Raw genomic sequence first — 424,107 nt, forward strand, 5'->3', positions numbered from 1 at the left:
GATTCGGACAAATTGGCGTACCAATTCGAGCATATAAAAGACGCAAATAATCGTAAATCTCTGTTACCGTACCAACTGTCGAACGTGGATTTCGGCTTGTAGTTTTCTGATCAATCGAAATCGCTGGTGATAATCCTTCAATTGAATCAACATCCGGCTTATCCATTTGTCCTAAAAATTGACGAGCATAGGCAGATAGTGATTCCACATATCTGCGTTGACCTTCAGCATAAATCGTATCAAATGCTAGAGAGGACTTACCTGATCCAGATAAACCAGTCACAACAACTAATTGATTACGAGGGATCGTTACATCGATATTTTTTAAGTTATGCGCTCTGGCTCCTTTAATAATAATTTCATTCATACTTTTCAAGTTCTTCACCTCTCAGACTTCAATTCTAATATTAAGTCACGAAGTTCTGTTGCTCGTTCAAAGTCAAGCGCCTTCGCTGCGTCTTTCATTTCCATTTCAATTGATTGGATAAATAAGTGACGCTCTTTTTTGTTCATTTTCTTATATTTAGCACTAATGCCATTTTCGTAAACTTCTTCTTCCTCAGCAACTGCAGTAGCACGAATCACATCGCGTACTTGTTTTATGATTGTTTTAGGCGTAATGCCATGCTTTTTATTATATTCATCTTGAATTACACGGCGTCGCTTTGTTTCATTAATAGCTATATTCATCGAGTTCGTCATTTTATCAGCATACATAATAACGTGACCATTTGAATTCCTTGCTGCTCGACCAATTGTTTGGATTAACGATCGTTCTGAACGTAAGAACCCTTCTTTATCGGCATCTAATATAACGACTAACGAAACTTCTGGAATATCTATCCCTTCACGTAAAAGGTTAATTCCAATCAATACATCATATTTACCTAAACGTAGATCACGAATAATTTCAATTCGTTCAAGCGTTTTAATTTCCGAATGTAAGTAGTTAACTTTAATTCCGATTTCTTTTAAATAATCTGTTAAGTCTTCAGACATTTTCTTCGTAAGAGTAGTAATTAGTACTCTCTCATTTTTAGCAATACGATTTCGAACTTCATCAATAAGATCATCAATTTGCCCCTCAATCGGACGAACATCAATCGTTGGATCTAATAGACCTGTCGGACGAATAATTTGTTCTACTTTTTCTGGACACAACTCTAGCTCGTATGGTCCAGGCGTAGCTGTGACATATATTGTTTGCTGAACTTTTTCTTCAAACTCCGCAAATTTTAAAGGTCGATTATCCAAAGCTGATGGCAAACGGAATCCATGATCTACTAGTACTTGCTTTCTCGCTTGGTCACCGTTAAACATTCCTCGAATTTGCGGAACAGTAACATGTGACTCATCGATAACCATTAAGAAATCTTCCGGAAAATAATCTAATAATGTATAAGGAGTTGAACCCGGTGGCCTAAGCGTCAGATGACGGGAATAGTTTTCGATACCTGAACAAAATCCCATCTCATTCATCATCTCAAGATCATATCTAGTACGTTGCTCCAGTCTTTGAGCTTCAAGTAATTTACCGTTTTCTCTCATAACCTTTAAACGTTCTTCTAGCTCAAGTTCAATATTTTTAATGGCAACTTTCATTTTTTCTTCACGTGTAACGAAGTGGGATGCAGGGAAAATTGCAACGTGGTCACGATCACCTAAAATCTCACCCGTTAATGCATCAACTTCTCTAATTCTCTCAATTTCATCACCAAAAAACTCCACACGAATACAGTGTTCATCACGTGAAGCAGGAAAAATTTCAACAACATCCCCACGAACTCGGAATGTACCACGTGAGAAGTCAATATCATTACGTGCATACTGAATATCTACTAGTTTATGTAATAATTCGTCCCTACTAATTTCCATACCAATACGAAGAGAACAAACTAATTCACGATATTCTTCCGGAGAACCTAAACCGTAAATACAAGAAACACTCGCTACGATAATGACATCCTTACGTTCAAAAAGGGAGGAAGTCGCAGAGTGACGCAATTTATCAATCTCATCATTAATACTTGAATCTTTCTCAATATAAGTATCAGTTTGAGGTACATAAGCTTCTGGCTGAAAGTAATCATAGTAACTTACAAAATACTCAACTGCATTATTAGGAAAAAACTCTTTTAATTCACTATATAATTGTCCAGCTAATGTTTTATTGTGAGCAAATACTAATGTAGGTTTTCCTATTTCCTTAATTACATTTGAAATGGTAAACGTTTTTCCCGTACCCGTCGCACCTAATAAAACTTGATGCTCTTTACCATTTTTGACCCCATCTACAAGTTGCTTAATCGCATTTGGCTGGTCACCTTGAGGTGAATAATTAGAAACTACCTCGAAATTCTGCTCCATCTTCCCCGCCTCCATTTCCAAAACATACCTATCCTTCTATTTTACCACAAAATTTCAAAAATCAATCAAAAACAGAACAAGCGTACTTTAAAATTTAATAGTTCTTTCATATTATCGATGTTCAAGTGCGAAATCAAGTAATTAAACTAGAACGTATATTCTTTATGAATCAAAGAGATGGCGAAAGACGCTCCCTCAAAAATTGTTCCAAACGGTTTATCAACAAAAATCAAAGCTATATCAACAAAAATCTGTACTTTATCAACAAAAATAATGACTATATCAATAAAGTTCACAACTTTATCAACAAAAGACATAATTTGTTCGTATTACTTAATTCATGTTGCAAATAAAAAGAAGCTGTCTCATTACTTATGAGACAGCTCCTTATCCAAACCCTATTTCGTTAAAAAATCATAAACTTGTAATTTTTTTAATGCTTTACTAGTATTACCTTTTATATTTTTGACATCAATTTTGCCTTCATAAATAATATGTCCGTTTGATAAATCAGCAATTAATAATTTTTTATTTATCGCTTTTTGGTTTTCATTATTAGATGTAAATGCATATAATTTCCCATTAAAGATTTTATAATTAGAAGGGTTATTGCTTAATTTAGTAATTAATAATGGTTCACCCTCGACTTTCTTGTCGTTTAAATTATACTTTAAAATCGATAAACCTTTATCATCCTGATTTACAAAATAAAGGTTGCCATTATCAATTAATTCATTACTCTGCTTTACCTGTTCCTTTTGCTCTTTGGATAAATTTAAAGCTTCATTTTTACCAGTTTCTAAATTAAATAAAACAAGTTCACTATTAATTTCTTCAGTCGTTGTTTCACCATTCTCTTGAGTGGTGTCCTTTAAATTTGCTTTTTTGTATATAGCGTATTTAGAAGGAACTGTTGGATCTGATTCTTGTATTATATTTTGAATTTCAGTATGAGTATGATTATTTGGGTCATTTGTGGATTTACTGATTACTGTTTGATTAACAATTTTCTTTTGATTTACATTAATTCTATAAACCACATTTTCATTTTGATCAACGTATGCGCCTGAATTTACGTTCTTATATGTTTTATTTTGAGAAGTAGTAACAACTATATCTTTTCCAATTAATTGCACGTCTTGTACAGAGATATAAGAGAAGTTTTCTTCTCCCGGAATATCAAGTTTAAATGTATAACGATCTTTGCTTTGACGATCAAGACCATCTATATACAATTTAAAATGATTATTTTTATCTGTGTAAGCACCATTTAGTCTTCCACCTTTTACATTAGCATACCATGCAAAATCTTTATCGATATAAAATTGAGAAGAAGAAGAAGCTTTTCCGCGCATGAAGTTTCTTTCTTCATTTTGTAGATCACTTAATTTCTTTAAATCATAGTAGTCATTATTCAGGTCACTAAGGATAGAATTACTATTATATTCGCTTCCAGCAGTAGTAATACTTAACCCTCTATTTCCATCCTGACCGTACCCAGCGTTAAAAACTAAATCTTTAACGTATTTTGAATCTCCGTTTTCGGTCTTTAAGTAAAATTTAGGTAACTTACTTTCTGACAAGACAACTTTTGTAAAAAACGTACCTAAACTAATCGTCGTGACAACGGCAATTGCTGCTAAATTACGATATCGTTTCATTTATTTCTCCTCCTTACACCGATACTTTGTTTTTTAATAAATACTTACTAAATAAGATTGAACCTGTAATGATGATTGTAAAAAGACCTAATTCCATATAGATTACTTCACTTGGATAAAATGAAAAATCATCTCCAAACATATAGGATTGAATGAAAGCTGGTATTAAAAATAAACCTACAATTACAATCACGTATAAAATCCCAAAAAGTATGCCTTTCCAACGGTAACTACGTTCCAATAGAATAAATGTGAACAGAGTAAACACTAGCCCCATTCCAATAAGATATCTAAAAATGAAATCCACGAAATTACTCGGTAATATCATTGTAAAAATAGTAGGGCTCATAAAAAGATCAACCGTACTCATTTTTCCTAAAAGTTCACTTGGAACTATATTTTGAAAAACATGAATTTCAATCGGTAATAGTATTAATTGAAAAGCCAGTAAACTTAATACCATAATTAAAATCGTAGTTGCTTTTGCAAAGTAAATTGTCATTCTTGATGTTGGTAGCATAAATAAACGGTAAATAAATGTGTTTTTTCCGAAATAATCTCTATACCAAATAAGAAAGACGTAAAGCATCATTAGAGCTATGCATATTAAAATAGGACCAATAAATAATGGATGATTGGCAACATGGTTAAAGTTTAGTAACCCATTTGAAGAGATAAATGCTTCGGTTGCCTTCATTGAACTTGCATAGTTTGCGTCATTAGCAGCTTGCATATAGGTGGACTTTACTAAAAACAAACTCACAAACTGTGAAATGGCTATCACAATTAATAACCCTATATATAATTTAAAAAATCGATTAACTTCAAAGTTCACTAGTTTTAAATATCGATTCATTGCTGATACACCTCTCTCATTACATCCGTTACTGATTTACCTTCTTCTAATCGTAATTCTTCTGTATAAAACTCTTTAAGAATTTCGCCGTTATCCAATAAAACGACCTTATCGATTAAATGTTCAATATCACTAATTTCATGTGTTGTTATAATTACTCCACGATCTTCAATCAAGTGACTCGTAAACACTTTTGCAATTTGCTCTCTACTAAACATATCGATTCCAGAAAAAGGCTCATCCATTAGAACATAATCTACATCTAACCCTAATCCAAATAGTAAATTTGCTTTTGCAGCATTACCTTTTGAAAGTTCACCTAGTTTTTCATCTTCTTTTAAACGGAAAAATCCAAGTAGTTCTTTAGCACGTTCTTCGTTCCAATTTACATAAAAATCCTTCATAAATTGCATTGCTTCACCAACTGTAAAGCTAGGAAGCATTGTAAGTGTATCTGGAATAAACGTGATATTCTCATACATCGAATGATTCATTTTTTTACCATCTATTAAAATTTCACCGCGATCAATTGGCGTGATTCCCATGATTGCTTTCATCGTTGTGGACTTCCCCACACCGTTAATACCTATTAAACATGTTATTTCTCCTTTATTTGCAGTGAAGGAAATATCACGTAATACATTTTTTCGACCAAATTTTTTTGAAACATTTTTTACTTGAATCATTTAAGCCTCTCCTTTCTTTTCTTCTTTTATCTTTTGTTCATAGTTTTGCTTAACCATTGTAAGTAATTCTTCTACCGGGACATTAATTACTTTAATTGAATCTACGAAATCATTTACAGCTTCCATAATCAGTTCATTTCTTACTCCATTTAACACTTGTATATCTGTCGTAATTTTACTAGGGAAATTTCGTTCAGTCGTAATCAATCCTTGTTCCTCCATTTCCTTGTATGCTTTTTGTACAGTATTTGGATTTATATTAAATTGAACAGCTAATTCTCTTCTTGATGGTATTTCTTGACCTGCTTCTACTAGTCTTTTTGCAATTTGCTGTTTAAAATGCCTAACAACCTGTAGATAAACTGGTTCACGGTTATTCACTATAAATTCCATCAATCCACCTCCTCGTTCTTAATACAATTTAAATAGTATGTGTGTGTACTACTTAGTTCATACACTTAATACATGACTATGTGTATTACTCAATTAATACACCTTATATGTGTACTATACACGTAATACACTAAAGATGTCAAACACAAAAATAAAAATACTAGACTTTATTGTACCGTTCCAATCAGTCTAGTATTTTAAATACACTTTTTTAAATTAGTTTTTTTCGATCCTTTCTAACAACTAAAAAGTAAAAAAATATACTTGGCCAAGGAAATTGGATTATTCCTAATAAGCCCCATAACCACGCCGAACGATTTCTCTTTTTAGCTTTTGTAAAAAGCATGATACTTTGAGTTATTAAAACGATAAATACTAAAACTAAAATAATGATATTCCCCATTGTCCATTCCATACTAATTCCACTCACTTTCAATTTTCTTTTTATCTCGTTTAAAAATAATTGGTAGTGCAATAAATCCTAAACCTTGAAAAATAACGATACTTACTGGTACTTTTAGCGCTATGAGAAGTATACTTACAAACAAACTGCATGCCACACAAATGAACAGAATTAGTTCTTTAACAAAAATGGTTTTCTTTTTTTCCTGATGTAATTGAAGTTTTTCTGTAATCGAATTGATTGATGGCTCATGAATATCCACTAATTCATCAAACTGTTTCAGTGCCGACACTATTTCTTCTTTATCCATTTTGCATTAACTCCTTTCTTAATTCCTTCATCCCATTGTGAATTCTTGATTTAACCGTTCCTTCTCGAATTCCCATCATATTTCCAATTTCTTCATTCGTATAGCCATAATAATACTTTAATAAAATAGCCGCTCGCACTTCTGATTTAAGCTTTTCAAAGCCTTCCATAATATCACTCCACTCAAATCCTTTATAAGCTAACTGCCAATTTAAGGAACGTGATAATTCTTCAGACTCATTTTTTTGCCAAAACCATTCTCGCTTTTTCTTTCTTTGTTGATCTATATAAAGTCTAGTAGCAATCGTAATAAGCCAAGTTGAAAAATTGGATTGACCGTTGTATTTCTTTATATTGTCATAACCTTTTAGCATTGTATCCTGTACTAAATCTTCTGCAGTTTCTTGATTTAGCGTCATCTTTAATACGTATTTATATAAAAAGGAGTAATGGGTTTGAAAAAGTTTAGCGAAGGCTTTTTGGTCACCTTGCTGAGCTTGCTTTATAGTTTCTAATTCATCAATTTCAGCCATCTCTTCCTCCTTTCAAGCTTGCATTCAATATTTATTTGGTTTTCATTTGTTATACGAATAGCTTCTGCATATCGTTCATTTTTTTATTATTTTTTTCAAAAAAAAAATGAAGGGTAAAATACCCTTCACTCTTTCAACTTATTCAGGACGTTCAATCGTAAACATTTCCCCAACTTTAGCATAATCATTTCCTGCTAAACGGCTGATTGCTTTTAAACCATTCGCATCAATACGTCCGTTTTCATAAATTTCATCTTCTATATGAAAATAAACAACTTTTCCAATAAGTAAATCACAGGCTTCATTATCTTTACCTAATGGAATTGCTTGTTCTAAAACACATTCCATTCTAATTTTCGATTCTTTCACTCCTGGCACTGAAACCTTTACACTGGCAACTGGAGTAAGTCCCGCTAATTCGACCTCACTCTCTGTTGGTGGTAGTGCAGCAGCTGTTTTATTAATTGCTTCAACATTTGATTCATCAACTATATGAATGACGAACTCTTTTTTCTCGATCGCATTTCTAGCTGTATCCTTTTGTTTACCATTTTGTCGTTGAACAGATACAGAAATCATCGGTGGATTAGATGTGACAATGTTGAAATAACTAAATGGTGCTCCGTTTAATACATTTTCATTTGATTCAGTTGTTACAAAAGCAATTGGTCTTGGGATAATCCCACCAATTAAGAATTTATAATTATCACGATCACTTAAATCTGCTGGAGAAAAAGACTTCATCATTTTTAGTTACCCCTTAAAAGTTATTTTTGTACCAATCAGTTGCTGCTTCAATTTCCGATCTCGTTAAACTATGCCCCATATTTTCCCAATGAGTAATTACTTTCGCACCAGCACCATCTAACAATGTCGCTAATTCTTCTGTTTCTTGTGGTAAACAAATCGGATCATTTTTACCTGCTCCAATAAAGACTGACACTTCTTTCATTATAGGTAATTCTAAATCACGAATTGGTACCATTGGATGTAATAGCATTGCGCCTTGAAATATATTTTCATAATGGAACAGTAGACTACCAGCAATGTTAGCACCATTCGAATAACCAATCGCAATAATATTATTTAAATCAAATCCATGTTCTGAAGAAGCTGAATCAATAAAATCTTTCAATTCTTTTGTACGGAAAACTAAATCTTCCATATCAAATACTCCTTCAGCTAATCTCTTAAAAAAACGTGGCATTCCATTTTCACTCACATTTCCTCTAACAGATAAAACAGAAGCTTCATCATCAATCATACCCGCAATAGGTAATAGATCGTGTTCATTCCCACCAGTACCATGAAGTAATAAGAATGTTGGCTTAGAAGGATTACTTCCTTTAATAAATACGTGTTTCATCATTATTCTCCTTTCACTTCTCTTATAATTATCGGTTGTAGTTGATTTTCGATTGTTTCACGATTAGGTTCCTGCCATTTTGGAAGCATTAGCTGTTCTCCTAAATGGTCTTTTTTCTCATCAATCATAAATCCAGGTGGATCAGTTGCGATTTCAAATAATAATCCACCATTTTCACGAAAATAGATTGCATTAAAGTAATTTCGATCTTTTATTTCAGTTACTCCATATTGATGGTCATGTATCTTATGCTGCCATTTTACATGTTCTTCATCGTTACTAGCTCTCCATGCAATATGATGGACAGTTCCTACTCCCATAGCTCCTCTTCCTACTGCTGCTAATTCGATATCAATAATATTTCCAATAGCTCCAGCAGCCTTAAAGCGTAAATAGTTTCCATCTTGGCCTAAACTTTCTAATTCCATAACGTTTTCCAATAGCTCTGCTGTTTTATGAGGTGCACCAGAATATAAAACTGCTCCACCAAATCCTTTAATTGCTACATCCTTAGTAACTCCATTAAACTCCCAAGTATTTTCAGTACCCTCTTCTCTTTCAACTAATTCAAGCTGTAAACCATGAAAGTCTTCAAATTGAAGAAATGTTTCTCCAAATCGACTAACTTTATTTGTATTAATATTAAAAGAGGCTAAACGAGTTTCCCAAAAAGCCATCGAGCTAGCTGGGATTAAGAATGTTGTTTTCCCTACTTGGCCACTTCCAACTTTTCCTCTGTATGCATTTGCCCAAGGGAAAAACGTTATAATCGTCCCTGGTTTTGCGCCCTCATTTCCAAAATAAAAGTGATACGTCCCTGGATCATCAAAATTAATTGTTTTTTTCACAAAACGTAATCCTAAAATCCCCGCATAAAAGTCCATATTTTCCTGAGGGTCACCAACTATGGCGGTAATATGATGTATTCCTTTCATTTTTTCCATTAACTCTCCTCCATTTCACTTTATTTATTTAATTTCCTTAATAAATCAAGTAGTTGTTGTTGCTCTACATCCGTTAATTTGCTGAACTGGGTTTGTTGAAATTGATCTTGAGTAGGTACAATCTCTTCATACATTTTTTGACCTATTTCTGTTAATGAAAGATACTTGTTTTTCCATTCCACTTCTCTTTTAATCCACTGCAATTCTTCCATCTTCTTTAATAAATGAGTTACATTTCCTTTTGTAACGACTAATTTATCTGCTAATTCCTGCTGGGTTAGACGCTTATTCCTACCCACATGAACAATTACATCAAATTGAGCAGTCGTCAGTCCCCATTTCTTCAATTGATTATTAGATTCCCTAACATTTTTAAGATAAAAACGCGCTAATCGAAACCAAAGTAAAACTGCTAAATTTTTTGATTTATTTGCAGAAACTTCATTATGACTATTTAACATTTTTACACCTCTTTGATCGATCTTGGCATCAGTTTAATACTAAACTGATAAATTAGCAAGTAAATGGTTTTGGCTAATTTTGTTTTCATAAATAAACTTTTAAGCGCTTTATTAAACTATTTCTTTCAACATATATAAATTCCCTTTAATTTCCTTCTTTTATTCTTTTTATAATTTTTGATGATATAATTATGTTTAATTTTTATTAACTAGAAAGAAAGGTATAGTATATGAAAAAACGACTACTAAAAATAATTGTAAGTATTGTCATTTTGTTTCTTGTCTTATATGGATTGTATAAGCTAATGAATGCAAGATCTTTTCAACTATTTGGAGGATTAACTAACGAGGTACATACAAACCAAAAAGTAGTGGCTCTTACATTTGATGACGGTCCAACTAAAAATGTTGATCAAATTCTACCTCTTCTAGACCAATATAATGCAAAAGCTACCTTTTTTCTAATCGGCAATGAAATTAAAAAGAATCCAGAGGAAGCTAAAAAAATCGTAGATGCAGGACAACAGATTGGTAACCATACGTACTCTCATAAGAGAATGGTGCTAAAATCACCTTCCTACGTTAAAGGCGAAATTGAAAAAACAGACAAATTAATTCGCAAAGCAGGCTATAAAGGTGAAATCGACTTCCGTCCTCCGAATGGAAAAAAACTATTTGGTTTACCGTATTACTTGCATAAGCATTATCGAGATACAATTACGTGGAATATAGAACCAGATACTTTTTACACGAATACTGCGGACAAATTAAATTATGTAAAGAAAAATATTAAACCAGGTTCAATTATTTTAATTCATCCGATGTATGATAAAACGGGTAAAGAATTGGCGACAATTAAAGGGATTTTAGATTTACTATCTAATGAAGGATATAAGTTTGTCACAGTGAATGAACTTCAGAAACTAAAAGACAAGTAGCATTTTGCAACTTGTCTTTTTTTTTAGCATTTATCCTCAACTAGGTCTGATTTAATATAAGATTTTGTTCTAACATGATCGATAAAGATTCCAAATGCTGTTCCAAGCGTATTTAAGATTAAATCATCAATATCACAAGATCTATAATTGTATCCTATGAATAATCCAGCTATCCCTTGAGTTAATTCAATTACTAAGCTTACAGAAAAACCAATTAAAATCGTTTTACGTTTCATAATCTTCGGAAAGAGAATCGGCCATGCTAATCCAAATGGAATAAATAATAAAATATTTCCACCAATTTGTTTTAGAGCAATTGTAAATGAGCCACTCCTTATGATGTCTACTACTCCCTTAAAGGGAACAAAATTGTTTAAATCACCTAATTTGTCTTCAATCATGATTTGTATTAAATATTTTTGATAGGGAAATGGAAACAAAGTTAAATCGATGAAGAATGTAAAGTAGATTCCAAAAATTATCCAATATAAATATTTTTGTAAAGTAATATAACCCCTTAGGAATCTATAGCCAAAGTATAAAATAAAAAAAGACATTACAAAAATACTAGGGTACAAGTAATTTAACAAATCAACGCCCCTTTCACCTTCAAAGAAATTAATACCGTTGAAAATTTTTTCCATTTTTAACCATTAGTTTATTTTAATATTATATTAAAATCATTATTTTCCATATATGAAAATAGTATCATTTTTGATGTTCTTCGAATTTCCAAACAAAAAGACATAAAAACTTATGAATAGTACTTGAAAAAAAATCCAAAATAATATTGGTACATTTTGAATTTTTCTCAAAGGAGACATCTAGATGAAGAAACAATTACTGAAATTAACGACTGTTTTTTTATGTTTTGCACTATTTTTAGCTCCAATTAAAACAGGTGCTGAGGAGATTGATACTCGAGCTCACGGAAAATGTATAAGTAACTCCGCATGTAAGTTCCAAGGTGATATGAGAAAGCTTTGGAACGATCATACAATTTGGACTAGTAAATATATTGTTAGTGCTGTTGCTGGCTTACAGGATAAAGACAAAGTACTTGCTCGACTTTTAAGGAACCAACAAGATATTGGAAATGCAATTAAACCATATTATGGTGATGCCGCTGGGAATCAACTTGCTAAGTTATTAACCGACCATATTGTAATAGCTGGTAAACTTATTGACGCTGCCAAAGCAAATGATATGGCAACATTAAAATCACTAAATGATCAATGGTTCAAAAATGCAGACGATATTGTTGCCTTTCTAAGCAAAGCAAATCCTAACTGGTCAAATCAAGCATTAAAGAATTTACTATACGTACATTTAAAAATGGTAACAAATGAAGTAGTAACTAGAATAAAAATGGATTGGGACGGAAATGTAAAAGCATTTGATGATGGTCTACACCACATTAACGTTCTAGCAGATGCATTATCTGCAGGTATAATTAAGCAATTCCCAAATAAGTTTAAAAATTAAACAAACGTTTGATTTTTAAATTGAAAAAAGATGAATTTAGTTCTTAACTAAATTCATCTTTTTTCTGTTTATTCTACATGATTCAGTCTCTCAAGAATGCGTCTCTTCTTATATAACATTCTACCTGCTTCACCAACATCCTCAATTGCTTGCTTATTTACATATGCACCGAATATTAGGCCTGCAATTGGAATCATTTGGAACAGCTTCTTCCATCCCATATTGTCACGGTATGTATAGAATACTTCTCTCCAACCTTCTATTTGAGAAAATGCTTTTTTTCCTTCAATATTTGTTAACTCTTCTAATATCGCCTTTTTTCCAACTATATCCGCTGATGTAAACTGTAAACATTTTATAATAAAAATTCTCTCCGTTTGTTCATTCGGATCATAACCATAAGAAATTGCTATTTCTTGAAGTGTCTTTAGTGTCAGACCTAACAATATTGGAATATCTATTGCAATCGTGAACATTCCACCAAACCCTGTAGTTGCTCCTTGAACCTTTGCAAATTGTTTACGGCTAGAAATAAAAGCATTTGAAACCTGATCCATTTGTTCAAGACTAAGCTGATTTACCATTTCAACCTCAGATATCTCTTGAATAGAGAGTTCCCTGCTCATCCTTGTAAGAGTTGCTGGAACACTAACTAAATATTGACCACCTGCATTAACATATTTTGATAGTTCATCCAAAATTAGCCCAATTTTATCATGAACAAATTTCGGTGTTATTTTATCTAAAATCATAAAAGGAATTCTGCCGATTTTCTCCCAAAAAAATACGCTTTTTTGATCCTTTTCCCATTTTTCAATTTCATTAAGCTGCCTTATTAAGTACTCTTTCGTTTCCATAAGCACTCCTAACATTTATTCTTTAAACATATTCAATCATTAAACTATATTGCTTAACATTAATAATACAAAAATATAAATGGGAATGTCTAATGAGCTAAGATTACTAACATACTCATTTACTTACTCATATCCCTTTAACTTCTCTCTTGAAAAAAAACGAGGGTCCCCAAAAACCTATGGGATACCCTCTAGTTGATCTTTAATCTAAAAATCTAATTTTATCCGGATTTCGAATCATATAAATTCTTCGATAACGGTCATCTTCTATTTCAAAACAAATTACAGTTGCTTCTTCTCCCTCAGCTTTTACCATTAAGCCAATTTGATTATTTACCAAAACACATTGAATTTTTGATGGGGTAGTTATTTTCTTTCTTATTCCGGTCAGAAATGCAACCACATTTTTCTGTAGATTTATTGGACGTAGAGCAGCTTTCGTTTTACCACCAGCATCTGTAATGAGTATAATATCTTCGGTTAGAAGTGATATTAACATATCTAAATTACCAGTTTCTGCTGCTTCTATAAATCGTTTAGCAATGTCTAGTTCATGATTAAGATTTTGTTTTATAGCTGCATCCTTTATTTGGATTTTACGTTGAAGTCTACTAAATATTTTCCGGCAATTTAATTCAGTTTTATTTAAAATATTCGCTATTGTACGAAAATCAAAATCAAAGGCTTCGCGTAATACAAATACTGCTCTTTCGGTTGGATTTAACTGTTCTATTAATACTAAAAACCCATAGGTAATCGTTTCATCTAAAATCATCTTCTCGATTGGATCTCTATATAGATCCTCAGGTAAGTTTTGAATGATCGGTTCTGGTAGCCACGGTCCAATGTAGACTTCCCTTTTATGTTTAGATGATTTTAATACGTCTAAGCAGCGATTGGTCATAATTTTGCATAGATAAGCTTTCATATTATTTGGCTCATCTTTTGCGGAGTGATTCAATTTTTGAACTGCGAGAAATGTATCCTGTACTAAATCCTCCGAATCCTCAATTGAACCAAGCATACTATAACCTATCGAAAATAGAAGTGGCTTATATTGAGAATATAGATCGTCTACCTCCATGAACTTTCTCACCTCTATTATTAAATTAGTTGAAAAGCAAGCTTTTCATTTATTAAATTTGCAGCGTTTTTTGCGCTAGTCAATGATGCATTTAATAGAAGTTCCATTTGACCAACCCAATCTCCTGCGACAAAAATGCCATCTACACCTACTTCACTATTTGATAAACTTCTATTTAAGCTTTCAAATGGTTTTTTTATATCATTAGAAACAATAAGTTTAGGAAGGTATCGACGTGAAATAACATAGTCTCTCCATCCAGGTTGAAGTAAATCAAGCAAGCCCTCTAGCTCTTCCTCATCTTTTGACGGATCTGTTTCGTTAACCGAGTTTAAATATTTCATTAGATGGACAACAACTTCTCCTTGTTCAGTCGTTAGGTTAGCAACTGTAGAATGATTCGAAAAATACCATGGCTGATCTATGCCTAAAGCAAAATTGAGTTTTGGATTTGGTAAACCACGCATGACAAGATCTAAGCATGCAGCTTTTATCGGGATTATTTGACTACATTTCTGTAAAAATGAATCTGAGACTGGCTCATCAATTAGCTTAACTACATCAACTGGATTAATTGTTGATAATAAACATTTAGTGGAAATACTAGTCTCATTTCGTAGTTCGAGATTTATATTTGGATAAGAGCCACTAACTTTACATACTGATGAACTTTTTTGAATTGCAACACCATGTTGATCTGCAGTTTTAACCAAGTCATTAACAATTGATTGCCATCCCTCATTTATATACATTACTTTTGCGCTACGAAGCTGACCAATCGCCACTCCAGCACTTAAAAGTTCAGGGTTACAAGTAAAAGTAGATAAACGTATGAACGCTAATATTAAATTTTTCACACGATTACTCGTTATATTATTATTCAAATACTCTTCTAAACTAATACAATTTAATTCATCTATATCCATTTTGCGGATTTGTCGATAAAAACGAATAAATTCCATTTTCTCTTTCCACTTTAAATGATTACCCAAAAATAAATTGAATGCTTCGATCACTTTCAATTGCTCATACTGATCTCCAAAAATAAATGAACCACTCAATTTTGGAAGTTTGCCAGACAATTTAACTCCTACTTCATTTAAAATCTCAATACAGTTTGTATATAATGCATGTGCTCCAAGATTTAATTGTGCGTTCCCGACTTGATTAGAAATACCTCTACCGCCTACTTTAGATCCTTTTTCCAAAATTAATACCTTTTTTCCAGTTTGAGCTAAGTAAATCGCTGCAGTCAAACCAGCGATACCTCCACCTAATATAACAACATCCCATTTTTGACTATTATTTATTTGATTTAACATCCTATTCCAGCTCCCTTTCCATCGTTCATTAATTAAGACGAATGAAAAATAAAAAACGTGACATATAGTAGAGCAGAACTAAGAAAAATAAACTAAAAGCATATTTTACTCTTTGGACGGGCTTTCTGATCCACTTTGGAATAGTAATGATTAGAAAAACATAAAATTACTTTGACAGATAGAGTAATTATTGTTAACATTACTCTATCAGATAGAATAATATACTTTAGAAGGTGAATTATGGTTAGAAGTGACATCATACGAGGGCATCTTGACTCAATCATATTAAAACTAATTTCTGAGAAGGATCGATATGGTTATGAAATATCTCAAGAAATTGGACTACGTACAGATAATCGGTTTCAAATTAAGGAAGCTACCTTATACGCAGTTTTTCAACGTCTAGAAAAAAAGGAACTTGTGGAAGCTTATTTTGGTGATATTACACACGGTGGAAAAAGAAAATATTACAAGATTACTACATTAGGTAAAGCATATTTAAGTGAACTAGTGAAAGAGTGGCTGGAAGTCAAAGAAATTATCGATTTATTCATGGAGGAGATAAGATGAGAAAAATTAGAAATCATATTGAAGAACTATTTAAAGATGTTCCAAAAACGGAACAGTCAGAAATAGTGAAACAAGAAATCATACAAAATCTAGAAGAAAAAGTCATGTATTTAATGGAAAATGGCAAAGAAGAAGAAGATGCTATAAATAAAGCAATCGTTGAATTTGGAGACATTGAGGAATTAAAGAAAGAACTTGGTGTAAAGAAACCAGATCGAAAAAAAGGTAACTTTGCAAAGCTAAATTTAGCCTATTCAATATGGGGAAGTGGCTTACTAATCGCTTTCTTCTTATTTATTAATTTTTACTATACCCCAAAGACAATTTGGTTTGTCTATCCAACGTTTGGACTATTATGGTGGCCACTTTCTATGTACTTCTACTGGCAACGAAAAAAGTGAGGTGAATAAACAGTGAAAAATTATCTTGGTTTCGCAACTGCTGGATGCATTATGACTATGCTCTTTTTCATGATCGTAAATTTTGTTACATCACCTGGTACAGTTTGGTTCATTTACCCATGTTTTTTCATTTTATTTTGGCCCGTTAGTTTATATTTCATCGGGAAAAGGTCGTTAAAGCAATTCTCAGTTTTCGGTAGTGTTGTACTGCTTGCGTTTTTGCTAACAGAAAACTTAATTCATTCACCCGATTATCTTTGGTTTTTTTATTCTGCTTTGCCAATTATTAGTTGGCCTATCTTCTTACATATAGGTAAGAAGGCTAGAACATTATCGATTGCACTTATTGGTAGTATCATAACAATTGCTTATTATGGCATATTAAATTTGATCGCATCTCCTGAGTATCCGTGGGTGATTTATCCAGCATTTGCGATTATTTGGTGGCCGTTATCAATTTATTATGCAAAAAGAAAAGCTTTTGTCGCATTTTCTTTTACGGCTAGCATTTTTATAAGTATTTTCTTTATTATTGTAAATATCATTTCTACTCCTAATACAATTTGGGCAGTATATCCAATTTTTGCAGTCATTTGGTGGCCGCTGAGCATGTATTTTTATGGATATAAAAAGAAGCAAATATAGAGAATAATCGTACGATTAGCTTAGTGGACTTCAAATTAGAAGTCCTTTTTATTTTTCCTTTATTGACCCAGGTACTCTATGGTACACTTTCAAGGAAATAATAAAGGATTAATATCATCGTTTCCTCTTAGCATCTAGCCATTTCGTTGTGACTTCAATTATTTTATCTTGTTGTTGTTTCGCTGTAATTGTAGCTTTTTTATCCCCTTTTTGTTTTCCATACATCCCAAATTGAGCATGGTTACCACCTAGCACCTCATACATAGTAGCATCCTGTGATAGTAAATGTTTAGTTTCTTTAATTTTTGACATTGTAGATAAGCCATCATATTCCGCATATAGCGATAGCATAGGTAAATTCGAATTAGAAAAGTCATTAGAATTGCCTGGATACGATCCTAGAAAGATGATCCCCTCTATTTTTTTCGGATTCTTATAGGCATAAGCAGCTGCAGACGCTCCGCCAAGGGAGTGCCCACTAATATACCATTTCTTTATAGAAGGATAACTTTTCATTACTTGCTCAGCCTTATCCACATCAAAAATAGCAAAATTAAACTTAACACTTGGAATAATAACCGTATATCCATCATTTGCTAGTCCTTTTGCAAAATAACTGTAAGCTTCGGGCTCAACTTTAGCCCCAGGATATAAAATGATTCCAGTTTCTTTATTCAATTTAGGTTCAAAAACTTCCCAATGGTGTTTATTATCAGTATTCACATTTCCAACTAATGAGTACAACTCCTTTGATGGACTATACGTCTGTTGAGACCAAATATAAAATCCTCCAAATGCAAGTAATAGTATCACCACAATACTAATAACGCTGTACTTTATTATTCTTTTCATCAAACTGCACCCACTTTAATTTAAGATCTCGAGATAATCGGTAATATGAAATTAAAATTTATATTCCCGATGCCGAACTTTAAAGTAATTTTAGTTTGATTAATAAAATTCAAATTAATACATAGCAATTAAGAATGCCAAAATCATATATTGTGAAATTAAGCCATACCTATCGTACTACGGACTTACTATACACTACATAAAAAGGATCCTGTGCCTTTTAAATATAAAGATGATAAATAATAATACAAAAGACGTTAACACCAGTGCAAGTAAATTAATAAATTTATTTGTTCTATGCTTAAATATCTTAAATAAAATTTCATAGATTCCAATCCCGATTAAACCGCCAAGAGTATTGGCCAGTATATCAGTAATATCACTTATACCGATTGCTAAAACATACTGTATAACCTCAAATGCTAGAGTTAAACCAAAAAACGAAAGTAGTTTCTTCTTAAAAGACCAATTACTTTTCAACATACATATATAAATACCAAACGGCACAAAAATCCTTATATTGTTATACACCTCAGAAAAGACAGACCCATTAAGTGGAATCAAATTAATTACACGCACCCTAGTTATTTGATCAAAAGAAAACTGCAACTTAAATAGGACTAACCAATTAAGTGCTAATAAATAGATTATGAATAAAACGACTGTCAATTTTTTATTTCCCAAAATTTCTCCCCCAATTCTTGCTGTTATCATGTAGTTAGGTCATATTTTTTAAATAACTACTTTATTAATGTAGCAAACCTTAAATACTATCAAAAATCAAACCTTCATTTTCGCTTTACTACTTATTGTTCTATGCTTAAAGGGTAGTAGAAATAATTTAAAGAAAGAGTGGGGTAAATCTTAAATTTTTCTTAAATTCACAGCCATGTCGTATTCAGAATACAAAAAAGCGATTCTCCAAAAGAATCGCTTAAAAATTTTTATTCTGCCTCAGAAACTAACGTAAAACGTTCATTTAAATGCTGTGGATTTTCAATTTCATCCACTAATGCAATTGCATAGTCAGCATAGCTTACGTAACTATCACCTTTTTTATTTACAATAAAATTGTCTTTTCCTTTTTGATAAGCCCCAGTTCTTTTTCCGTTTGGATCGAAAAATGCTGCGGGACTAATAAATGTCCAATTTACATCCGTTGTTTTTTGTAAATCCTGAAGACCTTTTGTCATTTTTGATGCAGTTGCATAATATTCCTTTGGAAACTCAGGAGTGTCAACTAGCTGGATCTTTTGTTCTTCATCAACAAATAAACTTCCTGCACCACCAACAACTATTAATCTAGTTTCAGCATTTTTTAAAGCATTAATTAAAACATTGCCAGCTTCCAGATATAGATGTTCTTGACCGTTAGCTGCTTTAAATGCATTAACGACAACGTCAAATTGCTTTAAGTCTGTTGAATTTAAATCAAATAAATCCTTTTCTAAAACAGATATTGTTTTATTAGTTAGTTTAGAAGCATCTCTTACGATTGCTGTTACCTCATGTCCTCTTTCTATAGCTTCACTCATAATAAGACTTCCTGCTTTCCCTGTAGCTCCAATAATACCAATCTTCATCGTTTTTTCCTCCTAAAGGTTTAATTATTTATTTGGATTAAAATCCAGATTCATTACTCATTCGTTGTAACATGAATAGTTACAACTATTTCAAAAAAAATAAAACTCCTTACAGATGTAACTGTTTCGGTTACATCATTTATAAAAAAAATTGAATATTGTTATCCAATTTTTTTACTTAATACTGTAACTAATTCTTCCATTGTAACATCATCCAGTATTTTTTCCATTGCTTCTTGTGCGCGATTTAATATTAATTCTAACACTGCCTGGATATTTGCACCGACTGGACAATTCGGATTCGGTTTCTCATGAAATTGAAAAAGTTCACCTTCTTCAACTACTTCAACTGCTCGATAAACATCTAGAAGAGTTATCTCACTTAAAGACTTTTGAAGTGTAGCTCCACCGGTTCCTCGTCGAACTTGAATTAAGCCAGCATTCTTAAGTTTTCCCATCACCCTTCTTATTACGACTGGATTTGTATTCACACTTTCTGCAATCCATTCAGAAGTACAAAGTGCGCTATTTTCAATCGTAACAAGAGATAAAACATGGACAGCAACGGTAAAACGACTACTGATTTTCATAGGATTCAACCTCCGATGTAACTATTATAGTTACAACTATAAATAAATGTCAACAATATTTATTTTACACAATCCGATTGGTGTTTATATTTTTATATAAAATACCCTTTACTACTCTTAAAAGATAAGCAATTTATTATACTTATTTTAAATAAATGGTATGTTTTATTTTTTTACTAAAATTAAAATAAAAGAAGTTATAAATAGTCTATAGCTTCCTTCCTTATTTAAGTGTAATTTTATGTTGAAACGGCTGCCTAGTTTGAGCTCATTAATATTACATTAGTCCATATAAAGCTATGACACCAAAAATAATAATGATAATACCTGATAGGCGATTAATTAGTGTTAAAGATTGATTATTAATTCGATTTCTAAATAATCCTACACCACTACTTAAAATGATCCACCATAAACTTGATCCACTAAAAACGCCTAATACTAAAATAATAGAAGTTCCAATATTACTAGCTGAATTCGAAATACCTAAACCCGCAAAAATGGCAATAAATGATAAAATCGTCATTGGATTTGTTAACGTTAAAAATAAAACTGATAGAAATGCGTTTATCATATTTTTCTTTTGTGTATCAGATTGTGTATAGCTAGCTTTTGAAATAAGTGTTTTTACACCTAAATAACATAGAAAAAAACCACCAATTAATTGAATCCAAACATGCTGACCAATTAAAAAATTCATAATGACCGTTAAACCAAAGCCAGCGATAAGACCATAAATACCATCTGCAGTTGCTGCCCCAAGTCCAGAAACTAAACCAACCATTCTTCCATGAGCCAATGTTCTACGTATACATAGCACTCCAATTGGGCCTACAGGTGCAGCAATTGATAAGCCTATTAATAATCCTTTAATGTAAATTTCAAAATTCATATTAACCTCCTACTCAATCGAAAATTTATGCTTTTGCAATGGTAGTCGAAAAGTTTCTTTCGTTGTATCCATTACAATTGTTGTTTTTGTTCTTACCACACCTTTTAACCCTTTTATCTCATGACTAATTACTCGATCTAAGTCCTTCGTATTTCTACTTCTTATTTTTAGTAAATAATCATCTTCACCTGCAATATGGTGGCATTCCTGTACTTCCTCTAATTGATTAACAAGCTCTAAAAATGGTGCTCTATTTTCAGGTCGTTCAAGCGAGACAGCTACAAATGCTGTTAATTCGCTACCGACTTTTTCTGAATCGACTAATACACCAAATCCTTTGATTACACCTTGTTCAACTAATCGGTTTACACGCTCAGCAGTAGCCGGCGCTGATAAGCCGACTTCACTAGCTAAATCCGCCCACTTCATTCTAGAATTATCCATTAAGTGATTAATTATTTTCAAATCATAAGCATCCATGTATCTATACCTTCTTTTTATAAGTTTTATTTAATTTTACTTATTTTTCGAAAGTTAATCAATGTTTTCCAATAAATGCCTTCTAATTTTCGACCTAAAAAAAACATATTTATTTAATTCCACTAATAAGATGAAAAAGGTAGACAATCTTGATTGAAGGAGGCTACATTTTATGAAAAGAGACCCGTTTGAATATCGGAAAAGAATAAGAGAAAGAGAATCTAATGAAGAAGCAGAAAAAGTGTCAAACGAAGAGGCAGAAGTAAAACCTCAAACACATGTGCATGAATTTGTAGCTAGTACTAAATTAGCAGAAGAAAATGACGATCGGCATAACCATCGCTTTGCGGGAGTCACAAGTGAAGTCATTCCCAAAGGTCGACACAGCCATGTACACCGAATTGTAGTAAATACAGATTTTCTAGATCATCATCACGAAGTTATTATTGAAACTGGGCCTCCTATTCCTGTAGGAAACGGTAAGCATGTTCACTTTGTTAAAGGAATGACAACGATTAATGATGATCATGAGCATGATCTTGAATTTGCAACTTTAATAGATCGACCATTGGTTTAGTGAGACTTTAAAATTCAACTTATGTATAGTGCATATACATAAATTTTATTTAGAATAAATTAAGGACCTTCCCTAGAAGGTCCCTTCAGTATGTTTTCATTTTACAGGTAAAATATGGGCTCAAGCATCCTTCAATCTTTCCGTATTCATTAGCACAATCCTCCAACCATCTGGATCTTCAAATGTATTACTTTTTCCAAGCCAATATGGGTTCTCCGGTTTAACGTCGAAGTATCCCATGCGATTTAATCGCGATTTAACTAGGTTAATTTCAGCTTGATCTGGCATATAAAATACTAAAAGATTATCCTTAGTTGGAGCAGGACATGGACTTCCATCAATGTGTTGAGTAAACTCCAAATGGTATTCAACATTCGGTAAACCAAACATGATTCCATCATAACCATCGTGATTTTGGAATCCTCCTACGCATTTTAGGCCAAGCCCTTCACCATAAAACTTGGTTATTTCAGCTAGCTGATCGGTAGGTCTTGCAATTCTAAACTGAACCCAGTTTCTCATTGTCACCACCTTTATCCTTTAATAATTTGATGCTGCCCATTCTTCATTTAGTTTTTTAGATAATTGTGTGTAAAGCTTCAATTCTTGAATTAATCCGTCTACTAAATAAGAAATGTTTTCTCCTAGTCCTGTCCCTTCTGAGACAAAATCCGATGGGTCGATGACAACTTGTTTCGACAATACATTTGCATATAAAGCTCTTAAAACGATTCTTATGTTATTAAGCGCATTAATGCCACCTTTTCCACCACCGGATACAGACATTATTGCAACTGGTTTATCTTTAAAGTGCTTACTCCCTAAAAAGTCAAAAGCATTTTTTAATGCTCCACTCATTCCACCATGATACTCTGGTGTCGCAACGATTATTGCATCAGCATTTTCTAATTGTGATCTTAATTTTTGGATATTCACAATTTCATTTTGCTCTTCTTGTCCATTGTATATTGGTAATACTAGTTCACTTAAATCAATTGTTTTTAAAATGTATTTTTTTGAAATGATTGAAGTTAATTTACCTGTACGCCCTTCTTTTCTTGGACTACCATTTATCATTATAATATTCATATTTCCCACTCCTTTGATTTGTACTTTTAGTATAGTCAATGAATAAAGTGGATACCTCAGTCGTATGATAGAACTTTTCTACACGTTTAGTTGTATATAAAAATAAAAAAAATCTACAACTAAAGTTGTAGATTTCAGACCGAGAGATGCTCGCTTTTTGTATTGTCTTGTTTGAATCGATCTTGCTTCATTTTTTGATAAACTTTTATATTTTGATAAACTATCTCAAGCAATTTAGCGCTCATATCCTTTTTCTTGGCAAGTTCTAATAAATACCCTTGCAAATGATCTCCCTCAACCTGGGAACCTTTTTCCATATCGCGCTGCAAAGATGATTTCATATCATACCCAAGAGCATCAATTGATCGCATATGCTCATCGACGATATTATCAGAAATTGGTGCACTATATGCTCTCATAATATTGTTACATTCCTCAAATAATTCTCGGATAGTGACTCTACCACCTTCACTTTCCCTTATCGGACCAATTGGGGCACGCATAAGAGACGTAACGCCAGACATTACCGTAATAAATAAATATTTATGCCACATATCACGCTCAATCTGTTTACTTTGGACGAAATCAGCTTTTGTGCCATTAAACACTGCGGTAATTCTTCTTATACGATCAGTTTCCTTTCCAAGAAATTCACCAAATACAAGTCTAGCGGCTTTACTTGTTTGTACAACTTCACCATCTTTATTTAGAGTTGTTTCAATAAAACATAAACCGCCAATCACCTGATCTTCACCGAAGGCCAGTTTTAATGGATTTAAATGAGCAATTCCGTTTAGAAGAGGTATGATAACAGTCTGATTACCTACGAACGGTTTTACATCTTTAATTGCGTTTTCCAAATGATATGACTTAGTTGAAAAAAGAATGATATCAAAAATCTCGGCCGGATCCTCAGTAGTAATTAGATTTGGTTGAAATGAAAAATCGCCGTGTAAACTACGGATGATCAAACCTTTTTCCTCAAGCTGTTTTTTCCGATTAGCTCGTACTAAAAAAGTAACGTCTTCTCCTTTTTCTATTAAGCGTCCTCCGAAATAGCCGCCAACTCCTCCAGCTCCCAATACAAGAATTCGCATCAAAAACTCCCTCTCTATCCAAAATTAAAATTCAAATGGTTGAACAATCGTTTATTTTGAAATTCCGTTTCGTATTGCATAAAGGGCTAATTGCGTACGATCTTGAAGCTGCGTCTTAGCCAATATATTCGAAACATGGGTTTTCACTGTTTTTTCAGTAATATATAGTGATGCCGCAATTTCTTTATTACTCTTACCTCTTGTAATCTCCTTCAACACATCCATTTCTCGTTTAGTTAATTTATCTTGAAATGACTGTTCTTGTTTTATTTCAGACTTCCCAGTAAGAGCAGAAACTAATTGAGTTGTCACCTTTGAATGGAATTGTTTTTCCCCATCATGAATTTTTCGAATAGCCGAAACAAGCTCGTCTGGGTCACTATCCTTTAAATAATATCCAGCTGCGCCGGCTTCAATAGCAGGTAAAATATGATCTTGATCATAAAAACTAGTTAAAATCATTACCTTTACAGCCAAGCCTTCATTGTGAATACGTGTTGTTGCTTCAATTCCATCTAGAACCGGCATCGCTAAATCCATGATTACAATATCTGGTTTTAACTCTTTTATTAAGTTTAATGCCTCTTCTCCGTTTGACGCTTCCCCAATGACCTCAATATCATCCTGTGTATTTAAAAAGAAAATTAGTCCTCTCCTAACTACATGATGATCATCAGCAATTAATATTTTAATAGACATAAAATTCTCCTTTTTAAAAAGGGATACTCGTCGTAATTTTTGTTCCCTTGTTCAAATCACTTTCAACCAAGAACGATCCCTTTATCGATTCGACTCTTTCCTTCATGCTCTTCAATCCTAATGTTGGAATTTGTACATCCTTTGGGCAGATAAAACCTACACCTTCATCTCGAATCGTCATTTTTACTTTCTTAGTACTGATTGATAACTGTAAAAATACTGCATTTTCACCTGAATGTTTTCTACAATTATTAAAGGCTTCCTGACCGACACGCCATAATGTTTCTTCTATTTTGGATGGCAATATTGTTGTACCTTTTACATGACTGTTTACGTTCAATCCTAGCATTTCACCATAGTTAATTAGCGCGCTAACGATTCCTTTTTCAATTCCTTGCGGCCTAAGCTGCCAAATTAGAGCCTTCATTTCTGCTTGTGCTTCTTGGGCAATTTGTTGGATCTGATTAAATGTATCTTTTAACTTAGTACTCTCCGAAACATTTGCACCAGCTTTTGCAGTAACATTAATAGAGAACAATAATTGGCTAACTGAGTCATGTAAGTCCTTCGCAAGGCGGTTTCTTTCCTGAATCAACTCAAACTCTTTTACCTGTTCAGTTAATTGAATTCGTTTAATTGCTGTTCCAATTTGCAGTGCGACTGCTCCTAGTAAATTCAACTCTTCTCGGTCAAAGTTTAATTTATTAGAAGCCGCAACATTTAATAAGCCAAACGATTCTTCACCTGCTTGTAGTGGTACGGTCGCATGATGTGTGACACCATTCGTTTCTCCCCAATTATGGATTAATGAATCCTCTAATCTTTTACATTCCATTATGTTGGATGCTTTATTAAGTCTGCCTGTATTATATTTATTTACACACCAACAATCGCCATTACACATTGGTTTAGCTTCTTCGTTCATAAGAGCTGGGGGTAACTCATGTGATGCGACTAATTCATAATCTCCATTATTATCTATTAAAAAAATCCACCCTGTATCTAGGCCCGTTACTTGAATTAATTTGGCTAAGGCGCAATTTAGGGTACTGTATAAATCAGTACCCTCATTTAATATTTCTGCAATTTCCTTTAATACTTGTAGCTCTAAAAGAAATGATTCTTTTTTCATGCTTATGCTAATTCCTTCATACGTCGATCAAGTTGTTCAAGCACCATTGGCCATGCTTGCTCATGTTGATCTCTTGATAATTCATCTAGAAACCCTGCATGTGTTAACTTAACAACTGCTTCTCCACTCTCATTTGTAGAAAATTCCACTGTAACAACAGTTTCTGTTTTTGATCCTGAAGTAAACCATGTAATCTCAACAAGTTGATTGCGTTCAAGCTTTAAAAAACGACCATAATGAGGATGACGCTTATCTTCAAAATGTGTTTCAAAGAAAAATACAGAATTAACCTCTGCCTTCATAATGACCGAACCTGGCGCAGCAAACCAATCACCGAATCGTTCTGTCCACGCTTCATACAATACTTCTATCGAACTATCCATCACTCGCTCTACTGTTAAACTATATGGTCTACTCGATAAATCTGGATAACTAATAATGCTCATATTAATACCTCCAAAATATTTTAAAGTTATTCATTTTCGTTAATAATTGCAAGTACTTGATGGTCTTCCCATTTTCCATTTATTCGGACATTTTTCTTAGCAATACCCTCTTTATGGAAGCCTGACTTTTCCAACACTCTAATTGAACCAATGTTATGCGGCATTACTCCCGCTTCGATGCGATGTAATTTTAATTCATTAAATGCATATTCAACAACCAACTTTACAGCTTCTGTCGTAAAACCTTTTCCATTTTGATCCTCATCTAAAGAATAACCAACAAAACAACTTTGTAAATCTCCTCTTAAAACCTCTGCTAACATCGTAAATCCTATGAAAGCATTCGTTTCATTTAAAAAGATTCCAAATCCATAATACACATCATTGTCACTTTTCTCTTTATAGGATTTAATACGATCGACTTGAGCTTCTAATGTATAGAAACTTTCATCTTTTATATATGTAAATGGTTTAAAAAACTCTCTATTTCTAACTTCGTACGCCAAAAATTCCTCAGCGTCAGAAACTTCTAATTGTCTTATATGTATATTGTTACCAACTAACTTCATCATTTCCGCTACTCTCCCTGTCATAACTGCTTTTTATTGATTCCCACTAATCTATATTCCTGTTGCCCACAATATTCTAGGGTCAATTTTACGAACTAACCGATACGCTATAGGTTTAAAACCATTTTTCGACCAAAATCTTGAGGATTCTAAATTGGTTATTCTCCAATCAGTTTCGCAAAACTGATAGCCTTCTTCTTTAGCAAAGTTAAGTCCATGATCTAATAAGGCCGTGCTAACACCCATACCACGGGAAGATTCGACCGTTGCTCCTACTACTAAACTAATACAAGATTCCGGCGTTAATAAATTCTCATCAGATGCTTCTGCCGATTCAAATACTTGAAAACCTACAATTTCATTTTGATAGAGTGCTAACCATAAAGTTGCAGTCTCATCATTAATTAACTCTGCATAACCCTCTTGGTAATCTTCTCTCTCTTCAATGAAACCTGGTGCAAATACTGGCGATTTCGCTTGGTGTTCCATAATGACAGTTGCTAATTCACGAATTCGTTTTTCATCTTCATTATTTGCTACTCGAATTTGTATATCTGAAAAAACTCGATCCGTCGATACTGACAAATTACGGATAGCATGAACCTGTTCAAAAGCAAATCCCAAATGAAGCCAAGCATCTAAAGCCGGCTTATTTCCACTCGGTACCATTACGTAGTGATTAAAAGAGCCATTCTCAACCATTTGCCTAGCAAACTCTGCATATAATTCACGATATAATTCTGTACTTTCACTTTCCGCGATTGCCATACCTGCATACTTGATCCAAGTATGTCGCTCGCGATTTTTATCTGTATGAATTGATCCAATCATATAACCAACTAGCTTGGAATCATTTATTGCGGCGATGCCAATGCTATTTTTTTCATTAAAAAGCACTTCAATAGCCTTTTTACCATTCTCAGCGCTTTCGAATTTAGGTGACAATTCAGGGTTCATACTTCGGTCATACATATGACGGTTAGCCAAAAGACTAGCCGCTTCATCTAAATATCTATTTTCAAACGCGATAAATCTCATCTCAAACCTCCTGAATATTACATAAACTTTAACTAGTAATAAGTTCGACTATTTTATTAATCCTTTAATCTACATATAACTAGTTTCAATAAAAAGAGCATTACTTCCTGCTTATAGAAGATAATGCTCGCTTTCGTCATGTTATTATTCAGACAATCCTAATTTGGACAAAGATTATTGATGAAATTCTAAAAACTCAATTTTATTTCCAAACGGATCATTAACGAAAAATCTAGTTCTACCTTCAATTGGTGGTTCTTCTTTAATTTCAAAGTTAAGTGCAATTAGTTGTTCTCTTAATGTCTCAATATTTGTAACAATTAATCCAGGATGTGCTTTTTTAGGCGCTACAAAGTCTTCTTGAATACTAATATGAATCTCTTGGTTTCCACAAATAAACCAACATCCACCTCTGCCCTTTAAATTTACTGGCTTTGGCAATTCTTCCATGCCTAAAATGCCGCTATAAAATTTTCGAGCTTCTTCCTCGCCACCTTTTGGACAAACTAACTGAACATGGTCAATTCCTTTTATTTCAAACGCCATAAAAAACACCTCTCCCATTATAAAAGAATCTTTTTTATATCTTTAGATTAACAGAACTACAAAATAAGAAAAGCGTTACTTCTGTCGAAGCAACGCTATTTTACTTATTTAAACTAATTTTAAACCATTTGTAATTAAATTCTTTAATGAATCCTCTATTCTTAATGCTTCTAATTCAGCTTTAAGTGGCTCCACAAGTTGAGCTAGTTTAGGATTAACTGTAGCAATTTCAAGTAATTCTAAACGTAATAACCAATCACTTTGGTGGTCGCGGTTAAGCTCACCATGAACAGCAATTAATTTAGAAATGCAGTCATCGCAGAAAGTATTCTTTTCTCTAATCACTCTAACTTCTTTATATAATTTTTCTAATTCAGTTAATGGAGCAGGTGTTTCCATTACGAATTCAATCTCTTTAATTGAATCACTGAAGTAAGATGCTGGGTCAGCCGCACCAGGGTATGCTGATACAACGCTTGAACCAACTCCCATATCAAATGTTCCCCACTCTTTTTTGAATAATTCTTTTCCTTCGTAAGTAACAGTACAGTCTTCAAATGAAATTAATGCAATCTTGTCTTCATTCTTAATGATATTCACAACTCTACCAGAAGCTCTTACACCGCTTAAGAATTCTAAATCAACAAAGTTTCCTACAACAATACCTAAATTTTTAAGTGCTGCATCATCACATTCTTCTAACTTAATATCTCCTTGTAGAAGTCCGACTGGAGTACCAAATCCTTTAGCGTGGTAGTCTTTACCGTGACCATCTAATTGTTTATTGTTAATTGATAGTGCTGTTTCGCCAGTTGTATTTACGTAAATTGCTTCACCGTTTTTATCTTTTAAGATCGCATGAACAATACCTGTTACACTTAATCCAGAATTAAATTCAAATGTAGCAACGCTTTTTGATTTAAGAGCCTTATCTAAGCTTTCAGTACCACCAACGCGGAACGCCATAGTACTTGCTAATTCTTCTGCACCTTGCATTAACTCATCAAAATCTTTACATACAAATAGTTGTGCTTGCATTTCAGTTATATTTTTCGGTTGTTCTGTAGCACCTTCAATAGAGAAAGGAAGTTTTTCTACTGCATCTGTAAAGCAATGTGTACTTTCACCTACTGATGATAATAAACCAGCACCATAAATTTTCGGATTATTTACTTCACCAATTAGACCATATTCAACTGTTCTCCAGAATACGCGTGAAATTTTTTCAGCTTCTGAAATTCCAACAATCGCTTTTTGTCTTTCTTCAACTAATTTTTGCGCAGCAGCTTTTTCTTCTGGAGTCGACTTTGGATCTTCCATTACAATCGTTAAATTTCGAACTGCTTCAAATAATTCTTGTTTTTCTTTCGTAGCAAATGCCTTTGCACCAATTGAACCAATTTTTTGAACGTATTCTCTAAATACAGGATCAAATAAGATTGGCGCATGTCCTGCAGCCTCATGAATAATATCTGGAGCAGGTGTATATTCTATATTCGTTATTTGTCTAATTTCAGTTGCGATTGGTAAAATCCCATTAGCTAAAAGTTCAAAAAATGCTGCACCAGGAATTAATCCATTAACGATCCCTGCGCCCCAACCAATTTTTGATAAGCTCTCGTTCATTTCAGCTACATTTGGAATTTTTTCCGTTTCAATTCCAGACATCTTTAAACCGTCTACAAATGCAGCATGTGCTTTATCTTTTAATGCATGATGGTTTTGTCTCATAACATAACGCCATACCGCATGGTCAATCGGCGTGTATAGATCATAATTTTGCTCCGATAAGTATTGCTTCAAATGAGGTGGTATAATTTTTGTTTCAAAAGCTGCTTCTTTCATGTCATCAATTCCCCTTTTTTATAATTGTTTCACTTAAAAATCTATTACACTACTTTCTTAAAAATACCCGTTCTATCTATTCTTGCTAAAAGCTTTTTTGAGCATTTCTAAGCAAGTTTCCATCATTTATCCATTTCTACCTTTTCCAAGTTACTCCTTCTTTCTACAAAATCTTTTTTTATTCGGTAATTATTGTCATAATCAACCAAATACATCACTCCTTCCAATGCTAGTGAGAAAGGCGCGCTGCGCTCACGTAGGTAATTAAGATATTTAAAAACATAAAAAAAATCCCTACTGTTTGCACAGTAGGGACGAACGGTTAATTCGCGGTACCACCCTAGTTATTAGCTGTATTAACTACATACTAATATCTTCATTTCATAACGGCTCTTCACCGTCTTCCCCTCACTAACGTTTCGAAGAAGATGCTCGTGGATTGTAATTCGTGTCGTTTTTTGTACTGATTTGCACCAACCATCAGCTCTCTGTTACAGGGAAAACTTCACTACTAAGTTCCATTCATTGCTTTTTATTATTAAATTGAATTGTTCTTAAAAATAAAAAAGTCCCTACTGTTTGCACAGTAGGGACGAAATATTGTATTCGCGGTACCACCCTAAATTTATTAGTATTCAAAACGATACTAATATCTTCATTTCATAACGGCTCTTCACCGTCTTCCCCTCACTATTCGTTTCGAAGAAGATGCTCTAGGATTGTAATTCATGTGTTCTATGTACTGGTTTGCAGCTACCACCAGCTCTCTGTTACAGGGAAAACTCCACTACTAAATTTCCTATCATTGCTTTCGTCATTCAATTAATACATACTTTATTCCTATTTCTCATAAATGTCAACACTTTTTATACTTATTTTTCAAAAGGATTTATTATTTAAATATAATTTTACGAATTATCTCTAGAAAGATACAATTGTAATCATCTATTTTTTTCTCGCCAACTTAATGAGAAAATTGAACCTCAATTTTAATAAAAGCTTTTTTCATCCAAATGATTTTACTAGATGAATCCTATAATTATTAAGATTCTAAAGTAAAATAATCTTACTATAGATAAATAGTTATTTTCATCTTAATTGTTTATTTTTCTACAAATTGAAAACTCACACTTATTTTTATTAGTCCCACCCTCTAAGAAAGTATTGAAAGCGATATTATATTAGAAAAGTTTACTCTTAGCACACTTATTAACTTCCCTAATAAACGGTTCTTTGTTCTTAGTATAGGTTTGACGGTCAAATTGAAATTCCTTCGCGAGATTCTTTTTTAGATTCAAATACTCTTCTGCAATTTTAGGGTTCTCTCTCAAGTAATCCCTAAACAATAATTTTTCAATCCATTCATTACTTTTATATTCACAAATATGTAAGTGGCACGTTCCTTGTCCCCTTTCCCCATTTCTAAAGAATATTCTATCTGTTAATTCAGGCTTGGGGACATATTCGTAATCAACTGAGCTTAGTGGTTTTATTAGTTCATCAACATCATCTAATTGATCGATTCCAATCATAATATCTATTATTGGTTTTGCTCCTAAACCTTTTACTGACGTACTCCCGATATGTTCGATTTGAATTAGTTTATCTGAAATGACGGATAAAATTTTCCCTTTTTCTTCTTCAAATTGTAATTCCCAATTAGGATCGTAATTTTTTAACATTACATTCGGACTTGTCACCTTATCATCTCTTCCTCATAAATTCTTTTTTCTATCAATTCTCTATCTTTCATTTTATTCATATTGACAATCTTTTTATATAAAATATAATTAATTTATAATATGTTAACCATGAAAATAAATAAGTTAACATAAAGAGAGGGAGATTTTAGTAATGCAACAAGAAAGATTAAAAATGCTTATTAATTCAGCTTTATTTGCAGCAATTATTGGTATTCTATCTCAAGTATCTATTCCTTTGCCTTTTTCTCCTGTTCCAATCACGGGACAAACATTAGCAATCGGCTTAGCGGCTACGATTTTAGGTAAAAAATACGGAACAATCTCGTTACTTCTTTATTTAGCGCTTGGCGCAATCGGAATTCCGGTTTTCGCAGGAGGTGCTGCGGGGTTTGGGGTACTAGTCGGTTCAACTGGTGGTTATTTAATTGGATTTATTCCAACTATTTTTATCATCGCTTACTTTATTGAAAAAACAAAGTTCACAGTATTAAATGCAATGATTGCAAACACGATCGGAATGTTTGTTACATTAATTTTTGGTACTGTCTGGTTAAAAATAGCGGCTTCTCTAAGCTGGCACGACGCAATGGTTTTTGGTTTTTATCCATTCATTATTCTAGGATTAGTTAAAGCCTATGTTGCATCTGCACTAGGTGTTATGATTGGTAAACGTTTAGTAAAAGCAAATTTACTAAAACGTGATGAAATTTCAGCATAATATAGAAAAAGCTCATTCGATGAAATGAGCTTTTTTTATATTCTTAATTCATACCCATTGTATTATTACTACGTTTACCTATCAAATCGTAGATGAACTTTATCAATTTTAAAACGAAATAACCTAATATTCCACCGAGTGTATTTAAGATTAAATCATCAACATCAAAGCTTCCTAGCTCTAATGCCAACTGAAGGATTTCATAAGTTAAACTTAAAATGAACGTCGCTTTTAGAATTGACTTAAAGTTAAAATACTTCTTAAGGATTAAAGGAAGAATAAAACCAAAGGGCATAAAGCCGATAATATTTCCTGCCAAATTACTAACTCTAATATTTAAATTAATATCTGCTAAAAACAAGTAAAAAATGATTGTTTTAAATGGAATAAAGTTATTAAAACTCCACCAATTCTCTCTAATTAAGCTAAATTCAAATTGACTTATTACTTGTGATATCGGCGTATACTTGAAAAGAATATTTTGCGTCAAAATCATCAAATAGAAACAGAATAATAAGATTAAAATCGTCTTTATAAACTTATACATATTTTAAAATCTCCGAACCACTTTTATTTCAATAATACCATAATTATCCAATTTTGAGTCATTTTATTTTCAAACCTTTTTTGTCGGATACTAAAAAACCACTCATTTGAATGAGTGGCTACTAGTGTGGAAGATCAACAGATTTAACGATTGATCGATCTCCTTTTTGTTGGACTGTAACAATGAAATCACTTTCATTATTGAATTTATCCATTTGTCTCTCTGGAATATAAAAACGACTTAAATTATGGTTAAGGACTATTTTTTTGCCGCCCTCACCATCATCATATGAATATTGAATGGTTGCTTTAATATATTTTGCATGTGTTGGGCGATGATCCGATGCATAGTTAAATACGTATATACCATTTTGATGATCCTCTTTAAAAACGATATAAGCTGCCTTCCCATCTTTCGGTTCTGATTTTCCTTGCCAATCTTTCATATTAATCGTATCGAAGCTGTATGTCAGAGATGCATAGTGCCCTAATAATGGTTCTATCGGATCTAGACTTTTTGATTCAATTTTAAAAGTATCTGCCGACTGTTTAAAGTACATAATATTTCCAAGTAAAGCTAGTAATAGAACAAACTGAATAAGTGAAAGAAGAAGTAACTTTTTCTTACTTTGCATGTTCATCACCTCTTACTTTTTTCGATTGAAGAAATACAAGATATAAAACAATTGCAAGGATGATAAACACAATTGATTTGCTTATGAATGAAACAGCTAATCCAGTGTAAATGCCAATTACAAGCGCTGCAAATGTTATAAACCCTATAATGATGCTGCCTCTTTCGTGACCTGAAACTCCATTAAATAGACGGATACATGAATAAGCAAATAAGATCAAAACGCCTACAATCATATTGGCTAATTTATCTTGAACACCTAAAATTGGTAATAAAAATATAAATAAGAAAATCCAAAGATGATTTTTCATAGCCACATTGTTCTTCCACTTTTTGTATGCAGTGTAGATTGCTAGTATAAGGATTAACAGAATAATAGCATCAAATAACGGTACAGCTACCGGCTTCAAAAACCCATATGAAAATTCCTTTTGTAGCTCATGAGCTACATCATACAATCCCCCAAATGTTGTAGTGAAATAGGTGAAGAACCATACAAAAATCGTAAATACTGGCAGGAGTACATAGTCAATTACTCCGCGTTCATTCAAATACCAAAGAATAAATACGACTAGAATAATAGGTATAAAATACTGGCGATTTGAAAATGTCTGGAAAAACATAATGATGATATAACCTATGAATGAATAATTAAAGCTTACACTCCAACGATTCTTCATGATTTTCAAGAAATATATTGAGCAAAGCAACAATGGAATTTGTAGTAGATAAACATGTACAGTATCTATTCCTGCACTATAGCTCAAGCTAAAAAACCCAATTCCTAAAAACAGATAATAAAACATATCGTGCTTTAGGACATAGTAATAAAGAAACGCGAGCATAGTCCACGTAATAAGAAATACTGGACTATCACTAGAAAATTGATACATTTGTACAATTAAAACAAATGCACATGCATATCCGATCACATTAATAAAATTTAAACAATGTCCAAACAATTCTTTGGCTTTTTGATAACTTATAAATGCTACTGCGTGGAAAACAAAAAGCGTTACAAAAATAATAACTAATCTCATAGTCTGACTATATTCATTCCAATTACTACCCACAAGTGCTAGAATCGCAAATGCCACAAGTAAAGCAATTAAAAATGGCACTATATTCCCTAAAAATGATTGCTTCTCAACCTTGCCTTGATGCCTTTCGTAATCAAGTATTCGATTTAATGAATCATCATCTAGTAAATTGAGCTTGTGCCACTCCTTTAGCTTTTGTTCTAATTTACTCATTAACTCCCCCCTTTAGTAGTAGCTCTTAAAGCCACTTCTTTTATTATTATAATTTATCAAGAAAGCATAAATTACCTTTATATTTTAAAAATTTGCCTCTTAACCTACACAATATTTTAATTAAACGTTTGTTTAATTCATTATTTCTTCAACTATGGCTTAAGAAATTGACTTTAATAATTAGCATCGTATTGTCCCCTCTTGACTATTATGATAGTCTGTTGATAAATTCAATCAGTTTAATCACTTACCAAATAATTCAAAAAGGAGGTTTTTTATTGTTTAAAATCATGATTGTAGAAGATGATGAAAAAATTCGCAAAATCGTCTCCGAAACGTTGAAGAAGTGGCAATACGAGGTAATTGAAGTGACAAAGTTTGATCAAGTCCTTTTAGAGTTTGAGAATACTCAACCTCACCTTGTTTTATTGGATATAAACCTCCCCACTTTAGACGGATTTTATTGGTGCCAACAGATTAGAATGACCTCTAAGGTTCCAATTATATTTCTTTCTTCTAGAACTCAAAATATGGACGTTATAATGGCAATTAATATGGGCGGCGACGACTTTGTTCAAAAGCCATTTGATTTAGGTGTTTTAGTCGCGAAGGTTAGTGCGCTATTAAGAAGAAATTATACATATCAAGATGAGAGCAATACGAATCTCACTCATCGTAATCTACAATTCAATTTAAATAATTCAACAGTTGCTTATATGAAAAATTCAGCTGAGCTATCAAGAAACGAATTTATTATTCTCCAAATTATGATGCGTAATATTGGAAAAATCGTGTCCAGAGATGATTTAATGCAGGCGCTTTGGAATGATGACCAATTCATTGATGATAATACTTTGACTGTCAACGTTAATCGATTACGACGAAAAATCTCCTCACTTGGGCTTGATGATTTTATTCATACTCGCAAAGGTCAAGGATATATCATATGAAGAAGTTTTTACTGTTCCTTAAGTTTGAAAAATCATATTTGTTTCTATACATTATAAGCAACATCATCCTTGTCACTTTACTTACAACCGACCCTTCCATTTCATTTCGATGGGATACATTCACTTATGCCTTTGCACTGAATATATTCATTTTTATAGCCTTTCTTCTTTATCGTTTTCAGAAAAATAGTCAGACGATACGCCACATAGACGAAGAAGATTATGAAAACCTATCTTTTGAAGGGGTCTACTATGAAAAATATATTGAAGAACTAAAGCGCAATCATATTAGAACGATCAATGATGTTCAAGCTAAGCAAAAAGAATATCATGACTATATTGTCTCTTGGTTTCACGAGATAAAAACACCTATCTCTGTATTACGATTGATGCAACAAACTGACTTCGAGCCTAAAAGTTTAATAGAAGAAATTACTAAGATTGAGCAATATGTTGACCAAGCACTTTACTATGCTAAGCTCGATAACTTTAATCAGGACTATGAAATTAAAAACTGCAACTTAGATCGTCTCGTTAAAGATACTTTGAAAACACACTCTAAAGCCTTCTTTGCTAAAAAAATTCGTTTAAACTTGTCCATAGAACCTACAATTATCCAAAGTGATTCAAAATGGTTACAATTCATCTTAAACCAACTAATTACGAATAGTTTGAAGTATTCGAACGAAAATGGAGAAATAGCAATCTCCACAAATGAAACACAACAGGAGAAGCTTTTAATCATCGAAGATAATGGTGTCGGAATTAAACAAGAGGACTTGCCGCGCATATTCAATCGTGGCTTTACTGGAACAAATGGACGCATTTTCACTAAATCCACTGGTATGGGTTTATATTTAGCCCAGGAGTTATCAAATAAATTGGGGCATTTTATTACTTGTACTTCAGAAGAAAATATCTATACTCAATTTGTCATCCACTTTCCAAAAAATATTGACCCATTTTGGTCTACAAAGAAAAACTCTTTAGCACATAATAAAGGAGCTCCCTTTTAAGTCGGACAAATCGACGAACGGGAGCTCCTTTTATTAGCCTTTTCTGTTAGTTTGTTGATTAGTGGAAGATTCTCGAACTTTAATTGGGAACCTACCTCTTCTGATTAACGATCTTATAATAAATACTCGTCGAAGATAAATAAAACAAAATATAGATCAATGTATATGAAATTAATACACCTATAATAATGCTAGTGAGCCCAGGAAAGCCCTTCACTGAATCTAACATATAATATTTTAATATTAGCCAGCTCTGCATAACTCCTAGTAGTAATGGAGGCATAAAAACAAATAATAATTGCTTTCGTATTACACTTTTTATTATATTATTTGTCGTACCGATTTTACGTAATATTGCATATAATCTTTGCTCTTCTGTAGCTTCACGTAATTGCTTAAAATAAATAACGCTCGCCAAAGCAAATAATGCAATAATGGCTAAGAAACAAGCTGAAAACAGAACTAAAGATGAGCTTTCAATTTGTTTTGAATACACATCAGCAAATGAGGAGTAATATGCATTTGGCGTTTTTGTTACAATTGCATGTATCTTTTTAGAAAGCTCTTCAGCATTTTTCACATCTTTAATATGATAAATTTCAAATCTCTGCTTAACTGATTGTTTTTTTATATTATTGTAGGCCTCATTTGAAATAATTAGTATCGAAGGTTTTATTAACATTGATTTACCTGGGTCTGTTCCCCACCCAAGCAACGCATAGTCTTTTTTTTCTACTAGATTAAAGGTTTGGTCTTGTTTAGTTGTAATCGTAAATTTCGGCTGATGGTCTACAGGATATACTTTCGGAAAGTCTGATCCTTGAGAAAGTGAAACAGCTTCCATCCCATTCAAATGAACTTTTTCTTTTTTACCATGCATCGTTACTATTTTATTATATTCATTCTCTGAAAATAGCAGGATTTCTTTCGTAAAATATTGAGGATTTTCAAAAGCAATTGCTCTGTTTGACTTTGTTTTTGAAACTAATCCTTCTATTTGTTTGTATTCTTCAATTGGATGATTTGAATTTTTTATTATTTGATGGATATGATTACTAGTATTTTTATCGATTGTTTGAAATGCAATATCATTAGGTAGGTTCATTCCAACAGCTTCAAATTGCACTTTATAATTAATTGTAACAAATCCGATTAACAAGATTAGTACTGCACTAAAAAGCGTAATAAATGTTAAATTTAACGTATTACTTCTTATTTGAAATCTTAATGATGAAACCCAAAGGACCGTATTTCCTTCATAAAACCTTTTTCTATTAGAAAAAACTTGTAACAACCAACCTGTAAACTGTCGAAAAAATAAATATGTTCCACCAATTAAACCAATTGTTACCGTGATTGAAGTAAAACTTACATGTTCCTTCCAAAAAACTGATTCTTTTCCACTAGTAATGAGATAGACAGCTATTCCTAGCAATACGATTGATAAAATTGCAAAAAAAGGTGAAGATTTAAATGTTTTTTCTTTTTTTGATTGTGCATGAAATAGTTCAACGATTTGTACTCTGCGGATCATAAAAAAGCTTTGAATACTAATAATAATCGCTAGTAAAATAAACAAACCAACTGTTGAGGCAATCGCTTCAATCGGAAAATTCAATGAAATGACTTCATTGTATTTCATTAAATTCATTAATAACATTCCGAAGAATTTAGATAATAAGCCTCCAATTAACATCCCACTCACAAGAGAAATCCCACCGATAAAAAGATTTTCATAAAATATCATAAGTGTGATTTGAGCTTCACTCATCCCATACAATAAGTACATTCCGAATTCTTTCTTTCGCTGTTTCATAAAAAATGAATTTGAATACAGAATGAAAAAAATAATGAATAGGAAAATAACAACTGTTGCAATGCTAACACCAGTTTTGAAACTTTCTTTGTTTTTAAGCGCATTAATAATGTCATCGTTATACATTAATGCCGAAAACGTAAATTGAATAATCACTCCGATAATCATTGAAACTAAATAAATTGTATATAAGCGAAAATTTCGTTTTATATTCCGACTTGTTAACTCTAGGAGGTTCATTTTAATTCCCTCCCATAATACTTTGTGTGTCTAAAATTCGATCGTAAAACGTCCTTTGCTCTTGATTACCTCTATATAGTTCATTCACAATACTTCCATCTCGAAGAAAAATCACTCGCTTACAATGGCTAGCTGCATAAGGATCGTGTGTGACCATTAAAATAGTCGTTTGAAATAATTCATTCAAATTGACTAGTTGTTCTAGCAGTTGCGTTGCAGATCGCGAATCAAGTGCTCCAGTCGGCTCATCAGCAAATACAATTGCCGGATTCGTAATAATAGCTCTAGCAGAAGCTGCTCTTTGTTTTTGGCCACCAGAAATTTCATAAGGATATTTTTGTAATATATCCTCAATATTTAGCGCACTAACAATTGGACCAAGTCGCTTTTCCATTTCTTCAATCGAGAATTTTCGTAATGAAAGAGGTAGCAAAATGTTTTCTTTTACATTTAAAGTATCTAACAAATTATAATCTTGGAAGATAAATCCCATATGTTCTTGTCTAAATTTGCGCAAAGTTTTCTTATTTAAATCTAATAGAGACTGCTCATTTAACCAAACATCCCCACCTGATAATTGATCGATCGTTGATAAAACATTCATTAATGTTGATTTCCCTGACCCTGATGGCCCCATTATGGCTGTAAATTCAGCTAGCTGAATTGTTAAATCAATATTTTTTAAGACGCTTGTTTTACCGTAGTTTTTTGATAAATTTTTAGCTTGGATTACAGTTTTCATGATTATTACCTCCTGTTCATGTTAACTATAAACTGACCACACGATGTAAACCATCGATTTAACATGAACTAAAGTGACGATTTTGTCACATTGTAAACTGTATGCAAATCTAATTTTCCATAAATAATTGATTATTAATCCAATTAACTAGAAAAGTTTTTTTCAAACAAAAAAACAGCCCTATTTCTAGGGCCGTTTCTTCATCTATTATACTGGATAAACACCATGCTTTTTCGTAGCAGGAGTTTCATACGACTCTGAATAATATGCAAAACGTTTAATAAGCTCTGCACGTAACTCTTCTGGTTGGATGACTACATCTACTACTAGCTCAGACGCTAAGCGATAAATATCGATATCCTCAGCGTACTCTTTACGTTTTTCTTGGATAAAGGCAGCTTGTTCTTCTTTTGGTAAACTTGCGATTTTTTTCGCGTATACTGCGTTTACTGCTGCTTCAGGACCCATTACAGCGATTTGAGCAGATGGGAATGCAATTACACAATCCGTTTCAAATGCAGGGCCTGCCATTGCGTAAAGTCCAGCACCGTAGGCTTTACGAGCAATTACAGAAATTTTTGGAACCGAAGCATTACTCATACTATAAAGCATTTTTGCACCATGACGGATAATTCCCGCACGCTCTACTTTTGTACCAATCATGAATCCAGGTACATCCATTAAGAATAGTAAAGGAATATGGAAAGCATCACATAAATTAATAAATTTAGCTGCCTTGTCAGCTGAATCGTGGAATAATACGCCACCTTTAACTCTTGGTTGGTTAGCGACAACTCCTACGCTACGCCCATCTAATCTAGCAAAACCAGTTACTAGTTCAGGAGCAAATAGCTTTTTAATTTCGAAGAATGAATCTTCATCAACTACTCGGTCAATAAATTCATAGATTGAAAATGGTACGTTTTGATTGCTTGGAATAATTTCTGATAAAGATTTCTCCTTTTGTACAGGATTTTTAGCCTCAACAACAGGAGCTCCTTGTTTGAAATTAGTTGGTAAGTAAGATAAATAGTCTTTTAACTTAGAAATCGCTTCCTCTTCTGACTCACATAATACATCTCCACAGCCTGAAACTGAACAGTGCATTCTAGCTCCACCCATTTCTTCGAGTGTAACTTTTTCACCAATTACCATTTCAGCCATACGAGGAGAACCTAAGTACATTGAAGAGTTGCCTTCAACCATAAATACAACATCACAAAATGCAGGAATATAAGCTCCACCTGCAGCAGATGGTCCAAATAATAAGCAAATTTGAGGTACTTGACCTGATAGCTTAATTTGGTTGTTGAATATACGTCCAGCACCACGTCTACCTGGGAACATGAATACTTGATCAGTAATACGAGCTCCAGCAGAGTCTACTAAGTAAACTAGAGGTACTAGCATTTTTAAACAAGTTTCTTGAATACGGATAATTTTCTCAACTGTTTTTTCGCCCCATGAACCTGCTTTTACTGTTGAATCATTTGCCATTACACAAACAGTACGGCCATTAATTTTACCGATTCCTGTTACAATGCCATCAGCTGGAAATTCATCATTCATACAGTTTGCAAAGAAACCATCCTCTACAAAACTGTCTTTATCTAAAAGTTGATTTATTCTTTCTCTTGCAAAGAGCTTACCAATTTTGGCATTGCTCTCATGATATTTTTCTTTCCCACCAGAAAGTATTTGTTCTTTTCGAGCTTGATATGTTGCTTCGTTTGACATACAATTACTCTCCTTTATATTGCGGCCTACGCTTTTCTTGAAATGCTACTAAACCTTCCATACGGTCGTTTGTATGCAATAATGTTTCGTATTCATATGTTTCTAATCTTAACCCTAAATCTAAAGGAAGATCGAAACCACGTTGAATAGCCTTTTTTGCAGCACGAATTGCAAGAGGACCTTTACTTGCAATTGTTTCACACATTTCAAGCGCCTTATTTTGTAATTCATCTATTTCAACAACATGTTCTAAAATGCCATATCCTTCTGCCTCAACTGCACTTAAGCGTTTGCCAGTAAAGATTAGTTCCTTCGCTCTTCCAAGGCCAATTAAACGTGGAAGTCTTTGCGTACCACCAGCTCCTGGAATAATTGCTAAAGATGTTTCCGGTAAACCAACGATTGCTTCTTTATGTGCAATTCTTATGTCGCAGGCTAAAGCAAGCTCTAGTCCTCCACCTAAGGCAACACCGTTGATTGCGGCGATTGTTGGCATTGGTAATCTTTCAACCTTTTCAAACAGCGTACCAATCTTTTCAACAGTCTCTCGAGCCTCGCTCTCAGTCATGCCTCTTCTTTCTTTTAAATCAGCACCACTACAGAAATACGATGATCCACTACCTGTAAATACAACAGCGCGTATAGATGATTTCTTTAACTCTTCCATTTGAATATGAAGAGCATCTAATAACTCACGTGATAATGAATTAGCTGCATTTGTACGATTTAAAGTAAGAATTCTAATGTGACCGATATCACTCACTAATAAACTTGATTCCATTTAAATACTCTCCTTTGAACCATTCCATACTGAAAATAGCTTACTAACTGGTGTTAAGTTCATTTGTTCAGAGATATATGAAGTAGCTTGATGAAGTTTCTTTTCATCAATATTAGTTGAAATGCCTAAATTATGAAGTAATGAAACAACATCTTCAGTAGCTACATTGCCACTAGCTCCTGGTGCATATGGACATCCACCTAGTCCACCATTTGAAGAATCAAATTTTTCAATACCAAATTGTAAAGAAGTATATAGATTTGCAATCGCACGACCATATGTATCATGGAAGTGCATAGCAATTCGATTAACTGGTACTTCTTTAACAAGATTTTCTAAAAAATCATTCACTTGAAGTGGGTTAGCAATTCCGATTGTGTCTCCTAACGAAATTTCATCTACGCCACATTCAAGTAATTGGTTTGCAAGATTGATAACTTTCAATTGGTCTACAGCACCCTCATATGGACAACCAAATACAGTTGAAATATAGGCTCTAGTAGTCTTTTTATTGTTTTTACATTCTGTAATCATTGAGCGAATATCGTTCATTGAATGTTGGATACTCGCGTTCTTGTTTTTTAAATTATGTGTTTCGCTAGCAGATACAAAGAAATTAATTTCATCTGCATCTACTTCAAATGCGCTCATTAAACCTCTTTTATTAGGAACTAGAGCTGCATAAGTAACCCCATCTTTTTTCTTAAGCTTTGTAAACAAATCTACAGAGTCACTTAACTGAGGAATCCAGTCAGGTCTCACAAATGAAGAAACTTCAATATAAGATAAACCACTATCAACTAATAAATTTATCCAATCAAGCTTCTGCTCAGTTGAAACAAACTGTTTTTCATTTTGTAAACCATCGCGTGGTCCTACTTCTCTTATAAGAGCCGATTGAGGTAGCTTCATCATTTTTACTCCTAACCTAATTTTTCAACTTGGATTAAAGAGTCGCCTTCATTTACAAAATCGCCTTCGTTTACGAATACATTTACTACCTTACATTTATATGGAGCTGTATGAGGAATCTCCATTTTCATAGATTCTAAGATTACATAATCTTGATCACTACTAATTTCGTCTCCTACAGATACAAGACATTTCCATACGCTTCCAGCCATCATTGCAGTTAAGTTTTCCATATTTAATTACCTCATTTCACTTTTTGATATTCACTAATAAAACTTGTTGTATAGTCGCCTTCTTGGAATGCATTCGTTGAAAGAATATCAATCAAAAATGGCACATTTGTTTTAATGCCTTCAATTTCTACATTTTTAAGATAATTGTGCAGTTGAATTACTGCCTCTTTTCTTGTATTTGCTGTAACAATTACTTTTGCTAATAAAGGATCATAAAATGGTGATACTACCCATCCATCATAAAGATGTGTATCAATACGTACACCAATTTCCTCTGGGAAGTTACAATGTTGAACTGTTCCTGGAGATGGGAAGAATGTTTTAGGATCTTCAGCATAAACCCTCACTTCAATCGAGTGACCATTCATTTCTACATGAGTAGGACGCATTGGAAGTGTTTCACCAAATGTAATGCGGAATTGCCATTCAACTAAATCAATTCCTGTAATTCCTTCTGTTACACCGTGCTCAACTTGTAATCTTGTATTCATTTCTAAGAAATAAATATTTTCTTTTTCATCAACTAAAAACTCAATTGTTCCTACGTTTACGTACTTCATTTGATTAGCAATTGTAAGAGCATATTCCTCAAGCTTTTTTCTACCTTGTGGAGAAAGGAATGGCGATGGTGCTTCCTCAACAACCTTTTGGTTTCTTCTTTGAATTGAACAATCTCTTTCAAATAAGAAAACAGCATTGCCATGAGTATCAGCAGCAACTTGAGCTTCAATATGTCTAGGTTTAATAATCGCTTTTTCAATGAATACATCATCATTCGCAAAAAATTGAAGAGCTCTCGTTTGTGTTGTTAAAAATTCTTTTTCAAGCTGTGCTTCGTTTTCAATTAGCTTCATGCCAATTCCGCCGCCGCCACTAGACGCTTTTAACATAACAGGATAGCCAATTTGTTCTGCAATTTCTTTTGCCTCTTCAACAGATTGAATTGGATGAGAATTCCCTTTAATTACTGGAATGTTTAATTGCTCCATTATTTGTCTTGCTCTAATTTTTTCACCCATCATCTCTAAATGCTCTGGCTTAGGACCAACAAATAAGATGCCTGCTTCTTTACATTTTTTAGCAAAATCACTATTTTCTGATAAGAAACCATATCCTGGATGAATGGCTGTAACATTATTCTCTTTTGCAATTTTTATAATTAAATCTGCGTTTAAATACGTATCTTTTGTATGATTTCCTTTTAAAGAAAAAGCTTCATCACTTAACTTAACGTGCAAACTTTCTTTATCAGCATCTGAATAAACTGCTACAGTTTGATAACGAAGTTTTTTACATGTTTCAATAATTCTACATGCGATTTCACCACGGTTTGCAATAAGTATTTTGATCATATTCTCGCTCCTTATCGGCATCCTAATTGACGTGCGATTACCATACGTTGAATTTCTGAAGTACCTTCACCAATCTCAAGTAACTTAGCATCACGAACTAAACGTTCAATACCATATTCCTTCATATAGCCATATCCACCATGAATTTGTAATGATTCATTCGCAACTTTGGAAGCGATTTCAGATGCGTATAACTTAGCGAACGCCGCTTCTTTCGTAAACGGTTTTCCATTGTCTTTTAACCATGCTGCTTTATGCACCATGTTTCGTGCTAATTCAACTCCCATAGCCATATCAGCTAACTTAAACTGAATAGCTTGGAAACTTGATAAAGGTTGTTTAAATTGCTTACGTTCTTTAGCATATGCTAATGCTTTATCAAGAGCTTTTTGTGCAATACCTACAGCAAGTGCTGCGATTGAAATTCTTCCACCATCTAATGTATATAAGAATTGGCCAAAACCTTTTTCAGGATTACCAAGAATGTTTTCTTTTGGAACACGTACACCATCTAAAACAATTTGAGTCGTATTAGATGCACGAACACCCATCTTGTCGTAAGGATCTGTGATTGTTAATCCTTCTGAGTCAGTTGGTACGATAAATGCACAAATATTTTTCTTTCCATTTTCGCTAATCGAAGTATAAGCAGTTACGATGATTGTGTTAGAATATTGAGCATTTGTAATCCAGCATTTTTCACCAGTAATCACATACTCGTCACCTTCTAAAACTGCTTTTGTTTGAGTTCCACCAGCATCAGAACCTGCATTTGGTTCTGTTAAACCGAAAGCACCAAGCGTTTTTCCTTGCGCCATTGGAACTAAATATTTTTGCTTTTGTTCTTCTGTACCAAAATAGTAAATTGGAGAAGCACCTAATGAACAAGTTGCCGCAAAGCTTAAACCTGTTCCTCCACATGCACGCCCAATTTCTTCTACAGCTAACGCATAACTAATCGTATCGCCACCGCTACCGCCGTATTCTTCAGGGAACGGAATACCTAATAAACCTAATTCACCCATTTTTTTGAACGTTTCAATCGGGAATTTACTATCACGATCAAGCTCTTCTGCAAAAGGCTCAATTTCCTTCGCTGCGAAATCTCGTACCATTTCTTGAATCATTTGCTGTTCTTTAGATAATAAAAAATCCATGTGTTAGTCACTCTCCTTTTAATATTTAGGTACGTTTTAAAAAACGTAAGAATGTCTCCAACTGCGCAAATAGCAGTGGAGTCCTCATATTTCACGTATAAGAGATAAATATTTTAGTCTTACAATTGATAATATTCGATATATTCTACCATTTTCCTTTATTGTCCTTTCGACAAATTGAGACAAAAGGGCAGGAGTTAGAATAAGAATGAGTGCGACTCAAAAGTACAAATAAATGTCGAACTCCAAATAAGCCATAGAAAAGTGCAAATAAGAAACTTGTTCGTGCAAATAAGCGAAAATGTCCTGCAATTAAAATAGCTAAAACTGCAAATAAGATAAAATATTACCCATACCGGTTATGGTATTCACACTAAATATTGAACAATCGTTGCTCCTTTTAAATAGAAAACTATCAAAATTGCTCTAACCTTAGATAAATCAACTAAAAAACCGATATAAAACTGCAAATTATCTATAATAAACGACAAAGGTCCATTGATATACCCCTTTCTATGTTCAAACTACACAGCATTAATATGAAAACAAAAAAGGCATACCCCAATCACAGAGATACCCCCTCATAATCAATTATTAATATCCAATAAAATCTTCCCAGTACTTTGTCTACTTTCTATTAATCTATGAGCACTAGCAGCATCTTCTAACGAAAAATGTTGCCCGATTTTGATATTTAAAAGTCCTTCATCGATAAATTTAAATACTTGTTCCGCTGTTTCCTTCAAAATCTCTGGTCTTTCTTTCCTTGTTGTACCTAAACTAAAACCAATGACTGATCGACAGCTCGAATGTAACTTATTTGTTTTAAAATGACCAACTTCACCGCTTGAATTGCCGAAGTGAACAAGTCGTCCGTATTTCGCTAAGCAATCCATGCTTTGTTCTGAAATTCTACCAGCAACTGAATCTAAAATGATATTAGCTCCTATTCCGCCCGTTAACTCATTTACTTTCTCTGTAAAGTTTTCCTTTTCATAGCAAATCACATGATCTGCCCCAGCATTTAGAGCATACTCTATTTTCTGTTGACTTCCCACTGTGCCTATAACTTTACCGGCACCTAATATCTTTGCTATTTGAATAGCCGTCGTACCTACACCGCCAGCAGCAGAATGGATTAGAACGGTTTCTCCTTTTTCAATTCTAGCTAAATCAGCTAGCAGCTTATATGAAAGAAACGAAACGGTAGGGCAGGCTGCAGCTATATCAAATCCAACCGTTTCAGGTAACAGGTATGTTAGATTTTCATTTGCAACAGCATATTCAGCGTATGAACCACCTGCTGGAAAAGCAGCAACTCTTTGACCAACTTCAAATTGTTTCACATCAGATCCAACAGCTTCAATAGTTCCAGCAGCATCTAGACCAGGGATAAATGGGAATTTTCCTTTACCTTTTTTTCCATATCTTGCTTTTACATCTGCAAAATTCACACTGGCTTTTTCTACTTTAATTAACACATGATTAGAGCTAATTTTTGGTAATTCAAGATCAACAAACTTTAATACATCTGGTTTTCCAAACTCTGTCACAACAATTGCTTTCACACTCTCCACCCCACTTATTGTCATTACTTTTATTTTATCTATAAGAATGAAGTCTCGGAAAATAACAATTTATTATGAGTTCCAATAAGTTAGACTTATTAATTTCATTGCTATTGTAAAGTTCTAAACATCATCTCGAATATATCGCTCATATTTATTTTAGAATTGTACTTATTCATTGTATTTTGAACGCGTAAACCATACATAAACGTTAGAAACAAATTAGCCATTTTTTCTGCATCAACTGCTAAAGGAATCGCACCTTCTTCCTGCCCTACTTTGATCCATTTTGTTGACGTCGCTAAACTATGCAAATAGACATCCTTTAATATTTCTTCAACTTTCTGATTATCCACGCGACTTAGTAAATAAATAAAAATTTTAGTCGTTACATCTTGTTCCGTAGAGTGTTTAGCTACGCCACCGGCAATTACTTTCAGTGGGTCATTAATTCCTACTGTTTCATTCTTAGATACGACTTCCAAAAATTTTGTATCAACTTGCCCGATACGTGCTTTCAAAATCAGTCCAAACAATTCATCTTTTCCAGTAACATAATGATAAATGGCACCTTTAGAAAGTCCTGTTCGATCAATAATATCCTGCATTGTTGTTTTTCTACAGCCTTTTTCTTCAATGAGCTGTTCTGTAACTGATAATATCAATTGGAAGCTTGAATTTAGCTGCGAATTTTCTTTCATGTTTACCTCCTGTGCAAAAACATTGATGATACCAATCTATTAAATTAATTATTATTTAGTTGTTTTTCCATACAATAGTAGGGATTCTTTCGTAATGGAAACTCTATAGTCCCTCTTTTAACATACCCATACTTTGTATACAGCCCCACTGCTTCGTCATTTGTAGAATAGACATCCAATCTAATACTTGTATACCCTTTTTGTACTGCCAATTGTTCCACGTACTCTAAAAGTAATTTTCCGATTCCCCTTCCCTGGTAATTAGGCCGTACCGCAAGTCGGTGTATGCAAACTGGGTTTCCATTTTTGTCATCCCAATCTATATGTTCATATTTTTTACTTTGTAATTCATCGAGTACAACAGTTCCAATTACGACATGATTGTCTATTATTCCATATATATTTTGATTAGTTATATCATCTTGGATAACAAATAGATTTGGGTAAAATAGATCCCATTGATCATTTTGATTGCTGCGCAAATGCTTCGTCACGGTTTTATACAGCTTCAAAACGTCTTTTTGATAATTCTTTTGAATTGGAATAATGTTCATCTTAACTCTCCTTATCAAGATTACTTAGTTATCTGTAATTTAATTTCTTGAAGCTTTTTTGATGACTTTCTTCTATAAAAAACAGTCCATAAAATTGCAGCACCTATAAATCCGTAAAGGACATAATTTGAGAAAAGTAGATATCTTTCCGTCGATAGATCGTAAACCATAATAATTCGCACAATTGCTTCTGATAACAGCATAATTCCCCATACAAGCGTCATTAATCGCATAACAAAACGAAAATATTTAATATTCCAGTTTTCAGCAAAACGATTATTTTGGATAAATCGCATTCCTAAGTAAAACATGATAGGTCGTTTAAATAATAGAGATACTAAAAAGATTATTCCGACCGAAGCCGTTATTAATGATTCTCTTACAAGCAAAATCTTTTCACTACCGCCAAGAAAGACTAATAAAAGAGTTAGAATAAGTGAAAAAAGCATTAACCCTCCAAAAGCATCAAGCCTTTTATGCTTCCATAAATGAACTACATTATCAACCAATGGAATTAGAGTTGCAAACGAAAGAGCTAAAATACTGCTCATATAATCTGATAACACAACATAAATAACCCAAGGTAAAATACCGTTAATTACTAATGTGAAAATGACATACATTCTTTTAGACATAAAATCATCCCTTTAAACTTATTTTTTATATAGAGATTATTGGTACGAACGATATTTTATTTTTTTTAGCTATTTTAGAAAGACCGACTGTTGGTTTGTTTTTTTATAAGAGTATATTATGTACCGACCGTCGGTATGTTAATGAAAAATAATATTTTTTTGAAAATAGGCTACGAATACAATTTTGTTTACTAAATTTGGAATCCTTATGAATTTTTCCATCTTACAAATCATTTAACTTTTAGAAAACAAAAAAAGGCATCTATCCATCGAATAACGATGAAATAGACACCCCTAGTAATTTACTATTTATTAACTAGCATACTTAAATGTTCAGCAGCCGATTTAATATCTTCTTTCCCTAAAATCGCAGAAACAATTGCAACACCATCAATTTTTGATTCCATTAATTCAGAAACGTTTTCTTCATTAATACCACCGATGCCTACGATTGGAATCTTTACTGCCTCGCGTATTCTTCGTAGTTCATCAAGTGTTAAGTACTTTGCATCTAGTTTTGTACTTGTTGGATACATTGAACCAATACCGACATAGTCCGCTCCTTGTTCTTGTGCAATCATTGCTTCTTCTAATGTCGATGCAGATACACCAATAATCATGTCTTCGCCAACAATTTTTCTAGCCACTGTTAAAGGTAAATCTTCTTGGCCGATATGCAGGCCATCAGCTTTAATTGCCAATGCGATATCTAATCGATCATTTATAATTAATGGTACATTATATTTTGAAGTTACTTCTTTTACTTGCATAGCAACTTGATAGAAATCCAAACTACTACAGTTCTTTTCTCTTATTTGAACAATTGTTGTTCCGCCTTGAATTGCTTCCTCAACAGATTGAACAAGATCTCTTAATCCTAATACATCACGATCAGTTACTAAATAAAGCTTATAATCGACTTTGTTTTTTGTTATAGCCATTCGATTTTACCTCCTGTTAGAAGCTTATCAACGGAGATTATAGATACTTCATCAAATAAATTTACTCTAAATGTACCGATTGCTTGTTCTTCAGTTAAACGAGCTTTAGCAAGTTCCCCGCAAAGACCCATTGTAGTGATACCCGAAACAGCAGCTAGGAAGTAATCATTTGTTGTACCAGCATAAGTTCCGATTAATGATGTAGTCATACATCCAGTACCAGTTACATCGGCTAGCAATTTATCTCCATTTGATATTGTGCATACTCGGTCCTGTTCTGCAACAACATCCACTGCACCCGTGATTGCTACAACTGATCCTAATTTCGCTGAGAGTGATTTTGCAATTTCGACACCATCTTCTTCATCAGCTACAGAGTCTACCCCTTTAATTTGAACGTTTAAGCCGGCAATCATTTTAATTTCTGACATATTTCCACGTACTACAGCAAAACGTACTTCTTTCAATAATCTTGCAGTTGTTTCTGTGCGTAGAGTCGTTGCCCCAACTCCTACAGGATCCAAAATAACAGGTACACCTAATTGATTAGCTTTTTTACCTGCTTGAATCATTGATTGGATAGTTCTCTCATTTAACGTACCAATATTAATTACAAGAGCTGAAGCAAATGATACCATTTCCTCTACTTCGGCTAAATCATCTGCCATAACCGGTGACCCACCTAGTGCTAATACCATGTTTGCACAGTCATTTACCGTTACATAATTTGTAATATGATGAACCAAAGGCTTTTTCTCTTTTACGCTTGCAATTAATTGACTCATTTCATTCATAGTTAACATTTTTTTCTCCCCCTATTTGCTTTCGAATAAGTTTATTTAATATAAATTGAACGACAATATAAATAACACAAATTAAAATCATGCTCGGAACAGTAGCCCCAAGGAATAAATCTAATTGAACAAACTTGCGATAAATGAAAACGCCTAAAATCCATGTAATAAACGCTAACCAATCAATTTTTAAGGATTTACTTATACTTGTTCTTTTTAGAATAAAGTAATCTGTTAATAAAATTGCGTACAACGGTGCAAAGAATGACCCAATTGTATATAAGAATCCTTCATATTTTTCAATTGGGAAAATCACCGCTAATATTGTTCCAATTGCTGTAACGATCAACGCTATATGCTTTCCATTTAGCTTTGGAAAGATGGTTGTAACTGATATCCCAGCTGAATAAGCATCCATGAAGGTTGTTGTAACAGTTGCTAAAACAACGATACCAACTGCGAATAAACCTAAATTTGCACTCATTAATACAGCTACTGGATCCACTTCATTAAATGCTAATGCTGCCCCAAGCCCAATAATATACATCCATGAACTTCCAAACATATATCCTATGAAACTACCAATTGCCCCGTCTTTTGTAGTTTTCGCGAATCGAGTATAGTCACTAATTAATGGAATCCATGATAGTGGCATAATGACTGATAATTCAACTGCTTCGCCAAAAGATAATCCTGAAGTACTTGGCTGAGAAAGAATTTTATCACTTTTAAAAATAACAAAACATAATACAATCGTTAAAACAAATAGCAAACAAACGGCCATACTATTAAGTTTTTTTGAAGCATTTTGCCCAAAGTACAACCAAATTGCTATTAGCACTCCAATTACTAAACACCAAACCCAAAGGTGATTAAAATGATAATCATTTTTTGTGACTATATTGATTGAACGAGCTCCTGTTAAAATCATAATTGCCGTCCAACCAAGCAACTGTAATACATTTAAAATTGAAAACAAGTAACTACCATAGCTACCGAATGAAATTTTTGTTGATTCCATTGCGGTTAATCTTTGCTGAGAGCCAATTACACCACCTAATACAAGTAAAAGTGTTCCTATTAAATGTCCTACTAAAATAGCTGTTAAACCTTTAGTAAAACCTAATGGAGCTATTAATGCCCCTGTCATGATTTCCGCTACTGATACCGCAGCACCAAACCAAAGTGTCGTAAAATTCCACTTTGTCATTTTTGCATTTTGATTAGACATGTTGAACTCCTGCCTTTTCATACAAAGAGTAGAAGTGATGGACAGGACCTACTCCTTTTCCGATTGAGAAGGAATGTTGAATCGCTAATGTTATATAGTTTTTTGCTTCTCTAATTGCCTCATTTAATTCAAGTTCATTCGCTAAATTAGATGTAATTGCTGAAGATAAAGTACATCCAGTACCGTGAGTATTAATTGTATTGATTCTAACGCTATTAAAGCTAGTAAACTCCTCACCATTAAAGCAAATATCTGTTGCTTCACCCTCTAAATGGCCACCTTTTACAAGGACGTTTTTTGCACCTAATGAATAAATTTGTATAGCAGCTTCTTTCATTTCTTCAATCGTCGTAATTTTTCTTCCAGTAATAACTTCTGCTTCAGGAAGATTCGGTGTAATAACAGTTGCTAACGGAATTAATTCTTGAATTAAAGCTTCCTTTGCATCCGGGCTTAGTAAGTCGAACCCGCTCTTAGAAACCATGACTGGATCAACTACAATATGCTTTGGTCTATATTCCTTTAGTTTTTCAGCAATTACTTTAATCGTATCGATTTGTGATACCATACCAATTTTTACTGCATCTACTTCGATATCTGTAAATATTGCATCTAATTGACTCGCAATAATCTCTGGTGTCATATCTTGAACAGCAAACACTCCTTGCGTATTTTGAGCAGTTACTGCTGTTATTACACTCATTCCAAAAACACCATGAGCTGAAAACGTCTTTAAATCTGCTTGAATTCCAGCACCACCACTTGAATCAGAGCCGGCTATTGTTAATACTTTCTTCAATGTTCTTCCCCCTATTTAATGAATAGAACTCTTTTGATCTTACAGATAGAAGATGAAACTTGATTTTAAATACAAAAAAGCACAAATCCCATAAGGACTTGTGCTCGAACAAATCAATGTTATGAATACAAAAATGTATTCTACCGTTCACTTTCCTACGCTGGCATTATCCAGATCAGGTTAAAGGGTTAAAGACTATTCGTGTCTTAATCTCAGCCGACCATTTACGGCACCCCTAGTACTATTCAATTATTTAATTTGATTACTTTATCATCTTAATTAATCCTTATACTTTATTCAAGTATTTAGACCAGATTTATTTAGAAAAAACCTCTCTTAATACTAGTTGAGAGGCTTTAACATTTATTATTTTAAATCTTTTACTTCTTTTAATACGCCTTCTAGTTCGTCACCGGCTTGGTTAAGTGTATCTGCATCCAATGGAGAAACTTTTACTCCCGCTTCGATAATATGAAGTGGAGTTTCAACTTTTTCATACAAAGCTTTGTCTTTATCTTTTACAGAGTCTTCAAATTTTTCCCATGATTTTTCAAGTGATCCTCCACTTTCTTTCGCCTTTGCTTCATCATTATTCGAAACTTGTGTTTTTAGTTCAGAAATCGTTTTGATCATATCGTCAGATCCTGATTTAATTGCATTGTCTGTGTTCGTTCCACATGCAGATAAAGTTAAAGATAGTCCTAGAGCCATTGCCGCGATCAATTTTTTATTAGATAACATTTTTCGTTCCCTCCGAATTTTTACTACTTTTTTTATTATTTTTATTCGAGAATCTATTATAAATAACAGTTATACAAGCTATTAGTAACAAGAACATCTGTGGTACAAAGCTCTCCCAAGTAGAATAGATTGCAAAGAAATCTATTGTTGGAATAGGAGCTTGGGTAGCAGGAAGTAATCCTGAAAGTTGTAAACCGTGAATACCCATACCCGCAAATTTAAAGCATAAGTAGAACATTAAAATACTAGAAACAAGGAAAAACGGTCTCATTGGAATCTTTAAGCCAACCTTTAATATTAAGAAGCTCAGTATTGCTAAAATAGCAAACCCTAACGCAATTCCTATTAATAAAGATGATAGTTTAATTGATGAAGCCATTCCAATAAAGAATAATACTGTTTCAGTTCCTTCGCGAAACACTGCTAAAAACGCAAGAATAGCTAAAGATAATAGGCTACCCGTATTTAATGCTTTATCACTTTTAGTTTTAATATATTGTTGCCATTGCTTCGTATTAGATTTGCTATGTAACCAGTAACTCATATATAAAAGCATGACAGCCGCAAATACTCCAGTCCAGCCTGCAATCAAGAAGTTATTGCTTCCAAAAGCACCTGCTGAGAATAAGATATTTACAATAACACCTAGTATAATACTGACGCCTAAACCAGTACCAACACCAAACCAGATCCACTTACTTTTCTTTTCTTGACCAGACTTTTTAATAAAACCTAGTAATGCTACAACTACTAGTAATGCTTCTAATCCTTCTCGAAGTAGAATTGTAATAGCATCTAACATTGTATAACTAGTTTTAGATGCTAAAGGTAATAGATAATCACGCATATTAGTAATTGTTTTTGTAGCCGCTTTCACATCTGGTGTTTTAGCAGTTAACATTGCATAAGATGTAACCATATCTCTTTCAGAGTCAGTGTAAACTTTTTGTGATTGTGTTAATACTACCCCTTCAATATTGTTCCAAGATTTTCTAAACTGATTAATTTCTGAGGTTGCTCCCGATACATTATGATCTTTTAAATCTGCTAATGCTTTGTTTAATATTTCAATTAAATCTTCAACACTACCTGTACTTTTTGAACTTAGTTTTGAACTAGCAAACTGATGAGAAATAAACTTTTCATTTACAACTTCTAATTCTTTAAGTGCAGTAATAAGTGCATTTTGATTCACTGTTTTTTGTGCTAGGTTATACTGAACCATTCCCATAGCTTCCTCGATTTTGCCATACGCATCAATCGATTTATTTTTTATACCATCCTCTTTATCAAGCCACTCATCGTTGAATTTTTTATATTCCTGCTCGGCAGTGTTAAAATCCCCTTTTTGTGCAGCTTGGATTGCATTTTCTACAAAAGTATTTGCATTTGTTAAATCCTCTTCAGGGCTTGCTGCAAAGGTTTTAAACGGTAAAACAAGTAAAAGTAAAACTGTTAAAGTTACTTTGATAAGCGTTTGCTTCATGGTTGATTTTCCCCTTAAGTAAAAATGATAATCATTATCACATATTGATAATATAGGTATTTCATATCACAGTCAATTATATTTTTATTAACTATTTTTAATGTTTATATCAACATTCGAGTAAATTAAAAAGCTGAGGAACTTTTTCCTCAGCTTTTAATGTCTATGCTAACTTAGAGCCTCAAAAGACAACCCTTCATTTTTAAAATCATACTGTCTACGTTATGGACAAAGTACAGATTTTATTCGTATTTCCCCCTATAACATAGCCAAAAAAACTGCCTCATAAGTAAGTGCATATACTTATGAGCCAGTCTCTTTTTTTAAATTTTTAGTTAGATGAACCAACCAAAATCTTTTGTTCAATATTTAAAATTTTGTATAACTCATCAAGTTTTTGTATTTCATAAGTAGGGATTAGAGCTGTATCATTTGATAGTGCTTTTGAATTAACCCAGCAAGTATCTATTCCCGCTCCGACTCCACCAGTAATATCCGCACTGAACGAATCTCCAATAATCAAAGTCTTATCCAACTCGATATTTGGAATTCGAGCAAATACATAATCAAAGTATTCCTTCATTGGTTTTTGATAGCCAGTGTCCTCTGAAACAAAAATATCTTTAAAGAATGGATAAATTCGTGCAGCATTTAATCTTTTGTATTGTGTCTTTGAAATGCCATTTGTAACAATATACAAATCAAAATGATCCTGAAGATTTGAAAGTAATTCGAAAGCCCCTTCAATTAATTGATTACCTTCTCCTAAGTAATTTTGATAAGTCTGTTCTAGCATTAAACCGTCTACATCGATACCGAACTCTTTAAATAAAGTTGAAAAGCGAGTATTTACTACGTCATCGCGACTTATTTTCCCCTCTTCAAAAGCCTTCCAAAGTCCATGGTTAATTTCTTTATATCTCGACTTAATTTCAGACGTTAACGGTATATTTTGATCTTTAAATAGAGATTGTAATGCTACTTTTTCTGCTGCGCCAAAATCTAATAATGTATCATCTACATCTAATAATAATGTCTTGTAAGTTTTCATAACATTTACCCCATCCCTATTTTATTAAAATCATATTTTACTAGATTACCCTTAAATTAAATTAGCTGTTTTATACGTTTAAAGCTTATTCCGCTTAATTTAAAAACTAATATACCACTTATAATTAGCAATACTCCAATTAATTGCTTAGAAGTAAACGGAACTTTCTCAAGACCTAGCCACCCTTTAGTATCAAATAATAATGCAAACAATAATTGTGATGTCAGAATTATTGATGTTGCATAGGTTGGCCCAAGTAATCTTATCCCTTTCGTTAAGCAGAATACAACTCCTACACCAACAATGCCGCTAAACCAATACCAAACTTTCATATTATGCAAATCAAATAATTGTTTCCCATCAAGGAAAAGACCCATAATTAGTGAAGCTAAAAAGCCCATTCCTAATACGAATGTTGTTGTAACCCATATTCCAGTACGTTCATTAACCTTACTATTAAATATACTTTGTAAGCCAATAAGTGCACCCGCGATTAAAGATAAAAGTAATCCATAGAGCATAAGCTTACACACCTCCCAAATTTAACAATGTGATTTTTTTGGCCGAATGATTTTTTATTCGTAAATATTATTACTCGCAAGAATACTCAGGCCATCTCTATTTTTTATAAGAATGCTCCCATTTTTTCGCTCTACTAGGCCATCCTTACAGAACTGTTGAATAACTCGATTAACATGTCGATAACTCGTTCCGATCAGATTTGCCGCATCTTTAAGATTGATCGTATTTAAATTATCATTGAGTAAAGAATTTGTATCATCATATGAAATGGATAATAAATAGCTCGCTAAGCGTACTTCTACTGGATACATTAAGTTAAAACTCATCGAATTCGATTTAATATAAAACTTTTCCGTTATGACCTTTAATAAGAATTGAAGAAACGGTGTATAGTTTTTGCTAAGTTTTTTTAACCAACGATAGTCTATAGAGATCACTTCCACCGTAGAAATTGCTTCCACCGTATTAATATAATTCGATTCTCTTACATATTCGATATCACCGATTAATTCAAGAGGCGTTTTAAACGATAAAATTAATGTTTTCCCTTCAGCTGAGGAAGTATAAACTTTTACCTTTCCTTTTACTAAAATAAACATTGTTTGTGCCGAGTCTCCTTGAGAACAAATAAATGCTCCTTGATTAAATCGTTGAATAGTCATATGAGTTCTTAATTCCTCATTAAAGACTTCTTCAATACGATGTTCAGCTAAAAATTGATTAATCTGTTCTATATCGCTAGAAATTTTCAAGTTAAAATCACCTCCAGTAGGTTATAAGTTAAGATCCTAGCACAATGACACCAATCATCATCATTCCAATTCCAATTAATTGGGTTGAAGTTATATTAAGCTTTTTTACTCCGAACCAACCTTTACTATCAATGATAAAAGTTAAACATAGCTGTGCGATTAACAGCGTTGAAACTGAAAAGGTAACACCATTCAAATGAATTGCCGTTACATTACAAAAAATAACAAACGCTCCAAATGCTCCACTTGTTAAATAAATTGGATTTACTTTCTTAACATCAGCTAAATTTTTATCTTTTATTATAAGTAGAATTAAAAACGCAACAAGAAAACCAGTAAATTGTGTAATCGTAGCTGCTTGCCAAGTACCTATATCACTACTAATTTTCGAATTTGCGACTCCTTGTAGCGTGATGAATGCTCCAGCCAAAATTGCTAATATAATTCCTTTCATATACTTTCTCTCCTGACATTTTGATTTCTTCATTATTAAACGATATTGGTGGCATGTTTGGAAAGGACATATGTCCCAAGATGAGTTAGATGAAGAATCAGCCTGTGGAAAACTATAATGTATAGCTAAAATTTGCAAAGTTCTGTGGATAATTGCATTATTCTTTATTGGAAAGCAATTTTTTTGTGGATACTCCGTTATTATGTGGAAAACCGATAACTGTTTTTCATTGAATTGAGATGAGAAAAGTATAATTTTTGTGGATAATTTGTGATGAAATTGTTTTTGGAATGGGATGGTAAGAAGTTCTGGTTCTCTACTAAGATAAGATTTTTAAGGACTCTTTAAAATAATGTAGAAAACGTAATTAAACGATAAAGTCAAAAAAATCAGGCCAGATTGCTAGCCTGATTTTTTTCATATTAGATTACTTCTTCACTTATTAAAATTGATTCCATTAAAAGCTTAATTTCATTAATCTTATTTTGATTAAATAAATCAACAATTTTACTTCCAACAATGACCCCATCGCAATCTTGGCACAATTCTTTTACTTGATCAGGACTAGATACGCCGAATCCAGCAATAACCGGTTTATTACTAACTTCTTTAACACCTCTTAGAAAGGATGATAAACTAACGTCTAGTTCATTTCGAACACCAGTAATCCCTTTTACCGTTACTGTGTATAAGAAGCCCTTGCCTTTTTCTGCAATTTTAATGATTCGTTCTTTTGGTGTTGTCATTGTAACTAGTCGAATTAGTTCTACTCCAAATTCTTCTAGTTTATTTATGATAATCTCTTCTTCTTCAATTGGTAGGTCAGGTATAATGCAACCATCTACTCCTGCTTGTTTGAGATCAGCTACGAATTTATCAATTCCGTACGCTAGAATAGGATTCATGTACGTCATAACAATTAGAGGCACTGAAACTAATTTTCGAACCTCTTTTATTTTTTCAAGAACAGCTTTTAAAGTTGTACCTTCTTGTAGTGCTCGAATACCAGCTTGCTGAATTACTGGTCCGTCAGCTACTGGGTCTGAAAATGGTATTCCTATTTCAATCGCTGATGCACCAAATTTTTCTAGTAAGGCTAATCTTCCTCCTAATACTTCTAGACCACCATCGCCTGCCATTATATAAGGAATAAATAATTTTTCACCTTTTTTAATTCGATCTGAAAACTGACATTCAATTCGATTCATGATTATTTTTCCTCCTTTAATCGATCTCGAACGGTATGCACATCTTTATCGCCTCGACCAGATAAACAAATGATTAAATTTTCGTCTTTCCCCATTATTTTTGCTTGTTTTATTGCGTATGCAACTGCGTGTGCACTTTCTAAAGCTGGAATAATTCCTTCTAGTCTCGCTAATAATTGGAATGCGTCAAGCGCTTCTTTATCTGTAATTGATTCATATTTTACTCGGTCAATATCCTTCAAATAACAATGCTCTGGTCCAACACCCGGGTAGTCAAGTCCAGCTGAAATCGAATGTGCTTCTTGTATTTGACCGTCCTCATCTTGAAGCAAATACATTAGGGCACCGTGTAATACACCTGGCACACCTTTCGTTAACGAAGCTGCTTGTTTATCTGTATCAATTCCATGTCCAGCCGCTTCTACTCCAAACAGTCTTACACTTTCATCTGTAATAAATGGATGGAACATTCCAATTGCATTACTGCCTCCACCAATACATGCAACCACTGCATCAGGAAGCTTGCCTTCTTTTTCTAAAAATTGTTGTCGCGTTTCCTTTCCGATAACACTTTGAAAATCGCGAACCATCATTGGAAATGGGTGTGGTCCCATCACTGAACCTAACAAATAATGTGTGTCGTCAACATTTGCAACCCAGTAACGAAGCGCCTCATTTACTGCATCCTTTAATGTCGCACTCCCCGATTCAACACTAATAACTTTCGCGCCTAGTAATTCCATACGGAACACATTTAATTCTTGTCGACGAACATCTTCAGCACCCATAAAAATCACACAATCTAAATTTAATAGAGCACAAACCGTTGCAGTTGCTACACCGTGTTGGCCCGCACCCGTTTCTGCAACAATTTTTCGTTTGCCCATTCGTATAGCAAGTAATGCCTGACCAATCGCATTATTAATTTTGTGAGCCCCTGTATGATTTAGATCTTCTCGTTTTAAATAAATTTTTGCTCCATTTGCATGCTTAGTTAAATTTTCCGCGAAGTAAAGTGGCGTTTGGCGACCTACGTAGTCCTTTAATAGGTTTTCAATTTCCTCATTGAAAGTCGGATCATCTTTAATAGTTGAATATGCTTCCTCTAATTCAGTAATTGCTTGAACAAGCGTTTCAGGTATATATTTTCCGCCATACATACCAAAGTGTCCTTTTACATCTGGAAGTGTGTACGTAGTCATTTAAATTCCTCCTAATTTTACTTTTTTTATAAACATTTTTATTTTTTCATAGTCTTTTTTGCCGTTCATTTCAACTCCGCTACTTACGTCAACCATCAATGGTTTAACAATATTACAAGCCGGTAATACATTATCAATTGTTAATCCACCCGCTAAAACCAAGTTGTTAATCTTTTTAGAATTGAGCAACTCCCAGTCAAACGTTGTTCCATTGCCGCCTCGATATTTACCGCTTGGACTATCTACTAAAACATAATCACAATCATATTCTGATAATTTTTCAACATCCTTTTCGGACTCTACTCGTATCGCCTTTATACTTGGATATCGTAATGAACGGCAAAATTCAGGCGTTTCGTCACCATGCAACTGTAAATGTGTTAATCCAACTTCCTCGTAAATGGATTCTAAAGTTTCTTTTGATTCATTAACAAATACACCAATTTTTAAGATCGAATTTGGCAGCGATTTAATGATCTTTTTTGCTTCATCAATTTTGACTTGTCGCTTACTTTCAGCAAAAACAAACCCTATCGCATCAGCTCCTGCATCAACTGCAATCTGTGCTGAAGTCAAATCCGTAATACCACAAATTTTGACCTTCACTGCTTAGCCTCCTTAAGGATAGGAAGCATAAGCTCTTTCATATTTGTAGATAAATCATTGCTTCTCATTAATGCTTCGCCTACTAAAATCCCATTAGCTCCAGTATCTCTTACTCGTTTTGCATCATACTCATTGAAAACTCCACTTTCACTAATAATGAAACCTCCTTGTGCTTGAATGATTGGTGCTAATTTTTCTGTTACATTTAAATTTACTTCAAACGTTTTTAAATTTCGGTTATTAATGCCATATAATTGAGGTCCAATTTTTAATGCTTTTTCCAAATCTTCCTCATCATGCACTTCCATCAACACTTCAAGGTTTTGCTGTTTAGCGTATTGATATAGTCTATTTAGTTCTGTGAAAGGTAAAGCAGCAGCTATTAATAAAATAATGTTTGCTCCGTGCTCTTTGGCGATATCTATTTGAACTTCATCGATCATAAAATCCTTACATAAAATCGGGATGTTAACAGCGTCTCGTACGATTTTCAGATCTTTAAATGACCCTTTAAAGAAAGTCGTATCGGTTAACACAGATATTGCGGATGCTCCATTTTCTTCATACCTTTTTGCTTGTTCCGCTGGATTTAAATTGATATTAATATCACCTTTTGATGGAGAAGCTCGCTTAAACTCAGCAATAATCGATAGAGTATCTGCACTTTTTAAATGGTCAATGAATGATAAATTCTTTGTATCGTTGACTATTTGTCGACTAATCGCTCTTAAATTTTTAATTTCGATTCGTTTTTGAGAAATAATTCGATCTAAAATTGTTTCCATTTAAATAACCTCTCTTTTTAGTTTGCTAGTTTTTTCGATTAATTTTTGCAGTTTCTCGTGAGCTGCACCTGAATCGATGCTCTCCTTGGCTTTCTTAATCCCTTCATCAATGCGATTAACGATACCTGAAGTGTAGATTGCTAAACCTGCATTTAATAACACGGTATCTCTAAATACTCCCTTTTCACCTTTTAAAACTCTAAGAAGAATATCCGCATTTCTTTTTGCGTCTCCACCTTTAATTGCCTCGTTTGGGTAGTAACTTAATCCAACTTCCTCTGGGTGAAGCGTCATTTTTTTAAGCTCATCATTTTCAAGTAAAACGATATGATTTTCTCCTGCTAATGAAGCCTCATCTAAGTGACCGGCACCATTTAATACAATCGCTCGTTTACGTCCTAACTTTTTTAACACTTCTGCAAATACTTCTAAATAATCTCTTCGATAGATTCCTAATAATTGAGTCTCTAATTCAACTGGATTAGTTAAAGGTCCAATTAAATTGAAAATCGTTGGAATTTGTAGCTCGCGTCGTACCTTCATTACTTTTTTCAGCCGTGGATGTACATAAGGTGCGAATAAAAAAGTCATTCCAATATCCTCTAAAAGCTCTTCCGAAGATTGCGTTGGGATCGATAACTCTACACCTAATTGTTCTAATACATCGGCACTACCTGTTTTACTGGACATGCTACGGTTGCCATGTTTAGCAATTGGAATTCCACTTGCTGCAATAACAAAAGCTGAAGTGGTACTTACATTAAAGGAGGATGAGTTATCTCCGCCTGTTCCGCAATTATCAATGACATGATGAAACTTTCTAGTAAAGCCGACGGTATGATTTCTAATCGCATTTACTAATCCGGCGATTTCATTAACTGTTTCTCCTTTTGTTTTTAAGGCAACTAGAAATGCAGCGATTTCACTATCTGATATTTGATCATCCTGTAGAATTCTTTGTACAGCTACTTGCATCTCCTCTACGGTAAAGGATTCCCGATTAGCTAAGCGTTGAAGGTACTCTTTCATCTCTCAATTCCTCCTTTATTTCATTTAAAAAATTTAGTAAAAGTTGTTTTCCACATTCAGTTCCAATCGATTCTGGATGAAATTGCATCCCGTAAATTGGATATTTGCGATGTTTAATCGCCATAATTTCTTGGTCATCCATCGCAACTGCTAACATTTCAAATATTGGCGGGATTGTTTCCCTTTCAATAACTAGTGAGTGATATCTCATTACCTCTAATGGCTGAGTCATATACGCAAATAAATTACTAGCATCATGTCTAATTTTCGATGTTTTTCCGTGCTTGATTTGTTTAGCACTAATAATTTTTGCACCAAATGCATATCCGATTGCTTGGTGCCCTAAGCAAATCCCTAATATAGGGAACGTCTTATATAGGGATAGAATGAGTTCATTCGTTTCTTTCTTCTCTTCTGACTTTCCTGGCCCTGGTGATAGAATGATTGCTTTAGGATTTAATTCTTCTATTTCAGAAATCGAAATTTTGTCATATCTAACTACCTTAACTTCTTCACCAAGTTCTCCTAAAAATTGATATAGATTGTAAGTAAACGAGTCATAGTGATCAATTAATAAAATCATGATGTTCCTCCAAAAATGCTTTTAGTTTATTAATGGTTTCCTCATATTCCTGATCCGGTTTACTGTCATAAACAATGCCTGCACCTGCTTGAATATAAGCCATTTGATTTTTTAAAATCATCGTTCGAATAGCTAATGCAAAATCAAGATTTCCATTAACTGAAACATAGCCGACTGCACCTGAATAAACGCCTCGTTTTGATACTTCTAATTCATTAATAATTTCCATTGCTCTAATCTTAGGTGCACCTGATACTGTTCCAGCCGGTAAACAAGCAATTAGCGCGTCAAGTGTTGTATTTGTCTTCTTTAATTGCCCGCTCACTTCTGAAACAATATGCATCACATATTTATACTTTTCAACGTTCATGTATTTATCTAATTTGACTGTTCCAAACTCGCAAACCTTCCCTAAATCATTTCTTCCTAAATCAACAAGCATTTTATGTTCAGCTAATTCCTTTTCATCCTGTAATAAATTTCTTTCGATGATTAAATCTTGCTCGGGGGTTCTCCCTCTTTTTTTCGTACCAGCGATTGGATTCGTAATGACATGATTATTTTGAACTTTTATCAAGCTTTCAGGAGATGTTCCAGCGACTACGCTATCTCCAAAATCGATGAAATACATATATGGTGAAGGATTTTTGATTCGTAATTTACGATAATAATCAAATGGATCGCCTTCAAATTCAGCTCCCATCCGGTGCGATAAAACGACTTGAAAAATATCTCCTTTTTGAATCAATTGTTTTGCTTTTTCTACCTTCGACATGTAATCAGCTTTACTAATCTCTGAATTGAAAGTAGAAAATACAACAGGTTTTACTTCCTCTTGCTCTAAATTTGTAAAAATCTCTTGCTTCAGCTTCTGAATACCTGTCTTTAAATCTATTAGAGTTGTGTCTTCTGAAAGCTTAGTTCCGACTAAATGAATTTTCTGTTCTAAATGATCAAACACAATAAAAACTTCAAAAAACATTAAATGCAGATCTGGCATTTCTAGTACGTCTTCTAACTCTTCGCCGATCTCTTCAAATTGACGAATGATATCGTAGCCAACGTATCCAATTCCTCCCCCAATGAAGGGAAAATCGGTTTCCTTCGGGTATTCTTGCTCTAATAATAGTTCCTTCAGTTTTAAAAGTGGATTTCCGAAAAATTCTTCTGTTTCACCATGTTGATCAATGATTTGGCCACCTTGTTTCGTACCAATCAATTCAAAAGTAGGGTTAGAACCGACAAATGAATAACGTCCAGAATCTTGATGCTTATAAGAGCTTTCAAATAAGAATTTTTTTCTACCGCTCACTTTCTTAAATACCGAAATCGGTGTAAATAAATCCCCCGCTATCGTTTCAATAAATAGTTCAGCCTTATGTTTCACGCCCAATTAGTTCGCCCCCAAAAAGTTTTGATGAAAATAAAAAAGTCCCCTATATACACAAAGATTGTGTATATAGAGGACGATTAGTTGCTACCGCGGTGCCACCTCGATTGGATATCAGATTGTTCTGAAATCCCACTTTTCAGATACGGGAATATATTGGACCTGATCTTCCAATTTCCGATATCCTATCCTTTTAACGGTGGAAATCCGTGCATCCCTACTGTGAGTTCAAGATGCCTCTCGTAAGCCCATTCGATAAAGGTTCCTGTATTAGACTCCCACCATTGTCTAACTCTCTGTGACATTCACCAATATTTACTCTTCTTACTCAGCGATTTATTGTTATTTAATTAAAAAGAAATACAAAAAGGGCCCCCCGTCTTAAAAAGGACGAGAGACCCGTGGTGCCACCTTCATTAGCTGTTTAACAGCTCGCTTTGTCAGTATCCAATCAAATTTAGATTGAATACCCGTCTTTTGTAACGAGAAGACTACTCGCCAAAGCCTACTACTCTTTTAAGGTTCGGTTTGAATGCTCGGAAGTCCATTCGCGATTACTTTCACACTGATTCGCACCAACCATCAGCTCTCTTTAGTTTCCGTAATCGTTACTACTCTTCGTCAACGCAAAGGAATTATGAATGTTCGATTTAAATTAATTGTCCTTATATTATTATGCAAAAAATAAAAAGTCAACAAGTTTATTTTTACAAAATTCGATTTTTCTTCTTTCAACAAATTAATATCCTACGTTTTTTTATATAAAAAATTGAGATCGCACAATGCTTTTTTTATATGAATCCTTCTTGCATACGTGACCAAATTATGGAAAGAATAAACACAATTAGACCGTCCATTTAGGAGGTACCAATATGAGATCCAATACAACAAATAAAGAAGAAGTTTTAACCAATAATCTAAAAAATAATATTGAAATGATTCAAGAATATTTATGTTATACAGAAGATTTGGTTGTTAAGATTATTCATAAAAATGCCCAGATTTTTGCTATTTTGTTTCTTGAATCGATGATAAAAATAGAAGCACTCCAATCGTTCATTATCGAACCGATTTTAAGAGAAAAAAAAGACGAAGCAGGCAATATCGTAAAATCCTATGAAATAAAAAACTTAACAAAAATCTCCGAATTAGGAGCTGGTTTATTAGACGGATTTTGTCTTATCTTAGAAGATAATAGTTCAATTGGAATTTTAGCTGCAGCTGCAGATGATAAGGAACGAGCAATTCAAGAACCAGCAAATGAACAAAATATTAATGGGCCTCATGATGGTTTTGTCGAAAATATTAATACAAATATTCAATTACTGAGAAAACGAATACATTCACCTGAATTAAAGGTTAAGTATTTTACGATTGGTAAAATTACAAATACAAAAGTTGCAATGGTTTACCTTGACTCAATTGCAAATCGAAAACTTGTTGAAGTGATAGAAGAAAGAATTTCAGGAGTTGAGTTAGACAGTCTTCAGTCAACAGGACATCTAGAAGAATTGATTGAGGATAATACTTTTTCACCTTTTCCACAAGTTTTAAATACAGAAAGACCAGATCGGGCTGTATCTTATATTTTAGATGGAAAAATCAATTTACTTGTAGATGGGAATCCAACTGTATCAATTGTACCTATTACCTTTTTTGCTTTTTATCAAGCTCCTGATGATTATAATCATAGATGGTTAATAGGATCGTTTTTTAGGATTATTAGAGTATTTAGCTTTCTTGTTGCAATCTGTCTTCCTGCAATCTACATTGCGATTGTATCTTTTCATTCTGAAGTACTACCAATTGGCATTCTCTATTCAATTAGAGTCTCTTTAGAGTTCGTACCTTTTCTTCCCCTCGTAGAGGCATTTATGATGCAAATAATATTGGAGCTTTTAAAGGAAGCGGCAATTAGGCTACCCTCTCCGATCGCTCAAACAATCGGTATAGTAGGTGGACTAGTTATTGGTACCGCTGTTGTTGAAGCTCATTTAGTATCAAATACGATGATTGTAGTAATTGGATTTACAGCGATTGCATCATTTGTTGCCCCTGTTAGTGAAATGGGAACTAGTATGAGATTATTAGGATTCCCAACTATGATTATGGCTTCGGTTCTAGGATTTTTTGGGATTACTCTAACTTTAATGTTAATCTTTATGCACATGTGTAAATTAAAATCTTTTGGTATGCCGTATTTTTCACCAATGGCCCCTTTTAGAAAGGAAGATATTAAGGATACATTTCTCAGGTTTCCTTTATGGAAACAAAATACAAGACCAACCGATGCACTTCCCCAAAAACTTGAACGGCAAAGAATGTCTAGGGTGTGGAAGAAAAAATGATAACGAATATAAATTCAATTTCTAAATTACAGCTTTATTTTTTTATAGTCCAAAGTCAAATAGGTATTGGATTACTCTCCTTGCCAAATGTTGTCGAAACTACTGCAAAAGGTGATGGGTGGATTTCTACATTAGTTGCTGGATTAGCAGTTCAAATTACAATCATCATTTATTGGCTATTACTAAGAAAATACCCAAATGCAATCTATACAGAAATCACAAAAAAAATTTTAGGAAAATATGTAGGTAAGTTATTTAATTCATTTATATATATCTATTTTATTATGATTGGTGGTTTGGCTTGCACTCTTTTTATTAGAACTATAAATCTTTGGTTACTGCCACTTACCCCTATGTGGGTATTATCGCTAATTATTATTTTATCAAGCATCTATTTAACAATTAGCGACTTAAGAATCATTTCGAGATTTTTTGTTTTAGGTTCCATTTTAATAGTCTTACTTTTCTTCATGTCATTCTTTACCTTTTATTTACCAAAAGAATTTCGCTTTATACTACCAGTAGGACATTCTGGCGTGAAAAATATACTTATGGGAAGCCACAAATCTTTACTCTCAATGCTAGGATTTGAAAGTCTCCTACTAATATTTCCCTTTATTCTTGATTCACAAAAAGGAATATTAAAAACAGCGAGTTTAGCTAATTTTTCGGTGACATTATTCTATACATATTTTACTTTTCTTTGTCTAGTAAGCTTTAGCCCAACACAGCTTTTGCAAATTAGGGAACCTGTTTTATATTTATTTAAAGTACTTTCGTTTGAAATGATAGACCGTTTAGACTTGATTTTTTTATCAATCTGGATCGTACCAATGACAACATCGGTAATTATATATATGTTTTTATCAGCGAAAAGCATTAGCAAAGAAAATTCATTCAAAAAAAATGTTTTTTTTAGTGGCATCCTTATTTTTATTATTACAATTTTGCCATTTGATGAAGATCAATTAGTTCTCTTTGACAAATATGTAACTTATTTAAGTTATGTGGTTGTATTTGGGCTTCCGATTATTCTCTTATGCCTATCCTTCATTATCTCTAAGACTGAAAGGAGTGAGCTATTATAAGAAAATCCTTATTAATTACCTTATGTTTGTTTACACTTTTTTTAGCTAGTTGTTGGGACCAAAATCTATTAGTTGATAAAAAAATGGTGAATGGGATAAGCTTTGACTTAGATAAAGACGATAATATTCTTGCCACTGTAAGAGCATTAAATATCGAGAATAAAGGTGGCGGTCAGTTCGAAGTTAATGACGAACTTGTTAAAGTGAACCGGCCTAGTGTATCAGGAATGGAAATTGACATTAATAATAAACTCCCTGGTCTAATTGATGTTAGTAAAGCGCATATTATCTTAATTGGAAGAGACTTGGCAAAGAAAGGGATTTACCCTTTTTTAGAACTTTTTTATCGACCTAGACAAGCCTATATTTCTAGTAGAGTTGTGATTGCAGAAGATAAAGCATCGGACATTATTTCAGTGGATCCCGGAACTAGCCCTATCGCCTTTTTGATATTAAAAGGATTAGAGGCCGCTGAGGAAACTACAAAAATTCCGAAAGTAACTGCTTTTACAGCATGGACACAAATTACTGATACAGGAAGTGATATCGTTTTACCTTATGTAAAAAAAGACGAAAATGATAAAATTACAATTGGTGGAGTAGACCTGTTTGACGGGGACAAGTTTTCAGGAACTAGCTTACCTAATGGAAAGGGAAGCCTTTTATTGTTACTAATGGATCGATTAACTAAGTATAGTGAAATGGCTATAGATTTAGGAAAGCATCAATCGATATCTTTTAGAGTTAAAAATATGAAAAGGAATTTAGATGTAAAAGTAGATAAAAAGACGTCTAAAATAACTTCTAAACTAAATCTGACTCTTGAATTAACTATAGTTAGTTATTCAGGTAAGGTGGGCGAAAAACTAAACAAAGAAAAATTAAGTAAAGATATCTCAAAAATCCTTACTGATCAGTCTGATGAAATTACGAAGTCACTGCTGGAAGCTAATTGTGATGCATTAGGAATTGGTAGAAGAGTAGCTAGCTCTTATCCAGATTTATGGAAAAAAATCAATTGGGATAAAGTTTATAAGGATGTTAAGTTCGAAAGTTCCGTAAAAGCAAAAATTGAAAGAACTGGTCCTGTTTTTTAAGGATAATTTATATAATATTTGATACTCTGGTGCAACATAATATAAGAATTAAAATCTATCTGTATTTTAGGAGGAATCATATTGAGATTCGGTAAAAAGGATGATACTTTCTTTGAAATGCTCTTAAATATCGCTAATAATTTAAACGCTTGTTCGATTTATTTTGATGATTTTAAAATCAAAAATGCTACTGATTTAAAAACATTCTCTGAAGAAATGAAAGCATATGAAACAAAAGGCGATACATATATTCATAAAATTATTGTCGAACTAAACAAAACATTTATTACACCCATTGAACGTGAAGATATTCTAGAACTTGCTAATAAAATGGACGATGTGCTAGATGGGATGGAACAATGTTCTGCTACATTTGAAATGTACTCCATCATTCAAATCGATGATTTCATGGTCAAATTCGTAAAAAACATCCGAGCTGCAACGAATGAAATTTTAAAAGCAATCCAACTCCTTTCAAGAAAAAAACTACTAGAGATGCGCGTACACGCGATCCAAGTAAAAGATTATGAATCACAATGCGATTCCTTATTACGTACCTCAATTAAAGAATTATTTAAAAATGAAAAAGATCCAATAAAAATCATTCAATTCAAGGAAATTTATGAAATGTTAGAAGCAGTTTCTGACAGCGCACAAGATGTAGCGAATACACTTGAGCAAATTATTATGGGTAACGCTTAATTGAATAATTTAGATGGAACTGTCTCGCAAGCCGATGTGCTTTTGGGGCAGTTTTTTTATTTTCCTGCTGGTAATCTGAGGTGCCTCCTGCTTCTGGGTAGTGGTCTCGATATGGGACAAACACGAACACTATGTGAACTTTGTTGATAAAGCTGTGAACTTCGTTGATATATTGCTATATTTCGTTGATAAACCACCTATTCTTGTTGATATATGGCCGGTTCTCGTTGATAAATCACTTATTCCTGTTAATAAACGGCCGGTTCTCGTTGATAATTCACTTATTCCTGTTGATTGATAGCTGTTTTCCATTGATAATTCACCTATTCCTGTTGATAAACGGTCGGTTCTCGTTGGTAATTCGAGTAAATCCAAATATGCCCACCAGATTTCGTACTTCCTGGTGGGCTTTCGCTAGTTTTTTAGACATTTTTTTATTTCTCGTCTAGTAGTTTCCTTGCAAGTTTTCTCACAATCGTACGGGGAATAAATCGAACGGCTTGAGCAAGAATTTTATTTTTTAGTCCTGTTACAACTACTGTCTTCTCTTTTTTTATTGCTTCATATGTCAACTTCGCAACTTTTCTCGGTGACATCATTTTACCTTGAAATAGTTTGGATTTATTTCCACCAGAAGCATTGATTATTCCAGTTTTGGTCGGTCCTGGACATATAGCAGTTACGCTAACTCCTGTATGCTTTAATTCCACAGATAGAGCTTCACTGAATGAAAGTACATAAGCTTTTGAGGCAGCATAGACAGACATTAGCGGACCTGGTTGAAAAGCTGCCGTTGAAGCAATATTAATAATTTGACCCGTTTTGTTTTGTAGCATAGTTGGGAGAAAGTATTTTACTAGCTCAGTTAATGTAACGATATTAAGTTGAATCATATTTAACTCTTTTTCTAAATCTGTAAAACCGAAGTTGCCATATAGTGCAACCCCAGCATTATTAACAAGAAGATTTACCTCCATTTCTGATTTTAATACTTGATCGAAAATAGACCTAGCAGAGTTTGCTTGAGAAAGATCTTCCGAAATAACAAAGACTTTTACATTAAATTGCTTCATCAGTGTTCGTGCCATTTCTTCTAATTTATTTCTATTTCTTGCTACTAAAATTAAATTGAACCGATCTTTTGCAAATAGCTTTGTTAATTCAAAACCGATTCCATTTGTTGCCCCTGTAATTAAAACAGTTTTTCTCTTTTGATTTTTTAAGGTCATTATTATTGTCCTTTTTCACTTTTATTGAACACTTTCCGTTTTACTATATGTTTAATAAAATAAAAAAAGGATTAGTACTTTACTATTTTTTAATTAGGTCTATAAATAATTCCATCGATTTAGTTTGCAGCTCGATTTTATCTGTAATAATTGAAAAATTCCTTTGAATAGGGGTCCCCTCTACTTTAAGGTAATCGATTGTACCTAACTGCTTTTCTTTTTTTATGGTAAGCTCAGATAAATACGTAATGCCCATTCCAGCTTCTACCGCTTCTTTTATTAGTTGCGTACTGCCAAATTCAACAATGTTCTTAGGTCTTATCTTTAATACTTCAAATAATCGTTCAGTTGCTTCCCTTGTTCCTGACCCTTCTTCTCGAACAATCCAAGTCTCATTTTCTATTTCATCCATTGTCAAAATCTCTTTACATGAAATTTCACTTTTAGTTCCTGCAATAATATACATTTCATCATTCGCAAAAGGTTGTATCGTTAAATTTTGATTTGTTGCATCTCCTTCAACAATGCCAACGTCAACTTGATAACTTAGTACAGATTGAACAATTTCTCGAGTATTACCTATTAAAACTGACGGAACAATACTCGGGTAAGATCTTTTCATTTCAGCTAAGATTTTCGGTAACACATACTCACCAAATGTGTAACTCGCACCTATTTTTAGATGACCGCTAGCTTCATTCACTAGATCATTGACTAATGTGGTCATACGTTTATATAAACTCGTTATTTCTTTTGCATGCAAATAAACTATTTCTCCAGCTTTAGTTAACTGAACATATTTATTCGTTCTAATAAAAAGCTTTGCACCAATCTGTCTCTCTAATAATTGAATTTGTTGACTAACAGACGGTTGAGTCATATGTAATTCTTCGGCCGCTCTTGAAAAATTCCTTTTTTCAGCCACCGCCATAAAAACTAAAAGAATTTGATCCATACTCCACATCCTTATATCGCATTTACTTATTATCACTATTATAATCATTTATTTTGCTTATAGGCATAATGTAGTAAAAACCCTTGTACTCTTATAGTGAAAAAATAAAAAGACCGATTCAAAGCGAACCAGTCTCAGTTAGTAGAACAAGTTTTCACAATATAATTTTCAGAATGAATCAGTCTTCTTTGACGACTTTACTTTTCTAACTAAATTAATTGCCAAGTATGTTAAAACCATAAAAATGAGATAGATTGACGCATAGAACCAGTATTCTTTACTTGTAAGTTTATTACTTAGAAGACTTAAAATAAAAAATGTTGTCAATGAACCTATTAATAATCCTATTAATGTTTTTAATTTCATTTCAATACACTCCCATTTGAAGCCATTTTATAAAATTTCTACAGTTTATATAATTTATTATTGGTAAGAATATTCCATTCTAACCTTTTTAATAGAAAAATGATTGCGGGTTGCTAGGTAAAGAAAAAAGCAGGTAAAAGACTTAATAATCCTTAACCTGCTCCAAATCACTTATGTGCAAAAAATATTAGTTGTACTAAGAATAATACTGCAAAAAGATAAACAAATGGGTGTACTTCATTAAATTTGCGTTTTACGATTTTCATTATAGGATATGCAATAAAGCCTAAAGCAATTCCGTTTGCAATGCTTGATGTTAAAGGCATACTAACGATGACTAAAAATGCAGGAAATGCTTCTTCAAAATCATCCCATTTTATCTCTGAAATACTTTTAATCATAAAGCAACCAACAATAATTAAACTAGGCGCAGTAATTGCGGCTACATCTGATACTGAACCGATCAAAGGACTAAAGAACGCAGCAATTACAAATAAAACAACTACGGTCAGTGAAGTTAAACCAGTTTTCCCTCCTGCACCAACACCTGCAGAAGATTCTACTGTTGCTGCAGTTGGACTTGTTCCTAACATCGCACCAACAATAGTACCAATAGAGTCAGCAGAAAATGCACTTCCTCCCTTTTCTAACTTTCCATTTTTTAAAAGGTCTGCTTGTTTAACGATTGCTAATAATGCTCCAGTCGTATCGAATAGCATGACAAGTAAGAATGAGAAGATTACACTATAAAGTCCATATTCTATAATATCTTTAATCGAATCAATTGGATTGTAGACTAAAATCCCTTTTGGTAAATGAGGCATTGCAACAAAGCCATTTGCAAAGTCTAATTGTCCTGTAAAATAAGCGATAAGTCCTGTCGTAATCATGCCAAGGAATAATGCACCGTTTAAGTTTAGTGCCATGAATACAATTGTTATAAGTAAGCCAATTAAAGTAAGTGCTACTTTTGGTGAAGTAAAATCACCAATTTGAACTAGATTAGTAGGATGATCGGCCACTATGCCAGATAAACGTAATCCAATAAATGTTATAAATAAACCAATTCCGGCTGCAATAGCGTGTTTTAGATTGGCCGGAATCGCCTGAATTAATTTTGTACGAAATGAAGTTAATGATAATAATAAAAATAAAATACCAGTAATAAAAACTGCAGAGAAACCTATTGCATATGGAAGATTATGTCCGCCAATTACAGAATAAGTAAAATAAGCATTTAACCCCATTGCAGGTGCAATAACGATTGGATAATTAGCAATTAATGACATCGTTAATGTACCAACGATAGTTGCTAAAATGGTAGCCAAAAATGCTTGATTAAAAGGGACACCAGCATCCTTTAAGATCATAGGATTAACAATAATAATGTACGCTAATGTTAAAAATGTTGTGAAACCAGCTAATACTTCTACTTTTAACGAAGTATTACGTTCTTTAAGTTGAAACATGCGAAGACTCCTTTATTATATTAAAATAAAAAAAACTGCCCGCTTTTCATGAGAAAAAGCAGGCAGTTTTACATTGTGTAGAAAATAAAAATCCGAAGCTCTTCCTCATAGTCTAGCAATTTACGGGCGCTAGGTAGAAACTCTTGAACCTTATTTTCAAGTTTATATGAGAAAATATTAATATATTTTATCTATCATACGACCGACCATACAATCTGTCAATAAAAAACATTATTGTTATATAATTTAGAAAATAATACAAAGAATGTGGATAAAATAATAGTAAACAACAATGATTTAAAAGTCTTTTTATTAATAGTAGAACGGTATTCTCATTAAAAAGCTATTTATGTTATTCTGAAAATATAATTTAGAGTTTAAGGGGTTGTTTAACATTCGTTTAAATAAATTTATCAGCGAATCTGGGAAAGCTTCAAGACGCGCTGCAGACAAGTTAATTACTGAAGGTAGAGTTAAATTAAATGGCAAGGTAGCCAAAGTTGGCGACCAAGTTGAGCCTGGTGACGAAGTAATTGTAAATGGCGAACACATCAGACTAGCACGAAATCACGTTTATATTGCTTTAAATAAACCTGTTGGCATTACATCTACGACAGAAAAAGGTGTTAAAGGAAATATTGTTGATCTAGTAAACCATCCATTACGTATCTTTAATATTGGAAGATTGGATAAAGACTCTGAAGGTTTAATCCTACTTACAAATGACGGGGATATCGTTAATGAAATTCTACGTGTTGAAAATAAGCATGAAAAAGAATATATCGTATCAGTAGATAAACCGATTACACCTGAATTTTTAACAAAAATGTCTGAAGGGGTAAAAATTCTAGGTACAAAAACATTGCCATGTGAAGTAAGGCAACTTTCGAAGTACGATTTCCAAATCATTTTAACACAAGGTTTAAATCGTCAAATTCGTCGCATGTGTGAAGCGCTTGGATATGAAGTATTTCGATTACAAAGAACGCGAATTATGAATATTCATCTAGGCAATCTACCAATGGGTCAATGGAGAGATTTATCTAAAAAAGAAAAAACTCAGCTGTTTAGAGATTTAAATTACGAACCAAATGAATGGTAAATTAAAAACAAGGAGTCTCAAGATGTAATTTATGGGACTCCTCTTTTTTAATGAGTGTAAACATATCTAACCCATTGCGGGTCCATGAGTTCCTCTTTAAAATGAAGACATTTAAGACTCTGTTAAACAATGTTGCTCTGGTTTATAGGTAATTTGTTTCCAATCCCCATCCACAAATCTACGGAATTGGGCTATTTCGATGTCGGTTCCGTTTGTTAATGTAAAGAATAAAAGGCAGTAGTCAGCCCCATCATTGCCGTCAAAATAAATATATTTAACATACTCATCTTGTATTAGTGGATGCCTTTTTTTAATTAGCTTACACCAGTTTCCAAACTTCACATCGACAACTGCTTCTGCATCATGATCCCAGCCATGGTACGGTGCACATAAGAAATCCTCTGGAAATTGTTCGACATCTGAAATACGATAGCCTTTTTGTTCATGAATCAGCTTAATAAACCCATAGTAATAGCCAAAATACTCTCCTCTACTATCTTTAAATGATTCAATTGTTTCAATTTCATAAAAAAACTTTATTCCTTCTTTAATATCTGGTACTCGACAAAGCTTGATTAAACTCGTATGACCAATTCCAGCAAATGAATGAAAGTAATCATCATAACTAAATCTTTTTTGATAACCCTTTGATAAGAAGTTATAGGCAATTGGAAAGGGAATTCGCGCTTGACCAACCGTTCCACAACTTCGCCTGGACATGTTTTCTGCTTCTCGCAAAATACTAAAATAGTTGATAATAGTATCTTCTGCAGTGTTAGTCAGTTCCTTTGGTAATTGAATTTGATCATACGTTTTATCATAAAAAGGGTCAAAAAACTTATAAGAATTTAGTCTAAGATTTAAAGCAGGTAAGCAAGATGGACGAAAGTATTTCTGATGATAAGCCTTTATATCTGCTTGATTTCTTAACATATTCATCACCCTAGTTTAGTTTATGGGCGTATGTTGAATGCGTGAATGGCTTAAATTCTCCAAAAAAAAAGAAACCACTATTAATAATAATTAATAGCAGCTTCCTTGGGATATAAGATTATAAGCCTAACTCACTTTTAATCGTTTCTAACGTTGCATTTTTAAATTTCTTTTTCGGAGTTGGTGCATTTTGTACTGATGGATTTTGCAGTAAATAGTTTTTCTCTACGAATGCGAAATCTTTTGCATCTACTGTTCCGTCAAAGTTGATATCTGCACTGCGTTTGTTTGTTCCCCAGTATGTTTGAACGTAAAGCGCATCTTGAATATCGATTACATTGTCTTGGTTTACATCTCCGCCAATTAAATTAATGCTAATTGAACTTGATTTACCATATAATTGGCCATTGTATTCATACCCGAAGTTCTGAGATTGCTTAGTAATAAAGTGACCTGGAACATTTACATCAAATGTATATGCATCTTTACTTAAAGCAAGTGGTTCTAGATTAAATTTACCTCTACTAATCAAATTAGTAGCGTCTAGACTATAAGAACCATTTGTTACTTTTATTGTTGCTCCAACTTTTGTCCAGTCACGAGATCCTAAATATGGTATTTGACCTTCTTCTTGAACCATATACCCTTCTGGAATTATATTTCCTTGAACTCGGCTAAATCTTGGTTTTAATTGGAATCGTTTACCCGCATTTAATAACTTCACAGTTTGACCATTAGCATCTACGATCGTAGTTGATGGGTTAATGTAGCCTATTGGGTAAAAAACTTTATCTTGTACTTTTACTTTTACTTTTACTACTTCTGAACGATCGAATGAAATACCATCTTTAAAGGTTACTTTGATTTTATTGCCAGTTACTTGAATGTTTGCTTTATCTTTGAATTTATCCGTTAATGATGCTTCTACAAGATTAACGTAAGGAATTCCCACAGCTTGTGCATCATCAAAATTCCAAGTCGCTTCTTTTACACCTTGTAAGTTGTCTAATACTAGAGATGCAGTTAGTATATCTCCAGTTCTAGCTAACTCTACATTATGTTTAGCATATGCAACCGGTGTACCTTCTTTAACAAAGTAGTATTCCTTCCAGTTTGCTTGGTTACCTGCAGCATCATACCCAATTAGGTTGAATGACAGGGATGGGGTACTTTCATCCATTTGTACTTCCTCACTCCACTTACCGTTCTTGTCCATATAGTTTGGACCGTTAGGGATTGGGAAACCATAAGTATAGACTGCAAAGTTTGATGTTTCATCAATATCAATTCCAGCTTGCTGCATATCTGTTAAAGCAGCGTCTTTTACTTCCATTTCAAAAGGATAAGTCTCTTGTCCCGGTTTATACTCAATGAAAGGTGAATCTCCATCAAGGGAACTTTTCACTTTTGGTGTGTCGATATCAATAAATATATCTTCAGTTTTAATTTTCTGTTTTCCATTTGGCAATGTTGTTATGAATTTTAGTTTATAATGTCCAGGTTTCGCATTACTTTCTTCCGTTGATACAGGTTGGTTTTTATTACCTGTAAACTTGTAATATGATCCATAAAATACTTGTTGCATATAGTAATTTACATCTGTTGTTGCACCTTTTAAATTAAGGGTACCAACTAATCCTAGATCTTCATTTGTATTAGCGTCTTGTAATACTACATCTAAAGTATTAACTGGAGAACCTAAATTGAATTTTAAGGATGTTGCCGTTGTTTTAAACGCGTCATATGTTCCATAAAACAATGGAGATAAAGCATGTGACGATATGTCAAGCGTGTCAAAACCTTCATCTGATTTCTTAAAACTAAATGGTATACGGTATTGTTCTGTTTTATCTGCACTGTTAGTAATTAAAACATACCCTTCATAAAAGCCTTTTTTAGCAGTTGATGGCACAGTTAATGTTGCCTTTATCGTTTTAGTAGAGTTTGGGTTAATTTTAATCGAATCACCCATATCCAATACTACACCGTTCTCTTCCAAGCCGTTTGTTCCTTGTGCACTATCTACTACTTGGACATCAAATGTTTTCTTTTTGCTTCCATTGTTTGTAAAGTTAATATCTTTCTTTAGTTTTAATTGAGAGCCATCTTTAACATATTGTCTACCGAAACTTAACCCACCTGTTTCATTCTCTGCCTTTAATAGTTTTTCGCCGACCGGGATTAATGTTTCATCCTGTACCTTTACTTCTGCGTCGGTGTGAAGTGCTTGATATGGATCAACACGACCCGCTCCAACTTCAAATACACTATAGTCGCCATTTAGAGGGTCAGCAGTGTTCATTAAGATTGATTTAACATCTGCTGGCTCAAGGTTTGGATTTTCTCCTATTAATAATGCTGCTACCCCAGCTGCAAATGGTGATGCCATAGATGTGCCATCCATTCTTTGGTATGCATATCGATAGTCTTCTGGCGTATCGTGATTTGCAATATAAGAAGGAACTGTAGAAAGAACACTCACGCCAGGTGCTGTAATCTCAGGCTTCATTTGGTAGTTTCCATTAACCGGACCTCTTGAGCTGAAGTCTGCTAAATGATCACCTTCCGTTAACTTTTCTTTCAAGTTCGTAAACTTGAAAGTTGTATTTCCACTCGCAATTTTTTCTTTTAATTCTTCTCCTGCTTTCTTCGTCATCGAGAATGCAGGAATATATTCCATTGATTCACCTAAGTTATATCCAACGTGTCCGTCCACATTGTTGTACATAATAACTGCCTTTGCTCCGCTTTGCTTTGCAAACTTTACTTTGTCTACTAGAGCAAAGTTTCCACGCTGAACGAAAGCAATTTTTCCAGCAACATTTTTATTTTTGTAATCATCTAAAGTTCCTAATCCAACATCTACTAGTTCAAGAGATTTCCCTTCTAAACTATTAAAGTTATCAGCAAAGCTTCTAGCCATACTAACAAGATCAGTTGACCAACCATTTGCCATTTTACCATCAAATGTTGTAATTGAAGCTGGGACATCGCTTGCGCCCACCGTTAAAGCAAATGCTGCTGTACCTGGTGATCCTAATGTATAAGCATTCGGTCCACTGTTTCCTGCTGAAACTACCGCTGTTACACCATTTAGTACTGCATAATTGATTGCAGTACTTGTAGGATAATATGGATCGTTGACAGCAGCACCTAATGAAAGGTTAATAACATCCATGCCATCTTGAACTGCTTTATCAATCCCTGCAATAACATTTTCAGATGCACCACTTCCATAAGGACCAAGTACACGATACATATATAGATCCGCATCAGGTGCAACACCTTCTACTGATACTCCATTTTCACCTTTATTTTGTCCTACAATTGTTCCTGATACATGTGTGCCATGCTCTGTATAGTAAGTGCTACTACCATTACTTTCAGGCTGATTTGATGTCTGCCAGTCCTTGTATGTAGCTTCCATTGGATCATTATCATTATCTACAAAGTCATATCCGCCTTTGTAAGCGTCTTTTAAATCAGGGTGGTTATAGTCGATACCTGTATCTAATACCCCAACTTTAACGCCTTTACCTGTTATTCCTTCTTTATGTAGCTTGTCCACATTTAAATATGGAATGCTGTCAACAGATGTAGTTGTTTTATCTGAAACATCAGTTGGAACATTCACTTTAACAGGATCTACATTAAACGTAACATCCTTATAAATCGTTTTAACCGCATCAGATTTTAATAACTCCTTCACTTCATTAGCAGGGAGTGTTATAGCTGCACCGTTAAATGCTGTTTTATAAGTTTTTGTAATGACAGGTGCTTTTTTCTTATCCTTAACCTTTACAAACTTTCCTACATCTTCTTTAAAAACTTTGTGTTCCTTGTCTACTTGAGCTTGTGCTGATGCTTTTGCTAATGACTTTCCATCAACTGCCGCTTCCAATACTGCGACATTGCTTGGATCTGAATTGAACTGAACAATTACCGAGATGTCTTTATCTGAATTCAGCTCATTTTCACTGAAACCTTGAAGTCCATCTTGATCATTTAATTCTAATTGCTTTAATGCTTCCCTTTGTTCTGGTGAAATTGATGATAAAATCTCTTCTGCTTTAGAAGTTGCCGCTTTTGCCGTTAAATATGACTTTGCACTAAAAGGTGATATAAGCAGACTTGTAGAAAGGGCAAGTACCGCTGAGTGTTTTACCAATGTTTTTGCCTTCATAAACTTCATCCCCCATTTTTCTCTATATAATTTAAAAATTCTTATAATTTAAATAGTAATCTTATTTGTAAAAAAAGCCTATTGTGTTATTTTCAATCGAAATTTAGGTTATTTTGTAGGATTTTTTTACTAAAAAGCATTGAAATTCGAAAGAAAGTTTAATTAAATATAAAAAAACAGGAAATTATACGTAAATATTTGTGTTATTTTTATTTTAAAATGAAAGTATTTGACTTTACGAAATTCTAGTTATAATTGAAATAATAGGTTTATTAGAGTCTTTGTACTTTCTAGTTTCTTAGATTTGCGTAATTCGTATTGCGTGAATGTGGTCTTACAATAACGCAAAGATGCATCAAAGTTTATCAACTGGGATTAGAAAAGGAGAGAACATATGCTTGAAGGAGAAATCATTAAATTTTACCGCAAAAAAGCGGGGTTGACTCAAGAAGAATTAGGTAAAGACATTTGTACTGCCACTCATGTGAGCAGAATTGAAAGAGGAGAAACACGATATTCTGAAGAAATTATCCAATTGTTCTCTCAACGTCTTCAGATTGACATAAAGAATGAAATAATTACTGTTCAAAATATTGAAATGAAGCTTCAAAAATGGCACAACGCAATCATTTTAGAGCGAATGAAGGATGTCATAATAATAAAAGAAGAATTAGAAAACATTCACTACATTAAGGCTTCCAACTATGCAATCTATTATCAACTTTTACTAATTCGTTACTTTATTTTATGTAAAAACATAGATAAAGCAGATCGCCTTATTAAACGAATCGAAAAAGATTCTCCCCCTATGTCTAGTTATGAAAAGAATCTATATCATCACGTTAAAGGAATATACTATTTAGCCCAGTACACTCGTTTAGAAAATGTAAATAGACAAATTGCATTACAGGAATTAAAAAAGGTCAATATAGAACAATATGGAAACAAGGAATATTACTATCATCTAGGATCAGCCTATCATTGGACCCGGTCAAAAGTTATGGCATATTTCTATGGTGAAAAAGCATTCAGATTTTTTAACAAAACAAATAATTACGCAAGGGCAATTTTGGCAGAATCATTAATGCTAGTACAATTAAAAGACAGTACACAGCTAGATTTTGAAGAAATTGTAAAAAGGTATGAGAGCTTAATTGAGCATAGTGAAGCACTAGGTCTCCTAGATAAAAGAGGTATGATCTTACATAATTTAGGTTTAATGTATTTTTGGAAGCAAGACTATAAAAATGCACATATTTTTTATAAAGAGTCAGTTGAAGAAGCTGATAAACAATCACTACCTTATTTAAATCGTTTGTATAACTATTTAGATAATGCAGAAGAAGGAAAACTTTTATCAACAAAAGAGTTGCTAGAACAGGCATTAGAAGGACTCGCTCTTTCAGAAAAAGCTACAAATGATTTATATAAGATTCTCTTTAATCTTCTAATCTTACGTTTTAACAAAGATTTAGATGAATATTATAAGTACTTGGAGCAAACTGCATTTCCATTTTTTAAAAGTCACCATCATGTAACGCATTTAACTAAATATGCAAAATTACTTTATAACTATTATGTTACTACTAAGCAATATGAGAAAGCAGTGCAAACTGGGGATATGTTTGTTAATAGCCATTAGCACAAGTATAAGACGTGAAAATGAAAAAGGACTGATTCAATAAACGAATCGGTCCTTTTATAGCCCTAGATGATTTATAACAAGTTCATCTGATAATGTTAAATTAATATACAAGTAAGTCTCTCTCTAATTGATTGTACTCATCTATAATTAAATGAATTAACTCTATATGTTCTGATAATTCAGAATATTTAACGAGCAACTCTTCCACAGTATGGTTCTGAAGAAAACTTTGTAGTTCAATTGCTTCGTTATCATCTTTATTTTTATAGAATAGTGCAGTTGCAATAGCTTTAACTAAATATTTAGGTGTTATACCGTATTCCATTAGCTCTCTTAACGGTTTAATAAATCGATCATTTGCTCCTAATTTACGAATTGGAGAACGTGCAACTCGGGACACTTCATCAGATATATACTCATTTTCAAATCTTGCAATAATTTTTTGGATATATGTATTATGTTCAACTGGATCAAAATTATATTTTTTAACTAATAGCTTCCCAGTCTCATCTAATACTGAGCTAACGATATTTCTAATATTTTTATCAGAAATAGCTTCTTTAATTGTTTCGTATCCATAAAAATTTCCTAGATAGGCCGTCGCTGCATGGCCAGTGTTTACTGTAAATAGTTTTCTTTCAATGTATGGAAGCAAATCATCTACGTATGTTACCCCATTAATTGCTGGAACTTCTCCAATAATTTTTGATTGGTCAATCACCCATTCGTAAAATGGTTCAACTGCTACTAACAATTTATCTTCATGGCTTTGAATCGGAACGATACGGTCTACTGCTGCATCCGGAAAACTGACTGACTGTTCAGTTTTTTTCTGTTGAGATAATGTCATATTTAAGTACACTTCATCTCTCAAAAATGTACTTCCACCAATCATATTTTCACATGCAATAATATTTAACGCTTTATCTGAACTTTCAACTCGTTCTACTATTCCATCTGCAATTAGTTTTGCTATTTTTGGAAGAATGGTCGGGCCTACTGCTGTTGTCACAAGATCCGCTTGTGCAATTACTTTTGCTACTTCTTGAGGGTCTTTCAGACTATTAATTCCTCTTACATTCGTTATTCTTGATTTTTCTTGAGTGCTATCTGCTAGCATGATAGCATATGTTTTTTTATCATTTAGCTCATTAATCATCTCTTCATTTACATCAACGAAGCAAATCTCATATCCTGCCTTATGCAATAATTGTCCAATAAAACCTCTACCAATATTTCCCGCGCCAAAGTGTACAGCTAACATCTACTCCACCTCACTAAACATTGAAATTAGTTCCTCTTTTAAGGTGGCCGCGACCAATTTATGTACATTTTCTTCCTCTGAACAAAGGATTGCAATTTGAGATAATAAATCCAGATGTTCATTGTTTTTGCCTGCAATACCGAATACTACCTTTACAATATTTCCATTCCCAAAATCTACTCCATCAGGAATTTGAAGAATCGATATACCAGATGAAATAACTTCTTGCTTTGATTCTTCTGTTCCGTGTGGTATTGCAATAAAATTCCCCATGTAAGTAGTTAAAGACTCTTCTCTTTCAATCATTTTCTCGATATAATTTTCCTTTACATAACCGTTCTTAACTAAAACACTTCCTGCTAATCGAATAGCCTCTTCTTTTGTTTTTGCCTCTACATTTAATAATATATTTTCTGTTGGTAAAACTGTTTGAATCATTATTAATCCCTCAATTCTTAAATCTTTTCTGTAAATTTTCATATAATGCATAACTGAGTTTTTTATAAACATCTGTATAGTTATTAGAAGCAAAAATCTTCATGGATTCTTCATCTTCAATAATTGTTGAGCTAATCGTGCTTAGTACTTCTAATTGACCTAGCTGTATATCAACTGGTGCAAGTAATAATAATACTGTCTCAATTTTAACTGTTGATCGATCCATCGCTTTCACTATCATTGGTTCATGAAGTCGAAACGATAAAAATACAGGCTTTACAACATATTCTGAACGACAGTGATATAATGCTACATTTGTACCAGGTATCCCTAAACCTCCCTTCTTTTCTCTTTCCAAAAGTTGATTTGATACTTCAAAATAGTCACCGATCAAACCTCTCAAGTTGGCTTGTTTACAAACTTCCAATAGTAAAATTGATGAAGTTGTAATAAATGGTAAAGAGATCGTCTCGAATGTATCCAAAATATGTAGCACAGTCTCTGTAAATTGGTGTACGATCTCCATATTTTGTTTAATTGATTCTGGCGTTTCTAGTGTTATTTCCTTTTGAACATTTTTGCTATGGAGCTTTCTTAATAGCGTCGCTTCTGTCGTTAAGGAATTGCGCTTTATTTCTTCACGAATTTGTTCAGCCTCTTCCTTTGTTAACAAAGGATTTACTGTAAAATATTTTTGTGAGAAGCCTGGCATATCGACAGTTGATAAAATAATGTCGTATTTTTCAAAGTGAATATTTTTTAAGTTTGCTAAAGACGATACTTCAATTTCAGTAATCTCTTTTATCTCTTTTTTGATTCGACTTGCTAACATTTTAGAAGAACCAATACCACTTGAACATAATACAAGTGCCGTTATTTCTTTACTGTTATCATAGATTACGTGTGATGAACCAAAATGTAGCACAAGATAAGCGACTTCCTCAATCGGAAAAACAACTGTTGGAAAGGCAATTTTCAATCCATTTTGAATGATCTTAAATAGAACTGGATAGTTATCTTGAATTTGGCTAGTTAATGGGTTATTTACATCTAGTTTTTTTTGAATTCGATAAATTGCTGGTTCGATATGTGTAATCAACCCCTCAAATAACGCATGATCTTCATCAAAATTTATATCAAGCTCTTCAGTTACATAATTGATTAACTTCTTTGAGCCCGCAATAATTTCGGTACTACTTTCTTCTAGCCAATCATTTTTCTCTTGGCGTTGTCTTGCACCTAATAAGTGCATCGTAATATACCCTTTTTCTGCATCTGGGATCTTAACTTTAAACACTTCTTCTAATTCATTTACGATCTGACCTGCAATATGAAATTCCTTAGAGGTCCCTAACTCTTCAAGTACTACCTGATTAATCTGTATAACCTCACCTTGAATAATTCTTTCAATTGCTAAAGAAAGATGAATTGTAAAAGTCATAAATGCACTATCAGCTAAAGAGTATGGTAACTGTTGTTCATTATCCCGAATTATTTTTCCTATTATAGTTAACTTTTCGAGCTTTATTATTTCTAACAACCCATCTGAGAATCTATTCCTTGTCTCGCGCTCATTTTCCATTACAGATAAAAACTCATATTCATTTAATTGTTGTGCAATCAGGTGCCCTAATGCCTTTCTCTTTTTCCTTTCAGAACCAAGTAAAGCAATACCGTATCCCTTTTTTCTTATAAGTTCTAAATCAAAGTCTTTTAACCACTCTTCAACTTTGTTTAAGTCATTACTAACTGTAGCAACCGTAACATGCAGCTCATTTGCTAGAGAGCTTAATTTAATAGATTCCGGCTCTTTTAATAAGGAACAGATAATTAACTCTTGTCTTTCTTTTTGAGTAAACTCTTGCCCACTTTTTAATATTGCTATTTGAAGCTCATTTTTATGCTCAGGTGTCCCTTCGATATACATCCCGACACCTGACACCTTTTTAAATAAAAGATGATGAGCTTTAACGGTACCTTCGACTCCTTTAAGCTCTCGTTGCACGGTTCGACTACTTACATTTAAGTGCATTGCAATTTCTTGAACATTCATTCCATTTGGGTGTTCTAACAACAAAGTAATGATTTCTCTTTCTCTAGCTGATATATACATGTATACCTCTTTTAAAATTTATTATTATTTTAATAAAGAGTTCACTAATTCATCATACTTCGGACTATTTAAGAAGTTTTCTACTGAGATATGAATTGCATTTGGCACTTTTGCTTTTGCTCGATCAGTTAAATCTTTATGTGTTATGACAATATCTACATCATTTGGTAGATTATTAATTGCTACATTAGTAACCTCTAAATCTATTCCCGCTGTTTTTACTTTTTTGCGCATTATGGATGCTCCCATGGCACTTGATCCCATACCCGCATCACAAGCAAATATAATTTTTTTCACTTCTTTACTAATACCAAGAGAACTAGCTACTTCTTTTTCAGTCTGTAATAGACTAGCTACTTTACTTTCTTTTCCTTTTAAATCTTGTGTTTTTTGAGCAGCTTTTTCTAAATCTTCATCTGATGCCACAGATTTTGATGATTTTAAAACGACTGCTGAAATTATAAATGAAACAGCTGTTGCTACTAATACTCCCGCAAGGATTGGTAAGTATCCTCCTTTTGGTGCCATTGCTAAAATCGCGATAATACTACCTGGAGAAGCTGCTGCTACAAGCCCTGCTCCTAAAACATTAAAAGTAAATGTTCCGGCAACACCACCAGCAATGACTGATAAAATTAATAAAGGTCTCATTAAGATATAAGGGAAATAAATCTCATGAATCCCGCCCAAGAAGTGAATAATAACTGCTCCTGGTGCTGTTTGTTTAGCCGTTCCTTTTCCGAAAATTGTATATGCTAATAAAACGCCTAAGCCCGGTCCAGGGTTAGCTTCTAATAAGAATAAAAGTGATTTCCCCGCAGATTTTGCTTGTTCAAGACCAATTGGACTTAAAATCCCGTGGTTAATTGCATTATTTAAAAATAAAATTTTAGCTGGCTCAATAAATATGTTTGCTAATGGAATGACATTTGCCTTTACCATCATGTCTACGCCGTTCGCTAATACTTCAGTTAAAGTTGATACAACCGGATTAACACCTATTAAACCAATAACTGCTAAAATTGCTCCGATTATACCCGCAGAGAAATTATTAACTAACATCTCAAACCCTGATTTAACTTTTCCTTGTATAGCTTGGTCAAATTTCTTTATAGCCAAACCGCCAAGTGGCCCCATAATCATAGCCCCTAAAAACATTGGCATTTCTGCACCTACAATTACACCCATTGTTGCAATAGCTCCAACTACGCCGCCTCGAATATCATGTACCATTCTTCCACCGGTAAAACCAATTAACAATGGTAGTAAGTATGTAATCATTGGACTTACTAAAACTGCTAGCTTTGCATTAGGGATCCATCCAGTAGGTATAAATAATGCCGTTATTAAACCCCATGCTATAAATGCACCAATGTTTGGCATAACCATTCCGCTTAGGAAACTACCAAACCGTTGTATTTTTACTTTTATATTACTATTTTTACTTGTATTCAAATTTTTACCTCCCCCATAAACCTTATATCTAAATGATAAAACGCTTACAGTACCAATACAATGAAATGAATATTCGTATTTGTCACAAACTAAAGTGACAAAATTTAAAAGAAGAAAGTGCGCACTGTTCTTACGTCCTTCTTTTATTAGAATGATAGATTTCACATTTCCGAGCAATAGGTCTCACATCACGGTTGTATACACGACATATGACCCACATAATTTTCACCACATAATACTCATATCTCAGCTGAAATCCCAAAAATAAAACAAATAAAAAAGGAACATATTCTCAGTTAGAATATGTTCCTTCTTATTTGTCTGTTTTAAAAATTATCCAACCTGGCCACTATATTTAGATTCCTCTTCCGGGAATAAGAATCCTAACTCATGGTGCTCACCTTCATAAACAGAAGATTGAGCAATACGCATTTCAGAATTATAATCAATTACTTCTAATTTACAGTACGCACGATTAATTTGAAGTGCTTCATAAAATTCATTAACGGTTGACACATTTTTTCCATTTACCTTTGTAATGCTTTCACCAACTAGTATTTTCATTTTGTCTGCGACAGAGTTTGGTAAAATTCCTAATACTATAAGTCCCGTTGATTTCGTTGTGAAGTATGATGGTGTATTAGTATCTCGATTTCTATGAAAATAACTGATGGCTTCTCTTCCTACTACTGCGATTGCAGCAGCAATAAAAGCTACAAATCCAATAAAATAACTTAAGATTCCACCAATACATACTAAAATCGCTAAAGAAACTATTCGCTTACCTACTAACTTAACTGAATCCTTTGGTAGCATTCCTTGAATTAATTGGTAAAACCCAATCCCAAATGGTACGCAAATAATAGAATAGCTACTATCGCCTAAAGAAAGTGTAGGCCACCATGAATAATCACTTACAATTGGACCACTTGGTATTAATAAAAATAAAGGTATCATCCATAATCTATTTGACTGATGTGCCCCTACTCTTTTTCCGCGTTTACTCTCAATAAATAAAGGCGTTGTATGCTTTGCCGCATTTCGCTGAACTAATATTCCTTCAGCCAATAGCATTAAACCAAGTAAAATAATGATAGCAGGAAGCATTGCACTCATATCGCTAGGAACAAACTTATGTAAAAATGGTAAAGATTCTTGTCCTCTATTTAATAAAGGTAGCGCAACTAATGCTAGTCCAAAAATATTAGCTGGTGACATCCATCTAAATTGCAACAATAGCGCACAAATAATCGCTAACACACTCAATAAATAAACCATTTCAATTGGAATACTAATTCCAACTCCTAACGTAATGACCGAAAGAATTACTCCAATAAATAATCCAGACCATATTGAAGTCTTCCACTCGAACGTTACATTAAAATTTCGGACTGAAAAATGCTTACGTTCACGCTTTACACGAATATTGCCACATATAATTGATGCGATAAAGAATATATAAGTAAATGGATTTAAAAATAATTTACCTAATCCAACTAAGAGTTCAGAGACTAAATTTGACCACATAACATTCACCACCTTCTTTTATTAATAGATTGATATACTTATGTTATCGGTTTATTGATGTTTTTTCAAAGGGAATATGCTTTAAAACAATAAAAAAAGCACACTTCTTCTCAAAGTGTACTTTCGACATCAAAAACTAAAACTCCTGCATGGTTTGTAATTTCGAATCTATTTCCCGGGAATTATGTCAAAAGAGGACGAACTGCTAAAAATAGTCTGCTATTCCCTTTATTCAAATCCAGTTTATCTACACTACAAAAGGACGAATTAATATTCGTCCTTTGTATGTTATTTTTACTTAGCTACCATATCTAAAGCTTTTTCTAACTGTAGATCATTCTTTTCATCTTTAATTTTATCAATTAATGATGCCTCAAGTTTATCTGAAGTTAAAGGATCGATTTTACCATTGACTGTAATACCAGCAGCTCTTTGGAAGTCCTTAACAGCAGTTTCTGTTTGCTTGCTGAAGTAACCATCCTTACGTCCTGGGTCATATCCTAAACCTTTTAACATAATTTGAGCTTGCTTAATATTCTCATCATTATCATCAAATTTAAATGTTTTCTTTTTATCAATTGGTGTTGCGTAGAAATAATCAGGCTGTTTTACCGCAACATCTGGTTTAATACCTTTTTTATGAATCCAAGTACCATCTGGAGTTAACCATTTAAATTGAGTTAGCTTAATGTTACTGCCATCTTTGAAATCCAATGTTGATTGAACAGTACCTTTACCATATGATTTTTCACCAATTAATTCATAATGTCCTGCTTCACTTAATGCTGCCGCAAGAATTTCGGCTGCAGATGCACTACCATTATCAATTAATACATCAATTGGATATGGTTTCGCTTTTGTTAATTTAGTATAGTACTTCTCACGTTGGCCATCTCTATTTTCTACTTGTAAATATGGTTCATTTTTGACAACTAATTCTTCTAATACACCTTCAACAGCTTGTAAGTAACCACCAGGATTTCCACGCACGTCAATTGTTAGGCCTTGAATATCCTGATTCTCTAATTTTTTCAATTCTTTCTTAAACTCATCAGCTGTTTTTTCATTAAATGAAGTGATATGGATATAACCGATTTTTTCATTGTTTACATCTTTAACTGAACTAAATACTGTATACATTGGAATATCGTCACGTTTAATTGTAAATTTAATAGGATCTGCAACTCCTGGACGATTCACTTCAATCGTTACATTAGTTCCCTTTTTACCACGGATTTTTAAGACCGCATCATATTGAGATAAACCTTTTACACTTTTACCATCAACAGTTAAAATTTCATCTTTTGGTTTCAGACCAGCCTTTTCTGCAGGTGAGTTTTTAATTGGAGATACGATAATTAACTTGTCACCATCTTTAGAAACCTCTGCTCCAATTCCTTGGAAAGATGAACCTAAAGATTCATGGAATTGTTTAGCTGTTTTCCCATCCATATATGTCGAGAATGGATCATCTAAAGTTGTTACCATTCCTTGAATTGCTCCTTCAGTTAATTTATCCGGATCAATTTTTTTCACATATTGGTTCGCTATTATTTCGTAAGCTTTTTGTATTTTAGCTATATTTTGATCTTCAGAAGCTTTTACTTCTTTACTCTCTGATAATTTCGAAACAATCGTACTTGTTCCATCACCAAATCCAAATGTACCTACACCCATACCAACAACAAATGTTGCTGTTGCAAGTAGAGCCGTTGTTTTACGATTCATACAGAACCTCCTATTTTTCGTTCCTTTTAGAACGTTCCAATCTATTAAATAGTGTATGTATTGAAAAAGCATCACACAGACGTGCGATGCCATTTCTGTTCTATTATATGATAAGCCTGTATCACTTATGTTTGCAAGTAGAACACGATTTAATAAATTTTTATTAGAAAGGTTTAATTTATTTTGGAAGATGTTGCAAGTATGGAGTTAAGTCAATCCCTAACTTATTTGCAAGTCTCTCACCTAAATTTGCGTCAGCACGATAGAAGTTACAAACTGCACGAAGCTTAATTTTTTCATCTACATCTGCCATATCAGCGCTAATATTTTTAATAACAGCATCCTGCTCTGCTTTACTATATCTATTCCAAACTTCTCCTGCATGACCAAAATCATTCGTTTTTTCAATTTTCTTACGCTCAGAAACACCGTTTAATGGCTGAGCCACTTCTACATAATTCGTATCCTCTTTTGGCGTATCTGAATAGCTATTTGGCTCAAAGTTAATTTGATGGGTTTGCTGACCAATTGGCATATGACCATCACGTTGACCATTCGCTACTTTCGCAAAAGGACAATTAATAGGAAGCTGCATATAATTTGCTCCAATTCGATATCTTTGTGTATCTGAATAAGAGAATAGTCTTCCTTGCAGCAACTTATCTTCCGAAGGTAGCATACCGGGAACTAGTACACCAGGATTAAACCCAACTGATTCTGTTTCAGCAAATATGTTTTCCGGGTTTTTATTTAAGATCATTGTTCCAACAAACTGACGTGGAATCACATCTTCAAACCAATCTTTTGTAGGATCTAATGGATCAAAGTCGAAATCATCCATATCTGCTGGATTTAATACTTGAACATATAAGTCCCATTCTGGGAAATCCCCATTTTCAATTGAATCATATAAATCACGGCTCGCATGGTTAAAATCTTTACCTTGAACTTCACTAGCTTCTTCCATTGAAAGATTTTCAATTCCCTGCTTTGGTACCCAACGAAGTTTTATATATACGGTATTCCCGTATTCGTTTACCCACTTATATGCATGAACACTTGAACCTCTCATTTGACGGTAGTTCGCTGGAATACCTTCATCAGAAAATACATGTAATAACATATTTGTTGACTCAGGCGTTAGTGACATAAAATCCCAATATCGGTTAGGTGTTTGTAAGTTTGTTCTTGGATCCGGCTTTAACGAATGAACCATATCAGGGAATTTCATTGCGTCACGAATAAAGAATATTGGTAGATTATTGCCAACAAAGTCATAGTTTCCATCTTCAGTATAGAATTTTACAGCAAACCCTCGAGGGTCACGTAGTGTTTCAGGAGAATGCATTCCATGAATAACTGTTGAAAAACGAGCAAATACCGGTGTTTCCGTACCAGCATCTTGTAGAAATTTAGCTTTCGTGTATTTTTTCATACTATTTTTAGTAATGAAAACACCATGTGCACCAGCCCCACGTGCATGTACAACACGTTCAGGTACTCTTTCACGGTCAAAATGAGCTAGCTTTTCAATTAATTGATAATCCTCTAATAAAGTAGGACCTCTACGCCCTGCCGTAAGTGAATTTTGATTATCTCCAATAGGAACACCTTGATTTGTTGTTAAACGGTTACTTGTCATATCATTTCTCCTTAATTAGAATTATTATTATTTAGTAATAACTATATAATAAATTACTTTTAAATGAAAATCAATATCAAATTATAATAATTATAAACTAGGAATATTTTAACTAAATTGGATTTTTTATTATCTATGTAAAAGTAATATGATATTTTAATAGATTCGTTGAAAAAAGCTGATGGATGTGTCATTTTTTTACATTGAAAGGGATGAAGATGCCGTTCCAACAATTAAGCGTAATAGCCGTATAGATAAATAAACTTTTAAGTGTTGGGCTATTTTATTTGTTTTTTTCTTATTTAGTAGAGCTTTTTGATGAAAACTACTTAACCTTTTTTAAAAACTAGCGAATTTTTGTTAAAAGGTGATACTTTTTCATCGATTTGACGGCATTTTTTTTGGATATTAGGCATTTTAAGCGATTCCTATTTTTTATTTGCGATTCCTCATTTTTAATTGCAATCCACCATTTTTATTTGAGATTCCCTAGTTTTATGTACAATCTTCAACACTCGTTTACGATTCCTCACCCCTTATCGCAAAAAACAAAAAAACCTATCCCAAAAATTTAGGATAGGTTTACTAACTTAAAAATTTATATATTTCATCGGATCTACTGCATTTGTTTTAGCGTAATTCCATTCACCTTTATGTAATTCAAAGTGTAAATGTTGTCCAGTAGAGTGACCTGAATTACCCATATAACCAATTTGCATACCTTTTGAAACAGTTTGTCCTGTTGATACGTTAAAACTAGCTAAGTGAGCATATACAGTTGTCCATACTTGTCCATCTATATTATGTGTAATGAATACACAATTACCATAAGTAGATGAGACGTAAGCACGTATAACAACTCCATCAGCTGCTGCTACAACTGGTACACTACCTGCTGAGGCAATGTCAACTCCTTCATGGAATTCCCCGCCTTCGAATGAACGCTGACCAAATCCAGAGGAGATGTAACCGTTAGCTGGTCTTGTAAAGTTTCCGCTAGACACTGTTGGAGTACTATCAGAGCTTCCTGTTGAACTACTAGAGTTTCCTGAGCTTCCAGATCCACTTGAATGACTTGAACTAGTAGATGGCTTATTTTTTTCTGCTTCAGCCTTACGTTTAGCTGCTTCTGCGGCAGCTTTTGCAGCTGCTGCTTTTTCCGCAGCTTCTTTCTTGGCTCTTTCTTCAGCTTGTTTCTTAGCTATTTCAAGTGCCTTTTGCATTGCAGCTTGTTGACTAGCTAAAAGTTGATCTTGTTCTTTTAAATTTAATACATCTTCATGGGCTTCGCTTTCTCGCTCTTTTAAGGAAGCCATTAATTTGTTCTTTTCACTTACTTGACTTGTAAGTTGATTATTAAGCCTCTTTAAGCTCGCTAAATCACTTTCAATTTTTGCTTGCTTTGCTGTCAAATCATCTTTTTTAGCACTGACTTCTTTTAAGTCAGAGTTTTGCTGTTTAATAATGTCTTCGTCTGCCTTCATAATAGTTTGTACAGCACTCATTCGTTGAATTAAATCTCCGAAACTATTAGCGCCTAGAATGACATCAATATAGGATACCATTCCCCCAGCTTTTTGAAGAGATCGCATGCGGTTTTTCAATAATTCTTGACGAGACTCAATACGCTCCTCAATAAACTTAATTTCTTCCTTTAGTTTTGAAATCTGCACTTTCCCACTATTAACTGCATCTTCCGTTTGGTTAACTTTTTGCTTAGTTACTTTCATTCGGGCATCAAGTTTTTCAAGCTCTGCAACAACTGCTTGCTGGTCATGTTTAATGTCCGCAATTTTGTTGTTAGTTGCATCCGTCTTTTCCTTAACCTCACTACGCTTCGTTTTGATGCGGTCAATTTCAGATTGGTACTTACTTTCAGCAAAAGAAACGGATGGGATAGCACCGATTATGAAAGTACTGCATAACATAACCGTTATTACTTTCGATGATTGTCTCCTGTTCATCTAAGATCCCTCCTTTTATGTATATAGAAAAGCCCTAGTACCTGTTTCAACTCATAAAAGACGTTAAATGAGGAACTAGAGCTTATCAATCGCATTACATTATTAATAAAACTATCGATAAAAAACTTACTCTTATTTACGTAAAAACTTACGAATAGACATAACAGAACCCCACATACCTATTACAGCACCAATAGCTATTAAAACAGCAGATAGTTGGTACACAAACGGTGAAAATGGTAGTAATGTAAACATTGTTCCTGCCAATTTTGGCATTAGCATATTATAAATGACCTTATAGCCAGTTAATAGTATAACGATAGGAATAACTGAACCTAATACCCCTAGTAACAATCCTTCTAATAAGAACGGCCAACGAATAAAGTTATTAGTTGCCCCTACTAATCTCATAATCTCAATTTCACGGCGTCTTGCCATAATCGTTATTTTAATTGTATTAGAGATTAGGAACATTGCAGTAAACAATAGTCCGAAAATCAGTACTAAACCGATGTTACGACCTACAGAAACGGCATTAAATAATTTTTGTACTTGTTTTTTACCATAGATTACTTCGTCAATATATTTTAAACCTTCAATTTTTTTCGCTACAGGAGCAATTTGCTCAGGAGAATCTGTTTTAACGATATACGTATCATTTAATGGGTTTTGTTGCTCAAATAGTTGGAATGCTTTCCCATCTTCACCCATGCTTTTAATTAGATTATTTAGTTCTTGATCTTTCGACGAGAACTTAACAGTCGTTACATGATCTAATTTTTGAATTTCTTCTTTTAAAATAGCTTGCTGTTTTTTATTTGCTGTTAAATCAACTAATACACGTACTTCAACATCTTTTTCTAAAGTTGTTCCGATATGATTAACATTTAAAATTACAGTTAAAAATACACCAACAAGCATCAATGTAACTGCAACAGCACTTACTGATGCAAAAGTCATCCAACCATTTCTCTTTAAACTACGAAGTCCTTCGCGAACATGTCTTCTTGCAGTTCTAGCTTTCATAACCGTACACTCCTCTCGCTTGGTCGCGTACAATTTTTCCAGATTCAATTGCAATAACACGTCGCTTAATCGTATTTACAATTTCTTTATTATGTGTAGCCATTACTACAGTTGTTCCACGATCATTGATTTCTTTAAATATATCCATAATTTCCCAAGTAGTCTCAGGGTCTAGGTTACCCGTCGGCTCATCGGCGATCACTACTTTTGGTCTGTTTACAATAGAACGTGCAATCGAAACACGCTGCTGTTCTCCACCAGAAAGCTCAGTAGGTAAGAATCGAGCTTTATGTTTTAACTTAACAAGTTCAAGTACTTCCATAACTCTCTTCTTTATTGTTTTCGGATTTTCTTCAATAACTTCAAGTGCAAATGCAATATTTTCATAAACTGATAATGTCGGTAATAACTTATAGTCTTGGAATACTACACCTATATTTCGGCGTAGTAAAGGAACCTTTTTATCCTTCATATGGCTTAAATCAATTCCATTAATTAAGATCGAACCCTTTGATGGTTTTTCTTCACGATACATCATTTTAATGAATGTCGACTTACCGGCACCACTTGGTCCAACGACATAAACAAATTCACCTTGGCGAATTTTTACATTAATACCATTTACCGCAAGAACACCATTAGGATAGGTCTTGTATACATCTTTTAACTCAATCATGACATTCTCCTTAATTTTTGTTCCATTTTTCTTCTATCAAATCATATTAGATTCATTCTGGATGTAATTTTTCTTGTCTTTTCTTAATCTCACGTTTCGCCTGCTATTTACATTTTTCGATAAATTCAGCTAAGCTCCTCTATTATACCACTTAAAAAATGTCAGAACTGATAAATTTATGTTACATTTTCATAATAGTCAATATAAATTTCGACTTTTCAGGGTGATTCTTTAACAAATTTTGGAATACTGTAACTAAAATGAAAAAAAACAGACCTTTTCTAATTAACAGAAAATAGTCTGTTTTATTAAATTAGATTTTGGTTTGAATTGGAAAACAAAACCAAATGACATGAAAGAAGTAAGGAATGACAAAATATCCTTCCTTACTTCTTTTTCGTTACATAAACCTGATACATAATTAGCAACCGAACGATTTGCTTGTCCGTTTTAACAGCAAATCATCAAAAAATCTAAAGCTTATTTTTTAGTAGCTAACCACATCGCTACACTCTTCGCTTCATTTCCTTTTAAAACTCCACTAGGCATTGATCCTCTACCATCATGAATAATATTTTCTATATCTTTTTCAGAATATTTCGCTCCGACTTTTTTTAAACTTGGCCCGATTATGCCTTCTAAATTTCCACCGTGGCAGCTAGCACAAGTTTGTTTAAATAATTTTTCACCGTTTGCAACTGAAGCCGGCTCACTTGAATCTTTAGTATCGCTTGTATTGTTGTTATTATTTGATCCACACGCTGCCATTGTTAACAACATACCACCAGTAACAAATGCAAGAAGTAGTTTTTTCACAAATATCGCCCCTTTAATATTCCCATAGCTATAGTCTACTAATTATAAAAGTATTTATTTTTCCTTTTTATGTCAAATTTGTGAATCCTTCACCAAGAACCTCTGTTGCATCCACGACTGTGATGAATGCTTGTCGATCGATTGACTGAACGATGTCACGTAAGGAAGAAAATTCTGTTTGATCTAATACACACATTAATACTAGACGGTCTTCATTAGTATATCCGCCAACACCTGTTAGCTTTGTTACACCGCGATCTAATTCGTGAACAATTGCGTTTGTTACTTGCTCTACTTCTGATGTAATAATAAGTGCCATTTTTGATCTAGCAAGACCAATTTGAACTAAATCAATTGTTTTACTTGTAACAAATAGTGCAATCAGTGCATACATACCACTTTCAAGATTAAATACGATTGCAGAGATAAGAACAATTAAACCATCGATGAATGCTACACAAATACCAAGTGATAAACCAGTATATTTATGAACGATTTGGGCTCCTAAATCTGTTCCACCTGTTGATGCTTTTCCGCGGAAAACAATCCCCAGACCTAAACCAATAAAAAGTCCACCAAATATAGATGCCAAAAGTGGGTTATCAGTTGCAGGCTTTACATTGTATAGATCAACTAAATAAACTACTAGCGGAATAAAAATTGTTCCAACTAATGTTTTTGCTCCAAATTGACGCCCTAAAAAAATAACACCCGCTATAAATAAAGGAATATTAAATGCCCACTGCACAAAAGCTGGGTTAAATCCCATAGTACTTTTTAGAATAGTCGAGATTCCACTTACTCCTCCAGAAGCAATATGGTTTGGTAATAAAAATACACAGAATGCAATAGCTATAATAGCTGAACCAATTAAAACGAAAAAATAATCAAAAAACGTTTTTCCCCACCCTACAGTAAGAGCAGTTGAATATTTAACCTTTTTCAAACTTATCCCCCTCAAAATTTCTCACTTATCGAAAACTTTTCGATTTTATATCCCTTTTATCGGATACTCTCTCTATTTTTTATTATGAAAAAAACAATAAGATTTAATTACACTTAAACAAAATTTACTTTCTTACATTTGTAAAACAATCGAAAAATAAATATGATTCATGTAACTCCTTCACATTAGTAAGAAAGTTCCTTGCTAATCCCCAAAAAGAGAAAAGCTCAAAAGAATAACACCTTCTAAATAGAAGATGTTGTTGGTCACAGACTATCTGAATTAGATTGATAAAAATACCTCTTTAAGTCCTCAAAGATTAAGGCTGGTAAGAATGAAGTTTTCTTCAATCTTATCAGCCCATTATTCAAAATTAAATCTTTGAACGTAAGTAAGCATCGATAAATGGATCAAGTCCACCATCCATTACTGCCTGAACATTACCTACTTCAGCATTTGTTCGGTGATCTTTAACCATTGAGTAAGGATGGAAAACATATGAACGAATTTGACTTCCCCAGCCAATTTCTTTTTGTTCTCCACGGATCTCATCTAATTGAGCTTGTTGCTCTTCTATTTTACGTTGATATAGTTTTGCTTTTAACATTTTCATTGCAGATTCACGGTTTTTAATTTGTGAGCGTTCTGACTGACAAGTAACAACTGTATTAGTCGGTGTATGTGTAATACGAACTGCTGAGTCAGTCGTATTAATATGCTGACCACCTGCTCCACTTGCACGGTACGTATCAATTTTTAAATCTTCCGTACGAACTTCAATTTCAATCTCTTCATTAAATTCTGGCATAATTTCACAAGAAACGAATGAAGTATGTCTGCGACCTGAAGAATCAAATGGAGATATACGTACTAGACGATGTACACCTTTTTCCGCTTTTAAATACCCGTATGCATTGTGTCCTTTAATTGCTAAAGTTACACTTTTAATACCAGCTTCGTCACCTGGTAAGTAGTCTAATGTTTCTACTTTAAATCCACGTTTTTCAGCCCATCTTGTATACATACGTAACAACATAGAACCCCAGTCTTGTGACTCAGTTCCACCCGCTCCTGGGTGTAATTCTAAAATTGCATTATTCTTATCATATGGTTCACTTAAAAGTAACTGAAGCTCAAAGTCATTTAACTTAACTGTTAATACTTTTACTTCAGAAACTAATTCTTCAAATAGCTCTTTATCGTCTTCTTCTTTAACTAACTCATAAGTTATTTCTAGGTTCTCATAACCTTCATCTAAGTCATTAAATTCATTGATTACTTCTTTTAAACCACTTACTTCGCTAATTACTACTTGCGCAGCTTTTTGATCATCCCAAAAATTCGGCTCTGACATAAACGCTTCAAGCTCTTCTAATCTTGCTTGTTTTGTTTCGACGTCAAAGAGACCCCCTAAATGCTTGAAGGCGTTTCGCCATCTTTTCTAATTCTTGCTTTACTTCTACTAATTCCATTAAATAACACCTCGATTAAATTTTACGAACAATAAAAAGCAGGTAAAGACAAGTAGTAAAGTGAGTATAACTAATGAAAGTTATAACTCACCTTAACAGTACTTGCCCTTGCCCCTTTTCATATAGTTTCTATTTTATTAGATTCCTTTACCGTGGCAGTTTTTATACTTCTTACCTGATCCACAAGGACAATCTTCATTACGACCAATTTCTTCGCCTTTTACGATTGGCTTTTTCTTAACTTCACCTTCACCGTCATTACTTACATGAATCGCTTCACCTTGTACAGCTTCACGCTCTACATCGGCTTCAATTTCAGCTTTCATAATGATGCGAGATACTTCTTCTTCAATAGAAGCAATCATCTCTTCAAACATTGCAAAACCTTCCATTTGATATTCACGTAATGGATCGATTTGTGCGTATGCACGTAAATGGATACCTTCACGAAGTTGATCCATTGCATCGATATGAGCCATCCACTTACCATCAACTGTACGTAATAGTACAACCTTTTCGAACTCACGCATTTGTTCTTCTGGTAGAACTGCTTGTTTTTCTTCGTATCGTTCAAATACTACTTTTTGAATTAACTCAACCATTTCATCTGGCTCAATTACTCGTAATTGTTCAACTGCAACTTCATCTTCATTTAACAAGTTAGCTTCTAAGAAATCAACGATTCCTTCTACATTCCACTCTTCTTGAAGTTGTTCGTTTGGTGTATGAGCTTGAACTACTCTGTTAATAGTTCCTTCAATCATACTCTTTACGATTGGTTGTAAATCAGTTGAATCAATAACTTCAGAACGCTGAGCATAAATAACTTCACGTTGTTGACGTAAAACATCATCGTATTGAAGTAATTGTTTACGAGCATCAAAGTTATTACCCTCTACTCGTTTTTGTGCAGATTCAACCGCACGAGAAACCATTTTACTTTCAATCGGTTGAGAATCATCTAAGCCTAGACGGTCCATCATTACCGATAAATTATCTGAGCCGAATCGACGCATTAACTCATCTTCCATTGATAGGTAGAAAGTTGTCACCCCTGGGTCACCTTGACGACCAGAACGACCACGTAACTGATTATCAATACGACGACTCTCATGTCGCTCTGTACCAATAACAGCTAATCCGCCAAGTTCACGTACGCCTTCACCTAATTTAATATCTGTACCACGACCGGCCATGTTTGTCGCAATCGTAACTGCTCCTTGATGTCCAGCTAAAGCGATAATATCAGCTTCACGTTCATGGTTTTTAGCATTTAATACTTCATGCTTTACACCTTTACGTTTTAATAATTGAGCAATTAACTCTGAAGTTTCGATCGCAACTGTACCAACAAGAACTGGTTGGCCCGCTTTGTGGCGCTCTACAATTTCATCAACAACAGCGTTAAATTTACCATTCATTGATTTAAATACAAGATCCGGTTTATCCATACGAGCTATTGGACGATTCGTAGGAATAACAAGAACATTCATATTGTAAATATTACGGAACTCTTCTTCCTCAGTTTTAGCTGTACCTGTCATACCAGAAAGCTTTTTATACATACGGAAGTAGTTTTGGAAAGTAATTGTCGCAAGCGTCATACTTTCGTTTTGGACTTTTAATCCTTCTTTAGCCTCGATCGCTTGGTGAAGACCTTCACTGTAACGGCGACCTTTCATTAAACGACCTGTAAATTGGTCAACGATCACAATTTCCCCATCTTGAACTACATAATCAACATCATGCGTCATTGTAACATGAGCACGCAATGCCTGAGTGATATGATGGTTTAGATTAACATTTTTTAAATCAAATAGGTTTTCAACGCCGAAAGCTTTCTCTGCGCGTGAAATACCATCTTCAGTTAATAGAACTGATTTTGTTTTTACATCATACGTGTAATCCTTGTCTAGCTTAAGCATTCCAACAAATGCATTTGCCGCAATATACGCTTGGGCAGATTGTTTCGCCTGTCCAGAAATGATTAATGGCGTACGTGCTTCGTCAATTAAAATTGAGTCAACCTCATCAATAATTGCATAGTTTAACGGTCGTTGTACGCGTTGTTCTGCGTAAACAACCATGTTATCACGTAGGTAATCGAAGCCTAATTCATTATTTGTATTATACGTTATATCACATGCATATGCTTCACGCTTCTCATCAGGTTCCATGCTATTTAAATTAAGACCAACTGTCAGTCCTAAGAATTCATATAATTGACCCATTTCTCGAGCATCACGAGTAGCTAAGTATTCGTTGACTGTAACAACATGAACACCTTCTCCACTCAATGCATTTAAGTAAACTGGTAAAGCAGATGTTAATGTTTTACCTTCCCCAGTTTTCATTTCTGAAATATTACCTTCATGTAATGAGATTCCACCTAATAACTGCACAGGATATGGAGTCATACCTAGTACACGAGTAGCACCTTCACGAACTACAGCAAACGCATCAGCCAAAATATCATCAAGTGTTTCACCTTTTTGGATACGCTCTTTAAACTCAAATGTTTTACCTCTAAGTTCATCATCAGTTAATTTAGCATACTGATCTTGTAAAGATATAACTTGATCAACCTGTTTTTGCATTTTATTTAATTGTCGTTGATTAAGGTCAAAAACCTTTTTTATCATTCCAAGCATTCGTAACGCTCCTCTATTTTAAAGTCATAAACTAAAATGTCATTAAGTAAGTAGATACTATTTCTAATTTTATCATTAAATGAAGTTAAGTGACAACCTTATGTCGAGAATGTTCTGTTAGAATTATTTAATATTTTCGAAAATATTAAATAATAAGCAAAAAAGGACTAAGCTTAATCATCAGCTTAGTCCTTTTATTATTATTTTGTTGTTATATTATTTAGCTTCAATTAAACCATAACGTCCATCTTTTCTAGCATAAACGATGTTGGTTTTATTTGTATCGCCATTTAAGAATACAAAGAAGTTATGGCCTAGCATATTCATTTGTAATACAGCTTCTTCTGCATCCATAGGTTTTAAATCAAATTGCTTTGTACGAACTAACTCAATATCATTTTCATGCTCTTCTACTGCAACAGCTGCTTCAGTAGTAGATGGTGCAAACATAAATTTTAATGAACCTTTTTCTCGTAGTTTACGATTAACTTTTGTTTTGTGTTTTCTAATTTGACGATCTAGTTTATCAATAACTAAATCAACAGCTGCATATAAATCTGCATGTTCTTCTTCTGCACGTAATAACATATACGTTCCAGGAATAGTTACTTCAATTCTTTGCTTGTCGTGGAATACCTTAGCATTAACTCTAGCTGTTAACTCTTCGTCAAAATAACGATCAAATCGTGATAACTTTTTATCTACATAGTCACGAATTGCTGGAGTAATTTCAATATTTTCGCCTCGGATGTTTAGCATCATATGGGTTTCCTCCTTCATCAAGCTCCAAAAGTGAAAGCTGTCATACTTATATTCTACACCTCAATTCGAAAATCCTGCTTGCTAATTTTGTCCAATATTCGAAATCTCTGTGTCATTTTAATGAACATTTATACGTTTATATCAGATTATATTTTTATCTCACTCTAAAGATACGTACAAAATTTTCACGAAAAAACAAACAAAGGCTTACTCAAATGAGTAAGCCCTCGTGGTCCGAATCTATATAAGCAAATACTTACTTATTAACGGAAAAATTAAATTTTAGTAACGTTAGCAGCTTGAGGTCCACGGTTACCTTCAACGATTTCGAAGCTAACTTCTTGGCCTTCTTCTAAAGATTTGTAGCCGTCTGCGTTAATTGCTGAGAAATGTACGAATACATCGTCCCCATCTTCGCGCTCGATAAATCCAAAACCTTTTTCTGCATTAAACCATTTTACTTTACCTTGCATTCAAATCCATTCCCTTCAGTCGAAAACTTGTGAATCTTCTCCACAATTCAACTATACATCATAAAACTAGGACAAGTCAAAAGTAGCTTATCGCCTTTTTTTTCACGAATTCGACAAATAACGAAAAATTCTAATTATTTCCTCATTTATCTTATTCGCGAATCTTTTAACTTGTCCTGCTATTTTTTACCTAATTTTTCCAAAAATATTTTTAAATTATTTTTTCTATTAAAACCACTGATTCCTATAGACTTTACCTACACTTTAAATCTGAAAGGTACAGTAGTTACTATAACGCTTCGTTTATGTAGTAAATACGCACGTAATAATAAGCTTGATTGGTTGTGTAGAATATTATGCCAGTTTTTCTTCGTAATAAACTGTGGTATTAAGACTGTAATTTCAAAGCCTTGCTCATGAGCTTTAGCTTCCATTTCATCAATTACTTTTAGAAGTGGTCTAGTAATTTCTCGATACTCCGAATGGACGACAATTAGGTTTACATTCGGATTCCATGCTTCCCACTTTTCTCTCATTTGATCTTCACTTTCCTTATCAAAAGAGATATAAACAGCATAGACTTCATCGGCAATACCTTGAGCGTATTGCATTGTCCGTTCTACTACTTTTGTAATTCCTGCAACAGGAACGACCATGATATTTCCACTTATTTTTTCAGGAATATCATTATTTAATCTTAATTGGTCACCTACTGCTTCATAATGCTTACGTATTCTCAAGAAAAGAATAACAATCAAAGGTAAGAAAATAAAGATTGACCAAACTTGGTTTAGCTTTGTCGTTAAGAAAATAATTGAAACTGTTGCAGAAATAAATGCCCCTACAAAGTTTGCGATTAATTTTGGGAACCAACCCGGTGGCTTTTGCCTAATCCATTTAACAACCATACCTGTTTGAGATAGTGTAAACGGTACGAATACACCAACAGCATATAGTGGAATTAACGCTTCTGTTTTACCTTGGAACGCAATAATTAATAATATTGAAGCAACGCCAAGTGTAATAATACCATTTGAATAACCTAAACGATCTCCTCGAAGTAGATACATTCTTGGCATAAATTTATCACTTGCTAAGTTATATGCAAGTAACGGGAAAGCCGAGAATCCAGTATTTGCTGCTAAAACAAGAATTAAAGCAGTCGTACCTTGTACAAAGAAATAGATTATATTTCTTCCGAAAATATCGGACCCTAATTGAGACATTACAGTTTCTTCAGCATTTGGTACAATTCCATACCAGTATGCTAAAAACATGATTCCTGAAAAAAGTACAGCTAAAATTGACCCCATCATTAATAATGTTTTTGCTGCGTTTTTATCAGAAGGAACTTTAAAGTTAGGAATTGCGTTCGATATTGCTTCTACACCAGTTAAAGCTGAGCAACCAGATGAAAATGCTTTTAAAAGAATAAAGAGCGAGATTCCCGGAACAACCGTACCGATAGCTGCATGATCTGTTTGTGGTGCATGACCTGTAAAGACGTTATACAAACCTACGATAATGATAATAACAAGTGCTACAACGAATAAATAAACTGGATATGCCAAAATTGAAGCAGATTCAGTTAATCCACGTAAGTTTAAAATCGTAATACATATAACCAAAATAACAGCAATAAAAACTGTGTGTGAATGCAAAATAGGAAAGGCGGATGTAATCGCGTCCGTTCCCGCTGAAACACTAACTGCTACTGTCAAAATATAGTCAACAAGTAAGGAACCACCTGCAACTAAACCTGGAACGACGCCGAGGTTTTGCTTAGAAACGACATAAGCGCCACCACCATGTGGATAACTAAAAATAATTTGGCGATAAGATAATATTAATGCTAATAATAAAATCAAAACACCTATACCAATCGGAACCGAATACCAATATGCTACTGCCCCTACAGTAGTTAATACGATCAAAATTTGTTCAGGACCGTATGCTACTGAAGATAGTGCATCTGATGAAAGGATTGCTAATGCCTTCGTATTCGATAACCTTTGTTCACTTAATTCTGTCGACTTAAGTGGTTTACCAATCAAGTATCGTTTTAATATCGATAACATATGTACACCTCTACAAAAAAAGTTAAAAACTAAACCATTTGAGTTTATCACATTATTAGAAAAAATTGTGCGATATATTATGAAAATCTTTCCAAGAATTTATTAAGTTTTTATCAAAATAATTAATATTAACTTTCCTCTAATTCAAATTAAAATACTACAAAAAATTAAGTCCCTATAAAAACCTAACTCCACTATTGAAATTCGATTTACTTAGTCTAAATTATTATATTTTGGCGAAATTGACTTAGCACAAAAAAAGACCTGACGGTTCTCTGCCAAGCCCAAATACTTTTTATGTAATCTATCATTATTTAATAGAAATTCATACTGAACTCCTCATCACTTAACATCGACTTTAGATCTTATTTCTTATGAAAGTACTTAAGCATTTTTTCAGCAACTTCCATAGCTTGTACTTTGTAGGTTCCTTCTTCGATTTGCTTTTTTAAATGCTCTATACGATCATTGCGTTTCGTGATTATCTCATCGGCATTTTGATCTTCCTTAGTCTGAGGGGAGATTTCTATTCTTTCTTCTCTATTCTCTCGTTTATCCTCTGCAATCTTTTCTATATTGTTTTGATCTAAATGAAATCGATCTTCATCAGATGGATTACCCTTCATTTCTCTCACCTCATCGTTAATCGTTTTATACCTCTAAAATAGGCATTTTGCTCTATTTCTAGTTTTTTCTTTCTATTATATTCAGTGCACATAATTTATATCGGCAAAATTAGAAGTAAAATTAATTCCTTTTACACATGACAATACACTAACATTTATGCACGAATTAATGTTAGTGAATACACTTCAGAAGCACCATTTTCTAGCAAAATTGTTGCAGCATCTTGCACGGTTTTTCCTGTTGTGTATACATCATCAAGTATTATTACCGATTCATTATCGATCTTCATCTCCCCACTAAATGAAAATATTTGTTCTCGGTTTAGTCTTTCATTTCGGTTTAACTTACTTTGCCTTTCTGTATGAATTCGTTTTAAACATTTGGTTAAACTTAACCCGGCATATCGCGCGAGCTCTTCTACTTGATTAAAACCTCTTTCGTTTAATCTCTCATCACTTAACGGGACAGGCACTATTTTATAATTTTTAAAATAATTTTCATAGTATTCTCTCAAATCTTCAGCAAATAATGATGCTAATTTTACATCACCACAAAACTTAAAATAATTTAACCACTCTTTTATTTCATTTGTATAATGAAATATTGATTTATTTATGATTAGAGGTTGATTCGGATTTTGCTCCTTATATTCTAAACAACTTTTACAAAGCTTTTGATTCTCAAATACATGACCACAACAAATTTCACAAACTGGATCAATAATTTTTATAAACAGCCCTTTACATTGCAAACATACGATATCCTTATTTTCAAAAAACAGTTTGTGCAATGAAAAATCCTCAATAAACCGACCTCCGCAATATATACAGATCATTTTTTATCTAGCCATCCTCTCTTCAGTCCTAATTCATTCATTAGAAGGATTTGCTTTTTAGCTCTAACCATTTCCTCACTAATGCCATTATGAAAAAAAAGTACCTCTCCGGAAGCATAATCAATATGTCTTCCCGCTCTACCTGCAATTTGAACGAGTGCACTTTCAGAAAAAACCTCTTCGTCAGCACCTAGTACTGCAATTTGACTATTTGATATCGTGACACCTCGCTCTAAAATAGTCGTTGTTATCAAGATTTGAATTTCGCCATTTCGAAATGCACGAACTTTTTCATGCCTATATTGGTCCTTACTATGGACTGATGCAGTTTTATTAGAAATCTTTTTAACAGCTTCTTCTATATAAATACATTCACTAATCGTCGGGATAAATAGAAAGATCGGACAGTCTTCTTGAAGAAATTTTTTTAGCCATTTTTCTAATGGTTTTGGGAGTTTTTTTGATTTGTGGATTATTTTACGCCAATTACCAATCCATTCGAAGCCTGGCACAGGCAGAGGTTGTCTATGGTATCTAGCGGGGACCATCACGTTATTAATTCTATTTTTTAGCGCTAACTGTTGTTGAGTTGTAGAAGGAGTGGCAGTCAATTGTACCGTTGAACCTATTATTGTTCTTGCTTCACTTGCAACCCAGTGCAAATGTGTTTCAATATTATAAGGAAAGGCATCGACTTCATCAATAATTAGAAGATGGAAAGCATGCCTAAATTTCACTAACTGATGAACTGTACAAATTGTTATTCTATTTCCGTCCCATACTTCTTCACTATCACCGTAAAGTACTGCAATTGAAATAGTAGGGAATGCTTGCCGAAAACGATTAGCTAATTCTAAAACAACATCTACTCTTGGAGTCGTAATACAAACGAATTTACCTTGCTGTAGTGCAGCATCAATTCCGTGAAATAACATTTCAGTTTTTCCTGCACCACATACTGCCCAAAGAAGCAGACTTTGATTTTCATTTACAGTTTCAAGAACCTTCAGAGAAGCTTTCTCTTGTTGAGGCGAAAGTTTTCCAGTCCACTCAAGTCCAGCTATTGAACGATCTAATTTCATATCAGCTTCATTTATAATAAGCTTTGTACAAGTTGACATTTTCCCCATAATGATACACTTTCGACAATACGTACATTGCGAAGAACATTTATAACAAAAATGAGTAGCAAAAAAATGTTGGTCTTGATTACCACAACGAAAACATTGATAACGTGTTTTGACTTTTTGAACTGCTTGAAGGATTTGACTTGTTGGAGGGAGATTTTGAGGGTTAATTACGGGACTGAGTTGGAGTTTTCTACCTAAGAATTCGTCCATTTTTTACCTACTTTCTTTAAAAGATTATTTTGGTAAATAAAAACAAAAAGATCCCCATGTTAATAGGCATCTTGAATATAGTTTTTCATCAATAACTCTATAATTATATAATTGTCATTAATTTATTGTTATTTTCATCAATTTCTATCTTCTCTTTAATTCCGTTAACAAATACAATAAATCCTATTCAAAAATAATTGATCTAAGTAGTAATTATTGAGTTATGATAATTGTACCAACAAGTCTCTTTCCTCGCCCATATAACACTTTAAAACTTTATGTCAGAAAATCAGATAATTTGTGTCTTTATAAACACTTTCTTCCATACTCTCACCAATAAAAAAAGCCCCTAATTCAAGGAGCTTCTACTCAAACAGTATACCAACCCAATCCTAAAGCACCATCACCGAGATGCGTTCCTATGACTGGGCCAAAATATGAAATTTCCATTTCAGCATTCGGATATGCTTCTCCGAGTTGTTGGGCTAGTTTTTTGGCATCTTCTTCACGGTTGGAGTGAATAACAACTGCCTTCATTTTTTCACCTTTTGATGCAACTTCACCGAATAAGTCTGTAATTCGCTTCATTGCTTTTTTTTCAGTTCGTATTTTTTCAAAAGCTACTATCTTTTTGTCTACGAATGTTAGGATTGGTTTTACTTGGAGTAAACTTCCTACAAACGCTTGTGCACTTGATAGTCTCCCACCGCGTTGTAGGTGATCTAGATCATAAACCATAAAGTAGGCATTTGCTGTCTTTTTTATTTCGTCTAAACGAGCGACTATTTCAGAAGGACTTGCACCATCTTTGGCCATTTTCGCAGCTTCAATGACATAATATCCTTGGACCATACAGCTAATTTCTGAATCATATGCTACTACTTCTAAGTTATCAAACATTGACCCAGCTGTAACCATACTTTGATATGTTCCACTTATTCCAGATGATAATGTGATAGAAACTACTGCGTCATATTCCTTTGCTAACTGTTCAAATTTATCAATAATCGTGCCATAAGCAGGCTGTGATGTTTTTGGTAAGTCCTTTTGTTCTCGGACCTTAATAAAAAATTGGTCAGCTGTTATTTCAATTTCCTCTTGATAGGATGCATCTCCGAAAATTACATTAAGTGGCAGCATATGTATATCTAGAGAATCCCTTAATTCCTGATCGATATAGGATGTACTGTCTGTAACAATTGCAGTTCTCATTGTCATATCCTTTCTTACAAATAGTAACGTTTAACTATGTATTTAATAATTTAATTTTACACAACAAACTTAGTAAAATCATTGAATTTTATTCTCTATACTCTGAGGCAATTCGACAATTCCTTTAGAGTTAGAAAGAACTATTATACTTAAAAGCCTATGAGTTGAAAAGTATAACCGAGTAATTAAGGCTTCTTACCAAACGATTTCTAACTTAAAGATGTGGTCTTAGTGCGCCTCTCATTCTGCCAAAAAAATAAAAATAGAGCATCATATTGATACTCTATTTCTTCACTCTATTTATTTCACTTCTACCCAAGCATTACGTATAGCCGTTACAACAGCATGAGTACGGTCATTTACTTCTAGTTTTTGTAAAATATTACTTACATGATTTTTTACAGTTTTTTCACTAATGAAAAGCGCTTCACCAATTGCACGGTTACTTTTGCCGTCTGCTAACATTTGGAGTACTTCACATTCTCTTCTTGTCAGTAAATGTAGCGGACGACGCACTTCTACTTCGCGAGATTTAAATAATTGTTCTTTTAACGATAAACGTCTAAATTCTTCTACTAGATTATGAGTAATCTTAGGATGTAAATAGCATCCGCCTTTTGTGACAACCTTAATTGCTTCAATCAAAGTATCTGAGTCCATTTCTTTTAATAAATAGCCTCTTGCTCCTACTTTTAGAACATGAGTTACATATGATTCATCATCGTGAATAGACAAAATGATAACTTTAGCATCAGGATATTTTTCTAGCAGTGCCTTTGTAGCAGTTACTCCGTTCATATTCGGCATGTTGATATCAACAATTAATATATCTACTTGATGTTGATCCATGATACCCACAACTTCTGTACCGTCTGAACCTTCAGCAACAACATCAAAACTTTCTTCAAAATCTAGGATTCTCTTAATTCCTTCTCGAAACAATTTATGATCATCTACAATCGCAATTCTAGTTTTCATTCCATTACTCCTCTGCCATTATTCTAGTTTGCCTATCTATCGAAATTTGTAGAAATTGGTATTTTTTTCTAAATTATAGTATATTTTAGCATAAATTAATGATAATTTCGACGTAAATATCCAAATACATGAAACAAAATTTTATTTTTTAAAATTTTCAGACGTTTGTTTTTATATTTCCAATTCTACCTCATTCTCAGTTTTTATTTCTAAATCTATTTGAATAGTTGTACCAACATTTATGAGTGATTCGATTTTGAAATGACCATTTAACAATTCAACGCGCTCTTTCATACCTGTTAATCCAAATGAATTTTCACTTTGCCTTAATTCAACAGGAAATCCTACTCCGTCATCCTTAATCAAGAGATTAATTTTATTTCTAAAAAATTCTATTTTGACAAAAATCGTTGAAGGATTGGCATGCTTACAAGCATTTTGAACTGCCTCTTGAATCAATCTAAAAATAGCAACTTCTATTTTTAAATTTAAACTTCTATTCTCGTACCCATAATTCTCAAATTTTATTTCAATATGGTTATAAGACTCAAGCGACTTAAAATATTTATTTAGTGCCAAAACTAGACCTAAATCTTCTAATGCCATCGGGCGTAAATCATAAATAATCCTTCTTACTTCCCCTAGTGCATTGCGGACCTGTTCCTTCATATCACTAAGTTCTTTCTTGGCATCTACTTGCGGTCTTTGACAATAAGTTTTAATTAAAAAATCTGAACGCATTAATATACTCGCTAACGTTTGTGCAGGGCCATCATGAATTTCACGAGATAATTTTAAACGTTCTTCTTCCTTAGCATGCAATACTTGCAATCCGAATTGTTGCCTCTGTTGTGTATCTTCAAGTAAATGACTAACTTGCTCAAAGTCTGTATTAAGATAGTTTAAAACAATTGAAATACGGGAAATGATTAATTCGGCTCTTTGCAGTTTTTCAAGCAAAGTCTGAAGTTTACATTCTAATTCTTTTCTTTTATGGATTAGAACTTTTTCTTCTTTTAATGAAAGAAGAAAATCTTCCTGTATGTTTTGGGCTATATCATATGCAGCCTTTATTTCGGAATTAGTATACATCATGTAGTTTTGATCTACTTCCGTTAACCTTTGTTTTGCCGTTCTCGCTAATAAATCTAATCTAGCTGTATTTTCAATCTTCTCTACTACTTGAACTTTTACTTCTTCAAGCTCTACTCTTAAATTCTCATATTCAGAGCGAGTATCTTCAACAATTCCGAACACGTGGGACTTACTATCTATAACAGAAGAGAGCATATTATCCATTATTTCGTCTAGTGTCTGATTGTCCATTTTCCTAGCTGTCATTCACCTTTTCCTCCATTAGCCTATTACTATATGACTAATTATTTTATGTATATTTAATATTATAATGTAATTAGGATTATAATTGTACAAAAATTTAAAATAAGCAAAAATTTTTATATTTTCCGATTCCATACTAATAACAAAGGCATTTATTGTTATTTTATTATAAATTTTAAAAAATACATACTGTTATATGACATCATTAACACAATGTTAACAAGTATTACAAGCATATTACGTTAGACCCAAAAAAAAAGCTGATTCCTCTAAGAGAATCAGCTTTTTGACTATTTATTGACTGGTACTATTCTCATTTCCAGATCCTTGATCCGGATTAGACGTACTCTTTGCAGGTGGTTTATCTAAACCTAGGTGTACACGGAACTTACTAGAAATATCTTGTACACTTTGTTCTTCAGGAACATAGTAGTAAATCTTGTTGATTGTAGCATCATGACCTTCTAATTTTAATGTTTCTAAATCAGTTGGAGAGATGTTTGGTAAATGTTTAGCAAGCGAAATCCCACCACTCAATTTCATATTCGTGCTAACGTTTTTACTAAATACCTTTGCATATTCATCCATCTTCATAATTGTTTCCGGTGATTTAATCTCAGCTAATATCGACTTAATTACTTGTTGCTGTCTTTCTTCACGTCCAAAATCACCTCTTGGATCACGTTTACGCATACGCGCATACGCTAATGCCTGTTGGCCATTTAAATGCATTATACCTTTTGTAAAGTAAACCTTTTTCCTTGGGTGAGTATCAGTATTTTCCCAGAAGTCAAATGGTACATCAACATCAATTCCACCAACTGCATCAACAATATTTTTAAAGCCATTAAAATCCACTGTAACGTAGTAATCAATTGGTACATTTAAGAAATTTTCAACAGTATCAACTGTTAATTGTAAACCACCATATGCGTATGCATGATTTATTTTAGTTTTTTCTGCGTGACCTGGAATATCTACATATGTATCACGAGGAATACTCATTGTTTTTATTGTTTCTTCTTTCGGATTAAAGGTAGCCAAAATCATCGAGTCAGTTCGTCCGCCTTTGCCACCAGTCGCATAGTTTTCAATCCCTAAGAAGAGAATAGAAATTGGATCTTTCGAAATAGCAACTTTTTCATTTCTTAAATTTGACGAAATATCCTCACCTTTTGTTGCTTTATTTAATTCAACATATGTTCTAACACCTTTATATCCTACAAAAATTAAGGCAATTATTATCACTAGTAATAATACTCTACCAATAACACTTCTCTTTTTCTTTTTTCTTTTCTTGGCCATTTTTCGAGAATGATTCTGATTCATATGTTCGAAGAGACCTCCTTTAAAGTTAGTATGATTTTTCTATATAAAATTAGTCAAAAATTTTACAGTTTCAAATAGCTTGACTACTACATGTATTTAACAATACTTTCATTTATCTGGCAACTACCATTTGTTAACTCAATTATCCAGCTTTTGAAACTATCAACTTCATCAACTTTTATCCAAAGTTCAAAGCTTACTTCATCTAAATGGCTAACATTTTCTAAATGATAATGCGAATTACGTAATGCGAACTCAACTTTACCTAATAATTTATAATTAATTTTTATATACATTACTTTAACTAAAGAACGTTCAACAATCCCAACAGCATTTAAACCTTCACTAACCGATTGTCCATAAGCGCGAATTAGCCCACCTGCACCAAGTTTTTTTCCACCGAAGTATCTTGTAACTACAACAACCGTATCTTTTAACCCTCGCTTTTTTAAAACCTCTAGCATTGGTACCCCAGCAGTACCACTCGGTTCACCGTCATCATTAGCCTTCTGGATTTCATCATTTTCACCGATTAAATAAGCAGAGCAATTATGAGAAGCATCAAAATGCTTTTTTTTAATTTCCGAAATGAATTGTTGCGCATCACCTTCAGTTTTTGCTTCTTTTATATAACAAATAAATTTCGATTTTTCGATCTCAATCTCATGACTTCCATAGCCACGAACAGTGAAATAACTCGCTAGCATTTAACACCTACCCTTTCGACTAAACTAATAAAATTTCGACTCACTTCCATATATTACTACAATTATTCATTCCAATCCTTAAAAAACACTAATATTCTGCAAAAGTAAGTATTTACTGACAAGTTTAGATGCAGTAACATTAATAATAGGATATATTTACACCTATGATGGATATATAGAATAGTCCAAAAAGAATTGAAGAAAGATCTGCTAATCTTTTTAAATTTTCATCAATTTAACTTGATCGTTTTTACACGAGCTAACTAATTTAATGTAATGATTCGATTCAATTCAAAATTAACTTAATTTTGATATTTACTACACATCCAAGTAGCAAGTTCAAACCCTCTATAAAAATCCTTGATTTAAACAAGCGCTTGCATCAAGAAATTTCCGCATAAAAGAACATAATAGAAAACAATTAAATAAAAAATTCCACTTCACCATATGAGCAGTCCGAACACCAACTATTTTTTAAAATTTACTTTACTTCATATTTGAGTTATTTAGCTTTTTGTTTAAATGCACTACTGTTTTTTCTAAAGAAGAAGTTAATACTAATTGATGAGAAAAATATAAGAATCATCTTCACTAAGGAGTAATAAGCTTAATAATGCCGGTAATTAAAAATGTACTTGAAGGTGAGCGGTAAGTTTAAAATTTTTCGCACCCCTTCCATTAAGAAGCGTCACTCCACTTAGAATATTTACTAAAACCCAATAATCCAATTTAGCTATCATTAGAAAAGATCTGTTGCAAAACAGATGTCTCTATAAAGTGCGAAAAACTTAAACAAATATGGTAAGGGAGTTGATGTTAATCAGGAAGGAGAAAGTTTTGCGATTGGAGAAGTTCATAAATTATATAAAGTACAAACACGCTAAATTAATCTTAAAATTATTTTGAAAAAGTGCTTTTCAAAACAAGGTATTTTTCTACTGACTTTATGCTAAAATAATAATACCTAAAAAGTCGACCTGAAGTTGATTATTTACTAATTAATGTAATTCCGATTAATAAATCATTCTTGTACACACTATAAGTGTAAGGTACCCTTTTTATGTACAGTAATAAGCTTGTAACATAAAATTAATTTGATTTTTTTCTATGAACATTTATAATTGTTATGATGTTATAAAACGTAAACGTTATACATTAGGACATGTTGCAATGCACTTGCAAGAATGGGCCTAAATTATAAACTGGGGTGTTTAAATGGCCTTACAGAATACTCAACAAAAGGTTGAAAGCCGATATTCTATTCAACAATTTGAGTCATTAAAAAAGAAAAGTATTTTTTATTCATTTATAAAAAGAACGATGGACATAGTCTTTGCGTTGTTCGCATTTGTCATTTCTTTACCATTTGTTTTGTTCTTTATTGCATTAATTAAAATTGATTCTCCTGGACCAGCTCTTTTTATACAGGAACGAGTTGGATTAAACGGTAAAATTTTTAATATATACAAGTTAAGAACAATGCGTATGGATGCAGAGGTAAATGGACCACAATGGGCTAGTACAGATGATCCTCGAATTACAAAGCTTGGGCACTTCCTGCGAAAAACTCGTATCGATGAATTACCACAGTTTGTCAATGTACTACGTGGTGATATGAGTCTTGTTGGACCGAGACCAGAAAGAGCATTTTTTTTAGTAAAATTTAATCATGAAGTACCAGGCTTTACTAATCGATTAACCGTGAAACCTGGATTAACTGGTTGGGCACAAGTAAATGGTGGATATGAATTATCACCTAAAGAAAAATTAGTTTTGGATTTACATTATATTGAACATCAGTCCATCATATTAGACATTCGAATAATGTTTAAAACAATAAAAGTTGTCTTAACTGGTGAAGGTGCTCGTTAAGTAATATAAGACAAGTCCAAAGTACTACTTGAACGAAAAAAATCGAAGAAATTAAACTACGGCCTTTTCTCAATTGAGGAAAGGCCGTTTAATTTCTTCAGAATATACGCAGAAACCTTAAAGGCGAAACTATGTCGAATTTTCCTTCCAGCTGCAAATTTATCCTCTTTTAATGTACAAAATATTTTAAATTTCGAAAATTACCCACATTTTCAAAAACTTATTAACAATTTGTGGATAACCTTCTGTACTTATCCACATACCAATTGTTTATAATTTAACAACTAATACAAAGAAATATGAGGATACGACAAAATTCTTCTAAAATGAAAAATCTTCTTGTCGATAAGATTGAATTTTACTCACAAGTTATCCACATATTAGAATAAATTTATAAATCATCAGTAAAAAAAGGATGCTCCCAAAAAATTACTTTGGAACATCCTCGTTATTATGATCATTTTACAACTTTAATTGTACGCACACTCTTATTTCCCGACTTATCAACAGCATAAACTTTTAAACTAGTATTCGCACTTTGCGCTTTTATAGACACTGAAAATCTACCACTAGAATTAACTGTAGCGTGACCGATTAAAGTACTACCTCTATAAACCTTTACTGTTGCATATTTCTCCGCACTACCAGTCACAGTTCTTGATTTAGTTGTTACCTTATTAACCGTCGGCACAGCTGGAGCTGTTTTATCTAACACTTTTAACGACTTATTCGCACTTACATTTCCAGCCTTATCAGTAGCAGTTACAATAACTGTAGCTCCACTTTTTTGCCTTGATATTGTAAATTTGTAGCTTTTATTCGAAGCAGCTGTTGTGCTTTTTTGATACTTGCCACTAATATATAGTTTAACTGTAGAACCAGCTTCTGCTGTCCCAGTTATAGTAGTTGAATGATCAGTGATCGTATTCATTGAAGGTGTAGAAGGTTTTGTTTTATCAATGGTAAAGTTGATCGTTGTTGTATTACTTTCTTCATCCTTTACAACTAAAGTATATTTGCCTTCTTTACTAACTGTTTGACCATTTTTAAATCCAGCGCCATTTAATGTTGCTGTTCCTTCATCAAACGTAATTTTCACGTCTTTATTGTAAGCAGCATTACTTTTTACTCCGGTAACTACAAAGTCTTTCTTTTTAGCAATATATGCAGAAGAAATATAGCCTGATGTTTTTCCGTCAGTTGATTTAACTGGGAACCATACAAAATGATTTGAACTGCTATTAGGTAATGTGAATTGAAAATCTCCATTTATAACAAACACTTTATTTAAAGATTGAGCCGAACTAGAAGATGATGTATTTGGTTGAGTCCTTAATTTTGCACCTTCCGTTGTTACTTTGACAATGTCACCTTTTTTCAAGAAATAAGGAGACTCATGTAATCCATTTGTTATTACATATACTAATTTATTAAACTTAATACTCACACTTGAATTAGGATCATAAGTAAAATCATCATATGCAAATGGATATTGAGCAAGCTTTGTACTACTTAAAAAGCTATGTTCTTCAATAATTTTAAATACTTCATCTTGATAAGTATCCAGATTTCTTGATCCATCATCCCGTTTAATCGGGCTATTTACAGGTTTCGTACCGTTATACGCCATAACAGGAAAATACCAATTTTCAATTATTCCTCTTCCGGCATTCTTTATCTTAGGAAGTGCCGATAATCCGTACTTCTGATCTAAAATATTAACACCGGTTTCAATATTATAAACAATGTCACTTTTTAATCTTTCAGGATCACCAACAGAATCAGTCACCTGCATAATACCGATTCCATTATCTGAAGTAACAATTGGTTCACCTTTATCGTCAAATTGTTTCCAAGAAGACTCTTGCATTGCGATTGATTTTACAACTTCAGGTGGAATATTCTTATTTAATGCAGCATTTGTTAATAGACAATTAATTTGTTGATTAGATGGATTTATTTTTTGTTTAATATCGCCGCATTTTGCTGACCAGTCCGTTGCCGCTGATGCTTTCCCACCTAGTAAACCTATGGAAAGCGACGTTAATAAACCGACTTTTAATATCGTTGATTTCAAAATTTCACTCCTCCCAAATCCTCATAAATAATTTTCTATCTTTCATTGTAACATACAATCATATTATTCTTTTAAATTGCTAATTAATGAAACTAGTAAAAAAAGTGACTTAGAAAACTAAGCCACTTCTGATTATTTTAATTCTTGTTTCACATAACTTGAAGAAACCCAACCATAGCTACCATTTTCTAATTGGATTTTATACCATTTTTTTGTGCTATCCATTGTTAAAGTTCCATCAGTTTTTGTAACGATACTTACGTATTTATTAAGGGGTAATACCGCAATTATATTGTTTTCGGTTGTTGTGGCAGATGAGCGAATGTTTACATCACCTGTAATTCTCCCTAAATTTTTAACCGATAAGGTTTGAGTATATGAATTAAACTTGATACTGCTTGTCCAATAAACGTTTCCATCTATCGATAATTTCACCCAATAATCATTTGTTTTTTCAAGTAAAAGGAAAGCCGTTCCTGCAGTAATTGATTTTACTTTAGTCACATCTCCCTTTGCATTGTATAGATCGATGTTTCCTTTTGCAACTGCTTGGATATTAACTGGGAATACATCGCTTCCAACCGGAGTAGGTGGGTTACCAGGAATCACAGTATTTGGCTGAGCTTTATCATAGTATGCTTTATCAAACGGAAGTATTTTTTGCATATGCTGTGCAATCAATTTACCCCAGTTTGGATCAGTTGCATAATAGAAATTCATCCCTTCGCTTGCCGCATCAATTCTTTTATTACTCATATCTTTCGTACTAAAACCAAGATACGGTCCATTATACTTCCAGTTAGTTGGATTTAAGTATGTCGATTTAATTGATCTTGCAATATACTCAACATTTTCTTGTACACTCATAAATTTATATGATGCCACGAATGGAGTTATATCATATGAACCAAAACCAAATAGATTATTTTTTCCTAATGAAATTTGAGAAGTACCAAAACCACTTTCATGTATAGCATGGGCTGCTAAGTAAAGTGCATTTACTCCATATTTTTTTCCAGCATCTACAAATAATTGCCCTTGTCCAGTCAGAATACTTTTAGCACCACTTTTCACATTACTAGCAACATAATTATTGATTTGTGCTGCTGTGACAGGCGATGGTGTACGCAGATCGATAAATTGATAGCTATCTCTTGATGTCATCGGGTCTCCTGTTTTTACTTGCTCGATAAATGAACCAGAGACGTATCCTGTTTTACCATTATAGCTAACCTTGTACCAATTGTTTGACGCTTTATCAGTTGCGATTAAAACGATGTTAACCGGTACAACCGTAAGCAAAGAAGATGAAGCATCATGCGTTTGGCGTAAATTCAAATCCGATGTCGTAATATAAGTCGTATCCGTTATATCTGTCACTGTTACTTTATTAGTATCATCAACTAAAGGGGTCTCATATTTACCAAAATCAGTTACTTTTACATATCCAGGCGTACCTTTATAAGTTACACTATACCAATTGCCAATTTTTTTATTTATTGAAATAACTGTATCCTTTGGAATTTGAGTAACTTGTTTAGATGCATCGCCGAATGATTCAAACAGATAAGTTGAATTAAGCGCTTTATAATTGGTTGCAGTAAATGTCGTGAAGCTACTTGCAGTTACGTCTTCGCTTTTAACATAAAGGTTTTGTCCATTGTAATTAACTTGGTACCATATCTTGCCTGCTACATCTGTTGCTTTTTGAGTCGAAGCAAAACCATTGTCTCCATTTACTGTTACAACTACAGGTTTTGCAGGATCTGGAGTTGCGTATAAATTCGTAACCGATTTTGTAAAATAATATGCAGTACTTGTCGTTTCGTATTTTATCTCATTGACCTTTGAAAAATTGTTAATGTAAACATAACCCGTTTTTCCATTAAGAGTAACGTAATACCAATTACCAATTCGCTTAGTTGATGAAATGATCGTACCACTTGGAATACTTGTTAAAACTTTAGATGAAACGCCGTATGTTTGATACAAACTTGTACTCTTAATTGCCTTATATTTTGTTTGAGCAAACGTGGCAACTACGTTTTTTGTAACATCTGCACTATTTACATATAATGTTTTACCATTATAACTGACGCGGAACCAAGTTTTACCGACACTATTAACTACATTTTGAGTACTGCTAAACCCATTGTTAGCAACTACAGTGTATACTGCTGCCTTTTTTGTATCAGCTGTTGGATATAGCTTAGTAGTTTTATTTGTAAAATAATAAGCAGTACTTTGAGCATTGTATTTATAATATTCTTTTAAATAAGTACCACTTACCCAGCCGGTTTTTGAACTGTATGTCACTTTGTACCAATTACCATTTCTTTGTGTAGCTGTAATTATTTTTCCTTTTGGAATCGTCAAAAGTGTTTTATAAGTTGTACCTGCACCCTGTCTTAAATTAAGATTTGCAGTTGTTTGATATTTCGTTTTAATATTTACGACTGCTGCACTCGCTTTTGAAACTTCCATGCCAATATTAGGACAGGAAATACTGGTGGTTCCAACTAAAATACCCGTTGATACCAAAATTGCTCTTCCCATTTTTTTCATGTAGCTAACTTCCCTCTCCACTTTTTTCCATTTAATAACTTATAAGTTTCTTAATTTAGTAAAATAAAAGTAATAATTTCAAAAAAAACTAAACAAATAGAAACACTAAGCTTAATTATAAGTCAAAAAATGTAAAAATTTGAATAGCTTTTACAAGAATTATATCGGTAATAATAGAAAATTGTTTTGTTTTATCGAAACGAAAACTATTTTGTAATTGAATTGACACATTTCTAAAAAAAAAGTTAAAAAGTCCATAAAGAAGAAACTTATCTCTTCTTTATGGACTATGGCTTTCCTACAATATTATGTTTTAACGGAACTAAAATCTCGAAATACTTGGCTTTCTTCATTACCTTTTCACTATATGTGAAATCACCATAACAATATGGATATCTAAAATTTTTCTTATTATTGTTACACGTATAAAGCTCGGGATTCGTATCCACCATCGATAGAGAGTAAGTTTTAGCAAGTTGCTTAGTATGTTTACCACCATGCATTTTTACAAAGTTAATATAAGCAATCCCCATATTATAACTTTGAATTATAGTGGCTAAATCAACACCTTGCTTCTTACCGTAGGAATATACGTCTTTAAAATGAGCTACTCCTTGTTGAACACTCTTCGAAGTATCTTGAATACTATCCTTAGCAAGTCCAAGTGATTCTGAAGCCTGCATTGGATCTTTACCCTTCCCCTTTGTTTCCTGCATCATTAGTCCTAGAAGTAAAGGAGTGTATTCTTCTAGATTAGCGGTCTTCAATTCGGTATAAACTTGAGATTCATACTTCAAAACGCCCTGGAAATAGTAGCGATATATGGCAAATAAACCAACAACTGCCATAAGAAGTGTAAATAAAAGAAGTCTTTTAATAAATTTCAACATTTCTATTCTTTTTCATTACCTCCTAACATTTCTGTCTTTATCCATTATATCGAATATTCATATTTAAAAAAGCAATGTCATAAAACTACATATATTTGACATTAAAATGTGAAAAAAGAAATAATTTTTATAATCAAAGCTTAATAAAATTCGTAATAAACCATTACTTAAAGTTAGTCAATATTAACTGATAAAGCAAATATTTCCCTAAAGAATTTAGCATATCAAAAAAGAGTCCAGGTTAATTTTGGACTCTTTTTCAATATCTAGACAAGATACAAAAAACTTGATTTCAGACTGATTGCAAGCGCTTGTCTTTCGAGGCGCGAAGCCTGGTGAGGAGCGGAGTTACCCTAGACGGTAATGAGCACCGCAGACAGGTGAAGCAACGAAGAAAGCGAGCGTTTGTCAACAGTCTGAGAGTCCAGGTTAGTTTTGGACTCTTTCAAAGTTTCTTACTTTAATTCTTTTATTTTTTCGATACTGTCCATTTTCAACTCGTCATTCTCCCTTGAGAAATGATAAGTAATTTCGAAAGATTTCTTTTTAGTTTCACCATGTTTATTTGTTATTTCATATGTTTCGTTTGTTGTGATGATCATACCCGAATCATCTTGCTTTGAATTTTTCATTGCAAAGCTAACAAGCTTTTGAGTAGTGTCTTTCTTCTTTATTTTATCTTGGTATTCCTTTGATTCTAAAAAGGCTTGGCCGTTTTGATTAAATAAGCCGTTGATTAATTGTATTTCTTCTAAGTCAGATGAAGGCTTTGGACTAGGTAAGTATTTGTCAAAGAACCGTTTAAGGCCTGCAAAGAAACCATCCTTTTCATCTTTCTGATCAGGATTTTCAATTGACGTATCGAACAGTAAATCGACAAATTTACCGGTTACCGGGATATCATCGGTTTTATATACTTTGCCATCCTTTTCAACTTCAGCGTGAACGACCGTTTGACCATTTAATAAAAACGGACCAACTTGTTCTAAATCACTAATTTTTTCCCCTGTATCTTTTCCATTTACAAATAATTCAGCATCTGGTTCATTTGAATAAATTTGCACATAACTAACATTAAAAGTTAATTCTTGAGTTAATTTATTCTTAGTAGCGGCTGAAAAATCTAGATCGACCGAATCCTTGACATCACTATATGAACCTTTATATGAAACAGCTAATGTATATTTTCCAGGTAAAATATTACGATATATTTTTTCATATTGACCTATTTTCAACTTTGAATCTTGATTAACTAACTTTAACTCGACTTCATCTATAGGTGAAGAAACCTCTAATTCAAATGGTTCGGCTTTTATTAAATATGTTTGATAAATGCCTAAAAATTTATTACCTTTTTTAATTGAAATCACGTGATTGCCACGATCATCTACTAATTGGCTGTTAATTACTTTATTTTTCTGTACCATATCACCGACTTCATCTAATAAATCAGTACTATTCATGTAATCCATAAATGCAATCACTGAATCTTCATCTAAAGATGCTGTAGTACCACCTTTTTGTAACAAATGAGTAACTTCTTTATAGTTATTATCAGACACTGCTTTTTCAAAAGACTTTACTAATCTGTTAGGTGAATTTAAGTAACTAAAAGTCAAATGTGTAATTACTATAGCGATAATGGGTATTAAAATAAACAACCATTTTCTTTTAATATTAGGTATTCGTTTGTTTCTCATTGATCGTATACCTGCTCTTGATAAAGAATTTTTTTCCCTCAATTGAGTTTTCATTTATTGTTAACTTCCCCTTAAACTTTCATTTTATATGTTTTTGGCTTTTGATTTTTTAAATTGTCGTACTATTTTAGAAAATAAATAAACTAAATTCTATCATACTATTTTTTATTTACTCGGTAAAAACAAATTTTTATGACAGTTCCAATCTTAGATTAAACTAACTTGCTTTATTTATCCTTACAATCATCATATTTACTTAATAAACTTATAGCAATCAGACATTGAGGCTTTCATTTTGAGGTCATTAGTAAATCCGAAAGAAATGATTTATTTTATATTACTTTTGATTAATAGAAGAAATTAGTTATATTGTTGAAACTCAAGGGGGAGATACTCTATCTATTTAAACTTCACATGGAGGAAAAAGAGTAGGACGAGTAAAAAGGGATGGATTTAAAGATTAGACAAAAACTACCTGGAAAATCTTTAGAGATTTCCCCTCTGGTCCTGCCATTCTTTAATCCACCCCATAAGAATATTGTATTAATTTAGAGATATAGCCAAGAAATTAGTTTTCGTTCAAACAAATCTATAACTATTCTTTCGATTTAATTAAATTTAAATTATATTTTTCCACATCATTTAAAGCACCATTATATGCTGGATTAGGACTATACCACGATTTTGAAGTGAAATAAATCGTCAAGTCACTCGATTGAAATACAAAACCATGTCTTGCATAAATTTCATTTCTCGCTAATCGTAACTCACTTGAAGTTAATTTACTTAAATCTTCATTTGTTAATTTTCTAAGATTGCTATCTGGAATAATATAACCTTTTGATTTATTCTCTTCTTTAGCTGCGCTTGTCTCTTTAGAAGCAGTTTCTTTAGAAGCAGTTTTTTTAGCAACATCCCCAGATTTTGTTTCAGTTTTCTTTTCTTTCTTTGTAACTTTTTTCGTCTCTTTATTGGCTACAGCTTTTGTAGCTTCACTATTTGGATGCATATTACCTTCATTCATTATTTTCGGATAAACATAAAAAATTGCTGTGGCTACGATTACTAGCACTCCAGCTATTAGAAACATTAATGGAAAATAACGATTATTTCCATCTACCTTTTGTTCGTTACTTTTAATTTTCCGATGTTCTGATCGACTTTCAACTTTGTTTTCCGTCTCATAAGCCAAACCTTTTCACTCCTCTAATACAGTATAAAATAGTAGGTTCATCATATTATCTAACTTATTTGCTAAAAAACCAATTATTTTAATAGAAGTTTAATATGTAATTAATACAATTGAAAAGACCGTTAAATTTAGGTATTGAATTTAAGCCCTCAAAAATTATATTATTATCCAATTAAAAATCCCTAGCTCCTCAAATGGAATTAGGGATAATAAAATTCTACTATAGTTATTGTATATTTACACTAATATATTTACCGCCTCTTGTTCCAACAATGACCTGTTGTCCGACTACAATTGGTGAAGCTTCAATATTGCCATCTAAATTAACCTTATTTACTATTTTTCCACTATCAGAGGATGAGTTATTTATAAGATATAATGCAGAAAAACTTGAGAAACTATATAAGAATCTTCAATTTAACAAATTTGGTAAGGTAATAAATTCATCTATTGGAGACTTCGTATCTTCAACACAAAAACTTTGCGAAGGATATCAGTCTTCTATTCGTGGATGGCAGCTTAAAGTAGATAGCGTTGCAAATGAGCATCGCCGTGTAATGTACAAGTTGAGAAGTGACTTATTATTGGCTAATGATTTAGATTGGTTTATCCATCATGTAGACGAGACAGTTGATCAGTATGTCAAACGATTTTATCCTGAAAATAGTAACCCTGAAGATTTGGAGCGACTAGAAGGTAAAACTGCACTTGAACAAACTGTTCCCTCACTAAAAATTGAAGGAGAACATCTCAACACTAGATGGGAAGTATTGGATAACGTAAATAAAGCTCTCTTTGAATATAAGACTGTATTACGTAGCATGGACGATGAGAAAAAGGCTGAGCTTATCAGTATTTTAAAAAACTCCGCATTAAGTACTATAGATTTATATTGGTCTGAACATTTAGAGCATTTACAACATTTGATAGAAGGGATAAACTTAAGACAGTACCAACAAGAAGATCCAATTCGATTATATGAATTAGATGGATTTACTCTGTTTGAACATACTTTTAGCATTATTCAACAGGAATTATCAGCAAGTCTTGCTTCAACATTTCAAGAATTATCTTGTCCACAGGGGGTAAAAATACAAAATGTTATCATCGATTAAGCGTTTATTACAAAAAGGTAAAGATTCAACAGTTTCATCGAGTGATTTATTGCAACAACCATCTACTGATCAAGCAGTTCAAGTTGAAGAGAATGAACTGAGTGATGTTTTTCCTAAAATATCATTTCATCCACTGATGCATATTGAAGATGAAAGACGATATGTTTATCAGTTTTTAAATAATGAACTTGCTCCTTTAAAGCCAAATCAATTGTCATTATCTGCAATCGAGCTTGAAGCTAATGAAGATGGCAGTGCAACGGTTACAGCTTTCGTTCGAAATAGTTTAGAAAAGGCAGTTCATTTAGAAGATGCAATCCTTTTATTAATTAGCGAAGAAGGAGAAATTTTAGGTAAAAAAGGATTCAAATTAGAAGAACTTGGAGACATGCCTCCTTGCAGTAGTCGCCCATGGCACTTTGTATTTGAAAGAGAATTTTTACTAAAAGAAGACTTGCCGGAAAAAGGATTCGAATTAGCATTTGACTTGTCAAAAACAATTCATAGATTAGATATAGATCCAACATGGGAAGGTCGACTTACAGAAGAACAAGTCACTGAATTAAGTAACCTAGTAAATACTTTACCTAAATTACGTGTAAATGAAGTAAGCTTACATGCTTTACGCGCTAACTATAATGATGATGGAAATTTAGCTGTAAATATTTTAGTTAGAAATGGTTCCACAACAGCAGTAAATCTAGAGTTACTACCATTAGAAATGTTAAATGAAAAGGGCGAAATAATTGCAAAAGGTTTATTCACACTACCACCATTAACAATTCAAGCAAATACAAGTAAACCATGGACATTTATCTTCCCACAGGAACTAGTTGAAATCCAAGCATTTTCTCAATGGTCAATTAGAGTGCCAGACCAGGAAGTAATTTAAGTAAAAATCAAAAAACAGGACAAACGATCCAAAAAGATCCTTTGACCTGTTTTTTTATATTCTGTTCCTTCCCCCTCTTATCTAACCATCAGCTGTATATCCTTCTATTAGCTCTTTAATCATCATTAGCTTATCCCCATCTGATTTTAGTTTATATTCTACTTTTTGACTTAAATACAAACTAATAATCTTTGTTGCTTTGCTTATTTGTTTATCAAAAGTGTAATAGGAAACTGGTAGTATTTTCTCATCTCCATTCCTGAATTGTACTTTTGTTTTGTTTTTTTCTTTAATATATTTATTGATTTGGATAAAGTTTAGCCATTTACATGATTTGTTATTTTGTGAAGATGTAGGAACCATAATAATTGTTAACGTGGCATTAATCATAAGAGGAATCTTTTTCATAGTTGGATATTTACTTTTGACGACTTCAAGATGGCCTTTAGTAGAGTGATTATGGTAGAGGGCTGATTCTTTTAAAATTGCTTTCATTGGCCGTTTTGAATAGATTATACCTTTGTTATTATCAGTAATTTTTGTTAAATATTCTGGGTGGTCTGCAGCTTCAATTAGCATCGTTTCATATGAGATTACATAATCTAACTTTGACATATTTGCCTCCCTATAGAAATTTTACATATTGATTATATCAGAATAACCTTTTCATATTTTTGAAAATTCTATGTCTGCGAAACTAGCATTTTAGTAAATTTTACTTTTTTAAAAGTCATTAATAGATAAACTTTTATATGCTCATTCCTTTTATATTTGATGTTTTCGTATTGAAACTAAAAGTTTTAATTAGTTATTTAATTTCATAGTTAATCTATTCGAAAATGCCATATTTCTTTTATTTTTATATAGTTACTTCACCGCGGAATCTATATAAGGGCATGCCTTTTTAGAAAGGCAAAAGGAATGAAAAATTGTGATGCACACTTAGGATACCAACCTTTTTCGGGAAAAGTAAAACCTAGTACATTTGAGGAATGTTTAAGTCAATATTCTCGTATGATTAAAACAATTATAAAAAAGCTACACATTTATAAAAACTTTGATGAATATTATCAAATTGGACAAATCGCTTTATGGACAGCGTATCAACACTATGAAAGCGAAAAAGGGAGTTTTTCTAGTTATGCTTTTTTCACTGTGAGAGGCTATTTACTTAACGAGCTATCTAAAGCTGTTAAATATGATGAACGAAACGTTGTCGTCGATCAGTGTATTGAAGATGCAACATATTATGATGATGCATTTCTACTTGAGGATTTTATGAGCTTACTTGATGGACTCTCTCTCCTACAAAAGCAAATTTTAGTTAGACGCTTTTATTTCAATCAAGAATTTATCCAAATCGCAGACAAACTAAATATGAACGAATCTAGTGTCAGATCAAGCTATCGCTATGCATTAAAAAAATTAAGAAGATCAAAATAAAACTGCAAAAAATAGAGTAATTTTTCAACTGATTACTCTGTTTTTTAATTTACTAACCGATTAGTTATCAACTTTTAAAAAAACTAATACTTTATTCCTATTTCAATTACTCCCAAAATCATGCCATAGAGATTACTTCTAAGCTTTTTCTAATCTGACTCTAAACTAATTAACAAATCAAAAATGTTATTTTAAAATTAGTAAATTTTACTATTTGAAATATACATTTCGACATTTTTTTCTTTAAATGTCGAAATGTATTTTCTTTAAACTTTTCCCATTATTTCAATTATAAAAAAACACCTTGATTTATCTAATGCTCTTAACACAAACGAAACATTATTAATATAATCGTAATATTTTATAATTACAAATTCCTACAAAGTATGAATTCAATTCGTTATATAATTATTATATAAATTTCCAAAAAATTATAACAAGTATATCAAAACACTCTCTAGAAAAAGGCAAACCAATTGAGAAATTGGGACGCAAAGCCACTGGTCTTAGTTGATAATACAGCAAAAAAGAACTAGTTTACTGTATATTTCCACGATTAATCGAACTAAGATAGCAGGGTTACCTAGGTATTTTATACCTTAATTTTAGGAGGCTATAATCCATGTACAGTGAATTAGAAAGCAATTCTACAGATTTAAACTGGATCGACCTACTACTTGAATGCATTGAAGTAGGCATAAGTCCTGACGAAGTCCGCTCATTTCTTTACAATTGCGTTAAAGATTCATGTCAAAACTAGGAGAATTACACCCCACTATGATATACTTTTTGTAATAGTCAAAAAGATATGGAGTAGCTTATATGATTGGAGAACGAATTAAAAAACTACGTTTACAACATGGAATGTCCCTTACAGAACTTGCAGAACGTGCTGGTATCGCTAAATCTTACATAAGTTCGATTGAACGGAATTTACAAAGTAATCCTTCGATTCAAGTACTTGAAAAAATTGCAGGCGTCTTCAATACAACGGCAGAAAGCCTCCTGAAAGATGATATTGATCCAACAAAAATAATTGATTCTGAATGGATGGAAATCCTTCAAGAAGCAATTGATTCAGGTATACCAAAAGATGAACTATTAAAATTTATAGAGTTTAATAAGTATAAGCAAGGTAAATAAACCTTCAAATTAAATTGACTTTAATTTGAAGGTTTTTTTACGTGCAACAACTGGCGCGTCCTTACATTAGTGTAACTGTTACATAGTCAGCCATTATTAAATTTAAGTAATATCGCTGCTCTTCTGGGTCTTAGCCTGGTTGGAAGAACAATGGGGGGATTTTAGTAGAGTTTTTCAATTAGAGTTGATTCCATGGTCACTATATATGTAGATTTAGTAGATTTCTTCACTTTTTTAGTTGGTTCAGAAAGAATAAGAGAGTACTTTTTGGTTTTTCTTTTACTTTGTCTTCATTTATAGCCATTATTAAGTTGGAATACCCTTACCAGTATAAGTAATTTCTTATCAAACTTATGTTGCTACGATATTTAATTGCAGATTCTCTATTTTTATTTGCACTTAGACCTTTATTTGACACCATCAGCACTCTTCTCTTTATATGCAGTTTCTAACTCCCTATTTGCACGGTTCACCTGTTTATTTACACCACTCGGCACTCTTCTCTTTATTTGTAGTTTCTGACCCCTTATTCTCACGTTTCATCGCTTTATTTGCACCCTGATCCTTTTTTCTTTGCACTTCAACTTTCATTCAACTACTCTACATTTCAAATTTGTTCTATGAAAATAAAAATGAGGATGTCCCTTAAAGTTATACTTTTAGGACATCCTCATTAGTCTGCTAATTATTTGCGTAAATCATATTTTAATGAAATATTGTCAATATAACCAGCATCCTTACTACCGCTACCAGATTTATCTTTAGCGTAAGTAAGTTTTAGTACGTGGTTACCTGGTTTGATCCCAAGGTTTACATTAGACCAGTGGTTATCTGTTCCTGACTCACTAACAAGAACATTATCATCTAATGAAATTGTTAAGATATCTTTATTTAGTTGTGAAAGAACTAAATAATCAAAAGATAAGAATGCATTATATCCATTGTCTGGAACATTAATAGTCACTTCAGCAGTAGAAGTTTGGTTATTTGAAATATTACCGCTAATTAAGTAATAATCAGTTTTTCCATCTACTTTTGAATTAACTCTTTCCCAATCACCAGTAATTGCAAACGGAGAGTTTCCACCTTCAAAGTTTTCTAAATAGCTATTTTGTGGCGTATATAACCCACCAGCTAGAGAGTCTAAATCATTAAGTGTATTATTTTTAATCGTTGTTGCCTTATTAGCTAATGATGTAGCCTTTTTTAACTCTAAATCATCTGTAGCAGTATTAATAATTTGTGTTACTTTATTAATTTGATCTTGTAAATACGCTTTTACTTGTTGATCAGCTGATTGTTTTTGCATATCAATTAATTGGCCTAATGTTTGTTTAGCAGCATTGATTGCATCTTCTAAATCATCAAGCGCTTTAGCTTGCTCAGCTGAAATTTTTTGTTGCCCGTTTGAAACTTGTGAACTGAAGTCTGGTTTTAATCCATTAACTTCACTTTCAACTCCAGTAGTTGTTTGTGAATTTAATTGTGAAACTAAACTTGAAAATTGACCAGGCGTGTTTTGTTTAATTCCAGATAAAGAATCGTTAATCGCTTGAATATGCTCATTAGATTGGCCGTTAATTTTATTAACACCAGCTTGCTCTAACTCACCTTGTTTATTATTTACGCCTTCTTCCGAGTCAGTAACTAATGCACTTAATTTATCTTTTAATGCATCAATCTTTTCAGAAGTTTTAGTACCTAAAGTACTACTTACAGTTGATTTTGCATCATTTAATAGTTGAGAGGCAAAATTTTTAAATAAGTCCCCAGCATTAGTCGTTGCAAATGCCAAACTAGATGATGTTACTATTCCGGCAGCCAGAATTCCGACTGCAATCTTCTTTTTCATTGACTTTTTTTCCATTTTCTTTCGTGCCTCCATTAGACAGATTACACTTTAAGTGGTTTCGCAATTTTATGAATAGGTAGAATTGAAATAAGTACATAACCTTTAATATCTTTAATCGGAATAAATCCAAAATCTTTACTTCGACTATCGAAGCTTATTCCCGGTTCACGGTTGTCCCCAACAACAAATAGATTGTTTTTAGGAACAGTTATTTGAGCCATATCATCAGAAGTCCCATTTGTTGAAATTTCTGGAACAGGCTTGTTGTTCACATAAATAATTCCACTTTTAATAAAGACTGTGTCCCCAGGAACTCCAATTATTCGTTTTACAATATTAATCCCTTCACTTTTTAAACTCATAATCGCTACATCTCCAAGTTCAGGATCATGTGTAAAACGTTCTAATTTATTCACAAAGACTAAATCGCCGTCATTTAAAGTAGGATACATTGAGAATCCACTTACTTTTGTAAGTCCAACAGTATTTAGTAAAATAACTAAAAGAACACCTAAAATTAGAAAGAACTTTAGCCAATCAATTAATGACTGACGAAAAGTGTTTATATTCTTATCATCCACTACCTTTTGTTCTTCAATTTTTGAAGCATCCATTACTGTTGACCTTCCTCGCTAGACTGTTCTTGGCTGTTTTTATTTTGTGAATCATCATTTTTAGAGTTAGATGTTTCATTTGAATCATCATTATTCTTAGAGTTCACCGTAGGAACTTGTTCATTTATTTGCTCTTTTACTTGTTCCTGGGCATTTTGTATGATTTTGTCAATTTTCGCTTTTGCTTCTTGTACATCTTTTTCATTCTTGCTATCAATTTGCTGAATCAATTGATCTCCGTACTTTTGAAGTTCTTCCTGTGATTCTAAGCTTTTTTGTGATGCATATTTTTGTATTTCATCAGCAGATTCCTTCGCTTTTTCTTGCACCTCTGTAATTAGACGTGCTTTTTGCTTAGTAGACTCCGCTTCCGTCATTCCAATAATATAATCATTTGCTTGCTTAGTTTGTTGGCTTGTCCATGCAGTCATTGCTGCAGGTAAATTCGTATCTGCAAATGAAAACGTTGTTGCGATGAGTAATCCACCACTTAACGTAACAGATCCAATTATAAGCTTTTTAAATTTTTGGGAGATCCTCGTTTGTTTTTCCGTTTTTTCAGTGCGATTCTGCATAATTTACCTCCTAATGACTACATGAAAAAAACAAACTTTTTTATTTTTCATAATTTAATAGATTTATATACTAATAGTTAACTATTAGTTCTTATTTATTAATTGCGTCTACTAAATCTTGCATATCTTTAGTTGCATCATTAATAGCTTTTGTTGACGTATCGTTTAAAGTTTTGATTGCATCAGTTTTTTGTGCATCGATTTCAGCTTCTAATGCAGTTTCAATACGAGTAATTTCAGCAGATAAGTGTTCTAAAACAGCCTTTTCAGAAGCTGTTGATTGATCAGTAATTAAAGAGTTAATTTCTGCTTTAGCATCTTGAATTTTTTGAGTTAATGCGTTTACAGCTGCACTACGAGAAGAATTTAAGTTAGTTTGAAGCTTTGTATCTGCGCCTTTAGCTACTGCTGAAAGCTGTGTATTGAAACTACTGTTTAATGTAGTTGCCAATGCATCTAAATCAGAAGATGTTTTACCATTTGTTGTTGAAATGTAGTTAGCAAAATCAGCTGGGATACTCATGTTTAAAGCAGCTAAAGCGTCAGAAATTGCAGTAAGATGTTCATTTAATGCTGCAGAAATTTGTTGATTTGCAAATTTCGTTTGAGCATCTCCAACTAATTCAATGTTGTTTGCAGCATCAACTTTGTAGTTATTAACATTTGTTTTCATATCTGCAACTGAAGAATCATATTTTGATTTATATGATGAAGAAAGCTCTGTTTTTGCATCAGAAGTTTTCGTATTAGCCCAGTTTGTTAATAAATCACCAGCGTTCGTGCTTGCAAAAGCGATTCCTCCAGAAATAACTAGACCAGCAGATACAATTCCAATTACAACTTTACTTTTAACCTTTTTCATTTCTCTCTCTCCTTAAATTGTATATGGTATGTATTTGTTCTTGCGTGAGAACGTATACAACTTAACTATACAAAAGACCAAATAATCTAACAATTGCGCCCACCACTTAAAAAAACTGCTATTTCTACAATATTCTACATATTTTTTGTCTAATTTTGTCTAAATTTGTTTTATTATTCACTTTCGTGTCGTTTCTTGTAATTAAAACGCATCTTTTAGTCTATTAGACTACCATTTAGTTCTTTTTACCTATAAAATTTTGTCGTTTGTACCCGCTTAAAGTAATGATTAACGATTTATAATTTATATATTTGTCTAATTATGACGAAGAGTTTAGTTAAGTATAGAAGATAAATCTCAAATTCTAGGAGTAATTACTTACCAGTGTGGGCGATTATTTTTGAGTTAAGACTCTTTAAATAACCGACGCAATTTTGTAATATGTAATGTTTAAGTAAAAAATTAGATAACTCATCATCTAGCAATATAAAATAATTAATTTATCACTAGTTTTACATGTTAAAGAATAAATGCATTAATACCGTGACTTTACTTTTTAAAAGAAAATTGAAATAATTTTATAGGCAATATCAATATTCTTCTTTTAAATTTACTATTTGTCTTATTCTCTGCTTGGGCTCTTTAATCCTACCCGTCTAACCTTGTCCAATAGCTTATGCCATATAAAAACCTATCGTATTTGGTATTACATAGGGACTTCAACATTGAATAATAAGCTATTAATTTGTTAATCCTATTAATATAGTCTCCTTTAAAAAATACAATTCGCATTTAAAACTACTATATCTGTAGATATAAAATAATTTCCACTAATCTACTATCACAATAATAGATTAGAACCATACTATAATACATAAATTAAAAGCAATTGGAGATGTTAAGTTCTTGAAAAAAACATTATTTCTGTTTATTAGCGCAATATTATTACTTGCTATTGTAATAGGTAATGTTGTAGCAATTAAAAATCCACGGGATACTACTACAGGAATCGCTAAAACACCTCAAGCAAAAGTAGTTAGTCTTAGTTCACTATCATTTAATTCTTCAAACTACTCATTTAGCAAAATCAATCAAACCCAACAAGTCTCAGTAACAGCTACCTATTCAAATCAAACTAAAAAAGACGTGACAAGTTCAGTTAAATACACAGTCTCAAATAAATTAATCGCAACGGTTAGCAGTACAGGGCAGATAAAGTCTAAGAGCAATGGCACAACGACTTTAACAGCTAGTTTAAATGGTGTAGTTGCATCTGCTACTATTACAGTAAGTACTAGTACTCCACCTGCCAAAACTCTAACTACCCTAAATATCGTTCCTAGTAGTCTTGATTTGACCACTAACCAATCTCAATCACTAGTCGTTCAGGCAAGTTACTCAGATCAGTCAGTCGTAAACGTAACCTCACAAAGTTCATATTCTTCATCTAACCAGAGTGTAGCGACTGTTAACACTTCTGGAGTAGTAACTACTCTTAACGCGGGCTCCGCTACAATTAGAGCTAGCTATGGTGGTTTAACTCAGTCAATTCTAGTAAATGTCTCAGCTCCAAACGGACAAGTTAATGTCAAAAATTTTGGTGCGGTTGGCAACGGTACAACAGATGATACAATAGCTTTTCAATCAGCAATTGATTATCTAGGTTCAAAAGGTGGGGGAACATTGTTTGTTCCTGCAGGCACTTATAGCTTGAAACCAATCTTTTTAAAACCATTTGTAAATATAGTTGGTGAAAGTCGTGACACTGTTACTTTAAAATTATCTGATTCAAGTGGATCTGGTTATTACAGAGTCATTACAATGGCGAATGATACAAAGATACAAAACATTACTTGTGATGGAAATGCAAAAAATCATCCTGATGGTATTGAACATATGCATTGTATATTTGCCTATGATGCAGATCGTATTGTAATAGATAACAATCGATTAATGAATGCAGTTGGTGATGGAATTTCTATTTCGGGTTCAACTCAAACTAGTGATGATGTAACAATTTCAAATAATATTTTAGAAAATAATGGCCGTTCAAATATTGTGGTTGAGCAAGCAAACCACTTAAAAATATTTAATAATATTAGTACAAGTACAATTGGTCGTCCTGCGTTACACTTTGAACCATGGGAAGAAATGAATTTTGATGATGCAAAGATCTACAATAATACTTTTTCATCTAATGCAACAGATGGGGCTTATTGTATTCAACTTGAAGGTGGAAAAGGAGACAACAACTACTTTAACAATGTTGAATTCAACAATAATACGGTCACTTGTAAAACAGGTGGATTTTTAGTAATGGAAACAAATGGTGCAAAAATTCACGACAATAATATAAATGTCGAACAATTTTTTATTTGGATTAAAAATAAAGATCTAGCTGTTTATAACAATACAATTAACACAGAGGAAGGTTTTAGAGTAGAGGGTACTTGGGGAATGAACTCGGTCAACACACAGGTTTATGATAATGTTGTTTCTACTAACCAAAATGCTGTATCAATTGTTGCAGGTTCAGAGAGTACCCAATTCATGAGAAATGTATTTACAGGAAATGGGACCGGTGCAGCAGTTTACACTTTTGCGTCCGTAACAGATATAAAAAATTCTTCTTTTATTGATAATACGTTCACGAAATTTGATACTGGAATTGTCACTGATTATAATGCTTATGATGTTCTAAAAGTGGACGGGTTAACTGTTCAAGGTAATACCTTTAAAAGTATTAATTCATATGGAGTAAATATTAAGGGAACTACGAAAAATGTTACAGTGAATCAAAATACCTTTACAGGCGTTTCTGGTGTCTCAATTATTGTTCAAGATGGAGCAATGTCTAACATAGTCATTACAGACAATACAATTTCTTCTGGTAAGAACGGTATTTATCAAACAGCAAGTGGCAAAAAAGGTTCCTTATCAGGATTAACTATTTCAGGAAATCATATTTCCTATACAACTGATAAAGGTGACGCATGGCACACTGGCGCGGCAATAGAATTAGACCAAAATACAACTCCTCCAACAAGTGTCTCCATTATAAATAACACATTAACTGGCAATGCAGTAAATAAGATTACTGTACCAAAAGTTTTACTACCTTACGTTCAAAATAATACCTTTAATTAATTTATAAAATGGGACAAGCAAAAAAACAAGCGAGATCAAATGATTTCGCTTGTTTCGGTTTAAAAACCGACTATTATTTTAATTCAAGCTGTTGACGTAAATCACTTGAGAGCGCAAGACGATTTTTTTCTGGAACCTGGTAATAATAGATTCCCTTAATCATTTCTCCACTTCCCTGTAGCTGTTCTTGTTCAATGTTCGCACCTGCTTGACGGTAATCTTTTTGAATTTTATATATTTCTTGTAGTGTAAAATTTGTTACTAAATTATGTTGAATTGACTTTAATATGTCATTATAGGCAAGTAAATTTTCAATCCTTGCTCCTTGATTAATAACAGCTTCAATAATTTGTCTTTGTCTTTCTTCCCTACCGAAGTCACCTCTAGGGTCATCATGACGCATTCGTGTAAAGCTAAGTGCATCTTGGCCGTCTAATGAAAGTGATCCTTTTTTGAAATGGACTCCATCATTCCAAAAATCTAGTGTATTATTCACATTTACGCCACCGATTGCATCGACAACATCTTTAAATCCCTCCATATTTACTTCCATGTAATAATCTATCGGAATATTAAGGAACTTCTCCACAGTATTAACGGACATTTGCACACCACCAAAGGCATATGCATGATTAATTTTATCCACTTTATTTTTTCCTACAATTAAAGTACGGGTATCTCGAGGAATACTTATTATTTTAGTAGTATTCGTGTTAGGGTTGACTGTCAATAACATTAGTGAATCAGAGCGCCCTCGATCTCCTTCACGTTTATCCACACCCAATAATAAAATAGAAAATGGATCTTTTTTTATTACGTTTACTGGTTCAGGTCTTCTTGTTGTTTTTTTAATAGGTTGATAGATTACTTTACCTGTACTTTCCACTTGATGATAGATGAACATACCTGTTATACCAGCAACTACTACTAAGCCAATTAAAGTTAAACCTAATCTTATAAGCATCTTTTTCCACGTCACAATTACTTGCTCCTTTTTCACTAGAAGTTCACCAATGAGAATAACTATTTTTATAATGCAAGTGATAAAACTCTTGATTAAGAACAAATCATTTTTGTATAGAATGCATAATAAAGAAGTGGACCTGAAAACGCTTAATGAAATGCATTACAATTCTAAGTATTTCATAATATCCTTAACGGTTTCTGCGATATATACATTTTTACTTTGAATAACATCCTGCTTGCTTTTAAATCCATATCCGTATGTTACCGCAATAAAATCAATTCCTACATTTTCGGCACCAACTGCATCATGAACACTATCACCTATTAAAACAACTTCTGACAGGTCAACCTGTTGTAAATCTTTTAGACATAACTGTATTATGTCTGCTTTGCTAAGTGTATCCATCTCATCAATTCCATTAATTGAGTCAAAGTACGTCACTAATTCAAAATTTAATAAAATATCTTTTGCTAAATCATCTCTTTTAAGGGTAGCTACTGCTGTTTTATACCCTTTCCCTTTTAAGGTAACTAATAACTCTTGTATAAACTCATAATGCTTTGCTTCAAATTGACCTTTTTCTCTGTATCTCTTTCGATAGATTTCTACAGCTTCTCTAGCTTTACGTTCGGTATAGCCACATTCACGCATAAAAGAGTAAAAAGGTGATGGACCGATAAAGCTTTTTTGTTGTGTTGACGTCAAATTTGGACCGCCCATTTTATTTGCTGTATAACTAGCACCTACCATAATACCTTCCGAAGTATCTAACAAGGTTCCATCTAAGTCGAATATAACAGTAGAATATCTCATTTTACCTCCCGTAAAACTATAAGCCTAAATTTTAATGATTAAATTTGAATCACTATATATACTAGTCGTAACAAAATTCACCTTCATTGTTTTCTCAAGTAACAATAGTTGCTTTCTTATATCTTTATTCTTCTTTACGAGCTCCTCCATTTCCATATTGTTAATCAATTCTGGAGAAAAATAATTTGTTAACTTATCTAATGTAAAGCCATCAAAACCAGCCAAGTAGATCTTACTTACTGACAAGCGGTTTAATAAATTGAGTAGCATTAAACCTGCGTTATCAGATATCGAGATTTTATCTACTAGTAAGTCAGAATAATTGACTACTAATGACTCAGGTTCTATAGAATTAGGAATATTTGATGTAGTGATAATTGAAATGGCATTCTTGATTTCTTTAATTGAGTCTTTCATGCTCTTAAATCTCTTTATATTACTCATAAAAATTGCATCTATTTCAAACTGTTCTGGAATAAAATTCACACTAAAAACGTAAGGATTATGTTCGTTAATAAATTCATCTATTTTTTCTCGTTCCGTCTCAATAGACCTTCCGGGAGCAATTATTAACACCTTTTTATTGAATATAATTTGATGTAATTTTTCGAGATTACTTGAATCGTCAATAAACTGGATTTGGTGGTTTATATATAAGTCCTCGACATATAACTCATCGTAAATATCTCTTTTTTTAGTTGGTAGCTGCTTTAATATGGTATTAATAGCCTTCACGGAAATTGTCTGCTTATTGATTAAAAATGATGCATAATTCGGATGGCAGTTATTTATTGCTGCAATATAGTATGGAACTGAGTATCCCCACTGAGAAGAAGTCGAAAACTTACTTAAATGCTCATCTACAATTTCCAATAATGATACTACACTGTACTTCTCTTCAATATTTTCATTAATATATTGAGTTACAAGCTCTGTGCAAAGATTCCCTGCTCCCCTTCCCATTCCAAATACTGATGAATCAATGATTATATTTCGCTTCGTGTTGAGTGTTAGTAGTTCTTGAGCATTTGAAAATGATAATTGGAGATTATTATGTGAATGAAATCCTATACTGATTGATTCATCCAAGTTATGGTCAATTAAATGGTACATTCTTAATAAATTATTTTTGTACATAATACCAAGTGTATCGACTAAATAAAATGCATATGGCTTTAACTGATTTACCTTGTAAATAAGTTCTAGAAGTTTCTCGTCAGAATAACTAGTAGTACCAACTGGCTGTATAAAAACTTTATACCCTTTATCCATTAACAACTTTCCATATGATAAAGCTTCTTCAATTTCCTTTTCATTCTCATGAAACGTTATCCGAAAACCATCAATAGACATGCCATCGTAATCATTTATTTTATTTATTGAAATATAAGGTTGGTCGATCATACCTACATAAGTAATGTCTTTTTTCTTTGGGCTAATAAATTCTTTTATATTTTCTACATCATTAAAGATTGATTTATTATGATCTAAATCGACATCTCTAATAAATCCACATTCTATAATATCAATATTTGACTTCGCTAATTTTTCAATTATTTTCTTTATGTTCTTTTGCCCAAAATTCCAATTATTTATATAACCGCCATCGCGTAAGGTACAGTCGAGTAACCTAATATTATTCATATTTACACCACACATTCAAGTCGATTTTTAATAATGATTCTTACTTTATCCAAATCTTTTGGGGTATCAACAGATAATGTAGTTACTTCTGCTTCGATAAATTTAATTTTTTGCCCGTTCTCCAAAAATCTAAATTCATCTATATCTTCCGCTTCTTCAATAGGGCCTCTTTTGGCCTTATAACAAAACTCTAAAGCACTTTTTGTAAAACATTGAACACCAACAAATTTTTTAAAATTAAATTCATAAGTCCCTTTTGGATACGGAATTGGACTTCTTGCCATATATAACCCATATCCATATACATCAGTAACAACTTTAATTTTCGAAATATCAACCGCTTCAAGTGGATTTCTTAAAACCGTCATAAGATTCGCTACATAGTTTGCACTTGGGTCGACATCATCTTTCGGTAATATTTTACATATAGCTTCTGAATCAATTAATGGTTCGTCTCCATTTACGTTTACATAAAAATCTGCATCTATCTTAGTAGAAACTTCATATAGTCGATCTAAATGTGTTTTATGACTTTCTGACGTCATCACTGTTTTAATACCGTGCTCCTCACAAACAGTTTGAATTCGGATATCATCAGTTGCAACATAGACTTCACTTAATTCGGCGACCTTTTTAACTTGTTGGTGTACCCACCATATCATTGGTTTCCCACTTATATCAGCTAAAGGTTTACCTTTAAATCTCGAAGAATTAAATCTTGCTGGAATAACTCCAATCATTTTCATAGGCTTTTCCTCCATATTTATTAAATAGTTGTTTTTTATAACGAACAAAATATTGAAAAAAATAAACTGTTTTTTTACATAAATAATTGATAAAGACTACTTTCGTTCACAATAAAGAACGAATTGTAAACTAAAATTATCACTTATTAATTTTAGTGTCAAATAAATAATAGAATTTTCTGAATTAGATTCCGTACTTTATAAATCTTTTTATAACTAAATAGACTTTTTACCCAAAAATTGTGCATTTTCATTCATATTCAAAACCTCATCGAGATTTACCCTTTCAAATACTTCAAGCATACCGCCTCTTGTGGCATTATAGATTTTAATTTGATGACGGTCAGCGTATTCTTTTGCTTGTTTATATGCACTAATCATTCGAATGACTGCTTCAGATGAGGTTTCCCTGTATCCATAATCTTTAAAATGCTGTGCACTATTAAGAGAATAGTTACAATCTACTCCTATTAAATAAATTTCACTAAATCCCATATAAACTGCTAGTTGAATCATAGAATATGTAATAGAATAACCGTCATAGATTACTTTAAAAGCATCGTCGCTAAATTTTGTTTTATATTTTTTATGAGGAATCATATGGTTTAGCAAATTTAAAGGAAAGACAAAGTAACCATCTGTTACTCGCTTTTGCTTCGAAATAGAATTACTAATAAATTTATATTTTAAATTATATTTTTCAATGGCAGGTTGTAGCAGATTAAATACACCAACATCCTGAATACCATAGTATGTTGGCCTCCAGTCCGTTTCATCGAACACTAAACAGATTGAATTCATGCTTATGGTTACTTCATCCTTTAGTAGTTCAAGATCTTCTACTTTTAAGCTAGGACCAGTAGCTACTATGAAGCATCTCTGACCGCTATGCGAATTTTTTAATATTTTCATTTGTTCATAATGACTATCTTTATTCAGCCTGATGACTCTGAAGAATTTTTCTAAGTTAAAAATACTTCTCGGTAACACATGGTTAAAAAGCTTCGTTTTTGTTCGACTTATATGGTATATAAAAAAATATGTAAATTTATTTTTGATTAATCTTTCTTTGAGCGTCATGATCATTCACCTCTGAATTTAATTACTGGTCTCATTACCATTTTGCAATTTTTTTAGAATGATCGTATTCCATGCTTTCAGGATTATTACTAACATCTAGCTGATTCAGTTTAGTGAGTTTATCTAAAAGTCTAAAGTCGGAAATATTATTATTACTTAGATTAAGTCTTTCCAAATTCATAAAATATTGTATTCCATCTAAATTACTAATATTTTTTCCGCTTAAATCCAATTCTGTAATTTCGTTTAGTTTTGAAATTGAAATCCACTGTTCAAATGGATTAGATAATTTTTCTCTTATTGCTTTTTCCATATTTCGATCAATAAAAGTAGCTACTCCTCCAATTTCTGCTGTCGTATAAAACTCCATGTCGAGCTTTTTAGCTTCTTTTATAATCGATTCCATTGTATCCGGTGATATTCTCCATTTCCCACTCTCTTCTGACTTCTTACCCCAACCAAAATCGTTCCAGTCCACATCATTTGGAAGGATCGAATGACACATAAAGATTACATTCTTGCCCGCTTCTTTTGCTATTTTTAATATTTTTTTTATCGAGTTCACATCATCTAATTTAACTTGGTCAATACAAATTGATGGTACAAAGCCAGTGTGATTAAATGATACTAGATTAGTACTATTCAATTCTCCTCTAACACACTTAAAATATTTCGGTGAAATTTCTAAAACGATATTTTCAGTATAACTAGAATATGGAAATGCGAAAGTAACAGGACTTTTTAGTTTTTCTTTCGACTTTGAATGTGCTTGTTTTTCAACCCAGTTAAATAAAGTTTTAATTTCATTTTCAATCCATGTGCATAATCCATTTTCGTTAACATATTTTGTAGCATTTTTATGTCTAAAGCCATGATGAGCTATTTCATGCCCCATTGCTTGCAACTCAATTATTCTATCTATTTCCTCTTGTGTATGCTCCCTTTGTCCTTCATGATGGTGAAAGGCATTTATATTAAAAGTAACCTTTACATCATAGTGACCAAACATATCTTTTCCGTACTTATACCAATCATTGACTCTAAAGCTATCATCAAATGAAAATGCTATACCCGGTTTATTTATGTATGGCAAATTTTTTGCTCTATTATTTGCTTCAGTGGTACTAGGATTGTCATTTTTAATATCTAAAGTTAACTTTTTCCAAAACTTTCTTTTATAATAAGTAGAAATAATATCTCTAATAGTTTCTTTAATTAGTTTCTTCATTTAGTACCCCACAATCTCTTTATTTATTAAATGATCCTAAATAACAGACATTCCAATTTTCTTTTCTACTGATATTAGTCTACCATTGCTCATTTTAAAAACTGTATCGCAATTTTTAATTGTACTTAATCTATGTGCAATAATAATTAACGTTTTTTCTCCTTTTAGACCATCAATTGCAGTCATGATGTCCTTTTCAGTCTCGGTATCTAATGCTGAGGTCGCTTCATCCATAAAAATAATTTCTGGATTATGATATAGAGCTCGGGCAATTCCAATCCGTTGACGTTGTCCTCCCGAAAGTCTGATTCCACGCTCTCCTACCGGTGTATCTAGTCCTTTTGGTAAACTTTTTACGAACTCTTTTAACTGAGCTTGTTCTAAAGCATTCCATACTGCAAGATCATCAATCTGACTTTTTGGTATTCCAAATGCCACGTTTTCTCTAATTGAATCATCAGTTAAGAAAATTGATTGTGGGATATAACCAATTTTCTTTTGCCATAAAGATTTCATTTCATTTATGTTTTTGCCATCAACTAAAATACTGCCTTTTTCTGGTTCGAATAATCCTAAGATCATATCGACCAATGTTGTTTTCCCTGCGCCCGATTCACCAATAAATGCTACTGAATGGCCTATTGGAATTGATAAAGATATATCCTTTAAATTGTATTCTTGTTGCTCCGGATAACGAAATGAAACATTTTTTAGTTCGATTGAATCTGTAAATGCTTTGATTTTGTACATATGTGAATTAATTTTTTCATTTGTATGAGCCTGGTAAGTTTCATTATTAGTAAGTAAATCCTCATAAACTACAGATAAAGCCGGTTTACTAAAACGAATACTTGTTATTGCAGCCATAACACGGTTAATTGAAGGCATTAATCGAAAGGCTGCCATCCCAAATAAAGCCATTGTAGATACGATATTAGATGTATTTTTACCTTGTAGAATAATAATTAAGACCATTACTAGTACAATCATTACTAAAATGGTTTCAATAAAAAGACGAGGTGATTGTTCTAACATTATTTGAAAACGTTTAATATTGGCATTAATTTGGCTTTTAGTTGTATATGCATCAGCAAAAAAGCTTTCTTTTCCAGAAACTTTTACTTCCTTACTCGCCCCTAAACCTTGATTAACCCATTTAATCATACTTCCACTAACATCTTGTTGCTCTTTCGAAAGTTTATTTACTTTTTTTCGAAACACTTTAAAAAATATAAATACACTTCCTCCTAATAAAATGGAAGCAACAAGAGTTGATAATGCAGTTGTATATAGCAGTAATCCAATAATGCACCCTATTACGAGTAGTTCGGTTAATAACAAAAATGCATTCATAACAATGCCTTGAAAAACACTCTGCACTTCTATATTTACATTTCGAAGTAAATCTGAAGTATTCCTTTGAACATGGAATATGTATGGCTTAGATAAATACGCCTCAAATAGTCTCCTAGATAGCTTAACTTGTTGATTTAAAATAATTCGATTTTGTGCATATTGAAAAAAAAGAATATAGATATTCTTAATAATAAAAACCAATAGTAATATACATACCGAAAATATTAGGAAAGATGTCGTCGATTGGAAATTAAATAGCTTATATAAAAAATGGAGACTAGCATGTTCTTTAATAATAGAAGGATTTGTTACAACTCCTACGAAAGGTACGATAACTCCTATTCCAAAAGTTTCCAAAGCTGCGGCAATGATCATCATAAAAAATAATAAAAGAAATTTTTTCTTTTCTCCTTTGCTAAATAAGAGACGTAGTTTTTTCGTAGTATCTATCAATTCATTCACACCTTTTCTTTCTTAAATTAGCGTTCAGAAAAAATGAACTAAAAGTCCACTTTTGTATTTTTCCATTTTACAAATTCAAAAACTGTTTTATATTCACGAAGGATGTCAATTTCAATTCCAGACTCTTTTAATTCCTTAGCTAATTCGAGCCATTCACTTTCAGGAGAAAATGAATTCTCAGATTTTACTTCAATTAGGTTTTTTAATTCTACCCCTAACACTTTTGAGATCTTTTCCATTACATGAATAGAAGGATTATCATTAATTTCTCGTTCGATATTACTTAAATATGATTTTGAGATATTTGCTTGTTCAGCTAATTGAGTTAATGTAAGCCCTCTTTTTTTACGGATTTTATTAATATTTTTTCCAATCATTATGTATCACCTCTTTTTTTCCATTATTTCGACGTTAACTTATTCAAGCTGTGATAAATATTTTTTTTAAGACAACTAATGACTCTATTTTGCTCTTCTGCTGATAGATTAGAGCCCGATGGAAGACACATCCCTTTTTCAAATAATTGTTCGGCTATATGTTCATTTTCATGATGGGGATAATATTTAGTACTTTTAAAAATTGGCTGTAAATGGAGTGGTTTCCAAACATGGCGAGCTTCAATATTATTATTATTTAATATATTAATTAATGTTTTAGAGGAAATACCTGTTTCCTTTTCGTCTATAGTTAGCGTAGTTAGCCATCGATTACTTTGCGTATTTTCTAATTCAGGCATAAATTTTAATCCAGATATATGAGCCAGTTCTTTAACATATCGATTGAATAATTGTCTCCTTGTACTGACCCGATCATCTAGCACTTGAAGCTGCGCCCTTCCTACACCTGCTAAAAGATTACTCATGCGATAATTAAATCCGCTCACTGAATGTTGATAGTATGGGGCAGGATCGCGAGCCTGTGAAGCTAGATATCGAGCTTTCTCGATCGACTCTTTATTATTTGATACTAAAGCTCCTCCACCAGATGTAGTAATAATCTTATTTCCATTAAAAGAATAAATACCGAAATGTCCGAAGGTGCCGCTTGCTTTCCCCTTATATGTAGATCCCAATGATTCGGCTGCATCTTCAACAATTGGAACTTCGTATTGATTACATAAAGTAATAATTTCATCCATCTTTGCACTTTGACCGTATAAATTTACAACAATTACTGCTTTAGGCAATTTCCCTTCCAAATATGCATCCCGTAATGCCTTTTCAAGGGCTTGCGGTGACATATTCCATGTTTCTGGTTCAGAATCAACGAATACTGGTTTTGCACCTTGATAGAGAATAGGGTTTGCACTAGCTATAAAGGTAAGAGTTGAACAAAAAACGATATCTCCTTTTGTTACATTTAATAAAGAAAGAGCCAAATGAATTGCTGCCGTACCTGAACTTACGACCATTGCTTCACTGGCTCCTACATATGATGCTATTTCTTTTTCAAATGCATCGACATTTGGTCCTAGAGGTGCAATCCAATTCGAATCAAATGCTTCCTGTATAAATTTTTGCTCATTCCCACTCATATGAGGTGGAGATAAATAAATTCTAGAAGATGTCACAAAATTGCCCCCTTTTTATGAAAATTTTATCTCGTAATTTTTATTAATAATTCTCGTTGGGCTTCCTACAGCTTTACTAAAAGAAGGAATATCTTGAATGACTGTTGAACCAGCTCCAATAACTGACCATTCGCCAATCTTAATTCCAGGAATCAACGTAGCAGAAGCACCAATATGAACACCTTCACCTAAAGTGACGCTTCCCGTTAAAGTTGAATTAGGTGAAACATGCGAGAAATTGCCAACAATATTGTCATGCTCAACGATTGAAGCGGTATTAATAATACAGTGGCTACCGATTATTGCTCCTGCATTAATAACTGATTTTGGCATTACAACGGTACCATTTCCTATAATGGCGGATGAGCTGATTACTGAGGATGGATGAAAAATTGAAATGTACTGATCATCTTTTAGCTCTAAGGTTTTAACAATCTTTTTTCTAGCAAAGTTGTCTCCTACTGCAATAACAACTTTAACATCGTGGGCCATTAAACTTTTAATTGCTGAAAATGGTGCATAAATTATACCGTTCTCTTTTTTTTCAAACTCAATCTTTTCATCTAAAATGGCAATAATTTTATGGATTTTTAAAGAAACAACCATTTCTTGAATTACTTTACTATGTCCACCATTCCCTAAAATAATGATTTTCATCTTACATCACTTCATTTGAACCTTTAAATTTTTCCATCGTTACATGGCCTTGCTGGCTAATTCCTTCTCTTTTTATTACTTTAAAAAAAGTTAAGAATAAAATTTTCAAATCGAGTAGATGATTATAATTTTCGACATACCAAATATCCAATTTAAACTTCTCCTCCCATGTAATATTATTTCTGCCATTCACTTGGGCCCAACCAGTTATTCCAGGCTTAACATTATGCCTTATCATCTGATCTTTTGTGTAAAGAGATAAGTATTCCATTAAAAATGGTCTTGGACCAACTAGACTCATTTCTCCTTTTACGATGTTAATTAACTGTGGAAATTCATCCAAACTATACTTTCTTAAAAATTTTCCAAGGCCAGATAATCTTTTTTCATCTGAAAGTGGATTTCCTTGCTCATCATATAAATTACTCATCGTTCGAAATTTATAAAGGTAAAATGGCTTTCCATGTAGCCCAGGTCTTTGCTGAGCAAATAATATAGGGGAACCCATTTTTAGTCTCACTGCTATAGCTACTAAAATAATAATTGGAAAGAATAAGATTAATAGAATTAGTGAAATCATTAAATCCATTATTCGCTTCATATACCTGATCTCCTATATGAATAATTTATTTTGTATCCTCAGAGTTTGCAAAGCATACCGTAAGAATACTTTGCTTTATTTCATTCACAGCATCCTTTGTTTCCATATCATTGAATTCATTACCTTTTTTAAAAATATTCTCCATAATTTTGTATAGTTGCTCTTGTGTTAAATTAATCGAAACCAAAGATACCCCTCGCTTACTAAAAATAGTTCAACTAAAATACATTAATACACTACAATAAGCTGCTTTTGAACTTTGATATTAAGTTAAATATAAACAAAACTCGCTGATTGGCGAGCCTTAGGCGAAGACAGAGGCATAGTTACACTTATATCTTAAAGCCGATACTTGATCGATTTTTCTTCACCATTATCAATTTATCCTTTCTTAATACGTAAAAAAGTCCGCTCCCATTATTTGGTACCGGAAATTGATCATTTTTATTCAAAAAATATGTTCTTTAATTTAAATACTAAATAGAAAATAAAGCTTTGTTTATATCGCAAACAAAAAATAACGAAATTATTGAAGGTTGAGAAATCAAGCGAGCCTTTAAAAAGTGCTCTAGTTTCTTTGCTAGTCATACATTTTTTTATTTCTTTTAACTTTTTGAAAAGACTCCTCCTATATCCTCCCCTAGTTGCTTCATACATTGCCCGAATTAAACCTGTTGCAAATTCTGTATGGATTTTATTTAGATATTCTACTTCTTTAATACTATATTTACTTAATAAACTCAAAGATGCTTTATACACAGCAAGTGCAATATCAAACTTATTATAAAATACTCTCGTTGAGACGCTGTTACTATGTCTAACATAATAATATAAAGGAGTTTCTATACTTAGCCCTCTTCTGGCAGCATCAATATATTCCATATTGAATAAGTAATCCTCTGCTATACTAAATTCCTCATTGAAGAAAATATTATTCCTTTTTATAATATCTGATTTATATATTTTATTAACTGGTGATGCTAATAAATCTGATTTTAGCCAAATTTCCTTTAAAAACGTTTTTTTACTTTCTTTGTCATCAAAATAACATTCAGAAATATTAAATAGTTGAATTACCTCATCTTTTTTTTCAAAGATAGGAAAAACTACTAAATCCGCACTAAACCTCTCTACTTCAAAATTAACAATTTTAAATGTATCTTGAACAATATAGTCGTCGGAATCAATGAACATAATATATTCTCCTAATGCGTTTTGAATTCCATAGTTTCTAGCACTACTAGGTCCTGAATTTGTTTTGTGATAAACTTTTACCCTTATATCACTATTTGAATACTGGTCGCAAATTAAAGCCGATCCATCTGTTGAGCCATCATTAATGAGCAATACTTCAAAATCAATCATTGATTGTGCTAGGACTGAATCTAAACAAGTGCTTAAATATTTTTCAGCATTATACACTGGGATTATTACCGAAATAAGTGGCATTTAAATTTTTACCTCCAATTTTATTAATGCTCGATTATAATCGTAATGGCTTTTTGTAGAATCTGTTATGGCAGTATAGGAATAGCATGAGTAAAGATTCACATTTTACATTTGTAAGTAGTAAAACTAATCGTTGAAAAGAACTGTAGGAATAACTATTTCTAGCTACTGCTTTAAACTCAGGACGGCTAATAAATTTTTTAGTATCTTTTACTTTTTCTAAAAAATCACCAATGTTTTTTATTCCAATACTATTTTGATAGATTATAAAACTAAACTCCATAAGATAGTACGAATTTAGCTCTCTTAGCGTTTCCGACTCTACTTCAATCCCAATAAATTCCCTTAACTTTTGATACAACAATATTTGTGCTATTTCTTTTTCCTTATAAAACTTTTGTGTTAAGCTCCCCGGTCTTTGATGGTAAATATATAAGGGCTCCTCATATATAAAAACTCTACTACATTTAGAAAAATATTCTATATTAAACAATGCATCCTCTCCGATCAGCAAATCATCATTAAATTTAATATTATATTCATTAATGATTGATTTTCTATACAGCTTATTAACTGGTGAGTAAGCTAGACCGAATTTAAGGAGGAGAACAAATTCATCTTTTATTTCTTCATCTAGTGAAAGCTTCGTCGTACAACAACTAATAGTATTTAGGTTAGCTTGATCTATTCTTTTCATTCCACATACAACGATATCAGCATCCTCACTTTCTACAGATTTTAGTAATTGCTCCACCATTTTTATTTCAATTAAATCATCACTATCAACAAATTGTATATAATCACCTTTTGCTAATGATATTCCTAGATTTCTCGCATTTCCTGGCCCATTATTAGAGGTATGGAACACTTGAATTCTGTTATCTACCTTCGAGAGCTCATCACATATTTGGGCACTATTATCAGTAGACCCATCATTGACTAATATTAATTCAATATTTTTATATGTCTGATTTAAAATACTATCTATTGTTTTAGCTAGATACTTCTCAGAATTAAAGATCGGAACAATTATACTAACTAAAGTTTCATTAGACATTTTCAAATAACACCTCAATATTAGAAATCATGGAGTCTAAACTAAATGCTTTGCTTCTTTCCGAACCTTTTTTTGCATAAATTTCGGTTAATAGTAATTTCTTTTCAATAAACTGCTTAAGTCCGCGATAAATACCATCCTGGCTATTCTCTACTAATATTCCGAACTCAGAGTCTCCAATTATTTCTGCAACCCCTCCACAATTAGTAGATATAACTGGGAGCTCTAAAGCCATTGATTCAATTACCGAAATACATAAAGCTTCATTTCTTGACGATAAAATAAATGCATCACTTCCATTTACATATTTAAATGGATTGCTTTTTGCCCCTAGGAGCGTTATATATTCATTTAAACTTCTTTCATTAATCATGTGTTGAAGCTCTTTATTTAATATTCCGCCGCCAACAATATAAATATGGAAGTTTAGTAGCTTTTCGTTAACTAGCTTTTCAGCAGCGAGGATTAAGCGATCAATTCCTTTTTCGTAATTCAGTCTGGAAATTGTAGAAAAAATAATTTTATCAGAAGAATAGTCCACTTCTTTTTGCGCATTTGATAATAACCGTACTTTGTCTAAATCAATGCCATTATAGATAACACTGTAATGATTTACATTACCAATAACTTCCCTAAAGCCTTCAATACACTTTTCTGAAACAAATACGATGCGATTAAATTTTGAATAACAATCTAATTGCTTTTGCTTTGTTCTATGACTTTCAATTCCATAGTTTTGGTATGACATATCGCCATGTATCCATGCAATTTTTAATGATTTTTTATTAGGAGAAGCAGCTACAATCTTCTCTGGCATGCCGGTTTTAAAGGAGATCTCAATATCGAACTCTTCTTTAATATTTTCCTTATAAATTTTTTGGGGATCCATATATCTAATAATTCTATAAATCCCTTTATACTGTCTTCTAAACCATCTAATCCTTTTTACACTTTTACATAGTTGGTTACTCATTTCTCCACCATCAAATAGTGTAAATAAAGTGATTTCATATTTATCTTTTGGCAGATTATTTATTATATCAACTAGAACTTTTTCAGCTCCTCCTAAGACCATCTTATCCACAACAAATAATACTTTTTTCATAAAAGTCGCTCCTATAACAGCTTTAATGATCTTTGGTAAACATAATTTTTAACAAGGGCAGTTTTAAATAGCATTCTCATAAGTGGATATCCAGCATAACTAAACGGAGCTAATATTCGAAACGTAGTTGGTATATTTGAACCTTTAATAAAGAAAAAGCTATTTCTCCTTACCTCTTTAGCCAGATTCGATCCAAACTCTTGAAACTCACAATTTTCATATATTGACTCGGACTTTAACATATCTAGTAATGAATTCATCTTTGATAAATTTAATCGCCATAATAATTTCCCACTAAGTTCCGGAAAGCACTGGTCAACATAGGCTTTAAACTCACTAAAGGCTTGGATACAATCTAATTTTCTTACATTATATTTTGACCTTAAAATACTTCCTTCTCTTTGAACATAGTAATAGCCTATTTTATTGGAGTAAACTAGCTTATCTGCACATGCGAATAGTTTATAAGTCGTAAAAATATCTTCATATAACTTACCTTCTGGATACCGAATGTCTCGAAATAAAGTAGCTTTATATAGTTTATTAACTGCGTAATGTTTAATAAATTTCTCTTCGATTAATGCATTTAAAGCTTCTATTTTGTTTAGTACTATTGAATGTTCCACTAAACTATCGCATTCAGTGTAATCGTTATAAACTTTCAGAACTGCACACATCGCAATCTCACAGTTATGTTTATTAATTTCTTCAACAAGATGTTCATACATATCAATTGCAATATAATCATCTCCATCAATAAATCCTACATAATCCCCGGTGACCAAATCTAGTCCTGCATTTCTAGCAGAACTTAGTCCACCGTTCACTTTATTAACAATAATAATTCTCTCATCAGTCTTTGAGATAGTTTGAATGACATCAATGGTTCGGTCCGTAGAACCATCATTGACAACTATAATTTCAAGCTGTTTATATGTTTGCTCAGTAATCGATTTAAGACATTTTTCAATATAATTCTCAACATTATAAGCCGCTACTATAATACTTAACTTCATCTTATCGCTCGCCTTTTATTAAAGATTTTCGCTGACAATAATATAAATACACTATTATTAGTTCTAAGTATTAGTTTTATGAGTTTAGTAGTGATATCTTTATTCTGTTTTTTGATCGTTAATTCCTTAACTTCATTTCTATTAATAACATCATTAATTTGTTTTAACTTTTCACTGTAGGAAAGATTACAGCTAGTTTTATAAAAATCCATAAAATAACCCATGATATCCCTAATTAACATTTGGTCTACCATAAGTTTGTTTTCTGTATATAATTCCCAGTAAGTTAATAATTCCTTTATTTCACCGATTAGCTTATATCTTGTTTCAAGTCGATTGATTCTAAACCGCGATACAAGTCCTTCATCTTTTTTTACGCAATAATTTACTAGAGCCTTATTTATAATTTTTACATATGATACTTCCCGTATTACGGTTAAGTTAAACTTTAAATCTTCTCCTATATTTAAAGTAGGATCAAATACTATTTGATTCTCTTTTAAATAAGTAGTTAAATAAACCTTATTCCAAGGTGCATTAATCATTTCATTCATAATTAGCGAAACTGCATAGCATCTAAATGACTTCTCATTTGAGAAGTAAGTCGATTCGCTATTTGGGAGTCTCCTTGAAGACTTATATTCGGACTCCACATTATACTCAAATATAATTAGTTGGGTCTCTTCACTTATGTCGTTAAATATTTCGTCAAATGCATTTTTAACATAATAATCATCTGCATCTAAAAAAGTAGTATACAGCCCTTTTGCCTGCTGTAGCCCATAGTTCCTCGCATTGCTTACGCCGGAATTCGGTAAATCAAAAATTTTAATACGGGAATCATCTTTTGCTATTTTATTCATTACTTGTAAGCTATTATCTTTTGAACCATCATTTATTAGTATTAATTCAAAATTCTGTAAAGATTGATTTAAAACACTTTTAATAGCACGACCTATGGTCTTTTCAGCGTTGTACACTGGTACTATTATTGTTAATAACGATGGCATCATTACTTTTACCTCCCTTACTCTTTAGGCTAAGATAATAAAAAAGGATAAAGTAAAACCATAAAACGGTTCTTCGTAAGTCATTAATACCAAGTCCGTAGGCAATTAATGAAACTACAGCACATAAAATATAAACATTTACAGAAACCATTTTAGTTAACTTTTTTACTAAAATGATGTAGGCAATTCCTCCCATAATACCACCTTGTGTTAGTATTTGCAGAAAAGTATTATGCGCTTCATAGCCAAAAAATACTTCTTGCCCACTAAATGAACCAGGCCCTAGCCCAAAAATGGGAGAGTGCTTCCAAGCCTTAATGGCGTTCCCCCATATGATTAGTCTATTCTCACCGTTTGTATCACCTTTAAAGAAATCATTAATAAACAATAAAATGTGCTCATAGTTTATGATTAGCATTATCATAACAAAGCAGAAAAAGACTATAATGATACTCTTTGATCGACTCAGTCCTTTTAAAATCTCTAAAACTTTCAATACACAGAACAATAATGTAGTTATTACCCAAGACGATACTAAAGTAGAAGATGTAGTCGCTAAGCCAATTTTTATACATAAAGCTATTCCAATTAATGCTACAAGCCTATAAAATAGATTGCGCTCTTTTACGAATAGATATAGTCCAATAAAAGGTAACGGCGCAACGAAATAAGCAAACTGGTGATAATCATTGGCAAATGGAGAAAAAATATCTGATCCTGCATACGTTAATGGAAAGCCAAATAATGTATACATTCCTTTTAAGTAAATAAAATACAAAGCTCCAATTATAGAAATTCCTCCAAAGTAAATAAAGCGTAATAACTTATACAGGTAGGAAAAACTGCTTTTCTTAAACGCTAACTCAAAAGTAAAACATAAAAATAAGATAACTAGATAAGACATAAGATCAAATTTGATCTGCTGTGGATTAATTGCTAAAATGGTATTCACCGCATACCCAATTATGATAATTGCTATATAATAAAACCAAAATATAGTAAATAAATGCTTTTCAAATGAGATATAAATATCACGCTGACTAAATAATTGTGTCATGCAAAAAAATAACAAAATGGCTTCACCAATTCCAAACATGCCGATTCTTAAAGTAGTAAAACCAAAGAATAAAATCATTATTAAAATAAAAACATACTGTAAATTAAAAGTGATATCTTTTTGTAACCTTACATTAGTTTTCATAAGAACACCTATAACATCGTATTTTTTTACCCATATACTTCTAAGAGATCTTCCATGACACGTTCTACGTTATAATCTAGAATAAATTGGTATGCATTTGCACCCATGTCATTTAATAAGTCTCTTTCGTTGAATAATATTTCAATTTTTTTTGCAGTTTCCTCAGGAGAGTTAACATTAACTAAAAATCCATTTTTTGAATCGATTACTAAATCCCTTACACCTCGTATATTAGTCCCAATTACTGGTTTTTCACATGCCATTAATTCCATGATATTCCTCGGAAGCCCTTCTCTAAGTGAAGTAAGAATTCCGATATCGCAAGCTATTATAAGCTCGTTAATATCTTCCCTAAAGCCTAGTAACTGAATATTTCCCTCTAAACCTCGTTCATTAATATCCTTTTCTAAATTAAAGAGTAACGGCCCATCACCTGCGCAAATTAGTTTAATATTAATTCCTTTATTTCTCAGAATTTCAACCGCACTAATTACCTGTTTATGATTTTTATTTTGATTAATCTCAGCTATCATAAGAATGACAAAATCATCCTTTTCTATATTTAATCTACGTCGAATCTCGTTTTTTTCTACGTTATTAGGTTTATACAGACCTAAATCGAGACCAACTCCATTTAACTTATAGGCTTCCTTCACTTTAAATTTTTGAGCTCTTTCATAATCTTCTGAGTTCATTGTGATCATTTTATCAGTGAAATGGACCATTAATCTTTCGATAGGATAATAAAAACCCCAATTTAAAATTGGGGCACCTTTATAAAAATGAAAACCATGAACAGTATAGATTGTCTTCAATTTAGGAAATTTCACTTTGAGAAGTCTACCATATAGTGCAGCTATTGGAGTGTGGACATGAACAATATCATAGTTAAACTTTTGCTGGATTTTAATAAGCTCCAATAAAGCTTTTATATTTATAGGGTGGAACGGATTTCTTTTAAAAGGAATATCAAATATTTTAACTCCTTTATTTATAAGCGTTTGATTTACCTCCATATCAATTGAGCAAGCGCAGTCTACTAAATTCCCCTCATTAACAAGTTTTGCAATATGTGGAACTAAGAATGCATTAATCGTTCTACTTATAGTAGTAATATATAGTATTTTAATAATGATCCCCACTTTATTTATCTATAGAGTTTGAAGTAATTCCTTTTGCTCCATTCGATTATTTGCAATTTCTAACAACTTTTCTCTTAGAAGTTCTTTATCATAAGTTGAATAAGTTAACATTATTTCGTTAATTTCCTCTATTAATAAATTCGATGTTTTTCCAATATAAATTTTAGGGTGTACCTGTTTTTCATATATCTCTTCCTCATTTAATAGTTCCTCAAAAAGCTTTTCTCCTGGTCGAATTCCTGTAAATTCAATTCCAATCTCTTCTACGGTATTTCCAGAAAGCTTGATTAGATTTTCAGCGAGATCCAATATTTTTACTGGCTCACCCATATCGAGAACGAATATTTCTCCTCCTTCGGCTAATGCTCCAGCTTGGATAACTAATCTTGATGCTTCCGGAATCGTCATAAAATATCTGACCATATCAGGATGCGTTACTGTAACAGGCCCACCTTTCTCTATTTGTTTTTTGAAAAGTGGAATGACACTCCCGCGACTGCCTAATACATTGCCAAATCGTACGGCAACAAATTTGGTCATACTGTTTCTATTCATATTTTGAATCATCATTTCAGCAAGTCTCTTTGATGCACCCATTACACTTGTTGGATTTACAGCTTTATCAGTCGAAATCATAACAAAGATTTCAACCCCAAACAGATTTGCTGCATTGGCAACATTTACCGTTCCAATAATATTGTTCTTTACAGCCTCTTCGGGATTTCGTTCCATTAAGGGTACATGTTTATGTGCGGCAGTATGATAAACAACATTTGGTCGATACTTTTCCATCACTGATTTCATTTTTACATCATCTTGCAAATCCGCGATTTCAGTAACGAAATCAATTTTGGCTGTTTCGAAAGTTTCTTTTAATTCCATTTCAATTGTATATATGCTATTTTCACCATGCCCTAACAACACTAATGTTTTTGGATTGAACTTTGAAACTTGGCGACAAATTTCAGAGCCAATTGAACCACCAGCACCGGTTACTAACACAACATTATTCGTAATTGAATTTGAGATCTTATCTATCTCTAGAACAATTGCCTCCCGCCCTAATAAATCGTCAACTTTAACTTCCCGGAATTGGTTGACAGATACCTTCCCAGTTACTAAATCTTCTATCATAGGAAGAACTTGTGTTGTAGCCTTTGTTTTTGTACATTCTTGGAAAATCTTATTTAGCTCTTTTCTATGAAGTGAAGGTATAGCAATAATGATATTATCAATGTTTAAATCTTTTACAAAAAACTCAATTCTGTTTACTCCACCTACAACTGGGATACCTAATATATGGAGATTTTGTTTTTTCAAACTATCATCAATAAATGCAACAGGAAGTAACTCTGAATCTAAATTTTTAATTAGCTGTTTAGCAACCATTGTACCGGCTGCTCCAGCACCAATTATAAGCGTCCGTTTTTTATTTACTTCTGCTCTTTTATACGATAAATCTCGATAAACTCTCCAAAACAACCGTGCTCCGCCAATTAATAAAATATGTAAAAACCACGTTACGAATAAAAGTCGATAATACGTGTCCTTCAACAAGATTTCCTGTACTACCGCAGTACAAATGATTGAATAGGTAATTGATTTTGCAATAATAATTAATTCTCCAATGCTTGCGTACTCCCACGCTTTCTTATATAGCTTGAATAAAAAGGAAAAGAAATGATGGCTTAACAATAATGTAATCGAACTAATGACAATTGGAATCGTAATAACATCAATTGTTGCATTTACTAAAAATCGGCTGAAGAAAACAGTTGTTAGAACAATAAAAGAATCTACAAAAATAATAAATGAAACTCTCTGCCTATAAGTCATAAAGCCAATTCCTTCCCTTCTATCCTTTTCTTAGCTATGAAAATTGTTTGTGTTGTTTGTTATCTTTTAAAAGGGATTCTGAGATTACTAAAATCTATTACCTTTATAGAAGAATCTCTCTTAGTGTAATAGCCTCCCAATGCTGTAACTCAAAACTCATTTTAGTAAATATCAACACCTGTCATGATCAAAGCCAAATGTTAAATTACTTAGCTATACCGTTTATTCATAAAACGATATAGCTAAAAAATCTAAAAAATAGGCATCTAACCTGCCCTCACACCACACTTTCGACGACTTGCGTCTAAGGTCTATTCAACCCACAGCATAACCGAGTGCCTTCATTGATAAAGGTTAGAAGACATCACCTATAGGCCTTCCGTAGCAGCCTTTGTTCGTTATAATGAACATCTCTTTATACTAAACTATTAACATATAGTGTAAATTACTTATTATTTTCTTTCGTTTATAATTACACCTAATATTTTTATACTGTTTAATAAATTTTTTTGAGCAAATGCTATTTCTTTATTTTTCGTTTTCCCCCATTGAGCTACTAGTATTAACCCATCACCATAATTAGCTAAAATTTTTGCATCTGCAAACTCAAGTGCAGATGAGGTATCAATTAATATCACATCAAATTTATCCGTAGCCTTATTAAGTAATATTCCCATTGTTGATAATGCCAATAAATCAGCTGGACTATACGGAACCGGTCCGCTTGGTAATAAACTCAATCCACTAGTCTCAGTTTCAACAATCACTTCATCAAGAATTGTTTTTCCTAATAGAACACTACTTAACCCAACAAAATTACTAGTTCTAAATGAGTTATGTAATGATGGACTTCTAAGATTTGCATCAATCAACAGAACTTTCTTCCCTAATTGCGCTAGTGATATTGCAAAGTTTGATATTGTTGTTGACTTACCCTCTCCTTGATTTGGGGAGGTAATAATTAAGACTTTGTTTTCTTTTAAATCAATTGATGATAAAAAATTAGTACGAAGTGTCCGGTATTCTTCTGATATCTTACTGTTTTTATAGGTTGCTGCTACTAGATTTAAATATTTAGTTGAGTGAGATAGCCTTTTGCTCATTATTCCCATATGTTTCTCCCCTATCTTCAAGTCTTAACATTTCACCTTTTTCAAGAGATGTATTCTTTTTATTGAACTTTGAAATAGTCCCAAGTACTTGTATACCTAATAATAATTCAGTAGCTTCCTCTGATTTTACTGTATCGTCTATAAAATCAAGTAAAAATATACATCCAACACCTGCAATAATTCCAACAATCAAACCAAGTATGGCCTTTTTCAAATAATCATTATTTGTTGGCTGATCATTTATTTGAGCATAGGAATAAATTTTTATATCTTTAAAACCTAAAATTCTCGGTATTTGTCTTTCAAACTCATCGGCAGTCCTATTTGCAATTTGTGCTGCTAAACTAGGATCTGTATCAACGACCTTTACTTCTACAAGCGATGATCCTCCGACGCTTTCAGGTGTTATGCGCTTACTTAATTCATCTGAAGTAATGTGTAATTTTAATTCACTCACGACATTATCTAATAAAGATGGCTCTTTTATCATAACTAAAAGGGTATTCATCATCTCAGGTGTTGTTGCATTTACAATTAGTTTAGAGGATGCTTCATATTGCGTCTTTGTAAAGTAATAGCTATAAACTCCCCCTATTGCAGAAAAAAAGATAGAAAAGATGACTGGTATCCAAATTCGTTTTTTTATAAGCTCAAATATCCTTTTTACACTTAACTCATTTTCCATATATTCACCACTTTCGACTTTTTGTTCTTATTAAAGAATGTAGTAGTAAAAATTTACCATTATTTAATGAAATTGGTTCATTATTCATTTATAAACTTTATATATGTAAACATGATAATTCTTTATAACGAACTAGTCAATCACCCCTATCTATAATTTTCTAAATTTTAAAAAATTTTACAAACATATAAGAAAATTTTACTTATCATTAATTAAGTCAACATTTAAATATATTAACAACTATTTGATCTAATTCCACTTTTATAAGAAATACTACTTCAGTGAATTAAAAAATTCTAATACAAAGATATTAAAGAGGAAGCTAGTTCTTAATAAAGAATACATTAGTGAAACCATTTGATTTTAGGGGAGATTAAGATGAAAAACCGAATTGAACAATTAGACTCGATTCGTGGAATTGCGGCATTTTGTGTACTAGTTAGTCACGCAATTTCATTAATACCACTGGCAGTACCAATCGACAAAGCACTAAAGGCAACAGGCATAACCAATGCCCACGGCGCAGTAATGTTATTTTTTGTATTAAGTGGATTTGTTTTATCAATACCTTTCTTGTCTGCTTATAAAGTAGATTATCCTTCATTTCTCATTAAAAGATTATTTAGAATTTATCTACCATACGTTGTATCGATAACATTAGCGATTATTCTATCTCAAATATTTTTAGCAAAGAAAATCGGAAATATAAGTGGCTACATTGATAGCCAGTGGAAATCTCCTCTAACTAGCAAATTAATAGTCGAACATATCTACTTAGTTGGAAATATACATGCTGATGCATTTAATGGCGTAATTTGGACATTAATTCATGAACTAAGAATAGCATTAATTTTTCCATTTATCGTTTTACTAGTTAAACGGATCAATTGGAAACTAAGTATATTAATCTGTTTTGCATTGACTAGCTTGAAGGCACTAGACATTGTATTTAAGATTGAAAAATCGAATGGATTCCATATTTCATACATTGATACTCTATCTTATATTTCTATATTTATTTTAGGAGTAATATTAGCAAAGCATCGAGTTGAGCTTGTTAACTACTTCCAAAAACTAAAACTCAAGTATAAAATTTTGTTCTTCATATTCTCTATTTTACTATTCAATTTTTCTGGTCTAGCTATATATGATATATATGAGGTAACTAAGTTGCACCCATTTACAGAGTTTTCCTTAATCATCCAAGAATACGGTATGGGATTAGGAGCTGTAGGACTTTTTATCGTAGCAATAGGGTCAACAAAAGCTGTAAAAATATTAATGTACAAACCGATTCACTTTATAGGAAAAATTTCATTCAGTCTATACTTATATCATCCAATTGTTTTATTAAGCTTCGTGCATCTATTTTATTACATTTTACCTTTATGGGTTATTTTTTTACTGACAATCGCTTTTTCAATCCTAATAGCTTATATTGCTTGGAAGTTCGTTGAAGTTCCATGCATGCAATTAGGTAGAAAATTAGTTAACCAAAGAAGAACAATTCAACCACACAAAATAATGACAGAAAATCATTAACAAATTATATTACTATTCAAAAACAAAAGGACTGTCCTAAAAGTCAAGATAACTGACAATGGGAGGTCCCTTTTTTTAAGTTGATACATATCTGTTATTATATAGATTATTGGAAGACTAACAGCTTTTTTACTTACTATTGATATATTACTAAAGGTTGAAAAGGGACTTTTTTTAATGCTACATATTCTTATAAAAAAGCGGATGCCCCATTTTTGGAACACACACTTTAATCCCTCTTGTTATTAATTAGCTTTATCCCGTATGATATAAGGATTAAACCTAGAATAGTAAGCAATAAATAGATGCTAAAGCGTTTATGAATTTCTTTATAAATATATCCTACTAATGGAAGTTTAACACCGCTATATACTGCAACAATACTACCTCTTTCTATGATCCAAGGGTCTTGAATCTCGTTTGCATCTCCTTTAGTTCGGTAGACTAATTCACCATCTTCATTTATGACCTCGTTTATTCGATGTGTAACGAGGGTTTCTTCATTATATGGCATTTTGAAAGTAATAATATCTCCTGTACTAAGCTTAGTTTCACTTGTCATATCTTTTACAATTATTACTGAACCTGTTGGAAGCGTTGGCTCCATTGAACCAGATAACACATAGTAAACTTGATGGCCAAAAAATGTTGGAGGTTTCCCTTCTAACTTACCTTGTATTATTTTATAACCTAAAGTTAGTAGTATGATAACTAGTAGAATATTTATAAACCTACCAAATACTCTCATCATCCTTCTTCTTTCTAACAAAGCTAGCACTCTAAATGCAAGCCTTTTTACATAATCACTTCCTGTCCTACTATCCTATGCTATAACTATTAACTTGGTCCCTACTCAATAAAAATAGACTTCTAAATTAATGTGAAAAGAGCCAGATTTTTTCGAAAAACTCTTGTAACCAGCTAGAAATCAATCATTTGGGACTTTGTCTAGCGCTTAGTTAAACCTAGTTTAGTCAAACTATTTTTATTACTCTATCCTATATGAAATATCTAAAATAATTCTCATTGCCTTATTATTACTACTAAACGTCCCTATGTTTTTTCTATACTCCCCTTTAAGAACCAACTCTCGTTTTTGCCCTTTAACTAAGCCATCTAGTTGGAAGTGATACCTTGAAAATTCAACTAAAGAAATTTTCCCATCTTTATTAAAATCCAAACCGAGAAGTTTTAGTGACTGTAGCGTATAAAGCCGGTCACCAAATTGAATTGTCTGGATACAAATATATTGACCTTCCTTACGACCATTTTTTTGTCTAAGTAGACTTTGCAAAGTAATCCTAGTTATATCTTTATTTCCTGTATTCTTTAAGCTATGTTTAATTTCAACCGGTATACCATTCTTCTCATGCTGCTTTAAATAAATTAAGTCGGTTGTCTTTTTCATTTTTTTGTTTGATAAATCTAACTGAATAGTTGTGTAAGGATCTGTACTAACAGTGGTCGAAAATTTAAAGTAGACTAGTGAACTTGCTAATAATACTAATAGTCCAGAAATAACAAAAAATAATCCTAATTGTTTTTGTTTTTTGTACCCCATTTTCTCACACCTTACCGATTTAATCTCACCAATACGTTCACTATTAATTTATTAACCAATATTTATTATATGTATAAGAAAATGGAAATTAATTAGAAATTGTTAGTACTTTGCTACTCTCAACAGACTAATATATTGATTTTAAATGAAATTTAAATAAAGCTAGTATGAAGAATTTTATTATATTTAGGCTATTTAAGGGGAATCTACCTTTATCCTATATTGAAAGGAAGTTACTAAATGGAACAAACGCTTTATGAAAAATACGGTGGAGAAGAAACAGTTGGAAAAGTAGTAGATTACTTTTATGATGAGCTAGTCCTTAAAGATGAAACAGTTAATCACTTCTTTGCAAATACGGATATGGATAAACAACGTCGGCACCAGACAAAATTTATTAGCTTTGCTTTAGGTGGTCCTAACCAGTATACTGGTAAATCCATGTCAAAAGCCCATGAAGGAATGAATATCCAGCCTAATCATTTTAACGCAATTGCTACTCATCTTCATGACGCACTGGCGCATTTTGGAGTTAGTGAGTCAGACATTGATCAAGCCTTAACGAAGGTCGAATCACTAAGAGACGATATTCAATACAAATAATGTCTCATTAGAAAAGCTACTACCGCAATAGGTAGTAGCTTTTTATGTTTCTCTATTTCCAAAATGTACTTTCAAACTCAACTAAGTCATGGTAAGGATATAATGGTTTTAGCAATCTTGCTTTTGTCCATAAATCTGTCGTTTTTTCTAATGCTTCTAAAGAAGACTTATAGTTCTCATCAACCGTAATATATTTTACGTTACCTAGTTGCTGAAGTGAGTATCCGGTGATTTGTTTAAAGAAGGTTTTACTTGCATAGTCTAATGGGTCACCTTTTACGATATAATTTGTAAATAACGGTTTATAAGATTTTTGGATTTTTTGTGTTTTCGCTTGAAGTTTTTTCGAACCATCATCTAATAATACACCTAATGAGTTAAATGTAACGCCCTGTACAAATAGATGATTTTTCAATTGTTTATCGTGATTCAGCTGATATCCTACATATTGAGCTAAATAGCCTCCGAATGAATGGCCAGTAACATACACGCTTGCATGATTATTCTCTTTTTTATTTAAAATTGATTTTACCCAATCATATGCTTGTAATGCTTGATCATCCACAGCTACAGGCGAGCCATTTTCTGGAGATTCAAATCCAACTAATCGTTGATAAATATCCTGCAAATTAATTTTCTTTATTCCACTAAATGCGAATAGTAAACTATTATTTTTATTGTTCTTTAATGCAATTGCAGAAAAACCGATATTACCTGAGGTCATAGAAACTAATCTATAATCACTCAAACTTTTATGAATTTGAGTTAATAAGGGATCGACTATACCTTTATGTTCTTTTAAGCTTTTACCTACGTCTTTACTTAGAAATGCTTCATAAGAAAGTTCAGACGCCGCCAGTAATACCCCGTCAGGAAGTTTTTCCAGCTCTCTTTGTTCTTGTTGACTACAACCGCTAGTCGTTGAAAAAAATGTGAGTACTATTACGATAAAAATAACTACACGAAAATTCATAAGTAACCTCCCATCGGCTTTCTCTCTCTCCATATTATGTCCACTACCATATGACATGTTCATCTTTTTCCCAAAAAAACAAAAAAATATACAAAAAAATTATTGACAAAAATATTTTGTAGATGTTATTATATTAATTTTGATATTTGATTTATTAATGATATACTTATGTTATTAGAATTTTCGGAGGTGGGTACATTGTTCAAAATTGGCGATCAAATTATTTACCCTATGCAGGGAGCTGCAGTAATTGATTCCATCGAAGAGAAAGTTATACAAGGTGTAACACAACAGTACTACATAATTAACATTCCATCCAGCAATTTAAAGCTGATGGTCCCTCAAGGGAATGTGTCAAATACGAAAATTCGTTTAGTTGAAGACCACAAATATTTAGAAAATGTATTAGATGACTTTACAAATGGTCTTCCCGATGAATCCTTATCATGGAAACAAAAATATGACTTAAATATGAAAAAACTAAAGTCTGGCGAATTACTCGCAGGAGCTCAAGTTGTACGTGATCTAACACTTCAAAGTAAGGAGAAGCCTTTAAATCCAAGCGAAAGAGAAATGTTAGATACTGCAAAACGAATGTTTGTTGGTGAACTTAGCTTAATTAAAGGAATTTCCCAACTAGAAGCAACCGAATTAATTGATTCTGCATTAAAATAAGATATATGTAAGAAAAAGAGCTTAACTGAGCTCTTTTTTTTTGCGTAATTTTAGGAAATTAGAAAAATAATTTTTACTATGAAGATTTAGTTTGTACATATTTATTGCAGAAACCGTGATTTTATCGCAACTGGGCCAATATATTTGAGGTCCCAGCAAATTCCATTCTTCATACAAAACAAAAAGACTGCTAACAATAATGTTAGCAGTCCTTCATTTCACACAAAAGTGAAAATTATAATTTAACTACGTTTTCAGCTTGAGCGCCACGGTTACCTTGAGTGATCTCAAAGCTTACTTTTTGGCCTTCTTCAAGTGATTTGAAACCGTCGCCTTGGATAGCTGAGAAATGTACGAATACATCGTCTCCACCTTCAACTGCGATGAATCCGAAACCTTTTTCTGCGTTAAACCATTTAACTGTACCTGTGTTCATTGTACGAACCTCCATATATACCTGTTTTTTTACACTTAATGAGTATTGTTAAGAAAAAATACACACATTAGAACAGGATGAAAATTCGTCCCTTATAACACATGAATTGAATTAACCAATTTCTTATTAAGTATGTCCCTATCGTAACACAAAATGAAATGAAAAACAAATTGTGCACGAAGAATAATTAAAATTAGTCGATTAAATTTAATTATTACGTTAATTTTTTACTTTTCGTTGGCTAAAATTAGTCCTACTGGTAAGTTTTTCTTCATAATACTACTAAAGTAACTATTTGGAACTGGTTTGTTTCCTACATAAGGAGAAATTTCAATTGTAAATCCTGGTCGCTTTTTAGAAGTAACATACCAGTCTTTATATCCTCCGCCTCCTCCTTTTGCGGGAGCAACCAAACTATATCCTGTTTGTTTTGATAATTTTGTAGCAATAGCTTTGTCTCTAGTAAATTGACTTCCTGTTTGATTATAATGCCAGAAAATAATATTTCCAGAGGAGTGATATGCAACAGTATTTTTGAATGAATGTTTATTGGTGAAATCATATAAAGCTTTTGCTTCTGGTTCACTTAAAGCTTTTGTACCTTTATAGTTATCTGGGCCAGGCTTTGATTTATTACCAGGAATCGTACTCCATCCTGCTGGATATTGACGATTTAAATCCACGCCGCGTACATTCGCTTTCCAAGCTGTAAAATTTTTACTTCCTTTATTCAATTTAATAACTTGACTCGGATTTTTTGCACTGCTAGCACCTTTTTGTACAAGCATTACACCATCAGGATTAACCATCGGTACAAAATAGATTGACGTTTGTGATAGTGTCTTTCTAACATCAAAGCCACTTATTTTCGCATTTTTTTCATATGCAATAGCATATTGATCAAGCATTTCCATAATAACATTTGTCGTCATGTGCTCACGCGCGTGGTGCGAACCGTTAATACTAATTTCTGATTTCCCAGTCCCTAATTTAAAGGCATATAAATTTCTACCATCTACTGATTTTCCAATTATTTCTACTTTCGTAAAACTAGGATACCAAGCATTTAACTCTTGTAAGTCCGCAGTTAATTTATCATATGAATAATTACCATTTGGATCAACATAATTATTAGTCTTCAGTGAAAGATCAGCTTGTGGAATTAGTCCCTTAATTCCCCCGATTTTTACAACATAATAAGACGAATAGATTGAATCAATTACTAACTTCTGCTTGGCAGGAACGTTAACCATCGTTGTTTTTGAAGTATTTGGGAAAACAACTTTAGTATTTCGCACTGCTACACTCGCTTTAATTTTAACAGGTTTAGTAACAATATTAGTTACTGGCATTTTATCTTTTGTTAAAGGCAGTGTATTATTTTTATCGATATAAGCAGTTTGATTAGTATTGAATCATTAAATTTTGACCCTTTTCGCCACTTTTACTAAAAACTGTATTTGCTTTTACTGTTCCTCTATTCACTAATTTTCCATTTTCATTTAATAATAGAGGCGTATCCTTAGTGACTTTAAAAACTGTCGCCGTAGGGTTAACTTCCCAAGGAGTTGCATCTCGGACTGCACTTTTCAAAATAGTACCAGCGTTTTCTTTATAAGTAACATAGTAAAGATCATTCTCTTCTTTATCTACTTTTAGCTTTACATTTGCTGGAATTGTTATAGTAGTTGTACTGCTTGTTGGTGCATCGGCTGTTTTGACTGTTGTTCCGCTGGATGTTCCGCCGGTCGTTCCGCCAGTTGTTCCACTAGTTGTCCCATCGGTTGTTCCGCCAGTTGTTTCACCAGTTGTTTCACCAGTTGTTCCGCCGGTTGTTCCACCAGTTGTTCCGCCAGTTGTTTCACCAGTTGTTCCGCCAGTTGTTTCACCAGTTGTTCCGCCAGTTGTTCCGCCAGTTGTTCCGTCAGTTGTTCCGCCAGTTGTTTCACCAGTTGTTCCGCTGGTTGATTCACCAGTTGCTCCACCGGTTGTTTCACCAGTTGTTCCACCGGTTGTTTTGTCAGTTGTTCCGCCGGTTGTTTCACCGGTTGCTCCGTCAGTTGTTCCACCGGTTGTTCCACCGGTTGTTCCACCGGTTGTCCCACCAGTTTCAGTATTCTGAATCGTCAAGTCTGTAGGTCCAAGCGTTACAACCCATTTTTCCGTTTTTGCTTGTGTTGTTGATTCTGCAAATACATCTTTAAACATACTAAAAATAAGTACTAAAACAATTAAACTAGTAAAACCTTTTTTCAAACTCTTCACCTCTCCAGATCAATAAAAACAATTGTATATATGTAAATAATTGTTTTCATACTATTAAAAATTCTTACAACATAAGAAAAGCCCCCTGTTACGGGGGCATTCTTAGTTGTCTGATATATTAATATTTTATTATATTTGATCTCTTTTTGCATTATTAAATTTGTATCAACTGGTAGCCTGCATATCGTGAATGTGAGTATAGAATGAAAAATGTATTGATAAAATCCTGTAGAATCTGTTCTCTGCACCACTGATTGAAAACTAAGCACTATTCAGCTATTTTGATCATAACTCATTTAATTTTAATGAAAAACAGATGAAATCTGACTCTGCCTAGTATGTTTTTATTAATTTTGGTTGAAACTATGAGGATTTTACTTATAAATGCTATCAAATTGTTAAATTAGTTACGATTTGTGAATTTTAATTGCGATTCGGCCTTTTTTATTTGCGATTCCTGGAGTTTAATTGCGATTCGCTCTTTTTATTTGCGATTTTCAAATTTTAATTTCCTATTTAACTTATTAATATATGATTCAAAGATTTTAACAGCGATTCAATATTGTGCTTTCACTTTTTACCTTTTCGGCTATGTGATTCGCATTTGTTTAGGGTATAATTACCAATAAGAATGTTTCGAGTTAGGAGGCAGCGAATGCTTCAGCGTGATTTAAATAAAGATATTATTTATGAACTATCCTATTCACTTTTTTCAAAGCTTTCTCCCCAGAATTCTAGGGATGCTGAGCTTGTTGAAACTGGCCTGCAATTATATCGTTTAGGTCAAGTATATAATGTCTCGGTTCGAGAGGGTCGACTTGTTGGGGTTGTCGAAGAGGGCGATCAGATTCATTTACCAATTTTACATATTGAAAATCATGATCAAAATGGTTGCGATTGTTATGAGGCCCCTCCTTGCCAACATCAAATTGCACTATTGTGCTATGCTGCCGCTTCGTTTTCATTAGTTGGAGATATTATGAGGAAATTTAAACAATCTTCCCTAAAAAGTATTCCAACTATCATGACTGGTCGACAACTACTTGATCAAATGAACATGATTGAGCAGGATCGACCAAAGGAAACAGTTGCGTTATTTGAGCAAAAGTACAAGGAATATATTGAACAGCAGCGTACGTCTTTTTACCAAGATGTCTATTTTGTTTATCCATTATATGAACGGTTTTATCACGGTTTATTAAATCAGCAACCACGTCAGGAAAAGGAAAAGCTTCTATATCAGTTACTTGCGTCAATCTTTACAATGAATAAAATGGTCGGACAAATAGAAATTCAAAGCACGGTTTACGACAATGCGCATTTACCGCGTGAAATGACAATGTTAGAAAATCAAGTTGAGGCTGTTAGTAGACAACTGCATAACCTGACAGGTGGTTCCGTTTCTAGTCAATACGAAGAGGTACTTCGAGAGCAGTTGCAAGCTCTGTTATTAGAGAGAACGCTTTGTTTAATACCTCGATATAACACCTTTCGATATGTTTATAAAGAGCTTTTAAATGATTCAAAGATTTTACATAAGGATTTAGAGGTTTTATCAGAATTCGAGGACAATTATTACGCAGATTTAGGAAAAGCTCATCTACATTATTTGTTAAAAGAAGATGAAAAAATGCTGTCTATTATCAAACAGTATAGTAATAGTGAGCGTACGCTTTATAGCTTTACTTATTGGATTGAGAGCCTGCGAAAAAACAATGAAACTGATCGACTGACTTTATTTTTGCCAATATATTACGAAATGCTTTTACACTTTTTGCAAAATGGCGATGATGAATATGCAAAGACTACTTTTGCAAAACATTTCTTAACTAACTATGAGTACAATAGTTTTTACACTAATCAAACGGCTGGTCTAGAAGTAGTGTATCAAGCATTGCTTCCACATAGCGTGATGCAGTACACTGATTATTTAATGCATAATCGCGAATACAAACGCTGGGCAGAGCTGCAAATGTACTTATATTCATATAAACCTGATTTTATTGATAAACATGACCTTCAGGAAGTACATAAGCACTCACCACAATCTGTATTACCTTTATATCATCACTTAGTCCTTTATTACATTGAGTTAAAAGGTAGAGCAAATTATAAAATAGCTGTTCGTTATTTAAAGAAGCTAAGAACAAATTATAAAAAATTAAAGCGTTTGAATGAGTGGGATGATTATATTCAATATATTGAATCTCAATTTATTCGTTTACGTGCACTTCAAGAGGAATTAAAGAAAGGAAAATTAGTCAATGAAGCGACTAGCAAATCTTAGTATTGCTGTAAAGTGGGTAGAGCGCAATGGCTTGCTCATTTATGGTATGCAAAGTCACGGTGTCATTTTACCGGTAACAGCATGGAAGCATCTAGTGTTTCAATGGCATGAACCTTCATATTACGGAACATTATTGCAACCGACCCGAGTCGGCCAGATTGAAGGAATTCTTCTAACTCCAATTGAAGCACTTACTTTTTTTAAAGAGCATCAAGAAAATTCATTAGTAGAGATTACTTATTTAGATGAAGCAAATGAGTTTCACTCGGAGATTTCGAGATTATATGAGGATTTTAAGGAAGGTCATATTTCACCAAGTTTTGCTCATTATCAGAATGGTGAAGAACTTTGGAAAATTGATGGGTATGATCAATTAGAACCAACTTTAAAGGAATTGGTTTCTTCTGCAATTAAACAGCAGTTTGAAATCGAAACATTACATTCTAAACGTTGGGATATTGCTAGAGGCTTATATTACAATCCAAGTTACATAAAACAGCAACTTACACATAGTGTTGATGAAGACGATTGGCATGTAAAAATAGGACTTAGAGATGATGATGTTCCATTTTCAATTCGTCTAGTCCTTGAAGAACCTTTGAGTGAGCACGATGATTGGCATTTACGTACATATTTAATTGATGAGCGAAAAACAATCAAGCCTTATGAGTATAAAGGACATGAATCACTACAAAAAAAGCATACATCTTATGCCGAGTATTTGGATCGAACGTTTCAAGGCGTTGGATTACTTGTACCTACCTTAATTGAAGAGAATAAACCAAGAGAAATTTTAAGTGAGCAAGATGCATGGACATTTTTAACAGAGGATAGTGAAAAAGTTCTATCCGCAAATATCCAAGTTCTTTTACCAAGCTGGTGGCAAGCTTTAAAACAAAATAAAATGACCTTAAAAGCGAGTGTAAAAGGAAAACCAACTGGGAATTCGTTTTTCAATATGGAAACACTCGTTGATTTTAATTGGCGAATATCCACAAATGGGATGGAACTCTCAGAACAACAATTCCAGCAATTCGTTGAAAATCAAAGACGTTTAATTCAATTTAATGGTCAGTGGATTGCACTAGACCCTGCTTTTATTGCTCGCATGAAGAAAATGATGGCAAAGGCTGAAAAACAAGGACTTAGATTTCACGAAGTTTTACAACATGAACTACTACAAGGAGCTGAAAAGCCTGAGGAAGATCACTCACCTTTTGCAGAAGTTGAAATTGAAGTTGATGATGTTTTCCGTGAACTTACTAAAAGATTAACATCCATTTCAGAAGTTCCTGAACTTACTGCTCCACATGGCTTACAAGCAACTTTACGTGCATACCAACAAAAAGGATTTGAATGGTTAGTCCATTTAAAAAATATGGGATTTGGTGCATTGCTTGCCGATGATATGGGACTTGGTAAAACAATTCAGTCGATTTGTTACTTGGCTTATCGTAAAGAAACTGAAGAAAAGCCTGGAGCATCCTTGATTGTCTGCCCTACCTCTGTTATCAACAACTGGAAACGAGAAATTGAGTTATTTTATCCAGACTTAACTGTACATGTTCACTATGGTGGGAATCGCTTAAAAGGAGAAGATTTATTTTCAGTAGTAAGAGATGTCGATATTGTCATAACTTCTTATGCTCTAAGTGTATTAGATTATGAAGATCTCCAACAATACGTATGGAAGAGTATCATTCTTGATGAAGCTCAGAACATAAAAAATCCGACGACAAAGCAGTCTCGCGCTGTTCGTGGATTGAAGGCGGAGCATCGCATTGCTTTAACTGGGACGCCAATGGAAAACCGCTTGACGGAGCTTTGGACAATATTTGATTTTATTAATCGAGGATATCTTGGTACACTGACCCGTTTTGCTAGCAATTATGTAAATCCAATTGAGAAGGATCGCGATGAAGAAAAGATAAAATCAGTTCATCGTTTAATTTCCCCCTTCTTACTTAGACGTACGAAGCAAGATGAAGATGTTGCTTTAAATCTTCCACCAAAGCAAGAACAAAATATGCTTTGTCCTTTATCAGTTGAACAGGCGGCATTATACGAACAAGTTGTTCAAGACAGCTTAAAACAGATCGACACGTTAACTGGCATCGAACGACGAGGTCGAATCTTATGGATGTTAAATAAATTAAAACAAATTTGTGATCACCCTTCTCTATTCTTAAAGGAATCACAGCTTGTCGAATTCGAAGACCGCTCAAGTAAGGTTGAACGACTATTCGAGTTAATAGATCCTATATTAGAACAAAAAGAAAGCTGCCTAATCTTTACTCAATATGTGCGAATGGGTGATATGCTAAAAGAAGCGATCCAAGCAAAATTTGGTGAAGAAGTTTTATTTTTAAATGGTAGCGTTCCTAAAAATGCTCGTGATAACATGATTTCTCGCTTTCAAAATGGTGATGTAAAAGTATTCATTCTTTCACTTAAAGCCGGTGGAACAGGATTAAACTTAACAGCAGCAAATCACGTTATGCACTTTGACCGCTGGTGGAACCCAGCGGTTGAAAATCAAGCAACTGACCGAGCGTACAGAATCGGACAAACAAAATTCGTTCAAGTCCATAAATTTGTAACGATTGGTACGCTAGAAGAAAAAATCGATGAAATGCTTCAACGTAAACAGTCACTTAACGATACAATCATAACGAGTGAACAATGGATTACTGAATTATCCATGGATGAGCTTGTTGATTTATTGGGTGTTTAGAAGATTAGTTTAAAAAAGTAGCTATTTAAAATACGAAAATCCCCTTAAAAAGCTTTGTAGTCTTAAGGGGATTTTTATATAACTTGTATTATTTCGTACTCTCATTAGTACTATACAATTTCCATTTTCACTAATAATTTATCAACTTTTCCAAATCTATTAGTAAACTTAAACTCTCTCTTCGAAACTTTTTTAGAGAATATGTTTAAGATTAACATACTTACTCTTAATATTTTTATGGCGGAGGTCCACATGAACGTAATCGTTATAAACCATGATGAAGATTGGAAAGACTTATTTCAAGCAGAAGCAAAACAAATACGCGAAATCTTAAAAGACGAACTAATTGAGATCCATCATATTGGTAGTACATCTGTACCAAATTTAAAGGCTAAACCGATTATCGATATGTTGCCTATTGTTAAAAACATCGAAAATGTAGACAAGTATAACGATAAATTAGCTGAGATTGGCTATGAGGGACTTGGCGAGTTTGGTCTTCCAGGTAGGAGATACTTCCGTAAAGGTGGCGAAAATCGTACTCACCAAATGCATATGTACCAGATTGATAATGAGAAGGAAATTGAAAGACATCTAGCAGTTCCTGCTTATTTAAGAGAACATGAGGACGAGATGAAAGAATACGGGGAATTAAAAGCTCAACTAGCAGAAAAATTCCCAACAGATATAAATGGATATATGGATGGAAAAGATGCATTTGTAAAAGAAGTTGAGCGCAGAGCAATCGAGTGGAGAAAAGCTAAAAAGATGAACTATCAGTAGTATTATCTAACTAATTGGTCTTTTATCTAGTAAATTTTATTTCAACTACTCTTCATTTCATTATTTGATATACATATAAAAAAGAGGATGCCCTTAAACACTTTAAGGGCATCCTCTTTTTACTTTTTATTTAAGCGCAAACGTAAGTTCAGCTTCACAAGCTATTTGTCCGTCAACAGTTGCTACTGCTTTACCCTTACCAATTGGTCCACGCATTTTCACTAGTTCAACCTCTAGTCTTAACTGATCGCCAGGTACTACTTGTTTTTTAAAACGGCAGTTATCGATACCAGCAAATAATGCAAGTTTCCCTTTATTTTGCTCCAGGCTTAATGCCGCAACTCCACCAACTTGTGCTAGAGCTTCTACAATTAATACTCCAGGCATTACTGGATAATCAGGAAAATGTCCGTTAAAAAACTCTTCATTAGCTGTAACATTTTTAATTCCAACCGCACGTTTACCTTCTTCATGCTCAATGATTCGATCAACTAATAAAAATGGGTAACGATGAGGAAGAATTTCTTTAATTGCTTTAATATCTAACATATTATGTAGTCCTCCTAATTTGTATAAATTCATTATGTTAATAAAAAAGAAGCAAGTCTTAAGACCAGCTTCTATGCGCTATAAATATTATACTATCCTATTTTGTAAGTTAACGCAAACCGTTCTTTTATCTATAATCATCACTACGCAAGGTCTAAAATAGTTAACTTTTGATCGCCATAATTACTAGATGTTCGTTATATCTACTATTGCTGACTCGTCCACATTTAAATTTAAGCAAGAAACAAATTCATTTTTAGCCTTCAATCGTATTTAAGATTAAATATTATTTACAGAAATTTTTAAAAAATAAGATATTTTCTAAAGTATTTGACAGATTAAACAATCAGAATTTCTTAAGATTAAGGTAGAACAAGAAATGTTAATGCGCCTAGGTTAGTAATGTATATCGTCCATTTTGTTTCTCGATAATTCCTTTTTCGCATAATTCATTCATGACATAAGAAACGCTTACTCGTGATGAACCAACTACATAGGCTAGTTCTTGATGAGTAAATGGAATCGATATCGTTGTACCTTTAGTAGTTTCCTTTCCATATGAGGATGCAAGTTGTCTCAATATTGTTAAGACACGTTCTCCTACATCTGAAAAGCTCATTAGCCTCGTTTGGAGAAGTAATGCTGATTGTTTGTTGCTTAATGATTTTAGGACCTTTTGAATGAGTTTTGGCTCACTCATAACAATATCATAAAATGATGATTTTGGAATTCGTAGGACACGTGCAGTCGATGAGGTAGATGCATTGTAGCCAAACGCTTCATCTACCCATACATTTGATTCTCCTATAATATTTCCAGGACCAACGATATATAAGTGACGTTCAGCTCCATTAGGCGATAACAGATAAATACGGATTCGCCCTTTAATCATCGAAATATGGTTAGAAATAGTAAATTAAACTTTAGTAAAGTAGTTTATTGTAAAAAAACAATAAAGACAGATTTAAAAGAAGTAAAAAACTTTTAAATCTGTCTTTTTATCATCACAGTCAATGAACCTCCGACTTCTCTACTCCCACAACTTTAATTGTCTAAAAGCCATCTAAAACTGATCGTAAATCTCTACTATCGAAAGATCTAAGTTTCTTTTATTTTCCGAATAAACGACACCATCATATACCAAAATAATGATGAGTAGGATCTTTAAATAATGGGGTGCGTGCATTGCGAGTATTTTGGGTATTTCTATGTTTATTTTTACTAGAGATGTGTTTACTGGAAGTGATTGATCTATACAATGGCGAGAGTTTTCCTCATCTATTAACAAATATAAAGCTAAGTAAAACCGAGCTTGTAGGTGAAGACTATGTTTTAATCTTCTTTTTCACTGTACCATTCGGCATCGCAAAGATTGTCTTGCAGTATATGAATAACCTAAAGAAGAAGCGAAACCAAGAGCAGAATGCTAATCAAAACACGACTAATTAAAGCGAAAGAGAATGCAGTTTAGAATTTCTAAGCTGCATTCTCTTTCGTTTTTGCTTTATTTTGAATTAATGCGATGACTAACAATACAAGAGGGATTAAGATTTGTAATGGTATATGTAAGAAATAAGGTACAATGTCTAAACCCTCTTTATAGTGTTCTAAATAGTCGGGAGCCATCCAAACGGAACAAACTAACATAATCAGTGCAATCGGATACGTAAGTGTATCAGATTTTTTTATTTTAAATAAGTCCCCTGCTCCAATTACTGCACAAAAGAAAAAAACTGCTATTTTAATAAATCCCCCTATAGCCATTATGACTACAACAACTGAATCGAGTCGTTGAATAAAATCTGCAATGTTAATATAGCTTACTGATGTTAATATAGGATAAGTGGCTCTTTGTAGCGTATTTGCACCTAAAACACATATATTGAGCATTGTGATTAATGTTAAAACCAAGCCTACAAAGATTAATCCAGGAATACCAATCTTCCATGCATGATCTGGTTTCTTTAAATTTGGCAATAGCATTGTAAAAACTACCATTTCACCAAATGGGAAGGTAACTGTTAATGGATAAGTCTCCATTAAGATTTTTTTCCAACCCACTTCTAATACCGGTCTTAAATTATCTATTTTTATTAAACCTGCAATTATTTCAAATCCTATAATTGAAGTTGTAATGATAATAATCATAACAAATAGCAATTCACACGCTCTTCCGAATACTTCAAATCCCTTAAAGATCGCATACATAATTAAAAACATTAATAGTATGCCAATCGAAATAAGTGAAGAGGCATTATAAAGTGTTATGACTAGCAGTTCTTCAAAATCTCTAAGAACTCGAGCTCCAATATAGATAAAATATAGAATATAAATCATTGCTAGTATTTTACCGGTAAATTTACCTAATATAGATTGGATATATTTCGTAAAAGGTATTTCCGGGTACATTTCAAATAATTTAATATATATACAAAATATTAAGCAGCCAGTACCCAAAGCGATTAATACACTAATCCAAGCATCCTGCATAGCTCCAGCTGCCATTCCTACTAAAGTAGCGCTCCCCATCTCAAATAAAAATATAATACTAAAGAATTGGTAGGCACCAATTGATAATTTTCGATTCATTAGCATTCCCTTCTTTTCTAAAATGGATAGGCTTTTTTCCTCATACCTACATTATTTATTTGAACATCCACATCGATTTTCACTTTTGCTTTTTTAAATTCATCATTCCAATTTTTCTCGTACTTTTTAAATGATTTAGGATTTGCTAAATGTAACTTTTCTCCAAAGCCGAAAATATCCGCTCCATATCCTTGTGCTTCTTTAATTCCTTTTTCAATCGTCTGCTTGACAGCATTCTCACTTAAAACTTCATACTTTTTTAACGTTTTAGCTTGATCAAAATTATCATTACAAAGTACCTCATCAATAATTGCAATGGCTTTTACATTTAAATGAATGATTGGTATGTCATCTTTCATTTTAATCTTTGTGGCCGTTTTCATACGTGTGATCTCCATCGAGTCAAACTCACCTTTGCTGCATTTTACTTGCACATTTGTTTCCTTAATTTCATTATCAATCATTTGGACAGATTTCGCTGGCTGACCATCTAGCCAACCTACTAGTCGCCCCTTTTTTATGACTCCTAGTCCATTTATCATGTTATAAGATGATTTTACCTTCGAAAAATTATCAAGTGTTTCTGATGTATCACTATCGTCTTCTAAGGTTGCTCCATTGATGACCGGTTCTCTACCACTACTTGAGAGGGCAGAGATCACTTGCCGCATTTGAATTTCTTGGTTTTCACCTAAAAGGGAAGATGTATTTTTAATTTTTCCTACGATTGATTTAGCTGGTAATTTATCAAGTGCCGGTAAATTATTTAATACCTTATACACGCTATCATCTCTCGCAATAATAACTGGAATATTTACTCGAATTTTTGAATCTCTCTCGAATACATCGAAAATAAAGTTTAATGTTTTTTCTTTTGCTAAGTTTTCACCGATCACTACAAGTGCAACATGTGAATAGATATTTGAACGCGAGACTCTTCTCGTAATATTTCGTGCTGCTTCTGAAATTGTTCTACCTTTATCTTGTAAAGAAATAATGGGTGTACCAATCGAACCTGTCTGGGTTGCAATCGCACTCGGATTAATGATTTGAAGTATCATATTATATTGGTTATCCTTAGGCAAATAGTCGACTCCCATAGCGACCACGATTGAAACACTGTTTAGTTCTTTATAGTTGGAACAACTCACTAAAAGTAAGCTAGTAATAAGAATTAAGATTGTAAATTTTCGTTTCATCACTTATTCACCGCTTCTTTGCTCATCAATGGTTTTTGGATTACCTTGACTAGGTACCACTAAAATTGTATCCTTTTGACTTTCAATACGGAACGGCGCAAATGGTGCAAAATAAGGTACACCAAAGGAACGAAGGCTACACATATGAAGTAAGATAATTAATCCACCTACCAGCATGCCATATAATCCGATGTAAGCCGCAGCTATTAGTAAAGTAAACCTAAGAATCCTTGCCGCAATTGACATATTATAATAAGGGATTGTAAAGCTAGCAATCGCTGTAATTGATACGATGATTACCATCGACGCAGATACAAATCCCGCTTGTACCGCTGCTTGGCCTAAAATTAAGGCTCCAACAATTGAAAGCGCCTGTCCAACCGCTCTTGGCATTCGAATTCCGGCTTCACGTAACACTTCGAAAGCCAGCTCCATACCAAGTGCCTCGACAATTGCCGGGAAAGGTACTCCTTCACGCTGCGAAGCTAAACTTACTAATAATACTGTTGGAATTACGGCTTGATGGAATGAAGTAATCGCAATGAAAATTCCGGGTGCAAATAAGGCGACCCAAAAAGACATATATCGTAGAACTCTTAAAAATGTACCTATATATGAGCTTTGGTAATAATCCTCTGGAGATTGAAAAAACTGTGTAAACGTAGCTGGTAAAATCAAAACAAATGGTGTTCCGGCTGTGAAAATAGCAACACGCCCCTCCAGTAAATTACCTACTACAGCATCTGGTCGCTCTGAGTTAAGCATTGTAGGAAAGATGGTCTTTTGATCGTTCTGAATATAGTTTTCGATATAGCTTGATTCTAATATTACGTCTACATTAATTGCTTCCACACGATGTTTTACCTCTTTTAATAACTCTTCATCCACGATACCTTTTATATACATAATCTCTACATCAGTTCTAGTTACTTCGCCTATTTTCATCGACTCAATCCGTAAGGCTGGATGCTGAATTCTATTTCGAATAAGGGATGTATTTGTACGTAAGCTTTCCGTGAAGCTATCCTTTGGCCCTCTAATTACAGTTTGAGTTGATGGTTCTGATATACTTCTAGTTTGCACCATTTTTGTACAAGCAACTAAGAAATTACTATCGTGATCCAACAGAATAACAGTGTCTCCTATTAATAATCCTGATAAGAGATTTGTATAACTTGATTGTGATTTTAAACTTGAAACAGCAATCACGCTCTTTAATCCATTTTCTAAATCTGTTAATGATAGCGTTGTTTCTTTATCCCAATTAGTTTTCACGATTTTATCGATTATTCCATCATTCACTAGCTTCTCATTTGATATTCCGTCAATATGAATCGTTGCAAAAGAATATTTCATACCTTCGCCAAGCGTTTCGTGACGAATGACCAAATCGGAGCTATCACCAAAATCGTCTTTAATTCTTTTTATATTTTCTAAAATGTCCTTACTTAAAGAACGTGATATATTACTCTGAAATGGAATTTTTTTATTAGTTGCTGCACTATTGGTTTCTTTGTAATTAAACATTTTTTACCACCGCCCCATTATCATGGCTTATTATTCTTATACTTTTTCCAAATTATTTCATTTAATGTATTGTTTTCTAAACCAATCTATTTTTTCCACATGCTTTGCGCACCAAAAAAGTGGCTATCTCAAAGACGCCACTTTTCAATAATAAAATAAAAATAGTTAATATTTCACACTAGATCGCTTGTGTTTTCGTGGTTTTGTCCTCACAGCACACCAAGTTATACAACTTTTTCAAAAGTCTTATACTTTCCGTTTTAAATGGTTAATCAATAACCATTAAAATTTTCCTATAAGCTTCAACAAAGGATTTACAGCCTTTCGACCGATTGAGTAATAGTGAATATTCGTGTTTTTAATTTTATCTAGTTCAAAGCAATTACGTCCATCAATTATTAGCGGTACTTTCATAAATTCCTCATATAGTTGGAGATCGAATTGTAAGATTTCTTCCCACTCCGTCAAAATTAATGCAGCATCTTTATCAAGAATGGCATGTTCAATATTTGTTGAATAGCTTATGGAGTTACCGAAAAGCTTTCTTAACTCTGGTAAAGCACATGGATCATATACTGTAATTTTAGTATTTTCTTTCAAGAACTGATTAATTAACGTAATCGATGGGGCATGTCGTATATCATTCGTATTTGGTTTAAAGCTAACTCCAAGCAATGAAATTTCTTTATTAGTCAAATCACCTAAAGTAGATTTTGCTACTTCAAATAATTTAAGCTTCTGTCGGTTATTTATGGTAATGACTGATTTTAACAACTTTAAGTCTACACCAACTAACTCAGCCTCTTTCACTAAGGCAGTCGTATCCTTTGGAAAGCAAGATCCGCCATACCCAATTCCCGCATTTAAAAACTTTGACCCAATCCTATGATCTAACCCAATCCCCTTTGCAACATGCTCAACATTAGCATCTAAATTCTCACAAACCATAGCAATCTCATTAATGAAACTGATTTTAGTAGCTAAAAAAGCATTCGAAGCATACTTAATCATTTCTGCACTTCTTACATCTGTTACATAAATAGGGAGGTTAAATGGTTTATATAATTCCTGAACCAATTCTGTGGCGGCTTGACTCTCTGAACCAATGATAATTCGATCTCCATTAAATAGATCGTATAAAGCAGACCCTTCCCTTAAAAACTCTGGATTTGAGATGACGTCAATGTTTAAATGCTGTAGTGCATTTTCGTTCATGATTTCCATAACAATCTCGTTCGTTCCAACAGGTACCGTGCTTTTAATGACAACTGTAAGATTTCTTTTAGCATTCATTGCAATATCCTTTGCAACCACTTTTAAATAACTCAAATTCGCTGTTCCATCTGGAAGCTCTGGCGTCCCTACTGCAATAAATATGATATCTGCCTGACTATATGCTAATTGATAATTTGTCGTAAATTTAATCCTCTTAAGAGATATATTTTCTACTAATGCTTCTTGCAAGCCTGGTTCAAAAATTGGACAAATTCCTTTTTGAAGCAAATTAATTTTTTCATAGTCAATATCAACACATGTTACATTGTAACCAATTGTAGCAAATGAAACTCCTGTAGAAAGGCCAACATATCCCGTACCAGCAACAACAATGCGCGCCATGTTTCATCTCCATCCTATAAAAGTTCTATAAAGATAAAAAACACTTCTTATGTAAAATCTATATGATTGTTAAATTTGCTTTTTAATTACGGCTTGTATTTCTATTGGTCTACTTTTGATCGAGATTTATTTTTCATAACTTTTATCTCTATAAACTAGAAGTTTGAGAGCTTTAAGTCCTTAAAACATATGCATAAAGTGCCTACCCAATTCTCGATTTACATTTTCTTTAATTTAATTTTATAAATGACTATTTAATCAATAACATGATACATTCCTTTTCTCTATTGCAAACATGACTACCTTCTAGTTCGTATTAATTTTACAAAACCTAAACATTTTTATAACAAAAACGAATCTTCACTTTAAATTTAGACATAAAAAAACCTCGCCGATTGGCGGGGTTTTAGGCGAAGTTCACATATACTTATAAAACTACATCAATTTTCCTTAACACATAAAAAGTGCACCCCAAATCTTAGACAATGTCTAACATTTGGGGTGCACTTCGGATAGTCCCTGAGATGTTTATTTTAAGTAACGGCTCGGAACCTTATCAATGTTTTCTAACATAATACCAGTACCAACTGCAACACATTGCATTGGATCTTCTGCAATGAAAACAGGAACTCTTAATTCTTCAGCAAGTAAAGTATCTATTCCATGAAGTAACGCTCCGCCTCCAGTTAGAATAACTCCACGATCAATAATATCAGCTGATAATTCAGGTGGTGTACGTTCTAGTACTGTTTTTGCAGCTTGTACAATTAAGTAAACTGGTTCACTTAATGCTCTTTGAACTTCATCAGATTGTACAGTAATTGTACGAGGTAAACCAGTTACCATATCACGACCACGGATATCGATTGATTCATTTCTAGCACCAGGGAAAACAGTACCTACTTCAATTTTAATTTGCTCTGCAGTACGTTCTCCAATAAGCAGTTTGTATTCACGCTTGATATAGTTTAAAATCTCCATATCAAACTTGTCCCCTGCCATTTTAATTGAAGAGGCGGTGACGATATCTCCCATCGATAAGACAGCGACATCGGTTGTCCCACCGCCAATATCAATTACCATGTTACCACTTGGTTGGAATATATCCATTCCAGCTCCGATTGCAGCAACCTTTGGCTCTTCTTCAAGATAAACTTGTTTACCGCCGCTCTTTTCAGCAGCTTCACGAATTGCTTTTTGTTCAACAGATGTGATGTTTGTTGGACAACAAATCAAAATACGCGGTTTTGACATAAAACCTTTTACATCTAATTTATTTATAAAATGACGTAGCATTGCTTCAGTAATATCAAAGTCAGCAATTACCCCATCTTTTAATGGGCGAATTGCAACGATATTACCAGGTGTACGACCTACCATACGGCTTGCTTCTTCACCTACTGCTAAAACTTTACCGCTACTACGCTCTATTGCAACTACAGAAGGCTCGTTTAAAACGATTCCTTTACCTTTTACATGTATTAAGACATTGGCTGTACCAAGATCTATTCCGATATCCTTAGAAAACATTCCTTTTGGCTCCTCCTTATTCACTATACTCATGAGCAGTTCCCCGAATACGTTCCATACCAAAATATAATTTTACCATAAACAACTGCTTTTAGTAATTAATTATTTGTGAATAGGAGGTTAAATATTTCTAATTTTGTTTTCAAGGCTCAGAAACATTATTTCGTTACTTTTTCAACGTCTTCTTTTTGATACTTTTGCTTTGTAGCCTCTCCACCGCGTAAGTGACGAATTGATTTGTGATAGTCCAATATTTCTTTAACTTCATTTGCCAAATCCGGATTTATTTCCGGAAGGCGTTCTGTTAAATCTTTGTGTACTGTACTTTTTGATACTCCAAACTCTTTAGCTATTACGCGTACTGTTTTCTTCGTCTCCACGATATATTTCCCAATCTTGATCGTTCTCTCTTTGATGTAATCGTGCACACTACTCTCCTCCTCTAAATGGATGTGAGAAGCGTGAAATGAGACTCGTTTTGACTGACTTAGCTGCTTTTTTTCCTGCTCTGACTGACCTGCTGAGTTACATTTATTTTGACTAGGTAGAAAATCCACGATCCCTCACCTCAAACACCTCTTTGATGGGTTTATAACATTGTATTAGGGAAAGTTTCTAACTATGCACAATTATCAGAAAAAAACAAGTGCCCAACACATATGGGGTCTGATTCCCATGTGTTAGGCACTTTGTGAAATGATTAATTATTATCGTGAATTATCAGTTGGGTCTGAATCTGTATTAGATGAATCGTCTTGAGTATCATCTGATACATTACCAGAAGTATTCATTGTACTAGAATCTTTAGCTTCACTTTTAGTCCCTTCAGAACTAATGATTGAAGATACTTCTTGTCCTTGGTATTTCTCTGGATTAATTGCTACACCATCTTTACGTAATTCATAATGAACATGAATGCCACTTTCTTTACCGATTATAGCAGTACCAGCAGTTCCAAGTACTTGACCTTGTGAAACTGTAGTTCCTGGTTCAACACTAACAGAATTTAAACTTTGGTAATATGAAACTAATCCATTACCACTTTCTACTACTACTACATAACCTAGCTGAGCATCTTTTTGAGCTTTTGTTACAGTTCCGCTAAGAGCTGCAGTTACATCAAATTCTTTTCCATCTTTTGCAACTAAATCCATACCAGTATTGATCGTAAATGTATTACTATCCATTTGAATTAAAGATGCTTGTTGCTCATCTTTTGACGCTGAGTCATCATAGTAGTGACTTTTAACTTGAACTTCTTTATCCTTCGCAACTGGGTAAGTTAATTTTTCCTCTGGCTGTGAAGTTGGAATTGCATCTGGCTCTCTTGTATCAACAGTAGTTCCAGTTTTTGTTGGAGTTGGAGCATTACTGTATTGGTACCATAACGCACCCGTTAAAATTACTGCTGCACTTACTAAATAAATTGCTGGTACTACCCAACGCTTTCTTAACATCTTAACAACCTTTTGAGAAGTTTTTTTGTTTTGTTCCTCTCTCATCCTTATCACCTCTGCAATCATTGTCAACAGATTTCAGAAATTATATACGCAATTTAGAAAATTTTAGTTCGACAAAATTCTTATTTTTCCACACAATTAGAAAACAATCCACAATTTATTATAAAAATATTAACAAATGAAAGCGATTTATCCACAATTCTACAACGGTTATACACAATAATTGTGGATAAGTTAATAAATTCAATTATGAATATGAAAAAATATTTTTCTTGCATTTTTCTTTTTTACAAAATATAATCACACTACAAGCTTGTACGATGTATTAAAAACTTAAACTTTAAAAATTAATTCAGTCATTATATATTTTTGCGTTGATGAAGAAGAGTAGATTATATGGATGTTTCAGAGAGCTGACGGTTGGTGCAAGTCAGTACGGACATATTTTTGAATGGGCTTCTGAGCACCCAAACCGAACCCTTAATTGTGCAGTAGGCTTTGGCGGACGTCTCACCGATAAAAGGGACGGGTATTCAAACACATGTTTCGATACTGCTTTTTGTCACAAGGTAGTTCATTGCATATGTTTTGATACTGCAAAGTGAGTCTAAAAACGGTTTTAGACTAATTAAGGTGGCACCACGGGAGTCCTCGTCCTTTTTATAAGGCGGGGACTCTTTTTTTGTACCCAAAAACTAAGGAGAGAAGATAAAATGAAATTTACTAAGAAAAGCTTCGCATCAATTACTTTATTACTGACATTGGCACTTGCAGGCTGTGGACAACAGTCTAATCAGACAGCCAGCAAATCTGATGATCATACACTACACTTAATGGATACTTCAGATATCGTTAGCCTTGATAGTTCATTAGCCTTAGACGGTCCATCGTTAAATGCACTTAATAGTGTTATGGAAGGCCTTTACATGCCAAATGAAAAAGGAGAATATGTTCCAGCAGCAGCTTCGTCTTATAAGGTTAGTGCGGATGGAAAAGTTTATACTTTCACTTTAAGAGATGCTAAATATTCGAATGGTGATCCTGTAACTGCACAAGATTTTGTTTTTGCAATGAAGCGTGCAGTTGACCCAAATACAAAAGCTCAATTTGCATACGATTTATATGATATTGAAAATGCAAAAGAAATTAACCAAGGAAAACTGCCTGTGGATAAACTTGGGGTAACTGCAATAAATAAAAAAACATTACAAATTAAACTAGATCGCCCTATTCCTTATTTCATTCAATTAACTAGTTTACCAATGTACTTCCCACTTAATGAAAAATTCGTTAAAGAACAAGGTAGTAAATATGGTCTAGAAGCAAATACTACTTTATATAATGGCCCTTACGTTGTAAGTAAATGGAATCATGAAGTTGGATTTACAATGACTAAAAACCCACAATACTATGATAAAAAGAACGTACAAGTGGATAAAATTGATGTTAAGATTATGAAAGAAACTTCGACAGCTGTTAATCTATATGAAACTGGCGAACTCGATCAAGCAATTATTGATTCTAGCGTAATCGATCGTTATAAAGGTAATAAAGAGTTAAATAAACTAGCAATGCCAATCGTGTCTTATATTAGCTTTAATCAGAAGAATCCATTACTAGCAAATCAAAAAATGCGTAAAGCTATTGCTAACGGCTTTAATAAAGAGGATATTAGTACAACACTATTAAATGATGGTTCAATCCCTACAGACCGAATCATCCCTAAAGGTTTAGTAAAAAGCTCAAAAGGTGTAGATTTCGTTAGCACAACATCTCACCCATCTACAGTTAATTCAGAAAAAGCAAAGTCACTTTTTAAAGAGGCATTAAAAGAGAGTGGTAAATCAAAAGCTAGTATTTCATTACTAGTTAGCGATAGTAATACTTCACGCAAAATCGGTGAATACCTTAAAGCACAATTAGAAACAAACTTAAAAGGTTTAACAGTTAATATTACAGTTTTACCTGCACAACAAAAATTTGAATTACGCCAACAAGGAAACTATGATCTATCATTAGATACATGGGGTGCTGACTATCCTGATCCTACAACTTATTTAGAGTTATTCACATCTAAATCAGCTTTAAATGTATTAAACTATAAAAATAAACAATATGATGAATTCTTACAGAAAGCTAACACAGTAAGTCTACAAAACGAAACTGAAAGAACCCAGCTTCTTCATAAAGCAGAAGACACTTTACTAAATGACGCTGCTATTGCTCCTGTCTATCAAGCAGGATATGTATACTTGCAAAAGCCTAACGTAACAAATATAAAAGTTCGTCCATTTGTAGGCTATTTTTATTATAAGTATGCAAACAAGCAAGGTTAAAAATTACGAGGACTGCTACAGTTAGACATGAATAACTGCAATTCCATTCGTAGACTTCATTAAATTTAATGACTCTGCAAGAACGATCTTATACCATATCCCCCTTTAATTAATCTTAGATTAATTAGAGGGGTTTTTAATTAAATGCAAAAAAACGGACCCAAAGAGTCCGATTTTAATACTGCCTATTAATCTATCCGTCAAAGCTTCCCTAATGCTTCGTATTCGTTCTTACTCAGCTTCTGAATAGCTATTCCCTTGTAATAGTACTTAACAATCTCATCATATGTTTTACCTTGTTTTGCGAGTTCATTTGCTCCGTATTGACTCATGCCAACTCCGTGTCCAAAGCCTTTTGTTGTGATGATGATTTCGTCGCCCTTACGCTCCCATGTAAAGTCTGTTGAACGTAGGTTCAGCTTTTCTCGGATTTCTTTACCAGTTAGCGTTTTATTTCCAAACATTACTTTTGCCACACGTTTACTTTGTGTTCGTGATGTTACTTTCCCTATGTCAGACTTATTAATTTTAACATTAAGTTTATTTTCGAAGTCGCTTATGGAGAATGCTACTGTAGAAATATAGTCAGGTGCAATAGAATCCCATGGACTTGGTACGCTTTTTAAGTATGGTACACTACTGCTCCAATATTCTTCTGAGTTTTCTGTGTAGCCATTACTTGAAGAGAAGAATGATGCTGTAATAGGTTGTCCATCGTATGTTAATATTTGTCCTTCGGTGGCTTTTACGGCTTTTTCTATTTTTGCTATGTTTACTTCGTAATTAGATCCAAATCTTTTCTTTAAATCATCACGGTCCTGAAAGACTTGGAATTGAACAGTATCATCTACTATTCCACCTTCTTCAAGTGGCTTACCTTCTTTTAATCTCTTGATAATAAATGTTCTTGCACTTAAACTTTGTGCTTTTAATGCTTCTGGTTCAAATTTTGCAGGCATTTCTGAAGCCACAACACCTAAAACATATTCCTCGATTGGTAATTTTTCAATTTTTTGTGTTTTCGTTCTAAAAACAGAGATACTTAAATTATCATCTTTGTTCGCTGCTGCAACTTGATTTGCTTTTTTCTGTAGCTGATCAACCAACCTACCGTCTGTATGGCTATGAAATGGTAGAACAAGTAATGTTGGGATAATAATAACGACTGAGCAAGTAGTTAATCCTGCAGTGACCAATGTTTTAAATGACTTCATATTTTCCTCCTATCCATTCCTAAACAACTTTATATGACAATTTTCAACTAATTGCCCTTTCTAAAGATAATTTATGTAGATGGACAAGCATTTAGAACAATATCGATCTGTTTTCAAATTAAATTATTCTAATTAAATATATTATTTTTTTCTTGTTTTTAGAATATTTTATACGGTTTCCGTCTATAACTTATAGTAGAAAGTTGCATGAGAATGCAAAAATGCCCGACTCTATGTGGGGTAACACAAAGTGCCAGGCATTTGAATTGTTTTTTAGTTTACGCTTGTAAGTCTTTAAGTGTTTCTTCCTCTACCGCTGTGCTTGGTTCGTTTACACGTTCAATGTCCGCTCCAAGTGCAGCAAGCTTTTCATGGAAATTAACATATCCACGATCTAAATGTTTTAATTCAGTAACGCGAGTATATCCATCTACAACAAGACCAGCAAGGATTAGAGATGCAGCAGCACGTAAATCGGTAGCAGCTACTTCTGCGCCTTGTAGATCATTTGGTCCATGAATAATCGTTGAGCGACCTTCAATTTTAATATTTGCATTCATGCGACGGAATTCTTCAACGTGCATGAAACGATTTTCGAATACTGTTTCAGTAATCATGCCTGTTCCAGTAGCTTTTAATAGAAGTGCCATCATTTGTGATTGCATATCTGTTGGAAAGCCTGGATGAGGCATCGTTTTGATGTCTACAGGTTTTAAATTGTCAGTACCAATTACACGAAGACCTTCTTCTTCTTCGATAATCGTTACACCCATCTCACGCATTTTAGCTACAACTGAGCTTAAATGTTCAGGAACAGCATTTTCAATTAATACATTTCCATTCGTAATCGCCGCAGCTACCATAAAAGTTCCTGCTTCGATTCGGTCTGGAATAATGTGATGAGTTGTACCAAATAGTGTTGGCACACCTTCAATTCGAATAGTGCCTGTTCCAGCACCACGAACTTTACCACCCATTGAATTAATGAAGTTTGCTAAGTCAACAATTTCAGGTTCCTTTGCAGCATTTTCAAGAATTGTCGTTCCATCAGCAAGCGCTGCTGCAGACATGATGTTTTCTGTTGCACCCACACTTGGGAAATCTAAATAGATTTTTGCCCCTTTTAAACGACCGTTTGATTTTGCCTCTACAAAACCATTACCAACCGTAATTTGAGCTCCCATTGCTTCAAAGCCCTTTAAGTGTTGTTCAATTGGTCTAGATCCAATTGCACATCCACCTGGTAAAGCAACACGCGCATGACCATTTCTAGCTAAAAGTGGTCCCATTACAAGAATTGATGCTCGCATTTTGCGAACATATTCAAATGGTGCTTCAACAAATAAATCTTTTGAAGCGTCAACTGTTACTGTATTATTTTCGAACTCAACCTCGGTATTTAAATTACGAAGAACTTCGTTAATCGTATAAACGTCAGATAGAGTTGGTACGTCATGAATTATATTTTTTCCTTCACTAGCTAGTAGCGCTGCAGCAAGAACTGGTAAGACAGCATTTTTTGCACCTTCTACACGAACTGTGCCTTGAAGCTGTTTCCCGCCACGGACAATGATTTTATCCAAACTTTTCCCCTCCGTGTCCTAAAATAGATCTATCAATATTCTACTGTTATAATCGGTGTTCCAAGAATAATTGTCGTTGATTTATCAACATTGTTTTCACGAATTGCAATTTGTAAATTTATTTTTTTGCCATTTGCAACCAAAGCGTCATTCCACTGTTCAGTATATGCTGAAACAGAGACGAATGCCCCTTCTTTTATTTCTTCAATTTTTGTTGCTTTGAAAGTCCCCAAAAAATCATTTTTTATACCCTGCAAAACACCTTCAAGTTTACCACCCATTGTCCCCTTTATACAAGTAAAAATAGTAGGTTCCTTACTAAAAATATTTTCCATTGAATTCTTTATAAGACTTTTTGTTTCTTTTTCAGCGTGTTGGTCCCATTTAGTCCCACTCAGTTCATAAATTACATAGCTGCTATTACTGCTAGTAGATGTTATCACAATTCTTTCTGTGATTGACTTATGGTTAAATGTACCAATTATTTTATTACCATTATCTGTATAAGTCCATTTAAAATTTTTAAATTTTTCTTTATAATCACCGATTATTTTAGTCACTGAAGTATTCATTTTAGCTTCTCGTGCATACAAATTCCAACTTGTAATCGAAATGTCTTTTTTATTTAATACATCTGCAAAACGGTCCAATTGGCCTACTCCCGTGTCAGCCATACCGATTTTACCCCAATTAAAAAATAATACCGTAGCAAAAGTAATCATCATTATTAATAAAAATATCGTTTTTTTCATAAAAAATCCCCTCTCTCTTACCTCCATTTTTCACAGGTAAAGAGGGGTTTATACGGTGTTTTATAACATACTTTTTGACAAATTATTTCAATAAATATGAAATGTTTTTTGCATATTGAAGGTAGTCTAAGAAGAAACTACTTACAGCAGAAGAAATTGTAATTGTTAATAACACCATAAAAAGTCGAATTTGGGCGACATGACCTTTTTTCATAATACTTTCCCATTTAATTGCTGTTATTGCCCACCAAGTTAAAATAATGAAAAGTAAATGGACAATAATTGCTAATGCCGCTTCTGTCCCAACTAAAGCTTCCATTTTTATGCCCTCTTTTCGTTCGTCTTTTAAATAATTTTGTTCTTAATTGCAAATTAAAAAGTGTAGGAATAATCCTACACTTTTTAATCTAAGTTCATTTTACGCCATAAAGAAATCTTTCACAATGTCTAGCTTATGAAATACATCTAAAGCTAAAGATGGTTTTATACCTAATACAATCGTTAAGACTGCACAAACTATAACAACGAAAAGATGTGTCTTTGGCAATACTATTTTACGCTCTTCACCACTTCTAAAGAAAATATTTTGAAGGATGCCAAAATAGTAAAAGTAAGAGACAACTGTAGTTAAAAGTAAAATTCCACCTAATACGAAATATCCTTTTTCTAGGACAAAAGCCCCCATGAAAATATTTAACTTTCCAATAAATCCTGCAGTTAATGGAATTCCTGCTAACGATAAAACGAATATTGACATGATGACCGCTAAAAACGGATTTGTTTTACCTAGACCAGCAAATGAAGAAAGTGAATCTGATCCTCTTTGTTGTTGTACATTATAAACAATTGTTAAAATTCCGATTGTCATAAATGTATATGCCAATAAGTAGAACCAAATACTCTCAAACATGAATAGGGAAATACTTACAAACGCAACTAGAACGTAGCCTCCATGTGCAATACCTGAGTATGCAAGTATTCGTTTTAGGCTGCTTTGTTTTAAAGCAATTGTATTACCTATTATCATTGATAGCGCGGCTAACGTAGCAATAACCGGCTGCATTACTTCAAATATTGATTTATGTTCCTTCGTCAATAACGCACCTGTAAAGATCACTAAGAAAATGCGTAGTACGATGATAAACCCACCTGTTTTTGAAACGGTAGCTAAAAATGCTGTTACTGGAGTTGGAGCACCCTCATAAACATCTGGAGCCCACATATGGAATGGTACAGATGCAAGTTTAAATGATAATCCAACAAATACTAGAACGAATGCTAGAATTAATAAAAACTCATTACTACTCGGTACTCCTTGAGAAAGCAACGTATGCATTTCTGAAATGTTAGTCGTACCTGTTAAGCCGTAAGTATAGCTTAAACCGAATAATGTGATTGCCGTCGAAATACCACCGTTAATTACATACTTGAGTGCAGCCTCTGAAGAACCTTCTCTTCTCTTTTGAATCCCAACTAAAATGTAAGATGAGATTGAAAGTAGCTCTAGTCCAACAAATAATGTAATTAAATCACTACTTGAAGCCATATACATCGCGCCAATTAAGGCAGTGATAAATAACGTATAGTATTCTGATCGCTCTGCAATTGTTTTATCTCCTAAAGCAAGTAATAAGACTAAGATTGCTCCAATTAATAAAACAGATTTAAATAGTAGCCCAAACGAGTCTAGTTTGAAAGATCCGGCTAATAGACTTGTATGTTTATGCGAATATAGTGTGATTAACCATACAAATGAGCCAACAACGCTAAGTAAGCCAATCCAACCGACTATTTTACGATTTACATTTTTAGGTAGTAAAAGCTCAAGGATTAATAGAAGAAGCGCAGCAGCTACTAGAATAATCTCAGGACCCATAGTTCCCCATTGAAAATCAGATAATGCTTTCCATGTCATCTTCTATACACCTCTAATCCCTTGAATGATAAAATTCACTGATGACACGATCATATTATTTACGAATGCTGGGTATACACCAAGCAGGACAATCGCAAGGACCAAAATAACTGATGCGATTGCTTCGCGTTTTGATAGATCAGTGAATGATGAAATAAAGTCACTATTTTTACCGAAACATAATTGTAAAATTGCTCTTAAAATATATGCTGCAGTTAAAATGATACCTAATGTACCAACTGTTGCAATTGCTTTATGACTTTGGAATAGACCAACAAATGACAACCATTCCCCTACAAAACCTGATAGACCAGGTAAACCTAGAGATGCCATACCACCAAAAAGTAATAATCCAGCTAATCTAGGAGTTAATTTAGATAACCCAGAAATACGATCAAAGCTAGTAGAATCACCTCGGTTTTCTAGCATACCAACTATTAAGAATAGTAATGCTGCAATTAAACCGTGAGATACTGATTGCAAAATAGCTCCTTGAATTCCGGCACTATTCATCGCCGCTAATCCAATCATAACAATCCCCATATGCGAGAAACTTGAGTAAGCCAATACAGAACGTAATTCCTTTTGAATTAAAGCAATATAAGCTCCATAAAGTAAATTAATTACACCAATAATCGCAAGGGCAGTCGACATTTTGTCAAATTGCTCTGGAAAAATACCTAATGCAAAACGAATTAAACCGTAAGTTCCAATTTTTAAAAGGATCCCAGCGTGAATGATTACAACAGCAGGATTTGCCTGAGTATGTACATTCACCATCCATCGATGGAACGGGAATAACGGTAGTTTAATTGCGAATGCGATTAATAAACAAACTAATAAAACCATTTTTAAATGATCTGAAATTGGGCTAATTGTCTGTTGGCCCGACGGAATGATATTTGCTAACACTGCATAATTAGTTGTACCAGTGCGAGCAAACAGGACAGCTATAACAAATAATAAGAACGCAGAACCTAATCCGTTGTAAATTAGGAATTGGTAACCTGCACGCTCACTATCATATCGGCCCCATTTTCCAATTAAGAAGAACATCGGAACTAGCGTTAATTCAAAGAATAAGAAGAATAACACTAAGTTCTGAGCCGTAAATACCCCAAACATCCCTACTTGTAGGATGAATAATAATTGGTAAAAGCCTTTTGAGCCTTTATTAATTGAATAACCAGCTATCACAGCGATTAATGAGATTATACCAGTTAGTAAAATCATCACTAATGATAAACCATCTACGCCAAGTTCAAATTTCACTTGAAACAATCTAGTCGAACCCGCAAAGATTTTTCCAAACGAGAACCAATCGTATGAAATATTCCAGTCTTTTAAACTAGAATGATTATGACCTGCCGTATAGGCAAGTATTGTAATAGCGAATGATAATACTGAAGTCGCTAATGCCCAAAGCTTATAAGAATTTTTTGGAGCGAATGAAACTAGTAATAATCCTAATAAAGGTGAGAAAACAACCCATAATAAGAAACTCGACATCATAAGTTGTACCCCCCTGTCACAACAATTGCTAGTAAAATTAGTGCTAGACCAAGTAGTGTAATAAATCCATAAGTTTGAACTTGACCACTTTGAAGTCTTGAACCAATTCCACCGATACTACTTACAATTCCTTTTACTAAAACTGCAAGCCCTTCAATTACAAAACGCTCAATTACAAACATTACATGACCGATTGCAAACATACCCTTTACGATCGTTACGCTATATAATTCGTCTACATAATATTTATTAAGAAGAATTTCATGGAATAATCCGTTTTCTTCTTGATTAGTTTGCTGAGCATTTCTTCCATACATATTGTAAGCAAGTGTAATACCCGCTAAAGAAACAAGTGTTGCTACGATCATAATCCAAACCGGTTCATGACTATGTTCAGTGATTTTAAATGGAACACCATTTAATAAAAAGTCATTTAAGTGGCGTCCAAAGAATGGCGTATTAATATAACCCGCAAAAATTGCAAGGATACCCAATAGTGACATTGGAATAACCATGGATTTTGGTGATTCGTGTGCACCTTTTGTTTTTTCTTCACCAGTGAAAACTAAGAAGAATAAGCGGAACATATAGAAAGAAGTAAAGAATGCTGCAACTAAAGCGACAACAAATAAAACGTAATTTCCATTTTCCCAAGTTGCTGCTATAATCTCATCCTTACTAAAGAATCCAGATAGTAACGGTACACCTGTAATCGCTAAAGTACCGATTAGGAATAGTGCAGATGTCCACTTCATTTTGTGGCGTAATCCGCCCATTTTAAAGATGTCTTGAGTGTGTACTGCGTGAATTACACTTCCAGCAGCTAAGAATAATAAAGCTTTAAAGAATGCATGCGTAGTTAAGTGGAAAATACTTGCTGTATATCCCCCAACACCTAATGCAAGCATCATATAACCTAGTTGGCTGACTGTAGAATAGGCAAGTACACGCTTAATATCTCTTTGTACTAGACCAATACTTGCTGCAAAAATAGCAGTAAATCCTCCAACAATCGCAACAACAGTTAAAGCAGTTCCACTAGCGATAAAAATTGGATAAGTCGTAGCTACTAAGTAAACACCGGCTGCTACCATCGTTGCTGCGTGGATTAATGCAGAAACTGGTGTCGGACCTTCCATCGCGTCAGGAAGCCATGTGTGAAGTGGGAACTGACCTGATTTCCCCATTGCCCCAACGAATATTAAAATGGCAATAAGTGTTAACATACCAGTACTCACTTGTCCTCCTTGGATTACATGGAAGATTTGATCGAAGTCAAAGCTCTTTGTTTTCCAAAATAATAGGACCATCCCAATAAATAAACCAACGTCCCCTATTCTAGTCATAATGAACGCTTTTTTAGCTGCTGCTTTTGCTTCTTCTTTGTAGAAGTAGAAACCAACAAGTAAAAATGATCCTAGACCTACTAACTCCCAGAATACATAAAGTTGTAGAATACTAGGTGAAATGACAAGTGCTAGCATCGCAAATGTGAATAAACCTAAATATGCAAAGAATACCGTAATACGGTCGTCGTCTTCCATATAAGCAGTAGAATAAATATGTACTAATGTACTAACAAACGTAACAATTACTAACATTAACGAATTTAGTGCATTTACTACATATCCAACGTGAATATCGACATTACCAATTGTTAACCAAGTATATAATTTCTGCACTGTATCCCCTTGTAGACGGTCAAATAAGACGAACAAGGAGATGATGAATGAGATTCCTGTTAAAGTTGCCCCTAAAATCCCACTACCTTTCTTTCCTTTTGTACCAGCTAATATTAGGATTAGAAACGAAATTAGCGGAAGTACCGGAACAAGCCAAGCATACTGCATCATCAAATTCCACCTCCTAATTATCTTTTCAATGAATCAGCTTCATCGATATTGACTGTCTGACGATGACGATACCATGCAATTAAAATTGCAACGCCCACTGCAGCTTCAGCAGCCGCAACTGAAATCGTAAATAATGAGAAAATTTGTCCTGTTAAAGACGGTGCCACACCAAGTTTACTGAATGCCACTAAATTAATATTTGCAGCATTTAACATTAACTCGATACAAATTAACACGATTACTGTGTTTCGCTTTGTTAGTGCACCATATAATCCGATACAAAATAAGATAAGCGCTAAAAGAAGATAAGCATTAATTGGAACTGAATTCATTCCTTCGTACCCTCCTCTTTTGAATCATCTGATTTTGCTAAAATAATCGCACCTACTAAAGCAATTAGTAATAATACAGACATTACTTCAAATGGCACGATGTGATTTGAAAACAATTGTAATCCAATATTTTTCGTATTGTTTGTTGCTAAATCAACATCTGAAGCGTCGATTGAAAGACCGTTTACACCTAAAAACATAACAGCTCCAAATGCAACAATACCAACAAATGCAGCAATATTTCTCCAGTTTCTTTTTGGCTTTTCACTTTCAATATCATGCTTTGTTAACATGATTCCAAAAATCATTAAGATCGTTACTGCACCTGAATAAATAAGAATTTGAACAACCGCCACAAATTCCGCTGATAAAAGAACATAAACCCCTGCAATACTAATGAATGTTAATACAAGTGAAAGCATCATGTGCATTACTTTCGTAGAGTTTAACATCATTACTCCGCCTAATATGGCAGCTAAAGAAAGAAGAAAGAAAGCAACTACAAAACCACTCATGCTTTATTCTCCTTTCGAATGTTTTGATCATTTTCATCAAGCCATTGAAGGTCTTTAAATAGCTCATCACGTGAATACTCTGCAAGCTCAAAGTTATTCGTCATAATAATCGCTTCTGTAGGACAAACCTCTGTACATAAATCACATAAAATACAAATTTCGAAATTGATATCATATGTGTCGATAATTTTTCCTTTTTTCGCAGGATCAGGATGCTTTTTCCCAGTTAATGTAATACAGTCTGTTGGACAGATTGCCGAACATTGGTTACAAACAATACATTTTTCTGGATAAAACTTTTGAATACCACGAAAGCGATCTGGTAACGGAATCGGCTGATTTGGATAATCATATGTTACTTTCTCGCGCGTTAAATTTTGAAGAGTATACTTTAATCCTTTTACTAACCCAATCATGACTCACACCCCTTTAGATTGGTCGATTTGTTTAGAAGAATAAGCTTTTTACTAAAGCAGTTATTAAAATATTTGCTAATGAAACTGGTAACAGTACTTTCCAACCGAACTCCATTAATTGGTCAGCTCGTAAACGTGGGAACGTTACACGGAACCAAATTAATAAGTATAAAATCACACTAAATTTTAAAGAGAACCAAACAGCTCCAGGAATAAAGTCTAGACCTGCAATCGGCTTCCATCCACCTAAGAATAGAATTGTAATTAATGAGCACATTGCAAAGAAATATACATATTCCGAAAGCATAAAGAACGCCCAACGGAAACCTGAAAACTCCGTATGATAACCTGCAACTAACTCTGATTCTGCTTCAGGTAAGTCAAAAGGTGTACGATTTAATTCAGCAACTGCTGCAATTAAGAAAACGATAAAAGCAATCGGCTGAGTTACAATGAACCATACATTATCTTGAGCATTAACAATATCATTTAAATTTAAGCTTCCTGTTAATAGGATTACACCTAATACACTCATTACTAACGGAATTTCGTATGAAATCATTTGTGCCGCTGCACGCATACCACCGATTAGTGAGTATTTGTTATTCGATGCCCAACCTGCTGTAACAACACCAACAGTTGTTAACCCTGAAACGGCGATATAATAAAGTAACCCGACACCAATATCAGCAAACTGCAAATTTTCTGTAAAAGGTAATGTTGCTAATACCATAAACGCTGGTGCAAATGCGATGATTGGAGCTAAAATAAATAACGGTTTATCTGCTGCCTTTGGAATCGTATCTTCTTTTAAAAGAAGTTTTAATACGTCAGCAACAGTTTGTAGTAAACCAAATCGTCCACCAACTTGGTTCGGACCAATACGCCCTTGCATGAATCCCATTACTTTACGTTCTGACAGAATACCAAACGTAACGAACCCTAAAACTACAAATAGAAAAATAACGCCTAAACCTAAATAGATGAGAAAATTAATCCAAGACGGTGTACTTTGTAGAAGATTTTCTATCATTATCCGTCTACCTCCCCAAGTACAATATCAATGCCACCTAAAATAGTAATTAAGTTTGCGATGTTTTCACCTTTTAATAACTTTGGAAGAATTTGCAGGTTATAAAATGATGGTCGTCTAAACTTCAAACGATAAGGCTCTTTTTTTCCATCACTCGCAATATAGCAACCAATTTCTCCACGTGGTGACTCGATTCTTACGTATCCTTCACCTTTAGGAGCTTTAATGATTTTAGGAACTTTTGCTAAAATATCACCTTCAGCAGGGAATTGTTCAACAGCTTGTTCTAAAATCTTTAATGACTCTTCAATCTCTAGCATTCTGCACATATAACGATCCCATGCATCTCCAACCGTTCCTACTGGTACATCGAAATCAAAACGGTCGTAAATAGAATATGGAGCATCTTTTCGTAGGTCGTATTTAACGCCCGTACAACGTAGATTAGCACCACTTAGTGAGAAGTTAATCGCATCTTCTTGTGAATATGCACCGATGCCTTTTACGCGATTGATAAAAATTTCATTACCTGAAACTAAATCATGATAACCCTTTAACTGCTCTCTCATATAAGGAATGAATTCTCTTACTTTTTCAATCCATCCATCTGGAGCATCCCACTTAACTCCACCAACACGCATATAGTTAAAAGTAAGTCTCGCCCCACATAATTCATTTAATAGATTGATAATCATTTCACGCTCTCGGAAAGCATAAAGGAATGGACTAACTGCCCCAATATCTAGAAGATTTGTACCCCACCAAACTAAGTGACTAGCAACTCGACCTAGCTCCATTGAGATTACACGTAAATATTCCGCGCGGTCTGGAACCTTAATATCCATCATTGTTTCAACAGCATGGCAGAGAACATAGTTATTTGTCATTGCCGATAGATAGTCCATACGGTCTGTATAAGGGATAATCTGTGTATATTGAAGATTTTCAGCGATTTTTTCTGTACCTCGGTGTAGATAACCGATGACTGGCGTCGCCTCTTTAATGATCTCTCCATCAATCTTTAACACAAGACGAAATACACCGTGTGTACTAGGATGCTGAGGACCGACATTTAATAGCATTTCTTCAGTACGAATCATGGCTTATCCTACACCCCCTCGTCAAATTGAACATAATCTTTTCTAAGTGGGTAGCCAACCCAAGTTTCCGGCAGTAAAATACGTTCCAATTTTGGATGTCCTTCAAACTGAATGCCTAGTAGATCATATGTCTCACGCTCCGGCCAGTTTGCCCCTTCCCAAATTGGAGTTATACTATCGACAATCGGCTGATTGCGATCTGCTCTAACTTTTAAAGCGATTCCATGTTTACGTTTATATGAATAGATGTAAGAGTAAACCTCCATGTACTCAACAAAATCAGTTCCATGTAGCCCAGATAAATAAGTAAATTGAAGCTCGTCATTATTTTTTAAGTATTCTGCCACTTTATAATAAGCATCGTTTTTGATTGTAAAAGATGGATCATGTTTAGAAAGTGTATTGATTGTTGCTTCCTCAATCACTTCTGCGCCGAACTCTTTTTCAATTAATGCCTTTACTTCATCCAATAATGGTTGATTATGAGAAGCTTTTGCTTCTTCAGCTGGAGCCTCAGTAGCACCGCCTGTTTTTGCTTTCGCTTTTAATGCTGCCGCTGCTTTCGCCTTTGCAACTGCAATTGCCTTTGCTTTCGCTTTTGCCGCGTCATCGTCAGAGCCAGCACTTGCTGTGTCTTCTCCACCTGATGCTTTTTGTTTTGCCAATGCTGCTGCCTTCGCTTTTGCTGCCGCTACTGCTTTTGCCTTTGCTGCTGCAATTGCTTTCGCTTTTTCATCATCTGCACCGTCTGATGGAGCTTCTCCACCTTCAGCTGCTTTTTGTTTAGCTAATGCCGCTGCCTTCGCCTTTGCCGCCGCTACTGCTTTTGCTTTTGCCAATGCTAAAGCTTTTGCCTTTTCATCTTCTGAAGCTGGTTCTTCTGCTTGCTCCCCTGCTTCTGCTGCTTTTTGTTTCGCGATTGCTGCTGCCTTTGCCTTTGCTGCAGCTACTGCTTTTGCTTTCGCTAGTGCAAGTGCTTTTGCCTTTTCATCTTCTGAAGCTGGTTCTATTTCTTGTTCCCCTGCTGCAACTGCTTTTGCTTTCGCTAGTGCAAGTGCTTTCGCTTTTTCATCTTCAGTTGTTGTTTCTTCTTGTTTTATTTGATTTTCATCGGCTGGCTTTTCAACTAGAGAAGCTTCTTCTTTTTGGACACCACTGTTATCCGCGCCTTCTTTTTCCGCCTTTAACTGTTCCATTTTTCGTCTAGCTGCTTCTTTCGCCCGCTCAGCCGCTTCTTTCTTTAGTTGTTCTTTAGACTTATCTTCACTCATTTATTCGTCACCTGCTTTCCAGTTTTAGCCTCGTAACGAATCTTCTCTTTTAATTTGTTAATACCGTAAATTAACGCAGCTGGATTCGGAGGACATCCAGGAATATATACGTCTACAGGAATGATTTGGTCAACTCCTTTAACGACTGCATACGAGTTAACGTATGGTCCACCAGCAGTTGCACATGAACCCATTGCAATTACCCATTTAGGCTCAGGCATTTGGTCATATAAGCGTTTCACAATTGGAGCCATCTTTTTCGTAACAGTTCCAGAAACAATCATACAGTCAGATTGACGAGGAGAAGTACGGAAAAACGATCCAAAACGGTCTAAATCATAATGTGATGAACCTACACCCATCATTTCAATTGCACAACAAGCTAACCCGAATGTTAATGGCCATAACGAGTTACTCCTTGCCCATGCCTTCACTTCTTCCAAAGTAGTGAAGAAAATATTTTTTTGGAGTTCCTCCATCTCAGCAACAGAAATTCCATCTAGCTTCATAACCATTTCAACACCTTCTTCTTCCAAGCGTAAATAAGTCCCAACAGTAACATAAGGATAAAGATAATCATCTCCACAAATGCAAAAAGTCCTAATTGATCATATGCTACAGCCCACGGATATAAGAAAACAGTTTCAACATCAAAAATAACGAATAATAGTGCAAATATGTAATACCCAGCGTGGAAACGAACCTTCGCATCATGGAATGGTTCAATACCACTTTCATACGTCGTTGCCTTCGCTTCAGTTGGTACGTTTGGTCTTAAAATTTTCCCTATCACTGAAAGTGCAACAACTGGAAGCGCTATCCCAATAACTAGAAACACGACTACGATCACGTAATTATTTAAATAAGCATTCACGAAACTTGTCCCTCCCCTAACTACAGAGCTCTACATTATATACTTATTATAAATATAATGTATTTTTCATTAATTTTTACTATTCAGTTTTGTAATCGTATCCATTATAACAAATGTGACAAAAACGTGTCGATATTTATTGCCATTAATCCTAAAATTGATAATATAGTTGGAAAATAAATTCCATTATTCTCTAATTATCATTAAAGTACGTCGTTCTAATAAATTTCTAATGTTTTCGCCACTGATTCTACTATCGAAAATTTTATATCAGTATAGGAGTTATCCACAAATCCACAGAAAGTTATTCACAATTTCCACAAATTAAAAAATAGTGATAATTGTCGAAGAAAAAAAATAAACCAACTCAAAAAATTGAGCTGGCTTATATTTAAGATGCAATCGTTTCTGAAGATTGCTTATTTTGATTTTTAGATTTAGGTTGTGCAAACTTTCTACTTTTTGTACTTCCCATAAAAAATGAAAGAACTAAAGCAATACCAGATAATGCAGTTGCGAAAATAAATGCATCATTAATACCGCTAATTGATGCTAATTTAGATGCCTGGCTATATAGCGTCGTAACTGCTAATGCTCCACCCTGTGCAGAACTTAATCCAGCCGCACCCGCTAACTGCGCGCCTGTGTGATGAACCCAATCCATAATGAAGGAATTCGTTGAAGTCACTTCATTTGAAAAGTCCGCCAAATGGTTTGTCGTTTGAGTCGTCATAATTGTAACAAGGATTGCCGTACCTACCGAACCAGCCACTTGTCGCAATGTATTTTGAGTTGCAGTACCATGAGTAATCATCTTAACTGGCAACTTATTTAAACCAGCAGTCATGATTGGCATCATAATAAATGACATACCAAATGAACGTAAAGTATAGAAGAACATAATTTTTAAATATGGTGTATCAATAGACAATTTTGTGAACTCATAAGTTGTAAAAGTCATAATAAGCAGTCCAAAAATCGCTAAAGGACGGATTCCATATTTATCGAATAATTTACCAGTAAGCGGTCCAAGTGCACCCATAATTAATGAACCAGGTAGCAATAATAAACCTGCTTTTATTGGCGTAAAACCACGGATGTTTTGTAAATATAGAGGTAATAAAATCATCCCTCCATATAAAGCTGTTGTAACGATTAAATTAATTAATAATGTGTAAGAAAAAGAAAAGGATTTAAATACTTTTAAGTTAATTAATGGTTGTTTTGCCGTTAATTCTCTCCACACAAATAATCCTAAGCTTATAAACGCAATCACTAATGATAGGACTACCTCTGTGCTACCCCAGCCTTCATTACCAGCTTCACTGAAACCATATAATAAACTACCAAATCCAAGTGACGAACTTAGCACTCCCAAAATATCTAAAGTTGGGAATGAACGTTTACGTGAAATACGGAACCAAGCATTAGCTAGAATGATTGCAATGACACCAAACACAGCCATTCCATAGAATAAGAAATGCCAAGAATAATCTTGAACTACATAACCAGTTATTGTTGGACCAATAGCTGGTGCCAGGATCATTGCGATCCCCATTAATCCCATTGCAGCTCCACGCTTTTCAGGTGGGAAAATCGTCATAAAGATATTCATACCAAGAGGCATTAATATACCTGCTCCGACCGCTTGTACTACGCGCCCAACCATCATAATTGGGAAATTACCTGAAAGAGCACAAATAATTGAACCAACCGTAAAGGCAATCATTGAAAAGATAAATAACTTTCGATAAGTAAATGTTTCAACTAGATAAGCACTAACTGGAATTAAGATACCGTTTACCAACATAAATCCAGTAGATAGCCATTGCGCAGTCGAAGTTGTAACATTAAAATCAGCCATCAACTTCGGTAAAGCAACATTTATTAATGTTTGATTTAAAATAGACACGAACATCCCAAGTAATAGCACCGTCAAAACTTTACCCATACTAAAGCTTTGCTTTTCATTCGATTCAGTTGTAACTGGTTTCTTCTTAACTTCTTCAGTTTTTTCTATTTTAGTAAATTCTTCTTTTTGAACTGTTTCTTTTCTTTGATCTATTTTTGAATTATTATCTTTATTTCTTAAAGCAATTCGATTAATAATAAAGAAAACAATTAAGCAAAACCCTCCATATGCTATGATCATTCCAGTAGACATCGAAATTCCTCCTTACTTATGGATACGAACAGAAGCATTCATTCCTGGAACAATTTCAAATGACTTGTTATGATCTAAAGAAATTCTTACTGGGACAACCTGTTCCACTTTCGTATAATTTGCATTAGAATTTCCAGAAGGTAGTAAACTAAATGTATTAGCAGTAGTTAAACCAACAGACTCTACAGTTCCTGTTAATGTAGTATCCGGATATGCATCAACATACACATCAACTTCTTGGCCTTTTTTCACATCTTCAACTTGAGTCTCTTTAATATTTGCTGTAACCCAAAGATTATCTAAGTTATATGCGTAACCAAGTGTTGAACCTGCAGCAACTAATTGGTCTTTAATTGCATTTGTTTGAACAATTGTAGCGTTCGTTGGCACTGAAACCGAAACTTCATGAGCTGTGTCACCAGCAGCTTGAGGTGCAGTTAAAACTTTACCGATTGATTGGTTTGGTGAAAATGTTTTACCAAATGAACCTGACCAAGAATCAAGCTTACCAGCAGCAGGAGATGAAATAACAATTTGTTGTCCATCTATTTTTGCATTATCCGTTTTTATATAACTTGTAGATTGATCATAATAGTAATAACCGACAAATCCACCAGCAACTAATATGACTAAAGTAATTATGTTAACAAACACCATTTTCTTCATGTTCCCCATAAATAAAATCCTCCTAATTTTTAATCGTTTCTCTCTATATAGGTAACAAAAGTAAAACAACACTTTGTCGTTTTACTTCTCATAGTTTTTAATTATAATTGATTTAGAAACGTACTCAACCGTTAATAATCCTAATTTTGTTGTTTAAACAACACTTTAGTTATTCATTGTTTATTTTATTAAAGTTATTTAATAAAGGAGTTTTAAAATGTCCATAAAAAATAATCTCGACCCCCGCGTCGTTCGAACTAGACAACTTTTACAAGATGCACTAATTAATCTATTAGCTGATAATAAAGACTTCGAATCAATCAGCGTTCAAGATATCACAAAAAAGGCAAACGTTAACAGAGCAACCTTTTATAGCCACTACGAAGACAAATACCAAATGGTCCGACAAATTGTTAGAGAAAAACTTGTTGATTTAGACAAAGCAATGAAAAATGTTAATTTCAGTATGTATGACGGAAACCAGAACAATCTTGAAGAGATGACCCTGCAGTCTTACTACCATCTATTCGAACATGTCGAAAAAAACAGCTACTTCTACAAAGTCCTGCTTAGGAGACAAGGACCAAATCTATTTAGAAGAAGACTTTATGATGTACTAGCAACAGCATTCGAAACAGGCATCAAATTCATTCAACCAAAAAAGAATAAATTCCAAGTACCTAGCGACCTGCTAGTAAGTTATATTTCCGGCGCAACTCTAAGCGTAATCTCATTCTGGGTTGAAAATGACATGCCCTACTCAAAAAAACACATGGCAGAGTATTTACTAAAGATCTCAAGAAACGGAATCTTACCGACTGCAGGACTAGAAAATATTTAATAAGAAGATTGTTGAGATAACTCGTCTAAATAGTGGCTTTTGTCTTTTATTGTTCCTGAGGTTGTGAGGTTTAGTTTTGATAGGAGTCTTGAAGCGTTATAGATAGAGGGAATATGAAGAAAGTCTCTAGCTTGTTTATATTTTATCGTGTTTCCAATTAAAAAAAGATAATCAACCAATGCACCTATATGTGCCTCTTTTGATTCATGTAGGCAATAGTTGCAAATTCAATTTCCTTTATCACGCTCCATAGTGAACTGACTACAATTAGTACAAATTACTCCAGTAAGAAGTTCAGCACTACTAATATTGTACTTGTCTAATATATTTTGATCTAAAAGCTGGTGTTGTTTTATTAATAGTTTAGCCAACTTCCTTATTTCTTTTTGTGTATAAAGATCTGTTTTAAATTTTAACTCTAGTTCTTCAACCTTTTTATAAAGTAACTCTGAGTGAAAAACTTTTTTAGCAATCTCACTTTGATTTATAGACGCTTTTATTATCGTTTTTGGATTGCTTACAACAACATAAGATAATTTCTATTTACGATGTCCCCTTCTTACATCAAAATCAACACTACTTAACCACAAGCATACAAAAACACCACAACAAAAAAAGAGCCGCAAAAGGGCTCTTTTTCAAATTACTTATATTGTGCTACGTTTAAACGGTTCATTGCTTTGTGCAAAGCAAGTTCAGCGCGTTTGATGTCTGTGTCAGGACGTCTTTCTTGTAGACGTTTTTCTGCACGTTTTTTTGCTTCTACTGCACGCTCAACATCGATTTCAGTTGATGCTTCAGCAGATTGAGCCAATATTGTAACGGCTTCAGGTCGAATTTCAATGAATCCGCCACTAACTGCAACGTGATCTGTTCCAGTTGGTGTTTTTACTTTAACAGGTGCTGTTGCTAGCGGTGCCACAGTTGAAATGTGTCCAGGTAAAATACCTAGCTCACCGCTAGTTGCTTTCGTGCTAACGAATTCTGTTTCGCCTTCATAAGCCGGTCCATTAGGAGTGACGATACTGACTTTCATTGTCTTCATAGTGAACTCCTCCTGTCTAGCTTCGTGAGCTAATCAAGTTCATTCAAATAAATGATGAACAAGCCTTTCGATTAGACAATTATTATACTAATGTTTTTGCTTTTTCTACTACTTCTTCAATGCGTCCAACTAAACGGAATGCATCTTCTGGAAGAGTATCGTATTTACCTTCTAAGATCTCTTTGAATCCACTAACAGTTTCTTTAACTGGCACGTAAGAACCTTTTTGTCCTGTGAATTGCTCAGCAACGTGGAAGTTTTGAGATAAGAAGAATTGAATACGACGAGCACGAGCTACGACTAATTTATCTTCTTCTGATAACTCATCCATACCTAAGATTGCGATGATATCTTGAAGTTCTCTATAACGTTGTAAAGTTGATTGTACTTGACGAGCTACTTCATAGTGCTCTTCACCAACGATTTCTGGGTTTAATGCACGAGATGTAGATGCTAATGGATCTACCGCTGGGTAAATACCCATCTCAGATAAACGACGCTCTAAGTTTGTTGTTGCATCTAAGTGAGCGAACGCTGTAGCTGGTGCTGGATCCGTATAGTCATCGGCAGGAACGTAAATCGCTTGAATCGAAGTTACAGAACCTTTGTTTGTTGAAGTGATACGCTCTTGTAATTGACCCATTTCAGTAGCAAGAGTTGGTTGGTAACCTACCGCAGAAGGCATACGACCTAATAGGGCAGAAACCTCAGAACCTGCTTGAGTGAAACGGAAGATGTTATCGATGAAGAATAACACGTCTTGTCCTTGCTCATCACGGAAATATTCAGCCATTGTTAAACCAGTTAAGGCAACACGTTGACGTGCACCAGGTGGTTCGTTCATTTGTCCGAATACCATCGCTGTTTTCTTGATAACGCCAGAATCGCTCATTTCATGGTATAAGTCGTTACCTTCACGAGTACGCTCACCTACACCAGCGAATACTGAGATACCGCCGTGCTCTTGTGCGATGTTGTTAATTAATTCTTGAATTAATACAGTTTTACCTACACCTGCACCACCGAATAGACCGATTTTACCACCTTTGATATAAGGAGCTAATAAGTCTACTACTTTGATACCAGTTTCAAGGATTTCTACTTTTGTAGTTAATTCTTCAAATTTAGGTGCTTGACGGTGAATTGGGTCACGACGTACGTCTTCTCCAAGTTCTTCGTTTAAGTCAATGTTGTCACCTAATACATTGAATACGCGTCCTAATGTAGCGTCACCAACTGGAACCGAAATTGGTTTACCTGTGTTAACTGCTTCCATTCCACGTACTAATCCATCAGTTGAAGCCATTGCAACTGTACGAACAGTATCGTCACCTAAGTGAAGAGCAACTTCTAATGTTAAATCAATGTTTACTTCGTTTGCGTCGCCCGCTTCTTTACGAACACGTAACGCATTATATATTTGTGGTAATTGGCCGTTTTCGAACTTTACGTCTACAACCGGTCCTAATACCTGAGTAATAATACCATTGCTCATCGCTTTTCCTCCTAGCATTGTTTCATTAAAAGCCGATCAATTTATATAGCCGTCGTAAGCAGATTAGCCAAGTGCTGCTGCTCCACCGACGATTTCAGTAATTTCTTGTGTAATTGCTGCTTGACGCGCACGGTTATAGTGAAGAGTAAGCTTACTAATAACTTCTTTCGCGTTATCAGTTGCACTTTTCATCGCTGTCATACGTGAAGCGTGTTCACTAGCCTTACTGTCTAATAATGCACCAAAGATTAAGCTTTCTGCATATTGAGGCAGTAAAACTTCTAAGATTTCATCATCAGATGGTTCAAATTCGTAATTAGTTGTTGCCTTACCTGTGTCAATATCTGTTAAAGGTAATAGCTTTTTCTCAGAAACCTCTTGAGAAATTTTACTTACGAAATGGTTATATGATAAGTAAAGCTCATCAAAAATGCCGTCAGTGTACATTTGAACTGTACGATTAGCAAATTTTTGAATATCATCGAATGAAGGTTGATCTGGAATTCCAAGAACCTCTTCAACGATTGGGTAACCTAAACGCTTAAAGTAGTCACGTCCAACTCGACCTAGTACAATAATTGCAAATTCATCATTCGATTTATGGCGATCTTTAATTGTATTAGTTACCGCACGTAATACGTTACTATTAAATGCACCAGCTAAACCACGGTCAGAAGTGATGACAATGTAACCAGTCTTTTTAACTGGACGAGTTACTAGCATCGGATGTCTACTGTTTACACCTTTTGCCACGCTACCAACTACCTCTTGCATTTTGTCCATGTAAGGAACAAATTGCTTTGAGTTTTGTTCAGCACGGTTTAATTTCGCAGCAGAAACCATCTCCATCGCTTTTGTGATTTGGCTTGTCTTTTTTGTTGAATTAATTTTTGTTTTTATATCGCGTAATGATGCCACAGGTTTTCACCACCTTTTGGTAAACAGTTAAATGAAGGACGAGCTAGAGCCCGATCCTTCAAATCCAGATATTTAAATCGCCTTCTTATTTAGAAGCAATAAAGTTCTTTTTAAAGCTTGTGATTGCAGCGTCAAGGTCAGCTTCGTTTGGTAATTTACCAGTATCACGAATAGCATCTAAAAGACCTTTAGCGTTAACGTCCATCCAAGCTAACATTTCTTCTTCAAAACGAGTAATGTCTTCAACTGCTACGCTGTCTAAGTGACCACGTGTTAGTGCATATAAAGAAGTTACTTGTTTTTCTACTTTTAAAGGTTTGTGTAAACCTTGTTTAAGGATTTCAACTGTACGAGCACCACGGTTAAGTTTAGCTTGAGTTGCTTTATCTAAGTCAGAACCGAACGCAGCAAATGCTTCAAGCTCACGGAATGACGCTAAGTCAAGACGTAGCGTACCTGCTACTGATTTCATCGCCTTAGTTTGCGCTGAACCACCAACACGTGATACAGAAAGACCTGCATTGATCGCTGGACGTACGCCAGAGAAGAATAAGTCAGACTGTAAGAAGATTTGTCCGTCAGTAATTGAGATTACGTTTGTTGGAATATAAGCTGAGATATCACCAGCTTGAGTTTCGATGAATGGTAATGCAGTTAATGAACCGCCACCTAACTCATCATTTAACTTAGCTGCACGCTCTAATAAGCGAGAGTGTAAGTAGAATACATCCCCTGGATATGCTTCACGACCTGGAGGACGTTTTAATAGTAATGAAAGCTCACGGTAAGCTACCGCTTGTTTTGATAAATCATCGTATACTACTAATACGTGTTTACCATTGTACATAAACTCTTCACCCATAGTTACACCAGCGAAAGGAGCTAAGTATAACATTGGAGCTGGAGATGAAGCAGGTGCAGTTACAACGATTGTGTAATCTAAAGCGCCATGCTTACGTAAAGTTTCAACAAGTCCACGAACTGTTGATTCTTTTTGACCGATTGCAACATAGATACAGATCATGTTTTGGTCAGCTTGGTTAAGGATAGTATCGATTGCAACAGCTGTTTTACCAGTTTGACGGTCACCGATGATTAACTCACGTTGTCCACGTCCGATTGGTACAAGAGCGTCGATCGCTTTGATACCTGTTTGTAATGGCTCATGTACTGATTTACGTGCCATTACGCCAGGAGCAGCGTTTTCGATTGGACGAGATTTTGTCGTTTCGATTGGGCCTAAACCATCAACTGGTTGACCTAATGAGTTAACAACACGTCCTACTAATGCTTCACCAACTGGTACTTGCATGATGCGTCCAGTACGACGAACTTCGTCGCCTTCTTTAATGCCTGTGTAAGGTCCTAAGATGATAATACCTACGTTGTTTTCTTCTAAGTTTTGTGCTAGTCCCATAACGCCGTTAGAGAACTCAACTAGCTCTCCAGACATACATTGGTCAAGACCATGAGCACGAGCGATACCGTCACCAACTTGGATAACTGTACCAACATCACTAACTTCTATTTCAGTTTGGTAATTTTCGATTTGCTTTTTAATCAGCGCACTGATTTCTTCAGCTTTGATGCTCATGCATTTCACCCCTATCTACAAACTATTTTGCGATTAATTCACGTTCGATTCGAACAAGTTTATTTTTTAAGCTGCCGTCAAAAATACGGTTTCCAACACGCACTTTGTAACCACCGATTAATGATGGGTCAATTTCGTTTTTCACACGTATTGAATTTTTACCTAATTTAGAAGCGAATAACGCTCCAATTTTCTCTAGTTCTTCAGAAGACAATGCCGTTACAGAGTAAACTGTTGCATCTGCAATATTACGAGTTTCATTCGCAATTTTTACATACTCAGTTACTAAATTAGAAATAGTGCTTAAGCGTTGGCGATCAACTAATAAACAAACTAGATTTAATACCGTTTCAGAAATTGAAGCAAATGTGTCATTTAAGACAGACTTTTTGCTTTCTTTTGTGATTCCAGGATGTTGTAAAAACTTATTTAATTCTAAGTTTTCTACGTATTCCTTTTTCACTACTTGTAAATCATGTTCAACAGTTTCTACTAAATTTTGTTCAGTAGCTAATTCAAAAAGAGCGTTTGCGTAGCGTTTTGCAACTAATTCGTTACTCATTTAGCTTCGCCTACTTCTTTAAGATATTGATCAAAAATAGCAGATTGGTCTTCAGACTTCACTTCTTTTTCAAGTACTTTAGAAGCAATTAATACAGATAATGAAGCAACTTGTTGTTGAACTGATTGTACTGCAAGCTCTTTTTCACGAGTAATTTCACGTTTAGCGCTTTCTTTCAAGTTTTCAGCTTCTGCTTTTGCTGCTGCAACGATTTCTTCACGTTGTACATCAGCTTGCTTTCTAGCTTTCTCAAGAAGCTCGCGAGCTTCTGTACGAGCAGCAACTAACTCTTGCTTTTGCTCTTCAACTAGTTTCATTGCATCTGCGTTGTTTTTCTCAGCTGAATCTAATTGATTAGCGATGTGATCTTCACGTTGTTTCATAATTCCCATTACAGGTCCTAATGCATACTTTTTCAGAAGAGCAAGTAAAATTAGAAATATTACTAATTGAAACACGACATTGCCCCAAGGTACACCATGTCCTGCCTCAGCTAATACGAATTGTGATCCGTTTAACACAAGCTTTCACTCCCTTCAAGGGTTGTATTTATTTATTTTTTATAACATAGCCCTAATCTCTTACCGACTTGGACTTAACTTTCAAAAGGAATCCTTCAAAACTGAGTGTCATAAAGGAATGGCGAAGTAAATGTGAACACAAACTTCGCCATTTTTTTAATAATTTGTATGATCTTAAGCTTTACCAAATGCCATGAATGCGATAACTACTGCGATGATTGGAAGTGCCTCAACTAATGCAACCCCGATGAACATTAAAGCTTGAAGAGTTGAACGTAATTCTGGTTGACGAGCAACACCTTCTACTGTACGTGATACAATTAAACCGTTACCAATACCTGCACCTAGTGCACCTAAACCTATTGCGATTGCCGCTGCTATTAAAGCCATTTTAAATTTCCTCCTTCTTAATCATAAGAAATATATTTTTTATAATAATTTTAATCTAACTACCAAATTCAAGTGAGCTGTTTAATGCTCGTCCGCCACTTTATGTGACAAGTACACCATCGTTAACATTACGAAGATAAACGCTTGGATTGAACCAACAAATACAGAGAATCCTTGCCAAACAATCATCGGTATTGCTGCCGCGATTGTCCAAATCACACCTGCACCTACACTATCCGCATATGCATGTGTACCCATTGTTGCAAGTAAACCTAATAATACTTCCCCTGCGTAAATGTTACCGTAAAGTCGAAGACCTAGCGTTAATGTGTTCGCTAATTCTTCAATAATTTTTAATGGAAACAAGAATCCCATCGGCTGGAAAAACCCTTTTCCGTAAGCCTTAAAGCCTCTCATTTTAATACCATAATAATGTGATAAACCAACTATAAAGATTGCTAATGATAAAGTAATGACTGGGTCTGATGTAGGTGATTTCCAAACTGAGCTTCCATCGATCGAGATATCGAACGGTAGACCTAACATATTTGAAACAAATATGTACATAAGTAATGTCACACCTAGTGTAAGGAAGCGACCACCAGTTTCCCAATCCATTGTACTGTTGATAAGGCCTTTAACGAAGTCAATAATCCACTCAAAAAAGTTTTGTTTTCCTGACGGACGTATTTGTAGACTTCTAGCGCATGTAACTGCGATGATAAAGACGATTACTGCAGCAATGGTTGTCATTAGAACATTTGTATACGTAAAATCTAAACCAATAAAATTAAAACCTTTAGCTTCGTGTTCCAATTTATTCACCTCTCTTCCTTGCAAAAGACGTTTGATGTATTGCAAAATGTATCATAATGACAAGATGTCCTGTCATTAGTCCCGCAGTTAGTGCCGGTATGCTCACAAAGTTTTCATACCGAAGCGCGATGACCATTGTTAGAGCCACCGCTGAAAGACAAATTACAGTACCTAAAGATCGAACTTTTTGTTGCTTTAAAACTCGGTCAAAGAAGGTATTTATCTTTCTGTGTAGAATCCATATACAATAAAAGCTAGTTACGGTTCCGAGAATATAACCTGTGAAAATCGTTTTATAGTCGGTAAAAGCCCAACCTAAAACGGATAAAGCAATAATATACAACATATCTCGTACAAAGCGTTTTAATTGTTCTTTTTGCATAACTAGTCCCCTGGTGTAAATTGTTTAACTATTTTGAGCGTGCCATAAATGCCAGTAAAAAGACCTAACAATAAAAATATGATCATAAATACTGGTACTGGCCATTTAAAAAATGAATCAATCCATCTTCCTAGAAAGATTCCGATGAGAATAGAACCGACAAGTTGAGCTAAAATTGAAGACATGAGTGTCATTGCTTTAAGAGGATGTTGATTGTTTTTTTTCATACAAAATCCCTCCATGTCAATTTTCATTCTCAAAAAATTGCCAAAAGTCTTATCATGGTTTATTCTACAACAATTGTGTCCTAAAATCTCTAAACATTGAAAACGTTCACAAATTGTTCACAAAACGTTCAAAAAATTTTAATAACATAGTATTTACATGTAATGAAAACCCTTTTAAACATTCATGTTAAGCATACAATATGTTACAAAAAAGTGTCAATTACCTAAATTAAAAAACTATTAAAAATTACTTACCAATTTTTAGTCTTCTACGTAAATCTTCGCGACATTAACGTATGATTCAGTTGCACTTTCATATTGTTTACGTTTATAGAATATTACAAACTTATAAATACCATTTTTAGGAAATTCCTTTAAAACTAATTCTTTTTTGATAATCCCCCTCTTACTATTTTTCTGTTCATCAATTACTCCTAATAAACGAAATGTTTCTGATTCGAAAACGGCGATCTTGTATTCCTCAACCTTACTTGGTAAATACAATTCATATTTGTAACGATTTTTACCTTTAACTCTTCCAAAGTGAAATCCCATTACTGACGGAAAATTTGGTTCTCCTTGTAGTAATAAAAACGGCATTCTTAACTTCTCTTCATCGTTTGTGTTAAATGTAATCGCCCCATCGTAAAAGCCATCCTTTAAAATCTTTGTATTAACTGTAGCGCTTAAAGTTATCTTTTTACTTGTGCGAGCTGGTATTGTAAAAGGCTTTGGTATTACCCATTGTATTCCAGTTGCCGGTTGATTATTTATAGTTGTAATTTGTTTTGGCGCATTTGATTTGTTTGAAATTCTTACGACAAAATCTTTCTTTACTAATCCATCTGTTTTTTTAGTTACTCCGAAAGATAGTGACATTGGAAATAAAGTCGTTTCTGTCTCTAAAGCTTTTTCTATATCTAATCTTCCAGCTCCTTGTTCGTACGCATGATACAACTTTTTATTATTCTTATATAATGGTGTTGCCGTATTAACAAGTACACTTTTTAAATCATCCATACTCCAATCAGGATGCAATTGTTTTAATAAAGCAGCTGCTCCAGCAACATGTGGACTTGCCATACTCGTTCCTTGAAGTGCTAAATAACCGCCTGGAATTGTACTTTTTATTTGTACACCCGGTGCTAACAAATCCGGCTTCATTTGCCAAGTACCAGTTACAGGTCCTCTAGAGCTAAAATCTGCTAGAACATCCACCTTTTTTTCACTTCCGCTTTTAGCTTCTACCTTGCCTTTTTCGATGATTTTTTTAATCATTAAACCATCTTTTCTTGAAATAGTAGCTGAAGGAATCGTAAGCTTTCCTTTGATTTGGCCGATGAAATTTCCATCAACATTGTTATAAACAATTACAGCCTTCGCTCCGGCATCTTGAGCATTTTTCACTTTATCAGTAAACGTAAGCTTACCTCTTTCTAATAAGACGATCTTATCTTTAACTCTTTTAAGCTCACTTTTTTCTCCATATTTTTTAAATACGAATCGGCCATTTAACCCTTTACCCCATTTAACTGAGCCAATCATAGGACTAATAATCGTTTCTTTATTTTTCACATGGATTGACGGGAAAAGTACAGGTGGATAGCTCGCACCAACTGTTAAAGCTTTTGAAGCTGTAGCGGGTGAACCAACAGTCCATAATCCTGGTCCAGAGTTACCAGCAGCAGTAATTGCTAGTACACCTTTTTCTACAGCTTTATCTAGAGCAATACTCGTAGGCCAATCCGGTCCATTTACATCATTTCCTAATGATAAATTTATAATATCTACCTTATCCTTCACTGCTCGCTCAATCGCTGCCATAACAGTCTCAGAAGTACCAACACCACCAGGACCTAGTGCACGATAAGCATAGATTGTCGCTTTTGGTGCGACGCCTTTTCTTTTCCCATTTGCTGCGATTACGCCGGCCACATGTGTACCGTGAAACGTACTCTTTTCTTCAAGCTTAGTTTCCATCGGATCCTTATCTAAGTCGATTGTGTCATATCCCCCACCGTAGTTCGATCTCAAATCTGGATGTTTGTAATCAACTCCAGTATCAATGATCCCTACTTTAACACCCTCGCCAGTAATCTTTCTTCCCCTTTTGTCCTTATAAAGCTGAGCTTCATCGGCCCCTATAAAAGGGATACTATCTTCTAAATGAGCTCTATAAATTGTTACAAAATGCATATCTTGTACTAGTGGCAACTTGGCTAACTGTGATAGCTCTTCAAGAGAACCTGACACAGAAAGACCATAATAAGTTTCAGTATATTGTTGTCTTATTTTTACATTTGGGAAGCGTTCCCCAATATATTTTAATGCTTGTGTGATCATGCCATCTTTAATTGAAATTAAGGCTACTTGTTTTTGCTCTTCATGTGCATTTACAGCATAATTTTTAAACGGTATCAGCAAAAAAACTAAACAAATCATTATTTTAAGAAAGTAATTTTTCATTCAAGTTTGGTTCTCCTTTATATAGATATTTTTCTTTTTAGCTTTCTCACTAATCGTCCAATCATGTATATAAAGGTAATTTTCTCTAGAATCTGTAAATTTTTCAAAACGAAAAAAGACTAACTCTAGGTGAAGCAATTAGCTCACCAAAGTTAGTCTTTTCTTTATGAATAATCATTAATTTTTTAATTCAGGTTGGTTAAATAAGTTAAATCTTTTATTTGTCACAAATGATTTAATTTCATGGATGACAAAATACAGTATAGCAGCACTTAAAACTACAATCCAAACTTTTGAAATCATTGCATCTTGCCAAATTCCTAAAAGCATAAAAAATGCAGGAAGAGTAATTGTAGTCCATGATTGAATCATTGCAACGATTCCTGTATAACGTTCAATTTTCTTTCCTAATACTAATCCAGCAAAGAATAAGTACCATAAATATGCCCACATAACCCATAATAGACCGTTGACAACATCATGGATCATAACAAAATTCACAAATGCCCACAGAACAGACATGATTGAAACCCAAAGAGAAAACCATCCTAAACCCGTTCCGTTAAAGTCTTTTAGGTTTGTAAATCCAACATATAAATAAGTAATACCAAAAAAGAAAATACTCGCAGTATTAAATAATTCCCATTTTCCAGCACCTAAGTGCATTAATAGGTAAAAAGGAAAAACAACCTGTATTGTACCAACAAATAAATTTAATAAAGCTGCACTTTTGGCATTCGCTTTATTTAATAAAACAAGACTATTTAAAAATAGAGTTGCGCCAGATAAAAGCAAACCTACAGTTCCCATAGTGAAATGTTAAAAAGAAAATTGTTCAAGATCAACTTTTTAACTCAACCCTCCTAGATTAAGATTAGAAAAAAAATACAAGCGCTTGATCGAAGTCAAACGCTTGAATTAAATTAATTTAAAACGATACCAACGATAATAGCTGTTAAAACACTTACTAATGTTGCACCAAATAATAATTTTAAACCGAAACGAGCTACCGCATTACCTTGTTTTTCATGTAATCCTTTAACTGCTCCAGCAATAATACCAATAGATGAGAAGTTAGCAAATGATACAAGGAATACTGAAACAATTCCTAATGTACGAGCTGAGAAGTGTTTACTTGCTTTCCCTAAATCCATCATCGCTACGAACTCATTTGAGACAAGCTTAGTCGCCATAATGCTACCTGCATCCACTGCTTCTTTAAATGGTACACCCATAATAAATGCGAATGGAGCAAAAACATATCCTAAAATTCCTTGGAATGAGATTCCAAAAATCATATCAAAAATATTATTGATTGCACCGATTAATGCAACAAAACCAATTAACATTGCTGCAACGATAATCGCTACTTTAAATCCATCTAAAATATACTCGCCTAGCATTTCGAAGAATGTTTGTTTTTCCTCTTCTTGTACAGTTAAGATATCTTCTTCAGGTGTTACAGTGTAAGGATTGATAATTGATGAAATAATAAATCCACCAAATAAATTTAAGACAATTGCAGTTACTACATATTTTGGTTCAATCATTGTCATATATGCACCTACGATTGACATAGATACAGTTGACATTGCAGATGCACAAAGTGTATATAAACGATTCTTTGGTAAAAGACCAAGTTGTTTTTTAACTGAAATGAATACTTCAGATTGTCCTAAAATTGCAGATGCTACCGCATTGTAAGACTCTAATTTACCCATTCCATTGATTTTGCTTAAAATTAAACCAATATATTTGATTACGAACGGTAAAATTTTAGTATATTGTAAAATACCAATTAAAGCAGAAATAAATACGATCGGTAATAATACACCTGTGAAGAAAGGAGCAGCGTTCGCATTGATCATTCCGCCGAATACGAAATTCACACCTTCTGCAGCATATTCTAATAACTTTCCAAAGCCGTTTGAAATTCCTTTAATTAAGAATAAGCCTACTTCAGTATTTAATAGTACAAAAGCTAAAATGATTTGAATAACGATCATGATTACTAATGGACGATATTTAATCTTTTTACGATCGCTACTAGCAACGAAAGCCAGACCGAAAACAACTAGTAGTCCAATAAGAGCTATAATATATTTCATGTTTCTCCCCCGAAAATCCAATAAATTTTATTTTTTAATATAAGCGCTTTCAAAACGAACACAACTTTTTATATTTGTTGGATGTCAGACATCATTTAGAAGTTAGATGTCAGACAAGGATTAGCCTTCTAAATCTTTTGAACTAAATGATCCTGGAAGTAATTCCTTAACCGTTGTTTCAGCAATATCGCCTTTTAAGTTAGTTAAGAATACTTTTGTGTTTTCATCGCTAAATTCTGCGATTACTTGTCTACATGCACCACATGGTGAAATTGGACCTTCAGTGTCTCCTACGATCGCGATTGATTCAATTTTTGCTGAGGTGTTTCCAGCAGCTACTGCACTAAAGATAGCCGTTCTTTCTGCACAATTTGTTAGTCCATAAGAGGCATTTTCAACATTACAACCTGTGTAAACAGTTTGGTTATTCAATAAAATCGCTGCACCTACTTTAAATTTCGAGTAAGGAGCGTATGCATTTTCACGAGCCTTTAAAGCTTCACTAATTAATGTTTGTGTATTCATATTTATCACCCTTTAACAATTGTTAGGTAATTCATTTATTAAAGTGTGTGAGTTTTGTCTTCGCTTTACCATATTACCAACGGAAGAGCTAAAGAGCAATAACTCACTCACTTTTTTTTATATTAAAATTATTTAGAAATTAATAAGCTGTGTTTGCTTCTTCACCTTGAACGATTTTAACACCTGAACTTGTACCGATTCGGTTAGCACCAGCAGCCACTACGTTTTCTACATCTTTTAAGTTACGAACACCACCAGAAGCTTTAACACCTACGTTTGCTCCAACAGTTTTACGCATTAAAGCAACATCTTCTACTGTTGCTCCACCAGTTGAAAATCCTGTAGAAGTTTTTACAAAGTCAGCACCAGCTTTTACTGATAATTCACATGCTCTAACTTTTTCTTCGTCAGTTAAAAGACAAGTTTCAATAATTACTTTTACTAAAGCTTTACCATTAGCTGCTTCTACAACTGAACGAATATCTCTTTCAACTAATTCATCATTTTTTTCTTTTAATGCAGAAATATTGATAACCATATCAACTTCTCCAGCACCATTTTCAATTGCATTTTTTGTTTCGAATGCTTTAACTTCTGGAGTATTTGCTCCTAGAGGGAAACCAATTACTGTACATACCTTCACAGAAGAATCTTTTAATAATTCACTTGCATATGAAACCCAAGTAGGATTAATACAGATAGATGCAAAGCTAAATTCTTTCGCTTCTTTAGCTAATGTTGCAATCTCTTCTTTTTTTGCATCTGCGCGTAATAATGTGTGATCTACTAAACTTGCGTAATTCATATAAATTCGCTCCCTTAATGATTAATTTTTATTTGTTAAAATTTATTTACTAAGAATATGTCTTTACTATAACACCGGCGTGAAATTTTGTAAAACACATTTTGAACTTATGTTCAAGGATAATTTTTCCTGTAATATTAAGATATTCGCCGATTTCCAAAGCCATTTTTACCTAATAATTGAAAACTAGTTGATTTTCTCTTCCCCATTTCCAATTTTTACTTTCTTAATGTACAAAAAAAGAAGCCTTTTTTCAGCTTCCATTTGTTTTCTACTAATTCTTTCTCGTTATCCTTGCTCTAATAATCGCTTTGCAGTAAATTGATCGGTTATCAATACGTTTGCATATTTTCCCATCAACGCACCGTGAATTGCGTTGATTTTTCTTTCTCCACCCGCAACTAATATCGATTTTTCTTTACTTCTTAGTTCATCTAACGCTATGCCGATTGTTCGGCTATCAAGCAGTTTAGAATAAATATTTCCTTCTTTATCAAAAAAGCGAGAGCAAATGTCTCCCACAGCAAATGATTGCAAATCATTTTCTTCTTTTTCATTTAAGTAGCCAACTCTAAATAATAAAGCATCTTTTTTTACTGTTCCAACTGTAAAAATAGCGACATTAGATCGTTTACCTAATTCGATTAAACGGCCAATATGACGATCCCCTTCGACCATTTGCTTTACTTGTGGATTATCAAATATAACTGGCAATGGTAAATATCTTGGAACAGTATTAAATGCTTCAGCAAATAAATTCACTGTTTCAGTTGCATATGTATTCGTTTTAGAGTAACTTACTCCACCGTTTAGTTGAATAATCTCCACACCTTTTACCGGTTTGTTGCTTAGTTTCGTTGCAATATGGTACATAGTAGTCCCCCAAGTTACTCCTACAATATCACCATCATGTACTATATCTACTAATACATCTGCAGCTTTTTTCGTAATTGATTGCAATACCTCGTTATGGTCATCAATTGGTGCATAACAAACTTCAACAGAGTCTAAATTATATTTTCTTTTTAATTCTCTTGCTAAATCCTGATTACCTTCAAGAGGATCTATAATTTCAATTCGTACATATCCCAATTCTTTTGCTTGTTGGAGCAATCTTGATACGGTTGGACGAGAGATTCCTAACTTAGTTGCGATCTCTTGTTGACTAAAATCAGAGTCATAATACAATCTTGCTGCATCTATTATTAACCTTTGTTTTTCCAAAGACATTGTTTTAAATCCCCTTTAACTTACCGATCCAATTTTCTCGCTCAAATTTTAATTATTATACCCCTTTTAATTAAAAAAAGCTCTCCTATGATTAGGAAAGCTTTTTAAATGTAATTACTTCGTACCAAATAAACGATCTCCAGCATCGCCAAGGCCCGGTACAATATAACCATGATCGTTTAATTTTTCATCAAGAGCAGCTATGTAAATATCTACATCAGGGTGTGCTTTTTGAAGGATTTCAACACCTTCTGGAGCAGCAATTAAGCACATAAACTTAATATTTTTCGCACCACGTGTTTTTAAAGAATTAATTGCTTCAACTGCTGAGCCACCTGTTGCTAGCATTGGATCAATCACAATGAAGTCACGTTCTTCAACATCTGTAGGAAGTTTAACATAATATTCAACCGGTTTTAAAGTCTCAGGGTCACGGTATAATCCAACGTGTCCAACTTTCGCTGCAGGAACTAATTGAAGGAAACCATCAACCATTCCTAAACCAGCACGTAAAATTGGTACAATCCCTAATTTTTTACCAGCAATAACTTTCGATTTTGCAATTGCAACTGGTGTTTCAATTTCCACTTCTTGTAATGGTAAATCGCGTGTAATTTCAAATGCCATTAAGCCTGCAACTTCATCAACCAGTGCGCGAAATTCCTTTGTTCCAGTATCTTTCTTACGAATTAAAGAAACTTTATGTTGAATTAACGGATGATCAAAAACGTATACTTTACTCACTTATATCGCTCCTTGCAAATACTTAGTAATTTCTTATTCTTAAAAAGAATACCGAAAGCGGTTAAATAATTCAAGCCACATCTACAATCAAAGTGAATTAATTTATATCTTTTTTTATTGCGACTTAAAATTTTCCTTTTTTTACTAATCTAGTTGCTATTTTTACCTATTTTCATGAAAAAACTCCCCTTCCTTATGAAAAATCTAGCGGAAGGGAAGTTTTTATTTTTTATAAGATTAAGATGCATTACTTAAATTATTTGTTGAAACTTTTGAAGAGAAAATTTTTCGATTAATAAATTTGCTAATATAGTGATCTAATCCTAGACGTCCTGCATTTGAACCAGCGATGATAATAAAGATTCCTAATAAAACCATTTGTGGGTTTGTGCTAGTAGTACCACTAAACATGAACGCAAAATTCATCATTAAGCCAAAGAACATTGCTGATTTTGTAAAACAACCAAGAATTAGTCCAAGTCCTATTGCGAATTCTCCGATTGGCACTAAAAAGTTAAATAGATCAATGTTTGGTAATGCAAAATTTGTCAGGAAGTCTGCCCACCAGCCTTGTACTGCTGGATGTTCCCCTGTCGCGCTTTTTACTGCAAATCCTAAAAATCCTGAAGCATCAAATCCACCAGCTGATAATTTACCCCAGCCTGCATGAATCCACTCATATCCTAAATAAAGACGAATAATAGCTAAGAAACCAGATGCAATTTTATTAGTTCTTAAAAAATTAATAAACATAATTTTTTTGCCTCCGTATAGTTTATTTTTTGTTGTTTACATGAGTTATTGTACTCTATTCCAGCTAACATATGTGAACTATTTCACATGTTTTAATGAACTTTATGTGAACTACTTCACATAACTTTCCAAAAATAAAGCTATCTTTAGTATACTGCTCATAAGCAGTTCTAAAGATAGCTACTTTATAAATTAAAATGTAGGATATAATTCGTATTTGCTAGATAAAGCATTAACTCGTTTACGAGATGTTTCTAATACTTCTTCATTTTCGTGATCTTTTAAAGTATCAGCAATAATTGATGCGATTTCGTCCATATCTTCTAAAGTAAAGCCTCTTGAAGTTACAGCCGCTGTACCGATACGAATACCACTTGTTACAAATGGGCTTGCTGGATCGAACGGAATTGTATTTTTGTTACATGTAATTCCAACTTCATCCAACACATGTTCAGCAACTTTACCAGTTAACTCTAATGAACGAACGTCAATTAGAATTAAATGATTATCCGTACCACCAGATACTAAATTTAACCCGTTAGATTTTAATCCTTCTGCTAAACGCGCAGCGTTATCAATGATTGCTTGAGCATAATTTTTAAAATCATCTTGTAAAGCTTCACCAAATGCAACTGCTTTTGCTGCAATTACGTGCATTAATGGTCCACCTTGAATTCCAGGGAAAATTGATTTATCAATCGCTTTTGCGTATTCTTCTTTACATAAAATCATACCACCACGTGGGCCGCGTAAAGTTTTATGAGTCGTTGTTGTCACGAAATCAGCGAATGGAACTGGATTTTGGTGATGACCAGTCGCTACTAAACCAGCAATATGAGCCATATCAACCATTAAGTATGCTCCAACTTCATCTGCAATCTCTCTGAATTTTTTAAAGTCAATTGCTCTTGGATAAGCACTAGCACCAGCTACAATTAATTTTGGCTTGTGTAATTTAGCTTTTTCTAATACATCCTCATAGTTGATTACTTGAGATTCTGGATCTACACCATACTCAACAAAGTTATATTGAACCCCACTGAAGTTTACTGGACTTCCGTGAGTTAAATGACCACCATGTGATAAATTCATTCCTAATACTGTATCACCATGTTTTAAAATAGTGAAATAAACTGCCATATTTGCTTGAGCACCTGAATGAGGTTGAACGTTAACATGTTCCGCTCCGAAAATTTCTTTTGCACGGTCTCTTGCAATGTTTTCTACGATGTCTACATATTCACAACCACCATAGTATCGTTTACTTGGGTAACCTTCAGCATATTTATTTGTTAATACTGAACCTTGGGCTTCCATTACTGCTTCGCTTACAAAGTTTTCAGAAGCAATTAATTCGATTTTAGTACGTTGTCTACCTAGTTCTAACTGCATTGCTTCATACAATGATGGATCTTGCTTTTTTAAATTTTCCACGGCTATATCCCCCTTATTGTAAAACACGAACATTATTAGTATAAATTTACTATATTATTCGATAAAACGAACGAATTCCTTTCTATTTTACCATGTTTTGTATTAAAAATAAAAGACATATCTTTCAATTTACTAACATTTAGCTATTCTATTCTATTAAAAAATATTATTTCAAGTCTTCATCTATTGAATAAACTGCACGTGCTCCACCGATTAACTTTGGACGCGTTTTTGCTGCTGTAATATGTGCTTGTCCAACTTGTTTAATACGCGTTCTTAAAGGAACAGCCACATGCTTTAAATGCATTCCGATCAATGTGTCCCCAATATCAATCCCTGCATCTGCCTTAATATGCTCAACAATGACTGCATGCTCCAAATGTCTAAATGCATACGAAGCAAGGGCACCTCCTGCAGTACGGACTGGTACAACTGTTACCTCATCTAGACGTAAGCTTTTTGCTGTCTTTTTCTGAACTACTAGCGCTCTATTTAAATGTTCACAACATTGAAATGCTAATTGTACACCTGTTTCATCTTGAAAGGCTTTAATTTCATTAAATAAAACCTCTGCTACTTCAATTGTCCCCGATGTACCAATTCTTTGTCCACTTACTTCACTAGTACTACAACCAATTACTAATACATGTTCACTTGTAAAATTTACTTCATCATTCAGTTCATTTAACAATGACTTTATTTGCTTAGCTACTAAATTTTGCTCTTCATTCATTTCTTTTCCTCCTTTCATTTATATCTAGATCTGATAAATACTTATAATTATTACAAAAAAACCGATAATCTTCACAATCGGTTTTGGATTAACGGCTTTTTTTGTTTTTTATAATTTATGAGTTTTTTCGTATTCTGTAATTTTATTTACTCGGTTTTCATGACGTCCGCCTTCAAATTCAGTCAATAACCAAGTTTTCGCAATGTCTCTTGCTAGGCCAGGTCCAATTACACGTTCTCCCATTGCAAGAATATTTGTATTGTTATGCTGACGAGTTGCTTTTGCACTAAACGTATCGTGTGCCAATGCACAACGTATTCCTTCTACTTTATTCGCAGCAATTGACATTCCAATGCCTGTTCCACAAATTAAAATTCCTCGATCCACTTCTCCACTTGCTACTTTTTGAGCTACTGGAAATGCGTAATCTGGGTAGTCTACAGATGTACCACATTCGCAACCATAATCTTCGTATTGAATGCCCATTTCATCCATTAAATTCATAATTTCTTGGCGTATGTTTACTCCACCGTGATCAGATGCTATTGCTACTTTCATTAGGTAACCCCCATATTGACATCATTGTGTAATTTTTTATGTATGACTTGTCTTCCATTTTCTATCTTACACTATTATGTTCATATTGAGGGAATCTAATTAACAACCTTTCATCAAATAAATTATGATTAGTTTGCATTTTGAACGATTTGTTTTACTAATTCTTCTAATTCGTTCAATGTATGTTCATAAATTGATAATGATCCTCCGTATGGATCAGAAATATCTATACTCTGACCATTTATAAATTCATAAAATGTAAATATTTTATCCTTATACTGAGGGAAGTTAGTAATTAGCATTTGTTTATGGCTCGATGTCATTGATAGGACATTCGAAGACCATTCTAATAGTTCTTCATTTACCTGCTGGGACGAATGATTCGCATCAATCCCTTTATTCTTTAACGCCAATATTGCATTTTGAGAAGCAGGAATACCTGGCATTGCAAATACACCTGCAGATTTGACTTGAAACAACTCATTACCATGATGCCTTAGCAGCGCTTCTGCCATAGGGCTTCTACATGTGTTTCCAGTACAAACAAATAATATATTTTTCATTTCTATACCTCACCTTCATTAATCGGAACGTGTTATTTAATCCATTTTACTAAAAAATAAAAGGATGGGGCAATTGTCTCCATCCTTAACGTTTTATAACTTATGTATCTATTAAGAAAAAAATAATAGCTTAATACCGAAAATTAGCAAGAATGAACCACCTAATAGTTCCCCAAATTTACCAAGTTCTTGCTCTACTCTTCGTCCTAAAAATAAACCAGCCCAAGTTAAAATTGTACTAATAATACCAAATAAAATAATTGTTAGCCAAGTTTTAGCGCCGAATGTACCTAAACTAATTCCGACTGAAAAGCTGTCTACACTCACACTAAACGCAAAAATTAGTAAACCGAATCCACTAGGTGAGTACTTATTTTCCTCTTTTCCAAACAATGTAGAATAAATCATATGGAAACCTATTCCTAGTAATAACACTCCACCGAGTAATACAGCATACCGCCCAAATTTATCTGATAGTTCATAACCTATGATCATTCCTAATAAGGGCATTACTACATGAAACAGCCCGATTACAATACCAATATTTATGATCTGTTTAAATTTAAGTTGTATGACACCCATTCCTAATCCAACTGAGAATGCATCTAAACCTAGCGCAGATCCCATAATTGTTAATGTAATCATTTCATCGATTAATGAGCTACTCATGCTTTCCCCCCTAGGACTTGCTATTAAAAGATATGCACGTCCTACAAATCATATGAGGGAAATTAATAAATTTTAATAATAGTGGTGTGGGGTTCAATTTCGAAAAAGGCGAGCAAAATGTGGACTTTGTTGATATAGTTGTGAACTTTGTTGATATAGTGATGATTTTTGTTGATATAATGGTAAATCTCGTTGATATCGTAACGAACTTTGTTGATATATTGTTGAATCTCGTTGATTTCGTGGCGAACTTCTTTGATATAGTATTCAAATCCTTCTCTAGACTTAACACTGATGGTTTTTTTGTGTTATTTATGGTTTTACTAGACTAAATTTTTGCATTCGGTTGTTTTTCAATCAATTTTATTGGTTTTTCTTCTATTCTTTTATTCTTTCACCCGATTTCTTCATGATTCTTGCTCTTATTTGCAGTTTTCTTGATTTTTATTGCAGTTTTGACTTTTTTATTTGCACTTACTAAAATTCATTTGCAGTTTCAACATTTTTATTTGCACTTCCTCTGACAGCAAAAAAAAATAATAGAAGCCCCCAAGGAGCTTCTATTATTTTTCCTGCACTATCGAATGTCCACAAGCTTTCCACAATCGATTCATGATTGCAATTCCGATTCCTTCGTACGGGAAGGTCTCGCAGTAAATAATATCTACATGTTCATCGTTAAATTTACGAATGCAATCGTATAGCGATGCTGCTACGGTTGATAGATCATTACGCTTTCCGCACGCGAGTACAACGTCGGCTTCATATTGTGTTACGTTTTCTTCCGTTGTTAAGATCCCGACTCTTTTTCCTTCTTTTTTGGAATTGTGTATAAGTTTGTGCATAAACTCAATGCTTCCGTTTACAAGATGCATTTGAGCGTCTGGGGCATAGTGCTTATATTTCATTCCCGGAGATTTTGGTGCTTCGTTTTCTTTCATAGTTGATGGATCTACTTCTACTGTTGATATGATTTCTTTAATCATTTCTGGAGTAACGCTGCCTGGTCTTAATATTGTAAATATCTCTTGAGAGCAGTCGATCACAGTTGATTCTACCCCTACTCCTGTACTACCACCATCGACGATTCCTACGATTCGTCCGTTTAAATCTTCAAATACGTGTTTTGCAGAAGTAGGACTAGGTTTTCCTGATGTATTTGCACTTGGTGCAGCTATTGGTAAATTACATGATTCAATTAATGCTAAAGCGACTGGGTGATCTGGCATTCTTACACCAACTGTGGATAAACCTGCCGTTACATATTTTGAGACATTTTTTTTGCTTTTTAATATTAAAGTTAATGGTCCTGGCCAAAAAGCATCCATTAATTTTTTTGCATCTGCTGGAATGTCTTCTACTAGACTGTCTAATTGTTCTTCGTTAGCAATGTGTACAATAAGTGGATTGTCACTTGGTCTACCTTTAGCCTCGAAAATTCGTTGGACTGCTTCATCTGATAGAGCATTCGCTCCTAGTCCATAAACTGTTTCTGTCGGAAATGCGACAACTTGTCCTAACTGTAAATTTTTAGCTGCATCCACAATCTGTGGGTAAACTTCTACTTTATTCACAGGATTATCCACATACCATATTTTAGTTTCCATCCGTAGCACCTCTCTTTAGAGTGAATAATAGTGTATATTTTACAAATTTAGACATGATCCAAAGAATGAAAAGCAAGTTTTATCCACAAATTGTGGACAAAACTTGCTAATTTGTGGATAACTTTGTGTATAGTTCTTTTTGGTAAACTAACACTTCTTCATTTGTAATAGTAGTTTGATAATGATTCATTTCTTTAATACTGTCCGACACATCATCCCTGTCCACCTGCCCGAAACCAAGTAAAAGGAATAAGTCTTGAACAACATGCTGCCTTGTTAATAAATATACTTTATTAATCATTTCCTCTTTTAGTTTATCAAGAACACTTTGTAAAAAGAGTACCATATGCTGTGAATAAATGGTAGGCGCAACTACTAGTGATCTTAATAATGCTTCTTCTCCATCTTGTTCATACCCAATAACTGCTTGTGCTTTCCCGAAGTCATCTTCCATTATGAAAAAAGATTCTTGTTGTTCCTCTAGCCCGTTTGTAGATAATCCTGCTTGTCCTAGAAATGAAAAAATTGTTTCGAAATCTTCTTGAATAGCTGATCTTATTTTCATAAAAAAACCTCCCTAATATGCTTGTAATACTTTATGCACATAGGGAGATTGCTAGAACTAAAATAAGTTTTTAAACATTTGTACGAAGAAGCTTTCAACTTTTATATCGCTTTTTGGCTCATCAGTAGGCAGTGTAGATGCTGCAACAGCTTCACCGCTATTAGATTCAGCTTCATCTTCTATTTGTAAATCATTACTATGTTTAAACGAACCATCATCATCACTTAAACGTGTTATATCATCATTCTTTGTAGGTTCGTTTTTAGGCTCATCTTCTATTTTCGTTTCTTTATCAACTTTTTGTTGAGCTTGAAGTGCATCTTTGTTTAATGTTGCGTCACCATTTGAAAAATCTAGAAAGCATAAAGGCGGGAACAATACGCACCACCAGTTCGCTCCTTGACCTGCACCAAGTTTAATTAGTACAGCTTCGTAATCTCCAGCAGGATATAAGAAACTTCCGTATAGTTTTGTAGGGAATTTAACTTTTTTAGAGAAAGTAATTGTAAATGTTTGATTAGAGCCTTCTTCTTTAATAACGCGTGCAACTGTTTTTTGTAAGTCTGGAATATGGCTTTTAATAACCTTTTGTCCCTCTTCGAAGCTTGTTAAATCTTTTACCCAAGTGCTAATTTGAGCATTAACTTCGTCTCTTACTTTACGCTTAAGAGCTTGGTCTTCACTAGAATCACTATTTGCTAGTATTCTTAATCTTACAGCCTTCTTCGGAATTACGACCATTTCATTGCCTTTCGCATTTGTATCTCGAAGTGGCATTAATACCGATGAGCTGATCAATAATATGATAAATAAAGAAATAATTCTATATGTTAGTTTTGTTTTATTTTTAGTTTTCATTCTCTCCACCATCCCTCTAGGAACAGTGTAGACAAATTATAAGTTTCTTAAACACTAGTATTCTATTTTTTCTGTTGATAAGTATACCGACGATTTCCATTATAGCATGGTCACTTCCCATGGGACTCAGCGTTCCCACATCCCTCTTAGGAGTCGAACTATACTCGATCGTTACTCTAGAATTCTCTCATTTCGTAAAATAGAAGACTTTGAATGGCCACTGTCATTGTATTTTAAGCAAGAGCTTTCTTTATATAATCCATATAGAGCGAAACAATATCAATATCAGATACTGTATATAATGTTCTACTACCTACTACATCTTCAATTTCATTTAAGATTAGTTGATTGTTCGCATCGAACATGAAGTCAATTCCAACGAAGTCGAAATCAAAGTGGTCTACTATTTTTTGAATGAGTTCTTTTTCATTTTGGGAAAGTTCATATAGTATTGCACCTCCACCTAATGAATAATTAGCTCGAAAGTCCTTTTCTGAATATCTTAAAACAGCTGCTATGATCTCTTTACCGATAATAAAAACTCTTAAGTCCTTACCTAATTGCTCTGCAACACTTTGAATTAATAATTCATCGAAATTTGAGTTCTGTACTGTCTCCAAAAGTTCTTCTTGGTCATTGATAAGAAATACTTCACTACCACCTCTTCCTGTGCAATTTTTAAGTACACAAGGGAACTGAATTGTGTCAATTGCTTTTGCAATTGTACTTTTTTTACAATAAAGAGTGTCTAGCATAGGAATTCCCAAGTTGGCAAGCTTCTGATGAGTTAAAAACTTGTGATTGGCCATTGATGAAATCGCATGGTTATTGAAAACTCTTATTCCCATTTCTTCAAAGTGGGAGGATAGCATTTGTGATATTGCTCTCATTATAATAAAGGCCGGTTTACTTATTTCTTTACCTTGGTAGAAAAGTGCATTCACACCATTTCGAATACCAATTACAAGATCTTCCGTATAAAGTAACTTTAGCTCAAATCCATTTTCCATTGCTCCACTTATTAACCAGTCGATATACGATTTATTTCGGTCTGCATCCGCTTCTGAATAGATTAGCCAGCCAGTCATACGTTTTTCTCCAAGTCTTCAATAATATAATCGATTATATATTTGGTTGTATCCACATCTGTGCATAGATAAATATTTTTAAAATGCGCATTTGAGTTCACTTCACATAAATATGTTTTTCCGTCTTCGCCAAATAATAAGTCAATCCCAGCAAAATCAGCTTTTAAAATTTCAGAGCATTTTAGCGCTAGGTTAATCTGCTCTTCTGTTGGCTCATATTTGTACATTTTTCCACCGTTTGTAACGTTTGCACGGAAATCTGATTCTGATTTTCTTAGCACAGACGTTACTACTTGTTTTCCTACTACTTGAATACGAATGTCAGTACCTCTACTTGACTCTATGAATTCTTGGTAAATATGAGGTACATGTTTAAGCTCTTCTACCTTTATGAAAAAATCTTCTCTGTTCTCAACTAAATAAACTTGTCTACCAAATGAACCAAATGATTCTTTTATTATTAATGGGAAACCTAGTTCCTTGATTACTTCTTCATAAAAATCAAAATTTGTTAAATCACAATTCGGAAATAAGAGTGGTGCAGTAATCGTTTTTGGCATTGGGATATCGAAGTTTGATAATTCCTGAAAAGTTAAAGCTTTATCATCGCAGACTTCGATGGTCTTAGCGGAATTATATAATTTAAGTCCCATATTTTCTAAATGCCTAGCTAAATGAACATCCTTGTCCCAAAAAATAGCAAAATCAGGCTTTTGGTTCGCGTATTTCCCTTTTAAAATTGCTTGACCTTTTTCGATTACTGGAACGAGTTCATAATGTTTAACTAAAGTGACATCAATGCCTTTAGCAGTTGCCGTATCTCGTAACCACTCGAAAAGTTCAGTAAATTTTGTAGCTGTAATATGACCATTAAACACAATCCAACCATTAAACTTTTTCATTCTACTATCTTCTTTCATTAAGTTTTTTTGATTAAAATTCCTTATCTTTTTCAACTTTATCATATAAAAAAAGAATCGCAATACATTGATTTTTTACTGTTCAATGTATTACGATTCTTTTTTAGCCATTTAACATATATACCATTCGGTCTTTGCCATTTATATCGAAAACAACTTCAACAGCCGCACCCGGAAAAGCTTTTCTTAAGATGTCCGCAACTGGCTCACCTTGGTTTACACCAACCTCAAATGCAACAAGAGACTTTTCTTTTAATACTTTAGGTAAGTCATTTGCAAAACGGCGGTAAAAATCTAGACCGTCTTCACCACCCACTAAAGCACGGTATGGCTCATGATTTTTAACAACATCATCTAATCCTAACCAATCCTCATGAGGAATATAAGGTGGATTTGATACAACAATATCAACCTTCTTATTTTCTTCAATAAAGTAATTAAGTAAATCATTATGAATAAAATGAACTTTCGCATGTAACTCTTGTGCATTTCGTTTAGCTACTTGTATTGATTCAGCTGCAATATCAACAGTGTGAACATTAAGTTGAATACTCTCAAGAGCAAGTGAGATTGCAATTGCTCCACTACCTGTACCTACATCAACTAGTTCAAGTCGCTCGGTATTGTTCCAATGTTTTTGAATACGTTGTAGAACCCCTTCTACTAATTCTTCTGTTTCCGGTCGAGGAATTAGGACTTCCTCATTAACGAAGAATTTACGACCATAAAAATACTCATATCCAATCAAATATTGTATTGGCTGGCCTTCAATATGCTTATTTATAAAATCCTGAAATTGTGTCCACTGACTGTCTTCTAAATCTTCTCTCATATTCAACAGCAATTCCGTTCGATTGCAGTCTAATATATGTTTTAATGCAATTTCACCCACATTTTCATCGCGACCGTGTTCTTGTAAAAAAGAAGAAGCCCATTTTAGGGCTTCATATATCTTTGTCGTCATTATTGACTTTGTTCCATTCGTTTCGCTTGGTCATCCATAATTAATGCATTAATAATTTCGTCGATTTTACCTTCAACGATTTGATCAAGCTTTTGAATTGTTAATCCAATTCGATGGTCAGTTACACGGTTTTGTGGGAAGTTATAAGTACGGATACGTTCAGAGCGGTCACCCGTCCCTACAGCCTGCTTACGGTTTTGATCATATTCAGCTTGAACTTCTCTTTGGAATTTATCATAAACCCTAGCGCGAAGAACCTTCATCGCTTTTTCTTTATTCTTAATCTGTGATTTTTCGTCCTGACATGATACAACTGTATTCGTAGGAATATGTGTTAAACGAACAGCAGACATCGTTGTATTTACCGATTGTCCACCAGGTCCACTTGAAGCAAATGTATCAACACGAATATCTTTGTCATGAATTTCAATTTCAACTTCTTCAGCTTCAGGTAAAACAGCTACTGTTGCAGTTGAAGTATGAATTCTACCACCTGATTCTGTTTCGGGAACACGTTGAACACGGTGAGCACCATTTTCAAATTTTAATTTTGAGTATGCACCTTTACCGTTTATCATAAAGATAACCTCTTTAAAGCCACCTAGCTCTGTATAGTTACCTTCAATGATTTCAGTTTTCCATCCATTTACCTCAGCGTAACGGCTGTACATACGGTATAAAGTAGAAGCGAATAATGCAGCCTCGTCTCCTCCTGCTGCACCACGAATCTCAACGATAACGTTTTTATCATCATTAGGATCCTTTGGAATTAAAAGGATTTTTAATTGCTCTTCTAGCTCTTTTGATTCGTTCTCTAATTCGTTTAACTCTTCTTTTACCATTTCTTTCATATCAGCATCAAGCTTCTCTTCAAGCATAGCTTTTGCATCTTGGATTTGCTCTTTAACTGATTTGTATTGACGATAAGCATCAACCGTTTCTTGAATATCAGATTGTTCTTTTGAGTATTCACGTAATTTTTTTGAGTCATTTAATATTTCAGGGTCACTAAGTAAATCGTTTAATCTATCATAGCGATCCTCTACTGCTTGTAATCGATCAAACATAATTTTCACCTCGACGTTTTCGTCTTAAATTTTTACTAAATATATATCGAAAGAAGCGATACAAAATCGCTTCTTTAATTCTAATTGCCTGATAAATGCGTTATTGCGCCGTCTATCCACAACTCTTAGTATATGGTCTTAATAGCTAATTTTCAACCTACAGCCAATTAATCATTTTGATTTTGAAGAGCAGGTTGAATTGTTTTAGTTGGTACCTCGTGGCAATGGCGACATCTTGGTTCGTATGATTCAGACGCACCTACTAAAATGATAGGGTCTTCAAATAAAGCTGGTTTACCATTTATTAATCTTTGAGTTCTACTTGCTGGTGAGCCGCACGTTGCACAAACCGCGTTTAGTTTTGTTACATGTTCGGCAATCGATAATATTTCAGGTACCTTTCCGAATGGCAACCCTCTGAAGTCTTGATCTAATCCCGCACAAATAACTCTTTTTCCTGAGTTCGCAAGTTGTTGAACTATATTTACGATTTCATCATCAAAGAATTGAATCTCGTCGATTGCAACTACTTCAACTTCTTCGGTTACGTATTTTAGGATGTGTGATGAGTGTGTTACTGCGTAAGCAGGTACTTTCATACCCGTGTGAGACACCACTTCTACTTCACTGTATCGATTATCAATTGATGGTTTGAATGTAACACAACTCTGCCTTGCAAATTGTGTACGACGAACGCGGCGAATTAGTTCCTCTGATTTTCCAGAAAACATACTTCCGCAAATCATTTCAATCCAACCATTTTTTTTCATCATAAAGAACATTATGTGTCTCACCTTTCTATATCAGTACAAAGACTATTTTATTTATTTTAAGCTATTATAAAACGCTAGAAAATTCAGCATTATTGTTTGTGTAAGTATCTTTTCTATCTATATAAAAATTCATTATATTGAATTATACTTCTATGATATTTGACTATAAATGCGTAAAAAAAGCAGGCAAAGTAGCAATAACTCGCCTGCTTTTCATCAATATTACTTAAGGCCGTATTTTTTGTTGAAACGTTCAACACGTCCTGCAGCGTTAGCAAATTTCTGACGACCAGTGTAGAATGGGTGTGAATCAGAAGAAACCTCAACTTTGATTAAAGGGTAAGTTTCGCCATCTTCCCACTCGATTGTTTCGTTAGAATATTTTGTTGATCCGCTTAAGAATTTGAAACCAGTGTTAATATCCATAAACACTACTTTCTTGTAATTAGGATGAATATTCGCTTTCATGTTTTTCATCTCCTTCCGCCCTGAAATCCTTGAAATCAGAGTTATAAGAAACTATGTGTATACCACATAATTTACATTTCACATACAAATGAAATTATAGCAACTAACCCGGGAGATTGCAACCCACTATTTTCTCTTACAGGTTGCTTATATCTTCCAACTATTTATGAGAGACAGGTGTCTTTCTACTTTCTTCGGTCATCGTATTGAAGAACTCTTCATTTGTTTTCGTTTGACGAAGCATTCTGAAATAACGTTCAACAAAGTCTGGAATATCTGACATTGTTTTTCTCATTAACCATAGCTTGTCCAGATGATCTTTTGGTATTAATAAATCTTCTTTACGTGTTCCAGAACGACGAATGTCAATCGCAGGGAAAATACGACGTTCAGCTAATGAACGATCAAGATGAAGCTCCATATTTCCAGTTCCTTTGAATTCTTCATAAATAACATCGTCCATACGAGAACCTGTATCGATTAAAGCTGTAGCTAAAATCGTTAAGCTACCGCCTTCTTCAATGTTTCGCGCAGCACCAAAGAATCGTTTTGGTCTATGGAATGCAGCAGGGTCAATACCACCTGATAATGTACGACCGCTCGGTGGAATAACTAAGTTGTATGCACGAGCAAGTCTAGTTATACTATCCATTAAAATAATGACATCTTTCTTATGCTCTACTAGTCTCATAGCACGCTCTAATACTAATTCAGCAACTTTAATATGACTATCTGGAGTCTCATCGAAAGTTGAACTAACAACATCTCCTTTTACAGAACGTTCGATATCCGTTACCTCTTCTGGTCGCTCGTCGATTAGTAATACAATTAGTTCTGCTTCTGGGTGATTTGTTGTTATGCTGTTTGCAACTTCTTTTAATAATTCTGTTTTACCTGCTTTTGGAGGGGCTACAATTAAACCACGTTGACCAAATCCTACTGGAGCAATCATATCGATGATTCTTGTTGAAAACTTAGCAGGTGATGTTTCAAGCTTCATTTGTCGATTAGGATACAATGCAGTAAGTCCTGGGAAGTGAACGCGTTCTTTCGCATTCTCAGGGTCATCTCCATTTACTGCTTCTACTTGAAGTAGACCAAAGTATCTTTCATTCTCTTTTGGAGGACGTACTTTACCAGAAACTTTATCTCCGTTTCGCATATCAAAACGACGAATTTGAGATGCAGAAATGTAGATATCCTCTGAGCTTGGTGAATAATTGATTGGACGTAAGAATCCATATCCTTCTGAAGGGATAATTTCTAGTACACCTTCCATGAACATTAATCCATCTTTTTCAGCTTGCGCTTTTAAGATTGCAAAAATAAGTTCTTTTTTCGTTAATTTACTGTAGTACGAAATTTTCATTACTTTTGCATGTTCATACAAATCTTTTAATTTCATGCTTTCTAATGCAGAGATTGTTAAACTCATATAACACCACTCTTTACTTTTTTTCGTTCAAATTAGGGTTTTTCTTAATTCGGAAGGTTATTTAGAAGGTTTTAAGAAGGAAACTTACATAAAGTATTACTCTTTAGTGTAACCTTTTCCCCTAAAAATATTCTAAGTAATTAGAATTAATAGGATTACTATCTATTGAGATTATAATTCGAAAGAGTTTTTTATGCCAACTATTTTTCGACTGAACTATTTAATGACTCTTTCCTTTGGGAAATAAAGGAAAGAGCCATTATTTTAATACACTATTATTTAAATTTTTTAGACTGTTGACGAAGATTTCTGATGATCGGTTAATGCAACATTAACCATAAGAATCTTCTACTTTTTTGCTCTAATTATTTAATTACTAGGTTAGGTTTTTTGTTTAAACTGTGACGTCCATCAACAAAACGAACAGTTCCTGATTTAGCACGCATAACTAATGAATGTGTAGTTCCTACATTGCCTTTGTATTGAACACCTTTTAATAATTCTCCATCAGTTACTCCAGTAGCAGCAAAAATTGCGTCATCACCTTTAACTAAATCGTCCATGTATAATACACGGTTTGGATCTTCGATGCCCATATGTTTGCAACGTTCGATCTCTTCTTCGTTTTGAGGTAATAACTTTCCTTGAAGTTCGCCACCTAAGCATTTTAAAGCTACTGCAGCGATTACTCCTTCTGGTGCTCCACCGCTACCGAATAAAATATCAACACCTGTGTGATCAAAAGCTGTATTAATTGCACCAGCTACATCACCATCATTGATTAATTTAATTCGAGCACCTGCAGAACGAATTTCTTCAATTAATTTCGCGTGACGCTCTCTATTTAACACTGTTGCAACGACTTCGTTTATGTTTTTTCCTTTTGCTTCTGCTACAGCTGTTAAGTTTTCAAGAACAGATGCATTTATATCAACTTTACCTACAGCTTCAGGTCCTACTGCGATTTTCTCCATATACATATCAGGAGCATGTAATAAGTTTCCATGATCAGCTATAGCAATAACAGCTAAAGCATTCCAGCCACCAGATGCTACGATATTTGTTCCTTCAAGTGGATCAACTGCTACATCTACTCTTGGACCATAACCATTACCAAGTTTCTCGCCGATATAAAGCATTGGAGCCTCATCCATTTCCCCTTCTCCAATTACAACAGTCCCCTTCATAGGAATCGTGTCAAACACATCACGCATTGCTGTTGTAGCAGCATCATCTGCTTCATCCTTTTTGCCTAAACCCATCCATTTTGCTGATGCAAGTGCTGCCGCCTCAGTAACACGCACTAACTCCATTGATAAACTTCTTTCCATTCAAAACTCCCCCTTTGATGTAAATGAAAACTATCTTATTTATGTTAAACTGGAGTATATAGACATCCAAATTTACGCATTTTTTAATTGTTCAACTTCTTGTTTAGTTAACTGAACACGCCAAACATTTGCTCCTAAGCCTAAAAGCTTTTCAACTAAATCCTCGTATCCTCGATCAACATGCTCCAATCCAGTTAGCTCTGTTTTACCATCTGCAATTAGACCTGCTATAACTAGTGCAGCGCCAGCACGTAAATCACTTGCTTTTACACGACCACCTTGTAACTCAGATGGACCAGAAATAATAGCCGTACTTCCCTCTACTTTAATGGTTGCACTCATTCTTCTAAGTTCATCAATATGTTTAAACCTCGCACCATAAATAGTGTCAGTTATAACGGCTGTCCCATTTGCTTTCGTTAGCAATACAGAAAACGGCTGCTGTAAATCAGTTGGAAAGCCTGGATAAACCAATGTTTTAATATCAACTGATTTCAGTTCTCTATTCGATCCTGTAACGATTATTTGATCGTCATTCGTATCAATATCTATATTCATTTCTCTCATTTTCGCAATAAGTGATTCTAAGTGATGAGGAATAACGTTATCTACAATAACCTTGTCCCCTTCTTGCACAGTTGCAGCTGCTAATATTGTATAAGTCCCTGCTTCAATGCGATCCGGAATAATTGTATGTGTGCAGCCCGATAAAGATTCTACACCATCAATTCGAATAACATCAGTACCAGCACCTTTAATTTTAGCACCCATACTAGTTAATAAAGTCGCAACATCAACAATCTCAGGCTCTTTTGCAGCGTTTTCAATAACTGTTCTACCATTTGCTAAAACTGCCGCTAACATGATATTAATCGTTGCTCCAACACTTACTACATCTAGGTATATACGTGCACCTTTTAATTCTTCTGCTCTTAAATAAATTGCACCTTGCTCATTCGTTACTTTTGCACCTAATGCTTCAAAACCTTTTATATGTTGATCAATAGGTCTTGGTCCAAGATAACATCCACCTGGTAATCCTATAACCGCTTGCTTAAATCTACCTAACATTGCACCCATTAAATAATAAGAAGCGCGCAATTTCTTTACTTTTCCACTTGGAAGTGGCATTGCAACCATATTTGTTGGATCAATCATTATTTTTTCATCAGAAACTTCTACTTGACCTCCAATTTCTTCTAGTAGGTCACAAAGCGTTTGAACATCTGAAATATTAGGAACACCTTCTAGTGTTACCGGTGAGCTAGCTAGTATAGTTGCTGGGATTAATGCAACCGCACTATTTTTGGCACCGCTAACACGAATAGTACCTTTTAAAGGTATACCGCCTTCTAATACAAGCTTTTCCATAGTATACTCCCTTCTAAAATGAGCAGAAGAAAATAGTAGAGAAGTAAAACTTTCAGCTTCTCAACTGTTAAATAGTTTCTACCTATTTTCTCCAAATTTCTACTTCCCTAATCTTAGTTTATACGAGAGGAACAGTCTATTGTAAAGACATTTGCTTAGGAAAATCTCACACGTTTTTTAGTACAACATCTTCAAATTCCATAAAAATTAAGCAATCCCTTTAAATAAAATTTAATTGGTAGAAATAGATATTTAGTAAAGATAATTTTTTTAAAAATCAATTAGTCCTCTACTAATTCTAATCATTATTGTCCAATATCTTCAAGTGTAAATGAAAAAACATATAAATTTATTCCGTTTAACAGCATGGTTAAACAAGAAAACCGTCTAAACATAATTTAGACGGCTTAATTTATTATAATATATCATATTTCAAGCTAAAAAACTTAAAATATTACGCTTTGTTGCTAGTACCGAACTCACGGATTTTACCAGCCACTGTTGCAATAATTGCTTCGCGACCTGGTCCAAGTACTTTACGTGGATCATATTGATTTGCATCATTTGCAACGAAATCACGAACAGCTTTGTTGAAAGCAATTTGGTTCTCAGTGTTTACGTTGATTTTTGCAGTTCCACGAGCGATTGCTTTTTGAATTTGTTCAGTTGGGATTCCTGTTCCACCGTGTAAAACTAATGGTACATTAGTCTCTTTACCAACTTGTTCCATTTCGTCGAAACCTAATTTAGGTTCACCTTTGTATGGTCCATGAACAGAACCTAAAGCTGGAGCTAAGCAGTCAATGCCAGTACGCTCTACAAGTTCTTTACACTCTGCTGGGTCAGCATAAATAATGTCACCAACAACGTGATCTTCTTGTCCACCAACAGTTCCTAATTCAGCTTCAACAGACACGCCATGAGAATGAGCATAGTCTACAACTTTTTTAGTTGTTTCAACATTTTGTTCAAATGGATCATGAGAAGCGTCAATCATAACTGAAGTAAATCCAGCATCAATTGCAGCTTTACAAGCTTCATAGCTTGAACCGTGATCAAGGTGAATTGCTACAGGAACAGTCACTTTTAAATCAATTAGTAAACCTTCAACCATTTTTACAACAGTGTTAAATCCACCCATGTATTTAGCTGCACCTTCAGAGACACCAAGGATTACAGGTGATTGTTCTCTTTCAGCTGCAGTAAGAATAGCAAAAGTCCACTCTAAGTTATTAATATTGTATTGACCAACTGCGTATTTACCTTCTTTTGCTTTATTAAGCATTTCAGTCATAGATACTAAAGGCATTTTAAGCCCTCCTTATACTCTTTTATGAAAATTAATCTGCACCTATAATTGTACTAACAAGAATATAATGCTACAAATCGATCTTTATTATGTAAATTAATAGGTATTTATATCACAACATAAGAATACAAAAAATGAAATGAAAACACAACAAATATCATCTAATGTTCGTATTATCGTAACATATTGGACAATTAAATGGCATTTCTACCTATTTTATCCCTAATTTCCGAAAACGCTTTCAAAATGAGGGTGTAAAATAAAAACAGATGGTCCGCTACCCATCTGCTTTTTTACTGCTGAGATTGTGGTTGTGAAGTATACTCTCGAACAACCTTCTTAATTTCATCAATATCAAATGGTTTTGGAAAATATTGTAGTGCCCCTAACTTTTTAGCTTCTTCAATAATATCTAGCTCACCATAAGCCGTCATCAAAATGACTTTAATATCTTTATTTATTTCTTTAATACGTTTTAAAATCTCTACTCCGTCCATACCTGGTATTTTCATATCAAGAATAACTAAGTCGGGACAATCCTTCACTACAATATCAATCGCTTGAAAACCATTAGCTGCCTGAAAAACCTCATAGCCTTCTTTTTTGAAAATTTCATGTAAAAGTAAACGTATTCCGTACTGGTCGTCTACAATAAGTAATTTACTTCCCAAAAATAGTACCACCTTTCAAAACCAGATAACGTGCTTAAAAAAATACAAACTTCCCTAAATTTTTACATTCTACCTAAAAATCCATTTTCCTGCATTTTGTTCATAAACTTTACAAAAAATTACTTTTCATAATTTTTTTGTATATACCTAAATTACAGTATAATGGTTAGAACATACTTTTATAAGAGGGAGTATTATTTAATGTTAAAAATTTTTTCGACACAATTGAATGGAGTTTTTCAAAAAGTAGTTAAACAAGAGGAAGTTTTTGAAGATGCTTCACGCTTTCTAGCACAGGCCGTTATTGGTGAAGGAAATGTTTATGTCCACGGCACAAAAGAATTCTACGGCATCGTTTCAGAGGTTACTGATGGTGCTGAGCAAAATGAAGCATTTAAACCTTTATTTGAAAACGGCGAAATTCAATCTCTAACTCCAGTAGATCGAGTACTGTTATTCACAAGACAAACTGATGACCAAGAAGCCATTCTCCTTGCAAATAAACTAGCGGAATCAAATATTGGATTAGTGATTGTCTCTACCTCTATAAACGGTGAAGATCATTTATCTGATCTAGCTGATGTATTTATTAACTATGAATTAACAAGGAAGCTAGTTCCAACTGACGAAGGAGACCGAATCTGCTTTCCTACCTTACTTACAGGTTTATTTATTTACCACTGTCTATTGCTAACGATCAGCGAGATATTAGAAGACTATTAAGCGGTATATAAGAAAATGGACTTTCTTTCATGCTCACAAAAAAACACCCAACAAAATTTTTTATAAATTCTGTTGGGTGTTTTTTATTTTTAAAAGTCTTAGTACTTCTACTCAAACTTTTGACCTATATTTTCATCCCTTACCTTATTTCTGAGCTTGAAGTGATGCTCCTACAAAGTCTCTAAATAATGGTTGTGGTCTGTTTGGACGAGAAATAAATTCTGGGTGGAATTGAGATGCTACAAACCATGGGTGGTTTGGTAACTCAATAATTTCTACCAAACGACCATCAGGGCTAGTTCCTGAGAAAATAAATCCTTCTTGTTCCATTTGTTGACGGTATTCATTGTTGAACTCATAACGATGACGATGACGTTCGTAAACTACTTCATCACCATATGCTTCATATGCTTTTGAACCTTCAACTAATTTACATGGATATAAACCTAAACGTAATGTACCACCTAAATCCTCAACATCTTTTTGCTCTGGTAATAAATCGATAATTGGGTAGTTAGTTGTAGGATTGATTTCTGCTGAGTGAGCACCTTTTAATCCTAATACATTTCTAGCAAATTCGATTGATGCAATTTGCATACCTAAACAAATTCCTAAGAATGGTACGTTATTTTCACGAGCGAATTGTGCAGTTAAAATTTTTCCTTCTACACCGCGGTCTCCGAAACCACCTGGTACAAGAATTCCATCAACATCGCTTAAAAGTTCATTTACGTTAGCTGTTGTAACTTCTTCTGCGTTAATCCATTTAATTTCAATTTCGCTATCAAAAGCAAATCCTGCGTGCTTTAATGCTTCTGCTACTGAAATATACGCATCTTGTAATTCTACATATTTACCAACAAGAGCAATTTTTGTTGATTTCGTTAGGTTTTTAACTTTGTCTACTAATGAAGTCCATTCTGTCATATCTGCTTCATTTGTTTGTAGTTTTAAATGATTACATGCAATGCTGTCTAATCCTTGTGCTTGTAAAGCTAATGGGATTTCGTAAAGTGTATCAGCGTCTACACATTCGATTACGTCTTTAGCATCTACATCACAGAATTGAGCGATTTTATCTTTCATTTCTTGTGGTACAGTTGTTTCTGAACGTAAAACGATCACGTTTGGTTGAATACCAATGCTACGAAGTTCTTTTACACTGTGTTGAGTTGGTTTTGTTTTTAACTCACCAGCTGCTTTAATATAAGGAAGAAGCGTACAGTGAACATACATTACATTGTCACGACCTACATCGCCTTTAATTTGACGAATAGCTTCCATAAATGGTAATGACTCGATATCACCAACAGTTCCACCGATCTCAGTGATAACAACATCCGCATTTGTTTCGCGGCCAGCACGGAAAACTTTATCTTTAATTTCATTTGTAATATGTGGGATAACTTGTACAGTTCCACCTAAGTAATCTCCACGACGTTCTTTTTGTAAAACTGTAGAATAAACTTTACCACTAGTTATATTGTTGAATTTAGTAACATTAATATCAACAAATCTTTCATAGTGACCTAAGTCTAAGTCTGTTTCTGCGCCATCATCTGTTACGAAGACTTCACCGTGTTGGTAAGGACTCATTGTTCCTGGGTCTAAGTTAATATAAGGATCGAACTTTTGAATTGTTACATTTAATCCTCTGTTTTTTAGTAATCGTCCTAAAGATGCTGCAACAATCCCTTTACCAAGAGATGAAACTACGCCACCTGTTACAAAAATATACTTTGTCATAATTGAGCCCCTTCCATTTTTAGCATTCGTATTTTATTTTTTCTTACTAGAAATTACAAAGCTAAATTCTAAAAAATAATTTAATAACTTTTTGTATGCATGCTTTATTGTCTTCCAAAATGGGTTTTTTTCATGCAAATTTTTAACTTTTTGATTCAATACGAATATAGCAATGTTCATATCTTTACTATAAAGTTTTCTAAAAAAACAAAGACGCCCCCTATATAAAATAGGGAGCGTCGAATTATATATCGTTCTTTTTAAAGAGCCCAATAAAGATTCTACTCATTCAGTCCTAAAAAGTCAAGAACTTATCGTTCTTCTTCCTCTTCAAATTCATCTAATTCTTCATCGTCTTCTTCTTCTAGTTCTAAATCTTCATCCTCTAGGTCGATATCTTCATCGTCTTCGTCGATTTCTTCATCATCGAATTCATCCGTTTCGTCATCTTCAACTAGATCTTCATCAAGTTCATCTAACTCAGCGTCTTCTTCTTCAAACTCGTCTTCATCAGATGTGTCGTAATCATCAAACTCTTCATCTTCTTCTACTTGTTTACGTTTCTTCTTAGGTTTTGCAACAGGTAATACTTCTTCTTCTGCTTGGTCATATGGATACCAAGCACGTAATCCCCAGCGATTTTCACCTAAACAAACGAAACGTCCATCAATATTTAATTCTGTATAAAATTGAGGAAGTTTTTCCATAAGCGCATCTCTAGTTACACCTAAAACAGTTGCCATTTGGTCAACTAAGTCATAAAAAGAAATAGGTTCCTTTGTTTCAGAAAAAAGTTCATATGCTAATTCAATAAGCGATAATTCTTTTAATTGCTCTTCCGAGTAATGCTTTAAACTCAAGGTAAGCACTCCTTTAAAAATAATATTTTCACCATAATTTTAGTAACATTATGTATAAATTTTACTTGTTAGTTATAAAATACATATCTTTCATTATAAACAAAACTAAGTTAAATATGCTAGCACCTTGTCTATATTTTTCAATATTAGACTAATTTTTCATGAAAATAGTAAAATGAGCGTCCAAAAGACGCTCAAATAAGGGCAGGGTTTAGGGGAAGTAGATCGGTCGATAAAAAGGATTTCAATTACCTCCCTCTCCCCCTTGTATAAATTGTGTAGTTAATGATGTCTAGCTCCAGTCGTTTGCTCCTCTTTAGGCAGACCAAATGACTTTCGTTATTATTTATTACATATTTCTACGGTATTGTCCGCCAACTTCATATAAAGCTTGCGTAATTTGTCCTAAGCTAGCCACGCGAACAGTATTCATTAGCTCTTCGAATAAATTACCGTTCTTGCGAGCAACTTGTTTCAATTGTTCTAATGCGACTTGAGCTTCAGATTTATTTTTAACTTGGAATTGTTCTACATGATCAATTTGCGATTGTTTTTCTTCATAGCTTGATCTAGCGATTTCCATTGTATTAATGGATTCCATTTGCTCATTAGGATTGATATAAGAGTTCACTCCGATGATTGGAAGATCTCCATTATGCTTTAGTGTTTCGTAATAAAGTGACTCTTCTTGAATTTTACCACGTTGATATTGTAGTTCCATTGCCCCTAATACGCCACCACGATCACTAATTCTCTCAAACTCTTTTAGAACTGCTTCTTCTACTAAGTCAGTAAGCTGTTCAATGATAAATGATCCTTGGATTGGATTTTCATTTTTCGATAGACCATTTTCTTTTTGAATAATAAGTTGAATAGCCATTGCACGGCGTACTGATTCTTCAGTAGGAGTTGTAACAGCCTCATCATATGCGTTTGTGTGAAGTGAGTTACAGTTATCATATAAAGCTAATAATGCTTGTAATGTCGTACGAATATCATTAAATGCCATTTCTTGAGCATGTAAAGAACGACCTGATGTTTGAACATGGTATTTAAGTTTTTGACTACGCTCAGATGCACCATATTTATCTTTCATCGTAACAGCCCAAATTCTTCTCGCCACACGTCCGATTACTGAGTATTCAGCATCTAGACCATTACTAAAGAAGAACGATAAATTATGAGCAAAATCATCAATCTTCATGCCTCGACTTAAATAATATTCAACGTAAGTGAATCCGTTTGATAAAGTGAATGCAAGTTGTGAAATTGGATTTGCTCCAGCTTCAGCAATATGATACCCAGAAATTGAAACTGAATAATAATTACGAACACTATTATCGATAAAGTACTGTTGAATATCTCCCATCATTTTTAAAGCAAATTCTGTTGAGAAGATACAAGTATTTTGCCCTTGATCCTCTTTTAAAATATCAGCTTGAACTGTTCCACGAACTTTTTGTAACGTTGCTTGTTTTACCACAGTAAACTCTTCAACTGTTAAAATTCGACCTAGTTCTTTTTCTTTTAACTCAACTTGTTGATGAATAGCTGTATTTAAGAACATGGCTAAAATAATTGGAGCTGGACCGTTAATTGTCATCGAAACTGATGTTGAAGGGCTACATAAGTCAAAACCATTGTAAAGCTCAATCATATTTTCTAATGTACATACGTTTACGCCACTTTCACCAATTTTCCCAAAAATATCAGGACGAATTGCTGGATCTTCGCCGTATAAAGTTACTGAATCAAATGCTGTACTTAAGCGTTTAGCTGGGTCATTCTCACACAGATAGTGGAAACGTTTATTTGTTCTACTTGGTGGTCCCTCACCAGCAAATTGTCTCTTTGGATCTTCGTCTTGGCGCTTGAATGGGAACACCCCAGCTGTAAATGGGAAGTATCCAGGTACATTTTCTTTTGCAACCCATCTTAGTAAGTCACCATAGTCACGATATGTTGGAACAGACACTTTAGGTATTTTCGTACCAGATAATGTTGTTGTTGTTAACTCAACTTTTATTTCTTTATCTCTTATTTTTTGTATAAGTTGATCTTTTGAATATGCCTCTTTAATCAATTTAAAATGATTTAGAGCTTGTTTAGTAGAAGGAGCAAGAGATTCTTCAAATTTATTTTTCAAATCTACTACAGTGCTTTTTCCATCTTCAATGTTTTGTGACTCAATTTCAGCCAGCGTTCCTTCAATTTGATATAGCTTTGAAGCTTTTGCTGCTTCAACTTCGGTATTAGTATGATAATCTCTTACCGTTTCTGCGATTTCTCTTAAATAAAAACGACGATTACTCGGAATAATGACATGTTGTTTTTCAACGTTTCCTGGTTTAATATACGTCGTGTTCCACTCATTTGCTGTATGTTTTTCAATTGCCCCAGTTAAGGCTAAGAATAAATTATTAGTACCTGCGTCATTAAATTGACTAGCAATCGTACCGTAAACTGGCATTGTAGCTATATCATCATGGAAAAGATGACGACTACGTTGATATTGTTTTTGAACAAGACGTAATGCATCCTCTGAGCCTTGACGTTCAAATTTATTAATTGCAATTAAATCTGCGAAGTCAATCATATCAATTTTTTCTAATTGAGAAGGTGCTCCGAATTCGCTCGTCATAACATACAGATGAATATCACTGTATTGAGTAATTGCTGCATCACCTTGACCGATTCCACTTGTCTCAACAAAAATAACGTCAAAATCCGCTGTTTTTAAAATTGAGATCGTATCCTCTAAAGCATTCGAGATTTCAGATTGGCTGTCTCGAGTTGCTAAACTTCTCATATACACATTTGGATGGTGAATTGAATTCATACGAATACGATCACCTAATAGTGCTCCACCCGTTTTTCGCTTCGTTGGGTCAATCGAAACAATACCGATTGTTTTTTCAGGAAACTCTTGAATAAAACGGCGTACTAGTTCATCCGTTAATGAACTTTTACCAGCTCCACCAGTACCAGTCATACCAATAACTACACTTTTACTAGTTTCTGATTTTTCTAATGTTGCTGCCATTTCTAAACTTGAATCTAAAGAACCTTTATTTTCAGCTAGAGTAATGAATCTAGCAATCTCTTTATGATTTGTTGCGGATAATTTTTGAACGTTTTCTAAGTCCTTCAAAGGTGGAAGAAAATCTGTGCTTTGTAGCATATGATTAATCATTCCTTGAAGCCCCATAATACGTCCATCTTCAGGTGAATAGATTTTAGTAATTCCGTATGCTTCAAGCTCCTCTTGCTCTTTAGGCAAGATTACGCCCCCTCCGCCACCAAATAACTTGATGTGAGATGCGCCTCTTTCTTGAAGTAAATCATACATATATTTAAAGTACTCCATATGTCCACCTTGGTAGGAAGAAATAGAAATACCTTGTACATCCTCTTGAATAGCTGCGTTAATAATTTCTTCAACAGAACGGTTATGACCTAAGTGAATTACTTCAACACCGTTTTCTTGCAATAATCTTCTAATCATATTGATCGACACGTCATGGCCATCAAATAAGCTTGAAGCAGTAACAAAACGAATCTTATGTTTAGCTTGATACTTTTCTACCATACTAATCATCCCCCGGAATTATAATTGCCTTTTTCGTAAAAGAAAACTTGGCAAAGGGTATCCCATATTCCTTATACCAAGCTATCCTGATCATTCGTAATGCAAAATTAAGATTAATCTATGTTTTTATAGCATTCTTGAGATTACTAGTTTTTGAATTTCTTGTGTACCTTCATAAATTTGAGTAATCTTAGCATCCCTCATGAAGCGCTCCACAGGATAATCCTTTGTATATCCATATCCACCGAAAACTTGTACTGCTTCTGTTGTAACTTTCATTGCAGTATCCCCTGCAAATAATTTCGACATTGCAGATTCTTTACCATATGGTAGCCCATTCGACTCTAACCATGCTGCTTGATAAGTTAATAGACGAGATGCTTCAATGCTTGTAGCCATGTCAGCAAGTTTAAACGAGATACCTTGTTGAGCAATAATTGGTTTTCCAAATTGAACACGCTCTCTAGCATAATCAACTGAAGCGTCTAGAGCACCTTGTGCAATACCTACTGCTTGTGCAGCAATTCCATTTCTTCCGCCGTCAAGAGTTTGCATGGCAACTTTAAATCCCTTACCTTCTTCACCTAAAAGGTTTTCAGCAGGGATACGACATTCTTCAAAGATTATTTCAGTTGTTGGAGATGAACGAATACCTAATTTACTTTCCTTCTTACCAACTGAAAAACCTGGTGAATCACTTTCAACGATAAAAGCAGAAACGCCATGTTTATTTGTTGGGTCAGTCACTGCAAATACTACATAGATTTCAGCTTCTCCACCATTTGTAATAAATATTTTTGAACCGTTTAATATATATTCATTTCCTTCTTTTCTAGCAGTTGTTCTCATTCCACCAGCATCTGATCCAGAACCTGGTTCAGTTAATCCGTAACCACCAATTTTTGTTCCTTGTGCTAATGGTTTTAAGAATTTTTGTTTTTGTTCTTCCGTACCAAATTTATAAATCGGCCAACTAGCTAATGAAGTGTGTGCAGATAAAGTTACACCTGTTGAAGCACAAACTCTAGAAAGCTCTTCTACCGCAATAACATAAGCTAAATAATCACTACCAATTCCACCATACTCTTCTGGGAATGGAATGCCTGTTAATCCTAACTCAGCCATTTGATCAAAGATTGAACGATCAAATTTTTCATGCTCATCACGCTCAGCAGCTGATGGAGCAACCTCATTTCTAGCAAAATCTCTTACCATTTTACGGATCATTTCATGTTCTTCACTTAAACGAAATTGCATAGATCATTTCCCCCGATTTTTGCTAGGACAAGGATGAACAATTAAATAAAAGTTTTAATTAAAGATACTTATTATATATCCTATTCCCTTTTACCTTATTGCTCCCTTATCACTGCCATGTTCTTTTTGTCGAATTTTGTAAGCGTTAACATAATAATTTGTACTTTGACTAAAAAGATAGTCTACTAAGAATATTATTAGACAAAAAACTGAAAATTCCTGTTATTTTTTGTAGAAAAATTTTAGTGCAGAAAGGAAGGAAAAAAAAAGGTAGAGGAAATACCCAAAAACAAACGTAATGGAATTAAAGACAGTAACAAGGGAATGCAGAATCAATGGCAAGGGAAAAGAAATTAAATTTCCTTTCCTTCTTTCCAATGACCAGCATTCCCTTTATGATCTACTTTAAAAATTCCTTACCTTAATCGATCACGTTTTTCCTATACTATTCACTTTTCCCTTAATGTACCTCTACTAAAATAGCGTCTCCTTGACCACCGCCACTACAGATTGCTGCGATCCCTAGACCTCCACCTCGTTGTTTTAGGGCATGAATTAGGGTTACAATAATTCTTGCACCACTTGCTCCAATTGGATGTCCTAGAGCAATAGCTCCACCGTTTACATTTATTTTTTCTAAAGGAATATCAGCTATTTTCGCACTTGCTAAAGCTACTGCTGCGAATGCCTCGTTAATTTCAAATAAGTCTATATCTGAAATGTTTTTATTTGTTTTTTGTAATAATTTTTGGATTACATATCCCGGAGTTCTTGGGAAGTCCTTTGCTTCTACAGCCATTGAATCTGTAGCAACAATTGTAGCTAATGGTGTGAAACCATTTTGTTTTGCTTCTTCCTCACTCATTATTAAAAGTGCTGCAGCTCCGTCATTTAATCCAGGTGCGTTTCCTGCAGTGATCGTTCCGTCGCGATCAAATGCAGGATTTAATTTAGCTAATTTTTCAATTGTCGTATCCTCTCTCGGACACTCATCTACTTCAATTTTTGTTACGACACCTTTTTTGCCAACAGACTCAATCGTAACAATCTCTTCTTCAAATCTACCTGTTTTAATCGATTCAACGGCAAGTTGTTGACTACGAAGTGCCCACTCATCTTGTTGCTCACGTGAAATATCTTCTAATTTTGCAACTTCACTTCCATACGTACCCATATGAACTCCAGTGAATGAACAAGTTAAACCATCTACTAGTAATCCGTCTTTTAACTCCGAGTGTCCCATCTTATTTCCCCATCTTAAATTGGTTTGATAATATGGTGCATTACTCATAGATTCCATTCCACCTGCGACAATACGTTTACTTTCACCAGAACGAATTAATAAGTCAGCAAGCATTACACTTCTCATTCCTGATGCACATACTTTGTTAATTGTTTCGGATCTTGTTTCCCAAGGTAAACCTGCATTACGTAGTGCTTGTCTTGAAGGTAATTGCCCTTGTCCACCTTGTAAAACGCTTCCCATAATTACATCATCTATTGACTCTAAAGGATGGTTAACACGATTCAATGTTTCTTTAATTGCAATACCACCTAGCTCAGCAGCACTAAAACCTTTTAACATACCTCCAAAACGTCCAAATGGTGTACGAACTGCACTTACTATAACTGTTTTACTCATCCCAATTTCCCCCTTAAATTAAGAAACTAATTTCTCTTCTATAAAAAATTCCTTTAATAGCAAATAAAAAGGCGCTCACTACAGTCTGAAAGGTGTACAAGTTGCACACCTTTCATTGTTAGTTTATGAAACTTGAAAAGTAATAGAACTCTTATGAAGCCTGGCTCTGCTTATCTCCAAAGATTGAAATTACTAAAAGCTCAGCAATATCGAGTGTTTTAACACTTTCTTCAACTTCTTTTGCTTTTGTTCCATCTGATAACATTGTTAAGCAATAAGGACATCCTGTTCCAATGACATTCGGACTAACTGCAAGTGCTTGTTCAGTACGTGTAACATTAATACGGTTACCAACATGCTCTTCCATCCACATTAATCCACCACCCGCTCCACAGCACATTCCTGTTTCACGTTTACGCTCCATTTCAACTAGCTTAACGCCAGGAATTGCACGTAGAATGTCTCTAGGAGCTTCATAAACTTCATTGTATCTACCTAAATAACATGAATCATGATAAGTAATAACTTCATCTACACGATGAACTGGCTTTAATCTTCCTTCTTTAACCCATTGCGATAATAATTCTGTATGGTGATAAACTTCAACTGATAATCCAAAATCAGGATATTCATTTTTAAATGTGTTATAAGCATGCGGATCAATTGTTACTAATTTGCTTACTTCTGCTTTTTCGATTTCTGCGATATTATTAGATGCTAATTCCTGGAATAAGAATTCTTGACCTAAACGTCTAGGTGTATCACCAGAGTTTTTCTCCTTATTACCTAAAATTGCAAATTTAATTCCAGCTTCATTCATAAGTTTTGCAAACGCTAGAGCGATTTTTTGGCTACGGTTATCATATGCACCCATTGAACCAACCCAGAATAAGTATTCAATTTTTTCCCCAGCTTTTTTAGCTTCTTTTACAGTTGGGATGTGGATACTTTCATCAAGCTCTCTCCAATTTTCACGATCCTTACGATTTAATCCCCAAGGATTTCCTTGGCGCTCGATATTCGTCATTGCACGTTGAGCATCAGGTTGCATTTTACCTTCCGTTAAAACTAAATAACGACGTAAATCAATAATCTTTTCAACATGCTCATTCATTACTGGACATTGGTCTTCACAATTACGACAAGTCGTACATGCCCAAATCTCTTCTTCAGTAATGACATCGCCAATTAAACTTGGACTATATTCTAATGTTGCTGCTGTTTCTTGACTTCCTTGAGAAGAAAACGCTAATTGATTACCTTTTGTTTTAGAAAAAGCAACAGTTGGAACCCATGGTGCTCGAGATGTTACAACAGCTCCAGTTTCAGTTAAATGGTCACGAAGTTTTAAGATTAAATCCATCGGTGACAGCATTTTCCCAGTTGCCGTAGCAGGACAAACATTTGTACAACGACCACATTCAACACAAGCATATAAATCAATTAATTGAGACTGACGGAAATCACTAATTTTTCCAACACCAAATGTTTCCTGTGTTTCATCTTCAAAATCGATTTTTTCTAATTTTCCTGCTTTCGATAAGCGATTAAAATACACGTTTGCTGGTCCAGCAAGTAAATGTGCGTGCTTTGATTGAGGCACATACACTAAGAAAGTTAAAAGTGAAATTAAGTGAGTCCACCAAGCAACATAAAAGAATGAAATGGCTAAAGGCTTACTAATTCCACCAAAGATTGTTGCAACTAAAGATGCGATTGGCTCATGGAAGCTTGTTCCTTCTCCGCTCCAAATGATTCCCATGCCATTTCCAAAAAGAGTTGATAACATTAATAAACCAATAAAAATTAGAACTAAACCGCTTTTCCAACCTCTTTTTAATCGAACTAACTTTTCAATATATCGTCTATGGAAAGCCCAAACAACTGCTACCAGTATTAACAACGCCACGATTTCTTCAAAAAATGTAAATGCACCATATAACGGCCCAAGTGGTAAATGCACCCCAGGAACTAGACCTCTTAAAATAAAATCTAAAGCACCTGCTTGAACTAAAATAAATCCGTAGAAGAATAGCAAATGAATAAATCCGCTTTTCTTATCCTTCAATAGCTTTTTTTGTCCAAAAACATTCACCCAAATTTTTTGAAAACGATCTTTAAAATTTCTTTCAAACTCTTCCTTTTTGCCTAGCTTGATGTAGGCTAGTCTTGTTTTAATCAGGTAAATGAATAAATAAATAGCATAAACTGTAATTGCCACAAACCCCAATGCGTTCAAATACAAAAGTGCATGATCCATGATGTATTCCTCCCCCAATGTCCCCGGTTATAAATAAAACGCTTACTTTTTAAAAATTTATAACCATAATAATATTCAGAAAATATATACTTCAATTATATTATGAATGACTATTCAGTCAAATACTTTTTCATATTTAATTAGCCCTTTTTCATATTCTTCAGTTTAAATGGTCATACTATCAACACGTAAAAGGTAAAGGAGTTAGTTATATGATTCTTTGTATTTGCTTATTTGCTCTACTCATTCTAATACTCCTTGCTAGCTTAGATCTTTATTTTGGTTACAAAGCTTTTCATAAATACGATAAGGCTTGCCCATTTAAAAATAGATATAGTGAAACAATGTTAATAACAGACGGTAATGTCCTATACGAAAATCTTCTTAAAGACATAAATGAGGCAAGTTCTAGTATTTCCATGCTTTTTTATATCGTTCGTAATGATGATACTTCCGAAAAATTTTTGTCGCTACTAGAAAAAAAGGCGCACGAAGGATTACAAGTACGTTTGCTTGTCGATTGGATCGGTAGCTTTGGACTTAAACGGAAAAGAATCGAAAAACTAAAAAAAAATGGTGTAAAAGTATTATTTAATCGACGTACTGGATTTCCGTATACTCTCTATCGGTTTCAGCACCGTAACCATCGTAAAATTACAGTGATTGATCAAAAAACCGGTTATTTTGGTGGATTCAATATTGGCAAAGAATATATTGGCTTTGACGAAGACCTAGGTTATTGGAGAGATTATCATATTCGTATGACAGGTGAAGGTGTAAAAGATTTACATGTTCAATTTTTAATAGACTGGGTTAGAAGCGGTGGTGAATCCTTCACTTTAACTGATGAAAAAGACCTAGTTAAGGGAAAAATCGAACATCACTTCTATTCATCTGACTTTATTCGTATTGAAAATCTTTATAAAAAATTAATTGATAAAGCAGAAAAACATATCTTTATTGGCACTCCATATTTTATACCAACTAAAAAGCTTATGGATGCTTTACTAGCAGCACAAAAACGAGGTGTCCGCATCTGTGTTATGGTTCCTGAAAAAGAAGACCACAGGCTAGTTAAAGAAGCGAGTTTCCCTCACCTCCTTTTAATCCTTGAAGGTGGCGGCGAAGTTTTCCATTATCAGAAAGGATTCTTTCATGCCAAAGTATTATTAATCGATGATCGCTGCTGTGATGTAGGGTCCGTTAACTTTGATCGTAGAAGCCTTTGTATAAATGATGAATGGAGCTGTATTTTTGCAAGTGAATCCTTCATATTGGAAATCAAAAAAATATTTATGAAAGACTTAGAGCGTTCAAAATCCTACCCTATTCAACATTATAAAAAGACAACTCTCTCATGGAAATGTCGTAAGCTTTTATCCAAGCTTCTTTCTCCATTAATGTAATGTTTTTAAAGTGCCAAAAACAGTAATTGAGGTGAGCACAATATGATTATTCGATTTGGATACGTATCACATGCATTATCTTTATATAATTGTTCACCTGCAAAAACACTAACTTTAACACGTTATAAAACGCTTGATCAAGATGAACGTTTAGAGAAGCTAATTTCTGTTACAACACAAAATTTGGAGAATACGTATAGAGCACTTCATTATAATGTAGGACAACAAATTCCCTTATACAGAATGTCCTCTTCAATGGTCCCTTTGGCGACTCATCCAGATGTAGAATTTGATTATATTAATATTTTTCACAAGCAATTCAAAGAAATAGGCGATTTTATTAAAAAGCATGAATTAAGAGTTAGTTTTCACCCTAATCAATTCACGCTTTTTACAAGTGAGAAGCCACATATCACTGATAATGCTGTAATTGATATGGAATATCACTTTAAAGTACTTGAAGCAATGGGCGTTTCAAACCAAAGTGTGATCAACATCCATATTGGAGGGGCTTATGGTAATAAGGATCTTGCTATTAATCGTTTTTATGAAAATATAAAAAAACTCCCTTCTCATATTAAAAAACAAATGACACTAGAAAACGACGATAAAACGTACAATACATCGGAAACATTAATGGTATGTAAAAATGAAGGCATACCACTCGTATTCGATTATCATCACCATATGGCCAATTTATGTGAAGAACCATTGGAGGAATTATTACCACTCATTTTCTCTACTTGGGATCACACAAATTTGAAACCTAAAATACATATTTCCTCTCCAAAGTCTGAAAAAGAGTTTAGATCTCACTCAGACTTAATTGATCTTGATTTTATTAAACCCTTTTTTGACATTGCTCGATCAATTGGAAGTGATATTGATATAATGATTGAGTCAAAAAAGAAGGACATAGCATTATTGCAATTGATGGAAGACCTATCGAAATTAAGGGGCTATAAACGAATAAGCGGCGGAATGATTGAAGTGAAATAGAAACCACAAGGGACCCTTTACTCCCTTGTGGTTTTACATTTTAAGAGCTTTTTATCTGATTTGAACTCGTTAGTGATATGATGGTTTATAGATATTCATCTAAAGTCTGACTTCGACTCTAATATAAAGGTGGCTTGGAAATGAACTATCAGGATGCTTTACAACAATACATAATAGCAACAAATACGCATGATTTTGACCAAGTAAAAAAATACATACATAAGGATGCTACTTATTGGTTTTCTAATAAATCATGTACAAATTTACTTGATATCCAACAGTACTTTGAAAATGCTTGGAATCTGATTCAAGATGAAGTCTATAGAGCTACAAATGTAAACTGGCTAACTACTGATGAGAATTCAGCTTCCTGTACTTATCAATATCATTATGAAGGCTATATGAATGGGAAATTTGTAAAAGGTCATGGTAGGGCTACAAATGTGTTTATGAAGGATGCAGTTGGTGACTGGAAGGTTATTCATGAGCATTTGAGTAGCCATGCATAAGACTCGATTTCTTTCATGGCTCTTTGGCTCTTCGACTGTAAAAAAGCTCAGATAATCAATCTGAGCCTTTTTCATTATTATTATTCCAGCTATTATTGTGCCTGTGATCGTACTCGTTGTTTTTGTTTTCATTGCCCTTATCACGATTACTGCACCTATGGCATCGATCATTTTGGCCTTTTCTACTTTGGTAATTATTGTTTCTTTTTACCTCCCGTTCGTAATTATACTGATTTTTTTTTTTATCTTGGTGTTTTTCATATTTATTGTTTTGCTTATTTTGATTTTGTTTCGACGAATCTCGATGCTCTTCTTGATGTCTATTATTCCACTGACTTTGCTTATTTCCCCAATGCGCTTTTTGTTGTCTATTATTCCTATCTTCTTTTGAATAATGATGATTATTCGCTCTGTTATTCTCTACTTTAGGTGACTTAACACTAGGTTTATCTTTGCCATTCTTTTCGCCTCTTGTCACTTTGGCTGAATGAGAATTAAAACTACTTACTTGCTTATTTTGAGTTTGAAGTTGAGTTTTAATCTTAGGTTGAATTTTAGGTTGATCTAAATCCTTAGAATTTGGAATTTTAATATGGTTATTGGTCTCTTGAATATCCTTCAATTCATTATTTAGTTCACTTTGTTTATTTTTAAATTCCTTTTTCATCTCACCAGTTAATTTGATTTGATCATCCGGTTGAATAACTTTAGACTTCTCCATTTCACCAACTAAATCATCCATAACTGACTGTAAAGGCTCCTGTTTCCAGTTATCTATTTTATCAATCACTTTTTTACCTTGTTCATTGTGTCCTTTTAATCCAATAACATTTAACTGTTTATCTAAAATTAATGATACCTTTGCCCCTGAATCAATTGTGACTCTCCCTGCTGCCAATGCTTTTTTGTTATTCCAATTTACGAACAAAAATGACATTAGAATTAATGCACTGGCAATTACGACAGGTATCAATTTGGGGATATTTATTTTTATTTTATTATTTGAAATAATTGCGCTGCTAGGGAACTGAATTTCTTCACCAATTGAATAGGATGACAATAACTTTTTACATTTTAAATACTCACCGTTAGCTGTTAATACAACTACGGAAGAATGATTTACTTCCAATACAATACCATTGTTCATCTTCAGTTCCCCCTTTTTAAGTAGTTTTGTAAATAAATATAGTCATTGACGCTTATAATACACATGGCAATTATATATTTCCTATGTTTATCTAGCGTTTTTCGACTTATATTAACTTTAGTTTCTAGTTTGTTCATCGGTAACTTTTTCTTTTTATATAGAAAGGCTAACATTTCTTCATCAGAAGCAATAATATCTACAACTGAAAAAATATGTTCCCTTGTGTCTTCATGTTTAGGGGATACCTCTACTAAAGTTTCTAAAGTAATGCCAAATTGTTTAAGCATCTCACTGAAATGAATAATTTCCTCTTTACGATTGATCTCATCAAAGTTTTTAATATACGAGCTATAAACATGGTCATCGTACTGTTTATGTATATTCTCCGACCCATTTTGTTCTAAAGTCAATAATTGATATTTAGATTCCTTACGAAAATAATCAATCAACTCACGTTTTATGATCAATTTGGCGAAAGTTAAAAATGAAGCCCCTTTTTTATATGAATATAGTTTAATAGCTTCATGAAATGCACTTAGCCCAATACTATATTCATCTTCTTGATTTGTAATATATCTGCCACAAATAGTAGAAACAGTTTTGCTTATAAAAGGGGAGTATTGAATGATAAAATCATCAAGTTCCTTTGATGAAGATTGTTGTATTGTTAATACAATATCTTCAATCTTTTCTTTCCTTTTATAAAGTGTCTGAAAAATTGTAAGTAACAAAACCCCATCTCCTTTCAAAAGAGGATTGATTGGCGACTAAAGAAGGCGCCTCCATCATTATATAATCAAATGAATGTAAGAGGCACCATTTTAATTACCAATTAAACTTAAGCATATCGCATCTTATGAAATGTTTCATGCGATTTTCTTGAAAGGTGAATGGTAATAATTACTTATTAATCTTCGTCATGTCCATTTCCGTGGTTTTCACCTTGGTCATTTGAATTTTCATTTTTTTTCCACTCATGCTTTTCATTTCCCTTATGGTTTCCACGGTTTTCATGTTCACCACGATTTCTATGATTTGTAACTTCGTGCTTTTTCACTTCATGTTTTTTTGCTTCATGCTTTTTCACTTCATGTCGTTCAGCTTTTTCTTCTTTTTCAACTTTTACTTTTTTAACTTTAGCTACTTTTACTTTCTTTGATATATGTTGATGGTGCTCTTCCTTATACTCTACTTTTACAGGCTTTGTAGAAACCTCAGCAGCATCATCTTTGTCATCATTTTCACCTTGATCATCTTCATTAACATTTTTTACGTCTGTATCTTTTACATCTTCGTTAACGTTTTTTACATCTGTATCATTTACATCTTCAATTTTAGTTATAGTTGTAATAACTTCTGGTGTATCTGAATTTTCAGTAGATCCATCTGGGTATTGAATTGTAATAACTGGTTTTAGTGCAGTTGAATTCTTTTCTTCATGCTTTAAAACTTTCTCTAGTCTTTCAGAAATTTTGTTAAAGCTCTTTTCAATATTTTTTGCGATTGCAGCTTTTGCTTTAGGATTTTTCACTTTATCTAAAACGTCTGCTAAAACAAGTAAATTATTATTTAAGTGGTGCTGAATTTTTGCAATTTCTTTTTGCTCTTTAGTTAATTTTTGTTTTTCATGTTTTTCTGTATCTTCTTTTTCTGTTCCTTGTTTTTCTACTTCAGTTGAAGCTTCAGCTGGTTTCGTCGTAGCATTATCTTCTGCTGTTGTTTTTTCTGTAGTCGTTGGCTCAGTAATAGTTGGAAGCTTACCTTCAAGCTGTCCTTGAGCATTTTCCATCTGACCTAAAGCTTCTTTAATTGTTTCTTTTGCTAGATCTTCTTTACCTTCTTTAATTAATTCTCTTGCTTCATGAATACGCTCTTGCGCAAATTCCGCTAAAAGTTCTGCTTCTTTTACTTTGTCTGTTGTTAATAATAGTTGAATCTTTTCTACAGTTGTTTTTACAAAATAGAAGAAATCGCCTTTAACTAATGCAGGTGCTTCTTCTTTGTGGTTTAAATCAGTTTTTGAAGCTGACTCATTTTCAGCAGCAAATACTGAACTTGAAAATCCTAATTGAGATAATAATAATGCTGTGGCAGTTGTATGTACTAAAAGTTTTTTCATGTATTTTTTCCCCTTTAAAAAAGTTTCTTTATGTAGTCTCACTATAACTATTCGTAGAGAAGATCATTTTTTAGGGGGTCGTTTAAATAAAAATTTAAAAAATTAATAAAAAAATGGTGAAACTTGTTCTTTTTCCCGTTCCACCGACAAATTTGTATAAAATATTACCCAAAAATATTACAAATTAATACTCTTTGAAAATAAAGTTCTAACAAAAAAAGTACCATACCCTAAAAATAAGGCATGGTACTTTTAACATTTTACTAATTACATTTTTTCAGGTGCAGAAACACCAACTAAAGCTAATGCATTTTGTAATGTAACTTGAGCAGCTTTCATTAAAGCTAGTCTAGCTTTTGATTTTTCAACATTTTCCGCATCTAATACTTTTTCAGCATTATAGAAACTGTGGAACGTACCAGCTAAATCAAACACATAGTTTGTAATATGATGTGGTGTACGTTTTGATGCAGCTAATGAAACTGCAGCTGGGAATTCCCCTAATTTCTTTAATAACTCATATTCTTTTTCAGATGAAACAAGGCTGTAATCAGCTTCTCCGCTGTAAACAATCCCCATTTCTTCACCTTGACGAAGAATACTGCATACTCGAGCATGTGCATATTGAGAATAATACACTGGATTTTCATTTGATTTAGAAACAGCAAGATCCATATCAAAGTCTAAATGTGAATCACAGCCACGCATTGCAAAGAAGTAACGAGTTGCATCAATTCCTACTTCTTCCATTAAATCACGTAACGTTACAGCTTTACCCGTACGTTTACTCATTTTAACTTTTTCACCATCTTGATATAACTGAACCATTTGGATAATCTCTACTTCAAGAGTATCTGCATTGTATCCTAAAGCTTGAATTGCTGCTTTCATTCGCGGAATATAACCATGATGATCAGCTCCAAGAATATCAATTAATTTATCTGCTCCACGACTTAGCTTGTCTCTGTGATAAGCGATATCTGGAGTTAAGTAAGTATAAGAGCCGTCACTCTTAATTAGTACACGGTTTTTGTCATCTCCATATGTTGTAGAACGGAACCAAGTTGCTCCTTCTTCTTCATATGTTTCACCACGTTCATTTAAATCAGCAAGTGCCTCTAACACTTTACCATTTTCATATAATGAAGTTTCTGAATACCATACATCAAAGTCTACTCTAAAATTACGAAGATCTCTTTGTAGTTTTTCCATTTCTAATTTTAAACCGTACTCACGGAAGAATTTGTAACGATCTTCTTCTGGTTCATTCATATAACGGTCACCGAATTCTCCAGCTAAAGTTTTACCAATCTCAATAATGTCCGCACCATGATAGCCATCTGCAGGCATTTCTTTTTCCATGCCAAGAGCTTGCATATAACGAGCCTCTACTGATAATGCTAAATTGTTAATTTGATTACCTGCATCATTGATATAGTATTCGCGTGTCACTGCATAACCAGCTTTGTTTAAAACATTACATAATGAATCTCCAAACGCAGCTCCACGTGCGTGACCTAAGTGTAAATCACCTGTAGGATTCGCTGAAACAAACTCAACTAAAATCTTTTCGCCATTACCAAAGTTAGTTTGGCCATATTCTGTTCCTGATTTAATAATTGAAGGAATTAAATCTGTAAGATAGCTATTATCCATATAAAAATTGATGAAACCAGGTCCAGCAATCTCAACTTTTTGAATACTAGCTTTGCTTTGATCAAACGAGTTGATTAGTTCTTCTGCAATCATTCTCGGTGCTTTTTTAGCAACACGTGCTAATTGCATTGCCATATTTGTTGAAAAATCACCATGTGTCTTATCTTTTGGAGTTTCTAACACGACCTGTGGTAATTGTTCCTCCGTTGCTAAACCTGCTTTTAATACTGCAGCTTCGATTTCATCTTTTAAACGACTCTTTACTTGTTCTAATGTATTCATATCGTTGCCTCCTTAATTGATACTGTAATGTTATACGAACCAGCATTTTCATCACCAACGAATAACTTGTACCCTAATTGAAGTACTCCCTTTAAAGGTACCTCTGATACTAGAAATTGTAGCTTTTTTGTATATGCTTTCGTTTGAAATACTCCTAATTCATTTGAGAAAGTACCTTCAGTCGTTTCATTCACTCGATACTGATGACGCATCATAACTCCACCATTCCGGATGATAGTAACTTCCCCTTTACCAATTTTCATTGTTGCCTTTACTTTTCGATCTTCATGTTTTTCTTCAAATAATAAATATGAAATATCTTCTTTTTTATAGTATAGGCCATTTGCTTGAAAACTGATTTTATCACGCCCGTGTGGATCTTTAATCAAAGTCTCAAATTCAATTGAGACAGGTATACCTTGTTGTCCTTTCACTTTTACACGTCCTTTTCTCCCGATGAACGTAACGAATCACATCCAAAATCATCTTTTCCCATTTTAGCATAATCTAATAAAAAAAATAAAATAGGTAAGAAAAAAATTGTGAAAAATATTCATTAAAACGAACAAAAAATAGGGGCGTCTCTTTCGAAAACGCGAACACTTTGTGTATTTTGTTGATAAAGCTGTGAACTTTATTGATAAAGTAGTTTGTTTTGTAGATAAAATAATTAGTTTTGTTGATAAAATACCGATTTTTGTTGATAAAACCGTTTAAGCGGCTTCTTTAGCGTTGTGGATAATTGATAAGCACGAACACTTTTTGTACTTTGTGCATAAATAAGGGATTTTTGTTCATATTGTGCGTGGTTTTGTGCGTAACACAGCGGTTTTGTTCATGGCGACCTGATTTTGTGCCTAAAGCAGCTGTTTTTGTTCATTACGCACGTGGTTTTGTGCATAACATAGCGTTTTATTCACGGCGACCTGATTTTGTGCATAACTCCAGCGGTTTTTGTTCATGGCTGCGTCTGCGTAAAGCAGCATTATTCGTTCATACCGACGTGCCTTTGTACACAAATAATAGATTTTTTTTAAAACATCCCTCTCATGAAATTGTGAGAATATTTGTTTTCAATTGAAAACGGTTTGTGAGACAATAAAGAACATATGGTAAATAGAAGGAGACTTTATGAAAATTTATGAAAACAATCGCACAACAATCATCTAGCAAATTATTTTTCATCGGACTAGGCATCGGAATCCTTGCGTTATCGAGCATTTTTCTCATATATTTGTACGCCTTTTTAGTGCCGTTCGTTGTGGGAATCGTCTTGTGGTTTTTTATCAAACGAAAAGCGATCATGTTCGGTAGTTTTACAGCAGCACTAATTGGATTACTTGCACTAATTGGCTTCATCGTTTATATGATGCTTTTTGGTCATTTCGGACCATGATAAGCAGCTCGTAAAGGGCTGTTTTTTTGTTTGTAAAAACACAAAAAAACCCGCTAGGAATTTTTAATTCCAGCGGGCTTTCACTATTTTTTTGAAACAACTTCTAATTAATGTGCAGATTCTGCTTTATCAATATGAAGTAAGTGCTTTTTATTAATAAATAAGAATAGTACTGATACTAATACAAAACATCCACCTACATAGAAAGGTACATGTGGATTATACCATTCAGCAAGCTTACCTGCTAAATATGGTGCTATTGCTCCGCCTAAAAAACGTAAAAAGCTATATGCCGCAGATGCTGTTGAGCGCTCAACTGGTGCTGCTTGCATTACTGCTGTTGTAATTAATGTATTGTTATTACCTAAAAATGCACCAGCTATAATTACACAGACGATAATAACGCTATTTGTATCTGTTCCAACACCCATAATAATAAGCGTAATCGCAAATAGAGTTAACATTGCATACATCGATTTAAGCGTACCGAATTTTTTTTGTAGCTTTGGAGCCATAAAAACAGATGTTATTGCTAATAGAAGTCCCCAACCTAAAAATACGAATCCTAAACCATGTTCTTTTAATCCCATATAGAATGGTGAAAAAGCCAGTAAAGTAAAGAATCCAAAGTTATATAAAAATGCTGTAATCCCTAATGTTAATAAAGATCTATGTTTAAGAGCGCGGAATGGATCCAAGAATGACGCTCTTTTTGTATTTTGTGTAATTGGTGTTTTTGGCATCATAACTGATAGAGATAAAAATGCAATGACCATTAAACAAGCAACACCAAAAAATGGACCTCTCCAAGAGATTGATCCTAATTCTCCACCTAAAAGTGGCCCAACCGAAATACCAAGACCAATTGCAGTTTCATATAAAATAATCGATTGTGCAACACCTGATCTAGATAATGAAACAATAGCTGATAAAGCTGTTGCTACGAATAGAGCGTTACCTAATCCCCATCCTCCACGCAACCAAACTAATTGCCATATACCACTTGAATTTCCTCCAAGTCCAGCGAACACTGCAATAATTAATATACCTAAAAGTAATGTCCATTTTATTCCGATACGTGAAGATATAAAACCTGTAATTAACATAGCAATTGCCATGACTAAGTTGTAACTTGTGAAAAGAAGAGTTACATCACTTTTTGAAGCATGCATCTTTTCTGCGATTGCTGGTAAAATCGGGTCAACTAATCCAATTCCCATAAATGCAATAATACATGCAAACCCAACTGCCCAAATAGCCTTTGGTTGATTTAATAGACTAGGCTTTTGATTTAAATTTGTCTTTTGACTTTTACTATTTGCCAAATTTGACATATTCCATCCTTCTCCCATAATTATTTATTATTCTAATGCACTTCGTACCCTCTGATACATCTCATTCATTTCACTTCTTATGTCGTTCATTTTTTTAAGCTTTTCATCAATCATATTTAATTGTTGAGAAAGTATTTCCTCTGCCCCTAAAAGCTTTTGCTTTCTTTCATCTTCATTCATCTTTTCCTTGTTTTCTCTATATTGCAGTCGAAATTCTTCAAAGGCCTCACTAATTGCCATATACTCCTGAACCTCTTGCAAAGAAAAACCAAGAACATCTCGAACATTCATTATTTTCTTTAGTCGTTCAATATGCTCATCTGAATAAAGTCGAAATCCACCTTCACTTCTTTCAGGTGGAGGAATTAATCCAATTTCCTCGTAATATCGAATCGAACGCTTCGTTAAATTGCACTCTTTTGCTACTTCATCTATTTTATAAAGCAAATCATTTCCTCCTTTCGAATAATATTTAATAGAATTCGTTATTTACATCACTAATATATCTTACTCCTAATGTATCGTTAACGTCAACGTTAACTTTGTAGTTTTTTCTATTTTTATCTTTCTTCAAAATCATTGTTTTACTATTAAAAACTATAAAATTTCTTTTTATCACAGACTGTTTTTCCTATGCAAAAAAACCGAAAGATAAATTCTCTTTTAGAGCATTTACCTTTCGGGTACCACTTTCTTCTATATTAAATTTCGTATATTTTATGCTGCTTTCTGTAACTTCTTCATTTTTTTAGCTTTGTTTCTACGTTTTAATGCCCACATTGTAATACCAGTTATTCCTAGTCCAAGTGGCGCAATCCCAACTAAGGCATAAATCGTTTTTACAAATACCCCACCATAAGTGCCTCTATGTAAACTTTGTCTCCAAACGAAAAATTTATCATAGGCAGTTTCATTATTTTTTGAAAAAGATCCTAAATGCTTGCCAGTAAATTGATCGAAGAATTCACTTGTATTCCCTTTACCCTCAGGATCGTAAGTGCCATCGCTTAATTGGGCCTCTATAACACCCTCTTTATCAGATGGAAGTCTTAATTTGTATAACTCACCTTCAGGATGTAACTTTTTAATTTCAGCAGTTATAGCGTCCAATCCAATTTTATTTTTGCCATTATCAACTGATTTAAGCTCCTCTGGATAATTCGATGTAAACTTTAATTTCAAAGACTCTTCAATCTTTTCTTGGAATGGATATAGCATTCCTGTAATTGCTACAACGAGTAAAAATGGTAAAGTAATTACCCCAATAAAATTATGTAATGATAAATTTCGTGCCATCTGGCTTTTATTCCATTTTATTTTTAGGCTTTTAAACATTCGTTTAATACCTGGATACCATAAATAAATACCTGTAATTAGAATTATAATAAATGCAATTGCAACGATCCCTACAATTGTTTCGCCAATATCATCTAACAATAAATGTGTATGTAAATCTTTAACAAAAGATACGAATGATGCTTCTCTATCAAAATTACCTAATAGCTTACCATTACTAGGATCTACATAAGCATCAATTTCATTATGTCCTTTTGACATATTTGCATGGTATACATTCGATAACTTTGAAGGAACATCCATCCTCGAGATTTCAAATCCTTTGTAATGGTCAAGAAAAATCTTTTCTGCTTCGTTAATTCCAATATTTCTTTCACTACTTGCAGGCTTAAAATACTGTGGATTTAAAACATGCTCAATCTGATCTCCAAACACTAAAACACTACCCGTTGCACATACAGCAATAATAAATAGTCCAAAAACTAAACTGCACACGAGATGTAGTGTCAAAATAAACTTCCTTACCCCTTTTTTCATTTTCATCTTCTCCCCTAAAATTTGATAATAATAATCGTTCTCAATTATAAGGGTAATGATTATCATTATCAATAACATTTTTCATATATTTAGTAAATTTTTTTATTCAAATTCAAAATTCTATATAAAAAAAAGACGATTTCTCGCTCTAATGAACGAAAAATCGCCTTTCACAATTCGTATTATTTTACCCAACCTAATAGGATTTCACGAATAAATTTACTTGCTGCAACTTGAGTTTGCTCAGCATGATCATACACTGGAGCTACTTCTACTAAGTCTGCCCCAACAACGTTAATATCACTGTTAGCAATTGCTAAGATGCTATCAATCATTTCTTTTGAAGTAATACCACCAGCTTCAAGTGTACCCGTTCCTGGTGCATGCGCTGGGTCTAGTACATCGATATCAATCGTTACATATACTGGACGACCCGCAAGTGTTGGAAGTACTTTCTTTAACGGCTCAAGTACTTCGAATTTAAATAAATTCATTCCAACTTCTTTTGCCCATTCAAATTCTTCCTTCATACCAGAACGAATTCCGAATGAATAAACATTTTTTGGTCCAATTAAATCACAAACTTTTTTAATTGGCGTTGAGTGAGATAATGGCTCACCTTCATATGAATCACGTAAATCAGTATGTGCATCAAAATGAATAATTGCTAAGTCTGGGTATTTCTTATACATAGCTTTCATTACAGGCCAAGATACAAGATGCTCTCCACCCATACCTAGAGGGAATTTTCCTTCCGCTAATAGGCCATCAATATAGTCTTCAATCATATCAAGGCTTCTTTGAGCGTTACCGAATGGTAATGGGATATCCCCAGCGTCAAAATATTTAACTTCTTCTAGTTCTTTATCTTGATATGGACTATATTCCTCTAACCCAATTGAAACCTCACGAATACGTGTTGGACCGAAACGAGAACCTGGACGGAAGCTTACAGTCCAATCCATAGGCATACCATAAATAACAGCTTTACTTTCTTCAAAGCTTGGATGACTCTTAATAAATACATTTCCAGAATATGCTTCATCAAAACGCATAATTAAGCCCCCCTTATTTAGTAAGATCAGCTACAAATTTTGGTAATACGAACGCTGCTTTGTGTAGCTCTTTTGTATAATATTTTGTCTCAATATCAAAGAAACGATTCTCTTCTACTTCAAGTGGATCGTGTTTTTTCGAACCAATTGTAAATGTCCACATACCACTTGGATATGTTGGAATATTTGCAATGTATAAACGAGTGATTGGGAAGATTTCTCTTACATCACGTTGAACTTGTGTAATTAACTCTGGTGTAAACCAAGGGTTGTCCGTTTGAGCTACGAAAATGCCGTCTTCTTTTAACGCTTTAGAAATACCAGCATAGAAGCCTTTTGTAAATAAGTTCACTGCAGGACCAACTGGCTCAGTTGAATCTACCATAATTACATCATATACGTTTTCACTATTTGCAATATGCATAAATCCATCATCTACTTTTACTTCTACGCGTGGATCTTCTAATTTCCCTGCAATTTCAGGTAAGTATATTTTAGAGTATTCAATTACTTTTCCATCGATTTCAACAAGAGTTGCTTTCTTTACACTTGGGTGTTTTAATACTTCGCGAATAACACCGCCGTCACCGCCACCTACTACTAATACGTTTTCAGGATTTGGGTGTGTGAATAAAGGTACATGAGCAACCATCTCATGATATACGAACTCATCTTTTTGAGTTGTCATAACCATACCATCTAAAATAAGCATGTTACCGAACTCTTCTGTCTCTACCATGTCAAGCTTTTGAAACTCAGTTTGCTCTGTATGTAAAGTTTTATTAATTTTAGCAGTAATTCCAAAGTTTTTTGTTTGTTTTTCAGTAAACCATAATTCCATTTGTTGCATCTACCCTTCTTTATCAAGATTTAGTTTGAAACATAACAATGTAGCATTAACTTAGTTGATTATGTTTCGTATTATCCCCACTCTTCCTAATTCCTATCGGATTTGTGTTGTTACAACAATTTTTTGCCGTACAAAAGAAAAGTATAGAGTAATTTCACTGAAATGCAAGATTTTTAAAGCTAAATTATTTGATATTTTTTACTACATTAATTTGTATAAAAATTCTCTTAATCTACCATACTAGTATTAAAATACAGAATTATATTGAGAGGAGGATACTTTTTGTATCATATCAACTACTCTTTTCATTGGCGTACCCTTCAAAAGATTGGCATTTTACTTACTGTTATTTCAATTTTAGGTTCTCTATTTTTATCATGTGTCTATTTTATGGCTATTACTTCCACAAAACCTTCATTATTTATTGCATCGAATTCAAGCTATTACGATCACGATAATAAAATAATTAGTAAAACTCAACTACTTCAAAATCGAAAAACGTTAAAAATTGCAGATGTACCTCCGATTGCAATCAATAGTGTTTTAGTTTCTGAGGACCGGAATTTTTTTCATCACCATGGTTTCGATTTAAAAAGACTAGGTTCTGCTATTTTAGTTAATTTAACAAAAGGTCAATACGCCCAAGGGGCTAGCACAATCACTCAACAACTTGCTAAAAATTTATATCTTTCACAAGAAAAAACGCTTAGTCGTAAAATAAAAGAAGCTTATTTAACGATGAAATTAGAGTCTTCCTATAAAAAAAGCAAGATTTTAGAAGCTTATTTAAACACCATTTATTTTGGGCACGGTATTTATGGCCTCGAAACCGCAGCAAACACCTTTTTAGGAAAGGAAACGAAACAACTGACCGTTGGAGAATCAACTTTTTTATTAAGCATTCCGGCTAATCCGTCAATCTATGACCCTTATATTCATTTTTCGTCTGTAAAAAGGAGACAGCAGCGTATTTTATCGGCACTTGAAAAGAATAAATTAATTAACTCAAATACCGTTAAAAATGCAATGAATGAGTCTATTAAGTTAAAGCCAATTATTCATACTTCAAATTCTTCCTTTACATCCTATTTTCAACAAAGTGTTCAAAAAGAAATTACAGAGTCTATTGGTCAATCCGTCAATAATAATGGCAGTAAAATTTATACAACCTTTAATCCAACTATTCAAAATCAAATTGACCAAGCATTTGATCAGTATATTAAGCCTTTTCCTAATCTGCAAGCAAGTGTAATTGTATTGGATAGTCAAACTGGTAATGTTTTAGGCATGACTGGAGGACGTGAGAAAGGACAATTTTTATTTAATCGCGCAGTTGCATCAAAAAGGCAAGTAGGTAGTACAATAAAGCCAATTTTGTATTATAGTGCACTTGAAAATGGATATACACCATCCACAATGCTCCAAAGTAAGCCGACAACATTTCATTTTGAGGACGGCGATACATATAGTCCCAAAAATAGTGGCCATCTTTATGCACATGACCAAATTTCTTTAGCTAAAGCTATTGCTGTTTCAGACAATATATTCGCAGTGAAAACTCAACAGGCTATTGGTGCAGATGAATTTATTAAAGCACAGAAACTATTCTATTTAACCGCACCTAAAAATAAGCTTCCTTCAATGGCACTCGGTACGCAGGATGCTTCCTTACTTGATATGACAAGAGCGTATGCATTAATCGCCAATAATGGTAAAGATGTGACTCCACACTTTGTAAGTGAGATTAAAACCCAATCTGGAAAATCAATCTTTAAAAGAAAGGTTGACCATAAACAAAGATTAGAAAAAGATCAAACGGTTATTCTTAAACAATTAATGAATGGAATGTTCAATACAAATTTCTCCAGCTACTTACCAGTAACGGGAACAAGCATTATTCCTGAACTTTCAAAGGATTATTATGGAAAAACTGGAACTACGAAAACGGATAGCTGGATGGTAGGATTCCATTCCAATCTTGTTGTAGGAGTATGGGTAGGCTATGATCATTCAACAAATTTATCTGCAGAAGAAACTTCATTAGCAAAGAAGGTTTGGGCATCGGTTATTACAAATCTATCAGATAAGAAAGTAGATTCAAAAATACCTAAAGACATCGTAAAAGTTGCTGTAGATGAAAAGACTGGCCTTTTGTATAAGGAAGGTTGTGGCGAAAAGGTTTCCCTATATTTTCGTAAAGGAACACAACCTACAAAACCTTGTATTAATAAAAAAAAGACAAAGAAACATAAAAAAGAAAAACAGGATAACACACCTTGGTATAGCCAGTACTTACCTTAAAAACAAAAGACCTCACCAAATTGGTAAGGTCTTTTGTTTGTCCTAGTCCTAGCTTTGTCCAAGCTAATATTAGTTTACTTTATTTGGTGATAAATGTAAAAAGATTATTCGACGTTTTCTTCATTTTTTTTTTATAATTTTCGCAAAGAAAACTTACCGATTGGATCGCTTTTTTAGCTAATGTAAAGACGCAACTTAATTCCTAATATTGGAAGCTACATCAAGTTTTTCTCTGCTACTCATTTACACTCTCTAAATATGCTAAAAGTTTATTAACCTAAAAGTTCTGTTTTTAATTGGTCAGATGAATTATTCCACATCTCTTCATTGTGTGCCTTAAGAAAATCAGCTAATAATATACGAGACTTTTCATCCATATGATCAACCATTAATTTTCGTTTCATCGCTTTATCCATTTTATTTACATGATCAGGAAGAAGTTTATATCCCCTTCTAGCTTCACGGTCAACTGTCATATAGCAACCAGTTACACCTGCATAATAAGGTCCGCTTTCAGTTCTTTCAGTTGCTACCCATACTAGCCAATATGGTTTTCCATTAGGAACCTCTTCCTCTTTTGTTAAGAATTTAATTCCTTTTTCAACTGAACTTCTTGCGTGCATTGCACCGATATCTACAAAAACATCATTCTCTTGTATATCAATAAAGACAGGAGAGATATTTTCTAAACTAATCGCCCCAACACCAAAACCGCCATGCCCGCTCGTTGAATCATTTTTTAATATATTGAATCCTAGTGATTTCTTTTTTGGTTGTTCAGACATCGTTAGCCTCCTAATAGTAAATTACATAATTAATGTTGTAACAATTGAATTAATCCAGTGGAAAACTGAAGGTATAGCAACCTCGAAAATTGGTTGTATTGTATAGTTATCTAAAGGAGTTAATACTAAAACTAAGAACACAAATGCTCCATACTGCTCGTATTGTGACATTTTTGCACGAATATCATTAGGTGCTAAATCTTCTATGATCCGATATCCATCTAATGGTGGAAGCGGAATTAAATTGAATACAAATAGCACAATATTCATTTGTATGAAAATACTAAAGAACGAATTTAAAGTAATCGTTAAAGCTTCTGGGAAAGAATGAAAAAATCCATGCTTTAATAGTAATGCATAAACGATTAATCCAAGTGTTGCCAATATAAAGTTACTTATTGGACCTGCTGCAGTTGTTAGAATCCCTGCAATTCTTGGATTTTTAAAGTTATGGCGATTCACCGGAACTGGTCTTGCCCAACCAAAGCCTAATATAATGATGGCAATAGTTCCGAAAATATCTAAATGTTTAAATGGAGAAAGAGTTAGTCTGCCTTGTTTTTTTGCCGTGTCATCCCCAAATTTATAAGCTACATATGCGTGTGCAAATTCGTGAACTGATAGAGAAATTGCGACAACTAGTAAAATTAATGGTATATCTTTTAATGGATATTGAAAAAATGATCCCATTCTTGACTCCTCTCAAGAAATAATTGTTTTTGTGACTGCTAATTATTGAACTGTTTATTATAAAAGTTTAAATTATTGATGATGATTTCTTCAATGTTAATGATTTAACCGTTATTATTCTGACTTCCTGAGTTATAATAAAAATGACAAAACTAAGGAGGTCATATTATGCCATACGTTACAGTAAAAATGCTAGAAGGTCGCTCTGAAGAACAAAAGAAAGCTTTAGTAGAAAAAGTTACTGCTGCTGTGAGTGAAACAACAGGCGCACCAACTGAGAAGATTGTTGTTTTCATCGAAGAGATGACAAAAAATCATTATGCAGTTGCAGGCAAACGCCTTAGTGACGAATAGAAATTCTTACATACATTAACAGTAAACGGGACTAAAATCCGTTTACTGTTTTTAATATCGTTTTCCACTCTACAAAAAGCAATTTGAGTATCTTCAATCGAATACGCTTATCTTCTTTTAGCTCCTGCTATTTCTTCAATCATTTCAATTACTTTCTTTTTCTTCTCATCAGGGTTTGTATAGATTAAATCGTAAGGGAAAAATAACTTAGAATCGAATAGTTCTTTCCCTGTTATTCCATCGACTAGCTCTGATTTACGGGAGATTTCTTTTAAATCACCGTTCGTTTGCAACAATAATATTGGCTTCTTACCGTCTTCTTCACCATATCTAAAATAATCATAAGCCTCATCTGAGATCGTATCAATGACTAAATAATATTCTGAATCAATATCTATTTCTAAAAATAGCTTCTTTAGTTCAGCAAATTTTTCAGTATGAGTTTGTGTGTCAAAATCGACATATTTAAATAAATTTCGATTCAAGAAACGTTGGCATAGATCGCTCAAGATTTCGTCGGATTCTTCTTGCCACACTTGAAAATAATACAGGAGTACAGATTCGTCTAATTTAATATATTCGTCTAAATCAATCTTCCCTTCAAAAAGATGATCGAAATGAACTGGTACATAATTAAAATGATAACCTGCCTCATGTAAATATTTAGCTCTTTGTAATATTTTTAGTAAAATTGCTTCAGCACTTCTAGACGCTGGATGAAAATAAACCTGCCAATACATTTGGTATCGACTGATTAAATAATGCTCAACGGCATGCATACCTGATTGTTTAATAACGACGCCATCAGGACGAGGACGCATAATTCTCAATATACGTTCCATATCGAAATTACCATAGCTTACTCCAGTGTAATATGCATCTCTAAGAAGATAGTCCATACGATCTGCATCAATCTGACTTGAAATCATACTTGTAACGAGCTTATTTTTCGAAGTTTTCTCAATGATTTCCGAAACCTGCTTAGGAAAGTCATCCCCAACCTTTTTTAAAATTTTATTAATTTCCGTTGAACCCTCTATAATTTCTCTAGTTAACTCTTCATGGTCTAAATTAAATATCTTCTCAAACGTATGTGAAAAAGGTCCGTGACCAACATCATGCAACAACCCAGCACAAAGAGCTAATAAACGATCATCCTCATTCCATTCAGGACGGCCTGAAAATACATCATCTACCATTCGCCTTATAATTTCATAAACGCCAAGCGAATGAGTAAATCGACTATGCTCAGCTCCATGAAACGTAAGATATGTAGTACCGAGCTGCTTAATTCTTCTTAGTCTCTGAAATTCCTTAGTCCCAATTAAATCCCAGATAACTTGATCTCTTACGTGTATATAACGATGTACTGGATCTTTAAATACTTTTTCCTCATATAGCTTTTGGAAACGATATGTCATATGTTGGCCCCCTTTCAATATGTACACTATTTCTTTATATGCTAAATTACTTGTTATCTGAACATGTCTCTTTTATTTCTATAATCAATAGTAAGCGACACTTTTTATTGTTCTAATCGTTGCGAAAGATTTCTCCACATTTCAATCTATTATATCAAAAAAACGCTCCTAAAGATGAAGGAACGTTTAATTCTTACCTAGTTTTGACTTTATCTTAACAATTAGATCATCTTCGTTTGGTGCAGATAATGGACGGTTATTGACAAAGCAAAACGATTTTTTTCGTCCTGGTCCACAATAAGATTGGCATCCGATTTTAACCTCTGCATCTTCATCTATTCGTTTTAAGCGAGGGACTAAAGTCTTAATATTCGTCGCCTGGCAATCATCACATATTCTAAATTCGTTTGACATTTTCTTTTACAATCCTTTCTGTTCTTTATTGAACATACTTAGCAGTAATTTTACTCGTTCCCAAAAAGACATGCAAGTTTTCCTAATAAATCACACTCAAATAGTATTCTACTATTTTTTGTATAGTTTTCTATTTTTTTGTCCAAACTTCTATTATTCAGCTAGAAATTAAATGAGTTAACAATTGAATAAAAGAAAGTTGAGGGGAAATTTCTATGATGAAATTAAGACAAGATGCTTGGACTGAAGAGAATGATTTACTTTTAGCGGAAACTGTTTTACGCCACGTGCGCGAAGGAAGCACTCAGTTGAATGCCTTTGAAGAAGTTGGCGATGTTTTAGAACGTACTTCTGCCGCATGCGGTTTTCGTTGGAATGCTGTAGTTCGTTATAATTATGAAAAAGCACTACAATTAGCAAAAAAATTCCGCAAAGAAAAGCTTCGACACGCTAAAGGCGAGGATGCTAAGAAAAAATTATTATATACACCTTCTGAATCTAGTTATATACAAACAGATGTATCTAGTAATTTTGATCGTTATTTAAATGATGAGCAAGATTTAGAATATGGTGTTGAACTTGATCAAGAATTTGGATCTTTTGTGGAAACTAATGATCAATTTGAAACAGACGATGAGGTTTTACATGATGAAGAACCGAAAACTGAAATCTTTTCAAATATTCCTTTAGTACAAAATCAATACCAAGCACAGGCTTCATCACCTTCACCAAGTAATACAAGAAAAAGCTCAATTACAATGTTTGATGTCATTCAGTTTTTACAAGGCCTTTCTAGTAATCAAATTGGTAGTGATCGCTTAGTCCGTGAGAATGATCAGTTAAAAAGAGAGCTTATGCAATTACAGGAACGAAATTCACAGTTACAGAGACAAGTAGAAAAACTTGAAAAAGATGCTACTACTGTTCAAGAAGACTATGAAACAATGATGAAAATAATGAATCGCGCTAGAAAATTAGTATTGTTTGAAGAGGAAGAGAAACCAGCAGCAACATCCTTTAGAATGGATAAGAACGGAAATTTAGAAAAAATTGCAGAATAACATAATCTGTAGAAAAATAGAGAAACGAGTTCTTAAATTAAAACTCGTTTCTCTATTTTTAGTTATAAAATATATTTACGGGTAGTCCCTATAATCTATTAATTTCCTAAAAATGACTTTTTAAAGAATGCTAGCTGTTTATCGAGTGTTACAGGATCACTAAATGAAGCGCCGTTTCCAGGCATTTCATATACGTGATTATTTTTTACAGCAGGTATCGACTTAAATGTGTCTGTCTTTTTGAAAGAAATATCTGCATTTGCATACTGACTTATAATAATATAATCTCCCGCATACTGTGGTAGTACTTCTGTGGAAAGCGTATAATATCCGTCCTTTAATGCTACTTCTTTTACTTTTTCAGGCATTTTTAATTTCATAGCTTGATAAAGTATTTCAGTTCCACGAGCCCAGTTATTGCCGAATACGTAAAGCTGCTTATCATATGATTCGAATACTGATACTGTAGCGTCTTGACCAATTTTAGCGCGAATATCATCTCCAGTTTTTTCAGCGCGTTGCTTGAAGTCATTAACCCAGCTTTTCGCTTCTTTCTCTTTGTTTAAAAGCTTACCAATTTCTACATGCTGTGATAAATAGTCTAATTTACCCCATGTGTAAGTCACTGTTGGAGCAATCTCTTTCAATTTATCAATATTTTTAATATTTGATAATCCAATAATTAAGTCTGGCTTTAATTCAATAATTTTTTCTAGATTATCATCAGATACTTCCGCTACGTCTTTTAATTCCTTCTTAAAGGTTGGATTATTCTTTGACCAAACATCTACCCCAACGACATTAACTCCTAGGGAAATAACATTACCAGTAAAACCTGATAGTAGAATCACGCGTTTTGGATGTGTAGGTACATCAACAGGTCCTGTTTCAGATTGGTATGTAAATGTTTTTACGTGATCGTTTTTACTTGTCGTACTAGCCTTCTGATCTGAAGAATTATTGCTACATGCACTTATGATTAATACAAAAACTAAAATAAACGGTAATAATAACTTTTTCATTTGTTTCTCCTTTTTACGAAAATTTATCCACTTTGAATTAATTGATAACGATTATCATTTTCATTACTTAATTTACTATAATTTGTATTTTATGTATTGTCAATTAATAGTTAATTTTTAGAATATGAAGTTTTTTTACTTAGTTAAAAATCATGCTAAAATAAGGAAACAAACGCATAAACTCTAAGGGGCTTTATTTAATGAATCAATATTTAAATCGATTACAAAATGATGAAATACGCTTTATAGACGGCTCAACGTTAGGTCCTTCCTTTGAAGCAAAACAATCTTTTGCATTAGATGACACATTATGTACAAAAATTGGAAGACTGGAGTCTCCACCAACAATCAGAACATGGGTGCACCACAATACTATTGTTCTAGGTATACAAGATACTAGATTACCGAATTTAGTGAATGGTGTTAATTATCTTAATAGCCAAGGTTATACAGCAATTGTACGAAATTCAGGTGGGCTTGCTGTTGTATTAGATGAAGGTGTTTTAAATATTTCAATAATCTTTCCAGAGGCTGAGCATAAGCTTCAAATTAATGACGGTTATGAAATGATGTATGCACTAATTCAAGATATGTTTAAAGACTTAACTGATAAAATAGTCGCAAAAGAAATCGTTGGATCTTATTGTCCCGGAGATTTTGATTTAAGCATCGATGGAAAGAAATTCGCAGGGATTTCTCAACGCCGTATACGTAAAGGCGTTGCCGTCCAAATATATTTATGTGTTAACGAGAGTGGTTCAAAACGTGCTTCCATTGTCAAAGACTTTTATGAGATAGCGATCAATAACCAAGAAACTTCATTTAACTACCCTACCATTATGCCAAATACAATGGCATCACTTAGCGAGCTATTATCAGCTGAAATTACCGTTACAGATACAATGAAGAGACTGTTACAATCTCTAATTAAATTAACCCCTAAACTAACTCCTAGCTCTTTATTTGGTGATGAAATAGATTTATATAATTACCATTTGCAGCGAATGATTGACCGTAACTCGGAATTGAGTTCGATGCAAGAATGTTAAGAGAAGGATAAGAATGTAAAAGAACCACAAGATTACTTTTTCTTGTGGTTTTTTGTGTTCAAATTTAGTTCCTATCTCCATGCCATCAAACTAAAAAAGAGTGCTCTAAAGTCCAATGACTCCCGAGCACTCTTTCTATATATCAAAGAAAAATATCAGGTCTACCCTTACAGTGACTGAGCAGCAGTAATAATTGATAATTTATAAACGTCTTCACTGTTACAACCACGAGATAGGTCATTAACAGGCATATTTAGTCCTTGTAAGATTGGTCCGATTGCTTCGAAATTACCTAATCGTTGAGCAATTTTATAACCAATGTTTCCTGCTTCTAAGCTTGGGAATACGAATGTATTAGCATCACCTTTAATAACTGAATCTGGTGCTTTACTTTTTGCTACAGATGGTACAAACGCAGCATCAAATTGGAACTCACCATCTAAAGTTAATTCAGGTGCAAGTTCTTTTGCAATTTTAACCGCTTCAGCAACTTTTTCAGTTTCAGGTGATTTTGCTGAACCTTTTGTTGAAAAGCTTAACATTGCAATTTTTGGTTCAATATCAAATAATTTTGCTGTTTTTGCACTTTCAATAGCAATTTCAGCTAAGTCTTGGCTATTTGGGGCAATGTTAATCGCACAGTCTGCAAATACGTATTTTTCATCTTCACGAACCATAATAAATACACCTGATGTTTTTGTAACACCTGGTTTAGTTTTAATAATTTGAAGTGCTGGACGTACTGTGTCTGCAGTTGAATGTGTTGCACCACTAACTAGCCCATTCGCTTTATTTGCATAAACTAGCATTGTTCCGAAGTAGTTCGGATCTAATAGTGCTTTACGTGCTTGCTCTTCTGTTGCTTTTCCTTTGCGACGCTCAACAAAAGAAGCAACTAGTTCTTCCATTTTTTCATAAGTAGATGGGTCTAAAATTTCTACTCCTTGAAGCTCTAAGCCTAAACTACTTGCTTTTTCTTTAACGCTTTCTACATTACCTATTAAAATTGGTTTTAGTACTTCTTCTTTTGCTAGTCTATCAGCTGCTGTTAAGATTCTCTCATCTAAACCTTCTGGTAAAACAATTGAAATACCTTTACCTGATACTTTTTGCTTAATGCTTTCAAATAGATTACTCATAATAGCCTCCAACATATTTAAAATTATTTTATTTGTATATAATTAGAATAAAACCTTTTTAGAGTAATGAAAAATATAATATATTTAATAAAGCGCTATCATTTAAAGTAAATTAATTCCTAATTTTCTAAATAAATTAGGTTACTGTATAATTTTGTATGTTTTTACAAAATACTTTTAATTGTAGTATGCTATATAAATGAAAATCAATACGATAACGTTTGGGGGATTTAAAATGAGTGAAGCTGCAAAAACTTTAGATGGTTGGTATTGTTTACATGACTTTAGAAGTATGGATTGGCATGCTTTTAAACAATTAAGCAGTGATGAGCGTCAATTAGCGATCACAGAATTCCAACAAGTATTCTCAAAATGGAATCAAGTTGCCGATGCTGGTGAAGGTAGCCATGCTATTTACAACATTTTAGGTCAAAAGGCAGATATGATGTTTATGGTTTTACGACCTACTATGGATGAATTACTACATATTGAAACAGAAATAAACAAAACTACACTGTCTCAATTTATGATTCCTACTTATTCATACGTTTCTGTAGTTGAATTAAGTAATTACTTAAGCGAAGAAGATGGTGATCCATATCAAAATCCTCATGTTCGCTCTAGACTTTACCCTGCATTACCAAAATCTCAGTATGTATGCTTCTATCCAATGGATAAAAAGCGTGAAGGTGAAGATAACTGGTACATGCTTCCTTCAGGAGCTCGTAAAGAAATGATGTACAGCCACGGAAAAATTGGACGAGGTTACGCTGGAAAAGTTAAACAAATCATTACTGGTTCAGTTGGATTTGATGATTACGAGTGGGGCGTTACACTATTTGCTGAAGATGTACTTCAGTTCAAAAAATTAATTTATGAAATGCGCTTTGATGAAGTAAGTGCACGTTATGGTGTATTTGGTTCATTCTTTGTTGGAACGATCTTAAAAGAAGACGCATTCTCAAAATATCTTTACGTATAATTGAATACTTAGGGTATCCTCTATATACGATCAGTCATAGTATATAAATTAAAAGACTTCTCTTTTTGAGAAGTTTTTTTATTTCCCTTTTGGAAAAGGTGTCATATGTTTCTTTCAATTTTAATATAGTTACAGTAGTGAACGAACTAATTAGTCCTCGCTTTCCGATCACCTTTTGGGATTCGTGCAGAGTATTTAATTCGGATGAGGAGGCTTTTTTATGGCTGTAATTCGTTATACCGAAGCTGAAGTTTCATTGCTTGCAAGATTAATGCGTGCTGAAGCTGAAGGCGAAGGTAAAGAAGGTATGTTAATGGTTGGAAATGTCTGTGTTAACAGGGTTTTATGTGACTGCTTAGATTTTAGAGATATTCGGAGTCTAACAGATATGGTTTATCAGAATCCTGGTGGTTTTGAAGCCGTGCAAAAATCATACTTTTATCAACGTGCACGCGATCAAGATATTGAACTTTCTAGAAAAGTAATAGCAGGACAACGTTTTTGGCCTGCAACTTATGGCCTATGGTTCTTCCGCCCGGCAGGCTCATGCCCAGGAACTTGGTTTAACCAAAAACTAGCAGGAAGATATAAGTCACATTGCTTTTACCAACCAACTTCTCAAGATTGTCCGAAAGTTTACAGTGTTTAAAATGATTTAACTAAGGGAGGTTTTTTCTTTGAGTAATCCTTTCGAATATTATCAAAATATTTATCGTGCGGCTCAACCTACCCAGGGACAAGGGCAACAAACTGGGCAAGGGCAAGGATTTGCAGCTCCATCAGGTGGCATGATCACTCAGCAGGGTCAAGTTACCACCCCGGCTGGTCTTTTTGAACAATCCTATGTAGAAAATATACTTAGAGCTAATCGTGGGAAAATTGCTACTGTTTATATGACATTCACTGGTCACCAACAACAAGTATTCGTCGGGTATATTATGGGAGCAGGACGTGATCATATTGTACTCAGAGATGTAAATTCAACGAAAACTTTCGTATTACTGACAATTTACCTAGACTACGTCACATTTGACGAAGAAATAGCTCTCCCTTATCAGCTTTAGAAAAAAAGTGTTCAATACAGTGCAAAATCGCACTACTATTGAACACTTTTTTTATTTCATAACTGAAATTCCTACTAAGATCCAAGCAACTAAAAATGCTAATCCTCCTAACGGAGTAATTGCACCTAGTATTTTAATGCCAGATACACTTAATATGTACAAGCTTCCAGAGAATAAGATTATTCCTATTACCGATAACCATCCCGCCCACATTAATTGAGTTGATGATCCATATTTATCAATTAAAAATGCAATAATAAATAATCCACCTGTTTGGAACATTTGATATTGAACAGCTTTATGCCAAACTTCTAGTGATTTTTCAGAAATTTTCCCCTCAAGTCCATGTGCTCCAAAGGCACCTAATGCGATAGATAAAAATGCAAAAATACTACCAAACAAGAAAAATAATTTCACTTCTTCTCCCCCTATATCTTAAAAATCTAATAATGATCCGCCTTGTTCCGAATCATCCATTTTAGGCATAACAGACGGCTGAGACATAAAAGGCTGACTTGGTATTGATTGAATAACATTACTAGTTATTACACTTTTGATAACCTCTACACTACTCTCATCTTCAAGAAGTAGCTCGCATAAAGAACGAATACTCGCTATTCTTTCTCGAAATTGACCTGGCATTTGTGTATTTACTTTCGCCTTTTGTAACTCATTTTCAATTTGCTGGATTACTTTTTCTACACTGATATTCAGATAAATCACCACCAAACTTTTTTAACACAATCCAATAAACCATATTATACTATGGCTTTTTTATGAAAGCGAATAACAACCTAATTAAGCACTATTTTAGTGGAACGGTGGTATACTAAAAAGGTTAATTTTAGGAGGTATTATTTTGGACTATAAAATGATTGTATTAGACATCGATGACACACTTTTGACAGATCATCATGTGATTTCTCCACGAACTAAAGAAGCTTTACTAAAAGCACAAGATATAGGTGTTAAAGTAGTATTAGCTTCTGGTAGACCAACATTTGCAATGCATAAGTTGGCAGAAGAGCTATTACTTCATGATTATGGTAGTTATGTTTTATCATTTAATGGTGGAATTATTACTGACTATCGAACTAAAAATAATGTTTATGAATGCGCATTAACAAAAGACCAAGCCCATGAACTTTACGAAATTAGTAAAAAACATAATGTGTTCGTTCATACATATATTGAAAATGATATTATTACTGAACAAGGCAATCAATACACTGATATTGAAGGCGAGCTTACAGGTATGCCTATTAAAGAAGTAAGTAGCTTCACCGGCCATGTGCAAAAAGACGTAGTAAAATTATTAATGTTAGAAGACCCAGAAAAACTGGCTCAAGTTGAAAAAATTCTCCAAAAAGAGCTCGAAGGTAAAATCAGCGTCATGCGTTCGAAACCATTCTTCTTAGAACTAACGAATATTGAAGTAGATAAAGGAAAAAGCCTTAATCATTTAATTCAAATCCTAGGAATTCGCCAAGATGAAGTCATCGCTGTAGGTGACGGATATAATGACCTTCCGATGATTAAATTCGCAGGTCTAGGTGTAGCGATGGGGAATGCTCCTGAAGAAATTAAGCAACAAGCAGACTATGTAACTGCCACTAATAATGAAGATGGTGTGGCACAAGTTGTTGAGAAGTTTATACTGAATAATCAATAATGATGTGATCATAGTAAACGTATGATAACCCGCAAGAATGATGGGTTATCTTTTTTTATGTACTGAAATTTTGAGTGTTTATCATCTTGTTAACGCGAACACTAGGTGAACAATATTGATAAAGTTGTGAACCTCGTTGATATATGGCTAGATCTCGTTGATATAGTGTTTAATCCCGTTGATATATGGTCAAATCTCGTTGATATTTCGTATACTCATGAGATACCCGCTTAATTATTAGTGTGAACACCCCTCTCCTACACAAGTACAAGCATCTTATCAACAAATATTATGGTTTTATCGATAAAACTTTCTATTTTATCAACAAAAATAACTACTTTATCAATAAAGTTCACAGGTTTATCAACAAAATACACAAAGTGTTCGCGTTCCATGCGGAATCAAAAGAAGCTGCCTCATAAGACAGCATCTTTCTTGATATTGATATATCTATTTTACTGCCCAATCAATTGCTTCCATTTTGAACTCTTCTAATTTTTGATTAATTTGTGAAAATGGTTTACTTCCAAAGAATCCTCTACTAGCAGATAATGGGCTCGGATGGTGGGCTTTTAATATTGCATGACGGCTACTTGTAATTAATTCTTCTTTTGCTTGGGCGTGTTTTCCCCATAGAACGAAAATAATCGGACGTTCGTGTTTATTTAGTTCAGATAAGATTGTATTTGTAAATACTTCCCACCCTTTATTTTTATGCGAGTTGGGTTCACCTTCGCGAACTGTTAGAACTGTATTCAATAACAAGATGCCTTGGTTTGCCCAATTATTTAAATAGCCACTTGTTGGGATGTCTATGCCTAAATCACTGTTTAGTTCTTTATAAATATTTCTTAAAGAAGGTGGTATTTTTACTCCTGGTAATACAGAAAAGCTTAATCCATGCGCTTGACCTGGTTGATGGTACGGATCTTGTCCTAAGATGACTACTTTACAATCTTCATATGAACATTCATTTAACGCTTGAAATAAATGATCTTTCTCAGGATAAATAGTTTGATTCTTATATTCTTCTTCTAGAAAACGCATTAAATCTTTAAAATATGGTTTGTCAAATTCTAATTTTAATTTTTCTCTCCACTGTGACGATAGTTGAAGCAATGAAATACCACCTTTCCTGACGAAATTTCCCGAGAAATAGTCTTTATTTGTTGTTTATTGTCGTTGTCCTCAGCTCAATAGAATAGTTGAATTAATAAAATTGCTAATAGTATTTGAAAGCCTACAATACTCAGTGCGTATAGAGATAGTAATTTCCCTTGTTTAATAATTCGTTTTAAATTTACGTTCAATCCTATAGCAGCCAGTGCAATAATTTCAAGCAAGTGACTTGTATTATTAGAAATAGTTGCAGCCCAACTTGGTAGCACTCCTAAACTATATAAAACACACAGGATCACAAAACCAATTACATACCAAGGAAATTGGATTCTTACTTTTTCACTTGAGTCCTCAGTAGATAAGTTTCTTCTCTTTATATTCGATAAACTGAACACTACAAAAACAAGAAAAACTACACGAATTAATTTAAATAAAGTCGCATAATTTTTTACCTCATCGTTCACCAAACTACCGCTGGCAACAACTTGACCAACTGATTGTAAGGTGCTCCCGATTAACGCAGAAGTCGGCAAAGTTTGCGAGTGATATAAAACAGAAGCGATAACAGGCAGGATAAACATCAAGACTGTTCCCATCATATTTACAAGTGTCACAGCCAAGCCTTTTTCTTCTTGAGTAGCATGAATTGCAGGAGCTGTAGCACCAATTGCTGATGAGCCACATACTGCATTTCCACTTGCCATTAAATAACTAAAGTTCAATCCAAAACCTAATTTTTCGCCGATCCAAATCGTAAAAATGATCACAAAACACATTTGAGTTACGATTAAAATAATGCCTTTTAAACCCAATAAGCTAATCATTTGAACACTTATAGTTGCTCCTAATAAAAAAATTGATATCTCCAATAATTTACTTTCTGCAAACTTTCTACCGCCTTCAAAATAAGACTTTAAGTGAACAGTATTACCGATTAAAAGCCCTATTAGAATTGAAAATGTAGCTGCTCCAATTGGCAATATATAAGAAAGTGATTGACTAACAAGCGCGATAATAAGACAAATAACTAACCCTGGAATAATCTTCAAAACAATCCCCATAATAATCTCCAAGTTTTCAATATAATATTTAATTCTATCTTTCATTATTATGTAACGAAAAAAGAAATTCGACAATATTCTTGCCGAATTTCCAAATTTATCATATAAAAAATTCACTCTTCATTGTAGCTTGAAGATTCTACAATGTACTGAGGTCTTCTTTTTGCTTCATAATATGTCTTTCCTAAATATTCGCCTAATACACCAATCATCAATAGTTGGACTCCTCCAAATAACATAATGAAATTGGAAATTGTATATAAGCCAGGTATTCTAATCCCTACCAAAAGTACTTTAAAACTCATCATAATAAAGATCACAAGACTAATGCCAATTAATAGTAAACCAATTTTAGTTAACAATCTCAATGGCCTCGTATTAAAACAAAGAATATACTCAATGGACCTTTTCATAGAATCAAGCTTCTTTACTTCTGACTCTTTATTAATTATTCTTGACGTGATTTCATACTCGATTTCTTTTATTTTAAATCCAATCCAATTAAACATACCTTTTGAATAACGATTTGATTCAGGCATACTTAAAATTGCATTAACTACTTTTCTGCTTAACAAACGAAAGTCAGATTCATTTTGCAAAATGTCAGGATCAACAAATTTTCTAATGAATTTCTCAACAATGCCTTTTTTCGCTTTTTTTAGAACTGAATTCTCTAATTTTTTTGAAGCAAGTACATGGTTATTACCCTTTTGGTATTCATCCATCATCTCAAGAATAACGTTTGGTGGATGTATAAAGCTTCCATCCATTAACACGACTACCTCACCTTTCGAGTGTTCAAGACCAGCGTACAGTGCACCTTCTCTTCCAAAGTGACGAGTAAACGAGATATATTTCAAATGATTGCTATGGTTTGCAACAACTTGAAGTGCTAATAATGTATCATCTTCACTTCCATCGTTTATATATATAATTTCATAATCGTCTTTAAGTAATTTTAATGTATTTGATAAGTTAACGTGAAATCTTTCTAAATTTTCTCCACTGTTATAACAATAAACTACAACTGATATTTTCAAACTAAACACCTACTTCTCCTAAAAGCTATGAAATGATAACTTTTATCTATGTTATAGCACTTGGCGAAACAGTTCAATCATTTTCATTCCAATTTGTATTTTTTGGAAACTAATGAATGAGTTTACTTTTTTTAGAAAGATCCACTATTTTACTAGCTCTTTTATTAATTGGCGCTTTAAAAACTACACCTATTATAATTGCAATAATGACAAATAGAGATAGTGTCAGAAGATCCCTTTGAACAGTATTCCAAATGATTCCACCGGTAGCCTCTCTTAACAAGCTTAGTGCATAAGTAAACGGTAAAAATGGGTTGATTTTTTGGAAAAATGGCGGAGTTACTTGAATTGGGTAGACTCCCCCAGCACCAGATATTTGAAGAACTAGGAAGATTATACCGATGCCTTTCCCAACGTTACCAAAGACCGAAACAAGCGTATAAACAATCAATGTAAATACGATGCTAATCAATAGTGCGAAGAAAATAAAATAACCTTTACTTGCTGCATATGTTCCTAAAATTAGGAAATTGCCAGTAGTTACGACTAGTGTTTGAAATATACCAATCGAAATGAAAGTTAATAATCTCCCAAAGTAAATTTCTCTACTTTTATAAGATTTCTCTTCATGAACTTCTGTGGTTAATAAAGAAACCATTAATAATGCGCCTACCCATAATGACAAAGTAGTATAAAATGGTGTCATTCCTGTACCATAATTCGGTATTGGGAACATCCGCTCTTTCTTTATTTCAATTGGACTTGAATAAAAGTCACTTACCTTTTCGATATCTGTCCGAAGAAAATTTATTAAATCCTCGATACTTCCTTTTTCTTCGGCTTTTCTAATCTCATTAGCTAATTTTTTAATTTTTGTTTCAATCAGAGGGAATTCATTAATTAATTGCTGTATATCACCCTTTTTTGTCTCTAATAAATGGGATGTATCAGCAAGTACCCCTTTAATGGTCGGTATATTTTTTTTAGCATCAGTCAATATCGTCTGGCTATTTTTAATGGATTCATTCACTAATCTCGATGCCTCATTTAGCTTTGGCACAAAATCTTGGTCAAAATTTGAATTTAAACTCGCTAACGTATTATTTATATTATTTGCACGTTCACTCATTTTCTGAAGTAAATCTGTAGGCACATTGCCCCCGTTTTGAATTTCCCTTTTTATTTGATCATTTTCACTTTGAATTGTCGCTAGGTCTGCATCCAATTGTTTTAGTGAGTTAATATCTTTATTGAAATTTACTGTAGTATTTAGACTATTAAACGATTGAAGCACTTGAATTAAAGAAGGGATTATATTTCTTGAATTTGGAATAATTTGTCCCATTTCATCTGATAGCCTTGTTGACTCATCATGATTAATACCCTGATTCTGTATTTGTGATAAAGTGCTTTGAATGACAGCTGATTGGCCATGGAGTAGATTAAGAGTCTGTTTAAAAAATGGAATTGCATTATGTATCGATTGATTAACTTGATTAAAAAATCCATTTAAACTACCAGTCAGCTTCTCACCGTTTGAAACGATCTGATTGATCAATTCAATATCTTTATTAGCTGTTTGAATGACTCCTTGTACTTTACTGTAATCATTTAATGCCTTATTTACCTCAGATTTTATTTCAGGCAAGTCTTTTTCTAGCTTAAAAACCATTCGCTCAAATTGTTTTATTTCAGGTAAGTTCGTTTGCAAATCAATTCCTATTATATTAAATTCCTGTAGTACTTCTTTACTGACGGTCTTTTCAAATTTCTTTGTAATCTCGCTCGCAATACCCGTTGCACCTTTCTCTGTATATTTAGGAGCAATAATATTAAGCTTTTCATTTACTTGATAAATAAGTTCAGGTTTTTTGGGATTATCTGTTAATACCGTACTAATTTTCTCGGAAAAATCTTTCGGAATCATAATGCTAGCATAATATTTTCCTTGTTTGACCCCTTCATTTGCCTTATCCCTGCTTGTAAATCGCCAGCCAAGCGTAGGACTTTCTTTTAATGAATTAATTACTTCATTTCCGATATTTATCTTATTATTTAAAACAGTTGCACCACTGTCCTCATTTACGACAGCAATCTTTAAGCCCTTCGTATTTCCATACGGATTCCACGAAGACTTTATATTAAACCACGCATACATTGAAGGCATGATAATTAAGCCAGCGATAATCATTAAAGCTGCCCAATTAGTCACAATTCGTTTCACATCACGAAAATAAATTTCAAAAATTGAATTCATCTATAACTCACCTAATCTTAAATAAAGTTTTGAAAGTACTTAGAATGAAGGAGTTTGGCTAGGAAAAGATTTAAAAAAAACCAAAACAATCTCCACATTCTTTCCTTATTGTTCTTCTTTTCTTCCTGCCTTGGTTTAGAAAAAAAATTAATTTCATATAGTATGCAATAAAAAATTCATAACTATTCTAGGAAGCAAGGATAGGAGAAATCAAAAATAGCTTAATAAAAAAAGACCTTCGCTTTAAATTAGCGAAAGTCTTCTAAATAGGTCCTTATCTTAAGTCTACTCCCATCTAAACGTACGAGCAGCGATTAAGAAGCTTACAACCATCCAGACGCATAACCAGCCGAAGTCAGGGAGTAGATCTCCAAAGGTTGCTCCGACATTCATAATATCTCGCATCGCTGTTGATAAATGCGTAATCGGAATTGTTTTTATAATTGGCTGTAAATATTCCGGCATATTATTGATTGGGAAAAATACTCCACCTAAAAACATAAGCGGGAACGATAAGAAACCTGCAATTGGCCCAGCACTTTCTGGACTTTTTGCTAGACTTGCAATAATAAAACCAATACTCATAAACGTTAATGTGCCTAATATTACAAACAATACAACTAATAAAAATGACCCTCGAATACTGACATCGAACCCAAAATAGCCAATTAATAGCGTTAAAATTGCTTGTAAGCTATTTAATATTAGTCTAGCTGTTATTTGTGCTGCAATAAATGTAGAGGCCCTTAATGTAGTGCCTTGCATCCTTCTTAAAACGCCTCGCTCTCTCCACGATGCAATTTGGCCTGCGACACCATTCATATTGTTATTCATGATTTGCATTGCAATAATTCCAGGTACTAAAAAATCTAAGTAAGAAAGTGTAATCCCGGCTACACCTTTAAAGTTTGTAACAATTTTTGGCGTGTATCCTGCCATTTGTTTACTTGCGGCATCCACATTCGCTGTAATTGTAGCAATTCCCCCTTGGAGCTGGGCCGAATTACTTTCGTTATAAAGTACTTTTAATTGTGCAGGTGCAGTTTGTTGTTTAGACTTCACCTGGTCTTGAAAGCCTTTGTTAATGACGATAACAAAGTCTGTTTTTCCGTCAGATAATAATTTTTTTGATTTTAATTCATTCGTTTTTTTATGAATTTTTAGCGATTTCTGGCTATCCAAAACTGCAGTGATCTGTTTACTTGCTTGAGATTTGTCATAGTCAATTAAATTTACTGAATAGCTAGTTGTATTCCCATCGTTAAATATTAGTCCGAAAATAATCATAAAGAAAAATGGAAACAGTAGTGTCCAGACTAAGGCTTGACGATTACGCACATAAATTCGAAGTTGTGCTAAAGTCAATTGATAATAAGCCTTCATTCTTCACGCAACCCCCTTCCAGTCATATGTAGGAATACATCCTCAAGAGTAGCGGTTCTTGTTGATAAATCAGAAATCGTCATATCTTCTTGTTTTGTATACTCTAATAAAGCCATTAAAGTAGCTTGAAGATTACGCGTATACAATGTAACGAAATCATGATTTATGACAACATTCATTACACTATCTAAATGTGTAAACTTATCTTCTTGCTCTGGCGATTTAGTTTTAAATTCAATCGCACTTTCAGCCGAGATTGAACTAACTAAATTATTTGGTGTATCAAGGGCAATTAATTTTCCTTTATCCATAATGCCGATTCGATCGGCTAATACATGAGCCTCATCCATGTAGTGAGTTGATAATACAACTGTTTTACCGCGTTCTTTTAGCTTTAAAATGATGTCCCATAATGTTCTGCGAGCTTGTGGGTCAAGTCCTGTAGTTGGCTCATCTAAGAATATAATTTGAGGGTCATGAATCAACGCTAACGCGATCGCTAATCGCTGCTTTTGCCCTCCAGATAGTCCTTTTACTAGACTATTTTGCTTTTCGGTTAATAGCATTTCATCAATCAATGGTTGAATTGGGATATGACTTGGATAGAAGCTAGCATACATCTCAATGATTTCTTTTACTTTTAACAAATCGAACAAAGATGTCGACTGAAGCTGTATACCAATCTCTTGTTTTATTTTATTTGAGTCCTTCCCAATCTTATGCCCTGCAATCGTAGCAGCTCCTTCATCTGGCTTTCTTAAGCCTACAAGCATTTCCATTGTTGTAGATTTGCCTGCTCCATTTGGGCCAAGCAATCCAAAAACTTCACCTTTTTCAACTTCAAAACTAATTCCATCTACTGCATAAAAATTTCCATAACGCTTTTTAAGGTTTTCAACTTCAATAATTGAACTCATTGTTTTATCTTCACCTCGTCTAATTAACTATTAAAAAGAATGAAATTTCTTTTTTTAATCAGCCTGCTAAGTATATAATGCAAAATTTAATTTATTTGTCGAAAAAGATAAACATTAATAATTTTTAATGATAAAATTACATTTTTTTCCATCTATTCTTATTCCATACTATACAAGACTTCTAAAACAATTAGTACCATTTATGTAATAATCATTTACATTTTATAACTTTATTGTAACGTCCATGTTGTCACTCTGTAATACTCATCGTTTACAATATGTTGGACATAAAACAAATAAAATGGCTATGTTTTTTGTGTTGGTATCTTTTACACGGCCATAAAAACAAGGTGATAAAAATGAGAATAGAACGTGAAAAATGGTTGGATGTTGCCAAAATGATCGGTATCTTTTTGGTTGTTTATGGTCATTCTACAGAAGGTCCGAATTCTATTACTTTTATTTACTGGTTCCATATGCCCCTATTTTTTATTATTAGTGGCTATTTATTTAAACCAGTTAATTCTGTCAGTGAACTGAAATTTTTTATTAAAAAACTAACTTGTAGATTGCTGGTACCTTATTGTACGTATTTAGTACTATTTAGCTTATATGACATTACAACAGAGGTGCTTAGAGGTACGATTAGTGCTTCAAACTTATCAAATGAAGTCATTTCATTATTAATCGGTGGTAGATTTATTACAGGAGTGCATGGCGTATTCTGGTATATAACATGTTTATTTATTACACAAATACTGTTTGCGTTAATCTGTTTATATTTTAAAAAGAATATTGTTCGCCTTTCCATTGTGATCGCTTGCTATTTAATTGCGCATTTTGAAACAATTAAATTAATTCCACATATCGGTAAAAACACCTTTAATCAAATTTCGATTCCATGGAATATGGATGTGGCTTTACTAGCGATATTCTTTTTAGGACTAGGTTTCTTTGCAAAAAAATTTATTGCATCTATTTCTAGCTTCATTGGTATTTCATGTATCTCGCTAAGCATTTTATATATGACATTATATAAAATGAATAAATTAGACTATCATTTAAGTCTTAAATATTTAAGATACGATCATTTATTTTTAGATGCGTTAATTCCAATTACGATGACCATTGCAGTGTTATTTTTATGCCAAAAGCTCGCGAAGCTACAATTCGTACAACCATGCACAATCTTTGGTAAAGAATCACTAACAATTATGTACATCCATATTTTTGCGAATGCTGTTATTTCACAGTTTTTCGATTATGGTCCGTTATTGTACACAGTCATTGGTTTAGCCGTTCCTATGTTGACTAAGAAATTTATTATTGAATCTCAGCCTACGATAAAGCCGTTCTTTATTGGTTTAAATGTAAAGCGTAAGCAAAATTTAAAAGTAAGAACAGCATAAAAAAAATAGCCCGAGGGCTATTTTTTTTATTTTAAAGTAACAACAGCTGCATCAGTACCTTTTTGAACTGAGCCTGAAGCTGTAATATTAATATTTTCTAGTACATCTCCATTTGTAAAGATCACCGGAGTAATTGTACTCTTTGCGTTTTCTTTTATGTAATCAATGTTGAATGTTAATAGGTGATCTCCAGCATTAACATTTTGTCCTTCAGTTACATGTGCGTCGAAACCTTCACCGTTAAGTTTAACTGTCTCTAATCCAACATGAATTAAAATCTCTACGCCATCTTTTGAACGAATTCCAATCGCATGTTTTGTATGGAATACTTGTACAATTTCTCCGTCAAAAGGAGCAACAACAACACCTTCTGAAGGTGTAATAGCGAACCCATCACCCATCATTTTTTCAGCAAATACCGGATCTGGTACATCAGATAGTGGGTGTACTTCTCCAGTTAATGGCGCTTTAATTGCAACTTGTTTAGCTGCAGGAGCAGATGCTTGAGTAGTACCGTCTTGCTGTTCTTCCTCTAAACCGAACATTTTCTTTAGTTTGTTAAACATAAAACTCACCTTTTCTTTAAAATAGATTCCAATCTTATCATTATCTTTTCATAGAAAATAATACTAATTATCCTAACAGAAAAAACACTTTTTTGCCTAATAAAAAGTGAAATTTTATTGAAATATTAATAAAATTGTATTTTGTCTTCAATAAAAGTCATGAAATCCCTTCATTTTCTTACTTTCCAGCTAGTTTCTACAAAATAACAATATTTGATAAAATGACAATGTACAATTACTATTTAGGAGCGATAATATGACTGAAATGGTTCCACTATTATTCACTTTAGAAAATAAAAGGGTAAAGATTATCGGTGGAGGGCAAATTGCTTTTCGAAAGGCAAAAGCATTTTTGAAAAGTGGCGCAACAATTACTATTATAAGTCCTCAAATATGCGAGGAATTAGTAAATTTACCTACTATTAAGCTAATGAATAAGTATTTTGAAAAAGATGACATAAAGGACGCTCATATTGTTATTGCAGCGACAAATGATAAAAACACAAATAAATTTATTAAAGATTGTATGACAGACTTCCAATGGTTTAATGATGTTAGTGATCAAAGTAATAGTGATTTTCATACTCCTGCCGTGGTGCGTAGAGGTGACCTCGTCGTTTCAGTCTCAACATCAGGTAAAAGTCCAGTTCTTTCCAAAAAGATAAAAAAGGAATTAGAAAATTATTTCGAGGATCATTATAGCGAAATTGTAAACGAATATGCGATCGAGCGAAAAAAACCAGCCATTGATTAATTTCAAATGGCTGGAATAATGAGCAGGACTAAAGCAGTTGAAAGATTTTCCATCTACTTTCCTTACATATTGTTACTGTTTTTTAAGCTTTGCTAATGCTTCTGCAAATGGATTATTAAATGGCTCATCTTCTTGCTTGTTTTGTTTATTTAAATATTTTTGAACATCACGTTTAGAAACTTTACTATTTTTTTCTTTCGAGCGTCTCTCTTTAAAATTAGTAAGTTTTTCTCTATGCCCACATGAACATGCAAAAATTTGACCTTCTCCCTCGCCTCTAAGCTCTAAGCGCTTGAAGCATTTAGGGCATCTAGCATTTGTAGACTGTGAGATTGTTTTACGATGACCACATTCTCTGTCCTGACAAACTAACATTTTTCCTCGTTTACCGTTTACCTCAAGCATCAGTTTTCCACATTCAGGACATTTAGTACTCGTCATATTATCATGCTTAAACTTTTGTTCAGTTTGTTTTATTTCTCGAACTGCATCTGAAGAAAATTTAATCATTTCATTCATAAATGTAGACTTAGCTAAATTCCCTTTAGAAATAGCTTGAAGCTTTTGCTCCCACTTAGCCGTTAAAGCTGGTGATTTCAAAGCTTCCGGCACAAGGTTTAATAACTGTTTTCCCTTATTTGTTATGAAAATATCTTTTCCCTTTTTTTCAATTAAAAAGCTACTGAAAAGTTTTTCAATGATATCCGCTCTTGTCGCAACGGTTCCTAAACCGCCCGTCTCACCAATCGTTTTCTTCAAATCATTACTATTTCCAGACATATACTGTACTGGGTTTTCCATCGCACTTAAAAGCGTGGCTTCATTAAAATATGCCGGCGGCTTCGTGTATCCTTTTGTCTCAGTTACTTTTGTAACCTGGAAATTTTCATTTTCATTAATGATTGGCAGCCTTTGATCTTCCGTACTATCATTTTCTTCTTCGTCTTTAAAGACTTCTTTCCACCCTAGAGAGATAACCCTTTTTCCTTTAGCAACAAATACCTCATTATCAATTTCTGCGACAACCTTTTCTTGTTCGTATACGTAAGGAGGTAGTAGCACTGCTAAAAATCTTCTAACGATTAATTCATATATTTTAATTTCTTTTGAAGAAAGTTCACTAATGATTGGTGCCTGTTCTGTCGGTATAATCGCATGGTGATCCGTTACCTTATTATCATCGACAAATGATTTATTAGCTTTAACCGGTTGATTTGTTAGCTTCATAATGATTTTGCCATAAGGTTTAATGTTACACGCTAATAATCGTTCCTTTAATGTATCAACTAAGTCCGATGATAAATATCTAGAATCAGTTCGTGGATACGTAACAATTTTATGCTGCTCATAAAGCTTTTGCATAATCGATAAAGTTTCTTTAGGTGAAAAATTGAATCTTTTATTAGCCTCTCTTTGAAGCTCTGTTAAATCATAAAGCTGTGGAGCAAATGATTTCTTTTCAGCTGTTGAAACTTCTCTAATCTTCAATCGCTTTCCTTTTATAGCTCCAACAATTTTTTGTAATTCTTCGGATGTATTAATTCTTGAAAGATTCGATTTACGATCCTGCCACGTGAAAACTACATTATTTGCTACTACTTGAAGCCCATAATAAGTTTGTTGTTTAAACTCTCTTATTTCTTTTTCACGCTCTAAAATCATCGACAATGTTGGAGTTTGAACTCTACCACATGAAAGTTGAGCATTATGCCTACAAGTAAGTGCTCTTGTCGCATTAATTCCCACAATCCAGTCTGCCTCGGCTCTTGCCACAGCAGAAAGATATAAATTTTCATATTCCTTACCGCTACGTAAGTTTTCAAAGCCTTTTTTTACAGCCTTATCTGTTGCAGAGGAAATCCATAACCTTTTAATAGGTTTGTTCACCTTCGCCATTTGAAGGATCCATCTAGCAACAAGCTCACCTTCTCTACCTGCATCCGTTGCAATAATAATTTCTGAAACATCTTTTCTTAATAATTGTGTCTTAACAGCTTGGAATTGCTTGCCAGTCTTTTTAATAACAACTAGCTTTAATTTATCTGGAATCATCGGTAAATCTTCTAAATTCCATGATTTATACTTATTATCATAACCTTCTGGATCAGCTAAAGTTACAAGATGTCCTAATGCCCAGGTTACAATATATTTTTTTCCTTCTAAAAAACCGTTACCCTTTTGATTGCAACCCAGCACTTTCGCTATATCTCTAGCGACTGAAGGTTTTTCTGCTAATACTACAATTTTACTCATATCATACTCCTTAATATTTTTACAATTTCCTTATATCTAACTTTAACACTTCTAATTATTTAAACAAAATCTAACTAACTTTGATTTAATGACTCTTTTCATCATCATATTATCTTTCGAAAATTGGTCACATTTGGTAACTAAACTACATGTTTCTAGCTTATATAATAAGACAAAATAATGAAAAGTTTTACAAAAAATTCTATTTACTTAATGAGAAAGGAACATTTATTAATATGACTTCCTATTTACTGCTTACACTTATTTTAAGTTGTATTCTTATTTTTGTTTCTACTTTTCTAATTAGAAAAAGTCCACACTTTCGATTTACTGTCCCATTGGAATTTCAATTATTGGTGTGTTTATATTCTTTCTTGGCATTGTAATTGGTGGTTTGTATGGGATTAAGTGCATTTGGATTGTCTCTCTTTTTAGCCTCTCCAATAGCCTTCATTGCAATTGCACTCATAACTCTCACATGGAATCACAATAATTGATCATTCGACTTAGTTTACTTTTTTGCAGAAAAATGACGTTTTATTTTACTAAAAAAACAAAGGATTCCATCTCTTATATGGCAAATTTAACTAATTAATTCCATATAGTAAGGAGAGGTACAATGATTAATAAAATAATATCTGTTATTTTAGGGGTATCTTTATTCTTTTTACCCACTGCTAACGCGACTTCTTTTTCTCAAGGTTTTAGTGATGATGAGTTATCGAATTATATAGATAATCTAAATTTAAATACTACTGAAGCCACTTTCGGACAATCAATTGAAATTGGATTAACGACTAAAAAACATTTCGACAATGTCGCTTTGACTTTTAAAAATGGCTCTAACATGACAGAAGTATTACTAAAAAACCTATCTTCATCAGATCTTTATTATTCTGGAAAAATAGGTATTACTAGCTCATTTACTAAAGGAACTTACTCATTAAGTTCACTTACACTAGATGGTCAAACATTGTCTGTATCTGACCAGAAGGTTAAATTTTTAATTAAAGATTTACCAACCCCAAAAATTAACTCAATTACAAATAAATCTACTGCTATTTCAGGAACGTTTTTAACTAAAAGTAGCGTCCAAATTTATGTCAATAATAAACAAGTAAGTACTGTTCAAACTGACACAAACGGAAACTATCAACTCAAAACAAAACCTCTAAAAGAATTTACTAAAATAAATGTAGTTGGTGTTTCAATTGGATTGAAAAGTAAAACCGCTACATCAACCGTTGCCGACGTAATCGCACCTTCAGTCACATCAATCCCTTCAATCTCAGATCATTCTCAATATATATCAGGCAAGTCAGAGCCTAATGCTGATATCATCATTTATTTGAATAAGAAATTACTAGTAAAAGGTAAAGTTAATACTGCAGGAAAGTTTAATATAAAAATGGCTAAGCAAAAAGCGAATTCGGTCCTTCAAGTTGTTGCGATTGATAAGAGTAAAAATCAAAGTAAACCTGTTTCAATTCGCGTGTTAGATCGCACTGCACCTTCTGCTCCTACCATTCAAACGGTAAAAGAAAACGCTACTGTAATTAGTGGAAAAACAGAAGCAAGTGCTTCCGTTAAATTGTATTTGAAGAATAAATACGTAGCTAAAACAACCGCATCTAAGTCCGGTAGTTATACATTTAAAGTTAGTAAATTAAAAGCCTTTACTCCTATTAAAGTACAAGCTGTCGATGCAGCTGGAAACCAAAGTAAAACTTCGTATACCGAAGCTAAAAGCTCTAAACCACTTTCAAGTGGGCAACTAGTTATTGTTAATACAATGACAAATAAACTATCTTATTACAATAAAGGAAAACTAGTAAAAACATTTAGTGTAGCAACGGGAAAAGCATCCTCCCCTACACCTACTGGAAAGTTTAAAATCTTAAATAAAATTAAAAATAGACCTTGGTATAAGGAAAATATCCCTGGAGGAGCTCCAAATAATCCGCTAGGTAAAAGATGGATGGGCTTAAGTATGGGAAGCTCCCCTGGGAACTCTTACGGGATTCACGGAAATGCTAACGAGAGTTCAATTGGAAAATCAGTTAGTCACGGTTGTATCCGAATGCACAATAGTGAAGTTGAATGGTTATTCGATCAATTAAACGTTGGAACAACTGTTATTATTGCAAATACTTCGAATTCAAATGGGCAAATAGCTCACTCATATGGTATGGCCATCTTTTAAAAGCAAACCAATTCTGGTTTGCTTTTTTTATAGTTTAATAGATTAACCTTTCATATTTCTAATAGCATTCTTTGCATTTTTCACTGATAATATTTAGTAAAAAGGAAATAGTTAGAAAGGGGTAATTTTATTTTGAAGAAGTATTTGCCTATACTGACTTTGCTATTTGGTATTCTTTATATCTTTTTTATACCTTCAGAGCCTGTAAGCATAAAAATCTTATTTAAGTTAATTCCAATGGTGTTGATTATTTTCTATGCTTTATCACAAAACCCTCATCACTCATCTAAATATCGTACCCTCATACTTTTAGGACTTATTTTTTGTATGATTGGTGATGGAACGCTAATATGGTTTGTGATTGGCTTAAGTGCTTTCCTAATTGGACATTTGTTTTATGCAACTGGTTTTATTTCAGGATGGAAATTTTCAATTTACCGTATGTTATCGATCATTCCGATTGCAATTTATGCGTTTATTCTATGTTCAAATTTAGTAAATTCATTAAATGACAGCGGACAAGATACGTTAGTTATTCCTGTTATTGCCTATTCAGTAGCAATTTCAATGATGGTATTTACAGCCATAATGACTGGTAATAAATGGGCTATTTTTGGAAGCTTATTATTCATCATTTCCGATTCGATTTTATCGTGGGACTTATTTGTAGAAAGCGTTAAGTATGGTCATGAGTTAATTATGATTACCTATTACACTGCACAGTTTTTAATTGCTAAAAGCATTTTAAATAGGAAGTGAACTGCGTAATATTTTACATTCAAATAATAAACGAACTAAAATATAATTGTGGCCTCTTTTCACTAGAATTTACAAATGAAAGCGTATTATCTACAAATTATAAAATGTAAAAAGGAGATTTTCACATGAAAAATGAGTTAATTAACCGCTTAACTAGTTATGCAAAAATTGATACACAATCGAACGCTAGTAGTGAAACATGCCCTTCTACACCGGGTCAACTTACATTAGGTCGTATGCTAGTTGAAGAATTAAACAAAGTTGGATTAGTTGACGTAACGATGGATGACAACGGATATGTAATGGCTACACTTCCGGCAAATTCCGACAAAGAAATTCCGACAATTGGATTTTTAGCACATTTAGACACAGCGACAGATTTTACAGGAAAAAATGTAAATCCTCAGCTAGTTGAAAATTATGACGGAAAAGATATTGTTTTAAATGAAAGTTTAAATGTTGTATTATCTCCAAGTCATTCACCAGAGTTAAGTAAATATATCGGTCATACATTAATGACAACTGATGGAACGACGTTATTAGGTGCAGATAATAAGGCTGGTATTGCTGAAATTATGACTGCAATGGAATATTTAGTTCAACACCCAGAAATCAAGCACGGTAAGATTAGAGTAGCTTTCACGCCAGATGAAGAGATTGGCAGAGGCCCACATAAATTTGATGTAAAAGCGTTTGACGCTAAATATGCTTATACAATGGATGGTGGTCCACTTGGCGAACTTCAATATGAGAGCTTTAATGCAGCGGGTGCAATGATTACAGTTAAAGGTAAAAATGTACACCCAGGTACTGCTAAAAATAAAATGATCAATTCTATGAAAATTGCCATGGAAATAAATAATTTATTACCTGTTGAAGAAGCGCCAGAATCAACTGAAGGATACGAAGGCTTTTATCATCTAGTATCAATTGAAGGTGATGTAGAATTAACAAAAATGCATTACATAATAAGAGACCACGACAAAGAAAAATTTGCTAACCGAAAAGAGACATTAACGAATATTGTAAGTCAATTAAAGGAAACGCATGGTGAAAATAGTATTACTTTAGAATTAAAAGACCAGTATTATAACATGGGAGAGAAAATCTTACCTGTTAAAGAGGTAGTTGATATCGCATATGAGGCGATGACGAACTTAGAAATTAAACCGATTGTAGAACCCATTCGCGGCGGTACAGATGGATCACAGCTTTCATATATGGGCTTACCTACTCCGAATATTTTTACAGGAGGAGAAAACTACCACGGTAAATTTGAATACATCTCAATCGACAATATGATTACAGCAACGAGTGTAATGATCGAAGTGATCAAATTATATGAGCAAAAGGCAAAAAATTAAATTTTAGACTGATTACACGTATTTTCCAGGCAATTTGAGGGGCCGTCCTAAGTGTCAGCATAGGCGGCCCCTATTGATTGTTAATCTAAAATGAGGGTATCCTAGTATGGTTTTCTATTAGAATTGGTTTTGTGTTCACTATTTGTAGATTTTTAGTAGAATTCTTCACAGTTTTAGTCGATTTAGAAAGAATTAGCGTAATTTTGTTAATATTGCATAACTGTTCATCTACTTTTAACTAATTATGTAGTTATGATACCCCAACCGGTATGGGTATTATCTTGTAAATTTGGGACTCTAGCGAATTTAATTGCAGTTTTGTTAATTTTATTTGCACTTCCAACATTCTACTTTGCACTTCGACCATTATTTCACCTACTCTTCTTTTAAATATTTCCTATATATATAAAAGAGGATGCCCCTTAAAATGGGACATCCTCTCTTCGATTACTTAATTTTACGAATAAATACAACCTTTAAATAGTTGCCTTCTTTAAACTGTTTATTTATTTGAAAATCAGATGGAAGGCTGAATTCTTCCATTAATTTATATTGTCCGTCCATTTCTTTAAACGCTGTGTCAATAAAGCCTTTAAATTTTTTCATTCCAAAAGTGCTACAATTCGTCGATGCAACAATTACACCGTCAATTTCGGTGATTGCAATTGCTTCTTTCAACAGATTTTTATAATCCTTTTCGGCACTAAATGTGTGTTTTTTAGATCTTGCAAAGCTTGGTGGGTCTAGTATAACCATGTCGAATAAAAGATTTTTTTTAACTGCGTATTTAAAGTAATGAAAAACATCCTCAACGATTATGCTTTGGGTAGCAGGATCAATTTTATTAATTTGAAATTGTTCTTTTGTTTTTTCTAAGCTTCGATTTGCTAAGTCAACGCTGGTTGTTTTACTTGCTCCTCCAACTGCTGCAAAAACAGAGAATGCGCCAGTATAAGAAAAAGTATTTAAAACTGTTTTCTCGTAAGCATATTTATCGCGAATTAGTTTTCTAACTTCTCGTTGATCTAAAAATACACCTACCATCGCTCCGTCATTTAAATAAATTGCAAAATTAACTCCATTTTCCTTTACTAAAATAGGAAATTGACCTCTTTCACCCATTACAAAGTCGTCTTCTTCAATGTACTGACCCTTTGTGTCGAAACGCTTTTTCTGATAAATGCCTTTAAATTCGACAGTACTTTTTATTGCTTGTATAACCCAATCTTTGAACTGAAAGATTCCTTCGCTATACCAACTAATTAAATAATATCCGTCAAAAAAATCAATCGTGAAGCCACCAATTCCATCACCTTCTCCGTTAAATACCCTAAAGGCTGTTGTATCAGAGCAGTTATAAAATTGTTGGCGTCCATTAATTGCTTGTTTAATTTTATCTTCAAAGAACCTCGGACTAATCTTTTCATGTTCGTTCAGGCTAAGAATCCAACCGACTCCCTTATTTTGCTTTCCGTAATAGCCCGTTCCAATAAAGCCATTACGTTCATCCACTAGTTTAATAAGTGCTCCTTCATTTATTAAGTCTTTATTATTCACTATCGATTCTTTTGAAATTAATGGATACCCAGTTTTATAGTCTTTTACAAATTTTTGTTTAATTTTTATAATCATTTCTCTATCCATAAGTCCATCCATTCATTTTGTTTTTTACTCATTATTTCCATAAAGAATTATTATAGTGTAACCTGACAGAAAAAATTGCCGGTTTTGAGTAAAATTAAACCTTTTCTTAAGGCTTTTCACTCGTCATCTTATATTAATAATGAGTCTTTTAATTTTTCCTTTATTAGCTTGATTAAGCATAGTATACACTTAAACTAATAGCAATTTATAACCTACATCGCCGATTGGAGAAGACACCTAGTAATTAAAATTGGAATCGTCCTCATACTTAAGAATTAATACTTTGTTAATGTGTAATACAAAAAACCTTATCCAATTGAATAAGGTCTTATAATCATTCATTAACTTGCTGAATTCTTCTTGCAAAATCGACAAATTTGAATTTATCAGGTCGATGTCTAGATTGACCGTATTGTAATAGTGAACCGTCGTCTAAATATACAAAAGTATTTACTACTGCTACCATGTCGTAGCCATCTAAGTCTAAATATTTTTGATCGTCTTCAGTACAAGCCTGTACTACAATTTCTTTTTTTGCAAAACCAATATTTAGCTGTAATGTGTTTTCTATATAATCAAAAATTGATCCTTCGCAGATTGACTTTGAAAGTTTTTCGACATATTTACTATTATAATATTCTTTGTCTAAAATAATTTTCTTTCCATCGATTTTTCTAGCTCTAACTACTTTCCAAATCGCCGTTTTATCATCGATTTCTAGTTGTTCTCTTATAAATTTACTAGGTCTTTTCTTTTCGAGGATTTCGACAATTGTTTCTGCTTCTCTGCCAATTTGATTTGACAACTCTTTAAAGCTAATTAAACCGGATACCGGAAAATTTAGTTTTGTTGTGTCTAAAATAAACGAACCTTTACCTTTGACTTTATTTATATATCCATTTTGTTCAAGCATTTGTAATGATTTTCTAATTGTATCTCTAGAAACGTCGAATTGCTCCATTAAAGACTTTTCTGAAGGTATTTTACTCCCAACAGAAAAAACACCTTTTTCGATCTGCTCAACTAACTTATGGTAGATCGAAATATACTTTGCGTTCATTTTCATCACCTAGAAAAATTTTATTATATTCCAACATTTTTCTCAAGATGATAACAAACAGACTCATAAGGTCGCAAAGTAAATTCTTCAATATTCTGACTGGAGTCGCTATAATTGGAAATTAATATTCTCCTATCATATCCTTTAATATCAAGATTTTCAGGCAACTTAAACACCGTATCCTCGTCATAAAAATTATTTACTACTAATAGCATTTGATTATTAAGTGTACGAGTGTATGCAAAGATTTGTTCATGTTCAATTAGTATTGCATCATAAGTTCCAGACGAAATAATTTCGAGTTCTTTTCTTAAATTGATTAGTTTTTTATAGTGATGAAACACCGATTCTTCGTCTTTGAGAGCTTTTTCGACATTTATTTGCCCGTAACTCTCCCCTGTCGAAATCCAAGGTGTTCCCATTGTGAAACCGGCATGCTCTGAGTTATTCCATTGCATTGGAGTACGAGAATTGTCTCGTGATTTACTTTTTAAAATAGCTAGTATTTCGATTTCAGATACTCCAGATTCTTTTAATATTTTATAATAGTTCAAGCTTTCAACATCACGATAGTCTTCAATCTGATCGAAATTAGGGTTAGGCATTCCTATTTCTTCACCCTGGTAAATATATGGAGTCCCTCTTAATAAATGCATAGAAGTAGCTAGCATTTTCGCTGATTCCTTATGATACTTCCCGTCATTTCCAATTCGAGAAACAATACGAGGTTGGTCATGATTACACCAAAATAATGCATTCCAGCCATTTCCTGATTGCATCCCTTTTTGCCATTGATCCAAAATTGATTTAAGTGCTATAAAATCAAAATCCATTAAAGACCATTTTTGTCCATCCTTATAGTCAATCTTTAAATGATGGAAACTAAACACCATTGATAACTCTTTCTCGGATGGATTCGAGTACTGAATACAATGTTCAATTGAAGTTGAAGACATTTCACCAACAGTAATAATATCCTCTCGCTTGCCAAATGTCTCCATATTGAGTTTTTTTAAGTATTCATGGATTCTAGGTCCATCTGTGTAGAACTTTCTACCATCGCCCGTCTCATCATCAATAAAGACGTCCGGCTTAGAAATAAGATTAATAACATCTAAACGAAATCCTTTCACGCCTTTATCAACCCAGAAATTTACGATATCGAATAGTTCATTTTGTACTTCTACATTCGCCCAGTTCAAATCCGGTTGCGACTTATCGAATAAATGAAGATAGTAATCATTAGAGTTCTCTACCTTTTCCCAAGTTGAACCACCAAATTTTGAAATCCAATTTGTCGGTTCCTTTCCATCCTTATCTTCCTTAAATAGATAATAATTTTTGTATTTTTCATCTCCACTAAGTGCTTTCTTAAACCACTCATGCTCTGATGATGTATGATTAAAAACCATATCTAACATGATTTCAATATCATGACTTTTTGCAGCACTTACTAATTCTTCAAAATCTTCCATCGTTCCATATGTAGGATCTATATTTCGATAATCTGCTACATCATAACCATTATCGTTTTGAGGAGATACATAAAACGGGGTTAGCCAAATGTAGTCAACACCTAATTCATTTAGATAATCAAGCTTTTTGGTAACTCCTTTTAAGTCTCCAATGCCATCACCATTCGAATCATAAAAAGACTTGGGATAAATTTGGTATACGACGCTATTCTTAAAATCCTTCATTTCGATAATCTCCTTGATTTAAAAAATGAAGGAAGGAAAAATGAAATTTCCTTCCTCTTAAATAATTATGAGTTTTTCACTAGCAGTTTTTTCTTGTTAAAAATAATCGTTAAAATGAATGGAATAATGATTGCAACTAACATAGCAATTGAAAACATTCCGAAGTACTTTGGCTGAATAGATAAGATTGCAGGAAGACCTCCTACTCCAATCGAGTTCGCCATTACGCCAGAACCAACCGAAACAATAGCGGCAATCCCGGACCCAATCATAGCAGCCAAGAAAGGATAAGCATACTTTAGATTAATCCCAAACATTGCCGGTTCCGTTACGCCTAAGAAACAAGAGATAGCAGCTGGAATTGAAATTTGCTTTTCTTCTTCATTCTTTCTATTTAAGTAAATAATGGCTAAAACCGCTGAGCCTTGAGCTATATTCGATAACGCAATCATCGGCCACAGATTTGTACCGTGGAGTTGACTCATTAATTGAAGATCAATCGCGTTCGTCATATGATGCAATCCAGTTATAACTAATGGGGCATAGAAGAATCCAAATACTAATGCAAACAGCCATCCAAATGAAGATGTTAATCCTGAGTAAACTAAATGTGAGATAACTGAGCCAATTTTCCAACCGATTGGACCTAGCACTACATGTGCGATTAACACTGTTGGTACTAACGCAAAGAACGGCACAACTATCATTGAAATTGCATTTGGAACGATTTTTCGAATATTTATTTCTAAAATAGATAAAGTGAAACCTGCTAAAATAGCTGGAATTACTTGTGCTTGGTAACCAATCATATCAATTTTAGCAAAACCGAAATCCCAAACTGGAGGTACCGCTCCGCCGGCCACTGAGTATGCATTAAGCAGCTGAGGCGAAACAAGTGTAATCCCTAAAACAATCCCTAGAATTTGGGTTGTGCCCATCTTCTTCGTAATCGACCACGTAATACCAACTGGTAAGAAATTAAAAATCGCTTCACCGATTAACCATAAAAACGAATGTGTTCCCGCCCAAAATTGAGAGGTTTCGACAAGTGTTTTCGTACCATCATCCAATAATTTAATATCCCCTATAATGTTACGGAAACCTAAAATAAGACCACCTACAACAATCGCCGGAATTAATGGAGAAAAGATTTCTGCTAAGTGAGCAAGCAGTCTTTGAAGCCATGTCATATTTTGCCTTGCAGCTATTTTAGCAGCATCTTTTGACGTTTCGTCCACTCCAGCTAGTTTAACGAACTCATTATAAAATGTAGATACCTCATTTCCGATGATGACTTGAAATTGTCCAGCCTGCGTAAAAGTACCTTTCACAATTTTGATCTCTTGAATCTTTTTTTCATCAGCTTTTTTAACATCCTTTAATACAAAGCGCATGCGAGTCGCGCAGTGTGATACTGTTGCTATATTTTCTTTACCACCAATATGTTGCAGTAGTTGTTTTGCTTCATCACTAAATCGGCTCATGGTAACCCTCCTCTACCAATCTATTATGTATTTTAATATATTTAATTTCATCCTGTACGTACAGGATTAGTATATTCTTGTACGTACAGGATTGCAAGAGTTTTTTTGGAAACGTTCTCACTCCTCTTAATTTCCGCGGAAATCCTAATACTTACCTGCCATGTAACGATAGGCTTCAATCTGCTCAATTAAATTAACTAAAAATTTACACGGTATTATCACTGACTATATAATCACAATCTAAAATCAAAAAAGTAAGCCATTTTAATTTGGAGGAATATTATGAAGCGAACTATTTTGACATTAACTGCTTGTTTATCAATCCTACCTGTTTCAACTTCTTATGCTGCAGATCAATCATCATCGAGAGAATCATACATCCAATCACAACTAACAACCGTGAATTCATTTATTACCGATTCGACCGTTCGACAAGAAAAATATATAAGCATGGAGGAGTCTCCTTTTGCTTTTTACCGTGCGACTAATCCACTTTTCTATGCAGACCTAGGAACTGGTGTCATTCCTATACCTAGCACTTGGAAAACGACTGCAAATATTAAAACGTGGATTCAAGGAGATGCACATACTCAAAATATTGGTTATTTTGATAATAGTAAGGGCGAGGTCGTTTTTGATTTAAATGATTCAGATGAATCATATGTTGCACCATTTTATTGGGATCTAATTCGTTTTTCTACTAGCGTTTTCCTTATGGCAAATGAAGCCCCAAATGTATCTTTATCAATGCAAGATAGACGTGATTTAGTAACAAGCTTTTTAACTACATATCAAGATACTTTAACAGCAGTAAATGGAAATAGCGGTGAAACTACAACGCAACTGGATGAAGGAACATTAACAGGTGGATTCGTCCAAGATGAAATGCGAGATATAAAAAGCTCCGATAGTGTAGCTAAGCTATTAAATAAATGGACCACAACCACATCTGGAACGAGACTATTTAATTTTTCAAATAGTAATTTAAAGGCTGTAACATCTACGGAAAGATCAAACATTGTTAACAATTGGACAAATTATAAAGCTAGCATTTCTAGTTTTGTTTCTTCAAAGCCAAGTACATACTTTACGATCAAAGATATAGCTCGACGTTTACACTCAGGACTTGGAAGCTTAGGCGTAGACAAGTTTTATGTATTAATTGAAGGTGATACGACCTCACAAAGTGATGATGTGATCTTGGAAGTAAAAGAGCAACGGAACCCATCCATGTTTTTAGAAGGCAGCTTGTCGCAAGCTCAGTACAATTCATGGTTCCCAACGCATGCTAACCGGTCAAAAACAGGAGAATTAGCAGATGGAATTAAAGTGGATAATCATTTAGGAGAAATCAATTTTAATAATAAGTCTTATCGCGTTCAACGAATTTCACCATGGGATGAAACATTTGATGCGGCTGACTTTAAAAGTAAATCAGATGTCCAAGACTTTTTAAAGTACTCCGCAAAAGCTTTAGCATACGCTCATGCAAGAGCTGATAAGGACTATAACACAACATATGTAAACTATAATTTTGAGCAAGGAGTAATAGATGCAATTAATGCTTGGCCACAATTTAAAACAACCGTCCTTCAATTAAGTGAAAACTACTATAATCAAGTTTTAGCTGACTATAGTTTATTTGAGGATTTAAGAAGTACTGGAAAGTTACAATAATTAACGAAAAGTATAAAATTTCCCCATTGTTTTCAAACCACTAAAGGTGCCCCAGTAGTATAACGGGGCACCTCTTTTTAACTCTTGTTCAGTAATCTTGTCATCTACCCTAATAAAAAAAACCGACTAATCAGCCGATCAAATTTTTCATCTATCCTGAAAATTGCTATTTTCATTCATCCTCAAATGATGCACGGATGGCCAACGCGGGTGTTTAGTTATGTAAATTTTATATACACCAATTATAATGAAAATTGATAGGAATTTTAAAACAGCAAAATTATTCAACCTCTAAAAATTAACCAACAAATTACTACATTTACCAGCAGCTAATTTTCATTTAATAACCAATCCTTCTTCAACTATTCCGTTTCTACTACTCTAACTTTACGGACAGTCCTTTTTTTATATTTTGTTAGTAAGTAGTTGCTTCACTGAGAGGATATCGCTGCTTATTATTGAACTATATATATATTACTTTTGGAGGTGCACAAAGTGAAAATTCAAGATTTGCAATTTGAAATCGATTTGCTAGAAAATGAGATTTTAGAAAAAAAGAGACAGCTAACCGCTTTACGGAAAGCCATACCGGAGCAGAAGGTTGAAAATTATCCGTTCGTTACTTCAAATGGAGAGCCAACAAGTTTACTAAAACTTTTTGGGGAAAAAGATGAACTAATCGTAATCCATAATATGGGCAGAGGTTGTTCTTACTGCACAATGTGGGCAGACGAGTTTAACGGCGTTTATCACCATATTCGTAATAAAGCCGCTTTTGTCCTTTCGACACCAGATGCACCGGGTGTTCAAGAGGATCTTGCAGCAGAACGTGGTTGGGTTTTTCCGATTGTTTCGACGAAGGATACTACTTTTAAAATAGATATGGGCTTCGAGGTAGATGGTAATTGTCAACCAGGTGTTACAACATTTCGGAAAGACTTAGACGGTTCGATTTATCAAGTTGCAAAAGCCCGCTTTGGTCCTGGAGACGATTATTGTTCCGTATGGCATCTACTGGATTTGCTACCTACCGGCTCGGTGAATTTTCAACCGGCAAAAAAACTTAATAACCAAACACCCTATCAGCTTACTAACTATATTGCTTTTGAAGTAGCTCATTATGAAAATGCAATTAAATTTTATGAAAACACAATCGGTATGAAACTTGAAAAGAAATACGAGAATGAAACTAAATTCTCCTTAAATGGCACTTATTTTTTTATTGCAAATAATCCGGATAAAAATGTTTATTTTGAGTTTGCGGTAGATCATTTCGATAATATAATTGGCAAATTAATAGATGCCGGTTGTCATATAACAAAAGTTTATCACGATAAAAGCGTTATGATTTCTGATCCTTATGGACTTAAATTTCATTTATTTGAAACAAAGAAAAATTAGCATTCATACAATAAAAGAAACCGTTAGCCTCTATTTGTTCTCAATAGAGTATTAACGGTTTTTTCTACTATTACATCATTTCCTCGGTAAAATAATCAAATACGATACACCCTGCACCTTGAGCAACAATATTATAAGGCGTTGTTGATTTAATAATATTAACAGGACTACTAGAGTATTTTTCCATTTTTTTTTGTGCTACATCGGAAGCTAATTCAAAGAATAATGGTTTTGGTACTAATGTACCTCCACATATTACAACATCGGGACGCAATAGATAAATTAGATTGGTTAGTCCAATCCCAAAATAATTAGCAGCCTCTTTGATTACTTCTAAACAAAGTGGATCCTCGTTTTCTAGTGCTTCAAGAATTTGATGATAGCTTATTTTTTCTACATCCTTTATTGATTCCTTTAAAGAAGTAGTTTCTCCTCGCTTCATCCGTTTAATGACCTCTTCCCGAATTGCTGGCAAACTACTGTACGCTTGGAGACAACCATATGAGCCACATGAACAGCGTTTTCCATGAATGTCGATAATCATATGACCAAAAGCGTCATCCATTTCGTTCTTATTATTTATTAATTTGCCTTGCTGAATGATTCCACATCGTATTCCCATATCACTCGAGACAAATACGATATTTTCATTTTCTTTACGATAGTTTAGTCGGTACTCTGCTAAAGCAGCTAAGTTGGTGCCATTATTTAATAGTACCGGGCAATTATTAGCTTCTTCTAAATAATTAACAATATTTAGGTTTTCCCATCCATCAGCTAAAAATGAATCTGTATTAATGACATTTTCTTGTTCTATTGGGTCCAAGACTCCCACACCAATTCCTAATAACTGTTCCCTATCAATATTATTGTGCTCTAATAGTTCATCCACACTTTTCGTCACAAAATTTAGTGTATATTCTCCAGTACTTTCACTGCTCATTTTCAATTTTTTTGATTTTATAATTGTTAGGTTTAAGTCAAGCAGAAGTACCGTCGTAAATAAATTCGTAATTTCGACACCAACTAGGTAGTAGGCGGTTGGATTAATCTCATACATGGCTGGTCTTCTCCCTCCACTTGAAACCCCTAATCCGGTATCGTAAATAAGTCCCTCTTGTACTAATTCGTCTAATAACCGAACACAAGTAGTGTGCTTATACCCTGTAGTTTCAGTTAGTGAACTTACTTTTATTGGTCCTAATTTCCGTATTAAGCTATATAAAAGCTTTAAACTTTTTACTTTAGGCGACTGATAGCCTACAAATTGCCTGATCATTAGTTCCTCCAATATTGAAATCTAATTTCAACGTGTTTACTCAACTTTTTATATTTTATGAATTAAGTATAGCTATTTATATGCTCTTTTTACAGTCTTTTTCATAAAACCACTAAACTTTTTACCAAAATGAATTTAAGTTTATTTACAAGTAGGTAATTTTCCATTAGACTTAAGTTGAACGCATGATTATTTTACTAGATTTCTTATTACGAACTTATTGCTCATTTTAGGAGGAAAAAATAAATGCATAAAACTGAACATATTTTAGAAACAAGAGATTTTATATTAAATAAAACAAGCTACCGTCCAACAGTTGGACTAATTTTAGGTTCTGGTTTAGGTACACTTGCAGATGAAATCGAAAACTCTGTTGTAATCCCTTACAGTGATATTCCCCATTTTGCAAAATCTGAAGCAGTAGGACATGCAAATGAATTAGTAATCGGTGAATTAAAAGGACAAGCTGTAGTAGCGATGAAAGGTCGCTTTCATTATTATGAAGGCTTTACTTTAGATGAAGTAACATTCCCTGTTCGAGTAATGAAAGCACTTGGTGTAGAAAAGTTAATCGTAACAAATGCATGTGGTGCTGTTAATACAAGCTTTAACCCAGGCGATTTAATGCTGATTACTGATCATATTAACTTAGTAGGAACAAATCCTTTAATTGGTCCAAATAACCCAGAATTAGGAACTCGTTTCCCTGATGTTTCTGAAGTATATAATAAAGAATTACGCAGCCTTGCTCTAAATGTTGCCGCAAAACAAGAGATTAAATTACAACAAGGTGTATATGCTTGGTGGAGTGGTCCATCATACGAAACACCTGCTGAAATCCGCATGATCCGTACACTTGGTGCAGATTCTGTAGGAATGTCAACAGTACCTGAAGCAATCGTTGCTGTTCACGGAAGTATGAAGGTATTAGGGATTTCTTGCCTAACAAACATGGCATGTGGAATTCTAGATCAACCATTAAACCATGAGGAAGTAATCGAAGTGGCAAGCATGGTTAGATCGAAATTCGTTAATTTGGTTAAGGGCATTTTAGAAGAAATGTAATATTACCGGAGAAATATCTAGCTTAGCTAGTCCGGAAAATATGAAATATTCGTAAGTAAAGAGGTTCATCCTCTTTACTTCTTTTTATTTAGATAAGTGGGGTGTTATTTTGAAAGGTATGCTTTATATCATTATAGGTTCTGTTAGTTATGGCGTCTTGTCTACCTTTGTAAAATTGGCTTATGGTGATGGTTTTATTGTAAATGATGTAGTCGGTATACAAATGTTTGTAGGTGCAATATTCCTATGGTCTGTTGTCATATTTAATAAAACTAAGTCATCAAAATTAAAAACACAGCAATATTTAAAGCCTACAAAGAAGAATGTATTATCACTTATTGTGCTGGGATCTACTACAGGCTTAACGGGTATGTTTTACTACTTGGCTTTACAATATATCACTGCATCATTAGCTATTGTCTTGATGTTCCAGTTCACCTGGATCGGTGTGTTATTAGAATCAGTATTCAATCGTAGACTTCCTGAAAAAAGTAAGTTACTCTCATTAATTCCTCTTGTAATCGGGACACTTTTTGCTACTAATGTTTTAACCGGTGGAATTGGTTCGATGAATTGGATGGGAGTTTTATTCGGGTTATTATCTGCAGTTTCATATAGCACCTTTATCCTCCTTAGCGGTAGAGTTGCTTTAAAGACGAATCCGATGACAAAAACTGCGTTAATGATAACTGGTGGCTTTATCATTTGTGCCATCTTTTTACCACCTACATTTTTTACAAATGGACGTTTATTCGTGGAGCTCTTAACAAAATATGGTTTAATTCTTGGCTTTCTTGGTCCGTTTTTCTCAACTTTAATGTTTTCTAAAGGAGTTCCTTTAACTGGATCAGGTCTAGCTTCTATATTAGGAGCTGCGGAGTTGCCAACTGCTACATTAATGTCAGCAATTGTATTAAAGGAAACAATTGGAACGCCACAATATTTTGGTATTATATTAATATTAATTGGTATTATTTTACCTGAATTCCTTAGAAGAAAGTCGTCGGTTCAATTTTCATAAAAAATAATTAGGAAACTAAGAAAGGGACCGATCCATAATTTTCGGTCCCTTTTCCATTTTTCATTTATTCATTTGAGCAAGAAATTCTCCAAGAAGATCATCCATATCTTCTTCTTTTTCATCGTCATCATTTGTTGTTATTTCATTCTTGCTGGCAGTTGTCCAATCAAAGTTCTCCAGATCAAGGTCATCATGATTGACGCTTGTTTCAGCTTCCCTAGTCTGTTCCTTATAATTAGTCTCATCCATTATTTCATTTACGGCCGCAACTTCTTCATTTAAATAAAGTGCCTCATCAATTTCTAGCGAATTACTATTAATTGAAGTTAGAAGTGATGCGGTTCTAATTGGATTCATTAATAATTGGTAGACAATATTTCCTAATAATGCCTCCGAATGTTCATGTTTTAACCAATCTTTTTGGGCTTTACTTAAACTTTTAGGAAGTGGAATTGTTATTGTTTGTTTTTGCTTTGATAGAGAATTATTTACCCCATCCATTACAAATTCGGCAATCTTACTAGAAAAGTTTCTCCTTTCAGTTTCCTTCAGATGTCGTAATTGTTTAACAATCTGATCAGGCGTATCTGATGGGATACGGAAGGTTATGGGTTGCCCTCTCATCAGTTCTTTTTCATTCATAAAATCACCTTATTTTGTTTTAGCTAATTTTTGTTCTTCAGGTTGCTTTTCCTTTTGAGTTCTTCTATAAAAATCTGCAACTAGTTTGTAATATGCATTAGCCATCATCCAAATGCTTTCTTTTTCATCTTCAAAGAAATCGATATTATATCCGTCTAGATTATTATTAAGCGTTTTAATATAATCCTTTAAGATAAGAGATCCTCCACCAATGAAATAGCATATTTCTGTTTGTGAGTTTTTTTGCCAAATATTACGCAAATGGCGATATTGTTTTTTTGCTAACTCAAGAAGGATTCGATCAACAATATCATGAACGCTTGTCCTACTTCCTTTTACCATGATATGGTTACGATCACTTTTCTTAGTAATTATTTCAACTACATCCCTGCGGCTATCTAATTCAATCCCATGTCTTGAACGGATTTCTTCACGAATAGCTTCAAGTGATTCTGATACACCTAGGTTGAAGCCTTGTGCTTTATCATCATCAACTTTTCTATTTTTAATAACTGCTACATCAGTAGATAAGCCACCTATATCTTGGATTAAGATTCTTTTATCAATAAGCGCCTTATTAATAATGTTTAAATCATTATCCATAACAAGATTAATGAATGCGGCAAATCCTTCTGGGTACACTTTAACTTCTTCAAACTTAATATTTACCTTTACCCCTTGGTATTTAGGTGTTACTAAAAACTCGACTTGGTGCACAGAGCTTAGCAATCTTGAACGATACCCTACATCCTTACCTTCTTTAACTTCTCTAAGTGGAAGACCTGTCCCTAAAATATATGTAGCATCAATAACATTATTTGAATTCTTATTATGTGTATTTTCCTCTCGTGCTGCGTCTAATGCTAAAGCGGCAAACAACATAATTAGTGTTTGATCTTCTTCAGATTTATTGCTTCCTGGATCTAATTCTGACGCATTGCTGCTTTTTGTTGCCAAATGTCCCACACGATAGATTGAATTATTTTCTTTTAAAGTAGGAGAGTGTACTCGAATATGAATACCATCAACCGGCTCTTGGTTGTCTAATTCCTCTACCCCTATAATTGGACGATCCTCCGTATCCCTAGCAATAATATTAGGAATATTAATTTCATTTTCCATCTTCCCAAAAATCCCTTTGAGTGAATCGTTTCCTACATCAATTGCCGCAATACGTGCCTTTACCATCAAAATCATCCCTTTCATTAATAGGTTAAAAAGTTTACGTATTAATAGATAATTCTGATAATAGATTAACTTAAATTTAGCCTTTTGGTCAATGTTCAGCACTGAACTATCATAAAAATGTAATTAAATTGTCATCTTGTATACAAAACAGTAAACACATAAACATGTGTACAACTTTGTGTACAAGTATACTTTTCCGTATACAAAATGTTTACTTCTTGTAAACTTGTGTACAAATATGTGTACAACTGTTTACAAAACGTATACTTGTAAACAGGAATGTGTACAACTCACTTAAAAACTACAATTATTAAAAATTAATCTGTAGATAAATCGCTCCCACCTCTCAACTTGTGGATAGCTAAAAAAGATAATCAGCTTGTGGATAATTTATAATTGCAAAACCAAAGGCTAAGTTATCAACAAAACAAAAAATCTGACTCGTAATTTGTCGTTTGAAATAAAACTTTGTTGTTTACTAACAGAAAATGAATTAAATTCTACGCAATTAATCAGAGCTTTCTATTTAAATAAACATCAGATTTGATCCCTGCTACTCCTAGTCAGAAATTGCTTGTGAAATACAAACAACCTTTAGTAATAGCCCTTTTTCAGAATATAAATTACTGTGATATTAATTGTTTGATGAACGAATTTAATTATTTATTAATAAGTAAAAGATTTACAGAAATTCGCAAAATTACTGAGTATCTAATTTATGTTTTCTCGAACTAAAAGGGATTAATAAGGTGCTGTATTACATGCTTTTTTATTTTGAAGAAGTTGGTTGGAACGGAAGGGTTCTCGACTCCCATGGGAAATGCGGGAAGGCTTAGGTCTCGCCCCATGGAAAGCGAGAATCCTGTAGTGGAAATCAACCACATACCGCTTCCTTTACATGGAAAAAATTATTAATTAATTGACAAGTTCTTTTTCAACAGCGGTTTACTACTCAAATATGAAAATTTTTACTTTCCTACAAAAGTTTTTGTTCTTTTAAGATGAAACGATTATAATGGGAATTATGATTGTACTTTCCTAGTACAATTAGATAGAAAGAAAATTTAATAAAAAAATCCATAAGTTAGATTGCTTATGGTAGAGGTCGCAAACCCCCCTCTACAAAAAAATAAGGCAAAAACAATATTGTCATATTGTTTTTATTTTTGTTATTCGGGATGCCCTCTTCTTTTTAAACACGTAAAGGAGAGAAGAAATATGAAAAATGAAAAAGCAATCGTTGTATTTAGCGGTGGCCAAGATAGTACTACTTGTTTATTCTGGGCTATGCAACAATTTGGTGAGGTTGAGGCTGTTACGTTCAACTACAATCAACGTCATAAACTAGAATTAGATGTAGCTGCAGATATTTGTAAGGAATTAAATATTCCCCACCATATACTTGATATGTCCTTGTTAAATCAACTTGCTCCAAATGCTTTAACAAGAACAGACATTGAGATTACTCATGAAGAAGGTGAATTACCTTCTACATTCGTCGATGGACGTAATTTATTATTCTTATCTTTTGCAGCAGTACTTGCTAAACAAAAAGGCGCGAAACACATTATTACTGGTGTTTGCGAAACTGACTTTAGCGGATATCCTGACTGCCGAGATATCTTTGTTAAATCATTAAACGTAACTCTTAATCTATCAATGGATTATCCATTTGTTATTCATACTCCACTTATGTGGATTGATAAAGCTGACACTTGGAAGTTAGCTGATGATTTGAATGCATTTGAATTCGTTAAAAATAAAACGTTAACTTGCTATAATGGTATTATTTCTGACGGTTGTGGAGAATGTCCTGCATGTGAGCTTCGTCAAGCTGGTTTAGATCGTTATCTACAATCGAAAGGAGCCGCAAAGCATGTTTGATTTTCGCATCGTAGATCGACTTCATAAGATTGATGAGCACATCAAAAAAGAAGACTTAAAATACCACCATAAACGTGTTCTAGTGAATAAAGAATTTACTTTTGATGCTGCACATCACTTACATTGCTATGAAGGTAAATGTAAAAATTTACATGGACACACATATAAAGTCATGTTTGGAATTAGTGGTTTTGTTGATGAGATCGGCTTAGTCATTGATTTCGGTGATATTAAACAGATTTGGAAGGAAAAAATTGAAATCTATTTAGATCACCGTTATTTAAATGAGATGCTACCTCCAATGAATACAACAGCGGAAAATATGGTTGTTTGGATTTATGAGCAAATGGAAAATGCACTTAAAGCTCATACAAATCCGGCGCAAGATATTCGTGTAGAGTTTGTTCGTTTATTTGAAACGCCTACTTGCTACGCTGAAGCTCGTAGGGAGTGGATGATTAATGAGTAAAATTCCTGTACTTGAAATATTTGGACCTACTGTACAAGGTGAAGGTATGGCAATCGGTCAAAAAACGATGTTTATTCGTACTGCAGGTTGTGATTATTCTTGTAGTTGGTGCGATTCTTCTTTCACATGGGATGGTAGTGAAAAAGAAAATATTAAATGGATGACCGCAGAAGAAGTTTTGGAGAATTTAGTGACCTTAGGTGGCGATACATTCTCACATATAACAATTTCTGGTGGAAATCCGGCCCTACTTCCTTCATTAGGACCTGTAGTAGAGTTATTAAAAGAAAAAAATATGACTTTAGCTCTTGAAACCCAAGGTAGTAGGTGGCAATCATGGTTACCTTCTATAGATGAAGTAACCTTATCACCTAAACCACCTAGTAGTGGCATGAATACTGACTTCGATATGTTAGGAAGCATTATTCAAAATTTAGAAAATCACCCAAAGTTTTGCTTAAAGGTTGTTATTTTTGATGAAAAAGACTTAGCTTATGCAGAAAACGTTCATCAAAAATTCCCACATGTTCCGTTCTTTTTACAAGTCGGAAATAGCTGGTTAAATGCGGATGATGGAACTTTATTACAATACATGCTAAAACGTTATGAATGGCTTATAGATGAAGCAATGAAATCAAAAATCTTTAAAAACGTAAAAGTTTTACCTCAATTACATGCATTTGTATGGGGAAATAAGAGAGGAGTTTAATCAAAATGGTAGGAAGATCAAAAGGTTCACTTGAAGAAGTATCATTACTTGGCAGCAACAACACAAAATATTTATTTGAATATGACCCAGGAATTTTAGAAACATTTGATAATACTCATCCTGATCGTGATTATTTCGTAAAATTTAATTTCCCTGAGTTTACTTCACTTTGTCCAAAAACTGGTCAGCCTGACTTTGCGACAATTTATATTAGCTATATTCCAGAGCAAAAAATGGTTGAAAGTAAATCATTAAAGCTTTACTTCTTTAGCTTCCGTAATCACGGAGACTTCCATGAGGATTGCATGAATATCATTATGGATGATTTAATCAAATTAATGGATCCTCGTTATATTGAAGTTTGGGGTAAATTCACTCCACGTGGCGGTATTTCAATCGATCCATATTGTAACTATGGCCGTCCAGGTACAAAATACGAAAAGATGGCTGAACATCGTATGATGAATCACGATTTATATCCTGAAAAGATTGATAATCGTTAAGAATTGATACTTGTCATTTTCATGATGACCTAATACTTATAGCCTCCGTGTTCTATACACGGAGGCTATATTTTTAAAATTTTAACAAGCTCGCATTAAAATATTAGTTTATTTCCAATATAATAGTTTACTGATATTGCATAGTAACAACACCAGAATATTGCGATAAGTTCTCTGAGTTAATGTCTAATATTCCTACTTCAGTTGATCTCTGACCTGTAGCTTTAATGAATTTATCTGCTTTTTCGAATAGCAACATCCCTATGATTGATAATGCCTTCGTCCGGTAATGCATGGGAATGGTAATTGTGGGATTTAGCTGTTGCACCACTTTTGTGGCCTCTTCACCATTTAACGTCATTTTGCCGCCGACTGGGATCATTAGAACGTCCACCTTACCAATGTCTTTAATAAGGTCCTCCGTCAAAAGATGGCCTAAGTCTCCACAATGGCAGATCGTCAAACCATCCACTTTAAACCTGAATAGAATATTTTCGCCCCTCTTTTTGCCATTTACTTTATCATGGTACGTCTTGAATCCACTTATCTGTACGTCACTGCAATTGTACTCTTTTGCTTCATTGACAAGTTCATAATTTCCAGTTGCAACATGAATTTTATTGTGGTCTCCATGATCATGTGTGACTGCAACAATATCAGTTTCGATGGGCTTAGGCATTTTATATCCAAGGAAGCGATCAAATGGATCGATTAGAATCTTTTTCCCAGCTTCTGTAGTTACCAAAAAGGCAGATTGACCAAACCATTTAATTTGCATAATAAGCACATCCCCTAATTATTTTTGTTTTATATTCAAACCTTGTTAAGTTCTTAACTCCTCATAAAAACTATCCCACAAAACTTTTGTTCTCGAAGCAATTTCAATTTGACTATTATATAATCTACTTCTCTTCGTTATTCCATTGGATATATTTACGAAAATTTCCGCAATATGTTGAGCGGGCATTTTTGTTCGAATTTCCCCAATCTCAATAGCTCGCTCAACAATCTTAATCCATCCATTTAACTCATTTTCATGCAATTTGAGAAGGACATCTGTAAATTCAGGAAATAGTCTGTTAGCCTCGGTTAGCAGTGTTGTGAATTTTATGCGATTTGTTGGAGAATTACCGATAATTCTCATAAATGTGGATTCCGACTTAGTCTCCTTAATTAGTGACAAATAATTTTCATAAAATTGCTTTAATGTTGTCTGTTGGATTTGGTCAAAATTAATATGACTAATTTCAGCAGCCGTGTTCACTACTTCACGGAATAGCCCTTCTTTGCTATCAAAATAATGATAAAATGCCCCTTTAGACATTCCACTCTGCTTAACTAATTCACTCATCGTTACCTCTTTAAAGCTTTTCTGCAAAAACAGCGTTAAAGCCGTATTGATGATGTGCTCTCTTGTATTTACCATATTCTCTACCTTTCCATTCCAACCAACATACCGTCCGGTCGGTTTTTTTAATATTATACCACTAATTTAATTTTGTAAAGAGGTTATTACATAGAGAAAAAACTACTTGAGGAACCATCTCCACAGTGTGTACATATCGTAGTAAAAACAAGTTGAACTTGTCTTTGCTGAAATTTTTATAGATTGGATGTGTCACTAATTCTGTATTTTAAGTATAGTCCAGAAAATAATGAAGGATTATGTAACCAGCTAATGGCCTTTTTTAGAGTAATTGGTGAGTCATTATACTTTTCTAAACAAGGGAATAAAGTCGGCATTATTATAAATGATTTTCAAACAAGAAATTCAAGTGATATCGTTGATTTCGACATTAATTTTTCTAAGATTAGTTTTGACGCCTTTGTTGATTTAAAAGAGCTTACTCAATTATTATCAAAAAAAAATATTTTAGTTAATCTACCAGAAAATATTGATAGTACTAAGCAGGATATTGTTTTCTGTAGTCGATTTTTAAATAGAATTATTACAACAGAAGAGAACAAAGAAAATGGAGCTTTTATAGCAAATCATTTCCCATTTGCAAAAAAAGTATTAACGATCTCAAATACCATAATTGACTCAATGTCATCATATTCAAATTGGAAGGCAATTCATTTAAGAATTGAAGATGAATTAGTGAATTTCCATTCAGATTCCACAACAGATTTTGATGGTTATATCGAAAATCAATTATTACAAGCTATTGATATGATTAATACACCAGACTTATCAGCAGTCTATATTGCAGCAGGTATTAAAAAGGAAAAATTTAATAAAATTGCTCAGATATTTAGTCATAAACTACCTAACTTATTTATTTTAAATAAACTAGATGTTCTGAAAAGCCAGCCTGATCTACTAAAACAGTTAAATGATTTAAGCTTAGAAGAGCAGGCATTGGTTGACTGGCTTGTCTGTATTAGTGCACCCCACTTCTCTGGTCTGCATGCCTCTTCATTTGCTTATCTGGCTGGTTATATACGTCATTATCGTGGTTTTGATAAAGTAACAACTCAACTTTGGCCAACTTATCAACCTCTTTGGGAATTGTGGTTTCCTCGAATTTAATTTACTCATTTTGTGTTTGAAATGTAATTTATCGAAAATAAACTTTAAACCCTTTTCAATTATGATTAGGGTATTTTTGTCGTACTTTCCTACTATTACTTTTTCACTATCATTTTAGTAAAATTTTTCGTTTGTAGCGCACAATATGATTATAATTTACAATGATGAAAAAGAATTAAAAAGAGTGGTGAATAGATTTGTTTAAACTATTACTCATTGAGGATGATTCTTCTCTATTCTCTGAAATTGAAGATCGCCTAACTGGATGGTCCTATGAGGTATTTGGGATAACAGACTTTAGTAAAGTAATTCAAGAATTTACTGAGATTAAACCAGACTTAGTCATCATTGATATCCAACTTCCAAAATACGATGGTTTTCATTGGTGTCGCATGATTCGTTCCCATTCAAATGTCCCAATTATCTTTTTATCTTCAAGAGACCACCCTTCAGATATGGTCATGTCGATGCAGCTTGGCGCAGATGACTTTGTTCAAAAGCCGTTCCATTTTGACGTTCTTATCGCCAAGATTCAAGCTACTTTACGTCGAGTTTATAACTATAATACTGAGAAAATCGCACTTAAAACTTGGTGTGGTGCCACCGTCGACTATGAAAAAAATACTGTTTCAAATGAAAGCGGAGCAATTGAACTCACAAAAAATGAGATTTATATTTTAAAACTGTTAATTGAACAAAAGAATAAAATTGTTAGTCGAGAGGAATTAATAAATGGACTTTGGGAAGATAAGCGTTTTATTAGTGATAATACTTTAACGGTAAATGTAAATCGTTTACGAAAAAGACTTGATGAAATTGGATTAGGACAATTTATTGAAACTAAAGTAGGGCAAGGATACGTTGCTCTAGAAGAGGAATTCTGATGATTAAAACCTTTCTAATTGAGCGAATTAGTTGGATTCTTTTTTTTCTACTATCACAGGTATTCATTTTATTTGTTTCTTTTATTGATTCTTCTATACCTTTAACTTCACTCCTTTATATTGTCTTTTTATCACTATTATTGTTTATCATTTTTTTAGTCGTTCGGTATCCAAAAGAAACTAGATTCTATAAGAGTTTGATCGATCGTGAAGATGATCTTGATTTGACAGGAGTTGTAGATTCTAATAGTCCATTTGAAGAAATAGTTGAAAACAGTTTAACAAATCAAACAATCTTATTAAAAAAAGTAGCGGTTCAAAATCAAACCCATTTAGAAGAAGAAAAGGACGATCTTCTATCTTGGATTCATGAAGTGAAAACGCCTTTAACTGCAATGAACTTAATGATTGATCGAATGAAGGATGAGAGGTTAAAGTCAAACTTAACATTCGAATGGTTGCGTATCCACTTATTACTAGATCAGCAACTCCATCAAAAAAGAATACCTTTTATTGAAAACGATCTTTATATCGAAAAAATTCAACTTGAAGATGTACTATTTCCGGAAATTAAAACGTTACAGTCATGGTGCATACATAAAGGAATCGGTTTTGATATTGAACTTGAGGAGTTAGAAGTTTATAGTGATGCAAAATGGCTTTCGTATATCATAAGACAGCTTTTAACAAATGCAGTAAAATACTGTACCTCCTCTGACATACAAATTACAAGTAAACAAAGAAATGGGCAAGTTATTCTTGAAATTGAAGACTTTGGTCGCGGCATACATTCAAAAGATTTACCGCGCATTTTTGAAAAAGGCTTTACTTCTACCACCCAACATCAAGATAACGCCTCAACAGGCATGGGCTTATATTTAGCAAAAAAGGCTGCACTTTCCTTACATATTACGTTTCAAGTAAAATCAGAACTAGATAAAGGCTCAATTTTCACGTTGATTTTCCCGAAAAGGAATGAATTTGTAAAAATAACAAGCATGTGACAAAATTGTCACATGCTTTTGTTTATTGTTCGGTTAATCAAAGGAAACAATAGAAGGAACCTTTTATACTTACTTTATCAAATGAAAATAAAGGGGTGTACGGAAATGAATATTTTAGAAGCAAAGAAAATTCATAAAAGTTACGGAAATAAATTTAATAAACAAGAAGTTTTAAGTGGAATAGATATAAACATCGAAAAAGGTGAATTCGTTAGTATTATGGGTGCATCTGGATCGGGTAAAACAACTTTATTAAATGTTCTTTCGTCGATTGATAAGATTAATACTGGCATGATCGCAATTGAAGGTAAGGATATTACGGATATGAAAGAAAAGCAGTTAGCAGAATTTCGTAAAAACTATTTGGGTTTTATCTTCCAAGAATACAATTTACTAGACACATTAACAGTAAAAGAAAATATTCTTCTTCCCTTATCAATTACTAAAACGTCACCTAGTGAAGCAAATCAAAAATTTGATGTTATTGCTAAAGAGCTTGGTATTTTTGAATTAAAAGATAAATATCCGAATGAAATCTCTGGGGGTCAAAAACAACGTACTTCGGCTGCTAGAGCATTTATTCATGAACCTAGTATCATTTTCGCGGATGAGCCAACAGGTGCTTTAGATTCAAAGTCTGCATCAGATTTATTAAATAAATTAAGCGAATTAAATGAAAAAAGAAATGCCACAATTATAATGGTTACACATGATCCAGTAGCAGCAAGCTTTTGTAATCGCGTTATCTTTATTAAAGATGGACAAATTTATTCACAACTTCACAAAGGCGATGAAACAAGACAGAATTTCTTTAAAGATATCATGAAAACCCAGGGTGTATTAGGTGGTGTTCACCATGAGCATTAATCACTTGATTTTCCGAAATTTAAAAAAGAATATAAAGAATTATTATCTTTATATTTTTGCTTTAGTTTTTAGTGCTGCATTATACTTCTCGTTTGTTACCCTACAGTACGATCCATCCATGGACGCCACAAAGGGTTCAATTAAAGGTGGAGCTGCAATTCGCTCAGCGTCAATTTTACTTGTTGCAATTGTGTCGATTTTCCTTTTATATGCAAATATGATTTTTATTAAAAGAAGAAGTAAAGAAATTGGTTTGTTTCAATTAATTGGAATGACGAAAGATAGGATTTTTCGAATTCTAACAGTTGAAAACTTTATTCTTTATTTTAGTTCATTGGTTTTTGGGATCTTATTAGGTTTTTCAATTTCAAGACTAATCATTATGATTTTATATAAAATCACAGGGGTTAAAGCAATTGCTAGTTTGCATTTTTCAACACAAGCATTAGTTCAGACAATTATTGTTTTTGTTGTGATTTATGTATTCATTATGTTAATGAATTACGTTTTTATTAAAAGACAAACTATTTTATCATTATTCCGAGTGGTCTCATCGACTGAAGGAAAACTTAAAAAAATGTCTGTATTTGAGATTTCTATTGGAGTTTTAGGTATTTTATTAATCATCTCAGGTTATTTTTTATCATCAAAACTATTTGATGGTGATTTTACTACGATGACTGAGCTATTTTCAGCAATGATCTACATTTTAGCGTCAGTTATTATTGGAACTTATTTAGTATATAAAAGTTCAGTTCGTTTTATTTTAAACATCATTCGCAAAAAGAAAAATGGCTATTTAAATATAAACGATGTCCTATCATTATCTTCAATCATGTTTAGAATGAAGTCTAATGCTTTATTATTAACGATTATTACAACTGTATCAGGTCTTGCTATTGGCTTATTATCTTTAAGTTATATATCTTACTATTCTGCTGAAAAAACGGCGGAGAGCCATGTCCCTTCTGATTTTTTCTTAGGCAATCAGAAGGATTTACAAACTTTCACATCCGCTTTAGATAAAAGTGGCATTAAATATACAGAAAAACACATCGAAGTTCTTCAAGTTAATGCAAATATAAAGAATATACTAGATAAAGAGTTAGAAGGAATGATGAAGGATGCAGATAAGTTCCCTCTAGCGGTCGTAAACGAAAAAGCGGCTAAAGTGAATCTTGCTTCAAATGAAGTACTATTTACCGGTTATGACGATATGCTTCAAAAATTTATGACATTGAAGGATTCAGGAAATCTTGAAATATCTAGTACAAAGAAAACATTTAAGCTAAACTATTTAGGTTTAAAACGTGATAAAATTATCCCTTCATACTTCACAAATGGAGGATTTCCTACAGTTATTGTAGATGATCAAGTTTATAAAAGTATAAAACAGAATCTCGATTCATCTCTTCAAAAAAAATCTACTGAATATAACGGCATTAATATAAGTGATGAGAATTTAATTGAAAAGGCAAATGACATCTATATGGATCATCAATTGGATAAAAATTATCCTAATGATTCTCGACTTGAAATCGTTAATAGTCAGAAAGCAAATATGGGGCTTATTATGTTCATCGTCGGATTTTTAGGATTAACATTCTTAATGACATCTGGATGTATTTTATATTTTAAACAAATGGATGAGAGTGTTGATGAAAAGCCTAACTATACAATTTTACGTAAGCTTGGTTTTTCTCATAGTGATTTATTAAGAGGAATTCGATCTAAACAGTTGTTTAATTTCGGGATTCCACTCGTAATTGGACTAGTTCATAGCTATTTTGCTGTCCAATCTGGATGGTTCTTATTTGGTACTGAAGTTTGGACACCAATGATTATCGTCATGGTTTTATATGCCGTTCTATACTCTGTATTTGGTATATTATCCGTTCTTTATTATAAAAAAGTGATTAAAGAAGCTCTTTAAAAATCAGAAAATACCTACTAAATGATAGAAGTTCGATTTGAGCTTCTATTATTTTTTTATTTCTTTTGATTTATAATAGCTATATAAAAACTACTTTAAAGGTGAATCAAGATGACAAAAACAATCGTTGAAAAGCTAAACTTAATAAAATATAAAAAAGCGACAGTTTTATTTCAACCAAGTAATACAAATTATTTTACAGATTTACCCCATTTTGAAACAGATCTATTGAATTCTCCTTACGATCTAATATTTGCTTTCGTACTTAATATGGACTCACTTAAAGAGCTCATGTCAAAGATTATAGATAATAACTACTTAAATAAAAATGGTTATATTTTTATAGCCTATCCTAAAAAGGGTAATAAAGTTTATCCTACATATATTCATCGCGACGATTTATTTGAAGGATTAGGTGCAGACGAGAGTGGCTACGTCGGTTCAAGCACCATTAAATTTGCTCGTATGGTGGGACTGGATGATATTTTTACAGTAGTTGGATTAAAGGATGATTCGAAAACAAAAGCGGCAAACTCTTCAAAAGCTAGTCAATGTGTAGATGATTATATTGACCTCATTCCAAACGTTGAAAAGGATTTAGAGGAAACGCCTGAACTGCTTACGATCTATCAATCTCTTACTCCTGGGTATCGAAAAGATTGGGCTCGCCATATATATAGCGCTAAGCAAGAAGCAACAAAAGCAAAAAGGCGTGAAGAAATGAAAGTGGTATTAGGTGCAGGGTATAAAACGCTGGATTTATATCGTAGAGATCATAAATAATTGCGTATACACTGAAAAGCTCAGTCAGATATTCTGACCGAGCTTTTTTTCTTTAGCAGCAACGAGTTACTTTTCCACCTTTCGAATTAAAGCGGGATTCTTGTGCTTCGATAAAGAACTCTTTTCTCGTTTGAACTGGTTGCTCAGGATGGTGAGTTTTCATATGTTCTACGTATTTCTCATAGCTTGGTACGCCAACAAGTAGACTAATGAACTGTTTATAATATTTTTTGAACTCCTTTATTTTATAATGCATAATTTTTAGAATCGCTTTCTTCTCGTTTTATATAAGGAGTTTCATGTAATTTTATTGGTTTATTAGACAATATATTTATCCAATTTCGTATCGAAGCAATTAGAACTAGGAGTACGATGAGCATAAATAATCCACAAATCGTTGCATCTATATAGTCATTTAAAATAATTTGATTCATTTGTGCATGACTAGTTGCAGGAGCGAGAATAGTACCAGCATCTACATCTTTAAAAATTTTAGCATGTGCTAAGAATCCTATTTTTGGTGCTGGATGAAATATCTTTTGCCACCCTGCAGTCATTGTAACTACTAATATCCAAATTGTCGGCACTAGCGTAATCCATGCATAAGCTTTTTTCCCCATTTTCAACAAAATCGTTGTACCGAGTAATAATGCAATTGCCGCAAGCATTTGATTCGCAATACCGAATAAAGGCCATAAAGTATTGATTCCTCCAAGTGGGTCAATAACTCCTTGGTAAAGGAAATAGCCCCATCCGAACACACAAATAGCGGTTGCAATTAGATTAGCAGGAAGGGAATCTGTTTTGCCAAATGGCTTGTACACATTACCCAGGATATCCTGCGTCATATATCGCCCAATACGAGTACCTGCATCAATTGTTGTTAAGATAAATAATGCTTCAAATAGAATGGCAAAATGATACCAAAAAGCCATTAATGCTTTTCCGCCGATTACTTTAGAAAAGAGTGCTGCCATACCTATTGCTAAAGTTGGCGCACCGCCAGTACGTGAAAGGATTGTTTGCTCTCCAACATCTTTTGCTAGCGTAGACAGTTCGTGAGGCGTTATTGTAAATCCCCAACTCGAAACTACTTGAGCCACTTGATTTACATCGGTTCCAATAATCGCAGGTGGACTATTTATAGCAAAGTATGCTCCTGGCGTTAATAAACACGCCGCAATCATTGCCATTACTGCAACGAATGACTCTGTTAACATAGCACCATATCCAATGACACGGGCATGCGTTTCACGCTCCATCATTTTCGGTGTAGTGCCAGATGCAACTAATGCGTGAAATCCAGAAACAGATCCACATGCAATTGTTATAAATAAAAATGGAAATAGATTTCCGGCGAATACAGGACCTGAGCCATCAATAAATTTTGTAACAGCTGGCATTTGTAAATCTGGTGCCACAAAAATAATTCCAACCGCTAAAGCTAAAATCGTACCAACCTTCAAAAACGTACTTAAATAATCTCGTGGAGCTAATAAAAGCCATACTGGTAAAACCGATGCTATAAATCCATAGCCAATTAACATTAGCGCAATTGTTTCACCTTTGAATGTAAACATCGCTGCTAGCGTTGGACTTTCTGCAACATATTGTCCAGCAACTAAAGAAAGTAGTAGTAAAATCACACCAATAAATGATCCTTCCCCTACTCGACCTGGACGGATGTATCGCATATAAATGCCCATGAAAAGTGCGATTGGAATAGTTGCTGCAATTGTAAACATTCCCCACGGACTACCCGCAAGCGCTTTTACAACTACTAGTGCTAATACAGCCAATAGAATAACCATAATGCCTAAAATGCCTATTAATGCAATGACCCCGGTTATTGGGCCAATCTCTTCTTTAATCATTTCTCCGAGCGATTTACCATTTCTACGCGTCGAAGCTGCTAAAATAACAAAATCCTGTACTGCCCCTGCAAATACAACTCCTACAATAATCCAAATCGTACCAGGTAAGTAGCCCATTTGCGCAGCTAAAATTGGTCCAACTAGTGGTCCAGCCCCAGCAATAGCTGCAAAATGGTGACCAAATAATACCCATTTGTTTGTTGGTACAAAGTCTTTCCCATCATTGTTTATTTCTGCTGGTGTTTTACGGTCTTCATCAAGTTTAAAAACTTTTTCGGCAATAAACTTACTGTAAAAACGGTAAGCTACCGCATATGTACAAACAGCTGCTGTGAGGAGCCAAATCGCATTAATTGTCTCCCCTCTCTTTAAAGCTAATACAGAAAAACAGAAAGCCCCAAGTATCGAAATTAATCCCCAAACTATGATTGATTTTAAAGATTTCACTAACAAGAACCTCCTTCTTCATTTATAACTGAAAGTATATCATCAATTCAGAATTTTTTGTCAATTAATGGTAAAAAAAGTATAAAAACGACATTTTTACTGATTTTAACCTATCTATTCTACAAAAAAGTGGACGAAAGTTATATTGAACTTTACTAATTAGGGAATTTCAAGTGAAAATACAACTTGCAGCGATTGTAAACTTACATAAAAAACCACCTTAGCATTTAAAAGCCAAGATGGTTTTCATTCATATTAAATTGACTACTTAACTTTTTGAATAAAATTAATGTCAATCAGTTCGTTCAGCCTTTGTAATTCTTGTTCCCCTAATAACATTTTTCCGTCATTTAAAGATACTAGAGCACTTTCAATTAAATATTTACGTGGTGTTTTTGACTGCAACAATTCATTTTGTAAAAAGTCTAGTAACTCATTGTACTTTTGTTGTTCATCACTATTTAGCGCAGACTTTTTCATAATGCAAATAATACTACAAAGCTTTTGTTGAAGATTTTCTTCAGTCTTTCTTACTGGTAACCATCTATCTAAAAGCTCCAAATTAAATAATTGTTCTCCAGATTCCTCAACATCTTTAACGATCTTAATTATACGTTTAACACTATAACGGACAACTTGATCCATACTAGTATTGATATCCTTGGCAAGGTCATAGTATCTCACATTATGGTGAATAATACCTAAAAACATAATGGCACTATCTAATAAAAAAACTTTTTTATCACTACCAAAAATGTCTAAAAATCGTGTATACACCCAGTTCAATGTTTTGAAATTACCTTCTCTAATGAATTGCTTGATATCAAGGTCATTTATATAAATTACTTCTTCAAACAGAGAAATTAATTTATTATCTCTATTTGCTTCCATTAATAAAGTTACTTGTTTAATGAAAATTTCAATATCAGAAGGACTTTGCCCAATTAATAACTCATTTCTTTCTTGTTCAAGTTTTTTATAAATCGTATTAAATAATGCGACTACTAAATCACTTTTAGATGAAAAATAATTATAAAATGTACCTTTAGAAATACCACTATAGTCTAGTATGTCTTGGATAGACGTCGATTGAAATCCCTTTTCTATAAACAATTCATGGGCTATTTTTACGACATGCTGTTTACGATCATTCATATAATCACCTTGGTTCTAGTTAATTACTGCTTAAAAAACATAGTACATTATTTTAACACTTAAAACTAGTAAATATCTTATTAGATTATTAAAGATTTCTAATGGTTATTATAATTGCATCTAATGAATGAATGGTATATCATATTATGTTATATAGAAGATGGAAACACAGTTCAAAAAAATGAACTAGTTGTACAAAGGAGGGGGAATCATGGACCATTCCATGAGTAAATCGGTACGCCCACCATACGGGATTATTACAATCCTGATGATTGGGGCGTTTATTGCGTTCTTAAACAATACATTATTAAATATTGCCTTACCTTCAATCATGAAGGATTTGGACGTTGAGCCATCAACAGTTCAGTGGTTATCTACTGGATATATGTTAGTTAATGGGATCTTAATTCCAACTACGGCTTTTTTAATCCAAAAGTATTCTGTTAGACATTTGTTTATAACAGCACTACTTTTATTCAATATCGGTACTTTTACCGCAGGTTTTGCACATATCTTTCCTTTATTATTAACTGGCCGTATGATTCAAGCTTCAGGTTCGGCTATTTTAATGCCATTATTAATGAATGTAATGTTAACTAGCTTTCCTGTTGAAAAACGCGGAACTGCAATGGGCTTTTTCGGTTTAGTAATGATGGGTGCACCAGCAATTGGACCAACTTTATCTGGTTGGATTATTGAACACTATGATTGGAGAATGCTTTTCCATGTAGTATCACCAATTGCATTAACAATTTTAATTATTGGCTTTTTCTTACTAAAAGATAAAAAAGAGAAATCAAATAGTAAGATCGATCTTCTTTCAGTTCTTTTATCAAGTTTAGGATTTGGTGGATTATTGTACGGATTTAGTTCTGCTGGAACTGATGGATGGGATAGCCCAAAAGCTTATGTGGCTTTAATTGTAGGGGTTCTTTCATTAGTACTATTTATCACTCGTCAATTAAAACTTGAGACACCAATGTTGAACTTTAGAGTTTATCGTTATCCTATGTTTGCTTTATCTTCGGCGATTTCAATCGTTGTTACAATGGCTATGTTCTCAGCAATGATGCTTTTACCAATTTATACTCAAACACTTCGTGGCATTAAACCGTTTGATGCGGGATTAATGCTATTACCTGGTGCTCTATTAATGGCTATTATGTCACCAATCACAGGTAAATTATTTGATAAAATCGGTGGAAGAATTCTTGCGATGACTGGTTTAATCATTATGACGATTACTACTTATTTACTAAGTAAATTAACGATGGATACAACCCATACTCAAATTATTGTTTTATATGCATTACGTATGTTCGGTATGTCAATGGTAATGATGCCAGTATCAACAAATGGTTTAAATCAGTTACCTAAACGATTCTATCCACACGGGACCGCTATGAACAATACATTACAGCAAGTATCTGGTGCTATTGGAACTGCTTTATTAATTACGGTTATGTCAAATCGTACAGCATCGAAAGCTAAGGAATTATCTGCTGAAGCAATGAAGCATGTAACAAGTAAACCAACACCTGATATGATTACTCAAATCAAACAAGAAATTACGATGAAAGCAATGCTTGAAGGTATTAATTTCTCATTTTATGTGACAGTTTTCGTTATAGCAGTAGCGCTGATTCTTTCGTTCTTTATTAAACGATCAAAAGCAGCAGAAGAACCGGTAGTTAACGAAAATACGGATGTAAATTTCAAGAAAAAGTTAGTCGGGAATTAAACAAAAGTTCAACCAATTTAATTGGTTGAACTTTTTTTATTTAACCTTCAAACATAAAAAGTTATAATTTAATTAATGAATTATTAGAATAAATCTTTATTATTTAATACTAACTTATTGGATGGTTTAAATGTGCTAAGAAAAATTATTTTAACTCTTTTAATCGCTTTTCTACTATTTATGACAGGTAATCAGACCACGAAGGAGAACACTAGAATGGATCAAGTTCAGTTGAATTACGGAAAATATGAGATTCCAAAAACACTAGCTAACGCTATTAACTTACAAAGTGAATTAAAAAGTGAAGGAGTAACACAATTTGGAGAATTAGGTGGACTATTTTTCTCATATGAAAAAATCGATACTCGTTATTTAAATACTCCGCTAGATGTTATCCAATTTGCAAGTACTGGTTCAGATGGAGTTCATTTTGGCTTTTTAACTGATTTTGGCCAAGTTAATGATTTAGAAAATGCATATATTGTACGTGTTTCTCCAATGGACTCTGATGATCCAGTACAAATCGTTGCTAGAAACTTACGTGATTTCTTAAGGCTACTATGCTATGCACCAGGTGCTGTAGAGATCGTTGACGTTACTACTGATGAGGATACATTTCACAGTGTCCCTGAAATAGCTGCAACTCAAACAATTGAAGGATATGATGCTGAAGTAAGAAAGGCTCTTCAACAAAGGTTTTCCCTTGAACCGATTAACTCAATCGAAGGCTATTTAAACGAAGTCAAAAATGAGCGAGAAAGTGAAATCTTATTACCGACTGAGGATAGCTTAGGGATCACAAATAAGTCTGCAACGATAATGGAAGAACCAAAAAATCAAAAATTATTTAAGTTTGATGATAACGCTCTATCATTAGATACTGACGAAGTAGTACACTTTTTTGAAACTTCATCAGTTGAAGCTAAATTGGTGTTTCTACGCGAAGCTCAATCGAAGGCATTACTATATGATGATGAAGAACTAAAACTTTATCTTTCAAAACAACTACACTTAATGAATTTGGAAGATGAGGCAGTAAGAATTAAATATTAAGCAACTCTCTAATATTTTTATACAAAGTAATTGAAAAACTAAATGTAAGTATAAAGAGAGTGTCACAAAGATTCACTAAAATCTTCGGGACACTCTCTTTATTATTTTTTATAAATAAAATAATCAAAATCAGCATGAAGCCCTTGCCCAGTTGTATCCTGACATTGCATTCCAACAAACGCACCCGTAAAGAATCCTCCGCCTTGAATATAATCATCAGACAATTTATATGAGTAAAGTGTCACAGGTATCGTCGTCCACTCTTGTCCATCAAATGAGTAAGAGTACTGGTAACCATTCGTTTTTACATCTACTCGAAGATACACATATTCAATATGTTCCGGAATAATAATTTCATTTCCTTGAAGAGGCTGATCGAATGTAAAATTATCACATGTTACTAATTCTAGAATTCTGCCCTTCTCTTCATTCCAAGTAATTTGGCATGAAGTCCAATTTTGAGTGTTATAGTAATTGACTAACCCAGCAGATTGATGGAATGTACTAGGATTAAATGCCACCTTTGTTTCTGCAGTAAAATTAAAATCTTGCCAACGTCTTGCTATAAATGACTGGGTAAATTTAGATGTAAGTGATTCTCTTCCATAAAGGCGTAGATGCCCTGGATTGTCTTTTAGCGAAACGATCTTCTCTCCTAACGGAATTCTCAAGTTTTGAAAGTGAGGGTTTAATTCTTCTGAGTTAAAGTCATCCTTCTCTGGATAATCGCTTTCCCATTTTATTTCATCAATTTTTGGACCTTCTATTTCAAGTGAAGGACTATTTCCCCCCACAACATATGGCCAATCGTTTTTCCACTCAAGCCTTTGAATTGCCGTTTCTCTTCCTAATGGACAAAAGCCTCTAGGATCTAACAACGGTTGACCTTCTCTTGGTAATGGTCTTCCTGTTAGATGGACAAGGAACCATTCATCGGTATGTGTTTGAACAATTGATGCATGTCCTGCTTTTTGAAGTGGAATTCTTGGAGCATGGAATGACGAAATTAACGGGTTTTCTGGGTGTACTTCATACGGACCTATTAATTGTTTTGATCTGGCAATCGTCGCTTGATGATCGTATTTCGTGCCGCCTTCTGCTGTTAATAAGTAGTAGTAATCATTTATTTTATATAAATGTGGTGCTTCCGTCAGTTTAATATCCGTTCCTTTAAAAATTACATTTGCTTTTCCAATCAGTTTCCTTTCTTCTACACTGTACTCTTGTAGTGAAATGCCATAGAAGCTATGATTGTTTATACGGTGATCCCAAACCATATTGACTAAATATTTCTTTCCATCCTCATCATGGAATAGGGACGGGTCAAAACCTGTACTATTTAAGTAAACTGGATCTGACCATTCTCCATCAACTGTGTCACATGTTGCAAGGTAATTATGGCAATCCTTCCATTGACCTTCGACTACCTTTACATCAGTGTAAATTAGCCAAAACTGCCCATCTCGATATGATAATGCGGGAGCCCAAATACCGCCTGAATCAGGATTACCCATCATGTTCAATTGACTTAAACGGTTTAAAGGTCTTGATGCTAAGCGCCAATTTTTTAAATCCTTTGAATGATAAATTCCAACTCCGGGAAACCATTCAAATGTTGATACTGCAATATAATAATCTTCCCCAACTCGACAAATACTTGGATCCGGATTAAAGCCTGGTAAAATTGGATTGCTGATTATAGTCATTTTAAACTCCTCCATATGAATCTTTATTTTTTAGTAAGCTCCTTTAATAAACTCAGAAACATTTTTTTGATAGAACAGCTCTAACTGATCCAACTCAGCTTTCGAAAAAGACTGGATATTCATTGCTTCTAAGTTTTCATTTACTTGGTTTTGGTTTCTAAATCCAGGAATGACGCACGTAATTTCCTTTTGATCTAAAATCCATCTAAGCGCTGCACTAGCCATAGTTGACCTACCTTCAGTTATCCAGTTAATTCGATTCGCCAACTCTACGCCCTTTTTAAATCCCAATCCTGCAAATGTTTCTCCAATATTAAAGGCAACCCCATTTTCGTTAAAATTTCTGTGGTCATCTTCTTCAAAAATATGATCAGCCTTGTATTTACCAGATAATAGCCCGCTAGCCAATGGTAATCTTACAAGAATTCCTACTCCTTTTTTATAAGCTTCAGGAAGTAGGTCCGCTAATGGTTTTTGACGGAAAATATTAAAGATAATCTGTAGGCTTTTCACATTTGGATTCTCTAAACAAATTAACCCTTCTTCAACAGTCTCTACACTTACCCCATAATGACGGATTTTCCCTTCACTTTGTAAACGATCAAGCACATCAAACACTTGTCCATCCTTTAAAATTTCAGTAACTGGACAATGAACTTGATATAGGTCAATCACATCACGATTTAATCGTTTCAGACTATCCTCACAATAGGATTTAACCGCTTCATATGAGTAATTTTCTGGTGCAAAGATGTCACCTTTTCGACAAAACTTTGTTCCAATATATATTTTATCTTCTAGCCCTTTTGTTGCTTTAGCTAGTAGCTCCTCACTATGTCCATCACCATAAACATCCGCCGTATCAAAAAAATTCACACCTTGATCTATCGCGTATTGCAATGACTTTAATGCTTCATTATCGTCTGTTTTTCCCCACGCTCCACCAATAGCCCAAGTACCAAAGCTTACCTCACTAATCTTTAAACCTGTATTACCAAGCTCTCGGTAATTCAAGTAGACCCCCTCCTTTTAGCTCTTTGTATTACTTTCTAAATTCCGAAAGCATCATATTTAATTCCTTCGTTTTTGTATAAACCTGTTTATAAATTAAATAAAGCTTCTCATAACTTTTAACGTTTTCTTCAATTGGTTTATATGAAGTAATTGGTTTAATAAAATCTTCTGCACAAGCCTCTAATGATTCAAACCAACCGCAACCATACGCAGCAAGCATTGCCGCTCCCATTCCAGGTCCTTGTTCACTCGAAAGTTTAATAATCGTTGCATTAAAAATATCTGCTTGCATCTGAAGCCATACAGGATTCTTTGCACCGCCACCAATCGAAATAATTGAATCAATTTTCTTACCATTATGTCGGAAAATCTCAATTGACTCATTTAATGAAAAAGTAATTCCCTCCATAACAGCTCTTACAAAATCATTTCTCTTATGCGATGCGTCCATCCCAATAAAACTACCTCTAATAACTGAATCCGCATGCGGCGTTCTTTCACCAACCAAATATGGCGTAAACAGTAAACCATTTGAACCAATTGAAACTTGATCTACACTTTCTAGTAATTGTTCAAAATTCTCATGCTCTGCAAACGTATCCTTAAACCAACTTAAAGAGAATCCCGCAGCAAGCGTTACACCCATTGAATAGAAAGCATCTTCCTTACCATGGTTAAAATAATGAACCTTACCTTTAAAGTCGTGGTCACCATGCTCTTCATAAGAAAGGACAACCCCTGAAGTACCAATACTACAAAGCGTATTACCCTCTTTTAAAATTCCTGAGCCAATTGCACCACAAGCATTATCTGCTCCACCTGCAAATACTTTTACTTCGTGACTAAGTCCTGTCAGTTTAGAAACCTCTTCTGTAATTGTTCCTACACAACTATGTGATTCAACAATTGGAGGGCAAAGATGTAAAGGAATATCAAATTTAGTACATAATTCTTCACTCCACTGCTTTCCCTTTACGTTTAACAGCAATGTTCCCGCTGCATCTGAGTATTCAGCATGAATTTCACCAGTGAGACGATAGCGAAGATAATCTTTAGGTAACAAGAATACTGATGCTTGTTCAAAAATCTCTGGCTCAAATTCTTTCACCCAAAGAAGCTTTGGCAATGTAAAGCCTTCAAGAGCTGGATTTTTCGTTATCTCAAGTAAACGTTCTTTTCCTACGATTTCATTGATATATTCACATTGCTTAGTCGTTCTTGTGTCATTCCATAAAATAGCATTGCGAAGACTACTATTTTCTTTATTTAACAATACTAGGCCATGCATTTGTCCTGAGAAACTAATCCCTTCAATATCATTCGGATGTCCATTAAAATCTCTAACTAATTCGGTAAGTCCATCGATTGTTTTTTCAACCCACTCTTCAGGATTTTGCTCGCTATATCCAGATTTCTCTTGAATTAATGGATAGGAACGAGACACTTCTTGGCAAACCTCGCCGTACTGATTAACTAATAAAATCTTTACAGCACTTGTACCTAAATCAATACCTACTACATATTTCATAACAATCATCCCTTATCATTTTTAATCCCATCGTATGAGAAAAATGTGCTGGAAATAGTGAACTTCCCAGCACATTTTATGGTCATTTAAACCGTTGCGAATTCAGAAATCGCCTCTAATAAATATTGGTTTAATACTGCTTTTAGACGCTCTTCACGACCAGATTTATTTTGGATTTCACCTAAATTTAACGCATATGCTTCAAGTGTACGGAAATTTGCTTTATTATCTACGATTTCCTTACCGATTCCATAAGTAAAGCTGCTATAACGATCTTCAATAAAGTTTTCAAATACTTTATCTTCAATTAATTTACTTGCAACTAATGCGCCAATTGCAAAGCTATCCATTCCAGCGATATGAGCATGGAATAAATCCTCTACATCAAATGAGCCCCTTCTTACTTTCGCATCAAAGTTTAATCCGCCTTTTCCTAAACCGCCATTTTTTATGATTTCATACATCGCTAGTGAAGTCGAATATAGATCTGTAGGGAATTCATCCGTGTCCCAACCAATTAATTTATCTCCTTGATTGGCATCGACTGAACCAAGCATTCCATTAATTCGAGCAACACGTAATTCATGTTCAAATGTGTGTCCCGCAAGTGTTGCATGGTTTGCTTCAATATTGAATTTAAATTGTTTCTCTAAACCATTAGCTTGTAAGAAGGCTAGTCCAGTTGCTACATCAAAATCATACTGATGTTTTGTTGGCTCTTTTGGTTTTGGTTCAATTAGGAACTGGCCATCGAACCCAATTTCTTTTGCGTAATCTACAGCCATGTGGAAGAATCGCGCTAGATTGTCTTGCTCAAGCTTCATATCAGTATTCATAAGTGTGTCATAGCCCTCACGTCCACCCCAGAATACATAGTTGATTGCTCCAAGTTCTTTCGCAATTTCTAATCCTTTTTTTACTTTCGCTGCTGAATATGCAAATACATCTGCATTGTTAGACGTAGCAGCACCATTTACATAGCGAGGATGAGTAAACATATTTGCTGTATTCCAAAGCAATTTTGTTTTACTTGTTTTCATATATTCTTTCATCATTTCTACAATTACATCTAAGTTTTTATAAGTTTCACTTAATGTATTTCCCTCAGGTGCAACATCTGAATCGTGGAAGCAGAAGAAAGGAACATCTAACTTTTCATAAAACTCAAATGAAGCTTCCACACGTGCTTTGGCAAGATCTAATCCTGTTAAGTGATTCCAAGGGCGTTGCATTGTTCCTGCTCCAAATGGATCTGAACCGTCTGCAGTAAATGTGTGCCAGTACGCAACTGAAAATCGTAGTAAATCCTCCATTGTTTGACCATTGATGATTCTTTGAGGATCATAATATTTAAAGGAAAAAGGATTTTTTGATTTAGGACCTTCGAATTTAATTTTATTAATATTAGTAAAGTAACTCATGTTTAATTCCTCCTAAAATAGTAGTTTTAAATTCTATGACTTATGTGAAATAACAATCCATGTGCGCAATACTTTCATATCATCTGGCTCAATCCTTTGTATGCCAGTCAATTCCTCATTTACTTTAAGGTTTGGAGCATTGGTTACCCACGTATAAGGCTCTGGGCATAAAAAACCGCTTCTCCCATCCTTGTTATAAACGACCCAGTGTTTGAAACTTTGATCAACGGTGTAGTTAATCTCAATTCCCGTTGATTGATTCATTATTTGTGCTGTTTGGAGTCCACTAGCATTTGGACTAGATAGAAAAACATCGTCCAACTCTAGTCCATACAAGTTCATTCCTTCACTCAACTCATCTTTGTATTCAATATCTTCTAGTTCCCCCGTTGGTAAGAATCGATCATTTAGTTTCCAACGTTTCTTAACTGGCAGTTTGAGAAATGACGTTTCTTCAGGGAATAAAAAGCTAGTATGGTATCCAAATCCTAACGGTAAAGGCTCATTACTTTTATTTATAATTTCTGCTTTTTTAGCAAATAAATTATCATTTAATATATAGTTCATCCTGATCATAAAGTGATGTGGAAATTGAGCCATAACATCATCATGTTTACTTGAATCAAACTCAGTAACAACTTTTACTGTTTGATCATTAACTTCAATACTTACTACCTCCCATTTCCTTGTGTGAACAAAGCCATGGATGTGATTCTGTTTATCTAATTCATTAATTTCAAATTGGTAAGTCCTTTCATTAAAGCTAAACTTACCTCGATCAATTCGATTAGGTGGGAATAAAATTGGTGTACCAAACAGAACTGGATTGTTTAAATATTCCTTAGTAGAGGTCGGAACTCTTAAAAGCTCTGTATTTGAACCTTTATGAACTATGGAAATCAAATTCGAACCCCATCCAGGAATAATAATAATCTCCAATTCACTATTACCCGCTTTAATCGCTGGTTCGTCTAAAAAAGAGATTTCTTCAACATAAGTACTCATCTTTATTCCCCGTTCTTTCATTTCTATATTCTAGACATTACTAATCTTACTTTTTCTTACGTCTATCCGATTGAAGCTGTACATTCCACAAAACATGAAAACCCACGCAATTGATACAGCACTAAAGAATGGAGTTAATCCAGGTTCGTACAGCAGTAAAAATAAAATGGCTACTAAGCTAATTAGCATTAGCAATGTAATATGAAAATGAAAGATACTTAAAAAGAATGCGTTTTTTATATATTCCTTCAGTTTGAAATCGTAATGTACATAGATTGGGAAAATATAAAGTAAAATCATTAAGTAAACAGCTGTAATGATTAATAAAGGAACGATTAGTATAAACTGGAACAGCCCTTCTACCGTTCGAATGTAAAACACATCAAAAGCTAGGAATATCCCGCTGAAAATGAAAACTAATCCAAGTTTGTTAGCGTTTTTAAATTCCTTAAGAAATACAGCGAGAAATGTTCCCCAAATCGGCAAATCCGCTTCTTTTAAAATCCATTTACGAACAATAGTAAAAAGGGCTACTGTAGCAGGGAAAAAACCGAATATGATTAGTCCTGCGATTGAAAAGAGAAACCATAGTAGATTGACGTATGCTAATTTCATAATCCATTCACATATCGTAAACAGTTTTCCCATTGTTTTTCCGAGTATCATCTAATCACTCTCCTTTACGAAAACATTAATACCTTTATCTACCGTGATTATCCTTTTACTGACCCAGACGCGATTCCTTCAACGATTCGATTACTTAAAATAAAGAAAGCAATTAAAATTGGTAAAATACTGATCACTAACGTAGCTCCGATTGCTCCCCAGTCAGTTGTATACTGACCAATAAAGTTTTGAATACCGACTGTTAATGTTTTAAATTTATCTGAGCTAATAAACGTATTAACGAAAACAAACTCATTCCAGTTGTAAATCATATTGATAATTGCAGCCGTAGCAATTACCGGTGATGTCATCGGTAACGTAATCCTAAAAAAGATATGGTTAATCGAAGCCCCATCCATAATTGCAGCTTCTTCCACTTCTCTAGGTAAAGCTTCATAAAATCCAATTAAGATCATAATCGTAATTGGTAGATTAAAAGCTGTGTACGCAAGAATTACCGAAAGTGGATTATCAATTAAATTAATTTTCGTAAACGTATTAAATAATGGAATAAGCGTTGAATGGACTGGAATCATTAAACCTACCATAAATATTCCTAACACCCATTTACTTGCCTTCCAATTCATTCTTGTAATTGCAAAGGTAACCATACTTGCTAGTACAACCGTTAAGATAACAGCAGCAATTGTATAGGTCACACTGTTAAAGAAGTACTGACTTATGTTTCCTTCAGTCCAAACTTTTGTATAATTCTCCCACTTTGGACTTTCAGGTAAAGAAAAAGGAGACATATTAAAAACTTCTTGATTATTTTTTAATGAAAAAAGAAATAGCCAGATGATCGGAAAAATTTGAAAAATCGCTACGACTATAAGGAAAATGTACATGAGCCCGTAAGCAATTTTTCCTAACATTCTATTTGTACTACGGTCTGTGTTCCTCTCCGTTACAATAGCTTGAGATCCTGAAGCTCTTACCGTATCCACCTATAATCCCCCTTTCTTTTTAGTAAATATCATTATTTGATTCAGTAAATTTTCGAATAACCCAAGTAACAACTAAACAAATAATTAATAAGAAAAAGCCAATTGCGCTTGCATATCCAAAGTCAAAACCTTTAAAAGCTTTTTGATACATATAGGAAGCCATTACTTCACTAGAACCATTTGGTCCTCCGCCTGTCATAACATAAATTAAGTCGAAATACTTAAGTGACCCAACTACCGCAAGAACAATCGTCACTTTAACAACATTCATAATTAATGGTAGTTTTATTTTTATTGCAATTTGTAATGGTGTCGCCCCGTCGATCCTTGCCGCTTCAATTAGAGATTCAGGAATATTTTTAAGAGCTGCATAGTAAATCAGAATATAAAAACCAGCATATTGCCAAATAATCGGTATAATAATCGCGTATAGCGCTAGGTTAGTTTCTGCTAACCACGCAGGAGGATTATGAACTCCAAGAGAAACAAGTATGCTATTTAATATCCCATTAGTTGGGTGATAAATTTTAAGCCAAAGCTGTGCAATTGCAACAGAGGCAAGTAGCATTGGTATTAGATAAATTTTTCTAAGAAGGTCTGCACCTTTAATTTTTCCAGCAAGTATAAATGAGATGAACAGGTAACCAATTAAACTGACTGCCGAAAATACGGCTAATAAAAAGGAGTGGAAAGCACTTTTCCAAAATAGAGGATCATGTAATAAGTGGGAATAATTCTCTAAGCCTATGAATTCCTTTTCCCCGATTCCATTCCATTTCATTAAGCCAAAGTATCCTGTTTGTACAATCGGAACGTAAATCAAAGCAAGAATTAAAAAAAGAGCTGGTGTAATATACAGCGCAATTATTTTTTTATTCGACATTGTTTTATTCATTTCGTTTCAACTCCTTCCTCTTTAGTTAGTAATAAAAGGGCATATGAGATTAAAAGCTATATGCCCTTTTTCATAAAGTCAGAAATTACTTATCTTCTGCTTTTAAAGCTTGCTCTTGTTGTTTAGCAAAATCTTTTGGTTTCACTTCATTCCCAAATAAAGACTGAATTAAATTTAAGTGAGTTTCAGCTACAGAAGCACTCATTTGAACGTCTGCAAACAGAGTTAAGTTAGTTGCGTTATTTAATTCGTTTAATACATCGATATATAGCGGTGGTAAATTTACTTTTGAAGTATCAACTTTTGTTGCCGGAATTACGCCTGCCTTTTCAACAGATTGCTCTCCCCATTTTTGAACAAAGAATTTAACAAAGTCTTTCGCTTCTGCTTTTACCTTCGAATGTTCTGCTACAAATAGTCCCACTCCAGGTCCACCGACCCAGCTATTTATATTTCCTTTTCCACCTTCATATGTAGGGAATTTAAAGAAGCCTACATTGTCACGGAAATCTTTTGGAATTTCTTCGTTCGTTGTAAAGTTTGGTAACTCCCATGTTCCCATAAGATACATTGCTGCATTTCCATTTAAAAATTCAGATTTTCCTTCATCATTAGATAAACCATTAAATCCTTTATTAAATGCATTTTCTTTTACTAAGTCTTGAACCTCTTGTGCTGCTGATACAAGCGCAGGATCTTCAAATGTTCCTGTACGATTAATTGCTTTGTTTAATACTTCAGATCCACCAATTCGATCTGCTAAGTACATATACCAAAGTGAACCTGTCCAACGATCCTTATTTCCTAATGCGATTGGAGCAACACCTTTTTTAGCTAATGTTTTAACAACATTTTGGAACTCGCTATATGTTTGTGGTACTTGAAGATTGTATTTATTAAAGATTGCTTTATTGTAATAAATTGGAGCAATGTTTAATTCAAGTGGTAGACCATAAGTTTTACCGTCGATTGCATATGCTTCTGTTGTACCAGATACGAAAGAATCTTTTAATCCACTATTTAACACGTCATCTAAATCCGCAAATAGTCCACCTTTTACGAATGGAGTCATATATCCTGCTGCCCAAGTAAATCCAACATCAGGTAATTCATTAGAAGAAGAAAGGACTTTAATCTTGTTTTTGTATTGCTCATTTTCAAGAACTTCTACTTCAATTTTTACATCCTTGTGTTCGGCTTCGTATTGTTTAATAATGTCTGATACAATAAGGTTTTGTTGCTTAGAACTTCCAGCTGGCCAAAGATGCATAAACTTAATTACTTTTTTGGAACCGCTTTCAGTAGAGGCATTATCAGAACTGCCACAACCCGTTAAAGCAACCATCAATATAAGAACTAGTGCTAACATTAATGAATACGCTTTCTTAAACATGTCAAACCTCCATTTTTTGAATTTTCCTTACAAATAAATTCTAGCATTAAAAAAAAATCGCGGTAAGGTAACCACGATTGGATAAAATTCCACTATTTTTGGATTAAATATTCATCAAGTTCAGAGACTTTTCTATATTTACTAGGCGTTATTCCCTCGTAATCCTTAAAGATTTTGATGAAATATTTAGCTGTCTGATAGCCCACTTCTAGGGCAATTTCTTCAATTTGTAAATCTGTCGTCAACAGACGATTTTTTGCAATTTGTAGTCGCTTTCGAGTCAAATACTCACTAAACGTCAGTCCAACTTGTTCTTTAAACAAGACACTAAAATAACTTGCGTTTAAATGTACTGCCTCTGCGACTTCTTTTAATGAAATCTGGTTGCTTATATTTTTATTAATAAATTTTTTTGCTTCCTTAATTGTATTAGACTGGCTACTCACTTGCTCTACTTTTAATAATTTTTTATCAGCGACTTTTTCTATATATTCAATGCGTTCAATGCTCGCTTCTTTTTCTAGCGCTTGTTCAATAGCCTCAATTAACTTTTGTTTACTTACCGGTTTTAGTAAATAGTTTACAACACCTAGGCGGATCGCCTCCTGGGCATATTCAAAATCCGGGTGACCTGAAATAATAATAGAAACAAATTTATACCCTTTATCCTTAAGACGTTTTAATAGATCTAACCCATTCATCTCAGGCATACAAATATCTGTGACTAGTAGATGAATTTTTGTCCTGCTCATTTGTTCAAATGTCTCTTGACCATTAGCCGCACTAAGAATTTCAAACCTTCCATTTGACCATTTCTCTAGTGTTTTTTTCAGACCTTGCCTAGTTGTTTGTTCATCATCGACAATTAGTATTGTTTTTGCATCCACTATTATTCCCCACCTTTGTCTGGAACTTCGAATAATACAGTTGTACCTTTGCCGATCTCGCTTTCTAAACGAAGACCGTTTAATTCATACCCCTCGTAATATAATTTAATTCGTTTATTAACATTAGTGAGCGCCATTCCCATGCCTTTAAAGGATGACACATTATTGTTTTTAATTGCTAAATTAAGGCTACTTAGTGTCTCTTTATCAATTCCTGGACCATTATCTTTCACTGTGACTAAAATATTAGCTGAATAATCTATCTTTTTAATTCCTACTAAAATAATCCCTTGATCTCGATTACTTTCTATTCCATGCATAATTGCATTTTCTACTAATGGCTGAATTAACAGCTTAGGAATTTTAATGTTTAATAGGTCAGGCTCAACTGAAATCCCCCATAATAAACGTTCTCCTAACCTCATTTTCATAATTTGCAAATAACGTTCAATTTGTTCTAGGGCAGCTTGAACCGTCACCCATTCGCTACTATTCTCATTTCCAATTGTATAGCGGAATAACCCTGACATTGCGATGACTATCTCCGCTAAATCATCCTCGCCTTTTTCATCCAAAGACCAGTAAAGCGCATTTAACGTATTATAAAGAAAATGTGGATCTATTTGAGCTTGTAAAGCTTTCAACTCAGTTTGGCTACGAAGTAATTCTTTTTCATAAACGACTTGAATTAAATGGTTCGTATTTTCGACCATTTGGTTATACGTCCTATTTAACTCAATAATTTCTAATGAAGCTGAGCTTTCCTTGTTAATTTTTAGCTCGTCCATCTTTGCATTTTTCATTGTATTTGTCAGCTTTTTGATCGGTCTGGTGATCATTGTCGCTAGAATAATTGAAGATACTACAAAGATAATAAATCCAATGGCTCCAGAGAAAAGAGTGGCTTTTCTTACTGGCGTTACCCGTTCATTTAAAAAGCTTGTAGGCTTTAAGATGACAAGTGTCCAGCCCGTTTTTGTAGATGGCTGTTTAACAATCATATATTGCTTTTTATTTACTTCTATCGTTTCATATCCGTCTAGTAAAAATTTTTGAATATTAATACCGTAATTGTCTGTTATTGGTGTTAAATCCCTATCAAGAAGCATCATATAATCCTTCTCTCCTGGAGCTAAATTACTTTCTTCAACTTGAAAATAACTATTTAATATCCTTACTACTAAATAGCCACCATTTGAAAACCATCGATCCATTAAGCTAACCCTTCTAATTGCATAAGAGTAATTACTATTTTTAGGATCTTTACCTACCCACACTAATCTTCCTTTTTCTGCTTCTGCTTCCTTTACCCACTTTTCATCAATCACACTAGAGATATCTTTTTCTCCAAAAGGAAAAATACGTTTCCCTTCTGAGGAATACAACTCAAAAGAGGAGATTCCATTTGAGTACGCTAAAAAGTTATTGATCACTCTAATTAATGACTGCCTTTTATCGAAATCAACGTTCTCCCCATTCTTCAAGCCGAGTAATATTTGTTGAACTGTCTCATTTGTCATTAATTGATTTGATAACGTATCAATTTGTTTATACAAGGTTTCCATTCTTCCATTTGCTTCAACAGCCGTTTCTTTGATTTGTTTCTTTGTTGTATCTTTCATCAAAGTTCCAACTTGGTTATACACCATAATTGATACAATGGATAAAACAATCATCATAACAATCAAAAAAACGGCCAATATTTGATTGCGTAAAGTATTTAGTTTTTTCAACCGTAGTCTAAAGTTGACGATTGTAATCACCTTTTCAGCAGTAAATTATTGTAAGGGCTTTCCTTAAAGTTATCATACTATATTTAGTATTAGTCTGAATATTAAAAACGTCTATAGGGTAAAAAACACGCGCAATGGGGAATAGGTGAAAAACTTCAGTAAATAAGTAGTTTTTAGAAAACTTTTCAAAAAAATTTAATATAGTACAATACTTAACAGATTTACTTATTTTTTAGTAAAATTACATACATCTATCTATTTTATGGACTATTATTTTTCAATTTATAAAATGCAATGAGGTGTTTTTATATGAGAATCGGCATAATCGGTTTAGGTGATATCGCTAAAAAAGCTTATTTACCCGTTCTTTCAGAGAAAGAAAATATAGAATTAGTGCTTTGTACGAGAAACCAAGAAACATTAGACAGTCTATCAAAAAAATATCGAATTACAGATACCACTAATTCAGTTGAAGAACTACTAAAGAAGAATATTGATGCGGCATTCGTTAGTACGGCCACTGATGCCCATTTCGAAGTAACTCAAAAATTATTATTAAATGGCATTAATGTCTATATTGATAAACCTATATCGGTAAATTTTCATGAAACAAAAGAAATTGTAAGGTTAGCTGAAGAAAGTGGAAAAATAGCTATGGTTGGATTTAATAGACGTTTTATCCCTAGGGTAAAAGAGCTCACTTTACATGGAAAAGCCAACTTAATTATCATGCAAAAAAATAGATTTAACTTTCCCGGCTATTCTAGGAGGTTTGTTGTAGAAGATTTTATTCATGTGGTAGATACGCTAAGATTTTTAATGCCCTCTAACATAATTGATTTAAAAGTAAACTTCTTAAAAAAAGAAGACTTACTTGAACATCTAGTCATCCAACTAATTGGTGAAGGATGCACGGCTATTGGAATAATGAACAGGAACAACGGTGTCACAGAAGAAATTATTGAATATATGACACCTGAAAGTAAATTTGTTGTAAGTGGTTTAGTCGAGACTACTCGTTATCATAATGGAGAAATTAGTTTGACTAAATTTGGTGATTGGGAGCCAACTCTATATAAGCGTGGTTTTTATCAAATAATAGATCACTTTCTCGACTGTATAAAACAAAATATTACACCGAATCCTTCAATAGACGATTCCGTGATCACTCATGAAATTTGCGAAAAGATCGTTCAGTATATCGATTCCAATGTAAACTAAATAAAAAACCCGAATAATAGACTTGGCGTCCAGTTATTCGGGTTATATTTATGTTATTTATTCTTGTTCAGCCATTGCGTCTTTTGGAGTTCCAAATAAATACGTAAGAACGAATCCTCCAGCATAACCTGCAAGTAATCCAATCACATATTTAAGCCACATTCCGTGTGCAATTAGTGGAACTAATGCTACACCTGAAGGACCAATTGCGATTGCCCCAACGTTACCAAACATTCCAATTACTGCACCACCAATACCGCCACCGATACAAGCAGTTATAAAAGGTCGACCAAGAGGTAAAGTAACACCATAAATTAATGGTTCACCAATACCTAAAATACCTACCGGAAGAGCACCTTTAATCATATTTGATAATGATTTATTCTTTTTGCAGCGTAACCATAGTGCTAAAGCTGCCCCAACTTGACCAGCACCTGCCATTGCAAGTATTGGTAATAATTCTGTAGCACCAGTTGTATTGATTAACTCGATATGAATTGGAGTTAAAACTTGATGTAAGCCTAACATTACTAATGGTAAGAATCCCATACCTAGTATAAATCCTGCAAAAATACCGCCTTTTGCAATAACCCAGTTAATTGCGCCAATTAAGTTGTCAGAAATAAATCCTGCAAATGGCATGATGAAGAAAATTGTAAGCAAACCTACTACCAGTAAAGCAATCATAGGTGTAATGATAATATCTAAAGAGTCTGGAACAATTTTGCGTAATTGTTTTTCTAAAACTGATAATAGATACACTGCTAGTAAAACACCAATAATACCACCTTGACCTGGAGCCAATGGATCACCATTAAAGATGTTTTTAATTGGTTGTTCTGGAACCATACCCGTTAAAAGTGTTACACCACCAATTACTCCCCCAAGGGATGGTGTAGCTCCAAATTCCTTCGCAGCATTAATACCAACGTAAATTACTAAATATGAAAAAATTGCATTTTTAATTACATTTAATACTGTTACATATTGTGACCAAGTTCCTGCATCTAAATTATGTGCAGTTATATTGTTTGATAAAATCGATGCAATACCTGCAATTAAACCTGCCCCAACGAACGCTGGGATTAATGGAATAAAGATATTACCGACTTTACGTAAGAAATTTTTAAATGGAGTGTTATTTTTCTTTTTTAAATCGGCCTTCATATCAGCGCCTTTATCTTTTAAAGCTTCTGATGAAGTAGCTTTAGTCGTTCCTGTTGAAGCGGTGTCTAAAAGACCAAACTGTTCAGCTACTTTTGTTACCGTACCAGGCCCTAAAATGATTTGATAAGTCTCATCATCAACAGTTCCTAGAACTCCGTTAATCTTTTTAACTTGTTCTTCATTGATCAAACTACGATCTGCAACATTGACACGAAGTCTTGTCATACAGTTCGTATACGAAACTACATTATCAGTACCACCAATAGCGTCTGCTATTTCAGAGGCCATTCTTTGATATTTATCCATCTTTTTATCCCCCAAAAGATTTATTTTTGTATCGCTTTTCGGACAAATCCTTCTGACTTTTTCAATTGCTCAATTGCTTGTTCATAAGTGAATCCAGTAAGAATCATTACAATAGCTACTTTCGGACTTTGATTTGACTTCGTTAAATATTCTTCGGCAATTTCATACGTACAAGAAGTTGCTTCCATTACGATTCGCTTTGAACGCTCAACCAGCTTCTCATTTGTAGATTGAACATCTACCATTAAATTACCGTATACCTTTCCAATACCAACCATTGATGCTGTCGATAACATGTTGCAAATTAACTTTTGAGAAGTACCTGCCTTTAATCTTGTTGAACCAGTTAATACTTCAGGTCCATTCACTACTTCAATTGCAGTTTCTGCTTCTTGACCAATCTTTGAATCTTTATTACAGCTAACTGCCACAGTAGCTGCGCCAATTTCTTTAGCGTATTTTAAACCACCGATCACGTAAGGCGTACGACCACTTGCTGCGATTCCTACGACTATATCATTTTTACTTAGCTTAATTTCCTTTAAATCTTCGATGGCAAGTTCTTCGCTATCCTCAGCACCTTCAACGGCTTTTATAAAAGCTTTTTCTCCACCTGCAATCAACCCAACTACCTCTTCGGGACTTGTTCCAAATGTAGGAGGACACTCTACTGCGTCTAATAATCCGATACGGCCACTAGTACCTGCACCAATATATATTAAACGACCACCGTTCTTGAAAGCCGTTACAATTTTTTCAACAGCTTTTGAGATATTCGGAATTTCTTTTCGAACAGCAGCGGCAACTTTTGCATCTTCTTCGTTCATTACTGTTAAAAATTCCTCTATAGACATTTCATCTAAATTCATTGTTTTTTCATTTCTTGATTCAGTTGTTAAATTCTCAAGCATGTGTATTTCACCTCAAGTAATTATTTTAAAGTAAATTTAATTTCATACTTATTATAACTATTTTTGAAATAAAATTTCAACACTAAATATTTATAAGGAAGAATTTTCTTATTTAATGTTCACGTTTTGTTAACATAGAATACATATTTATCAAAATTTATTCTGTTAAATTTTTTTAAAAAAATGCATAAATTTAATTGTTTTACATTTATTAGGCTGAACATAAAAGTTTAAATTCAATTTACATTTTCAAAACATAATTAATAAACTAATGTGGTATTTTAAACCTAAGTATTTTAAATATGATTGTAATTTTAACCACATCCGTTTATAAATACATTCACTTTGCAAATAAAAACAGGCCACTAAAAACGTCATCCTCCCAATGATTAAGGATATTTATGTCACTTAACAAAAGAGGTACACAATGAAAAAGTTTATACAGGTTTACAAAAGTTTTTCTATATTAGAGAAAAGCATACTTCTTTGTTTTCTCTTACCTCCATTAGGTATGTTGTTACTATTGGTTATTGGGCTACAAACACTATATACTCATTGGTTTATTAATAAGCGTTTCATTTATTCAATTAGTTCGTATTTTTTCTTATGCCTTCTTATTTCTACACTTGGTGCTGCTCTTTTAGATAGAAATGGTTTATATTTACTAGTCAGTATCCTAATTCTTGGCTACTGGGGCTTATATTGTAGGATTTTAGGATCGGAAAGAAGTCAATTATTTCAAAGGTTTCGTTTAATCATAATCTTCGGGGGCGTTTATAGTTGTGTAATAGGATGGATATCCAAATGGTTAGTATTTCCTAAGGCCATTGACTATTTATTAGGTACTGTATTGTTTTGGGATGCTAGACCAATACATTTTAACCGTCTGATTGGTTGTGCTTACAATCCAAATTTTAATGTGTATATTTTATTAATTGCTATTTCTTTTCTGTTCGGTAGCTTACTCGCTAGCATTCGAAAGAAACATTACAAATGTTTAGCTTGGCAGCTTCCAATTCAGCTCTTACTTAGTTACGGAGTTTTTCTAACTGGCTCTAGAGCTGGCTTTGCAACGATGATTTCAATTTATTTGCTATTTATCTTCAGACTAAATCGAGTACTTTTCTTTACATGCTCTTTCATTGGCCTTATCTTTTATAAATTTTTGATTTATATAATGCCAAGAGCAGATTCTGTTATCCAGGCAAGCCAAAAAAGAGTAGATATCTGGAAAAACTCATATAACATATGGGAAAACCACCCATTCTTTGGTGTGACGCCAATCGGTTTTGGTCAAGAATATTTCATGCAATATAATCAATACATACCACATGCCCATAATATATTACTTGGTATGTTTGCAGAATATGGAACATTAGGTGGGCTAGCTTTCCTAATACTTGCTAGTGTAAATATTGCAAAATGCATTCATTTATTCTTTTTTAAACTTAATAAGAAGAGTTTAGTGAACAGCTTTATACTTGGATTGCCCATTATCTTGTTTACGGGGATTTTTGATGAGCCGATATTCTCTCCACAAATTGGCTTTTTAACGGTTGTCTTCCTCGGATGCTGGGATCATTATTCAAAACGTATTCAATATAATATAGAAATTTCTTCACTCCATAGAAGTATTTACGGTAGCACGGCTAGAATCGTCGTCAGTTCTTACACAATATTTCATTATTTAAAATCAAAAATTATTAGTAATAAATATAATAATTTATAAGAAATAATGATGATTTAATTGAAATGAAAGTTCAAAAGACCCCAAACCTTGTTTCCGTTTGGGGTCTTAGTAGTGTAGGCATAGTCCACAAAATTTGATTTTCAGACTGTTCTTTATAGATGAATTATGATATTTTTTTCGTAGATTGCACTTCTACTACTACATCTCGCTTTGTTAAGAATAGATTTAAAATAATTGCCGTTAATGACCCGGTTACGATGCCGTTTTGCATTAACATTTTTAAGAAGTCCGGTAGTTGATCAAACATTTGAGGTAGCGTTGCCGAACCTAATCCAATTGCTATGCTACAAGCTGCGATTAGTAAGTTATCGCCTTTTCCTAAATCAACTTCTGAAAGAATTGATATTCCAGCAGCTGCTACAGAACCAAACATAACAATCATTGCTCCACCAAGAACGGCATTTGGAATAACTGTCGTTAATGCTGCTAGTTTAGGTAATAATCCTAAAATGACCATGATACTTCCCGCGGCGTAGATCACTTCGCGAGACTTAACTTTTGTAAGTGAGATTAGACCAACGTTTTGAGAAAAAGCCGTGTATGGAAATGCATTAAAAATTCCACCGAGCATAATCGCAAGTCCTTCTGAGCGTAAGCCATTTACGATCTGATCCTGTTTTACTTTTTGGTTAGTCGCTTTCCCAACTGCAAGATATACCCCAGTCGATTCCACCATACTAACAATGCACACAATAATCATTGTAATTATGGCTGTATAACTGATTTTTGGAGCTCCAAAATAAAATGGTTGAGCAATACTAAACCACGAAGCTTCCGATACGCTCGAAAAATGAACAATCCCCATTGCGTATCCTGCGATTGTTCCAACTACTAAACCAACAAGTACTGAAATCGTGCGTAAAAATCCTTTAGCCCATCGATTTATGACTAAAATGACTACAAGTGTAAGAAGTGCTAATAATAAATTGTGTTCTTGGCCAAAGTCTGCACTCCCTTGACCGCCCGCTGCATTATTCATAGCTACTGGTATAAGAGAAAGTCCAATAATCGTTACAACTGATCCTGTTACAATCGTAGGGAAAAACTTTAAAAGCTTTCCGTAAAAAGGCGCAGCTACTATAACAAATATCCCAGAAATAATAATTGCCCCATAAGCTGTTGGTAAATTTGAAGTAGATGCAATAGCTATAATTGGTCCTACCGCAGTAAAGGTACAACCTAAAACAACCGGTAATTTGCTACCAAAGTATTTTGTCCCCATACTTTGTAGGATTGTTGCGATTCCGCAAGTAAATAAATCGGCTGCGATCAGATAAGCAATCTGAGCAGGGCTCAGTTTAAGTGCTCCACCAATAATAAGCGGTACAACGACTGCACCTGCGTACATGGCCATTACGTGCTGAAAACCTAATGTAAATGCTTTTTGTTTACTTAACAATCTGATTCTCTCCCTTTTCCTTGCTAAACCTATTTATATTTATTGGCGTACAACTCTTACTCTTTTATAAAACAAAAAAAGACAGGCTCCACTTGAGTCTGTTTCTCTCAAGTGAAACCTGTCCTTCTGGGTTTTTATCCCTAATGGTGTAGCACTAATGTGCCCACATCGCTCGGACCAGCCATATGTCATAGACAAGTATGCGGAACCCTAGATGTGCTTTCACTCATAGTCGGTCGATTATAGTGGTCGTCCGGTAGAAACTTATGGGCCATATCCCCATGATTATATGAGTTATTTATCTATTTGTACCTAAATTATGTTACACAAGCTTTTCAATATTTTCAAGTAGAAATGATAAAGAAAACTCGTTGTTTAACAAACCTTAGTCAGATACGCAATTACACCTATACCTAAATTTGGAATCTAAGTCAATTTTTCTTCAGAACTACCAATTTTTACTTTCTCACTATACAAAAAGAGGTGTTCCACTTGGAAACACCTAATTGGAACACCTTCTCTTATGTTCTGCGCATATATGCTTTTACAGTTAATGGTGCAAATATTGCTACGATTACAGCAGCACCAATTAATGAAATGATTAAATCTGAACCTGCAGTTCCAGTGTTCGTAAGATTTCTTACTGCAGTTATTAGATGAGAAACTGGGTTTATTTTTACAAACCACTGAAGCCAATTTGGCATTGTATCTACTGGTACAAAAGCATTTGAAAGGAATGTTAATGGGAATAGTGCAAGCATTGATATCCCTTGTACACTTGAAGCCGTACGTGCAATTACTCCAAAAAAGGCAAAAATCCAGCTAATTGCCCAAGAGCATACAATGACAAGAAGTCCGGCTAATGCTACGTAACCTAATCCGCCTTCTGGACGATATCCCATAATATATCCCATACTAAAAGTAAGTACAGTAGCAATCGTATAACGAATAGTATCTGCTAATAGTGCTCCTGCTAGTGGGGCAATACGTGCTATTGGAAGTGACTTAAATCGGTCGAATACGCCTTTGTCCATATCTTCCCGCAATTGTACACCCGTAACGATTGATGTAGTAATTACAGTCTGCACTAAGATCCCTGGTATGATTACTGGCAAGTAGCTCTTAACATCTCCTGAGATTGCTCCGCCAAATATATAAGTAAACATCAGTGTGAAAATAATTGGTTGTAGTGTAACATCAAACAATTGTTCAGGTGTCCGCTTAATCTTTAGAACTCCACGATAGGCCATTGTAAACGAGTTTTTTACAGTTTGCTTGAAACTCGTTCTATTTTTTAGCTCACGATACGCAGTTGAAGTACTCATGCTTTAACTCCCTCCATTTCTTTTGATTTATCAAACTCCTTTGAACCATCATTTTCTAAACCATTTCCAGTAATAGTAAGGAATACTTCATCAAGCGTAGGCTTTTGTACGCTCATTTCTACTAATTGGATACCGGCATCACGTAAAGCAATTAGTAGATCAGTTACTAGGTCAGCGTCCGCCATAGGAGCCGTAATCTTTCCTTCTTCTGGTTTTACATTTGACTTTACTTTTAGAACTCGCTCTACAGTTAGACGAGCTTCTTGAATATCCCTAACGTCTTGGATTTTTAATTGTAATGAAGAAGTTCCAACTGAAGCTTTCAATTCATCAACGGTACCTTCTGCTACTACATGACCACGGTCAATAACAGCAACTCGATCTGCTAGTTCATCCGCCTCTTGAAGGTACTGTGTAGTAAGTAACACCGTTGAACCGCTTTTCACTAAACGACGAATTGTGTCCCACATTTGATTACGTGTACGAGGATCCAATCCAGTTGTGGGTTCATCTAAGAAGATAAGTGGTGGCTGAGCAATTAAACTTGCCGCCAAGTCTAGTCTACGGCGCATCCCACCTGAGAAATTTTTCAGTGGACGTTTTGCAGCTTCCGTTAAATCAAACTCCTCTAATAAATCAGCTGCTTTCTTACGTGCCTCCGCTCTTCCTAAGCCAAGTAATCTTGAGAAAATAATAAGATTCTCCGTTGCACTTAAAGACTCATCAACTGATGCATACTGACCAGTAACTCCGATTAATTGACGTACAATTTGAGCCTCTTTTAATACATCATATCCAAATATTTGTGCAGTACCTGCGTCCTGTCGAAGTAACGTAGCTAACATTCTAATCGTTGTTGTTTTCCCTGCTCCATTTGGTCCTAATACACCATAAATACTACCTGCACGAACATTTAAATCTACTCCGTCGACTGCACGATTTTCACCAAATGTTTTAACTAATCCGCGTGCTTCTACTGCCAAATCTCCATTATTTGGGGTAATTATTTTTTTGTTTATAAATTCCAATGTAGTTCCTCCTTCTCAAATTCTTACTTTACGATTTTTTGATTGTTTTTGACTGATTACAAAATGAATATATCGATAAATTGTGAATTAAGTATGAACTATAATGTAAAAGTTTCTTTAAGAGTGTTTTTGAATTTTAATAAAGAAGTCCTAAAAATAGAGTCAATTTAAAATCGATTCAATTAAAAGTAAAAGTGGTAGAAAATTTTAGTTGCGGGTCTTTAGATGGGCCGCAAATGTGTGTAGGACAATTGAAAATAAGGACGAGAGTTAGAGGTATAACTGTTCAATTAAAAAAGGAGCGCCCATCCGTCAAATAGCATGACTGATGGGGTAGCTCTATTTTAGTTAATCATGCACAATCGTTTGATTTAGTAGTAAATCGGAAGAAACCCCACTTAAAAAAGTGGTCGCCTCACCTAAGCTATATAAATGTAATTGATGCATTGCTCTTGTACATGCAGTGTAGAATAATCTTCTCAGACGCTCATCTCCATATACTTGAGCCGATGCATCATAAATAATAACGGCATCGAATTCAATTCCTTTTGCCAAATATGCAGGAATAATAACTACACCTTGTTCATATTCAACTGAGTTTCTCTTCACAAGCTTAATTCCTTCTATTTCTTTTAACGCTTCATATGCATCTATGCTTTCTTCAGTCGATTTACATATAACTGCGATTGTATTAAAGTCACTGTTTTTTAATTCCTCAATTTTAGAAGCAATTTGGCTGTGCAGATCATCTCGATTTGATAGCTGTGTTAATACTGGCTTTTCTCCAGAACGTTCAAATGCATTAATTAGATTTCCTCCTGGTATGAGTTTTCGAGTAAACTCTACAATCGGTTCAGTTGATCTATAACTACGAGTCAGATTTATGACATTCGTTTCATCCGGCCCGTATAAATCTTTCAGAACATTAAAATCTCCCATTTCGCTGGCATGTGCAAAAATAGCTTGATTGAAGTCACCGAGTACTGTCATTTTTGCTGCTGGAAACAAGCGCTTCAAAAACTCGAATTGAAACGGAGAATAATCTTGTGCTTCATCTACAAGCACAAATTTAATTGAAACATTCGATTGAAAACCTTGAATCAATTCTTTCAAAAGTAAATACGGTGTAGCATCTTCATAAAACAATTTGCCTTCATCTAACATCTTTAATGTTAACTGACAAATATCTTCCCACTCTTTTGGCGTATTCCCTTTAATCCATTGCTCAATTTGAGCCGGGTCAGAAAATAACTGTTTATAAACGCCCTTTATGTCAATGAAACGTAATGCTTTAACCCACTCACGAAGTGGCTTTAGCTTTTTACGTACAATCATTTTACTTAAGATCCTAGTTTCTTGTTCATAATCATCAAATGAGTCCTCTGTGGAGCCACGCTTTTTCTGTAAAAATTTATATGCTTTTTGATAATCATCTTTACTAAGCAATTCAATTTCATCTTGTACCCATGTTTTTTTCAATTCAGCTTTTTCTGTATCATTTATTATTTTGTTCAACCACTCAGTTAATTTCTCAAGTCTGTTGTTAAATTTAAAAGACGTATCGGTGCTATAAAATCTTTCAGAAATTTGCTTAGCCGTAACGACTGATTTTCCTCTGAATTTAAATCCTCGAAAAACCATTCCAGACGATTCTAAAGATTGTCTATACGCTTTAATAGTCTCGAAAAAATGAGTTGAAGCTTTGAATCGGATACTCGCAGTTCTTGTCTTATAAGAAGGATCATCCATAGCTGTTAAAACGTATTCTAATTGTTCGTAATTATCCTCAACTTGGAAAGCATCGCTGAGCCTATGCACTAAGTATTCTTGGAATGTGACTTGTTGCATATTTTCTTCGCCTAGTTCAGGCAAAACTCTTGATACATAATTATTAAACATTGCATTAGGTGAAAATAAAATTATTTGATCAGCCTTTATCCAATTTCTATACTTATAAAGTAAATAAGCAATCCTCTGTAAAGCTGCAGATGTCTTTCCACTGCCCGCTGCACCTTGAACAATTAGCAATCGACCTTTGTCATAACGTATAATCTGATTTTGCTCTTTTTGAATACTGGCTACTATACTTCTCATATGCTTGTTTGTTCCTTTGCCAAGCACATGCTGCAAAATTTCGTCCCCTATTGTAAGGCTAGTATCAAACATTGATTCAATGACACCATTACGAATAATGTACTGCCATTTTTGGTCTAATACGCCACTTATTTTACCACCTGGTGTATCATATTCAGCCGGACCTGGTGGGTAATCATAATAAACACTCGAAACTGGTGCTCTCCAATCGTAAATTAAAATATTTTCTCCAGTATCATCCATTAAGGTTGAAACGCCGACATAAACTTTTTCCGTTTCAGGAACACCATCTTCTTTGAAATCAATTCGACCGAAGTACGGTACGTCTTTCATTCGGCGTAGAGCAGATAAGCGATTGGAAGCTTGCTTATGGTTTATTTGACCAATTGCTAAGTATTGCGCCTGTTGTCTTAAACTAATAATTGTCTCTAGATAGTCATCAAAACTATCTGTATTAATTTTAACTTCATCCCAAAAGTTTTTACGAACGTTAATTACTTCGTTTTTACGTTGAGTTGTTTCGTCTGTTACACTGCTGATTCGATCAGTGATAATTTCTAATACATCATTTACTCTTTCTTGTTCTTTTTGAAGTTCGGTATTCATATCATACACTCCTTTTAAAAGATAAAAATGGGGGTTGACTTAAGAGGATTTGTATAGTAAAATTAAGATAGGGAAAATATGACCTGTATCTTAAAATTAATTATATATACTGTATTAATCTACCACGTTTTTTTACTTTAAGCAATAGTCCTCATTTAAAATCATCATTATTTCGTCTCAATTAATCAGTTACATTGCCCATATTCACTAAAAAGACCCTCTAAAAATGACAATATGTCCACTTAAAGTAAGGTCAATTAATCTTTTATATTAACTTCTTCAATACATCCTTTAATTTGCTACTTCTGTAAAACTTTATTCAAACCCACTTTTACTTTTCATTCTTGTTCATCATTTTCATAGACAAAATTTCCGTTTACAATCGTCGCTATAACATTGAATTTGCGATCAATTAAAACAATATTTGCTTTTTTTCCTGGCTCTATGCTTCCAACCTCAGTGTCAATTTTAAGTAATTTTGCTTGGTTTAGACTTACCATTGGCAAAAGATCTTCTAAAGGTAACTCTAGTACCTTTTTAATATTTCTTAAACATTCCATTAAATTAGTTGTACTACCTGCTAAAGAACCGGTTTCCACCGTTCTGGCAATTTTATTTTCCACTATAACTTCTAATGAGCCAAGCGTATAATCCCCATCTGGTAAATCTGCAGCTGCCATTGAATCGCTTATTAAAATGATCCGATCTTTCCCTTTTGTTTTGTATAGGAGTTTGATTGCTCCAGGATGGACATGCTGTAAGTCAGCTATACATTCACAATAGCAATGATCATTTGTTAAAACGGCACCTAGACATCCCGGATCACGGTGATTAAATCCCCTCATACCGTTAAACGTATGAACTGAGATCATTGCTCCATTTTCGATAGCGTTGTTTGTTGTATCGTAATCGGCATTTGTATGCCCCATCGATACATGAATATCATTTTCCGTTAAATATTTAACAGCTTCCTGGGCATGTTCCTTTTCTGGAGCAATTGTAATGACTTTAATTGTACGTTTTGAAATTTTTATTAACTCAGTTAACTCATCCATATTTAGCTCACGCATATACTTTACAGGATGCGCACCGCGGTGTTCGCTTGTAATATACGGACCCTCAACATAAGAGCCAATTATTTCTGCACCGCCTGTATGACCTATTACTTCACTTACATTCACGATTGCTTTTTTAATTTTTTCAAAATCATCTGTCAGTGTAGTCGGTAAAAAGCCTGTAACGCCATGGCGTGCAAGCGACAAAGATATTTCTTGCAAAGCATGGACACTACAATCCATCGTGTCATTTCCTGAAAGTCCGTGAATATGTAGATCAATCATGCCAGGAATAGCCTCAAAGCTTGAAAAATCTAAAATCTCACAAGAAGGTCTATTCTGTGTAACTTTACTAATTTTTCCATTTTCAATTACTATATATCCATTATCAAATGCTTTCTCAGGTGTATAAATTTTTCCAGCCTTGATTGCCTTCACTTAGCTCCCCCCATGTCATTACGTTAAGTAAGAACAAAAGGCAACACTATGCAGAATGTTGCCTGTCAACTCGATCTATTATACCTTTAAGTAGTTTAATTTTTTTAAAGTCATATAACATGCTCCATACAATCCTGCATCGTTTCCAAGAATTGAAGCATACGCGATGGTATCTTGATTATAAATCGACATAATTTCTTTTTTAATCTCAGAGTTAATGTCTTGTATAAACTTGTCTCCTTGCTCAACAATTCCTCCACCGATTATAATGGCTTCCGGGTTTAGAAGATGGACAATATTTGATAAACCCACACTAATGTGGCATATAAATTTTTGATAAACGGTTGATGCAACCGAGTCCCCTTCCTCAACTAAAGCTAGTATTTCTTCTCCTGAGATATTCTCTACAGTTATGCCTTCTTTCTTTTTTTCCTCAATAAAGTCATTTACGAAGGCTGATGTAGCGGCGTATCGTTCAAAACAGCCTCTACGACCACACCCGCAAGAACGGCCACCGCTAACGATTACAGTATGACCTAATTCTCCAGCTAAATGATGTGTACCACTCAAGATCTTCCCATCTACAATAATCGTACTTCCAATTCCAGTTCCTAACGTTAAAAACACTACATTCTGTTTCCCTTGAATGGCACCCTTCCACATTTCTCCTAAGCAAGCACTCTTTACATCATTCTCGACACTAACCGGTAAATTAAATAAATCGGAAAGTATTTCTGCTAGCTTCATTCCTGTGTAGCCAGGTATATTATTAGAGAATAAAATTTCACCAGTTTCATGATTAACGAGTCCGCATGAGGAGATTCCAATTCCTACAATTGAAAAGTCATTTTGGAGACTTTTTATTTTCTCGGCTAAAAGATCAGGAAGCAGCCTTTTTATATTACTTATAGGAGTCGGTACTTTATCTTTGAAAGCTAATTGACCATTACGATTTATTAATCCATATTTGATGAATGTACCTCCAATATCAAAGCAAACTACATATTCCATTCCTTCCCCCCTACTAATTCCTCCACCTTAATTTGATTAAAGAAATGCTGAACTTGTGATAATTCAATAGAACCGGTCCGCTCTGACGCAGCATTTGACATTCCGCAGGCACATGACCACTTGAAAACATCTTCAATGAGATAACCTTTAGAATGTGCAAATGTAAAACCAGCAAGCATGCTATCACCCGATCCAACTTGATGAACATTTGTCAAAGTGGGAATAATAGCTTTTAGTATTTTGTTTTCGCTTATTAAAAGGGCACCTTCTTTTCCTAGAGAAAGTAAGACGAATTTAGTACCCTTTCGGCAAATTTCTAAACTGTGATTAATCATATCCTCTAGCGAAACGTCATTTAACCCTATTAACTTGCATAACTCTTCTTTATTTGGCTTTATTAAAAATGGTTTCCCTTTAATGCCGTTTGCTAATGACTCTCCACTTGAATCTAATAGAAAGTATTTGCCTTTTTGATTTGTTTTTTCTATTAGTTCCCTATAGAAATTAGAATCAATTCCAGTTGGTAAACTACCAGAAGCTACAATATATTGATTCGAACCCAAAATAATATCGAAATTTTTCAAAAATTCTTCTCTTTCATTCTCCAATATTTCAGGTCCTTGTTCAAGAATTTCTGTATGCCCTTCTTTTGATTCGATTGCTAGACAAAATCTTGTCTCACCTTTTATCTTTACAAATTGATTTTCTAAACTCCAAATTGAAAGCTGTTCGGCGATCCACTCACCACTTTTCCCACCCAAAAATCCGGTACAAGTAACTGTAGCCTCGAGCTGACACAAGACGCGTGAAACATTTAGTCCTTTTCCGCCGGCAGTTTTATCTACGGATTGAACACGGTTTACTTCATCCAAATGAAAGGCAGGAAGATTATATCGAATATCAATTGCTGGATTTATTGTTATCGTAGCAATCATTTTTCTATCCTCGATTCATGCTACCGCACATTTTAATCTTATCAGCTACTACCATTTTCATTTCTTGCACAGCATATTTAAAATAATATCTAGGATCATTAGCATCTGGTTGTTCATTCAAATATTGACGCAATCCTTTCACAAACGCCATCTTTAATTCAGTAGCGATATTAACTTTGCAAATTCCATTTTTTATCGTTGTTTGTACTAATTCATCAGATAAACCTGATGCTCCGTGAAGAACTAAAGGGATATCGACTTCTCTTTGAATTGCGCCTAGACGTTCAATATCTAATTTAGGTTCACCTTTATATAGACCGTGTGCAGTACCGATAGCAACAGCTAATGAATCTATGCCTGTTCTAAAAACAAACTCCTTAGCCTGTGCTGGATTCGTATAGATTTGATCCTTTTCATCTATTTCTAAGTCATCTTCTATCCCGCTAAGACGCCCAAGCTCTGCCTCCACTGCGACTCCAAACGATGAAGCATATTCTACTACCTCACGTACGATTCGAATATTTTCCTCAAAGTCATGGTGCGATGCATCAATCATAACTGAAGGAATTCCACTTTCTATTAAAACTTTTATATCTTCCACTTTTTCATGATGGTCTAAATGAAAACAAATTGGAATATCGTAGCTTTTTTTAGCAGCTTCCATCATGTTAATAAAAAATTCCTGTCCCATATAACTAACCGTACTAGGAGTCACTGCAATCATAACCGGTGACCTTAGCTCTTGTGCTGTTTCTAAAACGGTTTTCATCGTTTCCATGTTATGAATATTGAATGCTGGTACAGCATAGCCTTTAGACTGGGCATCTGAGAGAATCGCACTTCTTGAAGTTATCATGAAAAATCTCCTCCATTTTTTAGTTCATTAGCATAGGCATGAATTTTTACACCTTTAACAACTCTGTTTACTACTCCTAATGGAGATGGATTATCTGGTGAAAAACCGAGATTAATAGATTTGTACATAGCAAAAGTTTGCGCATATAAAATAAATGGGAAGGTAAGAAGAATATCTTCATTAATTTTTGGAAGTCCTACATTATAGAAAATGTCACTATAGGATTCGGCTACATAATCCGATGATGATGAAATTGCTATGACTTTTCCACGATTCGTTTCCTTATAGATTTCTTCTAAAATGTCTACGTCATATTGCCTTGTATATGGGTTGCTAGATAGAAAGATAATAACGACTGTATCCTTATCCAAAATTGACTTAGGTCCATGTCTAAAACCTAATGAAGTATCAAAGGTAATCGGGATTGACCCTCCAGTTAACTCTAATAATTTTAAAGATGCTTCTCTCGCTAATCCTTCAAATACTCCCGATCCTAAATAGACAACTTTTTGAAAGGATGAATTAGCTAGTTGTTTAATACTTTCTTCGCTATCACTAATAATTGAATGACCTGTGCGAATCAATTCATCAAGCGTATTCTCCCATGTATGAATCTGTTCGATATTGAAGAGAAGGATCGATGAAAGGAGCATAGTCGTAAAGCTACTCGTCATCGCGAACCCTTGATCATTCGCTTCCTCTGGCATATAAATGACTAAGTGATTTGTATCATTTTTCTTCTTTTGGGCTAATAGGCCATCTTGATTACAAGTAAAAATAATGCCATAAAAATCGTCAATAACTTGTTCACCTAAGTTGATAGCAGCTAAACTTTCTGGGCTATTTCCTGAACGTGCAAAGGAAATCATAATTGTTGGAAGGCTCTTATCTAAATAAGAATAGGGATTGGAAACAATATTTGTTGTAGCAATACTTTCAACTATTATTTTTTTGCTGTTAACAATTTGTTTTAAATAAGGAAGAACGGTGTCACCGACAAATGCGGATGTTCCCGCACCGGTTAAAATAATGCGTAATTGATCGTGTTTATTTTCAATGCTCTTTAAAAATGAAAAAATTTTATCTCTATTAAATAAAATGAGTTCTTTTGTTTCATTCCACAATCTAGGTTGCTGGGCAATTTCTTTTGCTGTGTTACTTGCACCAACATTCATTCTTTCATGTTCACTTGCCTTTAAAAGTTCCATCCTTTTTCCTCCTACCATACTGTTAATGTCATCATTACCAGTAGAGTTAAAATAGATACTCAAGTATCTATTTTAACTCTACCGTGTAAGTGAATTTATCTCCTCTAGCAATCGAAATCGTATACTCAATTACTTTGTTTTGATCATAAGTAATTCGCTTTAGCTTTAGGCATGGTGCACCCTCAATCATCTTCAACATATCGGATTCTACTTTATTTGCACTTACTGCCATAAAGCTTTCTAAAGCACTAGAAATGTTCACATTGTACTGAGTTCGAAAGATTTCATACATTGGCGTATGTTGCAATTCTTCACTTGAAAGATTTTTAAAATCCTGTACTGGTACATAAGAGGTTTCATATAACATTGGTTCCTCGTCTGCAAGCCTTAACCGAACAATCTTAAATACTTCTTCTTCGACCGGTATATTCATGACCTTTGCAACTTTACTACTACAGTTGACTTTTTCAAAAGAAACGACAGCTGTAGTAGGGGTCTTCCCTGCTTTTTTCATTTCCTCTGTAAAACTATAAAATTTTACAAGACTTTGGTTATACGTCCTTTGCGAAACAAATGTCCCCTTGCCATGTAGTTTATAAATATAACCTTGTTTTTCAAGCTCCTGCATTGTCTGTCTTACAGTTGTACGGCTAACTTGATACGTATCACATAATTCTCGTTCAGATGGTAGCTGATCATTTTCTGCCAGCTCACCTGATTCGATTTTTTCTAATAAAATATCCATTAATTGATAATAAAGAGGAAGTCGTGAATCTTTTTCAACCATGATTAGCTCCTTTAGGTGGTATCTTTGTCATAACCAGTTAAATATACATATATTATACATAATATTGAAAAAGTTACCACATTATGTCGCAATAGATTTTTCTACAAAGCTTCCTCTTTTGTCATTTTTATATTTTGCATATATTCTTTTAAAGAAATCATTGTTCCAGAAACTCTCGACTCCTCTGCTGCATAAGCAATCATATGACTTTTAGCTGATACGATAGCAGAAGTTAAGCTTCCATGATCCTTGTTCTTTACGCATTGTATGAAATCCTCCATGATACTTGTATCAGCCCCCATATGACCACCATCAACTGTCGAAGGTCTGATTAATTCTTTTTTACCTGAAAAATAGTTAATTTCGATTTCATTTTTAGTATCATTTCCAATAATTTCGCCTTTTGTTCCCATAAGTTTAAAGTTACGGAAGGTTTCATTTGTAAAAGCAGTCATTGTGAATGCAACTGTTACATCATTTTCAAATAATAAATTAACTACTTGATGGTCTACAACATCATTATCACAATGATATACACAGCGTCCGTATGGACCGTCTTGGATGGCTTTTAATCTACTTTCAAGACTAGTATTTGCCGATATAACGTTTGCTGGCCAAACATCTCGATCATGTAAATACCATTTTGCCGCAGAGTACGCGCATTCTTTTTCAACCTTACACCCATCCAAACAGCGGTATGATGAACCTTCTGGAGCATTTTCCTTTTTAAAGTAAGTTAAACTTCCGTATGAAGAAACACTCTTACACTCTGTTCCAATTAACCATGCAAGCATATCCATATCATGACAGCTTTTTTGTAAAAGCATCGAGCTTGATTCAGCTGAATTTCTCCAATTACCACGTACAAAACTGTGGGCTTGGTGGAAGTATCCAACATTCTCATTCCATTGGATCGAAACGATGTCTCCAATCGCCTTTCGCTCAACTACTTCCTTTAATGCTTGATAAAATGGTGCATATCTCATAACATGGCAAACTGTTAATAATGTATTATGTTTTTTTGCTGCTTCAGCTATTTCCAATGTCTCAATTGGCTTTGGTGACATTGGTTTTTCTAACAAAATACTATAACCTTTTTCAATTGCTTGCATGACTGGCTTGTAATGGTCACGGTCTGGACTACAAATTAAAAGAGCTTCACATAATTGTTCTTTTTCTAACAGTTCAGTCCAATCCTCAAATCTCATGTTCTCAGGTATATTATGTGCCTCTGCAAATTTTTCTCTTTTTTCTTTATTAGGTTCAGCTACAGCAATAAATTGAACTTCATGTGGATACTGTAGGGCATATGACCCATACGCATAAAATCCTCTACTTCCTGCACCTATTAATGCTGCTTTCATAATCAGTTTCCTCCAACCCTCTTAAAGTTTTTATTTACTTCCTGTAATTGCAATTCCTTCAATAAACTGTTTTTGCAAAATCATAAATAAAATAAGCATTGGTAAAATTGCTAAAAATGATCCTGCCATTAAAACTGGATAATTCGTTAAGTATTGACCTTGTAAAGAAGATAAACCGACTGATAATGTCATTGTATCTGGAGAGCTATTAACAATCATAGGCCACATTAATTCATTCCAGCTCCACAATGTTGTAAAAATACCTAAAGCAACTAAACCTGGCTTAGCTAAAGGAAGCATAATTCTCCAATAAATTTGAAAATGATTACAACCGTCTAGTCTAGCCGCTTCTTCCAATTCCTTAGGTAAGCCCATAAAAAATTGACGTAGTAAAAACGTACCAAAAGCGCTAAATAAACCTGGAACTACTACTGCTTGTAATGTATTTAGCCATCCTAATTTAACCATGATCATATATTGTGGTAATAAAAACACCTGTCCTGGTACCATTAAAACCGATAAAGCGATTAAGAAAAGAAAATTTCTCCCTGGAAATTCAATTCTTGCAAAAGCGTAGGCTGCTAAAGAACATAAAAGTAATTGTCCACCAGTACGAATGACAGTGATAATTAGTGTGTTAAACATGAATTTAAAAAATGGTAGTAAATCAAATACATCTTTATAATTCACCCATTGAAAGTTCTTTGGAATGAAAACAGGTGGTACATGAATCGACTCAGCATAAGTTTTTAATGAAGTGAGGATCATCCATATGAAAGGGAAGACCATCGCCAATGAGCCGATAATTAGAATTAAATGGATTAGAATTGTTTTACTAGAAACAAGTTGTCTCGTTTTTTCCAATGGTTACTCCTCCTTCAATCATAATGAACCCATTTCTTTTGTAAAATCATTTGAATCGCTGTAATGATTAAAATAATAATTAATAATAAAACTGCGATTGCGGCTGCATAGCCTTTATCATTTAACACGAATGCATGCTGGTAAAATAAGTACACAATTGATTGAGTACTTTCCAAAGCTGTACTGCTTTTTCCAATCATCATAAAAATTAAATCAAACACTTGGAATGCCCCAATAAAGGACATGATTGTTACGAAGAATATAACTGGGGAAAGTAACGGCAGTGTTATTTTAAAGAAGACCCTGATTGGTCCAGCACCATCAATCTCCGCTGCTTCGTAATATGTTTTTGGAATTCCTTGGAGTCCAGAAAGAAAAATAACCATGTTATAGCCAAGTCCGCTCCAAATTGCTACAACAATTATAGAATATAATGCAATCTTTGGATCACTGACCCAGTGCGGACCTTTAATTCCAAAGATGGATAAGAGATAATTTAAAAGTCCAAAGTCGGAATTATATAGCCATCTCCAAACCATAGCGATTGCTGCTGGCATCGTAATAACGGGTAAAAAATACAATGTGCGATAAACAGATTTTCCTTTAATTTTTTGGTTCAAGAGAACGGCTATTAGAATCGATAAGAAAATACCGATTGGAACTGTAAATAGAATATAGATTCCCGTATTCTTAAAGGACTGCAACAGGTTAGAATCATGTAGCATTTGTTTATAATTAGCTAATCCAGTCCACTCATATTGTCCAAAAGCTCCCCATTCAGTAAAACTAAAGTAAATCGTTTGAATGATTGGCCATAGGTAGAAAATTGCTAAACCAATCATTGTAGGAGCGATCATTAAATACGCCCAAAAATAGTCTGAACGTTTCTTTGTCTTTGTTAAGTTTGGTGCCCTTAACTTACTTTTTGATTTCATTTCAACTTGTAGAGGCATTTCCTTCACTGTATTCACTCCTTTTAAGGAAATAAAGAGAAGAAGTAAGTTTCGTATGACTAGAGCTTCTTCTCTTCATTTTTTCTAGTTCTTAGATAGAGCCTCGTCCGCTTTCTTTGTTAACTCTTTTGCAGCGTCTTCAACACTCTCTTCATTACTCCAAGCCTTTTTCAAGATATCTGTTTCATACTGCCAGATTTCTCCTGTGTTTTTTACACTTGGTAATGGAACTGAATAGTCCACCCCATCAATAAAAGCTTGAAGATTCAATGTCGGTACAGCCTTTAACCAAGCATCTTGCGTACCATTATAAGCAGGAATTACTGTGCCTGTTTTTGCGTATACTTCCGCCGCTTCTTTAGAACCTAAGAATTGAACAAATTTCCAAGCAGCATCCTTATGCTTCGTGTTTGCTGCGATCACGTTAGCTAAACCATGTATAGAAACAGCGCGCTGTTTTCCTTTAGGTACAACTGCTACATTTAGGTCAGGATTTTTCTTATATTCGGGTACCATCCATGGACCATCAAACATCATTGCAATCTTTCCAGAAGAGAATAACTCCGAAGGTGCTGTTTCTGTCATTTGAGCTTGAGTTGGAGATAAGCCATCTTTAATGAAACTAATATTATATTTAAGTGCTTCAATTGCTTCAGGTTGATCAAATCCGACAGACTTGCCATCATCAGAAGTAATATGTCCACCATTTTGCCAAATGAAGTCATAGTATCCACCTTGGTTACCCATCAAGGCAGCAAATCCATAAATTCCTTTATCTTTATTCGTAAGTTTCTTGGCAACCTCTTTTAATTTATTCCAGTCCCAAGTATCGTCTGGATATGGAACGCCCGCTTCATCAAAAATCTTTTTGTTATACCATAATCCCGTTGTATCAAAATCCTTTGGGATACCATATAAACTACCATCGACAGTGTAAAGATTGATTAGTGACTTAGGATAATTATCCAGGCTGTAGTTATCTTTTGAAGCTAAGTCGCTAAGAGGGACAATTACTTTACCTTCCGCATATTGAACCACATGTGGTCCATTCATCCATAAAACATCAGGTAATGCTCCGCCAGTTGCTGCTGTTTCTAGCTTTTGAAAGTATTGTGCATATGGTGTAAGTTCAGTTTTTACTTTAATATCGGGATTTTTCTCTTGAAATAATTTTATAATTTCATTAATTGCAGGTACTTGTTTTTTATCCCAAAAACCATAAGTAATTTCAACTTTTCCATCTTTCGCATCACCAGATGTACTATCACTGCCACATCCAGCTAAACCTAGTAGTCCTAAAGCTAAAGTTAAAAGCATAATAAGCCATTTTTTCATCCCGTTCCCCTTCTCTCTCTTAAAAATTTAGTAGCCTTTTAAACTAAAAATTTCTTTCAAAAGACGTCCCTTGGAATTCAAGTGTTGTCATGATGTTATTACCAGTTATTATGTAAAGGCTTACAAATATATTGTTTGCCCCTCATATAAAAATTCTAACACCCCCTGTTATCCTTCAAAACAACTTATTAGTAATGATGTCATTACCAGTTGTATGTAGTATATCACCTCTTTTTTAAATCCTGAACCCCTTTTTAGAAATTTTCCGAAAATTTAAATCGACATATTTCATCATTTTTCTATGAACTGGCTTCTAAATAACAAAAAAAGAACCTCTAATCAATGTCCATTAAAGGTTCCTAGTTATTTTAATAATTAGCTATAAACCAATTCTTTTTGGATTAGCCCTAGCGTTTTTGATGTTGAAGCTTGAATTTCTTCTAAAAGCTCTCGGTTGTCTTCTAATGAAATGCCAAATGAAGGAATCATTTCTTTAATTTTAGGTACCCACTCAATCATATGCTGCGGGAAGCATTTTTCTAATACTTCAAGCATTACATGAACAGCAGTTGAAGCACCAGGTGAAGCTCCAAGCAATGCAGCAATTGTTCCATCTTGTGCACTAACAACTTCAGTACCAAATTGGAGCGTGCCTTTACCAGCCGCCGTGTCTTTAATAACTTGTACACGTTGACCAGCAACGACGATATCCCAATCTTCGCTCTTAGCGTTCGGAATAAACTCACGTAATTCTTCGATGCGCTTTTCATTTGATAGTAATACTTGTTGAATTAAATACTTCGTTAATGCCATTTCTTTAACGCCGGCTGCTAGCATCGTCATTACATTATTTGGTTTAACAGAACTAATTAAATCTAAATTTGAACCAGTCTTTAAGAACTTTGGTGAGAACCCAGCAAACGGTCCAAATAATAATGACTTTTTATTATCAATATATCTTGTATCAAGATGTGGTACAGACATCGGTGGAGCACCAACTTTGGCTTTACCATAGACTTTTGCATGGTGTTGTTCAGCAATTTCTGGGTTGTTACATACTAAGAAAAGTCCACTAACTGGGAATCCTCCGATATGCTTTGACTCAGGAATACCAGTTTTTTGTAGTAAAGGTAGACTTGCTCCCCCACTTCCGATAAAAACAAATTTTGCAGTGTGGTATTCTGTTTTACCGGTGTTAAGATTATTAACCTTTACACCCCAAGAGCCATCGCTAGTACGTTTAATGTCCTCAACACTATGTTTATAGTTTATCTCAACATTATTGCTTTCTAAGTGCTCAAACATCATACGTGTTAAAGCTCCAAAGTTAACGTCCGTTCCAGAGTCTATTTTTGTTGCCGCTATTGCTTCATTAGATGTGCGTCCTTCCATGATTAGCGGGATCCATTCTTTTAGCTTTTCAGCGTCTTCTGAGTATTCCATTCCTTTAAATAAAGGATTTTTAGAAAGCGCTTCAAAACGTTTCTTTAAAAATTCCACATTCTCTTCACCTTGTACTAAACTCATATGAGGGATTGGCATGATGAAGTCTTGTGGATTACGAATCAAATTGCTATTTACAAGATAAGACCAAAACTGTCTTGATAGTTGAAACTGTTCATTTATATTTATTGCCTTACTAATATCTACAGATCCGTCAGCTTTCTCAGATGTATAGTTAAGTTCACATAATGCAGCATGTCCCGTACCCGCATTATTCCATTCATTAGAGCTTTCTTCGCCTGCTTTTTCTAATTTCTCAAATACTTTGATTTCCCATTCCGGTGCTAATTCTTTTAGTAATGATCCCAAAGTCGCGCTCATGACTCCGGCACCAATTAAGATAATGTCTGTTCTAGTTTGTCTGTTGCTCATAATAACCTTCCTTTTCCCCTTTATTTGCAAAAAAGTAGGTTTTCCTGCTTAGGTGTCACAAAAAGCAAGGCACCACCTAGGAACATACCTATTCTGTCTGAATCATATTTTAGTAATAGTATAACACATTTAATTGGAATTTTAATTATAGTATATCACTATTTAATTATATCGCATTAATAGTATATTTCTATTACTATTTGCTAAAAAAAATTTTTTTATCTTTATCTGATAATTATAAACTATTTAAAGAATGTACAAAAGTTAAATATCTATTATTAAGGTCTTATCTTACAAAAATAAATTCTAAAGTCCTACTGTTTATTTCCTCAAGTATATAAATAGTATCGCATATCCATCATATGACTTGCATACGGTTTCAATTATCCCATAAATATGTTGCTTATTATTTCAGAATCATTTAATCAACCTTAAATTCAGTTTAATTTCGTGCCGATTATGAATTAAACTGTATAAAAAAATAGACTGCCGAGAAGGTCCCGACAGCCTTATTCGGCTCAAAAGAGCCTTTTTTGTTCTTCACTTGAAAAATTTTTTCAAATTATACTCTTATTTTTTCTTAAATGTTACGTAGATTGAATGGTCTTTTGTTACATTTTTAATTGTATACGTGTTATTCGTTACTTTTACTTTAACACCGTCTACTTTTAACGAAGAAATTACATAACCTTTCTTCGGTGTAATTTTGAACGTTTTGCTTGATCCATCAGTTATTGAAACTTTTCCGATTGGGCTAATCGTTCCGTGCTCACCTGAAGTGACTTTAATAGTATGGACTTTCTTCTTGAACGTTACACTAATTGTATGATCTTTCGTCACGTTATTAAAAGTGTATGTGTTGTATGTTAGTTTTGTATTCACTCCGTCAACTTTAAATGTAGCTACCTCATAACCTGTTTTCGGCGTGATTTTGAATGTTTTAGCTGTTCCTTCACCAACTGCAAGTCTACCATTCGGACTAATTGATCCATTACTTCCTGCAGATGCTGTAATTGAGTGTAGGATTTGCTTGAACGTTACACTAATCGTATGATCCTTTGTTACATTCATAAATGTGTACGTATTGTTTGATAATTTTGCACTTGTACCATCTACAGTAAACGTAGCTACTTGGTAGCCTTTTTTCGGTGTAACTGTGAATGTTTGAGCCGCTCCATAATTCACAGAAACATTTCCATTAGGACTGATTGTGCCATTGCTTCCTGTTGTAGCTTTGATTGTGTGTACAATTTGTTTAAATGTTACGCTAATTGAATGTTCTTTAGTTACTTTCGTAAATGTGTACGTATTGTTGATTAGTTTAGCATCTTCACCATCTACTTTAAACGTTGCAACTTCATAGCCTTCGCTAGGCGTAATATAAAACGTTTGATCTGTTCCATAATTCGCTGTAATTCTGCCATTTGGACTAATTGTTCCATGGCTTCCGGCTGTTGCTGTGATAATATGAACGATTTGCTTGTACGTTACATTAATTGAATGATTCTTCGTTACATTCGTAAATGTGAACTCGTTATTTGTTAATTTTACTTCTTGTCCATCTACTTTAACGCTTCCAATCTCAAAACCGGTATTCGGTGTGATTTTAAACGTTTGATCCTTACCATGTTTTACCGCAACGAAGCCGTTCGGATCGATTGTTCCATTACTATCAGTTGTTGCCGAAATCAAATGTGATAAATCATCACTAATAATAATCGTAAATGAAGTGTCAACATAACCATTCGCTGAAATTGTAAACTTATAATCACCTAGATCCTTAAATAAAGATCTGTCAGCAAATGTCAATTCATTAGCTGTAAGAGTGTACTTACTAGAATCAACCACTTTTCCATTTAATGAAACAACTGGTGATGCTGCAAGCCAATCTGAATCTTGTCCATGACTAATTGTAATCGGTGTATCTTCTTGAATATAAGCAATTTTTGAAACAAACGCTGGTGGATTGTTCTTAACTACTTGTGTAACTGTCGTATCTGGGAAGCAGAACGCTGTAAACTTAATTTCTTTATTTCCAGTTGCCGGGAATGCACTACCTGGAAGTGTAATCGTAATATTCTTATCATCTGAAGAAATCGTCGAATCCGCTTTAACTGAAACTCCTCCTACAGAAATATCACCTGTTGCTGCTTTTGTAGCATTTGCCCATCTCATGTTTTCAGCGTTGTTAGGTACAGTAATAATGACTGACTTGCCAACTCCACTTGGTATCAAATTAGGCGTTGGCGCCGTTCTTTGAACAAATGGTTGTGCAATTGTAATTGGCGCAAAGTAAGGCGATACGAATTTAACATTCTTATTACCTGCAGCTGTATTCGATTGAGTAGCATATCCGTCAATTGTTACTGTCCCAGTACCATTTTTTACAGTAGATGTTACATAAGGTTTTACTGATGTAACTGATGACATTTGAACAGTAACGTCACCATTATCAATTGATTGATCAGATGTTGGTGCAAGTAAAATTGAACTTCTCCATAATGGATTATCATCACCAGTTATTGAATAAGAAATGCTATCACCAAACTGTGGTGTTCCTGCAGGTGCCGAAAGCGTAAGTGCAGGTGCAGTTTGAGGCGTAACAGTTACATTTGAATTATTGTCTGCATAACCTGGAGCTAAAATAATTAAACTCCTTGAAACTGCAGATCCACCGTTTGTTCTTACTAAATCATACGGAATCGTTAATGTTCCCGCAGCCTCATTGATGACAACACTTGTTTTAATTGATGGTGTCGATGAACTACCAAATTTGATCGTACCACCAGACTTCACTGCAGCAATCCAATCGGATGCAGTTGTACCTGGATTAAATGTCATTACTAAGTCTTTACCTGCATAAATAGTACCTGTAGGACTTGTAAGTGTTACACCTTGTTTATAAAAAGGCTGAGCAACTGACATTGTAGTATAATTTGCAGCTATAACACTTATAGTAACGCTTCCTGGTGCCGTAATTAGTGATTTATCAATCTTTATCGGCGTTCCAGGTGCACCCACTGTAATATGACTAGCTTCAAAGTCTGCTCTATTAATCGTAGTGCTACCAACTTGAATAGCTGAAATTGCATCTCTCCACGCTTGGGTATCGTTTGTAGCGCCAACTCCAATCGAAATTGGGTTTAAATTACTATCATTAAAGTATCGATTTGGATCAGCTGTTAATGTTGGAGCTGCGAACGCATTAATTCTTTGTGTAAATAAATAAGTTGCGTAATTGTCTGCCGCAAGCTCAATCTTCCAATCACTGAATCCTCCACCTGGATTCGCAATTGATGGTGATGAGAAAACGCCTGCTGGAATTGTAAAGTTAAATGTTGTCGCATTTGCTGGTGTCACCTGATTAAATAGTCCAGCAAGTTCAGCTCCCTTATAAACTTTAGCAACATTACCATTTGGATTAGTTATAGTGATTGAAGTAATGTTAGGCTGCCAACTATCACGATAATGTGCAGCTGTTGATCCTGTACCATCTGTACGACTAAATGTTAATGTTTTTCCAATTGTGTTAACATTATTCGGTGCAGTTAACGAAAAACTATTACCTATGCCATCTTGCATCTTGAATTTCATTACTCGATCCATATACCCAGGAGCCTTAAACACAATTGTGTGAACTCCTGTTTTTGCGAATAGCGATGGATCAAATTCATATTGTCCTTTGTTTGAGACAACATTTTCAAAAATTGAATTTGTGGAAACTCCGTTGTAATTATTCTTTGCCGTTTTACGATCAACGCCATCAATTAAGATTTTTCCACCATTGCCATCCAATGCTGCTCTCCAAGCTGTATCATCTATTTGTGTAATTGTAGTAGCCCCAGTTGTTATTTCTGGAGTTTTATAACTAACAGAGAATAATTGGAACGGATTTACTTTACCGTAATATACAAAAGCTGTGCTATCGCTTGTTTTGATATATGGTACTGGTTTTACAACCGTGTTAAATGCTGTTAAATCAGAACCACTTGGTATCTTACTAAATCCTGTTAGAGTAATATCTTTGCTAGTAGTTGTTGCTATTTTTCCTGCTAAATCTGTAGCATTTGGAGCAGTTGTATTGTATTTGCCAAAGTTTTTGACGATATATTCAAAATCCGAGTAATCAATTGAACCGTCAAAATTAATGTCCGCTGACCTTGTATAAGTTGATGGTGTCGCGACATAAGCATTGTAAGCAGTGCTTTCTGCTTCAATGTCCTTCATATCAATCACATCATCGCCATTTACGTCACCAGCTAGCATAATAGCATTAGGGACAGAATAATTTCCTCCTGCTGCATATCCATACTGACCTGCTGCGTTTATAGCTATTGTTCCATAATAAGTTAAATGACCTGGCATTTTCATTGTAAAGCTGTAAGGTTTCGTGCCAGCCTGTATAGGTAAATCAGTTCCGAATAAACCAACCTGATTAATACCTGGATTTGCACTTGAAGGACTAGTTGTTGCATCTTGAATATTCTGTATTTTAGAAGTAACTCCACCATTGTTAGGATCCTCAAATTTAATCTCTACGCCAGATCCATCTGCCGTTATAGGGGTTGATCTACCAAATACACCCGCTGTAGCATAGTTTTGAAAGCCTTCTGGTCTAATACTTCCACTAACATATGCCCCACCTTTAACGAATAGGTGTTTATCTAGGAAAGTTGGTACTCGGTCTGATCCATTTTTTCCGCCACTAAACGTTGTAATTTCCGGAATTAAGGCAGATCCTTGAAGCCACATCGTATCCAATCCAGCATCATTTGTTACTTTGTATTTAATTGTAAAGATAGGCATTTCTTGAGCAACACCATTGCTCATCGTATCTGAAGAGTTTAATACTCCTTTAGCTTGAACATTTTCTGGTAAATTGAAATTCAAAATATAGTCATCATTAATGTCAGCACCTTTATGAATCCAATTTTTATCAGTTGTGATTCCTTTTGATGCTAAAAATGCTTTGTATTCATCACTAAAGTCAATATCCAAAATAGCTGCAAATGGAAGCTCATCGACATAGAACTTTGCTCCAACAAGGTTTTTAGGATATTTAACAGATAATGTTGATTTAAAGTTATCACCTTTAGCGACCAATGTCTTATCAGTAAGGAACGCTGGGTCAACCCCATTTAATGTTGTTGATCCTGGTGAATCAAGACGTGCAAATCGATTAACTACATACTCGTTACCTTTTTTAACAAAGTAATAATATTTACCTTGAGTTTCAAGATTACCTGCAAATGAGTAATCTTCAGGGTAAATTCTGAACTGTACACCATAGTTTTCTTTATAAGGGTCAGCAGAAGTATTCACAAGGTCTTCTTTAGATACACCAAATTTGAATGTTCCATCATCTTTCATAGGAGTAAAATAATTGACGTATGGTGCAGAGTTTGAGTCCCCTAGCATTCCATCAATTTTCCCTAAAGCTTGGCTTACTTTTGTATCTGTATCATAATTCGGTGGTGCGGGAACCTGTGTATCATGTCCAACGTTTTTCATATAATCAACGTTTGAATCGTAAGCTTTTCCTGAGAACCATTTTAAAGCACCGTCAGTCGAAGGACCATCAGCATCTATTTCATAAATTCCTGGTTCACTACCTTTATCCATATCTAATGTAGGAGCGTGGTTATCTACATAAACTGTGCTATTTTTCTCATATAGCTGTCCACTTGTTGCGTCCATTGCACGAGCTTGAATGATGTATCCACCTTCTTCAACTACTTTTTGAGTTGATAATATTTGAGTAAGCTTAGTAGTAAGGTTCGGATCATCTTTAGAAATAGGAGCACTATAAGGGTAGTAAGTTCCATTAAGTAAAAATGGTGCAAAAACTGTATTTCCTAGAGTTAAAAGATTTGGATTTAAAGTACCAATAAACCCTACATATTTAGTTCCAGTTATATCCATTACGTAAAGTTTAAGGCCAAAAGAAGGGTCAATTGGACTTTTCACTTTTATTTCTCCCCAAGATTGTGGAGTAATAGCAAACGTATTCGGATTAAATTCTTTGTCCCCGTTAAGTGTAAATGCCTTTCTCTGAACTCTGAAATCTACACCTCTACTTTGAATGTTAATAGCAAGAGGTAAACGATAAGTTTCAGAAGGGCTTGCTGAATTTCCAAAGTTAATATACGCCTCATAGTATCCACTTGCTGCTGAAGCAGGGGCTGTGAATTTTACTGTAAGATGAACCGTTCCACCTGCGGGAACAGTGACTGAATTTATTTCTGTATCAGGTGATGTTGCGTTACTTATGCTAATTTTAGCGCCTTCTTTTGCACCATCTTGTCCTTCATTGACATACGTATCTTTAAAGAAAGCACTAGATGAATTAAAAGTCTTCGCAGCAGAACCATTATTAGTTATATACAGGTCACCTGTTTTCGTAACAGATCCGTCTACTGAACGAGACGTGTAGCCAAACGAAAATGAACCCGTTGTATTTGAAATACTAACGATATTAGAACTAGATGATGTATCAGTTGATGTACGGGACTGAACATAATCTTTAACTTTAAATTGCATATCCGTGTGCACAGCTTGATATGGATCTGATTTACCAGAACCGATTTGGAATACACTTTGTTGTGTACTGATAGGATCTGCAGTTGCCATCAGAGCCGTTTTAACATCCTCAGGTTTATAGTTCGGATGAGCTGACAAAATTAATGCAGCCATACCAGCAACGTGAGGAGTTGCCATTGATGTACCTGATAAAGTTTGGTAATTATTTGTATAATCCTTACTATTTGGTTCCCAAATATCATAAGGAGCTGTTGAGAAAACATCTACGCCAGGCGCAACAATGTCAGGTTTAATCGCTACTGAACCCGTTACAGGACCTGTCGAGCTAAAGCCCGCAAGTGTATTACCACCCATTGCGAAGTTTCCAGCGTTTGAAACAGAGATTGTTTTAATCGTACCGCTCTTAAATGCATTATAGAATTTCGTACCTTCAGTTGAGTTTAATTGTAATGTGTAAACTACACCACCCACAGTACCAAAATAAAATGGATAATAACCTTGGTCATCGACAAGAAGATCTGGATTATCATTTGGTGTATACACAATCATAGCTTTAACATGCTCTGCAGCTGCATACGACATAAGTTCGTTCATGGCTGCGCCACCACGTTTAACTAATACAACTTTATCTGCAACACTGATGTTTTTATTTCTTAAATCATTGTACCAAGCAGGAGTACCATACCCAGCATCTACTAGGTCATATTTCGTTGTACCACTAAGCTTCGTATTCGTTTCCGTGAAATCTCTTCCGATTATACGTGAATTCACTATTGAATATGAATCTTGTCCTGATGCTCCATAAGAGTGAATGTCAAAGGTAGGAACTTGTTTTGGATAAGTAATTGCTCCTACTGTAATTGCCTTTGCTGAAGCAGCTGGAGTTCCTAGTGTTCCTACAGACGGACCACTATTACCAGCAGCAATAACAGCTGTTACACCTAGGTCGGTAACATTGTTTATCGCAACTGCATTTGAAGTCAATGAATCGTTATAATTTGAACCAAGTGATAAGTTAATTACTTTACACCCATCTTTATACGATTGTTCGATTCCAGCGATAACAGCTTCATCGCTTCCGCCGTGAGGACCTAAAACTCGGTAAGCATATAATTGTACTTCTGGTGCAACTCCTCTAACTGCGTATGGAGAGCTACTTCTTGATTGACCCGCAATCGTACCCGCAACATGAGTACCGTGAGAAGTAATATAGCTATGGTAATCTGTTGGAAAGTCTGGGTCTTGTTGATTAGGTGGAAGTGCATCATTTGCTTGCTTCGCTTTTAACCAATCAGAATAAACTGTTTCCATTGGGTCATTGTCATTATCTACAAAGTCGTAACCACCTTGATACACGCCAGCAAGATCAGGGTGGTTATAGTCAATACCAGTGTCAATAACGCCGACTTTAACGCCTTTACCTGTAATATTTTCATTTTGTAAATCATGAATTTTTAACCAATCAAGAACTGGTGTTTCACCTGATTGTGGGCCCTCTGGACCTGGAGGTGGAACTGTACCTGACTGTTGTTCAACTGAATTTCCTGATACAGTTTTATTTTCAGAAGCAGAATTGCCAGTTGATTTTGCATTTGTACGATCTGAACTTATTGATGGTAATAAATTTGAATTTGTTTTTTTATCTGAAGTCTTTCCGTCACCAGTTACACTTGCTGAAGCCTCAACTGGCTCGGAAGCAGGGATTGGTGCATATTTAATATTTTGATAAACACTCTTTACATATGGGAGTGCCAATAAATCATTAAGTGAGCTTACTGGAATTTTTACGGCTACACCGTTAAATACTTGTGAAAACTCTTTTCCCAATTTAAAGGTGCTAGTTTCACCAGTAGCTTTTACTTTTTTAGACTCATTGTTTACGAAACTTTTAAAACTACTATGAGTCAAGTCAACGGCTATTTGGGCACTTTCTAATGTTACATCTGAGCTTTGTTGATTAATCGATTTACCAGATGACGCACTTTTTTGTTGATTTACCATTTGAACTGGGGCTGGATCAACATTAAATTGGACAATCAAATCTAATTGTTTAGATGAAGTTAATAGTTTGGGATCAAACTGAAGTTTTTCTAAATATAAATTTTGCAGGTCTTGACCTTGAGTTAATTCAGCCTTGCTACCCGTTCCTTCTAACACAGTCTGAATTGTTTTTTCAGCCGATCCACCTGTCATGGCAAACGTCGGTACTGTGTATCCTAGCAACGTAGAAGTTGCAAGAAAGGTTGACATGATCATCTTTTTCATTTTACGATGGTTCATTTCTTTTTCATTTCCTTTCTTTTTATAATTTATAGATTTAAACTCTACTCCCCTAACCACTTTTCCCCCTTTTAATAACGGAATCTTAATAGTTTTAAAAATATTGTGACAAATTACCTGCCATTCTTCATTATAATTGGGTGATTTATAGACAGTAAATTGGGGTAATTGGGTGTAAAACAAATAGAAAAATTTGTAATATTTTGTTAAAAAATTTAAGTAATAGCCTTGTTTTCATTGTTTTACTTGCGTATATTCATAGAATGGGTTTGGGGGAATTCGTCAGATGTTATTCTACAAATTTTTTAGACTTACATTATTTGGATTAAATTAATAATTATTAATCTCCTTTTGCATTTTTCTTCGATTTTCACTTTATGACCTACTCTCAGAACAAGAAAAGACCTCTCCATTTTTATGAGAGGTCTTTTCGCGTTTTTAATCTAACTTTTTATCTACTACAATCTATTTTTTAACTTCTTTCACGAATTTCCATGTTCGCCCTTTATCCTCTGATTGATAAAGTTCACTACTATTACCGTTATAATCTCCATCTGCACCTTGACCAACTAACATACTTAAAACTCCATTCGTCTTAAAAGGAATACTTGGCGTATCAAAAGGTTTCATAGAATGCCCATTATCTAACTTTACTTCTTGAAGTGTATAATTTACTTTTTTGAAAGAAATGCCCCCATCGTCCGTTCGATACAAAGCACCTTCATTACCAGAAGGATTAACTGCTCCTAAAAATCCGAGCTTGTCATCAAAAAAAACGATGCCAGAAGCTCCTCCAACTGTTCCACTGTATGGGTCATTATTAATAACAGTCCATGTATTTCCGCCATTTGTAGTTTTGCTTAATGAATAAAACGTGCTTCCCAATGCTTTATCTGCAACATTTAATCGGTATCCGATCTCTTTAGATTTAAAAAATTGTTCATTTGTATTTGTTGTCTCAATTTTCTTCTCATTAGAATGGTCTTGGTTAGGAGTAGTAGATGCCTTACTCCAATTTGGATTACCGATAAAATTATACCTAGCCGGTGTAATCACTTTTTCACTTCCAGGTACAAATAAGGAAACTGTATATCCTATTATTTCGGAGCTCGTATTTTCCAAACTAAATTCTTTTCCATCTTTATCAATATTAATAATTCCGCTTGTATTATATCCCCAATTTCTTTTACCATAGTAAACTAACCCGTACTGACTTTCGTTCCATTTACTAACTGCTTGTTTAATTGGAATCACTTTAACGGTTTCAATTAATGGCTCTAACAGTTTGTCATCATTATAATTAGTACCTGCATACCCGTTTAAATGTATCGTAATCCTGTCTGATTTGTTTTTGTTATAAGATATTAGGTAGCTTTCTTCCTTTCCGTTATCACTTTTACCATGAACAAATGTATCAAAGGATGTGATCGTCCCATCTGAATTAAACTTAAGGGAAAAGTTATTTACCATATATAGCTTTTCAGGTAAATTTTGTTTTTTCTTTATGTCTTCAAAAATTCCTTTTACGCCATATTTATATAAATTGTTTTGATCAAATTTAACTGACCTTTCGTTTTTTAACCGTTCGATATACCATGCTAGTTTACCGTTATAATTTGTTCCACTTTTATAAATGTTTATTCCATATAACAATGTGATTGAGATAAACAAGATGATAGACAAGTATGTCCATGCCTTTACATTAGTCAGTTTATTAGGTTGATATTCGCTATTTTTTATCACTTTAATAGTAGTAAATAAAATGGTCGATAGTAAAATGATTATGGCGAGAACGAAAACAGGTAGATTTTTATTGAGACCTCCGAACTTGCATATTAAAGCTAGCTTTTTTCCAAACATCCAGTATCCAATTAAGAAAATTGGATTTGTTAGTAATGATCTGAGTATTCTTTTTGCGTTGCTCCTCAATATGTACTTCCCCCTTTACCTGAACTTAGTCATTCTATTCGTCCATTTTAAGTATACTTTGTTTTCTGAGTTGTTTGCATGATTCGCGATTATTGTGTTGTCACATTGAATAACAAAAAAACACTCCATATTGACATATGGAGTGATAAATCTTACATCAAATTATTATGTTTAGGGATTTTAATCTTCGCCTTAAATAAATCGCCGTCAACTTGAATTGAGAACTCTCCTTTTTGAATTTCAATTAAGCTTTTAGCGATTGAAAGTCCTAGTCCACTTCCTTGACTATTTCTTGATTCATCGCCTCTTTTAAAACGTTCCATTAGTTCATCTGCAGATATGTTTAATTCATATGCCGATATATTTTTGAAGGTAAGTAGAATCTCATTACCCATATCTTCAATATCGATATATACTCTTGATCCTCTTAATGCATATTTAAAAATATTGGATAATAAATTTTCTACGGACCTCCATAATAGCTTACCATCCGCTGCAGCATATAGCTTATCTTGAGGATGGTTTATTTTAATAGATAAATCTAATGCCTCAACTTTGGCATTAACTTCGCCTAACCCTTGGGTTATAAGCGATAAGACATCTATACGCTCAAGGTTAACCGGAATTGTACCGCTAGAAGCCTTTGCTGCCTCAAATAAATCATTCGTTAACAACTTCAATCTTTGCGATTTTTGATCTAAAACTTCAACATATTCTTCAATTTTTGCCGGGTCCTTTTCCTTTTTCAATAAATCTACATACGTAATAATTGAAGTCAAAGGCGTCCTAATATCATGTGAAACATTTGTAATTAGTTCCGTCTTCATCCTCTCACTCTTTAACTCTCGATCAACCGCTGTTTTCAAACCATCTGTAATGCTATTAATATTACTAGAAAGATTTGCAAACTCGCCTTTTCCATCTATCTCTATACGATGATGAAAATCCCCTGCCTTTATTTGCTCGACACCTTCTTTAATCGCATTAAATTTTTTTATTTTTTTATTTGTAAACCATGCGGCAATTCCAATCGTGATTGGGAACATAAAAAACGTTAAGGCAATTAAAACTGGATAACCAATTACAAGTAATACAGTCTTAACACCAGTACTCCCATTGCTATATACATCCCTAAAAAATAGGAAAAGTTTATTTAATAAGTAATAAATTAATGTGTGTTTAATGATTGTTCTGTTTTTACAATGCTTTATAATCGATAAAATCAAAAGAAGCGCTATGATTGAGAATGGAATCGTTAAATAGAAAACCAATTTATTAATAACCGCTATTGTTAAAGGCTCTATTAATGCAAACCAAGATATTATTAAGGATGCCAGAAGCACGATATTAATATCATTAAACATTAGATCGATTACATTTAAATGTACCTCGCGATCTTTAAATGATTTTCTACCAATAATGAGTGCTAAATAAACGAATGATACTAGAAATCCTATAATAGAGCCTATGAAAAAATAAAAGGATTTCGTCGCAATTGCTTTATTTTCTTTCCACTCTTTTATTTTTTGATCTAGAGCACTCTGTGTGAATCCTATCGATACTACTGTATTTTTGGGATTTAACTGACTGAAATCCTCGCTGATCCAATTAAAACGTTTATTTTGTTCAATTGTAGTCGGATAAATTTCTCTTTTATAATTTTTGTAAATTATATAGGAAGGACTTGTTTTAAATTGTCCTTTTAACGTATTATTTGTGAATTCATTAACACCATCACTTCCGTAATATAGTAAGTCCTCTTTCTCAGCTAGTGCTTGCAATAAATTATGATAATTTTGTAGACCATCTGTTATCATCTGGCTCTTTACTTGATTAATTTCTTTTGCATCGGCTTTTTGAAAATTTTTAAAGTTTTCTTCTTCACTTAAATTTGGGTTATATAGGTTCGATTGCGCCGTAAAATCCGAATATAAAGATTCTTCAATTGACCTTAAATCCTCGTTACTGATTGCTCCACCCTTTAAAATATTCTCTTCACTTTTATACTTATTAACTAACTGAGTTAGGCTACTAAAAATTGGCTCAACCTCTTGCAAATAAGATTTACTAAGGAAGTAATTTTCCTCAAAAACGATTCCAAAATCATCATCAGTTAAAGCCGCTACGTTTGCAATAGACTTAAGTATGCTTGAAAAAAATAGAATGACAATTGCAAAAACGATTATTTTTGTTGTTAGCGAGTGACTATATTTTTTCGACCTTATATCCAACTCCCCACACCACCTTTAAATATTTTGGTTCTTTAGGATTTATTTCAATCTTTTCTCTAATTTTTCGAATATGGACCGATACTGTATTTTCTGGATTAAAGGCTGTTTCGTTCCATACTCGCTCATATATTTCTTCAATAGAAAATACTCTACCAGCATTTTTAGTCAGGAGCTTAACAATCTTATATTGAACTGGAGTAAGATGGACAATCTCACCATCAACTGTAATGATTTTACTTTCATCATCAATTACAAGACCACCGCTTTGATGAATATTAATTTTTGCCTCAAAACTTCCTAGGCTCGTGTATCTTCGTAGTTGCGATTTAACCCTTGCAATTAGTTCTAAAGGATTGAACGGTTTTGTTATATAATCATCCGCACCTAAATTTAAGCCTAAAATTTTATCCGAATCCTCAGATTTTGCCGAGAGCATAATGACAGGTACTTTAAAATTCTCCCTAATCTTCATCGTTGCTCTAATTCCATCAAGCTTAGGCATCATAATATCCATTATAATAAGATGAATTTCTTGGTTTTCGATAACTTCTAGCGCCTCTTCTCCGTTATAAGCCTTGAACATTCGATAACCTTCGTTTTCTAAATAAATGCAAATAGCTTCTACAATTGACTGATCATCGTCACAAACTAATATGTTCATATAAGTTCTCTCCTATCTATTTTTTTAAATTTGTATCACCTCTTTATTTTAGATGTTAAGAAGATGATATCAGTTAAATCTTAATAACTTCTCGATGCAAATCTTAAGATTTTCTTATGATTATTAAAAAAGATAGATTTATCCATTTAAAAACCTCTTTAGATTTCTAAGAGGTTCCACACACTACTGATTGTTGCCATACTCCCCTACTTTGCTCATAGCCTACTAGGTTAAAATCATTGCTTTATTGCGATCAAATTAAAGAAGTTGTTACTTCTTCTTGATGAATCTCGTTCTATTTTTTGCCGTAAAAATAGTCCATGTCCACATTAATTTACTTAATAAAAGAAGTGGAAAAGTTTACTTAAAATTAAAACTTTTCAAAAAAATATTATGATATTGTGTAAATAGGCAAAGTAAATCTATGGAACAAGTAGAAGTGAGTATGTTGTGTGAACATGAAAGGGATGCATACTTTTAGTTGGAGTTTTTTCTAAAGCTCACTAAAAGAAATGATGGATTTGAGCTATATTTTGAGGAGGTGCTAAAGAAGTTTTAGATTCCTTCATGTAGATCAATCTTACTTTACATTAGTAATGATTTTTTTTTGCCTTATTTAAGTAAATATCCTACTACCCATAAATTGTACAATTAATTATTTAATCTCTCTACAATCCGTGACCATGCAACTACAAGATTCCTCAACTAGATTTTATCTTGAGACCTCCAGACTAACATATTTTTCACATAATCTTTAGCCATACACAATCACGTTTAAATGCCTTATTTTTGTCTATATTAAATTATTTTTCGCTCGATTTCATAATATAAAAATTAAGTAGGAGGATGTTGTTAATTGTTACATAGCAGATCGGCACAAAATACAGTTTTATCTAAAAGAGTTATGAAAAACTTCAAAAGAAAGACTACCATACTGGTATGTTCTAGTTTAGTCTTTTTTGGTGGTGCTTTTGGGAACTTATTTAATAAACCTGCACAGGCAGCTGTTGGAACTCACGTTGTCATCAGTGAAGTTTACGGTGGTGGCGGTAATAGTGGTTCTTCTTATAAAAATGATTATATTGAACTTTACAATCCAACAGATTCAAGCGTTAGTTTGTCTGGATGGTCCATTCAATATGCCTCCTCTACTGGTACATTCAGCAGCATTACAAATTTAACTGGTACCATAAGTTCGCATCAATATTATTTAATTAAAGAAGCAAGTGGCGGTGGCGGTACTGTTGACTTACCAACATCTGATGTTACAGGTACAATTAACTTAAGTGCAAGCAGCGGAAAAGTTGCATTAGCAAATGTTACTACCTCAGTATCAGGTTCAACGAGTTCAAATGTTGTGGATTTTGTTGGCTTTGGTTCTGCAAATGATTCAGAAACTTCGCCTACTGGTACTCTTTCTGCCACAACAAGTACAGAACGTAAAGATAATAATGGCGGAACTACACAAGGCAATGGTAATGGTTGGGACACAAACAATAATGCAAATGACTTTGTCATTACGAGCAGTTTGCTTCCACAAAATTCATCTTCTGCTGCTGAACCTACTTCACAAGGACAAACACAAACTGGCACAGATAATGACCATTTAGGATTAGGAAACCCTAGTGGTGCTACAAGCAATACGTCTAATTCAAATAATTATCTAATGGTTAAACCACAATACGATTTATCCTACAATAATAGTAAACACGAACCAAACTGGGTTAGCTGGCATATAGGTTCTTCAGATCTTGGAAGTGCCGCTCGTCAGGACGATTTCCGTGCTGATACAACATTACCTTTAGGATGGTACCAGGTTACTACTAGTGAATTTTCAGGTAGCGGATTTGACAGAGGCCATATGTGTCCCTCTGCTGATCGCACTTCTACAGTTGCCAACAACTCAGCAACTTTTTTAATGAGCAATATGATTCCTCAAGCTCCAAACAACAATGAAGTTACTTGGGCAAATTTAGAAGATTATAGTCGTTCACTTGTATCAGCTGGAAACGAATTATATGTAATATCTGGTGGTTACGGGTCAGGCGGGACTGGATCTAATGGATATAAAACGACTGTAGGTAATGGTGTTGTCGTACCAGCACAAACTTGGAAGGTAATCGTTGTATTACCTAATGGGAGTAATGATATAAGCCGAGTAACATCATCTACAAGAATAATAGCTGTATTATTACCAAATGATCAAACAGCTTCAAGCCACCCTTGGAGTTACTATAGGGTAAGTGTTGATTCAATAGAGTCACTGACTGGTTATGACTTTCTATCTTCAGTTCCTGCTAGCGTTCAAAATGCTATCGAATCTAAGGTTGATAATGGTGCTACAAATTAAATCAAGAAAACTATTTTCAACTCTGATGGAAAAGAAGGATATCCTAACAATTAAATAAATAAAAAGGGAATGTGTTCCAAACAACTTATGGTAACACATTCCCTTTACTATTTTAAAATGTAACTTTTTAAAAATTCTTAAGTCATCTCATTATATTAGTTTAACTCAGGCCAGTACTCTTTATTGGCTTCGATTAGTTCATCTAAAATTTCCTTCGCTACCTTTGCACTTGGTACAGTCTTTGACAGGATTAATGCCTGCCAAAGTTTTTGGTAACTGCCTTCGATGTAAGCTTGAACAACTAATTTTTCAACGGTAACCTGTTGATACATTAATGCTCTTTGGAATTCAGGGATCTTACCTTGACTTAATGGTTCTGGCCCGTCTGTTCCAACAATACATGGAACTTCTACCATTGCATCATCATCAAAGTTAGCGATTGTTCCGTTGTTTTCCACAATCAATAGCATTCTTTCATGTGTATTAAAAGCAATTGCTCGAGCAAGATCAACAACAAAGGTTGCGTGTGCTCCCATTTCAAATTCGCAGTTCTCAGAAGTTTCATTTGCGATGATGGTTCTTGCCATTGAAAAGACTTCCTTTTCTCTACCAGCAATAACTTCATTTGCTCTTGTGTACTCTGGATTAGAAGTTTCTACCACATAATCAGGAAAGAAGTAATATTTTAAATACGTATTTGGTAAGAAACTTGGATCAATCGCTAAAAGGTCTTTCGCCTTTTTGTGCGTTTCTTGCCAGCTTGCATCTGTATGTTGGGTATCAACTTCTTTTTGTGTTAGATAACCATTTTCTGCAACATAGTCACGAATTTGAGGAAGATATTCATTACCCTCTTTGTCTTTTATGCTTGTCCACCAGCCAAAGTGGTTTAATCCAAAATAACGCACTTCTAAATCTTGTGGTTCTTTTCCAATGATATGTGACATTCGGCGTAGTGTCCCTACTGGCATATCACAAATGTTTAATACTTTAGAGTTCGGACGAAGTACACGACATGCCTCCGCTACAATTGCTGCAGGATTTGAATAGTTTAACATCCAAGCTTCCGGTGAGTATTTTTCCATAAGATCAATCATTTCAATCATCGGACCAATACTTCTCATTCCATATGCGATCCCTCCAGGTCCGCATGTTTCTTGGCCAACAACATTATACTTTAATGAAATTTTTTCATCTTTTTCGCGCATTTCATATTTGCCGACACGAATATGGGCAAAACAGAAGTCTATATCAGTAAAAGCTTCCTCTGGTTCTGTTGTAAAGCAATACTCAATGTCTGGTGCTTTCTCTTTTAGGACAATTTCGATTGCCTCTCCTAATACCGCTTGTCTTTTTGCATCATTATCATATAATTTTAATTTTCTAAGTGGGAAACGGTCAAGGTTATCCAATAACATCATTACAATCCCTGGTGTGTATGTGCTTCCTCCACCTGCAATAACGACTGAAAATTTCTTCATGTTCTCCATTCCCTTCTAATCTGTAGATTCTCTTTAATATTTATTTTATTTCTTATTCGTTTGCACTTAATCCTAAATATTCATCGACCGCTTTACGAATATTATTTACCTGTAAGCCATAGACAACTTGAACATTTTTATCGCTAATAATAACTCCGTTTGCGCCTGTTTCTCTCTTCAATATCTCTTCGTTTACCTTTTCTGGATGATCCAGTGTTAATCGAAGTCTTGTGTAACAGTTAGTTACAGTAGTAATGTTACTAGCACCGCCTAATGCATTAACGATCACCGAGGCAATTCCGTCATTCCCCTGCGCAGCAGCAGTTTCTGCTTTTCCTTGGCTTTGCTTTTCTTTGTAATCTTTCTTCGTATATAATTTCGTCTCTACGCCTTCATCTTCTCTTCCGATTGTCTTAAAGTTAAATTTTGTAATTAGGAAGCGGAAGACAACATAGTAAATGACAAAAAAGATTAGTCCGATTAAAATGTACGTTGGCCAGTGAGTTTTTCCGACTCCAAGCGGAACGTTGAACAATAGAAAGTCAATCATACCATTTGGTCCAATCGCTCTAACGTCAAATAAGTGGAATGTCACCATAGCCAGACCGCTTAATACAGCATGTACAACGAACAATAATGGCGCGACGAACATGAATGAAAATTCAATCGGTTCTGTAACTCCTGCAATAAAGGATGTAATAGCTGCAGGGATTAAAATCGCTCTTGCCTTTGCTTTGTTCTCTGGTTTTGCAGTATGGTACATCGCTAAACATGCACCGATTAAACCGAACATTTTTGAAATCCCGCGTGCATCCCAAACAACGCTTGGAGAAAGCTCTTTCACTTGTGGATCAATAATTTCCGCATAGTAAATATTTCTTGCCCCTTCTAGTACTTTTCCACCAACTTCTTCGGCACCACCTAACGATGTATATAAAAATGGCGTATAAACTAAATGGTGAAGTCCTGTTGGAATTAATAAACGTTCCAGCGCTCCATATAAAAAGATTCCGAAGCTTCCGCTATGTTGAATAAATGTTCCGAGACCGTTAATTCCAGATTGGAAAACTGGCCAAATATACGTAAGAGCAATAGATAAAAGTACAACGACTGGAATTAGTACGATGAAAACGAATCGTGACCCACCGTAGATTTGAAACGCACCTTTAAACTCTTTATCAACAAACTTGTTATGTACGATAGCGGTTACAATTCCGAGTATAAGGCCAAGAAACACACCCATATCAAGAATTTGCACACCTAATACTGTGGTTTGTCCCGTTCCCTGCAAGGTATCTCCTTCATAAAGAATACCGCTGAGTTGCATAAACTTATTCATCGCATTTACAAATACTAAATAACCTAATAAAGCTGTAAATCCAGCAATTGCTTTTTCTTTATTAGCCAAGCCAATTGCAATCCCCACACAAAAAATCAACCCTAAATTGGCGAGAATCGAAACCAATGATCCAGTTAAAATTGTCCCGAATCCGGTAGTAATCGGATTATTTAAAAATGGGAAAACTTCCATTAACTTTGGATTAGTAAATAAATTACCGAAAGCAATTAAGATCCCCTCAATCGGCAAAATAAGAATTGGAATGAACATCGCTTTTGAAAAACGCTGCATAGCCTCCATGATCTTCATTTTCATTTTGCCTATCCCCTCCTGTGTATGTACTTGTTTTTGATTACAGGTTTAGAATACAATGTAAGCCCTTTTATAGTCGATAGAATCAACAATATAAAAAACGTGTTTCACATATTGAAACACGTTTCACTCATTCAGGTCTTTTTTTGTAATAATTGTTTCAACATACTGCTTAATAATAAACTCGAACATCAGCATGAGACTTGGAAAAAAGCTATTTGGTAGAACGTTTCGGTCGTCCAGCTTATTATGATCAATGATTTTAAAATTCAAATCAGAAAGTCTTGCAATCCGGTTTTCTATTTCTTTCGTGAATGACACCGTAAAAATGTTGTTCTCTTTTGCAGCTTGTAATTTATCAATGATTAGTTGTGTTTCGCCAGATTTTGAGATAACGACTAAAGCGCCGATATCTTCCATATTATTTTCAAACACTCCAATAGAATCCATCCCACTTGCAAATATTGTTTTTCTTCCCAATACCAATAATTTTTTATACAAGTATTCAGCAGCAATAGCAGAAAAACCGGTAGCATAAATAAAAATATAACTTTGTCTCAAGTTTAGTACATTCTGTATAAATTCTTGAACATCTTCCATCGAATTATAGTCTAAAAAATCTTTTTCACTAATCTCTAAGAAATCTCCAACTACTTCACTTTGTGATACTGCTGCTTTTTTCACAAGTGGCAGCAGTTGATAATACAGTTCTACAAAACCTGAATACCCTAATTTTTTTGACAGGCGAATTACCGTCGCAGGAGAAGTAAAATTTTCCTTCGCAATCTTACGAACTCCCATTTGCAAAACTGTATCGATGTTAGTAATGATATATTGCACAACTTGGATTTCTATTTCTGTCAGGTTCTTTCCTTGAACTATCTTACTAATGTCAACCATCGTTTCATCTCTCACTTTATCATCGGAGCAATTCTGGATAAAACCACAATCATTTCCCCTAGTATTGGGTCGCACTGCAAATAACCGTTATGCGTTTCATTTATCGAATTCCAATTAACCCTAACAATAGACAATTACTTATGATATGGCTCGTTCCTATTAATTCGAAAAGCTCGATAAATCTGCTCCACTAAGATCAATTTCATCAATTGATGTGGAAAAGTCATTTTTGAAAACGACAATGTATCATCTGCTCTTTTCATCACCGCATCACTTAAACCTAATGATCCGCCTATTACAAACGCAACTTTACTGTTTCCATATGTAGCGAGTTGATCTATTTTCTTGGCAAGTGATTCAGACGTGTGCTCCTTCCCCTTTATGGCAAGTGCAATCACATATGAATCATCTGCTATTTTACTTAAAATCCTCTCGCCCTCTTTTTCCTTTACGATTAGCATGTCCGCTTCACTTAAATTCTCTGGTGCTTTTTCATCTGCGACTTCAATTATTTCTATTTTGGCATAACTTGATAATCGCTTGATGTATTCATCTATACCCATCTTTAAATATTTTTCTTTTAGCTTTCCTACACTGATAATTGAGATATTCACACTATATCCTCACTTTACGAACAAGTTATACACAAAAGTTATCCACATACCCACAATTTCTATCCACATTTAGTGGGGGAATCTATGTTCGATACAATATATATGGCACCGTTTTGACAATATTCACAGGTTGTGGATATATTATGCGTTTTTTCGACTTTATTCAACAATGGTGTTTCACTATACTTATCCACAAAATCGTCAAGAGCCCATTCTACATGCTCATCACAGCTTAAAATTATTTTTTCCACTTATTCACAGCTCCTTTTTTAGCAAAAAAAAGAGGAGAAAGCAAAATCTCCCCTTTGTACGTTTATTATTATACATACACTATATCTGTTGGCTTTTGAGGATCTGTATCGTGTAGCTCAAATTGCATTCCGACGTCAAATCCTTTTCCCTCAAGCGTTTGTGTAACAGACATTTTGGCAAGCTCTTTCATATTATTATCTTGGCTTAAATGGGCAAGATAAATACGTTTAGTTTTATCCCCAATTACATCTGCCATTGCAAGTGCAGCATCTTCATTTGATACGTGACCAACATCACTCAATATGCGACGTTTTATACTCCACGGATATTTACCCATGCGTAACATCTCTACATCATGGTTACTTTCAAAAATGTACATATCTGCGTTTGAAATGATTCCCTTCATTCGATCACTTACATAGCCTGTATCTGTGATTGTAACAAATTTTTTCCCATTATGATGAAATACGTAAAACATTGGTTCAGCAGCATCATGTGATACACCAAATGATTCAACTTCTATATCCCCAAACTGAATCGTCGTTTCCATGTTAAAAATGAACTTTTGCTCTGTTGGAATTTCTCCGATTAAATGGTTCATTGCTTTCCAAGTTTTTTCATTTGCGTAGATAGGAACTTGATATCTTCTGGCAAGAACTCCAAGGCCTTTGATATGATCACTATGCTCATGTGTGACTAGAATTCCTGAAACTTCTTTTATGTCCCTGTTGATTTCTTTAAATAAAGACTCCATCGCTTTTCCGCTTAGCCCTGTATCAACTAAAAGCTTAGTTTTCTCCGTCCCAACGTATAACGCATTTCCGGTACTTCCGCTGGCAAGTACACTAAAATGCAAACTCATCAATACTCACTCCATTGTTTTTTATCCATCTTTATTATCTGTCCCTCGATTGCATTTACAAAGTAATCCTGATGTTCGTTCACAACGATATGCCATGCTGGCGCTATGAATTTTACTCCCGTTGATAATGGGATTACTGTATAATAACCAAAATCAATTTTTGTAATGCGATCACTTGGTTTTAACTCATCTTTAACATATAAATTTTCAATTGCTTTAATTGCTGGTAAAGCCTCTTGTATATTTTTTTTATCGACCATTTCTTTTAAGTTTTCTAAATACTTTTGTTTATATCCGTAAATCTCATTTTTATCGTTATAATTTAATATAACTACTGAGCTTGAGATATTATAAATAAGCCGATCTTTATAGGTTTGACAGAAATAAATGGTTTTAGTGTTTTGATCTGTTTGACAATAATGATAGCTATTTCCATTCCAAACATACTCTTTTACAAAATTCTCCAAGAAGAGAGTCCGATTACTCTCTGCAATTGGAACTGGTTTTTTTAACTGACTTTGTAATACATCTTTGTAAATTTGTATATCTTGTCCTTTTCGATCCGCCATTACTTTTTTCGAAAAGTCCTTACTATTGCCGGAAATATAGGATTCCTTCAAAGTATTTTTTGGTAATGTCACATATGTGATATCATTTTCCTTCAACTGCTCCTCAATACTTGACTCCGCCATCGTATCAAACTGATCACTACTTCTCTTTTGGTAAAATTGAATCGCTAAAAAGATATCTAAAACTAAAAAAGTTAAAATAAATATTGTTTTGATTCTACTCCAATCCAACAATATTCACCCCAGTTCTGCTCAGCATATCTTGATCGATCTTCTTATATGAATCACCGTAATTAATGATCCAAACAGGCTTCAATTGAATCGCTCTGTTATAGTAAGGCTGATTTATTGATGTTTTAAAATCATCAAATACCGTCTCATACCCTAGACTAATATCTTTAATGAGGGATTTATTGATCGACTTGTTATTTGCAATTACTTCCATAATCTGAGAACCAGACAATAACTCTATTTCACTTTCTTTTTTATCCGCTTGGATTCTAAACTTGTACAACGGACGCTTAAACGTTTCAATATCATCTACGCCCCAACTCGTCGTAAGTGTTGCATTATTATAGACCGGTAAATTATTTACAAAAAGTCTAAAAGAAACTTCATTATTTTCTGGTCTGACTCTTGCCAAAATATATCCGTCGGTCCATCCACCATGAGCGTTGATAAAATCAACACTTCTTTGAACTAATAAATTAGGACTTTGGTTATTATTATTCTCAGTCGCTGTCGGGTTAACGAATGCAATCGAACGATTTAAAGGTGAAACTGTCATCAATCTAGTACCGTCTGTGTATGTGTCTCCTGAATCAGAGTTTTCTTTTCGAACATTTGATGGATCACTAAAAATAGCATCTTTTAATTTATCTACATCAATATCTGTTGTTAGGAACTCCATTGTTGTTAATTTAATTGGTTTTTTCGGTAAATAAATCATTTTACCTGATTCTAGCTTGTACTTTACGCTATCAGTAAAGCTATGGTAACTATCTCTTAACTTTTCAACAGATGAAATAATTGAAGAATTATCAAAAGTAGCCTCATATAGGATGTTTTGTGCCTCATTCGAAAAATATACTCTAGCTGAAGTATCTGGTTTAGTAGATAAAGTGATTATAATTCGGTCAAATAGAACGTTTTGTAATCTCTTCGCGTCTAATTTAAGAACTTTGCTTAAAGTCTCAATTGGTACCACAGTTGGAAAGATAATTTCTATTTTATTTTTTCCTTTTGTAATCGACTCGAAAGAAAGTGAAGACGTTTTATTTGTTAAGTTTTCGAAATTTTTAATTTCAGCTTTCTGCAATGCCCTATAAATTGGTGAGATATTATCTTGTCTAGTTGTTACATAATTTTTATTTGTTTCATGAACAACTAATAAATTAGGGATTACGATGTCTTTGAAGTCCCTTTTCGCACCTATAGAAACCTTTTGCACATAGTCTTGATTTTCAATAACATCGTATGTTGGTTGATATGACCATAAGCTATATGAAAGAACTAAGCTTACTAAAACAAGAGTAGTTAATATAACTGATTTTATATGTTCTCTTCTCATTCCCACTCATCCTCTTGATCATCAGCCACAGGAAGTGTGAAATAGACAGTAGTGCCCTTTCCTTCTTCACTCTTAGCCCAAATATGACCATCGTGCGCGTAAATCATTTCTTTTGCTAATGCAAGGCCTAGGCCAGTTCCTCCAACTTGTCTTGATCTAGCCTTATCTACTCGATAGAAACGATCAAATATCTTTGAGAGATTTTCTTTTGGAATTCCCATACCTTCATCGGTAATACTAACTAGAATTTGATCTCTGGACTCCTTAATACGGTAAGTTACAGAGCCACCCTCCGGTGAGTATTTTAATGCATTAGAAATGATATTATCTAACACTTGTGTAATTTTATCTTCATCTATAAATACAAATCTTGTTTTATTAATAAATTCGCGTTTGAATGATACTTCTTGAGACTTACTCATTTCAAATCGATCAATTATACGATTAAACATTTCTGTGAAATTAACCCAATCCTTCATTAAACGATACTCAGTACTATCAAGCTTGGATAGTTGTAATAGATCGTTTACTAGCCTAATCATTCGTTCTGTTTCATCTTGAGTTACTTGTAAAAACTTAGGTGCAATTTCTTTATTCTCCCAAGCCCCGTCTGATAAAGCTTCCAGATAGCTTCTCATCGTCGTTAACGGTGTTCTTAATTCATGTGAAACGTTAGCAACAAATTCTCTACGTTCCTGCTCTATTTTTTCCTGCTCAGTCACATCATAGAGAACAGCAATTAGACCGTTAATTTTACCAGACTCCTTTTGAATGATTGAAAAACTAGCACGTAAAATCATAGGTCTTTTATTATCACTATAATCCAACATAATTGAATCTGGTTCATCGTATAAATCATCTAAAGCATTAATCTTTTCGATTCCTAATACTTCTAATATTGATTTGTTTAATACCGTTTCACGTGAAACATTTAGCATCGTTTCAGCTGGATCGTTTAAAAGAATAATCTTACCTCTACGGTCAGTAGCAATTACTCCGTCAGTCATATGTTCCAAAACAGATTGGAGTTTTCTTCTTTCTCCATCTGTAGACGCTCTGGCTTGTTGTAAATTGCGTGAGAGATTATTAAATGATATTGTTAACTCCCCAATCTCATCTTCACTATAGGCTTTTAGTTTACGAGAGAAATTCCCCTTTGCCATTTCCTGCGCCTGTCTTCTTATTTCAGAAATCGGCTTTGTAATAGCTTTAGCTAATAATATACCTAGAATGGATGTGATTGCGACTGCTATAAGTGTTCCAGTTGAAAAGATACGGTTAATTAATTCCATTCTTTCATATGTGCTTTCCATGGATGCACTCGTATAAATGGCCGATACAATTTCGTCACCTTCCATTACTGGTGTGACAATGATTTTCATTCGATGACCATTTTTAGGATCAATTAATACCTTTTCAGTTCTAGTACCAACTAACAGTGCTCTTTTAATTAAAATATCAGTTGTTCTTCTACCAACTATGGATCGATTACTTGAATCAGAAGTAGCGATCACTTCACTATTTTGGTTAATAACTTTTACGTCTGATATTCCAATATTCTTTCCAAAGTCAGAAACGATTTTTTGGATATTAGCTTTTACCTCAGGATCATCTAACGTTTTCTTTTTTTCATACTCAATTTTAATATTGTAGGCCAATAGCTTAGCTCGTTCATTTATCGCCACAGTAAAACTATTTACCAGTTGTTTTTCAAGTTCTCTTGAAAAATAAACACTGATGATTTGCATAGCGACCAATATTAGTAAGATGTAAACAAGTACAAATTTAAAAACAATTGATTTAAATAAACCAACTTTATTGTAAGCTGCCATTAATCTTGCTCCGGATCACGCAGGTAATAACCTACTCCTCGTCTTGTTACAATAAATAGTGGATAACTTGGATTGTCCTCAATTTTTTCACGAAGTCGACGAATTGTAACGTCAACAGTTCGAACATCTCCGAAATAGTCATAGCCCCACACCGTTTGTAGTAAGTGTTCTCTCGTCATAACCTGTCCGATATGTTTTGCTAAATAATAAAGTAATTCGAACTCACGGTGGGTTAACTCGATCTTCTCACCACGTTTTGTTACGATATAAGCGTTTGGATTAATGACAAGTGAACCAATAACTACTTCAACTGATTCTTCTTTTTCAGATGTAGTTCCAGTTTGGTGCCTTCTTAAATTGGCCTTTACTCTAGCAAGTAGTTCGCGTGTACTAAATGGCTTCGTAACGTAGTCATCTGCTCCCATTTCTAAACCTAGTACTTTATCTAATTCAGAATCTTTTGCTGTAATCATAATGATTGGCATTTCGTGATTCTTTCTAATCTCTCTACACACTTCTAAACCGTCTCTAATTGGTAGCATGATATCTAATAAAACTAGATCAGGAAGGAATTCATCTACTTTTTGTAATGCTTCCTCTCCATCATACGCGCAAACAATTTCAAAACCTTCTTTTTCTAGATTAAACTTTAGTATATCAGCAATTGGTTTTTCATCATCGACTATTAATATTTTCTTATTCATTCCCCGCACTCCTTTTCTAGTCAGTTTTTGCCGCCATCAATTCTATACATATCTTTTGCAATTTACTATTAAATTAGGCAACAAATAAACTATTCATAGTAATTTCGTTTTGTGGATTTCTCTCTAAATATAATAAGACTACTGTTATTCTATATCCATCTCTACACTAGATTTTTTTGAAAAAAACCTCTAGCTTGTTGCTAGAGGTCTATTCCACTTATTTCTATTTTAAATTAAGTATGTTTTTTTGTAAAATCGAACTGTTTTTAACTAACCTAAAATTTTTCATTTTTATAAAAAACTAAAGATAAAATAAAAAACTACTGTATATACAGTAGTTTTTTATGATGGCTCGGGACGGAATCGAACCGCCGACACGAGGATTTTCAGTCCTCTGCTCTACCGACTGAGCTACCGAGCCATTATATGGCGGTCCCGACCGGGATCGAACCGGCGATCTCCTGCGTGACAGGCAGGCATGTTAACCGCTACACCACGGGACCAATATTTGTTTTATAAAAGGATGACCCGTACGGGACTCGAACCCGTGTTACCGCCGTGAAAGGGCGGTGTCTTAACCGCTTGACCAACGGGCCACATTAATTTGAAAAGATGAGCCATGAAGGATTCGAACCTTCGACCCTCTGATTAAAAGTCAGATGCTCTACCAACTGAGCTAATGGCTCAAAATTATATATAAACTTCATAAACTAAGTACTAGTCATGACGACAAGATTTATCTTATCATACTTTCTAATAAATTTGCAATAGTTTTTTTAAAATAAAATAATAAAAGCCCTTAAAAGTTTTATTTAAGGGCTTTTTTATTATATTAAGCTCCGTAAACGTTACGTACGATATTAGTTTGATTACGATCTGGACCTACAGAGAATACAGATAACGGAATACCTACTAATTGTGAAACACGTTCTACATAATGTCTCGCATTTACTGGTAGTTCATTAAGTGTTTTTACTCCTGTAATATCTTCTGTCCAACCTGGAAGTTCTTCATAAACTGGTTCACATTCTGCAAGCTGTTTTAAGCTAGCTGGGAACTCAGTGATTGTTTCTCCACGGAATTTGTATGCTACACAAATTTTCACAGTCTCTAGACCTGTTAATACGTCAATAGAGTTAAGTGATAAATCAGTAATACCGCTAACTCGACGAGCATGACGAACTACTACGCTATCAAACCAACCAACACGTCTTGGTCTTCCAGTAGTTGTACCGTATTCACGACCTACTTCTCGAATTGTATTTCCGATTTCATCGAAAAGCTCAGTTGGGAAAGCACCTTCACCAACACGAGTAGTATAAGCTTTACATACACCAACAACATGATTAATTTTTGTTGGGCCAACACCAGAACCAATTGTTACTCCACCTGCAACTGGGTTAGAAGAAGTAACGAATGGGTATGTACCTTGGTCGATGTCTAACATTACACCTTGTGCACCTTCAAATAATACACGTTTGCCACCATCAATCGCATCATTTAATACAACAGAAGTATCACAAACGTATTTTTTAATTTGTTGTCCGAACTCATAATAATCTTCAAAAATATCTTCAATATTTAGTGAATTAGAATCATACATTTTTTCAAATAAGTTATTTTTCTCTTCAAGATTACGCTTTAATTTATCGTAAAACTCTTCTTTATCTAAAAGGTCTGCCATACGGATTCCTACACGAGCAGCTTTGTCCATGTAAGCTGGTCCAATACCTTTTTTAGTTGTACCAATTTTATTATCACCTTTACGCTCTTCTTCTAGCTCATCTTGTTTTAAATGATAAGGCAAGATAACGTGAGCACGGTTACTAATACGTAAGTTATCAGTTGAAACACCTTTATCATGTAAGTATGCTAGCTCTTGAACTAAAGCTTTAGGATCTACAACCATACCATTTCCAATTACACAGATTTTATCTGAGAAGAAAATACCTGATGGAATTAAATGAAGTTTGTACTTTTCACCATTAAAAACGATTGTATGACCTGCATTGTTACCACCTTGATACCTAGCAACTACTTCTGCTTGTTGTGATAAAAAGTCAGTAATTTTTCCTTTTCCTTCGTCTCCCCATTGAGAACCAACTACTACTACTGATGACAATGTACTGCACCTCCGATTAAAAATACGCTATTTCCGAACTAAAACCAAAACTAGTATATCAAACTTACGGAATTTGTCAATAAATCTCTTGAATTATTTCTTTTCTAAGTTTTATTTGTTCGTAATTACTAACAAAAGAATTTGATAAAAATAGTTTACCCTAACAAAAAAAAATAATCACATAGATTCACTATGTGATTATTTTTTAGATGGTTTCCGCTAAGCACCAGGTGCATGCTCATCTTCAAACCTTCGTTCTAGATTTACGAACTTGTTATATTCTTTTACGAATGCTAATGAAACAGTTCCTACTGGACCATTCCTTTGTTTAGCAATAATGATTTCAATAATATTTTTATTCTCTGATTCCTTATCATAGTAATCGTCACGGTATAAGAATGCAACAATATCAGCATCTTGCTCAATACTTCCCGATTCACGAATATCAGACATCATCGGACGTTTATCCTGTCTCGATTCTACGCTACGTGACAGCTGAGATAAGGCTATTAATGGCACCTTTAGTTCCCTCGCCAGTCCTTTAAGTGATCGCGAAATTTCGGATACTTCTTGTTGACGATTTTCACCACTTTTTCCGTTACCTTGAATTAGCTGTAAATAATCAATTAAGATCATACCTAAACCATGCTCTTGTTTTAATCTTCTACACTTAGCTCGTATGTCATTTACTCTTATACCAGGTGTATCATCAATATAGATACCTGTTCCTGCAAGGCTACTAGCAGCCATTGTGAGCTTATTCCAGTCCTCTTGTTCGAGATTACCTGTACGCAATGCCTGTGCGTTAATATTCCCTTCTGCGCAAAGCATACGCATAACAAGTTGATCTGACCCCATCTCAAGACTAAAGATAGCTACGTTTTCATCTGTTTTTGTTGCTACGTTTTGTGCAATATTCAACGCAAAGGCTGTTTTACCTACTGAAGGTCGGGCTGCTACTATGATTAAATCGTTTGGCTGAAATCCTGCTGTCATACGATCTAGATCAGTAAATCCTGTTGGCACACCTGTGGTTTCACCACGTTGATTAAACAATGTCTCAATTTTACTAAATGTAGTAAATACTACATCTTTAATACTTTGAAAGCCTGAAACGCTTGTGCGCTGTGATACTTGTAAAATACTTTTTTCAGCTTCATTTAAAACGACATCTACTGGGACATCTGGCGCATAGCTTTCCGTCACAATATTTGTAGCCGTTCTAATTAATTTTCTTAAAGTAGATTTTTCTTCAACGCTCTTTGCATAATATTCAACGTTAGATGCCGTTGGTACTGAAGCCAACAAATCATTTAAGTATGATACTCCTCCTACTTCTTCTAGCACTCCTTGATTAGCCAGTTCAGAAGTTAGTGTAATAACATCTAGAGGCTCATTTCTTGAAGCAATCTTAAGCATCGCTTCAAATAGTCTTTGATGGGCAGCCCGATAAAAGTCATCTGGTAAAAGCCGTTCTGAAGTTGAGATCAAAGCCTCTGAGTCTAACAATATGGCCCCTAATACTGCCTGTTCAGCTTCTATATTCTGTGGTGGAGTACGATCATTTAGCAAATCACTCATTTATAGTCCTCCAGATGCTTGTTTTTCTTATTGTTCTTTTACGTGTACTTTTAAAGTTGCACTAACTTCAGGATGCAATTTTACTTTAATGTTTGTAACGCCAAGTCCTCTAATTGCATCATTCATTTCAAACTTACGCTTATCTAATTTAATACCATGTACTTTTTGAAGCTCATCTGCAATTTGTTTACTTGTGATCGAGCCAAAAAGACGACCACCTTCACCAGATTTAGCTTTTAACTCAACAGTTAATGCTTCAATGTTCTCTTTTAGTTTTTTACAATTTTCTAATTCAATTTGTGCATCTTTTACTTCTTTATTTTTTTTCGCTTCAAGCGTTTTTACGTTACCTGCAGTAGCCTCAACTGCGTCTCCATTTTTAATTAAGAAGCTCGCATAGCCGTCTGCAATATTTTTAGTTTCCCCTTTTTTACCTTTTCCTTTTACATCTTTTAAGAAAATTACTTTCATTTGTTCGTTCTCCCTTCAATGTATTGATCAATTATTTCCAATAAGCTCTGTTCTACTTCTTTAATTGAAGAAGATTCAATTTGTGCGGCCGCATTGGTTAAATGACCGCCTCCGCCTAGCTCTTCCATTATCAATTGTACATTTATATTACCTAATGAACGACTGCTAATGCTAACAATATTATCCGATCTTTTTGCAATTACAAACGACGCAATGACATCAGTCATCGTTAATAAGGTGTCTGCAGCTTTTGCAATTAATACTTGTTCGTAATTCACATTATCTTTTCCATAACTAATTGCAAAGCCGTTTTTGTACATATAGGCCTCTTCAATTAATTCTGCTTTGCGTATATATTCATTCATATCTTGTTTTAGTAAATTTTGTACTAGAATTGTATCTGCTCCATTAGTTCGCAAGTATGACGCTGCATCAAATGTTCTAGCCCCTGTTCGGAAAGTGAAACTTTTTGTATCAACAATAATACCTGCGAGTAAAGCTGTTGCCTCAAGCATATTCAATTTAATTTTCTTAGGCTGATACTCTAATAACTCAGTAACTAATTCTGCAGTAGAGGAAGCATATGGCTCCATATAGACTAAAATTGCGTCTTTAATGAAATCCTCGCCTCTTCGGTGATGGTCTATAACAACTATTTTATCTGTTTTATCTAAAAGTGATTCTTCTTCAACCATTGTTGGTCTATGAGTATCCACTACGATTATTAATGTATCTTCGGAAATAAGTTCTTTTGCTTTTTCAGATGAAATAAAACAAGACATAAATTGTTCGTTTTTGCCCATTTCCCTCATCAAACGATTAACACTTCGATCTACTTCCTCTTTATTAATTATGACATAGCCATCCACTTCATTATGCATGACCATTTTCAAGATACCGACCGCTGAACCAAGTGCATCCATATCCGGTAACTTATGACCCATTATCATAACATTAGCGCTACTTTTCATTAAATCTCTTAAAGCATGAGAGATCACTCTTGCTCTAACCCTTGTTCTTTTCTCGACTGGGTTTGTTTTCCCACCGAAAAATTTTACTTTTCCATTAATATTTTTAACAGTTACTTGGTCTCCCCCACGCCCTAGTGCCAAATCCAGACCAGATTGTGCAAGTTGGCCAAGCTCCGTTAAGTTTAAACTTCCAACACCGACGCCAACACTTAGCGTAAGGGGTAAATTTCGTTTAGTTGTTTCTTCTCTTACTTGATCTAAAATGGAAAATTTATTATTCTCTAATACGCCAAGAATACCTTCATTTAAGACTGCACTATAACGATCTGATGACACTCTCTTTAAGAAAATCCCATGGATGTTAGCCCAACTATTTAACATAGTTGTTACTGCACCATTTACACTTGAACGCTCTTGGTCATCTAATCCCTGTGTCATCTCATCGTAATTATCTAGTAAAATAATTCCGATTACTGTTCTTTGATCCTCATATAATTTTTCCAACTGAGCCTGTTCAGTTACATCAAATAAATAAATATAACGCGCTTCTCTTTTAATTACTACACGGTACGTTCTTTTATTTATTATTAATACATCTTCTTTTTTCTCTTTTTTTGAAATTAAAGCCATTAAACCTTCAGATAGATCATATATGTGTTTACCAATCAGTGAACGATCGTCTAAAATATTTAAAATATACTGGTTACCCCATTCAATATGGTACTCTCTATCGTAAAGTAATACTCCAATTGGCATTTCTGTAATTGCTTCGTTACTTAAATTCCTTACTCTCGACATAATTGATTCTATATACATATCTAAAACATAGCGATATTTTATCTCTAATTTAACAACTAGAAATATTACGCATAAAAAAATAATGATAAAAATGATCCCTATGTTAGGTTTTATATAGACTACAGTTCCGATGAGAAATATTGAAAGAGCAGTTAAAAGATAGACGGGTATAAGAAACATCTGTTTCTTATGAAAATCTTGCATAAGTTCAACCCCTAAATCAAATAAAATCTAACTTCCATATTAAAGATTATTCGCACATAATCAGTTAAATAGCACATGTGAAATATTAATTTCTTCTTCTTCTATTAAATATTCCAATTGAAACGATTCCAATTAGTAAAACTATACTAGTTAATGCTTGGACAAAAAGACTCACAATCAAAATAGTCGTTGGGATCGCTTTAGAAAACTGTTTTAAATAACTAAAATAATATATTGATGCGTACCCTTGAATGACAAGTAAAATCTGCAGAACAAAAATCATGTTAGTGACTGCGGTATTGAGGAAACTACCTGGCGTTAACTGAAAAAACGAAACAAACATTACGATTAAAAAGATCCACATAAATCCTACAGGGAGCCTAAACTCTCTAAAAGGTTTGAATTTTGGAATTTTATAACCAAGTCTTCTTATTAATGGAAAGGTTACTAACTGAGTTAAGAAGGCAAGTATAAAGCTAGTCATTAATAGTAACGAAGGGAGCAATGTAGGGATTAACTTAATAGTATGAATAAGATTATTTAAAGCATCATCATTAGTTTTTGTACCAAGGCTGGCACTAAGCTCCTTACTTTTTTCAATTGCTTCCGTTAGCAGATCAATATTCTGTTTAACTATGTCAATATGAAAAACTGCTTTAGATAGTATGTACAGAAGTACGGTATGTATTAAATATAAAAAGGTACTAGTAAGTAAAATCTCGCCTTTACTTCTCTCATTCTTTATTAAATATCCAATTGCAATTCCAACTGTCGAATACATTAAAGTAACAGGGAGTAAAGAGAAAGAAGTGATAACAAGTGTCAATCCAAGTGCCACACAACATATTAGAAGTGACTCTTTGATTGTATATTTAATACTAAGAATAATAAATGGCAGTGGCATAAGGAAAGCCATTATTAACGAGAGAAATGGTACGAACCTAAATATTAGTAACAGTACTGAATAGATTGCTAAGAGTACTGCACCTTCAGTAATAAAGCGGGTTGATTTCAAAATTTAGCTCCTTTCAACTACTTCTACTTATTTACGATAAGCATACTATTTCTTATTTTACCATAAAATTTATTTTTTCATAAATACAAAAAAAGTACAGCACGAGAATGCTGTACTTTTTATTATGCAGCTTATTCAGCTACGTATGGTAATAATGCCATTTGACGAGAGCGTTTGATCGCGATCGTTAATTTGCGTTGGTATTTCGCAGAAGTACCAGTTACACGACGAGGTAAAATTTTACCACGCTCAGAAACGAAACGTTTTAATAACTCAGTATCTTTGAAGTCGATTGTAGTGATGCCATTTGAAGTAAAGTAACAAACTTTACGACGTTTAGCGCGTCCACCTTTACGTCCACCCATTGCCATTGTTATTTCCCTCCTCTACTTAAAAATTTGTTTTTTAGTAATGCTTTTCGTTCGGCATTACCTTGTTTTTATTATTTAGAAAGGAAGATCGTCATCAGTAATATCAATCGTTTTGCTTGTCCCACCAAATGGATCATCATTAAAGCTAGGCTTTTGAGATGGTGCTTCGAAAGGATTTCCAGCGTTAAAACCTTGATTTTGTTGGTTCGCACCGAACGAACCACCTTGGTTACCTGACGCATTTCTTGGTTCTAAGAATTGAACAGAGTCAGCTACAACTTCAGTTACATATACTCTCTTACCATCTTGACCATCGAAACTTCTAGTTTGAATACGACCTTCAACACCAGCTAAACTTCCTTTTTTCAAGAAGTTTGCTACGTTTTCAGCAGGTTTTCTCCAGATCACACAGTTAATAAAATCTGCGTCTCTTTCGCCTTGCTGATTTGAGTAGGTACGATTCACCGCTAGAGTAAATGTTGCCACGGCAACCCCACTTGGCGTATAACGTAAATCTGGATCCTTTGTTAGGCGACCTACAAGTACAACACGATTAATCATCTGATTCCTACCTCCCTAAAGCTTTTAAAAATATTATTTTTCTTCTTCACGAATAACGATGTGGCGGATGATATCTTCGCTGATTTTCGCTAAACGATCGAATTCTTGTACAGCTTCTGGTTTAGCAGAAACGTTTACAAGCATGTAGTGTCCATCACGGAAATCGTTAATTTCATAAGCTAAACGACGTTTACCCCACTCTTTAACGTTTGTGATTTCTGCACCTTGTTCAGTTAAAACGCTGTTGAAACGCTCAACTAATGCTTTTTGTGCCTCGTCTTCCATGTTTGGACGAACGATGTACATGATTTCGTATTTATTCATCACAATGTCACCTCCTTTTGGTCTAACGGCCCAATTAAGGGCAAGGAGCAATTTTATTAATCACTCACGAGTTAAAATTATAGCATAGTTTTTTTTAGATAGCAAATCAATAATTGAGTTGCTTATTTATTAAACATTGAAACGGAAGTGCATTACATCTCCGTCTTGAACAATATACTCTTTACCTTCTAAACGTACTTTACCAGCTTCTTTTGCTGAAGTCATGTTACCGTAATTCGCTAAATCTTCATATGAAACTGTTTCTGCACGGATAAACCCACGTTCAAAGTCAGTATGGATTACGCCAGCGCATTGTGGAGCTTTCATGCCTTTTTTAAATGTCCAAGCTCTTACTTCTTGTACACCTGCTGTAAAATAAGTAGCTAGTCCTAATAAAGAATAAGCTGCACGAATTAATTGATCTAAACCTGATTCTTCAATCCCTAGCTCTTGAAGGAATGTGCGCTTTTCTTCGTCATCTAGCTCAGCAATTTCTTCTTCAATTTTCGCACTAATTACAATTACTTGTGAACCTTCTTCTGCTGCAAATGCTTTTACTTTTTCAACATATTCGTTATCTGAAGAATCTGCAAGATCATCTTCGCCAACATTTGTAATGTAAAGCATTGGTTTTGTCGTTAATAAGTGTAATCCTTTTACTACTTTCATTTGTTCTTCTGTAAACTCTACTGAACGAGCTGGCTTATCACTTTCAAATGCATCTCTTAATTTCACTAAAATTTCATGCTCATAAGATGCATCTTTGTCTTTTTGCTTTGCTAATTTTGCTACACGATCAATACGTTTTTCAACTGATTCTAAGTCTGCAAGAATTAACTCTAAGTTAATTGTCTCAATATCTGCAATTGGATCAACTTTTCCAGATACGTGAGTAATATTATCGTCTGCAAAACAACGAACTACTTGGCAAATTGCATCTACTTCACGAATATGAGATAAAAACTTATTCCCTAAACCTTCACCTTTACTTGCACCTTTTACGATTCCTGCGATATCAGTAAATTCAAAAGTTGTTGGAACAGTTTTTTTTGGTTGAACTAATTCTGTTAATTTTTCTAAACGATAATCTGGTACTTCTACTACACCTACATTTGGGTCAATTGTACAAAAAGGATAGTTTGCTGATTCAGCACCAGCTTGTGTAATTGCATTAAATAATGTCGACTTTCCTACGTTTGGTAAACCTACGATACCTGCTGTTAATGGCATATTTTCCACTCCTATACGAACTTAGTTAATCTTTCACAATTATATTGATTTCGAAAAAAAATAACAAGGAAATATTATTTCTAAACATACGAAAGGTATCTAATATGAGCATTCCTTAAAATTGCTCTACTAGATACCCCTTTGATTTTAAAAATCGGCCTACTCTTCAGCTCGAACTAAAACCTTTTTTAATTTTCGTGAGAACTCTCTGCGTGGTATTAACACGCTATGCTCGCACCCCTCACACTTTAAACGAATATCCATACCCATTCGAATAATTTTCCATCTGTTCTCACCACATGGGTGAGGTTTTTTCATTTCAACTATATCGTTTAGATTAAAAGATTTTTCTTCCACGCTAAAATTTCACATCCTTAAAATAGTAGCATACAAACTATACATTCGCATTTTCATTTTTAGCTTCTGGTTGTTTATATAATACCATTTTTGGATACGGCATATCTATGTTATTTCTTGCAAGTACTTCCTTAATTTCTTTTCGAATTGCTCTAGAAATTTTAAACTGTGTCATGGCTTTAACTTCCGAAGCGATTCGTAATGTTACTTCTGTTGGCCCTAAATTTTGTATTCCAAGAAACTCTGGAGCCTTTACCATATCTTCATATCGATCTGGCATTGTTTCTAAATGTTCTTCAATTACACTTTGCGCGTGTTCAATATCGCCTTCATATGAAATGCTAATATCTACTAAGGCAACTGCATTATGTAATGAAAAATTGGTTACTTCTGTAATCATTCCATTTTGAATAATATGAAGTTCACCAGTTGAGCTTCTAATTTTTGTTGTCTTTAATCCAATTGATTGCACCGTTCCTTCAAAGGTTTGAATCCTTATATAGTCACCAACTGAAAACTGATCTTCAAACAAAATAAAAAATCCAGAAATGATATCTTTTACTAAGCTTTGTGCACCAAAACCGATTGCTACACCACCAATTCCGGCCCCAACTAAAAGCCCTTTAATTTCAACTCCAAATATCGGAAGAATGGTCAAGGCAGCAATAAAAAATACTACATAGGCAATTATATTTTCCATCAGCTTAATAAGCGTTACAGATCTTCTTTCTGATACTTGTAATGGACCCCTTGCATTGACCTTTAATAGATTACGGATTAACTTTCTTCCGAGTTTCACAGCCAAAACCGAAGCAATGATAATTAAGGCTATTTTTATTGATGAACGAAAAATGGTGTCCCATTGATCTGGCGTTAACATGCTTTTTTTTATTGTCTTTTCGGCTGTCTCTATTGTATCCGCCGCGTTATTCATTTTATGCTTTCCCCCTATTTCATTTCAAATAACTTCAACGTAATACTAAACGAATTGTCATTTAAAAACTACAAATATAAACAAATGTAATAATAGTTTAATTTAATAACAAAGATTTGGTGACTAAAGTATAAATTGTTTAAATTTTGCATAAACTAATACTACTCTCTTAAATGAAAAGTAGGCGATATTATGCAATTTTCGGCAAATCCTTTGCGTAACCTATTTAAGGATGACTATTCAGTGTTTTTAGATGATGATAACGCTATTAATCGATTTGCAGATCGTTTATGTAAGTCGCTTCCAAGTTTACACAATAAAGAAATTGTTTTTGTTTGCATTGGAACTGACCGTTCTACTGGAGACTCTCTAGGTCCTCTTGTTGGAACTATGTTAGGAGAACTAAACTTAAGTAGGTTTCGTTATTATGGTACTCTTGATGAGCCAATTCATGCGTTAAATCTTTCAGAACAGCTCGAAAGAATTAAAGGGAAGTATAACAATCCGTTTATTGTTGCTGTAGACGCATGCTTAGGTCGCGTGAAAAGTATTGGCAGTGTACGTTTATCTAATGGACCATTAAAACCTGGCGCTGCTATGAAGAAAGAACTACCTCTGGTTGGTGAGATTAATTTAACTGGCGTAGTAAATGTTAGTGGGTTTATGGAATTCTATGTTTTACAAAACACTAGATTAAGTCTTGTTATGAAGATGGCTAAGTTTATTGCAAATTCAATAAAAGAAACTGAAACAAGACATACATGCCAATTAGAATTTTAGTGTAATAGAATAATAACTTTCAATTATAAAACAATAAACAGCAAGGGAATATTGAATGCATCGGATGAGCCAACACAGTTAATATTCCCTTAGAATGACTTATTTTATAATTGAAAGGATTCTTTCCAAATCTTCTTTATTAAAGAATTGAATTTCTATTTTCCCTTTATCTTTAACTGACTTTATTTTAACTGAGGTCCCAAACTTTTCTTGTAAAACATCTTCGTACTCACTAAAGAATACGTTCTTATTTGAAGTTTTCTTTGGTGTTTCACGTGAAACATTTTCATTTAAATCATTAACTAGTGCTTCAACCTCACGAACACTAAGATTTTTTTCGATTACCTTTAATGCAGTACTTTCGATTAATCCTTTTCGCTTAAGGCCTAGAAGTGCTCTTCCATGTCCCATAGAGAGAGTGCCTTCCTCAACCATCTTTTGAACAGAGTTGGGTAATGTTAAGATTCTTAAATAGTTGGCAATATGTGGTCGACTTTTGCCAAGTCTCTTTGCCAATTGCTCTTGAGTTAAATGTAATTGTTCAATTAAGGTTTGATATGCTTCAGCTTCTTCTAGAGGATTTAAATCATCTCGCTGTAAATTTTCTAATACAGCTAACTCCATCATTTGTTCTTCGGAAAGTTCCCTAACAATAACTGGTACTGTATTTAGACCCGCGTTTTTTGCTGCACGGTATCGTCTTTCTCCAGCAACAATTTGAAAACCTTTTATACTTTTTCTAGCTATGATTGGTTGAAGAATTCCGTGTTCAATTACAGATTGAGTTAACTCTAACATCGCTGCTTCGTCAAATACTTTGCGAGGCTGGTATGGGTTAGGTCTAAGTTCTTTAAGTTCAATTTCTTGAACTAACTCTTCTTGTTGATTGATATCTTGGAAAAATGCTCCAATACCTTTACCTAAACCTTTAGCCATTATCAATCACTTCCTTTGCTAGATCGAGATAAACTTCCGCACCTCTAGACTTTGGATCATATGTAATGATCGGTTTACCGTGACTTGGTGCTTCGCTTAAGCGTACATTTCTTGGAATAATTGATTTATAGACGCGATCTTGAAAATACTTTTTTACTTCTTCAATAACTTGAAGCCCTAAATTTGTACGAGCATCTAGCATTGTTAATAACACGCCTTCGATTGCTAAATTTTTATTTAAATGTTTTTGAACTAAACGGACTGTACTTAATAATTGACTTAATCCTTCAAGTGCGTAATATTCACACTGAACTGGAATAATAATTGAATCAGATGCGGTTAATGAATTTAAAGTTAATAAACCTAATGATGGAGGACAATCTATTAAAATATAATCATAGTTACCTTTTACTGTATCTAAAGCACGTTTTAATCGTACTTCTCTTGAAATAGTAGGTACTAACTCAATTTCCGCTCCAGCAAGTTGAATTGTTGCTGGAATAATATCGAAATTTGGAATAGCAGTGTTTAAAATGACATTTTTCGCCTCTACATCATCAACTAATACATTGTACACACACTGATTAACATCAGCTTTTTCAATTCCAATACCACTAGTTGCATTACCTTGAGGATCTATATCGACCAGTAATACTTTTTTTCCTAAATGAGCTAAGCAGGCACTTAAGTTAACAGATGTTGTAGTCTTGCCAACACCACCTTTTTGATTAGCTATAGAGATTACTTTAACCACTATGTAATCTACTCCTTCCACAACAAACAATTCTTATATTCTATTCTATCATGAATGGATTCATCATTGTGTTTAGATTTAAAAATGGATAAAAAAAATTCACCACTGAAAAGGGGTGAATTAAGTCTTATTTCTTTGGAATTTTAATTGTTATTTGATAATACTCATCATGTTCTTCTTCTAGACTATCAATATTCATACCGGTTTTAGTGACCATTTGTAAAGACTCTCGGATCGTATTCATAGCTATTCTAATATCTTTACTAATAGCCTTGAATTTCCGTTTAGCCTTTGGTTTTTTTTCTGTTGTTTCTGTAAGTAACATTACTACTCTATCTTCCGTTTGTTTTACATTTAATTGTTTTTCAATTATTTCTTGAAGAAGAGTTATTTGTAATTGTGGAAGCTTTAATGGAATAAGTGCTCGAGCATGACGTTCCGTAATTGACTTGTCCAATAAGGCCTGTTGTATTTCCCCGGGAAGTTTTAGCAATCTTAATTTATTTGCAACAGTCGATTGACCTTTGCCTAATCGTTGAGCTAATGCTTCTTGGGTTAAGTTATGTAAATCGATTAATTTTTGGTAAGCGACAGCTTCTTCGAAAGGAGATAATTCTTCACGTTGTAAATTTTCGATCAGAGCAACAGACGCAGTCTCTGTGTCATTAAACGTCTTTACAATTGCAGGAATCGTAGCCCAACCTAAAGATGAAACTGCCCTGAATCTTCTTTCCCCGGCAATTATTTCATAAAATTTTGGTCTAATTTCCCTAACGACAATTGGTTGAATAATTCCATGAGTTCGAATCGTTAGCGCTAATTCTTTAATTTTTTCATCATCAAAGAATGTTCTAGGCTGATACTGATTCGGTACAATTTCTGATACTGGAATTTGGCGTATCACTTCATTACTTGAAGCAGAATCCTGAACATCATCATTTTCCTTTTCTGACAAGCCAAATAACCTAGATAATGTGCTTTTCAATGTGATTCCCACCCTTTTAGAATTTCGTTCACAATAGAATAAACATAACAAATGTTTCACGTGAAACATTTGTTAGTTTATCATATTAAATTTCTAACGGTTCTTTACCTGGAGTACCCGGTTTACGTGGATACTTATTTGGTGTTTTACGTTTCTTTTCTACTATAACAATATTTCGATCACTATCTTCGCCTGGAAGAGTAAAGTGATTAATAGATTTAACTTCTCCGCCAAGAGTTTTAATTGCATACTTTGCTTTATCTAACTCTTCATGGCCCGCAGCACCTTTTAGTGCAACAAAGTAGCCATCTTGTTTAACAAGTGGTAAGCATAATTCAGTTAAAACCGACATTCTAGCAACCGCTCTGGCTGTTACAACATCGAAAGATTCTCTCATACCAGCTTTTTTAGCAAAAGTTTCGGCTCGATCATGAATAAACGTTACATTTTCTAATTGTAATTCCTTCGCTAAATGATTTAAAAATGTAATCCTTTTTTGAAGGGAGTCAACGATTGTTAGACGGATAGATGGAAAACATATTTTGATTGGAATAGAAGGGAAGCCCGCTCCTGCACCAATATCACATATAGTCATCTCATCATCAAAATTGAAATAAAATGAAGCGCTAATCGAATCATAAAAATGCTTTAAATACACTTCTTCTTCTTCTGTAATAGCAGTTAAGTTCATTTTATTGTTCCATTCAACTAATGTGTGGAAATATATATCAAATTGTTTTAATTGAAAATCTGATAAATGAATCCCTTTATCTTTAAGTGCAGCGATAAATTGTTCTTTATTCACTAGTAATTCCCCTATCTATTATTAGTTCGATATTCTTGCAATTTTTCCTTGTTCTAAATAAACAAGTAGAATTGAAATATCTGCAGGATTAACACCAGATATACGCGAAGCCTGACCAACTGATAATGGACGCACTTGCTCAAGCTTTTGTCTTGCCTCAGTAGCAAGGCCATGAATAGCTTGATAATCGATATTTTCAGGGACTCTCTTTAAATCCATTTTCTTCATACGTTCTACTTGATTAAGTGATTTTTCAATATAGCCTTCATATTTAATCTGTATTTCAACTTGCTCTTTTACATCTGAATGTAACTCTTTTTCAGATGGAGAAACAGTTTCTATATGTCCATAAAGCATTTCCGGTCGACGTAGAAGATCCGCCGCTTTAATTCCATCTTTCAGTTCACTACCACCATTTTGAGCAATTAATTCCTGTACTTCTTTGGTTGGTCTTAATTGAGTAGTTTTTAAACGTTCTATTTCTTCCTCAATTAACAATTTCTTTTGTTCAAACTCAGCATATCTTTCATCAGATATTAAACCAAGTTTTTTACCTATTTTTGTTAAACGTAAATCTGCATTATCATGACGTAGTAATAAGCGATATTCCGCTCTAGAAGTAAGAAGACGGTATGGTTCATTTGTCCCCTTCGTTACTAGGTCATCGATTAAAACACCAATGTATGCTTCAGAGCGATCTAAAATCAACTCTTCTTTATCTAACGAACGACATGCAGCATTAATACCTGCCATTAAACCTTGACCAGCTGCTTCTTCATAACCTGATGTACCGTTAATTTGACCTGCAGTATATAAGTTCTTAATTGGTTTAAGTTCTAATGTCGGCCATAATTGTGTAGGAACAATTGCATCATATTCAATTGCGTATCCAGTTCTCATCATTTGAACATTTTCTAGACCTGCAATCGAACGCAGCATTTTTTCTTGTACGTCTTCAGGTAAACTAGTTGATAAACCTTGAACATACACTTCTTGAGTATTTCTACCTTCTGGCTCTAAGAAAATTTGATGTCTCGGTTTATCATTAAATCGGACAACTTTATCTTCAATTGAAGGACAATAACGAGGTCCTGTTCCTTTAATCATACCAGAATACATCGGCGAACGGTGTAAGTTATCGTCGATGATCTGATGAGTATTTTCACTCGTATATGTCAACCAACAAGGAATTTGCTCTGTTTCAACTGGTTCTGTTTCGAACGAAAACGCGCGAGGTACTTCATCTCCTGGTTGTATCTCTGTTTTTGAGTAATCAATACTATGACTATTTACTCGTGGAGGCGTACCTGTTTTGAAACGAACAAGTTCAATTCCTAATTCCTCTAAATGCTCAGAAAGCTTAATCGCTGGTTGTTGATTATTAGGTCCGCTTGAGTATTTTAATTCTCCTACAATAATTTCTCCACGTAAGAATGTACCAGTTGTAATAACAACTGTCTTCGAACGATAGATAGCCCCAGTTTGTGTAATTACTCCAGTGCATTGTCCATCTTCCACAATTAGTCGTTCAACTAGGCCTTGTTTTAGTGTTAGATTTTCCGTATTTTCAATCGTTTTCTTTAATTCATGCTGATAGGCAAATTTATCTGCTTGTGCACGTAAAGCACGTACAGCAGGGCCTTTCCCTGTATTTAACATTCTCATTTGAATATGTGTTTTATCGATATTTCGACCCATTTCGCCACCGAGTGCATCAATTTCACGTACAACGATCCCTTTGGCAGGTCCACCTACCGATGGATTACATGGCATAAATGCTACCATATCGAGATTTATTGTTAGCATTAATGTTTTTGCGCCCATACGAGCAGACGCCAATCCAGCTTCGCATCCAGCATGACCAGCGCCAATAACGATTACATCATAATTGCCTGCTTCAAAACTCATTTTTTTCTCCTCCTAACCATTTTATTTTCCTAAACAGAACTGAGAAAATAACTGGTTGATTAAACTTTCTTGAACTGTATCTCCGACAATTTCACCTAACAACTCCCACGCTCTTGTTAAGTCAATTTGTACTAAATCAATTGGCATACCACTTTTCATTGCCTCAATCGCATCATTAATCGTCTGTTCCGATTGTTTTAATAGTGCAATATGTCTAGCGTTTGATAAATAAGTTAAATCTTGCGCTTCAATTTGGCCTTCAAAATATAAATCTGCAATTGCCTTTTCTAAATCATCAATTCCTTTTTCCTCTTTTAAAGAAGTTGTTACAATTGTAGCATTGCCAACTAATTCTTTTACTTCATTCATATCAAGCTTTTGTGATAAATCTGTTTTATTAATAATAATGATTACATCTTTATTGCTCATTTCAGCAAATAAATTGCGGTCCTCTTCACTTAAATGTTCGTTATTATTTAATACAAATAAAACAAGATCAGCCAAATTTAGTACCTTTTTCGACCTTTCGACACCAATCGCCTCTACAACATCTTTCGTTTCACGAATACCCGCTGTATCAATTAGTCGTAGTGGTACACCTTTAACATTTACATATTCTTCGATTACATCGCGTGTTGTACCAGGGATATCAGTTACAATTGCCTTACTTTCTTGCACAAGTGTATTTAAAAGAGAAGACTTTCCAACATTTGGTCTCCCTATAATGACAGTAGAAAGTCCTTCACGCAAAATTTTACCTTGTCTTGATGTTTCTAAAAGTTTCTGTATCTCAATTCGAACTGTTTTTGCTTTTTCAATTAAAACAGTATTTGTCATTTCCTCAACATCATCATATTCAGGGTAATCAATATTCACTTCAATATGAGCAAGAATCTCTAGCAAAGTTTGTCTTAAGCTATTCACTAGCTTAGATAAGCGACCTTCGACTTGGTTCATTGCAATAGCCATTGCTCGATCAGTTTTAGAGCGAATTAAGTCCATTACCGCTTCAGCCTGAGATAAGTCGATTCGGCCATTTAGAAATGCTCGTTTTGTAAATTCACCAGGCTCAGCTAATCTAGCCCCTTGCGAAAGTACTAACTCAAGTACCTTATTAACCGAAAAAATTCCACCATGACAATTTATTTCGACAACATCCTCACGTGTGAATGTCTTTGGCGCTCTTAATACCGAGACCATGACTTCCTCAAAAGTATTACCAGAACTAGGATCAACTAGATGGCCGTAATGAATTGTATGTGAGTCAACTATATTTAAATCTTTTTCTTTGAATAACTTATTTGCTATTTGAACAGCTTCGTCACCACTTAGACGAACGATGGCAATAGCACCTTCACCTTTTGGCGTCGATATTGCTGTAATTGTATCGAATTCCATAAAAAAATCACCTCGGAGCATGTTAAACGAAAGTCAACATGTTACTTCTAAATCTATAGCATAGCATAAAGAATTTTATAAATGAATGTTTTTATATTATAACCGTACGAAAGTACAAGTAAACTCATATGACTTGAAATGCAGGACATAAAAAAAAACCAATTAAGGATTATCCCCTAATTGGTTTCTTAATATCTATAACTAATTTACGATGTGGATCTTGGCCTACAGATTTTGTAGAGATATTTGGCATATCTGTCAGTATGTGATGTATTATTTTTCTTTCAAATGAAGGCATTGGCTCTAAAGAAACAGCTTTTCTTGTTTTTAAAACTGTTTGAGCAGTTTTCTTTGCAAGAATTTCAAGCGATTCCTTGCGCTTTAATCGATAGTTCTCTGCGTCAACTACAACATGAATTAACTGTTTTGAATGACGGTTTACAAATGTTTGAACTAAGAATTGAAGAGCATTTAAAGTATTACCCCTTTTTCCGATAATAAGAGCAACTTTTTCACCTTTTATTGTAAATAAGAAGGTTTGTTCTTTTTCTTGTGATTCATATAGAACATCTGCAGTCTCATCAAGACTTTTAACAATATTCGAAAGGTAGTCAAAAGCTTTTTCAACTAAAGTTTGCTTTCTTACAACTAATACTTTTGCAGGTTTAGCGCCAAATCCTAAAAAACCTTTTTTGCCGTCTTCGATCACTTTAATTTCTACTTCTTCTTCTGTTGAACTAAGTTGCTGAAGTGCTATTTGAACTGCTTGTTCGATTGTTTGACCAGTAGCAGTTACTTCTCTCACTTACTAGCCCCTCCTACATTTTTATTTTTTACGGTATTGCTACCTTTATTAACAAATAATGTTTGAAGAATCATAAATGTATTACCAACTACCCAATATAAAGCTAATGCAGATGGTAATCTAACAGCAAATATTAAAATCATGACTGGCATTACATAAAGCATAATTTTCATTTGTTGAGCTGCAGGTCCTTCCATAGAACCAGAACTCATTGAAACTTTTTGTTGAATGAAAGTTGTGATACCAGCAATAATCGGTAAAAGATAAATCGGATCCGGATGGCCTAATTGGAACCATAAGAAATCATGTGCTTTAATTGCCATTGTTCTCATAATTGCATGATAGAAGGCAATTAAGATTGGCATTTGAATGAAAATTGGTAAACAACCTGATAATGGATTCACACCATGTTGTTGATACAATTTCATTGTTTCTTCATTTAATTTTTGAACAGTTTTTTGATCCTTAGAAGAATACTTTTCTTTAAGTTTCTTCATTTCAGGCTGAATTGACTGCATTGCTTTAGTGCTTCTAATTTGTTTAATCATTAATGGTAATAAAGCTAAACGGATTAAAAGTGTTACAACGATAATCGCCATTCCATAGCTTCCACCAAAAATTTTAGACACAGCTGTGATTAACCATGATAGTGGATAAACTAAATACTCATTCCAAATCCCCGTACTTTCAGAAGTAATCGGTTGGTTTGTTTGTGAACATCCCGCTAACACGACTACTAAGAAAAGAACTGTAACTAGCATTTGGTACTTCTTAGTCTTCAAACTAGTTCCTCCTTTAAGATGTTACATTTAAATATGTAATTACTTAATTTGTTTTTTATCTAATTTATTTTTTGAATCACGTATTTTAAGCGCTTCCGCCCTTTTCAACACGTGAATTAAACTCTTTTTAAACTCATTAAAAGGTAGCTCAGTACAGGGCTTTCTTGCAATAACAACATAATCCATATTTAAATGAAGATCATTACTCAATTCAGTAAGAGCTTGTCTTATATATCGCTTTATATGATTTCTCACAACAGCATTACCGAGTTTCTTACTGACAGATAATCCTATACGAAAGGAAGTTTGGTCTTCTTTTTTTACAGTATAGATTACAAATTGTCGGTTTGCAGTTGATGATCCCCCTCGAAAAACGCGACTAAAATCTGCATTCTTTTTTATTCTGTTTTTCTTGTTCATGTTCCACCGACACCTCAAATGATTCCTTCAATTATCATAACAATTTTTTTATAAAAAATGAGGCCTTTTTTACTTACAAATTGTGACATAAAAGCAAAAAAGGCCTTCTTATTAGTGAAAAAGACCACTGTTGACAGTGGCCTACGCAGATAATACTTTTCTTCCTTTTTGACGACGAGCAGCTAGAACTTTACGTCCATTTGCAGTGCTCATACGGCTACGGAAACCATGTACTTTGCTACGTTTACGTTTGTTTGGTTGAAATGTTCTTTTCATTATATGACACCTCCCTGAGGAATTACTGTAATAGACAGTCCTATAAATTATAAAGAATAACTACTAAGAATGTCAATGTAAGATGTTAAAACATGATCATTAAATATTTCCATTTTATGAAGAATAGCTGATCCATTAAGATTTCTAAATAAAAAATGAAGTTACTCATTTAAATATAGTAATCATTTTACTCCTATCTTTTCCTTCCAACGAATTTATAAACAGCTAAGCACATACTAAAAATGATGGTGTCGAAAGATTTTTTTTATCGACTTTTAAATGAATAAGAAAATTGTTTAAAAACCGCTGCTCCTTCTTTTTAAGAAATTGTTAAAGGCTCTGTGGATAAGATTTTTCTGTACTTTTTTTACCCACAACAGTTATCGACAATTTTTACACAAGTTATTTTTCTGTGGACAATTTTTTTAAACAAGTGGATTAGCATGTGGATAACATTAACTACTCATTGAAATAGCTAACGATTTTTGATATTATTAATTTGTTTTCCACTTTGGACAAGTTGTTTTTTATTATTAATTGTCCACAGATGTTAATAACTTGTGGACAGGTTTTACACTTGTACCATTTTAAAGTTATCCACATAGGTGAATACTGTCAAATAAAGTGGATTTTTGCAGCTTTTTAAAAATAAGCATATTCAATGAGATGAATAAAAATAAATAGTCGAGAAAGACGCTTGTACAAAAGTTGAACAAGCTTTGTAAGGAGGGATTTTTGTTTGGAGAATATAGGGGATCTGTGGTCAAGGGTTCTGACTGAAATAGAAAAAAAGATAAGTAAACCTAGCTTTGAAACGTGGTTAAAATCGACAAAGGCATTTTCGTTAAAAAATGATACGCTAACAATTATTGCCCCAAATGAATTCGCCCGTGATTGGCTTGAGTCAAAGTATTCATCATTAATAATGGATACTGTTTTAGAAATAACTGGAGCGGAGCTAGAAATCAAATTTATCCTTCCTCAAAATCACGTAGAAGAAATAGAGATGAATATCCCAGCGGTTAAAGCTAAAGTTAAATTTGAGGAGCCAGTAGAGTTCAACCAAAGTATGTTAAACCCTAAATATACTTTTGATACTTTCGTAATTGGTTCAGGTAACCGTTTTGCTCATGCAGCTTCACTTGCTGTTGCAGAGGCACCTGCTAAGGCCTATAATCCATTGTTTATATATGGGGGCGTAGGATTAGGAAAGACCCACTTAATGCATGCAATTGGACACTATGTGCTAGAGCATAATCCGAATGCCAAGGTAGTTTATTTATCATCAGAAAAATTTACAAATGAGTTTATTAACTCAATTCGTGACAATAAAGCGATAGAGTTCAGAAATAAGTACCGAAATGTAGACGTTCTACTTATAGATGATATTCAGTTCTTAGCTGGAAAAGAACAAACACAAGAAGAATTTTTCCATACTTTTAATACTCTTCATGAAGAAAGTAAACAAATCATTATCTCAAGTGACCGACCACCTAAAGAAATCCCTACATTAGAAGATCGACTTCGTTCGCGATTTGAATGGGGCCTTATTACGGATATTACACCTCCAGATTTAGAAACTAGGATTGCGATTTTACGCAAAAAGGCTAAGGCTGAGGGGTTAGATATTCCAAATGAGGTTATGTTATATATAGCAAATCAAATTGATACGAATATTCGTGAGTTAGAAGGAGCACTTATACGTGTAGTCGCTTATTCATCGTTAATTAATAAAGATATTAATGCTAGTGTAGCCGCTGAAGCTCTTAAGAACTTAATTACAGCGACGAAGCCTAAAACATTATCAATACACGATATACAACGAACAGTTGGAGAATTTTATAATATTAAATTAGAGGATTTTAAAGCAAAAAAACGTACGAAATCCGTAGCATTCCCTCGACAAGTTGCAATGTATCTATCAAGAGAGCTTACAGACCATTCTTTACCTAAAATAGGAGAAGAATTTGGAGGACGAGATCATACAACTGTTATTCATGCACACGAAAAAATTTCAAAATTAGTTGATACTGACTCACAACTGCAATCTCAAATTAAAGAGATTAATGAAAAATTAAATCAGTAGAGTCGTTAACTTGTGTATAACTCACTAAACCTTTTACACAGTCTATCCACATGTTGATAGACTTATTTTTCTTTACTAAAATGCAGTTATCCACAAATTCACAGGCCCTACTACTATTACTATATTATTTTATAAAATATATAAGGAGTACAAATTATGAAATTTACTGTACAAAAAGATCATCTTGTTAAAGCTGTACAAGATGTTATGAGAGCTGTTTCATCTAGAACAACAATTCCAATCTTAACTGGTATTAAATTAGTAGTTACAAACGAAGGACTAACTTTCACAGGTAGTGATTCAGATATTTCAATAGAATCGTATTTACCAACTGTATTAGATGATCAACAATTAGTTGATGTAAAAAGACCCGGAAGTATTGTATTAAATGCTCGATATTTTAGTGATATTGTAAAAAAATTACCTGCTGATTTTGTCGAATTAGAATCCGATGGTAATTATGTTACGACTATTAGAGCCGGAAAGACGGAGTTTAGTCTAAATGGTTTTGATTCAGAAGAGTATCCATTACTTCCACAAATTGAAGAACATGAAACAATTTCTATTTCTGCAGATTTATTAAAGTTTATGATTCGCCAAACAGTATTTGCAGTATCAACTTCAGAAACTAGACCAATATTAACGGGTGTTAACTGGAAGATTGAGAATGATGAGTTAACATGTATTGCAACAGATAGCCACCGACTAGCTTTAAGACAAGCTAAAATTGATGGTGGTTTAATTTCAAGTAATTTTAAAGCTAGTGTCGTAATTCCTGGTAAAAGCCTGAACGAGTTTAGCAAAATACTTGATGATAGTAGTGAAAAAGTAGAAATTGTTTTAACTGAACACCAAGCTTTATTTAAAACAAAACATATACTATTCTTTACACGCTTACTTGAAGGGAATTATCCGGATACATCAAAATTAATTCCAAGTGAGAGCAAAACTGAGCTTACTGTTATGACAAAAGAATTTTTACAAGCAATTGATCGTGCTTCATTATTAGCTAGAGAAGGTAGAAATAACGTTGTCCACTTAGAAACAGTTGGTGGTTCAACAGTTAATGTGTCTTCCTATTCACCAGAAATCGGTAAAGTTGTAGATGAAATTGTTTGTGAGGATATTAAAGGTGAAGAGCTAAAGATATCTTTTAGTGCTAAATATGTAATGGATGCATTAAAAGCAATAGAAAGTCCTGAAATTTATATTCAATTTACTGGAGCAATGAGACCATTTTTAATTCGCACCGTAAATGATTCAAGAACATTGCAATTAATTTTACCAGTTCGCACATACTAGTTAGTAAATTCTAAAGAAAGGGGCTGTCCTAATAGAATGTACTAGCAATCTCCAAGGATATAGAGAAGAACTATGTTTGGGGAGTGCAAAGTACATTTGGGTCAGCCTTTTTTGTACTTAATAGACAAAATAAGGGTTAACTGTTTTTTTTCTTACAGAAGTTTAGTACAATTAAGGAATGGATATTTGAGGGTGATAAAAATGAAAAATGAAAAAGTTAAAATAAAAACGGATTATATTACGTTAGGTCAATTTTTAAAGCTTGCAGGAGTTATTGATACAGGTGGAATGGCTAAATGGTTTTTAGCGGAGCATGAAATCTTTGTAAACAATGAGCCTGAAAACCGCAGAGGAAAGAAATTAGTTTTAAACGATACTATTTCTATTACTGGAATAGGTACGTATATTATTACTTCATAAGTTTTGGGGGAATCCCATTGTATATTAAAGATTTAGAACTAAGACAATACCGTAATTACGAAAAGCTTCAGTTGAGCTTCCAAAATAATGTGAATGTCATTATTGGAGAGAATGCACAAGGTAAAACGAATTTAATGGAGTCTATTTATGTGCTAGCTTTAACAAAGTCCCATCGAACGAGCAATGACAAAGAAATGATACGATGGGACGAAGAGTATGGTACAATAAAAGGTACGTTACAAAAGAAAAACCAACAAGTAACACTACAGCTAATCCTCTCAAAGAAAGGTAAGAAAGCAAAGCTGAACCATCTAGAACAGATGAAGTTAAGTCAATATATAGGCGTGATGAATGTCGTTATGTTCGCACCAGAAGACCTACATTTAGTAAAAGGTAGTCCACAAGTGCGTCGAAAATTTCTAGATATGGAACTAGGACAAGTTTCGCCTGTTTACCTACATGAGCTAAGTCAGTATCAACGAATCCTCCAACAGCGAAATTCACTACTACGAACATTACAAACTAGTCGTGATCGGAACTATTTAATGCTTGAAGTCCTTACATCTCAACTAGTGAAACATGCAATAAAAATAATCGAAAAGCGAATTTCGTTCATCAAATTATTACAAGATTGGGCTTCGCCTATTCATAGTCAAATTTCTAGAGAGACCGAAAAACTAGAAATTATATATAAACCAAGCATTAATGTATCAGATTTAACAGATTTGACGAAAATGGAAGATGAGTATATTAAACAATTTGAAGCTGAAAAGGAACGAGAAGTATCAAGAGGTACTACATTGCTTGGTCCTCACAGAGATGACCTAGTTTTTATGGTCAATGATAAAAACGTTCAGACCTTTGGATCACAAGGACAACAGCGGACAACAGCACTTTCTTTAAAATTGGCCGAAATTGAACTTATTAAAGAGGAAGTTGGAGAATACCCTATCCTTTTATTAGATGATGTTCTTTCAGAATTAGATGATTATCGTCAAACGCATTTATTAAATGCAATTCAAAATAAAGTGCAGACGTTTGTCACGACGACAAGTGTCGACGGGATTCAACACGAAACGATAAAGCAGGCTAATATTATAAATGTTTCACATGGAACAATTATAAGCGGTTCTCAATAAGCAATTTATGAAATTTCTACTACGCCGCCTAACAAGCATAGCTGAAATTTATTAATTCTTTTATGTAAAATAAAAAAAGTAGGTGAGTGTTCATGACAATGGATCAAAAGATGCAAGAACATAATTATGATGAAAATCAAATACAGGTTCTTGAAGGTTTAGAAGCCGTACGTAAAAGACCGGGGATGTATATCGGGTCTACGAGTGGAAAAGGATTACATCACTTAGTATGGGAAATCGTTGATAATAGTATAGATGAGGCATTGGCTGGATACTGTGATGAGATTAATGTAATTATTGAAGAAGATAATAGCATTACAGTTAAAGATAATGGTCGTGGTATCCCGGTAGGTATTCATGAAAAAATGGGTAGACCGGCATTAGAAGTAATTATGACAGTACTTCATGCTGGTGGTAAATTTGGCGGTGGCGGATACAAAGTATCTGGTGGACTACATGGTGTAGGGGCTTCAGTAGTAAATGCATTATCTACTTTACTTGAAGTTCATGTTCATCGTGAAGGAAATATTTATTACCAACAATTTGCTAAAGGTATACCAGTTGCAGATATGAGTATCGAAGGTGAAACGGATACTACAGGTACAATTACTCATTTTAAACCTGATTCAGAGATTTTTACTGAAACAATAGTCTATGACTTTGATACATTAGCAAATCGTTTAAGAGAGTTAGCATTCCTTAATAGGGGTATTCGCTTAACAATAGAAGATCGTAGAGAAAATAAGCAAAAGAAAGAGTTTCACTATGAAGGTGGAATTAAATCTTATGTTGAACACTTAAATCGTTCAAAAGAAGTAATTCATGACGAGCCAATTTTTGTGATTGGTGAAAAAGATGGAATTAGTGTAGAAATTGCACTTCAATATAACGAGAGCTATACAAGTAATATATACTCATTCACAAATAATATTAATACACATGAAGGTGGAACTCATGAAGTTGGGTTCAAAACAGCATTGACTCGTGTTATTAATGATTATGGACGTAAGAATGGGTTAATTAAGGATCAAGATAGTAACTTATCTGGAGAGGATGTGCGTGAAGGATTAACTGCTATCGTTTCTATTAAACATCCAGATCCTCAATTTGAAGGACAAACAAAAACTAAACTAGGTAATAGTGAAGTTCGTACGATTACAGAGCAAGTTTTTGGAGAGAAACTTGAAAAGTTTTTATTAGAAAATCCAACTGAAGCTAAAAAAATCGTTGAAAAAGGTTTAATGGCAGCTAGAGCGCGTGTTGCTGCTAAAAAGGCTCGTGAATTAACAAGAAGAAAAAGTGCTTTAGAAGTATCAAGTTTGCCTGGGAAATTAGCAGATTGTTCTTCAAAAGATTCTTCAATTAGCGAAATTTACATCGTTGAGGGTGACTCAGCGGGTGGAAGTGCTAAACAAGGACGAGATCGTCACTTCCAAGCAATACTTCCTTTACGTGGAAAAATCATTAACGTAGAAAAAGCGCGACTTGATAAAATTTTATCAAACAATGAGGTTCGTTCAATGATTACTGCCTTTGGTACTGGAATTGGTGATGACTTTGATATTGAGAAAGCTCGATATCATAAAATTATATTAATGACAGATGCCGATGTAGATGGTGCTCACATTCGTACGTTATTGTTGACGTTCCTATATCGTTATATGCGTCAAATCATAGAAAGTGGTTATATTTATATAGCTCAACCACCTTTATATAAGATTCAACAAGGTAAAAAAATACAGTATGCTTACAATGATCGACAAATGGAAGAAATTATGTCGACCATTAATGCTGTACCAAAACCAGTTATTCAACGATATAAAGGTCTAGGTGAAATGAATCCTGAACAGTTATGGGAAACTACAATGAATCCTGAAACTAGAACATTATTACAAGTTAACCTTCAAGATGCTATTGAAGCGGATGAAACGTTTGAAACGTTAATGGGTGAAAAGGTAGAACCAAGGCGTAACTTTATCCAAGATAATGCTAAGTACGTAAAGAATTTAGATATTTAATAGTTAATGTTAAGGAGCTTATATGCTCCTTTCAGTGTATAGATGTAGTCTGAACAGATACAAATTTAGACTAATAGAAAATGTTTGTTCTTTTTTGTGTGAAATTTGTCGAGATATTGGATTTTTTATTGAATCTTGGTCAAGTAAAACACCGGAGAAGTTAAGCGTTTGTCAAAGTCTGATAGGAGCTTTTTAGCTCCCTTTCTTACATGATACGAAAACTAAAGGGAGGTGCCGATGTTGAGCGAAAATCAACAAATCAAAGAAATTAATATTAGTCATGAAATGCGTAATTCCTTCCTAGATTATGCAATGAGTGTAATTGTTTCTCGAGCGTTACCAGATGTACGAGACGGCTTAAAGCCTGTACATAGAAGAATTTTATATGCAATGAATGATTTAGGAATGACAGCTGATAAAGCTTATAAGAAGTCAGCGCGTATCGTTGGTGAAGTAATTGGTAAGTACCATCCGCATGGTGACTCTGCTGTATATGAAACAATGGTGCGTATGGCTCAAGACTTTAACTTTAGATATATGTTAGTAGATGGCCATGGGAATTTTGGATCTGTCGATGGGGACGCTGCAGCGGCAATGCGTTATACAGAGGCTAGGATGTCTAAAATATCGATGGAATTAATTCGCGATATTAATAAAAATACGATTGATTTTCAAGATAACTATGATGGTTCTGAAAGAGAGCCGATCGTTCTTCCTGCAAGATTTCCTAACTTGTTAATAAATGGAGCAACAGGTATTGCGGTAGGGATGGCTACAAATATTCCTCCACATCAATTAGGCGAGGTAATTGATGGTGTGCTTGCACTAAGTAAAGATCCTGAGATTACTACACAAGAGTTAATGGAGTTTGTTCAAGGACCCGATTTCCCTACTTCGGGTATGATTCTAGGGAAAAGTGGTATTCGTAAAGCTTATGAAACTGGTAAAGGCTCTATCATTATTAGAGCTAAAGTTGAAATTGAAGAAAAAGCAAATGGAAGACAAACGATTATTGTAACTGAGTTACCATATCAAGTAAACAAAGCTAAGCTTGTTGAACGAATTGCTGAACTAGTTCGAGATAAAAAAATTGAAGGCATAACTGATTTGCGTGATGAGTCTGACAGAACTGGTATGCGTGTTGTCATTGAGGTAAGAAGAGACGCGAACGCAAATGTACTTTTAAATAACCTTTATAAACAAACCGCGCTTCAAACAAGCTTTGGTATCAATTTATTAGCACTTGTAAATGGTGAACCAAAAGTGCTATCTCTAAAGAGTTGCTTGAAACACTATTTGGACCACCAAATTGTTGTTATTAAACGCAGAACAAAGTTTGAATTGGAAAAGGCGGAAGCACGTGCACATATATTAGAAGGTTTAAAAGTTGCCCTTGATCATTTAGATGCTGTAATTAGCTTAATTAGAGCTTCTCAAACGGCAGAAATTGCAAAAAATGGGTTAATGGAAACTTTCAATTTATCTGAAAAGCAAGCTCAAGCAATTTTAGATATGAGATTACAACGTCTAACTGGGTTAGAGCGTGAAAAAATTGAAGAAGAATACCAAGAGTTAATCAAGTTAATCGCAGAACTAAGAGCAATTCTTGCAGACGAGGAACGAGTACTTGAAATCATTCGTGAAGAGTTAACTGCGTTAAAAGAGCAATATAATGATAAACGAAGAACAGCGATTGTTCCTGGTGGAGTTGAAATCATTGAAGATGAAGATTTAATACCAGTTGAGAATATCATTGTAAGTTTAACTCATAATGGATATATTAAACGCCTTCCAGTCTCTACTTATCGATCTCAAAGAAGAGGTGGACGTGGTATTCAGGGAATGGGCACTAATAATGATGACTTCTTAGAACACTTACTGACACCTTCAACTCATGATACAATTTTATTCTTTACGAATAAGGGGAAAGTATACCGATCAAAAGGTTATGAGATTCCGGAGTTTAGCCGTACAGCTAAAGGACTACCTATCGTAAACTTACTTGAAATTGATAGAGGTGAAAGTATTAACGCTATTATTCCAGTAAGTGAATTTTTAGAGAATTGGTACCTATTCTTTACGACGAAACAAGGAATAGCGAAACGTGTACCTTTATCTGCATTTGCAAATATCCGAACGAATGGATTAATTGCAATTAATTTAAAAGAGGATGATGACGTAATTTCAGTACGTTTAACAGACGGAACGAAAGATATTGTTGTCGGTACCTCAAAAGGTATGATGATCCGTTTTAATGAAGATGATGTTAGATCAATGGGAAGAACAGCAACAGGTGTTAAAGCTATTACACTTTCTGAAGATGACTATGTTGTAGGAATGGAAGTTGTGGAGGAGCACTTAGATATTCTTGTTGTTACGGAACTTGGTTATGGTAAGCGAACTGCACAGGAAGAATACCGTATTCAAAGTCGTGGTGGTAAAGGATTAAAAACACTGAATGTTACAGAGAAAAACGGTAAAATGATTTCATTAAAATGTGTAAGTGACGAAGAGGATTTAATGTTAATTACTGAATCCGGTGTTATTATTCGTATGCCAATTGAACAAATCTCACGTCTTGGCCGTGTTACTCAAGGTGTTAAATTAATTAGACTAGACCAAGAAGGTCATGTTGCTACGGTTGCAATTGCAGCAAAAGAAGAGGAAATTGAGGCAGAAGATGAAAATGATGATGAATTTCCGACTCTAGAAGATGATGATATAACTGAAACAACTGAAGAATAGTTTTTAAATAATGCTAAAGAGAGAACATATTTGTTCTCTCTTTTTTCTATGTGAGGATACTAATGTTTCTTTAAATTGAAGATAGTAGGGTTTTATTTTAGGTTTGTCAGTTTTGCTCATTTAATCTTTATGGGGAGTATTAACTCCTTAGTTCTATTAAATCTAAAGGTAGGAAAATAAGAATATTAAGTAAGGTTTTTGCTTAAATAAAATTAGTTTAATTTTTTTTGAAAATATATTATAAAAACTATTGACCGAGTCTAATGGATTTGTTATTATATAGAAGTCGCCAAGAGACATCGCGACAAAATGAACTTTGAAAACTAAACAAAACATGAAGTAAACGTCAATTATTAGTTTTTTGAGCAATACAAGATTTAAACTTAACTTTTATGGAGAGTTTGATCCTGGCTCAGGACGAACGCTGGCGGCGTGCCTAATACATGCAAGTCGAGCGGATTAATGGGAGCTTGCTCCCGTTAATTAGCGGCGGACGGGTGAGTAACACGTGGGCAACCTACCTGTAAGACTGGGATAACTTCGGGAAACCGGAGCTAATACCGGATGACACTGAGGAACTCCTGTTCCTTAGTTGAAAGATGGCTTCGGCTATCACTTACAGATGGGCCCGCGGCGCATTAGCTAGTTGGTGAGGTAACGGCTCACCAAGGCGACGATGCGTAGCCGACCTGAGAGGGTGATCGGCCACACTGGGACTGAGACACGGCCCAGACTCCTACGGGAGGCAGCAGTAGGGAATCTTCCGCAATGGACGAAAGTCTGACGGAGCAACGCCGCGTGAGCGATGAAGGCCTTCGGGTCGTAAAGCTCTGTTGTTAGGGAAGAACAAGTGCTAGTTAAATAAGCTGGCACCTTGACGGTACCTAACCAGAAAGCCACGGCTAACTACGTGCCAGCAGCCGCGGTAATACGTAGGTGGCAAGCGTTGTCCGGAATTATTGGGCGTAAAGCGCGCGCAGGCGGTTTCTTAAGTCTGATGTGAAAGCCCCCGGCTCAACCGGGGAGGGTCATTGGAAACTGGGAAACTTGAGTGCAGAAGAGGAAAGTGGAATTCCAAGTGTAGCGGTGAAATGCGTAGAGATTTGGAGGAACACCAGTGGCGAAGGCGACTTTCTGGTCTGTAACTGACGCTGAGGCGCGAAAGCGTGGGGAGCAAACAGGATTAGATACCCTGGTAGTCCACGCTGTAAACGATGAGTGCTAAGTGTTAGAGGGTTTCCGCCCTTTAGTGCTGAAGTTAACGCATTAAGCACTCCGCCTGGGGAGTACGGTCGCAAGACTGAAACTCAAAGGAATTGACGGGGGCCCGCACAAGTGGTGGAGCATGTGGTTTAATTCGAAGCAACGCGAAGAACCTTACCAGGTCTTGACATCCTC

At 33.9% G+C, this 424,107-nt stretch carries 381 protein-coding genes, 4 tRNA genes, 1 rRNA gene, 4 riboswitches and 5 other annotated features (1 of these 395 cut by a window edge); of the genes, 76 read left to right on the forward strand and 310 right to left on the reverse strand.

All coding sequences use genetic code 11. The features are described 5' to 3' along the window. The 13 genes from uvrA to ACFCYN_RS00340 all read right to left on the reverse strand — a co-directional run. A protein-coding gene (uvrA, locus tag ACFCYN_RS00280) for an excinuclease ABC subunit UvrA (RefSeq protein ID WP_172447726.1) crosses the window boundary here: on the reverse strand, positions 1 to 367 show its 5' portion. The gene continues 2,492 nt to the left of window position 1, outside the view; only the first 367 of its 2,859 coding nucleotides appear in the window; its start codon is at positions 365 to 367; the stop codon falls past the left edge of the window. 14 nt (positions 368 to 381) lie between these two features. Further along, the gene (gene uvrB, locus ACFCYN_RS00285) at positions 382 to 2,367 is read right to left on the reverse strand and encodes an excinuclease ABC subunit UvrB (protein WP_375946828.1); all 1,986 of its coding nucleotides are present in this window, start codon (positions 2,365 to 2,367) and stop codon (positions 382 to 384) included. A gap of 398 nt (positions 2,368 to 2,765) precedes the next feature. Next, positions 2,766 to 4,028: a hypothetical protein gene (locus ACFCYN_RS00290; protein WP_172446271.1), complete on the reverse strand. Its 1,263-nt coding sequence runs from the start codon at positions 4,026 to 4,028 to the stop codon at positions 2,766 to 2,768. A 13-nt stretch (positions 4,029 to 4,041) separates the two neighbouring features. Beyond that, on the reverse strand, positions 4,042 to 4,884 hold the full coding sequence (locus ACFCYN_RS00295; RefSeq protein ID WP_172446272.1) for a hypothetical protein: 843 nt from the start codon (positions 4,882 to 4,884) through the stop codon (positions 4,042 to 4,044). Further along, on the reverse strand, positions 4,881 to 5,570 hold the full coding sequence (locus ACFCYN_RS00300) for an ABC transporter ATP-binding protein (protein ID WP_375946831.1): 690 nt from the start codon (positions 5,568 to 5,570) through the stop codon (positions 4,881 to 4,883). The genes ACFCYN_RS00295 and ACFCYN_RS00300 overlap by 4 nt, the downstream gene beginning before the upstream one ends. Beyond that, complete coding sequence (locus ACFCYN_RS00305; RefSeq protein ID WP_172446274.1) at positions 5,571 to 5,963, reverse strand: GntR family transcriptional regulator; 393 nt, start codon at positions 5,961 to 5,963, stop codon at positions 5,571 to 5,573. A 211-nt stretch (positions 5,964 to 6,174) separates the two neighbouring features. Continuing rightward, on the reverse strand, positions 6,175 to 6,378 hold the full coding sequence (locus ACFCYN_RS00310; protein WP_375946833.1) for a transcriptional regulator: 204 nt from the start codon (positions 6,376 to 6,378) through the stop codon (positions 6,175 to 6,177). A gap of 1 nt (position 6,379) precedes the next feature. After that, positions 6,380 to 6,676, reverse strand: a complete 297-nt coding sequence (locus ACFCYN_RS00315) for a DUF5345 family protein (RefSeq protein WP_375946834.1) — start codon at positions 6,674 to 6,676, stop codon at positions 6,380 to 6,382. Continuing rightward, positions 6,669 to 7,208 carry an RNA polymerase sigma factor SigY gene (gene sigY, locus ACFCYN_RS00320; protein WP_375946836.1) on the reverse strand — a complete coding sequence of 180 codons (540 nt, stop codon included), beginning with the start codon at positions 7,206 to 7,208 and terminating at the stop codon, positions 6,669 to 6,671. Before sigY ends, ACFCYN_RS00315 begins: the two co-directional genes overlap by 8 nt. Before the next feature lie 138 nt (positions 7,209 to 7,346). Continuing rightward, on the reverse strand, positions 7,347 to 7,952 hold the full coding sequence (locus tag ACFCYN_RS00325; protein ID WP_375947210.1) for a flavin reductase family protein: 606 nt from the start codon (positions 7,950 to 7,952) through the stop codon (positions 7,347 to 7,349). Positions 7,953 to 7,968: 16 nt separating this feature from the next. Next, entirely contained in the window at positions 7,969 to 8,574 is a 606-nt protein-coding gene (locus tag ACFCYN_RS00330) for an alpha/beta hydrolase (RefSeq protein ID WP_172446277.1), read from the reverse strand. A gap of 2 nt (positions 8,575 to 8,576) precedes the next feature. Next, positions 8,577 to 9,518 carry a ring-cleaving dioxygenase gene (locus ACFCYN_RS00335; protein WP_375946838.1) on the reverse strand — a complete coding sequence of 314 codons (942 nt, stop codon included), beginning with the start codon at positions 9,516 to 9,518 and terminating at the stop codon, positions 8,577 to 8,579. 20 nt (positions 9,519 to 9,538) lie between these two features. Next, positions 9,539 to 9,979, reverse strand: a complete 441-nt coding sequence (locus ACFCYN_RS00340; RefSeq protein ID WP_375946839.1) for a MarR family winged helix-turn-helix transcriptional regulator — start codon at positions 9,977 to 9,979, stop codon at positions 9,539 to 9,541. A 230-nt stretch (positions 9,980 to 10,209) separates the two neighbouring features. On the opposite strand from ACFCYN_RS00340, the gene ACFCYN_RS00345 reads away from it, so the two are divergent. Continuing rightward, positions 10,210 to 10,917 carry a polysaccharide deacetylase family protein gene (locus ACFCYN_RS00345; protein WP_172446280.1) on the forward strand — a complete coding sequence of 236 codons (708 nt, stop codon included), beginning with the start codon at positions 10,210 to 10,212 and terminating at the stop codon, positions 10,915 to 10,917. A 23-nt stretch (positions 10,918 to 10,940) separates the two neighbouring features. On the opposite strand, the gene ACFCYN_RS00350 is transcribed toward ACFCYN_RS00345, so the two are convergent. After that, positions 10,941 to 11,507, reverse strand: a complete 567-nt coding sequence (locus ACFCYN_RS00350) for a VanZ family protein (protein ID WP_375946842.1) — start codon at positions 11,505 to 11,507, stop codon at positions 10,941 to 10,943. Positions 11,508 to 11,745: 238 nt separating this feature from the next. Between ACFCYN_RS00350 and ACFCYN_RS00355 the strand changes: the two genes are divergently transcribed. Next, a complete protein-coding gene (locus ACFCYN_RS00355) occupies positions 11,746 to 12,402 on the forward strand; it encodes a glycosyltransferase (RefSeq protein ID WP_172446282.1) in 657 nt (218 codons plus the stop codon). 68 nt (positions 12,403 to 12,470) lie between these two features. Here ACFCYN_RS00355 and ACFCYN_RS00360 read toward each other — a convergent pair whose 3' ends face one another. From ACFCYN_RS00360 to ACFCYN_RS00370, 3 genes are all read right to left on the reverse strand, one after another. Further along, entirely contained in the window at positions 12,471 to 13,259 is a 789-nt protein-coding gene (locus tag ACFCYN_RS00360; protein WP_172446283.1) for an EcsC family protein, read from the reverse strand. 202 nt (positions 13,260 to 13,461) lie between these two features. Continuing rightward, complete coding sequence (sigJ, locus tag ACFCYN_RS00365; RefSeq protein ID WP_172446284.1) at positions 13,462 to 14,343, reverse strand: RNA polymerase sigma factor SigJ; 882 nt, start codon at positions 14,341 to 14,343, stop codon at positions 13,462 to 13,464. Between the two features lie 20 nt (positions 14,344 to 14,363). After that, on the reverse strand, positions 14,364 to 15,665 hold the full coding sequence (locus ACFCYN_RS00370) for an FAD-dependent oxidoreductase (RefSeq protein ID WP_375946844.1): 1,302 nt from the start codon (positions 15,663 to 15,665) through the stop codon (positions 14,364 to 14,366). A gap of 240 nt (positions 15,666 to 15,905) precedes the next feature. On the opposite strand from ACFCYN_RS00370, the gene ACFCYN_RS00375 reads away from it, so the two are divergent. From ACFCYN_RS00375 to ACFCYN_RS00385, 3 genes are read left to right on the forward strand one after another with little or no spacing between them, the layout of a single operon-like run. Further along, positions 15,906 to 16,235: a PadR family transcriptional regulator gene (locus ACFCYN_RS00375; RefSeq protein ID WP_172446286.1), complete on the forward strand. Its 330-nt coding sequence runs from the start codon at positions 15,906 to 15,908 to the stop codon at positions 16,233 to 16,235. Then, a complete protein-coding gene (locus ACFCYN_RS00380; protein ID WP_172446287.1) occupies positions 16,232 to 16,636 on the forward strand; it encodes a permease prefix domain 1-containing protein in 405 nt (134 codons plus the stop codon). The genes ACFCYN_RS00375 and ACFCYN_RS00380 overlap by 4 nt, the downstream gene beginning before the upstream one ends. Positions 16,637 to 16,648: 12 nt before the next feature. Then, the gene (locus ACFCYN_RS00385; RefSeq protein WP_375946847.1) at positions 16,649 to 17,281 is read left to right on the forward strand and encodes a hypothetical protein; all 633 of its coding nucleotides are present in this window, start codon (positions 16,649 to 16,651) and stop codon (positions 17,279 to 17,281) included. Between the two features lie 114 nt (positions 17,282 to 17,395). Here the strand turns inward: ACFCYN_RS00385 and ACFCYN_RS00390 are convergent, their stop codons facing one another. The 6 genes from ACFCYN_RS00390 to ACFCYN_RS00415 all read right to left on the reverse strand — a co-directional run bounded on the left by ACFCYN_RS00390 (position 17,396) and on the right by ACFCYN_RS00415 (position 21,678). Next, entirely contained in the window at positions 17,396 to 18,133 is a 738-nt protein-coding gene (locus tag ACFCYN_RS00390) for an alpha/beta fold hydrolase (protein ID WP_375946849.1), read from the reverse strand. A gap of 195 nt (positions 18,134 to 18,328) precedes the next feature. Then, the gene (locus tag ACFCYN_RS00395; protein ID WP_172446290.1) at positions 18,329 to 18,817 is read right to left on the reverse strand and encodes a VanZ family protein; all 489 of its coding nucleotides are present in this window, start codon (positions 18,815 to 18,817) and stop codon (positions 18,329 to 18,331) included. A 260-nt stretch (positions 18,818 to 19,077) separates the two neighbouring features. Beyond that, positions 19,078 to 19,716: an NAD(P)-dependent oxidoreductase gene (locus ACFCYN_RS00400; protein WP_172446291.1), complete on the reverse strand. Its 639-nt coding sequence runs from the start codon at positions 19,714 to 19,716 to the stop codon at positions 19,078 to 19,080. 161 nt (positions 19,717 to 19,877) lie between these two features. Next, complete coding sequence (locus ACFCYN_RS00405) at positions 19,878 to 20,306, reverse strand: Rrf2 family transcriptional regulator (protein ID WP_098118747.1); 429 nt, start codon at positions 20,304 to 20,306, stop codon at positions 19,878 to 19,880. A gap of 277 nt (positions 20,307 to 20,583) precedes the next feature. Beyond that, complete coding sequence (locus ACFCYN_RS00410) at positions 20,584 to 21,198, reverse strand: LysE family translocator (RefSeq protein ID WP_375946851.1); 615 nt, start codon at positions 21,196 to 21,198, stop codon at positions 20,584 to 20,586. Between the two features lie 9 nt (positions 21,199 to 21,207). Continuing rightward, complete coding sequence (locus tag ACFCYN_RS00415) at positions 21,208 to 21,678, reverse strand: Lrp/AsnC family transcriptional regulator (protein WP_172446292.1); 471 nt, start codon at positions 21,676 to 21,678, stop codon at positions 21,208 to 21,210. Between the two features lie 172 nt (positions 21,679 to 21,850). Here ACFCYN_RS00415 and ACFCYN_RS00420 point away from each other — a divergent pair, with 172 nt between their 5' ends. Beyond that, the gene (locus tag ACFCYN_RS00420; protein WP_172446293.1) at positions 21,851 to 22,255 is read left to right on the forward strand and encodes a YmaF family protein; all 405 of its coding nucleotides are present in this window, start codon (positions 21,851 to 21,853) and stop codon (positions 22,253 to 22,255) included. Between the two features lie 120 nt (positions 22,256 to 22,375). On the opposite strand, the gene ACFCYN_RS00425 is transcribed toward ACFCYN_RS00420, so the two are convergent. The 11 genes from ACFCYN_RS00425 to ACFCYN_RS00475 all read right to left on the reverse strand — a co-directional run bounded on the left by ACFCYN_RS00425 (position 22,376) and on the right by ACFCYN_RS00475 (position 32,416). Next, complete coding sequence (locus ACFCYN_RS00425) at positions 22,376 to 22,777, reverse strand: VOC family protein (RefSeq protein ID WP_375946853.1); 402 nt, start codon at positions 22,775 to 22,777, stop codon at positions 22,376 to 22,378. An 18-nt stretch (positions 22,778 to 22,795) separates the two neighbouring features. Next, on the reverse strand, positions 22,796 to 23,344 hold the full coding sequence (locus tag ACFCYN_RS00430) for an NADPH-dependent FMN reductase (protein ID WP_375946855.1): 549 nt from the start codon (positions 23,342 to 23,344) through the stop codon (positions 22,796 to 22,798). 134 nt (positions 23,345 to 23,478) lie between these two features. Continuing rightward, positions 23,479 to 24,441, reverse strand: a complete 963-nt coding sequence (gene panE / locus ACFCYN_RS00435; RefSeq protein WP_375946856.1) for a 2-dehydropantoate 2-reductase — start codon at positions 24,439 to 24,441, stop codon at positions 23,479 to 23,481. Between the two features lie 51 nt (positions 24,442 to 24,492). Continuing rightward, the gene (locus ACFCYN_RS00440; RefSeq protein ID WP_172446296.1) at positions 24,493 to 25,140 is read right to left on the reverse strand and encodes a response regulator transcription factor; all 648 of its coding nucleotides are present in this window, start codon (positions 25,138 to 25,140) and stop codon (positions 24,493 to 24,495) included. 13 nt (positions 25,141 to 25,153) lie between these two features. Further along, positions 25,154 to 26,272, reverse strand: coding sequence for a GAF domain-containing sensor histidine kinase (locus ACFCYN_RS00445; RefSeq protein WP_172446297.1), 1,119 nt, complete (start codon positions 26,270 to 26,272; stop codon positions 25,154 to 25,156). 2 nt (positions 26,273 to 26,274) lie between these two features. After that, complete coding sequence (locus ACFCYN_RS00450; RefSeq protein ID WP_375946858.1) at positions 26,275 to 26,718, reverse strand: SRPBCC family protein; 444 nt, start codon at positions 26,716 to 26,718, stop codon at positions 26,275 to 26,277. A 26-nt stretch (positions 26,719 to 26,744) separates the two neighbouring features. Next, positions 26,745 to 27,290 (reverse strand): GNAT family N-acetyltransferase, encoded by a 546-nt coding sequence (locus tag ACFCYN_RS00455; protein ID WP_216853925.1) that lies wholly within the window; start codon positions 27,288 to 27,290, stop codon positions 26,745 to 26,747. Between the two features lie 48 nt (positions 27,291 to 27,338). After that, positions 27,339 to 28,325 carry a GNAT family N-acetyltransferase gene (locus ACFCYN_RS00460; protein ID WP_172446299.1) on the reverse strand — a complete coding sequence of 329 codons (987 nt, stop codon included), beginning with the start codon at positions 28,323 to 28,325 and terminating at the stop codon, positions 27,339 to 27,341. 174 nt (positions 28,326 to 28,499) lie between these two features. Beyond that, positions 28,500 to 28,871, reverse strand: coding sequence for a VOC family protein (locus tag ACFCYN_RS00465; protein WP_375946860.1), 372 nt, complete (start codon positions 28,869 to 28,871; stop codon positions 28,500 to 28,502). A gap of 108 nt (positions 28,872 to 28,979) precedes the next feature. After that, complete coding sequence (locus ACFCYN_RS00470) at positions 28,980 to 30,716, reverse strand: aromatic amino acid hydroxylase (protein ID WP_375946862.1); 1,737 nt, start codon at positions 30,714 to 30,716, stop codon at positions 28,980 to 28,982. 307 nt (positions 30,717 to 31,023) lie between these two features. Next, positions 31,024 to 31,251, reverse strand: a binding site (T-box leader). Between the two features lie 50 nt (positions 31,252 to 31,301). Further along, positions 31,302 to 31,531: a binding site (T-box leader), on the reverse strand. Positions 31,532 to 31,897: 366 nt separating this feature from the next. Further along, positions 31,898 to 32,416, reverse strand: coding sequence for a GrpB family protein (locus ACFCYN_RS00475; RefSeq protein ID WP_375946864.1), 519 nt, complete (start codon positions 32,414 to 32,416; stop codon positions 31,898 to 31,900). A gap of 154 nt (positions 32,417 to 32,570) precedes the next feature. On the opposite strand from ACFCYN_RS00475, the gene ACFCYN_RS00480 reads away from it, so the two are divergent. Continuing rightward, on the forward strand, positions 32,571 to 33,137 hold the full coding sequence (locus ACFCYN_RS00480; RefSeq protein ID WP_098171831.1) for a biotin transporter BioY: 567 nt from the start codon (positions 32,571 to 32,573) through the stop codon (positions 33,135 to 33,137). Positions 33,138 to 33,180: 43 nt separating this feature from the next. Here ACFCYN_RS00480 and ACFCYN_RS00485 read toward each other — a convergent pair whose 3' ends face one another. The 3 genes from ACFCYN_RS00485 to ACFCYN_RS00495 all read right to left on the reverse strand — a co-directional run bounded on the left by ACFCYN_RS00485 (position 33,181) and on the right by ACFCYN_RS00495 (position 35,570). Continuing rightward, positions 33,181 to 33,684, reverse strand: a complete 504-nt coding sequence (locus ACFCYN_RS00485; protein ID WP_375946866.1) for a VanZ family protein — start codon at positions 33,682 to 33,684, stop codon at positions 33,181 to 33,183. Positions 33,685 to 33,805: 121 nt separating this feature from the next. Then, a complete protein-coding gene (locus ACFCYN_RS00490; RefSeq protein ID WP_375946868.1) occupies positions 33,806 to 34,318 on the reverse strand; it encodes a GDYXXLXY domain-containing protein in 513 nt (170 codons plus the stop codon). Beyond that, a complete protein-coding gene (locus ACFCYN_RS00495) occupies positions 34,308 to 35,570 on the reverse strand; it encodes a DUF2157 domain-containing protein (RefSeq protein WP_375946870.1) in 1,263 nt (420 codons plus the stop codon). Before ACFCYN_RS00495 ends, ACFCYN_RS00490 begins: the two co-directional genes overlap by 11 nt. Before the next feature lie 278 nt (positions 35,571 to 35,848). Between ACFCYN_RS00495 and ACFCYN_RS00500 the strand changes: the two genes are divergently transcribed. Continuing rightward, positions 35,849 to 36,520 carry a response regulator transcription factor gene (locus tag ACFCYN_RS00500; protein WP_172446305.1) on the forward strand — a complete coding sequence of 224 codons (672 nt, stop codon included), beginning with the start codon at positions 35,849 to 35,851 and terminating at the stop codon, positions 36,518 to 36,520. Next, complete coding sequence (locus tag ACFCYN_RS00505) at positions 36,517 to 37,536, forward strand: sensor histidine kinase (RefSeq protein WP_375946873.1); 1,020 nt, start codon at positions 36,517 to 36,519, stop codon at positions 37,534 to 37,536. The genes ACFCYN_RS00500 and ACFCYN_RS00505 overlap by 4 nt, the downstream gene beginning before the upstream one ends. Positions 37,537 to 37,627: 91 nt before the next feature. On the opposite strand, the gene ACFCYN_RS00510 is transcribed toward ACFCYN_RS00505, so the two are convergent. The 29 genes from ACFCYN_RS00510 to trpE form a co-directional block, all read right to left on the reverse strand. After that, the gene (locus ACFCYN_RS00510; RefSeq protein ID WP_375946875.1) at positions 37,628 to 39,592 is read right to left on the reverse strand and encodes an FtsX-like permease family protein; all 1,965 of its coding nucleotides are present in this window, start codon (positions 39,590 to 39,592) and stop codon (positions 37,628 to 37,630) included. A gap of 1 nt (position 39,593) precedes the next feature. Then, positions 39,594 to 40,334 (reverse strand): ABC transporter ATP-binding protein, encoded by a 741-nt coding sequence (locus ACFCYN_RS00515; RefSeq protein ID WP_172446308.1) that lies wholly within the window; start codon positions 40,332 to 40,334, stop codon positions 39,594 to 39,596. A gap of 207 nt (positions 40,335 to 40,541) precedes the next feature. Continuing rightward, complete coding sequence (locus ACFCYN_RS00520) at positions 40,542 to 42,071, reverse strand: acyl-CoA carboxylase subunit beta (RefSeq protein WP_172446309.1); 1,530 nt, start codon at positions 42,069 to 42,071, stop codon at positions 40,542 to 40,544. A 4-nt stretch (positions 42,072 to 42,075) separates the two neighbouring features. Beyond that, positions 42,076 to 42,852 carry an enoyl-CoA hydratase-related protein gene (locus ACFCYN_RS00525; protein WP_172446310.1) on the reverse strand — a complete coding sequence of 259 codons (777 nt, stop codon included), beginning with the start codon at positions 42,850 to 42,852 and terminating at the stop codon, positions 42,076 to 42,078. After that, positions 42,853 to 43,764 carry a hydroxymethylglutaryl-CoA lyase gene (locus ACFCYN_RS00530; protein WP_172446311.1) on the reverse strand — a complete coding sequence of 304 codons (912 nt, stop codon included), beginning with the start codon at positions 43,762 to 43,764 and terminating at the stop codon, positions 42,853 to 42,855. 11 nt (positions 43,765 to 43,775) lie between these two features. Continuing rightward, positions 43,776 to 43,997 carry an acetyl-CoA carboxylase biotin carboxyl carrier protein subunit gene (locus ACFCYN_RS00535; protein ID WP_056469678.1) on the reverse strand — a complete coding sequence of 74 codons (222 nt, stop codon included), beginning with the start codon at positions 43,995 to 43,997 and terminating at the stop codon, positions 43,776 to 43,778. 11 nt (positions 43,998 to 44,008) lie between these two features. Continuing rightward, positions 44,009 to 45,349 carry an acetyl-CoA carboxylase biotin carboxylase subunit gene (locus tag ACFCYN_RS00540; protein ID WP_172446312.1) on the reverse strand — a complete coding sequence of 447 codons (1,341 nt, stop codon included), beginning with the start codon at positions 45,347 to 45,349 and terminating at the stop codon, positions 44,009 to 44,011. Between the two features lie 11 nt (positions 45,350 to 45,360). Next, positions 45,361 to 46,506, reverse strand: coding sequence for an acyl-CoA dehydrogenase family protein (locus ACFCYN_RS00545; protein ID WP_172446313.1), 1,146 nt, complete (start codon positions 46,504 to 46,506; stop codon positions 45,361 to 45,363). Positions 46,507 to 47,093: 587 nt separating this feature from the next. After that, entirely contained in the window at positions 47,094 to 48,074 is a 981-nt protein-coding gene (locus tag ACFCYN_RS00550) for a quinone oxidoreductase family protein (RefSeq protein ID WP_375946879.1), read from the reverse strand. Between the two features lie 110 nt (positions 48,075 to 48,184). After that, complete coding sequence (locus ACFCYN_RS00555; RefSeq protein WP_375946881.1) at positions 48,185 to 48,775, reverse strand: TetR/AcrR family transcriptional regulator; 591 nt, start codon at positions 48,773 to 48,775, stop codon at positions 48,185 to 48,187. Between the two features lie 44 nt (positions 48,776 to 48,819). Next, complete coding sequence (locus ACFCYN_RS00560; protein WP_375946883.1) at positions 48,820 to 49,329, reverse strand: GNAT family N-acetyltransferase; 510 nt, start codon at positions 49,327 to 49,329, stop codon at positions 48,820 to 48,822. Positions 49,330 to 49,349: 20 nt separating this feature from the next. Then, positions 49,350 to 49,964, reverse strand: coding sequence for a VC0807 family protein (locus ACFCYN_RS00565; protein WP_375946885.1), 615 nt, complete (start codon positions 49,962 to 49,964; stop codon positions 49,350 to 49,352). A 305-nt stretch (positions 49,965 to 50,269) separates the two neighbouring features. Then, on the reverse strand, positions 50,270 to 50,905 hold the full coding sequence (gene thiE, locus ACFCYN_RS00570) for a thiamine phosphate synthase (RefSeq protein WP_375946887.1): 636 nt from the start codon (positions 50,903 to 50,905) through the stop codon (positions 50,270 to 50,272). Further along, positions 50,896 to 51,708 carry a hydroxyethylthiazole kinase gene (thiM, locus tag ACFCYN_RS00575; protein ID WP_375946889.1) on the reverse strand — a complete coding sequence of 271 codons (813 nt, stop codon included), beginning with the start codon at positions 51,706 to 51,708 and terminating at the stop codon, positions 50,896 to 50,898. Before thiM ends, thiE begins: the two co-directional genes overlap by 10 nt. Further along, a complete protein-coding gene (cytX, locus tag ACFCYN_RS00580; RefSeq protein ID WP_172446320.1) occupies positions 51,692 to 52,930 on the reverse strand; it encodes a putative hydroxymethylpyrimidine transporter CytX in 1,239 nt (412 codons plus the stop codon). Before cytX ends, thiM begins: the two co-directional genes overlap by 17 nt. Continuing rightward, the gene (thiD, locus tag ACFCYN_RS00585) at positions 52,923 to 53,729 is read right to left on the reverse strand and encodes a bifunctional hydroxymethylpyrimidine kinase/phosphomethylpyrimidine kinase (protein WP_375946892.1); all 807 of its coding nucleotides are present in this window, start codon (positions 53,727 to 53,729) and stop codon (positions 52,923 to 52,925) included. The genes cytX and thiD overlap by 8 nt, the downstream gene beginning before the upstream one ends. A 135-nt stretch (positions 53,730 to 53,864) precedes the next feature. Next, positions 53,865 to 53,976, reverse strand: a riboswitch (TPP riboswitch). Between the two features lie 119 nt (positions 53,977 to 54,095). Next, positions 54,096 to 54,470: a hypothetical protein gene (locus tag ACFCYN_RS00590; RefSeq protein ID WP_375946894.1), complete on the reverse strand. Its 375-nt coding sequence runs from the start codon at positions 54,468 to 54,470 to the stop codon at positions 54,096 to 54,098. Next, entirely contained in the window at positions 54,460 to 55,956 is a 1,497-nt protein-coding gene (locus ACFCYN_RS00595; protein WP_375946896.1) for an FTR1 family iron permease, read from the reverse strand. The genes ACFCYN_RS00590 and ACFCYN_RS00595 overlap by 11 nt, the downstream gene beginning before the upstream one ends. A gap of 331 nt (positions 55,957 to 56,287) precedes the next feature. Beyond that, a complete protein-coding gene (locus ACFCYN_RS00600; RefSeq protein ID WP_375946897.1) occupies positions 56,288 to 57,007 on the reverse strand; it encodes a YjjG family noncanonical pyrimidine nucleotidase in 720 nt (239 codons plus the stop codon). A 56-nt stretch (positions 57,008 to 57,063) separates the two neighbouring features. Further along, positions 57,064 to 57,528 (reverse strand): DMT family transporter, encoded by a 465-nt coding sequence (locus ACFCYN_RS00605; protein WP_172446325.1) that lies wholly within the window; start codon positions 57,526 to 57,528, stop codon positions 57,064 to 57,066. A 54-nt stretch (positions 57,529 to 57,582) separates the two neighbouring features. Continuing rightward, positions 57,583 to 58,281 (reverse strand): Crp/Fnr family transcriptional regulator, encoded by a 699-nt coding sequence (locus ACFCYN_RS00610; RefSeq protein WP_172446326.1) that lies wholly within the window; start codon positions 58,279 to 58,281, stop codon positions 57,583 to 57,585. A gap of 28 nt (positions 58,282 to 58,309) precedes the next feature. Continuing rightward, positions 58,310 to 58,735, reverse strand: a complete 426-nt coding sequence (locus ACFCYN_RS00615; RefSeq protein WP_172446327.1) for a DMT family transporter — start codon at positions 58,733 to 58,735, stop codon at positions 58,310 to 58,312. A gap of 422 nt (positions 58,736 to 59,157) precedes the next feature. After that, positions 59,158 to 59,943: a tryptophan synthase subunit alpha gene (gene trpA, locus ACFCYN_RS00620; protein WP_375946900.1), complete on the reverse strand. Its 786-nt coding sequence runs from the start codon at positions 59,941 to 59,943 to the stop codon at positions 59,158 to 59,160. 2 nt (positions 59,944 to 59,945) lie between these two features. Continuing rightward, on the reverse strand, positions 59,946 to 61,145 hold the full coding sequence (gene trpB / locus ACFCYN_RS00625; RefSeq protein WP_375946902.1) for a tryptophan synthase subunit beta: 1,200 nt from the start codon (positions 61,143 to 61,145) through the stop codon (positions 59,946 to 59,948). Beyond that, positions 61,146 to 61,751 (reverse strand): phosphoribosylanthranilate isomerase, encoded by a 606-nt coding sequence (locus ACFCYN_RS00630; protein WP_375946904.1) that lies wholly within the window; start codon positions 61,749 to 61,751, stop codon positions 61,146 to 61,148. It abuts the gene before it with no gap. Continuing rightward, positions 61,748 to 62,536: an indole-3-glycerol phosphate synthase TrpC gene (gene trpC, locus ACFCYN_RS00635; RefSeq protein WP_375946906.1), complete on the reverse strand. Its 789-nt coding sequence runs from the start codon at positions 62,534 to 62,536 to the stop codon at positions 61,748 to 61,750. The genes ACFCYN_RS00630 and trpC overlap by 4 nt, the downstream gene beginning before the upstream one ends. Then, positions 62,537 to 63,565 carry an anthranilate phosphoribosyltransferase gene (gene trpD / locus ACFCYN_RS00640; protein ID WP_172446332.1) on the reverse strand — a complete coding sequence of 343 codons (1,029 nt, stop codon included), beginning with the start codon at positions 63,563 to 63,565 and terminating at the stop codon, positions 62,537 to 62,539. Then, a complete protein-coding gene (locus ACFCYN_RS00645) occupies positions 63,537 to 64,148 on the reverse strand; it encodes an anthranilate synthase component II (protein WP_375946908.1) in 612 nt (203 codons plus the stop codon). The genes trpD and ACFCYN_RS00645 overlap by 29 nt, the downstream gene beginning before the upstream one ends. Continuing rightward, positions 64,132 to 65,541, reverse strand: a complete 1,410-nt coding sequence (trpE, locus tag ACFCYN_RS00650) for an anthranilate synthase component I (RefSeq protein ID WP_375946910.1) — start codon at positions 65,539 to 65,541, stop codon at positions 64,132 to 64,134. The genes ACFCYN_RS00645 and trpE overlap by 17 nt, the downstream gene beginning before the upstream one ends. Before the next feature lie 66 nt (positions 65,542 to 65,607). Further along, positions 65,608 to 65,879, reverse strand: a binding site (T-box leader). A 42-nt stretch (positions 65,880 to 65,921) separates the two neighbouring features. Further along, positions 65,922 to 66,172, reverse strand: a binding site (T-box leader). 238 nt (positions 66,173 to 66,410) lie between these two features. Here trpE and ACFCYN_RS00655 point away from each other — a divergent pair. From ACFCYN_RS00655 to ACFCYN_RS00670, 4 genes are all read left to right on the forward strand, one after another. Continuing rightward, on the forward strand, positions 66,411 to 67,886 hold the full coding sequence (locus ACFCYN_RS00655; RefSeq protein WP_172446334.1) for a spore germination protein: 1,476 nt from the start codon (positions 66,411 to 66,413) through the stop codon (positions 67,884 to 67,886). Then, positions 67,883 to 68,974, forward strand: a complete 1,092-nt coding sequence (locus ACFCYN_RS00660; protein ID WP_375946913.1) for a GerAB/ArcD/ProY family transporter — start codon at positions 67,883 to 67,885, stop codon at positions 68,972 to 68,974. The genes ACFCYN_RS00655 and ACFCYN_RS00660 overlap by 4 nt, the downstream gene beginning before the upstream one ends. 14 nt (positions 68,975 to 68,988) lie before the next feature. Continuing rightward, positions 68,989 to 70,071 (forward strand): Ger(x)C family spore germination protein, encoded by a 1,083-nt coding sequence (locus tag ACFCYN_RS00665; protein ID WP_375947212.1) that lies wholly within the window; start codon positions 68,989 to 68,991, stop codon positions 70,069 to 70,071. Between the two features lie 81 nt (positions 70,072 to 70,152). Beyond that, the gene (locus ACFCYN_RS00670; RefSeq protein WP_172446337.1) at positions 70,153 to 70,773 is read left to right on the forward strand and encodes a DUF47 domain-containing protein; all 621 of its coding nucleotides are present in this window, start codon (positions 70,153 to 70,155) and stop codon (positions 70,771 to 70,773) included. A gap of 129 nt (positions 70,774 to 70,902) precedes the next feature. On the opposite strand, the gene ACFCYN_RS00675 is transcribed toward ACFCYN_RS00670, so the two are convergent. The 5 genes from ACFCYN_RS00675 to ACFCYN_RS00695 form a co-directional block, all read right to left on the reverse strand. Further along, positions 70,903 to 71,148 carry a hypothetical protein gene (locus ACFCYN_RS00675; protein WP_375946915.1) on the reverse strand — a complete coding sequence of 82 codons (246 nt, stop codon included), beginning with the start codon at positions 71,146 to 71,148 and terminating at the stop codon, positions 70,903 to 70,905. Positions 71,149 to 71,207: 59 nt separating this feature from the next. Then, positions 71,208 to 72,002 carry an SDR family NAD(P)-dependent oxidoreductase gene (locus tag ACFCYN_RS00680; protein WP_375946917.1) on the reverse strand — a complete coding sequence of 265 codons (795 nt, stop codon included), beginning with the start codon at positions 72,000 to 72,002 and terminating at the stop codon, positions 71,208 to 71,210. Positions 72,003 to 72,084: 82 nt separating this feature from the next. Further along, positions 72,085 to 72,957: a LysR family transcriptional regulator gene (locus ACFCYN_RS00685; protein WP_172446340.1), complete on the reverse strand. Its 873-nt coding sequence runs from the start codon at positions 72,955 to 72,957 to the stop codon at positions 72,085 to 72,087. Positions 72,958 to 73,125: 168 nt separating this feature from the next. Then, entirely contained in the window at positions 73,126 to 73,323 is a 198-nt protein-coding gene (locus ACFCYN_RS00690; protein WP_098118806.1) for a hypothetical protein, read from the reverse strand. A 167-nt stretch (positions 73,324 to 73,490) separates the two neighbouring features. After that, positions 73,491 to 74,792, reverse strand: coding sequence for an NCS2 family permease (locus ACFCYN_RS00695; protein ID WP_375946920.1), 1,302 nt, complete (start codon positions 74,790 to 74,792; stop codon positions 73,491 to 73,493). A gap of 88 nt (positions 74,793 to 74,880) precedes the next feature. Further along, positions 74,881 to 74,982, reverse strand: a riboswitch (purine riboswitch). A 195-nt stretch (positions 74,983 to 75,177) separates the two neighbouring features. On the opposite strand from ACFCYN_RS00695, the gene rluF reads away from it, so the two are divergent. Continuing rightward, positions 75,178 to 75,894 (forward strand): 23S rRNA pseudouridine(2604) synthase RluF, encoded by a 717-nt coding sequence (gene rluF / locus ACFCYN_RS00700; RefSeq protein ID WP_172446342.1) that lies wholly within the window; start codon positions 75,178 to 75,180, stop codon positions 75,892 to 75,894. A gap of 111 nt (positions 75,895 to 76,005) precedes the next feature. Here the strand turns inward: rluF and ACFCYN_RS00705 are convergent, their stop codons facing one another. Next, on the reverse strand, positions 76,006 to 76,827 hold the full coding sequence (locus ACFCYN_RS00705; RefSeq protein ID WP_375946922.1) for a hypothetical protein: 822 nt from the start codon (positions 76,825 to 76,827) through the stop codon (positions 76,006 to 76,008). Between the two features lie 118 nt (positions 76,828 to 76,945). Next, positions 76,946 to 81,010, reverse strand: a complete 4,065-nt coding sequence (locus ACFCYN_RS00710; protein ID WP_375946924.1) for a S8 family serine peptidase — start codon at positions 81,008 to 81,010, stop codon at positions 76,946 to 76,948. Between the two features lie 394 nt (positions 81,011 to 81,404). On the opposite strand from ACFCYN_RS00710, the gene ACFCYN_RS00715 reads away from it, so the two are divergent. After that, positions 81,405 to 82,652 carry a helix-turn-helix domain-containing protein gene (locus ACFCYN_RS00715; RefSeq protein ID WP_375946926.1) on the forward strand — a complete coding sequence of 416 codons (1,248 nt, stop codon included), beginning with the start codon at positions 81,405 to 81,407 and terminating at the stop codon, positions 82,650 to 82,652. Between the two features lie 103 nt (positions 82,653 to 82,755). Here ACFCYN_RS00715 and ACFCYN_RS00720 read toward each other — a convergent pair whose 3' ends face one another. From ACFCYN_RS00720 to ACFCYN_RS00840, 25 genes are all read right to left on the reverse strand, one after another. Further along, positions 82,756 to 83,919 carry a mannitol-1-phosphate 5-dehydrogenase gene (locus ACFCYN_RS00720; RefSeq protein WP_375946928.1) on the reverse strand — a complete coding sequence of 388 codons (1,164 nt, stop codon included), beginning with the start codon at positions 83,917 to 83,919 and terminating at the stop codon, positions 82,756 to 82,758. After that, a complete protein-coding gene (locus ACFCYN_RS00725) occupies positions 83,920 to 84,357 on the reverse strand; it encodes a PTS mannitol transporter subunit IIA (RefSeq protein WP_172446347.1) in 438 nt (145 codons plus the stop codon). Positions 84,358 to 84,367: 10 nt separating this feature from the next. Further along, positions 84,368 to 86,470 carry a BglG family transcription antiterminator gene (locus ACFCYN_RS00730; RefSeq protein WP_375946931.1) on the reverse strand — a complete coding sequence of 701 codons (2,103 nt, stop codon included), beginning with the start codon at positions 86,468 to 86,470 and terminating at the stop codon, positions 84,368 to 84,370. A 24-nt stretch (positions 86,471 to 86,494) separates the two neighbouring features. Further along, complete coding sequence (locus ACFCYN_RS00735; RefSeq protein ID WP_375946933.1) at positions 86,495 to 87,925, reverse strand: PTS mannitol transporter subunit IIBC; 1,431 nt, start codon at positions 87,923 to 87,925, stop codon at positions 86,495 to 86,497. A gap of 333 nt (positions 87,926 to 88,258) precedes the next feature. Beyond that, complete coding sequence (locus tag ACFCYN_RS00740; RefSeq protein ID WP_375946935.1) at positions 88,259 to 89,452, reverse strand: PDZ domain-containing protein; 1,194 nt, start codon at positions 89,450 to 89,452, stop codon at positions 88,259 to 88,261. A gap of 294 nt (positions 89,453 to 89,746) precedes the next feature. Continuing rightward, positions 89,747 to 91,180, reverse strand: coding sequence for a S41 family peptidase (locus ACFCYN_RS00745; protein ID WP_172446351.1), 1,434 nt, complete (start codon positions 91,178 to 91,180; stop codon positions 89,747 to 89,749). A 178-nt stretch (positions 91,181 to 91,358) separates the two neighbouring features. Continuing rightward, on the reverse strand, positions 91,359 to 92,822 hold the full coding sequence (locus ACFCYN_RS00750; RefSeq protein ID WP_172446352.1) for a catalase: 1,464 nt from the start codon (positions 92,820 to 92,822) through the stop codon (positions 91,359 to 91,361). A gap of 590 nt (positions 92,823 to 93,412) precedes the next feature. Beyond that, the gene (locus ACFCYN_RS00755; protein ID WP_172446353.1) at positions 93,413 to 94,786 is read right to left on the reverse strand and encodes a murein hydrolase activator EnvC family protein; all 1,374 of its coding nucleotides are present in this window, start codon (positions 94,784 to 94,786) and stop codon (positions 93,413 to 93,415) included. Positions 94,787 to 94,918: 132 nt separating this feature from the next. Continuing rightward, complete coding sequence (ftsX, locus tag ACFCYN_RS00760) at positions 94,919 to 95,812, reverse strand: permease-like cell division protein FtsX (protein WP_172446354.1); 894 nt, start codon at positions 95,810 to 95,812, stop codon at positions 94,919 to 94,921. Further along, positions 95,802 to 96,488, reverse strand: a complete 687-nt coding sequence (ftsE, locus tag ACFCYN_RS00765; RefSeq protein WP_172446355.1) for a cell division ATP-binding protein FtsE — start codon at positions 96,486 to 96,488, stop codon at positions 95,802 to 95,804. The genes ftsX and ftsE overlap by 11 nt, the downstream gene beginning before the upstream one ends. Before the next feature lie 480 nt (positions 96,489 to 96,968). After that, a complete protein-coding gene (gene cccB / locus ACFCYN_RS00770) occupies positions 96,969 to 97,304 on the reverse strand; it encodes a cytochrome c551 (protein ID WP_216853928.1) in 336 nt (111 codons plus the stop codon). 67 nt (positions 97,305 to 97,371) lie between these two features. After that, the gene (locus ACFCYN_RS00775) at positions 97,372 to 98,250 is read right to left on the reverse strand and encodes a YitT family protein (RefSeq protein WP_172446356.1); all 879 of its coding nucleotides are present in this window, start codon (positions 98,248 to 98,250) and stop codon (positions 97,372 to 97,374) included. 373 nt (positions 98,251 to 98,623) lie between these two features. Then, a protein-coding gene (prfB, locus tag ACFCYN_RS00780; RefSeq protein WP_172446357.1) for a peptide chain release factor 2 occupies positions 98,624 to 99,722 on the reverse strand; the annotation gives its coding sequence in 2 pieces (ribosomal slippage) (positions 98,624 to 99,649 and positions 99,651 to 99,722; 1,098 coding nt in all). Positions 99,723 to 99,859: 137 nt separating this feature from the next. Beyond that, positions 99,860 to 102,373, reverse strand: a complete 2,514-nt coding sequence (gene secA, locus ACFCYN_RS00785; protein ID WP_172446358.1) for a preprotein translocase subunit SecA — start codon at positions 102,371 to 102,373, stop codon at positions 99,860 to 99,862. Positions 102,374 to 102,589: 216 nt separating this feature from the next. Next, complete coding sequence (gene hpf, locus ACFCYN_RS00790; RefSeq protein WP_098118822.1) at positions 102,590 to 103,135, reverse strand: ribosome hibernation-promoting factor, HPF/YfiA family; 546 nt, start codon at positions 103,133 to 103,135, stop codon at positions 102,590 to 102,592. Positions 103,136 to 103,410: 275 nt separating this feature from the next. Continuing rightward, positions 103,411 to 103,608 carry a cold-shock protein CspD gene (gene cspD / locus ACFCYN_RS00795; RefSeq protein WP_088041548.1) on the reverse strand — a complete coding sequence of 66 codons (198 nt, stop codon included), beginning with the start codon at positions 103,606 to 103,608 and terminating at the stop codon, positions 103,411 to 103,413. A 257-nt stretch (positions 103,609 to 103,865) separates the two neighbouring features. Then, the gene (locus ACFCYN_RS00800; protein ID WP_375946941.1) at positions 103,866 to 105,686 is read right to left on the reverse strand and encodes an APC family permease; all 1,821 of its coding nucleotides are present in this window, start codon (positions 105,684 to 105,686) and stop codon (positions 103,866 to 103,868) included. Positions 105,687 to 106,051: 365 nt separating this feature from the next. After that, positions 106,052 to 106,312, reverse strand: a complete 261-nt coding sequence (locus tag ACFCYN_RS00805; protein ID WP_375946943.1) for a flagellar biosynthesis anti-sigma factor FlgM — start codon at positions 106,310 to 106,312, stop codon at positions 106,052 to 106,054. 155 nt (positions 106,313 to 106,467) lie between these two features. Further along, positions 106,468 to 107,103: a ComF family protein gene (locus ACFCYN_RS00810; protein ID WP_172446361.1), complete on the reverse strand. Its 636-nt coding sequence runs from the start codon at positions 107,101 to 107,103 to the stop codon at positions 106,468 to 106,470. A gap of 41 nt (positions 107,104 to 107,144) precedes the next feature. Beyond that, positions 107,145 to 108,278, reverse strand: a complete 1,134-nt coding sequence (locus ACFCYN_RS00815; RefSeq protein WP_375946946.1) for an ATP-dependent helicase ComFA — start codon at positions 108,276 to 108,278, stop codon at positions 107,145 to 107,147. A 579-nt stretch (positions 108,279 to 108,857) separates the two neighbouring features. After that, on the reverse strand, positions 108,858 to 109,700 hold the full coding sequence (locus ACFCYN_RS00820; RefSeq protein ID WP_375946948.1) for a DegV family protein: 843 nt from the start codon (positions 109,698 to 109,700) through the stop codon (positions 108,858 to 108,860). A gap of 300 nt (positions 109,701 to 110,000) precedes the next feature. Beyond that, the gene (locus tag ACFCYN_RS00825; protein ID WP_172446364.1) at positions 110,001 to 110,678 is read right to left on the reverse strand and encodes a response regulator; all 678 of its coding nucleotides are present in this window, start codon (positions 110,676 to 110,678) and stop codon (positions 110,001 to 110,003) included. A gap of 171 nt (positions 110,679 to 110,849) precedes the next feature. Next, a complete protein-coding gene (locus tag ACFCYN_RS00830) occupies positions 110,850 to 112,019 on the reverse strand; it encodes a sensor histidine kinase (protein WP_375946951.1) in 1,170 nt (389 codons plus the stop codon). Between the two features lie 291 nt (positions 112,020 to 112,310). Beyond that, positions 112,311 to 113,345, reverse strand: a complete 1,035-nt coding sequence (locus tag ACFCYN_RS00835) for an LCP family protein (RefSeq protein ID WP_375946953.1) — start codon at positions 113,343 to 113,345, stop codon at positions 112,311 to 112,313. Positions 113,346 to 113,431: 86 nt separating this feature from the next. Further along, entirely contained in the window at positions 113,432 to 114,052 is a 621-nt protein-coding gene (locus ACFCYN_RS00840; protein WP_375946955.1) for a YigZ family protein, read from the reverse strand. A gap of 1,215 nt (positions 114,053 to 115,267) precedes the next feature. Between ACFCYN_RS00840 and ACFCYN_RS00845 the strand changes: the two genes are divergently transcribed. Then, positions 115,268 to 115,924 carry a sugar transferase gene (locus ACFCYN_RS00845; RefSeq protein WP_172446368.1) on the forward strand — a complete coding sequence of 219 codons (657 nt, stop codon included), beginning with the start codon at positions 115,268 to 115,270 and terminating at the stop codon, positions 115,922 to 115,924. 457 nt (positions 115,925 to 116,381) lie between these two features. On the opposite strand, the gene ACFCYN_RS00850 is transcribed toward ACFCYN_RS00845, so the two are convergent. The 5 genes from ACFCYN_RS00850 to ACFCYN_RS00870 form a co-directional block, all read right to left on the reverse strand. Further along, positions 116,382 to 118,001, reverse strand: coding sequence for an Ig-like domain-containing protein (locus tag ACFCYN_RS00850; protein WP_375946957.1), 1,620 nt, complete (start codon positions 117,999 to 118,001; stop codon positions 116,382 to 116,384). 132 nt (positions 118,002 to 118,133) lie between these two features. Then, positions 118,134 to 120,566: an SH3 domain-containing protein gene (locus ACFCYN_RS00855; RefSeq protein ID WP_375946959.1), complete on the reverse strand. Its 2,433-nt coding sequence runs from the start codon at positions 120,564 to 120,566 to the stop codon at positions 118,134 to 118,136. Between the two features lie 287 nt (positions 120,567 to 120,853). Then, a complete protein-coding gene (locus tag ACFCYN_RS00860) occupies positions 120,854 to 121,456 on the reverse strand; it encodes a lysozyme family protein (RefSeq protein ID WP_172446371.1) in 603 nt (200 codons plus the stop codon). Positions 121,457 to 121,911: 455 nt separating this feature from the next. Continuing rightward, complete coding sequence (locus ACFCYN_RS00865) at positions 121,912 to 123,156, reverse strand: TcaA 3rd/4th domain-containing protein (RefSeq protein ID WP_375946961.1); 1,245 nt, start codon at positions 123,154 to 123,156, stop codon at positions 121,912 to 121,914. A 595-nt stretch (positions 123,157 to 123,751) separates the two neighbouring features. Beyond that, complete coding sequence (locus ACFCYN_RS00870; RefSeq protein ID WP_375946963.1) at positions 123,752 to 124,348, reverse strand: YARHG domain-containing protein; 597 nt, start codon at positions 124,346 to 124,348, stop codon at positions 123,752 to 123,754. Positions 124,349 to 124,659: 311 nt separating this feature from the next. Between ACFCYN_RS00870 and ACFCYN_RS00875 the strand changes: the two genes are divergently transcribed. Beyond that, positions 124,660 to 125,463: a hypothetical protein gene (locus ACFCYN_RS00875; RefSeq protein ID WP_375946965.1), complete on the forward strand. Its 804-nt coding sequence runs from the start codon at positions 124,660 to 124,662 to the stop codon at positions 125,461 to 125,463. Continuing rightward, the gene (locus ACFCYN_RS00880; protein ID WP_172446375.1) at positions 125,447 to 126,355 is read left to right on the forward strand and encodes an accessory Sec system S-layer assembly protein; all 909 of its coding nucleotides are present in this window, start codon (positions 125,447 to 125,449) and stop codon (positions 126,353 to 126,355) included. Before ACFCYN_RS00875 ends, ACFCYN_RS00880 begins: the two co-directional genes overlap by 17 nt. A gap of 81 nt (positions 126,356 to 126,436) precedes the next feature. Here ACFCYN_RS00880 and ACFCYN_RS00885 read toward each other — a convergent pair whose 3' ends face one another. Then, positions 126,437 to 126,970, reverse strand: coding sequence for a competence protein ComK (locus ACFCYN_RS00885; protein WP_375946967.1), 534 nt, complete (start codon positions 126,968 to 126,970; stop codon positions 126,437 to 126,439). A gap of 306 nt (positions 126,971 to 127,276) precedes the next feature. On the opposite strand from ACFCYN_RS00885, the gene ACFCYN_RS00890 reads away from it, so the two are divergent. The 3 genes from ACFCYN_RS00890 to ACFCYN_RS00900 all read left to right on the forward strand — a co-directional run bounded on the left by ACFCYN_RS00890 (position 127,277) and on the right by ACFCYN_RS00900 (position 128,941). Next, positions 127,277 to 127,798, forward strand: a complete 522-nt coding sequence (locus ACFCYN_RS00890) for a sigma-70 family RNA polymerase sigma factor (RefSeq protein ID WP_375946969.1) — start codon at positions 127,277 to 127,279, stop codon at positions 127,796 to 127,798. A gap of 456 nt (positions 127,799 to 128,254) precedes the next feature. After that, a riboswitch (cyclic di-GMP riboswitch) is annotated at positions 128,255 to 128,385 on the forward strand. Between the two features lie 35 nt (positions 128,386 to 128,420). Further along, entirely contained in the window at positions 128,421 to 128,558 is a 138-nt protein-coding gene (locus ACFCYN_RS00895; RefSeq protein WP_172446378.1) for an anti-repressor SinI family protein, read from the forward strand. Positions 128,559 to 128,620: 62 nt separating this feature from the next. Beyond that, positions 128,621 to 128,941, forward strand: coding sequence for a helix-turn-helix domain-containing protein (locus ACFCYN_RS00900; RefSeq protein ID WP_098118843.1), 321 nt, complete (start codon positions 128,621 to 128,623; stop codon positions 128,939 to 128,941). 685 nt (positions 128,942 to 129,626) lie between these two features. Here the strand turns inward: ACFCYN_RS00900 and ACFCYN_RS00905 are convergent. The 4 genes from ACFCYN_RS00905 to ACFCYN_RS00920 form a co-directional block, all read right to left on the reverse strand. Next, positions 129,627 to 130,808, reverse strand: a complete 1,182-nt coding sequence (locus tag ACFCYN_RS00905) for a hypothetical protein (RefSeq protein WP_375946972.1) — start codon at positions 130,806 to 130,808, stop codon at positions 129,627 to 129,629. A 26-nt stretch (positions 130,809 to 130,834) separates the two neighbouring features. Then, entirely contained in the window at positions 130,835 to 131,407 is a 573-nt protein-coding gene (gene lepB / locus ACFCYN_RS00910; protein ID WP_375946974.1) for a signal peptidase I, read from the reverse strand. After that, complete coding sequence (locus ACFCYN_RS00915; protein ID WP_172446382.1) at positions 131,407 to 131,982, reverse strand: hypothetical protein; 576 nt, start codon at positions 131,980 to 131,982, stop codon at positions 131,407 to 131,409. The genes lepB and ACFCYN_RS00915 overlap by 1 nt, the downstream gene beginning before the upstream one ends. 91 nt (positions 131,983 to 132,073) lie before the next feature. Further along, the gene (locus ACFCYN_RS00920) at positions 132,074 to 132,844 is read right to left on the reverse strand and encodes a hypothetical protein (RefSeq protein ID WP_172446383.1); all 771 of its coding nucleotides are present in this window, start codon (positions 132,842 to 132,844) and stop codon (positions 132,074 to 132,076) included. Between the two features lie 906 nt (positions 132,845 to 133,750). Between ACFCYN_RS00920 and ACFCYN_RS00925 the strand changes: the two genes are divergently transcribed. Continuing rightward, on the forward strand, positions 133,751 to 135,991 hold the full coding sequence (locus ACFCYN_RS00925; RefSeq protein ID WP_375946976.1) for a right-handed parallel beta-helix repeat-containing protein: 2,241 nt from the start codon (positions 133,751 to 133,753) through the stop codon (positions 135,989 to 135,991). A 73-nt stretch (positions 135,992 to 136,064) separates the two neighbouring features. On the opposite strand, the gene ACFCYN_RS00930 is transcribed toward ACFCYN_RS00925, so the two are convergent. The 22 genes from ACFCYN_RS00930 to ACFCYN_RS01035 all read right to left on the reverse strand — a co-directional run bounded on the left by ACFCYN_RS00930 (position 136,065) and on the right by ACFCYN_RS01035 (position 158,728). Then, positions 136,065 to 136,991, reverse strand: coding sequence for an LCP family glycopolymer transferase (locus ACFCYN_RS00930; RefSeq protein ID WP_375946978.1), 927 nt, complete (start codon positions 136,989 to 136,991; stop codon positions 136,065 to 136,067). Positions 136,992 to 137,117: 126 nt separating this feature from the next. After that, positions 137,118 to 137,771, reverse strand: a complete 654-nt coding sequence (locus ACFCYN_RS00935) for an HAD-IA family hydrolase (protein ID WP_375946979.1) — start codon at positions 137,769 to 137,771, stop codon at positions 137,118 to 137,120. 24 nt (positions 137,772 to 137,795) lie between these two features. Further along, positions 137,796 to 139,415 (reverse strand): aldolase catalytic domain-containing protein, encoded by a 1,620-nt coding sequence (locus tag ACFCYN_RS00940; RefSeq protein WP_375946981.1) that lies wholly within the window; start codon positions 139,413 to 139,415, stop codon positions 137,796 to 137,798. Positions 139,416 to 139,417: 2 nt separating this feature from the next. After that, positions 139,418 to 140,161, reverse strand: coding sequence for a 3-deoxy-manno-octulosonate cytidylyltransferase (locus ACFCYN_RS00945; RefSeq protein ID WP_172446387.1), 744 nt, complete (start codon positions 140,159 to 140,161; stop codon positions 139,418 to 139,420). 216 nt (positions 140,162 to 140,377) lie between these two features. After that, the gene (locus tag ACFCYN_RS00950) at positions 140,378 to 141,241 is read right to left on the reverse strand and encodes a 6-hydroxymethylpterin diphosphokinase MptE-like protein (RefSeq protein ID WP_375946983.1); all 864 of its coding nucleotides are present in this window, start codon (positions 141,239 to 141,241) and stop codon (positions 140,378 to 140,380) included. Positions 141,242 to 141,275: 34 nt separating this feature from the next. Then, the gene (locus tag ACFCYN_RS00955) at positions 141,276 to 142,469 is read right to left on the reverse strand and encodes a polysaccharide deacetylase family protein (protein WP_172446389.1); all 1,194 of its coding nucleotides are present in this window, start codon (positions 142,467 to 142,469) and stop codon (positions 141,276 to 141,278) included. A 36-nt stretch (positions 142,470 to 142,505) separates the two neighbouring features. After that, on the reverse strand, positions 142,506 to 144,278 hold the full coding sequence (locus tag ACFCYN_RS00960) for an ABC transporter ATP-binding protein (protein ID WP_375946986.1): 1,773 nt from the start codon (positions 144,276 to 144,278) through the stop codon (positions 142,506 to 142,508). 47 nt (positions 144,279 to 144,325) lie between these two features. Next, complete coding sequence (locus tag ACFCYN_RS00965; protein ID WP_172446391.1) at positions 144,326 to 144,664, reverse strand: helix-turn-helix domain-containing protein; 339 nt, start codon at positions 144,662 to 144,664, stop codon at positions 144,326 to 144,328. Between the two features lie 23 nt (positions 144,665 to 144,687). Further along, the gene (locus ACFCYN_RS00970; protein WP_172447734.1) at positions 144,688 to 145,821 is read right to left on the reverse strand and encodes a DegT/DnrJ/EryC1/StrS family aminotransferase; all 1,134 of its coding nucleotides are present in this window, start codon (positions 145,819 to 145,821) and stop codon (positions 144,688 to 144,690) included. 51 nt (positions 145,822 to 145,872) lie between these two features. Then, positions 145,873 to 146,514: an acetyltransferase gene (locus ACFCYN_RS00975; RefSeq protein ID WP_375946988.1), complete on the reverse strand. Its 642-nt coding sequence runs from the start codon at positions 146,512 to 146,514 to the stop codon at positions 145,873 to 145,875. A gap of 1 nt (position 146,515) precedes the next feature. Then, positions 146,516 to 147,115 carry a sugar transferase gene (locus ACFCYN_RS00980; protein WP_172446393.1) on the reverse strand — a complete coding sequence of 200 codons (600 nt, stop codon included), beginning with the start codon at positions 147,113 to 147,115 and terminating at the stop codon, positions 146,516 to 146,518. A gap of 25 nt (positions 147,116 to 147,140) precedes the next feature. Beyond that, complete coding sequence (locus ACFCYN_RS00985) at positions 147,141 to 147,302, reverse strand: YwzD family small protein (protein WP_172446394.1); 162 nt, start codon at positions 147,300 to 147,302, stop codon at positions 147,141 to 147,143. A 257-nt stretch (positions 147,303 to 147,559) separates the two neighbouring features. Next, the gene (locus ACFCYN_RS00990; RefSeq protein WP_375946990.1) at positions 147,560 to 148,564 is read right to left on the reverse strand and encodes a glycosyltransferase family 2 protein; all 1,005 of its coding nucleotides are present in this window, start codon (positions 148,562 to 148,564) and stop codon (positions 147,560 to 147,562) included. Between the two features lie 34 nt (positions 148,565 to 148,598). Further along, complete coding sequence (locus ACFCYN_RS00995) at positions 148,599 to 149,621, reverse strand: glycosyltransferase family 2 protein (RefSeq protein WP_375946992.1); 1,023 nt, start codon at positions 149,619 to 149,621, stop codon at positions 148,599 to 148,601. Then, the gene (locus tag ACFCYN_RS01000; protein WP_375946994.1) at positions 149,614 to 150,726 is read right to left on the reverse strand and encodes a glycosyltransferase; all 1,113 of its coding nucleotides are present in this window, start codon (positions 150,724 to 150,726) and stop codon (positions 149,614 to 149,616) included. Before ACFCYN_RS01000 ends, ACFCYN_RS00995 begins: the two co-directional genes overlap by 8 nt. An 11-nt stretch (positions 150,727 to 150,737) precedes the next feature. Further along, positions 150,738 to 151,742 carry a glycosyltransferase family 2 protein gene (locus ACFCYN_RS01005; RefSeq protein ID WP_172446398.1) on the reverse strand — a complete coding sequence of 335 codons (1,005 nt, stop codon included), beginning with the start codon at positions 151,740 to 151,742 and terminating at the stop codon, positions 150,738 to 150,740. Further along, positions 151,739 to 152,755: a glycosyltransferase family 2 protein gene (locus ACFCYN_RS01010; protein ID WP_375946996.1), complete on the reverse strand. Its 1,017-nt coding sequence runs from the start codon at positions 152,753 to 152,755 to the stop codon at positions 151,739 to 151,741. Before ACFCYN_RS01010 ends, ACFCYN_RS01005 begins: the two co-directional genes overlap by 4 nt. After that, a complete protein-coding gene (locus ACFCYN_RS01015; RefSeq protein ID WP_375946998.1) occupies positions 152,709 to 153,953 on the reverse strand; it encodes an O-antigen ligase family protein in 1,245 nt (414 codons plus the stop codon). Before ACFCYN_RS01015 ends, ACFCYN_RS01010 begins: the two co-directional genes overlap by 47 nt. 26 nt (positions 153,954 to 153,979) lie before the next feature. Beyond that, the gene (locus tag ACFCYN_RS01020; protein WP_375947000.1) at positions 153,980 to 155,095 is read right to left on the reverse strand and encodes a glycosyltransferase family 4 protein; all 1,116 of its coding nucleotides are present in this window, start codon (positions 155,093 to 155,095) and stop codon (positions 153,980 to 153,982) included. 9 nt (positions 155,096 to 155,104) lie between these two features. Next, complete coding sequence (locus tag ACFCYN_RS01025) at positions 155,105 to 156,931, reverse strand: polysaccharide biosynthesis protein (RefSeq protein ID WP_172446402.1); 1,827 nt, start codon at positions 156,929 to 156,931, stop codon at positions 155,105 to 155,107. Between the two features lie 452 nt (positions 156,932 to 157,383). Further along, a complete protein-coding gene (locus tag ACFCYN_RS01030; protein ID WP_216853929.1) occupies positions 157,384 to 158,043 on the reverse strand; it encodes a CpsD/CapB family tyrosine-protein kinase in 660 nt (219 codons plus the stop codon). After that, entirely contained in the window at positions 158,006 to 158,728 is a 723-nt protein-coding gene (locus ACFCYN_RS01035; protein ID WP_172446403.1) for a YveK family protein, read from the reverse strand. The genes ACFCYN_RS01030 and ACFCYN_RS01035 overlap by 38 nt, the downstream gene beginning before the upstream one ends. A gap of 378 nt (positions 158,729 to 159,106) precedes the next feature. Between ACFCYN_RS01035 and ACFCYN_RS01040 the strand changes: the two genes are divergently transcribed. Continuing rightward, positions 159,107 to 160,270 (forward strand): acyltransferase family protein, encoded by a 1,164-nt coding sequence (locus ACFCYN_RS01040; RefSeq protein WP_172446404.1) that lies wholly within the window; start codon positions 159,107 to 159,109, stop codon positions 160,268 to 160,270. 229 nt (positions 160,271 to 160,499) lie between these two features. Here ACFCYN_RS01040 and ACFCYN_RS01045 read toward each other — a convergent pair whose 3' ends face one another. Beyond that, positions 160,500 to 161,018 carry a signal peptidase I gene (locus ACFCYN_RS01045; RefSeq protein WP_172446405.1) on the reverse strand — a complete coding sequence of 173 codons (519 nt, stop codon included), beginning with the start codon at positions 161,016 to 161,018 and terminating at the stop codon, positions 160,500 to 160,502. A 240-nt stretch (positions 161,019 to 161,258) separates the two neighbouring features. Beyond that, on the reverse strand, positions 161,259 to 161,831 hold the full coding sequence (locus tag ACFCYN_RS01050; RefSeq protein ID WP_375947003.1) for a hypothetical protein: 573 nt from the start codon (positions 161,829 to 161,831) through the stop codon (positions 161,259 to 161,261). 240 nt (positions 161,832 to 162,071) lie between these two features. Here ACFCYN_RS01050 and ACFCYN_RS01055 point away from each other — a divergent pair, with 240 nt between their 5' ends. Further along, positions 162,072 to 162,434, forward strand: a complete 363-nt coding sequence (locus tag ACFCYN_RS01055; RefSeq protein WP_172446407.1) for a group I truncated hemoglobin — start codon at positions 162,072 to 162,074, stop codon at positions 162,432 to 162,434. A 52-nt stretch (positions 162,435 to 162,486) separates the two neighbouring features. Here ACFCYN_RS01055 and ACFCYN_RS01060 read toward each other — a convergent pair whose 3' ends face one another. Then, positions 162,487 to 163,407, reverse strand: a complete 921-nt coding sequence (locus ACFCYN_RS01060) for an alpha/beta hydrolase fold domain-containing protein (protein ID WP_172446408.1) — start codon at positions 163,405 to 163,407, stop codon at positions 162,487 to 162,489. Between the two features lie 189 nt (positions 163,408 to 163,596). On the opposite strand from ACFCYN_RS01060, the gene ACFCYN_RS01065 reads away from it, so the two are divergent. Beyond that, positions 163,597 to 164,082: a CarD family transcriptional regulator gene (locus ACFCYN_RS01065; protein WP_257131767.1), complete on the forward strand. Its 486-nt coding sequence runs from the start codon at positions 163,597 to 163,599 to the stop codon at positions 164,080 to 164,082. Between the two features lie 235 nt (positions 164,083 to 164,317). Here the strand turns inward: ACFCYN_RS01065 and cspD (ACFCYN_RS01070) are convergent, their stop codons facing one another. The 3 genes from cspD (ACFCYN_RS01070) to ACFCYN_RS01080 form a co-directional block, all read right to left on the reverse strand. Then, positions 164,318 to 164,518 carry a cold-shock protein CspD gene (gene cspD, locus ACFCYN_RS01070; RefSeq protein WP_025568675.1) on the reverse strand — a complete coding sequence of 67 codons (201 nt, stop codon included), beginning with the start codon at positions 164,516 to 164,518 and terminating at the stop codon, positions 164,318 to 164,320. Between the two features lie 227 nt (positions 164,519 to 164,745). Then, the gene (locus ACFCYN_RS01075) at positions 164,746 to 165,870 is read right to left on the reverse strand and encodes a M14 family metallopeptidase (protein WP_375947006.1); all 1,125 of its coding nucleotides are present in this window, start codon (positions 165,868 to 165,870) and stop codon (positions 164,746 to 164,748) included. A gap of 52 nt (positions 165,871 to 165,922) precedes the next feature. Beyond that, positions 165,923 to 166,774, reverse strand: coding sequence for a hypothetical protein (locus tag ACFCYN_RS01080; protein ID WP_375947008.1), 852 nt, complete (start codon positions 166,772 to 166,774; stop codon positions 165,923 to 165,925). 664 nt (positions 166,775 to 167,438) lie between these two features. On the opposite strand from ACFCYN_RS01080, the gene ACFCYN_RS01085 reads away from it, so the two are divergent. From ACFCYN_RS01085 to ACFCYN_RS01095, 3 genes are all read left to right on the forward strand, one after another. After that, positions 167,439 to 169,070 (forward strand): hypothetical protein, encoded by a 1,632-nt coding sequence (locus tag ACFCYN_RS01085; RefSeq protein ID WP_375947010.1) that lies wholly within the window; start codon positions 167,439 to 167,441, stop codon positions 169,068 to 169,070. Further along, positions 169,048 to 171,804 carry a DEAD/DEAH box helicase gene (locus ACFCYN_RS01090; protein WP_375947012.1) on the forward strand — a complete coding sequence of 919 codons (2,757 nt, stop codon included), beginning with the start codon at positions 169,048 to 169,050 and terminating at the stop codon, positions 171,802 to 171,804. Before ACFCYN_RS01085 ends, ACFCYN_RS01090 begins: the two co-directional genes overlap by 23 nt. A gap of 252 nt (positions 171,805 to 172,056) precedes the next feature. Continuing rightward, entirely contained in the window at positions 172,057 to 172,587 is a 531-nt protein-coding gene (locus ACFCYN_RS01095; RefSeq protein ID WP_172446412.1) for a GrpB family protein, read from the forward strand. Positions 172,588 to 172,713: 126 nt separating this feature from the next. Here the strand turns inward: ACFCYN_RS01095 and fabZ are convergent, their stop codons facing one another. Next, the gene (fabZ, locus tag ACFCYN_RS01100) at positions 172,714 to 173,136 is read right to left on the reverse strand and encodes a 3-hydroxyacyl-ACP dehydratase FabZ (RefSeq protein ID WP_098118896.1); all 423 of its coding nucleotides are present in this window, start codon (positions 173,134 to 173,136) and stop codon (positions 172,714 to 172,716) included. 391 nt (positions 173,137 to 173,527) lie between these two features. After that, complete coding sequence (locus ACFCYN_RS01105; protein ID WP_172446413.1) at positions 173,528 to 174,028, reverse strand: Crp/Fnr family transcriptional regulator; 501 nt, start codon at positions 174,026 to 174,028, stop codon at positions 173,528 to 173,530. 293 nt (positions 174,029 to 174,321) lie between these two features. Here ACFCYN_RS01105 and ACFCYN_RS01110 point away from each other — a divergent pair, with 293 nt between their 5' ends. Next, entirely contained in the window at positions 174,322 to 174,585 is a 264-nt protein-coding gene (locus tag ACFCYN_RS01110; RefSeq protein WP_172446414.1) for a hypothetical protein, read from the forward strand. A gap of 27 nt (positions 174,586 to 174,612) precedes the next feature. Here ACFCYN_RS01110 and ACFCYN_RS01115 read toward each other — a convergent pair whose 3' ends face one another. The 7 genes from ACFCYN_RS01115 to spoIIQ all read right to left on the reverse strand — a co-directional run bounded on the left by ACFCYN_RS01115 (position 174,613) and on the right by spoIIQ (position 183,100). After that, positions 174,613 to 175,725 carry a GerAB/ArcD/ProY family transporter gene (locus ACFCYN_RS01115; RefSeq protein WP_172446415.1) on the reverse strand — a complete coding sequence of 371 codons (1,113 nt, stop codon included), beginning with the start codon at positions 175,723 to 175,725 and terminating at the stop codon, positions 174,613 to 174,615. A 17-nt stretch (positions 175,726 to 175,742) separates the two neighbouring features. Beyond that, positions 175,743 to 176,924, reverse strand: a complete 1,182-nt coding sequence (locus ACFCYN_RS01120) for a Ger(x)C family spore germination protein (protein WP_172446416.1) — start codon at positions 176,922 to 176,924, stop codon at positions 175,743 to 175,745. A gap of 3 nt (positions 176,925 to 176,927) precedes the next feature. Then, on the reverse strand, positions 176,928 to 178,451 hold the full coding sequence (locus tag ACFCYN_RS01125) for a spore germination protein (protein ID WP_172446417.1): 1,524 nt from the start codon (positions 178,449 to 178,451) through the stop codon (positions 176,928 to 176,930). Between the two features lie 282 nt (positions 178,452 to 178,733). Beyond that, positions 178,734 to 180,068 carry a UDP-glucose dehydrogenase family protein gene (locus ACFCYN_RS01130; protein WP_375947016.1) on the reverse strand — a complete coding sequence of 445 codons (1,335 nt, stop codon included), beginning with the start codon at positions 180,066 to 180,068 and terminating at the stop codon, positions 178,734 to 178,736. A 528-nt stretch (positions 180,069 to 180,596) separates the two neighbouring features. Beyond that, entirely contained in the window at positions 180,597 to 181,598 is a 1,002-nt protein-coding gene (gene mreB, locus ACFCYN_RS01135) for a rod shape-determining protein (RefSeq protein ID WP_172447736.1), read from the reverse strand. A 158-nt stretch (positions 181,599 to 181,756) separates the two neighbouring features. Beyond that, positions 181,757 to 182,026, reverse strand: coding sequence for a sporulation transcriptional regulator SpoIIID (spoIIID, locus tag ACFCYN_RS01140; protein ID WP_025569002.1), 270 nt, complete (start codon positions 182,024 to 182,026; stop codon positions 181,757 to 181,759). A 279-nt stretch (positions 182,027 to 182,305) separates the two neighbouring features. Continuing rightward, positions 182,306 to 183,100, reverse strand: a complete 795-nt coding sequence (spoIIQ, locus tag ACFCYN_RS01145; RefSeq protein WP_172446419.1) for a stage II sporulation protein SpoIIQ — start codon at positions 183,098 to 183,100, stop codon at positions 182,306 to 182,308. A 323-nt stretch (positions 183,101 to 183,423) separates the two neighbouring features. Next, positions 183,424 to 183,720, forward strand: a binding site (T-box leader). A 51-nt stretch (positions 183,721 to 183,771) separates the two neighbouring features. Here spoIIQ and ACFCYN_RS01150 point away from each other — a divergent pair. Beyond that, positions 183,772 to 185,394 (forward strand): peptide ABC transporter substrate-binding protein, encoded by a 1,623-nt coding sequence (locus tag ACFCYN_RS01150; protein WP_375947019.1) that lies wholly within the window; start codon positions 183,772 to 183,774, stop codon positions 185,392 to 185,394. 200 nt (positions 185,395 to 185,594) lie between these two features. Here ACFCYN_RS01150 and spoIID read toward each other — a convergent pair whose 3' ends face one another. The 17 genes from spoIID to ACFCYN_RS01235 all read right to left on the reverse strand — a co-directional run bounded on the left by spoIID (position 185,595) and on the right by ACFCYN_RS01235 (position 202,585). Beyond that, a complete protein-coding gene (gene spoIID, locus ACFCYN_RS01155; RefSeq protein WP_375947021.1) occupies positions 185,595 to 186,608 on the reverse strand; it encodes a stage II sporulation protein D in 1,014 nt (337 codons plus the stop codon). A gap of 278 nt (positions 186,609 to 186,886) precedes the next feature. After that, positions 186,887 to 188,191, reverse strand: coding sequence for a UDP-N-acetylglucosamine 1-carboxyvinyltransferase (murA, locus tag ACFCYN_RS01160; protein ID WP_098118910.1), 1,305 nt, complete (start codon positions 188,189 to 188,191; stop codon positions 186,887 to 186,889). A gap of 32 nt (positions 188,192 to 188,223) precedes the next feature. Further along, on the reverse strand, positions 188,224 to 188,943 hold the full coding sequence (locus ACFCYN_RS01165; RefSeq protein ID WP_375947023.1) for a YwmB family TATA-box binding protein: 720 nt from the start codon (positions 188,941 to 188,943) through the stop codon (positions 188,224 to 188,226). Between the two features lie 82 nt (positions 188,944 to 189,025). Next, a complete protein-coding gene (locus tag ACFCYN_RS01170; RefSeq protein ID WP_098118912.1) occupies positions 189,026 to 189,262 on the reverse strand; it encodes a DUF1146 family protein in 237 nt (78 codons plus the stop codon). 99 nt (positions 189,263 to 189,361) lie between these two features. Continuing rightward, on the reverse strand, positions 189,362 to 190,858 hold the full coding sequence (gene nuoN / locus ACFCYN_RS01175) for an NADH-quinone oxidoreductase subunit NuoN (protein ID WP_375947026.1): 1,497 nt from the start codon (positions 190,856 to 190,858) through the stop codon (positions 189,362 to 189,364). Positions 190,859 to 190,861: 3 nt separating this feature from the next. Beyond that, positions 190,862 to 192,370: a complex I subunit 4 family protein gene (locus tag ACFCYN_RS01180; protein ID WP_172446424.1), complete on the reverse strand. Its 1,509-nt coding sequence runs from the start codon at positions 192,368 to 192,370 to the stop codon at positions 190,862 to 190,864. Continuing rightward, positions 192,367 to 194,223, reverse strand: a complete 1,857-nt coding sequence (nuoL, locus tag ACFCYN_RS01185) for an NADH-quinone oxidoreductase subunit L (RefSeq protein ID WP_375947028.1) — start codon at positions 194,221 to 194,223, stop codon at positions 192,367 to 192,369. The genes ACFCYN_RS01180 and nuoL overlap by 4 nt, the downstream gene beginning before the upstream one ends. 17 nt (positions 194,224 to 194,240) lie before the next feature. Next, on the reverse strand, positions 194,241 to 194,555 hold the full coding sequence (nuoK, locus tag ACFCYN_RS01190) for an NADH-quinone oxidoreductase subunit NuoK (RefSeq protein WP_172446426.1): 315 nt from the start codon (positions 194,553 to 194,555) through the stop codon (positions 194,241 to 194,243). After that, positions 194,552 to 195,070, reverse strand: coding sequence for an NADH-quinone oxidoreductase subunit J (locus ACFCYN_RS01195; RefSeq protein ID WP_375947030.1), 519 nt, complete (start codon positions 195,068 to 195,070; stop codon positions 194,552 to 194,554). The genes nuoK and ACFCYN_RS01195 overlap by 4 nt, the downstream gene beginning before the upstream one ends. Then, on the reverse strand, positions 195,067 to 195,486 hold the full coding sequence (nuoI, locus tag ACFCYN_RS01200; protein ID WP_098118918.1) for an NADH-quinone oxidoreductase subunit NuoI: 420 nt from the start codon (positions 195,484 to 195,486) through the stop codon (positions 195,067 to 195,069). Before nuoI ends, ACFCYN_RS01195 begins: the two co-directional genes overlap by 4 nt. Before the next feature lie 31 nt (positions 195,487 to 195,517). Beyond that, positions 195,518 to 196,519 (reverse strand): NADH-quinone oxidoreductase subunit NuoH, encoded by a 1,002-nt coding sequence (gene nuoH, locus ACFCYN_RS01205; protein WP_172446428.1) that lies wholly within the window; start codon positions 196,517 to 196,519, stop codon positions 195,518 to 195,520. Next, positions 196,519 to 197,619 (reverse strand): NADH-quinone oxidoreductase subunit D, encoded by a 1,101-nt coding sequence (locus ACFCYN_RS01210; protein WP_172446429.1) that lies wholly within the window; start codon positions 197,617 to 197,619, stop codon positions 196,519 to 196,521. Before ACFCYN_RS01210 ends, nuoH begins: the two co-directional genes overlap by 1 nt. Before the next feature lie 8 nt (positions 197,620 to 197,627). Further along, positions 197,628 to 198,890, reverse strand: coding sequence for an NADH-quinone oxidoreductase subunit C (locus ACFCYN_RS01215; RefSeq protein WP_375947033.1), 1,263 nt, complete (start codon positions 198,888 to 198,890; stop codon positions 197,628 to 197,630). Then, the gene (locus tag ACFCYN_RS01220; protein WP_088041662.1) at positions 198,887 to 199,405 is read right to left on the reverse strand and encodes a NuoB/complex I 20 kDa subunit family protein; all 519 of its coding nucleotides are present in this window, start codon (positions 199,403 to 199,405) and stop codon (positions 198,887 to 198,889) included. Before ACFCYN_RS01220 ends, ACFCYN_RS01215 begins: the two co-directional genes overlap by 4 nt. Further along, the gene (locus ACFCYN_RS01225) at positions 199,396 to 199,764 is read right to left on the reverse strand and encodes an NADH-quinone oxidoreductase subunit A (protein ID WP_056469320.1); all 369 of its coding nucleotides are present in this window, start codon (positions 199,762 to 199,764) and stop codon (positions 199,396 to 199,398) included. Before ACFCYN_RS01225 ends, ACFCYN_RS01220 begins: the two co-directional genes overlap by 10 nt. A gap of 391 nt (positions 199,765 to 200,155) precedes the next feature. Continuing rightward, positions 200,156 to 201,928 carry a DHA2 family efflux MFS transporter permease subunit gene (locus ACFCYN_RS01230; RefSeq protein ID WP_172446431.1) on the reverse strand — a complete coding sequence of 591 codons (1,773 nt, stop codon included), beginning with the start codon at positions 201,926 to 201,928 and terminating at the stop codon, positions 200,156 to 200,158. Between the two features lie 12 nt (positions 201,929 to 201,940). Next, complete coding sequence (locus tag ACFCYN_RS01235; protein ID WP_373604959.1) at positions 201,941 to 202,585, reverse strand: HlyD family secretion protein; 645 nt, start codon at positions 202,583 to 202,585, stop codon at positions 201,941 to 201,943. Between the two features lie 226 nt (positions 202,586 to 202,811). Here ACFCYN_RS01235 and ACFCYN_RS01240 point away from each other — a divergent pair, with 226 nt between their 5' ends. Then, positions 202,812 to 203,435: a TetR/AcrR family transcriptional regulator gene (locus tag ACFCYN_RS01240; RefSeq protein ID WP_098118924.1), complete on the forward strand. Its 624-nt coding sequence runs from the start codon at positions 202,812 to 202,814 to the stop codon at positions 203,433 to 203,435. A gap of 643 nt (positions 203,436 to 204,078) precedes the next feature. Here ACFCYN_RS01240 and ACFCYN_RS01245 read toward each other — a convergent pair. The 37 genes from ACFCYN_RS01245 to ACFCYN_RS01425 all read right to left on the reverse strand — a co-directional run bounded on the left by ACFCYN_RS01245 (position 204,079) and on the right by ACFCYN_RS01425 (position 238,400). Then, positions 204,079 to 204,480 carry a F0F1 ATP synthase subunit epsilon gene (locus ACFCYN_RS01245; RefSeq protein WP_172446432.1) on the reverse strand — a complete coding sequence of 134 codons (402 nt, stop codon included), beginning with the start codon at positions 204,478 to 204,480 and terminating at the stop codon, positions 204,079 to 204,081. An 82-nt stretch (positions 204,481 to 204,562) separates the two neighbouring features. Continuing rightward, positions 204,563 to 205,975 (reverse strand): F0F1 ATP synthase subunit beta, encoded by a 1,413-nt coding sequence (gene atpD, locus ACFCYN_RS01250; protein ID WP_172446433.1) that lies wholly within the window; start codon positions 205,973 to 205,975, stop codon positions 204,563 to 204,565. Between the two features lie 63 nt (positions 205,976 to 206,038). After that, the gene (locus ACFCYN_RS01255) at positions 206,039 to 206,893 is read right to left on the reverse strand and encodes a F0F1 ATP synthase subunit gamma (RefSeq protein WP_172446434.1); all 855 of its coding nucleotides are present in this window, start codon (positions 206,891 to 206,893) and stop codon (positions 206,039 to 206,041) included. Positions 206,894 to 206,978: 85 nt separating this feature from the next. Then, a complete protein-coding gene (atpA, locus tag ACFCYN_RS01260) occupies positions 206,979 to 208,487 on the reverse strand; it encodes a F0F1 ATP synthase subunit alpha (RefSeq protein WP_097974902.1) in 1,509 nt (502 codons plus the stop codon). A gap of 22 nt (positions 208,488 to 208,509) precedes the next feature. Further along, positions 208,510 to 209,049 (reverse strand): F0F1 ATP synthase subunit delta, encoded by a 540-nt coding sequence (locus ACFCYN_RS01265; protein ID WP_098118929.1) that lies wholly within the window; start codon positions 209,047 to 209,049, stop codon positions 208,510 to 208,512. Next, entirely contained in the window at positions 209,046 to 209,570 is a 525-nt protein-coding gene (gene atpF, locus ACFCYN_RS01270) for a F0F1 ATP synthase subunit B (protein ID WP_098170530.1), read from the reverse strand. The genes ACFCYN_RS01265 and atpF overlap by 4 nt, the downstream gene beginning before the upstream one ends. Before the next feature lie 174 nt (positions 209,571 to 209,744). Then, on the reverse strand, positions 209,745 to 209,960 hold the full coding sequence (gene atpE, locus ACFCYN_RS01275) for a F0F1 ATP synthase subunit C (RefSeq protein WP_098118931.1): 216 nt from the start codon (positions 209,958 to 209,960) through the stop codon (positions 209,745 to 209,747). 81 nt (positions 209,961 to 210,041) lie between these two features. After that, complete coding sequence (gene atpB / locus ACFCYN_RS01280; protein ID WP_375947038.1) at positions 210,042 to 210,776, reverse strand: F0F1 ATP synthase subunit A; 735 nt, start codon at positions 210,774 to 210,776, stop codon at positions 210,042 to 210,044. Position 210,777: 1 nt separating this feature from the next. Then, positions 210,778 to 211,158: an ATP synthase subunit I gene (locus ACFCYN_RS01285; RefSeq protein ID WP_098118933.1), complete on the reverse strand. Its 381-nt coding sequence runs from the start codon at positions 211,156 to 211,158 to the stop codon at positions 210,778 to 210,780. A 2-nt stretch (positions 211,159 to 211,160) separates the two neighbouring features. Then, positions 211,161 to 211,385 carry an AtpZ/AtpI family protein gene (locus ACFCYN_RS01290; RefSeq protein WP_098118934.1) on the reverse strand — a complete coding sequence of 75 codons (225 nt, stop codon included), beginning with the start codon at positions 211,383 to 211,385 and terminating at the stop codon, positions 211,161 to 211,163. A gap of 261 nt (positions 211,386 to 211,646) precedes the next feature. Beyond that, a complete protein-coding gene (locus tag ACFCYN_RS01295) occupies positions 211,647 to 213,851 on the reverse strand; it encodes a S8 family serine peptidase (RefSeq protein ID WP_172446436.1) in 2,205 nt (734 codons plus the stop codon). Positions 213,852 to 214,028: 177 nt separating this feature from the next. Then, complete coding sequence (locus ACFCYN_RS01300; protein ID WP_098118936.1) at positions 214,029 to 214,661, reverse strand: AmiS/UreI family transporter; 633 nt, start codon at positions 214,659 to 214,661, stop codon at positions 214,029 to 214,031. 113 nt (positions 214,662 to 214,774) lie between these two features. Next, positions 214,775 to 215,959 carry a NupC/NupG family nucleoside CNT transporter gene (locus ACFCYN_RS01305; RefSeq protein ID WP_375947042.1) on the reverse strand — a complete coding sequence of 395 codons (1,185 nt, stop codon included), beginning with the start codon at positions 215,957 to 215,959 and terminating at the stop codon, positions 214,775 to 214,777. Between the two features lie 120 nt (positions 215,960 to 216,079). Then, complete coding sequence (locus tag ACFCYN_RS01310; RefSeq protein WP_375947044.1) at positions 216,080 to 216,484, reverse strand: cytidine deaminase; 405 nt, start codon at positions 216,482 to 216,484, stop codon at positions 216,080 to 216,082. A gap of 139 nt (positions 216,485 to 216,623) precedes the next feature. After that, complete coding sequence (gene deoC / locus ACFCYN_RS01315) at positions 216,624 to 217,289, reverse strand: deoxyribose-phosphate aldolase (RefSeq protein WP_375947046.1); 666 nt, start codon at positions 217,287 to 217,289, stop codon at positions 216,624 to 216,626. A gap of 288 nt (positions 217,290 to 217,577) precedes the next feature. Continuing rightward, on the reverse strand, positions 217,578 to 218,519 hold the full coding sequence (locus ACFCYN_RS01320) for a DNA-binding transcriptional repressor DeoR (protein ID WP_375947048.1): 942 nt from the start codon (positions 218,517 to 218,519) through the stop codon (positions 217,578 to 217,580). Between the two features lie 114 nt (positions 218,520 to 218,633). Continuing rightward, a complete protein-coding gene (gene upp, locus ACFCYN_RS01325) occupies positions 218,634 to 219,263 on the reverse strand; it encodes a uracil phosphoribosyltransferase (RefSeq protein WP_172446440.1) in 630 nt (209 codons plus the stop codon). Between the two features lie 237 nt (positions 219,264 to 219,500). Continuing rightward, positions 219,501 to 220,016 (reverse strand): DoxX family protein, encoded by a 516-nt coding sequence (locus tag ACFCYN_RS01330; RefSeq protein ID WP_172446441.1) that lies wholly within the window; start codon positions 220,014 to 220,016, stop codon positions 219,501 to 219,503. A gap of 192 nt (positions 220,017 to 220,208) precedes the next feature. Next, positions 220,209 to 221,450, reverse strand: a complete 1,242-nt coding sequence (locus ACFCYN_RS01335) for a serine hydroxymethyltransferase (protein ID WP_142317514.1) — start codon at positions 221,448 to 221,450, stop codon at positions 220,209 to 220,211. Between the two features lie 166 nt (positions 221,451 to 221,616). Further along, on the reverse strand, positions 221,617 to 222,201 hold the full coding sequence (locus tag ACFCYN_RS01340) for a TIGR01440 family protein (protein ID WP_375947051.1): 585 nt from the start codon (positions 222,199 to 222,201) through the stop codon (positions 221,617 to 221,619). Positions 222,202 to 222,291: 90 nt separating this feature from the next. Further along, positions 222,292 to 222,741, reverse strand: a complete 450-nt coding sequence (gene rpiB / locus ACFCYN_RS01345; protein WP_375947053.1) for a ribose 5-phosphate isomerase B — start codon at positions 222,739 to 222,741, stop codon at positions 222,292 to 222,294. 128 nt (positions 222,742 to 222,869) lie between these two features. Then, the gene (locus tag ACFCYN_RS01350) at positions 222,870 to 223,304 is read right to left on the reverse strand and encodes a low molecular weight protein arginine phosphatase (protein ID WP_172446444.1); all 435 of its coding nucleotides are present in this window, start codon (positions 223,302 to 223,304) and stop codon (positions 222,870 to 222,872) included. A gap of 111 nt (positions 223,305 to 223,415) precedes the next feature. Beyond that, the gene (locus tag ACFCYN_RS01355) at positions 223,416 to 223,973 is read right to left on the reverse strand and encodes a manganese efflux pump MntP (protein WP_172446445.1); all 558 of its coding nucleotides are present in this window, start codon (positions 223,971 to 223,973) and stop codon (positions 223,416 to 223,418) included. A 563-nt stretch (positions 223,974 to 224,536) separates the two neighbouring features. Further along, positions 224,537 to 225,580: an L-threonylcarbamoyladenylate synthase gene (locus tag ACFCYN_RS01360; protein WP_375947055.1), complete on the reverse strand. Its 1,044-nt coding sequence runs from the start codon at positions 225,578 to 225,580 to the stop codon at positions 224,537 to 224,539. Positions 225,581 to 225,686: 106 nt separating this feature from the next. Continuing rightward, positions 225,687 to 226,145: a GNAT family N-acetyltransferase gene (locus ACFCYN_RS01365; protein ID WP_375947057.1), complete on the reverse strand. Its 459-nt coding sequence runs from the start codon at positions 226,143 to 226,145 to the stop codon at positions 225,687 to 225,689. A 57-nt stretch (positions 226,146 to 226,202) separates the two neighbouring features. Further along, positions 226,203 to 227,003, reverse strand: a complete 801-nt coding sequence (spoIIR, locus tag ACFCYN_RS01370) for a stage II sporulation protein R (protein WP_375947059.1) — start codon at positions 227,001 to 227,003, stop codon at positions 226,203 to 226,205. Positions 227,004 to 227,236: 233 nt separating this feature from the next. Continuing rightward, the gene (locus tag ACFCYN_RS01375; protein WP_375947061.1) at positions 227,237 to 228,091 is read right to left on the reverse strand and encodes an ATP-grasp domain-containing protein; all 855 of its coding nucleotides are present in this window, start codon (positions 228,089 to 228,091) and stop codon (positions 227,237 to 227,239) included. Continuing rightward, on the reverse strand, positions 228,088 to 228,993 hold the full coding sequence (locus ACFCYN_RS01380; RefSeq protein WP_375947063.1) for an ATP-grasp domain-containing protein: 906 nt from the start codon (positions 228,991 to 228,993) through the stop codon (positions 228,088 to 228,090). Before ACFCYN_RS01380 ends, ACFCYN_RS01375 begins: the two co-directional genes overlap by 4 nt. Positions 228,994 to 229,114: 121 nt before the next feature. Beyond that, complete coding sequence (gene prmC, locus ACFCYN_RS01385; RefSeq protein WP_375947065.1) at positions 229,115 to 229,975, reverse strand: peptide chain release factor N(5)-glutamine methyltransferase; 861 nt, start codon at positions 229,973 to 229,975, stop codon at positions 229,115 to 229,117. Beyond that, on the reverse strand, positions 229,975 to 231,042 hold the full coding sequence (gene prfA, locus ACFCYN_RS01390; protein ID WP_142317313.1) for a peptide chain release factor 1: 1,068 nt from the start codon (positions 231,040 to 231,042) through the stop codon (positions 229,975 to 229,977). Before prfA ends, prmC begins: the two co-directional genes overlap by 1 nt. A 167-nt stretch (positions 231,043 to 231,209) precedes the next feature. After that, positions 231,210 to 231,824: a thymidine kinase gene (locus ACFCYN_RS01395; protein ID WP_172446452.1), complete on the reverse strand. Its 615-nt coding sequence runs from the start codon at positions 231,822 to 231,824 to the stop codon at positions 231,210 to 231,212. Positions 231,825 to 232,037: 213 nt separating this feature from the next. Next, positions 232,038 to 232,283, reverse strand: coding sequence for a type B 50S ribosomal protein L31 (locus tag ACFCYN_RS01400; RefSeq protein ID WP_025671035.1), 246 nt, complete (start codon positions 232,281 to 232,283; stop codon positions 232,038 to 232,040). Positions 232,284 to 232,443: 160 nt separating this feature from the next. After that, on the reverse strand, positions 232,444 to 233,718 hold the full coding sequence (gene rho, locus ACFCYN_RS01405; RefSeq protein WP_098118956.1) for a transcription termination factor Rho: 1,275 nt from the start codon (positions 233,716 to 233,718) through the stop codon (positions 232,444 to 232,446). Positions 233,719 to 234,083: 365 nt separating this feature from the next. Beyond that, the gene (gene glpX, locus ACFCYN_RS01410) at positions 234,084 to 235,049 is read right to left on the reverse strand and encodes a class II fructose-bisphosphatase (RefSeq protein WP_098118957.1); all 966 of its coding nucleotides are present in this window, start codon (positions 235,047 to 235,049) and stop codon (positions 234,084 to 234,086) included. A gap of 72 nt (positions 235,050 to 235,121) precedes the next feature. Continuing rightward, on the reverse strand, positions 235,122 to 236,420 hold the full coding sequence (locus tag ACFCYN_RS01415) for a UDP-N-acetylglucosamine 1-carboxyvinyltransferase (protein ID WP_172446453.1): 1,299 nt from the start codon (positions 236,418 to 236,420) through the stop codon (positions 235,122 to 235,124). Positions 236,421 to 236,874: 454 nt separating this feature from the next. Beyond that, a complete protein-coding gene (locus tag ACFCYN_RS01420; RefSeq protein WP_098118959.1) occupies positions 236,875 to 237,729 on the reverse strand; it encodes a class II fructose-bisphosphate aldolase in 855 nt (284 codons plus the stop codon). Between the two features lie 293 nt (positions 237,730 to 238,022). Further along, on the reverse strand, positions 238,023 to 238,400 hold the full coding sequence (locus tag ACFCYN_RS01425) for a response regulator (protein WP_088070284.1): 378 nt from the start codon (positions 238,398 to 238,400) through the stop codon (positions 238,023 to 238,025). A 201-nt stretch (positions 238,401 to 238,601) separates the two neighbouring features. On the opposite strand from ACFCYN_RS01425, the gene ACFCYN_RS01430 reads away from it, so the two are divergent. Continuing rightward, positions 238,602 to 239,123 carry a DUF2529 family protein gene (locus ACFCYN_RS01430; RefSeq protein WP_375947070.1) on the forward strand — a complete coding sequence of 174 codons (522 nt, stop codon included), beginning with the start codon at positions 238,602 to 238,604 and terminating at the stop codon, positions 239,121 to 239,123. A 144-nt stretch (positions 239,124 to 239,267) separates the two neighbouring features. Here the strand turns inward: ACFCYN_RS01430 and ACFCYN_RS01435 are convergent, their stop codons facing one another. From ACFCYN_RS01435 to ACFCYN_RS01460, 6 genes are all read right to left on the reverse strand, one after another. After that, on the reverse strand, positions 239,268 to 240,869 hold the full coding sequence (locus ACFCYN_RS01435) for a CTP synthase (RefSeq protein ID WP_375947072.1): 1,602 nt from the start codon (positions 240,867 to 240,869) through the stop codon (positions 239,268 to 239,270). Between the two features lie 311 nt (positions 240,870 to 241,180). Beyond that, positions 241,181 to 241,729, reverse strand: a complete 549-nt coding sequence (rpoE, locus tag ACFCYN_RS01440) for a DNA-directed RNA polymerase subunit delta (protein WP_172446456.1) — start codon at positions 241,727 to 241,729, stop codon at positions 241,181 to 241,183. Between the two features lie 349 nt (positions 241,730 to 242,078). Continuing rightward, positions 242,079 to 245,318, reverse strand: coding sequence for a fused isobutyryl-CoA mutase/GTPase IcmF (gene icmF / locus ACFCYN_RS01445; RefSeq protein WP_375947074.1), 3,240 nt, complete (start codon positions 245,316 to 245,318; stop codon positions 242,079 to 242,081). 126 nt (positions 245,319 to 245,444) lie between these two features. Further along, a complete protein-coding gene (locus ACFCYN_RS01450; RefSeq protein WP_098118964.1) occupies positions 245,445 to 246,575 on the reverse strand; it encodes an acyl-CoA dehydrogenase in 1,131 nt (376 codons plus the stop codon). A 460-nt stretch (positions 246,576 to 247,035) separates the two neighbouring features. Continuing rightward, entirely contained in the window at positions 247,036 to 248,217 is a 1,182-nt protein-coding gene (locus ACFCYN_RS01455) for an acetyl-CoA C-acetyltransferase (RefSeq protein ID WP_172446458.1), read from the reverse strand. Positions 248,218 to 248,368: 151 nt separating this feature from the next. Continuing rightward, on the reverse strand, positions 248,369 to 250,477 hold the full coding sequence (locus ACFCYN_RS01460) for a heterodisulfide reductase-related iron-sulfur binding cluster (protein WP_375947077.1): 2,109 nt from the start codon (positions 250,475 to 250,477) through the stop codon (positions 248,369 to 248,371). A 212-nt stretch (positions 250,478 to 250,689) separates the two neighbouring features. Here ACFCYN_RS01460 and cls point away from each other — a divergent pair, with 212 nt between their 5' ends. The 3 genes from cls to ACFCYN_RS01475 all read left to right on the forward strand — a co-directional run bounded on the left by cls (position 250,690) and on the right by ACFCYN_RS01475 (position 253,391). After that, entirely contained in the window at positions 250,690 to 251,883 is a 1,194-nt protein-coding gene (cls, locus tag ACFCYN_RS01465) for a cardiolipin synthase (RefSeq protein ID WP_375947078.1), read from the forward strand. Between the two features lie 42 nt (positions 251,884 to 251,925). Continuing rightward, positions 251,926 to 252,882, forward strand: a complete 957-nt coding sequence (gene uvsE / locus ACFCYN_RS01470; RefSeq protein ID WP_172446461.1) for a UV DNA damage repair endonuclease UvsE — start codon at positions 251,926 to 251,928, stop codon at positions 252,880 to 252,882. 140 nt (positions 252,883 to 253,022) lie between these two features. After that, a complete protein-coding gene (locus ACFCYN_RS01475) occupies positions 253,023 to 253,391 on the forward strand; it encodes a YybH family protein (protein WP_172446462.1) in 369 nt (122 codons plus the stop codon). 55 nt (positions 253,392 to 253,446) lie between these two features. On the opposite strand, the gene ACFCYN_RS01480 is transcribed toward ACFCYN_RS01475, so the two are convergent. The 5 genes from ACFCYN_RS01480 to ACFCYN_RS01500 all read right to left on the reverse strand — a co-directional run bounded on the left by ACFCYN_RS01480 (position 253,447) and on the right by ACFCYN_RS01500 (position 259,029). Next, positions 253,447 to 254,538: an anti-sigma factor domain-containing protein gene (locus tag ACFCYN_RS01480; RefSeq protein WP_375947081.1), complete on the reverse strand. Its 1,092-nt coding sequence runs from the start codon at positions 254,536 to 254,538 to the stop codon at positions 253,447 to 253,449. A gap of 2 nt (positions 254,539 to 254,540) precedes the next feature. Then, positions 254,541 to 255,269: an RNA polymerase sigma-I factor gene (sigI, locus tag ACFCYN_RS01485; RefSeq protein ID WP_216853934.1), complete on the reverse strand. Its 729-nt coding sequence runs from the start codon at positions 255,267 to 255,269 to the stop codon at positions 254,541 to 254,543. A 176-nt stretch (positions 255,270 to 255,445) separates the two neighbouring features. After that, entirely contained in the window at positions 255,446 to 256,657 is a 1,212-nt protein-coding gene (locus ACFCYN_RS01490) for a DUF5667 domain-containing protein (protein WP_375947084.1), read from the reverse strand. A gap of 267 nt (positions 256,658 to 256,924) precedes the next feature. Further along, positions 256,925 to 258,595 (reverse strand): arginine--tRNA ligase, encoded by a 1,671-nt coding sequence (gene argS / locus ACFCYN_RS01495; protein WP_172446465.1) that lies wholly within the window; start codon positions 258,593 to 258,595, stop codon positions 256,925 to 256,927. Continuing rightward, positions 258,592 to 259,029 carry a YwiB family protein gene (locus ACFCYN_RS01500; RefSeq protein WP_172446466.1) on the reverse strand — a complete coding sequence of 146 codons (438 nt, stop codon included), beginning with the start codon at positions 259,027 to 259,029 and terminating at the stop codon, positions 258,592 to 258,594. The genes argS and ACFCYN_RS01500 overlap by 4 nt, the downstream gene beginning before the upstream one ends. Positions 259,030 to 259,736: 707 nt before the next feature. On the opposite strand from ACFCYN_RS01500, the gene ACFCYN_RS01505 reads away from it, so the two are divergent. Continuing rightward, the gene (locus ACFCYN_RS01505) at positions 259,737 to 259,991 is read left to right on the forward strand and encodes a hypothetical protein (RefSeq protein WP_172446467.1); all 255 of its coding nucleotides are present in this window, start codon (positions 259,737 to 259,739) and stop codon (positions 259,989 to 259,991) included. 107 nt (positions 259,992 to 260,098) lie between these two features. Here the strand turns inward: ACFCYN_RS01505 and ACFCYN_RS01510 are convergent, their stop codons facing one another. From ACFCYN_RS01510 to speE, 5 genes are all read right to left on the reverse strand, one after another. After that, positions 260,099 to 261,325, reverse strand: a complete 1,227-nt coding sequence (locus ACFCYN_RS01510; RefSeq protein WP_172446468.1) for an MFS transporter — start codon at positions 261,323 to 261,325, stop codon at positions 260,099 to 260,101. Between the two features lie 27 nt (positions 261,326 to 261,352). Continuing rightward, a complete protein-coding gene (locus tag ACFCYN_RS01515) occupies positions 261,353 to 261,772 on the reverse strand; it encodes a MerR family transcriptional regulator (protein WP_375947087.1) in 420 nt (139 codons plus the stop codon). Positions 261,773 to 262,042: 270 nt separating this feature from the next. Next, positions 262,043 to 263,158: a PepSY-associated TM helix domain-containing protein gene (locus ACFCYN_RS01520; RefSeq protein ID WP_375947089.1), complete on the reverse strand. Its 1,116-nt coding sequence runs from the start codon at positions 263,156 to 263,158 to the stop codon at positions 262,043 to 262,045. Positions 263,159 to 263,340: 182 nt separating this feature from the next. Then, complete coding sequence (gene speB, locus ACFCYN_RS01525) at positions 263,341 to 264,213, reverse strand: agmatinase (RefSeq protein ID WP_098118979.1); 873 nt, start codon at positions 264,211 to 264,213, stop codon at positions 263,341 to 263,343. Between the two features lie 13 nt (positions 264,214 to 264,226). Next, on the reverse strand, positions 264,227 to 265,054 hold the full coding sequence (gene speE, locus ACFCYN_RS01530; protein ID WP_025671010.1) for a spermidine synthase: 828 nt from the start codon (positions 265,052 to 265,054) through the stop codon (positions 264,227 to 264,229). 291 nt (positions 265,055 to 265,345) lie between these two features. Between speE and ACFCYN_RS01535 the strand changes: the two genes are divergently transcribed. Then, a complete protein-coding gene (locus ACFCYN_RS01535) occupies positions 265,346 to 267,364 on the forward strand; it encodes a transglycosylase domain-containing protein (protein ID WP_375947091.1) in 2,019 nt (672 codons plus the stop codon). A gap of 272 nt (positions 267,365 to 267,636) precedes the next feature. On the opposite strand, the gene ACFCYN_RS01540 is transcribed toward ACFCYN_RS01535, so the two are convergent. Together ACFCYN_RS01540 and ACFCYN_RS01545 are read right to left on the reverse strand one after the other, a co-directional pair. Beyond that, positions 267,637 to 268,149, reverse strand: coding sequence for a YwhD family protein (locus ACFCYN_RS01540; RefSeq protein ID WP_172446472.1), 513 nt, complete (start codon positions 268,147 to 268,149; stop codon positions 267,637 to 267,639). Between the two features lie 21 nt (positions 268,150 to 268,170). Then, positions 268,171 to 268,839 carry a site-2 protease family protein gene (locus ACFCYN_RS01545; RefSeq protein ID WP_375947093.1) on the reverse strand — a complete coding sequence of 223 codons (669 nt, stop codon included), beginning with the start codon at positions 268,837 to 268,839 and terminating at the stop codon, positions 268,171 to 268,173. Between the two features lie 168 nt (positions 268,840 to 269,007). Here ACFCYN_RS01545 and ACFCYN_RS01550 point away from each other — a divergent pair, with 168 nt between their 5' ends. Next, positions 269,008 to 269,193, forward strand: a complete 186-nt coding sequence (locus ACFCYN_RS01550) for a 2-hydroxymuconate tautomerase (protein WP_098118983.1) — start codon at positions 269,008 to 269,010, stop codon at positions 269,191 to 269,193. Between the two features lie 107 nt (positions 269,194 to 269,300). Here ACFCYN_RS01550 and ACFCYN_RS01555 read toward each other — a convergent pair whose 3' ends face one another. Together ACFCYN_RS01555 and ACFCYN_RS01560 are read right to left on the reverse strand one after the other, a co-directional pair. Continuing rightward, positions 269,301 to 270,614 carry an HD domain-containing protein gene (locus ACFCYN_RS01555; RefSeq protein WP_375947095.1) on the reverse strand — a complete coding sequence of 438 codons (1,314 nt, stop codon included), beginning with the start codon at positions 270,612 to 270,614 and terminating at the stop codon, positions 269,301 to 269,303. 186 nt (positions 270,615 to 270,800) lie between these two features. Further along, complete coding sequence (locus tag ACFCYN_RS01560; protein WP_172446475.1) at positions 270,801 to 271,028, reverse strand: YuzB family protein; 228 nt, start codon at positions 271,026 to 271,028, stop codon at positions 270,801 to 270,803. Between the two features lie 218 nt (positions 271,029 to 271,246). Here ACFCYN_RS01560 and ACFCYN_RS01565 point away from each other — a divergent pair, with 218 nt between their 5' ends. Beyond that, positions 271,247 to 272,089, forward strand: coding sequence for an RsfA family transcriptional regulator (locus ACFCYN_RS01565; protein WP_172447738.1), 843 nt, complete (start codon positions 271,247 to 271,249; stop codon positions 272,087 to 272,089). A gap of 98 nt (positions 272,090 to 272,187) precedes the next feature. On the opposite strand, the gene ACFCYN_RS01570 is transcribed toward ACFCYN_RS01565, so the two are convergent. After that, the gene (locus ACFCYN_RS01570) at positions 272,188 to 273,111 is read right to left on the reverse strand and encodes an iron-hydroxamate ABC transporter substrate-binding protein (protein ID WP_172446476.1); all 924 of its coding nucleotides are present in this window, start codon (positions 273,109 to 273,111) and stop codon (positions 272,188 to 272,190) included. A gap of 200 nt (positions 273,112 to 273,311) precedes the next feature. Here ACFCYN_RS01570 and lipL point away from each other — a divergent pair, with 200 nt between their 5' ends. Continuing rightward, positions 273,312 to 274,160 (forward strand): octanoyl-[GcvH]:protein N-octanoyltransferase, encoded by an 849-nt coding sequence (gene lipL, locus ACFCYN_RS01575; protein WP_375947098.1) that lies wholly within the window; start codon positions 273,312 to 273,314, stop codon positions 274,158 to 274,160. A 167-nt stretch (positions 274,161 to 274,327) separates the two neighbouring features. Here lipL and pta read toward each other — a convergent pair whose 3' ends face one another. Continuing rightward, positions 274,328 to 275,299 carry a phosphate acetyltransferase gene (pta, locus tag ACFCYN_RS01580; RefSeq protein ID WP_172446478.1) on the reverse strand — a complete coding sequence of 324 codons (972 nt, stop codon included), beginning with the start codon at positions 275,297 to 275,299 and terminating at the stop codon, positions 274,328 to 274,330. Between the two features lie 235 nt (positions 275,300 to 275,534). Between pta and hemQ the strand changes: the two genes are divergently transcribed. From hemQ to gerQ, 3 genes are all read left to right on the forward strand, one after another. Continuing rightward, complete coding sequence (gene hemQ / locus ACFCYN_RS01585) at positions 275,535 to 276,281, forward strand: hydrogen peroxide-dependent heme synthase (protein WP_098118989.1); 747 nt, start codon at positions 275,535 to 275,537, stop codon at positions 276,279 to 276,281. Between the two features lie 220 nt (positions 276,282 to 276,501). Next, complete coding sequence (locus ACFCYN_RS01590) at positions 276,502 to 276,930, forward strand: cell wall hydrolase (RefSeq protein ID WP_098118990.1); 429 nt, start codon at positions 276,502 to 276,504, stop codon at positions 276,928 to 276,930. A 28-nt stretch (positions 276,931 to 276,958) separates the two neighbouring features. Then, positions 276,959 to 277,345 (forward strand): spore coat protein GerQ, encoded by a 387-nt coding sequence (gerQ, locus tag ACFCYN_RS01595; protein WP_375947101.1) that lies wholly within the window; start codon positions 276,959 to 276,961, stop codon positions 277,343 to 277,345. Positions 277,346 to 277,396: 51 nt separating this feature from the next. On the opposite strand, the gene ACFCYN_RS01600 is transcribed toward gerQ, so the two are convergent. Beyond that, positions 277,397 to 277,762: a DUF423 domain-containing protein gene (locus ACFCYN_RS01600; protein WP_375947103.1), complete on the reverse strand. Its 366-nt coding sequence runs from the start codon at positions 277,760 to 277,762 to the stop codon at positions 277,397 to 277,399. A gap of 18 nt (positions 277,763 to 277,780) precedes the next feature. After that, a complete protein-coding gene (locus ACFCYN_RS01605; protein WP_375947105.1) occupies positions 277,781 to 278,068 on the reverse strand; it encodes a YwdI family protein in 288 nt (95 codons plus the stop codon). Between the two features lie 136 nt (positions 278,069 to 278,204). On the opposite strand from ACFCYN_RS01605, the gene ACFCYN_RS01610 reads away from it, so the two are divergent. Next, positions 278,205 to 279,017, forward strand: coding sequence for a Cof-type HAD-IIB family hydrolase (locus ACFCYN_RS01610; RefSeq protein ID WP_375947107.1), 813 nt, complete (start codon positions 278,205 to 278,207; stop codon positions 279,015 to 279,017). A gap of 450 nt (positions 279,018 to 279,467) precedes the next feature. On the opposite strand, the gene ACFCYN_RS01615 is transcribed toward ACFCYN_RS01610, so the two are convergent. From ACFCYN_RS01615 to ACFCYN_RS01640, 6 genes are all read right to left on the reverse strand, one after another. Beyond that, the gene (locus ACFCYN_RS01615) at positions 279,468 to 280,136 is read right to left on the reverse strand and encodes a uracil-DNA glycosylase (RefSeq protein WP_375947109.1); all 669 of its coding nucleotides are present in this window, start codon (positions 280,134 to 280,136) and stop codon (positions 279,468 to 279,470) included. A 74-nt stretch (positions 280,137 to 280,210) separates the two neighbouring features. Beyond that, the gene (locus ACFCYN_RS01620; protein WP_375947111.1) at positions 280,211 to 281,197 is read right to left on the reverse strand and encodes a YeiH family protein; all 987 of its coding nucleotides are present in this window, start codon (positions 281,195 to 281,197) and stop codon (positions 280,211 to 280,213) included. Between the two features lie 113 nt (positions 281,198 to 281,310). Next, positions 281,311 to 282,246, reverse strand: a complete 936-nt coding sequence (locus tag ACFCYN_RS01625; RefSeq protein WP_172446483.1) for a glycosyltransferase family 2 protein — start codon at positions 282,244 to 282,246, stop codon at positions 281,311 to 281,313. A 100-nt stretch (positions 282,247 to 282,346) separates the two neighbouring features. Beyond that, positions 282,347 to 284,494 carry a YhgE/Pip family protein gene (locus tag ACFCYN_RS01630; RefSeq protein ID WP_375947113.1) on the reverse strand — a complete coding sequence of 716 codons (2,148 nt, stop codon included), beginning with the start codon at positions 284,492 to 284,494 and terminating at the stop codon, positions 282,347 to 282,349. A gap of 285 nt (positions 284,495 to 284,779) precedes the next feature. Beyond that, the gene (locus ACFCYN_RS01635; RefSeq protein WP_172446485.1) at positions 284,780 to 285,877 is read right to left on the reverse strand and encodes an ABC transporter permease; all 1,098 of its coding nucleotides are present in this window, start codon (positions 285,875 to 285,877) and stop codon (positions 284,780 to 284,782) included. Beyond that, positions 285,874 to 286,794, reverse strand: a complete 921-nt coding sequence (locus ACFCYN_RS01640; protein ID WP_375947116.1) for an ABC transporter ATP-binding protein — start codon at positions 286,792 to 286,794, stop codon at positions 285,874 to 285,876. The genes ACFCYN_RS01635 and ACFCYN_RS01640 overlap by 4 nt, the downstream gene beginning before the upstream one ends. 359 nt (positions 286,795 to 287,153) lie before the next feature. Between ACFCYN_RS01640 and ACFCYN_RS01645 the strand changes: the two genes are divergently transcribed. Next, positions 287,154 to 288,203, forward strand: a complete 1,050-nt coding sequence (locus ACFCYN_RS01645) for an acyltransferase family protein (RefSeq protein ID WP_375947118.1) — start codon at positions 287,154 to 287,156, stop codon at positions 288,201 to 288,203. A gap of 26 nt (positions 288,204 to 288,229) precedes the next feature. On the opposite strand, the gene ACFCYN_RS01650 is transcribed toward ACFCYN_RS01645, so the two are convergent. Further along, positions 288,230 to 288,769, reverse strand: a complete 540-nt coding sequence (locus ACFCYN_RS01650; RefSeq protein WP_375947120.1) for a PTS sugar transporter subunit IIA — start codon at positions 288,767 to 288,769, stop codon at positions 288,230 to 288,232. A gap of 256 nt (positions 288,770 to 289,025) precedes the next feature. Between ACFCYN_RS01650 and ACFCYN_RS01655 the strand changes: the two genes are divergently transcribed. Continuing rightward, positions 289,026 to 289,523 carry a precorrin-2 dehydrogenase/sirohydrochlorin ferrochelatase family protein gene (locus ACFCYN_RS01655; protein ID WP_172446488.1) on the forward strand — a complete coding sequence of 166 codons (498 nt, stop codon included), beginning with the start codon at positions 289,026 to 289,028 and terminating at the stop codon, positions 289,521 to 289,523. 72 nt (positions 289,524 to 289,595) lie between these two features. Here ACFCYN_RS01655 and ACFCYN_RS01660 read toward each other — a convergent pair whose 3' ends face one another. Then, complete coding sequence (locus ACFCYN_RS01660; RefSeq protein WP_172446489.1) at positions 289,596 to 291,776, reverse strand: DNA topoisomerase III; 2,181 nt, start codon at positions 291,774 to 291,776, stop codon at positions 289,596 to 289,598. Positions 291,777 to 292,395: 619 nt separating this feature from the next. Here ACFCYN_RS01660 and ACFCYN_RS01665 point away from each other — a divergent pair. The 3 genes from ACFCYN_RS01665 to pepT all read left to right on the forward strand — a co-directional run bounded on the left by ACFCYN_RS01665 (position 292,396) and on the right by pepT (position 296,102). Continuing rightward, positions 292,396 to 293,979: an Ig-like domain-containing protein gene (locus tag ACFCYN_RS01665; protein ID WP_216853938.1), complete on the forward strand. Its 1,584-nt coding sequence runs from the start codon at positions 292,396 to 292,398 to the stop codon at positions 293,977 to 293,979. Positions 293,980 to 294,111: 132 nt separating this feature from the next. Further along, positions 294,112 to 294,738, forward strand: a complete 627-nt coding sequence (locus ACFCYN_RS01670) for a lysoplasmalogenase (RefSeq protein ID WP_216853939.1) — start codon at positions 294,112 to 294,114, stop codon at positions 294,736 to 294,738. 125 nt (positions 294,739 to 294,863) lie between these two features. Further along, complete coding sequence (gene pepT, locus ACFCYN_RS01675) at positions 294,864 to 296,102, forward strand: peptidase T (RefSeq protein WP_172446490.1); 1,239 nt, start codon at positions 294,864 to 294,866, stop codon at positions 296,100 to 296,102. A gap of 447 nt (positions 296,103 to 296,549) precedes the next feature. On the opposite strand, the gene ACFCYN_RS01680 is transcribed toward pepT, so the two are convergent. The 4 genes from ACFCYN_RS01680 to treP form a co-directional block, all read right to left on the reverse strand. Next, a complete protein-coding gene (locus ACFCYN_RS01680) occupies positions 296,550 to 297,746 on the reverse strand; it encodes a class I SAM-dependent rRNA methyltransferase (RefSeq protein ID WP_375947124.1) in 1,197 nt (398 codons plus the stop codon). A gap of 334 nt (positions 297,747 to 298,080) precedes the next feature. Next, the gene (treR, locus tag ACFCYN_RS01685; protein ID WP_375947216.1) at positions 298,081 to 298,812 is read right to left on the reverse strand and encodes a trehalose operon repressor; all 732 of its coding nucleotides are present in this window, start codon (positions 298,810 to 298,812) and stop codon (positions 298,081 to 298,083) included. A 17-nt stretch (positions 298,813 to 298,829) separates the two neighbouring features. After that, entirely contained in the window at positions 298,830 to 300,506 is a 1,677-nt protein-coding gene (gene treC / locus ACFCYN_RS01690; RefSeq protein WP_172446493.1) for an alpha,alpha-phosphotrehalase, read from the reverse strand. 65 nt (positions 300,507 to 300,571) lie between these two features. Further along, positions 300,572 to 301,990, reverse strand: a complete 1,419-nt coding sequence (gene treP, locus ACFCYN_RS01695) for a PTS system trehalose-specific EIIBC component (RefSeq protein WP_172446494.1) — start codon at positions 301,988 to 301,990, stop codon at positions 300,572 to 300,574. A 282-nt stretch (positions 301,991 to 302,272) separates the two neighbouring features. Between treP and ACFCYN_RS01700 the strand changes: the two genes are divergently transcribed. Both ACFCYN_RS01700 and ACFCYN_RS01705 read left to right on the forward strand, forming a co-directional pair. Next, positions 302,273 to 303,667 (forward strand): DUF2252 family protein, encoded by a 1,395-nt coding sequence (locus ACFCYN_RS01700; protein ID WP_172446495.1) that lies wholly within the window; start codon positions 302,273 to 302,275, stop codon positions 303,665 to 303,667. A gap of 495 nt (positions 303,668 to 304,162) precedes the next feature. Continuing rightward, the gene (locus tag ACFCYN_RS01705; RefSeq protein ID WP_172446496.1) at positions 304,163 to 305,068 is read left to right on the forward strand and encodes a DUF899 family protein; all 906 of its coding nucleotides are present in this window, start codon (positions 304,163 to 304,165) and stop codon (positions 305,066 to 305,068) included. A 70-nt stretch (positions 305,069 to 305,138) separates the two neighbouring features. Here ACFCYN_RS01705 and ACFCYN_RS01710 read toward each other — a convergent pair whose 3' ends face one another. Beyond that, the gene (locus ACFCYN_RS01710) at positions 305,139 to 306,347 is read right to left on the reverse strand and encodes an ROK family protein (protein WP_172446497.1); all 1,209 of its coding nucleotides are present in this window, start codon (positions 306,345 to 306,347) and stop codon (positions 305,139 to 305,141) included. Positions 306,348 to 306,593: 246 nt separating this feature from the next. On the opposite strand from ACFCYN_RS01710, the gene ACFCYN_RS01715 reads away from it, so the two are divergent. Then, positions 306,594 to 307,412: a purine-nucleoside phosphorylase gene (locus ACFCYN_RS01715; RefSeq protein WP_172446498.1), complete on the forward strand. Its 819-nt coding sequence runs from the start codon at positions 306,594 to 306,596 to the stop codon at positions 307,410 to 307,412. A 118-nt stretch (positions 307,413 to 307,530) separates the two neighbouring features. Further along, entirely contained in the window at positions 307,531 to 308,433 is a 903-nt protein-coding gene (locus ACFCYN_RS01720) for an EamA family transporter (protein ID WP_375947218.1), read from the forward strand. 60 nt (positions 308,434 to 308,493) lie between these two features. On the opposite strand, the gene ACFCYN_RS01725 is transcribed toward ACFCYN_RS01720, so the two are convergent. Continuing rightward, the gene (locus ACFCYN_RS01725) at positions 308,494 to 309,075 is read right to left on the reverse strand and encodes a hypothetical protein (protein WP_172446500.1); all 582 of its coding nucleotides are present in this window, start codon (positions 309,073 to 309,075) and stop codon (positions 308,494 to 308,496) included. Between the two features lie 9 nt (positions 309,076 to 309,084). Further along, positions 309,085 to 310,263 carry a ParM/StbA family protein gene (locus ACFCYN_RS01730; protein ID WP_172446501.1) on the reverse strand — a complete coding sequence of 393 codons (1,179 nt, stop codon included), beginning with the start codon at positions 310,261 to 310,263 and terminating at the stop codon, positions 309,085 to 309,087. A 1,218-nt stretch (positions 310,264 to 311,481) separates the two neighbouring features. Here ACFCYN_RS01730 and queC point away from each other — a divergent pair. From queC to queF, 4 genes are read left to right on the forward strand one after another with little or no spacing between them, the layout of a single operon-like run. Next, positions 311,482 to 312,147 (forward strand): 7-cyano-7-deazaguanine synthase QueC, encoded by a 666-nt coding sequence (gene queC / locus ACFCYN_RS01735; RefSeq protein ID WP_172446502.1) that lies wholly within the window; start codon positions 311,482 to 311,484, stop codon positions 312,145 to 312,147. Further along, positions 312,140 to 312,616, forward strand: a complete 477-nt coding sequence (gene queD, locus ACFCYN_RS01740) for a 6-carboxytetrahydropterin synthase QueD (RefSeq protein WP_172446503.1) — start codon at positions 312,140 to 312,142, stop codon at positions 312,614 to 312,616. Before queC ends, queD begins: the two co-directional genes overlap by 8 nt. Beyond that, positions 312,609 to 313,325, forward strand: a complete 717-nt coding sequence (gene queE, locus ACFCYN_RS01745; protein WP_172446504.1) for a 7-carboxy-7-deazaguanine synthase QueE — start codon at positions 312,609 to 312,611, stop codon at positions 313,323 to 313,325. Before queD ends, queE begins: the two co-directional genes overlap by 8 nt. A 5-nt stretch (positions 313,326 to 313,330) precedes the next feature. Beyond that, positions 313,331 to 313,828 (forward strand): preQ(1) synthase, encoded by a 498-nt coding sequence (gene queF, locus ACFCYN_RS01750; RefSeq protein WP_025568326.1) that lies wholly within the window; start codon positions 313,331 to 313,333, stop codon positions 313,826 to 313,828. Between the two features lie 127 nt (positions 313,829 to 313,955). Here the strand turns inward: queF and ACFCYN_RS01755 are convergent, their stop codons facing one another. Both ACFCYN_RS01755 and ACFCYN_RS01760 read right to left on the reverse strand, forming a co-directional pair. After that, positions 313,956 to 314,606 carry an MBL fold metallo-hydrolase gene (locus ACFCYN_RS01755; protein ID WP_172446505.1) on the reverse strand — a complete coding sequence of 217 codons (651 nt, stop codon included), beginning with the start codon at positions 314,604 to 314,606 and terminating at the stop codon, positions 313,956 to 313,958. Positions 314,607 to 314,651: 45 nt separating this feature from the next. Then, positions 314,652 to 315,254, reverse strand: coding sequence for a TetR/AcrR family transcriptional regulator (locus ACFCYN_RS01760; RefSeq protein ID WP_375947129.1), 603 nt, complete (start codon positions 315,252 to 315,254; stop codon positions 314,652 to 314,654). 252 nt (positions 315,255 to 315,506) lie between these two features. Here ACFCYN_RS01760 and ACFCYN_RS01765 point away from each other — a divergent pair, with 252 nt between their 5' ends. The 6 genes from ACFCYN_RS01765 (at position 315,507) to ACFCYN_RS01790 (ending at position 321,832) form a co-directional block, all read left to right on the forward strand. Further along, positions 315,507 to 316,361 (forward strand): O-fucosyltransferase family protein, encoded by an 855-nt coding sequence (locus ACFCYN_RS01765; protein WP_172446507.1) that lies wholly within the window; start codon positions 315,507 to 315,509, stop codon positions 316,359 to 316,361. 197 nt (positions 316,362 to 316,558) lie between these two features. Then, complete coding sequence (locus tag ACFCYN_RS01770; protein WP_098119024.1) at positions 316,559 to 317,245, forward strand: response regulator transcription factor; 687 nt, start codon at positions 316,559 to 316,561, stop codon at positions 317,243 to 317,245. Next, entirely contained in the window at positions 317,245 to 318,249 is a 1,005-nt protein-coding gene (locus tag ACFCYN_RS01775) for a sensor histidine kinase (RefSeq protein ID WP_375947132.1), read from the forward strand. Before ACFCYN_RS01770 ends, ACFCYN_RS01775 begins: the two co-directional genes overlap by 1 nt. 105 nt (positions 318,250 to 318,354) lie before the next feature. Further along, a complete protein-coding gene (locus ACFCYN_RS01780; protein WP_172446509.1) occupies positions 318,355 to 319,116 on the forward strand; it encodes an ABC transporter ATP-binding protein in 762 nt (253 codons plus the stop codon). Continuing rightward, complete coding sequence (locus ACFCYN_RS01785; RefSeq protein ID WP_375947134.1) at positions 319,106 to 321,049, forward strand: FtsX-like permease family protein; 1,944 nt, start codon at positions 319,106 to 319,108, stop codon at positions 321,047 to 321,049. The genes ACFCYN_RS01780 and ACFCYN_RS01785 overlap by 11 nt, the downstream gene beginning before the upstream one ends. Before the next feature lie 111 nt (positions 321,050 to 321,160). Next, the gene (locus ACFCYN_RS01790) at positions 321,161 to 321,832 is read left to right on the forward strand and encodes a YdeI/OmpD-associated family protein (protein WP_375947136.1); all 672 of its coding nucleotides are present in this window, start codon (positions 321,161 to 321,163) and stop codon (positions 321,830 to 321,832) included. Between the two features lie 52 nt (positions 321,833 to 321,884). On the opposite strand, the gene ACFCYN_RS01795 is transcribed toward ACFCYN_RS01790, so the two are convergent. The 3 genes from ACFCYN_RS01795 to ACFCYN_RS01805 all read right to left on the reverse strand — a co-directional run bounded on the left by ACFCYN_RS01795 (position 321,885) and on the right by ACFCYN_RS01805 (position 325,308). Then, positions 321,885 to 322,088, reverse strand: a complete 204-nt coding sequence (locus tag ACFCYN_RS01795; protein ID WP_172446512.1) for a YbdD/YjiX family protein — start codon at positions 322,086 to 322,088, stop codon at positions 321,885 to 321,887. Further along, positions 322,078 to 324,153, reverse strand: a complete 2,076-nt coding sequence (locus tag ACFCYN_RS01800; RefSeq protein WP_375947138.1) for a carbon starvation CstA family protein — start codon at positions 324,151 to 324,153, stop codon at positions 322,078 to 322,080. Before ACFCYN_RS01800 ends, ACFCYN_RS01795 begins: the two co-directional genes overlap by 11 nt. A 264-nt stretch (positions 324,154 to 324,417) precedes the next feature. Continuing rightward, positions 324,418 to 325,308 carry a TetR/AcrR family transcriptional regulator gene (locus ACFCYN_RS01805; protein ID WP_172446514.1) on the reverse strand — a complete coding sequence of 297 codons (891 nt, stop codon included), beginning with the start codon at positions 325,306 to 325,308 and terminating at the stop codon, positions 324,418 to 324,420. Between the two features lie 211 nt (positions 325,309 to 325,519). On the opposite strand from ACFCYN_RS01805, the gene ACFCYN_RS01810 reads away from it, so the two are divergent. Then, the gene (locus ACFCYN_RS01810) at positions 325,520 to 327,049 is read left to right on the forward strand and encodes an MDR family MFS transporter (protein WP_172446515.1); all 1,530 of its coding nucleotides are present in this window, start codon (positions 325,520 to 325,522) and stop codon (positions 327,047 to 327,049) included. 216 nt (positions 327,050 to 327,265) lie between these two features. Then, the gene (locus ACFCYN_RS01815) at positions 327,266 to 328,102 is read left to right on the forward strand and encodes a hypothetical protein (RefSeq protein ID WP_375947140.1); all 837 of its coding nucleotides are present in this window, start codon (positions 327,266 to 327,268) and stop codon (positions 328,100 to 328,102) included. 101 nt (positions 328,103 to 328,203) lie between these two features. On the opposite strand, the gene ACFCYN_RS01820 is transcribed toward ACFCYN_RS01815, so the two are convergent. From ACFCYN_RS01820 to ACFCYN_RS01870, 11 genes are all read right to left on the reverse strand, one after another. Beyond that, positions 328,204 to 329,808: a glycoside hydrolase family 43 protein gene (locus ACFCYN_RS01820; protein WP_375947142.1), complete on the reverse strand. Its 1,605-nt coding sequence runs from the start codon at positions 329,806 to 329,808 to the stop codon at positions 328,204 to 328,206. Between the two features lie 30 nt (positions 329,809 to 329,838). Beyond that, positions 329,839 to 330,822 carry an aldo/keto reductase gene (locus tag ACFCYN_RS01825; protein ID WP_375947144.1) on the reverse strand — a complete coding sequence of 328 codons (984 nt, stop codon included), beginning with the start codon at positions 330,820 to 330,822 and terminating at the stop codon, positions 329,839 to 329,841. Positions 330,823 to 330,850: 28 nt separating this feature from the next. Beyond that, the gene (gene xylB, locus ACFCYN_RS01830) at positions 330,851 to 332,350 is read right to left on the reverse strand and encodes a xylulokinase (protein ID WP_375947146.1); all 1,500 of its coding nucleotides are present in this window, start codon (positions 332,348 to 332,350) and stop codon (positions 330,851 to 330,853) included. Positions 332,351 to 332,436: 86 nt separating this feature from the next. Then, on the reverse strand, positions 332,437 to 333,771 hold the full coding sequence (xylA, locus tag ACFCYN_RS01835) for a xylose isomerase (RefSeq protein WP_172446520.1): 1,335 nt from the start codon (positions 333,769 to 333,771) through the stop codon (positions 332,437 to 332,439). A 33-nt stretch (positions 333,772 to 333,804) separates the two neighbouring features. After that, on the reverse strand, positions 333,805 to 334,776 hold the full coding sequence (locus ACFCYN_RS01840) for an aldose 1-epimerase (RefSeq protein ID WP_375947148.1): 972 nt from the start codon (positions 334,774 to 334,776) through the stop codon (positions 333,805 to 333,807). A 30-nt stretch (positions 334,777 to 334,806) separates the two neighbouring features. Next, positions 334,807 to 335,442, reverse strand: a complete 636-nt coding sequence (locus tag ACFCYN_RS01845) for a YesL family protein (protein ID WP_375947149.1) — start codon at positions 335,440 to 335,442, stop codon at positions 334,807 to 334,809. A gap of 47 nt (positions 335,443 to 335,489) precedes the next feature. Next, complete coding sequence (locus ACFCYN_RS01850; RefSeq protein WP_172447744.1) at positions 335,490 to 336,317, reverse strand: carbohydrate ABC transporter permease; 828 nt, start codon at positions 336,315 to 336,317, stop codon at positions 335,490 to 335,492. Between the two features lie 91 nt (positions 336,318 to 336,408). Beyond that, positions 336,409 to 337,284: a carbohydrate ABC transporter permease gene (locus ACFCYN_RS01855; RefSeq protein WP_375947151.1), complete on the reverse strand. Its 876-nt coding sequence runs from the start codon at positions 337,282 to 337,284 to the stop codon at positions 336,409 to 336,411. An 85-nt stretch (positions 337,285 to 337,369) separates the two neighbouring features. After that, positions 337,370 to 338,677, reverse strand: coding sequence for an extracellular solute-binding protein (locus tag ACFCYN_RS01860; protein WP_375947153.1), 1,308 nt, complete (start codon positions 338,675 to 338,677; stop codon positions 337,370 to 337,372). 92 nt (positions 338,678 to 338,769) lie between these two features. Continuing rightward, a complete protein-coding gene (locus ACFCYN_RS01865; RefSeq protein WP_172446525.1) occupies positions 338,770 to 339,564 on the reverse strand; it encodes a response regulator transcription factor in 795 nt (264 codons plus the stop codon). 2 nt (positions 339,565 to 339,566) lie between these two features. Then, positions 339,567 to 341,186, reverse strand: a complete 1,620-nt coding sequence (locus tag ACFCYN_RS01870; RefSeq protein ID WP_375947156.1) for a sensor histidine kinase — start codon at positions 341,184 to 341,186, stop codon at positions 339,567 to 339,569. 420 nt (positions 341,187 to 341,606) lie between these two features. Between ACFCYN_RS01870 and ACFCYN_RS01875 the strand changes: the two genes are divergently transcribed. Continuing rightward, entirely contained in the window at positions 341,607 to 342,518 is a 912-nt protein-coding gene (locus ACFCYN_RS01875) for a Gfo/Idh/MocA family protein (protein ID WP_375947157.1), read from the forward strand. A gap of 57 nt (positions 342,519 to 342,575) precedes the next feature. Here the strand turns inward: ACFCYN_RS01875 and ACFCYN_RS01880 are convergent, their stop codons facing one another. Together ACFCYN_RS01880 and murQ are read right to left on the reverse strand one after the other, a co-directional pair. Beyond that, positions 342,576 to 343,991, reverse strand: coding sequence for a PTS transporter subunit EIIC (locus tag ACFCYN_RS01880; protein WP_375947159.1), 1,416 nt, complete (start codon positions 343,989 to 343,991; stop codon positions 342,576 to 342,578). A 20-nt stretch (positions 343,992 to 344,011) separates the two neighbouring features. After that, entirely contained in the window at positions 344,012 to 344,902 is an 891-nt protein-coding gene (gene murQ / locus ACFCYN_RS01885; protein ID WP_375947161.1) for an N-acetylmuramic acid 6-phosphate etherase, read from the reverse strand. A 427-nt stretch (positions 344,903 to 345,329) separates the two neighbouring features. Here murQ and ACFCYN_RS01890 point away from each other — a divergent pair, with 427 nt between their 5' ends. Next, entirely contained in the window at positions 345,330 to 346,631 is a 1,302-nt protein-coding gene (locus ACFCYN_RS01890; RefSeq protein ID WP_375947163.1) for an O-antigen ligase family protein, read from the forward strand. A gap of 124 nt (positions 346,632 to 346,755) precedes the next feature. On the opposite strand, the gene ACFCYN_RS01895 is transcribed toward ACFCYN_RS01890, so the two are convergent. The 19 genes from ACFCYN_RS01895 to ACFCYN_RS01985 all read right to left on the reverse strand — a co-directional run bounded on the left by ACFCYN_RS01895 (position 346,756) and on the right by ACFCYN_RS01985 (position 379,426). Next, positions 346,756 to 348,051, reverse strand: coding sequence for a nucleobase:cation symporter-2 family protein (locus tag ACFCYN_RS01895; protein WP_172446530.1), 1,296 nt, complete (start codon positions 348,049 to 348,051; stop codon positions 346,756 to 346,758). Positions 348,052 to 348,260: 209 nt separating this feature from the next. Continuing rightward, a riboswitch (purine riboswitch) is annotated at positions 348,261 to 348,364 on the reverse strand. Between the two features lie 208 nt (positions 348,365 to 348,572). Further along, a complete protein-coding gene (locus ACFCYN_RS01900; RefSeq protein WP_172446531.1) occupies positions 348,573 to 349,376 on the reverse strand; it encodes an ABC transporter permease in 804 nt (267 codons plus the stop codon). Further along, positions 349,373 to 350,404, reverse strand: a complete 1,032-nt coding sequence (locus tag ACFCYN_RS01905) for an ATP-binding cassette domain-containing protein (protein ID WP_172446532.1) — start codon at positions 350,402 to 350,404, stop codon at positions 349,373 to 349,375. The genes ACFCYN_RS01900 and ACFCYN_RS01905 overlap by 4 nt, the downstream gene beginning before the upstream one ends. A gap of 348 nt (positions 350,405 to 350,752) precedes the next feature. Further along, positions 350,753 to 353,104 carry an RNA polymerase recycling motor HelD gene (gene helD, locus ACFCYN_RS01910; RefSeq protein ID WP_375947166.1) on the reverse strand — a complete coding sequence of 784 codons (2,352 nt, stop codon included), beginning with the start codon at positions 353,102 to 353,104 and terminating at the stop codon, positions 350,753 to 350,755. A 338-nt stretch (positions 353,105 to 353,442) separates the two neighbouring features. Next, positions 353,443 to 354,597: an N-acetylglucosamine-6-phosphate deacetylase gene (gene nagA / locus ACFCYN_RS01915; RefSeq protein WP_375947168.1), complete on the reverse strand. Its 1,155-nt coding sequence runs from the start codon at positions 354,595 to 354,597 to the stop codon at positions 353,443 to 353,445. 78 nt (positions 354,598 to 354,675) lie between these two features. Next, a complete protein-coding gene (locus ACFCYN_RS01920) occupies positions 354,676 to 355,608 on the reverse strand; it encodes an ROK family protein (RefSeq protein WP_375947170.1) in 933 nt (310 codons plus the stop codon). After that, positions 355,596 to 356,543, reverse strand: a complete 948-nt coding sequence (locus ACFCYN_RS01925) for a 1-phosphofructokinase family hexose kinase (protein WP_375947172.1) — start codon at positions 356,541 to 356,543, stop codon at positions 355,596 to 355,598. Before ACFCYN_RS01925 ends, ACFCYN_RS01920 begins: the two co-directional genes overlap by 13 nt. A gap of 4 nt (positions 356,544 to 356,547) precedes the next feature. Further along, positions 356,548 to 357,399, reverse strand: a complete 852-nt coding sequence (gene gatY, locus ACFCYN_RS01930) for a tagatose-bisphosphate aldolase subunit GatY (RefSeq protein ID WP_375947174.1) — start codon at positions 357,397 to 357,399, stop codon at positions 356,548 to 356,550. Then, a complete protein-coding gene (locus ACFCYN_RS01935; protein WP_375947175.1) occupies positions 357,396 to 358,607 on the reverse strand; it encodes an SIS domain-containing protein in 1,212 nt (403 codons plus the stop codon). Before ACFCYN_RS01935 ends, gatY begins: the two co-directional genes overlap by 4 nt. Positions 358,608 to 358,674: 67 nt before the next feature. Further along, positions 358,675 to 359,394 (reverse strand): GntR family transcriptional regulator, encoded by a 720-nt coding sequence (locus ACFCYN_RS01940; protein WP_375947177.1) that lies wholly within the window; start codon positions 359,392 to 359,394, stop codon positions 358,675 to 358,677. A gap of 101 nt (positions 359,395 to 359,495) precedes the next feature. Then, on the reverse strand, positions 359,496 to 360,761 hold the full coding sequence (locus ACFCYN_RS01945) for a Gfo/Idh/MocA family protein (RefSeq protein ID WP_172447746.1): 1,266 nt from the start codon (positions 360,759 to 360,761) through the stop codon (positions 359,496 to 359,498). Between the two features lie 27 nt (positions 360,762 to 360,788). Continuing rightward, complete coding sequence (locus ACFCYN_RS01950) at positions 360,789 to 361,547, reverse strand: carbohydrate ABC transporter permease (RefSeq protein ID WP_172447747.1); 759 nt, start codon at positions 361,545 to 361,547, stop codon at positions 360,789 to 360,791. A gap of 89 nt (positions 361,548 to 361,636) precedes the next feature. Further along, positions 361,637 to 362,575 carry a carbohydrate ABC transporter permease gene (locus tag ACFCYN_RS01955; protein WP_375947221.1) on the reverse strand — a complete coding sequence of 313 codons (939 nt, stop codon included), beginning with the start codon at positions 362,573 to 362,575 and terminating at the stop codon, positions 361,637 to 361,639. 84 nt (positions 362,576 to 362,659) lie between these two features. After that, complete coding sequence (locus ACFCYN_RS01960) at positions 362,660 to 363,910, reverse strand: ABC transporter substrate-binding protein (RefSeq protein ID WP_172446540.1); 1,251 nt, start codon at positions 363,908 to 363,910, stop codon at positions 362,660 to 362,662. A gap of 375 nt (positions 363,911 to 364,285) precedes the next feature. After that, the gene (locus ACFCYN_RS01965) at positions 364,286 to 365,785 is read right to left on the reverse strand and encodes a malate:quinone oxidoreductase (RefSeq protein ID WP_172446541.1); all 1,500 of its coding nucleotides are present in this window, start codon (positions 365,783 to 365,785) and stop codon (positions 364,286 to 364,288) included. A 570-nt stretch (positions 365,786 to 366,355) separates the two neighbouring features. Continuing rightward, positions 366,356 to 374,665, reverse strand: a complete 8,310-nt coding sequence (locus ACFCYN_RS01970) for a S8 family serine peptidase (RefSeq protein ID WP_375947180.1) — start codon at positions 374,663 to 374,665, stop codon at positions 366,356 to 366,358. A 405-nt stretch (positions 374,666 to 375,070) separates the two neighbouring features. Next, the gene (locus tag ACFCYN_RS01975) at positions 375,071 to 376,465 is read right to left on the reverse strand and encodes a WD40/YVTN/BNR-like repeat-containing protein (protein ID WP_375947223.1); all 1,395 of its coding nucleotides are present in this window, start codon (positions 376,463 to 376,465) and stop codon (positions 375,071 to 375,073) included. 221 nt (positions 376,466 to 376,686) lie between these two features. Further along, positions 376,687 to 378,765, reverse strand: a complete 2,079-nt coding sequence (locus tag ACFCYN_RS01980) for a HAMP domain-containing sensor histidine kinase (RefSeq protein WP_375947182.1) — start codon at positions 378,763 to 378,765, stop codon at positions 376,687 to 376,689. Further along, positions 378,740 to 379,426, reverse strand: coding sequence for a response regulator transcription factor (locus ACFCYN_RS01985; RefSeq protein WP_172446544.1), 687 nt, complete (start codon positions 379,424 to 379,426; stop codon positions 378,740 to 378,742). Before ACFCYN_RS01985 ends, ACFCYN_RS01980 begins: the two co-directional genes overlap by 26 nt. Positions 379,427 to 380,282: 856 nt before the next feature. Between ACFCYN_RS01985 and ACFCYN_RS01990 the strand changes: the two genes are divergently transcribed. Beyond that, positions 380,283 to 381,776: a DNA/RNA non-specific endonuclease gene (locus tag ACFCYN_RS01990; RefSeq protein ID WP_375947184.1), complete on the forward strand. Its 1,494-nt coding sequence runs from the start codon at positions 380,283 to 380,285 to the stop codon at positions 381,774 to 381,776. 155 nt (positions 381,777 to 381,931) lie between these two features. Here ACFCYN_RS01990 and ACFCYN_RS01995 read toward each other — a convergent pair whose 3' ends face one another. The 25 genes from ACFCYN_RS01995 to ACFCYN_RS02115 all read right to left on the reverse strand — a co-directional run bounded on the left by ACFCYN_RS01995 (position 381,932) and on the right by ACFCYN_RS02115 (position 403,150). Further along, entirely contained in the window at positions 381,932 to 383,257 is a 1,326-nt protein-coding gene (locus ACFCYN_RS01995; RefSeq protein ID WP_375947186.1) for a 6-phospho-alpha-glucosidase, read from the reverse strand. Positions 383,258 to 383,309: 52 nt separating this feature from the next. Then, positions 383,310 to 384,911, reverse strand: a complete 1,602-nt coding sequence (locus ACFCYN_RS02000) for a PTS transporter subunit EIIC (protein ID WP_375947187.1) — start codon at positions 384,909 to 384,911, stop codon at positions 383,310 to 383,312. Positions 384,912 to 385,034: 123 nt separating this feature from the next. Next, the gene (locus ACFCYN_RS02005) at positions 385,035 to 385,808 is read right to left on the reverse strand and encodes a MurR/RpiR family transcriptional regulator (RefSeq protein ID WP_375947189.1); all 774 of its coding nucleotides are present in this window, start codon (positions 385,806 to 385,808) and stop codon (positions 385,035 to 385,037) included. A 134-nt stretch (positions 385,809 to 385,942) separates the two neighbouring features. Then, the gene (gene rlmH / locus ACFCYN_RS02010; protein ID WP_172446548.1) at positions 385,943 to 386,422 is read right to left on the reverse strand and encodes a 23S rRNA (pseudouridine(1915)-N(3))-methyltransferase RlmH; all 480 of its coding nucleotides are present in this window, start codon (positions 386,420 to 386,422) and stop codon (positions 385,943 to 385,945) included. A 59-nt stretch (positions 386,423 to 386,481) separates the two neighbouring features. Further along, positions 386,482 to 386,673, reverse strand: coding sequence for a CxxH/CxxC protein (locus ACFCYN_RS02015; RefSeq protein ID WP_216853949.1), 192 nt, complete (start codon positions 386,671 to 386,673; stop codon positions 386,482 to 386,484). Positions 386,674 to 386,741: 68 nt separating this feature from the next. Further along, the gene (locus tag ACFCYN_RS02020) at positions 386,742 to 387,536 is read right to left on the reverse strand and encodes an MBL fold metallo-hydrolase (protein ID WP_172446549.1); all 795 of its coding nucleotides are present in this window, start codon (positions 387,534 to 387,536) and stop codon (positions 386,742 to 386,744) included. After that, entirely contained in the window at positions 387,536 to 388,336 is an 801-nt protein-coding gene (locus tag ACFCYN_RS02025) for a two-component system regulatory protein YycI (RefSeq protein WP_172446550.1), read from the reverse strand. The genes ACFCYN_RS02020 and ACFCYN_RS02025 overlap by 1 nt, the downstream gene beginning before the upstream one ends. Then, positions 388,323 to 389,675 (reverse strand): YycH family regulatory protein, encoded by a 1,353-nt coding sequence (locus tag ACFCYN_RS02030; protein WP_172446551.1) that lies wholly within the window; start codon positions 389,673 to 389,675, stop codon positions 388,323 to 388,325. Before ACFCYN_RS02030 ends, ACFCYN_RS02025 begins: the two co-directional genes overlap by 14 nt. Beyond that, entirely contained in the window at positions 389,672 to 391,507 is a 1,836-nt protein-coding gene (gene walK / locus ACFCYN_RS02035) for a cell wall metabolism sensor histidine kinase WalK (RefSeq protein ID WP_172446552.1), read from the reverse strand. Before walK ends, ACFCYN_RS02030 begins: the two co-directional genes overlap by 4 nt. Continuing rightward, the gene (gene yycF, locus ACFCYN_RS02040; protein ID WP_172446553.1) at positions 391,507 to 392,211 is read right to left on the reverse strand and encodes a response regulator YycF; all 705 of its coding nucleotides are present in this window, start codon (positions 392,209 to 392,211) and stop codon (positions 391,507 to 391,509) included. The genes walK and yycF overlap by 1 nt, the downstream gene beginning before the upstream one ends. A gap of 348 nt (positions 392,212 to 392,559) precedes the next feature. Then, a tRNA-Phe gene (locus ACFCYN_RS02045) sits at positions 392,560 to 392,632 on the reverse strand. A gap of 6 nt (positions 392,633 to 392,638) precedes the next feature. Beyond that, positions 392,639 to 392,714: transfer RNA gene (locus ACFCYN_RS02050), tRNA-Asp, on the reverse strand. Positions 392,715 to 392,735: 21 nt separating this feature from the next. Beyond that, a tRNA-Glu gene (locus ACFCYN_RS02055) sits at positions 392,736 to 392,807 on the reverse strand. Positions 392,808 to 392,824: 17 nt separating this feature from the next. After that, positions 392,825 to 392,897, reverse strand: a tRNA-Lys gene (locus tag ACFCYN_RS02060). A 146-nt stretch (positions 392,898 to 393,043) separates the two neighbouring features. Continuing rightward, entirely contained in the window at positions 393,044 to 394,333 is a 1,290-nt protein-coding gene (locus ACFCYN_RS02065; protein ID WP_172446554.1) for an adenylosuccinate synthase, read from the reverse strand. Positions 394,334 to 394,552: 219 nt separating this feature from the next. After that, positions 394,553 to 395,914, reverse strand: coding sequence for a replicative DNA helicase (dnaB, locus tag ACFCYN_RS02070; RefSeq protein ID WP_098119074.1), 1,362 nt, complete (start codon positions 395,912 to 395,914; stop codon positions 394,553 to 394,555). A gap of 27 nt (positions 395,915 to 395,941) precedes the next feature. Continuing rightward, positions 395,942 to 396,385 carry a 50S ribosomal protein L9 gene (gene rplI, locus ACFCYN_RS02075; RefSeq protein WP_098119075.1) on the reverse strand — a complete coding sequence of 148 codons (444 nt, stop codon included), beginning with the start codon at positions 396,383 to 396,385 and terminating at the stop codon, positions 395,942 to 395,944. Continuing rightward, entirely contained in the window at positions 396,382 to 398,358 is a 1,977-nt protein-coding gene (locus ACFCYN_RS02080) for a DHH family phosphoesterase (RefSeq protein ID WP_375947193.1), read from the reverse strand. Before ACFCYN_RS02080 ends, rplI begins: the two co-directional genes overlap by 4 nt. 85 nt (positions 398,359 to 398,443) lie before the next feature. Continuing rightward, positions 398,444 to 399,373 (reverse strand): YybS family protein, encoded by a 930-nt coding sequence (locus ACFCYN_RS02085; RefSeq protein WP_375947195.1) that lies wholly within the window; start codon positions 399,371 to 399,373, stop codon positions 398,444 to 398,446. 131 nt (positions 399,374 to 399,504) lie between these two features. After that, positions 399,505 to 399,738 carry a 30S ribosomal protein S18 gene (rpsR, locus tag ACFCYN_RS02090; protein ID WP_056467298.1) on the reverse strand — a complete coding sequence of 78 codons (234 nt, stop codon included), beginning with the start codon at positions 399,736 to 399,738 and terminating at the stop codon, positions 399,505 to 399,507. An 81-nt stretch (positions 399,739 to 399,819) separates the two neighbouring features. Further along, entirely contained in the window at positions 399,820 to 400,305 is a 486-nt protein-coding gene (gene ssb / locus ACFCYN_RS02095) for a single-stranded DNA-binding protein (RefSeq protein ID WP_172446558.1), read from the reverse strand. A gap of 33 nt (positions 400,306 to 400,338) precedes the next feature. Beyond that, on the reverse strand, positions 400,339 to 400,629 hold the full coding sequence (gene rpsF / locus ACFCYN_RS02100; RefSeq protein ID WP_088012667.1) for a 30S ribosomal protein S6: 291 nt from the start codon (positions 400,627 to 400,629) through the stop codon (positions 400,339 to 400,341). Positions 400,630 to 400,758: 129 nt separating this feature from the next. Then, positions 400,759 to 401,859, reverse strand: coding sequence for a redox-regulated ATPase YchF (gene ychF / locus ACFCYN_RS02105; RefSeq protein WP_375947197.1), 1,101 nt, complete (start codon positions 401,857 to 401,859; stop codon positions 400,759 to 400,761). Between the two features lie 159 nt (positions 401,860 to 402,018). Then, entirely contained in the window at positions 402,019 to 402,216 is a 198-nt protein-coding gene (locus tag ACFCYN_RS02110; RefSeq protein ID WP_098119080.1) for a DUF951 domain-containing protein, read from the reverse strand. A gap of 37 nt (positions 402,217 to 402,253) precedes the next feature. Beyond that, positions 402,254 to 403,150 carry a mechanosensitive ion channel family protein gene (locus ACFCYN_RS02115; protein WP_172446560.1) on the reverse strand — a complete coding sequence of 299 codons (897 nt, stop codon included), beginning with the start codon at positions 403,148 to 403,150 and terminating at the stop codon, positions 402,254 to 402,256. Between the two features lie 192 nt (positions 403,151 to 403,342). On the opposite strand from ACFCYN_RS02115, the gene yyaC reads away from it, so the two are divergent. Then, positions 403,343 to 403,930, forward strand: a complete 588-nt coding sequence (gene yyaC / locus ACFCYN_RS02120) for a spore protease YyaC (RefSeq protein ID WP_172446561.1) — start codon at positions 403,343 to 403,345, stop codon at positions 403,928 to 403,930. 99 nt (positions 403,931 to 404,029) lie between these two features. Here yyaC and ACFCYN_RS02125 read toward each other — a convergent pair whose 3' ends face one another. From ACFCYN_RS02125 to rpmH, 10 genes are all read right to left on the reverse strand, one after another. Beyond that, on the reverse strand, positions 404,030 to 404,866 hold the full coding sequence (locus ACFCYN_RS02125; RefSeq protein WP_098119083.1) for a ParB/RepB/Spo0J family partition protein: 837 nt from the start codon (positions 404,864 to 404,866) through the stop codon (positions 404,030 to 404,032). Continuing rightward, complete coding sequence (locus ACFCYN_RS02130) at positions 404,859 to 405,620, reverse strand: ParA family protein (RefSeq protein ID WP_025568951.1); 762 nt, start codon at positions 405,618 to 405,620, stop codon at positions 404,859 to 404,861. The genes ACFCYN_RS02125 and ACFCYN_RS02130 overlap by 8 nt, the downstream gene beginning before the upstream one ends. Positions 405,621 to 405,747: 127 nt before the next feature. Beyond that, the gene (noc, locus tag ACFCYN_RS02135) at positions 405,748 to 406,605 is read right to left on the reverse strand and encodes a nucleoid occlusion protein (RefSeq protein ID WP_172446562.1); all 858 of its coding nucleotides are present in this window, start codon (positions 406,603 to 406,605) and stop codon (positions 405,748 to 405,750) included. 85 nt (positions 406,606 to 406,690) lie between these two features. After that, the gene (gene rsmG / locus ACFCYN_RS02140; protein ID WP_172446563.1) at positions 406,691 to 407,410 is read right to left on the reverse strand and encodes a 16S rRNA (guanine(527)-N(7))-methyltransferase RsmG; all 720 of its coding nucleotides are present in this window, start codon (positions 407,408 to 407,410) and stop codon (positions 406,691 to 406,693) included. Between the two features lie 21 nt (positions 407,411 to 407,431). Then, on the reverse strand, positions 407,432 to 409,318 hold the full coding sequence (gene mnmG / locus ACFCYN_RS02145) for a tRNA uridine-5-carboxymethylaminomethyl(34) synthesis enzyme MnmG (RefSeq protein ID WP_375947201.1): 1,887 nt from the start codon (positions 409,316 to 409,318) through the stop codon (positions 407,432 to 407,434). Between the two features lie 21 nt (positions 409,319 to 409,339). Beyond that, positions 409,340 to 410,716, reverse strand: a complete 1,377-nt coding sequence (mnmE, locus tag ACFCYN_RS02150) for a tRNA uridine-5-carboxymethylaminomethyl(34) synthesis GTPase MnmE (RefSeq protein ID WP_172446565.1) — start codon at positions 410,714 to 410,716, stop codon at positions 409,340 to 409,342. A gap of 169 nt (positions 410,717 to 410,885) precedes the next feature. Further along, a complete protein-coding gene (gene jag / locus ACFCYN_RS02155; protein ID WP_172446566.1) occupies positions 410,886 to 411,521 on the reverse strand; it encodes an RNA-binding cell elongation regulator Jag/EloR in 636 nt (211 codons plus the stop codon). After that, positions 411,518 to 412,282, reverse strand: a complete 765-nt coding sequence (gene spoIIIJ, locus ACFCYN_RS02160) for a YidC family membrane integrase SpoIIIJ (RefSeq protein WP_172447751.1) — start codon at positions 412,280 to 412,282, stop codon at positions 411,518 to 411,520. Before spoIIIJ ends, jag begins: the two co-directional genes overlap by 4 nt. Positions 412,283 to 412,342: 60 nt before the next feature. After that, positions 412,343 to 412,723, reverse strand: coding sequence for a ribonuclease P protein component (gene rnpA, locus ACFCYN_RS02165; RefSeq protein WP_098119089.1), 381 nt, complete (start codon positions 412,721 to 412,723; stop codon positions 412,343 to 412,345). A 141-nt stretch (positions 412,724 to 412,864) separates the two neighbouring features. Beyond that, positions 412,865 to 412,999, reverse strand: coding sequence for a 50S ribosomal protein L34 (rpmH, locus tag ACFCYN_RS02170; protein ID WP_098119090.1), 135 nt, complete (start codon positions 412,997 to 412,999; stop codon positions 412,865 to 412,867). A gap of 739 nt (positions 413,000 to 413,738) precedes the next feature. On the opposite strand from rpmH, the gene dnaA reads away from it, so the two are divergent. From dnaA to ACFCYN_RS02205, 7 genes are all read left to right on the forward strand, one after another. Beyond that, positions 413,739 to 415,085 (forward strand): chromosomal replication initiator protein DnaA, encoded by a 1,347-nt coding sequence (gene dnaA, locus ACFCYN_RS02175; RefSeq protein ID WP_098119091.1) that lies wholly within the window; start codon positions 413,739 to 413,741, stop codon positions 415,083 to 415,085. A gap of 156 nt (positions 415,086 to 415,241) precedes the next feature. Then, the gene (dnaN, locus tag ACFCYN_RS02180) at positions 415,242 to 416,387 is read left to right on the forward strand and encodes a DNA polymerase III subunit beta (RefSeq protein WP_375947205.1); all 1,146 of its coding nucleotides are present in this window, start codon (positions 415,242 to 415,244) and stop codon (positions 416,385 to 416,387) included. A gap of 201 nt (positions 416,388 to 416,588) precedes the next feature. Next, a complete protein-coding gene (gene yaaA / locus ACFCYN_RS02185) occupies positions 416,589 to 416,807 on the forward strand; it encodes a S4 domain-containing protein YaaA (protein ID WP_172446569.1) in 219 nt (72 codons plus the stop codon). A 17-nt stretch (positions 416,808 to 416,824) separates the two neighbouring features. Continuing rightward, on the forward strand, positions 416,825 to 417,946 hold the full coding sequence (recF, locus tag ACFCYN_RS02190; RefSeq protein ID WP_172446570.1) for a DNA replication/repair protein RecF: 1,122 nt from the start codon (positions 416,825 to 416,827) through the stop codon (positions 417,944 to 417,946). Between the two features lie 98 nt (positions 417,947 to 418,044). Continuing rightward, positions 418,045 to 419,964 carry a DNA topoisomerase (ATP-hydrolyzing) subunit B gene (gyrB, locus tag ACFCYN_RS02195; protein ID WP_172447752.1) on the forward strand — a complete coding sequence of 640 codons (1,920 nt, stop codon included), beginning with the start codon at positions 418,045 to 418,047 and terminating at the stop codon, positions 419,962 to 419,964. Positions 419,965 to 420,204: 240 nt separating this feature from the next. Next, entirely contained in the window at positions 420,205 to 422,709 is a 2,505-nt protein-coding gene (gyrA, locus tag ACFCYN_RS02200) for a DNA gyrase subunit A (RefSeq protein ID WP_172446571.1), read from the forward strand. 389 nt (positions 422,710 to 423,098) lie between these two features. Next, positions 423,099 to 424,107, forward strand: a 16S ribosomal RNA gene (locus ACFCYN_RS02205); the annotation flags it as partial.

It is taken from the genome of Gottfriedia sp. NPDC056225 (genome assembly GCF_042267765.1).
GTDB lineage: Bacteria > Bacillota > Bacilli > Bacillales > Bacillaceae_G > Gottfriedia.

Bases quoted from the DNA above. Each gene is read 5' to 3' on its own strand.
- uvrB (WP_375946828.1), bottom strand. From the start codon at position 2,367: ATGGAGCAGAATTTCGAGGTAGTTTCTAATTATTCACCTCAAGGTGAC.
- ACFCYN_RS00290 (WP_172446271.1), bottom strand. From the start codon at position 4,028: ATGAAACGATATCGTAATTTAGCAGCAATTGCCGTTGTCACGACGATT.
- ACFCYN_RS00295 (WP_172446272.1), bottom strand. From the start codon at position 4,884: ATGAATCGATATTTAAAACTAGTGAACTTTGAAGTTAATCGATTTTTT.
- ACFCYN_RS00300 (WP_375946831.1), bottom strand. From the start codon at position 5,570: ATGATTCAAGTAAAAAATGTTTCAAAAAAATTTGGTCGAAAAAATGTA.
- ACFCYN_RS00305 (WP_172446274.1), bottom strand. From the start codon at position 5,963: ATGGAATTTATAGTGAATAACCGTGAACCAGTTTATCTACAGGTTGTT.
- ACFCYN_RS00310 (WP_375946833.1), bottom strand. From the start codon at position 6,378: ATGGAATGGACAATGGGGAATATCATTATTTTAGTTTTAGTATTTATC.
- ACFCYN_RS00315 (WP_375946834.1), bottom strand. From the start codon at position 6,676: ATGGATAAAGAAGAAATAGTGTCGGCACTGAAACAGTTTGATGAATTA.
- sigY (WP_375946836.1), bottom strand. From the start codon at position 7,208: ATGGCTGAAATTGATGAATTAGAAACTATAAAGCAAGCTCAGCAAGGT.
- ACFCYN_RS00325 (WP_375947210.1), bottom strand. From the start codon at position 7,952: ATGAAGTCTTTTTCTCCAGCAGATTTAAGTGATCGTGATAATTATAAA.
- ACFCYN_RS00330 (WP_172446277.1), bottom strand. From the start codon at position 8,574: ATGAAACACGTATTTATTAAAGGAAGTAATCCTTCTAAGCCAACATTC.
- ACFCYN_RS00335 (WP_375946838.1), bottom strand. From the start codon at position 9,518: ATGGAAAAAATGAAAGGAATACATCATATTACCGCCATAGTTGGTGAC.
- ACFCYN_RS00340 (WP_375946839.1), bottom strand. From the start codon at position 9,979: ATGTTAAATAGTCATAATGAAGTTTCTGCAAATAAATCAAAAAATTTA.
- ACFCYN_RS00345 (WP_172446280.1), top strand. From the start codon at position 10,210: ATGAAAAAACGACTACTAAAAATAATTGTAAGTATTGTCATTTTGTTT.
- ACFCYN_RS00355 (WP_172446282.1), top strand. From the start codon at position 11,746: ATGAAGAAACAATTACTGAAATTAACGACTGTTTTTTTATGTTTTGCA.
- ACFCYN_RS00360 (WP_172446283.1), bottom strand. From the start codon at position 13,259: ATGGAAACGAAAGAGTACTTAATAAGGCAGCTTAATGAAATTGAAAAA.
- sigJ (WP_172446284.1), bottom strand. From the start codon at position 14,343: ATGGAGGTAGACGATCTATATTCTCAATATAAGCCACTTCTATTTTCG.
- ACFCYN_RS00370 (WP_375946844.1), bottom strand. From the start codon at position 15,665: ATGTTAAATCAAATAAATAATAGTCAAAAATGGGATGTTGTTATATTA.
- ACFCYN_RS00375 (WP_172446286.1), top strand. From the start codon at position 15,906: ATGGTTAGAAGTGACATCATACGAGGGCATCTTGACTCAATCATATTA.
- ACFCYN_RS00380 (WP_172446287.1), top strand. From the start codon at position 16,232: ATGAGAAAAATTAGAAATCATATTGAAGAACTATTTAAAGATGTTCCA.
- ACFCYN_RS00390 (WP_375946849.1), bottom strand. From the start codon at position 18,133: ATGAAAAGAATAATAAAGTACAGCGTTATTAGTATTGTGGTGATACTA.
- ACFCYN_RS00400 (WP_172446291.1), bottom strand. From the start codon at position 19,716: ATGAAGATTGGTATTATTGGAGCTACAGGGAAAGCAGGAAGTCTTATT.
- ACFCYN_RS00405 (WP_098118747.1), bottom strand. From the start codon at position 20,306: ATGAAAATCAGTAGTCGTTTTACCGTTGCTGTCCATGTTTTATCTCTT.
- ACFCYN_RS00410 (WP_375946851.1), bottom strand. From the start codon at position 21,198: ATGAATTTTGAAATTTACATTAAAGGATTATTAATAGGCTTATCAATT.
- ACFCYN_RS00415 (WP_172446292.1), bottom strand. From the start codon at position 21,678: ATGGATGCTTATGATTTGAAAATAATTAATCACTTAATGGATAATTCT.
- ACFCYN_RS00420 (WP_172446293.1), top strand. From the start codon at position 21,851: ATGAAAAGAGACCCGTTTGAATATCGGAAAAGAATAAGAGAAAGAGAA.
- ACFCYN_RS00425 (WP_375946853.1), bottom strand. From the start codon at position 22,777: ATGAGAAACTGGGTTCAGTTTAGAATTGCAAGACCTACCGATCAGCTA.
- ACFCYN_RS00430 (WP_375946855.1), bottom strand. From the start codon at position 23,344: ATGAATATTATAATGATAAATGGTAGTCCAAGAAAAGAAGGGCGTACA.
- panE (WP_375946856.1), bottom strand. From the start codon at position 24,441: ATGCGAATTCTTGTATTGGGAGCTGGAGGAGTTGGCGGCTATTTCGGA.
- ACFCYN_RS00440 (WP_172446296.1), bottom strand. From the start codon at position 25,140: ATGTCTATTAAAATATTAATTGCTGATGATCATCATGTAGTTAGGAGA.
- ACFCYN_RS00445 (WP_172446297.1), bottom strand. From the start codon at position 26,272: ATGAAAAAAGAATCATTTCTTTTAGAGCTACAAGTATTAAAGGAAATT.
- ACFCYN_RS00450 (WP_375946858.1), bottom strand. From the start codon at position 26,718: ATGAGCATTATTAGTTATCCAGATTTATCGAGTAGACCATATAGTTTA.
- ACFCYN_RS00455 (WP_216853925.1), bottom strand. From the start codon at position 27,290: ATGATGAAGTTAGTTGGTAACAATATACATATAAGACAATTAGAAGTT.
- ACFCYN_RS00460 (WP_172446299.1), bottom strand. From the start codon at position 28,325: ATGAGATTTATCGCGTTTGAAAATAGATATTTAGATGAAGCGGCTAGT.
- ACFCYN_RS00465 (WP_375946860.1), bottom strand. From the start codon at position 28,871: ATGGCGTTTGAAATAAAAGGAATTGACCATGTTCAGTTAGTTTGTCCA.
- ACFCYN_RS00470 (WP_375946862.1), bottom strand. From the start codon at position 30,716: ATGAAAGAAGCAGCTTTTGAAACAAAAATTATACCACCTCATTTGAAG.
- ACFCYN_RS00480 (WP_098171831.1), top strand. From the start codon at position 32,571: ATGCAACAAGAAAGATTAAAAATGCTTATTAATTCAGCTTTATTTGCA.
- ACFCYN_RS00485 (WP_375946866.1), bottom strand. From the start codon at position 33,684: ATGTATAAGTTTATAAAGACGATTTTAATCTTATTATTCTGTTTCTAT.
- ACFCYN_RS00490 (WP_375946868.1), bottom strand. From the start codon at position 34,318: ATGCAAAGTAAGAAAAAGTTACTTCTTCTTTCACTTATTCAGTTTGTT.
- ACFCYN_RS00495 (WP_375946870.1), bottom strand. From the start codon at position 35,570: ATGAGTAAATTAGAACAAAAGCTAAAGGAGTGGCACAAGCTCAATTTA.
- ACFCYN_RS00505 (WP_375946873.1), top strand. From the start codon at position 36,517: ATGAAGAAGTTTTTACTGTTCCTTAAGTTTGAAAAATCATATTTGTTT.
- ACFCYN_RS00510 (WP_375946875.1), bottom strand. From the start codon at position 39,592: ATGAACCTCCTAGAGTTAACAAGTCGGAATATAAAACGAAATTTTCGC.
- ACFCYN_RS00515 (WP_172446308.1), bottom strand. From the start codon at position 40,334: ATGAAAACTGTAATCCAAGCTAAAAATTTATCAAAAAACTACGGTAAA.
- ACFCYN_RS00520 (WP_172446309.1), bottom strand. From the start codon at position 42,071: ATGTCAAACGAAGCAACATATCAAGCTCGAAAAGAACAAATACTTTCT.
- ACFCYN_RS00525 (WP_172446310.1), bottom strand. From the start codon at position 42,852: ATGGAATCAAGTTTATTAGTGAGTGATATCGGTCACATTAGAATTCTT.
- ACFCYN_RS00530 (WP_172446311.1), bottom strand. From the start codon at position 43,764: ATGAAGCTACCTCAATCGGCTCTTATAAGAGAAGTAGGACCACGCGAT.
- ACFCYN_RS00535 (WP_056469678.1), bottom strand. From the start codon at position 43,997: ATGGAAAACTTAACTGCAATGATGGCTGGAAGCGTATGGAAATGTCTT.
- ACFCYN_RS00540 (WP_172446312.1), bottom strand. From the start codon at position 45,349: ATGATCAAAATACTTATTGCAAACCGTGGTGAAATCGCATGTAGAATT.
- ACFCYN_RS00545 (WP_172446313.1), bottom strand. From the start codon at position 46,506: ATGGATTTTTTATTATCTAAAGAACAGCAAATGATTCAAGAAATGGTA.
- ACFCYN_RS00555 (WP_375946881.1), bottom strand. From the start codon at position 48,775: ATGAAAGAAAATTCGCAGCTAAATTCAAGCTTCCAATTGATATTATCA.
- ACFCYN_RS00560 (WP_375946883.1), bottom strand. From the start codon at position 49,329: ATGAACATTATTCCAATTCAAAAGAATTATCAAAAAGACGTTTTGAAG.
- ACFCYN_RS00565 (WP_375946885.1), bottom strand. From the start codon at position 49,964: ATGTCTAAAAGAATGTATGTCATTTTCACATTAGTAATTAACGGTATT.
- thiE (WP_375946887.1), bottom strand. From the start codon at position 50,905: ATGGCTATAACAAAAAACAAAGTCGATTATAAGCTTTATTTAGTAACT.
- thiM (WP_375946889.1), bottom strand. From the start codon at position 51,708: ATGTTAACTATGAATGAAATGAGTCAATTAATTGCAAGCGTAAAAGAG.
- cytX (WP_172446320.1), bottom strand. From the start codon at position 52,930: ATGTCTAATCAAAATGCAAAAATGACAAAGTGGAATTTTACGACACTT.
- ACFCYN_RS00590 (WP_375946894.1), bottom strand. From the start codon at position 54,470: ATGTTATCTAATAAAAAATTGATCGCGGCAATGGCTCTAGGACTATCT.
- ACFCYN_RS00595 (WP_375946896.1), bottom strand. From the start codon at position 55,956: ATGAAGCAAACGCTTATCAAAGTAACTTTAACAGTTTTACTTTTACTT.
- ACFCYN_RS00600 (WP_375946897.1), bottom strand. From the start codon at position 57,007: ATGAAAACTTACAAGACATTATTATTAGATGTAGATGATACATTATTA.
- ACFCYN_RS00605 (WP_172446325.1), bottom strand. From the start codon at position 57,528: ATGCTCTATGGATTACTTTTATCTTTAATCGCGGGTGCACTTATTGGC.
- ACFCYN_RS00615 (WP_172446327.1), bottom strand. From the start codon at position 58,735: ATGAAAGGAATTATATTAGCAATTTTGGCTGGAGCATTCATCACGCTA.
- trpA (WP_375946900.1), bottom strand. From the start codon at position 59,943: ATGAATCGAATTGAATGTCAGTTTTCAGATCGAATTAAAAAAGGTGAA.
- trpB (WP_375946902.1), bottom strand. From the start codon at position 61,145: ATGACTACGTACACACTTCCAGATGTAAAAGGACACTTTGGTATGTAT.
- trpC (WP_375946906.1), bottom strand. From the start codon at position 62,536: ATGGAAACAATTTTAGATCGAATTATTTCTCAAAAACGAATCGAAATT.
- trpD (WP_172446332.1), bottom strand. From the start codon at position 63,565: ATGAAAGAGTACCTTCAACGCTTAGCTAATCGGGAATCCTTTACCGTA.
- ACFCYN_RS00645 (WP_375946908.1), bottom strand. From the start codon at position 64,148: ATGATTTTATTAATTGATCACTATGACTCGTTTACTTACAATCTATAT.
- ACFCYN_RS00655 (WP_172446334.1), top strand. From the start codon at position 66,411: ATGAGATCCAATACAACAAATAAAGAAGAAGTTTTAACCAATAATCTA.
- ACFCYN_RS00660 (WP_375946913.1), top strand. From the start codon at position 67,883: ATGATAACGAATATAAATTCAATTTCTAAATTACAGCTTTATTTTTTT.
- ACFCYN_RS00680 (WP_375946917.1), bottom strand. From the start codon at position 72,002: ATGACCTTAAAAAATCAAAAGAGAAAAACTGTTTTAATTACAGGGGCA.
- ACFCYN_RS00685 (WP_172446340.1), bottom strand. From the start codon at position 72,957: ATGGATCAAATTCTTTTAGTTTTTATGGCGGTGGCTGAAAAAAGGAAT.
- ACFCYN_RS00690 (WP_098118806.1), bottom strand. From the start codon at position 73,323: ATGAAATTAAAAACATTAATAGGATTATTAATAGGTTCATTGACAACA.
- ACFCYN_RS00695 (WP_375946920.1), bottom strand. From the start codon at position 74,792: ATGTTTCAACTTAAAGAACGTAATACTTCGTTAAAAGTAGAAGTATTA.
- ACFCYN_RS00705 (WP_375946922.1), bottom strand. From the start codon at position 76,827: ATGTTAAGAAATCAAGCAGATATAAAGGCTTATCATCAGAAATACTTT.
- ACFCYN_RS00710 (WP_375946924.1), bottom strand. From the start codon at position 81,010: ATGAAGGCAAAAACATTGGTAAAACACTCAGCGGTACTTGCCCTTTCT.
- ACFCYN_RS00715 (WP_375946926.1), top strand. From the start codon at position 81,405: ATGCTTGAAGGAGAAATCATTAAATTTTACCGCAAAAAAGCGGGGTTG.
- ACFCYN_RS00720 (WP_375946928.1), bottom strand. From the start codon at position 83,919: ATGTTAGCTGTACACTTTGGCGCGGGAAATATTGGTAGAGGTTTTATT.
- ACFCYN_RS00725 (WP_172446347.1), bottom strand. From the start codon at position 84,357: ATGATTCAAACAGTTTTACCAACAGAAAATATATTATTAAATGTAGAG.
- ACFCYN_RS00730 (WP_375946931.1), bottom strand. From the start codon at position 86,470: ATGTATATATCAGCTAGAGAAAGAGAAATCATTACTTTGTTGTTAGAA.
- ACFCYN_RS00740 (WP_375946935.1), bottom strand. From the start codon at position 89,452: ATGTGGTCAAATTTAGTCTCTGAACTCTTAGTTGGATTAGGTAAATTA.
- ACFCYN_RS00745 (WP_172446351.1), bottom strand. From the start codon at position 91,180: ATGAATCGTAAAACAACGGCTCTACTTGCAACAGCAACATTTGTTGTT.
- ACFCYN_RS00750 (WP_172446352.1), bottom strand. From the start codon at position 92,822: ATGACAAGTAACCGTTTAACAACAAATCAAGGTGTTCCTATTGGAGAT.
- ACFCYN_RS00755 (WP_172446353.1), bottom strand. From the start codon at position 94,786: ATGAACAGGAGACAATCATCGAAAGTAATAACGGTTATGTTATGCAGT.
- ftsX (WP_172446354.1), bottom strand. From the start codon at position 95,812: ATGAAAGCTAGAACTGCAAGAAGACATGTTCGCGAAGGACTTCGTAGT.
- ftsE (WP_172446355.1), bottom strand. From the start codon at position 96,488: ATGATTGAGTTAAAAGATGTATACAAGACCTATCCTAATGGTGTTCTT.
- secA (WP_172446358.1), bottom strand. From the start codon at position 102,373: ATGCTTGGAATGATAAAAAAGGTTTTTGACCTTAATCAACGACAATTA.
- hpf (WP_098118822.1), bottom strand. From the start codon at position 103,135: ATGATGCTAAACATCCGAGGCGAAAATATTGAAATTACTCCAGCAATT.
- cspD (WP_088041548.1), bottom strand. From the start codon at position 103,608: ATGCAAGGTAAAGTAAAATGGTTTAATGCAGAAAAAGGTTTTGGATTT.
- ACFCYN_RS00800 (WP_375946941.1), bottom strand. From the start codon at position 105,686: ATGTTATCGATATTAAAACGATACTTGATTGGTAAACCACTTAAGTCG.
- ACFCYN_RS00805 (WP_375946943.1), bottom strand. From the start codon at position 106,312: ATGAAGGGTAATCCATCTGATGAAGATCGATTTCATTTAGATCAAAAC.
- ACFCYN_RS00815 (WP_375946946.1), bottom strand. From the start codon at position 108,278: ATGGGGAAAATGTCAACTTGTACAAAGCTTATTATAAATGAAGCTGAT.
- ACFCYN_RS00820 (WP_375946948.1), bottom strand. From the start codon at position 109,700: ATGAGAACTGCAATTGTTACAGACAGTACATCCTATATCGATCAGGAA.
- ACFCYN_RS00825 (WP_172446364.1), bottom strand. From the start codon at position 110,678: ATGAAAACTAGAATTGCGATTGTAGATGATCATAAATTGTTTCGAGAA.
- ACFCYN_RS00830 (WP_375946951.1), bottom strand. From the start codon at position 112,019: ATGACAGCTAGGAAAATGGACAATCAGACACTAGACGAAATAATGGAT.
- ACFCYN_RS00835 (WP_375946953.1), bottom strand. From the start codon at position 113,345: ATGAATCAGAATCATTCTCGAAAAATGGCCAAGAAAAGAAAAAAGAAA.
- ACFCYN_RS00840 (WP_375946955.1), bottom strand. From the start codon at position 114,052: ATGCTAGCGAGTTATTTCACTGTTCGTGGCTATGGAAGTCATGAGATT.
- ACFCYN_RS00845 (WP_172446368.1), top strand. From the start codon at position 115,268: ATGGCCTTACAGAATACTCAACAAAAGGTTGAAAGCCGATATTCTATT.
- ACFCYN_RS00855 (WP_375946959.1), bottom strand. From the start codon at position 120,566: ATGAAAAAAATGGGAAGAGCAATTTTGGTATCAACGGGTATTTTAGTT.
- ACFCYN_RS00860 (WP_172446371.1), bottom strand. From the start codon at position 121,456: ATGTTGAAATTTATTAAAAGACTTCTTTTATTTACACTTCTTATGGCA.
- ACFCYN_RS00865 (WP_375946961.1), bottom strand. From the start codon at position 123,156: ATGAGAAACAAACGAATACCTAATATTAAAAGAAAATGGTTGTTTATT.
- ACFCYN_RS00880 (WP_172446375.1), top strand. From the start codon at position 125,447: ATGTTATCATCGATTAAGCGTTTATTACAAAAAGGTAAAGATTCAACA.
- ACFCYN_RS00885 (WP_375946967.1), bottom strand. From the start codon at position 126,970: ATGTCAAAGTTAGATTATGTAATCTCATATGAAACGATGCTAATTGAA.
- ACFCYN_RS00890 (WP_375946969.1), top strand. From the start codon at position 127,277: ATGAAAAATTGTGATGCACACTTAGGATACCAACCTTTTTCGGGAAAA.
- ACFCYN_RS00895 (WP_172446378.1), top strand. From the start codon at position 128,421: ATGTACAGTGAATTAGAAAGCAATTCTACAGATTTAAACTGGATCGAC.
- ACFCYN_RS00900 (WP_098118843.1), top strand. From the start codon at position 128,621: ATGATTGGAGAACGAATTAAAAAACTACGTTTACAACATGGAATGTCC.
- ACFCYN_RS00905 (WP_375946972.1), bottom strand. From the start codon at position 130,808: ATGGAAAAAAAGTCAATGAAAAAGAAGATTGCAGTCGGAATTCTGGCT.
- lepB (WP_375946974.1), bottom strand. From the start codon at position 131,407: ATGGATGCTTCAAAAATTGAAGAACAAAAGGTAGTGGATGATAAGAAT.
- ACFCYN_RS00915 (WP_172446382.1), bottom strand. From the start codon at position 131,982: ATGCAGAATCGCACTGAAAAAACGGAAAAACAAACGAGGATCTCCCAA.
- ACFCYN_RS00920 (WP_172446383.1), bottom strand. From the start codon at position 132,844: ATGAAAAAGGTTAAAAGTAAAGTTGTAATTGGAATTGTATCTGCTGGT.
- ACFCYN_RS00935 (WP_375946979.1), bottom strand. From the start codon at position 137,771: ATGAGATATTCTACTGTTATATTCGACTTAGATGGAACCTTGTTAGAT.
- ACFCYN_RS00940 (WP_375946981.1), bottom strand. From the start codon at position 139,415: ATGAATAATATTAGGTTACTCGACTGTACCTTACGCGATGGCGGTTAT.
- ACFCYN_RS00945 (WP_172446387.1), bottom strand. From the start codon at position 140,161: ATGAAAATGATTGGAGTTATTCCAGCAAGATTTAATTCTTCGAGATTT.
- ACFCYN_RS00950 (WP_375946983.1), bottom strand. From the start codon at position 141,241: ATGACGCTCAAAGAAAGATTAATCAAAAATAAATTTACATATTTTTTT.
- ACFCYN_RS00955 (WP_172446389.1), bottom strand. From the start codon at position 142,469: ATGAAGAAACTAATTAAAGAAACTATTAGAGATATTATTTCTACTTAT.
- ACFCYN_RS00965 (WP_172446391.1), bottom strand. From the start codon at position 144,664: ATGATTGGAAAAAATATTAATAAAATCCGTAAAAAAAGAGGGCTTACA.
- ACFCYN_RS00970 (WP_172447734.1), bottom strand. From the start codon at position 145,821: ATGAGTGGGAATGAGCAAAAATTTATACAGGAAGCATTTGATTCGAAT.
- ACFCYN_RS00975 (WP_375946988.1), bottom strand. From the start codon at position 146,514: ATGAAAATCATTATTTTAGGGAATGGTGGACATAGTAAAGTAATTCAA.
- ACFCYN_RS00980 (WP_172446393.1), bottom strand. From the start codon at position 147,115: ATGAAGCGAATAATGGATTTAATGATTTCACTAATTCTATTAATCTTA.
- ACFCYN_RS00990 (WP_375946990.1), bottom strand. From the start codon at position 148,564: ATGCCACTTATTTCGGTAATAATCCCAGTGTATAATGCTGAAAAATAT.
- ACFCYN_RS00995 (WP_375946992.1), bottom strand. From the start codon at position 149,621: ATGTCTAATGAAACTTTAGTTAGTATAATTGTTCCGATCTTTAATTCT.
- ACFCYN_RS01000 (WP_375946994.1), bottom strand. From the start codon at position 150,726: ATGAAAAAAGTATTATTTGTTGTGGATAAGATGGTCTTAGGAGGAGCT.
- ACFCYN_RS01005 (WP_172446398.1), bottom strand. From the start codon at position 151,742: ATGAAGTTAAGTATTATAGTAGCGGCTTATAATGTTGAGAATTATATT.
- ACFCYN_RS01010 (WP_375946996.1), bottom strand. From the start codon at position 152,755: ATGATGCCATCGTTATTAACAATAATAGTACCAGTGTACAACGCTGAA.
- ACFCYN_RS01015 (WP_375946998.1), bottom strand. From the start codon at position 153,953: ATGAAAACTAATGTAAGGTTACAAAAAGATATCACTTTTAATTTACAG.
- ACFCYN_RS01025 (WP_172446402.1), bottom strand. From the start codon at position 156,931: ATGACTTATAGGCAGAGAGTTTCATTTATTATTTTTGTAGATTCTTTT.
- ACFCYN_RS01030 (WP_216853929.1), bottom strand. From the start codon at position 158,043: ATGGGAATAATGAGCAAAAGGCTATCTCACTCAACTAAATATTTAAAT.
- ACFCYN_RS01035 (WP_172446403.1), bottom strand. From the start codon at position 158,728: ATGGAAAATGAGTTAAGTGTAAAAAGGATATTTGAGCTTATAAAAAAA.
- ACFCYN_RS01040 (WP_172446404.1), top strand. From the start codon at position 159,107: ATGAAAAACCGAATTGAACAATTAGACTCGATTCGTGGAATTGCGGCA.
- ACFCYN_RS01045 (WP_172446405.1), bottom strand. From the start codon at position 161,018: ATGAGAGTATTTGGTAGGTTTATAAATATTCTACTAGTTATCATACTA.
- ACFCYN_RS01050 (WP_375947003.1), bottom strand. From the start codon at position 161,831: ATGGGGTACAAAAAACAAAAACAATTAGGATTATTTTTTGTTATTTCT.
- ACFCYN_RS01055 (WP_172446407.1), top strand. From the start codon at position 162,072: ATGGAACAAACGCTTTATGAAAAATACGGTGGAGAAGAAACAGTTGGA.
- ACFCYN_RS01060 (WP_172446408.1), bottom strand. From the start codon at position 163,407: ATGAATTTTCGTGTAGTTATTTTTATCGTAATAGTACTCACATTTTTT.
- cspD (WP_025568675.1), bottom strand. From the start codon at position 164,518: ATGAACACAGGTACAGTTAAATGGTTTAACGCAGAAAAAGGTTTCGGA.
- ACFCYN_RS01075 (WP_375947006.1), bottom strand. From the start codon at position 165,870: ATGCCAGTAACTAATATTGTTACTAAACCTGTTAAAATTAAAGCGAGT.
- ACFCYN_RS01085 (WP_375947010.1), top strand. From the start codon at position 167,439: ATGCTTCAGCGTGATTTAAATAAAGATATTATTTATGAACTATCCTAT.
- ACFCYN_RS01090 (WP_375947012.1), top strand. From the start codon at position 169,048: ATGAAGCGACTAGCAAATCTTAGTATTGCTGTAAAGTGGGTAGAGCGC.
- ACFCYN_RS01095 (WP_172446412.1), top strand. From the start codon at position 172,057: ATGAACGTAATCGTTATAAACCATGATGAAGATTGGAAAGACTTATTT.
- fabZ (WP_098118896.1), bottom strand. From the start codon at position 173,136: ATGTTAGATATTAAAGCAATTAAAGAAATTCTTCCTCATCGTTACCCA.
- ACFCYN_RS01105 (WP_172446413.1), bottom strand. From the start codon at position 174,028: ATGATTAAAGGGCGAATCCGTATTTATCTGTTATCGCCTAATGGAGCT.
- ACFCYN_RS01115 (WP_172446415.1), bottom strand. From the start codon at position 175,725: ATGAATCGAAAATTATCAATTGGTGCCTACCAATTCTTTAGTATTATA.
- ACFCYN_RS01120 (WP_172446416.1), bottom strand. From the start codon at position 176,924: ATGAAACGAAAATTTACAATCTTAATTCTTATTACTAGCTTACTTTTA.
- ACFCYN_RS01125 (WP_172446417.1), bottom strand. From the start codon at position 178,451: ATGTTTAATTACAAAGAAACCAATAGTGCAGCAACTAATAAAAAAATT.
- ACFCYN_RS01130 (WP_375947016.1), bottom strand. From the start codon at position 180,068: ATGGCGCGCATTGTTGTTGCTGGTACGGGATATGTTGGCCTTTCTACA.
- mreB (WP_172447736.1), bottom strand. From the start codon at position 181,598: ATGTTTTCTAAGGATATCGGAATAGATCTTGGTACAGCCAATGTCTTA.
- spoIIQ (WP_172446419.1), bottom strand. From the start codon at position 183,100: ATGAGAGAGGAACAAAACAAAAAAACTTCTCAAAAGGTTGTTAAGATG.
- ACFCYN_RS01150 (WP_375947019.1), top strand. From the start codon at position 183,772: ATGAAATTTACTAAGAAAAGCTTCGCATCAATTACTTTATTACTGACA.
- spoIID (WP_375947021.1), bottom strand. From the start codon at position 186,608: ATGAAGTCATTTAAAACATTGGTCACTGCAGGATTAACTACTTGCTCA.
- ACFCYN_RS01165 (WP_375947023.1), bottom strand. From the start codon at position 188,943: ATGAAAAAAACGATATTTTTATTAATAATGATGATTACTTTTGCTACG.
- ACFCYN_RS01170 (WP_098118912.1), bottom strand. From the start codon at position 189,262: ATGGAAGCTTTAGTTGGGACAGAAGCGGCATTAGCAATTATTGTCCAT.
- nuoN (WP_375947026.1), bottom strand. From the start codon at position 190,858: ATGACATGGAAAGCATTATCTGATTTTCAATGGGGAACTATGGGTCCT.
- ACFCYN_RS01180 (WP_172446424.1), bottom strand. From the start codon at position 192,370: ATGATGTCGAGTTTCTTATTATGGGTTGTTTTCTCACCTTTATTAGGA.
- nuoL (WP_375947028.1), bottom strand. From the start codon at position 194,223: ATGATGCAGTATGCTTGGCTTGTTCCGGTACTTCCGCTAATTTCGTTT.
- nuoK (WP_172446426.1), bottom strand. From the start codon at position 194,555: ATGAATTCAGTTCCAATTAATGCTTATCTTCTTTTAGCGCTTATCTTA.
- ACFCYN_RS01195 (WP_375947030.1), bottom strand. From the start codon at position 195,070: ATGAGTGGTTTTGTAGTTGCTTTCTTTCTTCTTTCTTTAGCTGCCATA.
- nuoI (WP_098118918.1), bottom strand. From the start codon at position 195,486: ATGATTGGGTTAGTAAAAGGATTAAAGTATACTCTTCAAAATTTAACG.
- nuoH (WP_172446428.1), bottom strand. From the start codon at position 196,519: ATGATAGAAAATCTTCTACAAAGTACACCGTCTTGGATTAATTTTCTC.
- ACFCYN_RS01210 (WP_172446429.1), bottom strand. From the start codon at position 197,619: ATGATTCGTACTGAAGAAATGCTATTAAATGTCGGTCCTCAGCATCCT.
- ACFCYN_RS01215 (WP_375947033.1), bottom strand. From the start codon at position 198,890: ATGAGTGAAGATAAGTCTAAAGAACAACTAAAGAAAGAAGCGGCTGAG.
- ACFCYN_RS01220 (WP_088041662.1), bottom strand. From the start codon at position 199,405: ATGGTTATGAAGCTAGATGGAATTTCTGTTGCTGAGATGGAGGAACTC.
- ACFCYN_RS01230 (WP_172446431.1), bottom strand. From the start codon at position 201,928: ATGTCTACTGGAATGATCATAGCATATGGAGGGTTTTGCTTAATTGTT.
- ACFCYN_RS01235 (WP_373604959.1), bottom strand. From the start codon at position 202,585: ATGGTGTTTGTTAACATAATTACTTTAGTCATATTAGTTGCTGGTGGA.
- ACFCYN_RS01240 (WP_098118924.1), top strand. From the start codon at position 202,812: ATGTCCATAAAAAATAATCTCGACCCCCGCGTCGTTCGAACTAGACAA.
- ACFCYN_RS01245 (WP_172446432.1), bottom strand. From the start codon at position 204,480: ATGAAGACAATGAAAGTCAGTATCGTCACTCCTAATGGACCGGCTTAT.
- atpD (WP_172446433.1), bottom strand. From the start codon at position 205,975: ATGAGCAATGGTATTATTACTCAGGTATTAGGACCGGTTGTAGACGTA.
- atpA (WP_097974902.1), bottom strand. From the start codon at position 208,487: ATGAGCATCAAAGCTGAAGAAATCAGTGCGCTGATTAAAAAGCAAATC.
- ACFCYN_RS01265 (WP_098118929.1), bottom strand. From the start codon at position 209,049: ATGAGTAACGAATTAGTTGCAAAACGCTACGCAAACGCTCTTTTTGAA.
- atpE (WP_098118931.1), bottom strand. From the start codon at position 209,960: ATGGCTTTAATAGCAGCGGCAATCGCAATAGGTTTAGGTGCACTAGGT.
- ACFCYN_RS01285 (WP_098118933.1), bottom strand. From the start codon at position 211,158: ATGCAAAAAGAACAATTAAAACGCTTTGTACGAGATATGTTGTATATT.
- ACFCYN_RS01290 (WP_098118934.1), bottom strand. From the start codon at position 211,385: ATGAAAAAAAACAATCAACATCCTCTTAAAGCAATGACACTCATGTCT.
- ACFCYN_RS01295 (WP_172446436.1), bottom strand. From the start codon at position 213,851: ATGAAAAATTACTTTCTTAAAATAATGATTTGTTTAGTTTTTTTGCTG.
- ACFCYN_RS01300 (WP_098118936.1), bottom strand. From the start codon at position 214,661: ATGGGAACTGTAGGTTTGCTTTTATCTGGCGCAACTCTATTTTTAAAT.
- ACFCYN_RS01305 (WP_375947042.1), bottom strand. From the start codon at position 215,959: ATGAAATATATTATAGCTCTTATTGGACTACTAGTTGTTTTCGGTCTG.
- ACFCYN_RS01310 (WP_375947044.1), bottom strand. From the start codon at position 216,484: ATGAATACACAAACATTAATTAGTGAAGCTTTAAAGGCTCGTGAAAAT.
- deoC (WP_375947046.1), bottom strand. From the start codon at position 217,289: ATGAATTACGCAAGTTTAGTAGATCACACATTATTACGCGCAGATGCA.
- ACFCYN_RS01320 (WP_375947048.1), bottom strand. From the start codon at position 218,519: ATGTCTTTGGAAAAACAAAGGTTAATAATAGATGCAGCAAGATTGTAT.
- ACFCYN_RS01330 (WP_172446441.1), bottom strand. From the start codon at position 220,016: ATGTTTATTAATTTTTTAAGAACTAATAAAATTGCATCTGGTTTCTTA.
- ACFCYN_RS01340 (WP_375947051.1), bottom strand. From the start codon at position 222,201: ATGAAAGGAGGAAAAGAAATGAATGAAGAGCAAAATTTAGTAGCTAAG.
- rpiB (WP_375947053.1), bottom strand. From the start codon at position 222,741: ATGAAAGTAGCAATAGCATCTGATCACGGTGGAGTAAACATACGCCAA.
- ACFCYN_RS01350 (WP_172446444.1), bottom strand. From the start codon at position 223,304: ATGAAAAATATATTATTTGTTTGTACTGGAAACACATGTAGAAGCCCT.
- ACFCYN_RS01355 (WP_172446445.1), bottom strand. From the start codon at position 223,973: ATGAGTAGCTCATTAATCGATGAAATGATTACATTAACAATTATGGGA.
- ACFCYN_RS01360 (WP_375947055.1), bottom strand. From the start codon at position 225,580: ATGGAAACTAAAATATGGTATGTGGATAATCCTGTGAATAAAGTAGAA.
- ACFCYN_RS01365 (WP_375947057.1), bottom strand. From the start codon at position 226,145: ATGAAAATAAGATCAGCTATTCAAGAAGATTTCGAAACAATTTTTTCA.
- spoIIR (WP_375947059.1), bottom strand. From the start codon at position 227,003: ATGAAAACTAAAAATAAAACAAAACTAACATATAGAATTATTTCTTTA.
- ACFCYN_RS01375 (WP_375947061.1), bottom strand. From the start codon at position 228,091: ATGACTGGCTGGCTAATCTATTCAGAAGCGGATGCAGACCGAAATAAA.
- ACFCYN_RS01380 (WP_375947063.1), bottom strand. From the start codon at position 228,993: ATGAAAAAGTTTAATGGTTGGATTGTGTTTAATGGTCATATTACAGCT.
- prmC (WP_375947065.1), bottom strand. From the start codon at position 229,975: ATGACGACAAAGATATATGAAGCCCTAAAATGGGCTTCTTCTTTTTTA.
- prfA (WP_142317313.1), bottom strand. From the start codon at position 231,042: ATGTTTGATCGATTACAAGCAGTAGAGGATCGCTATGATAGATTAAAC.
- ACFCYN_RS01395 (WP_172446452.1), bottom strand. From the start codon at position 231,824: ATGTTCTTTATGATGAAAAAAAATGGTTGGATTGAAATGATTTGCGGA.
- ACFCYN_RS01400 (WP_025671035.1), bottom strand. From the start codon at position 232,283: ATGAAAGCGAATATTCATCCTAATTACAAGAAAGTAGTGTTTATGGAT.
- rho (WP_098118956.1), bottom strand. From the start codon at position 233,718: ATGAGTTTAACAATCTCTGCATTAGAAAGCATGAAATTAAAAGATTTG.
- glpX (WP_098118957.1), bottom strand. From the start codon at position 235,049: ATGGAAAGAAGTTTATCAATGGAGTTAGTGCGTGTTACTGAGGCGGCA.
- ACFCYN_RS01415 (WP_172446453.1), bottom strand. From the start codon at position 236,420: ATGGAAAAGCTTGTATTAGAAGGCGGTATACCTTTAAAAGGTACTATT.
- ACFCYN_RS01420 (WP_098118959.1), bottom strand. From the start codon at position 237,729: ATGCCTTTAGTATCTATGACTGAAATGCTTAATAAAGCAAAAGAAGGT.
- ACFCYN_RS01430 (WP_375947070.1), top strand. From the start codon at position 238,602: ATGTTAAAAATTTTTTCGACACAATTGAATGGAGTTTTTCAAAAAGTA.
- ACFCYN_RS01435 (WP_375947072.1), bottom strand. From the start codon at position 240,869: ATGACAAAGTATATTTTTGTAACAGGTGGCGTAGTTTCATCTCTTGGT.
- icmF (WP_375947074.1), bottom strand. From the start codon at position 245,318: ATGGTAGAAAAGTATCAAGCTAAACATAAGATTCGTTTTGTTACTGCT.
- ACFCYN_RS01450 (WP_098118964.1), bottom strand. From the start codon at position 246,575: ATGCAATTTCGTTTAAGTGAAGAACATGAAATGATCCGTAAAATGGTA.
- ACFCYN_RS01455 (WP_172446458.1), bottom strand. From the start codon at position 248,217: ATGAGTAAAACAGTTATAGTAAGTGCAGTTCGTACACCATTTGGACGT.
- ACFCYN_RS01460 (WP_375947077.1), bottom strand. From the start codon at position 250,477: ATGGATCATGCACTTTTGTATTTGAACGCATTGGGGTTTGTGGCAATT.
- cls (WP_375947078.1), top strand. From the start codon at position 250,690: ATGATTCTTTGTATTTGCTTATTTGCTCTACTCATTCTAATACTCCTT.
- uvsE (WP_172446461.1), top strand. From the start codon at position 251,926: ATGATTATTCGATTTGGATACGTATCACATGCATTATCTTTATATAAT.
- ACFCYN_RS01475 (WP_172446462.1), top strand. From the start codon at position 253,023: ATGAACTATCAGGATGCTTTACAACAATACATAATAGCAACAAATACG.
- ACFCYN_RS01480 (WP_375947081.1), bottom strand. From the start codon at position 254,538: ATGAACAATGGTATTGTATTGGAAGTAAATCATTCTTCCGTAGTTGTA.
- ACFCYN_RS01490 (WP_375947084.1), bottom strand. From the start codon at position 256,657: ATGAAAAAACTTTTAGTACATACAACTGCCACAGCATTATTATTATCT.
- argS (WP_172446465.1), bottom strand. From the start codon at position 258,595: ATGAATACATTAGAACAAGTAAAGAGTCGTTTAAAAGATGAAATCGAA.
- ACFCYN_RS01505 (WP_172446467.1), top strand. From the start codon at position 259,737: ATGAAAACAATCGCACAACAATCATCTAGCAAATTATTTTTCATCGGA.
- ACFCYN_RS01510 (WP_172446468.1), bottom strand. From the start codon at position 261,325: ATGTCAAATTTGGCAAATAGTAAAAGTCAAAAGACAAATTTAAATCAA.
- ACFCYN_RS01520 (WP_375947089.1), bottom strand. From the start codon at position 263,158: ATGAAAAAAGGGGTAAGGAAGTTTATTTTGACACTACATCTCGTGTGC.
- speB (WP_098118979.1), bottom strand. From the start codon at position 264,213: ATGCGTTTTGATGAAGCATATTCTGGAAATGTATTTATTAAGAGTCAT.
- speE (WP_025671010.1), bottom strand. From the start codon at position 265,054: ATGGAATTATGGTTTACTGAAAAACAAACAAAAAACTTTGGAATTACT.
- ACFCYN_RS01540 (WP_172446472.1), bottom strand. From the start codon at position 268,149: ATGTCTGAACAACCAAAAAAGAAATCACTAGGATTCAATATATTAAAA.
- ACFCYN_RS01545 (WP_375947093.1), bottom strand. From the start codon at position 268,839: ATGGGATCATTTTTTCAATATCCATTAAAAGATATACCATTAATTTTA.
- ACFCYN_RS01550 (WP_098118983.1), top strand. From the start codon at position 269,008: ATGCCATACGTTACAGTAAAAATGCTAGAAGGTCGCTCTGAAGAACAA.
- ACFCYN_RS01555 (WP_375947095.1), bottom strand. From the start codon at position 270,614: ATGACATATCGTTTCCAAAAGCTATATGAGGAAAAAGTATTTAAAGAT.
- ACFCYN_RS01560 (WP_172446475.1), bottom strand. From the start codon at position 271,028: ATGTCAAACGAATTTAGAATATGTGATGATTGCCAGGCGACGAATATT.
- ACFCYN_RS01565 (WP_172447738.1), top strand. From the start codon at position 271,247: ATGAAATTAAGACAAGATGCTTGGACTGAAGAGAATGATTTACTTTTA.
- ACFCYN_RS01570 (WP_172446476.1), bottom strand. From the start codon at position 273,111: ATGAAAAAGTTATTATTACCGTTTATTTTAGTTTTTGTATTAATCATA.
- lipL (WP_375947098.1), top strand. From the start codon at position 273,312: ATGAATCAATATTTAAATCGATTACAAAATGATGAAATACGCTTTATA.
- pta (WP_172446478.1), bottom strand. From the start codon at position 275,299: ATGAGTAATCTATTTGAAAGCATTAAGCAAAAAGTATCAGGTAAAGGT.
- hemQ (WP_098118989.1), top strand. From the start codon at position 275,535: ATGAGTGAAGCTGCAAAAACTTTAGATGGTTGGTATTGTTTACATGAC.
- ACFCYN_RS01590 (WP_098118990.1), top strand. From the start codon at position 276,502: ATGGCTGTAATTCGTTATACCGAAGCTGAAGTTTCATTGCTTGCAAGA.
- ACFCYN_RS01620 (WP_375947111.1), bottom strand. From the start codon at position 281,197: ATGGGGATTGTTTTGAAGATTATTCCAGGGTTAGTTATTTGTCTTATT.
- ACFCYN_RS01630 (WP_375947113.1), bottom strand. From the start codon at position 284,494: ATGAATTCAATTTTTGAAATTTATTTTCGTGATGTGAAACGAATTGTG.
- ACFCYN_RS01635 (WP_172446485.1), bottom strand. From the start codon at position 285,877: ATGAAGGCTTATTATCAATTGACTTTAGCACAACTTCGAATTTATGTG.
- ACFCYN_RS01640 (WP_375947116.1), bottom strand. From the start codon at position 286,794: ATGAGTTCAATTATTGAAGTTGAAAACCTTAAAAAGCGTTATGGAAAT.
- ACFCYN_RS01645 (WP_375947118.1), top strand. From the start codon at position 287,154: ATGAGAATAGAACGTGAAAAATGGTTGGATGTTGCCAAAATGATCGGT.
- ACFCYN_RS01650 (WP_375947120.1), bottom strand. From the start codon at position 288,769: ATGTTTAACAAACTAAAGAAAATGTTCGGTTTAGAGGAAGAACAGCAA.
- ACFCYN_RS01655 (WP_172446488.1), top strand. From the start codon at position 289,026: ATGACTGAAATGGTTCCACTATTATTCACTTTAGAAAATAAAAGGGTA.
- ACFCYN_RS01660 (WP_172446489.1), bottom strand. From the start codon at position 291,776: ATGAGTAAAATTGTAGTATTAGCAGAAAAACCTTCAGTCGCTAGAGAT.
- ACFCYN_RS01665 (WP_216853938.1), top strand. From the start codon at position 292,396: ATGATTAATAAAATAATATCTGTTATTTTAGGGGTATCTTTATTCTTT.
- pepT (WP_172446490.1), top strand. From the start codon at position 294,864: ATGAAAAATGAGTTAATTAACCGCTTAACTAGTTATGCAAAAATTGAT.
- ACFCYN_RS01680 (WP_375947124.1), bottom strand. From the start codon at position 297,746: ATGGATAGAGAAATGATTATAAAAATTAAACAAAAATTTGTAAAAGAC.
- treR (WP_375947216.1), bottom strand. From the start codon at position 298,812: ATGAAAATGAACGCAAAGTATATTTCGATCTACCATAAGTTAGTTGAG.
- treC (WP_172446493.1), bottom strand. From the start codon at position 300,506: ATGAAGGATTTTAAGAATAGCGTCGTATACCAAATTTATCCCAAGTCT.
- treP (WP_172446494.1), bottom strand. From the start codon at position 301,990: ATGAGCCGATTTAGTGATGAAGCAAAACAACTACTGCAACATATTGGT.
- ACFCYN_RS01700 (WP_172446495.1), top strand. From the start codon at position 302,273: ATGAAGCGAACTATTTTGACATTAACTGCTTGTTTATCAATCCTACCT.
- ACFCYN_RS01710 (WP_172446497.1), bottom strand. From the start codon at position 306,347: ATGATCAGGCAATTTGTAGGCTATCAGTCGCCTAAAGTAAAAAGTTTA.
- ACFCYN_RS01715 (WP_172446498.1), top strand. From the start codon at position 306,594: ATGCATAAAACTGAACATATTTTAGAAACAAGAGATTTTATATTAAAT.
- ACFCYN_RS01720 (WP_375947218.1), top strand. From the start codon at position 307,531: ATGCTTTATATCATTATAGGTTCTGTTAGTTATGGCGTCTTGTCTACC.
- ACFCYN_RS01725 (WP_172446500.1), bottom strand. From the start codon at position 309,075: ATGAATGAAAAAGAACTGATGAGAGGGCAACCCATAACCTTCCGTATC.
- ACFCYN_RS01730 (WP_172446501.1), bottom strand. From the start codon at position 310,263: ATGGTAAAGGCACGTATTGCGGCAATTGATGTAGGAAACGATTCACTC.
- queC (WP_172446502.1), top strand. From the start codon at position 311,482: ATGAAAAATGAAAAAGCAATCGTTGTATTTAGCGGTGGCCAAGATAGT.
- queD (WP_172446503.1), top strand. From the start codon at position 312,140: ATGTTTGATTTTCGCATCGTAGATCGACTTCATAAGATTGATGAGCAC.
- queE (WP_172446504.1), top strand. From the start codon at position 312,609: ATGAGTAAAATTCCTGTACTTGAAATATTTGGACCTACTGTACAAGGT.
- queF (WP_025568326.1), top strand. From the start codon at position 313,331: ATGGTAGGAAGATCAAAAGGTTCACTTGAAGAAGTATCATTACTTGGC.
- ACFCYN_RS01755 (WP_172446505.1), bottom strand. From the start codon at position 314,606: ATGCAAATTAAATGGTTTGGTCAATCTGCCTTTTTGGTAACTACAGAA.
- ACFCYN_RS01760 (WP_375947129.1), bottom strand. From the start codon at position 315,254: ATGGTAAATACAAGAGAGCACATCATCAATACGGCTTTAACGCTGTTT.
- ACFCYN_RS01765 (WP_172446507.1), top strand. From the start codon at position 315,507: ATGGCCTTTTTTAGAGTAATTGGTGAGTCATTATACTTTTCTAAACAA.
- ACFCYN_RS01775 (WP_375947132.1), top strand. From the start codon at position 317,245: ATGATTAAAACCTTTCTAATTGAGCGAATTAGTTGGATTCTTTTTTTT.
- ACFCYN_RS01780 (WP_172446509.1), top strand. From the start codon at position 318,355: ATGAATATTTTAGAAGCAAAGAAAATTCATAAAAGTTACGGAAATAAA.
- ACFCYN_RS01785 (WP_375947134.1), top strand. From the start codon at position 319,106: ATGAGCATTAATCACTTGATTTTCCGAAATTTAAAAAAGAATATAAAG.
- ACFCYN_RS01790 (WP_375947136.1), top strand. From the start codon at position 321,161: ATGACAAAAACAATCGTTGAAAAGCTAAACTTAATAAAATATAAAAAA.
- ACFCYN_RS01795 (WP_172446512.1), bottom strand. From the start codon at position 322,088: ATGCATTATAAAATAAAGGAGTTCAAAAAATATTATAAACAGTTCATT.
- ACFCYN_RS01805 (WP_172446514.1), bottom strand. From the start codon at position 325,308: ATGAATGATCGTAAACAGCATGTCGTAAAAATAGCCCATGAATTGTTT.
- ACFCYN_RS01810 (WP_172446515.1), top strand. From the start codon at position 325,520: ATGGACCATTCCATGAGTAAATCGGTACGCCCACCATACGGGATTATT.
- ACFCYN_RS01815 (WP_375947140.1), top strand. From the start codon at position 327,266: ATGGATCAAGTTCAGTTGAATTACGGAAAATATGAGATTCCAAAAACA.
- ACFCYN_RS01820 (WP_375947142.1), bottom strand. From the start codon at position 329,808: ATGACTATAATCAGCAATCCAATTTTACCAGGCTTTAATCCGGATCCA.
- xylB (WP_375947146.1), bottom strand. From the start codon at position 332,350: ATGAAATATGTAGTAGGTATTGATTTAGGTACAAGTGCTGTAAAGATT.
- xylA (WP_172446520.1), bottom strand. From the start codon at position 333,771: ATGAGTTACTTTACTAATATTAATAAAATTAAATTCGAAGGTCCTAAA.
- ACFCYN_RS01840 (WP_375947148.1), bottom strand. From the start codon at position 334,776: ATGAGTACTTATGTTGAAGAAATCTCTTTTTTAGACGAACCAGCGATT.
- ACFCYN_RS01845 (WP_375947149.1), bottom strand. From the start codon at position 335,442: ATGATACTCGGAAAAACAATGGGAAAACTGTTTACGATATGTGAATGG.
- ACFCYN_RS01850 (WP_172447744.1), bottom strand. From the start codon at position 336,317: ATGTTAGGAAAAATTGCTTACGGGCTCATGTACATTTTCCTTATAGTC.
- ACFCYN_RS01855 (WP_375947151.1), bottom strand. From the start codon at position 337,284: ATGAATAAAACAATGTCGAATAAAAAAATAATTGCGCTGTATATTACA.
- ACFCYN_RS01860 (WP_375947153.1), bottom strand. From the start codon at position 338,677: ATGTTTAAGAAAGCGTATTCATTAATGTTAGCACTAGTTCTTATATTG.
- ACFCYN_RS01870 (WP_375947156.1), bottom strand. From the start codon at position 341,186: ATGAAAGATACAACAAAGAAACAAATCAAAGAAACGGCTGTTGAAGCA.
- ACFCYN_RS01875 (WP_375947157.1), top strand. From the start codon at position 341,607: ATGAGAATCGGCATAATCGGTTTAGGTGATATCGCTAAAAAAGCTTAT.
- ACFCYN_RS01880 (WP_375947159.1), bottom strand. From the start codon at position 343,991: ATGGATAAATATCAAAGAATGGCCTCTGAAATAGCAGACGCTATTGGT.
- murQ (WP_375947161.1), bottom strand. From the start codon at position 344,902: ATGCTTGAGAATTTAACAACTGAATCAAGAAATGAAAAAACAATGAAT.
- ACFCYN_RS01890 (WP_375947163.1), top strand. From the start codon at position 345,330: ATGAAAAAGTTTATACAGGTTTACAAAAGTTTTTCTATATTAGAGAAA.
- ACFCYN_RS01900 (WP_172446531.1), bottom strand. From the start codon at position 349,376: ATGAGTACTTCAACTGCGTATCGTGAGCTAAAAAATAGAACGAGTTTC.
- helD (WP_375947166.1), bottom strand. From the start codon at position 353,104: ATGAATACCGAACTTCAAAAAGAACAAGAAAGAGTAAATGATGTATTA.
- ACFCYN_RS01920 (WP_375947170.1), bottom strand. From the start codon at position 355,608: ATGGAATATGTAGTTTGCTTTGATATTGGAGGTACATTCATCAAATAT.
- ACFCYN_RS01925 (WP_375947172.1), bottom strand. From the start codon at position 356,543: ATGATTGCTACGATAACAATAAATCCAGCAATTGATATTCGATATAAT.
- gatY (WP_375947174.1), bottom strand. From the start codon at position 357,399: ATGATAACTTCAAGAAGTGCGATTCTCTCAGATGCCCAGTCTAAAGGC.
- ACFCYN_RS01935 (WP_375947175.1), bottom strand. From the start codon at position 358,607: ATGGAACTTTTAAAGGCAAGTGAACATGAAAGAATGAATGTTGGTGCA.
- ACFCYN_RS01940 (WP_375947177.1), bottom strand. From the start codon at position 359,394: ATGGTTGAAAAAGATTCACGACTTCCTCTTTATTATCAATTAATGGAT.
- ACFCYN_RS01950 (WP_172447747.1), bottom strand. From the start codon at position 361,547: ATGGTCTTCCCTTTCATATGGATGATCCTCACTTCATTAAAAACTTAT.
- ACFCYN_RS01955 (WP_375947221.1), bottom strand. From the start codon at position 362,575: ATGCCTCTACAAGTTGAAATGAAATCAAAAAGTAAGTTAAGGGCACCA.
- ACFCYN_RS01960 (WP_172446540.1), bottom strand. From the start codon at position 363,910: ATGAAAAAATGGCTTATTATGCTTTTAACTTTAGCTTTAGGACTACTA.
- ACFCYN_RS01965 (WP_172446541.1), bottom strand. From the start codon at position 365,785: ATGAGCAACAGACAAACTAGAACAGACATTATCTTAATTGGTGCCGGA.
- ACFCYN_RS01975 (WP_375947223.1), bottom strand. From the start codon at position 376,465: ATGTTTGGAAAAAAGCTAGCTTTAATATGCAAGTTCGGAGGTCTCAAT.
- ACFCYN_RS01985 (WP_172446544.1), bottom strand. From the start codon at position 379,426: ATGAACATATTAGTTTGTGACGATGATCAGTCAATTGTAGAAGCTATT.
- ACFCYN_RS01995 (WP_375947186.1), bottom strand. From the start codon at position 383,257: ATGAAGAAATTTTCAGTCGTTATTGCAGGTGGAGGAAGCACATACACA.
- ACFCYN_RS02000 (WP_375947187.1), bottom strand. From the start codon at position 384,911: ATGAAAATGAAGATCATGGAGGCTATGCAGCGTTTTTCAAAAGCGATG.
- ACFCYN_RS02005 (WP_375947189.1), bottom strand. From the start codon at position 385,808: ATGGTTGACATTAGTAAGATAGTTCAAGGAAAGAACCTGACAGAAATA.
- ACFCYN_RS02020 (WP_172446549.1), bottom strand. From the start codon at position 387,536: ATGAGTTTGCATTTTAGTGTACTTGCCAGCGGAAGTACCGGAAATGCG.
- ACFCYN_RS02030 (WP_172446551.1), bottom strand. From the start codon at position 389,675: ATGAGAAGAGAACATATAAAATCAGTTATATTAACTACTCTTGTTTTA.
- walK (WP_172446552.1), bottom strand. From the start codon at position 391,507: ATGGCAGCTTACAATAAAGTTGGTTTATTTAAATCAATTGTTTTTAAA.
- yycF (WP_172446553.1), bottom strand. From the start codon at position 392,211: ATGAATAAGAAAATATTAATAGTCGATGATGAAAAACCAATTGCTGAT.
- dnaB (WP_098119074.1), bottom strand. From the start codon at position 395,914: ATGAGTGATTTGCTAAATGATCGTACTCCACCACAGAATATAGAAGCT.
- rplI (WP_098119075.1), bottom strand. From the start codon at position 396,385: ATGAAAGTAATTTTCTTAAAAGATGTAAAAGGAAAAGGTAAAAAAGGG.
- ACFCYN_RS02080 (WP_375947193.1), bottom strand. From the start codon at position 398,358: ATGCAAGATTTTCATAAGAAACAGATGTTTCTTATACCCGTCTATCTT.
- rpsR (WP_056467298.1), bottom strand. From the start codon at position 399,738: ATGGGTGGACGTAAAGGTGGACGCGCTAAACGTCGTAAAGTTTGTTAC.
- ssb (WP_172446558.1), bottom strand. From the start codon at position 400,305: ATGATTAATCGTGTTGTACTTGTAGGTCGCCTAACAAAGGATCCAGAT.
- rpsF (WP_088012667.1), bottom strand. From the start codon at position 400,629: ATGAATAAATACGAAATCATGTACATCGTTCGTCCAAACATGGAAGAC.
- ychF (WP_375947197.1), bottom strand. From the start codon at position 401,859: ATGCCATTAACAGCAGGTATCGTAGGTTTACCAAACGTAGGAAAGTCG.
- ACFCYN_RS02115 (WP_172446560.1), bottom strand. From the start codon at position 403,150: ATGAATAACGCGGCGGATACAATAGAGACAGCCGAAAAGACAATAAAA.
- yyaC (WP_172446561.1), top strand. From the start codon at position 403,343: ATGCAATTTTCGGCAAATCCTTTGCGTAACCTATTTAAGGATGACTAT.
- ACFCYN_RS02125 (WP_098119083.1), bottom strand. From the start codon at position 404,866: ATGGCTAAAGGTTTAGGTAAAGGTATTGGAGCATTTTTCCAAGATATC.
- mnmG (WP_375947201.1), bottom strand. From the start codon at position 409,318: ATGAGTTTTGAAGCAGGCAATTATGATGTAATCGTTATTGGCGCTGGT.
- mnmE (WP_172446565.1), bottom strand. From the start codon at position 410,716: ATGGAATTCGATACAATTACAGCAATATCGACGCCAAAAGGTGAAGGT.
- spoIIIJ (WP_172447751.1), bottom strand. From the start codon at position 412,282: ATGCTAGTTACAGTTCTTTTCTTAGTAGTCGTGTTAGCGGGATGTTCA.
- rnpA (WP_098119089.1), bottom strand. From the start codon at position 412,723: ATGAACAAGAAAAACAGAATAAAAAAGAATGCAGATTTTAGTCGCGTT.
- rpmH (WP_098119090.1), bottom strand. From the start codon at position 412,999: ATGAAAAGAACATTTCAACCAAACAAACGTAAACGTAGCAAAGTACAT.
- dnaN (WP_375947205.1), top strand. From the start codon at position 415,242: ATGAAATTTACTGTACAAAAAGATCATCTTGTTAAAGCTGTACAAGAT.
- yaaA (WP_172446569.1), top strand. From the start codon at position 416,589: ATGAAAAATGAAAAAGTTAAAATAAAAACGGATTATATTACGTTAGGT.
- gyrB (WP_172447752.1), top strand. From the start codon at position 418,045: ATGGATCAAAAGATGCAAGAACATAATTATGATGAAAATCAAATACAG.